Here is a 461,373-nt window from a genome sequence, read left to right as displayed (position 1 = left end):
AACTGTTGGGTATTTTAAAAATTTCATTGAAAATGATGCAATTGATGCGCAAGTAAAAGCAGATTTTTTATCAGCCATCAAAAAAATAAAAGCCAAAGGAATTGAGGTGAGAGAATTAGATTTCTTTGAATCTGATACCTTAGTTTCTACATACTATACATTAGCAATGGCAGAAACAGCATCGAATCTTTCTAGATTAGATGGTACCAATTACGGAAACAGAATAGAAGGCGATACTTTAAAAGATACGTATTCTATAACACGATCGGAAAATTTCTCTGAAGAATCTAAACGTAGAATAGTTGGTGGAAATCAAGTGTTATCGCAAGGTTTTTCTGATGAAATCTATTTAAAAGGATTAAATGTTAGAGATCAAATTGTAGCTAATTTTGAAAAAGATTTTAAAGAGGTAGATATTATTTTATCACCAGTAACGCCTAATTCTCCTCCAAAAATTGGAGATAGTTTAAGCGATCCTTTAGCGATGTATTTATCGGATGCGTATACCGTTGGTTTTAGTTTAGGTCAATTACCAACATTAACAGTGCCACAAGGAACAGAAACGGGATTACAAATTACGGCAGCAAAAAATAATGACGAACTTGTTTTGAAGTTTGCTAACTTCTTAAAAGATACGATATAATGGAACTGGAACAATTAAATGAGCTTATTAAAAAGCACGACTTAGAGTTAGTAATCGGTATTGAAACTCACGTTCGATTAAATACAAAAACAAAGTTATTCTGTTCTTGTGCAAATCAAGAAATAGAACAACCAAATCAGAATATATGTTCGGTTTGTACCGGACAAATGGGCGTTTTACCTTCTATTAATAAAGAAGCAATTACAAAGGCTATTTACTTCGGTAAAGCTGTTAATTCATCTTTTTCAAACGAGATTATCTCGTGGGATCGTAAACATTACGAATACCCAGATAACCCAAAGAACATACAAATTACACAGTTTCACAATCCTGTAATTCCAGACGGACAAGTTTCTTGTTATAGAAATGATGGTTCGCAATTTACAGTAAGTTTAACGCAGGTTCATATTGAGGAAGATGCTGCAAAATTGATGCACGAAAAGAAAATTTCTTTAGTCGATTTTAACAAAGCAGGTGTTCCGTTAATCGAGATTGTAACAGATCCTTGTATTCGTCATATAGAAGATGCATCTACATATGCACAATACATTCAAAGAATTGTTCAGAATTTAAAAATATCTGAAGCAAATCTAGAAAAAGGTGAGTTTAAATCGGATGTTTCTGTATCGCTTCGTAAAAAACATACCTACGATTTAAACCCAAGAACAGAAATCAAAAACTTAAATTCTTTTAAGTTTATGGTAGATGCTTTAAAGGAAGAAATTGAAAAGCAATTAAGCTATTATGTAGAAAATAAAGCATTTAGACCAGACCAAACAACTGTTTTATGGGATGCAGATTTAAAGCAAACCAAAACAATGCGTAAAAAGGAATTTGAAGCAGATTATCGTTTTATTTCTGAACCAGATTTACCTTTTGTAAACATCAAAAAAGTTGTAGATAGTATACATGTTGATATTAGTTCTTTGCCTTTTGCAGTAGAATCTATTTTGATAAAAGGTGGCGTTTTACCACAAGATGCTAAGTTTTTTACAGCAGATTCTTTACGTTCAGAAGTTTTTGTTGCGATCAATAATAAAATAAATGACGCTTCTTTTGTTGCCAAAACATTGGTAAATAATATTGGAGCAGATGAGTATAAGAATATTCATAGTGTGGATCAGTTAATTGAAATTTTTCAATTATTTAAAGAAGATAAAATAACGTCTGTTTTAGTGCAAAACGGAATTACATCTTATTTAAAAGATAGAACTTTCGATTATAAAAAGTACTTTGAAGACAATACCATTTCTGAAGATAAAATTAAAGCTGCCGTTGCAAAAGTAGTTTCAGAAAATGAAGCAACTGCAAACGATATTAAAGCAGGAAACCAAGGGAAAGCAGGTATTCTTGTTGGTAAAGTTATTGGTATTATTGGTAAAGGCGCTTCAGGGAAAGTAATTCGTCAAGAAATATTAAATGCTTGTTCTGCGGATGCTAAAACGACAAAGAGTGCAGCTGTAGCTGATGAGTTAAAAGCAACTAGTGACCAGCCAAAGGCAAAAATAGAAGAAGAAACGTTACCTCAAGTTCCTATTATTATAAAAGAGGAATACAGAACACATAAAATTTCTCAAATATCAGAAGATTCAATTAATGATGAGGTTACTTTATCGGGTTGGGTTTCTAGTGTTAGAGATCATGGTGAATTAATTTTTATTGATTTACGCGATTCTAGCAATCAAGTTTTTCAAGTACGTTTAAGTAGAGAAACATTTCCTAATTTAGATGAGCTTGTAAAATTAAAATCAGAATCTGTTATTTCTGTAACCGGAATTGTGGTGCAGCGTAAAGAAGATGATTATAATGCAGGTTTAAGAACCGGTAAGTTAGAATTAGAAACGTCTGCTTTAGATATTTTAAACTTATCTAAAACGCTTCCTTTTGAAATAAAAAGAGCAATGAAATCGAACGAGAATGTTCGTTTTCAATATAAGTTTTTAGATCATAGAAACGATGAGGTTCGTAAAGCAATTGTAAACCGTCATAGAGTAATCAAGCTAATGCGTGATATCTTAGATGAAGAAGAGTTTTTAGAAATTGAAACGCCTATTTTAACTGCAGGTACAGACGAAGGAGCAAGAGAATTTATTGTGCCAACAAGAAAACAAGCAGGTTCTTTTTATACGTTACCACAAGCGCCACAACAATTTAAGCAAATGTTGATGGTAGGTGGTTTTGAAAAATATTTTCAAATAGCACGTTGTTTTAGAGATGAAGATTCTCGTGGAGATAGACAACCAGAATTTACACAATTAGATATAGAAATTGCGTACGCAAGTATGCAGCAAATAATCGATTTAAACACCAAAATGTTTAATGAAATTGTGAAGAAAATCTACGGTAAAAAATGGACTTTACGTCCGTTTGAAGTAATTACGTATAAAAACGCGATGGATAAATATGGTTGTGATAGACCAGATTTACGTTATGGCTTACAAATGCAAGACATTACGGATATTGTAAAAGATACCACATTCCAAGTTTTTAGCAAACCAATTGAAGACGGCGGAATTGTAAAATGTATTAAAGTTTCTGTAGCAGAGCAAGGAAACAAACGTATGTCTAAAGGACAAATAGAAAATTTAACGGCCATTGCACAACAAAATGGTTTAGGTGGTTTGGCTTATATTATTGTAAATGAAAATGATTTACAATCGCCAATTATTAAGTTTTTAGGAGAAGAAATTGCAGCCAATATTATTAAAGCTACAGATGCACAAGTTGGTGATATTGTATTTTTCTCAGCAGCAGATTATGCAACTGCTAACAAAGCGTTAGATGCTGTTCGTCAAGAAATGGGACGTATTTTAAAGTTGATAAACCCGAAAGAATTAAGACCAGCTTGGGTTGTAGATTTTCCAATGTTTGAAAAAACAGATGAAGGAAGATGGACATTTACACACAATCCTTTTTCTATGCCAGCAATCTATGACTTAGAAAAGCACATGACTGGAGAAGGAGAAGAAATAGGAACCATTATAGCGCAACAATACGATTTAATCTTAAACGGTTACGAGATTGGTGGAGGTTCTGTTCGTGCTCACAAAGCAGAAATTTTAGAAGCAACCTATAAAAATATGGGTTACAATAAAGAAGAAATGATGAAAAGTGTTGGCACGATGTACAAAGCTTTTCAGTATGGAGCACCTCCTCACGGAGGAATTGCTTGGGGAGTAGATCGTTTAATGATGATTTTAGAAAAGAAAGCTTCTATTAGAGAGGTAATGGCTTTCCCTAAAACAGGTTCATCAGAAGATTTATTGTTTAATGCACCTTCAATTTTATCTGATAAAAAAGTAGAAGAGATGAATGTTAGAATTATTAGGAAATAGTCTTTTAAGAATTCTTTAAAATATAAAAATCTCGCGAAAGCGAGATTTTTTTGTTATTATTATTTAATTAAGAATGATGGGATATTAAGTGTTTGTTAACCATTTTTTTTATGAGAATAGTTTAAAAATATTTGTTATTGCTCATTTTCAACAAGTACCACAACCATTATTTTAAACACTCGATAAGAAAGCTGTAAGAGACTGAATTCCATATTTATTTTAAAATTCCATATATTTGTAGTACTTAAACCTTTACGTTATGGATTTAGCTGCAAGAAAAAATATATTTAAAGAACGTTTCGATCAAATAAAAGACATCGATTTAATTCAGCGTTTTGAAGAATTTTTAGAGTTGCAACTATCTAATAAAAAAAATGTGGCTTATACAGTTCAAGGAGAAGCTTTAACCAAAGAAATGTATGTAGAGAAGGTGCAGAGTACTTTGAAATCTGTAAAAAACGGAAACTTTACCACTGTAGAATATTTAGAAAAAGAATCAAAAAGCTGGTAGAAGTATTCGATTCTTATCGAAATCCTATTGAAAAAAGAAGGTAAGCTAGAAAGAATTTTTTACAAAAGAAATCCGCTCTTTTTGGTTAAATCCAAAATAAATCAAACTAAAGGTTGCTTGTTTAAAAAATCTATCTTACTTTTGTTAAACAATGAAAAATAATACAATAAATACAGGTTGGTGGAACTCTCTTATATAATAAGTGAGAAAAAACCTATATGTATACAACATAAAATTTAAAAAGGCTTATCTCACGATAAGCCTTTTTTTTATGATGATTTTTTAAATCATCCAAAGTTAAAAAGAATAGACAAATGTCCCCTCGAGTGCAGTCGAGAGGTTCCAAAATAAGTCTCGACTGCGCTCGACCAGATAAAAAGTAAAATGAAAAAATTACAGTTTAAAACAATTCACAAAACAAAGATTGCAGATACCGTTACGCCGGTAGGTTTGTACCTGCGTTTTAGAGACAAATACGCTAACACTTTGTTGTTAGAAAGTTCAGATTATCATAGTAAAGAAGAAAGTTTCTCTTTTATTGCCGTGGAGCCAATTGTTTCTATGAAAGTAGATAATTATCAGTTTTCTGTTTCTCACAAAGGAACACAACTAGATGAACAACCTATCAATAAAAACTTTTATGAGTTATTCGATAAATTCACCAATTCTATAGAATTAGAGTGTCCTGACGAATTAAAATCATTCAACGGATTGTACGGGTATACTACTTTTGATTCTGTTCAGTATTTTGAGAATATTCAATTTACTAACAAAAAAGCACCTTCTGCAATTCCAGAAATGCAGTACAGTTTTTACCGTTTTATTATTGCCATCAATCATTTTAATGATGAAATGACATTGATAGAAAATATAGAAGAAGGTACAGAATCTCGTATTAAAGAAGTTCAAACTATTATCGATGCACAAGCATTTAATACGCAGAAATTCGAAATTGTAGGCGAAGAAACTTCCAATGTTACAGGCGAAGAATTTAAAGACTATGTAAGAAAAGCAAAATCGCATTGTAAAAGAGGCGATGTTTTTCAACTAGTATTATCACGCCAATTTCAACAAAAATTTAAAGGAGACGAATTCAATGTGTATAGAGCATTGCGTTCTATAAATCCGTCGCCATATTTATTTTATTTCGATTACGGATCTTTCAAATTAATGGGCTCTTCACCAGAAGCACAAATTAAAATTTCTGGAGGTAGAGCCACTATCAACCCTATTGCAGGTACGTTTAGAAGAACGGGAGATATGGCAGAAGACATTAAGTTGGGTAAAAAATTATCCGAAGATAAAAAGGAAACGGCAGAACACGTAATGTTGGTAGATTTAGCACGTAACGATTTAAGCAAACATGCCGATAAAGTTACGGTAGAGGTTTTTAAAGAAGTACAGTATTTTAGCCATGTAATTCACTTGGTTTCTACGGTTAGAGGTAAGATTAAAGGAAACCCAATAGAAATTGTTGGAGACACTTTTCCTGCCGGAACTTTAAGTGGAGCGCCAAAGTACAAAGCAATGGAGCTGATCGATAAATATGAAAATCAAACCCGTGGTTTTTATGGTGGAGCAGTCGGAATTATCGGTTTAGATGGTTCTGTAAATTTAGCGATTGCCATTCGTTCTTTTGTGAGTAAGAACAACGTTTTGTACTCGCAAGCAGGCGCAGGAATCGTTATTCATTCCGATGAAGAAAAGGAATTACAAGAAGTAAATAATAAATTAGCAGCGTTAAATAAAGCGTTAATTTTAGCAGAAAACATATAAAGTATCCAGCAAGGTTTTCAAAACCTTGTAGGCATAAAATAAAAAGAGATTGATTTTAATTTGGGCGTTTTAACGGGCTTTCATTACTCGCTTTTTTTGAGAAAAACAAAAAAGAGCTCAAACAGACCATTCAATCCCTAACGCGAAATTGAGTATTAAGTCATTACGAGGAGTTTTTCCGACGAAGTAATCTCTTAATTAATAAACAGATTGCCACAGCAAATGAAAAATTTGCTTCGCAATGACAATTAGAAAAAACATGAAAATATTAATTTTAGATAATTACGATTCGTTTACCTACAATTTGGTACACATGGTAGAAAAAATTACAGGAAACTTTCCTGCGGTTTTTAGAAATGACGAAATCAGTATTGCAGATGTAGGTACGTATGATATCATTATGTTATCTCCAGGTCCAGGAATTCCGGATGAAGCAGGAATCTTAAAAGAAGTCATTAAAACATACGCAGGCATAAAACCAATATTCGGAGTTTGTTTAGGTTTGCAAGCAATTACAGAAGTTTTTGGTGGCAAAATCATCAATTTAGACGATGTTTTTCACGGAGTTGCTACAGAGATGAAAGTAACAGATAAAAACGCGACTATTTTTAAAGATGTTCCAGAAACATTTATGGCGGCACGTTATCATTCTTGGGCAGCAACAGACGAAGGTTTTCCAGAAGAAATACAAGTAACAGCAAGAGATGAAGATGGTTTAATTCAGGCAATTGAGCACAAAATATTTCCAATTTCTGCGGTTCAGTTTCACCCAGAATCTATTTTAACAGACGTTGGTGAGCAGTTGGTTACAAATTTTATAAATAGTGTAAAAAAGTAATGTCATTACGAGAGAAACGAAGTAATCTCATTTTTAATTAAAAGATTGCCACATCAAATTATCATTTGATTCGCAATGACAAGTAAGAATTATGAAAGCAATTTTAAACAAATTATATAATCACGAAAGATTGTCTAAATCTGAAGCAAAACAAATCTTAAAAGATATTGCTGCAGAGAAATACAATGATGCTCATTTAGCATCATTTATGACTGTTTTTATGATGCGCCCAATTACCGCAAATGAACTTGCTGGTTTTAGAGATGCGTTAATGGAATTGGCTATAAGAGTAGATTTATCAGATTATAATACCATAGATATTGTTGGTACTGGTGGTGATGGAAAAGATACCTTCAATATATCAACCTTAACTTCTTTTATTGTTGCAGGAACAGGACAAAAAGTAGCAAAACACGGTAATTATTCTGTGTCTTCTCAATCTGGTTCTTCAGATATGTTAGAAAGTTTTGGGTACAATTTTACCAATGATGTAAGTGTTTTAAGAGAACATCTAGAAAAGGCAAATATTTGTTTTTTACATGCGCCTAAATTTCATCCAGCAATGAAAGCTGTAAGTGGAACAAGAAAAGCGTTGGCGTTAAAAACGTTCTTTAATATGTTAGGTCCTTTGGTAAACCCAAGTTCGCCAAAAAACCACATGCTAGGGACTTTTAATTTGGAAGTTGCACGTTTGTACAATTATATTTTACAAGAAGAAGACATCAATTATGGTATTATTCACGCGTTAGATGGTTATGATGAAATTTCGTTAACAAGCGGATTTAAGTTCTTCACGAAGTATGGAGAACAAATTATAAATCCAGAAGATTTAGGGCAGAAAAGAATTCAGCAATCAGAAATATTTGGAGGAAATTCTGTTGCAGATGCAGCTACCATTTTTAAATCTATTATAGGAGGAAACGGAACGGAAGCTCAGAATAACGTAGTGTTAACAAATGCAGCTTTTGCTTTAACTATTGTAGATGATACCAAGTCTTTTGAAACTGCTTTTGCAGAAGCTAAAGATTCGTTATTTGGATTGAAAGCAAAACAAACATTAGAGAAGTTAGTGAGTTTATAATTAGAACGTCATTACTAATGAGGTTACGAGTGAAGTAATCTGTTTATAAAAAGAGATTGCTTCGTTCCTCGCAATGACAGAAGTAAAATAAATAGTAATAAATAAAACGTCATTCCGAAGATTATTGAAATTAAAATATTTTTTAATTGAAGATACTCAAACGAAGTTTGTGACTGAAGGAATCTTGTAATTTGAATTAACAGATTGCTTCGTACCTCGCAATGACAGAATATATAAGAAATGACAATTTTAGATAAAATAATAGCATTTAAAAAGAAGGAAATTGCTAAGATAAAAGCAGAAGTTCCTGTTCAGAATTTAGTGAAAAGTCCTAGTTTTGGAAGAACAACTTTTTCATTAAAAAAATCTTTGTTAGAAGTTGGTTCTACCGGAATTATTGCAGAGTTTAAACGTCAATCTCCATCAAAAGGAATCATTAACGACCAAGCAACTATTGCAGAGGTTACCAATGGGTATTTAGATGCCAATGTAGCGGCACAATCAATCTTAACAGATACTTCATTTTTTGGAGGAACGATGGCAGATTTAATGGAAGCAAGAATCATTAATCAACAAAAACCTATTCTTAGAAAAGATTTTATTGTTGATGGATTTCAAATTGTAGAAGCAAAAGCCATTGGCGCCGATGTCATTTTATTAATTGCTTCTTGTTTGACTGCTACAGAACTAAAAAACTACGGAAATCTAGCGGCAGATTTAGGGTTAGAGGTTTTGTATGAAATTCATACCCAAGAAGATTTAGATAAAATTAACGATTTAGATAATAAGATTATCGGTATTAATAATAGAAATCTAAATACTTTTGAAGTAGATTTAGAACATTCGATTAAATTGGCTGGTCAAATTCCTGATACTTGTTTAAAGGTTTCAGAAAGCGGAATTTCTGATCCAAAGATAATTACAGGATTGAAAGAATTTGGTTTTCAAGGTTTTTTAATAGGAGAAAACTTTATGAAAACAGACAACCCGGGAGAAGCTTGTTTAGAATTTATCAATCAAATTAGATAAATATGAAACTGAAAGTTTGCGGAATGAAATTCACCGAAAATATCCAACAAGTTGCAGCGTTGCAACCTGATTATTTGGGCTTTATTTTCTATGAAAAATCAAAAAGAAATTTTGAAGGAATTATTCCAGAATTTTCTAATTCGATAAAAAAAACGGGTGTTTTTGTAAATGAATATATAGAGATTGTTATTTCTTTAGTTGAAGAATATAGATTAGAAGCTATTCAGTTACACGGAGATGAATCTGTTGAATATGTTATCAATTTAAAAAAGCAATTAGCAGAAAATAGAGTTTTGTTTATTGAAGAAAACAAGACGATAAAAAAGCAAAAAAACAAACACTACATTTCTAAAAATGAAGTTGAGGTTATTAAAGTATTCGGAATTAAAGACGAATTTAATTTTGATGTTTTGAAGCCTTATTTAGAAGTTGTAGATTTCTTTCTGTTTGATACTAAAGGTAAAGAAAGAGGCGGAAACGGAACAAAATTTGATTGGTCTGTTTTAGAAAAATATCCTTTTGAAAAACCTTTCTTTTTAAGTGGAGGAATCGGTTTAGAAGATGTAGAAGAAGTACAAAAAATATTGAAATCTAATTTACCAATTTACGCTTTAGATGTAAATAGTAAATTTGAAAGTAAACCAGGAGTTAAGAAAATAGAAGAGTTAGAAAAATTTAAAAATAAAATATCTAGGTAATTGTGTAAAAGTTGAATTGTGTAAAAAAGCACATCAACAATTACACGATTAAACAAATAAACAATTACACAATTTAAGATATGAAATCAAAATTTCACCCAGACAAAAATGGTTATTACGGACAATTTGGAGGTGCTTTTATCCCAGAATTGTTATATCCGAATGTAAAGGAGTTAGAAGATAATTACCTTCAAATTTTAGAATCGGAAGAGTTTCAAGAAGAATATAAATCCTTATTAAAAGATTACGTTGGTCGCCCAAGTCCGTTGTATTTGGCAAAACGTTTGTCAGAAAAATACGGTGCTTTTATTTATTTAAAACGAGAAGATTTAAACCATACAGGAGCACATAAAGTAAACAATACGATTGGTCAGATTTTGGTTGCTAAGAAATTAGGGAAAACTAAGATTATAGCAGAAACAGGTGCAGGGCAACATGGTGTCGCTACCGCTACAGTTTGTGCTTTAATGGGCTTAGAGTGTACTGTTTTTATGGGAGAAAAAGACATTGAGCGTCAAGCGCCAAATGTTGCACGTATGAAAATGTTGGGTGCAAAAGTAATTCCTGCTTTAAGCGGAAGTAGAACTTTAAAAGACGCAACAAATGAAGCGATAAGGTATTGGATTCAGCATCCAGAAACGTTTTACTTAATTGGTTCTGTAGTTGGTCCGCATCCGTACCCAGATATGGTTGCACGTTTACAAGCAGTAATTTCAGAAGAAATGAAATGGCAGCTAAAAGAGAAAACAGGTAAAGAAAATCCGGATACAATTATAGCTTGTGTTGGTGGAGGATCTAATGCTGCTGGGGCTTTTTATCACTATATGGATGATGAAGAGGTAGAACTAATAGCAGTAGAGGCTTCTGGTTTAGGAGTTAATTCTGGTGAAAGTGCTGCCACTTCTCAATTAGGACAAGTAGGAATTATTCATGGTTCTAAAACCATTTTAATGCAAGATGAATACGGACAAATTGTTGAACCTTATTCTATTTCAGCAGGTTTAGATTATCCGGGAGTTGGCCCTTTACATGCGTTTTTATACGAAAGTAAAAGAGCTAAGTTTATGGATGCTACAGATAAAGAAGCATTGGCAGCAGCATATGAATTAACTAGAATTGAGGGAATTATTCCTGCCTTAGAAAGTGCGCATGCTTTGGCTGTTTTATCAAAAATTAAATTTAAAAAGGACCAAGTTGTGGTGGTTAATTTATCGGGTAGAGGAGATAAAGATTTAGAAACGTTTATCAATCATTTAGAAGAATAATGAGTTCTAAAATAGCACATATTGAAAGTGAGTTGGTGTCTTTAAGAGAAGATTTAAAGAACCATCAACTTTATAAAAAGTTAAATTCTATAGAAGATATAAAAACTTTTATGGAAGCACATGTTTTTGCCGTTTGGGATTTTATGTCGCTTTTAAAAGCATTGCAAATCAACTTAACAACGGTTTCAATTCCTTGGATTCCGAAGAAGAACACCAACTTAGTTCGTTTTATCAACGAAATTACGTTGGCAGAAGAAAGTGACGTTAATAAAGATGGTGTTTTAAAAAGTCATTATGAAATGTATTTAGATGCAATGCAAGAAATGAATGCAGATTGCTCTAAAATAGCAGGTTTTATTGATGAAATTTCTAAAGGTGAAGACGTTGTAAAATCGATTGAAAAATTATCGATTCATAAGAGTATAAAAGACTTTGTTGCGTATACTTTTAAAATAATTGATACTAAAGAAGATCATAAAATTGCAGCAGCTTTTACATTTGGTAGAGAAGATATTATACCAGATATGTTTTTAAAAATTGTTGGTGAAACAACTTTAAAAAGTAATAAAAAGTTTGATAATTTTATCTATTATTTAGAAAGACATATTGAGTTAGATGGAGATGAACACGGACCTTTATCATTACAAATGATTGAGGAATTATGTGGTAATGACGATAAGAAATGGCAAGAAGTTTTAGAGGTTGCTAAAGAATCTTTGCAAGTAAGAATTAATTTGTGGAGTGCTGTAGAAGAAGAATTAAAAAGTAAAAACGAACCAATTTTAGCATGAAAAAATTAGAAACAATCTTTCAGGAAAAGAAAAATTTATTATCGATTTATTTTACTTGTGGTTATCCTAAATTAGATGATACTACTAAGGTAATTACTGCATTAGAAAAAAGTGGTGTAGATTTTATAGAAGTTGGTTTACCATATTCAGATCCTTTAGCAGATGGTCCTACGATACAAGAAAGTAGCCAAAAAGCATTAGAAAACGGAATTAATTTAGACATTATATTCGATCAATTAATGACGATTAAAGACACTAATAAAACACCTTTAGTTTTAATGGGGTATTTAAATCAGATGATTAAATATGGTGAGGATAAGTTTTGTCAGAAAGTAGTAGATTGTGGTATAGAAACGGTTATTCTTCCAGATTTACCAATGGTAGAGTTTGAAAATCATTATAAAGCATTGTTTGAAAAATACGGAATTACAAGTGTATTTTTAATTACTCCGCATACATCCGAAGAAAGAATTAGAAAAATAGATGCGTATTCTAAAGCGTTTATTTATGTAGTTGCTTCTGCTTCTATTACCGGTGCAAAAGGCGATATATCTAATCAACAAATTGCATATTTCGAAAGAATTAAAAACATGAACTTGCAAAGTAATTTAATTGTTGGTTTTGGTATTTCTGATAAACAAACTTTTACAACTGCTTGTAAATATTCAAACGGAACCATTATTGGTTCTGCATTTATAAAGAACTTAGGAGAAAATGGTATTGATAAAATTGATGATTTTATTAAACCTATAATAAGTTAAGAAACTCTTAAATATTTCTTAAAGAGTATTTAAAAAAACGTTATAAACTTAATAAAGTTTAATTTGGTCATTAAAACCTCAGTAATAATGATTAAAAAGACTTTATTTTTTTATGCAGTTCTATTTAGTACAACTGTTTTAATTGCTCAAAGCACCTTAATAAGAATGCCATCTATAAGCCCAGACGCTTCTAAGATGGCATTTAGTTTTGATGGTGATATTTGGGTTCTCGATTTAAAAACAAATCAGCCTAAAAGGCTAACAATTCATCAAGCTTATGAGACCAGTCCTACATGGAATTCAGAAAGTAATCAGTTAGTTTTTACTTCTAATAGAAGAGGAAATACAAACATTTTTAAAACAGGTTTAAACGGAGGAATCCCTAAACAATTAACCTACTATCCTACAACAGATACACCGAGTCAGTGGAATGCTGATGGAGAAATTATATTTTCAAGTAATAGAATTTATAAAGGAACAGAAAGAGAAACATCAATTTATAAAATTAACGAAAACGGAGAAACTCCTAATCGTTTTATGACTGCTTTAGGTAGTCAGGCTTCTATATCGCCTAACGGTAATTTAGTTGCTTTTGTAAAAGGAACTTGTAGAATTTCTAGAGAAGATTATAACGGTCCTGCACAAAGAGATATTTGGATTTATAATATAAAGACCCAAGAATATCATCAAATTACTACAAGTAACAAAAACGATCATTCTCCGTTTTGGGATGCGCAAAGCAATTTGTTTTATATAGGTGCAGAAAGCGGTAGATATAATATTTATAAAACTTTATTAAATACAAACGGTAGCAAAAATGGTACAGAAAATAAGTTAACAGATTTAAAAGTTAATGGTGTTTTATCTTACTCTGTAAGTAACAATGGTACTATTATTTACAACAGCGGATTAGATGTTTTTAAAATAGAAAATGGATCAACATCAAAAATAAACCTAAACTTAGCAACAGATAATAGATTTGAGTTAGAAGAAACAGAGACGGTTTCTAGCGGAATTAAAGATTTAAATGTTTCGCCAAACGGAAAATTAATAGCGTTAAGTATTAACGGAGAAATTTTTGTGAAAGAAAATAATAAGGATAAAAAGAAAACAAATAATGTTAGTAATAATCCTTTTAAAGATGATAATCCTTTTTGGATAGACGATAATACATTAGGTTTTTTATCAGATAGAAACGGTCAAAATGAGCTATATAAAGTTGTTTCTACAGATGATAAAGTAAACTTAAGTAGAAGCCTAAAAACGAAAGTTACAAAACTAACAAAAAGTAAAATTGATGTTTTTGAACCATTAGTTTCGCCAAACGGAAAGAAAATTTCTTATAGAATTGGTAGAGGACAATTGGTAATTGCAGATTTAAAAGAGGGTAAAATAGTTAACGTTAAAAGTTATTCAGATACATGGGCAGCAGCAGAAGGTGTAGCCTGGAGCCCGGACAGTAAGTACATTGCATATTCTCAAGATGATTTAAATTTTGATAGTGAAATCTATATTCAATCTATAGAAAATCCATCTAAAAAGATAAATGTTTCTATGCATCCTAGGTCAGATTCTTCTCCGGCTTGGAGTCCAGACGGAAAAAAACTTTCTTTTGTTTCTAATAGAGCAGGAGATAGAGGAGGTATTAATTACGATACTTGGATGATTTGGTTACAAAAATCTGATTGGGAAAAAACCAAAACAGATTTTGAAGAAGGAGATTATTACAGTTCTAAAGAAGATGTTAAAAGCAAGGATGAAAAGAAAGTTGTTGATGTAAAAATTGATGAAGATAAAATTTACGACAGACTTGTACAGTTAACAAATTGGGCAGGTAATGAAAGCGGAAGATTTTTTAGTGCAGATAGTAAGAGTATTTATATTGCAGCTTTAGATGCAACAACAGGTGAAAGTGGTTTGTATAAATTAGACTTAAAAGGAGGCAAACCAAAATTAGTTAAAGGTGTTGGTGGTTTACGCGGTTATAGTTTACATAAGGATAATTTATATTATGCTGCAGAAGGAAAGTTAAAATCTTTAAACTTAAAATCTGATAAAGTTTTATCATTTTCTCATTCAGCTACCTATACAACAAACTTTAGTAAACTAAATGAACAAGTTTTTGAAGAAGGTGTTAGGGCAATTACTGCAGGTTTTTATGATCCTAAGTTTCATGGATATAATTGGGATAAAATTGTAGAAAGATACCGACCAATGGTTTTAGCAGCCGAAAGTAAACATGACTATTCTTTTATGTTTAACAATATGTTAGGGCAGTTAAATGCAAGTCATATGGGATATAGAGGTAAAACGCCAGAAAAAGTTTCTAATGATAATATTGGTTTATTAGGTTTGGATGTTTCTAATGTAAAAAAAGGAGTGAAAATAAACTTTATCTTACCAAACTCTACAGCAACAAAAAACAATGTTTCTTTGCAAAAAGGAGATGTTATTACCACTGTAAATGGAGTAGAAATTAAAGAAAATACTAACTTTTATAGTTTGTTAAAAAATACTTCTGAAAATGAAATCTTATTAAATCTAGCTGATAAAAGAGAAATTGTGGTAAGAACAGAATCTACGAGAACGATTAGTAATTTACGTTATGAAGAATGGATAAACTCTAGAAAAAAGTTAGTAGATGAATATTCTAACGGACAATTAGGATATATTCATATACAAGGAATGAATTTACCAAGTTTTGAGCGTTTTGAAAGAGAGTTAAAAGCAAGTGGTTATGGTAAAAAAGGAATTGTAATAGATGTTAGAAATAATGGTGGAGGTTGGACTACAGACCGTTTAATGGCTGTTTTAACAGTGCAACAACATTCTTACACTGTACCAAGAGGAGCAACTGATAATTTACAAAGAGATAACAAAAATTTCTCTGGCAATTATCCTTTTAACGAAAGAGCTTTATTGGCTGTAAATACAAAGCCTTTAGTTGCTTTAACAAATGAAAGCAGTTATTCTAATGCAGAAATTTTTGCACACGCATTTAAAAGTTTTAAGTTAGGTAAAGTAGTAGGGCAACCAACCTTTGGAGCTGTAATTTCTACAGGTTCTCAAAGATTGCAAGATGGTTCTATTAGAATGCCTTATAGAGCTTGGTATGTTAAAGAATCTGGTATGAATATGGAAAACGGACCTGCAGTACCAGATATTTTAGTACAAAATAAACCGGGATGGAAAGCAAGGGGAGAAGATGATCAGTTAAAGAAAGCTGTAGAGGTTTTATTGCAAGATTTAAATTAGTGAATAAATAATAAGCATAAAAAAAGCGAAACTTAATAAGTTTCGCTTTTTTTTGTAGTTTAAAAACTAGTCTAGTTATTAACGCTAATTAATTTTACATCAAAGGCTAAAGGAGTATAACCAGGAATAGCGCCACTTCCGTACTGTCCATAACCCAAAGTATAAGGGACTAAAAGAATGCCTTCTCCACCTTCTTTAAAGTATGTAATGCCTTCTGTCCAACCAGCAATTACTTGACTTAAATTAAAGTCTATTCCAGACACAGTGCTTTCATCAAAAGTCTCTCCGTTTAAAAAAGTTCCTTTGTAAGAAACAGTTACGTTAGAAGTACTTGTTGGTTGTGCTCCTGTTCCTTCTGTATTTATAACGTAATATAAACCAGACTCTGTTTTTATAGCATCTAAATCGTTGTCATCAATATATTTTAAAATAGCAACTTCATTTTGTGCCTCATAACTATCATGAACAGCTAAAACTTCTATTTCAAAAACTAAAACAGTTCCACAAGGAATAGATCCAGTAGAGTTTCCAGATTCTCCAAAAGCTAATTCAGAAGGAATAATTAAAGTTCCACTTCCTCCTTCTTTAAATAGTTGAATTCCTTCACTTAATCCTGGGATTAATGTGCTTAAATTTAGAGCGATAGATTCACTTTCTGCATTACCAGTTCCGTCTAAAAAATATGTTTTATATTTAACATCTACAATAGAATTTTCAGTTGGAGTTTCTCCTGTACCTTCATTGTTTACAGTATAATATAAGCCAGATTCAGTCTTTGTAGTTATTAAGTCTTTACTCTCAATATATTCAACAATGTCTTCATCTGTTTGAGGTGTACAAGTAGTTTCATCATCGCTAATACAAGAGGTAAAAAGAATTACTGATAAAAAAAGTGTTAAGTAGGATTTCATTTTATAGTTTTAAAATTTCGGGCTAATATAAAATAATTAAAAATCATTATAAATTAAAATTTTATAAACTATTCCTGAAATTTTGTTATATTATTCACTAAAATAAATAAGGAATTACCAAAAGAGCTAAAAATAGATCTCTATCAGTAGAATTAGAAGGAGGGAACTATGCATGGTGTACTTGTGGTTTGTCTGAAAATAAACATTTATGTGATGGTTTTCATAAATAATAATGTTACTCTTAAATAATTAGGATCGACAATTATTTTATGTTTTACAAACCTTTTTTTATATTGATGTTAAGTTCTCAAGTGTTTTTACTTCACTTATTTTTTTGTTTTAATTCCCTTTAATTATTAGTGTTAGAAAGAAAACTTCTTAAATTTGAATATTAATTTGATTATGGTTAAAAATTTAATTAGATATTTTAAGGGCATTTATTTTATTAAAGCATTTTTAGTTGCTTTAGCCATGGTAATTGCTGTAATTGTCTCTGTATATTTTTTCGATAGTTTTGATGTAGGGTTTAGTGTTGCTTTAGGCGCTATTTTATGTGCACCATCAGATGTCTCAGGTAGTGTGAAACATAAGTTTTATGGAATGTTAGCGTCTCTAATTTTAGCTTTCTCTATCACATTTTTAATTGGTTATTTTAACAATTACCTTCCTGTTTTAGTTCCTTTACTAATCATTTTAGTCTTTTTAATTTCTTATATTTCTGTATTTGGTTTTAGGGCTTCTTTAATTTCCTTATCCGGTTTAATTGCTTTGGTTTTGGCTTTTGGACATCAAAGCACAGAAATTAGTATTTTAGAACATTCATTATTTATTGTCTTAGGAGGTGTTTGGTATTTAGTTTTAGCAATTTCAACACAATTGTTATTACCTAGAGTTCAGGCGGACTTTTTATTTGTTGAATTGTTGGAGAAAACAGCAGAATTTATAAAAATAAGAGGAAAACTGTTAGCGGAAGAAAATGATAGAACAAGTCTCTTAAAGGAAAACTTTAAATTGCAAACAGCTATTAATGAACTTCAAGAGAATATTCGGGAAGTTGTTTTAGAAAAAAGATTCAATTCCGGGTTTAGTAATAGAACAAGACGTCAGCAATTAATTTTTTCTAAAATTATTGAAATCTATGAGCTTGCTATTTCAAATGCCATTGATTATGACAAATTCGATACTTTATTTAAAGAGCACCACGAGAAAGTAGATGAGTTTAAACTTTTAATTTTTGAAGTTTCAGATAAACTAAATCACATTTCAAAAGTTATTCTAAAGGAAGAAAAACTTACGTATAAAAATAATTTTAAGGTTTTAATAAAAAAAATAGAAAATCATATTCAAATTTATAAAGTAGATATTGGCTTGCCAGAATCTAGAGAAGGAGTAATTTTTCTATTAAATTATAAAGCGTATCAAGAAAAACAAATTAGTAATTTAATGGATATCGTTAGAATTTTAGATAACTATTCTAAAAACGATAAAATTAGAGCTATTAAAGACGCGGAACAGTTTTTAACGCCTCAAGATTATGATGTTAAAAAACTAAAAGCAAATTTCACTTTTAAGTCACCTATCTTTAGACATTCTTTACGATTAACGCTTACCATGCTTATTGGTTTTGCTATTGGTTTTGTTATAGAAATGCAGCAATCTTATTGGATTTTGTTAACGATAGTCGTTATAATGAGACCTAGTTATGGTTTAACTAAAGAAAGAACAAAGAACAGGGTAGTAGGTACGTTAATAGGAGCAGCTGTAGGAGTTGGAATTATTTTTTTAACTCAAAATCCAGTAATTTATGCTGTAATAGCTGCCGTTTCTTTAATAATAGGTTTTTCTTTAGTGAAGGAAAATTATAGAAATGCAGCAGCTTTTATTACGCTATATGTTATTTTTATGTATGCTTTAATTCACCCTAATATTTTAACGGTTATTCAGTTTAGGGTGATTGATACTCTTATTGGTTCTATGCTAGCATACGTTGCAAATTATCTTTTTTGGCCTGCTTGGGAAGCTAAAAATATTAAGGAAGTTTTATCGAAATCAATTGAAGGTTTTTCAGAGTTTTTAAAACAAATAGCTATTTTTTATCACGAGAAAGGAGAAGTGCCTACTGTATATGCTTTGGCCAGAAAAGAAGCCTTTTTACAAGTAGGAAACTTAAATGCGGCGTATCAAAGATTAGCACAAGAACCAAAATCTAGACAAGAAAATATTGCAGTATTTTATGAACTTATAACCATAATTAATACGTATTTGTCTTCTCTTTCTTCTTTAGGGATGTATATTAGAACGAATGAAACAGGTAAGGTGCCCGAACAATTTGAAGTTTATATTAAGCACATTTTATCCAATTTAGAAATAGCGATGGAACTCTTAAATAATTCGGAATCTACCATTTGTTTGGATACAGAAGAGTTAGGTTTTGCTGCCAAGAACTATGATGATTATTTTCAAAGTTTATCAAACCAAAGAGACAAAGAAATAGCAAAGGGATTGCCTATTACAAAAGAAATGAGATCTCAATTACACGAAACACAAATGGTCTCTGAACAGGTTAGGTGGTTGTTAAGCTTGTCTGAAAGTTTGATAAAAAACATTAAGAAAGTTTAGTCTTTTATCAAACTTATATTCAATTTAGAAAGTGTTTTTAATAAACTTTTTCACCATTTAAGAAAGTAGAAACGGCCTTTGTATTCGGTATATTATTGCCTTTAACCTTCATAATATCTTGATTTAGAATTACAAAATCTGCAAATTTACCAACTTCAATAGAACCTTTTTCGTCTTCTTCAAAATTAGAATAAGCTGCCCAAATGGTCATTCCTTTTAAAGTTTCTTCTCTGGTTAAGGCATTTTCCATCTGAAAACCATTTTCAGGATAATTGTTGAGGTCTTTTCTGATAGTAGCAGCGTAAAACGTTAAATATGGATTTACTTGCTCTACTGGAAAATCGGTGCCCAAAGCAATTTTTCCATATGTATTTAATAAGTCTTTAAAAGCATAAGCACCTTTTATTCGCTCTTTTCCGATTCTATCTTTTGCCCAATACATATCTGAAGTTGCATGCGTTGGTTGTACAGAAGGTAATATATTATCAAAGTTTTTAAAATCATCAGGAGCAATAATTTGTGCATGTTCTATTCTCCAACGTCTGTCTTTTTCATCTTTTAAAACTTCTTTATAGGTTTTTAAAAGCCAAGTATTTGCAGAATCTCCAATAGCGTGCGTGTTCATTTGAAAATTGGATGCAGCAATTTGTCTTGCAATTTCTTGATATCTCTCTGGGCTATAAATTAAGGCACCAAAATGGTTTTCTCTATCAGAATATGGTATGCGCATTGCAGCTCCTCTAGAACCTAAAGCGCCGTCTCCATACACTTTAAAAGAACGAACGTTTAATCTGTCAGTTTTTACAATGCCGTTGTTAATATAATAATCTATTTCTTGTTGATTATCGCCAGAAACCATTGCATAAATACGCATTTTTAAATTTCCAACTTGTTGTAAACTATCAATTAGTTCAATTGTTTTTTTGTTGATTCCTGCATCATCCACTGTGGTTAATCCATAAGAAAAAGAAATTTTTTGAGCATCTAATAATCCTTGAATTGCTTCTTGATTTGTAGTTTCTGGAAACTTAATAAAATCCATGGCAGCATCAATTAAGACTCCAGTTAATTCGCCATCTTTCAAAATAATTTCTCCACCAGAAACTTTGGTGTCTTTTGTTATCTCAGATAAGTTTAATGCAGCTTGATTTACTAACAAGGCATGTCCATCAACCCTACCAACTGCAACAGGAGTTGTTGGAAATAATTGATCTAATTTTTCTTTAGTAGGAAACTCTTTTACTTCCCAATCGTTTTGATCCCATCCACGACCCGTAATAAAAGTGACGTTTTTTTCTTTTTGAAAATCGACAATCTTCTCTAAAACTTCATCGTAACTTTTAGTGCCTTCTAGAGATACTTTTTGTTGCTGTAATCCCATTCTGAAAAAATGACAATGAGCATCAATTAAACCAGGTACAATTGTTTGATTTTTTGCATCAACTATATTTTTAGATTGATATTTTTCTTGAATTTCTTTCGAAGTTCCTACAGCAATAAACTTTCCACCCTTTATAGCAAAAGCTTCTGCTTTGTCAAAATTATTATTAACAGTATAAGCATTTGAATTGATAACAATTAAATCTGCTTGCTGTTTGTTATTACAAGAAAGCAGTGCAATTGATATGGTGAAAAAGAAAAGAAGTTGTTTCATTTTGGTTTATTCTAGGTTTATGAATTTAGATAAATAAGGTATGATAAATACATCAATAAAAATTGTAACGGAATTCTAATAATAGCTATTTTTTTAGATCCAATAGCAGGTCTTTCTTTAGTAACGTCCCAAATATGAATGGGAAGAAAAAGAACCATCAGCATAAAAATACCTATTGCAGCATATTTTACGGTTGATGGAAAAAATAAGCCTAAGCCTAAACAGAATTCAATAATCCCTGCAATATAATTTACCAATCGTTTCGGTAAAAAATCGGGGATAAAGTGTTTAAAAATATCCGGTTTTATAACGTGCATAATTCCTGCGAAGCAGAATAAAATACCGAAAAATATTTTTAAAATTAGAATGAAAATGTCCATGGAATTACGGTTTTACCGGAGTATTGTTATATAAATATTTATCCATTAGATAAATAATGCTTGCCATTGAGGCACTACCTAACTCTAACTCGCGTTTGTTTACTTTGTCAAAAGTATCTGTACTTGTATGGTGATAATCAAAATAACGTTGAGAATCGGGTCTGTAACCAACCAAGGTTACATTTTCTGCTTTAAGCGGACTAATATCTGCACCAGAACCGCCTTTGTCTAAATCGTGTAAACCATAAGGCGATAATAGTTTTTTCCAGCTTTGTAATAATTTTGTATTAACAGTATTAGCATCAATAGAAAAACCTCTAGGTGTATGTCCGCCACCATCAGATTCTAAAGCTCCAATATGGTTTTCTTTGTTTAGTTTTGCTAATTCAGCATATTTTTTAGCACCTTTTGTTCCGTTTTCTTCATTCATAAAAAAGACAACTCGTAAGGTGTTTTTAGGCTTAATGTTATTTTTTTTAAATAAGTAAGCAACTTCTAAAGATTGTACAATTCCTGTACCATCATCATGTGCGCCTTCTGCTAAATCCCAAGAATCTAAATGCCCACCAACAACAAAAACATTTTCTGGAGTTTCAGAACCTTTAATTTCTCCAACAACATTAAAAGAAGGAGCGTCTGGTAAAGTTTCGCAATTTTGTTTAAGGTAGAATTTTAAATTAGGATTTGCTTTTAAATCATCACTTAAAATATTTGCAGCTCTAGAGCTTATTGCAGCAGTAGGTATGTGTTTTTCTTTAGGTAAATCTCCATAACTCATGGTTCCTGTATGCGGATAGTCATCAACAGCATTGGTCATAGAACGTACAATTACACCTTTTGCACCAAAGTTTCCACAAACAGCAGCTCCTTTAACACGTTGGTCTACACAACCTCCATATGCTTCAAAGGTTTTTATTAAAGTATTATCAAACGGACGATTAAAAAAAATGATTTTACCTTTCATTTTATCGCCTAAAGCTGTTGCTTCTTCTAAACTTTTTACTTCTATAACTTCTGCTAAAACACCTTCTTTAGAAGTTGCAATAGAAAAGCCTAAAGCACAAATAGGCACATTTTTTTGAACACCGTTTATTGCATAATTAGCAACTTCCTTTTCGCCACGAACCCAATGAGGCACCATAACAGGTTGTAGCCAAACAGAATCTAAACCAACTTCTTTCATTAATCCTTCTCCCCAAATAACGGCCTTTTCAGCTTCTGGAGAACCGGACAAACGACCACCAATATTCTGAGTTAAATCTCGTAACCATTCATAAGATTTACCTTCTGTTAAAGCAGTGTTGAATAGTGTTTTTATTTTAGTGGAATCAATTTTTTCTTCTGCAGAAAATTGGGTATTGTCTATTGGTTTTTCTTGTTTTTGATTACAAGAAATTAGTAAGATTGATGATAAGAATAGGAGTAGTAATTTTTTCATGTTGGGTAGTTTATTTGATTCTATAAAGCTACAAAAATGAAATGACTATTTATTTAATTTGAAAATGAATATGATCATCATGTCTAACGGCACCACAACCATGAAATCTAATTTTAGAATTACGGAGGTTTAACCTATTTTTAAGATGAGGTTCTATAAAAATTTTACTAATCGCATCTTCTTTTAATATTTGTATAATAAGGTTTTTGGTTGCTTTTTCTGATATTTTTAAATCTGAGTGGAAGCTGCCAAACGTAAAATACTGAGTAAAGTCATATTGCCAAAACCCTTTTTTCTTACAAATATTGGTTTGATTATTTTCATTATTTTTTGGAGCTACAAAGATTCCGTAGCCACTATTAGACGGTTTCGCATTTGTATTTATACCTTTTTCGGTTTGATATATAAATGATATGTCAATCTTTTTACCATCATTATGACTTAAATGTGGGAGCAGTGGAAAGCCATTAAAAAAAGGGAAATTTGCATCTAAATAAATAACTTTTAGAGAAGGCGATTCTTTTTTTATTTTTAAAGAAATATTTGTCAATACTTTTTGCATTTTAGGCGTTACATAATTTCTATTAAAGAGTTTAGTTAGAAAATTATGTGCTTCTAAGTTTTTGTTGTTTTCAATTTTAATGCGTCCAAATAATGGTGCAACTTTTGGAACAATTAAAAAGGATGCTGTTAAATATAAAGTGATGAAAAAGAATGTTCTTTTCAATTTATATTTTGATACTTTATTAGAAATCAGTAAAAATGGAATTATATATAAAAAGCCTCCAATTTGAGTTGCTACAGTTAGAAATATGAAAATTAATAAATGTAGAATTCCTTTAAAAAAATAGTTATTTCTCATTTAGAATTTTACGAGCCTCAGAAAGTATGCTTCTATGTTTTTTTACATTTGCGTTGGTCATTGCGTTTATTTCTGTAATAACTTCAGTTAAAATCTCTTTAGCTGCCTCTTTTTTGTTATTCCTAATTAAGAATTTAGAGAGTTCAAGTCTTTCATCGTAATGAGAGTAACGGATATCAATTTTTCTCAATTGAATTTCTGCCAATTCTAGTTCTCCTTTTTGTTCTAAAGCTAAGCCGTAAAAAAAGAGCGTTTCTTTAAAGTTTTTTTGAAGGTCTAATTTGGGAGCATATGCAATAACCTTGTCGTATTCTTGAATATTATAATAACAAATAATAAGTTTGTTTATGGTGTGAGGGTCGTCTTTAAAGTTGCTTTCTAGCGCATTTTCATAGTGTTCAATTGCGTTGTGGTACTCTTTGTTTTGTGCATACGCATCGGCTAAATTAATCTTGTTTTGAAATGTGTTAGAAAATTTTAAAGCTGTTTCTAACTCCTTAATCTTTTTTGTAGGATTAATTATAGTCGTTATTTCTTCTGTAATATGAGTAACGTCTCCTTTGCTGATTACCTGTGTTAAAAGATAAATAATGCAACCAATTACCGGAATAAAGAATATGATAAAATACCAATACATATTGTTTCTATTCTTATAGGCGTGGTATGCACAATAAATTTGAAGTCCAATAACTAAGTAATATAACATAAAATTAATTTGGTAAAAAGGTTGCTTTTAAACAGGTTTTTAAAAATCGAACTTATAGGTTAAACCACCAAGTATTTGAGCTCCTTGTGTATCAAAATTTGCAAAACGTTGGTATTTTGTATTAAATACATTGTTTAACTTTAGAAAAGCCGAAAACTTATCGTTAAAATGATACCCTCCGTTTAGGTTTACATCGGTAAATGAAGCTACGTTTTCTGAACCAGTTGAGGCAGTTGGATATTGACTGCTATAAAGTGCATCTTTCCTTTCGCTAACATAAAAAATATTGGCACCTGCAAACCATTTATTTGTTTTGTATTTCGCAGAAATATTTCCTTCTACAGAAGGTAGGTTCCAAGCCTCTACTTCATTTTCTAATGTGTAACTATTGTATATTCCTTGCATACCGAATGATAAGTTTTTAGAATATTCATACTCTAATTCTGTAAAGAAGGTGTTGGTTTTTACATCATCATAACGAACATCAAAAGAGTTGCCGTATTCATAACCTTTTAAATCCATGCTATTATAAGTAGTATTGGTTCCGTCGGACTTAGAATTGTTTCTTATAAACATTGGTTTGTCTTCTTCAGACTTAAAACTTGCTTTTACGTTAAAACTTAAATCATCTATAATTAGACCTTTAAATCCTAAAAAGAGGTTCGATTTTTCTAAAGTTTGTGTTATAAAAAGTGTTGGAGATACATAAGGATTTTCTTCTGTAAAGTTTTTGTAAGTATTGGTATGTAAATCACCCGTAATACCTGCATACACATTTAAATATTCTTCTATAATTGGTCCTTCAACAAAAATATCTGGCAGTATAAAAAAGTTATTAGCGCTGTTTTCTGAATCAAAAGAAGCAATTAACTTAAGACCCGGTTTTATAGAAAAACCTTGATATTCCATTTTATATTGAGGGTTTATGTTGATGGTAGAGGTACCATATTTTACAGGGTTAGAATTGCTGTAATCGTTTTTAAATTCTCCCTTTAAAAATTCGATACTTGTTGCTATAGAGATATCATTTAAATTAGGTAGTAAATAATCTAAAGGCAAATTTAATTTTGCTTGAAATTTTGCTAAGATTTCGCTACTTTCATGGCTATCTGTATAGTTTGCAAAGTTTACTTTTCCAGATTGAATATAAGAATCTTCAAAATTTAATTCCCCAATTAAGTCAAAATAATTAAATACTTGCTCTTCATTTATTGCAGATACAGTTGGTTCTGTAAAAGTAATATCTGGTAAACCGTACCAATTATAAAGATTTCTTTCAGAATTTAAAGTTACTTTCCAGTCGAAATAACGTTCCTGTTGTTTGTAAAATGCCCCAATATTAAAGTTAGAAAAATTACTGTTAAGTACCGAGTTTTTAACATTATCTAGAGATGCTAAATACTTAGCATTAAAACCAAACTCGTTTTCATAATTAGTACTATGGGTTAGATATGTTTCTAAATATGGAGTTGTATAATTTCCGATACCTGCGGCTAAATAGTTCTTGTAGACCCTTTCTTTAACGCCAACATCAATGCCTTTTACAACACCACTTTTAGGAATAAAAGTAGAGGCAACTGGAGCAGAAAAAATAGTATATTCTAGTTTTTTCTTTTCGCTGTTTTTAAGCAATTCTATTTTAGGGTTTTTATTAATTTTTTTGGCATCAGAAATTTTAGGATTGTATTTTGTTACAATATTTACAACTTCTGTTTTTACGGTGTCTTTAGCCTGATCCTTTTTTTGAGCGTTTAAACTTAAAAATGAAAAATAGACTAGAAATAATGTGAAACCTTTTTTCATTATTTTTTATTGTTTTTAATTGTGTTGTCCTCTTTAATAGGAGTTACAGAGTTATTCGTTTTGGCTTCGTTTTCTTTTATATTTTTTAGCTCTTTTTTAGCTTCTTCTACAATGTCTTCAAATTGTGTAAAGTTTTTAATGATGTTTTCTAGCACAAAAGTAGCTTGATACACATCTTGCAAACCATAATAATTTTTACCCATTATAATATAACTTTTTACAGCCCAATATTTGTAAGAAGAGTAATTTGCTATTAAATTCTGAACCGTTTTATTAGAGTCTAAGTATTCTTCTTTTTGATTCTTAAAGAAAGCATTATAAAACAATGCTTCTGCTTTTAATTCTCCTGTAGCTTTACGTTCTACTTCTGTATAATATTCTTCTGCAGTGTAAAAATCTTCGGTTTTAAAAGAAGCACGTGCAATAATTATTTTAGCATCATTTTCCAATTGGGTATTTAACTTCTCTTTTGCAAGAATTTTTTTAGCGTATGCAATAGCTTGGTCGTAAGCTTCTGTTTCATAATAACCTTTCATTAGATTACTCTGTGCAAATAATACATTCTCGGTAGAATAAGCTTCCAATTCTAATCGATCTAATATTTGTATGGCATTTTCAAACTCATCTCTTTCAAGAAATATTTGCGCTAATTTGGCTAGAGAATCTTCACTATATTCATTTTGTCCTTCTTCTAGAACATTTTGATAATAGGCAATAGCCTTGTTAAATTCTTTTTCCTTAAAAAGGATGTCTGCCAAATAATAATTAGCTTTTAGCTTGTGAATTCCTTCAGGAAAAGAAATAGTGTATTTAGAAAGTGCTCTAATAATTTCACTACCATCTTTTGCTTCAAAGTATTTTTTCTCTGCCACAGCAAAGGTCGTATTGTCTAAATCTGAATCTGTAACATTGATGAATTTTAAACCAGATATCCAATCTACATACTCGTTTAAATTGCCATTGTCAATATAAATATTTCTAGCATTTGCAACTGCCTCAAAAGCATCTGGAGAATTTGGGAATTGATTGGTAGTTTGTTTAAACTTTTCTAAAGCTTTTTTACTATCATTTTCACTGTAATACAATAGACCCTGACGGACTAATGCCTTTGGGAGAAAAATACTATTTGGATGTTTTTCTATTAATCTGTTGTAGGCATTATGTGCATTGTTATTCTCTTTTATTACGGTGTATGTATTTGCTAGTTGAAATAAAGCATCATCTTTTAAGTTAGAAATCTGGTATTTATTTACCACATTGGTAAGCGCTGTAATTTTAGCTTGATTGTCTTCTATAAAGCCATAACTCATTCCAATTTGATACTGCGCATAATCTGCTTCTGCACCATAGGTATTAACAACCGTAGTGTAAGCATTAATGGCGCTTCTGTAATTTCTAATAGCAAAGTAACTATCACCTAAACGAATGTATGCATCGTCTTTAATGTCTTTTTCTAGAGAACCATCTTTTAAGAAGTTCTCGAAAGATACGGCTGCATCTGCATAATTTTTTAGTGTAAAATTACTGTAGCCTATATTGTAATCAATTAGTTTAAAATCTTCATCTTTTGATTTCAATTCCTTTTTTAAAGCAGTAAATTTAGAAAGTGCTTCTTTCGGGTTATCTAATTGATACAAAGTTTCTGCTTCCCAATATTTAGATTTTTCTCTAATAGATACTTCTGTTGCTTTTTTACCTGCAACAAACAAAGGCAATGCTTCTTGTAATTTTTGATCATTAAATAATTGAATACCTCTGTATAGAGAAACTTCAGAAATTAATGAATTATTTTTTTCAGTTTTCTTTTCGTTTAAAAAGACCAAAGCACCTTTAAAATCCTGTTGGTGTAAGAAAGAAGAAACTACTAAATCGTTAATTTCTTCATAAGCTGTAGATTTTGGATATTCTTTTAAATACTCTTGTAAAACTTCAGCAACACTTTTAAAAGGGTTTCCTGCTTCATAACTCAATTTCGCATAATTTAAAGCAGCATCTTCTTTAATTTTTCTGTCAAACTCCATTTCAGAAGCAGTTTTAAACGCATTTAAAGCCTCTGTCTTTTTCTCTAAATTAAGGTAACATTCACCTAAGTGATAATATGCATTTTGAGAAATAAAGTTTTTCTCATCTATAATTTTATTAAAATTACTAATCGCGTTTTCAAAATCGTTTTGTTTGTAATATGCATATCCTAATTGATAGAAATCGGTGTTGTTCCATTTTCCTTTTTTACCGGTATAAGCTTTTAAATACGGAATTGCTTCACTGTATTTTTCTAAATTAAAATAGCTCTCTCCAATTATTTTAGAAATTTCAGACCTATCTTTTCTAGGAAAGGTGTTAATTAATTCTTTACCAACTTTAATACAGCGTTCAAACTTACCTGCTTGAAAACTAATATCTAACAGGTAATAAGAAATTTCTACACGGTAGGTTTCGTTGTCTGCAATTTCTTTAAAGGTAGATTCTGCAATGCCATAATCTTCTAATTTATATGCAATGTAACCATAATAATACCTTGCATCATTTCCGTACTTAGCATCATTAATTAAAGGAAGAAATTTTTCTTTAGCTAAAGGTAAATTATTGCTAATTACATAAGAATACCCCATTTTAAAATCGAGTTCCTTTTTATCCTCTTTAGAAAGATAAGCAGCATCTACTTTTTGGTACCATTTAAGTGCGTAAGCCGCTTTTTTATTCGCAAAGTAATAATTTGCAACTGTAAAAACTGCGGTGTTTTTTTTACTACTATTAGGGTTTTCTTCAATAAAAGTAAGCACTTTTTTATCTGCGTCTGACTGTTTTAAACGTACAGCACACATGGCATCATAATAAGCAGCATCTGCTTTTAAATTAGATCCAAGAGTAGCCGTCTCGTTTATTGCTGTAAAACTTTTTTGTGCAGCAGCATAAGCTTTATTATTAAACAATTTTATAGCATTGTTATATTTTGTGAAATTATTAGTTTCTACAATTGTTTGCTGACTATAACCTGCAAAAACAATTAATAATAAGAAACATGTAATAAAACGTTTTTTTATAAAAATAAACTTCATATAATTATTTTTGATACCTAGTATGAATAACGAACTTATTTTAATTTTGTTTGATGTTAGAAGAAAAAAATATGAAAAAATATTTTAATTCAAAAATAAGAATTGTTTATAATTCATGGTATAAAATCGTTCAAAACTTTTAAGTTTGTAAAAACAAGTTTTTTATGGAAAAACCAGTCTTATTTTTAGAGAACGCAGAGATTTATCAAAGAGAAAATTTGGTGTTGTCTAACGTAAATTTATCAATACAAAAAGGAGAGTTTTATTATTTAATTGGTAAAACAGGAAGTGGAAAAAGTAGTTTAATGAAAACCCTATACGGGGATTTAAAATTACAAAAAGGCGCGGGGAGTATTGTAGACTTCGATTTAAAAAAAATAAAAGAAAAAGAGATTCCTTTTTTAAGACGAAAAATAGGAATTGTTTTTCAAGACTTTAAATTATTAAGCGATAGAACTATTTTTGGGAATTTAGAGTTTGTTTTAAAAGCTACTGGTTGGAAAGATAAAGTTAAGATTAAAGAAAAAATTGACGAGGTTTTAGATAAAGTAGGGATGAAATCTCAAGCTTACAAAAAAACGTACGAGCTTTCTGGAGGAGAACAACAAAGAATTGCTATTGCAAGAGCGTTGTTAAATGATCCAGAATTAATTTTAGCAGATGAGCCAACAGGTAATTTAGATCCAAAAACTTCTTTAGAAGTGATGGAACTTTTAAATGAAATTCATAAAAGTGGAAAAACCATTTTAATGGCAACGCACGATTATCAGTTAATTGTAAAGTTTAAGCAAAAAACATTAAAGTGTGAGGGGGGAGAATTATTTGAAGTAGCCCAAAAAGCAACTACTTAATGCTATCTGTTCTTATACCGACATATAATTATAATACTTTTTTTTTGGTGAAAGAGATACATCAACAATTAATTTTAGAAGACATACAATTTGAAATTATTTGTTTGGATGATGGCTCTAAGTCACCTTTAAATGAAAAAAATAAGGACATAAATAAACTTTCTTTCTCTAGTTTCAAAAGTCTAGAAAATAACATTGGTAGAAGTGCAATTAGAAACTTATTAGCAAAAAAAGCAATATATAATTGGTTGTTGTTTTTAGATGCTGATGTTATTCCTGTAAATTCTAATTTTATAAAAAACTATATACATTGTTTTAAAAAAGATAAAACTGTTTTTTGTGGAGGATTATTATACCAAAATAAAAAAGAGAATTTTAGATTATTACGTTATAAATATGGGAAAAGGCACGAAGAAATTTCTGTTGATAAACGTATTGAACATCCAGATAAATATTTTTTCACTTCAAATTTTTTAGTTAAGAAAGAGATCTTTAATAGTGTGAAATTTGAAGAAAAATTAATGCAATATGGGCGAGAAGATTTGTTGTTTTCTTTAGAGTTGATAAAGAAAGGATATAAAATTGAACATATAAATAATGAGGTGTATCATTTAGGTTTAGATAAAAATGATTTGTTTGTTGCTAAAACTAAAGAAGCAATGGAAAACCTTATTTTTATTGATAAACAAAGTTTAATTGATACAAAAGAAATGCCTTTGTTAGCGTTGGTAAGAAAAATATCTATCTTAAGAATGACAAGAATAGTTGGTGTGTTTCATCTTTTCTTCGAAAAATTAGCTATCAAAAAATCTTCAGTTTTTTTCTTAAATTGTATGAAAGTAAGCTATATGTGTCATTTAAAATTAAAACATGAATAGAACTGAAATCGCCGGTTTAATTTGCTCTAAATTAATTACAAATAAAGAAGCTTTAAAAATTCAGTTTTTAGAATCTAAAGATACGATTGGTTATTTTTTTATAGATGATTTGTTGCCTAAAGAACTGGCTACAGAGATTTATAATAAATTTCCTACAACAAAGGAAGCTGTTCGGAAAAAGAATTTAAGAGAGTTTAAATTTACAGCCTACCAAATGGATAACTATAATGCTCTTTTAGAAGAAGTTATTTATGCATTTCAAGACAAAAGAGTGGTCGATTTGGTTTCCGAAATTTGTGAATTAGAAGAAGTTTATAGCGATGAAAACTTGTATGCTGGTGGATTATCTTTAATGGAAAAAGATAATTTTTTAAATCCGCATTTAGATAATTCTCATGATAAGGATAGAAATAGATGGCGGGTTTTAAACCTTTTGTATTATGTAAGTCCTAATTGGACTGCCGATAATGGAGGTAATTTAGAGATTTGGCCAGAAGGATTACAAAAAACAGCAACTACCGTAGTAAGTAAATTTAACAGGTTGGTTGTTATGACAACGCATCAAAACTCATGGCATTCTGTAAGTAAAGTAGAAAAGGATGCTGTTAGATGCTGTGTATCTAATTACTATTTTTCTAACACACCTATTTTAGTTTCAGATACTTTTCATGTAACAACATTTAGAGGAAGATCTTCAGAAAAAGTAAAAGATATTTTCTTAAGAATAGATAATACTATGCGATCTAGTGTACGCAAATTATTTAAAAAAGGCATTAGAGAAAACCCGCATCAATACAAAAAATAGCTATTTTATATTATTGAAGATTGACAATAGTTTTTCTTCTTGCTTCTCCCAAACCAATTCTTTTTTTGCTTTCTTTAATTCTGTAGAAAAATCCTTTTCTAGTAACCTTTTTATTTGTGTAGCAAGTTCTTTTGGATTTCTACTTTTAACGATTTCACCTACTTTATAATTTAGTACAATTTGTTTCATTTCTGGTAAATTAGAAACTAAAATAGGGACTTCGGCTTGTATGTAATCGAATATTTTGTTTGGTAAAGCATATCTGTAATTTAAGCCTAAATCTTCTTCTACACTTATCCCTAAATGGGCTAAAGGTGTTAGTTTGTGTAGTTCTACCGGAGAAATTTTACCTAAAAAATAAATGTAGTTGTTTAACTTTTTTTCGTGTACACATTGTTTTAGGTCGTCAATAATATCACCATCACCAATAATTACTAAAAGTGTATTCTTTAAATAAGGCATGGTATCAATCATTAATTCTAGGCCTCTTCCTAAATTTACTGCACCTTGATATAGAATAATTTTTTTGTCTTTAGTATTAAAAGGAAACATACCTAACTGAATTTCTTTTTCTCTAGGTAAGTTCATAATTGTTTTAAAGTCCGTTTGGTGTTCTTTATGATAAAACGCTGCAATACTTTTACAAACTGTGTAGCTGTTTTTTAGTTTTGGAAGTATCCAAGCTTCTAAATTAGACCAACATTTTTTAACCAAAGGTTTGTGTACCAATTCAGGAATTTCTGGAAATAACTCATGACTGTCATAAACTACTTTTTTCCCTTGTAACCAACTCACTAAAAAATTAGGTAATAATGTATCTAAATCATTAGAAAGTAAGATGTCTTTTTTAGAAAAAAATAAGATAAAAAATAAACGAAAATTATATTCTGCATAAAACAAAAAACCCTTGTTAAAAAATAATCGGATTCTTTTTGTGGAATAATTTCTATTTAAAGGTTGGCTATTCTTTAGTTTCCGACCTATTAAAACAATTTCAAAACCATTTTTATGTAACGTACAGCAAACTTTATCAACACGTTGGTCTGTTGATAAGTCATTTGTGACAGAAACAATTATTTTTTTCAATTTTTTTTACAGTATCAAGCAAAAATATGGTTTTAATTATCAAAATCATAAAAATGCACATCGTTATATGAATTCCTTTTTTATCAATTTTATTTTTAGAAAATTAAATGTAGTTTTGTTTAACTAATGTGTAGATTATCAGTAAGCTAACTATTACTAATCCCATCCCCCCAAATGCCTAAATGTCCATCATGTAACTCTAGTTTTAGAAAAAGACTCGCAAGGAGTTTAGTTTTAAGATTAATTCCCAATTCAAAGTTTTATAGTTGTCATAATTGTAAAACTAGATTTTTAAAAGTTCCTTATTTTTATAAAGCCATCGTGTTAAAAAGGTTTAAATGAAAAGGAAATTTTTACAGTATCCTTTAAAAGTTAGAAGATGCTATGATTTATAATGTTAAAACTGCTGATCTCTATTAATATGGTAATTTAAGTTAGGATATTTTTGTTGCTTTTCATTTAAACCTTATACCTTTTTCTGTGTCAAAGATTTAAATCTAAAGCTGCATACATTGAAAACAACACTACTATTATTTTTGCTACTTATTTCTTCTACATTATTCTCACAAAAATTCACGTTAGAAGGTGTGCTTAAAGATCAAGATTCTATTTTTTTAAATGGAGCAACAGTGTATGTGCAGAGTGCAAAAGATAGTGTTCCGATTGCTTATGGTATTACAAATAAAAATGGTGAATATTCTTTGCGAGTAAATGCTGGAGAGGATTCTAAAGTGATTTTTAACATAGCGTCCTTAGGTTATGAACCATATATAAAAGTTGTTAATGTTCCAGATAACGGGACATTAAATATGGGGTATTTAGTTTTAAATAATGAAATAGAAGAGTTAGATGTTATTACAATTATTGCGAGAGCTCCTCCTGTTTTAATAAAAAAAGATACTGTAGAATATAATGCAGATAGTTTTAAAACCTTACCGAATGACAAAGCCGAAGATTTATTAAAAAAATTACCAGGAGTAGATATCGATATAGATGGTGTTATTACGGTAAACGGAATAGAAGTAACGGCTATAAATGTTGATGGAATGCGATTTTTTGGTGAGCAAAAAGGAGATATCGCGTTAAAAAACTTGCCAAGTAACGTTATAAGTAAAGTACAGGTTACAGATTATAAAACGGATAATCAAAAATTTACAGGAGAAGAATCTGATTCAGGTACAAAAGAAATCAATTTTAAAATTAAAAAAGGGAAAAACAGAGCTACTTTTGGAGATGTTAAACTCGGTTATGGGACAGATGAAAAATATCAGGCAAATGCCAATGTTTTTAAATTAATTGATGGCAAACAATTAGGAATTATTGGTGGTACTAACAATATAAATTTATCTAAAGGTTTTAATTCTTTACCAGATACAGATACTAGTAATGGAGATATTAAGTCTGATTTTGTAGGAGCAAATTATACAAAAGGGAAATGGAATGAAACAAGTATAAATGGTAATTATAGGTATAGTGCACAGAATAGAGATTTTGATAACATAAGTCATAAAGAAACTTTTTTACCCGACTTAAATTATATTACAGATTCTAAGAGCAATAGTTTTTCAGATTCAGACAGTCATACAGCCGGAGTAGATTTAAAATTTATTCTTAAACCAAAAAGTACTTCTTCCAATAAGAAAGTCCGTTTATCTAATAAAACAGATTTTAAAAGTTCTAGTCAAGAATCTGGTGGAACAGTTAAAAGTGAATCTTATTATAATAATGGCGATTTAGTAAGTGATTATACTTCCAATAGCGAGTCTAGCTCTTCTAGCAGTGAATTTAAAAATGAATTTTCAGTAACACCTGTTTTAAATAATAAAGCAGATTATTTAAATGTAAGCTTAGGAACAGATTTTAACAAATCAGATTCCGATAGTCAAAAATATTCTAAAAACGTTTTAGTTAATAGGGGGCAAACGGTTATTCAAGATCAAATTAATACAACAGATAGTAATAGTAGTGATATCAATTTTAATGCCTTTTGGAGTAAGGAATTATTTACAAATTTTAGGTTGATGCCAAGATATAGCGCTACAGTTAATACAAAAAACAGCGAAAAATATATCTATGATTTCGATGAAACATCAGAAGAATATAGTGATTTTAATGAGTTGCTAAGTTCAGAGAGTAAGTATGTTACCACAATATTAAGACCTGCATTAAAATTAAGATATCAATATAAAGAATTTCGTTTTGATATAGAAGGCGCATATACAAATACCTATAGAGATTATAAAGATGAGTTGGTAGCGGAGCGAGATTTTAAGGCCGAATTTGATTATCTAACCTATTCGGGAAGAATACGCTATAGAGATGAAAATGGATATAAAAATATCTCTTTAGAGTATGATCAGAATGTGGATTTACCATCCGTAGGACAATTACAACCGGTAGAGGATGTTAGTAATATTACGCATGTAATTGTTGGTAATCCGCTTTTAAAACCAGGAATAAGTCATAATGCACGTTTTCAATATCAAAATAATTTAGCGTATAATAATATCAACATTTCTGGAAATGTGAGAGCACAATTTGTTCAAGATAAAATTATAAATTCTACCATTACAGATGCAGATTTAAACAGGTACACTACGTATAGTAATATAGACGGAGATTATTCATATACCGGAAATGTTGCGGTTTCTAAATCTTACTTTAACAGAAAAACAAATATTAATTTAAATGCCCGTTTTAATGCGAGTTATAAGAACAGTTTATCTTTACAGAATGCTGTAGAGTTTACTGCAAAAACTACTGTCTTAAAACCTTCATTTTCTGTTAGTTATTCTTATGATAGCAAAATTGATATAACTACAGCTTACAGTTATTCTAAAAATAAAAATGTTTATACTACAGATGCATTTAATGATAATAATTATTTTGTTCAGAATGTTGATGTCAATTCTAATGTGTTCTTTTTTAAAAATGCTTTTTTATCTAATAGAGTTTCATATCGCTACAATAGTAGAGTGGGAGATGAGTTTGATGGTGATGCCGTTTTTTGGAATGCAGGTTTAGGAGTCGAGCTTTGGGATAATCAAGCAACACTTTCTTTGGTGGCTTATGATATTCTTGGTAAGAATAATGGGTATAGAAGAACTGTAACAGAAACCTATATTCAAGATGTAGAAAATAAAATTTTAGAACAATATTTTATGCTCAACTTCGTGTATAAGTTTGGTAGTTTTGCTGGCCAGAAAATGAATATTCAGGGAAAGAATAGAAGCGGTGGAGGCCGTTCTAGAGGAGGTTCTAGAAGAAATTAATGAAATGCTTTAAACAGAACTTTGTTAAAAAAGTAAAAGGCTAATTTTGATGTTTTGTAAAAGATGTTGACTAATAGTTGGCTAAAAATAAACCTCAAAAAATAAAATTAATTTTTTGAGGTTTATGGTAAAGTATTATTTCCTATATTTTTTATCTTTTAAAGATACCAGATTTTACAACTCCACTATATTTTTTTGTATCAGTTTTACTTGTTTTCTTATTAGAAATAGGTTCTAAAATAAATATTTCTCCATCTTCAGTAATTGTTAGAGATGTAGAAGTTAAATTACTAACTTCTACAATACCATCACTACTTAGGCCTTTATTCCAAGAATATTCAAGAAATGTTTGTGTGCTGTCTGTCCAATTCCATTCAGCTAAACCACCTTCTTCTAAAGGGTTATTATTGGTAACAAAATATGTACCAGCTTTAGAAAATAAAACAGTAAGCTCTTCATCTGTTCCAAGTACATTTTGTCCGTCAATACTTATTAATTGCCAAGTTCTACATAGTAACTCAGTATTTGTAGAGTTTGTTATTTCTTCTTCTCTGTCGGCTTCAATAAAAGTTTCCGTATTTGTATTGTTGTTTAATTTTAGTGTAAAATATATAGCGTTTTCATCCATATTATCTATGGTTATTGTTCCAAAATCTGAAAGCTCTAAAGTATTATCATCAATAAAAATATAGGTTCCAAAAAAGATGGTTTTAGTTTCAGTAGTAGCGGTGTTTGTTTTTGCGTCAGCAGCATTTTTTGTTATAATATAATTACCGCTATCATTAAATTCGAATGATTTATATTCGGTAGAATTACTAACCTTCCATTTCGCATTAATAGTTGTGTTTACTGGTGTTTCCATAATGTTATTTTCATTACTACTACATCCGGCTATACATGTTATGGCAAAAATTACACATAAGATTTTACTTAACTTCTTCATTTTTTAAGTGTTTTAATTATTTTATTATTCTACAAAATTCAATGTTATTATCAACGCAAATAAAAAACCCTCACAAACACTGGGTTTATAAGGGTATTTTGTGGAGACGCCGAGAATCGAACTCGGGTCCAAACGAGCAGCCAAAAAGCTTTCTACATACTTAGTTCTTTCTTAGTTTTCGACTAAAAGCTGATTAAGAACAATCTGCTTTTAGCTTATCTTCTTTAGTTTCAAAAACCCGTCAAAGTACCAGGTTTTCTATATTTACTTTTACGATGCCCAAAAGTGAATCGCCGTAAATCAAGGCTATTCGTGGACATAAAGCTTGCACACCTAGTGTGCCGAGGCCAATCCTACTGTGATTCGGATTAAGCAGCTAAAGCGTAGTTATCTTCGCCGTTTAAAAAGTTGAAATTAGGTTTAACGAGTGTTATTTCATAACTCGGTATGCTTACAAATCCACTGTCCTCGCTGTCAAAACCAGTCGTCCCCGTTTTAATAGTTTGGGCGTTACCACGAAAAAAAATCGTGGTCAGGCTTTCCGTTATATCTTTTTAATGAAAAATTAAAAAGGATGTCACTTCAATCCTTAACGCGGTCTGCAAAAGTATAAAAAATACAGTTGCTTATCACCATAAATTCTAATATCTTCGAGCAAATATTATACCAATCCTACAGAACTTGTTTCAAGGTCTCTAAAAACACTAAAATTATGAAGTTTGGCATTATCAAAGAACGCAAAAACCCACCAGATAGAAGAGTTGTTTTTTCACCAGGAAAGCTACAAGAATTTAAGAAAAACTATCCGGAAGCGGTTATTAAAGTAGAGTCTTCAGATATTAGAGTGTTTTCTAACGAAGCTTATAAAGCTGCAGGATTAGAGGTAACTGAAAATGTGTCAGACTGTGATGTTTTATTTGGTGTCAAAGAAGTGCCAATTGAGGCTTTAATCAACAATAAAAAATATTTTTTCTTTAGCCATACGATTAAAAAGCAACCTTATAATAGAAAATTGTTATTAGCTATTCTAGAAAAAAACATAGAATTATACGATCACGAAACTATTATAGGTGAAAACGGAATGCGTTTAATTGGTTTCGGTCGTTATGCAGGTATTGTTGGTGCTTATAATGGTTTTAGAGCAATTGGTTTAACAAACGAAACATTCAATTTGCCAAAAGCAGAAACGTTAGATAGCCAACAAGAATTAATTTCTGAATTAAAGAAAATAAAATTACCAAACATCAAAATTCTTTTAACCGGAAACGGAAAAGTGGCTTACGGAGCAAAAGAAATGTTAGATGCAATGTCTATTAAAGAAGTTTCTGTAGATGAATATTTAAATAATTCGTTTAACGAGCCTGTTTATTGTTTGGCAGATGTGTTAGATTATAACAAACGTAAAGACGGACAAGTTATAGATAATTTCGATTTTTATGATCATCCAGAAAAATATGAGTCAGATTTTATGCGTTTTGCAAAAGTATCCCATTTCTTTATTGCTGGTCATTTTTATGGAAATGGTGCACCTTATTTATTTACAAGAGAAGATGCAAAAGCTAAAGATTTTAATATAAAATTTGTGTCAGATATTTCTTGTGATGTAGATGGACCAGTGGCATCTACAATAAAAGCATCTACAATTGCAGATCCAATTTATGGGTATAATCCACAAACAGAATCTGAAGTTGATTTTAAAGAAAAAGATGCTATTGTTGTTATGGCTGTAGACAATTTACCTTGTGAATTGCCTAAGGATGCAAGCGAAGGTTTTGGAGAAATGTTTTTAGAAAACGTAATTCCTGCTTTTTTTAATAATGATAAAGATGGCGTTTTAGAACGTGCAAAAATGACAGAAAACGGAAAATTAACTCCACGTTTTTCTTATTTACAAGATTATATTGAAGGAAAAGAGTAAGTCAATTTGCAGTGATAGTTGCAGTTTTTAAGGATAATAATGCGTTTTAAGTAAAAAGTAAAAAAATCAATACAAAATATTGGAACAAGACAGACAATTTCTAATAGATTTAGCAAACATGAAAATGCCGTTTGGTAAATACAAAGGCAAATATCTTATAGATTTACCAGAACATTATATTGTTTGGTATAAAAACAAAGGTTTCCCTAACGGAAAATTAGGGAAACAAATGGAGTTGGTGTATGAACTGCAATTAAATGGATTAGAAGATATTATTAGAAAGATTAGAAGGCAATTTTAAGCTTTTTTAAATATTTCTCTACTAAAATTATTGATATGATTCCTAGTGAATAAGCAACTAGATCTCCAAAACTAAAAGAGGTACCTAATATTATTTTTAATGTTTTAGAATAAGCTGCTGGAAAGTTACTTTGTAAATCAGATAATTGAAGAAATTCAATACTAAAAGCGATAATAAAGGTTATTAATATTGCTTTTTCTATAGATATTCTAAGGATACTTTTTATCAAAGTATAGACCAACATAACAGCTAAATAATCACCTATTGTAAATCTAATAAAACCTGTAGCAAATCTTTCGATAAGTACTTCTATTATCAAAAGTAAAATAAAAGGGATAAAATAGTTTAAGTATATTTTCATGGTTTGTAGTTAAATATTATTTGCATTATAGCACATATAATTAATAAGGTTGTTAGAATGGTAAATACCGTTTTCTTCTCACCTTTTTTTATATTAAAAGTTGATATTATCAATTTTGAAGTTAAGTAGCTTGTATAAGATATTGATGTTAAGAACAAGAGTGCTAATAATGTAAATAAGATCATTTGTTTTTATTAAAAAGCAAAACCTCGAGTAGGTTAGAGGCTTTGCTTAATTAAAGCTGATTACTAATTATTTTCCCAATCTATTTTTCTTGAAGCAAACATAACTGCTGCTAGAATTACAAATAGACCAATACTTCCCACTAATAAAGCATAATTTTCTAACTGAATAATTACAAAAATAAAGGTGTATAATGCTGTTAAGGATACTCCAATAAAAACTGAAAACTTGATGTTTTTTAAGATCGATTTAGAATATAAAGTGATTAAAGTAACAACGGAGGCTCCTGCAATTAAATATGCTTTAAAGTAACTACTATGTTCAGAAATAGAAATTAATAAGGTGTAAAACATGGTTAATGCAATACCAATCATTAAATATTGAAACGGATGGATATTAATTTTACTCATAGATTGTATTAAAAAGAAAATTAAGAACGTAAGTCCAATTACTAAAAATCCATATTTAGCAGAGCGCTCACTTTTTTGATATTCATCAACAGGAATTAAAAAATTAACTCCAAAAGCATAGTTATTTAAATTAGGAATTCCGTTAAAATATTGCTGAGAAAAAGGTCGGTTGATATCTAAAATTTTCCATTTTGCATTAAAACCTTCTTCTGTAATTTTATCTGAATTATGAGGTAAATATTCTCCAATAAAATTAGCAGTTTTCCAATCAGAATTGATATTAACATCTGTTTCTTGTCCTACTGGTATAAAACGAATCTGTTTACTACCTTTCATTTTTATGGTTATCGCAAACGAAGTTTCCTTTCCGTTTGGTACGTCTAAAAGTTGTAAGTTATTGCTTTCTAATTCGTTTAAATCTACATAATCTGTGTTGTACGCTATATTAGAATCTGTGTTTTTAAAGTTCTTAGAAGTTAATTGATACTTGTTTTTATGAAACTGAATTTCAAACAAACTAGCAGCTCCTTTTAAATTTGAAGATTGTATAATTACTCTTGTTTTATCCCAAAGAATATCTTTGTCGTTGATTTCTATTTCCGAAAAATCGGGTTTAGAGAAACTTCCATTAATAGCTATGCTACTTTTATAAACGGCGGTTTTATAGATTCCTCTCGTTTTTTCTTCTGGATTTATGGTTGAATTTATGACCAACTTTTTAGGGAAAAAGTAAGCATATTTTATTTTGGTAATTGTTTCTTTTTGTACCTCTTTAGTAATTGGATTTGTTATCGTTTTTTCTGAATATGTTTTATAAGGTACTTTTAAAATAGGACCATAAATTAGAACTTCTTCTCCCCATTTTTGATTGATTTCACTAACAACTTCTTGTTGACGTATCATTCTTTCGTAGATTAAATTTTTAATATAAGAGAGCGGAATCATTAAAACCACAATTAAAACGCCTACCATTAGCATTCTTGCAGTAATTGATGTTTTTACCCATCTACCAAATTTTCCTTGTTGTTGATTATTTGTTTCCATAGTTATTAATTTATTTATATTTTTTTTAAATTGATTCGTTTTATTTGAAGTACTTTGAAATTCAAAGTAAGTGTGTAAAAAAATAGATTTATTTATTTTTAATTAATTTTTCCAGTGCTTCAATGTGCTTTTTAAATTCCATTTTACCTAATTCGGTTGCTAAGTATTTTGTGTTTGGTTTTCTGCCAATAAACTGTTTTTCAACCTTTATAAAATCTACTTTTTCTAAAGCTTTTGTATGACTTGCTAAATTACCATCTGTGGCACCTAATAATTCTTTTAAAGTATTAAAATCTGCATATTCATTCACCATCAAAACAGACATAATACCAAGTCGTATTCGATGATCAAAAGCTTTATTTATATTTAGAATTATATTTTTCAACTAAGGTCTATTTATTATTAAAAGAGGTTATTTTCTATCGTATTTAAAATACATAACAGCTCCATATAAAATGTGCATTACTCCAAAACCAAGTACCCAAAACCAAAAACCATAACCAGGTAAAATAGCTGATAATAAACCTAAGACTATCTGAGTAAGTCCTAAATATTTTACGTCACCCAAAGTATATTTAGAGGCATTAAATAGCGCCAAACCATAAAACAATAACATTAATGCACCTGTTTGTCCGTAACGTTGTTGGTTTAAAATTATGATGATATAAATTCCACCAGCGACCAAAGGTATTATAAAATTTAATAATATTCTTCTAGTTAAAGGATCCCATATTTTCTCATTGTTTTTCTTGGCTTTTCTGGTGGTTAAAAAGATAGCTGTTGCTATACTAAGAGTTCCGACTAAAAGTAAATCTATTAGTGCCAAACGAAAAACTTCGCCGTCTAAAGTAAGAATTCCACCTCCTTTTTGTTCTACCAACCAATATGCATACCCAGCGCCAACTAAAGCGTAAATTCCTGCTAAAATACCAGACAAACCACTCAATGAAATAAATTTTGATGATTTACTCATTAAGTTTTTAATTTCTGATATGTCTCTTAAATAATCTTCTTGACTCATTTCTTAAAGAACTTTGAATTACAAAGTAAAAATAAAAAAATCAATTGGGCAACAAAAATTTATTGTTTTTAGTTTTTATTGATGAACTGATGTAGGATGACTTGTAAAATTACTCTTTTACAGCAACACCATACGCTACATGGGCAATTCCTAAAATAGAAAGAGATGCAGACCAGTAAGTAGGTATTAAGAAACAGATTACTGCTAAAAAAATACTTAAGCCCGCTAAAATTAATAGTTTTTTTCGATCTTTATGCTTTATGGAAAATAGTAAAAGTCCGTATAAAATAAGGAAAGCAGGAGTAAGGTAGGTTATAAAACCAAGATTCATTAAAATTAGTAACGAAGTAAAAATAGCTACAAATGCAAGTATATATTTTTTTAAAGCTACTTTGCTATTATCATTCCAAAGTTGATATTGTAATTTTTTAGGATTTCTTTTTCCATTAAAAAATAAAGTCAAAGAAGAAAAAATAAAAACGAGTAGAACAGTTGTAATAATTAATATTTCTGTAGTTTTATAAGATAAATTTAAAGGAGTTTCTTTAGTTAGAGAACCTTTTAATATGGTTTCTATAAAAAAGCCTCCAATAAAAAAGTAAGCACCAATTAAAATACTTGTAAATCCTTTTAAAGAGAAATTAATTTGATAATTATCGTTCATGTAACTGTTATTTTTTAACTTTCGCGAATATACAACAATGAAACCTGCAGAAGAATACATTTTAAACCAACCAGAACCTTTCAAATCCATTTTAATGCATTTGCAGATTTTAATTGAAACTAATTTCCCTGAAGTTGATTTACAATTTAAATGGAAAATGCCTTTTTATTATTTAGATGAAAAGCCATTTTGTTATTTAAATCCTTCAAAGAAAAAAGGATATGTAGATGTTGGTTTTTGGGTTTCTGCTCATTTAACAAAATACAATGAGCATTTAATTTCAGAAAATAGAAAGGTTATAAAATCACTTCGTTATACTTCTATTGATGCTATTAATGAAGAAATTTTACTATCTGTTTTAGCCGAAGCGCATCAACTTAAAGAAAAAGGATTTTATAAAAGAAAATAATTCCTGCAATATCAAGAAAAAGACCTTACAGGAATTGTGAAATTATTTTTTTTATGTGAACTGGGTAAGCGCGTTAAGGATTGAACGGTTTGTTTGAGCTCTTTTTTCTTTTTCAGAAAAAAAGCGAGTAGTGAAAGCCTGTTAAAACGCCCTAAAAATGTTTTTTTTATAAACTATTAATCGTTTTTCTAATAGCAACCAAGTTGGTTAATAAACCTTCTAAATTGTCTAAATGTAACATGTTTGCTCCGTCAGATTTTGCATTTGCAGGGTCAAAATGAGTTTCAATAAATAAACCATCAACATTATTTACAATTCCGGCTCTGGCAATAGTTTCAATCATATCTGGTCTTCCACCAGTAACACCAGCTTCTTGATTTGGTTGTTGTAAAGAATGCGTAACGTCTAAAATTGTAGGAGCAAATTTTCTCATTTCTGGGATTCCTCTAAAATCTACAATCATGTCTTGGTAACCAAACATAGTACCTCTATCTGTAATCCAAGCTTTTTCAGATCCTGCATCTTTTACTTTTTGTACTGCGTGTTTCATAGCACCAGGGCTCATAAATTGCCCTTTTTTTAGGTTGACAACCTTACCAGTTTGTGCAGCTGCAACCACTAAATCTGTTTGGCGCACTAAAAAAGCAGGAATCTGTAAAACATCTACATATTCTGCGGCTTTTATAGCATCTGAGACTTCATGAATATCGGTAACAGTTGGTACATTAAAAGTTTCTGAAACTTTACGTAAAATTTTCAATGCTTTTTCATCTCCAATTCCTGTAAAGCTATCAATTCTACTTCTATTTGCTTTTTTAAAACTCCCCTTAAAAATATAAGGAATTTCTAATTTGTCTGTAATTGTAATTACTTTTTCAGCAATTCTCATAGCCATTTCTTCACTTTCTATGGCACAAGGACCTGCAAGTAAAAAAAAGTTATTTGAGTTTAAGTGTTTTATGTTTGGTATAAGAGATAAATCCATTTTATATATTTTCAGCAAAAATACGAAATAAAATTAGCTATATTTAGCCTTTTAAAAATCTATTAGAATGAAGAAATTGAATTTAGTTTATGTCCTTTTGTTTGCAGTTATTATTTCTTGTAAAGAAAGTTCCAAAGTAGTTAAAACGAAAAAAAAGGTAGCAACGATAGATTCTATTACTGTAAAAAAACACCTTTATACACTAGCTTCGGATGATATGGAAGGTAGAAAATCTGGAACACCAGGAATTGAAAAAGCGGCTAAATACATAGAAAATGAATTTAAAAGAATTGGTTTAACCACTTATGATACTCTAAAAAATTATAGACAAACGTTTACGTTTAGCGATAAAAGGTCTAAAAAAGAAATTACAACCAGTAATATTATCGGAATTTTAGAAGGGAAATCTAAGAAAAATGAAATTGTAGTTATTTCTGCCCATTATGATCATTTAGGAATTAGTAAAAAAGAAGGGCAATTAGATAGTATTTATAATGGTGCAAATGATGATGCTTCTGGAGTAACAGGAATTTTAGCATTGGCCGAATACTTTAAAATGAAAGCAAACAATGAAAGAACCATTCTTTTTGTGGCCTTTACGGCTGAAGAAATGGGATTAATTGGTTCTACGCATTTTGGAAAAGGTATTGATGCAGATAAGTTTGTTGCAGGTATTAATTTAGAAATGATTGGTAAAGTGCCAAGTTTTGGTCCAAATACTGCTTGGTTAACAGGTTTTGAAAGATCTGATTTCGGAAAAATTATTCAGAAGAATTTAGAAGGAACCGGTTATCAACTATTTGCAGATCCGTATAAAAAGTTTAATTTATTTTTTAGATCAGACAATGCCTCTTTGGCGAGATTAGGTGTGCCTTCTCATACTTTTTCTACAACACCAATAGATGTTGATAAAGATTACCACCAAGTATCAGATGAAGTAGAAACTTTAAATATGACGGTTATTACAGAAACCATAAAGGCGGTTGCTAAAGGAACAGAGAGTATTATTAGTGGAAAAGATACGCCTACAAGAGTTGTGATTAAAGAAAATAAATAATATTTCTGATGAAAAAAGTCCAATACTTCATTTTACTCTTATTAATGAGTTGCTCAACATCTAAAGTAATAACAGATTATGATGAGAATACCAACTTTAAGGAATATAAAACCTATGCTTTTTTTGATGATATTGGTGCAGGTTTAAATGAATTTGATGTAGATAGGGCAGCAGATGCTCTATTTGAAGAAATGGGAGAATTAGGATTCAATGAGGTAGAAAAACCAAATTTTTATATCAATTTTAAGGCAAAAACATCAGCACCTAAAGTTACTAATACTATTGCAATTGGTTTAGGAAGTGGAGGAAGAAATGGTGGAATTGGAGTTTCTGGCGGAATACCAATTGGCGGAAAAAAACTCGATGAAGAAATAATGGTAGAATTTGTAGATGCCAAAACCAACCAGCTTTTTTGGGAAGGAATTTTAACATCAACTATAAAAGAGAAAAGAAGTCCAGAAAAAAGAATACTTTATTTTAAAGAAGTTTTTCATAAAATATTACAAAGTTATCCGCTTAAATAAAAATAATAATGGCTTATAGTGAATATTTAGCAGATAGAGTTTCTCAATTTTTAAAAGAGAAAAGTGTTTTCTTTATCACTAAAAAGATGATGGGAGGCTTATTATTTATGGTAGATGATAAAATGTATGTTGCTGTAATAAAAGAGGAAATTATGGCACGTATTAATCCTGATGTTTATGAAGAATCTTTAGTAAAGGATGGTTGTAATAAAATGAATTTTACAGGAAAACCGATGAAAGGTTTTGTATTTCTCTCTGAAGAAGCGGTAGATTTAGAGGAAGACCTAAACTATTGGTTGCAGTTGGCCTTAGATTTTAATCCGCTAGCAAAAGCGAGTAAAAAAAGAAAATCCTCTAAAAAATTAATTTAGAGGATTTTTTTTATAAAATCTTTTATTATCTAGAACTGGTATCTAATACTGAATGCAATGTCATTATCAAAATCATTATAAGTATTTCCAAAACCAAATTCTGGTCTTAAATCTAAAGAAAGTAATATTGGTGCGTCTGTAAAATTATACTCAATTCCAATATCACCAGCTGCAAAAGCAAATGTTTCAGAAAAATCATCGTTGTTGTCTTTTCCACTATAGTTTCCTAAACCACCACCAACACCTGCGTACCAGTTAAAACCTCCTTCAATATTCCAAACCCATTGGTAAATACCGGTAGCTTTAAAACCGTCGTAGTTTTTGTTATCTCTTAACCCCAAATCAATTTCTAATCTGTTATTATCTCCTAAAGCTCTTTGGTAAGATACTTCTGCTCCAAATCCATCATTATCGCCTAAACGTAAACCTATTGCATTTTCAGAAATACTTTGTGCGTTTACAGAAAATACTCCTGCTACTAATAGACCGATAATTAAAAGTGTTTTTTTCATAATTAAGTGTGTTTTTTATTATAGTTCAAATTTAGATGTATTACTGCGTTTAAATGACCTTTATCGATTGAATTATTGATTCAAAAGGTTTTTTGATAGAAACTTTAGTCTACAGTATAAGGTTTAAAAAAGTAGAATAATTTTAAAACCTATAGCATAAACTAAACTACTTGAGTTATTTAAAAGTAAATTTCTAATTTGGAGCATTAGGTTTAAATTTTTGAATGTAATTAGCTTTGGGTTTTATCCCGCTAGATAAAGTGAGTAAAAAATAAAATCCTCTAAAAATTAATTTAGAGGATCTTTTATTATGTTAAGTATTCTATTTAGAATTGATATCTTACAGCTAAAGATATATCTGAATTTACACCATTTAAATTGCCAGAAATACCTACTTCAGGTCTGTAATCTAAAGAAAGTAAAATAGGTGCATTAAAATCATATTCAATACCTACAACACCAGCTCCAAAGATACTTGCTCCGCTAGCAGAAACAAGACCACCACCAACACCTGCATACCAATTAAATCTATCTTCTAAATTCCAAACCCATTGGTATAAACCTGTTGCTTTAAAATCAGAAAACTCGTTTGCTAAACCTAAATCTACTTCTAAACGGTTGTTATCTCCTAATCCTCTTTGGTAAGAGATTTCTCCTCCAACTCCATTTCCTCCACTAAATCGTAGACCTATTGCATTTTCAGAAATACTTTGTGCATTTACAGAAAATGCTCCTGCTACTAATAGACCGATAATTAAAAGTGTTTTTTTCATAATTAAGTGTGTTTTTTATTAAAGGACAAAGTTATATTTATAATTTAATCTAAATGAACTTTGTCATTAAATTTTAAAGCAAAGATAATCACATAAAAAACTTCTAGTTTTAAAGTAGAAGGGCTTTTAAAAGGTTCTTTTTTTTTAAAATTGATACCTTACAGCTAAACCTATATTGGAAATAAAACCAAAAGAACCAGAGAAACCAAGTTCTGGCCTGTAATCTAAGGAAGCTACTATTGGAGCGTCAAAGTTATACTCAAGTCCTACAACTCCGGCTCCATAAACACCAAATTTACTAGCAGAAACAACTCCACCACCAACTCCGGCGTACCAGTTAAATTGTTTTTCGATGCTCCATAGCCATTGGTATGTACCTGTTAATTTAAAGTCGTTAATTTCGCTGGCTATTCCTAAGTCAACTTCTAAACGGTTGTTATTGTCTAAATGTTTTTGGTAGGAGATTTCTCCTCCGGTTCCATTTCCGCCGGCTATACGTACACCAATTGCATGGTCTGATATATTTTGGGATTTTACTGTTAAGTTTACTACAAATATTAAACTGAGGGCTAATAATATTTTCTGCATTTTATGTCAAATTGGGGGTTGCCCCAAATTACAACCTTTCAACTCTTGTTTCAAAATATAAGAGGTATTATTTTGCTAGGTAATATGCTTAAATTTATAACACATTAATTCTTACACCTTTAGAATGACTGCTAAACTCTGGAGCATACATGCTTTGTATGGTAGTAATTCCGTTGCTGAAATTTCCAGCATTATTAACTCTCAGATCATATTCAAAAACATAGACTCCTTTTGGTAATCGATCAAAAAAGAAGTTTGTTGCGGCATCTTTAGTGTTTTCGTAATATCCTAAATTGTCTTGCCATTTATAGCTAGATAAAACATTTATAGGTTCTACTCCAGAAGCTCTCATGTCTTTCATGTGAATAAATTCCATATCTCTATCGCTCCTTAGTTCTATTCTAACTGTAATTAAATCGCCAACCTTTAACTGTGTATTTTTTGTTACTTCCTGTAACTCTTTTCCTGTGTCTGAATTTACTTTTAAGAATAATTTCTTATCCAGTTTTAAAGGTGTGTCTGCGGAAGTAATTTTGTCTAGATTTTCAAAATATTGCCAATACAAACCTCCCCAAGCAATTCCTTCTCCTTTTTTATTGATGGTAATTGTTGCCATTTTTGGTGTGATTTCATTTCCATTCCAAGAAGTTTTAAAATAACCAGTTCCGGCTTCTACTTTTACTTCTTCCAACTTAGTTGGATTAATTTCTTTGTCACCAACCTTTATATCTACCATTTCTGTAACTGAAATCCAATTAGTTCCATTTAACAATAATGCATATACGGCTTCGGAGGTTGCTTTGGTCGTTTTCCAACTATTAGTTTGCTTGTTTTTAAGTAACCAAATTTTTAGGTTATCAATGGTTTCTGTATTGTTTTCTATTTCAGAAAATGTTTCAATCATTAATGCCTGAGTCTCTATAGGAGCTTGATAATAATAGTAACCAGCAGCGTTTTCTTTCCAATACATTCCTAATTCATCTGAAGTAATTGAATTTTCTTTTAACGATTTTAAAATCTGATTAGCAGTTGTTTTTTCATCGCTTCTAAAAAGTGATAAAGCAATTTGTCCTTTTGCATATAAATTATAATCATTCCAATAGGTAACAGTTTGATTTCTGTAATAATCAACCGCTTTTTGCAAGTTGTTATCCATAGAAATGTTGTTGTAAAAACTACGCATATACAAATACTGAATGGTAAAATAGTTCAAATTATTTTTAGCTAAATAATCATCATATGCTTTTTTACCTTTCTTTTCTGTTTTTGCTTTCTGCTTTATTTGCTCTGCGTTGTCTAATAACTTCTTGTATTGAGCGTCTAGTTCTTTATCTAAGAACTGTACAGCTTTCTCAATCATTTTTTTTGTTGAAGCATCTAAATCTGTAACGCCCAATTTTTGTAAATGACCAAAACCTGTTGCAATATGTTGTGTAATAAAATTGCTTTCATTTCTACTACCTTTAAACCAAGGAAAACCACCAGAATTCATCTGAATGTCTTCTAATTTATGGATAGCTTTTTCTTGCTCATTTTTCATCTTATTCAAGTCGAATAATAAAGCAATTCTCTTTTTTTGCTCGGTTTCAGATTGCGCATCTCTTAACCAAGGAGTTTCTTGAATAATTAATGATTTTAATTCCTCATTTTTTTCTAGGTTTGATAAAAGCGCATCAGAAGATTTCCAAGCATTGAATACTTCTTGAATTTTTGGGTTAGAATTTGCAACGAAACTAGCTAAGGTGTTTGCATAATATCTAGAGAAAACTTGTTCTGCACACTCATATGGATATTCCATTAAATATGGCAAAGATTGTATGGCATACCAAACTGGGTTTGATGTCATTTCTAAAGTCAACTTATGGTTTTTTAAAGTAGAAGAAGTATTATTCTTTAACTTATCTAAGGTAAAAGTTTTAGTTTCGTTAGATTTTACCCACATTGGTAAAGTTTCTGTAACCAACATTCTGTTGGATAAAACAGGTAAAACATTTTGTTCACCATCAGAGAAATCACCTGCTTTAGCTACAATTTTATACTGAACAGCTTGTACAGTTTCCGGAATTGATAAATTCCAAGAAACATTTGTATTTCCATCTTTATCAACGGTAAAGTTTTTGTTGGAGTTTAAGTTTTCTAATGCTATATCAATTTCTTTTCCTGTAATGGCATCGGTTAAAATTAGTTTAGCAAAACCACTTAATTGATTATTTGTTAAGTTGGTTACTTTTGCTGAAAGTGTAATTTTATCTCCTTCTCGTAAAAATCTTGGTGCATTTGGTACAATCATCAATTCTTTTTGAGTAACCGTTTCTAATGTTTTTGTTGCTGATTTTAACGATTTTGTATGCGCTAATAATTGCAATTTCCATTTAGTCAATGCTTCTGGCATTGTAAAAGAAAAACTTACTTGTCCGTTTTTATCAGTTCTTAATTGAGGTAAAAAGAAAGCAGTTTCATTAAAGTTTTTTCTGATTTGTATTCCTTCTAAATTGATTTTTTCTTCTTCCTCTTTAACGAATGAAACATCATCAACCATTTCACTTTCATCGGATTCTGTAGATTCAATAATGATTTCTGAGACTTCAGCTTCATCTTCAACAACCATTATCATTTCTGGGCTTGGAGCACTTCTCTTAGCCATAGAATGTCTTAAATAAAGATTTCTATTCGTTCCAAAACGAAACCCAAACCAATTATAAGTATCATAAGAAATTGTTGGGTAACCTGATAGATTTCTTTGGGTATTTACAACGTTAAAATAAGTGTTGCTAAAACTATTATTCGCATTACTATGTGTGTAAGAATAATATTTTGGCTTTGAAGCTATCGGGTTAAAACTCCATTGATGAGGTGTAAACTGGTCTAAAGAAGCATCATACATAGAAGCTAAAACTTCAGCTGCAAGCTGGTCGTTTTTATCATTTTTAATAGTAAAACTCCAAGTTTCATCTTGTCCTGGTAATAACTTATCTCTAAATATATTGGTTTCAATTTCTATGCTTTCTCTTTCTTCAGTTACATTAATTAATAAGCTTCCACTTTTAAAATAATTATAATTTACAAAGTGATACTTTACAGCAAAACCACCAAGATCTTCTCTGTTTACCGGTATTCTTATCGTTTTTGTGTCATTGTTTAATTTAATAAAACGAGTTTCTTTAATTGTATGATTTTTTTCAATTTGTACAATTACAGTAATATCTTTAGATGCAGAACCTAATTGGATCTCAACGATATCATCAATTTGATAAGAAGGTTTATCTGCATGAATTACAAATAAACTATTATCTGCAACTTGTTTTTCTTTGGTAGCAAAAAGCGTAACTATCTTTTCGTCCTTCACCTTTTGATTGTACTTATCCTTACTTTCTAAAACTATTTTATATTTACCAGAAAGCCAATTTTCGGTATTTTTTAGAAGGAGTTTTTTACTAGTTTCTGTGTTGAAATTTTCGTTAAAAACAAGAGTTCCTTTTTCCCAATTATTGGCGTCCATTTCGTTATCTGAATACGCGTCATGAGGAAATAGCTTTCTAAATTCATTTTCTGAAATATCTTGATAATCTGGTGCTCCCCAAGGTCTTTCTCTTAATGGAGTTTTTGGTGCTTCTAATTTATATATTTTAATATTTCCTTTTGCAGGAACAAACTCGCCGTTCAAGTTTTTTGTATCAATACTTAAAGTAGTATTATTACTGTTTTTATCGATGTTGTTTTCTGATAAAATAGTTGCAACTAAAGCATGATACCCAACATTTACAATGCTAGTTGCACTGCGAGTTTCTCCGTTGATATCAGTAACGTCTGCAGTGATTTCATAATTAAAAATAGGCAGACTTTCTTTATCAACACTTTCATCAGGAATGGCATTAAAAACTATTTTAAACAGGCCATTTTCATCAGTAATAGTTTCTCCGTTTATAATTTCTTGTGAACTAGAAGTAGGATTTGGTCTTCTCCAATAATACCAATTTGGGTATTGCACTTTTCTGTGTACACGATACACCACTTTTGCATCTGTAATATTTGCACCAGAAAATGCTTTTGCAAATCCGTTTATGGTAATGGCATCGTTAATTTTATAGCTTTCTGTGATTGATTTAAACGCTGTTTCAAACTTTGGTCTTTTGTATTCTTCAACAGAAATATAAGAACGATTATTATTTAAACGAATAGTATTTTTACTTTTCGAGCTTTGCTTTATTTCAATTGCATACTGACCCGTTAAACCGTTGTTTGGTAAGATAAATTCACCAGCAACAGAACCAAATTCATTCAATTTTAATTCAAGTGTACTTACCGTTTGATTGTTTACATCTTTTAAATTAATTTCTATAAAATCATCCGTAAAAACAGTTGATTCTTCTCCTTGTTTTTTGATAACGATTGATTTAAAATAAACGGTTTGTCCTGGTCTGTAAATACTTCTATCTGTAAAAATAAAAGATTGCAAGCTTTCGTTCGCTTTATTCGTTTGTCTTCTATTGGTTTTATATAAATAATGATTTCCAAAAGTGGCAACATCATCTTTAGTTTTTACTGTAATAATTACATCTTGGTAATAATCGTCACTTTTAAAAGAAGCAAATCCGTTTTTATCTGTCGTTAATTTTTTATTGATAGTAGCACCTCTTCTAGGTTTGTTGTTAGATAGAGATACCTCTGCATTTTTAACAGGTTTACCTGTATTTCTATCTACAATTTGATAATTGTATTTGTCATCAAAATTGTTTTCAATTAAAGTTAAATCGGTAGCTTGAATTGTAGCTGTACCAAAAATGGAGTTTTCTGCAATAATTTCATCTTCAGAAGAAACAATTAAATAGTTTCCGTTGTCAAATTTTGGAAGAATTACCTCTGTAGTATGTTGCAAGTAATCCTGCTCATTTCTTAGTTTTAAATTCCATTTTTTGTTCTTCTCTAAAGTGTTTATAAACTTTATTTTATCAGCTGTATTATACGTTTTATTGAATTTTTCTAGTTCTGTACTTGTTATTTTGTACGCTGTAAAATAGAGGTTGTCAATATTTTTATAATTGATCAATGCTCTAGAATTGGTGTTTATAGACACAAATTGTTCTGCTGTTATTGAAAGTGATTTCTCTAAAATTTTATTTTTAAGAACTGTACATTTTTGTGCTCCCATACTTTTGGGAAACTCATTAATTACCTCATTACAAATTGAGAAAGCAAGTGTGTTATTGGCTAGCTCTCTATGATGTTTTGCAATTTGAAAAGTATATAAAGCACTTACTTTATTTTTGTTAAAATATTGTTTCGTTTTATTTAATGTATTTAGATAAATTTTCTGCTTGTCGCTAAAAGTAGCGTGTTCGTAAATGAAGTTTATACGTTGAATATCAATATCTACTAAAGCATTTAAATTGTTTTCTTTAGTATGAAACTGAATTAAATTCTGATATATTTTTAACGCATTAAATTGTAATGATAAGTGATCTTCAGTTTCTATTTTTATGTCCGAAAAAGTTTTGTAATCAGATAAAAAATCTGAATGATCTAACACAAATTTATAAGACGGTCTTGTGATACTAGTTTCTGATGACTTATAGAAATCTAAAGCATTATTTGCTAAAAAATCATATAAAGTAGGTCTGTATGTTTTAGAATCTTTGGTGATTTGTAAGATATCTGAATAGTCATAAATATCTGTTTTCTGTAATTCTGCTGCATTTTCTAAGGAAGCTTCTAAATGACAGTGAATTTCTTTAAAAAGAGTTTCTAAATCCCAAGTTCTAAAATCGTTTTCATCTACTTTAGCTTCCGTTTTTGTCCTGTTGTAAAACTTGTATCTATTTTCAGTAAAATATTGCCAATATAAATTCCCTAGTATGTTTTCTAATACGTTTCTTGTTGGGAATTCGCTTTTAGCAATGTGTTTTTTAAAATTATCAATGATGATTAATTGCGCATCTTCTTCTAAGGTTAAAGAATATTTACTTTTATAAAACAGCGTTTTTATTAATTGAGGGGCATCGTTTTGTGTATCCGCTTTAGCGTAAATATCTTCTACAATTTTTAAAGCAGATTTTGGTAAGTTGTCTTTTTCAAACCTATCTACTTGTAACCAAAGGTCTTTAAAAGAGTCTTGAGCGTTAGAAAAAGAAGAGAAAGCTATAATCATTATTAGTGTTGTTGTCAGTTTTTTCATAATCAATTTATTTTATGCTTTTAAAGCACCTACAAATTAGCTTGTAAATCAAAAATTTATTAGAGTTTACGTCTAAAGATACTTTATATTGTAGTAAGCTTTTGTATTTTTACTTTTTTAAATTTTGTTCGATGAAAATTCATTTTATTGCTATTGGCGGAAGTGCCATGCACAACCTTGCAATTGCTTTATACCAAAAAGGATACCAAGTTTCTGGATCTGATGATACAATTCATAATCCTTCTAAATCTCGATTAGAAAAATACGGGCTATTGCCAGAAGTATTTGGCTGGTTTCCAGAGAAAATAACAACCGAATTAGAGGTGATTATTTTAGGTATGCATGCTAAAAAAGATAATCCAGAATTATTAAAAGCCCAAGAATTAGGTTTAAAAATTTATTCTTATCCTGAGTTTTTATATGAGCAATCTAAAGATAAAACGCGCGTTGTTATTGGTGGTTCTCACGGAAAAACTACCATCACCTCTATGATTTTACATGTGTTAAATTATCATGAAAAAGAAGTAGACTATATGGTTGGTGCACAATTAGAGGGTTTTGAAACCATGGTGCATTTAACTGAAGAAAACGATTTTATTGTTTTAGAAGGTGATGAATATTTGAGTTCGCCAATTGATATGAGACCAAAGTTTCATTTATACAAACCAAACATTGCTTTATTAAGCGGAATTGCTTGGGATCATATTAATGTTTTTCCAACATTTGAAGGTTATGTTGATCAGTTTAAAATCTTTACAGATTCTATGGTAAATGGAGGAAGTATGGTGTATAATGAAGAAGATACCATTGTAAAAGACGTTGTGGAATCATCAGAAAATCATATTAAAAAATATCCTTACACAACACCAGAACATTTTATTGAAAACGGAATTACCTATTTAGAAACAGCAGAAGGAAACTTACCATTAGAGATTTTTGGAAAGCACAATCTTCAGAATTTAGCCGGGGCAAAGTGGATTTGTCAACATATGGGAGTTGATGAAGATGATTTTTATGAAGCCATTGCTAGTTTTGCAGGTGCAAGTAAACGATTAGAAAAGATTATTGAAACTCCATCAACAGTAATTTTTAAAGATTTTGCACATTCGCCAAGTAAAGTGGCTGCAACTACAAAAGCGGTTAAAGAACAGTATTCTGAGAGAACTGTTTTGGCTTGTTTAGAGTTACATACATATTCTAGTTTAAATGCAGAATTTTTAGCAGAATATAAAGGAGCATTAGATGCGGCCGATAAAGCGGTGGTGTTTTATTCTCCGCATGCTGTAAAAATAAAACAATTATCAGCAGTTACTGCGGAACAAATTGCAAACGCTTTTGAAAGAGACGATTTAACTATTTATACAAATCCAGATGAATTTAAAGCCTTTTTATTCAGTCAGAATTTAGAAAAATCAGCAGTGGTTTTAATGAGTTCGGGTAATTATGGAGGTTTAGATTTTGAAGAGGTTAAGAATTTGGTTTAGTTTTTTTTAAACCAAGTTGTTTTAAATAAAATGGAACACTTTTAAAACGCCTAAATGTATATGTACGATAATCTTTATCAGTAAAAGAATATTGTAGAATTTTTAGCTTATCTTTTAATTTTATATAAGAATTAATTCGATTAATTTTTTTGATTTCCGCTTGGGAATTTTCTAAAATTAAAAGGTAAGATTTTAAATATTTAGAAGCTTCTTCATTTTTAATAAAAGATAAACTTTTTGGGTGATTCAATATTTCTGATGCAACAATTGCATAATTATTAAGATATTTCTCTAACTTTTTATTATTTAAAACTCTCTTTTTTAAGGTTGTTTTGTTAGCTAATAAATAGCTGTCATAAGCATTTCTTAAAGTAATTGTTTTAGAAAAATAAAGATTATCATTAATCTGTTTTTGTAAAACTGTAATTAAAGATTGATTTTCAAAAGAAGCAACTGTAATTTTATTTACAGAAAAAGAGTCTTTTTTTAGAGTTTGGTAATCTAAATATTGGGTGTATGGTTTCTTTAAAACCTTATTATGCACTTCTATGGCAGCAATACGGTTCTCTTTTACCATTTTTGGATAGTGCCAATGAAAGTTCATGTAAACCTCATTTTTAGCGGAATATTTTTCGCTTTTTAAAAGTTGAATGGCTTTTTTAAAATCAGTGTTCGAAACAATTATATCTATATCGCCAACCATTCTCTCTGCAATATCTTCGTATAATCCTTCAAGTAAGTTGCCTGTTCCTTTTAAGAAAATAGGAGTAATATGATTTGCCAATAAAAGAGCATTTATTTCTATAGCCTGATCAATAATTTGCTTATTTCTTTCTCTATTTAAATCCGTAATATGAATCATATAATTAACCAATTCTTCTGGTAAATAATGCAAGAAATTGGCTCTTTTAAGGTTGCAATACAAAGAAGGAAATACAAAATGACCGGTACTTACTTTTACAACAGCTTCCCAATCTATTTCTGTAGTTTTTAATTGATTTTCAATTTCTTCTTTGTTTCCTTTATTCAAAGAAATTGTTAAACATTTCGCGACAAAAAAGAGTGTTTCTTTATAATTCATCACTAAAAATCTTAGAAACAGTTGCAATCATTTCTTCATTCTTAGAATACGTTAAGCGATAGCAATTTAAAGAACTAAACCAATCTAAAAATACTTGTGCATTTTCTAATTTTGGAGATATCCAAGAATCTGGAATTAATTGCTGAAAAGCATCAATTTTAGAAATCTTTTTACAAGCTAATTCAGCCTCTTTTTCATATCTAATAAAAACTAAGTCATTACAGGGTAAGTGATTAAAATAATTTGTGTTATTTGGCTTTAAATAACGTACAATTTTATTTAATCTGGTAAAATTATATTCAGCTGTGGTTTCTAATTCGGGATAAATGGGAAGTAAGGTTTCTAAGCTACTTTTTTTGATAGATATAGATGCAGGAAAACTATATACTTCTCTTTTTTCTACATCCATAGGTACAAAATCATCCGCTAAACAAGTAAAATCGTTTGCTTGTAAAAGTGCTAAAGAAGTACTTTTTCCATTGCCAGAATCGCCTAAAAATAAGATTGATTTTTTTTCATTGCTTACAGCGGATGCATGAAAAACGCCCATCCATTCGTCTTCTTCTTTCTGATGAATTTTTTGAATAAATTGCATCGAAAACTTTCCTTGAAAGTAATGAATGTTTTTACTACTCCAAGCACCTATCAGTTTTTTATCAACAATAAGAAAGATAAATTTATTATTGATAAAAACATCAAATTCATAGTCAAAATTGGTAGTGTTGTCAATTACCAAATGCGCAAATTTTGGATGCACATGAGATAATTCTTTTTCACTTAAATAAGAAACTTTAAAAACAACATTGTTTACTTTGTAGAACTTTATAAACTCATAAGATTTTGGCTTTTCAATATCTCTATAATCATTAACTATTTCAGGTTCTTTATTGCTTTTTGGTACGTAAATCTTTTTTTCTAAATCTATTATAAAATCGATAGTTCTATCTAAAGGAACTGCTAACTTTTTAGATAAAGCTTCAGCAATTTCTTTAACAGAAATCCCTTTGCTTAATCTTTTTAAAATATCTGCAGTGTTGTTTTCTAAAACTAAATATTCATTACTATTCTCAAACCAAACAATAGTTTTGTCTTCAACAGTTTTATACAAGAAATTCGATTGTTTTTTCATAAAGAATAAAAGTAACTTTTTTATTATTTATAAAAAACAAAAAACGCTTAAAACTTAAGACGTATACTATTTAATAATGAATGATATATTTAATTTTTTCGCCAAAAAAATGGAGTAAATAGAATAAGCACTGTAAAAAGTTCTAAACGACCAATAAGCATTAAAAAAGAACAAAACCATTTAGCGGCATCAGATAAATGTGCATAACTATCTACCGGACTTACACTACCAATTGCAGGTCCAATGTTTCCTAAAGAAGAAGCTGCAGCACCTAAAGCAGACATAAAGTCTAAGCCTAAAAGCGTTAGTATTACAGAAGCTAATATAAAAATAAGCATGTAAATAATAAAAAACGATAGTATATTAAATACAATAGTTGGAGGTATCGATTTTCCGTCTAATCGTACCGGGATAATTGCGTTTGGATGTAAGGCTTTTTTAAATTCTAGAAAGCTATTTTTAAGCATTACAATATGCCTAACTATTTTAATTCCACCACTTGTAGAACCTGCGGAACCACCTGTAAAAAACAATGCAAAGAAAATACCTGTTGCAAAGAAATTCCACATGGTAAAATCTGCACTAACAAAACCAGTTGTAGTTACCACAGAAATCACCATAAATAGAGAATGTCTAATAGCGCTTTCTACTTCACCGAAAATCATAGGGTGCTGAATGGTTGTTTGTAAATTATTGTCTTGAAAAAAGATGATTAAAATAGCAATTAATGCAGAAACACTTATAATTCCAACAAAGTAATATTTAAACTCTTCGCTTTCAAAAATTTTACGAATCTTCCCTTTTAAAGCAAAATAAGTAATTACAAAGTTAGTACCTGCAACAAACATAAAAAAGATAATAATATACTGTACAAGAGGTAAGTTGTTATAAAAAGCGACACTACTATTCTTTGTAGAAAAACCACCTGTACTCATTGTTGCCATTGCGTGATTAATGGCATCAAACCAAGTCATACCAGCAATTTTTAATAAAAAGAATTGAGCAAACGTTAGCGATATATAAATTAAATACAAGCGTTTTGCAGTATCTGTAATTCTAGGATGTAATTTATCTGCAGATGGTCCTGGAGCTTCTGCCATAAAAAGTTGCATTCCTCCAATACCTAAAAGAGGCAAAATAGCAATGGTTAGAACAATTATTCCCATTCCTCCAATCCAGTGGGTTGCGCTTCTCCAAAATAGAATTCCTTTTGGCATGGATTCTATGTTGGTTAAAATGGATGAACCTGTGGTAGAATAGCCAGATATAGTTTCAAAGAAAGCATCTGCAACGCTTGGTATTGTACCAGAAAACAAATAGGGGAGCATTCCTGTTAAGGAGAGAATTAACCAACCTAAGGTAACAATTAAGTAACCGTCTTTCTTCTTTATATTGGTGCTTTTAGGCTTGTTAAGAAAGTAAAGTAGCAGTCCTGTAATTACAGTTACAATTCCTGCATTTAAAATACCCCATTTAGCATTTTCTTCGTGGTACACGCTAAACGGATATGCAATAAACATAAAGAATCCGTTTAAGATTGCTGTAATACCTAAAAAGCGAAATATTATTTTGGTGTTTAAAGTACTCGTCATATTTATTTAAATAGGCGTTCTACAGCACTTATAGCTTCTGGTAAACAGAATACAATTACTTTATCACCAGTTATAATTTGCACGTTTCCGTGAGGCATAATTGCTTTTTTATCTCTAATAATACCACCAAAAATAGCTTCTCTAGGAATTCGTATATCTTTAATAGGATATTCTGATACTTTAGCACCTTCTTGAACTTCAAATTCAAAAATTTCTGCATCTACGTTATGTAAATTGGCGAGATCTAAAATTTCACCTTTTCTTATGTGTCTAAAAATATTACTTGCTGCAAGTAGTTTTTTATTAATTAAAGATTGAATTCCAATAGTTTGAGAAATATCGATATAATCCATATTTTCAACCAAGGCAACCGTTTTTTTAACTCCTTTAGATTTTGCCACTAAACAAGACATAATATTGGTTTCAGAGTTTCCTGTAACTGCAATAAAAGCATCTGTTTCTCTAATATTTTCTTCTTCTAGTAGTTCTAAATCTCTACCATCACCATTAATAACCAAAGTGTCACTTAATTCTTCTGCAAGAAACTCTGCTTTATCTTTTTTCTTTTCTATAAGTTTTACTCTAAAATTATCTTTACAAAGTTTTCTTGCCGTTTTTTCTCCAATACTACCACCACCAAGAATCATTACATTCTTAATCTTTAGTCGTTTTCTACCTGTAATAGGGTAAAGATCATTCATACTATAATTAGGAACACAAAAATAAACTTGGTCTCCTATCTCGTAAACAACATCTCCTCGGGGAATAATTGTTTGAGATTCACCTTGTCTTTTAATTGCAATTGTAATAAAATCTACATCAGCAAACTTTTGTTTTGCATCTTTAACGGTTAAATCTACAATGGGAGATTTATAGGTTAATGGTGTACCTAACACATTAAAAATACCGCTTTCAAATGCTACAGTATCATTAAATGAAGATTGATTTAAGAGCATTTTTATTTCATTAGCCGCTAATTCTTGAGGCGAAATCATAAAGTCTAAACCAAATTGTTTAAAATCTACTTCACAATTATTTAGAAACTCAGGATTGTCTATTCTAGCAATTGTTTTTTTTGCTCCTAAAGATTTTCCAATTACAGAAATAGTAAAGTTAGTATTCTGGCTATCGGTAACCGCAATTAACAAATCTGCAGATTCAATTCCAATTTCTTTTAATAATTTTATGGATGTAGCATCTCCTTTTTTAGTAATTACATCTAAATGGCTGTTTAGATATTCTAACTTTTCACCATCAAAGTCTATGATATAGGTGTCTTGAGATTCGTAAGAAAGAAGTTTAGCCAAGTGAAAACCAACGTCTCCAGCACCAGCTATTATAATTTTCATAATTTAAAAGTAGTATGTGTTGGCAAAGATATAAAGAGTTTTCATGGAAAAGGGAAATAAATAGATTTTTTCAAATTTAAGTATGTATCGGGTATTTTGCGTATTTGTAAAGGTAATAGCGATATCAAGGTAATCAGTGTAGAATATTATCAGCATATAAATAAAATAATCAGAAATATTTTTCTGCTTAACGTAGAGTATAAACAATTACTACTATTTTTTTGTTTCAATAAAAATATGTTTTTTCTATGAAAAATGATAAATATCTTATTTTCTATTAAATATAAATTTTAGATTTACTGCTACAATTTATAAACAATAGTATTCGTGAAATTAACCAACCTACGTTCATCCGTCTTTTTAAAAATAAACTCATTTTTAATCTTTTCTTTGTTTATAATTTCTTTTTTCTCTTGTGATAAAAAAGAAGATTATAAAACAGTTGTAGCTGATAGTAGCGTTTTTCTTTCGGGAAAAATTATTCCTGATGATCATTTTTTAGGAGATCAGAAGTGTAAAGAATGTCATCAAGATCAATTTAAAAGTTGGGAAGGTTCTCATCATGATAAAGCGATGGAAATTGCCGATAGTGTTTCTATTTTAGGTGATTTTAACAATCAGAAATTTACAAGTCAGGGTGTGACTTCTCATTTTTATAAAAAAGACAATGATTTTTATGTAAATACAGAAGGACCAGATGGTGATAATCACGATTATAAAATAATATACACTTTTGGTATTACTCCTTTACAGCAATACATTGTTCAGTTTCCTGACGGACATTACCAATGTTTAAGAACTGCTTGGGATTCTGTAGAGAATAAATGGTTCGATTTATATCCAGATTTTAAAGTTGTACATTCCGAATGGTTGCATTGGTCTAGAGGTGGTTTAAATTGGAATAATATGTGTTCCGATTGTCACTCTACAAATGTTCGTAAAAATTACGATGTAGAAACACATAGTTATAATACCGAGTTTGCAATTATTAACGTGAATTGTGAAGCGTGTCATGGCCCAGGAAAAGAACATGTTGCCGATGTAGATAAACTTGGTGAAGATTATATGGATAGCGGTACTTTTCAAATGACAATAGAAACAGGGCCTAAAGAATTGGTAGATCAATGTGCACGTTGCCACATGAGAAGAGAGCAGTTCTCTGGAGTCTTTAATTTTGAAGGTACAATGTTAGATCATTATTATCCACAATTATTAGAAGCTCCTTTATATCAAGCAGACGGACAAATTTTAGATGAAGATTATGTCTATGGTTCGTTTACGCAGAGTAAAATGTATCAAAATGATGTAACTTGTACAGACTGCCATGATGCACATTCTTTAAAACTAAAGTTTGATGGTAATAAACTGTGTGCCCAATGTCATGTTCCAGAAAAATATGATACTCCTACACATCATTTTCACGAACAAAATACCGATGGAGCAAAATGTATTAATTGCCACATGACAGGAAGATTTTATATGGGAAATGACTTTAGAAGAGATCATAGTTTTAGAGTACCAAGACCAGATTTAAGTGTAAAATATGGAAATCCAAACGCTTGTTCTGGTTGTCATACAGATAAAGATGATGCTTGGGCGGCAGAAAATTTCACAAAATTATTTGGAGAGGTAGATTCTATTCATTATTCAGAAAAATTAGCACCAGGAATAACCATGCAACCTGAAGGACATATAGGTTTAATTGATTTGATGCACGATACGCATCAACCAGAAATAGTAAGAGCTTCTGCAACAAAAGTGTTGGCTAACTATAATGCACAGAATTTTGTGGAAGATTATATTTCACTTTTAAATGATGATTCTGCTTTGGTAAGAGGAGCAAGTGTAGATGTTTTAGGTGGCATAAATACCACGGATTATAATGCCTATTTTTTACCTTTATTAGAAGACCCCAAAAGAAGTGTTAGGGTAAAGGCTTTCTATGGTTTAGGAGGTTTGGCTGAAACAGATGTGCCTGAAGTTTATAAAGAGAGTTATCAAAAGGTAAAGAAAGAATTTTGGTTACATATCGATACAAATTCAGATTTTGTAGGGGTAAGAATGAAAAAAGGAGATTACTTTTTAAAACAAGGGAACATAGAAAAAGCAATAGAAAATTTTGAAAGTGCACAATCTATTGATGTTATCAACAATCAAATACGAATAAATTTAGCAACGTTATATTATAATATTAAAGAATATGAAAAGGCTGAAGCAGCTTTTAAAACAGTAATTAAACAAGAGCCTGAATATGGCCCTGTTTATTATTCTCTTGCTTTAATGTATGCAGAATTAAATAGAGAAGATGAGGCAATTGAGCAACTTAAAATAGCGATGATAAAAATGCCAGACAATATTCGTGTTTATTATAATTTAGGGTTGTTGTATGATAAAAAACAAGATTTTAAAAATAGTGAGAAAGCATTGGTTACTGGTCTAAAAGTTGATGCACAAAATGAAGGTTTACTGTATGCGTTGGCTTATTTATATTCTAAATCAGATCAAAAACCAAAAGCAAAAAATATTTTACAAAGATTGGTTGATTTGTATCCAAATAACCAACAATATAGAAATTTTTTAAATCAATTATAATCACTTTGTAGTAGATTATTTTAATAAAAGGTTTCGTTTAACAGATTAAAAAAGGTAAAAGAGTTAATTTTCATTTTTGTATTTTTATAAAAAAAGAAAATGGAAAAGTTAACGATTAAGTCTTGGGCTTTAGATGATAGGCCAAGAGAAAAGCTGTTAGCAAAAGGGAAAACGGCACTTTCTGATGCAGAATTAATTGCAATTCTTATTGGATCTGGCAATAGACAAGAAAGTGCTGTAGCGTTATCTAAACGAATTTTGCAAGAGGTAGATGGTAACATAAATGAGCTAGCAAAACTATCCGTAGAAAAATTAACCACTTTTAAAGGAATAGGAGAAGCAAAGGCAATTGCTATTATTACAGCTTTAGAAATTGGTAAAAGACGTCAATTAGAAATAGCTTTAGAAAAACCTAAAATTACCAGTAGTAAAGATGGTTTTAACTTAATGCAACCTGTTATTGGAGATTTAGAGCACGAAGAATTTTGGGTGTTATTTTTAAATAATTCTAACAAAGTTTTGGCAAAAAGTCAGATTAGTAAAGGCGGTTTAACGGCCACGGTTGTAGATGTTAGGTTGTTGTTTAAAAGAGCGTTAGAATTGGCATCTGTAGCAATGATTGTTTGCCATAATCATCCTTCAGGTAAATTACAACCTAGTAATGCAGATAAACAACTTACTCAAAAAATTAAAGAAGCAGGAAACACTTTAGATATAAAGCTGCTAGATCATTTAATTATTACCGAAAAAGCTTATTTTAGCTTTGCAGATGAAGGATTGCTTTAGTTTGCAGTTATAGTAATCAGTAAAAAAGTTACTTGAAATTATAACTGATTACTGAGACCGCAAATTGAGACTGAAAACTGAATACATGATACTAGTTTACACACATAAAATTACACCAAGAGTTCGTTATATTTTTAAACATATTCTTACAAGAACTTTATTAATTCCGGTAGATTTCACTTCTAAGGTAGAAGAATTTGTGGCTTTTAATGGTCCTAAAATGACCTACACAAAAACACCTTTAGGGAATGAGTTTTTTGTGAAAAGTAACAATTTATTGTTTGAGCAAGGTGTTAATGATATGGAGATTTCTATGCAGAAATGGGATGAAACTCCATGTTTCTTTAAAACCGGACCAAAATCTTCTATTCCTTTTGATGTTTTTGCGGCAAGCTTTTATCTTATTACGAGATATGAAGAATACTTACCGCACGTAAAAGATATTCATGGTCGTTATACTGCAGACCAGAGTCTGGCTTATAAAAAACGTTTTTTAGAAAAACCAGTAGTAGATATTTGGGCCTATAAATTATTAGAAGCTTTAAAAGAAAAGTTTCCAGATTATGATTACAAAAATCGTAAGTATGAGTTTATTTCTACGGTTGATATTGATAATGCGTATGCTTATAAGTATAAAAGCTTGATAAGAAGTGTAGGTGGTTTTATAAATGATTTACTTCATTTTAGAGTGTTAGATGTTTGGAATCGATTTGCAGTTACTTTCAATTTAAAGAAAGATCCTTTTGATACTTTTCAGAAAATTTTAGAGATTAAAAAGGAGTATAAAATTAAAACAATCTTTTTCTTTTTAATAGGCGATTATACTACTTTTGATACCAATGTTTCTGCTTCAAAAAGCAAGTACAAACTACTTATTAAAGAAATGGTAGATTATGCTAAAGTGGGGTTGCACCCTTCTTATTTTACGATGCACAATACTTCTTTATTAAAAAAGGAAAAACTGAGGTTAGAAAATATTATTAATTCTCCAATTCAGAGGTCTAGACAACATTATTTACGATTTAGCTTGCCCGAAACGTACCAACATTTAATAGATTTAGAAGTAGAAGAAGATTACTCTATGGGGTATGCAAGTAATGTAGGTTTTAGAGCAAGTACTTGTACGCCTTTTTATTTTTACGATTTAGATTTCGAAATTCAAACTCCGTTAAAGGTGTTTCCATTTGCATTAATGGACACTACTTTAAATGATTATATGAAGCTTACACCTAAACAATCTCTAGGAAGAATAAGAGATATAAAAAATGAAGTAAAAGCGGTTAACGGAACTTTTATTACTTTATTTCATAACGAAAGCCTAAGTGATTATTTACGTTGGAAAGGCTGGAAAAGGCTGTATGAATCTATGATTAAAATTGCTACTTCATAATGATTCAATATGTTGAGAGAAAAGATTTGGAGGTAGAGAAATATGATGCTTGTATAGATAATTCTATTCAATCTAGAATTTATGCTTTTTCTTGGTATTTAGATATTGTTGCAGATAATTGGGATGTTTTGGTCTTGGATGATTATAAAGCAGTGATGCCAATTCCTTGTCGTAAAAAGGCTGGTATTAAATATGTTTATCCGCCACTTTGGTTGTTAGAATTAGGTGTTTTTTCTTTAAGTGAAAACATAGATTACAATCCTTTTTTTAAACTTCTGTTTCAGAAATTTAAATCTGTAGAAAGCCGGTTAAATAGTGCTATTAATATACAAGAAAACACCTCTTGTTTTGTAGGGAAACAAATGCAAATTTTGTTAATTTCTGATGATTATAATACTATTTGTAATGGTTACAGAAAAGATAGAAGAAAGGACTTAAACAAGGCGAAGAAAGTCGATTTAACGGAAAAATGGAATGATAATCCTGAAAAATTAATTCAGTTATTTAAAAATAACGTAGGTAAAAGAACACCCAATATTGCAGATAAAGATTATTTAGTTTTAGAAGAATTGATAAAAATTTGTTTAGAGAAAAAAGTAGGAGAAATACTTTCGGTTTACAACAAAGAAGATAGATTAGTAGCTTCTGGTTTTTTCTTAAAACATAAAAAAGCTGTTACAATTTTAGTGTCATCCACAGATTTTAAGCATAGAAAAAATGGCGTAAATACTTTTTTAATTGATCGTGCAATTTATAAGTTTGAAAAGAATTTTAGTATTTTTAATTTTGGAGGTTCATCAATGGAATCTATAGCCAAATATTTTTTGAGTTTTGGTGCTACGTCACATAATTATAAACAAATAAAGTATAATAATTTACCTTGGTTTATTAAGTTGTTAAAAAAAATGAGTTAAATATCTTTTTTAGAAAAATGAATATACCATTGAGATATTATTTCATTATAATCTTTATATAATTTTTTTGCCTTGATATCTTTTTTATTTAATTCATTAACCATTTGATCGGTTATTGGTTTGTAATTATTCCAATCATGTTTTTTTAATATTCTTTTTTTTAGGTGATTAGGTAAATGTGGCTTTATTTTGTCTTTTAGTTTTTGTAATTTAATTTGTTTTTTTGTAGGCTGAATTTCTTTTTCAAAGTAGACATCAAAAGGTTTAAAATAATCATTAATTAATATATCATCAAAAAGAAGTTTTGCTTTTTTGTATTTAATTGGAATTTTTTTAAATAAACTTAACAATTCTGTATCCCAAAAAGGAAATCTAAATTGATGACCAAAAAAAGTATAATAACTTGCAGAATTAAAAATATATTTAGCAATTCGTTCTTTTAAGTTGTAATCTTCTAAGACAGTTTCAGGTATTTTTTTCGTATAATTTTTATCAAATAGAAATAAATTCTTTTTTATTTCTGCTTCAATTTGTTTCTTTTCATCATTAGAAAAACAATAATTAATCATTTTTTTTTCTAAGATAACTTCTGGTAAATTAGAGTGTTTTAAGTTTTTAGAAATTGTTTTAGAATATTCACTTCCTCCTAAAATATCGCCGGCAAAACCCGGAACAAAAATAGCATCTTGAGTAATGATTTTTTTGTCTTTTAAAAATTTAATAGCAAAGTATTCTTGAAGATAAGGCATAGAAGAAAGTTTGCCAGCAAAATGTGCGTAATTTTTAAATTCTTCAGTTGATAAAAAATTAGAAATTAACTCATTTTTATATTCAATAAAATACCAGTCAAAATTTAAAGTTTCTGCCGTTTTTTTAGAATTTTCAATTTCAAAACTATCTTTTCTGCCATAGGTATAACAAACTACGTTTTTATAGTTATGCTTTTTAAGCATTACGGCAATTAAACGCGAATCAAAACCGCCACTTAAAGGAATTACTGCCGTCCTATTATTTAGTGAGTCTATAAACCGTTTAAAAGAATTTTCAAAAGCAATTACTATCTTGTTTTTTAAAATAGAATAGGAGTCTAGATATGCTTTTTCTATAGCATAAGAAAAGAAAAAGTTACTCTCAATAATTTTATGATTTTGAATGATTAAATATTCACTTGCTTGTATTTGATTTACATTTTGTAATAATGTTTTATTACCATGGGTATGACAAGAAGCTTTTAATTCGATTTCTGAAACAGCATTAAAATCAAGAATATTAAAAGTGTTTTTCAAATAGATAATATCATCGCTCAAAAATAATTTTTCATTATGAAAAGTATAGAAAATGGGGAAAGATCTTGTTATGTCAGAAGCAATACAAACAGTTTTTTTATCAGAAAAAACGATTGTAAAAACACCATTTATGTTCTTTAAAAGTTCTTTAAAATCAGTTGTATCTTTTATTGTTAAAAGAAAATTTAAAGCATTTTCTTTTTCATAAAAAACAGCATCAATATAAAAATAACCTTTTAAATAAAAAGAATCATTTTTATACCATTTAAAGCCTTTATTATGTTTTAAAGTAATGTTCATATTAGCTGTATGCAATTTTCTTTTCTTTGGATGTTTTTAAAAGATAGATAAATATAAGAATATTAAAAAGCATTCCTACTCCAGAAAAAAGTATCAAAGAAATAACAATATTATCGTAAAAATAGTATCCTAAGAATAATGCCAAAAATCTAAAAAGTAGTAAAAAAGTATCATAAACAACCATGGTTTTTTGTTTGTTTAGAATTAAAATTAATGGTGATATAGGATTGCTTAAAAAAGCAAAAAATAACCACGGAATTATAATTCTTGAGTACAAACCTACGTCAGACCAATTTTCACCAAAAATAATATCTAAGAAAAAAGAAATTGCAAATAAAGGAATAAAAAGAAAAGAACTTATGAATAATAAATGTTTGACTGTTTTTATAACTAAATCATGCAAATTGCCTTTTTCATTGTAAGTTTTACTTGCTTTATTAAAAAAGACTTGGTTTATTGATTGTTGAAAAATGCCAATAGGAGCTCTTGTAAATTTAACTGCTAGACCATAAATTCCCGAGTTTGCCAAACCAAAATATTTAGTAATTAAAAGCACGGGTAATTCATTAGAAAGATTATTAGTCAAGTTAATAATGGTATTAAAAACGGGAATATCTTTATATTTTTTTGCCAAAAAAAACATCCTTTTTAAGGATAGTTCCTTGGTAAGTTTTTGCATTAATTTGGTAGACGCTTTTATTAAAAAAAGAAGTTGCATAGATTGCCCTAAAAGCATTCCTGGAATTAATCCTAAAGAATTAAAAGAGCTAAAACCGGTAGCAAGTTGAGATGTACTCATTACCGCAGATTTTGTTATCAATCCTTTAGAAATATTTTTAAACATATTAGTTCTGTTGTTCCAAAAATCAAAAATTGAAACGCTACCAAAAAGGAAGACACTTAATGGTAGTAAATAAATTAAATTTACGAGTTTTGTTATATTAAAAAAGGTAGTAATGTTTTCATTAAAAAAGAAGATGATTACAAGTAATAAAAAGCAATATATTGTTAAAATAATAAATGAAAAACCCACTAAATTAATAGCATCCTTATCCTTTTTGGGTAAAACGATAGCAAATTCATATTGCAGAGTTGCCAAAGGCTTTAAGATTAAAGTTACGGATGAAAACAAGGTGTAAATACCAAAAAGCTCTGTAGAAAAAAGGCGCGTAAGTATTAGAATTGATGCATAAATAACAACTTGACTTAAAGCAGATCCTGTTATTAATGTTAAAACATTTTTAACAAACTCTTTTTTTAGAAAAGAAAATAGTTGCATATTACTTACTTAAAATAATGTATTCAAATATAATGTAAATGACAAAGATACAACACGTCTTTTTTGATTTAGATCACACTTTATGGGATTTCGATAAAAATTCTGATTTAACCTTCGAAAAGGTTTTTAGAGTCAATAATTTAAAAGTTGATTTAAATGCTTTTTTAGAAGTTTACAAACCCATAAATTTCGAATTTTGGAAATTGTTTAGAGAAGAAAAAGTAACTAAAGAAGCATTAAGATACGGTCGATTAAAAAATAGTTTTGACGCTTTAAATCATACTGTTTCAGATGAGGTTATAGTTAAAATGTCTGTAGATTATTTAATGTTTTTACCTGATTTTAATTATTTGTTTGATGGAACTTTTGAGCTTTTAGATTACTTAAATGATAAGTATCAATTGCACATCATTACCAATGGTTTTGAAGAAGTGCAGAATAAGAAAATGATTAGTTCTAATATTTATCATTATTTTGATAAAATTATTACCTCAGAATCTGTTGGTGTTAAAAAGCCAAACCCTAAAGTGTTTACTTATGCTTTAGAAGTTGCAAACGCACACAAAGACAATTCTATTATGATTGGTGATAATATTGAGGCGGATATAGAAGGAGCTTTGAGCGTTGGTATGCAAGCTATTCATTGTAATTTTTACAATGTTTCACATAATAAAAGTAATTTGGTATCTGTAAGTTCTCTACTAGAAATAAAGCAATATTTATAACTGATTGAGCGTTTTATATTTAAATAAATAAAAGTTAATTTATCTAGAATTCTAGATGGTATCGCACAATTTTGCGATATTGCATCTGCAAATAATAGTACTGTAAAATTAGAAATTCATTAAATATTTAATTAAAATGATTAAAAAAATAGCATTTAGTTTTTTGTTTTTAATAGCAATATCAGCATTTAGTCAAGAACGAGATATTAATAACTACAAATATGTAATTGTACCAGATCGATTCGATTTTTTAAAGAGTTCAGATCAATACCAAACGAGTTCTTTAACTAAGTTTCTTTTAGAAAAAAAAGGATTTGAAGTTTTTCTAAGCAATGAAAAATTACCAGAAGATTTAATGCTAAATAGATGTAAAGCGTTAACAGCAATAGTTGTAGATGATTCTAGTATGTTTACCATTAAAAGTGTAATTAAATTACAAGACTGTAATAATAATGTATTATACACTTCAGAGGTTGGTAAGAGTAAACTTAAAGAATATAAGAAAGGTTATCAAGAGGCTATAAGAAAAGCTTATGAAACAATGGAAGATTTAGAGTATAATTATAATACTTCTATTGCTGCTAAAGAAAAGATAAAACCAGAAATAGTAAAGGAAAAAGAATCTGTTGTTACCGTTAAAACAAGTGTAAAAGAAATTAATACTAATTCTAATGCTACTAATGTTTTATATGCACAGAAAAAAAATAACGGATTTCAACTGGTAAATTTAACACCAGAAGTTGTTTTTATAATTTTAAATACAAACAAGAAAGATGTTTATGTAATTAAAGGAAAAGACGGAACGCTTTATAAAAATGGAGAAATTTGGATTGCAGAATATTATAAAAATGACCAATTAGTAAAAGAAGAATATCAAATAAAATTTTAATTAATTTTCTATAAATAAAATAAAACTTAGTATTCTTAGTTTTATTTTGAATAAAAAATGTCACTTAGAAATAATTTCTGAGTGACATTTTTTTGATAAAAGTTTTAGATATAAATTAATATTCATAGTTGTTTTTCCATCTATTCTTTAAGATTTCTCTAAACTGATTTTCTCTAGCATTATTACCTGGTTCATACAATTTTGTTCCAGATATTTCATCAGGTAAAAACTCTTGTTCTACAAAGTTATTCGGATAATTGTGCGAATATTTATAGTTTTTACCATAGTCCAAGTCTTTCATTAACTTAGTTGGTGCATTTCTTAAATGAATAGGGATAGATAAGTCTCCCGTTTTCTGTACTAAATTTTGAGCATCATTAATAGCCATATATGAAGCATTACTTTTGGCGGAGTTAGCCAAATAAATAGCACATTGACTTAATATAATTCTAGATTCTGGGTATCCAACAACAGAAACAGCTTGAAACGTGTTATTTGCTAGTATTAAAGCAGTAGGGTTTGCGTTTCCAATATCTTCTGAAGCAGAAATAAGTAGCCTTCTTGCTATAAATTTTACGTCTTCACCACCTTCAATCATTCTAGCCAACCAATAAACAGCGCCATTAGGATCACTACCTCTAATCGATTTTATAAAAGCAGATATAATGTCATAATGTTGTTCCCCTGTTTTATCATATCTAACAGTATTTTTCTGAATTTTAGCGAGTACTAAATCATTGGTGATTTCAATTTCATCCTCTTCAGATACTAATAATTCAAAAATATTAAGAAGCTTTCTAGCGTCCCCTCCAGATACTTGTAATAATGCATCCGTTTCTGTTAAAGTAATTTTTTTGGTTGATAAAAGTTCGTCTTTCTCCATGGCTCTATGTAAAAGTGCCACGAGATCAGTTTTATCAAAAGAATTTAAAATATAGACTTGGCAACGAGAGAGTAGGGCAGGAATAACTTCGAAACTTGGGTTTTCTGTAGTTGCACCAATTAACGTTACCCATCCTTTTTCTACTGCTCCTAAAAGTGAATCTTGCTGAGATTTACTAAATCGATGAATTTCATCAATAAATAAAATAGGATTTTTAACCGTAAACAATCCTCCACTTTTTTTAGCTTTTTCTATAACATCTCTTACATCTTTTACCCCAGAACTAATAGCGCTCAATGTATAGAAAGGACGTTTAGATTCTGTTGCAATAATATTTGCAAGCGTTGTTTTTCCAATTCCTGGAGGTCCCCATAAAATTAATGAAGGAATGATTCCTTTTTTGATTAAATTGGTTAAAACACCCGTTTTACCCACTAAATGTTGCTGACTGATATAGTCTTCTAAAGTTTTAGGTCTAATTCTTTCTGCCAAAGGTTCATTCATTCCGTAAAAATAATAAAGATTTCTGACAGAAATTGTAAAAATCGGGATTGGTTCTATTTTTGTTATTTTTATAATGATGAAAGAGGAAAATAATTTAAAAAGTTCGAAATCAATTTTCTTAATTCCAATTGTATATGTTGTTACAATATGGCTTATTTATTGGATTGAAATACAACTTGACTTCAATTTTAATAAATATGGTGTTTTTCCAAGAAATCTTGTTGGTTTTAGAGGTGTTTTCTTAACACATTTTATACATAGTAATGTTAGTCACCTTTTTAATAATTCGGTTCCTTTATTTGTGCTTTTAAGCAGTCTTTTTTATTTTTATAGAGATGTAGCTTATAAAGTTTTGCTTCTTGGTGGTTTCTTTACAGGTTTAATAACTTGGTGCATTGCTAGAGAGTCTTACCACATAGGTGCAAGCGGAATTGTGTATTTGCTTTTTAGTTTTGTTTTTTTTAGCGGAATTATAAAAAGACACTTTCGGTTGGTCGCATTGTCTTTAATCATCATCTTTCTATACGGAGGTATGATATGGTATGTTTTGCCTATAAAAGAAGGCGTTTCTTGGGAAGGTCATTTATCTGGTTTTATAGTGGGACTTCTTTTTGCAATTGTTTTTAGAAATAGAGGAATTGTAAGAGAAGAACATCAATTTATAGAAACAGAATTTGATGCTTTGTTTGATGAACATGGTAATTTTACTCCACCAGAAATAAAGCAGGAGGTAGGTGATGAAAAAGTTGAATAGAAATTGGAAACTTCTTATATAAATGGTAAATAAATAAAGCTGTACCTAATTCCTTAGATACAGCTTTGTTTTAAATGTATTTTTAATTCTTTCTAACTCCCCACAACAATTCTTTGTCTTACGGCTTCATATAGTAAAACACCACAAGCAACAGATACGTTTAAAGAAGCTATTTCACCTAATAATGGTAATTTAGCTTTATAATCTACCATTTTTAATATAGAAGGGTTTACACCTCTATGCTCAGAACCCATAATTATAGCAATTGGTTGCTTAAAATCGATATCATATACAGAGTCTTCTGTCTTTTCTGTAGCTGCTACCGTTTTAATGTCTGATGCTTGTAATAAAAATAAAGCATCTTTAATGTGATCTACTTTACAAATAGGAATTTTAAAAGCTGCACCCGCAGATGTTTTTATAGTTTCAGCATTAACAGGAGCACTTCCGTTTTTCTGAATGATAATTCCGCTAACTCCAGAACATTCTGCAGTTCTAATGATGGCACCAAAATTACGTACATCAGATACTTGATCTAACAATAAAAATAAAGGTGTTTTATCACTCTCTACTGTTTTTTCTATCAATTCTTCTAAATCGTAAAATTCTACTGGAGATATTTGAGCAACAGCACCTTGATGATTACTGTTTTTAGATAACCTATCTAATTTTTCTACAGGAACCATACTTGTAGTTAGGTTGTTTGTTTTAATTAACTTGTTCAGTTCATAAAACAATTCTCCTCTTAATCCTTTTTGTAAGTATATTTTATTAATTGATGAACCACTTTCTATGGCTTCAATTATAGCTCTAATACCAAAAATATTGGTTGTTGGTGTACTTTCTGTTGTCATTGTGCAAAGGTATGTTAATTATTGAAATTATTAGACAAAAAAAAACCACCTCATTAAGAGGTGGTTTAAATTTTATAAAAGAAATTAAATAGAAATTACTTCTTCTGTTCCATCTCCATAATCACCTGATATGCTAAAAACGGATACACCATTAGCAGTAATGCTAACTTCATTACCTCCGTCTCCATAACTGTCGTATACCTGTACGGTATAATCTCCAGAAGGTAAACATTCGCTAATTGTTAAAGATGTTCCAGCTAAACCCGTGTAAGCTCCATATCCAAATGGATCTGCACTTGCTAATACTGTTGTTCCGTCAGCATCCAAAATTCTCCAAGCGAATTCTTCTGGATAGCTATCAAAAGTAAGGTTTATTTTTACTTTTATTCCGTTATCAGGGCAAAGTTGAGATAATCCTATTGTTAAAGCTTCACCAGTAAAAGTTTCTTCAGAAGCTTCTAGTCTTAAAACTAATACTTTATCTTCTACTAAATCTACATCTTTTACTCCAATTGTAATTGTCCCTACGTTTGTTCCTCCAGGAATAACAACTGAAGTAGGAACAGTATAAGCACCTTCATCTGCAGTAGTACTTTCTACTACATTTAAAGTAATAGTTCTATCAGAACTTATAATGTTTGTAGTATAAACACTAACTTCTTCAGAAGTTTCGGCGCCTTCTAAAACACCGATATCCATAGAGTTAGATACAAATGACGCATAAGAAGTATCTAAAGCTGTTAGAGAACTATCTTTACAAGAAGAGAAAGATATAATAGCTACAGATGCTAAAAATAAATAAATATATTTTTTCATAATTTATGTTTTTGTTTTAAATGGACAAGCTTATAAAAACTTAAGCTTGCCCATTGTAAAAAATCTAGTTAATGTAAGGGTTGTTTTGAACCTCTGCTTGAGGAATTTCATAAGTTAATCTTTCATCAGTATGAGGAATAGATAAACCAGAGTGAAATACATGGTTTGTACCTCTTGTCATAGTCTGTTTATTTCTCTTCATTGATAAATAACTTTTTCCTTCACCCCATAATTCTATTCTAGTCTGTAGAATAACTTCATTTAATAAAGCATCACCAGATAATGCGTTCACGTACGCATAATCTGCAGCATCATCAAATCTTTGAGATAATAACTCAATTAATCTTGATTTAGCAACACCATCTTGTCCTTCTTTTGCAGCCATTTCAGCAGATAATAAGTACATTTCTGCAACTCTCATATAAACGTAATCATCTTCTACGTTTCTTTGACCACCAATTACTCTAGCAGCATTATAAAACTTATTACGAGGTTGTAATGAATTATCAACATCAAATTGAGTTTTTCTGATATCTCCATCTTTAATTTGTGCAAATAAACCATTATCAATACCTTTTCTATCTCCAGCCCATTGGTAACTATAGGTAAATACATCAATTTGTCCCCACCAAGAAACTAAATCTAATCCATTAGCTAAAGTAACATCAAATCCCCAGATCCAACCTGGTGTAGTAACGCTGGTAAATCCGCCTACAACTTCACTACTAGTCATTAAAGGATACCCTGCAGCAATAACTTGGTCTGCTAATCCTTTAGCTAATAAGTTAGAAGCGCTGTCTCCTTTAGCTGCATATACATAAGCCAATAAAGCTCTAGCTACATCTTGATTTGCACCTGCTTTGTTTGATCTTTCAAAACCTTCTAAAAGTGAAGCTGCAGATGTAAAATCTTGAATCATAAAATCATATACATCACTCATTGGTGATTGTGGAAATACAGGGTCAAAAGGAGTTGAATACAATGGTAAAATTGCTTCTGTACCGTTATATTCTGCCTGATATAATTGAGATAAATAAAAATAAGCATATGATCTTAATGTTTTAGCTTGTCCTAAAGCATGCTTTGCAGCATCAGATTCAGGAATTGCATCATTACCACCTAAAGAACTAATTATTAGGTTTGCAGATCTTATTACTCTATAGTAGTATCTCCAAGGTATGTAGTTATTATTATCAGCATAATCTACTGTAGATAATAAGTTTACAAAGTTAGCATATCTGTTGTAGTTATTAGCTGTAAGTGCTAAATCTCCAGAAAGAAAATCTGTAAAGATATCATATCCTTTTTGACCAAAATCTTCATGAGCCGTAGTACCACCTGTTCCGGTGTTTACCATCATAGAATATAAACCACTAAGGTTGGCGTCTGAAATTACAGGGTTTAATTGTCCTGTTAAACCTGCGTCTTCAGCATTTATAAATGATGTTGGACTTTTTTCTAAAAAGTCATCACCACAACTTAAAAATGATGTAATTACCGCAAGAGTAAATACTGTTTTTAAAATATTATATTTCATTATTTTTTGTTTTTAAGTTAATTATAATTGTACTCTAACACCTAATGTGAATGTAGACAAAGGACTATATTGGTATCTTTCTGATGCACCTTCTAAAGATGAAGATGGATTAAAACCTGTTCTAGAACTTAATAAGAACATATTGTCTCCTGCAACCCAAAAACTTAAAGCAGACATACCTGTGTTAGTTAATGATTTAGACGGTACACTATAACCAATCCTTACATTGTTTAATGCTAAGTAATCAGATTTTGTTAAAAAACGTGTAGATTGTCTGTTTACATTTACATTTTGATTACTGTATAATCTAGGGATATTTGTAATATCTCCAGGAGCTTGCCATGCATCTCTAATATCTACATGGTAGTTATTAGATCCTACTTGACCATTACCTAAAACACTTGCGTAGTTTCCATCATATCCATAACCTCCTAAACTATAAGCAAACTGTGTACTTACATCAAAATTATGTATTTGAGCAGCTAATCTAAATGCACCTCTAATCTTAGGTATTGCAGATTTTCCAATAAATTGATTGGTTGCTTCTGTATAGTCGTTTGTAACAGATTTTTTAATTTCTGCTGTTGGGTTTTTTATAGAATATTCAAATAATTCTGCAATTTCTTCTCCAGAATCAAAAGCACCATTCGCATTAGCATCTACATAATGAGTTTCCCAAAGAGGATCTCCATTTGCTGCATTTACACCTACCCATACTGGCATATAATAATCATATCTACTGTGTCCTTCAGCTCTACCAAAGTTTCCATCAATGTCAATAATTTTATCTCTACCTTCTGGAGCGTCATATGGCATTTTAGTAAGTTCATTATCTAAAACTTCTCCATTTATAGATAAATCTAATTTAAAGTTTTCTTTGTTGATAATGTGTCCTGTCAAGTCAAATTCTAAACCTCTATTTACAAGTGCACCATCATTTTTAGTATCAAGAGCATCACCAGTAGAAATTGGCGTACGTACACTAAAAATAAGTCCATCAGTATCTTTTATATAATAATCTACAGAACCATCAATTACATTGTTAAACAATCTAAACTCTGTACCTACTTGATACATTTTACTTGTTTCCCAAGTTAAACTAGCATTTTCTCTTGCTCTTAAAATAAGAGAAATACCTCCGTCTAAATTATCAATATCATATCCATTTTGACCAGAATAGAAACCTACTCCACCTTGATCTCCCTGAATACCGTAACTTGCTTTTACTTTTAAGTTATTTACAAAATCTACATTACTAAAGAAATCTTCTTTACTAACAATCCAAGATGCACCAGCAGACCAAAATGTTCCCCATTTCTCTGTAGCAAATCTAGAACTACCATCTCTTCTTACTGTACCAGAAAGAAAATATTTATTTAAATAGTTATAGTTAACTTGAGCAAAGAAACTTTCTATTGCAGTTTCTTCTGTATAACCAGAAGGGTTACTTCCTAAGTTTACATAGTTTGTAGGATTGTCTAAACCATTAATTAAGTTTACTACTGTATTCTTACTGATGTAAGTACGCTCTCTTTCCCAATTATTTGTTTCATGTGCTACTAAAGCAGAAATGTTATGGTCTCCAAAAGTTTTATTGTAGTTAAACATTTGTAAAAAGTTCTGTGTTATAGCTTGTCTTTGTTCTTTGAATAAACTACCACCTTGTCCAGCAGAAGATCCATAGAACGGGTTGTTGATGCTGTTGTCTATTAAACTATAGAAGTTTGCACCATACTTAGCTGTAAATGAAAAAGCATCAGTAAAATTAACTTTAAAAGAGAAGTTACCATTTATAGAATGACGCATATTTTGACTTAAATCATATGTAGCATCTGCAATAGCATTTGTTAAACCTCCAAAACCTCTATTAGTACCATAATCATATTGGTTACCACCATAGTAATCGTCAGCAACTATTGCTCCAGAAGCATCACGTAAAAATAATGGGTAAATTGATGGGATATTATCTGTAAACCAAAAAATTGAACCTGAATCCGCAGATTGACCATTTGCAGTTTGTTCTGCATAAGAGTAATCAATATTAGCGTTTGCTTCTAACCAATCTACAGGCTTATGAGTTACATTTAATCTTGTAGAATAACGTTTATAATCAGAGTTTATAACATATCCTTTGTCATTTAAGTAACCAAAAGAAGAAAAATAAGTTGTTGTATCATTACCTCCACTCATACTTACGTTAGCTTCTGTTCTTGTAGATGATTGAAAGCCATAATCAGACCAGTCTTCAGGAGTGTATTTTCTAGAAACACCAGGTATAACTGTACCTGTGGCAGGATCTATAATATCTGCACCATTTGTTGCATTGTACATATTATAATCTTGGCTAATACCACCTCTTGTATCATCAAATAATACATCATTTGCATATGCATTTGCATCTGCAACACCTAATCTACTTCCTGTGTTTCTTAAAGCTTGCCATGAAAGTCCCATGTACTCATCTGGAGAGCTAATTAAATCATAAGTAGGTAAAAGTCTCATGTTTACACCAGACTTTACTTCTACATTAATGTTAGAGATACCATCTTTACCTTTTTTAGTTGTAATTACAATTACCCCATTTGCTCCTCTAGAACCATAAATAGAAGTTGCAGTTGCATCTTTTAATATAGTAGTAGACTCAATATCTGCTGGGTTAATGTTACTAATACTGTTTAAGTATGGTACACCATCAACAACATATAAAGGATCACTGTTACCATTAATAGTACCAAAACCTCTAATTCTAATTGTAGCAGCACTACCTGGTTGTCCAGATCCATTTACAACTGTTACACCTGCTACCTCACCTGCTAATGCTTGTGATATGTTAGAAACAGACTTTGCTTGTAAGTTTTCTGCACTAACTACAGTTGCAGTACCTGTAAAGGCTTGTTTTGTACTTGTACCATACCCAACAACCACAACCTCGTCTAAAACGTTGTTATCGTCAACTACCATACTCGCGTTAACGGTGTTAGATGCTCCTATTTTTTTTTCTACTGGTGTAAAACCTAAGTATCTAAAAACTAAAACATCTCCGCTTTTTGCTAGGATAGAGTACTTTCCATCAAAATCAGTCTCTGTACCTTTGTTGGTTCCTTTTACTGATATACTAACTCCAGGTAAAGGTCCCGAATTTTCTGTAACTGTACCAGAAACAGTTTTGTCTTGTGCAAATGAAATTTGCACGATTAACGCTAAGAGTAGCGTTAAAAATCCATTAAACTTTGTCTTCATTGTATAATTATTTGAATTAATTAAATCCAAAAGTCTTAAATTAATCTTAATAAAACAATTTTTTAACATAAATAGTTTTTTAGTATGTGGTAAAAATAGCATTAAATTTTGTTGTTATTTTTGCTTTTTAAATCTTTTTATTCTTTTATTATTTTTTTAATAGGTTCTTTTTTAAGGGGTTCTATTTTTATTTTATCTAAAAAACTCTTTCTCTCTTCTTGTATTTTGTAATAAAAATAATTTTAAATTTTATTTATTTTTTTTTATTTAAAACCTTTCAGTGATAGGAATAATCGAGTGATTTTAGTGTTTTTGTAATATAAAATTTATTCATTTATAGATATGGTTAAATTATCTGTAATGAATTCTACTGTTTTTGTAATGTATGGGTTTTGTTTTTTTTATCAGTTATGATTCTTTTGATAAAAAAAAGACCTCTTAAATAGAGGTGGTTTGTTCAAGTTAAAACGATTTTTAGCGTTATTATTTCTGTTGATGTTTTTTAAGGTTCTAGAATAATTTGTATTCCTTTGTAATTATCTTATATGTTAACATAATTTGGTTTAGAGACTTTTTTTATTTAGATAAAAGAAATTTGTATTAGTTTTAGCTAAAGTCTGTTTTTTTTAAAGATTTTTCTATGGTATAAAAAAAAGACTACCTTTTCAGATAGTCTTTTTCTTTTAGTGTATTTGATTTTAGTTTCCTACACCTGTAATATCCCAAAATACGCGAGAAGATTTATCATCACCTCCCATTGCACTGCTTGCAGCAGCATAATTATCTGGGTTAAGATCTTTATCGTCGTTTCCGTACAAGTACCTTCTTGGTACAGCTTCGTTAGAAATTGAAGGGCGAGTAAAAGTATTAGGGTAGTCTAATATTCTCCATGAACTCCAAGCTTCAAATCCTCTTCCGTAAAGTGCTATGTATTTTTGATTACCAATAACTTCTTTCCAAGAAGAACCAGAAGTTGTATACGCAACAGTTGCTTGTGCTAAATATGTGTCAGCCTCTGCTTGAGTTCCTCCCCAATAGATAATCGAAGCGGAAATAGCTGCATTGTAGTAAGTTTCTGCACTACCAGTTATAAGACCTCTTTCTACAGCTTCTGCTAATAGAAATTGAACTTCATCATAACTTAAAAGTACTCCTTCTAAGTCTGGTTGATGCCATGCATCACCAATATGTGTAAAGTCTGTGTAAGAACTTCCTACACCGTAAGGGGCTCCGATATATGGTGTTTTGTTATCTGCTAAATAAGTTGAAGCTCTTGGGTCGTTTAATGGATTTATTAGGTTTACAAAAGTGTCCGCTACTAAAAAATCATCACGACCAGATTGTACTAAGTCAACCCAAATTGAATTTGTATTTGGGCTTGTCGTTTCAAAAGCAAAAGCAAAATTATCATCATTAGATGCAAATAAACCACCTGCAATCGCAGCAGAAGCTATTGTGCTTGCTTTAGCATTATCGTAATCTGCAATTCTAAGTGCCATTCTTAATTTTAAAGAATTACCAAATTTTTTCCACTTTGCAGTTGATCCTCCATAAACGATATCGGCATCACCAAAAGTTTCTGTACCTGCGTTTAAGTTAGTTAAACTTGCGTCTAAGCGAGTGAATAAATCTGTGTATATATCTTCATCATTGTCGTATACAGGTATAATATTGTTTACTCCCATTAAAGCTTCTGTGTAAGGAATATCTCCATATACGTCTACTAATACACTCCAGGTATAAACTTCCATAAGTCCAATTACTCCTAATTGAGCAGATTTTGTTCCTGCATCTAAAAATTCATCAGCATCAAGAATGTCTCTTGCTGCTTGTAAGTCAATTAATACGTCTCTATATAAGTAAGTTGAAAAACCACCACCTATATCTCTTCCTCTAATATCGTAGTTTACTTCGTCTGTATATTGTGTTTCTGTCCAATATTGAGCGAAAAACTTAAATATGTTATAGTTTACATTAGGACTAGACATCCTATAGAATAAATCTTTTTGAGTACTAGTTACCAAATATGATGCTGGTACTTCACTTGGGTTTTTATCATCGACATTCCATCCTTCAAAATCTTCACATGAAGAAAATGTGATCCCTATCAATAATGCTATTAAAAATATTTTTTTCATCTTTTGTTTTTTTAAAATTGAAGTTTAACACTAAATCCATAATCTTTTGTTGTTGGATAAACACCAGATTGATAACCTTGTACATTACCTGAGCTTAAACCTGCTTCTGGGTCTGCGTATGGTAAACTTTTGTCAATAATCCATAAGTTTCTACCAATTAAAGAAAAAGTAGCTCCTTTAAAAAATGAATTACCTAATTGTTCTTGAGATAGAGAGTAAGATACAGATAATTCTCTTAATTTAACAAAACCTGCATCGTATACGTGAAGTGCATTTGGTGCTCTTTTATACCCCAATGCGTTATCAAAATTACTCATGTCAGTTCTTAAGGTATTAACGGTTCCATCAGAGATAGCATTTCCGTCTGAATCTGTACCAGTTTGTATAACTCCTGGTAAAATAATACCTCCACTATCATTACCAGATGTTAAAGCATCTCTTTTTGGGTTGCCTAATTCATTAAGTCCAGCTGTTTCAGGATATAATCCAGTAGCCATACCATACCAAGTATCTAAAGAAAATACATTACCTCCTTTTTTAATATCAATTAAAAAGCTTAATGAGAAGTTTTTATAGGTAAATGAGTTGTTTATACCACCTTTCCAATCTGGTTGAAAAGACCCAAGATTTTCATCTGAACTTTGACTTACTGCATAAGCACCTGATGCTGCGTCAATAATTTTATTCCCGTTATCATCAAATACAAAGTTAGTACCTCTAATCATACCGTAAGTGTCTCCTACTGTTGCGTTGATAGATACTCCACCTTGTAAGCTAGCTAATTGAAGATTTTTTAAACCTGCAGGAAGTGCTATTACTTTACTTACGTTTTTCCCCCAGTTTAAATCAACTCTCCATTCAAAGTCTTCTGTTTTTATTGGAGAACCGTATAAAGATAATTCAACACCTTTGTTTTCTATTTCTCCAGCATTTAACCATTGTCCGGTATATCCTATAGCAGGAGTAACAGATATTGGTGTAAGTAAATCTTTAGATGTTTTATTGTATAGAGAGAAGTCAAAACCTAGTCTTCTTTTAGCAAACATCATTTCTAATCCTATTTCTGTCTCAGTAGACTCTTCATTCTTTAGGTTAGAGTTGTTATTTGTTGATGGTAAAGAAGCAGATGCTTGTCCTTGTACAGGTGTGTTTAATCCGAATGTGTTGTAAAGTGATAATGGAGAAGCAGCATTACCTGTTTTTGCATATCCAATTCTTAATTTACCTAAGTTCATAAAGTTAGACTCTACTAGTTCAGAGAATAAGAAACTTCCTGATAAACCATAATAATCATATTGATTATCATCTGTTGGAAGGGTAGAAGCTATGTCTAATCTATAAGATCCTTCAACGAATAAGAAATTTTGATACCCTAAAGATACATTTGCAAAATATCCATCAACTCCAGATTTATATTCATATTGTCCTGGAGCTTCTAGAGCATTAGCAGAGTTTGATAAAGACCAAAGTCCATCAATATTAATTCCACCGTTAGTTTCTGCATCTACATAAGAGTAATGATTTCTTTGGATATTTGTTCCTAAAATAGCTTTTAAGTTTAAGTCTTCTGTAAGATCTTTGTCAAAATGTAACTGTAAATCATAGGTGTTTTGTGTATATGATTCAGTAAAAATACCGTAAGAGGAAGGTAGGCTAGTACTACCATTATTAATACGCTCTTCTTGGTTTCCAGAATAAGTGTCAATAGAAGCTCTGGCAAAAACATTTAAATAATCGTTAATTTCATAGTTTAAATTAACATTACCTATAACTCTATTTCTTACATCAGTTTCATAATTGTTGTCACGCATCCAATAAACGTTGTCGTGGTAAATTGCGTGTAAATCTTCATCAATATAACTTGTATTCCAAGTTGCGTTCTCTCCAGTTGCAAGGTAGGCTGCTTTTTGATCTTTTAAATCTACATTTGTTTGCCACCATTGTCTAGCTGTTTGCATAAAGTTTTGAGAATCATATCCTGTTCCATAACGTCCTTTACCGGTTGTCTTGTTGTAAGAAACACTAGATGCTGCCGTAAGTTTTTCTGTAAGTTTGTATGATGCAGAAAAATCAACATTATCTCTTATTATTTCACTATTCGGCATTATTCCTTTAATGCTTGCTTTTGAATAACCTAGCTTAAAAGTACCTTTATCGCTACCACCATCTAAAAAGACACTGTTAAATACTGTTGTTCCTGTTTCAAATACAGAAGAAGGATCGTTTTTACCAGCCTCCCAAGGAGTTGCTATTCCGTAACCATCTAATGAAGGGTAGAAAGAATCCCATTGTCTTACTAGTGTATTTGAGTCAAATGCAGCTCCATAAGATCCATCCCAGTCAGCTAATGTATAGTTTTCTCCATTTTTAACGTAAAAATCGTCATGATAATTACCAATCCAATATCCTGCTCCATATTCATCTTGGTAAGTTGCAAAAGTATCTGCATTATATTTATTAAATGTTATTGATGAATTCACAGTAACTCCAATAGATCCATCAGTGTCTTTACCTTTTTTAGTTGTTATAACAATAACTCCATTTGCAGCTTGAGACCCGTAAAGAGCAGTTGCGGCACCACCTTTTAGTATGTTTATGGATTCAATGTTATCAGGGTTAATGTCTGCGGCAGCGTTTCCATAATCATAGCCAGCTCCACCTGTTCGTTGGTCAGCGGAGTTTGAGTTATTGTTACTAATTGGTACGCCGTCTACTACAAATAATGCTTGGTTAGATCCGTATAAAGAAGAATAACCACGGATTACAACGTTGGTAGATCCACCCATTGTTCCACTTCCAGAAACATCTATACCTGCAACTTTACCAGATAAAGAGTTTGCGAAGTTTACGTCTTTAATTGCGCTTACTTCATCTCCTTTAACTTCTTGAGAGGCATAACCTAGAGATTTTTTTTCTCTTTTAATACCTAAGGCAGTTACAACAATCTCATCTAAAACGCTAGCGTCTTCAATCATTGCAATGTCAATAGTTAAGGAATTTCCAACCGTTTTTTGAATAGTTTTGTAGCCAACATAACTAAAGCTTAAGACATCGCCTTGCTTAACATTAATGGAGTACTTTCCGTTAAAGTCAGTTTGAGTTCCATTGTTTGTTCCTTTAATTGCTACACTTACTCCGGGTAATGTACCAGATGAGTCTGATACGGTTCCAGAAACCTTTTTTTCTTGAGCAAAAGATATTTGCATCAGAAACACTAATAGTAGTGTAAAAAATCCTTTAAACTTTGTTTTCATTATTATTTGAATTTGAATTATTTGACTCAAATATCAATATTAATTATCAATTGTGCAATCATTTTTCATGAAAATCGTTAAAATAAAGTTAAGTAATGTTAAGTTGTTATGGATAATTAAAAGTAGTTTTTCCAGTTTATCGTAAGTTTCACGCTCTTAAGGTCGGTTCCTTGTTGATTTATTTTTCCTGTTGAAAGGCTCATGTTTATTTGTGAGTTGTTGGTGTTAAATAAATAACCGAAGCCTAATCCGATTAGGTTTTCCTTTTTAGAGTTTAAGTTTATGCGTCCTAAATCAGTTATAGTATATAGATAAGATTTTTCTGAGGTCAGGTATCTGTACTCTAGATTTACAAATGTGTAGCTGTGGGTAAATATGCTTTGTTCGTTAAATCCTCTTATCGAGTTCGCTCCTCCGATTCTAAAGAGTTCATTATTAATATAGGAGTCAGAGTTTAAGTGTCCTGTTTTATTTCTGATAAAAATGCTGCTTCGTAAATTTAAATCCCATAAATATGAAATTGATGCTTCTAGTTTAAATTGGTTTGTTGTTTCGTTAGTTGTTTCTCTGTTACCGAAACTAGGGTTTATGTCTAGGTTGAATTTATTACTTAAGAAAAAATCATTTTTAGGGAGACTGTATTTTAATTGAATTCCTAAGAAATAATTACTGTAGGTTTCAATATTGTTTGATAAATTTTCTTTTAGATTTTCAGATTTTTCTGAATTATACGTGAGGGCTAGTTTAATTTTAGAATTAATGTGGTATCCAATTCTAGAATCAAACTTTGAGTTTAGAAAAGTAGAATCTTGTTTGTAGATCGAAAAAGTTAATTCTGGGCTAAATCTTGAGTTAAAGATGTATGGTATTTCTGTGTTTAATTTTAATTCTTGTTTTTCTTCACCTATACTGTTCCAGAGTAAGCCAAATTTTTCACCTGTATTTAGAATGTTGTTTAGTTGTATTTCTAAATTTCCGTTAAACAATAGTTCTCCGTCTTCTTTTGAGGCAAAACCTATAATTCCATCAAAACTGCTATTTTGATGTTTTTTTAAATACATATATAATAATGTAGAGTCTTTTGTGAATAAAACTTCTGGAGTTTTAATCTCTTTGATAAAATCTAAATTTTTAGAAGCGTCAGATATTTCTAAAATTTTTTCTTGATTAAATACGTCTGTAGATTTTATGTTGAAGTAATTTTTTAGGTATGATTTAGGAAAATTGTCATATCCTTTAATAATTACTTTATTTATTGTTCTTTTTTTAGAGGGGGTAATTGTTAGGTCAGCAAAAAGAGTTTTGTTTTTAATTGTAATATTTTTTAATTTTACTTTAGAAAAAGACTTTCCTTCTGAATCTAGATTTGTAGATATTCCTAAGAGTGTAGTTTGTAGTTTTTCAATTGGAATAGTGAATGTGTTTTCCGTTGTGTTAAATTTTTCTAAATAATTTTCAGTTTCCTTACTTGTTCTAATAATTGTATTGTCTATTTTATTTCCTAGGTTAAAAAAAGCAACGTATTCTTTGTCTTTGTTTTTAATGCTATCTATAGAATTTGTAAAATAACCTAAATTTTTTAAGTATTCAGAAATTCTATTAATTTCCAAGTTTAGAAGAATAGTGTCTTTGTTTTTTATTTGATAATTAATTTTATTTAAAATCTTTACTTCTGTTTTATTTAAGGAGGTGAGTTTTAAAGAAAATGCTTGTGCAAAGGTTTCTGTATAAGAAAGCAGTGCAATTATCATATATATATAAGGTGTAGTTTTTTTATTCAAAGTGGATAAAATATAAGAATCAAAAGTAAAAGAAAATCCCAATAACTAACATAAAAATAAACATTAAGAAAAAATAACTTGCTGATACTTGAATAATTAGAAAATAATTGTACATTTGCGGACTCTTAAAAAAGAGTAAAGGTTTAATTATAAACGAAAAACAGTAATAATTTAGTATGCCAACTATTCAACAATTAGTTCGTAAAGGAAGAACCAAAATAACTAAGAAGAGTAAATCGGCTGCTTTGTCGTCTTGTCCTCAAAGACGTGGAGTGTGTACTCGTGTTTATACTACAACACCAAAGAAACCTAATTCAGCAATGCGTAAAGTTGCCAGAGTTAGATTGACAAATGGTAATGAGATAAACGCATACATCCCAGGTGAAGGACATAACTTACAAGAGCACTCGATAGTATTAGTTAGAGGTGGAAGGGTAAAAGATTTACCAGGTGTTAAATATCACGTAGTACGTGGTGCATTAGATACAGCGGGAGTTGAGGGTAGAACCCAGAGACGTTCGAAGTATGGTGCAAAACGCCCAAAGAAGTAGGAGTTATCAGTAAAGGGTTATAAGATTTTTAGAGAGTAGTTGTTGTTTGAGAGTTTTCTTGAGTTTTAACTATTGTTTTTAATGTTTTATGGCGAAGAGCTAATAACAAATTAATTAACTTTTTTAATGTAAAAGACATGAGAAAAAGAGCAGCAAAAAAAAGAGTCTTATTACCGGATCCTAAATTTAACGATCAGTTAGTAACGCGTTTTGTGAATAACTTAATGTGGAGCGGTAAGAAGTCTGTAGCGTTTAAAGTGTTTTATGACGCTTTAGAGCTAGTAGAAGAAAGAAAAGGAGAAGACGAAGAAAAGTCGGCTTTAGAAATTTGGAAAGATGGTTTATCTAATGTTATGCCTCACGTAGAAGTAAGATCTCGTCGTGTTGGTGGTGCAACATTCCAAATACCAATGCAAATTAGACCAGACCGTAAGGTTTCTATGGCTATTAAATGGATGATTTTATATACTCGTAAGAGAAATGAGAAAACCATGGCGCAGCGTTTAGCAGCAGAAATTTTAGCAGCAGCTAAAGAAGAAGGTGCAGCAGTAAAAAAACGTACTGATACTCATAAAATGGCAGAGGCTAATAAAGCTTTCTCTCACTTCAGATTTTAATAGAAATGGCTAGAGATTTAAGATTAACAAGAAATATTGGTATTGCAGCTCATATTGATGCTGGTAAAACCACAACAACAGAACGTATCTTGTTCTATACAGGTGTTTCTCATAAGATTGGAGAAGTACATGATGGAGCAGCTACGATGGACTGGATGGAACAAGAGCAAGAAAGAGGTATCACAATTACTTCTGCTGCAACTACTTGTGAATGGGATTTTCCAAAAGAAAATGCTCAACCTACTCCAGAAACACAAGCATACCATTTTAATATTATTGATACTCCTGGTCACGTAGATTTTACTGTAGAAGTGAATAGATCTTTACGTGTATTAGATGGATTAGTATTCTTATTTTCAGCAGTTGATGGTGTAGAGCCACAATCTGAAACTAACTGGAGATTAGCTGATAACTATAAGGTACCTAGAATTGGATTCGTTAATAAGATGGATCGTCAAGGGTCTGACTTCTTAAAGGTTTGTCAACAGGTAAAAGATATGTTAAAGTCTAACGCAGTGCCAATTGTTTTAAATATTGGTGATGAGGATGAGTTTAAAGGTATTGTAGATTTAGTAAAAAACAGAGCTATTGTATGGCATGATGATAACTTCGGAGCTACCTTTGATGTTGTTGAAATTCCAGAAAACATGAAAGATGAAGTACGTAAATATCGTGCTTTATTAATCGAAGAAGTAGCTAGTTATGATGAGAACTTATTAGAAAAATTCATGGAAGATGAAGATTCTATTACAGAAGACGAAGTGCACAATGCATTAAGAGCTGCTGTTATGGATATGGCTATCATTCCAATGGTTTGTGGTTCTTCATTTAAAAATAAAGGTGTTCAGTTTCTTTTAGATGCTGTATGTCGTTACTTACCTTCTCCAATGGATAAGGAAGGTATTGTAGGTGTAAACCCAGATACAGAAGAAAAAGAATTACGTAAGCCTAGTGTAAAGGAGCCTTTTGCTGCTTTAGCATTTAAGATTGCTACAGACCCTTTTGTTGGTCGTTTAGCATTTTTTAGAGCATACTCTGGTCGTTTAGATGCAGGTTCTTATGTTTTAAATAACCGTTCAGGTAAAAAAGAGCGTATTTCTCGTATTTATCAAATGCATGCGAATAAGCAAAATGCAATTGATTATATTGAAGCTGGTGATATTGGTGCTGCTGTAGGTTTTAAATCTATTAAAACAGGAGATACTTTAACTGCTGAAAAATTCCCTCTTGTATTAGAGTCTATGGATTTTCCAGACCCAGTAATTGGTATTGCTATTGAGCCTAAAACAAAAGCCGATGTAGATAAATTAGGTGTTGGACTTGCAAAATTAGCAGAGGAAGATCCTACATTTACAGTACGTTCAGACGAAGCCTCAGGACAGACTATTATTTCTGGAATGGGTGAGTTGCATTTAGATGTACTTGTAGACCGTTTAAAACGTGAGTTTAAAGTAGAAGTTAACCAAGGTCAACCTCAAGTTGAATATAAAGAGGCTATTACTGCAGAAGCAGAACATAGAGAGATTTATAAGAAACAATCTGGTGGACGTGGTAAATTTGCTGATATTGTATTTACTATTGGACCTGCAGATGAAGGTGTTCAAGGTTTACAATTTGAGTCTGTTATTAAAGGTGGAAACGTACCTAGAGAATTTGTTCCTTCTGTAGAGAAAGGATTCAAAGAGGCTATGAAAAACGGACCTTTAGCTGGATACGAAATGGATTCAATGAAAGTTACTTTAAAAGACGGATCATTCCACGCTGTGGATTCTGATGCTTTATCTTTTGAATTAGCTGCAAGAATGGGTTATAAAGCTTCTGCAAAATCTGCAAAAGCAAAAATAATGGAACCATTAATGAAATTAGAAGTGTTAACTCCAGAGGAGAACATGGGAGATATCGTTGGTGATTTAAATAGAAGAAGAGGTCAAGTAAACGACATGAGCGATCGTAATGGGTCTAAAGTTGTTAAAGCTTTAGTGCCGTTATCTGAAATGTTTGGTTACGTTACTACTTTAAGAACAATGTCTTCTGGTAGAGCAACTTCTACTATGGAATTTTCACATTATGCAGAAACTCCTTCAAATGTATCTGAAGATGTTATCGCTAAATCTAAAGGTTAATCTCTAAATAATATAAGATGAGTCAAAAAATTAGAATTAAATTAAAGTCTTACGATTACAATTTAGTAGATAAATCTGCTGAAAAGATTGTAAAGACGGTAAAAAGTACTGGAGCTGTTGTAAACGGACCAATACCTTTACCAACACATAAAAAGATTTTTACTGTATTACGTTCTCCACACGTAAACAAAAAATCTAGAGAGCAATTTCAATTAGCTTCTTACAAAAGATTATTAGACATCTATAGTTCTTCTTCGAAAACTATTGATGCTTTAATGAAACTTGAGTTACCAAGTGGTGTTGAAGTAGAAATTAAAGTTTAATTAAACTTTAATAGTATTTCTTACGAAAGTAAGAATCTCTAAAAAAAAGTAATTTTATATTAACTTTCGGTTTAATTTTGTTAAACCGAAAGTTTTTTATACTTTTGCAACCCGAAATAGAGTAGGGTGACACTGTTTTTTGAGTAAAATCATGAAATAGTAACATGTCCAGAGCGTTTCGCGAAGGAAAAACGGAAAAAACAAAATCAGCGTTGAATTTGTTTGCGCTGTTTTTTTTGGTCGAAATTTAAAGGATGAAAATGAAACAATTGTTTCAAAAAATTAATTATTAATATAGACGCGCTGGATAAATAGATCTATCGTCTAAAATTTTAACTAAATGTCTGGGTTAATAGGAAGAAAGATTGGGATGACCAGCTTATTCGATGAGAACGGGAAGAATATTCCTTGTACTGTAATCGAAGCAGGTCCTTGCGTTGTCACTCAGGTCAGAACCGAAGAGGTTGACGGCTATAGTGCGTTACAGCTTGGTTTCGATGACAAAAAAGCAAAAAGTTCTAACAAAGCGTTAGATGGCCACTTTAAAAAAGCTGGTACCACTGCAAAGAAAAAAGTTGTTGAATTTCAAGGATTTGAAGAGCAATTTAAGTTAGGAGACTCTATTACAGTTAGTCATTTTGAAGAAGGCGAATTCGTTGATGTATCAGGTGTATCTAAAGGTAAAGGTTTTCAAGGTGTTGTAAAACGTCATGGTTTCGGTGGTGTAGGTCAAGCTACTCATGGTCAGCATAACCGTTTAAGAGCTCCGGGTTCTATTGGTGCTGCGTCATATCCTGCAAGAGTATTCAAAGGAATGCGAATGGGAGGCCGTATGGGTGGAGATAAAGTGAAAGTACAAAACTTAAGAGTATTAAAAGTAGTTGCTGAAAAGAACTTACTTGTTGTTAAAGGAGCTATTCCTGGACACAAAAATGCTTTTGTAACTATTCAGAAATAATGGAAGTAGCAGTTTTAGATATTACAGGAAAAGATACAGGTAGAAAGGTTGAGCTTTCTAAAGATGTATTTGGAATTGAACCTAACGATCACGCAATTTATTTAGATGTAAAGCAGTATTTGGCTAACCAACGTCAAGGAACGCATAAATCTAAAGAGAGAGCAGAAATTACTGGTTCTACAAGAAAGATAAAAAAACAAAAAGGAACTGGTACTGCAAGAGCAGGTTCTATCAAGTCTGGTGTTTTTAGAGGTGGAGGTCGTATGTTCGGTCCAAGACCAAGAAGTTATTCTTTTAAATTGAATAAGAACTTAAAGCGTTTAGCACGTAAGTCTGCTTTGAGTATTCAGGCAACGGATAATAACTTAGTAGTTATTGAAGATTTTGAATTTGACAGTCCAAAAACAAAAAACTTTACAAACTTATTAGGTGCATTAGCTTTAGATGCTAGAAGATCTTTATTTGTTTTGAACGGATTAAATACAAATGTGTATTTATCTTCTAGAAACTTAAAAGGTACTACAGTGATAAACGCTGCAGATTTAAATACTTATGGTATTTTAAATGCAAGTAAGATTATTATTACTGAAGGTTCTTTAGAAGGAATTAATACAAATTTAACCAAATAGGGATTCATAATGAGTATTTTAATAAAACCTATTATCACGGAAAAAGCAACTAATGATAGCGAATTGTATAATCGCTTTACATTTATTGTAGATAAAAAAGCTAATAAATTAGAGATCAAAGGAGCTGTTGAAGCAACTTACGGAGTTTCTATTTTAAGCGTTAAGACTTTAAACTATCCAATACAAAGAAATACTAAGTTTACTAAAAAAGGTTTAGTTACTGGTATTAAAAGTGGATACAAAAAGGCTATCGTTCAAGTAGCAGAAGGAGAAAGCATTGATTTTTATAACAATCTTTAAGAAAAGACAAAAATGTCAGTTAGAAAATTAAAACCAATAACACCAGGTCAGCGTTTTAGAGTTGTAAATGGGTTCGACACCATAACAACTGATAAGCCGGAGAAAAGTTTACTTGCTCCGAAAAAACGATCTGGAGGTCGAAACAGTCAGGGTAGAATGACAACACGTAATATAGGTGGTGGTCATAAACAAAGATATCGTATTATCGATTTTAAAAGAGATAAAGCAGGTATTCCCGCAACAGTAAAAACTATAGAGTACGATCCAAATCGTACTGCATTTATTGCTTTACTTAGTTATGCTGATGGAGAAAAGCGTTATGTGATTGCACAAAACGGTTTAACAGTAGGTCAAACAATTGTAGCAGGTTCTGCTATTGCGCCAGAAATTGGAAACGCAATGGCATTAAGTGAAATTCCTTTAGGAACTGCAATTTCTTGTATAGAATTACGTCCTGGTCAAGGTGCTGTTATGGCTCGTTCTGCTGGTTCTTTTGCTCAATTAATGGCAAGAGATGGTAAGTATGCAACAGTTAAGTTACCTTCTGGTGAAACAAGATTAATCTTGTTAACATGTATGGCAACTATTGGAGTTGTATCTAATTCAGATCATCAATTATTAGTATCTGGTAAAGCAGGTAGAAGAAGATGGTTAGGTAGAAGACCAAGAGTTAACGCAGTAAGAATGAATCCTGTTGATCACCCAATGGGTGGTGGTGAAGGTCGTGCTTCTGGAGGTCATCCAAGATCTAGAAATGGTATTCCTGCTAAAGGATTTAAAACTAGATCTAAGACTAAAGCTAGTAATAAGTACATTTTAGAACGTAGAAAGAAATAATAAGTTATGGCAAGATCATTAAAGAAAGGACCTTACGTTCACTATAAATTAGAGAAAAAAGTGTTAGCTAATGTAGAGGCTGGTAGCAAAACTGTAATTAAAACTTGGTCTAGAGCAAGTATGATTACTCCAGATTTTGTAGGACAAACTATTGCTGTTCATAATGGACGTCAGTTTGTACCAGTTTTTGTTACAGAAAACATGGTAGGGCATAAATTAGGCGAATTTTCACCAACTCGTTCTTTTAGAGGACACGCTGGTGCAAAAAATAAAGGAAAAAAATAGTAGGATATGGGAGTTCGTAAAAAAAACATGGCAGATCAGTTAAAAGCAGATAGAAAGCAACGTGCTTTCGCGAAGCTTACTAACTGTCCTACATCACCGAGAAAAATGCGTTTAGTCGCAGATCAGATAAGAGGCGTTGAAGTTGAAAAAGCTTTACAAATCTTAAAATTTAGCCCGAAAGAAGCTTCAATTAATTTAGAGAAATTGTTATTGTCTGCAATTGCAAACTGGCAAGCTAAAAATGAAGAAGCATCTATAGAAGACGCTAAGTTATTTGTAAAAACAATTTGTGTTGATAGCGCAGGGATGTTAAAGAGATTAAGACCAGCTCCACAAGGTCGTGCACATAGAATTCGTAAGCGTTCTAATCACGTTACTTTAGAGTTAGGTAGTAAAAATTTAAGCAATTAATTAAAGTAGAAATGGGACAAAAAACTAATCCAATAGGAAATCGTTTAGGAATCATCAGAGGTTGGGAATCTAACTGGTACGGTGGTAATGACTACGGAGATAAATTAGCTGAAGATTTTAAAATAAGACAGTATGTAAATGCTAGATTATTTAAAGCAAGTGTTTCTAGAGTAATTATAGAGCGTACTTTAAAACTTGTAACCGTTACTATCACTACGGCACGTCCAGGTATCATTATTGGTAAAGGAGGTCAAGAGGTAGACAAGTTAAAAGAAGAGCTTAAAAAAATTACAGGAAAAGAAGTTCAAATTAATATTTTTGAAATTAAACGTCCAGAATTAGATGCAAAATTAGTTGCAGTTAGTGTTGCTCGTCAAATTGAAAATAGAATTTCATACAAGAGAGCTACTAAAATGGCTATTCAAGCTACTATGCGTATGAACGCTGAAGGAATTAAAATTCAAATTTCAGGTCGTTTAAATGGAGCTGAAATGGCACGTTCTGAACATTATAAAGAAGGAAGAATTCCACTTTCTACTTTTAGAGCTGATATTGACTATGCACTTGTGGAAGCTCATACTCAATACGGAAGACTAGGTGTTAAAGTATGGATTATGAAGGGTGAGGTTTATGGAAAAAGAGAATTATCTCCATTAGTTGGCTTGTCTAAAAAACAAGGTGGTAATAAAGGTGGTGGTGATAGATCTAAACGTCAGCAACCTCGTAGAAGAAAATAATTTTTAAAATTAGAAATTAAAAATGTTACAGCCAAAAAGAGTAAAATACCGTAAGGTACAGAAGTCGAAAGGAAATATGACTGGTATTTCTGGTAGAGGAAATCAACTTTCTAATGGGATGTTTGGTATCAAATCACTAGACCAGAATTTATTAACTTCTCGTCAAATAGAAGCAGCTCGTATCGCGGCAACTCGTCATATGAAAAGAGAAGGTCAGTTATGGATTAAAGTATTTCCAGACAAGCCTATCACTAAGAAACCTTTAGAGGTACGTATGGGTAAGGGAAAAGGAGCACCAGATCATTTTGTTGCAGTTATTAAACCAGGTAGAATTTTGTTTGAAATCGGTGGAGTATCGATTGAAGTAGCAAAAGAAGCTTTACGTTTAGCAGCTCAGAAACTTCCAGTAAAAACGAAGTTTGTAGTAGCAAGAGATTTTGATATTAACGCATAATTCTAAATAAAATGAAACAATCTGAAGTAAAAGAATTATCTATAGCTGATCTTAATGAAAAGCTTGGAGCGTTGCAAAAGAATTATACTGATCTTAAAATGGCTCACGCAATCACTCCATTGGAGAACCCATTGCAGTTGAGAAGTTTAAGAAGAACTGTAGCAAGAATTGCAACAGAATTAACAAAAAGAGAATTACAATAATTCTATAGTCAGTTTTAAAGATGGAAAAAAGAAATCTTAGAAAAGAGAGAATTGGTGTTGTTTCTAGTAACAAAATGGAAAAATCTATTGTTGTTGCAGAAACTAAGAGAGTAAAGCACCCAATGTACGGTAAATTCGTATTAAAGACGAAGAAGTATGTTGCACACGACGAACAGAATGATTGCAACGAAGGAGATACTGTTAGGATCATGGAAACAAGACCTATGAGTAAATCTAAACGTTGGAGATTAGTAGAAATCCTAGAAAGAGCTAAATAATATGTTACAGACAGAATCAAGATTAAAAGTCGCAGATAACACTGGAGCAAAAGAAGTTTTAGTGATTAGAGTTTTAGGAGGAACAAGAAAACGTTACGCAAGTATTGGAGACAAGATTGTTGTAGCTGTTAAATCTGCAACTCCAAACGGAACTGTAAAAAAAGGTCAAGTATCTAGAGCAGTTGTTGTAAGAACGAAAAAAGAAGTAAGACGTAAAGACGGATCATACATCAGATTTGATGATAACGCTTGTGTACTTTTAAATCCTACAGAGGAAATGAGAGGAACTCGTGTATTTGGACCTGTTGCACGTGAGCTTCGTGAGAAACAATTCATGAAAATAGTATCATTAGCACCTGAAGTGCTTTAAATCATTATATAAGATGAAGAAGTTCAAATTAAAATCAGGAGATACTGTAAAAGTAATTGCAGGAGATCATAAAGGATCTGAAGGAAAGGTTTTACAGATCATTAAGGAGAAAGATAGAGTTTTGGTAGAAGGTGTTAACTTAGTTTCTAAGCACACTAAGCCAAGCGCTCAAAACCCTCAAGGTGGTATTGTAAAGAAAGAAGCTTCACTTCACATTTCTAACTTAATGTTAGTTGAAGATGGTGTAGCTGTGAGAGTAGGTTATAAGGTTGATGGAGATACTAAGACTAGAGTCTCTAAAAAAACTAAAAAATAAGGATAATCATGAGTTACGTACCAAGATTAAAAGCAGAATACAAAGAAAGAGTAATAAAAGCTCTTACTGAAGAATTCAGTTACAAGAATGTAATGCAAGTGCCTAAATTAGAAAAAATAGTTGTTTCTAAAGGTGTAGGTGCTGCAATTGCAGATAAGAAATTAATAGATTATGCTGTAGAAGAGTTGACTAAAATTACAGGTCAAAAAGCAGTTTCTACATTATCTAAAAAAGATATCGCTGCATTTAAATTGCGTAAAGGGATGCCAATTGGTGTTAAAGTTACTTTACGTGGAGATAAAATGTATGAGTTTTTAGATAGATTAGTTACAGCTTCTTTACCTCGTGTTAGAGACTTTAACGGTATAAAAGCTAATGGTTTTGATGGAAGAGGTAATTACAATTTAGGTATTACTGAACAAATCATCTACCCAGAGATTAATATTGATCAAGTTAAAAAAATTAGTGGAATGGATATTACTTTTGTAACATCTGCAGATACTGATAAAGAGGCTAAATCATTATTAGGAGAATTAGGTTTACCATTCAAAAAAAATTAAGAAATGGCTAAAGAATCAATGAAAGCGCGTGAGCGTAAGAGAGCAGCAACTGTTGCTAAATATGCTGAAAAGAGAAAAGCTTTAAAAGAAGCTGGAGACTATGATGCATTACAAAAATTACCTAAGAATGCTTCACCAGTTAGAATGCATAACAGATGTAAATTAACTGGTCGTCCAAAAGGATATATGAGACAATTTGGTTTATCTCGTGTTACTTTTAGAGAAATGGCCAATCAAGGGTTAATACCAGGTGTTAAAAAAGCATCTTGGTAGAAAATTTTAAATAAAGCTCAAATATAAAAATAGAATGTGTATCTTTGCACGCTCTATTTTTTTTGAGTATAAGAATTTTAACTGATTATAGGTTCATTTATCACAGAGAAATCTGTAGCATAAATAGAGGTATTTGAAAACCGTAATCGCAATTTTAAATAAATATGTATACAGATCCAATCGCGGATTTTCTTACAAGAGTAAGAAATGCAATCGCAGCAGGACACAGAGTAGTGGAAATTCCAGCTTCAAACTTGAAGAAGGAAATGACTAAAATTTTGTTTGATCAAGGGTATATTTTAAGCTACCAGTTCAATGACGATAAAGTTCAGGGAACAATTAAGATAGCTTTAAAGTACGAAAGAGAAACAAAAGAATCAGTAATTAGAAAGATTCAACGAATCAGTACACCAGGTTTACGTAAATACGTTGGCTCTACAGAGATGCCAAGAGTATTAAACGGACTTGGAATTGCTATTGTTTCTACATCTAAGGGTGTAATGACAAACAAAAAAGCACGTCAAGAGAATGTTGGAGGAGAAGTTTTATGTTACGTTTATTAATCTATAGAAATGAGTAGAATTGGAAAAAATCCTATTAGCATTTCACAAGGTGTAGATGTTAATGTAAAAGACAATGTAGTAACCGTAAAAGGAAAATTAGGTGAGTTAACTCAAACTATTTCTGAAGGTATTACAGTAGAAATTGAAGATGGTATTATCACTTTAGATAGAGCATCAGAAAGTAAAAACCATAAAGCACAACATGGTTTAATGAGAGCTTTAATCAATAACATGATTGAAGGTGTAAGTAAAGGTTGGACTAAAGATTTAGAATTGGTTGGTGTTGGTTATAGAGCATCTAATCAAGGCCAAAAATTAGATTTAGCTTTAGGTTTCTCTCATAATATCGTTTTAGAATTAGCTCCAGAGGTTAAAATTGAGACAATATCTGAGAAAGGGAAAAACCCGATCATTAAATTATCTTCATTTGACAAACAATTAGTTGGTCAAATTGCTGCAAAGATTCGTTCTTTCAGAGCTCCAGAGCCTTATAAAGGAAAAGGTGTGAAGTTTGTTGGTGAAATATTAAGAAGAAAAGCAGGTAAATCTGCATAATATATAGCATTATGGCATTATCAAAGCTACAAAGAAGAGCTAGAATTAAGCGTAGAATTAGAAAGATCGTTTCTGGTACTGCTACTAAACCAAGATTATCGGTTTACAGAAGTAACAAGGAAATCTACGCTCAATTAGTAGACGATGTAAATGGAGTAACATTAGCTTCAGTTTCATCTAGAAATAAAGAAATAAACGCAAGTACTAAAATCGAAGCAGCAACAGCAGTTGGTAAATTAATAGCAGAAAAAGCTACTAAAGCTGGAGTTGAAACAATTGCTTTCGATAGAAACGGGTATTTATATCACGGTAGAGTTAAAGTATTAGCAGACGCTGCAAGAGAAGCGGGTTTAAAATTTTAAGAAATTATGCAAGGATATAAAAACGTAGAAAGAGTAAAACCTAGTGGGTTAGATCTTGTAGATAGATTAGTAGGAGTACAACGTGTTACTAAAGTAACAAAAGGTGGTAGAGCATTTGGTTTCTCTGCAATCGTAGTTGTTGGAGATGGTAATGGTGTTGTTGGACATGGATTAGGGAAATCTAAAGATGTTGCATCTGCAATTGCAAAAGCAATTGAAGACGCAAAGAAAAATTTAGTTAGAATTCCTATTTTAGATGCAACTTTACCTCATGAGCAAAAAGGTAAATTTGGTGGAGCTAAAGTTTTTCTTAAGCCTGCATCTCATGGTACTGGAGTTATTGCTGGTGGTGCTGTAAGGCACGTACTAGAGTCAGTTGGTATTCATGATGTATTATCAAAATCTCAAGGATCATCAAATCCTCATAACGTAGTTAAAGCAACTTTTAATGCTTTATTACAATTACGTAGTGCAGCAGGTATTGCTAAGCAAAGAGGGATTTCTTTAGAGAAAGTATTTAACGGATAAACCTAAGAACGATGGCAAGAATAAAAGTTACACAAGTGAAAAGTCAAATCGGACGTCTTCAAAGTCAAAAAAGAACTTTAGAGGCATTAGGTTTACGTAAAATGAACCAAACTGTAGAGCATGAGGCAACTCCTTCTATAGTTGGTATGGTAAATACAGTTAAACACTTAGTTTCTTTCGAAGAAATTAAATAAGATATTTAGAAAAAATGAGTTTACATAATTTAACACCAGCAGAAGGTTCCATTAAAAAAGGAAAAAGAATTGCAAGGGGTGAAGGATCTGGAAAAGGTGGTACCGCTACAAGAGGTCACAACGGACAGAAATCTCGTTCTGGTTATTCTAAAAAGATTGGTTTCGAAGGAGGGCAAATGCCACTTCAGAGACGTGTGCCAAAGTTTGGTTTCACAAATATTAATCGTGTTGAATATCAAGGTATCAATATTGATAAATTACAATCTTTAGTTGATAGTGGAAAGATAACAGATACAGTTACTTTAGATACTTTAATTGCTAATAGATTGGCAAGAAAAAACGACTTAATCAAGATATTAGGTAGTGGAGAGTTAAAGGCTAAATTAAATATAACTGTACATAAATTTACAGCAACAGCAAAAGCAGCTATCGAAGCAGCTGGAGGAGAAGCTGTTACTTTATAACATCCCGTAAATGATGAATTTTATTAATAGATTAAAAGAGATTTTCAGTATTGAAGAGTTGAAAAATAAAATTCTTCTTACAATCGGATTAATTGCTGTGTATCGTTTTATGGCTTCTGTTCCTTTACCTGGAATAGATCCATTACAACTTTCAGCTTTAAAAGAAAGTACTTCTGGAGGTCTTTTAGGTTTATTGAATGCATTTACAGGAGGAGCATTTGCTAGGGCGTCAGTAATGGCTCTTGGTATTATGCCTTATATTTCTGCATCTATTGTAGTTCAGTTAATGGGAATTGCGGTTCCTTATTTACAAAAACTACAAAAAGATGGAGAAAGTGGAAGAAAAAAAATTACACAAATAACAAGATGGTTAACAATTGGTATTACGTTAGTGCAAGCACCTACGTATATTACTGCTATTAAAACACAATTTGGTTTAGGACCAGAAGCGTTTTTAGTAAGTGGTGCTACTTTTTGGATATCATCAATTATCATTTTAACTGCAGGTACTATTTTTGCAATGTGGTTAGGTGAGCGTATTACAGACAAAGGTGTTGGTAATGGTATTTCATTATTAATTACTGTTGGTATTATCGCTAACTTTCCTGCTGCATTTTTACAAGAGTTTGTTGCTAAAACAACAAATGCAGGAGCAGGTGGTATTATGATGGTTTTAATAGAAATTATTGTTTGGTTTGTAGTAATTTTATTAACTGTGCTATTAGTTACTGCTGTTCGAAAGATTGCAGTGCAGTATGCTAGAAGAACGGTTGTAGGAAATGTACAAAATGTTGCAGGTTCAAGAGATTATATTCCTTTGAAATTAAATGCAGCAGGTGTTATGCCAATTATCTTTGCTCAAGCAATTATGTTTTTACCAGTTGCTTTAGCTCAGAGATTTCCAGCAATTGCTAGCTTACAAGATATGAATGGTTTATGGTACAATGTTATTTTTGCATTGTTAATTGTCATCTTTAGTTATTTCTATACTGCTATTACTATTCCTACGAATAAAATGGCGGATGATTTAAAAAGAAGTGGTGGTTTTATACCAGGTATTAGACCAGGAAAAGACACAGCAGATAGATTAGATTCTGTATTATCTAGAATTACGTTCCCAGGATCGTTATTTTTAGCAGCATTATCTATTTTACCAGCAATTGTAGTTCAGTTTGGAGTACAACAAAGTTGGGCCATGTTTTATGGTGGTACATCATTAATAATTATGGTTGGAGTTGCAATTGATACGTTGCAACAAATTAATTCGTATTTATTAAATCGTCATTATGATGGTTTGATGAAAGCGGGGAATAGCAACAGAAAATCGAATAAATAATATGGCTAAACAATCAGCAATTCAACAGGACGGAACAATTACAGAGGCATTATCTAATGCAATGTTTCGTGTAGAATTAGAAAATGGACATATTGTTACGGCACACATTTCTGGTAAAATGCGTATGCATTATATCAAATTACTACCTGGAGATAAGGTAAAATTAGAAATGAGTCCGTACGATTTATCAAAGGCAAGAATTACTTACAGATACTAAAAAAACAAAACAGATGAAAGTTAGAGCATCAGTTAAAAAAAGAAGTGCCGACTGCAAAATAGTTCGCAGGAAAGGTAGATTATACGTGATTAATAAACAAAATCCTAGATTTAAACAAAGACAAGGGTAATGGCAAGAATAGCAGGTATTGATATTCCAAAGAATAAAAGAGGTGTTATCGCATTAACTTACATCTTTGGTATAGGAAGCAGCAGAGCTCAAAAAGTTCTAGCAGAAGCAAAAGTAGATGAGAGCATTAAAGTTCAAGATTGGACTGATGATCAAATCGCAGCAATTAGAGAACAAGTAGGATCTTTCACAATCGAAGGTGAATTACGTTCTGAGGTACAGATTAACATCAAACGTTTGATGGATATCGGTTGTCAAAGAGGTATTCGTCACAGACTTGGTCTTCCTTTAAGAGGACAGAGAACTAAGAATAACTCTCGTACAAGAAAAGGTAAGAGAAAAACTGTAGCTAACAAGAAAAAATAAGTTAGATAAAGTAATAAAGATCTAATAATAGTCTAGGCTATAAGGTTAGAAAACTAAATTACTAAAACTGAAAAATTATGGCAAAAGCAAGTTCAAAAAAGCGTAAGGTAATCATTGATGCTATTGGAGAGGCGCACGTAACTGCATCTTTTAACAACATCATTATTTCTTTAACAAATAAAAAAGGTGACGTTATTTCTTGGTCATCTGCAGGTAAAATGGGTTTTAGAGGTTCTAAAAAGAATACTCCATATGCAGCTCAATTAGCAGCAGAAGATTGTGCAAACGTTGCAAAAGAAGCAGGTTTACGTAAAGTAAAGGTGTATGTAAAAGGACCGGGTAATGGTAGAGAATCTGCTATTAGATCAATCCATAATGCAGGTATTGAAGTAACAGAAATTATTGATGTTACACCTATTCCTCATAACGGATGTCGCCCTCCAAAGAGAAGAAGAGTATAATTTAATTTTTTAATTTGATAGGAACAAGATTATCGAAGGAGTAAGCCTTAATTCATAATCCCTATCTATAACAACAAAAGAAATGGCAAGATATACAGGACCAAAAACTAAAATTGCTCGTAAGTTTGGTGAAGCAATTTTTGGAGAAGATAAAAACTTCGAAAAAAGAAATTTTCCTCCAGGACAGCATGGAAATGCAAGAAGAAGAGGAAAGAAATCTGAATATGCAACTCAATTAATGGAGAAGCAAAAAGCGAAATATACTTATGGTATTTTAGAGCGTCAATTCAGTAACTTGTTTAAACAAGCACAAGCTGCTTCTGGGATTACAGGTGAAATCTTATTACAATTATGTGAATCTCGTTTAGACAACGTTGTTTACAGAATGGGTGTTTCTAACTCTAGAAGTGGAGCTCGTCAATTAGTTTCTCACAGACATATTACTGTTAATGGAGAAATAGTTAACATTCCTTCTTATAGTTTAAAAGATGGAGATGTTGTAGCTGTAAGAGAGAAATCTAAATCTTTAAGTGCTATTGAAAATGCATTAGCTTCTAACAGCAATGTTTTTGAATGGTTAACTTGGAATACAGATACTAAATCTGGAACTTTTGTAAAAGCACCAGAAAGATTACAAATTCCAGAAAACATCAAAGAACAATTAATCGTAGAATTATATTCTAAGTAATAAATTAAACACATTGAAATTCGGCCAAAGGGTTTATAAATATTTCTTCACATTTATAAACCGCGCAACCGGATAACAATTAAAACGAAGAAAAATGGCAATTTTAAATTTTCAAAAACCAGATAAGGTTATTATGATTGAATCTACTGATTTTACAGGTAGATTTGAGTTTAGACCTTTAGAACCAGGTTTTGGTTTAACAATAGGAAACGCTTTAAGAAGAGTTCTTTTATCTTCTTTAGAGGGATTTGCAATTACATCATTAAGAATTGATGGTGTAGAGCATGAATTTTCTACTGTATCTGGGGTTGTAGAAGACGTTACAGAAATTATTTTAAACTTAAAACAAGTTCGTTTTAAGAAACAAATAGAAGAAACAGATAGAGAAACTGTATCTATTTCATTATCTGGTCAAGAGCAGTTTACTGCAGGAGACTTACAGAAATTTATCTCTGGTTTTCAAGTATTGAATCCAGATTTAGTAATCTGTAACATGGATAAATCTGTAAAGTTAAATGCAGAAATTACTATAGAAAAAGGTAGAGGATTTGTACCAGCAGAAGAGAATAAAAAAGCTTCAGCACCAATAGGAACAATCTTTACAGATTCTATCTACACACCGATTAAGAATGTAAAGTATGCAATCGAAAATTTTCGTGTAGAGCAAAAAACGGATTATGAAAAATTAGTTTTCGATATCGATACTGATGGATCAATCAATCCTAAAGATGCATTAACTGAGGCTGCAAAAATATTAATCCACCACTTTATGTTATTCTCTGATGAGCGTATCACTTTAGAGGCAGATGAAATTGCACAAACAGAAACGTATGATGAGGAGTCATTACACATGCGTCAGTTATTAAAAACTAGATTAATCGACATGGATTTATCTGTTAGAGCTTTAAACTGTTTAAAGGCTGCAGAAGTAGATACATTAGGAGATTTAGTTTCTTTTAACAAAAGTGATTTAATGAAGTTTAGAAACTTTGGTAAAAAATCATTAACAGAACTAGAAGAATTAGTGATTGTTAAAGGTTTAAGTTTCGGTATGGATTTAACAAAATACAAATTAGATAGAGATTAATTTTTCATAATTTGCTCCTCATAACGAGTTGATGCAAGATGAAATTATAAAACAAAGGTCATGAGACACGGAAAAAAGCATAATCATTTAGGAAGAACTACTTCACACAGAAAGGCAATGTTAGCTAATATGACATGTTCTTTAATAGAACATAAACGTATTAACACTACAGTGGCTAAAGCAAAAGCATTAAGAGTTTTTGCAGAACCATTAATAACAAAGTCTAAAAGTGATACTACTCACAACAGACGTGTTGTATTTTCTCACTTACGTGATAAATATGCAGTTACAGAATTATTTAAAGAAATCTCTGTAAAAGTAGCAGATAGACCAGGAGGTTATCTTCGTATTATTAAGTTAGGAAATCGTCAAGGGGATAATGCTCCTATGGCAATGGTTGAATTAGTTGATTACAACGAAATTTACAATCCTAATGGTAAAAAAGCTAAGAAAACTACACGTAGAGGAAGAAGCAAAAAAGCAGATGCTCCACAAGTAGAAGGAACAGCAACAGAAGAAAAATCTGAAGAATAAAAAATGAAAATTTTTTAAATTATATAAAAGGGATAAGCGTTTACGTTTATCCCTTTTTTTTATATTTTTGCATTAAGAAACACAACAACTATCAATGAAATATCAAACACGAAAAAAAGCGCTTGTTTTATTAGCAGATGGAACAATTTTTTATGGTAAATCCGTAGGAATAGAAGGAACGTCTACCGGAGAAATTTGTTTTAATACAGGTATGACTGGCTATCAAGAAATTTTTACTGACCCCTCTTATTTTGGTCAATTAATGGTTGCAACAAATGCACATATTGGTAATTATGGGGTAAATGACAACGAAGTTGAATCTGATGGAATAAAAATATCAGGTTTAATTTGTAGAAATTTTAGTTTTACGCATTCTAGAGTAGATTCTAATGGTAATTTAAAAGATTGGTTTACTAAACACAATCTTGTAGCTATTTCAGATGTTGATACTAGAGCTTTAGTGGCGTATATTAGAGATAATGGAGCTATGAATGCTATTATTTCTACTGATGTAGATAATATTGATGCTTTAAAAAAGCAATTAGCGGCAGTACCTAGTATGGAAGGTTTAGAGTTGGCTTCTAAAGTGTCTACAAAAGAACCTTATTTTGTTGGTGATGAAAATGCTGAGATTAAAATATCTGCCTTAGACATTGGTATTAAAAAGAATATTTTAAGAAATTTAGCAAAAAGAGGAGCTTACATAAAAGTGTTTCCTTACAATGCTAAGTTTGAAGATTTATTAGATTTTAATCCTGATGGTTATTTTATTTCTAATGGGCCTGGAGATCCAGAACCATTGATTGAAGCACAAGAAGTAGCTAAAGAAATTATAGAAAGAAATTTACCGTTATTTGGTATCTGTTTAGGACATCAAGTAATTGCTTTGGCTAATGGAATTTCTACTTATAAAATGCACAATGGTCATAGAGGAATTAATCATCCTGTAAAAAACTTGTTGACAGGTAAGGGTGAAATCACTTCACAAAATCATGGTTTTGCTATCAATAGAGAAGAAACGGAATCTAATGAAAATGTAGAAATTACACATGTTCATTTAAATGATCATACTGTTGCAGGAATTCGTATGAAAGAAAAGAATGTTTTTTCTGTACAATACCATCCAGAAGCTAGCCCAGGACCACACGATTCTGAGTATTTATTCGATCAATTTATAGAAAATATTACCAAGGCTAAAGCAGTGATAAGTTAACATTTGTTAATTTATTTCATCTGAAAACGTTTTCGTAAGTAACTATTTAAAACCACTCATTTATGAGTGGTTTTTTGTAAATTAGCAGTATAAATAAAAGACATAAATTAATTAAATAATAAATAAAATGAGTATAATAATTAGCGTTCACGCACGTCAAATTTTTGATTCAAGAGGTAATCCAACAGTAGAAGTAGATGTAACTACAGAAAACGGAATTTTAGGTAGAGCAGCAGTTCCATCTGGAGCTTCTACAGGAGAACATGAGGCTGTAGAATTACGTGATGGTGGTAAAGATTACATGGGTAAAGGTGTTTTAAAAGCAGTATCTAATGTAAATAACATTATTGCAGCAGAATTATTAGGTACTTCTGTATTTGAGCAAAATGCAATAGATCAATTAATGATTGATTTAGACGGTACACCAAATAAATCTAAATTAGGAGCAAATGCTATTTTAGGAGTTTCTTTAGCTGCCGCTAAAGCTGCTGCTAATGAGTTAGGGATGCCTTTATATAGATATGTAGGTGGTGTTTCTGCTAATACTTTACCATTACCAATGATGAATATCATTAACGGTGGTTCTCATTCAGATGCTCCGATTGCATTTCAAGAATTTATGATTATGCCAGTTAAAGCGAAAACTTTTACTGAAGCTTTAAAAATGGGTTCTGAAATTTTCCATAACTTAAAGAAAGTTTTACACGATAGAGGTTTATCTACAGCTGTTGGTGATGAAGGAGGATTTGCTCCTAATTTAGCAGGTGGTACTGAAGATGCTTTAGAAACTATTGCTTTAGCTGTTAAAAATGCAGGTTATGTTTTTGGAGAAGAAATTAAAATTGCATTAGACTGTGCTTCTGCAGAGTTTTATGTTGATGGTAAATACGATTATACTAAATTTGAAGGTGAAACTGGAAAAATTAGAACAAGTAAAGAACAAGCAGATTATTTAGCTGAATTAGCTGCTAAATATCCTATCATCTCTATTGAAGATGGAATGGATGAAAATGACTGGGATGGTACAAAATATCTTACTGAATTAATTGGAGATAAAGTTCAATTAGTTGGTGATGATTTATTTGTAACTAATGTAGAACGTTTGGCTAAAGGAATTGAAAATGGAATAGCAAATTCTATTTTAATTAAAGTAAACCAAATTGGTAGTTTAACTGAAACTATTGCAGCTGTAAATATGGCAAAAAATGCAGGTTATACTTCAGTAATGTCTCATAGATCTGGTGAAACAGAAGATAATACTATTGCAGATTTAGCAGTAGCATTAAACTGTGGACAAATTAAAACTGGTTCTGCTTCTCGTTCAGATAGAATGGCAAAATACAACCAATTATTACGTATTGAAGAAGAATTAGGTGCAACTGCTTATTTTCCAGGAGAAAATGCTTTTAACCTTTAAGAGTAACTTTTTTAAATAGATTATAACCTCATAAGAAATTATGAGGTTTTTTTTGCATTATTCTTACATAAGTTACCTTTATTTTAAAATTCTTAAAATCTATTAGTGCACCCTTTTAAAATACTATTAAATTTGGTATCTTCGTCAAACTTAACAATACTAAAAAATCATCAGTAAATGTCAGATACAGCTAAATTACAGATTGGAGATAAAACTTATGAGTTTCCACTTGTAAAGGGTACAGAAAATGAAGTAGCCATAGATATTAAAACCTTAAGAGGTGCAACCAATGGAATTATAACTATAGATCCAGGTTATAAGAACACAGGTTCATGTGAAAGTGCTATTACTTTCTTAGATGGAGAAAAAGGTATTTTACGTTATAGAGGCTATTCTATTGAAGAATTAGCTGAAAAAGCAGATTTTTTAGAAGTATCTTATGCATTAATATTTGGTAATTTACCTACAAAGGCAGAATTAGAAAAATTTCATAATGACATTAGAGATCATTCATTAGTAGATGATGATGTTAGAAAAATATTAGAAGCATTTCCAAAGACAGCACACCCAATGGGAGTATTGTCTTCTTTAACAAGTGCTTTAACTGCATTTAATCCATCTTCAGTTAATATTGAGTCTAGAGAAGATATGTACAACGCTATTGTACGTATTATGGCTAAATTTCCAGTATTAGTGGCTTGGACTATGCGTAAGCAAAAAGGAATGCACTTAAATTATGGACAAAAATCTTTAGGTTACGTAGAGAATTTAATGTTTATGATGTTTAAGCAACCAAATGAAGACTTTGTAATTAACCCTATTGTTAAAGATGCATTAGATAAATTATTAATTTTACATGCAGATCATGAGCAAAACTGTTCTACATCTACAGTAAGAATTGTAGGTTCTTCTCATGCTGGTTTATTTGCTTCTCTTTCTGCAGGAATTTCTGCACTTTGGGGACCATTACATGGTGGAGCAAATCAGGCTGTTTTAGAAATGCTAGAAGGAATTAGAGCTGATGGAGGTGATACTAAAAAGTACATGGCCAAAGCAAAAGATAAAAATGACCCTTTCCGTTTAATGGGATTTGGACATAGAGTTTATAAAAACTTCGATCCTAGAGCTAAAATTATTAAAGCTGCAGCAGATGATGTTTTAAATGATTTAGGAGTTGAAGATCCTATTTTAGATATCGCAAGAAGTTTAGAACAAGAAGCTTTAAATGATCCTTATTTTGTTGAAAGAAAATTATACCCGAATGTAGATTTTTATTCTGGTATTATATATAGAGCTATGGGGATTCCAACAGAAATGTTTACAGTAATGTTTGCTTTAGGACGCTTACCTGGTTGGATTGCTCAGTGGAAAGAAATGCGCCTTAACAAAGAGCCAATAGGTAGACCACGTCAAATATATACAGGTGAAAACTACAGACCTTTTACAGGTATAGAAAAAAGATAAATTTTATTACATTTACAAAATCAAAGCTTCATATTTTATGAAGCTTTTTTTATCTACTTTATATATGTTACAATTAAATATTAAAAACGAAACATCTAAATTAAGAGCTGTTATCTTAGGAACTGCGAAAAGTAATGGAGGAGTGCCAAGGGTAGAAGATTGCTATGATCCTAAAAGTATAGAACATGTTCTAGCCGGAACATATCCTAAAGAATCTGCTATGAACTTAGAAATGGAAGCAGTTGCTGAAATTTTAGAAAAGTATAATGTACAAGTTTTTAGACCAGATATAATTGAAAATTATAATCAAATATTTGCTAGAGATATTGCTTTTGTAATTGAAGATACTTTTATAGAAGCCAATATTCTACCAGACAGAGAAAAAGAATATAAGGCAATAGATAAAGTAATCTCACAAATAGATCCTTCTAAAGTGGTTGTTTTACCCAAAGAGTGTCATGTTGAAGGTGGTGATGTAATGCCATGGAATGAATATATTTTTGTTGGTACCTATTCTGGAAGTGATTATGCAGATTATATTACAGCGCGTACAAATATGGACGCGGTAATTGCGCTACAAGAATTATTTCCTCATAAAAAAGTAAAGTCTTTTGAGTTAAGAAAATCGAATACCAATGCAAAGGATAATGCGTTGCATTTAGATTGCTGTTTTCAACCAATAGGAAAAGACAAGGCTATTCTTTTTAAAAACGGTTTTTTAATAGAAAGAGAATATGAATGGTTGGTAGATTTCTTTGGAAAGGAAAATGTTTTTGAAATTACAAATGAAGAAATGTATAACATGAATAGTAATATTTTTTCAATTTCTGAAGAAGTTATTATTTCTGAAAAAAACTTTACAAGATTAAATACTTGGCTTAGAGAAAATGGTTTTACTGTAGAGGAAGTTGCTTATTCTGAAATATCGAAGCAAGAAGGGTTACTTAGATGTTCTACATTGCCTTTAATAAGAGATTAAGACATTACTTTGTAACTGTTTCTAATTGTGGTATAAAGTTTAATTATATAAGTTTGAAATGTGTCGACAATAATTAAATATTAGTTTTTTACTTTTTTAAACATAAAAAAAACGAGCAATTTGCTCGTTTTTTTTTATTTAATAGAAGAAATATTTTAACTATTTTTCCTTGATAGAAATTAAGTATTCTTGAAAACGTTTTCCATAATCAGAGTTTTTTACTTTATCTGATAAAGAATTATTTACTGTATCTAACATTTTTAGACTAGCATCATACATTTCTGTTAAACCAATATAAGGTGCAACTTCATAGTCTGCATTTGTAAGTGCAAAATTAGTAGTAAATAAAACTCTTCTTTTTGAAATATTTTGATAGTCTTTTTCTAATTGTGTAATTAATTCTTGATCGTTTGCTTTTTTAGCATCAAAATCTTTTTTGATAAATTCTAATCGCTGATCTTGAAATTTACTTTTAATTTTATTATACTTATCTAAAATTTCTTGATTTTTAGATCCTGTTATTTCTGGAGTATATCCAAACTTTTCTACATTATCGTTAATGGTAATAATTCCTTTTTCACCAAAAAATAAAATTCTTTTATCACTTGTATTTCCGTCAAATGTTAAATAATATAATACAGGAGATTCCACATTATCCGTTAAAGTAAATTTATCGCTACCTAGCAATTTTACTGAATCTACAGATACTAATAGTGTATCTTTCATTTTTTGAAGGTATAGAGTCCCTTTCTTAAGACCTTTAATTTTCCCTTGCACAGTCATATTTCCTTCTTTTTTATAAGAACATGCTGTAATTAAAATTGATAGGACTAAAAGCGTAATAATTTTCTTCATAAATCTATATTTTTCGTGTGCAAATATGCTCATTTTTATTTAAAGTGTTGCTGATAATTCCATTAAAATGGTACATAAAATAGCACCAATTGTTCCTATGGCATATCCAAAAACAGCTAATAAAACACCAACAGTAGCTAAAGAAGGGTGAAATGCTTGCGCTACAATTGGGGCAGAAGCTGCACCTCCAACATTTGCTTGACTACCAAGTGCTAGAAAGAAATAAGGAGCTTTTATTAATTTGGCAACGAATACTAATAATCCAGCATGAATAGACATCCAAACAAGACCAATGGCAATTAATCCTACATTGTCAAAAATCATTGCTAAATCCATTTTCATACCAATTGTAGCAACCAAAATGTAAATAAATACACTTCCAATTTTACTAGCTCCTGCGCCTTCGTAATTTTTTGCTTTTGTAAAAGATAAGATAACTGCAATAACTGTAGAAATACTAATCAACCAAAAGAAACTAGAACCTAAGAAAGTAAAGATGTTTCTCCAAGTTTCAGATTCGATACCAGCAACTAATTCACCGAAAAAAGAACTTAAATATTCTGCTGTAAAATGACCTAAACCTACCGTACCGAAAGCTATGGCAAGAATTATCATAAAGTCTGTTACAGAAGGATTCCTTTTTACTTTCTTAGCAAATAAAGAAACTTTATCTTTTAAATCTTCTATGGCAGAAGTATCTGCACCTAACCATTTGTCTATTTTGTCTTTTTTACCAATTCCTATTAATAGAATAGCCATCCAAACATTAGCAACTACAATATCTACAAACACCATTCCTCCATATTTTGCAGGGTTATATTTATAAATTTCTAACATGGCAGTTTGGTTTGCTCCACCACCAATCCAACTTCCTGCAAGTGTAGATAAACCACGCCAAACAGCATCAAAATCAGATCCACCAACCGTTTCTGGAGAGAAGATTGAAATTAACAAAATAGCTATGGGTCCTCCAATAATAATACCTACAGTACCTGTAAAAAACATTATTAATGCTTTAGAACCTAGGTTAAAAATAGCCTTTAAATCGATGCTTAATGTCATTAAAACTAAGGCTGCAGGTAATAAAAATCGACTAGAAATATAATACAATTGCGATTTACCTGTTACAATTTCACCTGCCGTATTTAAGGTTTCCCATTCTGGGGATATAATGCCAGCAGTAGTAAAAATAGCAGGAATAAAATATGCCATAAATAAACCTGGTACAATCTTGTAAAATTTATGCCAGAAACCACTTTTTATATTTTCCGTATAGAAAACGAAACCGAGTGATAACATTAAGATTCCAAAAACGATTGCATCATTTGTAAAAGTGGGTGTTGTCATATTTAAATTGTTTTTTTTGTAAAGTCTGTTTTTAAGATAATTCCTACTTGTAACCGATGAAGGTCACTATTTGAAAATTTTGTGTAAAAGTAACCTAATTTTAGTTTTAGATTATCATCGATTTTTTTAAGAATGCCTGCACCCGTTCTATTTTGGCTGTAAGCTTTAGTTGCAAATTTTATAAAAAGCTCGCTAAAAGTATAGGTTTCCCAATTTTTAGAAATAGGATAGTTTAAAAACAAACCATATCGTATTCTATGTGCTATCTCATTTGTTGCGTTTCTTCTTTTAAATCTTTGGGCTAACCGTACACGATGTTTTACCCTAATTTTATTCCAATTATCTTTAATGTTTAGATCTTGATAAAAACGGTATTCATACAAATCTGCAGCATCCTTTTTATAAGATTTGTCTGTTATGGAGTATACACTACCGCCTGTAACGTTAATTTTGTCATTAAAAGCATAATTGAGTCCTATTCTATAAATTTCTTGTTGATATTCTGTTGCTAATTCATAATATCTAAAATGGGCACTGGTTGTAAGTTTTATATTTTTAGTAAGTTTATGAGAACCATTGTACATATACCAAGTACCTAATTTGCTTTCAGCGGAAGATTGTGCATTTACTTGAAAACAGTAAAGTATTAAACAGATAATTTGTATTTTGTTTTTCATAAATTAATTAGATCTAAGAAAATAAATTTTAATCAAGTAGGCAATATACAAAATACTAAACGCTCAATAAAAATTGAGCGTCTATTTTTAAAATTTATGTTGTTTTCTAATTGCTTGGAATAAGCTTAATTTATTCTTCTTTTTTCTTTGGTTCTCTTTTAGCTTCCTTTAGTGCTTGCATAAGCATCCATTCTATCTGTCCGTTTGTAGAACGAAATTCATCTGCAGCCCATTTTTCAATAGCTTTTATCATGTCTTCATTAACTCGCAACGCGAATGCTTTTTTCTTTGCCATGTTATTTTTTTATAAATAAACTAATGGTTTTTATTAGTTTATTTGAGATTTGGTATTCAGAAGAATAGTAAGATTTTATATTATCTTCCTCTTTTTGAATGTCTTTTAAAACATGATTCATGTTTTCTATAATTACTAATTTAGAGTTAGTATTTGCTGCATGTAATATTTTAGCATCTTCTATGGTTACTTGTAAATCTTTATCTCCATTAATAATTAAAACAGGAATCTTTAATTTTTTAATCTCGATTTTAGGGTTCAACTGCATCCAATCGTATAAAAAAGCCTGATTTGGTTTGCCAAATATGCTCATTAAAAACGGATGAACAGTTTCTATCTTACCTTTTACTCTTAAAGTGTCAAATTGTTTCCTGGCCGCAAGACCTAAAGGAGCATTGTTTTTTGTAATTTGTTTTATAATAGTTTCATCTATCTGCTCTCCTGAGCCAGCAATAGATATATATTGGTCGACTTCTTTAGCAGCCATCATTGCAATTAATGAACCTTGACTGTGGCCAACTAAAATAATTTTAGAAAAACGGTTTTCATTTTTAAAATGTGTAATTACTTTTTCTGCATCTAGTGTGAAATCTGTAATTTTTGTATGTGCTAATAACTTGCTATTATTCTTGTTAGCTGTTCTTTTATCATAACTAAAAAAAGCAATATTTTCTTTATTGATGGAATCTCTAAACTGTTTAATATAGTTTGCTTTTACGTTTTGTGCAGGCTGATTTCCGTTTCTGTCTACGGGGCCAGAACCATGAATCCAAATTATTAAAGGTGTTTTTTCTTCTATAAAAGTTAAGGTTCCTGGAAGCTCTATTTCTCCATTTTTTATTAAAATTTCTTCAGTTTTTAACTGCGCAGAAGAAGTTAAGGTTCCTAAGGTTAAGATTATGAGGTAAGTAATAAAACGAATCATATTAATTTATTTTTAAATTATAAGTTTCTAAAACTCTTTTAGCTTCTTCTTTTTTTTGAGTACCAATTAATAATTTTTTACCATTCTTAAATATAAGTTGAATGCCAATATCACCAGAAACATTTACGGCTTTTTCTTTTCCTTTATTAAAAAAGAAGCCACCTCTTAATCCCCAACCACCAAATTCACTTATAGGATAATACGTTCTAACATATGCTTTAGAAATTGTACTCCAAGGAATTGTTTTTACCTTAAAATGCAAAGGAAAAAACTGGTAATGGATTCCTTTTTCATCAATTCTTGTTGTTAATTTAAAGAAGAAAATTAATGAAATTGATAATACAATAACTCCAATTGTAATTAAAAACTCTTGTGTAGATAACGTTGTATCTGTTTTTAAGTATTTTTTTATCATCATTGTAATAGGTACAATGGAAGCTATAATTAATACTAAAATTAACCAAGTTTGTCTAAAGTTTTGCTCTTCTTTAAAAATTTTCATTTTATCTGTTTTTGTCTCGTTCAAAGATTACAGAGTTCCAGCCTTGAGGTATTTCTTTATAAGTCCAACCTTCTCTAGCATATTGATTTAATAAATCTTCAAAATTTTGAACTCGATTTCTAAGACCTAGTTTTAGCTCTACTATTTTATATTCTTTCATGTTTTTTTATTTAGTTACAAAGTTTTAAAAAATTAAGGTTTTTTATTTTCGAAATTTTATTCTTTCTAACTCCTAATTCAGTGTTAATGACTCAAGGTTCCTGCATTTACAACAGGAGAGGCTTCTTTATCTCCACACAAAATAACCAATAAATTACTTACCATTGCAGCTTTGCGTTCATCATCTAGCTCCACAATTTGTTTTCTACTTAATTCGTTTAAAGCCATTTCTACCATTTCCACAGCACCTTGTACAATTTTATGTCTTGCAGCTACAATAGCAGTTGCTTGTTGTCTTTTTAACATTGCAGAAGCAATTTCATTAGCATAGGCTAAATACCCAATTCTTGCTTCTAAAACTTCAATACCTGCAATTGTTAAACGTTCATCAATTTCTTTTTCTAAAGCTTCAGAAACTTCGTTAACACTAGAGCGTAAGGTAATGTCTTCGTCATGACCTTCGTCTGCAAAATTATCATACGGATACATACTTGCTAATTTTCTAACGGCAGCATCTGTTTGTACTCGTACAAAGTTTTCGTAATTATCAACATCAAAAGCAGCTTTATACGTATCTGTAACTCTCCAAACCAAAATGGTAGAAATCATTACTGGATTCCCTAATTTGTCATTTACTTTTAAACGTTCAGAATCGAAATTACTAGCTCTTAAAGAAATTGTTTTTTTCTTATAAAGAGGATTTGCCCAATACAATCCATTCGCTTTAATAGTTCCTACATATTTACCAAATAGTAAAATTACTTTAGAAGTATTTGGGTTTACTAAAATAAATCCGAAGAAACCAATAAAGCCAATTAGACTAACAAGAGCATACACAATTGTTTCTTGCATTGCACACAATACAATTCCGCCAATAAATAATAGTAATACGATTAATAACATTAAATAACCGTTTGCTGGTTTAATAATTTTTTCTGCTTTCATATGAGTTGTTTTATAATGATATTAAAATGATATCGTAAAGATATAGTATTATTTTTAAGATTTACAAATTTGGTGAAGAATAATTTTATAAATTTGTTGAAACATAATTTTAAAAATACAAAATGAAGATTAAAGTACTTTTTATACTATCGATATTTTTATTCTCAAATTTTTCAGCAGAAGAAACCGTTTTTTGGGGACCAACAGGACATAGAACTACAGGGAAAATTGCTGAGAAACATTTATCAAACAAAGCCAAAAGAAAAATTGATAAACTCTTAAAAGGACAAAGTTTAGCTTTTGTATCCACCTTTGGTGATGAAATAAAATCTGAGAAAAAATACAATGAATTTTATTCTTGGCATTATGTAAATATGGGATTAGATGAAAAGTATGCAGATGCAGAAAAAAATCCGGCAGGAGATATGGTTACTGGTATCTATAAATGTATAGAGGTTTTAAAGGATGAAAATAGTTCTGAGGAAGATAAAGTTTTCTATTTAAAAATGTTGGTTCATTTAGTAGGAGATTTACACCAACCAATGCATGTTGGTCAAAGAGAAGACAAAGGAGGGAATACTATACAGCTTCAATGGTTTGGTAAGGGTACAAATTTACACTCGGTTTGGGATTCTAAAATAATAGAAGAATACAACATGAGTTATATAGAATTGGCTGAAAATGCAAAAGATTTGTCAAAAGCAGAAATTAAAGCTATTGAAAAAGGAACTGTTGTAGATTGGGTAGATGAAGTTCATGAGGTTACAAAGGAGGTTTATAAATCTGTAAAGGTTGGCGAGAATTTAAAATACAGGTATTCTTATGATCATTTAGGAACTGTAAGAACTCAATTGCAAAAAGGAGGAATTCGTTTGGCTAAAATTTTAAACGAAATTTTCTAACAGAAAAATAGATTAGTAATAGAGCCTCATAAACTTAGTTTTATGAGGCTTTTTTGTTAAGGATTAGTTAATTGTTTTTTAGTGATATATCTTCTTTGTAATTTTATAAAATGTTTAAAAACGGTTTTTATTCTTTGCTATTTTTGTCCCTTTTATTTTCCTGTAAAAAAGGAGAAGTAAAAGAAGTATCACAAAAAGTAAGCTCAGTAAAGTCTTATACATACAATGAATTGAAACCTTTGTTAGAAAAAAATGATGGTAAAACATACGTTGTTAATTTTTGGGCAACTTGGTGTGCTCCTTGTGTAAAAGAATTACCGGCATTTGAAAAATTAAACAAAGAATACGCAGCTAAAAATGTAGAAGTTATTTTGGTGAGTTTAGACTTTCCGAAGCAGGTAGATAAAAGATTGATTCCATTTATCAATAAACATAATTTACAGTCTAAAGTTGTTTTATTAAATGATATAAATGAAGATGTTTGGATAAAAGCGATAGACTCTACTTGGTCTGGAGCCATACCAGCTACATTAATTTACAATGCAAACGGAAGAACGTTTTATGAGCAATCTTTCGATTATGAAGAACTAGAAACAGAGTTAAAAACTATTTTATAAACAAACAAAGTAAAGATATGAAATTTACAAAATCAATTTTACTAGTATTTGTAGTTCTTGTGGCAAGTGCCTTTACGATAAAAACAGCAGATGGTTACCAAGTAGGTGACACTATAGAAGATTTTAAATTAATAAATATTGATGATAAGTTGGTTTCTCTATCAGATTATTCTAATGCAAAAGGATTTGTAATCATTTTTACGTGTAATACGTGTCCGTATTCTGTGGCTAATGAAGATAGAATAATTGCTTTAGATTTGAAATATAAGAAATTAGGTTACCCTGTAATTGCTATTAATCCGAATGATCCAAAAGCATCTAAAGGAGATAGTTTAGAAGATATGAAGGTTAGGGCAGAAGAGAAGGGTTTTTCGTTTCCTTATTTATTAGATGAAGGACAAAAAGTATATCCAAAATTTGGAGCAACTAAAACACCTCATGTATTTGTGGTAAGCAAGCCAGGTATGAAAGTAGAATATATTGGTGCAGTAGATAATAATTCTAGAGATGCAGATGCAGTGTCTGAGAAATATGTAGAAAATGTTGTAGATGCTTTATTATCTGGAAAAAAGCCTATAAAAACAAACACTAGAGCAATTGGTTGCTCAATAAAAGTATTATAAGAGAAATGATTTAGATGATTAATTGAACTTTTTCCTCTATTTAATAAAAACCCCAAGTTTTCACTTGGGGTTTTTTATGCTGTAATTTTAAAAAGTTAGCTAAGTTTAATACCAGCGTTTTTTATTTTTCTTAGAAGCTTCAGACTTTCTTCCTTTATTATGTTTACTAACCGTATTAGGTTGTTTTTTTCTATGTTTTGGTGGCGCAATAGGGTAAGGATGTTCTGCGATTACTTTAATTGGCTTTTCTATTAACGTTTCAATTAATTTAATATAAGCATTTTCATCTGGAGAACAGAAAGAAAAAGCAATTCCAGATTTACCAGCTCTACCAGTTCTACCAATTCTATGAATATATGTTTCTGGTATGTTAGGAATATCAAAATTAATAATGGCATCTACATTTGTAATGTCAATTCCACGTGCAGCAACATCTGTCGCAATTAAAATATTTGCTTTTTTGTCTTTAAAATCTTCAATTGCTTTGTTACGTATTGCTTGGGTTTTATCACCATGAATACTTGTAACTTTGTAGCCGTTTTTAAGTAACGATTCTTCTAATTTGTCTACACCAAATTTGGTACGTCTAAAAATAATTATTTTCCCGTTTATGGTGTTTCTTAACAAATGCAAGCACAAATCGGTTTTGTTTTTCTTTGGAAGATAATACAATAACTGACCGATATTTTTTGCGGTAGTTTCTTCTGGGTTTATTTCAATCTTAATAGGGCTTTTTAAAATCCTTTTAGCCAATTCATCTATTTTTTCTGGAATTGTTGCAGAAAAAAGTAATGTTTGTTTTTGCTTAGGACATAATGCTTCTATTTTTTTAACATCGGCAATAAAGCCCATGTCTAACATTAAATCTGCTTCATCTAAAACAAAAATTTCAATAGCACTTAAATCGATGTTTCCTTGTAATTGTAAATCAATTAATCTACCAGGAGTTGCAACCAAAACATCTACACCTTCGCCTAATATTTCTTTTTGAGGTTCTAAAGATACACCTCCAAAAACAGCAGTAGTTTTTAAATCGGTGTATTTGCTGTAGCTTACAAAATTTTCTAAAATTTGTATTGCTAACTCACGGGTTGGTGTTATAATTAATGATTTTATCTTCTTTTTAGCTTTTTCATCTTCTACTTTTTTATCTAATAAAAGTTGAATAATAGGCAGTGCAAAAGCAGCAGTTTTTCCGGTACCTGTTTGTGCAGAAACAATTACGTTTTTTTTAGCTAAAACTAAAGGGATTGCTTTTTCTTGTACTTGGGTTGGTCTATGAAATCGCTCTTCAGCAACTGCTTTTAAGATGGATTTATGTAAAGGTAATTCAGAAAACTGCATTGATTATTTTTTATGCAAAGATAGTTTAATTGTATCAATGCTTTTTGCATTTATAAAATTTTGAAAAAAGAACACTTTTTTAACGTATATAAATGAATTAAGCATAAAAGAGATTAGTATCTTAAAGGTGTTTATGTTAGTATAAGTTTAATATTGAAGAGAGAAGTTGATTACGATGATACATATATTTTTAGTTTAACACGGTGTTATTCTTAATTTTGCTAAGTATATGTGTGGTATTATTAAGCTAAGATTTGCATACAATTTAATTCTAATTCAGATAAAGTTGATATCTTAGTAGCTGTTTAACTAAAAGAATATTAGAAAAATAGTACAACGTGAATTCACTTTAAAAGGTTTGAAAAAAAAGGAAGTCAAATTATTAAAAAGAATATAAGCAGCAGACGAGTTTAAATCTTTTTATATAGATTTATTAGAAGTGTTTTACAAGGAAAATTATAATATAATTAACCTATAATACTTTGTAGACATGCTTAGAAATATTAATATTGGTGCTTTAAAAAAAAGGTGCTTACTATTTATATAAACGTAATTAGTTAGGCATTATTATTCTCCTTTAACTTAAAAGTTTTAAAAATACAACTGATACCAAATAGAAATAGATGAAGAATATAATTTTAATTTTATTATTAACACTTGGGTTTGCATCCCACGCTCAGGTTTTTGAACCTGTAAAATGGACTGCTTCTGTAGAAAAAGTATCAGAAACAGAATACAATCTTGTAGCAAAGGCAAGTATAGATAGAGGTTGGCATTTATACTCTCAAAATGTACCAGAAGATGGACCAATACCCACCTCATTTAGTTTCGAAGAAAATGAAGGTTATTCTTTAATAGGTAATGTTGAAGAAGAAGAGGGACATACGATAGATGACCCTGTTTTTAATATGGTCATTAAGTTTTTTGAAGACAGTGCAACTTTTAAACAAAAAATAAAAATTACAAGTACAGAACTTACTGCAATAATAGGAGAAGTAGAGTTTATGGTTTGTGATGATAGTAAGTGTCTTCCGCCTACCTATATAGATTTAGAATTTAATTTTAATAATACAGCTGCTACAAAAGAAATTTCAGTTGCAAGTGTAACATCAGAAAAAGAAAGTGTTTTAAAAAGCACAACAGCTAATACACCAAGTGAAGACAATAATCAAAGAGGTTTAATTTCAATCTTTTTAATTGCCTTTATATCTGGTTTTGCAGCATTGTTAACACCTTGTGTGTTCCCAATGATACCTATGACGGTGAGCTTTTTTACAAAACAAAGTAAAACAAAGGCTGCAGGAATTAAAAATGCCATTATTTACGGACTTTCAATTATTGTAATTTACGTTTTATTAGGAGTTTTGGTTAGTCTACTATTTGGAGCAGATGCATTAAATGCACTTTCTACCAATGTGTGGTTTAATGTTATCTTCTTTATTCTATTATTGGTTTTTGCAGCTTCCTTTTTAGGAGCTTTCGAAATTATGTTACCAAATTCTTGGGCAAATAAAGTAGATTCTCAAGCAGATAGAGGTGGTTTAATAGGTATCTTTTTTATGGCTTTGGCATTGGCTATTGTGTCCTTTTCTTGTACAGGCCCTATTGTTGGTACTTTATTAGTAGAGGCTGCAGCTGGTGGAAGTCAAATAGGTCCAATAGTGGGCATGTTAGGTTTTTCTTTAGCAATTGCTTTACCATTTGCATTATTTGCTGCGTTTCCTGGTTGGTTAAATTCTTTGCCAAAATCGGGAGGTTGGTTAAACACTGTAAAAGTAGTTTTAGGATTCTTAGAACTTGCGTTGGCTTTCAAATTCTTATCGAATGCAGATTTAGTTCTTCAGTTACATTGGTTAGAAAGAGAAGTATTTATAGCTATTTGGATTGCAGTTTTTGGAGGGTTAACTTTATATCTTTTCGGAAAAATACAATTACCACATGATTCTCCGATAAAACATATTTCTGTAGGTAGATTAGGTTTGGGATTATTTTCATTAACTTTTACATTGTATATGTTACCAGGTTTATGGGGAGCACCTTTAAATTTAATAAGTGCTTTTCCTCCACCACAGCATTATAGCGAATCTCCTTACGGTGTAGGATATATGAAACTAGGTTCTGGAGATGCTTCTCAAATAGAAATTCCTGATGGAGCACATTTAATGCCCCCACATAATATTTTATCATTTAACGACTATGATAAAGGTTTGGCTTATGCTAAAAAGGTAGGGAAGCCAGTAATGATGGATTTTACAGGTCATGCTTGTGTAAACTGTAGAAAAATGGAGCAAAATGTTTGGGTGCAACCAAATATTTTAAAAATGCTTAAAAATGACGTAATTTTAATTTCTTTATATGTTGATGATAAAAGAAAGTTAGAGGATGATGAAGTGGTAGAAAGTAAATTAAGACCTGGTAAAAAACTAAAGTATATTGGCCAGAAATGGAGTGAAATGCAAACCATTAAATATAAGACCAATACGCAACCTTTTTATGTTTTAATGAATCATGATGAAGAAGATTTAAATGCGCCAGTAGGATATACGCCTAATAGTGATGATTATTATAATTGGATGAAAGAAGGTATTAAAAAATTTAAATAATTTTAATTATGATTTCAGTAAATAAAAACAACATAGTAAAATCTGATTTAGAAAATTATTTCAATCAGTTTAAAGTAAATATTGTTGGTATTAATCAGACTTTTCAATCTCCTTATGGAGAACAAAAATTAATTTATACAGATTGGACCGCAAGCGGAAGATTATACCGTCCAATTGAAGAAAAGTTAATAAATGAGTTTGGTCCTTTTATAGCAAATACACATACAGAAACATCAACTTCTGGTGCAGCTATGACCTTAGCATATCATGAAGCTAGAAGCATTATTAAACGTCATGTTAATGCAAATGATAATGATGTTTTAATTACTTCTGGTACAGGAATGACGGGTGTTGTTAACAAATTTCAAAGAATTTTAGGATTAAAAGTTTCAGAAAATTTAAAAGAGCATACTCATATTCCAGATGAAATTAGACCTATTGTTTTTGTATCTCACATGGAGCATCATTCTAACCATACTTCTTGGATAGAAACAATTGCAGATGTTGAGGTAGTACCTTGTAATGATGAAGGTTTGTTATGTGTAAAGAAATTTGAAGAATGTATTAAGAAATACGAACATAGAAAAATAAAGATTGCTTCTATAACTGCCTGTTCTAATGTTACAGGAATTAAAACGGCGTATCATGAAGTTGCAAAACTAATACATAAATACAATGGACTCTGTTTTGTAGATTTTGCTTGTTGTGCTCCTTATGTAGATATAAATATGCACCCAGAAAATGAAGACGAACAGTTAGATGCCATCTTCTTTTCTCCTCATAAGTTTTTAGGAGGCCCAGGAACTTCTGGAGTTTTGGTTTTTAATAAGAAATTGTATAAAAATGTGGTGCCAGATAACCCGGGTGGAGGTACGGTAAGTTATACAAACCCATGGGGACAACATGATTATTTTGTAGATGTAGAAACAAGAGAAGATGGTGGAACACCAGGTTTTATGCAGGCCATAAAAATTGCACTTTCTATTCAGCTGAAAGACCAAATGGGCGTTGTAAATATTAAGAAAAGGGAGGATGAAATTAATGCCGTAGTATTTGAAACTTTAGAAAGTCTTTCGGGAGTAAAAATATTAGCACCAAACCATAAAGACCGATTAAGTATTTTTTCTTTTTATTTTGAAAAACATCACTTTAATATGGTTGTAAAAATTTTAAATGATAGATTCGGAATTCAAACTAGAGGAGGTTGTTCTTGTGCAGGAACTTACGGACATTTTTTATTAAATGTAGATCAAGCAACATCTAATAGAATTAAAGATGAAATTTTACTTGGCTGCAGTACGGATAAACCGGGTTGGATTCGCTTGTCAATTCATCCAACAATTACATCAGAAGAGTTAAGCTTTATTTGTAATTCTTTAAAAGAACTGTCAGAAAACATTGAAGAATGGTCTAAAGATTATAAGTATGATACTCTTAAAAATGATTTTTTACACAAGAATGTTCTGCCTATAGAAAAAGAGTTGGTAAAGAAATGGTTTTCATTATAAAATTATTAGTTTAAAGAAAGGTGTTTCAGCTTTAAAACTTAATACGATTAATTACTTTACGTTAGGTTTTCTTTATTTCTAAGAATGTAAAAAGGGATTGTAGTAATACAATCCCTTTCTTTTTTATGTGTAAGATTAAATTTTTCTAATTGGTAAATCCCATCTTGATCAGGATTCAAATTTTTATAATATTTTATTCTATCTGTCCATTCTCTTTCTTCAAGTGGGAAAACATTGTTTTCGGTTGCCCAATCATTCCATTTTTGTTCTAATTCAATTACTTTATCAGAAAGTTTTCCACGAACTAGTTTCCAGTGGTCTGATATAATGGCGCAACTTTGTTGATGTTGAAAAAAATGATCACATTTATTTTTAGTCTTTATTTTCTAATACAATTACTAAACTAGCTCTTTCAAATTGAGCTATGTTTTTTTGATTGAATGATTCAGGATAATCAATACCTGCAAGGTCTAAACAAGTTGGTGAAATATCAATAATATTCAGAATAAAGTAATGTATGAATATTTATTTTATTCAATAGCTTCAAAAACAGCCAAAGGAGCCTTTCTACCAACGTTTAATGATAGAATGTTATCCTTAATTGTGTAGTTGTCTGCTACTTCAAATATTTTTAATAATTCAGATTCATTAACAGCTGCATCTGGACACATTTTTAAAGTTGTTAGCATTTTTTTGAATTCAATTCTATTACCTTCTTTTAAAATAAATTCTCCAGAAATTGTATTACAACCTGTAAAACCCGTAATACTGTTTGTATCTGTATTTAAAGTGATAAAAATTTCACGTTCTAGGTTATCTGCTTTGGTTACCTCTTGTCCTTCTAGAGTTTTAAGTTGCCAATGTTTTTCTGTAATAGAATTTGTTAAAGAATCCTTGTTTTTTTTCTTATCAGAATTACAACTTATAGTTATCATTGCTATCATTGTAAATACTATTATTAATTTAGTTTTCATAATTTTTCCTTTTTATTAGAATATAAATATAGTTTTGGTTCGTGTAATAGCGAACCGAATTAATGTAAAGTATTGTTAAAGTTTTTTTTGAATTAGAATAAATGGCATCTAAATTTATAAACTTTTAAATTTTGTCATTCTAAGAAAGGTTATTTTTATTGGTGGAATCAATAGAAACTAATACTTGTTTAGGCATTAGATGTTACTTATTTTTCAGGTTTAATAAAAACTAGATTTATACTCGGTTAACACTGTTTTTTTTAGAGAAATATAATTCATAGATTTACAAATTAATCTTGTGGTTAAATTAGATTCAATTAAAATTATTTCTCAAAGTAAACTTTTTCAACAAAATAAATTTATCTTATGAAAGTTCGTGAATATTTTATAATCATTTCTATTCTTATAACAGCAGCTGTTATTGTTATCGCTCAATTTTGGTTTCCAATTGTTTGGGCTTTCTTATTGATTGGACCGCTAATTATTTTGGGACTTTTTGATGTTTTTCAAACAAAGCATACTATTAGACGTAATTTTCCATTATTAGGTAGGTTTAGATATATTTTGGAGTCTGTAAGACCAGAAATTATGCAGTATTTTGTAGAAACAGATACTGAAGGGAGGCCATTAAACCGAATTTTAAGATCTTTAGTTTATAGAAGAGCAAAGGGAGAAAATGATACTGAACCTTTTGGAACTCAGATGGATTTGTACCATTCTGGTTATGAGTGGTTAGAGCATTCTATGTATGCGAAAAATAATCCAAAAGAAATTGAAGAATTTCCAAGATTATTAATTGGCGGTAAAGACTGTAAACAACCTTATTCTTCTAGTTTACTTAATATTTCTGCCATGAGTTTTGGTTCTTTAAGTAAAAATGCTGTTTTGGCATTAAATAAAGGAGCAAAAATGGGGAATTTTGCACACAATACTGGTGAGGGAGCTATTAGTCAATACCACTTAGAACATGGAGGAGATTTAATTTGGCAAGTTGGTACTGGATATTTTGGTTGTAGAAATGAAGACGGTACTTTTAATGAAACAACTTTTAAAGAAAATGCCATTAAACCATCGGTTAAAATGATAGAAATTAAACTATCACAAGGTGCTAAACCTGGTCATGGTGGAATTTTACCAGCTTCAAAAAATACAGAAGAAATTGCAAAAATAAGACACGTAAAACCAGGTATTGCGGTGCATTCTCCACCTTCTCATTCTGCTTTTTCTAACCCAATTGAGTTTATGCATTTTATTAAAAGGTTAAGAGAGCTTTCTGATGGAAAACCAATTGGTTTTAAATTATGTTTAGGAAGAAAACAAGAGTTTATGGATTTTTGTGAAGCGATGATTTTTACAGGAATACAACCAGATTTTATTACTGTTGATGGTGGAGAAGGAGGAACTGGTGCAGCGCCTGTAGAATTTTCTAATTCAATGGGAATGCCATTGCGTGAAGGTTTAATTTTTGTGCACGATACGCTTGTTGGTTTTGGATTAAGAAAAGATATTAAAGTAATTGTAGCAGGGAAAATCATTTCAGGTTTTCATATGGCTAGAGCAATTTCTTTAGGTGCAGATGGCTGTAATAGTGCTCGTGCAATGATGCTTGCAATTGGTTGTATTCAAGCGCTACAGTGTAATTCTAATACCTGCCCTGTTGGGGTAGCAACTCAAAATAAATCTTTAGTTAAAGGTTTGGTTGTAGAGGATAAAGCGCCAAGAGCAAAAAGATATCACGACGCTACTATTCATAGTTTTTTAGAATTGGTGGCAGCTGCAGGTTTAAATGATCCTAGTGAGTTAACAAGAGATCACATTAGTAAAAGAGTAGGTTTATATAATGTAAAAACTTACGAAGAAATTTATCCTTATTTAAAAGAAGGATGTTTGCTAGATATTAGTACGATTCCTTTAGATTATAAAAAATTCTTTCATCTTACAAGAGTTATGAGTTAGATAAACAAAAGCGTAGTATAAAGGTGATGTTTTCTAATTAGAAAGTATCACCTTTTTTTATTTACAATGTGATAAAAATTCTTACCTATTAATATTTTAGAAACTCTTTTTTTTTGTAATTTACCCTGTTTGTTGCTTTAATTTATTTCTATAAGCTAAGTAAAGAGGGCTAGAAATAGTGTCTTTTGTAAAAATCTAAATAGATAACTTAGTAGCTAACATTAACGATTTTTTTTATCTAAATTTAGGCTTTGTAAATAAGGAATTAAAATAAAATTTTATTGTGATGAAAATTTATAAGCTAGAAACAGTAAATGACCATATTTTAAAAGCATTTATAAAGTTAATCCCACAACTTAGCACTAGTTGTATTTTACCTAATCAAAAAGATTTGGAAGATATTGTTAGCTCTGGTAATACGATGCTTTTTATAGCAGAAGAAAACAATAATATAATAGGGACACTAACACTTGTTTTTAATAAAATACCTACTGGTAATAAAGTTTGGATAGAAGATGTTGTGGTTGATAATGCCGCAAGAGGTAAAGGAGTTGGAGAGAAACTGACTCAATTTGCTATAGAATTTACCGCCAATAAAGGTATTAAAAGTATCAATTTAACATCGAGTCCAGAAAGAATTGCTGCCAATAAATTATATCAGAAATTAGGTTTTATCAAAAGAGAAACAAATGTTTATAGACTAACAATAGAATAGTTTTTTGAGTATCGTTGAGCAGCAATAAGCAAAGAAAGGTTTAACTTGTGTTGCTAGAACAATATCCCATCATCATCATCAGAATAGCCGCAACTATTTTTAGAATAGCATTTTCTAAACCTTATTTTTTCTACTTACGTGAAAACTTAGAATAGCCTTAAAACGTTGTAGGCATATAGGTTTATACTTCTTTTAAATTGCCTGTGTATTTATATTAAAGGAACGTTTATAGTCTTTATTATCTATTTCTATAATTTTAGGATTTACATGCTAAAATAGAACATCTTAATTCCAATGAATTAATGATAAAAAAAAGAATAACCTGTTAAATGTTTTGAATATTTTAAAGTATCTACTTCTTTTAGCTAGGTGAAAATGGAAATGAAAGGTAGAATTAGATATAAAGTATCTAGTTTGTCTTTATAAGTGTTATTTATATGAATTAATACTTTTCTTACTTTTATTGTTAAAATATTATCCCAAAAGTAAAATGATATTTTGTAAGTTACACAATTATAGTAATAGTATCTTCAGTGCTATAATTTAATTTTAACATGATAAAATTTAATAATCAGATGGGGATCTCTTAAAATGATGCTTTTGTAATTTTAATTAAGTGTTGATGTTTATATTAGATACAAAAATACGGATTTTGAATATTTAATTTGGTTAGAGCTATAAATATCTTTGTGAAGTCAATTTTATTAGATATTATAATAATAGGAAAGCTTTCATCAGAAGTAAAAAAAATAATGCTTTTAAAAAATAGCGTTGTTAAAATATCTGAATGAAAAAATGAAAGTGCTTTTGGTACTTCATTCATAATGAAATCAAACTTAACTAAATAAAAATTAAAATGGATAGTAGAAAAAGAACGTTTGGAGAGTTTATTGTTGAAAATCAATCCTCTTTTGCGTATTCAAGCGGAGAATTATCTAGTCTGCTAAATGCAATAAGGTTAGCTGCAAAAACAGTTAATCATAAAGTAAACCAAGCGGGTTTAGTTGATTTATTTGGTAATTCTGGAGACGTAAATATACAAGGAGAGCAACAACAAAAATTAGATGTCTATGCCAATAATATTTTTATACAAGCTTTAAAGAATAGAGACATTGTTTGTGGAATTGTTTCTGAAGAAGATGATGAGTTTATACCTGTAGAAGGTTTAGATGCACAAAATAATAGCAAATATGTGGTTTTAATGGATCCTTTAGACGGTTCATCTAATATAGACGTAAATGTATCTGTAGGTACAATTTTCTCTATTTATAGAAGAATTACACCAATAGGAACCGCTGTTAAAAAAGAAGATTTTTTACAACCAGGAATTAACCAGGTTGCTGCAGGTTATATTATTTATGGTACCTCTACAATGTTAGTTTTAACAACAGGTAATGGAGTAGATGGTTTTACATTAAACCCAGCAATTGGTTCTTTTTATCTTTCGCATCCTAACATGAAATTTCCTGAAGACGGAAATGTGTATTCTGTAAATGAAGGTAGTTATATCCATTTTCCGCAAGCGGTAAAAAACTACATAAAATTTTGCCAGAGTCATGAAAATGGAAAAGTATATTCTGCTAGGTATATTGGTTCTATGGTTTCAGATTTTCATAGAAATATGATTAAAGGAGGTATTTATATGTATCCAAATAGTACTATAAATGAAGACGGAAAATTAAGATTATTGTATGAGTGTAATCCTATTGCTTTTATTGCGGAACAGGCAGGTGGTAGAGCTATAGATTTTAATGGTACAAGAATTTTAGAATTAAAACCAACAGACATTCACGAAAGAGTTCCTTTTTTCTGCGGAAGTCCAAAAATGGTAGACAAGTTAGAGGTGTTTATGAATGAATAGGTTCTATGTTTAGAAGTCGTTTGTTTTTATAAATTCATTTAAAAAAGGTGTCTTTATCGAAAATTTAATATAACTAGCTTTAAAATTTTAAGAAAATGGAGTTAATTAATTATTGCAATTAATCAACTCCATTTTTTAATTAACCTTAGATAGTGTTGCTCTTATCTTAAAACAGAAAAAACAAAAGTAATTTTATTTGATGGAATGAAATAAGTAAGAATTGCTTTGCAAACAAAATAAATACGACTATTTCAGGAAAGTACAGCTAATTAATATTTGTTTTTAGATATGGATTCATAAATAGTTATCAAGCAGTAAATGCCCTTCTGTTAGAAGAGCAATTATTGCTACTTGATAAATTAAAAAATCAGATAAAGTTCTCACAGTAGGGGAGTCACTTCATTCTTTATTTACAAATATTTTTATAAATAGTTGTAATGTTTAGTGGGGACTGGATTGTGAGTACATATTTGGCCTTAAAATAAAATGAAAAGTCAATTTATACGCATCATCTTTTTTAAGTTTTGAGAAGCACTCTCAATAACAGCAATCCCCATGATGTTTTTTTAGATCCCATTTTTTTGATGATTGTATAGTTATTGAACTATAAACTTTTTTATAATACGAGTGTTTGATAATTTTACCTTAATAAAATACATACCTGAAATCAATTTTGATGTATCGATAAAGGAGTCTGGATTCATATATTCAGTTTGAATTAATGCGCCTTTTATATCATAAATTTCCACTTTAGTATTTTCTAAAGGTATCCCACTAATTTTTAAAATATTTTTAGTAGGAACGGGGAATAAAGACATTGTGTTTGTATTCTCTAAATTATTATTATCGATAGAAAGGTTGTTTTCTTTAGAGTAAATTTTTACATCACTAATTGCATTCCAGTCATCAAATTCATTTCCCCCACAAATAATTTTAATATAACGCGCTTTTCTAGAAATAGAATAGGCATCATAATTTTCATCTGTTTTAGTACTGGATAAATTTTGTTTTACTGCTAAATATGTTTGATTGTCTCTAGAAACTTCCACATCGAAATAATTGAATTTTGTAAGTTTATTCTGGAATTTTATTTCTAAATCACAAATATCATAGATAGCTCCTAAATCATACAATAAATATTCTCCATCTCCTTTAGATATCCATGCTGTTTCAGAAAGGTTATCTAAGGTGTTTTGTGCGTTTTCAGTAAAATTACTTGCTTCTACTGAGGTTGCTGTGATTTCAAGACAAGAACTATTGTCTTCTTCAGGTCTACCTCCAGGGAAGTATAAATTTATAATATTCTGTATTTCATCTATAGCAGATTGTCCTTGTGTAGGTCCGTAATAATCCCACCATTTTTTAAAGAATCCAGCAGAATATGATTGTGAGACATGATCATAATAAGTACTGTTTTCAATTTTAGATTCAGAGTAATCTTCTAATCCAAAGCTTCTGAAAGTTTCATTATCTATAGGAACTATGGTTTTATAAAAAGATAATTGATCATAAATTGCGGTAGATTTTTTTAAACCCCTATTTCCAATTTCAATTGCCAGACTATTGAAGTCATCTGGTTGAATTCCCCAAAAATGAATGAGAGGGCGTAAGTCATAACCAGCAGCTTCAGACATTCTTAGTAATCTATCATCAGCAGGTACATTATTTACATTGCTAGAATAGTCTATCGTTCCATTTTCATGACTTTTACTTGTATTAGCATAAAATGTCTCTATCGTTTCCCAATCAAAAAGTCTTACTAAATCGGCATATTTTGCATGACCTCTTGGTTGGTATGAGAATTCTTGTTGATTTTCAGTTGTTACTGAACTCATTTGATTTCCTACTCTAAAGTTTTCTGTAATCATCCAACTAATGGCGGCTTCTTCAATAGAATGAGATAGACCATAAGCTGCAAAAGAATCTTCGAAAGCTTGATTTAATTCAATACCAAATTTTTTGTTATAAATAGGAACCCATAAGAAATTTACAAAAGATTCTATTTCTCCTCTAAATTTGTATATTTTTTCTGCGTGACCTTGTTCGTGGAAAAATACATTAATAAGATAACCTCTTTCGTCTCTTGGTCCGTTTATTAAGTAATTGTCATGATTTCCCTCATAATTTGTGTATGGATTGTAGGCAACGTTAGACTGTGGGTAGCCTGGGTAATTTGCGCTTCCTCTTGGTGTAACATCTACTTGTGCATAGACTACTGTTTTAGATCTAATAAGTGGTCGTCCTAAAAGTTCAGAAATAGCATCCATAGACATATCCCAATCGTTTAAAGGTGTTTCAGGATCATCAAAGGCATATATCCAAGATGTTGGCACTTGAATCATTATTTTATCAGTTTCAAAATCGGTCCAAGGAGCAGCATGTAATCTTTCTGTATTTTGCCATTCGCTTAAACTTGTTTTGTTAGCTACTGTATTTGCATAATAAGGAGAACGAATTACATTTTCTAGTGTTATATTAACAATGCCAAAACTACTGTGATAGGGGATGTTAATATATATACCCCCTCCCAAAGGGTTTGCTATTGTAGTTGTTGTGCTGTTTATTTCGTATTTTTTTGTTACACGATCCATCCTTTTAATGGTTGATTTATTAGATAAATCCCAAGTTTGAGCTCCTACGAGTATAGAAGCACCTGTACCAACTAATGATGAAGGAACAGTTATTTTAGCAATACTTCCTGGAGCTAAATAACAGCCTGTAGGTCTTCTAGCATCTTCTGTTTCATAATTAGCTTGTGTACCTGGTTTTCTTACATGTTCTCCATTAATTTTAACCGTGTAATTTACTGAAGCATCGGTTGGTTGTGCTGCTGCCCCAGGGAAAAAAGAAGATGTTAAAAAAAGCTTGTTGTTAAATAGATCTGGATAAGCTGTAATATTTGCTTCTGTATATGAGTAATCTAAAACAGATTGCATAATTAAGAGAATTGTATTTTCTAGATCAAAACCAGATGCTGTTCTAGAGAATCCTCCTAAAGTTGTTGTACCTGTTGTAAATAGCGCTCCTTTGTTAGTTTCATACAATTCAATGATTTCTAATGCTGTTTTTATAACATCAAAATTATCTGTAAATAAAGCGTAATCCGTTTTAATGGTATTGCTTATGGATTGAAATCCTGTAGTGGCTAATGTTGATGTACCTAAAATGTGGGTTTTAACTTTGTGAAATTGAGTTAATATCTCAGGATTATCAGAAGAAATAAAATCGGTGACACCAATTAGAAAAGCATCATCATAATTGCTGTAATAATTGGTATTATCATAAGTACCTCGAGAACTTGTGCCGTCCCATGTTTTTATTGAGGGGTTAAAATTACTGGCATATTTCCATTCAATATACATGACGCCATCATGAAAACCAGCAAATTTCCAGTATTTAGGGATCGTCACGACATCTCGTAAATGTGCAAAGGTGTTTTTTGTAACACCATCCCAAGACACAATTTCACTATTAACTGCAGAAGAACTAAAGTATAATGTGCCTTTATCAGCTCCACCTAAAACCCAATTATTAGGGTCTGTAAAAATAGAACTTAATGTACCGTAAGTTGTTCTGGTTTTAGAAGTGTTGTTCCAAATATCTATTTGTCCGTAATTACTAGAAGCTACATCGGTAATTTGATAATAAAAGTTTGAGCCATCAAGAGCCAAAAGCTCCCAACCTTCTGTTTTATTAAAAGTAGCATTGATGGTAATGTTTTCTTTTAAAGTAGTGGTTAATTGTTGGTAGGCATCAATTTCACCAAATGTATTAGAAGTACCATTTGATTTTTCGAAAAATAAGTCTTGAGCGAAAATTGATGATGTTGCTATTGCAAAGACATGCAATATTAAGAGTTGTTTAACCCATAGTTTTTTTTGCATAATTAAGTGTAGTTAAGGTAGTTGTTTTAAGAAATAAACAACTGATTATAGATAGTCTCAAGCCATACCATAATTTCTTAAAGACAATATTACAATAATTATTGTGTAATTATTAGTTTGTTTTTAACCTAATAGTATGTTATTTTTACAATAAGGTAAAAAACCTGCTTTTTTCTTAACTGTAAATTAATTTTGATAAACTCTTGCAAAATTTTAGATTCCACTAAAGCGATAAAAAATAACTTTATTTTTTGCTCTTTAATGAAAAAGAGGACTGCTAATTGTTGATTTGTGAAAAATTAAATGTTTTGATACTTCTTTTCTTTTTTAGCCTCTTAGGGCTGCTTATTTGATGTATTTTTGCATTAAATCAACTATAAATTCATGTATAATTCTGACGAAGATATAATACAAGGTATTAAAGCTGGAGATAAAAGAGCTTTAACTGTATTGTATAATACTTATTGGAAGGTTCTTTATATTTCTTCATATAATTTATTGAAAGATAAAGAAGTTTGTGAAGAAATTATTCAAGATGTATTTATAGAAGTATGGAATAAACAAAAAAATATAGAGATTAAGGTTTCTTTAAAAAGTTATCTCTATGCTTGTGTAAGATATAAGGTTTTTGCTGAATTTAGAAAGAATAAAATTATAAGAGTTGAATTGTTTGAAGAATTAGATAAGCGTTTTCAATATACAACTCCAGAAACTAAAATGATGCATGATGAGCTCGAGCTACAAGTTAAATTTATTGTTGGAAGTTTACCTGATAAATGTAAAAGAGTATACGAACTGAGTAGAAATGAGCATTTAAGTCATAAAGAAATAGCAGGGGAATTAGGTATTTCTATTAAAACTGTTGAAAACCATATAACAAACGCACTTCGTATTCTTCGTACTTCTTTAGGGCACACTTTATTTATAGCTATTTTTCTAAATCGTTAAAATTTAAATCTAAATCCGGATTTTGTTTTTTTGCATTTTAATCATCAATTCCCTTGTTTTAGTGGGGATAATTCTTCTTTTTTAGTAAATCTTGATATTTTTTTTATAAAAATATATAAATAATTGATTTTTTTTTAGGGGGTAGGTGTCTTTTTACACACTTACTAGATATACATAGTTATTTTTTTTAATCATATTTTATGGAAAACAGTCAAAAATACAATGAAGAATTTAAGGAACTTATTGAGAAATATCTTGATTCTAAAATTTCGATTGATGAAGTAAAAAAACTTGTCAACTATTATGAAAGTTTTCAAAAGTCACATGATTGGGTTGAAGAATTAGGTTCTGAAAGTAGGATAAAGAATAAAATGCTTATCAATATTTTAGAATCAATAGAAACACCTATAAAAGTTGTCCCTTATTATAGAAAAAATATTTTTAGATATGCAGTTGCAGCATCATTAATTACATGTATCAGTTTGGGAAGTTTGTATAAACATATTTTGTTTGGAGATAATAGTATTAATGTTACTCAAAACAATATACAGATTGGTACAAATAAAGCGAAGTTGACACTAGAAGATGGTACAAATATTATTCTTGACGAGAAAACCAATTATCATTCAAACAAGCTTTCTACTAATGGTCAATCGTTATTATATAATAAAACAAAAATAAGTGATGAGAAGGTTGTTTATAATTATTTAACAATTCCTAGAGGAGGTCAGTTTTTTGTTGAATTATCAGATGGTACAAAAGTCTGGCTAAATTCAGAATCTAAATTAAAATACCCTGTAAGTTTTACCAAAGGAAAACCGAGAGCGGTAGAATTGGTATATGGTGAAGCATATTTTGAGGTTTCTAAAAGCATTCTACATAATGGCGATGGTTTTTGTTTAAAAACCAATGAACAACAAATTGCAGTATTAGGTACTGAGTTTAATGTAAAGGCATACAGAAATGAAACAGAGATTTTAACCACCTTAATAGAAGGTAGTGTTTCTGTTAGTAATAGTATTAATAAAAGTATACTAAAGCCTGGTGAGCAATCTAAATTACCTCAGAGTGATAGTGATTTCGAAATTTACCAAGTAGAAATTGAAGATCAAGTTTCTTGGCGTAATGGAGAGTTTAGCTTTACAGATAAATCACTAGAAGAAATAATGAAAGTGCTCGAAAGATGGTATAATGTAGATATTCTTATCTCTAACGAAAAAATGAAAAAGATAGGATTTACTGGTGTTATAAGTAAGAACCAGCCTATAGATTATATATTAGAAATTATTAAAAACACAAACAATATGACTTATACAATCGATAAAAATACTATCGTAATTAAATAAAAAAAACAAGGGATAAAACATAACGTCTCAAGCCAGTAATATCCCTTTATATTGATTCATTAACCAACACACACAAATTTATGAAAAGAAACATTAACAAACCTCCTTTATTTTTTAAAATAAGGTTCTTAGTACAAATTATGAAAATATTTATTTTTCTTTTTTCGTTGTCACTTTTTAGTTTTTCCTCTAGTAACGGATTTTCTCAAGACGCCAAAATCAACATAAAAAATAATCAAGTTATTTCTGTTGATCAAGTATTCAAACTTATTAAAAATCAAACAGATTATACTTTTATTTATAGAGCAGATTTGTTTGAGAACTACCCGAAAATATCTTTAAATAAAGGAGATATTAATGTAGGTGAACTTTTAAAGTTGACCTTGTCTAATGGAGAGTTTATTTATGAGTTTGCTAAAAATAATACTATTATAGTAAAAAATAATGATGCAAATGCTACATTAAAAAAAGTACAAGAGTATATTATTAGCGGGTATGTAACCGATGAAAATAAGATGCCTTTACCAGGTGTAACAGTAATAATTAAAGAAACCAAAAAAGGAGTTACCACAGATTTTAATGGAAAATATTCTATTAAGGCAACGGATGTGTCTACGCTTATTTTTAATTATGTAGGCTATGAAAAGAAAGAGGTAAAAGTTGACGGAAATAAGGAAATAAACGTACAATTAACTCCAGATATTAGTGAACTAGATGAGGTGGTAATCACCGGTATAGTAAAAAGAGATAAAAGAAGTTTTACAGGAGCCACAACTACTGTAAGTAGAGAGCGGTTAAAAGTTATTGGAAACTCAAACGTTTTACAAAGTTTAAAAGTGTTAGATCCATCTTTTATAATTGTTGAAAACAACCTTTTAGGTTCCGATCCTAATATGCTTTCAGACATCGAGGTTCGTGGAAAAACCAGTTTATCTACTAGTGATTTAGGGGATGAATTTGGGGCTAACCCAAATCAACCTTTATTTATTTTAGATGGTTTTGAAACAACATTAAGAGTTATCACCGATTTAGATATGAATAGAGTGGCATCTATTACAATCTTAAAAGATGCTTCTTCTACAGCATTATATGGGGCAAAAGCAGCCAATGGTGTTATTGTTGTTGAAACATTAAGAGCTACTGGAGGAAAATTGCAAGTAACTTATAATGCTGATTTTAGAGTAGAAATTCCAGATTTAAATGATTATAATTTAATGAATTCTACTCAAAAGTTAGAGTATGAAAAACTATCAGGACTTTGGGATACAGATTCTTATAATGTTACTGGTCAATTTAAATTAGACAAACAATATAATGCAGCTTTAGCTGAAATTAAAAGAGGTGTAGATACTTATTGGTTAAATGAACCAGTAAGAGTAGGAACCACTTTAGGCCATTCTTTATATGCAAGTGGAGGTGGTGAAGCAGTAACATTTGGAGTCGGTTTAAACTATAAGAAATTAGAGGGTGTAATGAAAGGCTCAGATAGAGAAAACTGGGGAGCTAGTTTTAACCTAAGGTATAGAAAGGGTAAAATAAATATATCTAATAATTTATATATAAATGGATATGATGCTAATGACTCTCCTTACGGATCGTTTTCAAATTTTGCAAAAGCAAATCCTTATTTTAAAAAAACAGATGAAGATGGAAATATTACAAAATATTTAGATATTAATGATTATTATGGAACTGCTTATGTAAACCCGTTATACAATGCATCTTTAAATTCTTTAGATAACACAAGTAATTTGCAGATTACTAATAATCTACGTGCTGTTTGGACTTTAAATAGCAAATTTAGAATACAGTCAAATTTACAGTTAAATAAAGGTATTACCACGTTAGAAACTTTTTTACAACCGGAACATACTAATTTTAGAAATACGACTATTTTAGAGAGAGGATCTTACAGCAATCAACGAACAGATTTGTTCAGCTATAAAGTTAATACAATGATATCTTATGCTAATTTATTTAAAGATAAGCATAGTTTTACAGCTAACTTAAGGGGTGAGATTGAGGAAACTGATAACAAAAGAATTAGTTTCTCAGCAATTGGTTATCCTTCTGGAACCAATGGAAATCCTTCTTTTGCTTATAGTTACCCAGATTCTAAACCCAATGCGGTATATAGTAACTATAGAAGAGTTAATGTATTAGGGAGTGTTAATTACGACTTTGATAGAATATTACTTTTTGATGGAACTTATCGTTTAGATGGATCAACCGTTTTTGGCTCTAATGAAAGATATTCTCCTTTCTGGGCTGTTGGTGCAGGTGTTAATTTAAATAACGCATTTAATATGGATTCAAATAAAGTTTCACAACTTAAGTTAAGAGGAAATATTGGATCTACAGGAAATCAAGGTTTTGGAAATTTATCTTCAGTTTCTATTTACGGATTTACACAAGACGTAAATGTTTTTGGACAAGGAACATATTTATCAACTTTAGCGAACCCTAATTTACAATGGCAAAATACTTTACAAACAAGTATTGGAGTAGATGGCGCTTTCTTTAATAATAGATTGTTTACTACTTTAAATGTATATAATAAGAAAACAGATCCATTAATTGTACGTATAGATCTTCCTTCTTCAACAGGTATCGTTAAATATCCTATAAATACAGGATATATGAATACAAAGGGACTTGAAGCTATTGTAAGATTTTCTCCAATTTATAAAATTGACGAGCAAATAATTTGGACACTGGGAGCTACTGCAAGTGCTGTTAAAAGTGAATATAATGGTTTTAATTCAACCTTAGAATCTTTAAATGATGAGGCGTTAGTAAGTAAGTCTTTACTTAGGTATCGTGATGGTTATAGTCCTGATGATTTATGGACTGTACAATCTTTAGGAATAGATCCTACAAATGGTTTAGAAGTGTTTTTAACTAAAGATGGTATGCCAACTTATGAATACAATTCTGATGATGAAAAAGTAATGGGTAATGCAAGACCAACTATGGAGGGTGTTATTAGTAGCAACCTGAGAATAAAAAACTTCACTTTTGGTGTAAATCTACGTTACCGTTTTGGAGGCGATGTAATGAATACGGCTTTATTTAATAAAGTAGAAAACATTTCAGAATCTAGTAGAATATACAACCAAGACGTTAGGGCTTTAACCGATAGATGGATTAATCCAGGTGATGTTTCTAGATTTAAATCCATTGCAGATTTTAGTTCAACACAACTTTCTTCACGTTTTATTCAAGAAGAAAATGTAATTGTAGGAGAATCTATAAACTTTGGATACGAATTTAAAGACCAACCATGGGTAAGCCAAATGGGCTTAAGCAGATTAAGATTAAATGCTTATATGAATGAAATATTTCGTGTTTCTTCTGTGAAAACTGAAAGAGGAATTAATTACCCTTTTGCACGTGCTATTTCGTTTAGTTTAAACGCCTCTTTTTAATATAAAAATGATGATAATGAAAAAATACTTAAAAAATATCATAGGAATCTCTGCTTTTATTTTAATGGTTTCTTGTAACGATTACTTAGATGTTCAACCTGTTGATGAATACTTAGAAGAAAATGTTTTTACCTCAGAAAATGGTATACAAACTGCTCTAAACGGTATTTACTCTAATATGACAAGTAGTAATACTTATGGTGGCAATTTAACATTAGGTACTGTAGATCTTTTAGCGCAACGCTATAATGTTAATAATGTTAGCCATAGATATCACTATTATGGAAATTACAACTATGAAAATGCAGGTGTTAAAAATACCTTTGATAATATATGGACCAGCTTATATAGCAATATATTAAACATTAATAATTTTATAGGAAGTTTAGAAACATATGGCCCTATAATTTCTCAAGAAAAAGAGGATATTTTAAAAGGAGAAGCTATGGGGTTAAGAGCCATGCATCATTTTGATTTATTAAGACTGTACGGTCCTGTATATAGTGCTAATGCATCTGCAGAAGCGATACCTTATAATACAGAAGCTAAAGCTAATTTAAATGCTTTATTGCCAGCAACAGATGTAATTGCTAAAATTTTAGCAGATTTGGATGTGGCCGAACAATTATTGGAAAATGATCCTGTAAGAACCTATGGAAAAGTAGCAGTAAATCAAGAGTACGATGATGCTACAGGTTACAATGGTGAAGATTTTTATAGATTCAGAAATCTCAGATTAAACTATTATGCTATCAAAGCTCTACAAGCGAGGGTACATTTATATGCAGGAAATAAAGAAGCGGCCTTAATAGCGTCTAAAGTAGTCATTGATGAGGCTTCAACATGGTTTGAGTGGACAAGTCCTTCAGAAATAATTTCGGCAGGTGAAAATCCAGATCGTACATTTTCATCAGAAGTACTATTTGCCATTCACAATAATAACCTATATAATCAACATGCTAATTTATTTGATAGTTATTTAAATGGTTATGCAATTCTAGCAAGCGAAGACTCTCGTTTAAACACTGTTTTTGAGGGGAATCAAAATGACTACCGTTACATTTATACATGGATGATACCTGATGTTGGTGATCATACTTTTAGAACGTTTTTTAAATATGCAGATGTAGATAGCAACAGTAAAGCGTTTCGTTATAGACAACCATTAATTAGAATTAGTGAAATGTATTATATCGCAGCCGAAACAGAAGAAGATCCAGCAGTAGCTATAGATTATTTAAATACGGTACGCTATAATAGAGGTTTAGTAGACTTACCTTTAAGCGCAGATATCCAAAGTGAAATTCTAAAAGAATATCAAAAAGAATTTTACGGAGAGGGGCAATTATTCTTTTATTATAAAAGAAAGAATGCTTTAAGTATTCCTGATGGTTCTTCTACTACAGGAGATGTAATTATGGATACAAACAAATATGTAGTTCCGTTACCAGAATCAGAAACAGATTATCGTTAATAATAAAATTTTATTTTTTATGAAAAAATATATAAAAACAATAATTACGCTATGTGTTATAGCGTTCGCTTTTTCAGCTTGTGAAAAAGAAGAAATTGCAACCTTTAATGGTAAAGATGTTATTTATTTTCAGTGGGCCATAGATGGAAAAGAATTTGCATCCCAAAAAATAGATAGTACGGCTATTAGTTTTGCTTTAAAGTTGCCAACAGAAGTAACCGATTCTTTAATATTAGTTCCTGTAAAAATTCAAGGATATGTTAGTTCTAAAGATAGGTCTGTAACGGTGAAAGTTTTAGATGAGTCTACCGCTCAAAAAGATATTCATTATACAATTTCAGATAATATTATGATACCTGCAAATGAATATATTGGCTACATACCTGTCTCTTTTAATAGAACTGAAGATATGAAAGTAGAAGAGGTGTCTTTAAAAATTCAATTGTTAGAAAATGAGAGTTTTAAAGTGAACTTGTGGGGAGAAGAATTAAGTGATAATAATCCTAATCGAATTTTAAGCTATTCAGAATTTGAAATAACAATTTCAGATATGTTAACGGAGCCAGATAGATGGTCTGTATTAGAAAAATATTTAGGTGCATTTTCTGTGAAAAAATATTATTTGATTGCAGAAGTTAACGAAATTCCATTACCAAATTATAATGTTTTAACGTCGAGCTTTTGGCCAGACTTTTATGGTCATGTAGCTGTATTAAAAGCTTATTTAGAAGCTCAAAAAAATGCAGGGACTCCTGTTTTAGAAGAGGATGGTACAGAAATGGTTTTAGGACCTAATGCCTAATTAATTATTATTTAATTTAAATACATATAAAATGTTTAAAAAAATAAAAATACAACTTGTTTTAGTGCTTTTCACTTGCACGTTGATATGTTCTTGTCTTGAAGATCAGGGTAATTACAATTATACAGGAATAAATCAAATAGAAGTCGCAGGTTTAGAAGAAATATATTCTGTAGTTAGGTTTGATGAATTTAATATTGTTCCTGAATTAGTGAGCTCTCAAGATCAAAATGAAGAGAATACATATAGTTATAAATGGCAGGCATATCAGCCTGCAGATACAGGAGAAAATAGACTAGTAGATTTATCTTTTGAAAAAGATTTAAAAACCACTATTAATCTAATACCAGGAGATTATACTATTTATTATACTGTTAAAGATCAAAATACAGAGGTAGAATTTCAACATAGTTTTCAACTAAACGTAGTAAATAATATTTACGAAGGCTGGTTAGTTTTAAGTGATGTAAATGGCGTTGGTAGATTAGATATGGTGTCTTTAATTGAAAACGAGTATAGAACAGCGTATGATATTCTTAATGTTGTTGGTTCTGAATTAACATTGACAGGTACTCCAAAATTTGTTTATACCTACCCGTTTGAATCTAATTTTTATGGTATTTATGTTTCAACTACAGGTAATGGTACTGTTAAATTAGAGCCTAATACATTTACATGGAATAGCTCTTTTAATATCTCCGAAGAGTTTGTAACAAATCAACCAGAAGATTTAGAAGTTGATAATATAGTTGCTAAAGCAAGTCAAATGTCATATGCCGTTAAGGATGGAAATGTATATTACTATTTTAGTGTCTTTAGTTATAAATATAGTGCGCCTATAAACTCTATTAATGGTGTTTTATTTGAAGCTTCACCTTTTATAGGAAAAGGAACTTATTTTGGAAATTCAATTTTATACGATAACACCAACAAGCGTTTTATTAGAACAAACTTTGGTAGCTCAAGAGTCATGCCAACGGGTACACGTTTTAATTATACTACCGGTAAAGATTTGGAATATATGGTAGGTAATAATTTTAATAGTAGTGCTGGTGCTCAAATTTTTGCAGTGTTAAAAGACCCTATTGACAGCAAAAAATATTTAGCTTTATTTAATGCAACTAATAGTTCTCAGTCTTATTATGCTGAAGTGGTAGCGCCAGATTTTGACCAAGCAACAAGCTATGCTGTGAGTCCAAACTATGGGTATTTATTTTATGCTGTAGGAGGAAAAGTATATCAGTATGATTATTCTTTAAAAACTACAAAATTAATGGTAGATAAAGGTTCCGATGAAATCACAATGATAAAATTTAATGATTTTTTCTATTCTAATAGCGATTATGATGAATTAGGATTTCAATTAATTGTTTGTAGTTATGATGGCTCAGAAGGGACTATGGAATTATATGATGTACCACCTGTAAATGGTCAAATAGAATTAAAAACGTCATACTCTGGATTTGGCAAAATTAAAAGTGTTGCATACAGAGAACGTTAATAAGTTTTAAAAAGGGTTGTGTTACTATCAGCCCTTTTTTTATAACACCTAATGATATTAATAAAACAGAAGTGTAGTACGTTGTTAAAGACTAAAATTCTGTTGATTCTTTTTAAGTAATAACATTAAAAGTATATCTATAAAATATTATAGGTATAGCTTTTTACACCTATTTGTTTTTGAATATTTTCAAATAATTTTCTACAAATAACAATAAAAAAACTTATAATAAAAACGCACATGAATAAAGTATTATTTATATTGATAATGGCTTTTGGCCTTACGTCTTGCTCAAAAAAAACTAAATTAGATTATGTTTTATTAACGGGTAAAATAGACAATCTTAAAGATAAAGAAATAACCCTATTAAAAACGAATCGTTCCTACACCAAAAAGATAGTTGTAACTTCTGATGGTACTTTTAAAGATACGATGAAAATAAAGTCAGGTTTTTATAGATTAATTTCTGGTAAAAATAAAGTAGTTTTTTATTTAGAAAATGGGTATGACCTTAATATTAAAGCAGATGCAGATAATTTTAAGTCATCTCTTAATGTTTCAGGAAAAGGTGCTGGCGCTACAAAATATCTAGCTATTAAGGGAGATATTTCTTCAAATTTAAGAACAGGAGAAACTTCTTTTTTTAAACTAAAAGAGACGAAATTTTTAACTACTGCAAAGAAAATTAAAACAACGCTCCATCAGGTTTTAGATACCATGCAAGGGGTGTCAGAAAACTTCAAGGCTTTAGAAAATAGAAATATTAATTACTCTTATGTATATCAATTATCACATTTTAAAAAATTTAATAAAATTAATGATGAGGTTTCACAAGAACTGAAAAAAGAGTTACAAAAAATAGATTTTAATAGTGAAGAAGATTATAGATTTTCAGGGGCTTACTATACATTAATTGGTGATTATTACACAGGTCAAGTTAAAGAATTAGTTAAAACAGATTCTATAGATCGTGGCTTAGCTTCAATAAAAACGTATTCTAAAATTTCAAATCAAACCATTAAAAATGAGTTGATATATATTCAAGCACGTATGTCTATTGCACAGACGGAAAGTTTAGATGTATTTTATGAAACATACATGAATGCTTCTACAGACGAAAAAAACAATGCCAAAATTTCTGAAATCTATCATAGCCTTAAAAAGGTTTCTGAATACAAGTTTTCTCCAAAATTTATTGATTATGAAAATTATGCTGGAGGAACTAGTTCTTTAGATGATTTTAAAGGGAAATATGTTTATATAGATATTTGGGCAACTTGGTGTGGTCCGTGTTTAGGACAAATACCATATTTAAAAAAATTAGAAAAAAAATATCATAATAAAAACATCGAATTTTTAAGTATTTCCATAGATCAAAAAAAGAATTATGATAAGTGGAGAACTATGATTAAGGAAAAAGAACTTGGAGGAGTTCAATTATTAGCTGATAATAATTTTAATTCACAGTTTATAAAGGATTATGCAATTAGTGGTATTCCAAGATTTATCTTATTAGATCCCCTAGGTAAAATTATTGATGCAAATGCACCAAGACCATCAGATGAGAAGTTAATCAAGTTATTTAATGAACTTGATCTATAATTATTACAGCTCCTAAAATAAAGATATAAATTATGAGAATTAGTTATTTAACAGGTGCTTTAATGGCACTAGCCTTGGTTAGTTGTGGATCGATTAATAATATACATGATGATTTCCATTTGAATAGTAATACCGTTAAGGTTACTAAACCAGAAAACAGTTCGGTGTTCCTTAATAACGCAATGGAAAAAGCAAAGGAACTATTAAGTGAAAATGCATACACACCCTTTGAGGTTTTACAAAAACAAAAGGAAAATAAAACTGAAGTGAAATTTAAAGTGTCTATGTATAAAAGTGGTGATTCTAAAATAAAAACAGGAAACGAAATATATAATTATTTAAAGGAGCGTACTTTATATATAGGAGATTCTTTTTTATGTACGAGATGTCCCAATATGCATTTAAGTAATGCGTCGGGGTTTGTTATAAACGAAGATGGTATAATCGTTACAAATTATCATGTAATTGATGTGAAAGGAAATTTAAAATCATCTGCTATTTTCGCAATTGATGATAAAGGTAATGTGTATTCTGTTGCTGAGGTTTTGTCTGCTAGTAAATTAAATGACATAGCTGTTCTGCAGTTAGATATGCAAGGAAAGAAACTAAAAGCTTTGGAGTTGGCAGAAAAAGAATTAATAGGAGAAGATGTGTTTATGATGGGACATCCTTTTGAAAAAACTTTTTTTATGTCTAAAGGTATAGTGGCTAGAGAATATCTTAAAGGTCGTACAAACATGCCTAAAATATCTATAACTGCAGATTTTGGTACAGGGGCAAGTGGAGGGCCTGTAGTTAATAGTTACGGACAATTAATAGGTGTTGTAAGTGCTACTTCTTCTCATTATACAATGGGGTCTAAAACAAATCGAGACATACAAATGGTTATAAAAGAAGTGGTACCAGTTAGTGTCTTAAATAACTACATTAATTAAAGGTCTTTTAATACTTAATTATAAAACGTATCAGCCTTTTATTTGGTATTTACGTCTTTGTCTTAAGGTTATATTAATCTCTTTCTATTATTATTTATCTAGAAATTATTTGAGTTAATTAGTCGGTAAACTAATACAAATAGAGATTAACAAAGGGTTGTTAAATAAATAACAACCCTTTAATAAAATATAAATTTAGAAATATGAAAAAACTTACATTATTACTAACGTTATTAGTTTTTGCTATTGGTAACGCTCAGATTTTAGAACCTTTAACATGGTCTACATCTGTAAATAAAATATCAGATAAAGAATATGAATTAGTAGCCGAAGCAGACATAGAAACGAACTGGCATTTATATTCACAATATGTACCTAAAGAAGGGCCAATACCTACTACGTTTTCATTTAAAAGTAGTTCCAATTATTTAAAAAAAGGAAATACAAAGGAAGCGATAGGAGAAATTATAAATGATCCTGTTTTTAATATGGAAATTAAATTTTTTGAAACCAAAGCTTTATTTAAGCAACGCATTTTAATAAAAGAAAAAATGCCATTTAGTGTCTATGCTACTGTAGAGTTTATGGTTTGTGACGATACTAGGTGTTTGCCTCCAAGTGAAGAAGGTTTAATTTTTAATATCAAATAGTTTAAGATAGATTTTATAAATGAAAAAACTAATTTTTTTATACGTTTTATTAACCTTTACCATAGGTTATTCGCAAATTTTAGATCCAGTAACATGGAGTACTTCTGTTGAAAAAATATCAGATACCGAGTATATTTTAGTGTCAAAAGCGACCATAGAAGAGGGGTGGCATTTATATGCTCAAACAGTTCCAGAAGATGGTCCCATACCTACCACATTTATTTATGATGATAGTGAAGGGGCTTTTAAAATTTTAGGAAATACTTCTGAAGAAGTAGGGCACACTGTAGACGATCCTGTGTTTGGTATGACGATTAAATTCTTCGAAAAAACAGCAACGTTTAAACAAAAAATTACGGTTGAAAAAGAAGTTGCGACTATTGATGGTTTTGTGGAGTTTATGGTGTGTGATGATACTCGATGTTTATCGCCTACAGAGGTTGAGTTAACATTCAGTCTTCGAGGTATGTCCGAGAAAGAGGCACAGGTTATTTCATATAAATCTCTATCAAAAAACATCCCCGAAGAATCAGGACAAGGGTTGTGGGGTATATTTTTTATAGCCTTTTTATCAGGTTTAGCAGCTTTGTTAACACCATGTGTGTTTCCTATGATTCCGATGACAGTTAGTTTTTTTACTAAACAAAGTAAAACCAAAGCAGCAGGTATAAAAAATGCGGTTACTTATGGTATTTGTATCATTGTTATCTATTTGTTATTAGGTATCGCTGTAACTGGAATTTTTGGTGCAGATGCGTTAAATGCGCTAGCTACTAATGTTTGGTTTAATATTTTTTTCTTTTTATTATTGGTCATTTTTGCGGTGTCTTTTTTAGGAGCATTCGAAATTATGTTACCAAATTCATGGGCTAATAAAGTCGATTCACAAGCTGATCGGGGAGGCTTTATCGGTATTTTCTTTATGGCATTGGCTTTAGCTATTGTATCATTTTCTTGTACAGGTCCCATTGTTGGAACTTTATTAGTTGAAGCAGCTTCTAAAGGTGGGGTAGCGCCAGTGGTAGGTATGTTTGGGTTTTCATTAGCTATTGCCTTACCCTTTGCCCTTTTTGCTGCTTTTCCGGGTTGGTTAAATTCTTTGCCCAAATCAGGAGGTTGGTTAAACACTGTTAAAGTTTTTCTAGGTTTTTTAGAATTAGCATTAGCTTTCAAGTTTTTATCACAGGCCGATTTAGTTTTACAAGCTCATTTACTAGAACGTGAAGTGTTTTTAGCTATTTGGATTACAATTTTTGGAACTTTAGCATTTTATTTATTCGGAAAAATACAACTGCCACATGATTCACCATTACCTCATATTTCCATAGGGAGATTAAGTTTAGGGTTAGTTGTTTTATCATTTACTATTTATATGATACCTGGACTTTGGGGAGCTCCATTAAATTTAATAAGTGCTTTCCCTCCACCATTAGAATATAGTGAGTCGTCATACGGTGTTGGGTATTCTAGAATGGGGACATCTTCAGTTTTAAGTGTTAATGAAGGTTTACCAGATGGTGCACATTTATTAGCTCCTCATGATATTTTAGCCTTTAATGATTATGATAAAGGTTTAGCTTACGCTAAAAAAATAGGCAAACCTGTTATGATTGATTTTACAGGTTGGGCATGTGTAAATTGTCGAAAAATGGAACAAAACGTTTGGCCAAACCCAAAAGTTTTAAACATTCTTAAAAATGAGGTCGTTTTAATCTCATTATATGTAGATGATAAGCGCCCATTAGAAGCAAATGAAGTTACGGAGTCTAAACTAAGACCAGGTAAACAGTTAAAGTATATTGGTCAGAAATGGAGTGAATTACAAACCATTAGGTATAAAGCCAATTCACAGCCGTTTTATGTATTGATGGATCACAACGAAGAAAATTTATTACCTCCTGTTGGTTATATGTCTAATCCAGAAGATTATCATTCATGGCTTCAGACGGGAATTGAAAGCTTTGAGAAATAATTTGGATAGTAGGTTAAAGCTAACAATAAATCAGATACAGTTTAATTATTGTATTACAAGTTTCTTATTTATAGTTAAAATATCTTCATTGAGGTCATAGTCTTCTTCATTGAGCCATTTTTTAAATCGTTCAATTCTATTTTTAAAATTTTGATATGAAATCCTATTTAGAACCTTGGATTTGGTGTCTAATGCTAAGTCTAAGTCAAAAGAAGTGTTAATGGGGTAGAGGATCGGTGTTTCTTGTACAGCCTTTTTTTCAAGATACACTGGAGTTTTCTCTTGTGTTGGTGTACTGTTGACTTCGCTTTTTTCAGGAGAAAGAAGATTTTCGATAAATTCAGCTAAAGAACTATTATCTTCATAGGGATTGAAGCCTTTTGATAAAACATATTGTAAACTTTCTTTTAATTGAGTTAAGATGTGTATTCTACTTCTTTTATCCTTATAAAGGTTGACTCCAGCTTTTATATTAGTTTGCCTTTTTAGTTTTCCTGTAATTGGATCTGATCTCTAATTGAATAATAGACATACCAACTTTTGGATAATGCTTCTTTTTTATCTTTTTTTGACAGTTTAGACCAAGCTCCAATATCAGCTCCTCTAGTGAATATTTTTGGCTCTGAATAATTCAATTTCATAGGGCAATCGTGTACTTTATCGTGTACTCTTTGTAAAAGTAAGAAAAATGTAGACATAAAAAAACGAATTGTGAGACACAATTCGTTGATTTAATTAACATTAAGTTTGTAGCGAGAACGGGATTTGAACCCGTGACCTCAGGGTTATGAATTCTAAAAAATAGATATCAAAATAAATTAAATGTATTGGTAATTAATTGTTTGTTAGTGTTTTAGTTTTTTCTGATATTAAATGGTTTCATATAATATCAGCAAATGTTGTACCTATGTTGTACCTGAATTTTGTGTCTTTAGTTTAATAAATTTAACAAAGAGTTTTCAATTAAAGCAGTTTTAATAAAAAAAGTAAATTCTCAAAAATTATATCCTATTTCACTCAGGATTATAAAGGATAGAAAAGCTACTTTTATTTTTATTGGTCAATATATAAAACAAATTGACAGGGATAATAAAAATTGTGCTGTTAAAAAGTCTCACCCTGATTTTTTATATAGCAATTAACTTATTTTAAATAAAAAGTCTGAGGCCAATAAAAAATTAATTGATGCTGAGATAGAATTAAACTATCAGTAGGTAACAGCAATAAAAAGTAAAGTTTTAAATTAAAAAAACGAAAACTTTTTTTAATAGCTAACTATTATTTGAATCAACTAAAAAATAGAAAACAATTTCATCAGGTAGATATCGAAAAATAGCGCATTCTCAAAATGGTATACATAAGGTCATGTCGTAATTAAGTCGCTGTTTTTGGTTTTATTCAAATTCAAAAGAATAACTAAAAGATATTCTAGATTTATTAAAGAAAAAGCAAAAAGTATTTTTTATTGAAAGGAATGAAATAAAAGAGCAAAGCAAATAAAATCTAAAAAAAAACTGAATTATAAAGATTGTAAACTTTATATAAATAATAGTTTTAGTTTTTCTAATTTTTTAATCTACTTACTGTCTTTTGTAATTGGTAATCTAAAATTTCTCTTTATTAATAGGGTAATTTGCTTATTCTATAATACATCATGCACGTTTTTTGTTATTGCTTTAATGGGTTTAAAAGTAATTTTATTACTCGATAAAAGGCTTAAGAATTATAAACGGTATTAGGCCATTTTTTTTAACTTAAAACAATAAGGTTTGTATTATTTAGGATTAGATATTGGGAGTTCTTCTATAAAAGCGGCTTTGGTAGAAGTAGAAACGGGAAAGAGTTTAGGAGTTGTACAAGAACCTAAAGAAGAAATGGGGATGTTTGCTCAAAAAAATGGTTGGGCAGAACAAAAACCAAACGACTGGTGGATGCATATTTGCAATGCAATTACAAAGCTAAAAAAAGAATACAATATAAGTAGAACTCAAATTAAAGGGATTGGTATTTCGTATCAAATGCACGGTTTGGTTTTAGTAGATAAAAAAGGAAATCCACTTCGTAAAAGTATTATTTGGTGCGATAGTAGAGCCGTTGCAATAGGAAACAATGCTTTTAATAAGATTGGCGAAGAAAAATGTGCTTCACATTTATTAAACTCACCAGCAAATTTTACCGCATCTAAATTAAAATGGGTACAAGAAAATGAACCAGATATCTACAGTCAGATTCATAAATTTATGTTGCCTGGAGATTATGTAGCTTATAAATTTTCAAACAAAATAAATACCACTATTTCTGGTTTATCAGAAGGTATTTTTTGGGATTTCAAAGAAAACACAATTGCAGATTTTCTTTTAACACATTATGGTATCAATAAAAATTTGGTACCAGATATCGTAGACACCTTTGGTATTCAATCTTTAGTAGATGAAAAAGGAGAAGCAGAAAGCGGAATCGCTGCTGGGACTCCAATTTTTTATAGAGCAGGAGATCAACCAAATAATGCATTGTCATTAAATGTATTTAATCCAGGCGAAGTTGCTGCAACAGGTGGTACATCTGGTGTTGTATATGCAGTTACAGAAAGTTTATCAGGAAAAGAAAGCACACGTGTAAATAATTTTGCACACGTAAATTATACAAAATCCAATCCAATAATCGGGAAACTTTTAAATATCAACGGAGCCGGAATTCAGTACCGTTGGTTGTTAAATAACCTGGCAGTAGACTCTTATGAAGAGATGAATATTTTAGCCTCAGAAATTCCTGTTGGTTCAGATGGCGTTTGCTTAATTCCTTTTGGTAACGGAGCAGAGCGTATGCTAAACAATAAAGAAATTGGTACCCGAATTGTAAACATGAACCTAAATAACCATCACAAAGGGCATATGTGTAGAGCTGCCTTAGAAGGTATTGCTTTTTCATTTGTGTACGGTATGGAAATCATGAAATCAGACGGAATTAAGCCTAGCGTTATTAGAGCAGGAAACGACAATTTATTCCGTTCAGAAATATTTGCAAACACGGTAGCAACCTTAATAGAGCAAGAAATTGAAATCTATAATACAACCGGAGCTATTGGTGCGGCAAGAGCAGCAAATTTACACAAAGGCGATTTCGAAGCTTTCGGAAAAGTAATTATGGACAATGACCATGTTATGACTTTTATGCCTTTTAAAGACCAAAAACCTTATTTAGAGGCTTATAACAACTGGAAAAAAGAATTAGAACTTGTTTTAAAAAATCAATAAAATAATAAAATTTAGGGCGTTCCCTAAAAAGGTCGGGCTTTACATTATATCTTTTTGCAAAAAAGCAAAAAGGATGTCATTTCAATCCCTAACGCAATACAACACAATAAAAAAATTATACAAATAAACAATTAAACAACATTTAAAGATGGCAAATAAAGAATATTTTAAAGGAATCAACAAAATTCAATTCGAAGGTAAAGAGTCAGACAATCCAATGGCTTTTAAATACTACAATCCAGAACAAGTAGTAGCAGGTAAAAAGATGAAAGAATGGTTTAAATTCTCAATCGCTTATTGGCATACATTCTGTGGTCAAGGAGGAGATCCTTTTGGTCCAGGAACACAAAGTTTTGGTTGGGATAAATCTACAGACGCAGTACAAGCAGCAAAAGACAAAGCAGATGCCGCTTTTGAATTTATCAACAAAATAGGTTTTGATTATTTCTGTTTTCACGATTACGATTTAATTCAAGAAGGCGCAACCTTTGCAGAATCTGAAGCAAGATTAAATGCCATTACAGATTACATAAAAGGGAAACAAGCAGAAAGTGGTGTAAAATTATTATGGGGAACAGCCAACTGTTTTTCGAATCCACGTTATATGAATGGAGCTTCTACAAATCCAGATTTTGATGTAGTTGCCAGAGCAGGAGGTCAGGTTAAATTGGCTTTAGATGCTACTATTAAATTAGGTGGAGAGAATTATGTTTTTTGGGGAGGTAGAGAAGGTTACATGTCTTTATTAAACACAGATATGGGACGTGAGTTAGACCACATGGGGCAGTTTTTAACCATGGCAAGAGATTATGCTAGAGCACAAGGTTTTAAAGGATCTTTCTTTATTGAGCCTAAACCAATGGAGCCAATGAAACATCAATATGACTTTGATTCTGCAACTGCAATCGGATTCTTAAAAGAATATGGTTTAGACAAAGATTTTAAAATGAATATTGAGGTTAACCACGCAACTTTAGCACAACACACTATGCAGCACGAAATGGCTGTTGCTGCCAAAGCAGGCATGTTAGGAAGTATAGATGCAAACAGAGGAGATTACCAAAATGGTTGGGATACAGACCAGTTTCCAAACAACATACAAGAAGTTACAGAAGCAATGTTAGTTTTCTTAGAAGCAGGAGGTTTACAGGGTGGTGGCGTTAATTTTGATGCAAAAATCAGAAGAAATTCTACGGATATGGACGATGTTTTTCACGCACATATTGGTGGAGCAGATACATTTGCAAGAGCATTAATTACTGCAGATAAAATTATGACTTCTTCTTCTTATAATTCTTTAAGAGAAAAAAGATATAGTTCTTTTGATGCAGGAAAAGGAAAGGATTTTGAAGCAGGGAAATTAGAATTAAAAGACCTATACAACATTGCGCAAGAAAATGGGGAATTAACATTACAAAGTGGTAAACAAGAGTTGTTTGAGAATATTATCAATCAACATATATAAAACGAAGAGACCTTTCAAAATTTAATTTTGAAAGGTCTTTTAATAAAACTTAGTTATAAAAAAGACACACAAACTAACTTCTAGAAAACTATGGGGAAATCAACAAATTCAGGGTATCTTATTAAGTTAACATTAGTAGCCACTTTAGGCGGATTACTATTTGGTTATGATACCGGTGTAATTTCAGGAACTGTAGGTTCTCTAGATAGTTTTTTTGTAATTCCAAAAGGATTATCAGAAACAGCTGCAAGTGCTTTTAAAGGGTTTTTAGTGTCAAGTGCATTAATAGGTTGCATTATTGGTGGTGTTTTTGGAGGGGTAGTCAGTAAAAAATTAGGAAGAAAAAAAGGGTTAATCTTAGCCGCAATTTTGTTTTTAATTTCAGCTTTAGGTTCTGCAATGCCAGAAATGTTTATAGGTACTTTAGGTGAGTTAGACCATACATATTCAACCATATTTATTGTGTATAGAATTATTGGAGGTATTGGAGTTGGGTTAGCATCTATGTTATCACCACTATACATAGCAGAAATTGCACCTGCAAAAAGTAGAGGTAAGTTAGTTTCTTTTAATCAATTAGCCATTGTTGGTGGCTTTATGGTAGTTTATTTTGTAAACTATTTTATTTCTAGAAGTGGAGGTTCAGATGCTTGGTTAAATTCTGTTGGTTGGAGATGGATGTTTGCTTCAGAGGTAATACCTGCAGGCTTGTTTTTAGGACTTTTATTCTTTGTGCCAGATACACCTCGTTCTTTAATGTTGCGAAACAAACCAGAAGAAGCGTTAGAAGTTTTAGTAAAAGTAAATGGAGAAGAAGAAGGAAATAGAGTTTTGACAGAAATAGAAGCTTCTATGAACGAAAAAACTTCAGGCCATATCTTGTCTTTTGGTTGGTTGGTAATTATCATTGGAGTTTTACTTTCTATTTTTCAACAATTTGTAGGGATTAATGTGGTATTGTACTACGCACCAGAAATTTTCAAAACCATTTCATCAGGTACGGATAGTGCCTTGTTAATGACCATTATTGTAGGTATTGTAAACTTCTTATTTACTATTGTTGCTGTAAAAACAGTAGATAAATATGGTAGAAAACCGTTAATGATTATTGGAGCAGCAGGTATGGCAGTAGCTATGGTAAGCTTAGGTTTTGTGTTTTATGTAGGAGCAACAGGCTATTTTGCATTGTTTTGTATGATGTTGTATGTGGCAAGTTTTGCTATGAGTTGGGGGCCTGTAACTTGGGTTCTGTTAGCAGAGATTTTTCCTAATAAAATTAGAGGAAAAGCTTTGGCAATTGCGGTTGCAGCACAATGGATATCTAACTATTTAGTGTCTTTAACATTCCCAATGATGAATGATAATTCATACTTAACAGGGCTATTTAACCATGGTTTTGCGTATTGGGTATATGGTATTATGAGTGTTCTGGCAATGTTATTTATTATGAAATATGTTCCGGAAACAAAGGGTAAAACATTAGAAGAAATGGAAAGTCTTTGGAAAAAGAAATAATTAAAAAAAAAATCCTAATTGAAGCTATTATTTCTCAATTGGGTTAATTTATAAATTTAAAAAAATGAATACAAAAATAGACCAACAATCGGCTGACAATATTAGAGCTTTAGCGGTTGCAATGGTAGAAAAAGCAAACTCTGGGCATCCTGGAGGACCAATGGGAGGTGCAGATTTTATGCACATTCTATATTCAGAATTCTTTAATTTCGATCCGTCAGATATGACTTGGGCATTCAGAGATCGTTTTTTTATGGATGCTGGTCATTTATCAACTTTAATGTATGCGCAATACTATCTTTTAGGAAATTATAAAAAGGAAGATGTTGCTAATTTTAGACAATGGGGTTCAATTACTCCTGGGCATCCAGAAGTTGATGTTGCAAGAGGTATCGAAAACACATCTGGACCTTTAGGTCAGGGGCATACTATGGGAGTTGGTGCAGCTATTGCAGCAAAATTCTTAAAAGCTCGTTTTGGTAACTGGATGGATCATAAGGTATATGGTTTTATTTCTGATGGTGGAGTGCAAGAAGAAATATCTCAAGGAGCAGGAAGAATTGCAGGTCATTTAGGGTTGAACAATTTTATTATGTTCTACGATTCTAATGATATTCAATTATCTACATCAACAGATGAAGTTACTTCTGAAGATACAGCCATGAAGTATGAAGCTTGGGGTTGGAAAGTAGTAACTATTGATGGTCATAACCATGATGAAATAAGAAAAGCATTAAAAGACGCAAATGCCGAAACAGAAAAACCAACCTTAATTATTGGTAAAACCATCATGGGTAAAGGATGTGTTTCTGCAGATGATTCAATTTTTGAAGGTGAATGTGAATTACACGGTCAGCCAATTGGAGCAACAGGAGCAGATTATGCAAAAACCTTATTAAATTTAGGCGCAAATCCGGAAAGTCCTTTTGATATTTATGAAGATGTAAGTGTTTTTTATAAAGAATTATTAGAAAGAAAAATTGAAGAAGCTAAAAGTAAGAAAGTAGATATTTCTATTTGGAGAGAAGCAAATCCTGAATTAGCGATAAAATTAGATTTCTTTTTATCAGGAGAATTACCAGAATTAGATTTCGAAGGAATAGAACATAAAGCAGGATTGGCAACAAGAGCAGCTTCTTCTGGAGTTTTAGGGTATTTAGCTGAGAATGTAGAAAACATGATTGTTTCTTCTGCAGATTTATCAAATTCTGATAAAACAGACGGATTTTTAAAGAAAACACATGCGCTTAAAAAAGGAGATTTTAGCGGATCATTTTTACAAGCAGGTGTTGCAGAATTAACCATGTCTTGTATTGCAAACGGAATTGCATTACATGGTGGAATTATTCCTGTAGTAGCTACTTTCTTTGTATTTTCAGATTATATGAAACCAGCGATTCGTTTAAGCGGAATTCAAGAATTGGGAGTGAAATATGTGTGGACTCATGATGCATTTAGAGTTGGAGAAGATGGGCCAACACATCAACCAGTAGAACAAGAAGCACAAATTCGTTTGTTAGAAAAATTGAAAAACCATAGTGGAAATCCAAGTTTTATGGCTTTACGTCCTGCTGATTCTGCAGAAACAAGTGTAGCTTGGAAAATGGCTTTAGAAAATAAAAATACACCAACAGGTTTAATTTTATCAAGACAAGGCATTAAAGATTTACCAACCAAAGGAACGTCATCAAGATATAAAGAAGCTTTAGCAGCAGAAAAAGGTGGTTATTTGGTAAAAGAAGTAGCAAACCCAGATGTTGTTTTAGTTGCAAATGGATCTGAAGTAGCAACATTAGTAGCTGCAGCAGAAATTTTAGAATCAGAAAACGGATTGAAAGTAAATATTGCTTCTGTAATTTCTGAAGGAGTGTTTAGGTTACAATCTAAGGAATATCAACAAAGTGTTATACCTAAAAATAAACCATTATTCGGCTTAACTGCAGGTTTACCAGTAAACTTAGAAGGTTTGGTTGGTGATGCAGGTAAAGTGTTCGGATTGGATCATTTTGGATATTCTGCACCAGCAACAATCTTAGATGATAAATTTGGATTTACAGGAGAAAAAGTAAGCCAACAAGTATTAGAATATTTAAAAACAGTATAAAATTAAAAGTATGAAATTTTTTATAGATACAGCAAATTTAAATGATATTGCAGAAGCAGAAGCTTTAGGAGTTTTAGATGGAGTAACAACAAATCCATCTTTAATGGCAAAAGAAGGAATTACAGGGGCAGAGAATATTTTAAATCATTATAAAAAGATTTGTGACATTGTAGAAGGAGATGTTTCTGCAGAAGTAATTGCTACAGATTATGATGGAATGATTGAACAAGGAGAAGAGTTAGCAGCGTTGCACTCTCAAATTGTTGTAAAATTACCAATGATAGCAGATGGTGTAAAAGCATGTAAATATTTTTCTGATAAAGGAATTAAAACAAACGTAACGTTAGTTTTTTCTGCAGGACAAGCATTATTAGCTGCAAAAGCAGGAGCAACGTATGTGTCTCCTTTTTTAGGACGTTTAGATGATATTTCTACAGATGGCTTACATTTGATTAAAGAAATTAGACAGATCTATGATAATTATAGTTTTAAAACACAAATTTTATCTGCATCTGTAAGAAATAGAATGCATGTTATTAACTGTGCTAAATTAGGATCTGATGTGATGACTGGACCTTTATCATCAATTACGGGGTTGTTAAAACATCCTTTAACAGATAGTGGATTGGCACAATTTTTAGAAGATTATAAGAAGGGGAATTAGTGTTGGGATTCTTGTTATGAAGAAGAAAAAAGGTAAATTCTATGTAGAGTTTACCTTTTTTTATGCAATAATATTTTTAAGATAAACCTTGTAAATTATAGGTTAATAGTACCTTTTGCTCAATCTATAACACTTCATGCACGTTTTTTGTTATCCATTAATTTAGTTTAAATGTAATTTTATTCTTTTAAAAAGTTCTATTAACTCAAAATTTAATTTTATGTCAATAAACAAAAGAAGTTTTAGTCTCTATTTCTTAGTACTTGTTTTTAATTTTACTTTATTTTCTCAAGGAAAAATTGAAGGAAAATTAGAAAAATGGAACAAAGTAACCATTCATTTTGATTATAAAGAATTTAGTGAAAACGATGAAGATAATCCTTTCTTAAATTATAGATTAAATGTAACTTTTAAAAACGGAGATGAAGAAATCACAATTCCTGGTTTTTTTGCTGCGGATGGAAATTCTGCAGAAACAAGTTCTAAAAAAGGAACTGTTTGGCAAGTGCGTTTTATGCCTAATAAAATAGGAAAATGGACTTATGAAGCTTCTTTTAAAAAAGGAAATGAAATTGCTATAAATGATGATGAAAAAGCAGGGGAATCTGTTGGTTTTGATAACGAAACCGGTAGTTTTGTAATAAAAGAGAGTGCAGATAGAACCAATGGACGATTAATTTACAAAGACGAACGTTATTTGTATTATTCAGAATCTAACAAACCATTTTTAAAAGGTGGTGCAGATAGTCCAGAAAACTTTTTGGCGTATTATGAGTTTGATGAAACTCCAGCAACTCATAAGTATCAACCACATTTTAAGGATTGGAAAGAAGGTGATCCAACTTGGCAAAACGGAAAAGGGAAAAACATTATTGGAGCATTAAATTATTTGGCATCTAAAGGAATGAACTCTGTTTATTTTTTAACAATGAATGTACAAGGAGATGGAGATGATGTTTGGCCTTGGGCTACTAAAAATGACAGAACTCGTTTTGATACAAGTAAATTAGATCAATGGGAAATTGTCTTTGATCATATGGATCATTTAGGTTTGATGTTGCATATTGTTACTCAAGAAACAGAAAACGAATTGTTATTAGATATTGGTGAGTTAAAAACGCAACGTAAATTATATTACCGAGAATTAATTGCAAGATTTGCACATCATTTAGCAATTACCTGGAATTTAGGTGAAGAAAATGGGCCTGTACATTGGTCTCCTAAAGGGCAAAATGATGCTGATAGAAAAGCGATGGCAAAGTATATTAAAACACATGATCCTTATCAGAATTTTGTGGCTTTACACACACATTCTATTCCAAAAGAGCAAGATTTGTATTTAGAGCCTTTGTTAGGCTATGAGTTTTTAGACGGTTCTTCTATGCAAACAAATAGTCCAGATTCAATTCATAATATCACTAAAAAATGGGTTAATGAATCTCAATTAACCGGAAAAAAATGGATTGTTACACAAGATGAAATCGGGCCTGCAGAAATAGGAGCAAAACCAGATGCAGATGATCCTGATCACGATAATATAAGACATAAAGTTTTATGGGGAAATTTAATGGCTGGTGGTGCCGGAGTAGAGTGGTATTTTGGGTATAAATATGCGCACAATGATTTAAACTGTGAAGATTGGAGATCAAGAGAAAACGTTTGGAACCAAACAAAACATGCATTAGACTTTTTTAATAAGTACTTATCTTTCGATAAAATGCAATCTGCAGATGGCTTAACAGATAATCCAAATGATTATGTTTTTGTAGAAAATGATAAAACGTATGCTATTTATTTACCAGAGGTAAAAGAAACTAAAATCAATTTATTTGGTGCACCCAAAAAGTACACAGTTAAATGGTACAATCCAAGAAGTGGCGGAAAACTAGTAAACGGTTCTATTAAAAAAATTACAGGTGGAAGTGAAAAATCAATTGGTTTTCCACCAAATAAAGATAAAGATTGGGTTGCACTGATTATAGCAACCAAAAATGAAAAAGAAAGTCCGAATGAAAATGAGCAAAAAATTATCAGTTTAAATGCGATTCAAGATTTTGAGCTATTAAAAAATGATGGTTTAGAATATTACAAAGATTTTCCAAACAACGTATTGGCAATTGAAGCATCAGAAGAAAATAATAGAGACAAATTTGCAACGGCAATTGCTAAATTTAAAGGAGTTACAGGTATTTATAATTTTACTTTTGTAACTACCGCAGAAAATGATGGGGAATCTGAATATGTAATTAAAATTAATGGTACTGATTTAGATACAATTAAAAACCCTAGAGTTTCTGTAGATTTTAAAAATGTTAGACACCAAATTGAGAATGTCTTTTTACATGAAAATGATATCCTAGAAATAACCTCTAAGGCAGTTACCAATGGTTTAATTCCAGAAGGAAATGAAACAGCTTGGTCTAGAGGAAGATGGAATTCTATTACTTTTACTCCTAAAGATTATTCGTTGCTAAAAATACTAGCAGACACAAAATCTTTTGAAGAAAAAGACGGAATGTTAGAAATTGAAGCTGAAAATTATCATTATAAAAATAACAACAGCACAAAGAGAAATTGGGTTGTAAGATCTTTGGATGATAAAATAAGCGGAGAAAACTATAGTAATTCAGCTAATAAAAACAGTTATATTCAAGCATTACCAGATACTAGGGTTACACATGATGATACACTTATTTTAGGTGAAAATTTCTTTCCGGTTTCGGGTACAGGAGGTGTAATTTCTTATAAAATAAAAATAAATAATCCCGGAAAATATTATATTTGGGTAAATGCACTTTCTACCGGTACAGAAGATAATGGAGTACATGTTGGTTTTAATGAAAATTGGCAAGAAAGCGGAGCAAGAATGCAATGGTGCGATGGTAAAAATGAATGGACTTGGTCTTCTGCACAAAGAATGACAGATAATCATTGTGGTACAGAAAAAACAATTTACTTAAACTTTGATAAATCAGGAGAATACGTGTTGTCTTTTTCTATGAGAGAAGATGGTTTTAAAATGGATCGTTTTATTCTAACAAAAAACAGTAAATTTAGTCCTAATTAAAATTCAATATTATGCAACTTAAATGGGGTATTACTTTTATTTTGTCTTTATGTACATTTTTCTGTATACATATAGAGGCACAAAATAAAACGCAAAATTTTAATTTTGAAACAATAAAAGAAGGTATCTCTAAAGTTGGTATTTATACGATTATACAAGACAATTACGGTTTTATTTGGATAGGAACAAATGGATCTGGTTTGTATAAATTTGATGGTCTTGATTACACTTCTTACAAGTTTATGCAAGAAGATGCAACCTCTATAAGTAGTAATTTGGTGTTTTCTTCCTATTTAGATAAAGATAATAACCTTTGGGTTGGTACAGAAGATGGTTTAAATCTTTATGATAGAGATTTAGATCAGTTTAAAAAAATATCTGTTGGGCTATTAGATAATGCTAATATATCTGTTTTAAGTATTCTAGAATCTAGAGGTAACCTTTACATTGGTACAAGGTTAAATGGTTTATTTAAGCTTAATTTAAAAACGAATAAAATACAAAGAATAGCTTGTAAAGATAATAGTAGACCAGCTATAAATAGTATACAAAAGATTAAAAACGGTACTATATTTTTGGGTACAAGTTTAGGATTAAGAAAGTTAGATACTCTAAACTCAACAATTTTAAAACCTAAAAAAATAGAGGATTCCAATATTTTAAATTTCGCGATACCTATTCAAACTTTATTGGTAGATAATGACAATAATTTATGGGCAGGAAGCTACACCAAAGGTGTTTTTAAGTATCAATTTAAAGATGATAATATTGTTGATTTTTCGCAATTTCCGATAACTGAAAAACGCATCTTATCTTTAGTAGAATTAGCCGATAAAACCTTTCTGTTTGGTTCAGAAAATGACGGTCTTTTTCACATGGATTCTAATGGTGCTTTAATAAAAAACTACCTCTATAATAAAAAAGACAAAAATAGTATCCGTTCAAATTCAATTTGGTCATTATTTGTTGATAAAAGTAAGAGGGTATGGATGGGGTATTACAATAATGGAGTTGTAGTTAGTGATCATTTATTTGATAAGTTCGATAACATAGAGAGTTTAGAAAATAATCCAAATTCTTTGCAGATAGGATCTGTTACAGGTATTGTAAGAGATGCTCATGATAAATTATGGATTACTATGGATGGTGGTGGTATTGATGTTTTTGATATTAAAACATCTAAAGTAGACCATATTAATAAAGTTAATGATAAAGCATATTCGGGGCTTACTAGTAATCACATTCAAACTATTTTTATTGATAGTAAAAAGAATATTTGGGCAGGTAGTTGGGATAATGGAATTTACGTTTTAAAAGATGGATTTAAAAATATTACAAATATCAATATCAAAAGTTCAAATGGAAAACTATTTTCTAACGCTATCTTAAGTTTTGCAGAAGATAAAGATGGTGTTATTTGGATAGGTACTTTTTACACAGGTGTTTATAGTTTTAATCCAAAAACACATGTTTTAACGTACCATAATTCGCATGAATTTGCAAAACATGGTATACCTACAAGCGACGTTAGAAAAATATTAGTAGATAATGATGGTTCAATTTGGTTAGGAACAACTATTGGGCTCTTTAAAATAAATAATAACCAAGGTGTACTAAGTGTAAAATCTTTTGTTAACCAATTGGCTAAGTCAAACAATAACCAAAGAAGTTCAACGCACATATTATCTTTATATCAAAGTACCGATAATTACCTTTGGATTGGTACAAGAGGTGCTGGATTATGTAGGTATGATAAAACTAAAGACGAATTTAAATGGTTTAATAAGTTTTCTGGATTAAATGAAGAAAACATTGCAAGTATCATTGAAGATAAAAAAGGTGATATTTGGGTGAGTGGAAATGCTGGAATTACAAAGCTAGATTTAAAAACAAGTGAAGTTGTTAATTACACCACAAACGATGGTTTATTATCTGATGATTTTAATTTTAATGCAGTATTAAGAGACGACGAAGGAAAACTTTATTTTGGAAATTATAAAGGAGTAGACTTTTTTAACCCAAAAGACTTAAGTACAAATTCTAGTGTACCTTCTCTTTATTTAACGGGTTTAAAAATCTTTAACAAAGACGTGATTCCTAATGAAGAAAACTCGCCACTTACTAAAACCATTACAGAAACATCTAGTATAGAGTTTAATCATGAGCAGTCTGTGTTTACCATACAATATACAGGGATTAACTACACCAGACCAGAGAAAAATAAATATGCTTATTATTTAGAAGGTTTAGAAAAATCTTGGAATTATGTAGGCAATCAAAGAAGTGCTACTTATACCAATTTAGATTATGGAGACTATGTTTTTAAGTTAAAAGCGGCAAATAATGATGGTCTTTGGAATGAAAAACCATTAGAATTAAAAATAACAATTTTACCACCTTGGTGGAAATCTAACTTGGCGTTGGCTACTTATGTGCTACTTTTTGGATTTGGAGTTTTACTTTTAAATAAAATAACAAGAAGTAGAATAAAAGAAAAAGAACTCATTAAAAACGAAAGAACTCAAAGAATTCAACAAGAGATTCTAAATAAAAATAAATTACAGTTTTTTACAAATATTTCTCACGAATTTAGAACTCCTTTAACGTTGATATTAAATCCTTTGAAGGATATGATGATGGATAAAACTTTAAATTTACCAGAAAAAGTTAAATCTAAACACAGCACTATTTATAGAAATTCTGATAGATTATTTAGGCTTATAAATGAGCTAATGGATTTAAGAAAGTTAGAATTTGATAAGGTAAGAGTGAGAGCATCAGAATTAAATTTGGTAGATTTTACCAAGAATATTGTGCTGTTCTTTAAAGAAGAAGCTTCAAATAGAAATATATTCTTGACTTTAGATACAGAAATGTCGTTGATAAAAACATGGGCAGATCAAAATATGCTCGAAAAAATTATCTTCAATATTTTATCAAATGCAATGAAAGTGACTCCAGATAATGGGGTGATCAATGTAAATTTAATAGACAATGATGAAGACTATATATTACCACTTATTTCATTAACCAAAGCAGTAAAAGTAGTAGAAATTGTAATATCAGATACAGGTAAAGGGTTAGAAGAAGATCAGGTAGATAAAATATTTGAAAGATTTTATCAAGTAGAAAGTCTTAATAAAACTTACTATGGCGGAACAGGTATTGGGCTAGAAGTAGTTAGTAGTTTTGTTAATTTACATAAAGGTAAAATAGAAGTAACTAGTAAAATAGATGAGGGAACTACCTTTAGAATAATTTTACCAAAAGGAAAAGAGCATTTTACTAAAGATGAAATTAAGAGTTTTAAAGCGGAGTCAGATCTTCCTAAAAAAGAAATAAACTTTATCCCCGAAAATAAAATTTCGGGATCAGAAGAGCAAGAAGAGATTGAAAAAACAACCTCTAAAAAGTATACTATTTTAGTGGTAGAAGATAATACTGAGTTAAGAAATTATTTAAAAACAGAATTAAGTAAAACCTACAAAGTTTTATTAGCAAATAATGGTTTAGAAGGGTTAAAAATTGCAGAAAAATCTTTTCCAGATGTTATTTTAACAGATGTTATTATGCCAGAAATGGATGGATTTGAATTTTGTAGACGTATTAAAACAGATATTAAAACAAGTCATATTCCTTTATTAATGCTTACTGCAAAAGCAAGAATTGATGATCGTATTGAAGGAATAGAACATGGCTCTGATGCCTATATGACCAAACCATTCGATATGCGTTTGCTCACGTTAAGACTGTCTCAATTAATTACCAGTAGAAAATTAATTTTTGATAAATACTTTAGTGAAGTGAGTGGTGCAAAAGAGAACACAAATGCTACCTCTATAGACAAAGAATTTATTAATAAAGTTTTGGCATACATAGGTGAAAATATTAGCAATTCTAGTTTAAGTGTAGAAGAATTAGCCAATGAATTGAACTTAAGTAAAAGTCAATCATACAGAAAAATAAAATCTTTAACAGGGCAAACTCCAAACGAACTGTTACGAAGAATTAGATTAGAAAGAGCGTATCAAATATTAGAAACAGGTTCTGCATTTATAAGCGAAGTTGGTTTTAAAGTTGGTTTCTCTTCAGCTTCTTATTTTACAAAATGTTTCAAAGCACACTTTGGGAAGCTTCCAACTGAAGTTGTTATCAAAGAAAAACAATAACTCTTTCCTTTTTATTTTTTAAATGTAAAATTAGCTACTAAAAGCTAATATAGATAGTGTGTTTATGCTATTTTACCTTAAAAAGATCCAAAATTAACATAGTATGCATTCTTTCTTTTACTCAAAAGTACATCAACTTTCTATATTTGGATAGTAGTATGAGTTAATTATGCAGAAAAAATATCCCATAAGAAATATCATTTCAGAAATACTAATTGTAGGTGTTTTAATACTGTTACTAGTTTTAATATTTAGTTAATGACCTTTAATAAAACTAAAACAAATATCAAAAAACTAAAACCTAAAGGTGCTTTTATTATTTGGTTATTTCTTGTTTTTTCTTGTAGTAAAAAAGAAGCTGAATTTAAATTTCTAAATCAATCTTTATCAACAAAAGAAATAATGGTAGGTCTAGGTAGCTAGTCTGTTCTGTATCGTGATTAATTATAGATAATGCAATATTAGTTATAGTATATGCTTTATTTCGATTAATTGTTTATTTAACTTTTTCTTAACATTGAGGTATAACTAAGCAGTGTACAAAACTAAATATATAACAGTGCTTTTATAAAGGGCAATTAATTTAATGTTTATGAATTAAAAACAATGAAATGATGTATTAGTTAGATTTAAGCCATGATAAGTAGAAACTCTACGAATGATTTTGGCTAGTTAAAATAAATATCAACCAAAACTTATAGACATAAGTGATTAAAAAAGATTTAAATGTATGGAAAAACAAATACTTTATACAAAACAGCTCATTTTCTGTTTTAATTTATGTAGGAAAATGCGGCTCTTTGTATTACTCATTTTTATGTCCCATTTTACTATATGGGCCAATGAGAATCCTCAACAGAATATTACCGTTAAAGGTTTAGTAAATCTGTCTGTAACCGGTGCCAATATACTACAACAAGGTATTGGTAATGTTACAATGATGGATTTTGATTGTATTCTTACTTTGAGTCAGTTTATATTATAATTTTATTAAAATTTAAAACAAAAAATGAAGCAAAAACTAAAAAACGAGAAACCAGTTTCGGGATTTATGTTGTTACTCGCACTTGTTTTCTGCAGTTTTACAGCTGTTAATGTGCAAGCACAGGAAAATATTACTGGTGTTGTCACGGATGTAAATGGACTGACTTTACCAGGTGTAAGTGTGGTGCAAAAAGGGACGACTAGGGGAACAACAACAGATTTTGATGGAAACTATTCTATTGAATTAACTTTGGGTACCAAAACGTTAGTGTTTTCTTATCTAGGATTTAAAACTTTAGAAATACCTGTAACAGGTAGTGCAACAATTAGTGTAGAACTTGTAGAAGATGTAGCTAGTCTAGGTGAAATTGTAATTGTCGGTTACGGTAAACAAAAGAAAGAAAGTGTTGTAGGTTCTATTGTACAAGTTACAGGAGAGAAATTGATGGAGTCTGGTGGAGTATCTACGGTAGGACAAGCGCTTACAGGGCGTTTGCCAGGTGTTACCACTGTTTCTTCTACGGGGCGTCCAGGAGAAGAGTCTCCTGATATTTTTATTCGTGGAAAGAGTAGTTGGAATGGAAGCGGACAGCCACTTATTTTGGTAGATGGTATTGAGCGTAGTATGAATGATGTTAATGCCAATGATGTGGAGAGTATTTCTGTATTAAAAGATGCTTCGGCTACCGCTGTATTTGGTGTAAAAGGAGCCAATGGGGTTATCCTTATCACTACTAAACGTGGTAAAATTGGTAAGGCACAACTTTCTTTAACAGCTAGTTCTACCTTGAAAAAGCCATCGAAATTACCAGGGAAATACGATTCTTATAATGGTATAAAGGTTGCCAATGAGTCTATTGAGCGTTCTGTACCTGCTAATGAAGGAGCTTGGAAGTTTTATGTACCTGAATCAATTGCAGATAGATATAGAAACCCAATTAATGATACAGATAAGTATGTGTATCCCAATGTAGATTGGATAGACACGACTCAAAAGGATTTTGCTATGGATTATAAGGTAGATCTTTCTGTTAGAGGTGGTACCGAGACTGTAAAATATTTTGGAGCTATTAACTATAACCACGTAGGGGATATTTATGATGCAAACGCCTTTGATACAGGAAGAGGTTATACTACCGATTTTTCTTACAATCGTTTTAATTTTAGAAGTAATATAGATTTTGATATAACAAAATCTACCCGTCTTTCCGTAAATCTTTCTGGGTATTATGGTGTTCAGGGAGGTACAAGTGTTGATAGATCATTACTTAATAACAGTATTTACGAATTGTCGCCAGACTTGTTTTATCCTTTGTATCCTGATGGTACTTACGGGCGTGCAGATCCTAATAGATACGATGTCCTTAATCCAGCAGTTTCTTTAACAGCAAGAAGTGATGTCAATGAACATAGGGTACAGGTAAATACGGATTTTGTCTTACAGCAAAAATTAGACTTTATTGCAGAAGGTTTAAGTTTTAGAGGTTCGTTCTCCTTTGATAACAATTTTAGAGGTAATGAGGGGATTAATGACCCTAAAGTTGATGCAGATGATAATGTGGTTTTTAAGATTTATAATGATGATGGAAGCTTTTATTATGTAACTCCTCCAGGTGAAAATCAATTTGATTATGTGGTTCAGCCATGGTCTAGAAATGGTTTGAATATTAATGATAATAATTCTAGTAGACGTTTGTTTTATCAGCTTTCTTTCAATTATGATCGTGTTTTTGGAGAGAAACATACCGTAGGTCTGTTGGCTTTAATGAACAGAGAGGAGTATGCTATTGGAAATATGTTTCCAAGATATAGAGAAGATTGGGTAGCCCGAGCTACCTATAACTATGATAGCCGTTACTTTATTGATGTCAACGGAGCTTATAACGGATCAGAGAAATATGGGCCAGGTTTTAGGTTCGATCTCTTTCCTTCTGTAGCACTTGGCTGGATGGTAACTAATGAAGATTTTATGAGCGGAACAAAAAGTTGGTTAAACAAGCTTAAGATTCGTGGTTCTTACGGTGTAGTAGGTGATGATTCTTCAGGTGGTAGATGGGGTTATGTCTCTCAATGGGGTAGTGGAGGAAGCGCTTATTTAAACAACAGTGATAAATGGAGTAAATCTCCTTATACATTTTATAAAGAAACTACAATTGGAAACCCAAATTTGCAATGGGAGACCTCAACGAAAGCAAATATTGGTTTTGAATTAGCTGCACTAAACAATATGTTCACTTTAGACGTAGATTTTTTTAAGGAAGATCGTGATAATATTGTGATCCCTGCTAATGACCGTAGTGTTCCTAGCTTTTTTGGTTTTCAACCGCCAGATGCCAACCTAGGAAAAACATCTGTAAAAGGTTTGGAGTTGGTTCTTAATTATAGACAAGATCTTACGGATAATTTGAGTGTTAATGCAAATTTAGCTTACACCTATACCAAGGATGAGATAATTTATAAGGAAGATCCAGAACTTAGACCTTCGTATCAAAAAGAGGCTGGTTTTTCTATAGGGCAACCACGTGAATTAATAAGAGGAGATTTATTGGAGAATTGGGATGATGTATATGGCTCATATCCTAGAGAAAGTAACCAAAGTGCTCGTAGACCAGGTTTCTATGATGAACAGGATTGGAACATGGATGGGTTTGTAAGTACAGATTATGATCAAGTACCTTTTGGGTATACAGAACGTCCTCTAAATACTTTTAACTTATCCTTAGGGGCTAACTACAAGAAATTTAGTTTTAGTGTTCAGTTTTATGGAGTTAACAATGCGACCAAGTCATATCAAGACAGAACATTTGTTGCAGAATCTCATTTGTACTTTGATTTTCTTTCTGACTATTGGAGCAAAGATAATCCTGATGGAGAACACGTTCTTAGTGGATTTAATAACACACAACACAGTACAGATTCTTATAGACAATGGTATGATGCATCTTTTATAAAATTACAAAACATGGAGTTTGCATACACTTTTGATTCTGAAGGAGGTAGCAATTATAGGGTGTTTATAAACGGAAACAATTTGGCTTTCTGGTCGAAGCTTCCGGATGATAGATTGAGCAATGAAGATGGTAACTTTAGAGGTAGCTATCCTTCGTTTAGGAGAATTAACCTAGGGGTAAATATTAACTTTTAAGAGCGATAACAATGAAAAAAATATTTAAAATAATATGCTGCTTATTTTTGATAGGAACACTTACAGTTTCCTGTGAAGAATATTTAGATAAAACAATTGAAACCGACCTAAGCATCGATGAAGTTTTTCAAGATTTTGACAATTCTCAAGGTTGGGTAGAAGAAATGTATGCTATGATGGTTGATTATGCCGGAGCTTTCTGGCAGTATTACGGCTATTATGGTGAAGAATCTGTAAATAACCGTACTTGGATGTTTGATTTTGCGGTAGATCAGGGTGAATACGGTCAATGGGCAAACCAAAGAGGTATGTTTATGATTAACCAAGGTTCGGGTAACGGTAATCCAAAGGATACTAATTCAGATTATCCTTTTGATAGAAGTTCTGTTTGGGTAAGTAGCTGGCAAGGTATACGAAAAGCAAACATAGCTATTGAAAATGCAGAGACCTTAATGGTAGATGCTACACAACAGGAAAGGGATGCAATTATGGGACAGTCCTATTTCTTTAGAGCGTTTTTTCATCATGAAATTATGAAATTCTGGGGTTCTATACCATATATAGATAGGGTTTTAGAGGACGATTGGCAGTTGCCAAGACCTGCAGAATGGTCTGAAACGGCATTAAAAATAGATGCAGATTTTGATAAAGCCATTGCATTGCTTCCTGTAGATTGGGACGATACAAGTTGGGCTCCTGGCGCTAAGACTAGAGGACAGAATATGTTCCGTATTACCAAAGGTGCGGCCATGGCTATGAAAGGAAAGAATCTTTTATATGCAGCTAGCCCATTAATGCAAGGTAGTAATGATACCTATGGATATAATAAGGAATTGAGTATAAAAGCTGCCGAAGCATTAGCTCAGGTAATACAAATGCCTAGATATCAACTGGTGCCTTGGGATAATTATGGTTCTGTGTTCTATTCTGAGAACGGACAGTATCCTTATTCTTCTGAGTTTATTTTAAGTCAACCAGGAAACGTAGGTTGGTATCCTAAGTATTTACCGTCTATATGGCAGTTAACAGATGTTGCAATGAGTTCTGGTGATACAGGTGCAGCTCCTACCCATAATTATATCCATAATTATTTTGGTATGAAGGATGGTTTGTCATGTGACGATAGTCCTTTGTACGATCCTCAGGATCCTTGGAAAAATAGAGATCCCCGTTTTAACAAATGGATTGTTGTTGATGGTGATCAGTTAATTGATAACATAGGAGCCGCAACTGGCGCTGATGAAGTACACCGATATGCCCAATTATATAATGATGGAGCACACCGTAATCCTAACCAGAATACTGGTTCCTTAACAGGGTATGGAATGAAAAAATGGTCTCCAAGAAATTTCAATAAGTTCGATAATGTAGAAGCATTTGGATGGAGATCTCATGTAAGGCTTACCGATGTCTACCTTATGTATGCAGAGGCAGCTGTAATGGCTTATGGATTAGACGGAAAAGCACCGGGATTCAATATGTCGGCAGTAGACGCCATCAACGCCATACGTGAACGTGCCGTTCCTGACGGAAGTTTAAATGTTAAGCCACAGAATTTAACCAGTGTAAACAAATTTATGGATGAGATCCGTAGAGAAAGAGCCGTAGAAATGAGTTACGAAAACCACCGCTGGATGGATGTAAGACGTTGGAAATTGGGTACAGATATGAAATACCGTTTGAAAACAGGTATTCGTTTTGACAGAAATGCAGCTGGAAAACCAATCAATTTTAGAGAAGAAATAATACGTACTAAAGTTTTTGATGAAAAACATTATTGGTTACCATTTCCTCAGAATGATACGGAATTGTACGAAGGATTCCCACAAAACCCAGGATGGTAAAATCAAAACTGTTTCACTATTTGTTAATATAAATAATCTATGACACACTTTAATAAATATAAAAAATCATTGTTGTTTGGTTGCGTCTCTGTGATGTTTTCCCTTACAGTATCCGCTCAGGACAATGATTTAACCGCAACAACCGATTCCATTAAAATGAATACCAATAAATTGGTATCCAAAATTAAGGAAGAAGTAAATTTAGGATTCCAGAATCGAGAGAATATAGACGTGGTTGGTGCTGTATCAACTATCGAACCCGATGATTTCCTTAAATATGATAACACCCAATGGGTTCGCGATGCCATATCAGGTAGAATGCTTGGGCTTAAAGGAAGCGACAACATCCGTGGTTTAGGTTCTGCCTTAATCGTTGTAGATGGTATTCCAGGTAGAAGTATCGATTTGCTAAATATGGAAGAAATCGAGGAAATCACCATTCTAAAAGATGCCAATGCAGTAGCTCTTTATGGTGCTATGGGAAAGAATGGAGTTATCGTGGTAAAAACGAAACGTGGTGCAGTAAAGCAAGAGTTTAATGTAAGTGTTAGTTCAGGGATCAAATTTCCTACAAGAATGCCAAATTATCTGGGATCTGCTGAATATATGACGCTTTTTAACGAAGCTAGAGTTAATGACGGTGCACCTCCAAGTTTTTCCGACGAAGAAATTGCTAATCACGCCAGTGGAGTAAATCCTTACAGGTATCCTAATGTAGATTTTTACAGTAGTGATTATATGAAAGATAACGCTTCATTTACCAATGTGGTGGCAGATTTCTCAGGATCCGTAGAAGATACCAAATATTATATCAATGTTGGTTTTAGGAACGATCAGACAATACAGAATGTTACCGATAACGATAAAGGTGTTAAGCGTTTTAATGTTCGTGGTAATATAGACTTTCGAGTAAATGACTGGATCAAGAGTAGCTTTGATATGATTGCTGTTATTGAACAAAATAAAGCTTCTTTAACTAATCTTTACGATGAAGGTAACAATTTTAGACCAAACCTATATTCTCCTTTATTACCTATTAGTGCTGTAGATGTCACGAACTATCCAGAATTAGCAGGTGTTTTACAAGCTGCCAATAAATTTAATGGATTCCTTATAGGGGGAAATCGAAATTTTAGAGACAATGTGCCTTTGGCTAATGTATATGCTGGTGGGCGTACTACCAACTTAACAAGAATAAGTCAGGTAAACAATGCAATCGATTTTGATTTGAGTGCTGTTATTGAGGGATTATCGGCTAAAACCTATTTGAGTTTTGATTTTTATAATTTCTACAATACTAGTAATGTAAATCAGTTTGCCGCTTATGAGCCTACTTGGAGTGATGAGGGTAAGATTATAGGATTGGAAAACATAAGGGATAATGACATTGCTGGACTTACAGAAAATATTAATTCTAATGTGTTTACTATTCGTTACGGTTTCTATGGGATGATTAACTACGAGAAAATGTTAGGCAAAAATCATGAGATTAATACTTCTTTAATAGCGCTTGCAAATAGCACTCAGGTTATAGACGAAAAACAATCTTCTAAGAATAGCCATTTAGGATTGAGCGTTAATTATAAATACAAGAACAAATTGATGTTCGATTTTAATGCGTCTTATGTAAATTCTATAAAATTAGCAGAAGGAAATCGTGGTAAGTTTGCTCCTACCTTAGGTTTTGCCTATGTACTTTCTGAAGAAGAGTCTTTAAAAGATTCTTCTTGGTTAAATTATTTAAAACTACGATCTTCTATGGGAGTTGTTTATTCTGATATAGGTATTGATGGATATTTTTTATATGATGCTATTTATCAACAAGGTGGTAATAATGGATTTTATAATTGGGGAGATGCTAATGGTTCTGGTTTCAATAACCAATACACGACAATAGCCAGAGGTCAGAATACTAATTTGGGTATGGAAAAAAGAATGGACTATAACCTTGGTTTCGAAGCCTTGATTGCTAAAAAATTATGGGTAGAGGCTAATGTTTTTAGATCTGATTTGACAGACCAAGTAATCAATGCAACCACTGTGTATCCAGAATACTATGGAGGATTTAGACCTTATTCTAATTTCAACGCTGATAAATATTCTGGTTTTGAATTCGGTGCCAACTATTTAGATCGTTTTGGTGAGTTTGGAATGAACATCGGTGCCAGAGTATTATACACCAATTCTACTAGAAAGAAGGTAGATGAAGTTTATGCAGACGAGTACCAGAATAGAGAGGGTAAACCTGTAAATGCTATTTTTGGCTTGAAGTCTATGGGCTTCTTTGGGGAGGATGATTTTAACACGGATGGTTCCCTTAATGCAGGTATACCTACGCAGTTTGGGGCATTACAGCCAGGAGATATTCGTTATAAAGATATAAACAACGATGGAGTGGTAAACAATCAAGATGAAGTTTCCATAGGTCGATGGGATTCTCCTTGGACTTTCAGTTCTGATATTACCTTAGATTATGGTCCTTTTACTCTCTTTGCACTTTTAACTGCCGAAGTTGGAGGTAATGGTGTAGCCGATGGTAACTATTATCGTCCTCAAGGAGATCAAAAATACTCTGAAGTGGTTCGTGGGCGTTGGACTCCAGAAACAGCTAATACGGCAACTTTTCCGAGACTGTCTTCATTGCCAAATACAAACAACTTAGGTGTAAACTCAGACTTTTGGTTGTATGACAATAGTAACTTTAGGTTGCAACGTGTACAATTGACTTATGATCTACCAACAAATTGGGTACAGAAGATGAAGATGCAAGATTTTAGTGTATTTGCTTCCGGATCAAATCTTGCAGAGATTTCAAAAAACAAGGACATTCGAGAACTGCAATTAAGTAATAGCCCAATGTACCGTTACTATTCTTTGGGACTTAGAATGAAGTTTTAACTAAAAAAAATAGATTTTAGACATGAATAATATTTTTAAATATACAGCGATAGTTTTGGTTCTTTTATCCGCAGGTGCTTGTACTATGTTCGAGCCCTTAGATGAAAACCTACTAGGGGAAGAGCGATTAAACATTGATCCCGTCTTTGCCGAAGGCTTACTGCTTAACGGCTATGATGAAATGCCTAATCAGTATTCTTTTAGTGATGTGGCAACTGACGATGCAGTAAATAATGTAGTTAACAATTATACACGTATGGCTACAGGTGAATGGAATTCTCAAAATACACCTACAAGTAGATGGGGACAGTATGAGCAAATTCTATATGTGAACAACTTCCTAGATGTTATTGATAATGTGTTTTGGAAAAGAGATACTATTACCAATCAACTTTTTAAGGAAAGGATGCGCGGTGAAGCAATTGCGTTGAGAGCGATAAGACATTTTTGGATTTTACAAGAACATGGAGGTAAGAACAATTCAGGTGAATTATTAGGAATACCTTATATTTCTGAGTTATTATCTTTTGATGCTGATTTTAACATACCAAGATTAGGCTTTCAAGAAACGGTGAATCGTATCAATACAGATTTAGAGGAAGCCTTAGAGTATTTGCCAATGGATTGGGATGGAGATCTTGCAAAACGCCCTTCAAGGTATAATGATATTGATGCTGAAAGATATCAGTTTGTTTTTGGTAGTTCTCAAGATGGTCGTGTTAGCGGAAGGATTATTAAAGCCATTCAAGCAAAATTAAATATATTGGCAGCTAGTCCAGCATTCTTAAACGGATCTGGAGATAATTACCAAATAGCAGCCAATATTTTGGGTGGTCTATTGAACGATAACGGAGGAGTAGTAGGATTGGATCCAAATGGGTTAACCAATTTTTACGATTTTCCTAACGGTACCCGTAATTTTCCAGAAGTACTATGGAGAGAAAATGTATATAGTTCTGCATGGGTAGAGGAAGCTAATTTTCCGCCTTCTTTAAATGGAGATGGAGCTGTAAATCCTACTCAGAACTTAGTAGATGCATTTCCAATGTTAGACGGTACTCCGTTCTCAACTTCTCACCCAGATTACGATGCAGCGAATCCATATACCAATAGAGATCCTCGTTTGGCTTTGTACATATTATACAATGGCAACGATCTTAATGGTAGAGTTATCAATACCGGTGTCGGTGGCGGTAGTGATGAGGTGGATAAGGTGCAAGGTAAATCTACACGTTCTGGTTTCTACATGAAGAAATTGGTAGCTCCAGGTTTAGTAATCAGCAATGATGGAAGTACAACTACAACAGAAAAAATGAGTATTTATCTACGCTATACGGATCTATATCTATTGTTGGCTGAAGCTGCCAATGAATTAGGAGGTCCTGATAATATGGTAAACGGTATGAGTGCTCGTTCTATAATTGGAGCGATCCGGTCTAGAGCTGGAGTAGGTCTAAGTAATGGGGATGCTTACTTGTCTAGTATCACTTCTAAAGCAGATATGCGAGAATTGATTAGAAACGAACGCAGATTAGAACTTTGTTTTGAAGGGTATCGTATGTACGACCTAAGACGATGGGGGATTTTGGATAATACACCTAACGCTAAAGGAGCGAAATATAATGGGGCTAATTATACAATTTTAAATGTTGAATCTAGAATTTATGGTGATAATGCCAATTATGGCCCAATACCACAGAACGAGATAGTTAAATTTAATAAATTAGAACAGAACCAAGGTTGGTAACCTATCGTATAACCAGAAAATAAATTAGGTTTGGTTTAGGTTCCTGGTAGGGGTCGAGAACTAAATCCAAAATATGTTTAATAATAATAAATTCTTCATTAATGAATACAAAAAATATAGTTTTATTAATAGGTGCTCTGATAGCTTTATCATGCAGCAACACCGAACCGGAGTTTGATGATTACGATTTTCAAGGAGCTTATTTTCCTTATCAAACCCCAGCCCGTACTCTTATACTAGGAGATTATGATTTGGCCTTTAACGATAATGATAATGATTATAGGTTCGAAATAACTGCCTTGATGACTGGAGTTTATACAAACGATAAAGAACGAAAAATCTATTTTGAAGTAGACAATACTCTTTTAAACAACGTAGCAAATGTAAAGGCACTTCCTGCAGAATATTATACGTTTGAAACGGTAAGTCCTGTATCTATTCCCTCTGGTTCTACCAAGGGAAGGATTCAAGTTCAATTACGTGATGCGTTTTTTAAAGACACCTTGTCGTTTGGTAAAGTAAATACCACTAATTATGTAATTCCGTTGGTAATGACCAAGGCTGATAATTTAGATACCTTGTCCGTAGGAAGGAGCTTTATGTCTAATCCAGATCGTGTAAACCCGTTAGATTGGGATGTACTTCCGAAGGATTATACCTTGTTTGGTATTAAATTTATGAACAGGTTTCACGGTAACTACCTTAGAAGAGGTAATGATATGATTACGGATCCTACCTCTACAGTAGGAAGGGTATATAATGCAGGTTTTGTAGAGAGAGATGAATTAACACTTTTAGAAACAGCAGGAATGGACAAGGTTAAATATCAAAACCTTATTGGGCGTGGTGAAAACTCTAGCCCAGGTAATGTTATTATGGAACTTTCCTTTAATGAGGATAACACTTGTACTATAAGTAGTTATAAAAACGATCCTTATGGAGTTACAGGTACCGGTCAATTTGTTGAAGACGGAGATTCTTTTGGAGGAAATAAAAAAGATGTAATTTATTTAAATTATACTTATAAAGATGCCGTTAACGCAGAGACACATACCGTAAAGGATACTTTAGTAATACGAGATAGAACAGCCATCTTTGAAGAGTTTACAGTTGAACTTAAAGACCTATAGATAATGATAAAAAATATAAATAATTTACTATTTAAGTTCGTTGCCATTGTATTGCCTTTAATATTATTGTGCACATCTTGTAGTGACGATGAAGAAAATACTTATTCGAGATTAAGTGGAATTTCAATGAAAACGCAACCCAAAGTAAAGTATGTTTTGGGAGAAACATTAGATCTTACCAGTATGATAATCACCTTAGGTGAAGGAGAGAATGGTGAAGATATACCTTATTCTTCTTTTGAAGAAAAAGGAATTACCACAGAGCCAACCAATGGAAAAGTATTAGATTTTTCTGATGAAGCCGTGATTATAACGGTAGGTAATACTGGAAAAGGTATGATTCAGGCCATAGATGTTACCAATGATATAGTAGAGCTTAGAGTAAAAACAGAACCTAAGACGAATTATGTAAGTGGAGAAATATTAGATTTATCTGACCTTGTAGTAACTACGGTACAGGAGGATGGAACCACAGCAGATGTGGCTTTTGCTGATTTTGGAAAAAAGTTTACAACCACTCCTCTGAATGGTGATGTTTTGGCCATAAATAATACAAGTGTTGTTATTTCTTATTTAGAAACAGAAGTAAAGGTTACTCAATCCATCAATGTAATCCCATTTGAACCAGTAAGCGCTACTTTAGTGACTGGTCCTACAAAAAATGTATATGATGTAGGTGAAAGGTTGAACCTTGAGAGGACAGTTGTTAATTATGTACTTCCAGGTGGTCTGGAGCTTGAGCTTTCTTTTAATGATTTTACTGCTTTCGGAATTACCACCACGCCGGCCAATGAGGATAAATTGAAGGCTACGGATAATGAAGTTCAAGCAATTACTGCTACGGGAACCATGGTAGGAATACCTCTAACCGTAAACCAAATTAATGTTACTAGCATGACTTTGGAATTTAAACCTGATAAAACGCTTTATGCTGTTGGAGAATTAATAGACCTTAAAGGCTTAAGTGTAATTTTAGCCGTTACTGGAAAAGGTGACGTGAAAGTTGTCTCAGAAGATTTTGAAATCTATGGTATTACTACAAACCCAGCAGAAGGAACCGCTTATGTAGACGGAACTACGGAAATTGTGGTTAGTTATCCTGGTATTGCAGATACTATTTCTATATCCTTGGGATCGGAGATTATCTACGAATCTGATTTCACTGCCGGTATAGATGGTTGGACCAATCAAGGTTATGATGGTGGTTCTTCTAATGTTTATGTAGAAGAAGGAGTTATGATTTCTACAGATATCGTTCCTGGAACCAACCCATGGTCGCTACAATTGTATAAACCAAGCATTACTTTAGAGAAAGATGCAAAATATAAACTTACTATAGAATTAAAGGCCGTTACTGGTCAAGGAGGTTTTAATTTTAGCTTTTCCGTTGGTGATGGTGATGGGCGTCACGGTTGGGGTGCCTATGGCGCACAAGGAAGTGTATCACTTTCCGATTCAGAATACGCAACCTATGAAAATGTGTTTACTATGACGAAGGATACTACAAATGCGGCTAGGATTTTATTGGATAATGGATATCAAACCAACGGTATTATGGTTAGATATGTTAAACTTGAAAAATTATAAACTTCCAATTAAAATACTTAATTGAAAGTGCTAGGTTCCTAGATTTTGAATAACATTAACCCTTTAATGTAATATTACATTAAAGGGTTAATTAGAAATAGGGTTAAGGCTAAAGGATGATAAAATCTTTTAGTCTTAACCCTATTCCTTTTTACCTAGTATAGAATTGTATTATTAAGAATTTATTAATAAAGTTTTAGTCTATATAATTTAAAATTTAAACAATTCTAGTTTCAATGTAGAGGAATTGTCTTGTCAATTAAACTTAAGTAAAAGTCAATCATACAGATAAATTAAATATCTAACAAAACAAACTCAAACTACCTATTAAGAATAATTAGATAAGAAAGAGCATATCAAAAATTATAGACAGGTTCTACATTTATAAGCAAAGTTGGTTTTTCTTCTGCATTTTATTTTCCAAAAATGTTTAAAAGCACATTTTAGAAAATTTCCAACTGAAGTTATTATCAAAGAAAAAGAACAACTTTTTTCCTTTATATTTCTTGAATGTGAAATTAGCTACAAAAAGCTAATAGAAGTACTGTTTTATGGTATTTTACCTTAAAAAGATCCAAAATTAACAGCGTATGCATTCTTTCTTTTACTTAAAAGTACATCAACTTTCTATATTTGGATGGTAGTATGAGTTAATTATGCAGAAAAAATATCCCATAAGAAATATCATTTTAGAAATAGTAATTGTGGGTGTTTTAATATTGTTACTAGTTTTAATATTTAATTAATGATCTTGAATAAAAGTAAAATGAATATCAACAAACTAAAACCTAGAAGCGCTTTTAATATCTGCTTCCTTTCATTATTTCTTGTTTTTTCATGTAGTAAAGAAAATACTGAATTTAAATTTCAAAATGAATCTTTATCAACAGAAGAAAGAGCGACAGATTTAATTAGTTTAATGACCTTGAAAGAAAAAATATCTCAAATGAGATATGATGCACCTGCAATAGAAAGGTTAGGTGTGCCAGAATATAATTGGTGGAACGAATGTTTGCATGGAGTTGGAAGAGCTGGTGAAGCAACTGTTTTTCCGCAAGCAATAGGTATGGGAGCAACCTGGAACCCAGACTTAATTTTTAACATGGGAACTGTTGTTTCTGATGAGGCAAGAGCAAAATATCATAAGTTTATTAGTGAGGGAAAAAGAAGAATGGGGCAAGGTCTTACTTTCTGGACTCCGAACATTAATATTTTTAGAGACCCACGTTGGGGAAGAGGACAAGAAACTTATGGAGAAGATCCTTATTTAACAAGTAGAATAGGGGTAAACTATATAAAAGGTTTACAAGGTGATGATGAAAAGCATTTAAAAGTTGTAGCAACCGCAAAACATTTTGCAGTTCATAGTGGGCCAGAAAAATCGAGACATCAAGACAATTATGTAACTAATAAAAAAGATTTATACGAAACTTATTTGCCCGCTTTTGAAGCTGCTATAAAAGAAGCAAAAGTACACTCTGTAATGTGTGCTTATAATAGATATAATGATAAGCCTTGTTGTGGTAGCGATTTATTACTTCAAAAAATATTAAGAGAAGATTGGGGGTTTAGTGGATATGTAGTTTCAGACTGTTGGGCAATAAATGATTTTTGGGAAGAAGACAAACATGCTGTTGTAAAAACACCAGAAGAAGCAGCTGCAATGGCAGTAACAAGTGGTACAGATTTAAATTGTGGTAGTGTTTACGATCCTAATTTAAATGAAGCAGTTTTAAAACAGTTAATAAATGAAGAAGAATTAGATGTTGCTTTGGTAAGATTGTTTTCTGCTCGTTTTAAATTAGGGATGTTTGATGATCAGAACAATGTTAAATGGTCTAAAATACCTTACGATGTTGTAGCTAGTGAAAAGCATTACAAATTGTCAGAACAAATAGCCAAAGAATCTATGGTGTTGTTAAAAAATGATAATAATATTTTACCTTTAAGTAAGGATATAAAATCGATAGCAGTCATTGGTCCAAATGCAGATTCTAAACAAGCATTGTTAGGTAATTATCACGGAACACCAAAAAACTTTATTACACCGTTAAAAGGATTGCAAGAGAAATTGCCAAACACAACTATTAATTATGCATTAGGTTCTTACATTGCAAAAGAATGGCCAACCTTAAAAGCAATACCTAGTGAGGTTTTAAAAAATGAAAATGGTACAGGTCTTAAAGCTGAATATTACAACAATAGTAATTTAGAAGGAGAACCGGTATTGGTAAGAAACGATGCAACTGTAAATTTTATTTGGACACCTATTAGACCTATCGAAGATTTAAAATCGGATGATTTTTCAGTAAGATGGTCTGGAGAAATAGTACCAAAAGAAACTGGAGATTATAGAATTGGTTTAAAAGCAAGTAGCTATGCAAAGCTTTATGTTAACGATTCTTTAAAGTTTGAGTATAGTGCAGATTATGAGCCGAAATTAGAATATTTTAATGCAAAATTAAAAGCAAAAGAAGCTTATAAAATAAGAATAGAATATAGCAATACACTTTCAGACCCTCAAGCTCATTTAGTTTGGGCAAAATTAAATGAAGACTTATTATCACCAGCAATAAAAGCTGCAAAAAAATCTGAAGTTGTAATTCTTTGTTTAGGATTAACACCAGAAATAGAGGGCGAAGAAATGTCTGTTGTTATAGAAGGTTTTGATAAAGGTGATAGGTCTAAAATTACACTACCAAAAACACAGGTAGAATTAGTTAAAAAAATTCAGAAATTAGGCAAGCCAACAGTGGTTGTTTTAATGAACGGAAGTGCTTTGGCTATTAATTGGACGGCAGAAAATATTCCTGCCATTTTAGAAGCTTGGTATCCTGGTGAATTTGGTGGTAATGCAATTGCAGATATTCTTTTTGGAGATTATAATCCGTCAGGAAAACTACCACTAACTTTTTATAAATCTGTAAAAGATTTACCAGATTTTAAAAATTACAACATGGAAAATAGAACTTATAGATACTTTAAAGGAGAGCCTTTATTCTCTTTTGGTCATGGTTTAAGTTATGCTAAATTTGAGTATTCTAATTTAAAAATATCAGATAAAATTGCAAAGAATGATGATGTCGTTATTTCTGTTGATGTAAAAAATAACAGTAAATATTCCGGAGAAGAAGTTGTACAATGTTATGTTACGCATAAAAATGATACAATTAAAAACAACCCAATAAGAAGTTTGGTAGATTTTAAGAAAGTACTTATAAAATCGAACGAAACTAAAACAATAACATTTAAAATTCCATCTACAAAATATGCAAGAATATCTGAAGAAGGAAAAAAAGTAATAGAATCTGGAACGATGAATATTAGTATTGGTGGCAAACAACCAGATGTAAAATTGTCATCAGAAAACAATGTGTTAGTAACTAAAGTTCAAATTCAATAAATTTAAATTACTCAAAATGATAAAAATGAAAATCGCTATCATAGCATTAGTTATGATATGTTCTCAGAGTCTGTTTTCACAATCCAAGACTGTTAGCGGGACAGTAAAAGACGCTATGGGAGAATTATTACCTGGTGTTAGTGTAGTAGTAAACGGAACACAAAAAGGAGTACAGACAGACTTTGATGGTCTATTTAAGATTGAGAATATTTCGCCTACAGATGAGTTAGTTTTTGCCTATATTGGTATGACTGGTCAAACCATTTTAGTTGGAGATAGAACAAATATAGATGTTGTTTTAACAGCGTCTTTAGAAAGTCTTGATGAAATAGTTGTAGTAGCTTATGGTAAACAAAGTAGAAAAACAGTTACAGGTGCCATTGCAACAGTAGATGCAGCAGAAATGGCAGCATTACCAGTAACAAATGCAGAACAAGCTTTACAAGGTAGAGCTGCTGGTGTAACTATCGTTAATTCAGGAGCTCCAGGGTCTAGTCCTCAAGTTTTAATTAGAGGTTTAGGTACCTTTGGTAACAGTAGTCCTTTATATGTTATTGATGGTGTAATTGTAGGTAATCTTTCTGGAATTAGCCCTTCTGATATTGAAAATGTTTCGATATTAAAAGATGCTTCTACAACAGCATTGTATGGAGCAAGAGGTTCTAATGGTGTAGTTTTAGTAACTACTAAAACAGGTAAAACAGGTAGAGGAAAGTTAAATTTTTCTGCATATACTGGTGCTCAGGTGGTTACTAAAAGGTATAATCTTATGAACACTACTCAGTATTTAGAATTTGCAGCTAATAACGATGTCTTTCCAGACAGACCTGCAGCAATATTTGAAAACAATACAGATTGGCAAGATGAAATATTTCAAGTAGGTTTAATACAAGATTATAAATTAGATTATTCTAAAGGAACAGAAAATAGCACACAATTTTTTTCAGCAGAATATTTAAAGCAAGAAGGAACAATTATTAATACAGGTTTCGATCGTTATTCTTTTAGAGCAAACAGTTCTTATACTACAGGAAAGTTTAAGTTTGGACAAACGGTGTCTATATCACTAAGTAAGTCTAAAGGAGAACAAATGGGTGGTGGTAGAACACTAATAACACATGCTATTAAATCTGTTCCATTTTTACCTGTATATAATCCTAACAATCCAGGTGGATTTCAGGGGCCTTCTAATGCTGGTGATGAGCAAGATGCAGAAAATCCTGTTCGAATTCAAACACTTCCAACATTTAGTACCAATAATTTAGGTATTATTGGTAGTTTGTATGGTGAATATAACATTTTAGAAGGTCTTAAATTTAGAACCCAAATAGGTTTAGATTATTTTAATAGCAGAAATAGCACTTTTGTGCCTAGTTTTTCTGATGATCCTAGCAATACACATTCACAAGACTTTGCTTCTTATAGTGCAGGTGCAAGTTGGGGGCAAGCCTTGGTATTTACAAACAGTTTAAACTATGTTAAAACATTTGCAGAAAAGCATAATGTAGAGTTTTTAGCTTTAGCCGAAAAAACAGAAAATACTAGTTTAGGTTTTGGTGGTAGTGCAAGAAACCTTGTTACTGATGAATTACAGCAATTTGGATCAGATAGCCAAACTATTGGAAGTAATAATAGTAAAACAACTAGATTAGGTTATTTAGCACGATTAAACTATAATTATGATAGTAAATATATTTTCTCTGCTTCTGTAAGAAGAGATGCTTCATCTAGATTTGGAGCAAACTATCGTTGGGGTACATTCCCATCAGCATCTTTAGGTTGGGTTCTTTCTGAAGAAGATTTTATTGGAGATGATAGCAGTATTAATAATTTAAAACTAAGAGGTAGTTATGGTATTACTGGTAACGATGCTATTGGAGATTACAGATATGCTGCTACACTTGTTGGAGATTTTCAATATCCTTTAGGAGATACAAACGGAGCTGGTTTTACCGAAAATGGTGGTTCAAATCCAGATTTAAAATGGGAAGAAATTTCTATGTTTAATATAGGTCTTGATGTAGGTTTATTTAATAATAAATTTACGGCTAGTTTAGAGTATTTTAAAAACACAAGTGATGATTTATTAGTTCAATTACCAACGGCATTATCTTCTGGTTCTCATGCTGGTAACATTACAGCAAATGTTGGTTCTGTAGAAACAAAAGGTTTTGAAGCTATTTTTGGGTATAATGATTCTGAAGGAGATTTTATGTGGTCTGCTAATTTTAATATTGGTTCTAGTTCTAATAAAGTTTTATTTTTAGGAGTAGATGAAATTCCTGGATTTGCACTTCAAGATGCTGGGGTTAACGTTACAAATATTCAAGAAGGAGAATCTATAAACCATTTTTATGGTTATATTAGTGATGGTATTTATCAAAACCAAGCAGAAGTTGATGCTGTTTTTTCTGGAGATCCTACACAAACAGCTATTCAACCTGGAGATATAAGATATAAAGATATAAGTGGCGATGGAAAGATTGATGCTGATGATAGAACTGTGTTAGGAGATGGACTTCCAGATTTTACCTACGGATTAAATTTAAGTGCTAATTATAAAAACTTTGATGCTAGTTTGTTTATTACTGGTGTACAGGGAGTTGATGTATATAATACCGTTAGATTTGATTTAGAAGGAGGTTCTCGTAGAGTGTTTAATGGAACTACTGCTTTATTAGATAGTTGGACCCCTGGTAATTTAACTACTTCGATGCCAAGGTTTGGTGGGGCTACAGAAAACTTTGCGGTATCAGATAGATTTATTGAGAATGGTTCTTATACTAGATTAAAAAATATTAGTTTAGGATTTACAGTTCCAAACGATGTGTTTAACGGATACTTTACCAAATTTAGAGTGTATGCAAGTGCACAAAACTTATTAACTATAACAGGTTATAATGGATTAGATCCAGAATTAACATCTGGTGTAGATTTGGGAAGATACCCACAACCAAAATCATTCTTATTCGGAGTTCAAGTTTCATTTTAAAAAATAATAATCATGAAAAAATATAAAATTTTATTTCTGTTTCTTACAGGAGTTTTTGCCATAAATTCTTGCAGTACAAATGATCTCGAGTTATCAGATCCAACTCAAATAACCCCTGAAACTTATTTTGCGAATGAGGCACAAGTTCAGGCAGCTGTAAATGCAGCGTATGCTAACTTACAAACTATTGCTTTATACGGTAGAATGATGTGGTTTATGAATGACAATATGTCTCAAGAAGCCATGGAAGCCGGTGGTATGGAGCCAAATAAAGCAGTTTTTTTATACTTTACTTTTAACTCAACAACTAACTGGATTAGCGATTATTGGGATTCTTGTTATAGAGGTATCAATAAAGCAAATTTTGTAATTGGTAATGCGTCAATTATTGATGCAATTCCAGAATCTAAATTAAGTAATGCAACTAAGCTAAAATTTTATGCAGAAGCTAGATTTTTACGAGCACAATACTATTGGTTGTTAGTTAATAAATTTGGAGACATTCCATTAAGAAACGGAGACTTTACACAGCCAGAAGGAAAACCGATTAGTCCAAAAGCAGATGTAATTAAATTAATAATTGAAGAATTAGAATATGCTTCTACGAACCTTTTAGAAAAAGGAAATGAAGATGCAGGGAGAGCAAACAAAGGTGCTGCACAAGCATTTTTGGGAAAAGTTTTCTTGTATGAAAAAAGATATGAAGAAGCATTAGTATCATTCGAAAAAATGAAAGGGTATGATTTAGAACCTAATTATTTAGATAACTTTTTAGAAGAAACAGAGCATGGAATTGAATCTGTATGGGAAGTTCAGTACGATTTAACTTTAGGAACATCTGCTAAATGGAATTCAAATGTTCAAGGTCAAGGTCAAAACCACGCTACTTTTAGATCACAAGATTATGGGTGCATAGATTGGTCTGGGTCTGCCCCTTCAGATGATTTAGTTAATTCTTTTGAAGCTGGTGATAACAGATTAAATTACACATGCTATTTTGCTGGTGATACTTATAATAATGGAAATAGCACCTTTGAAGCAAGTAACTTTTTTGTAGGGAGAGGTTGGAGAAAATACCAAAACTATTATAAGCAACCAAATGAAGTACAAGAATCTGGAATTAATGCTAAAGTAATTCGTTATGCAGATGTGTTGTTAATGATGGCAGAGTGTGAAAATGAAAGACCAGGTGGTTCTCAAGCAGCTGCAGTTGGCTTAATTAATAGAGTAAGAGCTAGAGCAGGAGCAACAGCAGGAGGGGTGTTTCCATTGTTATCAACTACACTTTCAAAAGAACAAGTTTTTGAAGCTATTGTACATGAAAGAAAAGTAGAATTAGCAGGAGAGCAAGTTCGTTTTGATGATCTTATTCGTTGGGATAGAGCTGCAACTTTTTTAGCAGGTACTGGTTTTCAGGTAGGTAAAAACGAATTGTGGCCAATACCTACTGCCGAAATTTCATCAAATCCAAATGTTACAAGTGCTGACCAAAACCCTGGGTGGTAATAAAAATTAATAATTTGAGTTGATTGATTAAAACGGCGTATTCTAACGAAACGCCGTTTTTTTTATTTTTAAAAATACATAACATCTAACTATTTTTTTTGCAATAAAGAAAATGAATTCTAAGACATACTAAAAAAGAAATTTACACTTGTCTCTGGAACAAAATTGAATATAGAATTTTAAAATATTGATGAGCAAACCAATGCGTATCAATTATAGATACTCATTAGTTGGTAGTGGAGTTGTAACTATCAATATTAACAACGCTGTTGGTGAGGTGTTTATGTGTGTAAATCTGTTTTATTAAATAATAAAGAGTTAAGAAAAAATAAACTTTTTATCAACCAAAAAATAGCCAATACAACATATTTTATAATCGTAAATAATAACAATGAATTATCCATATTGAAAAAAATAATATAAAAATGAAAGCTTATTTTAAACACATTTTATTATTGCTCACAATAATTACTCTTTGGAATTGTACATCAGCTGAAAAAGAAATTAATATAGAATCTACAAAAATTTTTAGTCAACTAAAAAATACGAATACAAATATCGATTTTCAAAATATTCTTACAGAAAACGATTCTATTAATTATTTCACGTATTCATATATTTATATGGGGGGAGGAGTTTCTGTAGGAGATATCAATAATGATGGTTTACCAGATTTGTACTTTACAGGTAACCAAGTTTCAAATAAATTATATCTAAATAAAGGGAATTTACAATTCGAGGATATTACAGATAAGGCTGGTGTTTCTGGAAGTAAGGAATGGCATACAGGAGTTACCATGGCGGATGTAAATAATGATGGTTTTTTAGATATTTATTGTTCCGTTTCTGGGAAATTTGGATCTAAAAAAAATCAATTATTCATCAATAATAAAGACAATACTTTTACAGAACAAGCACAAAAATATGGTTTGGCTGATGAAGGAAATAGCATAAATGCCACCTTTTTTGATTATGATAACGATGGAGATTTAGATGTTTATGTGGCAAATTATCCTCCTTTAAAATTTAGTTCTCCAGCATTTGTATATCAAATGAAAATGAAAAACGTAAAAGAAAATGAGTCTGATCATTTGTATAGAAATGATGGAAATACTTTTACAAATGTTACTGACGCAGCTGGTTTAAAAAGCTTTGGTTTGTCTTTAAGTGCAACAGTTGGAGATTTAAATAATGATGGATGGCAAGATTTGTATGTTTCAAACGATTTTAGCTCACCAGATTATATGTATATCAATCAAAAAGACGGTACGTTTAAAGAAGTTGTGAAAAAAGCAACTGCACACACTGCTTTCTATGGAATGGGAGTTGATATAGCTGATTTTAATAATGATGGAAATTTAGATATTTTTCAAGTTGATATGGATGCAAAAAGCAACCGTAGACAAAAAGCAAATATGGCAAGTATGAATCCAGATTTATTTTGGAATGTTGTAGATGCGGGCTTTCATTATCAATATATGCAAAACTGCTTTCAAGTAAATTCGGGAGTTTTTACTGATGGAAATCCATATTTTTCAAATGTTTCACGAATTACAGGTACTTCTTCTACAGATTGGAGTTGGGGTCCATTAATGGCAGATTTTGATAATGATGGCCTTAAAGATGTTTTTATTACAAATGGTACAAGAAGAGAAGTAAATAATAGAGATTTTTTTAATAAACTAGAAGATGCGAATCTTGGTAAAGAAAAATCTTTAGAGATGAGTTTGCAAATTCCATCAGAAAAAATAGATAATTTTATTTTTAAAAATAATGGAAATCTAAATTTCGAAAAAGCCAATAAAAAATGGGGAATAGAATACAAAGGGTTTTCTAATGGAGCAGTTTATGCAGATTTAGATAATGATGGAGATTTAGAAATTATAACCAACAATATAGACGATTATGCAGCTGTTTTTGAGAATACAAGTGCTGAAAAAAGCAATTTCTTAAAGGTGAATTTCAAAGGAGGTATAAATAATAAATTTGGATTAGGAAATCGTGTTTATGTAAAAACTGCTGATAAAACTCAAATGCAAGAGTTAACGTTAACAAGAGGTTTTCAGTCTTCTGTAGCGCCAGAATTACATTTTGGTTTAGGTGCTACTTCTAAAATAGAAGAAGTAAAAGTTGTTTGGCTAAACGGAAATACACAAACTCTAAATAATGTTGAAGCTAATAAGAATCTTTTTTTTAATTATGACGATGCAACAAAACCCATCATTAAAGAAGAAAAAGAACAAGAAAAATTATTTGTAACAGAGAATTCTGTGTTTCCAAAATACAAACATGAAGAAAATAAACACAACGATTTTGATACTCAGGTTTTATTGCCTCATAAAATGTCTTCATTAGGACCAGCTTTAGCAATTGGAGATTTAAATAATGATGGCTTAGAAGATTATTTTATAGGAGGATCAAAAGGTAAAACAGGCAGTTTATTTTATCAAACTAAAACAGGTTTTACAGAAGCAAGTACTAGCTTTTTAGAAGAAGATATTTTAAGTGAAGATTTAGGCGCTCTAATTTTTGATGCAGATGCAGATGGAGATAATGATTTGTATGTTGTTAGTGGAGGTTATGAGTTTGATACAAAGTCAGAATTATTACAAGACAGATTATACCTAAATGATGGAAAAGGAAATTTTGTAAAAGCAAAAAAAGGAACTTTACCTGAGTTTATTTCTAGCGGCTCAAAAGTTTATAGTGCAGATTTTGATAAAGATGGTAAAGAAGATTTGTTGGTTTTAGGTCGTCAAACACCTGGACAATATCCATTACCTACAACAACCTATTTATTAAAAAATGTTGGTTCAAAAGGAAATGCAAAATTTGAGTTTTTTTCTGATGATTTTTCAAAACCTTTTAAAGATTTAGGAATGGCAACTTCAGCTGTTATTACAGATTATAATAATGATAATTGGTTAGATATTATTGTTGTTGGAGAGTGGATGCCAATTAAAGTATTTAAAAATAACAAAAATAGTTTTGTTGATGTTTCTAAAAAATTAGGATTGGATAAAAACACTACTGGTTGGTGGTGGAGCATAAATGAAGGAGATTTTGATAATGATGGTGATACAGATTATATTTTAGGGAATAATGGACTTAATTACAAGTATCAGGCAAATGAAAATGAATCTTTTGACATTTTTGTAAATGATTTTGATAAAAACAAAAAACAAGATATTGTATTAAGTTATTATAATGAAGGTAAACAATACCCTGTAAGAGGTAGATCATGTTCATCCCAACAAATACCTGGAATTAAAAAGAAATTTAAAAATTATGAAAGTTTTTCTGAAGCTACTTTAATTGATGTTTATTCTGATAAAGCATTAGAATCTGCTTTACATTATAAAGTTAAATCGTTTGCAAGTATTTATTTAGAAAATAAAAACGGAAAGCTAATTGTACATAAACTTCCTCAAGAAGTACAAATTTCAAGTATTAATGAAATTATTGTTAAAGATTTTAATGACGATGATAATTTTGATGCTTTAATAGCGGGTAATTTACAGATGTCTGAAGTAGAAACGCCAAGAAACGATGCTAGCTATGGTGTTTTCTTGCAAGGAGATGGTACTTGCTTTTAAAGCAATTTCAGGAAAGGAGTCAGGGTTTTTTGCTTCAGGAGATGTAAAAGGAATGGGGGCAATTAGTAAAGATGAAAACAAGTATATAATAGTAGTGAGAAATAATGAAGAGGTAAGTTATTTGAAAATCAATAAATAATTTCAATTTTATCTTTTCAGTAATTAAATGGAATAGAAGACAGTAAAAAACTATAAATGATGTATTTTTTTTACAAAATGCATTATTTATTATGTTTTAAGCAAGGAACAATCAATAATTTTAAGGTTCTAGATAAAAATATTTAAATTAATTATGAAAAGTGCTAATTTTTTAAGCCTACTTTTCTTTACAATAGTTTTTTTGAGTTTGATATTACTAGTTATAAAGCTGCGTCAGATAGCTTGAGAACAGTTACCCATTTATGAGAAAAAGGGTAATAAAATTAACCACCAATTTAAAAAAATAATAAATTTTAAAAAAGCATAAATGAAGTTAAAAAACCTATTTAATCTATTAAAGGTATTACCGTTATTTCTATTAATCATTTCTTGTGGAGGACCAAATGAAAGTGATGACCCAATAATAATACCAGTAGCAAAAGTTCAGGCAACTTTTAATATGTCAATTTCTCCATCAGATCCAAATGTAATGTTGTTTGATAACAAAACGGTTGGAAAGGGAGAGTTTATGAGTGAATGGGATTTTGGACAAGGAAATGGTTTCGTAGAAGATTTACCAGGAATAGAAGAAATAAGGTTTGATACTGATGGCACCTTTACCGTAACATTAAAGGTTACAAATGAGGCAGGTTTTACAGAAGATAGTAAAACGGTAGTTGTAAACAATGGAACTGGTGGAATATGCCCTAATGGAAATTGTACGTCAAATAGTTCTTCTGCTTTAAAAGATGCTACAACAACATTTTTTGTGGGTAATATTACAAGAGCCTCTAGAATAAACGCCGGCGGTAAACATACAGAGGTTTTAAAAAGTGATTTTTCTAGTATTACATCAGAATACGAAATGAAAATGAATGTAATGTATCCTTCTCAAGGTAATTATGATTTTAGTGCTGCCGATGTTATTGTAAATTTTGGATTTGATAATGCAATTAATGTGCATGGTCATGCACTAATTTGGCACAATGCAACTCCAGATTGGGTAAAAGATTTTGCTGGTTCAGATTCTGAGTTTGAAGCCATGGTAAAAGATTATATAACAACTACTGTTACTAGATATAAAGGTAAAATAGGCTCTTGGGACGTTGTAAATGAAGCAATCGAAGATGGAAGTGGAAACCCTTTAAGAAATTCTATTTTTAAACAAAAAATGGGAGATGATTATATTAAAAAATGTTTTCAATGGGCAAGAGATGCAGACCCAGATGTATTGCTTTTTTATAATGATTATAACATGGCGTCTAGTCCTGGAAAAAGAGCTGCAATGTTTAAAATAGTAGATAGTCTAGGCGATTTAATTGATGGTGTTGGAGCTCAAATGCATATAAATTATAATTTTCCATCAAAGTCAAATATTCAGGCAGTTGCAGATGGTACCGTTTCTAGAGGATTAAAACTACATTTTGCAGAATTAGATATTAGAGCAAATCCAGATAATGATCAAACTAGTTTAACGGATGAAAGAGCCGATGAGCAAAAAGCAAAATTTAAAGAAGTTGTTCAAATTTATAATTCAATTCCATTAGATAATAAATACGCATTAACAGTATGGGGTTTAAGAGATAATGAAACTTGGTTAATAGATTTTTGGGGTCATGTAGACTGGCCACTAATGTATGATGATAATTTCAATAAAAAGAAAGCCTATAATGGTTTCTTAGAAGGATTACAATAAGTAAATAATAATTATTAAGTGAAGTTTTGAATTGAAAAACAGTTAAATATCTACATACGTTTAACTGTTTTTTTATCAAAAAAAACTAGTTAATTTTAAAAATACCATACTATGAACTACAGTAAACATTTCAATTCAGTATTTATAATTACAACAGTTTCTTTATTGCTTTCTTGTAACAGTGGTATAAAAAAAGAAGAGGTAAAAGGGCTAAAAGAGTACGCCAGTTTTCCTATAGGAACTGCGATTAAAATAAATACATTATTAAAAGATACACAACTACAAAAATTACAGAAAAGTAATTTTAACAGCATTACTTCTGCAAGTGATATGAAAATGAATAGTATTATGCCTAAAGAAGGTGTTTATTCATGGAAAATAGTAGATAGCATTGTTAATTACGCACAGAAAAACAAGCAAAGATTATTTGGGCATAATTTAATTTGGCACAGTTCTACACCAAATTGGGTTCAAGAAAAAGCATCCAAAGATAGTTTGTGGTTGGGTACTTTTATGAAAGAATACATTACAAAGTATGTAACAAGATATAAAGGAAAAGTTGCTGCTTGGGATGTAGTTAATGAAGGATTAGAATCTCATGGAGGTGAAGTTAGAAAAACAATTTGGTACAACGCAATTGGTAAAGATTATATAGCAAAAGCATTTCAATATGCGCATGAAGCAGACCCAGAAGCTATTTTGTTTTATAATGATTTTAATATTGAAAGAGATACGTTAAAACTAAACAGTATGCTTACTATGATTAAAGAATTACAAACAAAAGGAGTGCCTATATCTGGTTTAGGTTTTCAAATGCATATTCGTATGGATACTCCTGATGAGGTAATTGCAAATTCATTAAAAAAAGCTGTAGAAACAGGGTTACAAATTCACATATCTGAGTTAGATATTATTTTTAATAAACACGATGATACTAGAGGTGGCGGTATACAAGTCTATGAAAAACTTACAGAAGAAATGAAACAAGCACAAGCCAAAAAATATAAGAATTTGGTTAAAATGTACAAATCTATTGTACCAAAAGAACAACAATACGGAATTACTTTTTGGGATTTTACAGATAGAGATTCATGGATTAATGGTTTTTTTAATTTAAATGATTGGCCAACTATTTTTGACGAAAAATTAGCACCAAAACCTGCCTATTTTGGTTTTTTAGAAAGATTAAAAGAAAAAAGTAAGTAATGAAGAATTTTTTTATAATAGTAATTGTTTCTGTTTTTTGCTTCAATTGTTCAGGTAAAAAAGAAAATAAAATGACTAGTGAATTCGAAGAAACTTCATTTACAAATCCTGTTTTAAAAGGGTTTTATCCAGACCCAAGTATTTGTAAAGTAGATAGTAGTTATTATCTAATAAACTCAACTTTTGCCTATTTTCCTGGTATTCCTGTTTTTAAAAGTGATGATTTAGTAAACTGGAAACAAATAGGAAATGCTTTAGACAGACCAGAACAATTAGATTTAGAAGGTTTAGAGGTTTCTCAAGGCGTTTTTGCACCTGCAATTTCTTATCATAATGGAGTGTTTTATATTATTAACACAATTGTTGGTGGTAAAAATAATTTTATTATTTCTGCTTCTAATCCGGCAGGACCTTGGTCTAACCCAACTTGGTTGCCAGAAGTAGAAGGCATAGATCCTTCTATGTTTTTTGATGAAAACGGAAAAACATATGTGGTTTTTAATAGCAATCCTCCTAATAATTCACCAGAATATGATGGACATAGAACTATTAAAATTATAGAGTTAGATGTTAAGAATCTAAAAACTGTTGGTGAAGCTAAAATAATTATAGATAAAGGGGCAAAACCAGAAGACAAACCCATTTGGATTGAAGGTCCGCATATTTATAACAGAAACGGATTTTACTATGTAATGGCTGCAGAAGGAGGCACCGCAGAAGATCATTCTGAAGTTGTTTTTAGAAGTAAAAGTGTTTTAGGTCCTTATAAAAGCTATGAAAATAACCCAATTTTAACACAAAGAAATTTAAAGAATACTAGAAAAAATCCAATTACATCTACAGGGCATGCAGATCTTATAGAAGACAATTTAGGAAATTGGTGGGGCGTTTTTTTAGGATGTAGACCTTATGATGGTGATAACCATTTTAACATAGGTAGAGAAACTTTTATGGCACCTGTAAAATGGGAAAATGATTGGCCTATTTTTGATTTAGAAGGAGATGTTGTAAAAGACCATTATCAAATAACATTAGAAAAACCACTTGCAAATATACCGTCTGTTAATGCAGACTTTATAGATGAATTTAATACAGATACTTTATCTTTCGATTGGCTTTTTTTAAGAACACCAAAAGAAAAATGGTATTCACTTTTAAACGGAGAATTAACTATAAAAACACGTTCAGAAACTACCTCAGGTACATCAAACCCAAGTTTTATAGGGTATAGACAAAAGCATTTATTTGGTGAGGTAACCACAAACTTATCTTTTAAAGCAGTTGCAGAAAATGAAAAAGCAGGCTTAATTGCTTTTCAAAATGAAACGCATTATTACTACTTGTGTAAAACGGTAAAAGATAACAAACCTGTAGTTCAGTTATTAAAATCATCAGAAAAAGGAATAGAAGAAATTGCCTTTAAATCAATAAAAGAGAACGATAAAATATCTTTTAAAATAGAAGCAAAAGGAACATTTTATAATTTTTACTATTCAATAAACAATACAGATTGGCTAGTTCTAAATAAAAATGTTGATGCTACTTTTTTAAGTACAAAAATTGCTGGAGGTTTTGTCGGTACAATTTACGGAATGTACACAACTTCATTGGGAGAAAAAAGTACAAACAAAGCCATTTATCATTGGTTTAAAAATAAGAATTTAAATTAATAGTAGTCTGTAAACTAGTGTTTTAAAATAAATTTAAAAAAATGAAAAGCGTTCTATATTTAATAATAGTTTTAAATTCATTTGTCAGTTTTGCTCAAGAAAAGGATAGTCTATTCTCTCAAAAAGAGAGACTTAGACAATATGCTGGTCAATGGGTAAGTGCTATTAATCCCAGTACAGATAGTGTAGCAAAATTTCCTCAAATAAAAATGAGTAGCATAAATAATTTTAATAATCATTCGCTCACGGTTGATGTTTTACAAAAAGATAGTACCAATCAATACGATCAAATACTGCATGAAATTATTGGTTATGATAGGGTTACCGATACTATTTTTGCTGCCGGTCATAATGCACAAGGCGCATTTTTTACAGGAAAAGGTGCCTTTTCTTCAGAAAATCATTGGACCATGCAAGACAAAGATCTCAATGGTAATAAAACAATGAAGGTTGATTTTAACTTTCAAAATTATACGGATGTTATATTGGAAGGATTTGACACTAATGAAAAGCGTTTATGGAAAACGAGATACATTAAAAATAATCCTAAAGACAAAAATATTGGTATTCAATTGGTTTCTGTTCACAAAGAGATGCTAAAAAAACCAGAACAAACCTTAATTCAGTTAGGTAGAATGGGGTATAGCTATGTTGAGACTTTTGTTTATAAAGAAGGTGGCTTTTATGGTCAAAGTCCAGAGCAGTTTAAGGTTATGGTTGAAAAATCTGGCATGAAATTTTTGGGCTCAATGACTTTTTTCGATCCTGAAGATAAAAATGATGATGCTGCAATAAATACGTGGTGGAATAAAACGATACAAGACCATAAAAAAGCAGGTGTTGAATATCTATCGACCTCAAATAGTAAATTAAAAGGTATTAAGACGATTAAAGAACTTAAAGAGTATTCTAATTATTATAATAAAGTTGGAAAACTTTGTAAAGAGAACGGATTGAAGTTTGTGTATCATAATCATGCTGATGAATTTTTAAAGGTAGAAGGCGTAACTATTTATGATTATTTTCTTCAAAACACCAATCCTGAGTATGTCTATTTTCAATCTGATGTATATTGGATGCAGGTGGGCGGTGTAAATCCTGTCCATTATTTTAAAACCTATCCTAACCGATTTATTAGTTGGCATGTAAAAGACTATAAAGAATTAGGTGCAAGTGGTAAAATAGATTTCAAAGATATTTTTAACTATCAAGAAATAGCTGGAGTTCAATATATCTTGTCCGAAGTTGAAGAGTATAGCTTTCCTCCTTTGTTTAGTGTCGGTTTAGCTTGGGAATATATTTATTATGAATTATTAAAATAACAGTTTGCTTATGAAAGCTTTTACAATGAAGTATCTTTTATTAACTATATTTTTCTTTACAATGATTAAAACCAATGCGCAAGACCAGTTTCGTGTTTTATTGTTTACCCAACATGATACTTGGCACTACAATACCATTCCTGTTGCTGTTGAGGCTTTTCAAGAAATGGCAGCAGAAAATCAGTTTCAATTTGATTGGACACAAAGACCAGATGATCTTATAGAAAAATTACCAAAATATGATGTAGTCATATTTATGAACGCCAATGCCAATTTTTTAACACCAAAACATATGGATGCTTTAAAAGCATTTATGAAACGAGGTGGAGGCTTTGTTGGTATACACGGAACAGCAGATGGTGAAAATGATAATGCTTGGTTTGATGGTCTTGTTGGAGCAAAATTTGTAGATCATCCAAAATTACAAGCCGCAATTGTAAACGTCAAGAATAATGATTTTCCAGCAACTTGGCATCTACCAAATAAATGGCTTCGTAGTGATGAATGGTATAACTTTAAAAACATGAATTTAGATAAACTGAATATTCTATTAACTGTTGATGAGGCTTCTTATGATTTTACTGCGGGTTATGATGATATTCCGTTAAAAGGCATGGGAGCAGAACATCCTATTTCTTGGTACCAAGAATATGAAGGAGGAAGATCGTTTTACACAGCTTTAGGTCACAAACCAGAATCGTTTAAAGACAAAAACTTTTTGAATCACATTTTGGGTGCAATATATTGGGTGCAACATAAATAAACTATTTACAGAATTTTAGAGCCTATTTGGTTTTATCAAAAAAATAGAACTCACTTTACATTTACTAAAATAAATATTATGATAAAGAATCTAATGATAATTTCAATAGCCTTTTTTTGTGCTATTGGATATAGCCAAACAAAACAAAATGCAAAATATGTATTTCTGTTCATTGGTGATGGTATGGGAGCAAATCAAGTTTATGCTACCGAAATGTTTTTAAATGCAAAATCTAATGAGATTAAAGCAGACAAACTATTAATGAATAGTTTTCCGGTGAACTCGAATATGACTAACTATTCAGCTAGTTCTTATGTTACCACATCTTGTGCAGCAGCAACAGCAATGTCAACTGGGTTTAAAACGAATAATGGTATTATAGGAAAATCACCCGATAAAAAAATAGCTTATGAAAACATATCTCAAAAAGCAAAAAAAGCAGGTTTTAAAGTCGGAATCTTGTCAAGTGTAATGATAGATCACGCTACTCCAGCTTCCTTTTATGCACATCAAGATTCTCGTAATATGTATTACGAAATTAGTATGGAGTTACCCAATTATAATATCGATTATTTTGGAGGCGGAGGTTTTCATCATCCTAAAGGAAAAAAAGGAGATCAACCAGATTCATTTGAAAATGCTATTAAAAAGGGCTATACCATTGCAGATTCTCATAAGGAATTTAATAAACTAAAAAATGGTGATGAAAAAATAATTGCCATAAATCCTGAAATGTATCCTTCAGGAGAATTTTACTGGGCTATTGATAAAAAAGAAGGCGCGCTTTCTCTTGCCGATTTCACAAAAAAAGGAATTGAAGTAATTGACAATGATAAAGGTTTTTTTATGATGGTAGAAGGAGGTAAAATTGATTGGGCTTGTCATGGAAACGATGGTGTATCCATGGTTCATGAAGTAATCGCTTTTAATGATGCAATTAAAGAAGCCTATGAGTTTTATAAAGAACGACCAGATGAAACATTAATAATAGTTACTGCAGACCATGAAACAGGCGCTCTAACTACAGGGATAAATTATGCCACACATCCTGAATTGTTGAAATACCAAATAATTTCAGTTCAAGAGTTTAAAAGAAAAATGACTGAACTTAAAAATACGGATCCAGAAGTTTCTTTCAATACTATTTTAGATTTAGTACAGGCAGATTTTGGTTTAGGAAACAATGATATCGGTTTGTTTTTAGATGATAAAGAATTAGCCTTATTAAAATCAGCCTACAACAAACAGTTTAAAGGAAATAAGAACGTAAATGCGGATGCCGATTATTTAAGTAAAACCGAGGTAAAATCCATTGGAGAAACAGCAGCCTATATTTTAAATAAAAAGGCAGGAATAAGTTGGGGTTCTGGCGATCATTCTGGCACACCGATTCCTGTTAAAGTTATAGGTAAAGGTCAAGAAGAGTTCTCTGAGTATTTCGATAATACCGATTTACCAAAAAAAATAGAGAAACTTATGGGGATATAGTTGAATCATTTTAGATGAAATTCTATTAAAAATATCCTCAATTTATATAATAAAAAAAGGAATAATATTCCATTATCGAAAAATCAATACGCATTTTATATACTATTAATAATGTATCACTAAAAATAAAAATATGAAACATAAAATAATATTATTAGCTATAAGTTTAATTTGTTTTCTAGCTGTAGATGCGCAAAACATTGTTTATGTATATGGAGATGTTGCTGCTGATGGTGCGATACCATCTGGAAGTAAAGAACCATTTCACCAAATGCGTTTGAATGATGAAGGTGATTTAGGGATGAGTGGTTTTAAAAAAGCATTGGAAGCTGTTGGGTGCACAATAAGCGAAGTTTACGATCAAGAAATTGTAATTAATGCCAAATTTCTAAAGGAGATTGATGTTTTAATTTTAGGCTCAAATCAGCGAGTTTTTATAGAAGCAGAAGCTAAAGCTTTAAAACGTTGGGTAAAAAAAGGCGGCGGAGTAATTGCTTGGTCGGATAGCGGATTTGGTGGAGAATATAGCATTGTAGGTGTTGATAATGAAGTGGGGCGAATTTCTGACAATGTTTTAATGGAGCAATTTGGTATGCGTTTTTTGACCGACAATGGTGCTGGAAACTACCTAGTGAACGAGTATGTACAAAATCATTTTATTAATAAAAACAATAAACATAAAGGCGTTGCTTTTAGAGGAGAAGGAGTAAGTTTTGTTCGTGTTTCTAAACCAGCAGTAATTTTAGCGAAAGCGCAAGAAGGCGGATTAGGCGGTAGGTTAGTTGTAAATTCAAATGATGGTGAATTTAATGAAAATACCGATGTAGCTTTAGCAATAGCTGAAATAGGTAAAGGTAGAGTAATAGGTGTTTTTGATCGTAATTTGTTTTGGAATGCCGGTGCTGGTACCCGTTTAAGTCATTCCGATAATAGGGTGTTTGCACAACGTATTGCACTTTGGGCAGCAGGTATAGAGGATGAGCAACGCTTTGCAAATGATACCAATGCTTTAGTTTCTGCAATAAATACACCCCCAACTATTTCTATTGATTATACGTATTCAAAAACAGATAACAGTCTTGCAATTACGGCTGTGATTACTGACGACGATAAAGATGCCATTAGCCCGGAAATAGTATGGGAGCAAGTAGAGGGGCCTGCCGATTGTGAGTTCGAAAATAATAATCCAAATACTACAACACCACGTATTTTTATTCCCAAAGCAGGTAAATATGTTTTTAAAGCAAGTGTTTTAGATGGTGAGTTTGAAATTAATAAATTTTTAAACTATGTAAGAGAGTAAATTTATTAAAATGAAAGTAAAAGAAAAATTATTAAAAACCTTTTTAGGTTTTAAAAGCATCATTTTGGTTTTTGTATTATGTACTTCATGTAATGCTCAAAATAAACAGAGTAATCAAATTATAGTCAATGGAGCAGAATTGGTCTTAATTTCAGATGATTACGAATTTACAGAAGGACCGGCAGCCGATAAAGAAGGTAATGTTTATTTTACCGATCAGCCAAATGATAGGATTTTAGAATGGAATGCAAAAACCAATTTAGTATCTGAATACATGAAACCTTCTGGTCGTTCAAACGGACTTTATTTTGATAATGAAGGAAATTTACTATCTGCAGCTGATGAAAAAAACGAATTGTGGCGTATCAATTCAGATAAAAAAGAAACGGTTCTAGTACGCAATTTTGAAGGCAAAAAATTAAATGGGCCAAACGATCTTTGGGTTGATGCTAAAGGAGGTATTTATTTTACAGATCCTTATTATCAACGTGATTGGTGGTCTCACAAAAAGCCACAGCAAAAAGAAAATAGAGTCTATTATTTAGCTCCCAATGCAGATAAACCAATTATTGTATCTAATGATAATTATGTGCAACCTAATGGTATTATTGGTTCTAAAGATGGTAGAAAATTGTATGTAGCAGACCAAGCAGACAATAAAACTTTTGTTTTTGATGTTCAAGAAAACGGAAATTTAGCTAATAAAAAACTATTCACAGCTAAGGGTTCTGATGGAATGACTATAGATAATAAGGGAAATATTTATTTAACAGGAGCTGATGGTGTTACCGTTTTTAATGCTGATGGTGAAAAAATCGAACAAATTGCAGTTCCAAAAGGATGGACTGGCAATGTTACATTTGGGGGTAAAGACTTTAAAACACTTTTTATAACTGCTTTAAATTCTGTTTATACTTTACAAATGAATGTTAAAGGCGTTCGGTATACTAATTAATATAATTAAAAAAAAACAAATTTCATGAAAAAATCAAAATTCACATGTACGCTAATTTGTGTTTTAATGCTTGTAATTACAAGTTGTAATAATGATAAAACACCAAAAGAAACTAGTAATAATTTACCTGTGTCTAATAAGGATATTGCACTAAAACGCGCTTTTGAAAAACAGTTTTTATTAGGTAGTGCAATAAACGATGATATTGTTTCTGGAAAAGAGAATATTTTAAACCAAATTGTAAAAAAGGAGTTCAATACAATTACACCAGAAAACTGTATGAAAGCAGAGGTGGTAAATCCGAAGCCTGGAGTTTATGATTTTAAAGCTGCAGATGAATTTGTTGCTTTTGGGAAAGAAAATAACATGTTTATTGTTGGACATACTTTGATATGGCACAACCAAACACCAGCTTGGTTTTTTACCAATGAAAAAGGAGGAGCTAATACTCCAGAAGAACAAAAAGAACGATTGCGTACCCACATTAAAGCTGTTGCAGGTAGATATGCAGGTAAAGTACATGCTTGGGACGTGGTTAATGAGGTTATTGACAATGATGGTTCTTATAGATCTACAACATGGGTAAATAGCATTGGAGATGGAGATGAAATGGTTAAGTTGGCATTTAAATATGCTAGTGAATATGCTCCTGATACAGAATTGTATTATAATGATTTTAATGCTTGGCGACCAGAAAAAAGAGATGGTATAGTACGCATGGTAAAAATGCTTAAAGAAGCAGGTATTCGTATTGACGGTGTTGGTATTCAGGCACATTGGGGCCTTAATTTCCCTAAGAAAAAGTACATTCAAGAAGCTATTGATGCCTATGCTGCATTAGGAATAAAAGTGATGATTACGGAATTAGATGTTGATGTATTACCAGTTACTAAAGAAGGTCAAATAATAGGGCGTAGTATGATGGAACCACAATTTCAATTAGAAGAGTTTGAAATATTTTTAGATCCCTATAAAGATGGTTTGCCTAAAGCAGTAGAACAGGATTTAGCGAATCGTTATAAAGAATTATTTGAAATTTTTGTAAAGAACAAAGATAAAATTGATAGAGTAACTTTATGGGGTGTTCATGATGGTATGTCTTGGAAAAATGATTATCCAATACCAAATAGAACGAATTACCCTCTTTTGTATAATAGAGATATGCAACCAAAATTGGCTAGAAAAGCTATTTTAGAAACGATACAATAAACAGATTGCTTTTGATAATTTAGAATCAATAAAATTGAATAGTCTTAAAATAGATTTATGAATTTAATCACTCCTGAAAATTTTAGATATACTTTAAATAACAAATCAATTAAATTATTTACTCTAAAAAATAAGAACGGAATTGTTAGTCAGATTACCAATTATGGAGGTAGGGTTGTAAACCTTTTTGTTCCTGATAAAAATGGTGTTTTTAAAGATGTTGTTTTAGGCTACGATTCTGCAAAAGATTATTTAGAAAAGCCAGATCATTTTTTTGGAGCTATTATTGGTCGTTATGGAAATAGAATTGCAAATGGTAAATTTAGCATAGATAATAATGAGTTTTTATTGGCTAAAAACGAATCAGAAAACCAATTACATGGAGGTGAAAAAGGTTTTCATGTTGTTGTTTGGCAAGCAAAACAACTATCAGATTCTACTTTAGAATTAACTTATTTTTCAAAACATTTAGATCAGGGTTTTCCGGGTAATTTAGAAGTGAAAGTAGTGTATACGTTAACAGATAAAAATGAATTACAAATAGAATATTCTGCAATTTCAGATGCAAAAACGGTAGTAAACTTAACAAATCATTCTTACTTTAATTTATCGGGCGATTTTAATAAATCCATAGAGAATCATTTATTTCAAATAAAGGCAAGTCATTATTTACCTGTAAATGATAAAATGGTTCCTTTGGGTAGTTTAGAAAATGTTATGAATTCTCCTTTCGATTTTAGAAAACTAAAAACCTTAAAGAAAGTTATTAATAAAGAACATCAACAAATAGTATTAGGTAGTGGTTTTGATCATAATTTTGTTTTGGACGATGTGAATGCTGGTTTTGTTGCAAAAGTAGTTGATGAAAAATCTGGCAGAAGTTTAGAGGTTTATACTACCGAACCCGGAGTACAATTTTATTCAGGCAATCATTTAAATAACTTAGAAGGCAAAAACGATATTTTATATCAAAAAAGAGCAGCGTTTTGTTTAGAGACGCAACATTTTCCAAATAGTCCTAATCAAACCAGCTTTCCATCAACCTTATTACTACCAAGAGAAAAGTATTTTTCAAGAACTATTTATAAGTTTAGTGTTTATAAGTGATTGCTAGAATTAAGTAACACTTTTAAAACATAAAATATTTCTTGTAATGCAAGAATTGTTCTACTAAAAGCAGTATTTGTTTTACAGTAATCTATAGATTACTGTTAATTTTAATCCAATAACAAGGCGTTTTTTTTACAAGACTATTTGTTAGTTAGTTTAGCTTAAAAAGATTACTGAATAACAGTAATTGACATCCGTAGAAATTCACAAATAAATACAATATAGATATGTTTAATAAAATTAATACAACTTTACTCTTGTTATCAATTTGCCTTTTAAGCTGTAAAGAAGCAAAAAAAGAAACTGTAATTGAAACACCTCAAAATAAGACGTCTTTAAAAGATAGTTTTAAAGAAGATTTTTTACTAGGAACAGCACTTAATACAGGTCAAATTAAAGAAGTAAATGCATTGCAAACAACTTTAATAACAAGAGAGTTTAATGCTATTACTCCAGAGAACGATTTAAAATGGGAGCAAATTCACCCTAAAAAAGACACTTATAATTTTGAGGTATCAGATGCTTATGTTGCTTTTGGTAATAAAAATAATATGCATGTTGTGGGGCATACCCTGCTTTGGCATAGTCAACTTGCACCTTGGGTACATGAAATTACAAATAAAGATACTTTAGTAAATACCATTACAAAGCATATAAATACAATTGCAGGTAGATATAAAGGGAAAATTGATTCTTGGGATGTTGTAAATGAAGCTTTAAATGAAGATGGGTCTCCAAGAGAATCTCTATTTTATAAAATTTTTGGAGATGAAAGCTATTTAGAATTAGCTTTTAAACTTGCCGAACAAGCAGCACCAGATGCAGAGCTAGTCTACAACGATTACAATCTTTGGAAACCAGCAAAAAGAGAAGGAGTTATTAGAATTGTAAAAAATCTACAAGCAAAAGGTATTAAAGTTGATGGTGTAGGTATGCAAGCACATTGGAGTCTAGAAGGTCCATCTTTAGAAGATATTGAAAACAGTATAATTGCGTATTCAGACTTAGGAGTAAAAGTAATGTTTACAGAATTAGACATTACCGTTCTGCCAAATCCTTGGGAGTTGGATGGAGCTGCTGTAGAGCAAAGTTATGAAAGATACGAGAATGATCCAAAAATGAATCCTTATCCAAATGGATTAACAGAAGACATTGAATTAAAAATAGCAAAACGTTATGAAGATATATTTAATCTTTTCTTAATACACAAAGATAAAATTAGCCGTGTTACTTTTTGGGGAGTTAACGATGGGCAATCTTGGTTAAATGATTGGCCAATTAAAGGGAGAACAAATTATCCATTACTTTTTGGACGAGATGATAAACCAAAAGAAGTATATAATAATGTAATTGCGCTTAAAAATAAGGCAAACTAATAACTCCTGAAAATGACAACTATTTCACACAAATTATCTGTAAAAGAAAAAGTAGGTTATGCTCTTGGAGATTTAGCAGCCAATTTAGTTTTTCAAACTCTAGTAACCTATCTTTCCTATTTTTATACAGATATTTATGGCTTAAAACCAGAAGATGCCGCATTAGTAACCTTAACAGTTGGACTTATAGCTGCGTTTGGTTTTAACCCTATGGTGGGTGCTTTGGCAGATAGAACAAATACCAAAATGGGTAAATTTAGACCCTGGATTTTATGGACTGCAATCCCCTTAGGAGTAACTGCATTATTAGCTTTTACTACGCCAGATTTTGAATATCAAGGAAAGGTTATTTATGCTGTAATTACCTATACTTTATTGTTATTGTTATACTCTGCAAATAATTTACCTTATGCTGCTCTAAGTGGTGTTATTACAGGAGATATGAAAGAGCGTAATAGCTTATCTGCATATCGATTTGTGGGTGTTTTAGGGGCACAGTTTTTTGTGCAAGTTTTTATGTATGATTTAATTCTAAAGGCAGGTGATGGTAACAAAGCAGCAGGTATGGAAACCGTAATGACCTATTTAGCCATTATAGGAACCATAATGTTAATGATTACCTTTTTTACCACAAAAGAAAGAGTAATACCTAAGCCAGAACAAAAATCTAGTTTAAAAGAAGATTTATCAGATTTGTTTAAAAATAAACCTTGGGTGATTATGTTGGTGCTTACAACACTAATATTTGTCACATTAGCAATGAAAGGCGGTTCTTATGTTTATTATTTCGAAAACTTTGTAAACGAAGAAAAGTTAAGAGCGTTTTTAGACCCATATAGATCGATATTACCCACATTTGAAAATGAAACCTCTTTTGGTTTAGGGGTGTTTAACGGAATTGGAATTCTAGTTGGTTTAATAGGTATCATTCTTTCTAAACGTTTGGCAGATAAATTCGGAAAACGAAATGTTTTTGCCATTTCGCTCTTTATTTCAACCTTATTTATTATTGCTTTTTATTTTTATCAACCAGAATCTATAGAGTTAATCTTTGTAACTCAGATTTTACACATGTTTTTTTACGGAATTGGGACTCCAATTCTTTGGACAATGATTGCCGATGTAGCAGATTTTTCTGAATGGAAAACAAACAGAAGAGCAACTGCCATTATATTTTCTGCAATGATGGTTGGTTTAAAAGGAGGTATTAGTATTGGTAGTGCTTTAGTTTCATCAATTTTAGGAGCTTATGGATATGATTCTCATTTAGAAATACAAAGTGAAGCAGCTATTAATGGTACAAAGTTATTAATTAGTGTGTATGCTGCAATTCCGTTTTTAATAGGAGTAGGGTTATTATATTTTTATGAAATAGATAAAAAAATGGAATTAAAAATAGAAAAAGAGTTAAACGAAAGAAGAGCAATTTAAAAAATAATACAATGCCAGAAGAAAGTATAGAACACATCAATTTTGATGAATTAAATAAAAAAGCCATTTCACAACCATTAGTGTCTCATATATATACTGCAGATCCATCTGCACATGTATTTGATGGTAAAATATATATATATCCATCTCATGATATTGATGCCGGAGAAGCTTTTGATGATTTAGGAAGCCATTTTGCTATGGAAGATTATCATGTACTATCTATGGATACTATAGATAGTAAGGCTGTAGACAATGGTTTGGCTTTACATGTAAAAGACGTTCCTTGGGCAAAACAACAAATGTGGGCACCAGATGCAAATGAAAAAGATGGGAAATATTATTTGTTTTTTCCAGCAAAAGCACACGATGATATTTTTAGAATTGGTGTTGCAATAAGTGATTCTCCAACAGGACCTTTTAAAGCAGAACCAGAAGCAATTAAAGGTAGTTTTTCTATAGACCCAGCTGTTTTTAAAGACGATGATGGTAGTTGTTATATGTACTTTGGTGGTCTTTGGGGTGGACAATTACAGCGCTGGAGAACAGGTGAGTTTAGAGCAGACCAACCAGAGAGTCCAACAGCATTTATTCCTGAAGATAATGAACCAGCTTTATTGCCTTATGTAGCAAAAATGACTGATAATTTGTTAGAATTTGATGAAAAGCCAAAGGAGATAGAAATTATTGATGAAAATGGAGATTTATTATTAGCAAAAGATATTGATAGACGCTTTTTTGAAGCAGCGTGGATGCATAAGCACAATGGAAAATATTATTTCTCTTATTCTACAGGAGATTCTCACTTTATATGTTATGCTATAGGAGATAATCCTTACGGACCATTTACCTATGCAGGTAAGGTTTTAGAGCCAGTGGTTGGTTGGACCTCACATCACTCTATTTGTAATGTAGACGGTAAAGACTATTTATTCTATCATGATTCTAGTTTATCAAAAGGAGTAACACATTTACGTTCTGTAAAAGTTATAGAAATTAATTATAACGAGGATGGAACAATACAAACAATAGAACCTTATAGGGATTAGTTTTTTACAAGTTGCAGTTTGTAGATCAATAAACATTTTACATAATATAAAATTTAGGGAGAACTGGCTAAACTCAATTAAAAGTTGATTACTAGCATTTTAATGATTATCAACAACCAAAAAAACTTAATATAAGCTTTGGGTTATATAGTTTAAAAACAAAAGGTATCATGGCAATTTACGCAATTGGAGATATACATGGTAGTATAAACGCATTAAAAACTATTTTTCAACATGATTTGATAAAGTTGTTTTTCTTGGAAATTAGGTTGATAAGAGATTTGATAGTAAGGGTGTTCTTAATTGGTAAATTGAAAAAAGTAAAACATTCTACTTCGAGTTTATTCTTGGTAATCATGAGATAATGATGACAAGTGCCAAACCATATGTTTTTAACATAATTTCCTGTATTACTCCTGTAAATACTAAATTAAATCTAAGTAATTGTATAGTAGTGATTAAAGTGTGTTTTTAAAAGAAAAGAAGAAAACATTAATGGCCTCTTTTATTTTTATATAAATTAAGAAAACTTTAGATATTCTATTTTTATTTATTAGCAAATAACAGCTAATTTCGTTTTTGCTTCTGCTAAAATTAATTAAAACTCCCCTTATTATTTTAGTTGTAAAAAATGAAAAAACATTTATAGATAAAATTTAATCTACCTAAACAAATAATGTTGTAAAACTCGAAAATTTATGAATAGAAAAAATTTTATACGCTTATTGGGGGTAACGCCATTGATATTTCCTGTTTCAAAATTATTTGAAAATAGTGACAAACAAAACCACTATGAGAAATTTTATTTTAAAGATGATGGACTAATACCTAATAGTAAATTACCATTACTTCTTATTAAAGATGCTTTGCCAAAAAACGAAAAGAATCCTAGCCAATGGTTTTTACAAACTTTCAAATCCAATAATTGGACCAATTCATGGACAAACGGTATCTACCCTTTTCACCATTACCATAGTACCTCTCATGAAGTTTTGGGAATATATTCTGGTGAAGCGATCATTCATTTAGGAGGAGAGCAAGGTGAAAAAATTAAAGTTACCAAAGGAGATGTTATTATTATACCTGCTGGTGTTGGCCACAAAAAAATTGAAAGTTTAAATCTTGGTGTAGTAGGTGCGTATCCTGATGGTCGTGACTGGGATCTAATGCGAGGCGCTAAAGGAGAGCGTCCAACTGCAGATAATAATATATTGTCACTACCAATACCAAATGAAGATCCGCTTTTAGGTAAGCGTGGTGGATTAGTCAAAATTTGGTTTAAATAAAAGAGTTAAAGGTTCGCTTTAATGCGGGAAAAATAGCCGTATTTAAAACGGAAACTGTTTAAACTCAATTAAAAGTTCATATTGATGGTATGGACTCAAAAAATAAATTTAATCAAAAAAAATAAATTAAAATAGTATTTATTATGAGCGAATTAAAAATTATAGCTACAATTATTGTAAAACCCGAATTTAAGGAAGATGTTTTAAATATGTTGCAAACCGTAACGGATGCCACACGGAAAGAGGAAGGTAATATCTCTTATGTATTGCATGAAGATATTAATAACAGCGCAAAGGTCATCATTCTAGAAGAATGGAAATCTCAGGAAGCGATTGATTTTCATAATCAAACAGATCATTTTTTAATACTAAAGAACGAACTTGGAAAAAAGGCCGATAGTTTATCGATAGATATAATAAGAGCGTCTTATTAATTTTATAACTTAAAATAGTATACAACATGAAAAAGTCAATTTTAATAGTATTGTGTATTACGGTATCTTTTTTAGCAAATGCACAATCAAATTCTAAACTATACACCTACAAGCAGTTTGGTAACAAGTACGTTATAAGCATTCAAAACCATGCTGAGATTACAAAAGCAATCACTGCGTTTGTGGAAGAGCAGGATATAAAAGCAGGAACAATTGTAGGTATGGGGGCTGTTAATGAAGCTACTTTACGATTTTTTGATCCAGCTACTAAAGAGTTTGTAGATAAAACGTTTTCCGAACAAATGGAGATTACCAACTTAACCGGTAATATATCTCAAAAAGATGGAAAACACTACGTACACATGCATGTAACACTTGGACGTAACGATTACACGGCATTAGCGGGACACTTTCTTACAGCCAAAATTAATGGAGCTGGAGAATTTGTTATAGAAAGTTTTGATGGAGCGGTTGATCGCTATCATGATGAGGATACTGGTCTAAACCTGTACAAGTTTTAGAAGCATAGAAAAGAATGACTTAAAGAGCATTCTGTCTTACTTATCACAAACATCTAAAAATAATAAACATGAAATACGCATTATTACTTCCATTATTTTTAATACAAATGATTGTCCATGCACAATCGAATGATAGTCTTAACAACTCTGAAAAAGCGGATGACAAGTTGTTATTGACCATTTTCCTTAAACATGATCAAAGTATGACTTTAAATGAGATTGAAAAGATAAGAACGGACCAAGGCTTTTATGAAAACCTTCCTCCAGAAGGTGTTTCTGTAGTTAATTGGTTTGTAGTTATGGGACTTGGCCAAGTAGTTGTGTTGGAACTTCCTGCTTCAAAATTATCTGCTGTAAATTTAGCAATTGAAAGAACTGCATGGAAAGCTTTTACAACAGAAATGTATGCAACTTACAATTTGTATCCTATCATAGAGCATAAATTAAAAAATAAGTCAAAGGTAGTGCTTGATTTAAAAGCTAGTTCTAAAAAAGATGATGACAAGTTGTTATTAACCGTCTTTCTTAAACATGATCAAAGTATGACTTTAAGTGAGATTGAAAAGATAAGAACGGACCAAGGCTTTTATGAAAACCTACCTCCAGAAGGTACTTCTGTAGTTAATTGGTTTGTAGTTATGGGACTTGGTCAAGTGGTGGTTTTAGAACTTCCTGCGTCAAAACTATCAGCTGTAAATTTAGCGATTGAGAGAACTGCATGGAAAGCTTTTACAACAGAAATTTATGCAACTTATAATCTATATCCTATCTTAGAAAATAAATTAAAGAATAAGTCAAAGGTAGAATACTAAAATTTAATGATCATTTTCTGTCAAAAAAAAACTAATAAAATCGTTAAAAAAACGATAACACGCAATAGATGAAATCGAGAAAATTATTAATGATACCTGGTCCAATAGAATTTGAAAGTGAAGTGATGCAATGTATGGCAGTACCAACTCCTAGCCATGTTTCACCAGATTTTATAGACCTCTTTGCCAATAGTTTAAAACTAATGAAAGAAGTTTGGCAATGCCCATCTGGTCAAGCATTCATAGTAGCAGGAACAGGTACACTTGCTATGGATATGGCTGCTGCAAACCTAATAGAAACTGGTGATAAAGCCCTTGTAATATCGACAGGTTACTTTGGGTTACGTTATGCAGAAATCTTAAAGCGATATGGTGCTCAAGTAGATATACTTGAAGCTGAAGTCGGTAACATTGTACCCTTAGAGCTTATCGAACAGCAACTAAAATCTAAAAGCTATAAACTTTTAACTTTTACACATGTTGACACATCAACAGCTGTTTTAAATGATGCTAAACGTATTGGTGCCTTAGGTAAGAAGTACAACGTATTAACCATTCTAGACGGTGTTTGTTCTGTTGCTGGCGAAGAAATTAAACAAGAAGAATGGGGAATTGATGTTGTACTTACAGCTTCTCAAAAAGCAATAGGAGTTCCTCCAGGACTCGCGCTTTTAGTAGTTTCTAAAAAGGCAATGCAAACATTTGAACAACGAACAAGTCCTGTTTCTAATTACTATGGAGATTGGACCAATTGGTTACCAATAATGAAAGCTTATGAAAATAAACAAGCCTCTTATTTTGGAACACCTGCAGTAAATCTTGTAATTGCTTTAGAAAAAAGTTTACAACTCATTTTAGAGGAAGGTTTAGACAATCGTTTTGATCGACACAAAAGTGCAGGTAAAGCCATGCGAGCAGCAATTAAAGCTTTAGGCTTGGATTTATTATCAAAAAACGAACACGTTTCTGCAAACACGTTATCGGCTCCCTTATATCCCAGTAAAATAGACACTGCTGCTTTTTTAAAGTCAGTAAACCAAGGAGGCGTTATATTAGCTGGAGGTCTTTTACCTCAATTAAAAAAGAATTACTTTAGAATTGGACACATGGGATCGGTAAACAAGAATGATTTACTGGCAACGATTGGAGCTATTGAATCAGCATTGAAAAGCAATGGGTATTCACATGAATTAGGGTTGGGAACTGCTCAAATATTAAAACACTTCTAACTAGAATAATTACACCATCACACCTTTTATGTCATAGAAGATACTCCATATTTGCTACATAAGCATGGAGTATACTTCTTACTTAGTCATACCTATAAATTAACATGTTTAGATGAAAAAAAGAGGTGTTTATTTTCAAATTCTGTTTTAGAAGAATATATTGAAGAAGAAAAAAAAGATAATTTTGAGTTAACATCGGGGGGTAAACAGTAGTCTTAGAACATTATCTTTTGTTGATCAAAAAAGCACATTTTTTTATTTACTTTTTTTAATACCCAAAAAGACTCCTTAATTGTTTCGAAATATGGGTTTTCTATTGTTATTACTATTTTATTATATCCTTTTTTAAAATTATCAGGAAAAATACCTTTCCATATATGTCTAGATTTTGTTCTTAAGTAAGGTGGTTTTTTACTGTTTTTATCCGGACTACTATCTTCTTTTTGAAAACGCTTTATATAGTTAACATAAGGGGCTGCTATTCTTTCTCTCCTTAAATTAATACTATTGTTATCATCCAGTTCTACAGATACACTTCTGTTTTCTGAACCCGAAAATACATTCACATAAAATTCATTATTTTTTGATAAAGAGGATAATGGTTCAGAATTATAATCTCCTAACCAAACACTAAATTACTTGGTAAATTAACTCCTTTGTATTTTATAATTATCGTTATTAAAATTAATTTCAAAATATCCTTTTGGGGTTCCATAACTCATTAAAGATAAGGGGGGGGCTTGCCAATTTTTTTGATTTGTCCACTAGGCGATAAAAAGTTACATGCTAAAGAATGGCTGCTTTTTCTAATGGAGATTTATATACTATATTACCATAAAATCAAGCTATTTAAAGAGCTAATAGCATTATTTAATAGTGTTTAAGTTAATTTGTATTGTTTTGTTGTAAAGAATTAAAAAAAACAATTTGTTGTACCTAAACAAAAAAAAAGTCAAGATATAAATCTTGACTTTCCGTACTATACTTGTAGCGAGAACGGGATTTGAACCCGTGACCTCAGGGTTATGAATTCGAGTTAAAATGCTTATAACGTAATAAATAACCTTTTTTATTTGTAAATCGTGTTCAAAAACGTGTTCAGTTTAGACCAGATTATTAGTATAAATTTCTGTATGCAATTTACTGATTTTTACTATATGTTTTACATACTGTATTATACTGATATAGGTTGACCTTTTTTTAGGTTAATTTATACCGTTCAAAAGATTTTTTTAGCCGTTTAGAAGGCAAAAAATAATTTGAACTAGTTTTGTTTTCAAATTGTTAGTTCAGTCAAATTTACATTATTTCTTCGATATGATTTGTATTTGATGTTTGGATTTAAATGTACTTCAGCTGGCTTTCTTAATTCTAAGCTAAAATGGGTTCTTAAATTGTTGTAAATATATACTGCTTGTTTTGTTACTTCTTGAGCAATGGCAGTGTTTTTAAAGCAATTTCTAAGTCCATATTCATATTTTAAAGTTCTATTAATTCGCTCTGCAATTGCGTTTTCATAAGGATCATATTGTTCTGTCATGCTCATCATTATGCCATTTTCTTCTGCAAATGCTGTGTATTTGGGGTTACAGTATTGAAAACCTCTGTCAGAATGATGTATTAATTTTTTATCAGGGTATTTTCTATTTTTAATAGCCATTTCTAGCGCTTCTGAACAAAGTGATGTCTTCATGTTGTTATCTAATTTATAGCCCATAATTTGTTTAGAATATGCATCTGTAACGATTGCTAGGTAATTGTGTCCATTGTCTGTTTTAATGTATGTTATATCGCTTACCCATAGTTGTTCTGGTCGAGTAGGAACTTGGTCTTTAATTAGGTTTTTATATTTTCTAAATTGATGATTAGAATTTGTTGTTGTTACATAGTTTTTAAGCTTAGGAACAAGTAAATTATGAAGCCTTAACACATCGTACAACTTGTCTCTACCGATTTTAATACCTTGTTTTATAAAGTCTTGTTTAAGTTCATCATATAACTTAATTCCGCCAGTTCTCATACCAACTAATTTTCGATATTCTTGTATCATTACGATGACTTTTTCATCGTTTAGTCGTTTGTTTTTTTGGGTTTTGAGTCTTTTGTAGAAGGCTTGTTTACTAATCCCAAAACACTCATAGAACCATTTTCTTTTAAACGGTTTTTCTTTTTTAGTTCTATCTCTTTCGCTAATGTTTTGGGCAACGACTTTTTTGACAAATCGACTCCAGTAATGATTTCCATGTCAGCAATAATATCTTGTTGAAATTCCTTTACAAACTCCAATTCTTCAATACGTTCCTTTAGTTTTTTAATCTCATCTAATTTACTCATACCTGTATTTTGTTGGACTAAAGTACTATATTTTTTGATCCAATACCCAATTGTAGTTCTAGGAACATCATATTTTTTGGAAGCAAAGTTTGTGGAAATCTGTCCATTCTGAATTTGGTCAACGACGAATAATTTGAGTTCTAAAGTTGCTTTTTCGTACGTTTTTTTTCGCCAGGGTTGTTTTTGAGCTTTCATAAGTGACTATAATTAAGTGTTTAATTTTTAGTCAACCTATTTCAGGAAAGTACATTTTCATAGTTGTTGCTAACGTGTTTGTATATGGTTTGTTGCGTGGTTTAAGCAACTAATTTAGTAAATAATTACTGACCAAGAAAGTCCGCGAGGACTTTCGTAAGTAAGCGAGAAGCCAGCAATAAATTATATACGGTGTTAGCACCAGGCATTTTATTTATTCATTTTATATTGCCAACCTCGATTTATATATCCTTTACTTTCTTGTTTTGTCCAATTATTTTCTAGATTTTCATCACTTGATGGAAATTGGATTTCTATTGTGTTATCAACTTGTTTAATTTGTCCATTGTAAACTTCACTGGCAAATTTATTCAATAATTTGTCAGAAGTAATTAGTTTAGCTCCTTCATTAACACTTTTGGCTAAAATTAATATGTCATTCCAACAATTTCTAAAGTCAGGTTTTAGTGTGTGCTTTTTTAAAAATTCATTGAGTAATTCATATCCTAAATAAATATCTTCAGGGTTTAATATGTCACATTTAAGGTCGTTTTCCAATACAAACTTAAATTTGTTTTTTATGTCTTTATTTTCAGATTTACCTAAAAATTCTATTGAAGAGTAGAATAGTTCTTTTCTTTTATTATTAATTACTTCCGATACAGATTTATTATTATATAGAGAATAGCTTTCAAAATCTTGAGAAAAATCAAAAATTATAGAATCAGACAATCTTTTATTAAATGGGTGGCTCTTTTTAATTGATTTATGCATTCTTGCGATTGCTATTTGGTGAATGTGATTCGTTATAAACGGAATGTGATATTTTGCTTTATTATGATGTTTTTTTTCTATGTTTTTTAGAAATTCCAATGCATTAATAGAAGTTATAGATTTTCCCTTAATATTTAAATTTAAATTCTGACCTTGATGTTTGTAATATAGAATATTCGTGTCTAGGTATGTTTTCACATTGTTGGTTTTTGCTTGGTGCTAACGTTGTTGTATATGGTTTGTTGCGTGTTTCAAGCAACTAATTTAGTAAATATTTACCGACCAAGAAAGTCCGCGAGGACTTTCGTAAGTAAGCAATAAGCCAGCAATAAATTATATACGGTGTTGGCAACTGGCTTTTCTTTCCGATGTTAGAATATATTAAATTCATTGAGTCTATCACAAAGTCTTATATGTTTATTTAATAAATCTTCATAAGTTACTAAACTTACTTCTGTAAAATTAAAATCAGTTTTTAATTCCTCAATTAGATTTTCATTATATCTTTTTTCTTCGGATGATCCCATTAATAAAGTGTATTCGTATTGATTATAAATTTTGCCTAAATACTTTTTAATATAATACTCGTTTGCTTCATTTTTAGATTCCATATAATTTTTATAACGAACAACTTGTTCAAATCCTTTTTTTGCTTTTGATAAAAGTTTGTCTTTGTTTTTCCAAAAGATTCTTTGAGATTGTCGTTTAACCTCAAAAATTTCAGGATATCTAATCGCATAATCAAAAGGTTTATTTATAAAATCTGGTTCATTGTATCTTCGAGTATTATTTATATAAAGATGCTTTTCATAAAGTAATTTATTGAAGTTTTCGCCTTTAACAAAAGTCGGATTGTCTCGAAGAAAATCGTGAAACTCTTTTTCTAAATATTTTGTTGGTTTTATTAAAGTTTGTTTCATTTTTTTTTCAAACCGTTCATTTGAGTCCACAAGATTTGTGTAGTCAGAATCTGTCCAAATATAATTTAGCGAATTGGATTTTTTATCAACAAATGTTTTTGACAAAACCTTAAGCTTATAATAAGCAAGAAAAGTTTTTCTATGATTGGTATAGTTTGTCTTGTTTTTTGGGTCAAGTCCTATCAATTCTAAATCATCCGCAAATGAAGTTCTCCATTTTTTTATTGAACTTGTAATGTTGTGTTTCAAATTCACATAGTTATTCGGGAAATTTTCAATGACAGCATCAAATCCGTCTGATATTGTAGCAGATTGATTTTCTCTGTCCTCAATAAGTAAGAAAGGTATAGATTTTAATTGAAAATTATTAGAAGAATAGTTTTCTGACGAATTTCTAATCCAATTTAAAATGGTTTTAGAGTTATCATTTTGAAATTTCCAATCTGATATTATAAAATCAAGATGCTTGTCCTTTTCGATTAGTTTTTTCGAGAGAAAGTCTTTTGCTTTTGATAAAGATTTATAATAGTGAAAGTCTTTTTCTTCAGTGTAGGGTTGAAATATTTTTAAGGCTTCCTCTTTCGTTAAATTAGATTGGTTAGAAATAAAAAGAATTGTCATTGATTATTTCAGAGGTTTGTCGTTTTTTGCTTGTTGCCAACGGTTTTGTGTATAAAAAGTTGCGATTTTTGTGAACGGCTATTTTCCGCAGGAAAATAGGAGTGAGTAAAAAAGCAACTACTTTTGGTTAAGCTAAAATTAAGCAATTTTTTTTACACGTTGTTGTGCATAGTTATTTTAATTCCATTTTGTTTTTTCAATATTGTATCTTTCAATTTTCCGGCTAACTAATTTTTGATTTTTATCGAATGTTTTTACTATAGTTTTCCTTTTTTTGTTTTTATAAATTTCATATTCGGTCAAATCTCCATTTAGATCGAAGTAATTCACACGTTTATAATTTAAGGTTAGATTTTCGTAAAAAGTTTGAGTAAGTAATTTTCCGTTTTGCCTGAAGTCGAAAATTTCAATCGGTTTTCCATTTTTAAAAATTCCTTTAAGTCTTATATTTCCGTTCGAGTAAAAATCCGTTTCAGTTCCGTTACATACTTTTTCACAATTCAAATAATTCCAGCGATTTGAATGTAATTCATTTCCAAATGAAAATAGAATTTTAGGTATTCTAATTGTGTCATTAATTGTTTTTAAAGTTGTTGAATATTGTCCAATTAATTCTCCACGTTTAACGTAAACATTAATTATTTTATAATTAAAATTTGGAAATGAGTCAATTTCAAATTCTGGTTTTATGATTTTTTCAGAACAGTCATTATAGAATACTAAATTCAGATTTTCCTTTCCGCTGTTTTGACTATAACACGAGAAGCTTATAATTAGCAAAAAGATTGATTTTAGTACTGTTTTCATAATTATGCACAACGTTGTTGTGTTATGGAAAGTTGCGTTTAAAGTGAACGGCTATTTTCCGAAGGAAAATAGAAGTTTACAAAAATGCAACTAACTTTGTTTAAGCTAAAATTAAGCAATTTTTTATACACGGTGTTACCTAAAGTATTTATTCCGTTATTTTAATTGATTTCATAATACTCATTAATTCAAAACTAATTTTATTCTTATCTAAATTTTCACTTTCTCTAAACATTGATGAAAGTATAAATTTATTTTCCTTGTTTAAAATAATTGGAACCATAAGAGTGAAAAACTTTCCATTCATTGTTTTTTGATAATTTATAAATTCAATTATTCCCTTAAGATTTTTTGTTTTCTTTCCGTTAATTAAATTTTCTCCAATAAAAGTAGTTTCGTATTTAACTTGTTCAATATTTTCAAGTTGTTCTGTAATTCCTTTGTCTGCTTGTTTTAAAGTTTCAGTAATATTATTTTCCTCCAGTTCACCCTCAATTCTTCCAATTGATATTTCCGCTAATAAATTTCCTTCGTTGTCAAATTTTCGAGCTTGTAAATAAAATCCGTCATTTTCATTATAAGATAATTTATAATTTTTCGGAATTTTAGAAGTCACATTTAATTCAGGTAAATTCCATTCTTTAGATTTTTCAGAATTTATAACTATTTCATTGTATTTAATTTTATTTTGAGAACACGAAATATATGTTATTAAAGAAAAAAATATTATTAAAAATCTGTCGTTTTTCATATTTTAGGTAACGTTTTTGTATATGGTTTGTTGCGTGTTTAAGCACCTAATTTAGCAAATAAAAACCGAATAGAAAATGAAGTGCACCCAAATGTTTAGACAAATTTATAATTAATTTTGATAATAATTAGCTCGATATTCAATCGGGCTCATTCCCTTTAAATTTTGTTTAATTCTCTCATTATTATAATATTTTATATACACTTTAATCTCTTTTTTTAATTGAGATATCGACTTGTATTTATTTATATAAAACAATTCAGATTTTAGAATACCGAAGAAATTTTCTATCACAGCGTTATCTAAACAATTTCCTTTACGAGACATACTCTGAGTAATTCCTTTTTCTGTTAATAATCTTCGATACTGTTTCATTTGATACTGCCATCCTTGATCTGAATGTAATATTAAATTTGTTTGATCTGGTATTTTCTTAAAAGACTTTTTCAGCATAATAGCTACTTGTTTAAAATCAGGTTTTTCAGATAATTGATAATTTATTATTTCTCTATTAAAGAGATCAATTATTGGAGATAGATATAGTTTTTTTCCTAAAACTTTAAATTCTGTAATATCGGTAGCCCATTTTTTATTTGGCCTAATAGCTTTAAAATTTCGTTGTAATATATTAGGAGCTGTTTCCCCTATTAGCCCTTTATAAGACTTGTATCTTTTAGCTCTGACTAAACTTTTTAAACCTAATTCACGCATTAACTTGAGTACTGTTTTATGATTTATTAGAGTTCCTGTTTTGTTGATTTCTAAAGAGATTCTTCTATAACCATATCTTCCTTTGTGACGATGATATATTTGATGAATCAATAGTTTTATCTCTTTATATTTATCAACTATAAGACTTCTTTTATGATGATAATAATAACTACTTCTTGCCATGTTCATATGATATAATAAAATATCTAAATCATACTTATGCCTTAATTCTGTTATGGCTTTTGCTTTTTGTTTTGCTCTTGTTGAATTAAGGCCTGTAACTTTTTTAGCAAGTCCAGTTCTGCACGTAATGATTCATTTTCTAATAAAAGTTCCTCTTCTCTTGTTAAAGGTTTATTAGACTTTTTTTTAGCCCTCTTAAATTGCATAGATTTTGGTTTACCTCTAGGTTTAATGTTTAAGCCTATAATACCCTCTTTTTTATAATTACGTTGCCACTTCATAATTACAGATTTTGTAGGAATATTAAATTCTAAACATGCTTGACTGAAAGATAATGAATCTTTGTCAATCGCTTTTAACACTTTAAGTTTAAAAGGAATGCTATACACTTTTGTTTTTCTTGGTAATAGTGCTTTTTTACCATATTTTTCATAAAATCGAATCCAATCATGAAGGGTTGTATGATGACAACCATATAACTTAGACACATCTTCAACTGTTTGGTTATTTTTTAAAACTTGCTTTACACATCGAAGTTTAAATGCGTAATCATACTTGACTTTTCTTCCCATAATAATACCCTCAAATAGTGTCTAACTTTTTGGAAGCAGTTCAAAATCCGCGAGGATTTTCGTAAGTAGGCTAGAACTAGCAATAAATTATATACGGTGTTGGCAGCTGGTTTTTATTTCATTTATTAATTTATAAAATTCAGTTCCATTAAATTCAGACCATTTTTTTGAGTACAATCGTTTCTCATTTTTAATCAGCCTAATTTCAGGTTCAGAGCTTTTAAAATATAGTTCAACATTATATAATTTTATGACCCAACTTTTGAAATGTTCATTTGGGTTTTTTAATTCCAAGTTATTGTGAAATATTATTCCGTTTGATTTGAATATTTCCGCAAATACATTGTTCCAGTATGAGTAAGTTCGGTTTTGTGTTAGTTCAAAGTCAACAATGTCAGATATAATTCTTTCAAGTCCACTATATTCATCAGTTCCGTCAATTCCGATTAAATTTCCTGTAATTCGAGTCGCATTTATATTATACCAACCCATTCTGGTTTCGTCAAAATCAAAAGTCCAATCTGGAAATGTCGTTACTCTCATTCTTTATAGTTCGGGTTTTTGTATTATACTGATATAGGTTGACCTTTTTTTAGGTTAATTTATACCGTTCAAAAGATTTTTTTAGCCGTTTAGAAGGCAAAAAATAATTTGAACTAGTTTTGTTTTCAAATTGTTAGTTCAGTCAAATTTACATTATTTCTTCGATATGATTTGTATTTGATGTTTGGATTTAAATGTACTTCAGCTGACTTTCTTAATTCTAAGCTAAAATGGGTTCTTAAATTGTTGTAAATATATACTGCTTGTTTTGTTACTTCTTGAGCAATGGCAGTGTTTTTAAAGCAATTTCTAAGTCCATATTCATATTTTAAAGTTCTATTAATTCGCTCTGCAATTGCGTTTTCATAAGGATCATATTGTTCTGTCATGCTCATCATTATGCCATTTTCTTCTGCAAATGCTGTGTATTTGGGGTTACAGTATTGAAAACCTCTGTCAGAATGATGTATTAATTTTTTATCAGGGTATTTTCTATTTTTAATAGCCATTTCTAGCGCTTCTGAACAAAGTGATGTCTTCATGTTGTTATCTAATTTATAGCCCATAATTTGTTTAGAATATGCATCTGTAACGATTGCTAGGTAATTGTGTCCATTGTCTGTTTTAATGTATGTTATATCGCTTACCCATAGTTGTTCTGGTCGAGTAGGAACTTGGTCTTTAATTAGGTTTTTATATTTTCTAAATTGATGATTAGAATTTGTTGTTGTTACATAGTTTTTAAGCTTAGGAACAAGTAAATTATGAAGCCTTAACACATCGTACAACTTGTCTCTACCGATTTTAATACCTTGTTTTATAAAGTCTTGTTTAAGTTCATCATATAACTTAATTCCGCCAGTTCTCATACCAACTAATTTTCGATATTCTTGTATCATTGCGATGACTTTTTCATCGTTTAGTCGTTTGTTTTCTTGGGTTTTGAGTCTTTTGTAGAAGGCTTGTTTACTAATCCCAAAACACTCATAGAACCATTTTCTTTTAAACGGTTTTTCTTTTTTAGTTCTATCTCTTTCGCTAATGTTTTGGGCAACGACTTTTTTGACAAATCGACTCCAGTAATGATTTCCATGTCAGCAATAATATCTTGTTGAAATTCCTTTACAAACTCCAATTCTTCAATACGTTCCTTTAGTTTTTTAATCTCATCTAATTTACTCATACCTGTATTTTGTTGGACTAAAGTACTATATTTTTTGATCCAATACCCAATTGTAGTTCTAGGAACATCATATTTTTTGGAAGCAAAGTTTGTGGAAATCTGTCCATTCTGAATTTGGTCAACGACGAATAATTTGAGTTCTAAAGTTGCTTTTTCGTACGTTTTTTTTCGCCAGGGTTGTTTTTGAGCTTTCATAAGTGACTATAATTAAGTGTTTAATTTTTAGTCAACCTATTTCAGGAAAGTCTTGGATTCAATGTTGTAACGCAACAAACCGTTTTTGTTTATTGATGTTACTAAGCTACAAATTTAAGTTCTAAATCCATCATTTCTTTTGGAGTTTTATATCCTATAATTTTTCTTGGTCTGTTGTTCAATTTTTCTTGAATATTTTGGAGTTTATTTACGTCAATTTCATTGAAGTTTGTTCCTTTTGGAAGATATCTTCTAATGAGTCCATTTGTATTTTCATTTGTTCCTCTTTCCCAGGAAGAATATGGATGTGCAAAGTATATTTTCATACCTGTTTTTTTAGTAATCATTTCGTGTCTCGCCATTTCAATTCCGTTATCATATGTCATTGATTTTTTATAAATAGGATTTAATTTGTTTAATATTTTAGAAAACTCATTAGCTACTTCACCTGCTTTTTTAGACTCTAATTTTACTATTAAAGTAAATCTAGTTTTGCGCTCTACAATAGTTCCAATAGCACTTTTATGATTTTTCCCAATCACTAAATCTCCTTCCCAATGTCCCACTTCATTTCTAAGGTCAATATGTTGTGGTCTGTTGTCAATACTGACTTGGTTAGTGATTTTACTTCCACCACCACGTCTTTTTTTAGGGGTTCTACGTCTTGTTTTTTTACGTACTAATAGTTTGATTAACTTTTTATTTAAACGAGCTTGTGGTCTAGTATAAATGTGTCTATAAATAGCTTCGTGTGAAATAGACATTATTAGATTATTAGGATACAACTCTTTTAATCTTCCAGAAATTTGTTCAGGAGTCCAGTTTGATAAAAGTCCTTTGTAAACAAAAAATTTGAGTAAAGAATAAGTGCTTATTTTATCTAAATTTCTCTTGTTTAAATAATCTTCTTTAGCACACCAATGAGCAAGTTCAGCATCATATCTATGTTCTTTTTTTTGCACCCATTTATTCACTTCTCTACCGATAGTTGAACGAGATCTATTGAGTTTAATTGCTATATAAGATTTAGACTTTTCTTCATTTAAAAGAGTCTGAATAATCACTCTTTCTTTCAAAGTTAATCGTCTATGTTTTTTTACTTCCATTTTACAAATCTATAATTTTAGATTTGTTGCGTTAAGTTATTGAATGGAGGCTGATTTTTTTTGCATTGTAGGTAACGTGTTTGTATAAGATTAGTTGCGTGTTTAAGCACTAAAGTTAGCAAATAAATCACAGATAGAAAGTCCGCAAGGACTTTCGTAAATTGGCTAAAACCAGCAATTAATTTTATACGGTGTTAGGTGTAGTTTTTTTATAATGAATGAATGAATTCGCATCCCATTTATCTAAAACCTCATTTTGCCATTCCTCGAGAAAGTCAAAAAAAGCATTCATAGGCTCTAATAGTTCAGTTGTAAAATTCAAATATTCTTCTTTAGTTGAGTATCCACCTATTGTTTTTTTAATATTGTTCGATGTAAATTCATAAATTGTTTTATTACCATCGTTAGAATGGGCAATTGAGTTTCTTAATTTCCAAATGCTGTCGATATCGTTTATAAGAATGTCTTTAGTACTTGATTTTGATATAGAAAGAAACTTTGAGGCTCTTTTGAGTTTTTCAGACAACAATTGACCTTTAGAATGCTCAATTGATAGTGTTTTGAAAAGGTCATTTTTGATTTCATTTAATTCAGTTTTATTTTCCAATTCTAAAGCGGAAATTTGAACTTTACTAAATGCTTTCTTTCTCAGACTTGAATTTCTTCTTAAACTCAAATCAATAATTTCTCGGATGAATAATTCTATTGATGAAGTATAAGTTATTATTGTTGAATCAATAGAGCTCATTCTTAATTCATCCAGCATAAAAACAGGCGAATTAGATAATCTTTTTAAAATAGAGTCAACCTTTAATTTTGATTTTAAGTTTCCTAAATCATCTCTTAATGATTGTTCCCAATTTAAACAGTCTTGTTCACTAAATTGAGTAGAAATTAATAGTTGTAAATTCAATGATGAAATAGTACCAATCAACCTTGCATAAGGTGCTGATAAAATTCTTTTTTCTTTTTTATTTGTCATTTTTGTATTATACTGATATAGGTTGACCTTTTTTTAGGTTAATTTATACCGTTCAAAAGATTTTTTTAGCCGTTTAGAAGGCAAAAAATAATTTGAACTAGTTTTGTTTTCAAATTGTTAGTTCAGTCAAATTTACATTATTTCTTCGATATGATTTGTATTTGATGTTTGGATTTAAATGTACTTCAGCTGGCTTTCTTAATTCTAAGCTAAAATGGGTTCTTAAATTGTTGTAAATATATACTGCTTGTTTTGTTACTTCTTGAGCAATGGCAGTGTTTTTAAAGCAATTTCTAAGTCCATATTCATATTTTAAAGTTCTATTAATTCGCTCTGCAATTGCGTTTTCATAAGGATCATATTGTTCTGTCATGCTCATCATTATGCCATTTTCTTCTGCAAATGCTGTGTATTTGGGGTTACAGTATTGAAAACCTCTGTCAGAATGATGTATTAATTTTTTATCAGGGTATTTTCTATTTTTAATAGCCATTTCTAGCGCTTCTGAACAAAGTGATGTCTTCATGTTGTTATCTAATTTATAGCCCATAATTTGTTTAGAATATGCATCTGTAACGATTGCTAGGTAATTGTGTCCATTGTCTGTTTTAATGTATGTTATATCGCTTACCCATAGTTGTTCTGGTCGAGTAGGAACTTGGTCTTTAATTAGGTTTTTATATTTTCTAAATTGATGATTAGAATTTGTTGTTGTTACATAGTTTTTAAGCTTAGGAACAAGTAAATTATGAAGCCTTAACACATCGTACAACTTGTCTCTACCGATTTTAATACCTTGTTTTATAAAGTCTTGTTTAAGTTCATCATATAACTTAATTCCGCCAGTTCTCATACCAACTAATTTTCGATATTCTTGTATCATTGCGATGACTTTTTCATCGTTTAGTCGTTTGTTTTCTTGGGTTTTGAGTCTTTTGTAGAAGGCTTGTTTACTAATCCCAAAACACTCATAGAACCATTTTCTTTTAAACGGTTTTTCTTTTTTAGTTCTATCTCTTTCGCTAATGTTTTGGGCAACGACTTTTTTGACAAATCGACTCCAGTAATGATTTCCATGTCAGCAATAATATCTTGTTGAAATTCCTTTACAAACTCCAATTCTTCAATACGTTCCTTTAGTTTTTTAATCTCATCTAATTTACTCATACCTGTATTTTGTTGGACTAAAGTACTATATTTTTTGATCCAATACCCAATTGTAGTTCTAGGAACATCATATTTTTTGGAAGCAAAGTTTGTGGAAATCTGTCCATTCTGAATTTGGTCAACGACGAATAATTTGAGTTCTAAAGTTGCTTTTTCGTACGTTTTTTTTCGCCAGGGTTGTTTTTGAGCTTTCATAAGTGACTATAATTAAGTGTTTAATTTTTAGTCAACCTATTTCAGGAAAGTACATTTTTTAAATTACACCTAACGTTTATGTATAAGAATAGTTGCGGGTTTGTATGCGAGGATTTTCCGAAGGAAAATCAGATGCAGGCAAACACGCAATTACCTTTGTTTAAGCACCAAACCGCAATTATTTTTATACGGTGTTAGCAACTGCTATTTTTCCACACATTTTCTTTTTCCGCTTTTTTATATAATTTTTTCAGTTGTTTTTTAATTCGTTTGTTTGCTTTACGATATTGTTTTTCCGTCCAAATTGCTCCTAAACAATTTACGTCTTTATTCATCATAATCAAATTCCGAGTTTGAGTCGGTTTTTCAATTTTTATTTTGTCAGTTGTCAGTCCAACAATTTGAAATTCCAGCGTGTCATTTTCCGATGCAATTATTTCATATCGTCCATTTTGGTCAGATATAGATTCCGTTGCGCTATTGAGATTCGTGATTTTTACTCCGAATAGGCAAGTCAAATTTTCGTCAACTATTTTTCCACTCAATTTTGTTTCCATTTGAGCAAAAGTCAAATTAGAAATTCCAATTATTAATATGAGCAGGATTTTTTTCATAGTTGTTGCTAACGTTGTTGTGTAAGGAAAGTTGCGTGGTTTAAGCACTAAAGTTAGTAAATAAAACACGAACCAAGAAAATCCGCGAGGATTTTCGTAAGTAGGCTTTTACTAGCAATTTTTTTTACACGGTGTTGTAATGCGTAATTTTTAATTTACAAATTTTAATTCTTTCGTTTCTATGTTTATAAATCCGAATTTTTTCTCTCCATTCGAACCTAATATAAACTTCTTGAAATCAAGGTCTCTATCAATACTACTTTCTGTAAGTAGTGATATTTCCCAGTTTTCAAATCCGTTTTCATTTTTCCATTTCTCAATTGAGTTCTTTAGTTTTTCTGATTGTTCCTCTTTTAGATTATCATGAAGCTTTTGATTTGTCATCTCGAATTGTTCTCCACTTTTTATGAAGTCAACTCGATAATGGTATATGTGCTTTTGACTAAAATTATCAAATTCGAAGAAAGAAAATCGATTGTCAGTATATTCGGTTTTATCTACTTCTTTTGGGAAATAGAAGTTATAAAATGTTTTTTCTTCATTTAACTTTTTTGTCAATGAATTACAAAGTGCATTTAATTCCGTAAATGTTTTTCCTTTTTCCTTATCCAATGGTTGAGCAGTATAAATGTTATTTACCCAACGATAAGTTCCATCACGATTTTCAATCCTATTTGCAATTGCTCTTGCGTTAGGAAAATAAGCTTGGATATCCTTTTCGAGTTGTCCGGAAGCTCTGATTTTTACCTTAATTGCTTCATATTCCTTTTCAAATCCTTGTTTGTCAAATTCAAAAGGCTCTTGTTCTCCAAGGTTGTACTCGACTGCGATTGGATAGTCGTTATTTTCAATGATATAAAACTTAAAGCCATAAATTTTTCCAAACTCGTGCCAAGTTCCAATAAATTCGGTTTTGAATTGGTCATTATAGATTTCCGATATTTTGGATTCCATAAATTCCTTTGCTTTGTTCTCTTCTTTCTCGAACATCTTATTTTGTCCTTGACATCCAAAAGCGAGAAATGTTATTATTAAAAAAGCTAGGTTTTTCATTCAGGACTGCGTTTTGTCATTATGCATTACAACGTTTACGTATATGAAATGTTGCGTGTTTGTGTGCGAGGATTTTCCGTAGGAAAATCAGAAGCTAGTAAACAAAGCAACTACTTTTGATTAAGCACAAAACCGCAATTGTTTTTATACATTGTTGGTAGCAGTATTAATATTCATAAAATTCCTTAATTATGAAGTCCATATCCCTCTGTTTTGGCTCAATCAAAGATTTCAAATAATATCTATGAAAAAAACCATTTAAAACAACTATTTTACTTCCTTTATATTCTTTAACAAAATGCAATATGTTTCGGGACATTGTTCGATTTCTTAAGTCCCAAAATTCAGATGCTTTTTCATATCCCTTAAAATAACTAATACTGTCATTGTTGCTTTTGTAGAAATATGTGTCTGAAAAAACAGGATATTTTCGCATAATTTCTAACAATTTTTTGTATTGAAATTCTTGTCTTTTTTCGGCTGTTTTATCTGATATATAATTATTAAATTCTTTTGCGCCTAAGTCAATAAAAGAAATAAGAGAGTCATTTATGTTTAGATAATTTTTGTAGGTTTTCATATCTAAAGAATCTAATTTTTTGGTTTCGTACAAACTGTCCAGTAGTTTTGTCGCTTTCTGGTCTGTAGGTCTTGCACCTATGTTCACTCTGTACTCGTTTCTTCCAGTAAATTCGTATGGTCGTACATCTACATTAAACCTATTCATATATTTTACTGTAGCAATATTCTCATTGCTATTCCATGTTTTTTTAAATTGAAATCCGTTTGTAAAAAAAGATGAATCAACTTCGAAAAGAATCAAATCAGGTTTTATTTTTTCTAAAATATTATAAAGACTATCTGAGGTGAAATTCTCGATTGGTTCGTGAACTGTTCCAAGAAGCACTAATTCTGTTTTTTTTGTCGTACAATTAAGTAAGACAAAACTTATTACTAAAAAATATAAAATCTTCTTCATTTTGATTGTTTCCAGATATTGCTACCAACGTTGTTGTATATGGTTTGTTGCGTGTTTCAAGCAACTAATTTAGTAAATAATTACCGACCAAGAAAGTCCTCGAGGACTTTCGAAAGTAAGCAAGAAGCCAGCAATAAATTATATACGGTGTTACCACCAGTTTTTAATTATTTTTCTAATCTTCAACTATAGTTTTCAGTAATAGAGTTTAGTCAGAATTTTTCAATTTCATCAATGCAGGTTGTTGAAAATTATAATGATTTTTCTCCTCTACAATCTGTTTCAGGGCCTTTAAAGATATTTCTCAATTTTTGATTAGAACAGAAAAGTGGAAGAATTCAATTAATCTTCTAATATTATTCATCTATTTTATAAACTGACTTAGTTAACCTTTTTAAGTGAAAATATCTTTTATTAGAATGAAGGTGTTCACAGATAAAATTAAAACATCTCTCTTCAGCAATATTTGTTATCGATAAAGATTTGGAAGGAAGTCTTTCAATAAACCACAAAAGCCTTTGGTTGTGACGTTTATCTTGAATGAACTCTATAAATAAATCCCATAAAATATTTGGTTTTTCATTCAATATTATCTTAATCATCCTATGGACATACTTTCTTTTAACTTTTACAACATTCAATAAATCTTTAGTATCCAAAATTTGGATTAATGCGATGAAATTTTCAGTAAATAGTTTTGGATTTGCAAAAGATCGAGTATTGGCTATTAATTTTTTTTTAAGTCGATTATTAAAATTTCGGTCTTCTCGAGTTGAATTTAATTCACATTGAACTGCTAATTGAGGATTTGTATCTACTAAATTTATTATATAATCATTTCTGTTGCTTTTTCTTTCGTATAATCCAGAATAAAGACTTAAAACTCCATGCCAATCAGCATTGTTTTTATATTTAGCTAATAGGTCTTTATTTTTTTTAAATTTATTCATTCAATGCATGTAGGAACTCGGCAGCATAGTATTCCTGAAATAATTCGTGACTAAAACTAAACTGATTACTGTCATTAACGAGAATGTTTAAATCAATTGCTTTTCTTAAAAACCTAAGTAAATTGATTTCTAAACCAAGCTCCTTTTTTCTTTCTTGAAGAATTGGAATTATGTATTCATCTCTTTCCAAACTTGAATTAGAACCTGTTAGATCTCTTGTTTGAAAACCCAAATAGCATAATAACAAGTGGAAAAGATCTATATCAAAATCAAAAATCTGTTTTTGTTCCCTATCATAAAGACTGAACATAAATGCTCTTATTATTTTACCTTTTTCATTGGGGATTTTTCCATCTTTTAAAACAACTCCAATTAGCATTGTTAGCATTAACGGATTTCGTACGATTCTTTTTAGTCTATTATTATTATTTATTTCATTTAGAATATAGTCTTTTACCTTTTTCCCATTCTTTGTAAGAAACTCTTCTATTTGACTATCCACCATTTTTTGAAGTGTAAAAACTGGTATTTTTCTATTGACTAAGTCACTATCAAATTCTCTGTTGTAATGTTGAGGTCTGCTGGTAATTAAATAAAAATTATCAGGATAATTTTCAATTAAATTATTGATTTGGTTAAAAATTGAAACTTTTATTTTCTTTTCAATTTCATTAAGACCATCTAAGAATAGATTAATTCTCCCTTTTTCAAATAATGTCTCTGCAACATCCTTATCAATATTCAGTTTTGATTTCAGTTTTTCAAATAGATCGTCTTTATCTGTTAAGTTTTTTAATTCAAGGTATATAGGTATGTTCTTATTACTATCAACGATAGCTGATTGAGCATCTTGAAGGTGTAGGAACAGCAATGTGGTGCTTTTTCCCATTCCAACATCACCCAATATTATCATTTTCTTTTCTTTGATGGATTTCCTTAAACTATCAATTGTCCCTTCCCGAATATTTTGAGATTCATCTTTATCTATCTCATCATCTTCCAGTAGCTCCTTGGCGTATAGGTTAATACCATCTATTTCTTCCTTACCGTCAATATGGACAAATCGAGACTGCAAAACTTTAATTCTTTGAATCTCTTTTCTGAGATAGTTTGATACGTCAAATGGATTAATTGCTATTTTCAATTCCCTTTGATACTTATATGTGGCGTATAGATAAATTACTAGAACGCTTCTAAGTTCATCGTAGAGTTTTGCATTTGTCCATTCTGTGCAATTATGGCCTTCTAGATTTCGTAAATTATATGCCTTGATTAAATGTTCAGCGAAATAAGATTTTTGACTAGCTGAAAGGCTTGTCCAAGAAAAATCAACCTTATTTGGGTTTAATTCAAGCAATGAAATAATAGCTCCAAGTGCTTTCTTTTTATCATTTTTTATTGCTACGTAGACAGATGGTTTAACAAGATATAGAATCTTTCTTAGATAGGGTTCTATTTGACTTGCTTCTGGGAAATATGCGTTTTTATCTATTCTGGATATTGGTTTGACAAGAATCTTTTCAAGGGCATTCGGTAAACGAGTTTCAATCCCATTTATGGCTTTATCATCAACACTAAATCTCAGAACGTCAATGAAAAGTGATGCTATTTTATCTAAGTTGATTTTTCTATCAATAGATATAACATCTTTTGTTTCCGCTATGATTTCTTTTTCTATTTGATTCCAATCTATCATTTTATCTTTGATACTTTTTAATTGGTGGTAACTTGTTTATATGCTTATGTTATATCAGTATATATCTCTTATTTGGGTTTATATGCTGAAGTTTTATGATTATATTTATACATTGAATATGATTCTTTAAAAGTAATTTATTCCTACAATTCATCAAAAGGATTTTTAATATTTTTAAGACTAGTTTTTGTAACATGAGTATATATCATTGTAGTTTTTGGGCTACTATGACCTAATAATTCTTGTATATACCTAATATCTGTTCCATTTTCTAATAAATGTGTTGCAAAAGAGTGTCTTAAAGTATGTAATGTAACCTTTTTTGTAATTTTAGTATTTTTCAATGCTTTTTTTAACACAGCTTGAGCACTGGCACCACTGTATTTATGTCCATTTTGCCCTTCAAAAAGAAAAACTTTAGGTTTATAAGCTAAATAGTACTCTCTAAGAAGTATTAAAAAAGAATACGAGAGCAAAGTATACCTGTCTTTTTTCCCCTTAGCTTGCTTAATATGAATTAACATTCTTTTGCTATCAATATCATCAACTTTTAAATTTAATGCTTCCCCAATTCTGAGTCCACCAGAATAAAGAAGACTTAATAATGTTTTATGCTTTAGATTTGTAAGATTATTAAATATGGCTTTAATTTCTGCAACACTTAAAACTGCTGGTAATTTCTTTTCTTTCTTAGGTCTTTCAATATTTAATAAATTAATTTCTATACCTTTAAAAAAAAGAAATTTTTTGATTCCATTAATACATTGATTTTGATAGGATACGGATCTGTTTGCTCTAAATATAAAGTCATAGTTAAACTGTTCAATTAATTTTATTGAATAATCTTCATTTTTTTTTAGTAATCCATAACGAAGAAAATATGCAGTTACTTCCACATAAGTATTAACAGTATTCTCACTTAATCTTTTTTGTTGCAACCATCTTTTAAACTTTTTTTTAATTCTGAAGTTAAGTCGATAGATAAAGCAGGTAAGACCAATTTGTAGATTTCTTCTGACGGAGGTATAACTTTTTTTTTAAGTTTTTCATAATTAACAAACCATTTTTTTAGTCGAATATGGTTATATAATAAACTCCTATTACTTGAAGAATCTTTAATGTAGAAAGATTTCAAATTTTGGCTCCATTGTACCTCGGGTAATAATTTTAAATGATTTTTTATTTCCTGATCAAAAGGAAAATTAATCATAACAATATTTGAACCCTTATGAATGTTAGGAAGTAAAATAATAGATTTCATAGCTAAATAATTATCTAATGTAGTGAAAATAAACTAAATAAGAAGTATGTAGCTTTGTGCTTTAATAGATTTAATTCGTTGATTTTTGATTCGAGTGTAATGTAAAGATATACACAATGTCTTTTAGTTTTAAATTATTCTACATCTTTAATACCAATTGAAAAATTACTGGGTTTATTTTTTATAATTTCAAGAGTTTTTTTAACTTTAGTAAAACCATGTTGCCGTATAATATCAAACTTAAAAATATCTACATCATCAGTAATATTCAAATCAAGTTGAATAGTAGAATATCCTTTTGACGTAAGATTCGTTGTAGTATACTGAAGAATCGGTTTTTTCTAAAATTAAAATTCCTGCTGAATGAACATTGAGGTAATTGGGGAATCCTTCAATTAATTTTCCATTTAAAACTAATTTTGCAATACTAACTATTTTTTGTTTTTGCTAAACTGTTACTTTTTTGTTTTAAAGCCTTATTTTAGGGAGTTTCGGTACTATTGAAAAACGTTTTTTGTTATTTAGAAGTCTTAACTTTGTGTATCAATGTCTTTTTTAGGTAATTCAAATATTTTTCTTAATTATCAAATTATACTTCTGTATTTAAATGTATGGTAAGTTGTAAGCAATGATTTGTATTTATTGGGAGTAAAACTATAGTTAGTTACATTATCTTGATTTTTCCAAGAAAAATCATTATCAAAATATGAAGGAGATACTTTAAAAGGATTGATAAAATACTTGTAACACAAATCAAGTTTTGTATTACACAAATGTTATTTGTGATAGGAGTGGAGTTAGATGCTTTGAAAAGTCTTTAGTTTAAATTTTTGTTTTATATAATACTCTTTATTTTTATTAAAAATAATTATGAATTTAAGTATATCTATAGTTGAATTATGCGTTAATTTTACGTATAATTAACGCATAATATAGGCAATGTAAAATAATTGCACTTGATTTTTATACTATTATGGAGTTATAAAAAAGTTGTTAAATAAAGTGAGTTTGAGCTAAGCAATAGTATTATTAGGTAACATATTGGGTATTGTTATAGCAGTTTTTTAGGTAAAAAAGAAAAATTAATCAGGTTTGAGTTCTATTTGACAGTCTACTAAATCAAACAAGTTTTCGTTTAAAAGACTCCGTTTATTTAAAATTTCTTGTGATTCATCTTTATCGTCAATAAAGACAATATCCATTTTTTTTCTTGCTAATATCAAAACATCAAACCCCCATTCTATTTGTTAGATTTGTACTTGTTCAATTAAGTGTTCGAAATAGAATTTTGAGGAATTGAGTAAAAGAGGGTAAAATACCCTCTTTCTAAGCTCCTGATAAATTACATTTACTTTTCTAGTTTCTTTGCTCATTTTTTACTTAAATAATTTTGAGTAATCTTCTGGCAACTCTGCATCAATTTCTCTTAAATATTTTTCCAATGCACTCATTGATTTATGTCCTGTAATCAGCATTAAATTACTCTTAGCTTCAAAAGGAGAAGCATTTTCTCTCAGTTTTCTATATAATTTTGAGATAAAGGTATGTCTAAAACTATAAATTCCATAATCTTCATTCAATTTAAAATGGTCTTTTACAACTTTTCTAAATCTTTTAGAAAAATGATCTCTTCTATTAGTTTCATTTGCATCCCAGAAAGCTCCAATTGTTTCTGGAGTAAATAAAAAGGATTCCTTATCTAACTTTGATAAATCTGGTAATTCATCAAATAAAATACTAGGAATAATTTTTGTTTTTAAAGGGCTATTCTTAGCCTTAAATTGAACGGTTTTAGTTTCTAAATTAATGTCCTTAATTCTTATTCTACAAACCTCAATAGGTCTAATGAAACTATAAGAAACGAATTTTATGAATAGTAATAATAGTTGATCTTGTTTTTCTAAATATTCAAATATATTTTGTTGCTCTTTTAATGTGTAAACCTTATTTCTTTCTGTTTTGGATTTTAATACAGGAATTGATTGAATATAGTTTTCAGCAACCAATTCATTATTTTTTAATACTTGGAAGATACTTCCTAATTCTGTTCTGTAATTATTACGATTTCTTGCGCTTGTTTTTAAAACAATTCCATTAAAATAATCTAATAAATCTTTTCTAGAAATTTCTCTTATATTCTTTTTGGTTGGATGCGTTTCTTCCATCCAAATAATAAAAAGTTTTGCTTTTCTTTTATAATCTTTTATCGTTCCACTACTTACTGCCTTTTCTTTTAAGCTTAGCGCAAAGTCAAAAGCTTTTACAATAGACATTTCTTCTTGATTCTTATTCCCAGTATTTTGTTCTTTTATGTGAATTTCTTTTTGGTTGTTTTTTATAGGTTTTTTGGTTGTTTTAGATAAGTCTCCCTTTAGAATTACATTTTCTAAAAGTGAAGTAATCATATTTTCATCTAGGGCTTCCTTTACAGCATTTTTTACAGATTCGTTTATTTTTGATGGAGATATTGCTTCTTCTTTAAGAGTTTCTTCTAGTTCTATATCAACAGTGTGATTTTTCAACTGCTCATACAACTCGGAGTTATCTATGAAAGGATTGAAGCCTTGTTTTAGTAAAAACAACAAGTTTTTTCTATAAGAAGACAAGATGCTCATTCTATTCTCTTTGGTTTTGTATTGGTTTACTTTACCATATACATTTGCCATTCGTTCCAATTTCCCTGTTTTTGGATTTCTGAAGGAAAAATAGATGTACCATCGCTTAGATAAATCTCCTTTTGCTGTATAGATTTTTGGGGAAGAAAAAAGGTTTAAAACTTTAGAATCGTGTTCAAAATCGTGTTCAATTTCTGTTGTAAGGGTAAGGTAATGGTAAATTGATTGCATAAAAAAACAGTTTAGAGACCTAAACTGTTGTTTTTTATTGATTTAAAATAGTAGCGAGAACGGGATTTGAACCCGTGACCTCAGGGTTATGAATTTAACAAAACACCCTAATTTCACGCTTTTATGCTTTATTTTAACTAAATCGTGTACTGAATCGTGTACTCGGATTTATATATAATTTCTATTCAAATATAATTAAGATTTTTATTCCTTAAAGGTTAAAATTGATTTTTTTAACTCATTTTTAAAGATTTTTCTAATTGTTTCAATTCAACACCTAAACCATTAAACATTTGCATAATACTACTCAATTTTAGTTCATGTTCTTCATACTCTTGCGTATTTATGCTACAAGTAAATTTCCATAGTTCTAAAACTTCCTCTAAAGGAACTTCATAAGACTGATATTCTCTGTTATCAGGTTTTAAAAGTAAACTTCCTTTCTCTTCAATTTGATTATAGACTCTTTTGTAGGTCATACCATCATTTTTAGTGACTATGATATAAGACGTTCCATTTTTAACATCTGTAATATTTTCTACAAATTCAGCAACCACATAAGATCCATCTTTCATAGGTAACATGGAATCTCCTTTAATAGGAAATGCTCTGTGTTTACCAGTAGGTAAAAAAGGTAATTTTATTTTTTCTAACTGCTCAATATATTCAGGATCATCATACCCTAATAAATAACCAGCAGAAGTTTTAGCAGAAACTACTTCAATTAAATTTTCATTTTCGTCATCAACTGTAATTGGAAATAAAACACGTTTGCTTCCAACTTCTATAAACGAAATATCTTTAGTTTTGGTAAGGTCGTTTTTCAATAATATATCAATAGGTACTTTAAAATAGTTAGAGAAATCTATTAAAAACTCTAAAGTAGGTGAAGACCTGTTCTCTTCATAAGAACCTATTCTTGATCTTGTTACATTTAAATCATCAGCTAAACGCTCTTGTGAAAGCGCTTTTAAACTTCTTAAATGACGTATGTTTTTGGATATAATTTTCATAATACTACAAATGTAAGCAATAATTGTTTGTGTTTGTAGCTAATTTTGTGGTGTGAAGAAAAATATTTTACATCTCGATTTAGATACTTTTTTTGTCTCTTGTGAACGATTGATTGATAGTCGATTGCAAAAAAAACCGTTGTTGGTTGGAGGAACAGGAGATCGTGGAGTTGTGGCAGCTTGTAGTTATGAAACGAGAACTTTTGGCGTGCATTCAGGTATGTCAATGAAAATTGCTAGAAAGTTATGTCCTGAAGCAATTGTTATTAGAGGAAATACGAGTATTTATTCTAAATACTCAAATATTGTTACAGAAATCATCAAAGAAAAAGTACCCATTTTTGAAAAAGCGAGTATTGATGAATTTTATGCAGACCTTTCTGGAATGGATGCTTTTTTTGGGAGTTATAAATACGCTTCTGAATTACGTCAGCGAATTATAAAAGAAAGTGGTTTGCCTATTTCTTTCGGAATGTCACAAAACAAAATCGTATCTAAAGTAGCAACAGGAGAAGCAAAACCCAATAATCAATTGTTGATTGATGCAGGGTTTGAGAAAGAATTTCTGGCACCATTATCAATTCGTAAAATTCCATCAGTTGGAGAAAAAACGTATCAAATTTTAAGGAATTTAGGTGTAGAAAAAATAAAAGTAATTCAAGAAATGCCTTTAGAAATGATGATAAGCGTTTTAGGGAAAAATGGAAAAACTATTTGGAAACGTGCAAACGGAATAGATAATCCACCCATTATTGCTTTTCACGAACGTAAATCTTTATCCACAGAAAGAACCTACACTAAAGATACAATTGATATGATAAAGTTAAAAGAAACCATTTTTGCAATGGCAGAAAATTTAGCTTATCAATTGAGAAAAGGAGATAAGTTAGCAGGTGTGATTAGTGTAAAAATTAGATATTCAGATTTTAACACGTATAACAAGCAAATAAAAATTCCCTATACAAGTGCAGATCACATTATCATTCCTGCTGTTTTAGAATTGTTTAAACAATTATATCAACGAAGATTGTTAATTCGATTGGTGGGGGTAAAAGTATCTGACATTGTCAGTGGTAATTACCAAATTAATTTGTTTGACGATACAGAACAACTATTGGATTTATACAATGCAATGGATACTGTTAGAAATAAATATGGAGATAAAAGTATTATGAGAGCAGCTTCTATGGGAGCAAAATCTATTGGTCGTTTTAGCAATCCTTTTAATGGAGAACCTCCTTTGGTTCTTGCACATAGAAAACAATAATTGATTGCTTTATGTATTTAAACTGTCATACCTATTATTCCTTACGTTATGGTACTTTTTCGGAAATAGAACTACTAGAACTCGCAAAAGAAAACAATATCAAAAGTATTGCGCTTACAGATATCAACAATACTTCTGCTTGTATGAATTTTATACAACAAGCTAAAAAGTATAACATTAAACCTGTAATTGGTGTTGATTTCAGAAATGGAAATTCCCAACAATTTGTAGCACTTGCAAAAAGTAATGTTGGTTTTCAAAATATCAATCAATACTTATCTACTTTTTTAGAATCTAAAACCGATATTCCAGATACTCCAAGTTATTTAGAAGATGTATTTATTGTTTATCCATTTGAAAAAGTATTGCAGTTAAACATGACCTCTTTTAAAGAGAATGAATTTATTGGAGTTTCTATTGCAGAAATTAATAAACTCCGTTTTTCTCATTTAAAGAAGTTTGAAGATAGAATTGTGATACAACAACAGGTTACCATCCGAAATAAAAAAGATTTTAACGCACACAGATTGTTACGAGCCATAGATAACAATACTTTATTAAGTAAACTTCCTACAACAGAACAATGTCTTACAACAGATGTAATGCATGAAAGAAAAGAATTGTTAGCGTTTTATAAGGAGTTTCCAAATAGTATTGCAAACACAGAAAAAGTATTGCAAGGTTGTAATACGTTTTTTGACTTTCACGAAGATAGAAAAAACCAAAATCTTAAAAAGTATTGCAATAGTTTTGAAAAAGATTGCAATATGTTATTAGATTTATGTAAAAACAACTTACATAAACGTTATAAAAATCCAACTCAAAAAGTACACGATCGACTTGAGAAAGAATTGAAAGTAATTATTGATTTAAAGTTTGTTTCCTTTTTTTTAATCAATTATGATATTGTGAGTTATGCAAAAAGTAAAGGATACTTTCATGTAGGAAGGGGGAGTGGAGCCAATAGTATTGTTGCTTATATTATTGGTATTACAGATGTAGATCCTGTAGAATTAGATTTGTACTTTGAACGTTTTATCAATCCTTTTAGAGCTTCTCCACCTGATTTTGATATTGACTTTTCATGGAAAGATAGAGAAGATGTTACCAACTATATTTTTAAACGCTTTAAAAACACAGCACTTTTAGCAACCTACAATACTTTTAAGTATAAAGCAGTCATTAGAGAATTAGGAAAAGTATTTGGATTGCCAAAAGAGGAAATAGATAAATTAAGTAAGGGAATTAAACAGCAAGAAACGGATAGTATTGCAACGTTGGTTTTAAAATATGGTAAACTAATTGAGGGTTTTCCGAATTATGTAAGTGTCCATTCTGCAGGGATATTGATTTTAGATAAACCAATACATTATTATTCAGCAACAAGTTTACCTCCAAAAGGATTTCCAACAGTTCAGTTTGACATGAACATTGCAGATGATGTAGGTGTTTTTAAGTTTGATATTTTAGGACAACGAGGTTTGGCAAAAATTAAAGAAGCCTTAGAAATTATAAAAAGAAACAGACCAAATGATCCTCCCATAGATATTACGGATGTAGAAAGTTTTAAAAAAGATAAAAAAATCAATGATTTATTAAAGTCAGGTGGAGCCATTGGTGCTTATTATGTAGAATCTCCAGCAATGAGAGGATTGATGCAAAAACTACAAACCCAAGATTATTTAGGATTAGTGGCTGCAAGTTCAATTATTAGACCAGGAGTTTCGGGATCAGGAATGAAAGATGAATTTATAAAAAGACATCGTTTTCCAGAAAAAAGAAAAGAAGCGAATCCTATTTTGTTAGAAATTATGCCAGAGACCTATGGTGTAATGGTTTATCAAGAAGATGTGATGAAGGTGGCGAGTAAGTTTGCAGACTTAACATTGGGTGAAGCAGATGTTTTAAGACGTGGAATGAGTGGGAAATACAGATCATTATCAGAATTTAAAGCTGTAGAAGATAAGTTTATTGCAAACTGTAGAAAAAAAGGGCATAAAGATGCTTTAATTTTTGAAGTATGGAATCAAATTAAAAGTTTTGCAGGCTATGCTTTTGCAAAAGGACATTCGGCTTCTTATGCTGTAGAAAGCTATCAAAGTATGTTTTTAAAATGTTATTATCCCATAGAATTTATGGTCGCTGTTTTAAATAATGGAGGTGGCTTTTATTCAACGGAACATTATATCCATGAAGCAAAAATGCAAGGAGCAATTATTGAATTGCCTTGTATCAATAAAAGTAATCACCCTAATATTGTTATAGATAAAACTATTTATTTAGGTTTTGGATATTTAAAAAGTTTAGAGCATTTAACCATTCAAAGATTGTTAACAGAAAGACAATTACATGGGGATTTTACCTCTTTAGAGAACTTTATAGATCGTGTTGTAATTAGTATTGAACAACTAACCATTTTAATTAGAATTGATGCTTTTCGTTTTTCACATAAAACCAAAAAGCAACTATTGTGGCAAGCTATTTTTAAATTGAAAGCTACCAAACAAAAAACAAAACAAGAACTGCTTTTTAAGACAGAACAAGTAAAGTATGAATTGCCAAAACTAGAATCTCATTGGTTAGAAAAAGTCTATGATGAAATGGAATTATTAGGGTTTACTGTGCATGATTATTTTAAACTGGTGACTGAACCTTTTCTGCCAAGTATTAAAGCAAAACAAATGATTGATTTTGAGAATCAGCATGTTTTAATTTATGGTTTATTGGTAACTACTCGCTTTAACAAAACGTCTCAAAATAAATTAATGAGACTAAGTACTTTTATTGATCAAGATGGTCATTATTTTGATGCCGTACATTTTACAAATGTTGTACATCAATACCCAGTAAACGGAATGGGAATTTATGGTTGTTTTGGAAAAATCACCAATCGTTATGGATTTTGTAGTATGAATGTAATTCAATCTAAAAAGATGAGTGTAGCGGTAGATCCGAGGAGTTAAAATTTAATAAATTTATATATACCTAGTTGTAGTTGTTTTATAACTGATTTTTTGTGTAAATTTAACAGCTATTGAAAAAGAATGTAAAAATTTACTTAATCTATTTCTTAATCAAAGAACTCATGGGGAAAGTAAAATAGAAAATCAATAAGCATGATAATGAAAATCAAAACCTTTTATTATCACGATATGTTTAAATAGTAAGCCAAATAATTACTTGTATATAACTAGTTGTGATGCATTAACCAAAAATAATTAAAATTTATGAAAATTAAAACTATCATTTTCACTTTAATATTTCTATCTCCATTATCCTATACAATAGCGCAAGGAAACATACTTGCTTTAAAAGAGAAAAATGGATTTAAAAAATTCAGTTTTGGAGATAATTATAGCACGTACTCTCACCAACTTGACTTTCAAAGTAAATGGAAAGGGTTAACCGATGAAAGAACATTTTACACCTATACTGCAAATAAGCCTTCAGCTGTCTTTTATCAAACTTGGGACAAACTCCATCTTGGATTTAGCGGAAATACTTTAACCAAAATCATTGTTCAATATAATCAACTATATAAACAAGATTTACAAAAGATTTTAATTGGTTTAAGACAACAATTTGGAAAAGAAACCAGTTACAGCGCTAACATAGTTGCATATACTCATACTTGGTATGACAAAGATATTTCGGTTGGAATGACACTGCATTATGACAATTCAGAAAAGTATCCTGCTGGGATATATATAGAAATTTATGATGACAACCTACATTATAATAGCATTTATGATGCTGATGGTAAGTTTTAAAAGAATTATATCTTTTTAATATCAGAGAGTTTAGAAGATAATAACAATGAAAAATCTTCAAAACCTTCTTTAAATTTAGATGTTCTATATAAATCCAAATTATTGACTTTTTCAATGATTATTGTTCTTTTACTTTTTTCGTAATCTGTTAAATTTTCAAATTCCGAAAAATCAATTTTCTCCTTATTAACTCTAAATATAATAGGAATTTGATTTACTTCTGTTTGAAATATTTCATTTTCATTAAGGATTGACAAGACATTGAAATTTATTGAGTTCATTATGTTATAGTTTTGAAGTCAAAGTTATATGAAATATTTGAATCAGTAAAGTGAAATAAAACGCATCACAACACCGTGTAAAATTTATTGCTTTTTAAGGTTTTTCTGGCGAAAAATCTCGCAAGCGTAAAAGTCTGTAATTATTGGTTATTTTTAGCTAAATTTACGCAACAAACCTTACACAACAACGTTAGCTGTAATTAGAGAAATGTACTTTCCTGAAATAGGTTGACTAAAAATTAAACACTTAATTATAGTCACTTATGAAAGCTCAAAAACAACCCTGGCGAAAAAAAACGTACGAAAAAGCAACTTTAGAACTCAAATTATTCGTCGTTGACCAAATTCAGAATGGACAGATTTCCACAAACTTTGCTTCCAAAAAATATGATGTTCCTAGAACTACAATTGGGTATTGGATCAAAAAATATAGTACTTTAGTCCAACAAAATACAGGTATGAGTAAATTAGATGAGATTAAAAAACTAAAGGAACGTATTGAAGAATTGGAGTTTGTAAAGGAATTTCAACAAGATATTATTGCTGACATGGAAATCATTACTGGAGTCGATTTGTCAAAAAAGTCGTTGCCCAAAACATTAGCGAAAGAGATAGAACTAAAAAAGAAAAACCGTTTAAAAGAAAATGGTTCTATGAGTGTTTTGGGATTAGTAAACAAGCCTTCTACAAAAGACTCAAAACCCAAGAAAACAAACGACTAAACGATGAAAAAGTCATCGCAATGATACAAGAATATCGAAAATTAGTTGGTATGAGAACTGGCGGAATTAAGTTATATGATGAACTTAAACAAGACTTTATAAAACAAGGTATTAAAATCGGTAGAGACAAGTTGTACGATGTGTTAAGGCTTCATAATTTACTTGTTCCTAAGCTTAAAAACTATGTAACAACAACAAATTCTAATCATCAATTTAGAAAATATAAAAACCTAATTAAAGACCAAGTTCCTACTCGACCAGAACAACTATGGGTAAGCGATATAACATACATTAAAACAGACAATGGACACAATTACCTAGCAATCGTTACAGATGCATATTCTAAACAAATTATGGGCTATAAATTAGATAACAACATGAAGACATCACTTTGTTCAGAAGCGCTAGAAATGGCTATTAAAAATAGAAAATACCCTGATAAAAAATTAATACATCATTCTGACAGAGGTTTTCAATACTGTAACCCCAAATACACAGCATTTGCAGAAGAAAATGGCATAATGATGAGCATGACAGAACAATATGATCCTTATGAAAACGCAATTGCAGAGCGAATTAATAGAACTTTAAAATATGAATATGGACTTAGAAATTGCATTAAAAACACTGCCATTGCTCAAGAAGTAACAAAACAAGCAGTATATATTTACAACAATTTAAGAACCCATTTTAGCTTAGAATTAAGAAAGCCAGCTGAAGTACATTTAAATCCAAACATCAAATACAAATCATATCGAAGAAATAATGTAAATTTGACTGAACTAACAATTTGAAAACAAAACTAGTTCAAATTATTTTTTGCCTTCTAAACGGCTAAAAAAATCTTTTGAACGGTATAAATTAACCTAAAAAAAGGTCAACCTATATCAGTATAATACAAAAATTCCGAATATGACAGAAAAACATTGGACTGAACCAAACGGAATTTTCATTATAAATATTCCTGCGAATTGGCAATACAAAAATGCAGTATTCGAACATATTGAAGAAAAATCACCATACAGTTTTGAACAATATGAAAATTCTACTGGATGTTTTCAATTAAGTTGCTATCCTTTATCAGAAAGAGGTGTCAATCCGAATTTCCCTATTCAAAAAAGTGATTCTAAAATTAATTGGCTAGAATCAAGAATGGATGATGAAGAGTTTGATATGTATTTGTGGCACGCTCAAGTTGATGACCAATTTTGTATGGCTAAATGTATTTATTCTGCAAAAGACCGAAAAACTTCTAAAGTAAAAAAATTAGTCAAAAAATCTAGAAAGGCTTTGGAGAGTTTAAGAGTAGTACCTGTGGATGACAGAAGCTATGCAATTGCCTTGAACAAATATGATAATTTTAACGGCTCGTTAGCAAGTTCTTATGACTTAAGAGAAAGAGCGTTAGAATCAAAATCTCATATAGAAATTATTGCAATCGTTTCAAATCAAATTGATGCCTATCTAAGAATTTCTATTGTGCTTAAAAAACAATTAGAAGAAAAGACCAACAATATTCAAATTAAATACCTTTTTCAAGAAGAAAATGAAAGAGGCATAATGGAAAGAACTATTTACAAAGAAGCAAAATCATTAAATATTATATCAGAAGAAATATTTAACGAGTTAAATTTACTTTACGATATGAGAAATAGAGTAATACATCGTTACATAATAAGCTATATAAAAACAATAGACATTGCAGAGAGTGCTGTAAGTTATTTATTTCTTTGTGAAAAAATTAGAGAAATATTAAAGTCTATAGAAGAAGAACAAATCGATAATAAAATCGGAATCTATGGAAAAGGTTATTTAAAGAATTATGAAGTTACATTAGAAGACCAAAGAATTGCTTGGTCTATGGCAAATGACAAACATTTATTAAAATATTTACAGAGAAAAATAGAATAACAAATGATAAACAATTGGTTAGAACACAACGAGCAGGTTCCTAGTTATTCTTTTAGGTCTGTTTATGTAAGTGAAAAAGCAAAACCTGATAACGAGACGATAAAATATTTACAAGAACAGATAATTACATCATATCGAAATATTGATTTTTATAAATATAAACTAGAAGGATCTTCAGAAGCTGAAATTAGAAGTTATGTTTTGAACCAAGTAATTCCTGGAGACAATTCTAACTTTGACAAAGCTGTTAGACAAGGAGATTGGGGAGAAATTTTATCAGCATTAATCGTTGCGTATTTTCAAAAATTGGTAATCCCTATTAATAAACTCCAATGGAAAGTAAATAAAGATAAAGCTGTATTTGGCACTGATTTATTTGCATATAATAAAGGAGACTCAATAACTGATTTATATTATTATGAAATAAAAACTAAGCTTGACCCAAGGAAAAAGTTAGGAAAATCTCCCAATAGGTCTTATATAACTGTTGTTGCACACAATAGTTTATTAAAAGACGAAAACTCTCCCACTGAAGCAATCGCAGAATTTTTTGAAAGATTATTTTTCGAAAAAAGAAATTTTGATGAAGCAAAAAAATTCAAAGACATGGTTAAAAACCCACAGAATTATAAACGTAATTTTGAAATGTTTTTCATAATTGACAAAGACAATTTTGACATGAAAATTCTTGATGAATTAAATGTTCTACCATCTCAATTAGATCCATTAAAAGTAACATTAATATTTATTGAAGATTTACAAAATTTAGTTCAAAATACTTGGGATGATATAGAATCTGCATTAGTAAAACTTCTTAAAGATGAGTGAAAACATACTAAGTAAGAGTGACTACATTACAGAAACTGAATCTGACATTGAAGAACTGTTAAAAGATACTTTATTAAGTAATTACAAAAATCAAATTTTTGCTTGGAAATTAAATGCTGAATTTAAGAGAAGCTATAAAGAAAGCTTTTTATATAATAGAGCATTGTTTTTATCTTCCAATTCTTGTTTGTTGATTAATAATGAAGGAAATGGAAAAATCGCAATTTCAGGCTTAAAAGAAAGTGCTGAGATTTATGAATATTTAAGTGATTTAAGCGACATTAATGAAAAATATGATAGAGAGTACTTGATGTTGAAATCTGCATTATGCTATGACCTATCTGGCTATCAAGCAAATGCATTTTGTGTTGCGAGTAGATTAGATTCTTTAGTTTTAAAATCTGAAGCTGAATTAATCAATGTTGAAATCGACAATCTAATTATTGAGCAAATAATTTTAATTTTATTAAAAAAAATACCTTTAGCTCAAAGTAAACTTCAACTTTATAAGAATGATGATTTAGGTTTTTTATTATTTAAAAAAGCACTTAGCAGTTGGTATAGTTATATTTTAAAACTAGATGAGAGTAACTTTATCAGCCAATTTGATGATGCGTATAAGTATTTTTTAAACATTGGTAACACGTATTTATCACACCTGATTTTTTTATTAAAAACAAGGGTTGTATTATTTGAAAATCGCTCAATCTTTAATAATCTTAATCAATATGAATTTATTGAAAGTAGTAAAAATTGGAGGAAATACATTAAGCTACTCGCTTATGACTATTATGCTAATAATAGAATAAAGGAAATTGATAAACGAAAATCAATTTTCGAATTATGGACTTCGCAATTGAGAGCTATAGAAGGTGGTTTAATTGCAAAAGATGAAAATTTTGTAATACAAATGCCAACAAGTGCTGGTAAGACTTTTATAGCAGAATTATCAATTTTAAAATATTTGATAAAGTACCCAAAGAAGAAATGTATTTACATTGCTCCTTTTAGAGCGCTTACTAGTGAAAAAGAGATTGAGTTAGCTAAATATTTTTCCAAAATGGGATATTCGGTTTCTGCTTTATCAGGTAGTTATGAAGTTGATGAATTTCAGGATTTAATATTATCAGAAACAGATATATTAATTGCTACACCTGAAAAAATTGATTTGCTACTTAGATTAAATCCAGACTTCTTCAATGATATCTCATTTATGGTTGTAGACGAAGGCCATATAATAGGTGATTATAGCACAAGAGCAACATTATTAGAGTTTTTAATAATTAGATTAAAAATAAAAATCCCTGAATTAAAGACGTTATTCATTTCTGCGGTTATGCCAAGTGAAAACGCAAATGAATATGCCATTTGGTTAAGTGGTAAAAAGGAAAATGTTTTAAGGTCACTCTTACATAAAGAGAGCCCAATAAATGAAGAATGGGAACCTACAAGAAAATTAATTAGCTATTTCGAATGGGAAGGAAAGAAAGGAAATATTACATTTCAAAATGTTATTAGAGAAGATGAAGAAACTAAAATTAAATATGGAGCAAAATTATATTCTTTCATCGTAGAAAAGGAATTCTCTAATCGTTTTCCATTAAAAAATAATAAGCCTCAATCGGCTGCAACATTGGCTTATAAACTTTCTGAAGAAGGAAATACACTTGTCTTTTGTGCTCAAGTACCAAGAATAAAATCCGTTGCAACAGCTTTTTTGAAATTATTATCAAATATTGAAAAAGAGCAAAGGCCCTCAAGGTTTATTGAAAATGAGACTAAGGAATCATCTTATTACGCTGATATATGGTATGGAAACGATTCATATATAACTCAATCTATAAATTTAGGAATTGGAATTCATTATGGTGACATGCCTGAACAAGTTAGAAACGCTGTCGAAAGTGATTTTAGAAAAGGACTTTTAACTGTATTACTTTCTACAAATACGATAGGTCAGGGTTTAAATTTTCCTATAAAAAACTTAATATTTTACGAGACTCAAATAGGAAGAAATCTTGAAACTGAAGAAAATATTTATATTCAAAAAAGAGATTTCTGGAATATCGTTGGAAGGGCTGGAAGAGCGGGAAAAGAAACTGAAGGTAATATAGTATTTATAATAAATTCACCTACTGACAGGAGAAAATATAAAGAGTTTATTAATAAAGATAATATCGAAAATGCAAATAGTCTCTTCTTTTCTTTAGCTGATGCACTTTTAGATGGAAGAATCTCTGAAACAAAGCAAGATGATTTATTATCAATTCTATCCGAAACATATCTGTTAGATTTAATGACTGAAGAAATCATAGGGACAGATTACCAAGAAGTTATTGAAAAAATAATTAGCAATAGCTTGTTTAAAGTACAGTTGGATAAAAGAGATTTCGATAGTGAGCCCTTAAAAAAGGGGTTTACTAAAATTTTTAAATCAATTGAAGTAAAAGCAACATTTAAACAATTACAAACTTTTAAAACAACAGGTTTATCTCTTAAAAGTAACCTTGTAATAGATGAATATATAGATAATAACAAAGATTCTTTAAAGGAGTTTGTTAATGAAGATAATTATCTAAGTATAATCAATAGTTTTTTAAAATTATTGTCAGAAAATGATATTGATGAAATGCATGATTATAAATTAGACAAATTTGTAATTAAACCTTCTGATTTTTATGACACAATCGAAGACTGGGTAATTGGAAAATCAATTAATGAGATATTAGAAAAATGGCAAATAAAGGAAATGGAGATTGCACAATTTCACATTTTTGTATCTAAGGCTTTATATTATTTATATCCTTGGGGAATATCTTCTTTCATATCTATTTTGGGATTTAAACTCAATAAAAAGGTTAATGAACTTCCTGAAAACATAAAAAGCCTCTCTAGTTATTTAAAATTTGGATTGAATGAGCCTTCAAGTTGCTTGTGTAGGTCACTTGGTATCAAAGGAAGAGAAGTTTCAAAGTTTTTATATGACTCGTCAAATAAATTAGAAGGCAAGGAATTTATTGTTTGGCTATCCAACTTAACTAGTTTGGAAATTGACACGTTTGTTCTTTCAGATTTTGATAAGCAAAATATTAGAAATGTTTCATTAAAATTAACACCTAATAGCTACAGAGAAATACCTGAATCTTTCAGTTTTAAAATAAACGGAACCTCATTTAATGATAGAATGAGTGATAACTCTAAATTAGTAAGTATTAATGACTATTTGACTTACAAACGACATGAAGAAAATGAATATGATCCTTATGCCATTTTAGTTTATAATGAAGGCAAAGAATTAGGTTATATTCCAAGAGAATATGCTAAACTACTTTCTGCAGAAATTGAAATTGAAGAAAGTAAATACGATATTAGGGTAATAAATATTTTTACATTCGAAAATTATAATGAAATAGAAGTAGAAATGAATAAAAACAGCTAACAATGTATATAAAAAATAGGCGAAACAGTACTGAAATTAAAGCTTTTGACTTGTTGCAAATAGAGTGCTTAACCGAAAGGATTATGTATAGTAATCACCTACTTTTCATATACTAACCGTTACCTGCCATTAGAAAAATCTGCCAATGATAGAGAAAATAACAAAGAACAAAGATAATTTAGGAGAGCCTGATTTGCACCCAATTGAAAAAATTATTGAAAAATTAAATTATTTTCGTTCATTTTTTGGAAAAATACAAGACTTATCTGATGAGGAATTTGATAATTTAAGGAATGAAATTTCAAAGTTTTTTACACTAAAAGTTGGTTCTCATAATGATGAACCACCAAATAGACTTGTCAGAATATCAAACAACAATAGAATTCTTGAAGCTCAAGGTAAAGAGTTAAGTTATTTTACAGACATATCTCAATTATTAGCACCACCAATTGAATACTGCAATTTTGGAAGGTGTAATATCCCAAAACAACAAGTTTTATACTGTGCTACTTCAGAAGCTGGAGCATATTGGGAAATCAAACCGCAAAATGGAGATGTAATAACAGTCTCTCATTTTGAATTAAAACCGAACACAAAAGTTAATTCTTTCATTGTAAAAAAAGATGTAACCGAGAACCCTGAAATTAAAAGTAAACTTCACGAAGTTTATTATTTACTTGAAGAATTCTTTGAAGAAATTTACAGTCTTCGTGTTTCTCGAGATAGACCAAGAGATTATTTATTTAGCGGACAAATATCATCCGACCAACTATTTTATCCAGTCGTATCTGAATTAAATTTCGATGCAATATTGTATCCAAGTGTCCAACGAAAAAAGCACGGTTGGAATGTAGCTATCCGAAATGAATTAATATTAGAACGCTATAATTTAATCGGAGTTGAGACACGATTTATTCTTGACGAATATGCGGAACTTGACCACACATCAGAAGAAGTTACAACTGACCAAATTGTAGGCTCTTTTGGAACGGAAGCATTTGATTTAGAAAACGGAAAAATACTTTATGACAAAGAAAAGGCAGATAAGCTATTTAAGTTATTCAGAGAAATGCAAATAGGAGAAGGAAAACAAGTTCGTTATGAACACGAAGGTTACCCAAAAAACCTTTTATTTAACTGTACGCCAGAAAATCACAAAAAGGAAAGCAAAATTACTTCAATCAAAAAAATTGGTAGAAATGAGAAAATAAACATAGTTTACCAAAACGGAAAAAGAATTGATAATATCAAATATAAAAAAGTGAAATCCGATATAGAATTAGGTAAATGTAAAATAACGAAATACTAAATAACGGCAGGTAACAAAGTACTGTGGTAAAAAACAAGTAAAAACTCATTAATTTTTAAAAATTATTATGTGCTACCACTTTAAACAAACCAAAACTATTAAAGATCTTGAAAAAAAATTCAAAGCTAAAATTGATTCAAGCGAAACGTTAAAACTATCAGCAGATATAAATGGATTCAATTACCCAAAAACACCTATAATTACAAATTTAGATTCCTCTAAAATTCAACTATTTAATTGGGGATTAGTACCAGATTGGGCAAATGAAGATTGGAGAAGAAATTACACTTTAAATGCACGTATAGAAACCTTATCAGAAAAACCTGCATTTAAAAACTATATGGAAAATAGATGTATCATTTTGGTAGATGGATTTTATGAATGGAAGCATAAAGGAAAAGAAAAAATAAAATTTGATATTGGTTTTAATAATCAGCTATTTGCTTTTGCAGGTTTATATTTAAATAACACATACACCATAGTAACTACCGAAGCTAAAGGTATAATGAGAGAAATTCACAACACAAAATTAAGAATGCCTTTTAGTTTAAAAACGGACGATGATTTTAAAAAATGGTTGAATATGGAAGAAGTTAATCCTCAATATGATTTTACTACAAACCAAATAGGGTTTTCTCAACCAACTTTGTTTTAAAAAATAACTACTTAATTTGTAATTATTTTGGATTAACTAAACTGACTTATGGATTTTGTTTTATGACTATTATTAATATCTTAAAAAAATGAGTTTTACGGTTGATTCGAGAAATTATAAGGTCACAATAACCTATTAATTAAGATTTTAGTTAATTATATAGATATATATTAGTTCGTTTACTTCTTTTTATAAGCTATGAATAAGAAAAGCCTTTCAGATAGATGATCGTATCAAGTTTATAAATTTAACAAAAATTCATTTTTTTACACTTTCAGGCTCTGTTTTAATTAAATAGTGTACCGAAATGTGAACTCTGATTTATAATAATTTTCTTTTCAAAAAAACAATAATTGTAATACAAAAAAGAAAGCGACAACCGAAGTTGCCGCTTTAAATGTTTTCACAACGGAATAATCCTTATTGTGAATTGATTTCAAATTGTTCTACAAATATAACTTAAAAAAAACAAAACATTATACGGCTTTCCGTAATACGGTCTAATTTTTTTATTATAAATTTAAACTTGTAATAAAAAAGAGATTATGAAAAAGATATTAGGATTAGACCTTGGAACAAACTCTATAGGTTGGGCTTTAACTTCACAAGATTTTGAGAATAAAAAAGGAGAAATAAATGGATTGGGAAGTAGGATTATTCCTATGTCTCAAGATATTTTAGGTAAATTTGATTCAGGTCAATCTCATTCTCAAACAGCAAATAGAACAAGTTATAGAGGAGTTAGAAGGCTTTATCAAAGAAATTTATTAAGAAGAGAAAGACTGCATAGAGTTTTAAATGTTTTAAATTTTTTACCAAAACATTATAAAGAATCTATTGATTTTGAAAAGCATTTTGGGCAATTTAAAAATAATACGGAAGTAAAACTTAACTATAGTAAAAATAGTGAAGGAAAACATGAATTTATTTTCATGGACTCTTTTAACGAAATGGTTACTGAATTTAAAGAAGCTAGAAAAGAAACTAAAATACCTTTAGATTGGACGATATACTATTTACGTAAAAAAGCATTAACACATAAAATAACCAAACAAGAATTAGCTTGGGTGCTTTTAAACTTTAATCAGAAAAGGGGATATTATCAATTACGAGGGGAGGAGGAAGATGAAAGTCAAACAAATAAAAAGGAATATTACTCTTTAAAGGTAAAGGAGGTTATAGCTACAGAAGATAAAAATGCAAGAGGAATCTGGTATCATGTAATATTAGAAAATGATTGGATTTATAAAAGACAAAGTAAGGAGTCTTTAGGAAATTGGTTAGGTAAAACTAAAGAATTTATCGTAACCACTCAGTTAGAAAAAGACGGAACAGATAAATTAGACAAAGAAGGTAATATACGTAGAAGTTTTAGTGCTGTAGATTCCGAAAAAGATTGGATTGCCATCAAAAAGAAAACAGAGCAAGATATCGAGCAAAGCACTAAAACTGTTGGACAATATATTTACGAAACACTACTAGATAATCCATCTCAAAAAATTAGAGGGAAACTTGTTAAAACAATTGAAAGAAAGTTTTATAAAGAAGAATTACAAGCTATATTAAAAACACAAATACAATTTCATCCCGAATTAAAAGATAGAGAATTATACAAAGTTTGTGTAAATGAATTATACCCAAGAAATGAAGGGCATCAAAATAATATAAAAGATAATGGGTTTAATTATCTCTTTATTGATGATATAATTTTTTATCAAAGACCTTTAAAAAGTAAGAAATCTACCATTTCAGATTGCCCTTATGAAGAAAGAGTATTTATAAAAGATGGAGTTAGAAATATACAAAAGATAAAATGTATAGCTAAATCACATCCTTTATTTCAAGAATTTAGGTTGTGGCAATTTTTGAAAAATTTAAAAATTCATCAAAAAGAAAATGTAGATAATGGTAAATTTGATGAAGATATAACAGGTCTTATTTTTAAAACTGATAATGATTGGGTTTTATTATTTGATTTTTTAAATGATAAAAAAGAAGTTGAACAGAAACATATTATTGATTTTTTAGTTGAGAATAAAAAGATAGCAAAAAGTGATAAGAAAAATTATCGATGGAATTATGTAGAAGATAAGAAGTATCCTGCAAATGAAACTAGAGCTTCTTTTTTATCGAGATTAAAGAAAGTAAAGAATGAAAACAGAACTTATTTTTTGTCAAAAGAGATAGAGATTGCTTTGTGGCACATTATTTATTCTGTAAAAGATAAAAAAGAATATGAATTGGCTATTAAAACTTTTGCTTTAAAAAATAATTTAGATAAAGATACGTTCGTAGATGCTTTTATAAAATATCCTCCTTTTAAAAATGATTATGGAGCCTATTCAGAAAAAGCAATTAAAAAGATATTGCCTTTAATGAGAATGGGTAAATATTGGGATGAAACTAAAATTTCTGATGATGTAAAAAATAGAATTTTACAAATACAAGAGCGTTTAGAAAGTATAAATTATGACAAAGAAGTGTTTAAAGGTGATAAAAAAGACCGATTAAAAACGATTGCAGATGATGAAATTCCTAAACAGTTTATAAAAAGCTTTATAAATTATAAAGATAAAAACCCTTTAAAAGGCTTAAATACGTATCAAGCTTGTTATGCAATTTATGAGCGTCACTCTGAATCTGGTATAATTAAACCATGGAAATCTCCAAACGATATAGATACTTATCTAAATGAGTTTAAACAGCATAGTTTAAGAAACCCAATTGTAGAACAAGTTGTTACAGAAACTTTAAGAGTAGTAAGGGATATTTGGAAACATTATGGAAAAGGTGAAACCGATTTTTTTAATGAAATTCATGTTGAATTAGGTCGAGAAATGAAAAATTCTAGTGAAAAGCGTAAAGCAATGTCATCTAGAAATATAGAAAATGAAAATACAAATGAAAGAATAAAATCTTTATTAGAAGAACTTAAAAATGATACAAGTGATGATGTAAGACCTTATTCTCCAAGTCATCAAGAAATTTTAAAAATTTACGAAGAAGGTGTTTATCAAAATCCAGAAGTTTCTTTTCTTCAAGTTAAAGAAGATGATATAGATAAAATTAGAAGAAGTAGTTCTCCAACAAAATCTGAAATTAATAAGTATAAGTTATGGTTAGAACAAGGGTATATTTCTCCTTATACAGGTAAAATAATTCCTTTAAGTAAGTTATTTTCTATTGATTATCAAATAGAACATATAATTCCACAATCTCGTTATTTTGATAATTCAATGACAAATAAAATAATTTGTGAGAGTGAAGTAAATCAATTAAAAGACAATAAAACAGCCTATGAGTTTTTAAAAGGAGAAGGAGGTAGAGTTGTTTCTTTAAGTGATGGTAACACCGTCACTTTATTTAATATTGATAAATATGAAAAACATTGCAAGCAATATTTTAAAAAAAATAGAACAAAACTAAATAATTTATTATCAGAAGATATTCCCGAAGGTTTTATTAATAGGCAACTTAATGATAGTAGATATATAAGTAAAATTATTAAAACGCTTTTAAGTAATATTGTTAGAGAGGACGGAGAAAAAGAAGCTACAACAAAACGTCTAGTGCCAGTTACAGGCTCAATTACCTCTAGGTTAAAGCAAGATTGGGGTCTAAATGATAAGTGGAATGAAATTGTTGCTCCTAGATTTATGAGATTAAATGAATTGACAAACTCTAAAGATTTTGGGGAATGGGATTCAAAAATAAATGCTTTTAGAACAAAAGTTCCTGATGAAATTTCAAGAGGTTTTAGTAAAAAAAGAATAGATCATAGACACCATGCTTTAGATGCTTTAATTATAGCTTGTTGTACAAAGAAGCATACAAATTATTTAGGTTCTTTAAATTCTGAAAGAGAAAATTACGGTTTAAAAGAGAGTTTGTTAATAAAGAATAAACAAGGAGATTTTACGAAACACTTTCAATTACCTTGGGTAAATTTCTCTACAGAAGCTAAGGAGGACCTAGAAAAGACAATTATCAGTTTTAAGCAAAATTTAAGAATAATAAATAAAACGAATAATAAAACTTGGCAATGGGAACCGCAAAGTGATGGAACTTTTAAAAAAATATTAAAAAAACAAAAAGATTCCACAAACTCGACTAATAAAACAAATTGGGCTATTAGAAAGCCAATGCATAAAGAAACAGTATCTGGTGCTGTTAAAATAAAAAAGATAAAAAAAGGATTTAGTAATATTACTAATTATTTAGATAAGTCAGATTTAATTGTAGATAAATCAATTAAAAGAAAAGTTAAGAGTTTATTGACTCTCTTTGACAATGATTTAAAGAAAGTTAGAAAATATCTGAAGGAAACACCTCTTTTAATTGAAGGAAAAGAAATTACTAAAACAAAAGTATTTGAATGGTCTGAAAATGCAACTGCTACTAGAGTTGCTTTAAATGAAAAGTTTACTAGAAAACAGCTTGAATCTATTACAGATGGAGGTATCATAACTATTTTAGAAAGACATTTAAAAAATTATATAGATGACAACCAAAAAGAACGATTTGATTTAGCTTTTAGCCCAGATGGAATAGATGCTTTAAATAAAAATATAAAAGTATTAAATAATGGTAAAAATCATTATCCAATTTATAAAGTACGTTTATATGAAGAAGGGAGTAAGTTTAGTATTGGAGAAAGTGGTGCTAAAGCAAATAAGTTTGTAGAAGCTGCCAAGGGAACAAATTTATTCTTTGCAATTTATTATGATGAAGAAAAGAAAAAAAGAGTATTTGAAACCATTCCTTTAAACGAGGTTATAGCACATCAAAAGCAAACTGCATCATTTCCCAAAGAAAAACGAATACTTATACAGCCAAGTAATATAAAAGGGGACTTTTTATTTACTCTTTCTCCTAATGATTTGGTCTATGTTCCAACAGATGAAGAATTAGAAAATAAAGCGTTAGTAGATTTTAATAACCTTTCTAATGAACAAGTTTCTAGAATTTATAAGATGGTAAGTAGTTCAAATTCTCAATGTTTTTTTATAAGAAATGATATCTCGAAACCTATTTATAATAAAAAAGAGTTTTCTGTTAAAAATAAAATGGAAAAGGATATTGAAGACAGAATGATAAAGGATAGATGTTGGAGATTAAACATAAATAGAATTGGAAATATAAATACTCAAATATGATAAAAAGAACCATTTATATCGGTAATCCATCTTATTTAAAATTAAAACAAAAACAATTAGTGGTTCAAGAGCCAGAAACAAAAGAAATTAAAGGAACTGTACCTATAGAAGATATTGCTTTGTTAATGTTGGATCATTACCAGATAACAATTTCTAATCAATTATTAATAAAGCTACAAGGTAACAACGTTGCTGTAATTAGTTGTGATGAGCATCATTTACCTTTTGGCATGATGTTACCAATGTATGGTCATTCAGAATACTCTGAGAGAATTAAATATCAATTAGCAGCATCAGAACCTTTAAAAAAACAACTTTGGAAACAAACAGTTGAGCAAAAAATAGAAAATCAAAAAGCCCTTTTAGATTTAAATAATAAGGTTTCGGAGCCTTTAGCTGAATATAAACTACATGTGAAAAGTGGAGATACTTCAAATAGAGAAGGTATTGCTGCTCAATTTTATTGGAAACATTTATTTGAAAATTTTTCTAGAGAACGTTACGGAGAAGAACCTAATAATTTATTGAATTTTGGGTATGCAGTTTTAAGAAGTATCGTAGCTAGAGCTTTAGTAAGTAGCGGACTATTGCCTGTTTTAGGAGTTTTTCATAGAAATAAGTATAATTCCTATTTTTTAGCAGATGATATTATGGAGCCTTATAGGCCTTTTGTAGATAAGTTAGTTTACAATTATATAGCAAATAACAATAATTATGAGCTAAATAAAGATGCTAAAGCAACTATTTTAACAATTGCAACACAAGATGTTTTTATTGATGGAGTTGTAAGACCTTTATTTATTGCAGTTTCTACAACAACAGCTAGCTTGTATAAATGTTTTACAGGAGAGTTAAGGCAAATAAAATACCCCGAACTAGATTAATAAAAATGTCATCAAAAAGATATAATGCTTATAGAGTTATGTGGGTTTTAGTATTTTTTGATTTACCAACAGAAACCAAGAGAGAAAGAAAGGTTGCAGGTCAATTTCGTAAAAAATTAATTGACGATGGGTTTACTATGTTTCAATTTTCTATTTATTTAAGACATTGTCCTAGTAGAGAAAATGCTAAAGTCCATACTAAAAGGGTGAAAATGAGTTTACCCAAACATGGTAAAGTGTGTATTTTAGAAATTACAGACAAACAATTTGGTAATATGGAATTATTTCATGGGATAAAAGAAGTTGACTTACCGCAACCTACGCAGCAATTGCAGTTATTTTAAAATAGGATGAAAAAAATCTAGGTAAAAGATATTAATCTTATTTAGATAACAGAATTTTGTAATCTAAAAAAGGAATCCCAAAGTATTAATTTTACTCAATATTTTGGGATTGACCTTGTGATTGCTCACGTAAAAATACAATTTGAAATCAATTCACAACAGTAAATTAAAAAAATAAATAAATAGAAATCTTGTGATTGCTCACGTAAAAATACAATTTGAAATCAATTCACAACAGTGAAAGTATAGAGATGTTAGATACTACTCTTGTGATTGCTCACGTAAAAATACAATTTGAAATCAATTCACAACAGAGCAGCCTTTAGCGTTAATATATGGTGACTTGTGATTGCTCACGTAAAAATACAATTTGAAATCAATTCACAACAATGGAGATGAAGTATTAATAAGAGAATATCTTGTGATTGCTCACGTAAAAATACAATTTGAAATCAATTCACAACTCTAAACCAATTGTTAAATTATCTAGTGCTCTTGTGATTGCTCACGTAAAAATACAATTTGAAATCAATTCACAACTTATTTGTGCAAAGGGCATATACAAGTGCTCTTGTGATTGCTCACGTAAAAATACAATTTGAAATCAATTCACAACTAAACATTAGATTCATATTAGTCACACTACCTTGTGATTGCTCACGTAAAAATACAATTTGAAATCAATTCACAACTGATGAATTAAACATCCAATCAAATATTCTCTTGTGATTGCTCACGTAAAAATACAATTTGAAATCAATTCACAACATGAGAATTTAGAAGGATTAACAATACTGGCTTGTGATTGCTCACGTAAAAATACAATTTGAAATCAATTCACAACTAAAGTTAATTGCTTCTCCAATGTTAGAAACTTGTGATTGCTCACGTAAAAATACAATTTGAAATCAATTCACAACAGCGAAAGTATAGAAATGTTAGACACTACTCTTGTGATTGCTCACGTAAAAATACAATTTGAAATCAATTCACAACGAGCGTCTAGCGTTGTATCTGCAAAGATATCTTGTGATTGCTCACGTAAAAATACAATTTGAAATCAATTCACAACGTAGGTGTTAATAGTTCAAGTGGTTTTAGTCTTGTGATTGCTCACGTAAAAATACAATTTGAAATCAATTCACAACGGTGTATTATCTACTGCAACAAATGACGCTCTTGTGATTGCTCACGTAAAAATACAATTTGAAATCAATTCACAACAGGAGTATGTTCATGTTATTATATACACTTACTTGTGATTGCTCACGTAAAAATACAATTTGAAATCAATTCACAACAACGGTCAGCCTAAAGATGGAGTTCATCAACTTGTGATTGCTCACGTAAAAATACAATTTGAAATCAATTCACAACTGCATTACTAATATAGTAGGTGTAACAGATCTTGTGATTGCTCACGTAAAAATACAATTTGAAATCAATTCACAACGATAGTATGTTCATGTTATTATATACACTTCTTGTGATTGCTCACGTAAAAATACAATTTGAAATCAATTCACAACGAGGAAGCGATAAACCAAGTTTTTGGATAACTTGTGATTGCTCACGTAAAAATACAATTTGAAATCAATTCACAACTCATCTCGCTTCATTCTTTTAAATGCAAATCTTGTGATTGCTCACGTAAAAATACAATTTGAAATCAATTCACAACCCCCTAGTTATTGCAGGACACCTATTACCTCTTGTGATTGCTCACGTAAAAATACAATTTGAAATCAATTCACAACGCCATCCATCTATTATAGAAATCAATTATTCTTGTGATTGCTCACGTAAAAATACAATTTGAAATCAATTCACAACAGCGGTGGTGGTACATACGTATTTGAAATACTTGTGATTGCTCACGTAAAAATACAATTTGAAATCAATTCACAACATTGTCCTCTTGTTCCTTTTCATACTTATCCTTGTGATTGCTCACGTAAAAATACAATTTGAAATCAATTCACAACTATACTCCACTCTTAACTCTGTATCATTGCCTTGTGATTGCTCACGTAAAAATACAATTTGAAATCAATTCACAACAACGTTTTTAATATAACGTTGCATTGCTCCCTTGTGATTGCTCACGTAAAAATACAATTTGAAATCAATTCACAACATGATAAACAAAAGAAAAAAATTTCGTTTACTTGTGATTGCTCACGTAAAAATACAATTTGAAATCAATTCACAACTCACTTGTTATGGCTGCAATATTCTTAACCCTTGTGATTGCTCACGTAAAAATACAATTTGAAATCAATTCACAACATTGTCCTCTTGTTCCTTTTCATACTTATCCTTGTGATTGCTCACGTAAAAATACAATTTGAAATCAATTCACAACTATACTCCACTCTTAACTCTGTATCATTGCCTTGTGATTGCTCACGTAAAAATACAATTTGAAATCAATTCACAACAACGTTTTTAATATAACGTTGCATTGCTCCCTTGTGATTGCTCACGTAAAAATACAATTTGAAATCAATTCACAACATGATAAACAAAAGAAAAAAATTTCGTTTACTTGTGATTGCTCACGTAAAAATACAATTTGAAATCAATTCACAACTCACTTGTTATGGCTGCAATATTCTTAACCCTTGTGATTGCTCACGTAAAAATACAATTTGAAATCAATTCACAACATATATGCTATGTTTGAACCTTTAAGAAATCTTGTGATTGCTCACGTAAAAATACAATTTGAAATCAATTCACAACCAAAATACCAACGGCAATAACCAAAATACTCTTGTGATTGCTCACGTAAAAATACAATTTGAAATCAATTCACAACGTGCGTCTAGCGTTGTATCTGCAAAGATATCTTGTGATTACTCACGTAAAAATACAATTTGAAATCAATTCACAACGGTCTTGGTTGGTGTCTCTAATAACATACCCTTGTGATTGCTCACGTAAAAATACAATTTGAAATCAATTCACAACTGCAGGACCATATAAAAACAGAATAGGAAACTTGTGATTGCTCACGTAAAAATACAATTTGAAATCAATTCACAACAAATCCTCTTCACTTACATTTTGTAACAACCTTGTGATTGCTCACGTAAAAATACAATTTGAAATCAATTCACAACGGATTTATTGTAATATATACAAAGTTTATTCTTGTGATTGCTCACGTAAAAATACAATTTGAAATCAATTCACAACCATATTAGTCTGTTATTTTAAAACGGTTTGCTTGTGATTGCTCACGTAAAAATACAATTTGAAATCAATTCACAACTTTAATAAGTAAGATATGAAGATAACACCACTTGTGATTGCTCACGTAAAAATACAATTTGAAATCAATTCACAACGTACTTAACGTGTATGTATGGATCGGATTACTTGTGATTGCTCACGTAAAAATACAATTTGAAATCAATTCACAACCAATAGCGCTAATACTAACGCCACTACTTGCTTGTGATTGCTTACGTAAAAATACAATTTGAAATCAAAGTACTACAATAAAAAATCAACCAAATCCCCTCCATTTTCTAATTCAATGCTTTCCAATAAATTACTACATTCAATTTTATATCCTTGTTTATTTAGAAGAATTGCTTTTTCATTCCAAATTTTATATTCAGTTTTATCAGGATAAGCAATAATTGCATAATCTTTAATTGGTTGTAGCATTTTTTCTTTAAAACCTGTTTTACTACCTGTAGCTAACCAAATGAAATTAGGAATCATAATACTCATGATGATTGCAGTTTTTTCTGATTCTACAATACAAATTGTATCACTTTTAGAAATGCTGTTTATAAGGTGCAGCCCAAATAAACATTGTTGTAATACAAAATTATTTAATTTTAGTTGTTTGTGTATCCAGCTAACATGATTAAAAGGTTTTTTAACTCTTTTACCTGTATTACAATTGTACAACATAATCTTGCCACCACGTATTACGTTTTTTGTGTCTATTTGCCAAAATATTGTTGCTCCATGCCAATAGTTTGTTGTCCCTATGTGATACATATCTATTGCTTGTGATACAATTTTAGGCTCAAAATTCCTTAATAAATAGCTTATAAAGTTACTTTGTTGCTTTGTATTACAATATTCTTGCAATACTTTTCTATTGTGATACGAAGGTTGTATTACTTCTGTGATACAGTTATTAATATTTGTAATACAATTTGATGTTGGTTTTTTAAAATAACCACATTTACTTTCTCTATCACATCTTCCATCACTAGAATTTAAATAAAGATTAGTTTCATTGTCAATAAATTTTACAAATGTTTTCTTATGGCAATTAGGGCAGATAAACTTTCTGCTTGATCTATCTAAACTGTATTTATAATTATGTTTCATTTTTTTGAATTCGTACCATTCGTACCTATTTATTGGTACGAATGGTACGATTATGTTTTTTAATTTTTGCGAATGTGATTTTCTAATAGGTAACGTAATCCATCTTCTTTAGTGAAGTCTGGTAGCTCATATTTCTTTTTCGGTTTTATTTCACTTTTTTTTATTTTACTTTTTTTTATATCGCTTCTTAGCATATCGGATAGCTTGATAAACTCTTCTTTAGAAAGAGCTTTGGCTATTGTGTATATGTCTGAAGCAACCATCTATCTTAGATATTTAGTTTTTTTCTTCTTTTTCTGATAGTTCCTTCGCATACATTTAACATTTCAGCTATATGAACATTATTCTTTCCTTCAGAAATTAAAAACTTCATCTGTTCGTCTCTTTCTTCTAAGTCCGATGTTCCAAAAGTTTTAAGATGTGCTTTTTCAGAATCAAAATCTTCAAAATGAAATTCTAGAAAGTTAGTTTCTTTATCAAGACTGCAAACAATAACATTCTCTGAGTGATATAAATGTTCTGTGTTACGTTGCTTAATTTGTTTGATATATCTAAACGATGCTTCTTGAGAACTACTACCAATAGCAAAACAACTATCACAAAAATTCATTAGCATTTTACTTCCTGCTAGATCATTTTTACTAATAGGTTTAGAGTCATCTCTTTTAGGAGTATGAGCTAATACAAGTATTGAAACATTATTTGTATTAGATATTTTTTTAAGAGTTTTCATTAATATCAAAGCATCTTTTGCTTTTTCATTTTCGCTGCTTAAAAAGGTAAGATTGTCTACAATCAAAACAGATACTTTTGTTTTGGTAATAATATCTGACAAGGTTGCGCAAAGATATTCTTCAATATTATTGTACTCTTTTGGTAACTCTAACTCGGTATGAAATTCTGCACGAAGAAAATTTTTATTAAATTGATAATGGTTTTCATATTGTTCAGAACACCTATTTTCAAATTGTTTATCAGATAATTCAAAGTCTAAATAGAGAACTCTTTTAGGAGGGCTTTCAAGTTTAAACCCAGGTATTGCTTTTCCTTTACTAATACTATCCGCTATTTGCACAGCTAAAATAGATTTACCTAAATTAGTGTCTGCAAATAAAATACAAAGCTCATTTTCATACCATAGCTCACTAAAAAGCATGTTGGGTATTGGTCTGTTTTTAGCCTCCTCTACCCAAGTATTTGCTTCTTTAATAATTAAACAACCATATTCAAAACCTTTAATTTTAAGTTTTTTTTGATTGTTTTCTATATCCTTAGTTATTAAATTAACTTTATCTTTTATCATGAAGTTAATTTTTAAGATTATTAGAGTCTATTGGCGGAATAGGCATTATTAACTCACCAATTGTCTTTGATGGATCATACAGACCGTGATTATCTAAACTATTTAAATAGTCTGTTATAATTTCTCTAGTTAAAGCGGATACTTTTATCCCTTTTTCATCCGCTAAAATTTGAAGGTGTTCTTTCTGGTCTTGATCAATTCTAAAATTAATTGTTGCAATCATTTTTACTTTTTGTTTTAAATATTTTTAAAATAAATACTTGTTAAAAAGTAAGGTGATTTTACATCAAAAGATAACTACCTAATTAACAAGAATTAACTAGGTGCAATTACGTGATACAATGAAGCTTTTAAAAGGGAGGGAAAAGGGGAAATGTGTGGGAAATGTGTGGGAATTTTTAAGGTTTATGGGGAATAGTTAAAAATAGCTTCTGATTATTAAAATTGCCCCCATTCTTTTTCAATTTCTTTTACTCTTTTAAAATGTTTATCCCCTTCAGAACTGTTTAATTTAATTTCTCCAAAAGTAAAGCCAAAGTGACTATTTATAATTTTCCCAAAGGACTCGGCAGATGGTGTTTTTATACTTAGTTTGTTACTAAAAAAATCAAAAAGGCTTACGATAAAAGCTCTATTTATTATGTCTTTTATGGTAATTAGATGCTCTATAAATTCAATTTGTTTTAAAGAATGAAATTCTTCAGGGTATTCTTTATATATTATTTGAGCTATTGTTTTTTTTGTAAAGACATTATCTTCTGTAAAAGAAAAACGTTGGTTTAAATCTATTAAAATTAATAAATCATTTTCAAAATCAAACATTTCAATTAACAATTCATTAGTTTGAAGTAAATTTCTGTTAAAGTAATTTATTTCCCCAATAAGGAAGGCTACAACTAACTCATACTGATATTTTAGTTGGTTTTGGAATAATGCTCTAGCTCTCTTTAATTTATTAAATTCATTTTCCGAGACCATTGTAGGTAGATTGTTAGTCCATTTAGAATAAAGATTTTTGAACTGTATTAAGGCAGCTTCTTTTTTTCTAGCTTCTAAAAAACCAAAGGTTTCATCATCAAAGTTAATGTTAAATAAAATATTTTTACATAAACTATTCTTATATTGATTTAATAAAAAGTCATAAACCTCTATAGTAAGTTCATCTGTAAATTTGTAACCAGTATTATTATGATCGTATTTAACTACGTTCTTTCGTTCTCCTAGATTTTCTGTTTTAGTTGATTTTATTATTTCTAATTTATTTGATATAATTATTAAATCATTTTCCTTTAGAAAATTTTCTAATTGTATAATTTTATTCAAAGAGTTTAGTTCTTTTGGAATAATTCCAAAATATTTACTTTCCATTACTTTAATAATTTTGAATAATCTTCAGGCAATACGGCATCAATATCTCGTAGATATAATTCTAGTGCATCCATTGTTGCATGTCCTGTAATTAATTTTAATTTACTTTTTACTTCAAAAGGAGTTGCTGTTTTTGCCATTTCTTTATACAACTTCGTTATAAAGGTATGTCTAAAACTATATAAACCATAATCTTTACCTAAACCAAAATGGTCTTTTACTTTTTTAAACTGTTTGGTAAAATAATTTCTTTTATTGTTTTCTTTTGCTTCCCATTCGCCACCAATTTCATTTGGAGTAAATAAAAAATCGATTTTATTTAATTTAGATAGATCTGGTAATTGCTTAATTAATATATCAGGAATGATTTTAATTTTTACAGGCTTGTTTTTGGCTCTAACATAAATCTTTTTATCTATTAAATCGATATCACCAATTTTTAATCGACAAACTTCAACAGGTCTAAGAAAATTATAAGATATAAATTGAACAAAAAGATATAATACTGCATCATGTTTTTCTAAATATTTAAAAATATCTTTCTGCTCAGTTGTAGTATAGGTTTTATTTCTTTCTGGTACAGATTTTAAAACATTAATTTTCTTAACAAAATTATTTTCAATTATTTCATTGTCTTCTAACGTTTGAAATAAGGAACTGATGTCAGTACGTGTATTGTTTCTGTTTCTAGGGCTTGTTGCTTGTAATATAGTGTTCAAATATTGTATTACAAGTTTCTTATTTATAATTGAAATATCTTCTTTAAGATTATAGCCTTCTTCGTTGAGCCATTTTTTAAATCGTTCAATTCTATTTTTTAAATTTTGATACGAAATTCCACTTAGAACTTTAGATTTGGTATTTAATGCTAAGTCAAAAGAAGTGTTAATAGGGTAGAGGATTGGTGTTTCTTGTACAGCCTTTTTTTCAAGATACACAGGAGTTTCCTTTTGTGTTGGTGTATTCTTGATTTTGTCTTCTTCGGGAGATAGAAGATTTTCGATAAATTCAGCTAAGGAACTATTGTCTTCATAAGGATTGAAGCCTTTTGATAAAACATATTCTAAACTTTCCTTTAATTGAGTTAAGATGTGTATTCTACTTCTTTTATCTTTATAAAGGTTGACTCCAGCTTTTATATTAGTCTGCCTTTTTAGTTTTCCTGTAATTGGATCTCTAAATGAATAATAGACGTACCAACTTTTGGATAATGCTTCTTTTTTATCTTTTTTTGACAGTTTAGACCAGTCTCCAATAATAACTCCACCTGTGAAGATTTTTGGCTCTGAATAATTCAATTTCATAGTGGAATCGTGTACTTTATCGTGTACTCTTTGTAAAAGTAAGAAAAATGTAGACATAAAAAAACGAATTGTGAGACACAATTCGTTGATTTAATTAACATTAAGTTTGTAGCGAGAACGGGATTTGAACCCGTGACCTCAGGGTTATGAATTCGAGTTAAAATGCTTATAACGTAATAAATAACCTTTTTTATTTGTAAATCGTGTTCAAAAACGTGTTCAGTTTAGACCAGATTATTAGTATAAATTTCTGTATGCAATTTACTAATTTTACTATATGTTTTACATACTTTTAAAAGATAAATTTTTATACATCTTAAGTTTACATTTTATATTCGGATTTAAGTGTACTTCTGCAGGTTTTCTTAAACCTAGGCTAAAATGTGTTCTTAAATTATTGTAAATGTATACTGCTTGTTTTGTTATTTCTTGAGCAATATCTGTGTTTTTAAGAATTTGTTTTAATCCGTATTCGTATTTTAAAGTTCTATTAATTCGTTCTGCAATAGCGTTTTCGTAAGGATTATATTTTTCAGTCATACTCATTGTAATTCCGTTATTTTCTGCAAATTCCGTGTACTTAGGGTTACAATATTGAAAACCTATATCTGAATGATGAATGAGATTTTTAGTTGGATATTTTCTATTTTTAATAGCCATAGCCAGCACATCTGTACAAAGTGATGTTCTCATATGATTATCAAGTTTGTATCCCATAATGTATTATACTGATATAGGTTGACCTTTTTTGGTCTAATTTATACCTTTTAAATTATTTATATTCTATATAACTAGTTCAGTCAAATTTACATTATTTCTTCGATATGATTTGTATTTGATGTTTGGATTTAAATGTACTTCTGCTGGTTTTCTTAATTCTAAGCTAAAATGGGTTCTTAAATTGTTGTAAATATATACAGCTTGTTTTGTTACTTCTTGAGCAATGGCAGTATTTTTAATGCAATTTCTAAGTCCATATTCATATTTTAAAGTTCTATTAATTCGCTCTGCAATTGCGTTTTCATAAGGATCATATTGTTCTGTCATGCTCATCATTATGCCATTTTCTTCTGCAAATGCTGTGTAAAGTAATGGCAATCCTTTTGTATTACATTTGCAATCCTTTTCGTTTTTGTAATGCAATTATTTATTTTGATGAGAATTTGTGTCGTCTTTGTGAATTTGTAGCAATTGTTTTTACTTTATGATAAACATTGCAGTGTAAGGTAGTAGCAATTCTTTTGTATTACAGTTGCAATCTTTTTTGTTTTTGTAATACAATAATTTATTTTGATATGGCTTTGTGTTGTTTTTGTGAATTTATAGCAATTGTTTTTACTTTGTGATAAAATTGCAGTGTAAAGTAATGGCAATCCTTTTGTATTACATTTGCAATCCTTTTTGTTTTTGTAATGCAATTATATATTATACTGATATAGGTTGACCTTTTTTTAGGTTAATTTATACCGTTCAAAAGATTTTTTTAGCCGTTTAGAAGGCAAAAAATATTTTGAACTAGTTTTGTTTTCAAATTGTTAGTTCAGTCAAATTTACATTATTTCTTCGATATGATTTGTATTTGATGTTTGGGTTTAAATGTACTTCAGCTGGTTTTCTTAATTCTAAGCTAAAATGGGTTCTTAAATTGTTGTAAATATATACTGCTTGTTTTGTTACTTCTTGAGCAATGGCAGTGTTTTTAATGCAATTTCTAAGTCCATATTCATATTTTAAAGTTCTATTAATTCGCTCTGCAATTGCGTTTTCATAAGGATCATATTGTTCTGTCATGCTCATCATTATGCCATTTTCTTCTGCAAATGCTGTGTATTTGGGGTTACAGTATTGAAAACCTCTGTCAGAATGATGTATTAATTTTTTATCAGGGTATTTTCTATTTTTAATAGCCATTTCTAGCGCTTCTGAACAAAGTGATGTCTTCATGTTGTTATCTAATTTATAGCCCATAATTTGTTTAGAATATGCATCTGTAACGATTGCTAGGTAATTGTGTCCATTGTCTGTTTTAATGTATGTTATATCGCTTACCCATAGTTGTTCTGGTCGAGTAGGAACTTGGTCTTTAATTAGGTTTTTATATTTTCTAAATTGATGATTAGAATTTGTTGTTGTCACATAGTTTTTAAGCTTAGGAACAAGTAAATTATGAAGCCTTAACACATCGTACAACTTATCTCTACCGATTTTAATACCTTGTTTTATAAAGTCTTGTTTAAGTTCATCATATAACTTAATTCCGCCAGTTCTCATACCAACTAATTTTCGATATTCTTGTATCATTGCGATGACTTTTTCATCGTTTAGTCGTTTGTTTTCTTGGGTTTTGAGTCTTTTGTAGAAGGCTTGTTTACTAATCCCAAAACACTCATAGAACCATTTTCTTTTAAACGGTTTTTCTTTTTTAGTTCTATCTCTTTCGCTAATGTTTTGGGCAACGACTTTTTTGACAAATCGACTCCAGTAATGATTTCCATGTCAGCAATAATATCTTGTTGAAATTCCTTTACAAACTCCAATTCTTCAATACGTTCCTTTAGTTTTTTAATCTCATCTAATTTACTCATACCTGTATTTTGTTGGACTAAAGTACTATATTTTTTGATCCAATACCCAATTGTAGTTCTAGGAACATCATATTTTTTGGAAGCAAAGTTTGTGGAAATCTGTCCATTCTGAATTTGGTCAACGACGAATAATTTGAGTTCTAAAGTTGCTTTTTCGTACGTTTTTTTTCGCCAGGGTTGTTTTTGAGCTTTCATAAGTGACTATAATTAAGTGTTTAATTTTTAGTCAACCTATTTCAGGAAAGTACATTTTCATAATTACAGGTAACGTTGTTGTGTATTGAATGTTGCGGCTTTGTGAACGAGGAATTTCCTACGGAAATTCAGGAGTTTGCAAAGAAGCAACAAGTTTTAGTTTAGCCAAATATAGCAATATTTAATACACGGTGTTACCAAACGTTTTTATTTCAATTTCACTTTTCAATTTTTCCTTCAGAAATTCCAAAATATTTTTATAATCGGATTCATTCAGGTTCATATGATTTATATAATGAACTTTATCATTATTTTCATATAGGATTATTTCATTTTCTTTTAAATCAATATTTTTAATATTTTCAATTCCGATAGTTTTTTTTCTTGAACCATTTTCAAAACTCAATTCATTTTTTTTTATTTCAATAATTCCACTTGGAATATATAAAAATCCAGAAATTAGCGAGAGAATTCCTGTTACAAAAAGTAAAGTCCACATAATTTTTTCCGATTCAAAATATTTCAAGGCTAAAATTCCACCAACAGACAATAATATTCCAAATATAAAAGGCATGACTCTATTATAATCGTCATTATTAGTCGGAATTCTTAATTGGTAAATTCTTTTTCCTTTCTTATATTTCATTTTTTCATAAATACTCAACAAAATAAATACAATCCATATTATTGGAAAATATTCTCTTATTGGGTCAATTAATTCTCTCACATATTTTATTTGAAATAGCAGAACAATTCCAATTATCATTATTGTTCCTAAATATGGATTTCGGTTTTTCATCTAATGTTTGGTAACGTATTTTTGTATGGAAAGTTGCGTTTTAAGTCGACGGCTATTTTCCGAAGGAAAATAGGAGTAGACAAAAATGCAACAAACTTTGATTATGCCAAATTAAGCAATTTTTTATACAAGGTGTTGTGCGTTCGTTTTTTTACCATTCAGCATTATTTTTCAATAATTCAATTGGTATTTTTCTTTTAATATAAATTTTTTTTTCAAATGAATTTCCTTTTCTATTTATTAATAGCGTGTCTCCTCTAAATTCAAAAGTTTGTTTTATTATTCCCACATCACCCATTCCAGAAACTTGAGTTATTAAATCTCCTTTTATTTCACCATTTTTAGAATATAAAACTCCACGCCAACCTGTAAATTCAGGGTCAAACATATTGCTTTTTAATTCAGGGTTTTCTCTGTTTAGTATAAATAAATTAAAATTTCCGTTCTCATAAAACTTATAAACTCCATATGAAGTGTGAGGGTTTTCATAATTTTTTCTAGCTAAAACATTAACAGGTTTATTTCCAGAATAAAAAGTCGTATTATATTCTTCGTAGATTATTTGAGTATCAATATCTTTTAAAACACCTTTTTCAAAATGCTTTTTATTCTTGTAAACTTTTTCGTTTATTGCTGCTCTTGAAAAACCATTCTTCAATTTAAATGTTTTTATTCCACAAGAGATAGTGGTTGCTAAAACAAATAATATTATTAAGTTTTTTTTCATTTTCAATAGTTAATTCTTCAATTCAGCGTTTTGCTTGGAAATGACGCACAACGTTTTTGTATAAGCTTAGTTGCGTGTTTTAAGCAGTGAATTTACTAAATTAATCACGAACGGCGAAATTCCGAAGGAATTTCCCAAGTGAGCTATAACCAGCAATTAAGTTTATACGGTGTTGTAATTTCGTTGTGAAACATTTGAGTAAACACGTTTTGATTCCGTTTTCAACTTTTCAACGTTTGAGTAAATTCCAACATTTTAACTTTAAAACACTTTTTCTAAAAAAAAATCTTGATTAAATTCCGCATTTTTGGTTTTTCGCTTGAGTAAATTCCAACGTTTTTATTCCGCAAAGATTTTCAATTCCGCCTACTTAATCATTCACGAGAGTTTGTTCCGCAAAATTCAGTTTTCACAAACTGGTTAAATTTCAAAGTTGAGTAAATTCCGCAAAGATTTTCAATTCAGCATTTGAGTGTTTTTTTTACTTTAAAAACTCAAACTTCATTTTATTTTTCAACCGTTTTCGTTTTTCTGAACAATGAATTACAACGTTTATGTATAAGAATAGTTGCGGGTTTGTATGCGAGGATTTTCCGAAGGAAAATCAGACGTTACAAACACGCAACGACCTTTGATTAAGCACTAAACCGCAATTATTTTTATACGGTGTTGCCACACGTTTTTATTCCGTTTTAAAATTTCTATTCAGCCAATTCTTTGCGAAAAGTTTCTTTTTTTCAGTCAGAAGTTCTTTCAGCGATACTTTTTCAAAATATGTACAACCTGAACAAATAGAAACTAATTCATCTGATTTTTTTATTTCCGAAATCAGATTTTTTTCAGTTTCATTCAGTTTGTATTTATTCAGTTCAGCAAGTTTTTCAAGACTAATTACTGCCATATATCTTTCAGCATTATTGTCAGAAGTCAGAAGTTTCGCAATCGAATTATATTTTTTAGTATTCAGTTTTTTCGTTACTTTTTCTACGGTTTTTGACGGTTGACCTGCGAAATAACAAGCAAATCCAACCATTTCATTTTGGTCCACATTATCTTGAGCGTTCATTCCGCTTAAAATTCCGATTAGAAATACTATGGTTAATATTTTAGTTCTCATTTTTCTCAAATGTGTGGCAACGGTTACGTATAAGAATAGTGCGTTTTTGTGTGCGAGGATTTTCCGCAGGAAAATCAGAAGTAGCAAAAAAGCACTGTTCTTTGTTTAAGCACTAATCTACGCATTATTTTTATGCGATGTTACCACCAGTTTTTAATCACATCCGCCACAACCACCGCAACTACTACATCCACTGTCACAAGAAGAGCAACCAGATGCATCAAATTCAGAATCAAATGAATCTAAAGTGTCATCAAAACTATCAAAATATGAATCAAACATATAATCGTCTTCAAAAAAGTCAACATATAACCACCAATCACTATCAGAATCATAAGTATCACTATATAAAACTTTCTGTTGATTTAGTAATTCTTTATCAATTGTTTTTAAAAGTTGAAAATCTAAGTTCTTTAATAGGAAAATGTTTCCTCCAATTCTCAATAATAACTCTAATCCTTTCTTCTTATCATTATGAAGCAAATGGTCTATACTTTTATCAACCTCATTTAAATAGTTAGATATTTCTCTCCTTAGTTTGTTTCCGTTGTCAGTTAGTTTATTTAACCTAAATAAATTCAACAAGAATGATTGCTTAAAATAAGGGTTGATTTCTCGATTACTTCTTGTCGATTTTTTAAAATTCCAGCCTCCGTTTGAGGAGTCGTAAGCCATTTTTATAAAATTCTTAAAAAGTATTTGAATTGAAGGACTTTTTATAAATGGACTCAAATAAATTAATTCGTGATTTTTTGGCTGGTATTTATTAAAGTTTTTACCTGAAATAACATACGTGTAAGTTCTAATGTAGTTGTCTCTAGGATGAGACTTTTTATTTATTTCTTTAATTTCAATTACTTTTTTTAGAAGTAAATCCATAAAAGTAAACTTCATTAAATCTTTCAATTGTACAGAGGTACAATCTTTAATTAGCATTGTTTCTGCAGGTGTTATTTGAGATAGTATTTTCATTACTTTTTAAATCGTAGTTTAGGTATTATCCAATTTCTATTTCTATTAACTCTTGTAAAGTGAATCTCATTAAATCTAGTGTCAATATCAACCCAAATGTCACTTGGTGGTTTTTCATTAAATATTAACTCGTAAAAATCAAGTGTTTTTGAATACTGTTCTTTAAATAAAGTTCTTTCCTCAGAGCCTTTTGTTGGTCCGTGATGAATATTTTTATTTATTGTGTTTTTACAAAGTTCAATCCAATATGATTCTGTGTAAAGTAAATGAAGATGCCAGACTTGGTCAATTTGGTCTGAAGGTGTTTGGGGGAAATCTGAAATAGTAATCAGAAAAATAAATTTTTTGTATTCCAATACTGTTCTCAGTGAATATTCTATTGACCAATCATTTTCTCTTGCTAATCTATCTGTAAAACTGAATGAAGAATCTATGTCGTCAATTTCAAAATTTTGAATTTTATTCCATATTTCATTTTGTTTTTCAGTCATTTTTGTATTATACTGATATAGGTTGACCTTTTTTTAGGTTAATTTATACCGTTCAAAAGATTTTTTTAGCCGTTTAGAAGGCAAAAAATATTTTGAACTAGTTTTGTTTTCAAATTGTTAGTTCAGTCAAATTTACATTATTTCTTCGATATGATTTGTATTTGATGTTTGGATTTAAATGTACTTCAGCTGGTTTTCTTAATTCTAAGCTAAAATGGGTTCTTAAATTGTTGTAAATATATACTGCTTGTTTTGTTACTTCTTGAGCAATGGCAGTGTTTTTAATGCAATTTCTAAGTCCATATTCATATTTTAAAGTTCTATTAATTCGCTCTGCAATTGCGTTTTCATAAGGATCATATTGTTCTGTCATGCTCATCATTATGCCATTTTCTTCTGCAAATGCTGTGTATTTGGGGTTACAGTATTGAAAACCTCTGTCAGAATGATGTATTAATTTTTTATCAGGGTATTTTCTATTTTTAATAGCCATTTCTAGCGCTTCTGAACAAAGTGATGTCTTCATGTTGTTATCTAATTTATAGCCCATAATTTGCTTAGAATATGCATCTGTAACGATTGCTAGGTAATTGTGTCCATTGTCTGTTTTAATGTATGTTATATCGCTTACCCATAGTTGTTCTGGTCGAGTAGGAACTTGGTCTTTAATTAGGTTTTTATATTTTCTAAATTGATGATTAGAGTTTGTTGTTGTTACATAGTTTTTAAGCCTAGGAACAAGTAAATTGTGAAGCCTTAACACATCGTACAACTTGTCTCTACCTATTTTAATACCTTGTTTTATAAAGTCTTGTTTAAGTTCATCATATAACTTAATTCCGCCAGTTCTCATACCAACTAATTTTCGATATTCCTGTATCATTTCGATGACTTTTTCATCGTTTAGTCGTTTGTTTTCTTGGGTTTTGAGTCTTTTGTAGAAAGCTTGTTTACTAATCCCAAAACACTCATAGAACCATTTTCTTTTAAACGGTTTTTCTTTTTTAGTTCTATCTCTTTCGCTAATGTTTTGGGCAACGACTTTTTTGACAAATCGACTCCAGTAATGATTTCCATGTCAGCAATAATATCTTGTTGAAATTCCTTTACAAACTCCAATTCTTCAATACGTTCCTTTAGTTTTTTAATCTCATCTAATTTACTCATACCTGTATTTTGTTGGACTAAAGTACTATATTTTTTGATCCAATACCCAATTGTAGTTCTAGGAACATCATATTTTTTGGAAGCAAAGTTTGTGGAAATCTGTCCATTCTGAATTTGGTCAACGACGAATAATTTGAGTTCTAAAGTTGCTTTTTCGTACGTTTTTTTTCGCCAAGGTTGTTTTTGTGTTTTCATAAGTGACTATAATTAAGTGTTTAATTTTTAGTCAACCTATTTCAGGAAAGTACATTTTGGTAATTGGTGGTAACGTGTTTGTATATGGTTTGTTGCGTGTTTCAAGCAACTAATTTAGTAAATAATTACGGATAAAGAAAGTCCGCGAGGACTTTCGTAAGTAGGCGAGAAGCCAGTAATAAATTATATACGGTGTTGTAAAACGTTTTTTATTCACTCGGTATTTTATATTTTCCGCCTATTAATTCCCAACTATTTTTCTTTCTGTCAAATACAAATCTCATATCAGGAACGTAGCCATTTGTTCCGCCGCATTCTAATGCAAAATCCGCCTTTTTAAATTTCAGTCCATTGTTGAAATGAATTCTTCTCTTTCCAGTAACATTTACAATTCCAAAATTTACGTCAACTGTGTCAATTCCGATTATTTTGTGAGTCAGACGGATAATCTTGACTGTCTTTTTTTCTTTAATCGATAAGTCAATTAATTCCTCATTGGTTAAGAATTTGTATCTGTCCGATACATTTAATTCAGAAATTCGTTGTCCAATTTCATTTGGTTCAATGTATTTCCAACCACTTGAGAGTAGAAGGTCAAATCTCGTATTTAGTGCTTTAACATAAATACTATCCAATTCTATTTTTTCAATCGTATTCCGTTCGGTTTCTTGTCCAAAAGTCAAGAAGCCAATTAAAATCAATATGATTGTCAAAATATTTTTATTCATTTTGTTCGAACAAATTTTCCAGAGTGAGAAATCACGTGCAAATTCACACGCATTGTAAAATCAATTGTATCTTTTTTACAATTTGTAATTTCATAATATGGCTTTCCATTTGATATTAACATCTTTTGTAACTCAGTCAGCGAGTCATTTTGTTTTTCAAGTGATTTTAGCCTAAAAGAATTCTCTCCGAGATTTTCAATTTTATATTTACGATTCAATTCAGAGTTTATTTCCGTTAAGTTTTGTCCGTCAATTTCGAATTCAAATTTTGGATGGTCAGAAAACTGTTCGTCATAAATTACTCTATACTTTCCGTCATTCAAACCGCAATTTTTATCAGCACATTTAAATCCGAAACAGAATATTATTAATATGTACAGAATTTTTTTCATAATGTTTTACAACGTTGTTGTGTATGATTAGTTGCGTGTTTTAAGCACTAAAGTTAGTAAATAAAACACAGATAGAAAGTGAAGTGCACCCAAATGTTTAGACAAATTTATAATTAATTTTGATAATAATTAGCTCGATATTCAATCGGGCTCATTCCCTTTAAATTTTGTTTAATTCTCTCATTATTATAATATTTTATATACACTTTAATCTCTTTTTTTAATTGAGATATCGACTTGTATTTATTTATATAAAACAATTCAGATTTTAGAATACCGAAGAAATTTTCTATCACAGCGTTATCTAAACAATTTCCTTTACGAGACATACTCTGAGTAATTCCTTTTTCTGTTAATAATCTTCGATACTGTTTCATTTGATACTGCCATCCTTGATCTGAATGTAATATTAAATTTGTTTGATCTGGTATTTTCTTAAAAGACTTTTTCAGCATAATAGCTACTTGTTTAAAATCAGGTTTTTCAGATAATTGATAATTTATTATTTCTCTATTAAAGAGATCAATTATTGGAGATAGATATAGTTTTTTTCCTAAAACTTTAAATTCTGTAATATCGGTAGCCCATTTTTTATTTGGCCTAATAGCTTTAAAATTTCGTTGTAATATATTAGGAGCTGTTTCCCCTATTTGCCCTTTATAAGACTTGTATCTTTTAGCTCTAATTAAACTTTTTAAACCTAATTCACGCATTAACTTGAGTACTGTTTTATGATTTATTAGAGTTCCTGTTTTGTTGATTTCTAAAGAGATTCTTCTATAACCATATCTTCCTTTGTGACGATGATATATTTGATGAATCAATAGTTTTATCTCTTTATATTTATCAACTATAAGACTTCTTTTATGATGATAATAATAACTACTTCTTGCCATGTTCATATGATATAATAAAATATCTAAATCATACTTATGCCTTAATTCTGTTATGGCTTTTGCTTTTTGTTTTGCTCTTGTTGAATTAAGGCCTGTAACTTTTTTAGCAAGTCCAGTTCTGCACGTAATGATTCATTTTCTAATAAAAGTTCCTCTTCTCTTGTTAAAGGTTTATTAGACTTTTTTTTAGCCCTCTTAAATTGCATAGATTTTGGTTTACCTCTAGGTTTAATGTTTAAGCCTATAATACCCTCTTTTTTATAATTACGTTGCCACTTCATAATTACAGATTTTGTAGGAATATTAAATTCTAAACAAGCTTGACTGAAAGATAATGAATCTTTGTCAATAGCTTTTAAAACTTTAAGTTTAAAAGGAATGCTATACACTTTTGTTTTTCTTGGTAATAGTGCTTTTTTACCATATTTTTCATAAAATCGAATCCAATCATGAAGGGTTGTATGATGACAACCATATAACTTAGACACATCTTCAACTGTTTGGTTATTTTTTAAAACTTGCTTTACACATCGAAGTTTAAATGCGTAATCATATTTGACTTTTCTTCCCATAATAATACCCTCAAATAGTGTCTAACTTTTTGGGAGCAGTTCAAAGTCCGCGAGGACTTTCGTAAGTAAGCGATAAGCCAGCAATAAATTATATACGGTGTTACCTGCAGGCTTTTATTCCGTAATTATTTGTTCATCCATCATCATTTCATAATGTTGTCTACCAATAGTTGAAAATATTTCTTTAAATACATCAAATAATAATTGTGGTTGTTCAGCCGATATTTTTTGATAATAAACACCATCTAAAGCTGTAACTTTATGGCTCTCGTCATTTATTGAAGCTACAAAAGCATACTTTAAATAGTATTCAGAACTTTGTCTGTCGTCATTTAAAATTGAGCTCCAAGAATCGTTTCCTATTCCAATAAAATGAACATAACTTTCAATTATTCTCCTCATAGAATTGGCAATCAAGATGTTTAAACTTGAATCTTGTGGTAGATTAATTTTTATCTCTTTAATTGATTCCCAAAGCATCGCATAATCATCTGTAATAGATTTATTGTACTGTCCAGAAATACTAGAAGTGTTATTTATTTTTGATATTTTATAATGCCAATAATCAGTACACATTGGTCTTCTATCAAAAGAAACCTCTTTATAGAAATAAAGATTGTGTGTTAAAATATATACTTGGGCGATATTTTCATTTTTAAGCAACTTCTTATTTGGTCGGTTATCATTTCCTTTTCTAAGTATTAACTGATGAATTAAAGAAGAAATCACAAATAATGCTTGACTATCAAGACTAGACACAGGATCATCAATAACTATGATTTTTCTTTTACTACTATTGTTAGTTATATCATCGGTTCCTATACATAATTGATAAAAATATAAGAATGAAATAAAACTTTTTTCACCTTCGCTTAGTGTTTTGAAAATAGGGTCTTCCGTTGTTGTATTTGGTCTTTTTAAATAATATTGTGAAATATTATTAACTAAATCTTTTTCTTTAATTTCAAAACTTTCAAAACCTGAATTTTTTAAAATTAAATTGATATTCTCAACTGCGTCTTGAGTATTTACTGTTTGACTTCTTAATACTTCAATTTGTCGCTTAAGAGTTAAACTATTTGTGTTGTAATCAGCGATTATTTGATTAGCTAGAGTATCAATTTTTTGATATTTAATTTCTTTAACCTCAAATTCTGCAATTTTTGTTTTACTTTTTTCTGCCAAATATGCCCAAATTCTAGAAATAAGATTTCTTTTATTTTGGTCAAGTTCAAGTAAAGCTTTGTTATTTGTTTTGATTAAATTAATAATTGTTGATAAAGATTCTTTCAGTGTGTTTATGGAAATTATATCTTTTTTTTCATTTGAGTTTTTAATTTTCAAATCAATTTCATTATTATTTCTGGCAAATAATTCTTGCAATTGAATATAAGAGTTAGAAACAATATTATTCGGATTAAATATACTCTGTATCTCTAAAACATTTTCTAAAAATAAAGTAGTTTTAGTTTTGTATTGGGTGTATAAATTTTCAATTAGTTCGATTTGTTGTTTTGAAGTTTTATCAAAATATTGATTAAATTGTGTTCTTAGGTTTTCGTCAATAGTTTCCTTTTGACAAAAAGGACAAGTAGTGTCAACTTCATTAAGAAAATTCACTCCAGTTTCTACCCAACTTCTAGAATTAAGTGATTTTATTAGTCCATCAATATTAACATCTTCATTTCCTACAATAATTTCTGAAATTAGTGGTTTTAATTCTGATTCTAACTGTCGAATTTCCTTATATAAACTAGAACTTATTGTAGTTTGAATTTCTAAAATCTCTTTTTCATAAAGTTCATTATAGCTAGTTGATAATTCAGACATTGAAGAAATTGTACTAGGAAGATTTACAAGAATTGTTTTTAGTTGTTGAAGATGATTCTGCTTACTTCCTGAAAAACCTAAATTTAATTTAGAGAACGAAGAGAAATTGTTTCTTTTAGCCCAGCAAAAATCTAGTAATTCTATTTTTTTCTGTCTTTTGTTACTTTCTATCCTTTGTTTTAAAGATTGTTTTCTTTCTGTACTTACTCTTATAGTTTCTATTTCGGATTGTTTTGTGCTTATTTCCCTATCAATAGTATCGTTGGTTTGATTTAATGAAAAAACACCTTTTAAAACTGAATTTCTATTAAAGTTGAAATCAATGAAATTCTCATCATAAACTAATATTTGATGATTTGTTTGGTCGTAACCATTATTACTACAATCATTGAAATCAGAAATTCTGTCAATTGGGTTTTTACTTAAATTGTGAAAATATTTTGCAATCGTTGATTTTCCTGAGCCGTTTGCTCCAAAGAAAAAATTGACTTTCTTTAAATTGGAAATTTCAATTCCATTTTGGTCATACGAAGCAATATTTTTTAATAGAATTGATTCAATCATATTTTATTCTCGATGTTTTTTTAGCTTGCAGGTAACGTGTTTGTGTATGGAAAGTTGCGGTTTTGTGTGCGAGGATTTTCCGAAGGAAAATCAGACGCAACAAAAATGCAACTACCTTTGGTTAAGCACTAAACTACGCAATTTTTTATACACGTTGTTGCCATTAGTACTTTTTTTTTACATAGAAATCATTCCGTTTTCTTTTTTCCGAAGCATATGTTTTTCTCCGTTTTTAATTTATTCAAACTTGTTTAAATTCCGATTCATATTTTTCCCAAAGAGTAGAAGTCGGAAAGTTTTTTTATTCAGTTCCGTTTTCTATTTTTTTTCATTACTTGAGTAGTAAATTCCACGTTGCTTAATTCAAATTAAGTTTTTTATGCTTTAAACTTGTTATTTTAATGATTAGGAAAATAATCTTGAAAGTTCATAAAAGAACATAATTATACCTCCAACAACAACTCCTATATTTCTAATGTAAATATTGTATTCTAAATAATGATTTGATTTTTTGTAATCAGCATAATCTTTTTTCAAACCAATCGCACAGTAAATTCCGAAAGCAATAAATAAAATAGCAAATATGTCAAATTCTTCCATTTTCTAATTCAAGGTTTGAGTTTTCGTATTAATGGCAACGTTGTTTTGTATGGAAAGTTGCGATTTTGTGAACGAGGAATTTCCAGCGGAAATTCAGAAGTTTGCAAAAAAGCGACTAGTTTTAAATTAAGCTAAATATAGCAATTTTTTATACAAGGTGTTGGTGGTAGTTATTTTTCACGTTTATCTAAATATTCTTCAATAGCTTTATGATAAATAAATTTCATATCGAAGTTAGGTATGCAAGGTTCATCTAATTTTTCACGATGTTTAAAGTAAATTTTTGTTGAAGAATAATCATCATTGTCAATATTTCCTAATATACTATATTCGAATAGTAATATTAATGCCAATTCTTTATCGTATTCTAAATTTACGTTTGAAAATTCATTTATTAAATCTACTTTGTCAAGTGGTTGATTTTTTTTTAAGTTCTTTAGAGCAAGAAAAATTTTAGTTATATCCTCTTCATTAAAACTTGCAGATAATTCGTTTTTTACCTCAAGAATTAATTCTTCTACAAAAGATTTAATTAAACTTTTCGCATTATAGAATTTTATAGGAATGTCATAAGAATTTCTTGGTAAGGGTTTTAGCAGTAGAATTAAATCTCTTGGTCTAAAAAATGTATAGTCAATTAAATGTTTAAAACTACTACCTGAATATTGATATTCATTTTTGAATAAAGAATTCCAAGAATCATTTTTATCATAATCAATTCCTTTCTTTTCAAAGTTTAAAGAAATTCTTTTATTTATTAGTTTTTTTAGACCTACAGAATTTTCATCATTTCTAAACTTATCATGTTCATACCAAATTAGAGGAATTTCATAAGAAGAGAATAGTTTTGCTGTATCTGCATTATGTTTTACAATAATTCTTTTCAAGTCATCTCTTAAAAGAATTATCACTTTTGCTTTAAGACCTTCTTTTCCAAAATAATCAATATTATAATCTTTGGCAACTCTCAAAATATTTGTTATATTTTCAACAGTTTTTTTATTGTTTTCTTTAAAACCTATATCTAAATCATCAAATATTAAATAGAATTCATTTCCTGAGCCTATATTTTCTTTTAATAGTTTAAGGACTACTTCTTTTAAAGGTTGTAGTATTTTATAGAATGGAGCTTTGTGTTCTTTAATTCCAATTTTTCTATTAAATAATGCAGAAAAAACTCGTTTTAAATATTCAATATTAACCTCAAATGACTGTTCTCTTACAATTTCTTTTATTTCATAACTTTTTATATCAACTAGTCCAGAATTCCTTTGCAAAAATATTTTTAAATCTTTATATGACTTAATATCATTTACTGATTGATCTTCTGTCAATAAGGAAATTAGTTTTGTTAAAATTAACCACTCAAAAAGTAATTTTTCTTCGATAGGAAAACCTGCTTCTTTTCCTAGTTGAACTATTTTATTACTATCAAAATCTCTTGTTTTAATGAAACTGCAAAAGGAGTTAGCATCGTTTTGTGCTGTATAATATATATACTCTGCTATTGCTGATTTTCCAGAACCTTTTCTACCTGTTATAATAAATTTTTCACTATCTAATTCAGGAAAAATATTCAAATAATCTCCAAACATTTCTGCTAACTTTATTTTTGAGTTTAATGTAGTTTCTCCTTCAGCTTCTGGTGTTCCAATAAAAAAGTTTGCAGTTGTATTATTTTGATTTGAATTATATTCAGGTGACAATCTCTTAAATAAGCTCATTTTTTAGTTTGTTAATTTTTTAGTTTTACTAGCGTTTTTGTATTATACTGATATAGGTTGACCTTTTTTTAGGTTAATTTATACCGTTCAAAAGATTTTTTTAGCCGTTTAGAAGGCAAAAAATATTTTGAACTAGTTTTGTTTTCAAATTGTTAGTTCAGTCAAATTTACATTATTTCTTCGATATGATTTGTATTTGATGTTTGGATTTAAATGTACTTCAGCTGGTTTTCTTAATTCTAAGCTAAAATGGGTTCTTAAATTGTTGTAAATATATACTGCTTGTTTTGTTACTTCTTGAGCAATGGCAGTGTTTTTAATGCAATTTCTAAGTCCATATTCATATTTTAAAGTTCTATTAATTCGCTCTGCAATTGCGTTTTCATAAGGATCATATTGTTCTGTCATGCTCATCATTATGCCATTTTCTTCTGCAAATGCTGTGTATTTGGGGTTACAGTATTGAAAACCTCTGTCAGAATGATGTATTAATTTTTTATCAGGGTATTTTCTATTTTTAATAGCCATTTCTAGCGCTTCTGAACAAAGTGATGTCTTCATGTTGTTATCTAATTTATAGCCCATAATTTGCTTAGAATATGCATCTGTAACGATTGCTAGGTAATTGTGTCCATTGTCTGTTTTAATGTATGTTATATCGCTTACCCATAGTTGTTCTGGTCGAGTAGGAACTTGGTCTTTAATTAGGTTTTTATATTTTCTAAATTGATGATTAGAGTTTGTTGTTGTTACATAGTTTTTAAGCCTAGGAACAAGTAAATTGTGAAGCCTTAACACATCGTACAACTTGTCTCTACCTATTTTAATACCTTGTTTTATAAAGTCTTGTTTAAGTTCATCATATAACTTAATTCCGCCAGTTCTCATACCAACTAATTTTCGATATTCCTGTATCATTTCGATGACTTTTTCATCGTTTAGTCGTTTGTTTTCTTGGGTTTTGAGTCTTTTGTAGAAAGCTTGTTTACTAATCCCAAAACACTCATAGAACCATTTTCTTTTAAACGGTTTTTCTTTTTTAGTTCTATCTCTTTCGCTAATGTTTTGGGCAACGACTTTTTTGACAAATCGACTCCAGTAATGATTTCCATGTCAGCAATAATATCTTGTTGAAATTCCTTTACAAACTCCAATTCTTCAATACGTTCCTTTAGTTTTTTAATCTCATCTAATTTACTCATACCTGTATTTTGTTGGACTAAAGTACTATATTTTTTGATCCAATACCCAATTGTAGTTCTAGGAACATCATATTTTTTGGAAGCAAAGTTTGTGGAAATCTGTCCATTCTGAATTTGGTCAACGACGAATAATTTGAGTTCTAAAGTTGCTTTTTCGTACGTTTTTTTTCGCCAAGGTTGTTTTTGTGTTTTCATAAGTGACTATAATTAAGTGTTTAATTTTTAGTCAACCTATTTCAGGAAAGTACATTTTTTAAATTATTGCCAACGGTTACGTATAAGAATAGTGCGTTTTTGTGTGCGAGGATTTTCCGCAGGAAAATCAGAAGTAGCAAAAAAGCACTGTTCTTTGTTTAAGCACTAATCTACGCATTATTTTTATGCGATGTTACCACCAGTTTTTAATCACATCCGCCACAACCACCGCAACTACTACATCCACTGTCACAAGAAGAGCAACCAGATGCATCAAATTCAGAATCAAATGAATCTAAAGTGTCATCAAAACTATCAAAATATGAATCAAACATATAATCGTCTTCAAAAAAGTCAACATATAACCACCAATCACTATCAGAATCATAAGTATCACTATATAAAACTTTCTGTTGATTTAGTAATTCTTTATCAATTGTTTTTAAAAGTTGAAAATCTAAGTTCTTTAATAGGAAAATGTTTCCTCCAATTCTCAATAATAACTCTAATCCTTTCTTCTTATCATTATGAAGCAAATGGTCTATACTTTTATCAACCTCATTTAAATAGTTAGATATTTCTCTCCTTAGTTTGTTTCCGTTGTCAGTTAGTTTATTTAACCTAAATAAATTCAACAAGAATGATTGCTTAAAATAAGGGTTGATTTCTCGATTACTTCTTGTCGATTTTTTAAAATTCCAGCCTCCGTTTGAGGAGTCGTAAGCCATTTTTATAAAATTCTTAAAAAGTATTTGAATTGAAGGACTTTTTATAAATGGACTCAAATAAATTAATTCGTGATTTTTTGGCTGGTATTTATTAAAGTTTTTACCTGAAATAACATACGTGTAAGTTCTAATGTAGTTGTCTCTAGGATGAGACTTTTTATTTATTTCTTTAATTTCAATTACTTTTTTTAGAAGTAAATCCATAAAAGTAAACTTCATTAAATCTTTCAATTGTACAGAGGTACAATCTTTAATTAGCATTGTTTCTGCAGGTGTTATTTGAGATAGTATTTTCATTACTTTTTAAATCGTAGTTTAGGTATTATCCAATTTCTATTTCTATTAACTCTTGTAAAGTGAATCTCATTAAATCTAGTGTCAATATCAACCCAAATGTCACTTGGTGGTTTTTCATTAAATATTAACTCGTAAAAATCAAGTGTTTTTGAATACTGTTCTTTAAATAAAGTTCTTTCCTCAGAGCCTTTTGTTGGTCCGTGATGAATATTTTTATTTATTGTGTTTTTACAAAGTTCAATCCAATATGATTCTGTGTAAAGTAAATGAAGATGCCAGACTTGGTCAATTTGGTCTGAAGGTGTTTGGGGGAAATCTGAAATAGTAATCAGAAAAATAAATTTTTTGTATTCCAATACTGTTCTCAGTGAATATTCTATTGACCAATCATTTTCTCTTGCTAATCTATCTGTAAAACTGAATGAAGAATCTATGTCGTCAATTTCAAAATTTTGAATTTTATTCCATATTTCATTTTGTTTTTCAGTCATTTTTGTATTATACTGATATAGGTTGACCTTTTTTTAGGTTAATTTATACCGTTCAAAAGATTTTTTTAGCCGTTTAGAAGGCAAAAAATATTTTGAACTAGTTTTGTTTTCAAATTGTTAGTTCAGTCAAATTTACATTATTTCTTCGATATGATTTGTATTTGATGTTTGGATTTAAATGTACTTCAGCTGGTTTTCTTAATTCTAAGCTAAAATGGGTTCTTAAATTGTTGTAAATATATACTGCTTGTTTTGTTACTTCTTGAGCAATGGCAGTGTTTTTAATGCAATTTCTAAGTCCATATTCATATTTTAAAGTTCTATTAATTCGCTCTGCAATTGCGTTTTCATAAGGATCATATTGTTCTGTCATGCTCATCATTATGCCATTTTCTTCTGCAAATGCTGTGTATTTGGGGTTACAGTATTGAAAACCTCTGTCAGAATGATGTATTAATTTTTTATCAGGGTATTTTCTATTTTTAATAGCCATTTCTAGCGCTTCTGAACAAAGTGATGTCTTCATGTTGTTATCTAATTTATAGCCCATAATTTGCTTAGAATATGCATCTGTAACGATTGCTAGGTAATTGTGTCCATTGTCTGTTTTAATGTATGTTATATCGCTTACCCATAGTTGTTCTGGTCGAGTAGGAACTTGGTCTTTAATTAGGTTTTTATATTTTCTAAATTGATGATTAGAGTTTGTTGTTGTTACATAGTTTTTAAGCCTAGGAACAAGTAAATTGTGAAGCCTTAACACATCGTACAACTTGTCTCTACCTATTTTAATACCTTGTTTTATAAAGTCTTGTTTAAGTTCATCATATAACTTAATTCCGCCAGTTCTCATACCAACTAATTTTCGATATTCCTGTATCATTTCGATGACTTTTTCATCGTTTAGTCGTTTGTTTTCTTGGGTTTTGAGTCTTTTGTAGAAAGCTTGTTTACTAATCCCAAAACACTCATAGAACCATTTTCTTTTAAACGGTTTTTCTTTTTTAGTTCTATCTCTTTCGCTAATGTTTTGGGCAACGACTTTTTTGACAAATCGACTCCAGTAATGATTTCCATGTCAGCAATAATATCTTGTTGAAATTCCTTTACAAACTCCAATTCTTCAATACGTTCCTTTAGTTTTTTAATCTCATCTAATTTACTCATACCTGTATTTTGTTGGACTAAAGTACTATATTTTTTGATCCAATACCCAATTGTAGTTCTAGGAACATCATATTTTTTGGAAGCAAAGTTTGTGGAAATCTGTCCATTCTGAATTTGGTCAACGACGAATAATTTGAGTTCTAAAGTTGCTTTTTCGTACGTTTTTTTTCGCCAAGGTTGTTTTTGTGTTTTCATAAGTGACTATAATTAAGTGTTTAATTTTTAGTCAACCTATTTCAGGAAAGTACATTTTGGTAATTGGTGGTAACGTTGATGTATAAGAATAGTTGCGGGTTTGTATGCGAGGATTTTCCGAAGGAAAATCAGACGTTACAAACACGCAACGACCTTTGATTAAGCACTAAACCGCAATTATTTTTATACGGTGTTATGCAAAGTGTTTTTTTATTTTTTTCTTATTCAGGAACCAAATTAAAAGAGCAATTGGTGTTGACCAAAAAAACGCATTCAAAATTGCACCATAACTAAAAGCTTCCATTCCATCTTGTTTTCCAACAGATATTGACATAGCAATCATCAGTCCCCAAATAATTAAAAAAATTAGGATTGATAAACCACTAACCATTCTATTTGCCCATAACTTATATTTTCTTATAAATATTCCGCCAATTAAATAAGCAATTCCGATTAAGAGCATTATGAGGCACATTTCTAAATAGTGAGAAAAAAGAAAAGAGATAGGGTCAGTTTCAGTCTCATTATTATTTAAGTCATCTCCCATTCCGATTACAGACCAAGCTACAGCTCCCATTCCATTACTGAAAATTATAAATCCAGAAAAGATTGCGACTAAAAGTCCGATTGTTTTAATTGATTTTGGTTTTTGTTCTTCCATTGAGTTTTCGTTCTGTTACATTTTGCATAACGTTGTTGTGTATGATTAGTTGCGTGTTTTAAGCACTAAAGTTAGTAAATAAATCACAGATAGAAAGTCCGCGAGGACTTTCGTAAATTGGCTAAAACCAAGCAATTAATTATACACGGTGTTGTAAACTGTGCTTTTAATTTCAATTCTTTTTAATTTTTTTACTAATTCTCACCCATTTAAAAATAACCAAAATATAGTTCACTTTGTATTCCAACATTTGTTCGTTATAATGCATTGCGTGAAAATCTTTATGAGTTGAAAAACTTTCAATCAATTCAATTTTTGTTGATATAAAAGGAATATCACTAATTCTACAAGCTCCAAATCTAACTAAATTTGTCTCATTTTCTTCATCTACTTTCTCATAGTAAAATTCAAGAGTATTTTGATAATATTCCGATTTTTCAATAAATAAATATTTTTCAGCATTGTAATATCGTTTTGTATTTGTGCTTCTAACTTTATTTTCTAATTTTTCATTATTTCTAAAAAATTCATCTCCGCAAGAAGTGAAATAAAAACGTTCTGAAATCGTATCATTTTCAACATTATATTCATTCGCTAATCTCCTTTTGCTAAATTCTTCAAATTCATTAAATAATTCCTTTTCCAACATAAAATCTCCAATAAGAAAATATAGTCCTATTTGTAAAGTCAAAATAGCAAAAATTACTTTTTTAATTTTCATTTTTTCGCCATTAATTTTTGGTAGTATTTATCTTGTTCAACGTTATCTTTTGCGTTTTCAAATAAATCAAAAAGTCCAAACCAGTAAAGTCTTTCATTAATTGTCATTCCTCCAATTCCGTCAATTGCAGAGTTTCTAAATTCAGTCCACATTCCGTAAATTTTGTCAAAATCTGTTTGTTTTTCAATCCACGTATTTCCAATAAATCGTTCAACATTATTTCTTAATTCAACAACATTTCTTTCATCTTTTTTCCATTCTTGAATATTGTCGGCTAATTTTTTAACTATTTCTTCTTTGGAAACTTTTCGAATATTTTTTGTCAGTTCGTCTAAATTCATTTTCAACGGTCAGTTTGGGCATTGTTTACAACGTTGTTTTGTATGGAAAGTTGCGATTTTGTGAACGAGGAATTTCCAGCGGAAATTCAGAAGTTTGCAAAAAAGCAACAAGTTTTAGTTTATGCTAAATATAGCAATTTTTTATACAAGGTGTTGGCAATAGTTTTTTATTCATTTCCTAAAATTCCATTATATCCACCACCTTTATAATTTCTAATAATTGGTTCTATGAAATTAACATATTGTCTTTCAGTTTCAGTCAATTTTTTTTCTTTCAGCTTTTTAAACTCTTTTAGGGATTTTTCCTTTTTCCCAATAACAGTTTGCAAAGTTAAATAACCAATAAATTCAATAATGTTTTTTTCGTTTTCATATTTAATTTCAGTAATTAGATTATACGCTTGTTTATATAATTCCATAGCATCATTCAATCTATTCATTTTTTCAAGAGTCATTCCTTCTAAAATAAGAATAGGACTTCTTTTCTGAGTTTTATTTGGTAATTCATTTATAGCTTTTAAAGCTAACTGAGGCTGTTCATTTAGCCAATATATTTTCACCAAACTTTCTATACTTGCTATTTCATTTGGTTCTAATTTTATAGCTTTTTTGTAATAAAAAATAGCACTATCAGTCTTATTTTCCATTTGATAGGAAACTCCTTTTTCTTGATATTTTATTACTAAAGGATTTGATGTTTTATTTTCTTTATTACAAGAAAACAGAAGTGAAATTGTCAATAAAATTCCTATTATTCTATTCAATTCGAGATTTTTTTTAAATTATTGCCAACGTGTTTGTGTTAAGGAAAGTTACGTTTAAAGTGAACGGCTATTTTCCGTAGGAAAATAGGAGTTTACAAAAATGTAACTAACTTTGATAAAGCTAAAAATAAGTAATTTTTTTTACACGGTGTTGCCTAAAGTTGTTTTTTGTTTTTCCGAGTTAGGTAATTATTTTCGAGATTTAGCGTTGGAGTGATAATTCCGCCAATATTTGGAATTCAACATTTGAGTGGTTTTTCACGTTTTGATTTACGAGATTTTTCCATATTTTAAATTTTCGTTTGAGTTAAAATTCCACAAAGATTTTCATTCCGCAATAATTGGAAATTCAGCGTTTGAGTGGTTTCTTTTATTTTAAAAAAAAATGAGATTTCTCCGCCTTTTTCAAATTTTGAGTTTGATAGAATATTCCACAAACTTTATTTTAAGAATCTAAATATTTTCAAACTATTGTAATCTTTATAACAAACTAAATTTCTTAGAATTCCTCAATATTGAGACAGTATCTAATATTTTGAAATTCAGAAGTTTTATTGTTTTTTTTCCAACGTTTTGCTTGGTTTTGGGCAATTTTTGGCAACTTGTTTATATGCTTATGTTATATCAGTATATATCTCTTAATTGGGTTTATATGCTGAAGTTTTATGATTATATTTATACATTGAATATGATTCTTTAAAAGTAATTTATTCCTACAATTCATCAAAAGGATTTTTAATATTTTTAAGACTAGTTTTTGTAACATGAGTATATATCATTGTCGTTTTTGGGCTACTATGACCTAATAATTCTTGTATATACCTAATATCTGTTCCATTTTCTAATAAATGTGTTGCAAAAGAGTGTCTTAAAGTGTGTAATGTAACCTTTTTTGTAATTTTAGTATTTTTCAATGCTTTTTTTAACACAGCTTGAGCACTGGCACCACTGTATTTATGTCCATTTTGCCCTTCAAAAAGAAAAACTTTAGGTTTATAAGCTAAATAGTACTCTCTAAGAAGTATTAAAAAAGAATACGAGAGCAAAGTATACCTGTCTTTTTTTCCCTTAGCTTGCTTAATATGAATTAACATTCTTTTGCTATCAATATCATCAACTTTTAAATTTAATGCTTCCCCAATTCTGAGTCCACCAGAATAAAGAAGACTTAATAATGTTTTATGCTTTAGATTTGTAAGATTATTAAATATGGCTTTAATTTCTGCAACACTTAAAACTGCTGGTAATTTCTTTTCTTTCTTAGGTCTTTCAATATTTAATAAATTAATTTCTATACCTTTAAAAAAAAGAAATTTTTTGATTCCATTAATGCATTGATTTTGATAGGATACGGATCTGTTTGCTCTAAATATAAAGTCATAGTTAAACTGTTCAATTAATTTTATTGAATAATCTTCATTTTTTTTTAGTAATCCATAACGAAGAAAGTATGCAGTTACTTCCACATAAGTATTAACAGTATTCTCACTTAATCTTTTTTGTTGCAACCATCTTTTAAACTTTTTTAATTCTGAAGTTAAGTAGATAGATAAAGCAGGTAAGACCAATTTGTAGATTTCTTTTGACGGAGGTATAACTTTTTTTTTAAGTTTTTCATAATTAACAAACCATTTTTTTAGTCGAATATGGTTATATAATAAACTCCTATTACTTGAAGAATCTTTAATGTAGAAAGATTTCAAATTTTGGCTCCATTGTACCTCGGGTAATAATTTTAAATGATTTTTTATTTCCTGATCAAAAGGAAAATTAATCATAACAATATTTGAACCCTTATGAATGTTAGGAAGTAAAATAATAGATTTCATAGCTAAATAATTATCTAATGTATTGAAAATAAACTAAATAAGAAGTGTGTAGCTTTGTGCTTTAATAGATTTAATTCGTCGATTTTTGATTCGAGTGTAATGTAAAGATATATACAATGTCTTTTTTAGATAATTCAAATATTTTTCTTAATTATCAAATTATACTTCTGTATTTAAATGTATGGTAAGTTGTAAGCAATGATTTGTATTTATTGGGAGTAAAACTATAGTTAGTTACATTATCTCGATTTTTCCAAGAAAAATCATTATCAAAATATGGAGGAGATACTTTAAATGGATTGATAAAATACTTGTAACACAAATCAAGTTTTGTATTACAAACTTGTATTACATTAATGTTATTTGGGATAGGAGTGGGGTTAGATGCTTTGAAAAGTCATTAGTTTAAATTTTTGTTCTATATAATACTCTTTATTTTCATTAAAAATAATTATGAATTTAAGTATATTTATAGTTGAATTATGCGTTAATTTTACGTATAATTAACGCATAATATAGGCAATGTAAAATAATTGCACTTGATTTTTATACTATTATGGAGTTATAAAAAAGTTGTTAAATAGAGTGAGTTCGAGCTAAGCAATAGTATTATTAGGAAACATATTGGGTATTGTTATAGCAGTTTTTTAGGTGAAAAAGAAAAATTAATTAGTTTTGAGTTCTATTTGACAGTCTACTAAATCAAACAAGTTTTCGTTTAAAAGACTCCGTTTATTTAAAATTTCTTGTGATTCATCTTTATCATCAATAAAAACAATATCCATTTTCTTTCTTGCTAATATCAAAACATCAAACACCCATTCTATTTGTTAGATTTGTACTTGTTCAATTAAGTGTTCGAAATAGAATTTTGGGGAATTAAGTAAAAGAGGGTAAAATACCCTCTTTCTAAGCTCCTGATAAATTACATTTACTTTTCTAGTTTCTTTGCTCATTTTTTACTTAAATAATTTTGAGTAATCTTCTGGCAACTCTGCATCAATTTCTCTTAAATATTTTTCCAATGCACTCATTGATTTATGTCCTGTAATCAGCATTAAATTACTCTTAGCTTCAAAAGGAGAAGCATTTTCTCTCAGTTTTCTATATAATTTTGAGATAAAGGTATGTCTAAAACTATAAATTCCATAATCTTCATTCAATTTAAAATGGTCTTTTACAACTTTTCTAAATCTTTTAGAAAAATGATCTCTTCTATTAGTTTCATTTGCATCCCAGAAAGCTCCAATTGTTTCTGGAGTAAATAAAAAGGATTCCTTATCTAACTTTGATAAATCTGGTAATTCATCAAATAAAATACTAGGAATAATTTTTGTTTTTAAAGGGCTATTCTTAGCCTTAAATTGAACGGTTTTAGTTTCTAAATTAATGTCCTTAATTCTTATTCTACAAACCTCAATAGGTCTAATGAAACTATAAGAAACGAATTTTATGAATAGTAATAATAGTTGATCTTGTTTTTCTAAATATTCAAATATATTTTGTTGCTCTTTTAATGTGTAAACCTTATTTCTTTCTGTTTTGGATTTTAATACAGGAATTGATTGAATATAGTTTTCAGCAACCAATTCATTATTTTTTAATACTTGGAAGATACTTCCTAATTCTGTTCTGTAATTATTACGATTTCTTGCGCTTGTTTTTAAAACAATTCCATTAAAATAATCTAATAAATCTTTTCTAGAAATTTCTCTTATATTCTTTTTGGTTGGATGCGTTTCTTCCATCCAAATAATAAAAAGTTTTGCTTTTCTTTTATAATCTTTTATCGTTCCACTACTTACTGCCTTTTCTTTTAAGCTTAGCGCAAAGTCAAAAGCTTTTACAATAGACATTTCTTCTTGATTCTTATTCCCAGTATTTTGTTCTTTTATGTGAATTTCTTTTTGGTTGTTTTTTATAGGTTTTTTGGTTGTTTTAGATAAGTCTCCCTTTAGAATTACATTTTCTAAAAGTGAAGTAATCATATTTTCATCTAGGGCTTCCTTTACAGCATTTTTTACAGATTCGTTTATTTTTGATGGAGATATTGCTTCTTCTTTAAGAGTTTCTTCTAGTTCTATATCAACAGTGTGATTTTTCAACTGCTCATACAACTCGGAGTTATCTATGAAAGGATTGAAGCCTTGTTTTAGTAAAAACAACAAGTTTTTTCTATAAGAAGACAAGATGCTCATTCTATTCTCTTTGGTTTTGTATTGGTTTACTTTACCATATACATTTGCCATTCGTTCCAATTTCCCTGTTTTTGGATTTCTGAAGGAAAAATAGATGTACCATCGCTTAGATAAATCTCCTTTTGCTGTATAGATTTTTGGGGAAGAAAAAAGGTTTAAAACTTTAGAATCGTGTTCAAAATCGTGTTCAATTTCTGTTGTTAGGGTAAGGTAATGGTAAATTGATTGCATAAAAAAACAGTTTAGAGACCTAAACTGTTGTTTTTTATTGATTTAAAATAGTAGCGAGAACGGGATTTGAACCCGTGACCTCAGGGTTATGAATCCTGCGCTCTAACCAACTGAGCTACCTCGCCATTGTTTTGAGGCTGCAAATATAGTAGAATTTTACAAACTGGCAAGAACTGTTTTAAATTTTTTTTAAAAAGAATTAATAACTATATTGTCAACCTAAGAAAATAATAATGGATAAAATAAAATTCGAACTAGAAATAGCTATTCACGCATCGCCTCACATGTTGTATCAGTACATCTCATCACCTTCTAATTTGCAAGAATGGTTTGCAGATAAAGTAAACTCTAGAGGTAAAGAATATAGCTTTACTTGGGAAGGAGAAGAAGAAATTGCTGAATTGATCACAAAAAAAACAGATGATAGAATCCGTTTTAAGTGGGTAGAGAGTGAAGGAGATGATAGTTATTTTGAAATTAAGATTCAAGTTGATGCATTAACTAAAGATGTTTCTTTAGTTATTACAGATTTTGCTGATGATGAAGATGAAGTAGAGGAGTCTAAACAACTTTGGGAAAATCAAATTGATGAATTAAGACACACTATTGGTGCTTAAGTTTTAGCTTTTATTGGGTAATAGTATTATTCAATTAAAACTTTGTATTCTTTGTGGTTTAACACATATAATTAAAATATAAAACTCAACATTATTGTTGAGTTTTTTTATGCTAAAATATTTTAAAAAGCATTAATTTCGCAAGGCTAAAAAAAATGTATTTATGATTAACTTTAATGGAGCGTTAATAGACCCTGAAAATATAAAATTATCATCAGAAAATAGAGCTTTTAAATATGGTGACGCCATTTTTGAATCTGTAAAAGTGATGCATAAAAAAGTGGTTTTTTGGGAAGATCATTATTTTAGATTAATGGCCTCTATGAGAATGTTGCGTATGAGAATTCCTATGGAGTTTACTTTAGAGTTTTTAGAACAAGAAATTTTAAAAACTGTCGCATCCCAAGGATCTGCAAATACATATAGAGTTCGTTTAAATGTTTTTAGAAAAGACGGTGGTTTGTACACTCCTAAAACTAATAAAATAGATTACACTATAGAAGCTTCGGAAAGTTCTTATCAGACAAAAGAATCTTATTCTTTAGATGTTTATAAAGATTTTTATAATTATTCTGGGCTTTTATCAACCATAAAAACCAATAACAGAATGCTGAATACTTTGGCAAGTATTTTTGCTGACGAAAATGATTTAGACAATTGTATTTTATTAAATGAAAAAAAGGGAGTAGTAGAAGTTACAAATGGAAATATATTTGTAATTAAAGGAAATGTTATTAAAACGCCAGCACTTTCAGAAGGTTGTATAAAAGGGATTGTACGTAATAAGGTAATTGAAATTTTATCTAAAAACAAAGATTTTACGTTAGAGGAAACTTCAATATCTCCTTTTGAAATACAAAAAGCAGACGAAGTGTTTATCACAAATGCAATAATTGGTGTACAACCAGTAACTGGGTATAAGAAAAAAGTATTTACTACAGAGATTGGAAAGAAAATAGCAGGTAATTTAAAAGTATTACAAATTACGGGTGTTTAATTTAAATTAAAATCACTGGGGGCATTTGCCCAAAGCTTATAATTGCCTCCTTTTTGTAGTAATTTATTTTTCCATAGGCTTTCATCGTCCATGGAAAAAATATTTTCGAAATCATTGTCACCTACAAACCATGAATTTTGATTCATTTCTTGGTCTAGTTGTTCTTTTTCCCAGCCAGAATATCCTAAGAAAAAACGAATATCAGATGCTTTTAAGGTGTCAGTGTTTAACAAATCCTTTAAACACTCAAAACTTCCTCCCCAAAATATTCCGTTAGCAACCTCTATACTATCCGGAAGTAGTTGTGGTACTTTATGTACAAAGTACAAGTTATCTTGCTCTACAGGACCACCTTGATATACTGGAAAATTACAGTCAATTTCTGGTAGCAAATCATTAATAGTATAATCTAAAGGTCTATTTAAGATAAAGCCAACAGAATTACTAGAGGTGTGTTCTGTTAATAAGACTATAGTTCTATTAAAGGCGCTATCGTTTAAAATAGCTGGTTCTGCAATTAATAATTTACCTTTATTTAGTTTCAAATTTTTGATTTAAAATAGTTATGTTAAATATAATAAAAATTTTCATAAAAAAAAGCCCTCTTAAAAAAGAGAGCTTTTATATACTTTAAAACTATATGTTTTAGTTTACAGCGTCGCTTAAACCAGCTCCAGCTTTAAATTTAGCTACGTTTTTAGCAGCAATTTCTATAGTTTTTCCTGTTTGAGGATTTCTACCAGTTCTAGCAGCTCTGTTAGAAACAGAGAATGTACCGAAACCAACTAATGCAACTTTATCACCACCTTTTAAAGCAGAAGTTACATTGTCTGTAAAAGATTCTAATGCCGCTTTAGCTGCTACTTTAGAAATTCCTGCATCAGCAGCCATTGCATCGATTAAATCTGACTTGTTCATAATAAATAAATTTTTTAAAATTAATTGTATATTTTTTGCTTAATAGCTTAACAAATATAGATGGATTAAGGGTTTACGCAAATTTGAGTGCAAAAAAAGCACCTTTTTGTTAATAAATATGTGTAAATTGTTAATAAAGGTAGTTGGAAATAACGAAAATCTGTAAAAACCTTACGGATAAAGGCTTTAGAAGACATTCGCCTCAGAAGAAAAATTATAGCCATTTAATAAACTTTTTGCATCCATTTTTTTCTTTCCAGATAGTTTTATTTCATCAATAATAATGAAACCGCCATCAACAGCTACTTTTAATTCTTTTTTAGTAGCAATTATTTTACCAATTTCAAAATCATGAGCTTCTTTTTCTATTTCTTTTCTAATGGCATAGATTTTTGCTGTTATTTCATCTTCTCCATTTTTGATGATTGTCCAAGCTGCTGGAAAAGGGTTTAAACCTCTAATTTTATTATAGATGTTGTCTAAAGAATCTGTCCAATCTATTCTGCAATTTTCAGGATTTAATTTAGAAGCAGATTTTTCTTCTAAATCTGGTTGTTTTGTCGTGGTTACTTTTTCTGTAGCAATTAAGTCTATAGTTTTACCAACTAAATCGGCTCCTAAAAACATTAACTTGTCATGTAATGTACCAACTGTTTCTGTCTCTGAAACTGCTATTTCTTCTTGTAAGATAATTTCTCCAGTATCAATTTTATCATCAATAAAAAAAGTGGTTACACCCGTTTTAGTTTCTCCATTTATAATTGCCCAATGTATTGGTGCTGCACCTCTATATTCTGGTAATAAAGAAGCGTGTAAATTAAAAGTACCATATTTGGGCATTTGCCAAACTACTTTAGGCAACATTCTAAAAGCGACTACAATTTGTACATCAGCATTTAAATTTTTTAATTCTATATTAAAATCTTCGTTTTTTAAGTTGGTAGGTTGCAAAATTGGCAAATTTACCGAAGTTGCATATTTTTTTACTGCAGATTCATTTAACTTTCTTCCTCTTCCTGCTGGTTTGTCTGCTGCTGTAATAACACCAACTACATTATAATCATTTTCTACCAAATGCTTTAAAATAGTAACAGCAAAATCTGGAGTTCCCATAAAAACAATACGCATGTCTTTCATAATTAGTGGATTAATTGGTATTTATTCTGATGATTGATTTTTATTTTATCATCTGTTAATAGTTGTCGCAAATGTATTAAAATGTCTTTTTCATCTGCTACTAAAGAAGCACTAATTTCTTGGGATGATAAAACTTGTTGCTCTTTTAATAGTAGTAGTATTTCTGATGCTAAATTTTTGGTAGGCTTTCTGTTTTCTGCAATACAAACATCACAAATGCCACATTTTTCGGTTTTTATTTCATCAAAATAACTTAAAACTTGATTACTTCTACAAACGGAATTGTTATTTACAAAAGCAATTAAATCTTCAGATTTTTGTTTTTTCTGATGGATGAATTGCTTCATTTCTCTAGAAGACCTATTTATAGTATAATCATCTTCCCTTGGTACTAAAAATAAGAGTTCTGCATCATTTTTTATGGGTTTGTAAGCAATTATATTATCCTTTTCTAAACGTTCAAAATTTGCTAAAACAAGATTGGTGGTTAAACCAGATTTTTTAGCGATAAAAAATTCATCAATTTTTACTTCCTCCTCAAATAAACCAGCATAGGTTCTTAATATAGCGTTGGTAAAATTTTTAATTATAGGATTTTTATCCAAATAATTTAAAACCGTTTTACTGTTCACAATAAACTGCAATGTAGATTTTTTGTTATACTGATTGCTAATTTCTATAATTCCGTTATTAGCTAATATTTTAAGAGCAGTATCTACTTTTAATACGGAATAATTATACTTTTTAGAAAACTCTAAAAGATTAAAAGAATAAGATTCTTCGCTTAATTCGCCTAAAGAAATTCTAAAATATTGATATAATTTTCTGTGGATTTCTTTAATTTCAGAGATGCTTAATAATTTTTTTTCTAAGCGTTCTTTAAATAATAAAACATCACTTTTGTTATACAATAAAACGGCAAACGATTTTTTACCACTTCTACCTGCTCTACCAGTTTCTTGTACGTAATTTTCGATGCTTGTTGGCAAGTCTAAATGAATAACCAAACCAACGTTTGCTTTGTCAATTCCCATTCCGAAGGCATTTGTAGCCACTATAATGGGTGTTTTTTCTGTCATCCAATTTTCAAAAGAAATATTTTTTTCTACGGATGATAATCCAGCGTGGTAAAAGGAACTTTTAAAATTATTTGCATTTAAAAATGAGGCTATCTGAGCTGTTTTTTTTCTAGAATTGACATAAACAATTGCAGGTGTTTTCGTTTTTGTAAATATTTGAAGTAAGCGTTGTAATTTATCTTCAATCGTAAATATCTGATACGCTAAATTTTCTCGGTAAAAAGATTTTTTAAAAAGTTGTGGTTCTTTTAATTCAAGGTTTTTTTCAATATCACCAAGAACTTTTTGGTTTGCCGTTGCTGTTAAAGCGATAAAAGGAGTTTCTGGTTTTAATTCTCTTAATATATTGATGTTTCTATAAGAGGGTCTAAAATCATGTCCCCATTCAGAAATACAATGTGCTTCATCAATAGCAATTAAATTAACGTTTAATTCTTTTATTTTCTGTTGAATAAAGTAAGATTGCAACCTTTCTGGAGAAAGATATAAGAATTTGATGCCTCCGAATTTAACATTGTCAAACAATGTTATCATTTCATCTTGTGTAGAACCAGATTTAATGGTTGTTGCTTTTATTCCTTTTTGAGTTAAGTTTTCTACCTGATCTTGCATTAAAGCAATTAAAGGAGAAATAACTAAACAGACACCTTCTTGTGCTAAAGCCGGAATTTGAAAACAGATAGATTTTCCTCCACCTGTTGGCAGTAATGCAATTACATCTTTTTGTGCTAAAGATGCCGTAATTATTTCTTCTTGTTGGGGTCTAAATTCAGAAAAGCACCAATATTTTTTTAATATTTCTTTTGGCGAAATCATAATTCGCAAGCAAGCGAATTTATAACAAAATCTGTTCTTTCTTTTAAAGAGCCAAAAGGAACATTAATTATTGCGTACCCTAAATCAGTATAAGATTTCATTAAAAATCGGTCTATTTCAGTGGTTTCTTCAAAAGATTCATAGCGCTCGTTATCAGTTATATGAATGTCTTTCCAAGGAGAGAAATGAAAAATTTTAGTGTATTTATAAAGATTGCATTTTTCGAAAAATGTTGCTGGATAGTCGGTTTTAAAATAATCCATATATGCATGAACATCCGGAATTCCTCTATCAAAAAAGACTAGTTTTTGCTCGCTTTTATTCGCTTCTAAAAATTGTTTTTCTCTGCCTTCTAAAAGCATTTTGCTAAATAATAAAGGTTCTGTTAAAAACAGTTGATCGATTCCTTTTTTTTGAGCTTCTAAGGTTACTTCTCTAGAAATTTCAGGCATACAAAAATACCCTCTATTTGTTAATTCATTTATAACGGAAGTTTTTCCTGTTCCAGGTCCACCTATTAAGACTATTTTTTGCTGCATTTCACAAAAATAAATGAATCTCTTTATAAAACTAATTTTTAACGTAATTTTGTGTCTTGTTGTTTATAATTAATTTAGATTTAAGAAAGTATTTTTATGAGTGATAAAAAAGAATTTTATAAAAAGTTAAAGAGCCAATTAGACGATACTACAAAGTTTCCTGCAGATTATATGTATAAATTTATTGTACCTACAGATGGTAATCAGGTACAAGAAGTAGAAGATTTATTTAACGATTCTGGGGCAGTAATTAATACAAAAAAATCTAAGACGGGGAAATATGTGAGCGTTTCTATCGTATTAAAGATAGAAAGTTCAGATAAAGTAATTTATTATTATTTAAAAGCTGAAAAAATTAAAGGAATCATATCATTATAATTAAGTAGTTTATGAAAAAAATAGTTTTATTATTTGTTTTAAGTGTATCAATGTCTGTCTTCTCACAAAAGAAAGATAAAACATTAATTACAATTGATGGTGAAACAACAACTGTTTCTGAATTTAAAAGAGTCTATGAAAAAAATTTAGATGCTATAGATAATGAAGAGGCTAAAAGTGTTACTAAAAATTTAGATTTATATATTAATTATAAGCTAAAAGTAAATGAAGCTTATGCTATTAATTTAGATACATTGCCTTCTTATAAAAGAGAAATGGAGTCTTATAAAAATCAGCTTTCTGCACCTTATTTACAAGATACTACTTTTATAGATCAATTAGTGAAAGACGCTTATTTTAGAACTAAAAATCAGGTAAAGGCAAAGCATATTTTAATAAGATTGCCAAGAGAAGCATCACCAAAAGATACCTTAATGGTTTATAATAAAATCTTAGAACTAAGAGAAAGAATTATAAAAGGTGAACAGTTTGAAGCAATAGCGGCACAATATTCAGAAGATAGATCTGCACAAGACGATCCTAAAACAGGAAGAAAAGGAAATGGTGGTAATTTAGGCTATTTCTCTGCTTTTAATATGGTGTATCCTTTTGAGGTTGCTGCGTATGCTACTAAGGTTGGTGAAATTTCTATGCCATTTAAAACACAATTTGGATATCATATTATGCAAGTTGATGATGTAAAGGAATCTAAAGGAGAAATTGAAGCAGCACATATTTTAATAAGAGACACCACTGCTGTTGGTAAAGTGAAGATAGATAGTATTTATGCTAAATTAAATAATAAAGAGCGTTTTGACGATTTAGCAAAAAAATACTCAGAAGATCCGGGTTCTAAAAATAATGGAGGTAAGCTAGGTAAATTTGGAGCAGGAAGAATGGTGAAATCATTTGATGATGCAGCCTTCGCTTTAGAAAACGTATCAGATTTCTCTAAACCATTTAGAAGTCAGTTTGGTTGGCATATTGTACAATTGTTAAAAAAACATCCTATTAAATCTTTTGATGAAATGAAAGTTGAATTAAAAGAAAAGATAAAAAAGAGTTCTAGAATGCAGTTGTCTGAAGATGCAGTTGTAAATAAATTGAAAAAAGAGTACACAATAACAGAATATGATGAAGCTAAAAAGATTTTAGATCGTAAAAACCTAAGAGCAATTCCAAAAGACTCATTACAGAATACAATTATTAGTATAAATGATAAAAATATTACACAAGAAACTTTTATAAAATATATTAGAAATAGAAGGCATTTAGCTGTTTTTAAACTTTTTGAAATGTTTAAAGATGATCAAATTCTTACCTATTATAAAGAGAATTTAATTTATACAGAACCAGAATATGCATATACTTTAAAAGAATATGAAGATGGTTTGTTGCTTTTTGAATTGATGCAAGAAAAAATCTGGACAAAGTCTTCTAACGATTCAATTGGATTGCAAAAGTTCTTTGAGAACCAAAAGGATACTTATGCAACAAGCGATTTAGATAGTATAAAAGGACAGGTGATTAATGATTATCAAAACTTTTTAGACGAAAATTGGATTGCAGATTTAAGAAAGAAAAGTAAAGTTAAAGTGAGTAAAAAGGAATTAAAAAAGTTAATTAAATTTTACGAAAATAAATAATGAAATACATTGTTTTCCTATTTTGTGTAGTGCTATTTTCTTCTTGTGAATTTTTTACAATGAAAGAAAAAGAAATTAACACCTCAGAAATTGTGGCTTCTGTTAATGCGGAAAAGCTTTTTAAAGAAGACTTAGCAAATGTGTTACCTAAAAATATAAGTAATGTAGATAGCTTAGTGTTGGTAAAAAGCTATATTCAAAATTGGGCAATTAAAAGACTTTTGCTAGAAAAAGCAAAGAATAATATTTCTCTAGAAACGGTAAATCAAATAGACAATTTAGTTAAAGATTATAAAGAAAGTCTATTAATTAATAATTTTAAAGAACAACTTGTAAAACAACAATTAGATACTGTTATTTCTGAAGAGGAATTAGCGGAATATTATATGTTGAATATGGAGAATTTTAAATTAAATGAAGAGCTAGTTAAAATAAGATATCTTCATGTAGATAATAATATTAAAGATAAAAAGAATATTTTAAAGCTTTTTAAATCGGATGATATTACTGATTTAGAAAAATTAGAAAAACAAGAGTTGAGTTTTAAATCACATCAATTTAACGACTCTGTTTGGACGCAATTAGATAACATTTTGTTAAAACTTCCTTTTTCCAAGGAAAAACTGTTAAAAAAAACAAAATTCATCGAAAAACAAGACTCAATAGGTTTATATTTGGTGGCTATAAACGATGTTTTAGAGCGTAATTCTATTGCGCCATTAAGTTATATTACACCAACCATAGAACAAATGATTTTACATAAACGTAAAATTGAATTATTAAGAGAGATAGAAAAAATAATAGTAAAAGATGCAACACAGAACAACAATTTTAAAATATATTAAATCATCAATTTTTGCATTATTCTTATGCTTTTTAGGACTGCAAACTTCCGCACAAAAGGTGAAAATAGATGGTGTAGCCGTTGTTATTGGTAAAAACATAGTTTTAGATTCTGATATTGCTAAATTTAAGCAAGAGGTAGAGGTAAGAAGCGAAGGGAAAGTGCAAATTTCAGACTGCGAAATGCTAGAAGAATTAATGCAGCAGAAATTAATGGCACATCACGCAGTTGTAGATAGTGTTACAGTTTCTGATGCTGAAATTTCTGATAAAGTAGATAGAAGTATTCAGTACTTTACACAACAATACGGAAATATAGACAAAGTAATTAAAGCTTATGGTTTTAATGATTTAGAAGATTTAAAAAAGGAACTGACTACGGTTCAAACAGAAAATCTTTTAATTGAAAAAGAACAATTAAAAATTACAGAAAAAATAGATGTTACTCCAGAAGAAGTTCGTTTGTATTTTAATGGATTAAAAGAAAAAGGAGAATTACCTCAGTTTCCTGCAGAGATAGAATTGGCTCAAATAGTTTTAACAGCAGTCCCTACAAAAGAAGAAACAGAAAGAGTTATTGCTAAGTTATTAGAAATTAAAAAGGATATAGAAGACGGATCTAACTTTAGAATGAAAGCGATTATTAATTCAGATGATCCTGGAGTTACAAATAATGGAGGAGAGTATACAGTGACAAAAGAATCTGCTTTTATTAAAGAATTTAAAGAAATGGCTTTTACTTTAGATATTGGTCAGGTTTCTAAACCATTTAAATCTGAATTTGGTTATCATATTATGCAATTGCATGCAGTTAAAGGAAATACAAGAGTTGCTTCTCATATATTAATGCAACCAGAAGTTCCAGATTCTAAAATGAATGAGCTTAAAGTGAAAGCAGATAGTATTGTTCAAAAAATTAGAGAAGGAGCTTTAACTTTTGAGGAAGCTGTTAAAAAATATTCTGATGACGAGGATACAAGGAATAGTGGCGGGCTTATTATTAACCCATCCACAGGAGAATCTAAATTCGATTTAACAAGAATGGATCCTGCTTTTTATGCAAGAGTAAGTGATCTTAAAAAAGGTGAAATGACAGACCCTTTTTATGATGAAGAAAGATCTGGAGATAAAATGTTTAAATTCATTTTAATGAAAGGTAGAACAGATACGCATGTTGCAAATATTATTGATGATTACGTTAAAGTACAGCAACTAGCACTTCAAAAAAAGAAAGAAGAAACTATTACAAAATGGTCTAAAGAAAAAATAAAAGACACTTACATTAACATCGGACTTACACATAGTAAATGTACGTTTGATAAGAATTGGAAAAAAGCAGTAAATAAATAATGTCTGACGTTAAAGCTGTAAAGGATTTAGTAGATAAATACAACGCGCTAAAAACAGAAATAGGTAAAGTAATTATAGGTCAGCATGAGGCTGTTAATTTTACTTTATTGTCTATTTTTTGCGGGGGACATTCATTATTAGTTGGTGTACCTGGTTTGGCTAAAACTTTGTTAGTAAATACAGTGTCAGATGCTTTAGGATTAGGTTTTAAAAGAATTCAGTTTACGCCAGATTTAATGCCTTCCGACATTTTAGGGAGTGAAATTTTAGATGAAAACAGACATTTTAAATTTATAAAAGGACCTATTTTCTCTAATATTATTCTTGCTGATGAAATTAACAGAACTCCACCAAAAACGCAGGCAGCTTTATTAGAGGCAATGCAAGAGCGTTCTGTAACGGTTTCTGGGAATCATTATAAATTAGACTTACCATTCTTTGTATTAGCAACACAAAACCCAATTGAGCAAGAAGGGACATATCCTTTACCTGAAGCTCAATTAGATCGATTTATGTTTTCTATTTATTTAGAATATCCTTCATTTGAAGAAGAGGTAGCAGTTGTAAAAAGTACAACAGGTAATAAAAACACCACTATAAATCCATTGTTTTCGGCGGAAGAAATTGTTGAAATTCAAAAACTAATACGTAAAATTCCTGTTGCAGATAATGTAATAGAATATGCAGTTGGTTTAGTTGGTAAAACAAGACCAAAATCTAAAGAAGCGACAGACTTAGTAAAATCTTACTTAGATTGGGGTGCAGGACCAAGAGCATCTCAAAACTTAATCTTAGCAGCAAAAGCACATGCAGTTGTAAACGGAAAGTTTTCTCCGGATATCGAGAATGTGAAAGCAGTAGCAATCCCTATTTTATCGCACAGAATTGTAAAAAATTACAAAGCAGAGGCAGAAGGAATTACAGTCGCAGATATTATAAAGTCTCTATTATAGATATATTATATTTTTCATACATAAAAAAAACACGGCATTTGCCGTGTTTTTTTTATGAGTAAACTTTTAATTGATAAAAATTATTCGTTTTCAAAGAAACTAAATACATTTCCTCCGTAGCGCTTGTCGTAACTGTGGTTTTCATGTTTAGAAAGTTCTGTATGTTTAGAGTGTTCAACAATTAAAACACCTTCTTCCTTTAGTAGTTTTCTAGTAAAAACTAAATCTACTATTTTTAAAAATTGTTCTTCTTCAAAATCGTAAGGTGGGTCAGCAAAAATAATATCTGCTTGTAAAGAAGTCTTTTCTAAAAACTTGTAAACATCACTTTTAAAAGTATTTATTGGTAAGTCTAAAACTTTAGCTGTTTCGTTGATATATTTTATACATCCAAAGTGAGCATCTATAGCGTAAATATCTTTTGTTCCTCTAGAACCAAATTCGTAACTAATGTTTCCTGTACCAGAAAAAAGGTCTATTACAGCAATACTATCAAAGAAATACGTGTTATTTAAAATGTTAAACAACGATTCCTTTGCCATATCTGTTGTAGGGCGAACAGGTAAGTTCTTAGGCGCTGATAAACGTCTACTTTTGTGTTTTCCAGAAATTATTCTCATGAATTTAAAAGTATATAATTAGAATGTTTAGAAGCATCTAATTCATTAAAAATTTTGTTGTTGCTTTCTAAAAAGGAAACATTTCTAATGTATTGATACGTTATTTTGTAAATTTCAGATTCTGGCTCAATATCTCCCGTAAAAAATAAACCTATTTTCTCTACATCTAACTTTAATTGTTCGAATGTAAATAAGATATAATAGATAAAATCTTCTTTTGTTTGAAAATTAAATGAATTGGAAAATTGCAATTGTTTATTTTCTAGTACAACAATGTCGTAATTTTCTTTAGAAACATTTACAAATACCTTTTTATCGTCAGAATTATTAGTTGAAATTAATTTTTCAATTAAAATAGTTAAATGATGTTGGTATTCAAACTCTCCAAAATTTTGAAATAAGTAATTATTAATATTTACATAAGGCACATATACATTTTTTGCATTGATGGTTTCTATATCATCATATGCAATAAAATCTGTGGCCAATGTTTTAATATTAAAGTTAAGATATTCAGAAAGTACGTCTTCAGAAAAATATTGATTAGGTACTAGTGAAAATAAATTGTTTTGATGAATAACTAAAACAGAAGAAAAATCTTTTTGTAAATGTATATCTGTTTTAAATATTTCTTCTATTTTTTTTAATAGATTCTCTGGAGTTAATTGTTTCTCTTTAAAAACATATTCAGAAAAATAATTAGTTTCTTTTGTAGTGTTGTTTATGATACAAAAAGAAAATCCATCCAAATTAAATTGAATGGATAACTTTGTATCTTTTGAGTGTGTTACAGTATTTCTACTATTCTTCTTGATCACGGTCTTTTTTATCATAAGCAGGAGGCCAGTTACCACCAGTTGAAACTTCATCTAAAGAACCTACAGAAACAAATTCTCCTTTAATTTGGTCTGTTGCAACTTGCTCTAATTCTTGTTTTAAAAGAGATTCATTCATTCCTTTTAAAATGTCTTTCTTATCTGTTTTTACATAGAATGTTGGTACTACCATTCCTGGTACTTTTTCTACTGTTCCTACTTCAATATCAAACTCTTTTCCTTCTACACCAGGTACTTTAAACATCTCTTTGTAGTTTTTACCTTTAAAGTATTTAGAAACTGGCTCGTAACCTATAGTATCTACTTTCTTTTTTTCTACATCAATAATAATTCCACCACCTCTATCTTCTTTTTCAACAACAGTTTTTGTTTCTGTTAAAGCTAATCTAGCAGTGTCAATAAATTGCAATAAAGCATTTTTGTCTTTAGTGTATGTTCCTGTTACTTCAAAATGTTTAACTTCTGCATCTCTAATTATTTTTAATTTATCAACAACTTTGCTGTACTTAACAACTTTTGTTTTGTTAAAAATAATTGGCTCCATAATACCGTAGTATATTTTAGAAACTAAAAAAGCGGTTAATGCCAAAAGTAATATAGAGGCAATCCACCTTAGTTTTAATGGTAAAAATTTAACTATAATAAAAGCTAGTAATATTGCAACTAAAACAGCTGCCAAAATCATTCCAAGTAATCCCATTGTTAAGTATTTTTTTTAATAGTCCTAAGGCAAATCTACAATTTTTTTTTTATGATAAAAACTTTTATTTACAAATCAATGTATCTTTGTTGTATTAATTTTTATATGATAAATAAAAGAGCCGATTTTTACGTAGAATTATTGAAAAAATTTCAATTTTCACCAACAACGAAGCAGAATAAATTATTAAATCTTTTAAGCGATTTTAGCTTTACAGAAGATACAGATGCATTGTTTTTATTAAAGGGGTACGCTGGTACCGGGAAAACAACAAGTATTAGTGCTTATGTTAATAGTTTGGGAGCTATTGGTAAAAAAGCAGTTTTACTAGCGCCAACAGGGCGAGCAGCAAAAGTAATTTCTATATATTCTAAAAGACCTGCATTTACAATTCATAAAAAAATATATTTTCCTAAAAAACAGTCAAATGGTGGTGTAGGTTTTGTTTTGCAACCTAATAAGCATAGAAATACTATTTTTATTGTGGATGAGGCTTCTATGATTCCTGATAGTAGGCAGAATCAACAATTATTCGATTCGGGATCATTATTAGACGATTTAATTAGATATGTGTACTCTGGTCATCAGTGTAAATTGATATTTATAGGTGATACTGCTCAATTACCTCCTGTAAAGTTAAATATTAGTCCTGCTTTAGAAGAAGATACCTTGGTGTATGACTATCATAAGAATGTCACTGAAATTGAATTAGATGAAGTTATGCGTCAGCATGAAGATTCTGGAATTCTTGCAAATGCTACCTTATTGAGGTTAATGATTCAAAATGATACTATTAATTTTAAGTTTGATGTTGATTTCCCTGATATTGTTCGTTTAGATGATGGTTATGATATAGAAGACGCTTTAGTTACTGCTTATGAAAGTGATGGTGTAGAGGATACTGCATTTATTGTGCGTTCTAATAAAAGAGCAAATGACTATAATCAGCAAATTAGAATGAAAATTCGTGGGCAAGAAAATGAAATTTCTGCTGGAGACTATATAATGGTTGTAAAAAACAACTATTTCTGGTTAAAAGAAAATTCAACCGCAGGTTTTATTGCCAATGGAGATATTTGTGAGGTCTTAAAAATATTTTCTATTAAAGAATTGTATGGTTTCAAATTTGCAGAAGTAGAAGTAAGTATGATTGATTATCCAGAAATGCAGCCTTTTGAAACCGTTTTGTTGTTAGATACTTTAACGAGTGAAACTCCTTCTTTAACTTATGAGGAATCTAATAAATTATATCAGGCAGTAAAAGAAGATTATGCACATTTAAAATCGAAGTCTAAACAGTTTCTGGAAATTAAAAAGAATTTGTTTTTTAATGCATTACAAGTTAAGTTTTCTTATGCTATGACCTGCCATAAATCTCAAGGAGGGCAATGGAAAACTGTGTTTATAGAGCAGCCTTATTTACCCGAAGGAGTATCTAAAGAATATTATAGATGGTTGTATACCGCATTAACTAGGGCGCAAGAAAAATTATATTTAATCGGTTTTAAAGATGAGTTTTTTGAGGAATAGTTACGAGCTATTTTTGTTAATTAAAATTAGGTTATTTCAATAGATAGTTAATTGCGATGCTACCGTATCTATGTCCATTCGTAAATCGTAAATCTTTAGATTTGCTTGTATTGTAGTGAAATGAGTATCCAAAGTTAAAACGGTTTGCAGTAAATTTTAATCCTAATTCTAGGTGAAAGACAATTGGCTTTAAATCCTTTGTAATTGGGCTCGTTTTGTTGAGGAAACTTCCCTGTAAAGTTGCGTCATAAACTGCGTAACGCAACATTGGTTTTATGTAAAAAAAAGATTCAACTTCTCTAAAGTAATTAGTATGTTCGTTATTTAGGTTTGTATCAAAGGCAATTGAATTAGCTAAGTTCTGAAGAGGTTTTAATCCAATTCTACTATAAACTCCTGTAGAAATATTTGTATAGACAGAACCTAAATTTACGTTGTTGGTCCAAGTGATGTCAAAAAGCTGGTTTTGGTTGTTTACAATTGTTTTTAAATATTCCACATTAAAATTTAAAGCAAAAGCATTTTCTATTTGATGTTCCCAGCCTACTGCTTCTTTAAAGCCATAAACATTATGTATCAACTCTTGTAATTCTTCTGCGTAAGAATTACTGCCTATTACCCCAATTTGAGCAGTAGTGTTAAAAATTTGGTTGTTCTTATAGATTCTTTTTATGCCGAAGCTCCCATATAAATACCCTGCAAAAGGTCTGTCGTGATTGCTAGCGTTTTGAACTGTAGCTTTAAAAGGAGTATACATTTCCTGATTTATTTTCCATTCTAAAATTCGTTTATCCAAAGACTCTTTTTTATTTTTAGAAAGGTAGCTATAACTTAAGAAAATTCCACTTGTATAATATCTATCTCTAACTGTAGAAACATATAAATCGTTATCTGTGATTAAGCTAATTTCTTTTGAGAATTTTTCTTGAGCAATTGTGTATGACGATATAAAGACAACTAGAATAAGTATAAAGTATTTCATAAGTAACAAATATAAAATAACTTATTTAAAATGATTTTTTTTTAATGCATTTCTAAAAAAAAGTAGTTATTTTAGTCCGAGTAAATAGAATTTATGGAAATTAAAGAAGGATTAAGTTCAGAAGACTTTAAGAATGTTAAAAACAATCAAGAGTTATTAGCACTTATAGGAGAAAAGAATGCTGCTTGTAAGAAAGTAAAGAAAACAATTATTTATAATGAAGAGCTAAGGTTGCTTCAGATAGAGCTTGTTAAATTACAAAGATGGATTTCTAATAACAACAAGCGTGTTGCAATTATTTTTGAAGGAAGAGATGCTGCCGGTAAAGGTGGTAATATTCGTAGGTTTATGGAGCACCTAAACCCACGTTCTAGTAGGTTGGTTGCTTTAAATAAACCTACAGAAATAGAAAAAGGACAATGGTATTTTCAACGTTATATAAAAGAATTGCCAAACCCTGGTGAAATTGTTTTTTTTGATAGAAGCTGGTATAATAGAGCGGTAGTAGAGCCTGTTATGGGGTTTTGTTCAGATCAACAATATAAAGAGTTTTTAGTGCAAGTGCCCGAGTTTGAGCATATGATGTACGAAGACGGGGTTATTATTATTAAGTTTTGGTTATCAATTAGTAAAGAAGAGCAACTAAAGCGTTTTGAAGGCAGAAAAGAAAATCCATTAAAAAGATGGAAATTTAGTCCTGTTGATAAGCAAGGGCAAATTCTTTGGGATAGATACACGCATTATAAGGGCGAGATGTTCTCTAAGACACATACCTCTTACAGTCCTTGGATGATGATAAAAACGAATGATAAAAAAGTAGCAAGGTTAGAAGCTATTAGGCACGTATTATCTCAGTTTGATTATGAGGATAAAGAAGCAAAAACAGTATTAACCCCAGATCCTAATGTTGTAATGCGTTATTATAGATCTAATACTAATATAGATTAAATTTAATATGGAAATATCACCTAAAAATTTAAAAAAACTAAATTCTAAGAAAGGTTTGTTAGCGCTTTTGTCTAAAGAACCTTTAAATATAGAAAGAGCCATTAGATACGTAGATTATCAAAAGAAGCTTGAGGGCTTGCAAGTAGAATTGATTCGTTTACAAAAATGGGCTATTAATAATAATGAAAGGATAATTATTGTTTTTCAGGGTAGAGATGCTGCAGGTAAGGGAGGAGCGATTAGAAGATTAACAGAACGTATCAATCCGCGTCATATGCGTATTGTTGCGCTGCCGAAACCATCGGAAGATGAGCAGTCTCAATGGTATTTTCAGAGATATGTAGAGCAGTTCCCAAAAGCAGGAGAAATAGTGTTTTTCGATAGAAGTTGGTACAACAGAGCGGTTATAGAACCTGTTAATGACTTTTGTACACAAGAGGAATATAAAATATTTATGAACCAGGTTAATGATTTCGAAAGAATGATTTTAGAATCGGGAATTCATTTAGTTAAAATATATATGTCTATTTCTAAAAAAGAGCAAGCAAAACGTTTTGCAGACATAAAAAGTGATCCATTAAAGCAATGGAAAATGACAAAGTTAGATGAAAAGGCTCAATTGCTGTGGGATGATTATACAGAGTATAAAAAAGCAATGTTTGAGAAAACAAATACAGATATTTCTCCTTGGAAGATAATAAGAGCAAATAGAAAAACAGAAGCGCGTGTAAATGTAATTAATCACATTTTAAACCGTATTCCTTATGATAAAGATTTAGAGGTTTAAAAACTTCTAAATCTTTTTTAATATTTTAAACAAAAAAAAGACTTCATATTAAATATGAAGTCTTTTGAGCGAAAGACCGGGTTCGAACCGGCGACATTCAGCTTGGAAGGCTGACGCTCTACCAACTGAGCTACTTTCGCATTATTGGTAAGCGGTTGCAAATATAATATGTTTTTTGAGTTCCGCAAGCTTTTTTTTGAAAAAATTAATAAAATTTTTTATCGTCTCGTAAAACCTTTAAAAAATGGAAGCCATAGATGTTGTATCCTTCATTATAATAGAACTTATGAGATTTAGGATTGCTAGAATAAGCATTTAGCTCAATCGCTTCGCAGCCTTTATTTTTAACGTGACTATCTATCCAATTAAAGAATTGTTTTCCAAGTCCTTGTCCACGAACAGAGTCGTCAATAATTACGTGATCTGGCTCTACGGATTTACCAATATAGTGTCTTGTAGAGTACCAAAGTCCAGATATTCCTACTAATTTTTCATCAACATATAGACCTACGCATTCGTAATTGGTGTTTTTTGATATTTCTATCACGCGTTCTTTTAATATATCTAAAGGAGTTTTTGAATTTAATTTTGTTAAAAGCGGAATTATTGTCAAAATTTCTTCTGCTTCAATTACTTTTATTAGCGTATTCATGCGTTATAATTTAATGGTAAATGTATTGTTGGGTTTTATTTGTGGTTCAAATTTATAAATAAGATAGATTTCTGTCTATTGCTGAGTTTTATTTATTTGTAAATAAAAAGCCTCAAACGAGTGTTTGAGGTTCTTTATATGTCTTTTAAAGCTTTTATTGATTCTGTATACACTTTTAAAAGTTTAAAATAAACAAGCTTATAAACGTTCTTCAATCCAGGTTTTAAAACTATAAAAATTCTGTGGAGCAACTCCGTGACCTACCGGATATTCTGAGTACACGTTTTTAAAATCTAAACTATCTAAGAAAGGTTTGCTTTTTCGAGCCCATTCTATAGGTAAAACTTGGTCTACAGAACCATGAGAGCAATAGTAGTCTGTTTTAATCTCTTTAGAAATAGATGCAGGTAGTAGTTCTGTATTAATGTAACCACTTAATGCAATTACATGCTGTACTTTATTTGGGTAGAAAAAACTTAAAGAATAACTTAATATAGCACCTTGACTAAAACCTAATAAAAAAGTTTTGTCTGAGGCTGTATTGTATTTTGCTTTTATTTCATCAATAAAAATGGCAATTTTATCTATAGATTCTTTTGCTTGTTTTAGATCTGAGAACTTACCATTTACATCATCAAAATTAATAGCGTACCAAGCGTAGCTACCGGCACCCAATGCATTAGGTGCTTGTGCGCTGATAATTAAAAATTCATCTGGTAATTCTTCAGCAAAAGAGAATAAATCTTGTTCATTACTTCCGTAACCATGTAATAAAATTAATAATGGCGGGTTTTCAGCTATTGTTTTTGGTTGCCTAACTATGTATTGTAAATCGCTCATTTATATTCTTTTTTAATCTAATTATATGTTCTTAAACCATTCTTGAAACTGATCTCCAACTACAGGAATAATTTTTTCTTCACCTTTAACAGCTCCCATTAATGAAATAACCCATAAAACCAATAAAATAGTACTTACAATTATTCCTGCTGTATTTCCTAGGTAGTTATAAATAATCCATCCGTTTAAAAATTGAATTAAATTTAAGCCTATCATTTGTCTGATGTAAAAATTAGCAAAAGAATTCTTTGTGCTGTTGTTCATGAAAAAAGCAATGATTAAGCCTATAATCCAAAAATGACTTATAATTGCCATTGTTTTTCCTTCGTTTGCTGTCTGATTTTGCATGCTGTTTATTTTAATATTAATTGATTGTTAGCGTAAATTCCGTAGGCTTTCCCTTTTAATTTTTTATCTAAAAAAGCGCTGTTTTTAGAGGTTGATAAAATATCCTCTTTTGTAAAAGTGTAATTCTGTTCAGGATTGAATAAAGTAATTTCAGCTTTATTGTTTTCTTGAATAGAAAGATTTTCTATACCAAAAATAGCTTTTGGTTTACTTGTAATATTTTCTATAAAATCTTCTAAACCTAAAACTGAATTAATTGCTCCAAAAGCACTTTCTAAACCAATAGTTCCGTCTTTTGCTTCACTAAATTCTAATTTTTTATGCTCTATGTCAATAGGGTTGTGGTCTGAAGTGATAATATCAATAACTCCAGATTTAATTCCTTTTATCAGGCTTTTTAAATCGGTTTTAGTTCTTAAAGGAGGGTTTACCTTAAAGTTACTGTCGAAACCATGTAATTCATCGTCAGATAAAGTTAAATGATGTACAGAGACACTGCAGGTAACTTGCAAGCCTTTCTTTTTAGCTTCTTTAATTAGCTCAACAGATTTTGTGGTAGAAATAGTTGGAATATGTAATTTTCCTCCTGTATATTCTAATAAATATAGATCTCTTGCAATTTGTATGTGCTCTGCTAAAGCAGGGCTTCCTTTCAATCCTAATCTCGTGCTATTAATGCCTTCATTTGCAATTCCTTCTCCTGCAATAGAGTTGTTTTTAGGAAAGCTAAAAATCAAGCCATCAAAATTCTGAGCATACAAAAGTGCAATTTTCATCAAATTATCTTTTGCAATTGGCTTGTTGTAATCTGCAAAAGCAATGGCACCAGATTGTTGCATGTCATACAATTCGGCAATATCAACACCTTTGCTGTTTTGTGTTAGTGCAGCAATAGGGTAGAGGCTTGTAGCAAATCCGTTTGCTTTGTGTATTAAATACTCAACCGCTGCCTTATTGTCTATTACTGGGTTTGAGTTTGCGTTTACTGCTACGGCTGTAAAGCCACTTTTTGCAGCAACATTTAATCCGTTTTTAATGTTTTCTCGTTCTTCATAGCCAGGTTCCCCAAAAGAAACACTCGAATCAAACCAACCACAAGAAACATGCAAGTTATCTAGCGTTACCACTTGATAATTGTTGTCTTCTATAGAATCCTCAATTTTAGTAATGATTCCGTTGGTAATTAAAATGTCTTTTTGTTGGTGATGATATGGGCTTGAAGTATCTATAATCGTTGCCGATTTTAAAAGCGTAGTCATGGTTTATAGAATTTTAAAATCAAAATTTCTAAAAGCAAAGATACAATTGCCAACGATAAAAACCATTTCCAAAGCCAATGAACTTCATTTTTTTTGTTGATTTTTTTAAAAACGTCTGCAACTGAATTAGAAACAGTAATATTTTGATTGGTTTCTTTTAGTTCATTTAAGTCCAGAAAATTTAACAAACTTTCTTCCTTAGCATAATTGTATGCAATTTTTTGAATGGTATCTGTATTTTGTAGGATGCTATATATGCCAGATTTTAATGGTTGTTCTTTTGTGGTGATACTTATTTTATTTTGAAATTTCTTTTGCAACGGAATAAAAGAATTTTCAGAATTTGCAATTTTTAACACCTTGTCTTTTTTAATATTTGTTTCAATATCAATGGTGTTTTCTGATGCAATTCTATAGAATAATTTAGGGTGTTTAAAACTCATTTTTCCGAAGTTGTAAAACACAGGAACTATTAAAGGAGAATTTATAAAATTACTGTTTTTTGTGTCTAGAGAACTCGATATCCAAAAGGTGTTATTTTCTCCATTTTTAATTTGAGAAATAAAAGAACTTCCGTTTTCAAAAGCTACAATTGTACTTTTATTATTTGAAGAGAAAGGGTAGTAATGTTGCACTGTTGGATATTGAAAATTTGTCACTTTTTTTGAAAATACATTTTGAAAAAGTGGATGCTTATAGTTGATGTTTGTAATTTTTAAACTGTCTGTTTTTTTAGGTTGAATTTTACCTAAACTCAAATTTTGAAACAAAGAATTGTAAGAATTAATATTCAAGTTTTTATGTGGAATAATTACAAGACTTCCTCCGTTTTTAAAAAATTCAATGATTTTTTTAGATAGTATTTCAGTTATATCTTCTACCTCATTTAGGATAATTAATTGCTGTTTTAAAATGGAATTATAGTTGGTGTTTTGGACTGTAGATTGTGTGAGGTTAAATTCATTTTTAGTGTAAATTTTTGGAAGGAAATTAGCTTTGTTTCCGATTGATAAAATATTGATTTTTTGATCATTTTTTATGGTGAAATAAAATACATTATCAAAGGCGAAAGTGTCGCTAAAATTAATGGTTATTTTACCGTTAAATTCTGCCTGGTTTTGAATTTTAAATTGAACGTTTTTTAAAGTGTCTTTTTTAAAAGAGGAGGAGAGTTTACTAATTAGTTTGTTATTGTTGTAAACAGCAACAGGAATGTTGTTTTTTGTTTCCCCTTGGTTTTTTACAAGAACATTGAGTGTGAAATTATTGCCGCTATAATCAGTAACGAAAACACTGTCTATAGAAATGTTGTTTTTTATGGAAGATTCTAGTTTTATGGCTGATAAATCAGGTGTTACATTTGTAAACTCGTTTTTGTAAGTGTTATGAAAATCAGATATTAATATTGTTCTATTTAGAGTGTTGGTTTTACTTTTTGTTTTTGAGTCGAATTTTAGTAAAACAGTAGGTAAATCTAATTTTTTTGAAGTTTCTTTAACCTTTAATAGAACGTTTTTTAGTTCTGACTTTGTAATTCTGTCGTAGAAACTGGAATTTGTCTGCAGCGAATATACATCTTTTTCTGATGCGTTTTCTATAATTTCTTGGGCTGCTATTTGTAATAAATTCCCTCTTTTTCCTTTTGTATTTGTACTTAAAGAGTTGTCTAAATAGATGAAGTTATGTTGTTTTTTGTTTGCTGTTTTGTTGCTGAAATAAGGTTGTGAAAATGCAAAAATAATAGCGGTAAATAAAAGTGTTCTTGTACCTAATATTAACCACTTTTTTATACGTGAACTTTTACGTGTTTGTTGTGCTAATTTTTGTAAAAAAGCAACATTTGTAAAAGGTACTTTTACGAACTTTTGTAGTTGAAAAAGATGCACTATAATCGGTATGATTAACAGTGCTAAAAAGTATAATATTTCTGGGTTTTTAAATTGCATTTATCATGTTTAGATGTGATTCGAAAAAAGTTAAATTTAAAAAATAGATTTAGAAATGTGAAAGATAATCTTTTGAAATTAAAACGAAATAATAACCTTTAATTTGAAAATAGAAATAGCAGAACAAGGGATAAAAAGGAACTTTAGATTAGTTGTAATAAACTGCTTTATTTGTCTTTTTTAGAGTTTTGAGAGTCGTTAAAATTTTTCAAAAACACCTAAACCAAACAAAGCGAAATCATATTTTACTGGGTCATTTGGATCTAGTTTTCGCAAGTTTGTATCTAATTCAGAAAGTGCTTTCCAGTCGTTTTGTTTCCTTAAAAGGAGTTTTAATTTACGCGCAACATTACCAGAATGTACGTCTAATGGGCATGATAAATTTGCTGGTTTGTGGGTTTTCCAAATGCCAAAATCTACCCCAGAATTATCGTTTCTAACCATCCATCTTAAGAACATATTTATCCTTTTTGCGGCCGAGTTTTTTAGTGGATCTGAGATGTGTTTTTGAGTTCTTTGTTGATGAGGAGTTTCAAAAAAAACTTGTTTTAGATGATGAATTGCATGCTTATAATCGGTCTGTTTTTCATCAACCAACAACACCTTTTCTAGTCCTTGGTGATGCGTGTAAATGTGTTTTAAAGACGTTATAAATTGTTGTAAATCGATTGAATTAAAAGTTCTGTGCACGAAGTTTTCAAGAATTTTTAAATCATTTTCTTCATGATTTATAACAAAATCAAAAGGAGAATGATCAAAATAATCCATCATTTTAGTGGCGTTTTTAATAATCATGGTTCGATTTCCCCAAGAAATAGTTGCTGTTAAAAAGCCTGAAATTTCAATATCTTCCTTTTTTGTGAACAAATGCGGAATCTGAATTGGGTCAGATTCAATAAAATTAGGGGTGTTATATAGAACTACCTTCTCGTCTAAAAATTCTTTTAATTCAGATTTCTTCATATTTATCTACTCAAATAAAAAACTCATTAAAAATAAAAAACCATTATAACTTCCATGAAGTAACATCGCCCATAATAAGCCAAATTTTACTCTTATATATCCAAAATAACCACCAACTAATAATTGTGGTAAGATTAATATGGGAGAGAGTAATAGGACGTTTGTGGTGATTTCAAAATTGCTAATATGTATAAAACCAAAAATTAGTGTAAAAATATAAAAGGCATATTTAAACGATTTAGGTTTTACAAAAATAGTAATTGGGGCTCTAAATAAGGTTTCTTCTAAAATAGGAGTAAGGATAGAACCTAATAATAAAACTTGAATAAAAGACAAGTCTTTAAACATTTCTTCTAGTTTATGAGTTTCAAAATCTACAAGTTGTAACTCTTGAATTAAACTGAATAAAGGAGTGATTATAATGCTGGTTGCTATGCTTATAACAAATAGGTGAAAGAATACTTTAATGCGATAACCAGCATTCTTATTGGGATCTATGCCTGGTACTGGATTTTTTAAATAGCTAATTACATTGTTAAAGGTTTCTTTCATTATCTAGGTTTATTTATAAGTAGTATTAAACTTAGAAATGTTACACTATTCTATAATTTTACCGTCAATCATGGTTAATTTTCTATCTGCCATGTTTGCTAATTCTTCATTATGCGTAATAATTACAAAGGTTTGTCCAAATTCATCACGCAATTTAAAGAACAATTCGTGTAAGTTTTTAGCAGATTCACTATCTAGATTACCACTAGGTTCATCCGCTAATATAACGGAAGGATTGTTAATTAATGCTCTGGCAACGGCAACTCTTTGTTGTTCTCCTCCAGAAAGTTCGTTTGGTTTGTGACTTATTCTGTGCGATAATCCTAAAAATGTAAGTATTTCTTTAGCTCTTGTTTCTGTTTCTAATTTCGATTTTTTAGCAATAAAAGCAGGAATACAAACATTTTCTAAAGCCGTAAATTCTGGTAATAATTGATGAAATTGAAATATAAAGCCAATATGCTGGTTTCTAAAAGAAGAAAGTTTTTTGTCTGCGAGGTTTTTTAGTGAAACGTTATTTAGTTTTAACTCGTAGTTTTGATCTTTTTGAGGTTTGTCTAAGGTGCCTAAAATTTGAAGTAAAGTTGTTTTTCCTGCTCCGGATGGACCAACAATAGCAACGATTTCTCCTTTTTTAATATGTAAATCTACTCCTTTTAAAACTTCTACATCCCCATAATATTTGTGAATGTTTTTACCTATTATCATACCTATAACTTTGTAACGAATGTATAAAAAAGACTTTAATTTTACTCATAAAAAAACGGATATCCTTTGTTATTAAGAATATCCGTTGTGTTTATAAAGTAAGAAGTTTTAAAAAATATTTTTCAATTTGTTATAATCGATAAAATAAACAAGCCTAACAGAAAACGTATGTCTTTGTGATTCCTTAAATAAGTTGTCTAAGTTTTTACTGAAATTTAAGTCTGCGTTTGTGTCTTCATTAAAAATTGCATTTCTGTAAAAAGCAATTAACTGACTCCCTGGGGCAAATTGCCAAATGTAACTCAGGTCTAAATTCCAACTATTAAAGTTTACATTATCGCTATTATAGGTTGTGTTTGAGTCTAATCCACCGTTTGTGTTAAGATTGTAGTAATCGTTATAGTTCACAGCGCCCCAATAATGTCTAAAACTAAGAGATAAAGAAGAATTGGTGCTAAAACTATATTTACTAGCAATGGTGTTGGTGTAGTTTTTTCGATCTCTTTTACCGAAGATAATGTTGGTGTTTACTTTATCTACAAAACCTAAATCATTATCCGTTTTATTATAATCTAATTGATATTGTAAAGAAAACTGATTTGTAAATCTATAACGAGGTGCAATGCTAAAGCCGTAAGCTGCCTTGTTGTAATTGTTGTAGGCAGAATAATAAATATCTGCATTCACTTCTAATTTTTTTTGTGAGTTGGTAGAGATCCAAATATTTATATTTTTTCTTTCTGGTTGTAGAAAATAAATGCCACTTGTAGATCCTTGTCTTGGTTCAAAGAAATCTTTTTCTTCTGTATTGTAGTTTAAGTTTCCTCCAAAAGTAAATCTATTTCTTGTCTGGGCTTCAATTCCTGCACTAACAGTAAAACCAGTATAAATGCCAGAATAATGTTGAAAATTAGCATTGTTGTAGTAGTAAATATTATACCAATTATAATTTTTGGTTGGCTGTAAAGTTCGCCACCCTGCGCTACCATAAATAGATTGTTCGTTGTTGCTAAAAAGAATTCCTAAATCATTCGGGTTAAAATCTTTGTTTTCAAAATTATAACCCAATTCCCAGTTCCAGTGATCAGAATTATATCCAAAGCTATTATCAAATGTATACCCGGTGTTTGGGTTGTTAATGTCATCAGAAATATTACTCATCTTAACAGAGCCATCTGCATTGTATTTACTGTCTTTTGTTTCTATGTGCCAATCTAAAGCAGTTACATTTGCATCTCTAAACCTGCCGTCTCTTGTAACATTTGTGTTGATTAATGTTACTGTAGAATTCTGATTAAACTGTTGGTCTAAAACTAAAATATTGTAGTTTGTAAAAGGGGCTATCACTTCTTTTCTAGTGTCTCCAGTAGAATTATTTTTTATGGTTGCTTCTGTTTTTTCTGTAATGGCATTAAAAAATCCAATTCCCAGTCCGCTTTTTGTTCTTCCAGAAACTTTTATAGCATTTAACATGGTTACTTTACTTGGGTAATCTGTAGTTTCTTCATCCGAAGTTAAAGTGCTTTCTACGTTAAATTGATCTATTGGGTCACTACCTATTCTTCTAGAGTAAAAAAGGTTTGCTTTGTTAAATAATTCGGTTCCTTCTGTAAAAAATTGCCTTTGTTCAGTAAATTGTTGTTCAAAAGGGCCTAAATTTAATTCAACATCATCAAAACCAACCTGACTAAAATCTGGAATTAGAGTAGCATCTAAAGTAAAATTTTCAGTTAAACCATATTTAATATCCATTCCAACACTCCAATCATATTTTGTATGTCCTTCAAAAGTATTAGCAGTTGCAGAAGCATATGGGTAAAGATTTAATCTTGTTGGTGGTTTAAGATCTATAAAATCTTCAATTAAACCATCGTATTGCGTCCATCTTCCAACAGCATTGTCAATGTGCGTCCAGGTATGATGAGCGTTTAATTTCTCTAACCTTCGGTGAAAATTAAACCCCCAAGATTGTATTGGTCTGTTTGCAAAACGAAGTGCTCTGTAGGGAATTTTCATTTCTACAGCCCAACCTTTATCATTAATTTTTGCAACACTTTCCCAAACAGCACTCCAATTAAAGTCTTCATCTCCGTTAGAAACTTTAGCATCAGCTTGGTTTCCGGTAGTTTGAACTAAAAATTCAAAAGGATTTTGACCATCGTCGTTAGGGTTTATGGTAACCATAAAGAAGTCTGCAATACTAAAATTATCTCTTGTTGCAAACTCCTGCGGAATACCTTCTGGGTCTGGATCGTTCATTTGAGCAGAAATATAGATGGCATCATCATCATAAATAACCTTAACAGTTGTTTGATATTCTTCTAAAACTAATTTACCATTATTTGGTCTTAAGTCAACAAAGTCTGTACAAACTTCTGCCTTTTCCCATACTACATCATTTAAAAGACCATCTATTTTAAGAGTTTTTTTAACCCTTGTAGTTTTAATAGTTTTTCTGTTTTTTTTATTTTGAGCAGATAGCGGAGCTATTGATAACACTGCAATAAGCAGTAGAATTATTCTTTTAAACATATAATTTTTGGTTGATTATCTGTACGTACAAAACCAATATCTCTTTTCTGTTTTAGATACATAAGTCTATTTTGTTCGTTATTATAAAGACGAGTATCTTGTTAAAATGTTACACTTTTTTGTAATAAAATATCTCTATAAAATTTAAGATAAATAGCATTAATAAATTTTTAATAGAAACTTTGCACCTTTTTATATATGAATTTGTATTTTTGATTCCGTTTTAAACATTTACAGATGAACTTACACGAATATCAAGGAAAAGAAATATTAAACAGTTTTGGCGTTAGAATACAACGTGGAATTGTTGCAAGTACTCCTGCAGAGGCAGTAGAAGTTGCGAAAAAGCTTACAGAAGAAACAGGAACTGGTTGGCATGTAATTAAAGCACAAGTTCACGCAGGTGGTCGTGGTAAAGGTGGTGGAGTTAAGTTGGCTAAAAACTTAGACGAAGTAAAAAGTATTTCTGATGATATTTTAGGAATGATGTTAGTTACTCCTCAAACTTCTGCAGAAGGAAAATTAGTGAATCAAGTTTTAATCTGTGAGGATGTATATTATCCTGGAGATTCTGAGCCAGATGAATACTATATGTCTGTCTTATTAAACAGAGCAACTGGTAAAAACATGATTATGTATTCTACAGAAGGTGGAATGGATATTGAAACTGTTGCAGAAGAAACTCCGCACTTAATTTTTACTGAAGAAATTGATCCTTTATTAGGAATCATGCCTTTTCAAGCACGTAAAGTTGCTTTTAACTTAGGTTTATCTGGAGTTGCTTTTAAAGAAATGACAAAATTTGTTACCAATTTATACAAAGCGTATATTGGTTCAGATTCTGCTATGTTTGAAATTAATCCAGTATTAAAAACATCTGATTCTAAAATTATGGCAGTTGATGCTAAAGTTTCTTTAGATGAAAATGCATTATACAGACATAAAGATTATGCAGCAATGCGTGATTTACGTGAAGAAAACCCAATTGAGGTTGAAGCAAAAGCTGCTGGTTTAAACTATGTAGATTTAGATGGAAACGTCGGTTGTATGGTAAACGGAGCTGGTTTAGCAATGGGAACTATGGATTTAATTAAAGAATCTGGAGGAGAGCCTGCTAACTTTTTAGACGTTGGTGGTACTGCAGATGCAGCTAGAGTTGAAACTGCTTTCGGTATTATCTTAAAAGACCCGAATGTAAAAGCAATTTTAGTAAACATTTTTGGAGGTATTGTACGTTGTGATAGAGTTGCACAAGGTGTTGTAGATGCTTACAGAAGTATGGGAGACAAAATTACTGTGCCAATTATTTGTAGATTACAAGGTACAAACGCTGTTGAAGCAAAAGAATTAATTGACAATTCTGGAATGGAAATTATTTCTGCTACAGAATTTCAAGAAGCTGCAGATAAAGTTGCTGAAGTTTTAGGAGCTTAATACTTAAAGTTTTATAAATACTTAAAACGCCTCATGTAAATGAGGTGTTTTTTTATGCTTAAAAAGTGTATCTTCATCCGATTATTTAAAATTAAAATATGAAAAAATTAGTATTTCTATTATTGTTACCAATTCAATTATTAGCACAAGGTGTACCAAATTCTGTAGTGTTTTGGGATGCTTTAGCAACACATTGTGGCAAATCTTATGAAGGAGAAATTGTTGCAGGAGGAAAAGAAGGCGATGGTTTTACAGGTGAGAAATTAGTAATGCATGTGCGTTCTTGTGAAGAAAATACCATTAGAATTCCTTTTTTTGTGGGTGATGACAAATCTAGAACGTGGGTTTTTACAATGGATAAAGATAATTTGATTCAATTAAAACACGATCATAGGCACAAAGATGGATCAGAATATAAAATTACACAATATGGAGGCATGAGTTCGAATGTTGGGTTAGCTAATCTTCAAGTTTTTCCTGCGGATAAACAAACTGCAGATTTAATTCCGTCAGCAGCAACCAATGTTTGGTGGGTAACTATTGATGAAACAAGTTTTACATATAATCTAAGAAGAATTGGTTCTGAAAGATACTTTTCTGTAAAGTTTGATGTCACAAAAGAAATTGAAACACCTTCTGCTCCTTGGGGAAGTGAAGAGTAGTCTTGCTTAAAGAGTAAATAAGTTAAAAAGCCTCACTTAAATTGAACTGATTTCAGTTTAAGTGAGACTTTATTTTGTTTTAATAAGTAATTATGATGCTTAATCGTACTGCATTTTTTGTAGTCTAACTGCATTTAAAATGGCTAATAAAGCAACGCCTACATCAGCAAAAACGGCTTCCCACATGGTTGCTAAGCCCAGAGTTCCTAAAATCATTACAACTAATTTTACACCAAAAGCGAGTGCTATATTTTGCCATATAATTTTACGTGTAGAACGACTTATTTTTATCGCTTTTATTACTTTAGAAGGTTGATCTGTCTGAATAATAACATCTGCAGTTTCAATGGCAACATCACTACCTAAACCTCCCATGGCAATACCAACATCACTTGTAGCTAAAACGGGTGCGTCATTAATACCATCACCAATAAATGCAATTTTATTTGCAGGATTTTGCTTTAAAAGTTCTACTTCATGTAATTTGTCTTCTGGTAATAATCCGCCTTTGGCGATTTTAATACCTAATTCTGATGCTACTTTTTGAGTAATAGAATCTTTATCACCAGAAAGCATTATAATGTTTTCAATACCGATTTTATGTAGGTTGATAATGGTTTGTTTTGTATCGTCTTTTAATTCATCTGCAATTACTACATAACCAACAAAGACTCCGTCAATGGCAACTAAAACAATCGATTCTACAATGTTTTCAACTTCTTGAGGAACTTCAATTTTGTTAGCGATCATTAAAGCTTTGTTACCAACTAAAGCAGTTCTTCTATTCACGATTCCTTTTAAACCTTTTCCTGCAATCTCAGATACTTCTGTAGCTTTAAAATATACTTCTTCTGCTTTGTATTCTAAGATCGCTTTTGCAATTGGGTGCGTAGATTGTTCTTCTATAGCAAAAAGGTATTTCATAAACTCCTTTTCTTCCCAACCAATCGTTTTAATGTTTTTAATTTTAAAAACACCTTTCGTTACAGTTCCTGTTTTGTCTAGAACCAATGTGTTTATTTTAGTCATGGTATCTAAAAAAGAAGCACCTTTAAATAGGATTCCGTTTTTAGAAGCTGCTCCTAATCCGCCAAAATAACCTAACGGAATAGAAATAACCAAAGCACAAGGACAAGAAATTACTAGGAAGATTAAGGCTTTATATAACCAATCTGCAAACACATAATTAACTACAAAAAAGTACGGTAAGAATGTTACAGCGATTGCAAGATATACCACAATTGGTGTGTAAATTTGTGCAAATTTTCTGATAAACAATTCCGTTTTAGATTTACGGGCTGTCGCATTTTGTACCAAATCTAAAATTCTAGCAATAGAACTGTCTTTAAATTCTTTGGTAACTTTAACTTCAATGACGCTTTCTAGGTTAATACTACCTGCAAATACAGTATCACCTTTTTTAATCGTATTCGGTTTGCTTTCTCCAGTTAATGCGGCAGTATTTAATGCCGCTTTTGTTGAAGTTAAAATTCCATCTAACGGAATTTTTTCTCCTACTCGAACCTGAATTTTCTCGCCAATAACAACTTCTTCTGGTGTTACGCTTTCTGTTTTTCCGTTTCTAAAAACATTGGCTTCTTTTGGGCGGACATCTAACAATGCCTTGATGTTTCCTTTTGCGCTATTTACTGCGGCATTTTGAAACAATTCGCCAACGGCATAAAATAGCATTACAGCAACACCTTCTGGATATTCGCCAATAACAAAGGCACCAACAGTTGCGATAGACATTAAGAAAAACTCGGTAAAAACAGCTCCTTTTTTAATACTTTTCCAACCTTCTTTAACTACGGGAAGTCCAACAGGTATATATGCGATTCCGTACCAAATAATTCTGACCCAATCTTTAAAAAAAGAAATATCAAAATAATCGAAGGTAATACCAGTCATCAACATTGTAAAACTTACAATTGCCGGAATATAGGCTTTAAAACCACCTGGTTCTCCATCGTGATTATGTCCATCATCATGATGATGCTCTTTTTCTGAACTTGGTTTTATATCTCTTAAATTGAGTTGCTTTTTTTTCATAATGCTTTTAATTATAGCTCAAAGATCCTATAAAATTCAATGCAACGGAAGTGCATTTATTGTTCACTACATTTATCACATATTCCTTTTACAACGAGGTTGATGTTTTCTGAAATAAAACCATCGGGTACTTTTATTTGTGGGATTTTATGATCTGTTAAGCAAACTGTTTCATTACAATGATTGCAATGAAAATGTAGGTGCAAATCGGTTTCAATTTCACAATTACATCCTTGTGCACAAAGGGCGTATTTAGTAATACCCGTTCCGTCATCAATTTGATGTACAATTGTCTTTTCTTCAAAAGTTTTAATGGTTCTGTATAAAGTTGTTCTGTCTGCTTTTTCAAAAGCATTTTCAATATCCGTTAAGGTAACAGCAACTTGTTTTTTTGCCAGAAACTTGTAAATAAGCAGTCGCATTGCTGTGACCCGAATATTGTTAGATTCTAAAAAATGTTCTATTGTTTGCGTCATTAATGTGAATGTTCTGCGTCTCCTTTTTTCATTTCTGCAATAAGGTAATACGCATTGTTATAAGCAAATTTTGTATTAGGATTTATTTCATTCGGAAAAGTTAAAGCGATCCAGTCACCATCTTTTTGGCCTGGAATAACCTCTACGGGTTTAAAACTCCAAGCATCATTTTCTTTTTCAACAGAAAAAACATAAAAATGATCTCCTTCTTTTGTAATAGCACTTTCTGGCAATGCCATTGTTTCTGTGCTTTCTACCTGAATTCTTCCTTTAATATACATTCCCGGAATTAAATTTCCTTCTTTATTTTCTATTTCTGCGTGTATGTGAATTGCTTTTGGATTTTCTTCAAAAGTTTTACCTACCGAATAAATTTCTGCAGTTAATTCTTGGTTAGGAATCGATTGAACATCAAACGTTATTTTCTGACCTTTCTTTACTTTGTAAACATCTTTTTCGAAAACCATTAAATCAGCATGCACGTGATGTGTGTCTACAATTTCGAATAATTCTGTTTGTGGATCTACATATTGACCCATTTTTACTTGAACTTTTTGCACAAAACCTTCAATTGGAGTTCGCAATGCAATACGTTGAAAAATAGTGCCATTTCTAACAGAAGAAGTATTTATGTTTAACAGTTTTAATTGTGCAGCCATTCCATTAACTAATGCTTTTGAAGCTTCATACTCAGCTGCTGCTTTTTGAAAATTAGCACCAGAACCAACGCCAGCTTTGTATAGTTTATCTTGACGCTCAAAACCCTTTTGTAGAAAATTACGATTGCTATAAGCATTTAAATATTCCGTTTGCATTTTTATAATATTTGGATGTGATAGGTAGGCCACAACCTGCCCTTTATTTATTTTGTCTCCTTCAATCACTTTAATAGAAACCACATTTGCACCTATAACTGTAGTTATTGCTGCTTCATTTTGTGGCGGAACCTCTAAGGTTCCATTTGCTTCTACAAAACCATTCATTTGTCTTGTAGTTATAGTTGCTACTTTCATTTTTAAAGCATCAAATTGTTGTGCAGAAAGCATCGCTTCTTCAAGATGTTCTTCTTGCTTTACTTCTGTTTTAACTTCTATATTGTGTGCATGTGTACCTGCTTTTTTATCACCGCATGAAGTTAATAAAACTGAGAGAATTAATACTGTTAGAATGTTATATATTGTGTTTTTCATTGTCTTAATTTTTAAAATATTGTAATTCAAAAGTACTTTCTAAATAATTTATAAATGCATCTTGTGCGTCTAATTCAGACTGTATGGCTTCCTTTATAAGTTGTGTAAATGCGGTATAATCAATCTCTCCTTCTTTGTAAGCAAATAAAGCACCTGTTTTTTGACTTTTTACAAGTGCTAAAACTTCTTCTTTATAAAACAACCAAGAAGTTTTCCATTTTTGATAATTTTCTTTTGCCTGAAATAATTTAGATTTAATTTCTTTCTGTTTGAATTGTACATTTGCTTTGGCTATTTCTGTATCTATTTTAGCAGTCTTAATTTGTGCTTTTGTTCTCCCAGATAAAAAGGGAATAGAAATACCTATTTGATAACTATAAAATCCGGAAACTCCTTGTACTTCCTGTAAACCTCCTTTAAGATTCAATTTAGGTAGGTTTTCTGCTTTTGCTACTTTATAGTTTGCTTCTGCTTCTGTTACTTGCAACTGAGAAAGACTGTATAATGGATGCAATTCTGGGTTAATCGCACTGATATCAATAGTATTTAGGTCTTCAAATTTATCTGATACGGTAAACAACTCATCAGAAACAAACCATAAATTGAATTGTTGTATTGCAATAATATATGCACTATAGGCTTGTTTTGTTTTATTCTGAATCTGTAACTTTTGATTTCTAGCCGCTAAATATTCTAATTTAGAGATCGCTTCTACTTCATAATTTAACTTTACAGATTTTTCGAAATTGGTATAAATTGAGTCTAATTCTTTATATAAATAGTAGTTGCTCTTTGTCTGAAATACTTTTGACCAAGCTTTTTTTACTTCTAGCTCTAAATCTAACTCAGAAAGTTGATAGGCTTTTTCAGCCAATTGAATACGTTGTTTATTTAATTTTCGTTTAGATGAAATTCCAAAAACATCAATGTTAGATTGCCCTAAACCAATAGTTGTGTAAACACCAGCACCATTGTTTAGTTCTTCTCCGCTTGTATAAATTTGAGTAGTACCAAAATCAAAAGCAGTACTTTTTAATAGTTGCTGTTTTTCAATTTGTAGTTGTCCTTGTTTTAAACTAGGATAATTTTCTTTTGATAATTTTAGAGCATCTTGCATTGAAAGTATCGGTAGCTTATTTACAGACTCTTGGGCATATCCTACGATAGGTAGTAAGAGTATAAATACTAAAATAGCGGTATTGGTAACGAGTTTTTTATTCATCTTAAAATTGAAAGTTTTGTTTTCTACCCAATGATATAAAATAGGTAAAACGAATAGTGTTAATAGGGTAGCCGACAATAAACCTCCAATAACAACGGTTGCTAAAGGTCTTTGCACTTCTGCGCCTGCAGATGATGAAATTGCCATTGGTAAAAAACCTAAAACATCGGTAAAAGCCGTTAACATTATAGGTCTAATACGTCTTTTGGTACCTTCTATAATTCTATCTTTTAAATTAGTAACACCTTCTTCTTTTAATTCATTTAAACCACTAATCATTACTAGTCCGTTAAGAACAGCAACTCCAAAGAGTACAATAAAACCAACACCTGCAGAAATACTAAAAGGCATGTCTCTAAGCCATAATGCAACAACACCGCCAATGGTTGCCATGGGGATTGCTATGTAAATCATTAAGGTTTGTGGTAGCGATTTTAATGCAAAATAAATCAATACAAAAATAAGTAACAAGGCAATCGGAACAACGGTTTGCAAGCGATTACTAGCACGTTCTAAGTTTTCAAAAGCGCCCCCATAGCGGATAAAATACCCAGAAGGTAATTCCAATTTCGCATCTAATTTTACTTTAATTTCTTCTACTAAAGATTTTACATCACGCCCTCTAACATTAATACCAACATAAGTTCTTCTATTGGTATTGTCTCTACTTATTTGCATAGGCCCCGATTTATAACTCACATCTGCAACTTCGCGAAGCGGAACTTGTATTCCAGAAGGCAAGTTGATAAATAAGTTTTGAACGTCTGAAATGTCTTTTCTATTTTCAGAATTTAAACGAACTACTAAATCAAAACGTTTTTCACCTTCAAAGATAATACCAGCGGTTCCTCCTGAAAATGCAGATTGAACAATCTGATTCAGCATGTTTATTTGCAAGCCATATTGCGCTAGTTTACTTCTATTATATGTGATGGTTATTTGTGGTAAACCTGTGGTAGCTTCCGTTTTCATATCACCAATACCTTTTGTTCCTGCAATAATTTTAGAAATTTCTTCGGCTTTTTTAGAAAGAATATCAATGTCTTCACCATAAATTTTTATAGCAATATCTTCACGAACACCTTCAAGCAATTCATTAAAACGCATTTCCATAGGTTGCGTGAATTCATAATTTACGCCTGGAATAATTTCTACGGCTTCTTTTATTTTTTCAATTAACTCGTCTTTAGAAGTTACAGTTGTCCATTCATTTTTAGGTTTCAGAATAACAAAAACATCAGCTAGATCCATAGGCATGGGGTCTGTAGGGATTTCTGCAACTCCTATTTTACTAACAACTTTTTTAACTTCTGGAAACTTAGACATTACAATTTGCTCAACTCGAGTTGTCGTTTCAAGTGTTTCTGTAAGAGAACTACCGGGTTTTAGAATAGCGTGAAATGCAATATCTCCTTCATCTAGTTGTGGTATAAATTCTCCTCCCATTTTAGAGAACATAAATACAGTTACACCAAATAAAACGACCGAGATACCAACAATTAGTTTTCCGTTTTTTAAAGCTTTCTCTAATATTGGTTGGTATTTTCGTTCTGTCCAAATCACAAATTTATCACCATACGATTTTTTGTCAGATTTAGGTGTTCTTAAAATTAAGGCAGACATCATTGGTACATATGTTAAGCAAAGAATCATGGCGCCAATCATGGCAAATATGAATGTTAAAGCCATTGGCTTAAACATTTTTCCTTCGATACCTTCTAATGCTAAAATGGGTAAAAACACAATTAAGATGATAAGTTGACCAAAAAAGGCTGCATTCATCATTTTTTTAGAAGCATTTGCTGCTACACCATCCCTTTCTTTTTGTGATAATTTCTTCTTTTTTAAGACTTGTGTAGCTATAATAAAAACAGTGCTTTCTACAATAATTACGGCTCCGTCAACAATAATTCCGAAATCTATAGCTCCTAAACTCATTAGGTTTGCCCAAACACCAAATGCATTCATTAAAATAAAAGCAACTAATAATGATAATGGAATTGTTGAAGCCACAATTAAGCCACCACGCCAATTACCTAATAAAAAAATGAGGACAAAAATGACGATTAGAGCGCCTTCAGTTAGGTTTTTCGAAACTGTAGATGTTGTTTCTTTAATCAGTTTACTTCTGTCTAATAAAGGTTCTATACTAACACCTTCTGGTAAAGATTTTTCAATCTCAGCCATTCTTTCCTTTACATTTTTTATAACATCATTGGAGTTTGCTCCTTTAAGCATCATTACTGTTCCGCCAACAACCTCACCATTTCCATCTTGAGTCATAGCACCATAACGAACGGCAGCACCATATTGAACGGTTGCAATATCTCCAATTGTAATTGGAATGTTATTAGTGTTTTTAATAACAATTTGTCTAATATCATCTAAATTTCTTGCCAATCCTTCTCCACGAATAAAGTTGGCTTGATGATTTTTTTCGATATAAGCACCTCCTGTATTTTGATTATTGGCTTCCAACGCTTCGAAAACATCGGTAATAGTTAAGCCAATTGCTCTTAATTCATTCGGATCTAAGGCAACTTCATATTGCTTAATTTTTCCGCCTATGGAGTTTACCTCAACAACACCTTTTACCATGGCCATTTGACGTTGTACAATCCAATCTTGCATGGTTCGCAAATCGGTAATTGAGTATTTGTCTTTAAATGCTGGCTTTACTTTTAAGGTGTATTGATAAATTTCTCCTAATCCAGAAGATATTGGTCCCATGGATGGTTCTCCAAATCCTTCGGGAATGTGAGCTTTAATATCGTTTAGTTTTTCTGCTACTAATTGACGTGGCAAATACGTGCCCATATCGTCATCAAAAACAACGGTAACAACAGACAGACCAAAGCGAGAAATAGAACGAATTTCTTGAACATTAGGCAGATTACTCATGGCAATTTCTACAGGGTAGGTTACTATCTGTTCAATATCTTCTGTGCCCAAGTTTGGCGCTTGGGTAATTACTTGTACTTGGTTGTTTGTAATATCTGGCACAGCATCTATAGGTACTTTGGTCATGCTCCAAATACCTGCTGCAATTATGGTAAGCGTAAGCAAACCAATAATAAACTTGTTATTGATTGAGAAATCAATGATTTTATTAATCATAAAAAAAGATTTAATTCAGTGAAACATCTCGATATAATTCAATTATATTAATAGAATCATTCGAAATAAAAAGAACCTAAAAGATTCAAAATGGGATATAAGTATCCTGTAAAAGAATTAAATTATGCTATTGGAGGCTGTAAAATTGAAGAAGTATACTCTTTTTCTGAGCCATTTAAAAAGAAAAAACCTTGTGTCGAAATTTCAGAAACTTCAATTTTTATAAAAGTTAATTGAAGATCTGTTGCGTTTACGTGGCAACATTGACAAATACAAAAAGGCGAACATAAATCTGAGTCTTGATGTTTGTGGTTGTCGGTAATTTGTGAAATTTTGGTTTGTACATGATCATTAGGTACAATAAAATCTGCACAAGGTGTTAGGTTGAGTGCAAAAATATAAATAGCTAATAAAAATATTAAAAATTTCATTGATGCAAATATAGAAACTTATTCTTGCAATGGTATTGCAAACTGATGATTGAATTCAATATGCTTTAAATTGCTATAAGATATCAGTATTTTTCAATTTTATAAGACTAAAAAAGGTTCGTTTTTATTACTCGGTTACATTTTCAATATAACTCATTCCGTATTTATTAAATGCGTCACAAACTTCTTTTATACTGTGATCATTGTCTAGCAATATTACAAGCGTGTCGTTTGCTTCAATAACAGTTGCTCCCCCTGGGCGCACAAATTTACCGTCTCTTTTTATCATACTTATAAAGGCACAAGTTGGAAAGTGTAAATCTACAATTCGTTTATTAACAGCTGTACTGTCTGCTGGAATTTTTAATTCTTTCATAGCAGATTTTGGTAAATTCAAAATATAACGATCATTCTCTGCAACCGGACTTAATTTTTCTGGTAGCGCAACATTTAACCATTTAGAAAAAAGAGATAATGTGGTACCTTGTATTAATACAGAGGTTACCGAGATAAAAAAGACAATATTAAAAATAACATTTGCTTTGTCTATTCCCGCTAAAAGCGGATAGGTGGCAAACACAATAGGCACAGCGCCACGTAAACCAACCCAAGAAATGTAGAGACGTCTACGAAGTTTCATTTTAAAAAATAGTAAACTAATAAAAACACTTATTGGTCTCGCAATTAAAATTAAAAATATAGAAATTAAGATTCCAACGCCCATATAAGGGATTATTTCTGAAGGAAAAACAAGCAAACCTAAAGTAAGAAACAATACAATTTGCATAAGCCACGCCATACCATCAAACATTTTTAGAATGGTAGATTTATGTATTAAATCATGATTTCCTAAATAAACAGCACAAATGTAAATTGCTAAAAAACCATTTCCGCCAACTGCATCTGTAGCCGAAAAAGTAATAAACATAAGGGCAATGACTAAAACAGGATACAAACCCTCGAAGTCAAGTTTGATTTTATTGATGATAAATACGCTTAATTTACCAAAACCAAAACCTGCGATTCCACCAAAAATCATTTGTTGAAAAAATGTTGGAATTATAGAAGCAATACTTAAATCTTGGTTGATTACTAAAGTTAAAAAAGCCAATGTTAATACATATGCCATTGGGTCGTTACTACCACTTTCTAACTCTAAAGTTTGTCTTAAGTTATTTTTTAAAGCTAAATTTTTTGATCTTAAAATGGAAAAAACGGCAGCTGCATCTGTAGAAGAAACAATAGAGCCTAGAAGTAAACTTTCGTATATCGTAAAGTCCGTAACAAACCAAACAAAAGTACCTAAGGAAAGTGCCGTAAGTAAAACACCTACAGTAGATAAAACTAGACCTTCTTTTAAAATTGGTTTTATTGCTTTAAAATTGGTGTCTAAACCACCAGAAAACAAGATAAAGTTAAGTGAAACAATCCCTATAAATTGTGCCATTTTTGGATCATCGAAATTAATACCACCAATCCCTTCTGATCCTGCCATCATTCCGATAGCTAAAAAAAGTATTAAAGTTGGTACTCCAAATTTATAGGAGGTTTTACCAACAATAATACTTATAAAAAGGAGTATAGATCCTACTAATAGTATGTTTTCAATGGTTAAATTCATTTGTGCAATTACTTAAGATGGTTTACACAAATTTAACTTATTATATAGTAAAATGTTTATAAAACTAGGCTTTATTGTAATATTTTTTCTTCAACCAAAAAGAAACACGTACTAATAAAATTAAAGCAGGCACTTCTACTAAAGGACCTATTACACCTGCAAAAGCCTGTCCGGAGTTTAAACCGAAAACAGCAATGGCAACTGCTATTGCTAATTCAAAATTATTACCTGCAGCTGTAAATGCCACGGCTGCAGTTTTATCATATTCTGCCCCTGATGCTTTGGTAAAGAAAAATCCAATAATAAACATCAATGTAAAGTAAATTAATAAAGGAACAGCGATGATTAATACATCCATAGGTATTTCTACTATTAATTCTCCTTTTAAAGAAAACATCACTACAATGGTAAATAACAATGCAATTAAGGTTAATGGAGAAATTGTAGGGATAAATTTGTTTGTGTACCAATCTTCTCCTTTTAATTTCACTAAAATTAATCTACTTAAAATACCTAATAGAAACGGAACTCCTAAGTAAATAGCAACACTCTCTGCAATAGTAGCTACGGAAATATCTACAATTGCACCTTCAAACCCAAAATAGGGAGGAAGTACAGTTATAAATAGCCATGCATAAAAACTATATGCAAAAACTTGAAATATACTGTTTAAAGCCACTAGTCCAGCTCCGTATTCAGCGCTTCCTTCTGCTAAATCATTCCACACCAAAACCATTGCAATACAACGAGCCAAACCAATTAAAATAAGTCCGACCATGTATTCTGGATAGTCACGTAAAAATGTAATTGCCAAAATAAACATTAAAACAGGACCAATAATCCAGTTTAAAATTAGTGAAATGGATAAGATTTTTGTGTTCTTAAAAACCTTAGGTAATAGTGCGTAGTTTACTTTCGCCAAAGGCGGATACATCATTAATATTAAGCCAATTGCAATAGGAATATTTGTAGTTCCGCTGCTAAAGGAATTTATAATGTTTGGAAAAGTAGGAATTAAATACCCCAAACTTACTCCAATTGCCATGGCAACAAATATCCATAAAGTTAAATAACTGTCTAGAAAACTTAATTTTTTTGAAGCCATTTTTATAAATTTACTTGTGAGAAAATGTAAAATAATTCCGCTGCAATTTGCAAGCTTCTTTCTTGGTATTTTTCTGCTTGTTGAGGTGTATTGTCAAATGCCTTTGGATCTTCAAAAGTTATTGGAATACGTTTTTCTGCACCAGCAATAAACGGACAACCACCATCCGCTTGCGAGCAAGTCATAATAGCAGCAAATTCAGATTTCGGATTAAAATCGTCATCTAACTTTTTAGAAAACCCAATAATAGGATGTGCATTCTCTCCGTATTTTATACTATAAACAGGGTTTTTACCATCTGAAATTGTTTTAATATGGAAACCTTGATTTTTCAACGTTTCTGCAGCCATCGGGAAAAGAGCAGTAGCTTCTGTTCCTCCAGAATAACAAAATACATTTTTAACGTTAAAATAGCTAGCCATTGCTTGTGCCCAAACCTGAGATAAATGGCTTCTTCTAGAATTATGCGTACAAATAAAGTTGATTCTAATTTCTTGTTGATTAGAAACTTTGGTTTTAATATAATCTGCCAAAGGTTGTAAAACGGTTTTACGTTCTTCTGTTATGGCTGCAAAGTTTAAACCTTTAATTACGTTTTCTATTTCTGAAAATAGTGTTGTTTGTGTTGTGATCATTTTTATTTAAGTTGATTTTTTTTTTAGTTTAACAACATCCACTTCCTGGAGCACAAGAATTTCCTGTAGCTATTTCTGAAAATTGTAATTTTGTTTTTTCTTCCGGAATTCCGCAATTGTCTTTGGCTAAACAATCTGTTTGCTTAGAAGTTAGTAAGAAGTTTGTTCCATCAAAATCAAGTCCGAATTTACCAATTGTATCTGCTTGGTATTCTACTTCAATTTCTAAATTTCCGATGCCTAAAACCTTTTCAGAAAGCTCTATAATGTTTAATAATTTTTCTGGGTACAATCTGTGGTCATAATCATCGGCATTCCAAAGTTGAAAGTTTACTACTTCTTCGTTTCTAACGGTTCCGCCGCAATCAATAAAATTTTTGGTGATTTTCCCAACTTCGGTAACATGAAAATGATTTGGTACTAATTCTCCGTTTGGTAATTGAAAACCAATTTTTTTTAAAGCTTTTAGAGCTACTTTTACTTCTGATAATTTCATAATGATATATTTGTTTATTGCAATTTTGCGATTAATGTTTGTAAATTTTTTTAACAGCAATCTGTTTTTTGAGATAAATCTTGATCTAAAAACTCTGACATTACTGTTTTCATTGCGGTCCAGTTTTCTTTATGAATGCAGTAACAAACACTTGTCCCTTCTACACTTCCTTTTATCAACCCTAAATGTTTTAATTCTTTTAAGTGTTGAGAAATGGTAGGTTGTGCCAATCCGATTTCACTTACTAAATCACCACAAACACAAGAATCAATCTTAAACAAATGTTGTAAAATAGTTACTCTTGCTGGATGACCAAAAACTTTAGCAAACAAGGCAATTTCATTTTGTTGATCCGTAAACATTTCAGTTTTTGCTAATCCCATTTTGTTTCTTTATTTATTCATTGCAATATTACGATTAATATTTGTTCTGTCAAACTTATTTTTTTAGTAAAATAAGTTTACCACATTTTATTATTATCATTACTCATAAAAAGTGAGATATTTTAATTTATAATTTTTTTTTCACTTTTTTTATTTTTCTTTGTCCTATCATCACATTAAACAGTGGTTTTGTTTAGTGCTTTGTTAATTGTAACTAGAAGATTCATTAAAAATCATTGTCTTTTTTTAGTTAATTTTTTGTTTTTTTAAGTGGTGTCTAATTAATTATTGTTTATCTAGTTTTTTTATGAAGTATTTATTTGGAGTTACTATGATTTGGGCTTTTTCGTTTAGCTTAATTGGTGTATATCTTTCTGGGTTTGTTGATGCTTGGTTTTCAGTATTGATGCGTATAGGTGTTGCTACAATGCTTTTTTTACCTTTTTTAAAGCTGAAGAAAATTAAAGTAGCAACAATTTACAAACTTATTGCAATTGGTTCAGTTCAATTGGGTTTAATGTATTGTTTTTACTTTCAATCGTTTCGTTTTCTTACGGTGCCAGAAGTGTTACTTTTTAGTGTGCTTACACCAATTTACATTACTTTATTAAATGATTTTTTAAGTAAAAAATTTCATAAAAGACATCTGCTTACTGCTTTAATAGCTGTTTTAGGAGCTGCTTATATTCAATACTCAAGTATTAGTGAAAATGTATTTTTAGGTTTTATGATTACCCAAGGTGCCAACCTTTGCTTTGCTGTAGGTCAAATCGCTTATAAATATTTATTAAAATCTACGCCTGAATTAAAAAGTACTCCAAAGCATACTATTTTTGGGTTGTTCTTTATTGGAGCATTTCTAGTAGCACTTATTGCTTTTTTCATTTTTGGGGCAACAGAAAAGTTGCCAACCACATCTGTTCAGTGGGGAGTATTAATATATTTGGGCGCTGTGGCTTCTGGACTAGGTTATTTTTTTTGGAACAAAGGTGTTGTTATGGTAAATACAGGCTCGTTAGCAATTATGAATAATGCATTAGTTCCAATAGGATTAATTGTCAATCTTGTTATTTGGAATAAAGAGGCAGATATTCAAAAGATTTTAATTGGTGGAAGTCTTATTTTTGCTTCTCTTGCACTTAATGAATATCTCAATAAAAGAAATAGCTCTAAATCCTTATTAATTAAAAGTATAAAGGCTGATTAAGATTCTCTTTTATATACTTCGTTTTAATAACAGACTTGGGAGAATTCTAGCTACCTAGTTAATTATTACTTACCTTTTTTTTATACTTATACAGTATGTCTAAAGGAATGTGGCAATAAGAATGATCATTCGGGTGCAAGGTTAATCTATGTTGATGTTCTTCATCACTCGGGATAAAATTAGTTAAAGGAAGCACTTCAATCGCTATTTTTTTTATGGTTTTATTTTTAAGGTTTAATGTCTGTTCTATTTTTTGAATACAATTTTTTGCTTTTAACAGATGTTTTTGATGATCGCTGTAAAAGCCTGTGCGATATTTCTCTCCGATATCGTTTCCTTGTTGGTTGATACTATAAGGATCAATAATTTCTAATAAGTGATGTATTAAATCTTCAACTGAAATAACCTTAGGGTTAAAGGTTATTTTGACACATTCGGCAAAACCATCATAGGTTGTTTTAGTAGATTTGGTAGTTCCATTAGCTCTTCCGGCTTGGGTTTCAAGTACACCTGGTATGTGTTTGAAAAACTCTTGAACGCCCCAAAGGCAGCCCCCTGCAATATATATCGTTTCCATTATATTGTTTGTTCTGTTAATTAATCTTTTTTATTGTTTTTAATTGCTGGTAACGTTAAGATGAATATGCCGCGTTTTTAGATTTAATGTTAGCTAAGTTACTTTTTTAAGTTAAGAAATCAAGAGTTGAAACATTCTTTTTTCAATCAAAATCCTATAAGTTTTGTTTTAAAAAAAGTAATAATTTAGTGACTATAATAAATTTTTGCTAGTAGTCTTATTTCTTGTAACTATTAGGAATAGTTATCAATTTAATTCTAAAAGAAATCTATAAAGTTGATTTACCTTTTTGAAAAAAGGTATTGAATAGTTGCAAAGTGTATTATTTGGGTTTTTTATAAGGTTCGTTTTTTGTCTTTTAAAATCATTTTTTTTATCCTTAATTTCTATTAATGAATCTTTCTTTTTTTATGTAAATATTATAGAAAATAATATTATTGTTTCATGAGAATTATCAGCTCTATCTTTTTATAGAACACTACTTTTGTAGTAGAAAAATAATAGTATGATTAGACAATTATTCATAATACTCATGTGTCTTGCTCTAGGTGAGATTATAGTTTATTTCACTGGGATTAAAATCCCTTCAAGTATCATAGGTATGTTGTTATTAACAGCAGGACTTCAATTTAAAGTAATTAAACTTAAATGGATACAGGAAGTTGCTGATTTTCTTTTAGATAACATGGTCTTTTTTTTTATACCACCGGGCGTAGCTATTATGTGTTATCTTGATTTAATTTCAAAAGAACTAGTACCAATACTAGCAGCAATTCTGGGGAGTACTGTTTTAGTTTTACTAAGCACTAGTTTTACACATCAAGTGTTGAGGAAAATAAGATTGAAGAAACTAACAAAAGATAAAAAATGAAACTGATTTCAGAACCTTATATGTTGTTAACCATAACTGTAGGTATTTATTGGTTGACAAAATATCTTCAAAATAAAACCAACTCAGTTCTACTAAATCCTATATTAATAACAATAATTGCTGTAATAGGCATTTTAAAATTAGCAGGTATTTCTTATGAGACTTATCATGAGGCAGGTAAGTTTATTGAGTTTTTTCTAAAACCTTCAATTGTAGCATTAGGAGTACCGTTATATCTTCAGTTAAGTAAAATTAAAAAACAAGTAATCCCTATTTTTATTTCACAATTAGTAGGTTCTATAGTAGGTATAATTTCGGGGGTTCTTATTGCTAAGTGGTTAGGAGCTTCAAATGATGTAATAATTTCGATAGCACCTAAGTCTGTTACGACTCCGCTTGCTATTGATATTTCACAGTCAATAGGGGGGATTCCATCTCTTACTGCATCAATGGTTGTTATGGTAGGAATTTTTGGATCAGTAGCAGGTTTTAAAATTTTACAACTATTTAAAGTGAGTAATCCAATGTCTAAAAGTCTTTCAATGGGGACCGCAAGTCACGGGCTTGGAACGGCTCAGGCGATGGCTATAAGTCAACGATTTGGAGCATATTCAAGTATGGGACTTATTTTAAACGGATTGTTTACGGCCATATTTACTCCCATTATTTTAGCATTACTTGGCATTATATAAGAAAGTTGCTTGTTAGGAATATATATACGTCCTGTTTTGAAAGGAATCTATAAAGGTGGTTTGTTATTTGAAAAAAGTATGAGTAGTAGTAAAGTAGAATACTTTATTTTAGTATTACGCTATATTAAAAATGCCTCAAGTAATTGAGGCATTTTTTTATTTAGCAAAAAGTGTATTGGAAGAATTACAGTTTTGAAAACTTAATTTTTCATTGTTTTATAGTAACTTTTAATCTTCTTTAATAGTATTATTAGATAAATTTAATTGAATATAGTTGTAAATGATTCACCTATCCTTCTTCCTGGTCCCCAAAAAGTAATGGTTTTTGGAGCTGCAGGATTTCCAAAGTATGCCGGAAACAAATAATAGTAATCAAGTGTTAATGTTGCCTGAGTTTTATCACTATTTACAGTGTAATCGTAGTTGGAAGAATTTTGTATTTGAAATATAGAGCCATTTGAAGGAATTGCAATTGTTTGTGTAATATTCTCACCAGTAATCTTTAAAATATCATTGTAAGAAAAAGAATCTTGATTTAATGAAATGAATTTAGGAGCACTTTCTGCAAGTATATCTATAAATTGACTTGATTCTATACGTATTGAATTTGTTTGATATACTATTTTGTAATTACCGTAAGTTGGTATATTTTCTGTAATTTTAGTATTTAGACTATATTCAATAATGTTTTCTTGAGAAGAATAGCTGTTTTGGCTTAAAATATTTAGTTCATATTTATTACTACCATCGTATAAGTAGATTTCTGCACCAGGTTTATCCATGTCTAAAAATTGACCTGAAATACGTAAATCTGCTCTAATATAGTAAAGGTGGGCCGATGAAGAGTTACTATTGTCGCTAATTTGGGGCATATTAGCAATGATTGTATATTCCGTTTTATCTCCGTTTTCTGCGGTAACGGTATAATTAACTGGTTCTTCAAAGTTTTGAGGAATTGTAATATCAGGAGAAATTGTAGCGTTTTCAGAAATTGATATTGTAGGTAAAAGCGAACTTTTATCTAATGTTCCCATATTAAAATTAATAATTTTGTTGTCTTTATTAATATAGGCTTCAATAGTTTTATTTTCAACAAGGACCGAAAAGGATAGTATTTCACTTTCTGAATTAAGTGGTCTATTGTTAACAATAACTCTATAAATATTAGGGTCTCCATTCTCTGCATATACAGTGTATGCTACTTCATTATTAAAATTTTGAGATTCGTTTATGTTAGGTGATATATTTGCGTTTTCAGAATAATCAATTGAAGGCTTTAAGGCAGAAATGTCAGCTCCAGCTAAACTAAATAGTATTGTTTTGTCTATTTGGTTTATAGTTCCGTTTATAATTTCTCCGTTAATAGTAAGGTCAAATGAGTTAATGGTGTTCTGATTGCTTAAAACAATTGGTAAATCGGGTTCATCGTCTTTAGAACATGCTATAAGAGCAAATATTATGTATACTAATATTGTGATTTTTTTAATCATTTTATAGGGGATTTTTGTTAGTTTTTTAAGCCGTGAGAACTAGGATAAATTACAGTATCACTGTTTCCAATAATAATTATTGGAGACTTTATAATAGGATTATCTGTTTGTAGTTTCCATTCTAAGCTACCATTAGTCGCGTTAATTGCATAGAAGTTATTATCCCAATCACCGATATAGACAATGCCTTCGTAAACAATAGGAGAAGTAGTTGTTTTAGAACTTAAATCATATTTCCATTTAAAACTGCCGTCTTCTGCATTTAAACAGACTAATTCTGCTGTTCCATTTTTAGATAAACCAATATAAATATTGTTGTTGTGTATAAAAGGAGAAGTTTCTATTGTTCCTTCAGGTTTGTAAGTCCATTTAATATTGCCGTTGTTTTCATACAAAGCATAAAGAGTGCTATAGGTTCCTGTTATTATAGTGTTTTCGAATATTGTGGGTGCTGCAAAAAAGGAATTATATCTTCCCATATCGACAGTCCATATTTTACTTCCGTTATTTTTATTCAATGCATAAAATATACCATAGTAATCCCCAATATATATTTGGTCGTTATTAATTAAAGGATTGGTTAAAAATTTATAGCTTGCGTTTAACCTTAGACTCCAATCTGTTTGTCCTGATACTTTATTTATGGCGTATAAATGATCATTATTTCTACTGCTTACAAAGACTCTAGTTTCATCGATAGATAGTGTTGCGTAATAATTAAGAAAACTACGATCCCATAATTTTTCTTTTGATTCAATATTTACACAATAAAGTTTACTACTTGCATCAAAAGCATATACATTGGTATTATCTGTAATAATGTTTCTATATTCATTATAATTAGTACCCGGACTGCTTGTCCATTCAATTTCACCTGTAAGGATGTTAATACCGTTTAATCCTTTTACACCTGAAAAAATCATGTCTTTATAAGTTGTATGAGCTTCAATAAACGAAGTGCTAGATTCCCACAAAGTCTTATTTGTAATTAAATCATATGCTATTAAGTTTTGAGAAGAATCTGAAAAAAGTAGGATTTTACTTTTAGGGCTTTCAAAAGTGAATTCTAATTCAGAAACTCCTCCGTTTTTATCTGTGGCAATGATTCTACCTCTATATTCATTGTTATACTCTAAGAGTGATGTGCTTATAGATTTAGTTGTTTTTTCTACTAAAATAGAATTTATATATAAGCTATAATATATAAGATCATCATCTGCATCTAAAACAGTATTCCAATCTATAGTAACTGTTTTTCCTTCAAAAGAAATTTTTTCTAGTTTTATTTCTTCAGGATTTGAATTTTGATGAGGAAGAGACTCATCGTTTGAGCATGAAAGCAATATTAGTATTAATAGAATTGATATTATTTTTTTCATAGTTCTTTTAATGTATAGTTTGTAATTTTTTAATTAAAAGAATATCCTAATTTAATCATGAAACTTTGAATGTTTGGATATTCAGTATTACTTTCTGAAGTTATTTTTTTAGGTGCATTATAACGTGCTTCTATACTGAGTTTATTATTAAAGTGGTATCCAATTCCTAAAAGAAAACTTATGTTTTTATTCATTTTAGTTTCCTTTTCATTAAATTTTATAGGAAAGTCTAAGTTAATACCCGAATTAATAAATAAAACTTTTTTATTATTAAGGAATAGATAATGTCTTATTGCAATGGGGATTTCTAAAGAGCTGTATTTTACTTTTTCATTACTATAAATCGGTAAGTTAACCATTGCATTTGGGTTTGATGGTGGTGCATAAAGTGTATATCCTGTAACTACATCTATATTAATTGTTTTGAAAGCAGACTGATAAGTAGGCTCAGTAAATAGAGACCATTTATTATTATTGAAAGGGAAAATATATTCTAATTCTAAACCTAAATTAATTGCTGGGGTAGAAGTAAAATCTAATAATGATAGTCCAAAACCTATTTTACCATAAATATTAAATTTACCTTTTCTGTTTTTTTTTATATATAATTTATTTGAACTATTAGAGCATGAGTTGAATTTTGAGAAAAAGTTGATAAAACTATCTTCTCTATATTTAATGTTAGTATTAATGTTTTTACAATTTAATTCATCCCTCAACGTTTTTTGGTAATTTAAGTTTTCAGAAATACCACCTTTATTATTCTTATATTTTTTATACTCTAAAGGTTTAATTTTTGAATTTATACTATAAAAAAAGTAATCAACTCCGTTATCTGAATATTTAAATAGACTTGCTTTTCCTTTTATTATTACTTTTAAGAACAAGTTTTTATTTTTAAATATTGAGACCCTTTTATTACTCAGGTTATTTAAATTATTAGAATATTTGTTAATGTCTACTTTATGTTTTTCAAATAAGAATTTATTATAGATTTCTAATACGTTTAACTGATTAGATTGTATTTTTTTAACTTCAGATTTATCAGTTAATTTAAATTGAAATTGAGATGGAATTTGCCTCCAATCTTCATTTTTAATTAAGCATTCAGTTTTGTTTCCATCTATAGTTGTAAAATAACCTTTTTCAAATTTATTTTGGGCAATTGAATTTAATCCTATAAATAAGATAATAAGAGTAATTATCTTTTTCATTGTTTTAATTATTGTTGTGAAAATATAAATAAGACCTTACTTAACTATTGATAATTATCTACATTAAAACTTATTAATAGAATTGCTTTTTTTTTGCTTTTTTATTCGACTTAACTTAATGTTTATTTTACTTAAATTTTATTCAAAAGAAGTTTTAAAAAATAATTTTGTAAAAAAAATATGGAATTATTTATTACAATTTTTCTCTCAAAACCGCAATTTCATCACGTAATTTTGCAGCAACAATAAAGTCTAATTCTTTTGCGGCAGCTTCCATGTGCTTGCGTTTTTCTCTAATACGTTTTTCTATTTCCTCTTTTGGTAAATACTGTAAATCTTGTTCCGCGGCAACCTGTTTTGCATTATCGTAATGATAACTAGAAACAGCAGATTTTGACAAAGTATCATCAATTTTTTTGTTAATCTGAGTCGGAGTGATGCCGTGTTTGGTATTGTAGGCAATTTGCTTTTCTCGCCTGCGTTCGGTTTCGTCAATGGTTTTTTGCATGCTGTTGGTCATTTTATCAGCATATAAAATTGCCAAACCATTTACATTTCTTGCAGCTCTACCAACGGTTTGTGTAATAGATCGGTGCGAACGTAAAAAACCTTCTTTATCAGCATCTAAAATTGCTACTAAAGAAACTTCTGGTAAATCTAAACCTTCACGCAAAAGGTTGACGCCAATTAAAACATCAAACAAACCTTTACGCAAATCTTGCATAATTTCTACACGCTCTAATGTATCAACATCAGAATGAATATAACGACAACGAATATCTACTCTTGTTAAATATTTAGTCAATTCTTCTGCCATTCTTTTGGTAAGTGTAGTAACCAAAGTACGTTCGTCTTTTTCTACTCTTTGTTGTATTTCTTCAATTAAATCATCAATCTGATTTAAGCTTGGTCTAATTTCAATTACCGGATCTAACAAACCCGTAGGTCTAATTACTTGCTCTACAAAAACACCTTCTGTTTTTTCTAACTCGTAATCTGCAGGCGTTGCAGAGACGTAAATTACCTGATTCTGAATTTCTTCAAACTCTTCAAATTTTAACGGACGATTGTCCATTGCAGCAGGTAATCTAAAACCGTATTCCACCAAATTTTCTTTTCTACTTCTATCGCCACCATACATAGCGTGTGTTTGCGGAACGGTTACGTGGCTTTCATCAATAACCATTAAATAATCACCCGGAAAATAATCTAACAAACAGAACGGTCTTGTACCAGGTTCTCGTCCGTCTAAATAACGAGAGTAGTTCTCAATACCAGAACAATAACCCAATTCACGAATCATTTCTAAGTCGAATTCTGTTCGCTCTTTTAAACGTTTTGCTTCTAAATGCTTGCCTATTTCTTTAAAATAATCTACCTGTTTCATCATATCTTCCTGAATTTGATGAATGGCATTTTGTAAAATGTCTGGAGACGTTACAAATAAGTTTGCTGGGTAAATGGTCAGTTCACTAAAGCTTTCTAAAACGGTATTACTTTCTAAATCGAATGATTCTATTTCTTCAATTTCATCACCAAAAAAATGGACTCTATAGCCATTGTCTCCGTAAGACGGATAAATGGTAACCACATCTCCTTTTACTTTAAAGGTTCCGCTTTTTATTTCGTGTTCTGTTCTAGAATATAAACTTTGTACTAGTTGATGTAAAAATTTTGTTCTTGCAATTTGTTGATCAACATGAATGGGAATGACGTTTTTCTTAAATTCAACCGGATTTCCAATACCATACAAACAAGAAACCGATGCAATTACAATAACATCTCGTCTACCAGAAAGTAGAGAAGAAGTAGTGCTTAAACGCAAACGTTCTATATCATCATTGATAGATAAATCTTTTTCAATAAAGGTTCCGGTAACGGGAATATATGCTTCTGGTTGATAATAATCATAGTACGAAACAAAATATTCTACGGCATTATCAGGAAAGAATTGTTTAAACTCAGAATACAATTGTGCAGCCAATGTTTTATTGTGCGCTAAAACTAAGGTAGGTTTGTCTACGTTTTTTACCACGTTAGCAACGGTAAATGTTTTACCGGAACCTGTTACTCCTAAAAGCGTTTGATATTTTTCGCCATCATTAACACTTTGTGTAAGTTCTTTTATTGCTTGTGGTTGATCTCCCGTAGGAGAAAATTCTGATACCAATTTAAATTCCATGATGTAAAAATACGGATAGAAAAAAGATTATTACTTTCTTATTAAACTAAAATTTCCAGAAGCTTTAATTAATTGGTCGTTGTTGTCAATAATTTCAGATTGAAACCAATAATCGTTAGAAGGCAGCGGTTTACCATTATAGGTTCCGTCCCAACCTAGATTATTGAAATCTGTAATTTGGTAGACTGCTTTACCGTATCTATCAAAGATAAATATTTTAACAGATTTAAAGAAAGTGCTGTTTATTCCTTTTACATTCCAATAGTCGTTTTTATTATCATTGTTTGGTGTAAAAAACTTTCTATACCCAATTACTGAAACATCGGTTTGCACTGGAGGTTCACAATTATTAAGATCTCTTATATAAATAGTTCTTGATCCTGGAGTGACATGCGTAAAAGTATGTGAAGTTCCATTACCAAAAAAGGTGTTATTATCTAATGAGAATTCATAGGTACTGTTACCATCAAGACTAATATCAACAATATTATTGGCTTCGTCTTCTGTGTTTACATTGATGTAGTAAATCGTTGCCGCTGGCGGATTATTTACTGTGAATTCTTTAAAACTAGTACAGGTTATTCCGTTTTCGGTTTTGTAAACCGTTAAAGAAAAATCTCCGATAGCATTTAATTTAAAGTCTTTGTTTGTGCTTATAATATTGTCTGAACTATCTCTCCATTCATATAAATCATTGCTAGCATCTGCTGTTAGGGTAATTGGGTTTACATTTGGATTAAAACAAATAGTGTAACTGTCTTGTAGCTCTATTTTGGGAGTAGGATTTACTACTAAATTTATAGGCTCCATTCCGCCACAACCTAACTCATTATCTACTCGAACATAAATAGTTGTAGATGGCGTATTAAGTTTATAAGGAAGTTGATTTTCTGTGGTTTGTGCGTCTAATAATGTTGGGTAAAAACGAATTGTATTTTTAGAATCTAAACTAAATTGGTCTAAAATTTCAGTGCTTTTTGTTTTTAAATCGAAATATCCAATACTGTCTCCATTTAAATTGTCTGAGCTATCACAGGTATAATACGTGTCAATGGTACCAAGAGAAACAAACTTAGATTCAATAAAAAAGTTAGTAATGTTTCCACAGCCTTTTTCCGAAATAACTTTTACAAAAAGTTCTTGAGGATTGCTTTCATTTTCGAAGTTTTTTGGATTTGGTATGCGGTTTTCATCATTTTCTGCATCTATGCTGTTTTTGTAGAAAAGATACGCTTTATTAAAGGCATCTTTAACTATTTTATCTCCAATATCAGTTAAATCAAAAAAATCGATTCCATTATTATCAACATCACATTGTATTAATTTTTGGTCTGGAGTTAAAACAGGTAATGGATAAACTGTTACTTCTTTATAAAAAGGAATATCGGTTCCGTTAATTGTTACGGTGCAGGTTACTAGGTAATTACCTTCGGATGCGTATTGATGATCTGAAGATAAACCTGAAGCAGAATTTCCATCGCCAAAATCCCATTCGGCATTAGATATTGTATTATAAGAGTCTAGACTAAAGTTAAAAGTATCTGTAATACATTCATTTTTAGTAACAATTCTATTTCTAAAATAAGATTGAATAAAATTAGGCAAGCCTCTATAAGAAGCACCACTTTTTAAATTTAGAGCTTCATGTTCGTAGTTTGCCAAAGCACCTATTTTATTAGGCTCATGTACAATACTAAGAGTTTGGACAGGAAATAGGTTATAACCAATTTTATAACCATTTATATCATATAGATTTTCATAGGTTGATTGTGCAATATATATTTTTCCGTCTGTACCTAGGCTTATAGAAGATTGCAGTATGTCTAGTGGACCAGAGTATACGGGGGTTCCTCTATAACTTTCATTTGTATTGGCTACTTCTAATTGCATTATGTTATAGGTTTGACCACTATAACTTGCAGAATAATATAAAAATTTAGAATCAGGAGAAAAAGTAAGTCCATAAGCGGCATAACCAGCTCCACCAAATTCTGCTATGGTTACATATTTTAATTTTGATAAAATACCGGTATTGCTATCAAAATTAAAAAACCTGATAAGACCATCATTATATAAAGCGATGGTACTTCCATCAGGAGAAATTGTCATTTCTCCATCATAACTATTTTCATATTTTACATACTCAAGTTGTGTTGTTGTAAATGGTCTTTCTACACCATCTTCTGTAACTTTAATAGCGTAAAAAATATCATTTTCAGCTTCATATGCATTACTTCCGTAAGTTATAACCCAAACATCTTTACCGTTTTTATGGTGTACAGCGGTAATTTTATTTGCTGTGGAATGTATAAGTGGCATGTTCTTGTATTTAACCCAGCCTAAAGGTCTTGAAGTTGAAAATTCTATTTCTGAATGATAAATCATAGGATAAACTAAGGGAGAACTTAATTCTGTTTTTCTAGTTGTAAAAACATAAAAAGTAGAATCACTATTTGGCTTAGGTATAATTATCGAAGATTGCGTGTTGTTTAACTCGCCATTTAAGCCCTCACCATTTATCATTATCTCATTATTTTTATTCCAGATGGTTTGTCCGTCTGTATAAAATAATAAGTTTCCTTGGTTATCCGAAATACTTGAAGAGCCTTTAAGAACTGTCATTTGGCTGTCTTCTAAAACATCTACATTTTCTTTATTAAAATGAATGCCTGCTTTATCTCCAAAATACCAATGATCTGTTTCTCTTTGCGAGAAAGTATTGATACTAATAAGAATAAGTAATAAAAGTAGTTTTATTTTCAAATTGAGGGTTTTAAAAAATAAAAATAAAACTATTTATAGAGTCCTATCATTTTATTGTGTTAAAAAATAGTTGAAACATGTAAAAAATAGAATTAAATGTTTTTTGGGAAGTATTATTATTTGAAATCTTGTCAAAAAGTAGCTTTATATGCATTAAAACTTTAAAAATATTAAATTAGTTGTAACAAATAAAGAATCTGAGCTACATATATTTAGAGGCGATATTGTTTTTATTTCAAAATTTTTAACGAAATTGCTTCTCTAAAAATTGTTCAACTTTAAAAAAACAAAAAATAACTATGTCTGATGATTTTGATTTACTAGAAACTAGTGCAAACAAAAAAACTGAAAAAGTAGATGTAAATTGGGGGAAAGCGATTGACACCATGAAATCTAAATTGGCACAAGAAGATGATCCAGAGTCTCGCCAAAAAATTCTAAACGCAACCTTAGATGATGTTGTGCACATGGCAGAAAAAGACAGAAGTACGCTTTTAGATGCTATAAAAGACTTAACAGATTACCAAGATGAAGTTGGTATTATGTTCGAGAAATTTTCAGCCTTAAACCCATCAGAACAAAAAGTAATAGACGATGCTCAAAAAGGATTAGAACGAGCAAGAATAGAGTTAGAAGATGCACAAAACAAAGCAGATACTTGGTGGAACAATTTATGGGGTAGAAAATCGAAGATTAAAAAAGAAGAAATAGAATTTGCAGCAGCAGAAAAACTACGTGCAGGTGCAGATAATAAAGCAAAAGCATTATTTCAGCAACGTATAGAAAGTGCCGATATTCAAACGCTATTAAGTGAGCTTTCTTACAAATCTCAAGCAGCAGTTACGCGTTTAAAAAATAGAGAAGTAGAAATAAAAGAAGTAGAAGAAAAGTTAAAAGATGCTATTGTAGAGGCTTCTAAAAATCATACAAAAGCGTTAGCTAAAAAGAAAGAAGTAGAAGAGCAATTAGAAGAGCAGTATGCTTTATTAAAACAATCTCGACAAGAATTAGAAGAAATTGTAGACAAACAATCTACTGCCTATTCAGAAGCGATTGGTAAAATGACTGCTATTGAGCAAAAAGTAGAAGAGTTAGAAGGTCTTAAAAATGCTTACACAACCTTGGCTGCCAGTAAAGATAGTTTTGTGCACAAACACAATTTAACCATTAAAGTATTAACTTCTTTGCGTTCTAATTTACAAACACATAGAGCAAAATTAAAGTCGGATACTGAAGAAAGGTTAAAGTATTATGATGGTTATGTGGTTGCATTAAAAGCAAGAACAGACCAAGAATTTGCGGCAATTTTAGAGCATTTAGGTGTAAAAACAGATGAGCATATCGGAGAAACTTTAGCGTCTATGCATTCTGCAAGTGCTAGAGCACGTCAAGAAATGATGGATAATATTCCGCTTCACGAAAAAGTGATGACCGGTGTTTATAGCTCTTACGCAGAGGCTTTACATGAAATTAGAGAGAAAGATATCGACATTCAAAAGAACTTTGCAGACCGTTACGGAATAGACATGAAAGAGATTTTTGAAGACTATTACAAAGCAGATGCAACTGCTCCAAAAGGAACGGATGCTCCTGCAGCAAAACCAAAAACAGATACTTCTAACGACGATTTGTTAGGGTAAAAAGTATTCAGTTTTCAGTTGTAGTTAGCAGTTAGCTTGTGCCTGAAAATTGTTGTTAAGAAAAATATTTTGGGCGTTACCTTCTTTTTTGAAAATCAAAAAGAAGGTCAGGCTTTTCTTTATATCTTTTTTTCGTGCCTCAAAAAAGGATGCCATTTCAATCCTTAACGCAGCTGGCATACTTGCTAAATAAATTCATTGTAAAAGATTATCAACTAAAAAATGATTACAACACCTTTAGATTCTGCACTTTTAGATTCAAAAGAACAATATGTTTTTTATCATAAAATGGTAGATTTTGTATTAAAAGAACTCATTGTAAGTGTGCAACAAGAAAAATTATGCACACATCAAGAATTGTTACTTTTTAAGCAATATTCAGATTTACTTTTATATTCTATAGAAGCCATGCGTATTAAATATATGTATGACGAAGAAGATAACATGAAAGTCGATTTAACAGACTCTGGGTTTCCTAATTATTTAGAGTTTCGATTTTTGTACAACGATTTAGAGTTAAGAAATCAGCATTTAGATAAATTAAAAGATGTAGAAATTCTAAAAGCAGAATTTTTAAACACACTTTTAGTTAAAAAACAACCTATTAAAAGGTTAGATTTATTTAAAGCTTCTTCTTTTATTTATTATACTTCTGTAGAAAAAAAATACATTTTTAACAGATTTGTACAAGGTAAAATATTAACCGCTAAGGAAGGTCAGAATTATCAATATATGACAAGTTGGAGTTTCTATGACGTAAGTCATAACCGACCTTTTATTTGTTATATGTATTTTAATTATGACGGAAAAATAGACAAAGAAAAAATTTATGAAGTCTTAAAAGAAACAGCAGATAGAGAAATGTCTTTAGATACAATGGCGTATAATATTGATCGAAAATTACCAGATATCAGGCCAAAACATCTGAAAAGAATAGATTTAGGACCTTTTCATAATGTCTTCGCAAAAGACGAAAATGAAATAACACATACTATTTTAGGTGGAATTGCTAAAAAAGAAATTCCTTTAGAGTCTTATGCTTTGTCATTAAAAATAGATGAGGTTTTTTCTGGTGATACATTTACAGAAGGAAGTTTTTTCTCTAAACAAACCATGCAAAAATGGAGTGAAGTTATTCAACAAAAATATGTTTTAGCGCCTCACAGGATAATTCAATTATTATATAACCAAACACCAAGAACTTTAGATAAATTGGCAAAACCGCCGATTGAATTGGCGAGTTTAAAAATTGATGTGAAATAGAGTTTGAGAATAAAGACAAGACCTCAAAGGTTTTTAAAACTTGTGAGGTTTGAAGAATGAAAATTAAAAATATAAAAAATAACCAGGTATAAGAAAAGCAGTGTAAAATTGCCAACTACTACTGCCAACTGCATACTGAAAAACTATGAATCATAATTCTACTTTTCCCATCAAACAAAATGAATTAAACATGCTTCGCGATGAAGCTTCTGGTTATTTAAAAAGTATTCAGTGGGAGCAAAGTAATAGAGCAAAGAATAAAGAAAAAGACGCAAAAGACGAATCGATTTTGCTGTATTTGTCAAGAGCTAATTCAGGAAGCAATGTAGAAGTTACATCAATTTCTAAAACTATTTTAGCTTTAAAAAAGAGATTATTGCCAGATTCTATAGCAATACCTGTGTATTTGAATCAGACGTTGTATGCAGTGCAAGAAGGACTCACTTTAGGTATTTGGATTAAAGATAATTATTATGATTCATCTGGTTTATCAAGTTTGCACGAACGAAAATCGGCTTTAGATTCTCAAGGAAAAAGAGAATTTGAAAGTAAGATGCAAACAGCAACAGCTTTTCAATTATTTGCGACTTCTTATAAAATTTTACACGATTTAAAACCACATGCTTCAGATGATTTATCGGTGATGAAGCAAAAGTTTGCTGGTATTCCAGAAGTTTCGCTTTTATCACCTTTAAAAGGAATTGCGTGTTCTTTATTTTATTTTGATAAATATTTAGGACATCCAGATATTGTAAAGTCAGACAAAGATGTCATTGATTTTACAGTGGTGTATTTTGAAGCTCTAATTGATGAAATTCAATTGCGTAAAAGCAGTTTAGAATACACCGAAACCATAGTTGATAGGACCTATAAATTAGAAAATTCTGATTTTGCTATTTCTGGTTGGGACAATGTTTTTTCTGGAACCGCAAAAAGTATCGAATTTAATAAAATTCAGTTCGAGCAAATTGTAGGGAATAAAGATGCTAAACATTTTGCACGTAGATTAACAGAAAGAATGCTGAGTTACGATTTTGATGCAAAGAAGAATCCGTTTCAAGAATTGGGTGGTTTTATGCCTGTTTTTATGGGATATGGAATTCCGGGAACAGGAAAATCGATGTTAATTGCAGCCATTGCAACACGACTAAAAGAATATTCAGACAATTTAGAGATTCCGTTTTTATTTCATCCAATGCCAGACACGTTAATCTCTACTTTTCAAGGAGGATCTGCAGAAAAAATGGTAGAATGGATGAAGCCCATGCAAGACCCAACAAAATTAATTTTTGCGCCTATTGATGATGCAGAAAACAATTTACAAGAAAGAACTACACAAGGCGTTTCGGCGGGTGTAAAAGAAGTTATTGGAGTTTTCTTACGATATACAGAAGGCGCTTATGCGGTTAATTATGGAAATTCTTCTATCGGATTATTTACCAATTTGCCAGAAATGTTAGATAAAGCGGTAATTTCTCGTGTACAAGGTAGATTTAAAATTGATGGAGCAAGAACAGAACACGATTTTTTAGATCAGGATTATATTTGGTGGAAAAAGTTTGAAAAAACAATGCCCGATTTTGTAAACATGCAAAATCCGTCTAATTATCAGTTTTTAAAAGATCAAGGATTGACAAAAAGTATGGGAGAAATTTTGGGCTCTGTAGAAAAACCATCCGAACAAAGAGTTTTAGAAGCGTATGACAGAGCAGAGAAAAACCATAGATCAAATGAGCATTTGTTCTTTGCCATTTTATACAAAGAAATTCAGAAAATATTTCCATTCTTTTCATCGAGAGATGTGCGTAATATTCAGTCTGCAATTTCATTGCGATTAACAGATTTCGATTTAGAACAAGATTGGTTTGAAAATCCTGAAATTTATTTCAAACAGAAATATGAAACCAAATTTAACATGTTGCAAGAGTTAATGAAAAGCAATATGAAAGGACTTAATTTTTCTGAAATTAGAAGACAAGAAGTGGTACGTTATTTAGATAATGTTGCCACGATTGCAGATACAGATTTTAAGAGAAAAGTAGACGCGAGAGTCAACCAAATGAATATTGATTTACAAGCAAGAAAAACTTTTGAGAATGAGTAACATCAGAATAAAAAATAGTAAAAAGACATTATTATCAGATAATTATTACACGTTAAATAAATTCAATTTCGATTATCAAATGTCCGACGGAAGTTGGGTACAACAAATGAGAGAAGTCTATGAACGTGGTCATGGAGCTGGGATTTTGTTGTACAATACCACCAAAAAAACAGTGGTTTTAATCAAACAATTTAGATTACCTACTTTTTTACATGATAACAAAGACGGATTTTTAATTGAAATTCCTGCCGGATTATTGGATTTAGACAATCCAGAACAATGTATCATTAGAGAAACCGAAGAAGAAGTAGGGATTCGTTTAAAGTCTGTTAAAAAAGTATATGAAGGTTATTCATCACCCGGAGTTTTAACAGAGAAAATGCACTTTTTTGTGGGTGAATATACAGACGATATGAAAGTGAGTGAAGGTGGAGGTTTAGAAAGTGAAACAGAAGATATAGAAGTTTTAGAAATTCCGTTTACAGAAGCTGTAAGAATGTTAAATGAAGGAGAAATTGTAGATACAAGAACTATTGTACTTTTGCAATATGCTATCATTCATAAATTATTAGAGTAATAAAAAGTAATATTAAGAGTAAAAAAAAATACTCCGTGTTTCTCTGTATTATTTCAGTGAAACTCTGTGTAACAATTAAAAAATGCAAAAACTAATAAAAGCCAATTTATACAGAAGCGAGTCCATTAACGTTAGTGGAAAATTGGTAGAACGTTATAATAAATGTCTTGTAAAACTCGGGTTTACAAAAACCAAATTGACGTCATTTTCAATAGACGGAGTAGGTTGGAGTCCGGAAATAGCAGAAGAAAAAGGGGAACCCTTTTATTTAAATAATGGTGAAGCAAATACCTACGCTATAATTATTACTCCAAGACAAAAAGGATTACCTGTATACAATCCGTTTAATTCTTTTGATAGAGAGTTGATGAAAATGGTGTTTAAAAAACATGAAAAAACGATTAACGATATTACAAGAGATTCTGCTGTTTGCATTGAGTTTGATCAAAAAATAGATGTTTTTTATGAACCTTTAGATATTTTAAGGTACAAAGACATTACGATTAAGTTTCATTTAATTGATAAATTACACAAAGCCAAAGAAGAGCAATTACAATTAATTGAATTATTTAATGCTGATAACAATTTTATAAACGAAGAGATTCACAATAAATTGATAACATCTGCAAAGAAATATGGAGATTTAAGAGAGAGAAATTTAAGTATAGAAGAAATTATTTTTACAACAGATTCTTTTTATACAAAGGCTTTTGGTGGTGTTTTCTTATTAAGAGATTTAGTAGTACCAGTTCTTGTTTTTCAAAATGAAGCAACCTACAAAGAGGCAATACAAGATACAACGTATGATGTTTTAATGTATCATATTTCACATAAAGAAATGATTGAGAAATTAATCAGTTATAATGTTCTAGAGTTAGATTTAGAAGAAGAAACTACTAAAAAAAGATACAAGAGAATTCAGAAATATATGTTTTCATCGTATTTAAAAAAATCGACACACTCTGTTAAAGATATTTTAGAAGAGGGGATTTTATTTAAGAGTTATTTAAACAAAATAGATATTTCATCAAGAAAAAAAATAATGGGTTTAGAGTTGTTTTTAGAAAAACAGCAAATTTCTAAAAACATAAATCCGAAAGATTTTATTGATGAAGAAATGTATGTGGCTCTGCACAAACCACACTCTTCATTATTACCAAATCATCAAGATTTAATTTGGAGTTTATTAGTAAACATTGCACCAAAAGATGTGTTATTTTTGTATTGGTATGACAAAGAACAATTTTACGAAGTTTTTAAAACTTTAGAAGATTCAACACAAGATTGGGTAATAGAAACAATTTGTAACAATTTTTAGAAAAAATAGACTAATTTTATATATAACTTCAATCTTTTTATAACCATGACCATAGAAATCATCATATTTATCGCAGCAATTTTATTCGGAATTGTTATTTATTGGAGAGAATCAAGAGGTAATAAAATGTATCTATTCTTCAATAAAGTAATGAATTCAGAAGAATTACAGATGAAAGATACCGATACAAAAGGTTTTGTGTTTCAGCAGAATTTTGTTTTAAGGTTTGTCTATATCGCTGTTGTATTTCTAATCGGAATTTTAATTGTGCAATTTTTAATTCCCATAAATTATGCAACAATTTCATTGTTTGCATCCATGATTTTCGGAACTTTGATTGGGACTTATATTGCAGGAGCTATTTTTAAATCTTCAGAAATTATTGAAGAACAGACTGAGGCTTTCGAGGATAAATTAGAAGAAATTATAGAAAAAGGAAAAGATTTTGTAGAAGATTTTAAAGAAAAAGATAATAAGGAAGTTGACGTAACAAAAGAAGTACCTAAAGTAGCAGACAAAAGTGCAAGAGAACGATTAAAAGATAAAGGACTTTTATAAGTATTTGGTGGCACTAATCAAAAAAATAGTATAAAATTAATTAGAATAAAATAGTAAGTATGGGTAAGAAACTTCTAGTTTCAAACTTCATACTTCAAACTTGTAGTTATGATTAAGAATTATTGGAGTAAAGGAGCAAAGCAAAAGAAAAGAGTCATACTATTTTTAATAATATTATTGGCATTATTATTCTTTTTTAGAGATGATTATCAGCCAGCATTAATATTTTTTAGAAAATTTATTTTCATAATTTTATTGTGCTTTTCACTGCTGTTTCTAGGTTTACGAGGTTTTAGAAAAGCGGTAGGTGTTGGGAAAAGAATCGGAATTTTGTTTTTCTTATCAGCATTTTTTGGAATCTTATATTATGTAGGTTGGAATTTACAATTCTACGATTATATGAAAACCTATAACGTATTTAACGATTTAAATAAGATAGAAATTCATGAGTTGCCATTAACTCAAAATGAAAGAATTCAGCCATTAAGAAACATTTTTTCTATGGCAAACGAATCTGTAGGAGAAACCAAAGATGTTTCGTTGCCACATTTGGTAAGAGTGGATGGAAACAATCAATGGACTATGGCAATCCAGCCTACAGAAAAATACTATTGGCAAGGATTAAAAGACAATACAGAAGAGGTGTTTTCTGTGTCAAGTACAACTCCTTTTCCTCGTTTTTCATCAGAAAATAGAATCTCGGTGACATTTTCTATTGGAGAATCTTTAAAATTTAGTAGAAATACCTACAATGCGGTAGTACAACGTTTAAATCCTTGGATGCTTTTTAATTACGAACCAAGCGACACGTATTACATGAAAAATGATAAAGGAGCTTGGGTAGAGGTTGTGAGTTTAATAAAGTGGAAAGGCTTCTTTTTTCCATATCCAAGTTTTGGAGGTGTCATGGTCATTGAAAACGGAGAACATGATATTATAGATTATTTAGAAAGAATTACCATTGGTAAAGGAACTTATATTGCTCCAGATGAAATGAAAAATCATGCTTATTTAACCAAACAGAACACATTATCAGAGCTCGTATCTCGTTTGCAAGCAGAAAGTTTAAAGTTTTTAGCAGGATTTTCAGATCCATTACCTTGGAACATGGAAAGTGCAGTAAAAATTCCTACGGTACCAAAAGATCAAAATGCACAACCTTATGTAACCGATTTCGATTTTTCAGACAGTAAAACAGATGCTTTTAGCGGCTTATATCATTGGTTTGGTTTAGAGCCAGTAGGTAATGAAAGAACCAGTTTAAGTTACAGTGTATTTATCCCAGCAGACGGTACAGATAAGTTTTATTTTTACGATCATGCATCAAAAAAACAAGGATATGCAGGAGTTTCTGCGATGCCTTTAAAAGTAAAAGAATCTAAAAAAGAGTATGATTGGAACTCAAATACCCCCGTAGAATTTAGACCTTATATTAAGAATATTGCAGGTAGAAAAAGAATGTTTTTTCTAGGAACAGTTTCTACAATTAGTTCAGATAATCCAGAACAATTTGATGGCTCTGCAACGCCAGATTTAGCCTTAATAGATAGTGAATATAGAGATGTAGTTTGGATAAATGCTAAAAAACCAAGTACTTGGAACGAGGAGGTTTACAACCAATTAAATGAAGCTTGGAAAACTAGTGAAGGAAGTAATTTGTATTTCGAAAAGCAAAAAACAATTTTAGAACAGAACAAACAAGTTTTAGATTCTATAAAATTAATTTCTAACCTAGATAAAAATCAGCAAATATTAGATTCTATTAAGCTACTTTCTGCACAAGATAAAAAACTTACAGAAATAGAAAAGCTTCAGAGAAAAATAGATTCTATTAAAGAGAATCAGTAGTTTTTGTAGCTATTTCCCGCTTTCATTACTCGCTTTTTTTGTTGAAAAAACAAAAAAGAGCTCAAACAGACCATTCAATCAGGGCTAAACATATTTGCCAACTTATATAAAAAACAGAAAATGCTGTTTTTTAAAGTTGGCTTTTTTTTTTGTTTTGAAATTCCCTTGCATCTGTGTTATTTTAGTCTTATTATACTTAAAAAAAACTTTAGAAAATCGTTATATTTGTTAGCTACAATTAATAGATAAAACCTATGATTTTTATTGATAATGAAGGATGTACAGATCCTAAGCTTAATTTAGCATTAGAAGAATATGCGTTAAGAAACTTTGACGCTTCAACAGATTATTTATTATTTTATATTAATGCGCCATCTATAATTATTGGCCGTAATCAAAATACTTTAGAAGAAATTAACCAAGAATATATCGACAAAAATGATATAAAAGTAGTTAGACGTATTTCTGGTGGAGGAGCGGTTTATCATGATTTAGGAAATTTAAACTTCAGTTTTATAACCAATCACGACGGAAAAAGTATTAGTAATTTTAAAAAGTTTACAGAACCTGTAATTCGTGTTTTAAATGAATTGGGGGTAAACGCCGAGTTAAAGGGGAGAAATGATATCCTAGTTGATGAAAAGAAAATCTCTGGAACAGCTCAATTTTCTACAGGAAAACGAATGATCAGTCATGGTACTTTATTATTCGATACAGATATGAGTGAGGTTGGGAAAGCACTTCAAGTAAAAATGAGTAAAATTCAATCTAAAGGACATAAATCGGTTAGGAGCCGTGTTGCAAATATTAGTGAGTTTTTAAAAGAACCAATTACAATGGATCTGTTTAAAAAACAATTACTTACTGGTTTGTTTGAAGCCAAGGAAGCATTTGAAATTCATAAATTAACCGAAGTAGAGTGGAAAGCTGTTAAAGAATTAAAAGCAGCAAAATATGATTTGTGGGATTGGAATTTTGGAAACTCGCCAAAGTTTAACATACAACGCAATAAACGATTTCCAATAGGAGAGATAGATCTGCGTATTTTTGTAGAAAAAGGACATATTTCTGACTTTAAAATTTTTGGAGATTTCTTTGGTAGACAACCCGTTGCAGATCTTGAAGAGCTATTAATTGGTGTTCCTTATGATAAAAATGAAATCACTAAGAAGTTACATCATATAACTATTGCCGATTATTTTGGGAAATTAGAAAATTCAGAGTTTATTGATCTTGTCTACGGTAATGATTAATTTTTTTAAATTATCTGAGCTGTATGTTATATTGTTTTATGTAAAATACTTCCTTGGATTTATTTTCCTTGGTAAGTAAAAATTTATTTTGTAATTTTGTCAAGAATTTAAAAACCATTCATGATGAAAACAACTAAAATTATCTATTATATTTCTACTGCATTATTAACTGTAATCATGCTTTTTTCTGCAGGAATGTATATTTTTAATCATGAAGCAATAGCAGGTTTTTTTACACATTTAGGCTATCCAACATATATAATTTATCCTTTAGCAATTTTAAAAATTTTAGGTTTAATTTCACTTTGGTTTATCAAAAGTAAATCTTTAAAAGAGTGGGCTTATGCAGGTTTTTTCTTCGATTTTGTGTTAGCTTTTACGGCACACGTAATGGTTAAAGATGGTGGGCATATGACAGCGTTAATTGCTTTTATTGTTTTAATAATCTCTTATATATCTAGCAAGAAAATTACAAATGGAAGAGCATAAGAAAGCAGAAGTCGTTTTAACAAACAGAAACTATTTAGCAGAAGCTAAAACAAGAAACCATTTTTTAACAATGGATCAATCGGTTGCTTCTGGAGGTGATGATAGCGGAGCAACTCCGGTAGAATTTTTATTAACCGCAATTGGAGGTTGTGTTTCTATGACGTTAAGAACGTATGCAGAAAGAAGAGGTTGGGATCTTGGAGAAATAACAGTAAATGTTACTCAACTTAAAGATGAAAAAGGAAGTTATTTAACAGAAAAAATATCCTTTGAAAAAGAGATAACGGAAGAGCAAAGAAAGAAATTGTTAGTATTTGCAGGTAAATGTCCGGTAGCTAAAATGATAAAAGGAGAAACAAGAATATTTAGTAGTATTCTTTAGTTCCGTTTGCAGTTAGTAGTATAACAGTTTACTGTAAGGATTAGATAGACAGTTAGGAAATTACACAAATAAACATTTTTAAAAGATGAAAAAAATATTAGCATTTGCAGGTAGTACAAGTTCTACCTCTATCAACAAACAATTAGCAACATTTGCAGCCGAAAATTTAGAAAACACTTCTTTTGACGTTGTAGATTTAAGAGATTTTAAATTACCTGTTTTTAGTGAAGATGAAGAAAAAAATGGTTTTCCAGAAGACGCAAAAAAGTTTTCTGCATTATTAGATAATTACGATGGCTTTATATTGTCTTTAGCAGAACATAATGGATCTTATACAGCTGCTTTTAAAAATATTTTTGATTGGGCGTCTAGATTAGAGGTAAAAGTTTTTAGAGATAAACCCTTATTGTTAATGGCTACTTCTCCAGGTAAAATGGGAGGTCAGTTTGTTTTAGCGGCAGGAGAACAACGTTTTCCTATACAAGGAGCAAAAGAATTATTAACATTTTCTCTACCAAATTTCTATGATAATTTTAAAGAAAATAAAATTGTTGAAGCAAAATTTGGGACACTATTAAAAGTACAAGTAAATAAATTTGAAGCTTTAATAAATCAATAAAAAATGAAAATAGTTTTATACGGAAGAGCAGGACACGCATATACAGTAGCGTTTAAAAACTTTCTAAATTCAACTGATGTTCCTTATGTCTATAAGGATATTTCTAAAGATGTAGAAGCAAGAGAACATAGTAAAGAATTGTATGATGGTGTAGCAAAATATCCAACATTGTTTGTAGATGATAAAGTGTATTTAACTCCGACTACTGAAGAATTTAATAAGATAATGCAAGATTTAAATTTAAGAGCGTAGTTTTTTATTTTAGAGACAAGAGACAAGAGACAAGAGACAAGGCTGAGGACTAAAAAATGACTTAGGACATAAGACTAAATCTATGTTGGTATTGGTTGATTTTTTCAAAGTTTTAGAACCAAGAACCAAGAACCAAGAACCAAGAACCAAGAACCAAGAACCAAGAAACAAGAATCAAGAAACAAAGAGATAGAAGGTTATTTAGGGGTAACAAAATCTATATTTTCTATGTTGTTTTGTGGTCGTTTTTTTATGTTTTAGGAACATATTATTGATTTCAATAATTCAATGAAGCTTAACAATGTCTGACTGAGCTAGTCGAAGTCCAATTAATGAATTAACAGAAATATTTAATCTTTTCAAAAGTTATAAGTTTTAAAGTAAGTCTATCAACTGAAATTTTTAATTTTCGAATACTGAATACTGAATACTGAATACTGAATACTGAATACTGAATACTGAATACTGAATACTGAATACTGAATACTGAATACTGAATACTGAATACATGGGAGACATTTCTAAAGACATAAAATCGAATTTTGTTAGCAATAAATTAAAGGCTTTAATCAATATAAAATACACTGCAAATTGGTTAAGTAGTAAAGAAAATGAGTTTTTTAAACCTTACGGAATTTCGCCACAACAGTATAATATTTTAAGAATTTTACGAGGAGCTAAAGATCAAATTAAGGTGCAAATTGTAAAAGATAGAATGATTGAAAGAGCACCTAATGCAACCCGCTTAATGGATAAGTTATGTGAAAAACACTTAATTGAAAGAGAGCGTTGTGAGCATGATAGAAGGGTTGTATTTGTGAAAATTAATGAAAAAGGTTTAGAATTATTATCTAACATAGACGATAATAACAATCTTTCGTTTTTAGAAAAGTTAACGGAAGAAGAGGCAATTGTTTTAAGTGATTTGTTAGATAAAATGAGATAATTATGAAAAAAATAATTCATACTGCATCCACAAGAGGGCACGCAAATCATGGATGGTTAGAAGCAAATCATTCGTTTAGTTTTGCTAATTTTTATGATCCAAAGAGAATACAATTTGGAGCATTGAGAGTTTTAAATGACGATTTAATTGCACCAAGCATGGGATTTGGTACACATCCTCATAAGAACATGGAAATTATTACAATTCCATTAAAAGGTGTTTTAAAACATAAAGATAACATGGCAAATGATTGGATTCCTGTTTTGCCAGGTGAAGTACAAGTAATGTCTGCAGGAAAAGGAGTGTATCATTCAGAAATAAATGGTTCTGCAAATGAACATTTAGGTTTATTCCAAATCTGGATAATGCCGGAAAAAAATGAAGTTACTCCAAGATATGACCAAAAGGAATTTGATATAAAAGATAGAAAAAATAAATTGCAATTATTGGTGAATTCTTTTAATTCTGATGATGATAGTTTAAAAATACACCAAGATGCACAAATTTTTAGAATTGATTTAGATAAAAATCAAGGTTTTAACTATCAGTTAAAAAGTAAGAACCGTGGAGTATATATTATGAGTATTTCTGGTGATTTTGAGATTGATTCAACAAAACTAGGTAGTCGAGATGCAATAGGAATTTATGAAACTGATAGCTTTATGATTAAAAGTTTATCTAATTCTGAATTATTATTGATAGAAGTACCGATGTAAGTTAAATTCGTTATAAAAAAATCAGACCTCAAGGAATCATTTCTTTGAGGTTTTTTCTTTTCAAAAAATAAACATATCTTGCAAAGTGTTATGCGTGCATAATAAAATTAATTCCAAGATTATGAAATATAAGCACATTTTTGAACCATTAGATTTAGGTTTTACAACTTTAAAAAATAGAATTTTAATGGGGTCTATGCATACCGGTTTAGAGGAGGAGAGAAACGGTTTAGAAAGAATCGCGGCTTATTATGCAGAACGAGCAAGAGGTGGAGTTGGATTAATTGTTACGGGAGGAATTTCCCCAAATATACAAGGTTGGACAGCTCCTTTATCAGCAAGAATGTCTACCAAAAAACACGCAAAAAAACATCAGAAAATAACAACAGCAGTCCACAAAGAAGGTGGTAAAATTTGCATGCAAATACTACATTCTGGTCGTTATGGGTATCATCCGTTTAATGTTGCGCCTTCCAAAATAAAATCACCAATAACACCATTTAAACCTTTTAAATTAACACAATCGGGAATTAATAGAACCATTAGAGATTTTGTAAACTCTGCCAAACTATCTAAAGAAGCAGGTTATGATGGTGTAGAAATTATGGGGTCTGAAGGTTATTTAATCAACCAGTTTATTGTAAAAAGAACCAACAAAAGAACCGATGAGTATGGTGGAAGTTATGAAAACAGAATGCGCTTACCTATTGAACTGGTAAAACAAACACGAGAAGCTGTCGGGGTAGAGTTTATTATTATCTACAGATTATCGATGTTAGATTTGGTAGAAAACGGCTCTTCTTGGGAAGAAGTGGTGCAATTAGGTAAAGAAATAGAAAAAGCGGGAGCAACCATTATCAATACTGGTATTGGTTGGCATGAAGCTAGAATACCAACCATTTCAACATCCGTTCCTAGAGCAGCTTTTACTTGGGTCACTAAAAAAATGAAAGAAGAATTATCGATTCCTTTGATAACTTCTAACAGAATAAATATGCCTGAAACGGCAGAAAAAATATTAGCAGAAGGTGATGCTGATATGATTTCTATGGCGCGTCCTTTTTTAGCAGATCCAGAATGGGTAAATAAAGCAGCTGAAGAAAAAGTAGATGAAATTAATACGTGTATTGGTTGTAATCAGGCTTGCTTAGATCATGTATTTCAACAGAAAGTAGCAAGTTGCTTGGTTAATCCTAGAGCTTGTCATGAAACGGAATTGAATTATTATGAAACCGTACTTAAAAAGAAAATAGCAGTTGTAGGTGCAGGACCTGCAGGATTAGCAGCAGCTACAATTGCGGCAGAAAGGGGGCATTTTGTAACGTTGTTTGATGCTGATAAAGAAATAGGAGGTCAGTTTAATATTGCAAAACAAATTCCGGGTAAAGAAGAGTTTTACGAAACCTTGCGCTATTTTAACAAACAAATAGAATTGCACAATGTAACTGTAAAATTAAATACTAAAGTTTCTGTAGAAGATTTAAAAGAATCAGATTTTGATGAAATTATAATTGCAACAGGAATTAAACCTAGAACGTTAAAAATAGAAGGCATCAATCATCCAAAAGTGTTGAGTTATATTGATGTTTTAAAATTAAAAAAACCGGTAGGAAAACGTGTTGCAGTAATTGGTGCTGGTGGAATTGGTTTTGACGTTTCGGAATATTTAACGCATGAAGGCGAGTCTGCATCCTTAAATATTGATGCTTGGTTGAAAGAATGGGGAATAGATAAAAACTTAGAGGCTAGAGCCGGAATTGAAAATGTAAAACCAGTATTTGAACCTTCACCAAGAGAAGTTTTTATGTTTAAAAGAAGCAAAGGGAAATTTGGTGGAAATTTAGGTAAAACTACAGGTTGGATTCACAGGTCTACTTTAAAAAAGAAGAAAGTGCAGTTTATTGGTGAGGTTTCCTATACCAAAATCGATGATGAAGGGTTGCATTATGTTCAGAATGAAAAAGCTAAAATTTTAAAGGTTGATCATATTGTTATTTGTGCAGGTCAAGTTCCTTTTAAAGAATTGTATCAACCTTTGTTAGATGCTGGTAAAAAAGTACATGTTATTGGAGGTGCCGATTTTGCAAGTGAATTAGATGCAAAAAGAGCTATTAATCAAGGAGCACGATTAGCAGCAGATCTGTAATCTGCTTTATTTAAAAAAAACACATAATTGAGCAAGTTTTTTAGAGTAATTGCATCTAAATAAGAAGTAAAACTCAAAAAATAAAATCCATAATGAATAAATTTCTTCTAATCCTAGTAACTTTTTTAACATTTAATCTTTTTGCACAACCACCAGGAGGAGGAGGTGGAAGATCACAAGGGCAAAGACCACAATCTAATGAGGTAACAGAAGTGAAGAAATTTAGTGCGAACGATGTTGCAGGTCTCTTTTATTATGATATTGATGAAGTAATTAAAAAAATAAAAGTAAAAGATGAGGAAAAACAATATTCAGTAAAAAAAGCACTTAAAAATTATAACTTTAGAATTAAAGAAATTAAGTTTTTAAATTCTGCTAAATTTTCTGATTTAGATATTTTTATGAATTCCATGACTAAAGAGAAGGATAATGATGCTAGTCAGGAAATGAGAAAAAAAGTTGAAGAAATTATTCGTCCTGTTAGAGATAGTGTTCATGAATATGAAAAAGAACTTAATGAAATTTTAGTAGGAATTTTATCAGAAAAGCAGCAAAAGAAGTGGTTAAAATATCAAAAGAAAAAAGTTGAAAGCCTACAACCAAAAAAGCCACAGAATACTAATGAAAGTTCTAGACCAAGCAGAGGTGGCGGAATGAGTAGACAATAAGTTTTAAAAAATTCTATGTTATCATAGGATTTTTTTGTGTTAATAAATATTATAGTACATTTAGAAAAAATTAAAAATAATCTATGAAATCATTTTCTGTAGAAGAAATAACATCACTTGTAAAAGGTGAACAAATAGGAGTTTGTAACGACAAAATTCATGCTCCAGAGCAAATAGAAAACGCAATAAAGGGAAATGTAACTTTTATAGGAAACTCTAAATATGCACGCTTGTGGGAAAACTCAAATGCAAGTATTGCTATTGTTTATGATGGAATAAAAATTGAGCCAGAAGAAGGAAAAGCTTTTATTAAAGTAAAGAATCCAGATTTGGCAATGGCAGTTTTATTAGAAGCTTTTGAGCCAGAATCTCCTTATTTTGAAACGGATATTCATCCTACGGCAGTAATAGATAAAACAGTAAAATTAGGAAAAGGATGTAAAGTAGGTGCAAATTCTTATGTAGGTAAAAATGTAGTTTTAGGAGATAATGTAACCATTTACCCTAATGTATCCATTTTTGATGATTCCTCCATTGGGAACGAGACTGTAATTTGGTCTGGAACTGTAATTAGAGAACGTACTAAAATAGGTAGTCATTGTATTTTTCATGTAAATGTGAGTATTGGAGCTGATGGCTTTGGATACAGACCAAGCCCTGATGGAAGAGGATTAGTGAAAATTATTCATATTGGGAATGTGGTAATTGGAAATGCTGTTGAAATTGGTGCAAACTCTTGCGTTGATCGTGGTAAATTTAGTTCTACTATTTTAGGTGATGGTTGTAAGATTGATAATTTGGTGCAAATAGGGCATAATTCTGTTTTAGGAAGATGTTGTATTATGGCAGGACACAGTGGTTTAGCAGGTTCTGTAACTTTAGGGGATGGTGTAATTATCGGAGGAAGTGCCTCTATAAAAGACCATGTTACCATACATTCAGGAGCAAAAGTAGGTGCAGGTTCTGGTGTTATTGCAGATATCGAAGCAGGTAAATCTGTAGTTGGTTATCCAGCATGTGATTCTAGAGAAAAAATGAAACAATGGGTAGCTTTGCGCAAACTTGGTAGAAGCTAGGTTTTTATTAATTATTACTTACTGAAACTCTATTTTTAAAGGCTTTTACTGAAGCCTATTATTGGGCAATACCAAATAATTACCGATATTTGCCAATCAAACGAACTAATTACGAATTATGGGAATGAATAAAAATACAGTATTAGGCTTTGCTACGCTTATTATGATACTTGTTGGCTTAGGTTTAATAGCTTTAGGAGCTTTTAGATATAATGAAGTTGCCGGATGGGGATTTGCGGCAGTTGGTTTTGGTTTCTTTTGTATTGCATGGGTTTTTAATGCATTAAAAGGAAGAGTATAAAAAGTCTACAGTTTTCAGTAGCAGTTTTCAAATTAAATTAAAAAAAAAACAAACAAATGAGCGACGATAAGAAAGTAATCTTTTCGATGAATAAGTTGTCTAAAACTTATAAATCAACAGGTAAACAAGTTTTAAAAGATATTTATTTAAGTTTCTTTTATGGAGCAAAAATTGGTATTCTTGGTTTAAACGGATCAGGAAAATCTACTTTATTAAAAATTATTGCAGGAGTAGAAAAGAATTTTCAAGGAGATGTTACTTTTGCTCCAGGTTATAAGGTAGGGTATTTAGAACAAGAGCCACAATTAGATCCAGAAAAAACAGTTTTAGAAGTTGTAAAAGAAGGAGTTGCAGAAACAGTTGCAATTTTAGAAGAGTACAATAAAATAAACGACATGTTTGGTTTGGAAGAAGTGTATTCTGATGCTGATAAGATGGATAAACTAATGGCACAGCAAGCTGTTTTGCAAGATAAAATTGACGCTGCTAATGCTTGGGAATTAGATACCAAATTAGAAATTGCAATGGATGCGTTAAGAACTCCAGATTCTGATAAGAAAATTGGAGTACTTTCTGGAGGTGAAAAAAGACGTGTGGCCTTATGTAGATTATTATTACAAGAACCAGAAATCTTATTATTAGATGAGCCTACCAACCACTTAGATGCAGAATCTGTACATTGGTTAGAGCACCATTTAGCACAATATAAAGGAACTGTTATTGCTGTAACGCATGATAGATATTTCTTAGATAATGTTGCTGGTTGGATTCTTGAATTAGATAGAGGAGAAGGAATTCCTTGGAAAGGAAATTATGCTGAGTGGTTAGACCAAAAGTCTAAGAGAATGGCACAAGAAAGTAAAACCGCTTCTAAACATCAAAAAACATTAGAAAGAGAATTAGATTGGGTTCGTCAAGGAGCAAAAGGTCGTCAGACAAAGCAAAAAGCTCGTTTGAAGAATTATGACAAGTTAATGAGTCAAGATCAAAAACAAACAGATGAAAAATTAGAAATTTACATTCCTAATGGACCACGTTTAGGTACCAATGTTATAGAAGCAACAGGTGTTTCAAAAGCATTTGGAGAAAAATTATTATATGATAATTTAGAGTTTAATCTTCCGCAGGCAGGAATTGTAGGTATTATTGGTCCCAATGGAGCTGGTAAAACTACCATTTTTAAAATGATTATGGGAGAAGAAAAACCTGATGGAGGAAGTTTTTCTGTAGGTGAAACTGCAAAAATTGCATATGTAGATCAAGCACACTCTGATATTGACCCAGAAAAAACAATTTGGGAAAACTTTTCTGACGGACAAGATTTAGTAATGATGGGAGGTAAGCAAGTTAATTCTAGAGCTTATTTAAGTCGTTTTAATTTCTCTGGTAGTGAGCAAAATAAAAAAGTAAATACACTTTCTGGTGGAGAACGTAACCGTTTGCATTTAGCAATGACTTTAAAGGAGGAAGGAAACGTTTTATTATTAGATGAGCCAACAAATGACTTGGATGTAAATACATTAAGAGCATTAGAAGAAGGTTTAGATAACTTTGCTGGTTGTGCGGTAGTTATTAGTCACGATAGATGGTTTTTAGATAGAGTTTGTACACACATCTTAGCTTTTGAAGGGAATAGTGAAGTGTATTTCTTTGAAGGAGGTTTTTCTGAGTATGAAGAAAATAAGAAGAAACGTTTAGGTGGAGATTTAATGCCAAAACGTATTAAATATAGAAAGTTAATTAGATAATTTTCTCTAAATTATATTTTACAAAAAGCAGCTAATTTTATTAGCTGCTTTTTTAGTTTACAATAGTTTTATCTGCTTTTTCTGTAAGTACACCTTTTTTTATAGTCTTATAAAAAAGATTATTTGGCGATTCTTTTAGAGCTAAAAATATCTTACCAAAAAGAGTTTTTATATAGGTAAATCCTACAAATTAGGATTAATATTTCTAAATATTTATAGTATTTTAGAGGAATGAAACATGTAAAAGTTACATTCCTCCTTTTTCTTTTATTAGCTTTTTTATCCTGTGGAAAAGAAGTTGAAAAAGAAAAGAATTTAAATAAGGAACCTGAAATAAAGGTCTTATTAAAAACCCCTAAATATAAAAAATTAGATGATGTAGAGAAACTTAAGTTTTCAAAAAAGATAGCTAAAGAAATGAAATTAGAGGTTTCAGATAAATATTTAATATATAACAATATCAGCTATTTATATGGTAAGTTACCTAAACTTGATAGTGCAATTGTTTTCACAAAAAAAATGTTAAACCTATCTAATGTTATAGAAAGTGATAAATTACAGGGGAAAGTTTTTTTTAAACTGGGTAATTATTTTAATAGAATTAATTTAAAGGATAGTGCCTATTTTTATTATTCTAATTCTAAAGAATATTTTTTAAAAACTCAGGATAGTGTTTATATAAGTAATGCTTTAATCAATTTAGCTATTTTAGAGTCAGATTTTGGTAGTTATTCTAGTAGCGATTCTACAGCTGTGCAAGCTTTAAAATTTTTAAAAAGTAATAACGGAAGCCTTAAAGCAAAAGTATTTAATTGCATGGCTATAAACTCTAAGAAACAGTCTTTATATAAAGAAGCAATTTCTTATTACAATAAAAGTATTCTTATTTCGAAGAGTAAAAGTTCTAAAATTATTTATAAAAACAACGTTGCTAATGTTTTTAAGGAGCAAAAGGAATATTCTAAGTCAATTTTAATTCTAGAAGACTTATTAAAAGATACCATTACTCATCAAAAAACTAAAGCCAGAATTATTGATAATTTAGCACATACTAAGTGGTTAAATGATGCGAGTAGTGCTGTCTTAAAAGAGTTGTTATTAGCAAAATCAATCAGAAATACAGAAAAAGATAATTATGGCTTAATTGCTAGTTATAGCCATTTATCAGAGTTCTTCAATAAAAAAGACAATACTAAATCATTGTTTTATGCGAGTGAAATGTATAAAATAGCTAAGCGAGAAAAAAGTCCACAAGACTTATTAGAAGCGATAGATAAAATTGTCAACTTTCAATCACCTCAAAAATCTATTAAGTATTATAAAGAAAGTATTAGATTAAGAGATAGTTTACAAGAAGCAGAAATAAAACGTCAATATAAATTTGCTAAGATTAAATACAATTATGAAGAAGAAGAAAAACAAAAACAGAAATTTAAAACACTAGCTACCGAAAACAAGTTAGTTGCAGAACAAGAATATAGTGATAAGAAAAATATTTTTATTCTTGGTATTCTATTAACATCTGGGTTGTTAATTTTAATTTATAGAAGAAAATATCAATACAAAAAAAGAATCTTACAAGAGAATTATAATACTGAAACAAGGATTGCAAAAAAATTACATGATGAATTGGGGAATGATATTTTTAATACACTTACAAAAGTTCAAAATCCTAAAATTAATACAGAAGAAATTATAAATGATTTAGATAAAATATATCTACAAACTCGGGCAATTTCTCATGAAAATGATTCTATTGAAACGGGTGCCGATTTTGAAAATTATTTTAGAGAATTAGTGGCTGGGTATAATTCTAATACATGTAAAATTATCTTAAAAGATTTATCTACTTTAGATCTTAATAATTTAAAGAAAGAAAAACAGATTGTAATTTATAGAGTTTTTAATGAGTTATTTGTAAATATGAAAAAGCATAGTAAAGCGAGTTTAGTCGTTTTAGCATGTAAGAAAACAAATCATAATTTAGAAATAAGTTATGCAGATAATGGAATAGGATTTAAAGAGAATACTATTATTTTTAAAAATGGACTTAAAAATATGGAAACCCGTATAAAAACGATTAAAGGAACCATTAACTTTGAAAATAAGCCGAACAAAGGGTTAAAAGTAAAAATTCATTTTAAAAATTAAGAATGTTTAAAAAAATTTTAGTTGTAGAAGATTTTGATGTTATTAATAGCGGAATTAAAATAGCTTTAGATGAACTGAAGATAAAGGAAGTAGATTTTATTTCTTATTGTGACGAAGCTTTTCTCAAAATTAAAAATGCTTTTTTAAAGGGTGAGCCTTATCAATTAATTATATCTGATTTATCGTTTGAAAACGATGGAACTCCACAGAAATTAAAATCTGGTGAAGAACTCATCGAAAAAATACGACAAGAATTTCCTAATTTAAAAATCATTGTTTTTTCTGTAGAAGATAAATCATATCGAATTCAGAACTTATACAACAATCTAAAAATTCAAGCATATATTTGGAAAAGTAGAAATGGGTTAAAAGAATTAAAAAAAGCAATAGATTCCGTTTTTACTTCAGATCAATTTTATATTTCTCCGGATTTAAATAGTGTAATTCACCCCAAAAAAACTATTGAAATTACAGATTCAGATATTCTTCTAATAGAATATTTATCTAAAGGGCTGTTGCAAGAGGCTATCAGTAAAAAGTTAAAAGAAAAAGGAATATCACCGTCTAGTATTAGTGCTATTGAAAAAAGATTGAAATTTTTAAAAGAACATTTTAACGCTAATAATCCAGCACATTTAGTTGCTATTACTAAAGATTTTGGACTTATTTAGAACTACTTGCAAACTAAGGACTGTAGATAAAACAAACATTTAATTATAAAAGCCTCATTTCTTTTAGGAAATGAGGCTTTTAACTTTTAATTTTCCTATCAGAACTAATTGAAAATTAGTTAACTGATTTGGTATTCAAATAATTACTTTGTAAATTTATAAAAATAGGTTAATTAAAAATTACGTATAAATACCTGTTTTTAACTTCTTCTTTTTCTCTTATTTTCGTTTTTTGTTGTTGAATTCTGTTTTCTTGTATTTTCAGATTTTTTACTATCCACAGAAGGTCTTCTACTAGAACTGTTGTCATTTCTTTTAACAGAAGTAGGATTTTCTCTTGTTACGGTTGTAGGTCTTCTAAAAGTAGTGCTACTATTTCTTCGATCAATTGTTCCTCTTTTTTGTGTGTTTACAGTTGTAGGTCTTCTCGTTGTTGTATTATTTCTTTTGTCTATTACTGTTCTTCCATTGTTATTTATTGTAGCTGGTCTTCTGTAAGTAGTATTGCTCCTTCTTGTAACTGCTACAGGTTTTCTTCTTCTTAAAATTTTACTTTTTTTACCAATTTTGGCATTCGGATTTGCTCTATAGTAATAATAATTATGGTCTTCTCTAATTTTACTATATTGTCTAGAGAAATCTCTGTGATAGAAATAAGAATTATTGTATTCAAATATATTTCCAATATTTAAATTAATTCTTAAGCCATTATGATGGTAATAATTGTCTTTTACATTTCCGTAAAACTTAGGATTTCCCCAATGATCATATCTAATTTTTAAATTACCTACATCGGTTAATTGTCCTCTATAGTACTTCATAAAAACGTTTCCAATTCTGGTTACATTTCCATATCTATCATAGTTTATAAAAGAGTTTCCTATTCTTTCAATTCTACCTCTATAATCTCTAGCTATATATATGCCTCTTTGATTTCTATTGTCGTAATAATGAGTGTTAAAATCAAATTCTCCATTGGTAAAAATAAAGAACTCAATATCTCGCTCTACAAAATTTACTGTATTTTCGTAAGAGTAATTAAACCCGAAATTGTTTAGGATTTCTTTATTGTTTTCGGCTTTAGTAGTTGAAACAAGAAAGAACATTCCCATTAATATAAGTATACCTTTTTTCATAATTATGGTTTTAGGGTTTTGCCTACTCTAATTTACTTTTCAGCTTCCGTATTTGATTATTATATTTTCAAAGAACGTGCCAAAAAACAAAATTTATATTTAATGAGGTAATAAAGGTTTAATTTGTTTAGGTTTATATTCCTGATTACTAGTTACTTAGGTTAATGTTTGTTTTTTGTTTGAAAATATAGAATAGAACTCGTAAATTCATGAAAATTTTAACGACAAAAGGAAAAATATTTTTTTTATGATTGAAGCTATTGAGAAAAACTTACAAAGAGGAATCTCTTTATTAAATACAATTTCTAATGAACAATATTCAGACAGCTCTGTAGCTCCTTATTTCTCTAGCATAGGTTGTCATATGCGCCATATTTTAGATGTTTTTTCTTGTGTTTTCGAAGGGCTAGAAACAAAATCTATTTATCTAAATAAAAGAAATAGAAACGAATTATTAGAATTACATACCCAATTAGGAATTGAATATTTTAATGAAACAATTCTAAAATTAAAAGAAATTAATACTTTAAGTTTAGAAAGTACAGTGCTTGTTACAGATGATTTAGGCTTGGGAGTAAAATCTGTAAACTATACTTTGGCGGCTATATTAATGCAAGCACACAGTCATGCAATTCATCATTTTGCAAGTATTGGTTATATTATTTATCAATTAGGAATAGAATTACCAGACGCAGATTTTGGATTTAATCCAACTACGCCAAAAGTAAGTATAGAAAGAAGTTAGAATGTGTTTTACGAGTTGTTTTGTAAAATGTATAACTTGTTATTTTGCATAATAATTGCTTCTTTACAATTTGTAGGATATATAAATTGATGTTTCTCTAAATAATTAAAACATTTTTTATCAATGCTAAAATCAGCATAAAAATCTTTTGTCCCTTTAGAATCAAACCTTGAGATGGTATAATTTATTGAATCAATTTGTCTTTCAATCTTAAACCAAGCGCCACTTCCAATTCCGCCTAACCAAGTTCCATCTTTTAAATCAAAAACCTTTTTATTTGGGAGCTCTGTTCCAATTAAGTTCGGTTCAATATCAAATTTATTAAAAAAAGAAGTTTTGTATTCTTTAAGAATTGATCTATTCTTATAATCCTCAATTTGTTGTTTGTAAACACTATAAATACTGTTGTTGGTGTTTCCTTTAATAACATTCCCAATAGGACTTGGTGTTAATAAGTTAGAACGTTTTAATTGTTTACCAATTTTTTTATTTGTGGAAGAAACAATAATTGCATCTGTTACAAATCGGGCGCAATTGGTACCATTTTTTATAAAAGCTCCGTAAGGAATTTCTTTTTGATTTATTAATTGATGAATATAATTATGCGCTTTTTCAAAATCAATTTCATTATGAATACTTGCAACCAATCTGCCATCTCCATGTGTTTTTTCAGGATGCTTTTCTATCCAAAGTAAAATTTCTTTTAAGTTGATTAATTTTGAGTTTTCAAATTCGGCATTTATAGAAACCTTAAGTTCTGGGTCTGTTTCTTTAGACCTAACACGCCCATTACTGTAACTTGTAATATACCTACCAAAATCGAAATAATTAATCTCAGTTTGGTCTTTTTTTATCAATAATAAAGCAGCATGACCCGCTTGTACTGCATGCTTACTGCCAATACCAATTAGAGGCCAAACCTTACTAGAAGGTTCCCAATAGGCAGGTCTTACAATGGTTTCTGGGTAAGAGAGAATTACTATAATTCCGTTAGTCTTGTCTATGCTCATTAATTATTAAAAATTGCTTTTAACAGCACATTAAAAGTTTTAAAAGCAAAGTAAATCGTGAAGATGATTATTAATGCTGCAATAAATAAAATAAGATAAGAGATATATTCTTGAGGAGTGTTATCAAACTTTTTTAATGCTTTAAAGCCCATTGTAAGCGATATTGGTGAAGCTATAAAAAGAATAAGTAGAATACTTAAATTCCTTAAACCTTTACCTAATAAGTTATAATTAGTGCTCATTTTTATAGTTTTTAAGGGCATTTCTAACATTACCATATTTAAGAAGTAATTCCGTTGCCTCGGTTTGGTCTATATTTAGTTCTAAAACTAACATTTTCTGGCCTCTTTCTACCAATTTTTTATTAGAAAGTTGCATATCAACCATTTTATTCCCCTTAACTTTTCCTAATTGAATCATGGCTGCAGTAGAAATCATATTTAGCACTAATTTTTGAGCAGTTCCTGCTTTCATTCTAGAGCTTCCGGTTACAAACTCGGGTCCCACAACAACTTCAATAGGAAATTGAGCAACAATACCTAAAGGACTATTTTTATTACAAGCAATACAGCCCGTAACAATATTGTTTTTATTACACTCTTCCAGAGCAGAAATTACATAAGGTGTTGTGCCAGATGCAGCAATACCAACAACCACATCTTTATTTGAAATTTGGTGTTCTTGCAAATCTAACCAACCTTGGTTTTTAGAATCTTCTGCAAACTCCACAGCGTTTCTAATAGCGATATCTCCACCGGCAATAATACCAACAACTATTTCTGGCGAAACTCCAAAAGTAGGTGGACATTCAGAGGCGTCTAAAACACCTAATCTTCCTGATGTGCCTGCACCTAAATAGAAAATTCTACCGCCGTTTTGTAATTTAGTTACAATCTGTGATGTTAAGTTTTCAATCTGTGGCAAAGCCTTTTCTACAGCTAAAGGAACCGTTTTATCTTCGTTATTTATATTGTTTAATAATTCTTTTACAGACATCTTTTCTAGATGATTGTAGTTAGAATCTTGCTCTGTTGTTTTTATAAAATTCATCGGTCAAAAGTACAGAATTCTATATGAATCGTAAATGTTTTTGGGCGTTTTAACGGGCTTTACACTATATCTTTTTTAGACTCAGCTTTAAGTAAATATCCGCAAGGGCAATAACAATTGTATTATTTACGTACAATAGGGATGTCCGATCATCTAAAAAAGGATGCCGTTTCAATCCCTAACGCAGCGCCAAGAACAATACTAATAAATTACTCTTTTTCTACTAAATTTATGTTGTATGTATCTGTTTCCGAAATATGAAAATAACCTAAAGGGAAATTAGCATCGTTAGTAGTATTCACAATATTTCCTAATAAGGATGATGGAATAGACTGAAAAGGGCCACCACCACTTTCTCCACTCTGACTAGATAATATTGTAAAATAAGTGTAGTAATCTTTAGATACTCCAGATAACTTAATAGTTATTTCTTTAGGAAGTTCAATATTTTCATCCTCATAGAAATAGGAAAAATTATAATCAGATCCGTTAAAATAAGTATCTTCTATATTAACAAAATTGTAGGTGTCAATATTAAAAACGTAATAGTTCTCTTCGTTTTCATCATCCGAAAATAAAATCTTTAACTCAATTTGATCATCCGAAAAAAGAGTTTCATCACCTTGAGTAATACTATTGATAATGGTAGATTTTACCTTAGTCGCTTTCCCTTTATAAATATCATTATCATAGATTACAGTTAATTCATATTCTGTATCATTCGCAGGAATAAAAGAATTTATGGGTGTAAAATTTCCATCGGAATTAACATCTTCAAAAGGAATTACAACATTGTCTAGTAAGTTGGTTAAAGTAACAACTGCATTTGTAACAGCCGGAATTTCATCATCAAAATAATCTGCAGATAAACTTAGTTTTACAGTGGTATTTGCCACAACAGGACTTTCATCAAAAAAGACTTCAAAAGAAGCGTCTATAATTAATTTTGGTTCAATAGAAGGAACATCAATATCTACCACTTTTTCACAGTTTGAAAAAGAGATGATCATTAGAACGATAATAATTTTTATATTTTTCATAAGAATAATACTTAATAACCTCTAAAGGGTTTAGAATTTAAAATTATAAGTAACAGAAGGAACTAAACCAAAAATAGAGGTTTGTAAGGCTTCGTTTCTATAGGTTTCGCTGTTCTGTGTAAAGTTAATAGACGCTGCATTTTGACGACCGTATAAGTTGTATATTCCAAAAACCCATTCTCCTTGCCATTTTCTAAACTTGTTTTTTTCTGGAGTTAGCGTTGCAGAAATATCTAGTCGGTGATATGCAGGTAACCTGTCTGCATTTCTTCTATTATCATCATAAATAGGCACATTTAATCCTTGGTATTCGTATTGCCCAACCGGATAGTTTGTAGGTTGCCCTGTTTGAAAAACAAAGTTTGCGTTGAATTTCCATTTTTCATTAAAGTCGTAACTTCCATTAATAGAAAAATCGTGTGTTTTATCATAAGCGGTATTGTACCATTCTCCGCTGTTAATTCCGGGTTCAGCAGCCGTTCTACCAGGGGTTTGTTGTTCAGATTTAGATAAGGTGTAAGAAAACCAACCTTTAAATTTTCCTGCATTTTTTTTAAGTAATAATTCTAAGCCATAAGCTCTAGCTTTTCCGTTTAAAATTACCGTTTCAATTTCATTATTGGCAATTAAATTAGCGCCATTTATATAATCGATTCTATTTTGAATGTCTTTATAAAAAACTTCTGTTTCTATTGAGTAATCACCGTTTTTTAGAGATTTAAAATATCCAACAGCGTATTGATCTAAGAGTTGAGGTTTTATATACTTTCCACTAGGTGCCCAAACATCTAGAGGGGTAGGAGAAGAGGTGTTAGATAGTAAATGTAAATACTGTGCCATTCTATTATAACTCCCTTTTATAGAAGTGTTGTCGTCTAAAATATAAGACATAGAAACCCTTGGCTCAAAGTTATTGAAACTTGTAATTGCATCACTTCTTTTAAATGATTCTGTAGCAATCGCATCTGCAGATTCGTATTTTTTAAACTCACTATTATAGAGTACAGCTTGGTTATTCGTGTAAACATTTAGTTCATCTTGGCCTAACCTTGTAAAGTTGCTAAAACGAAGTCCGTATTGTAGTCTTAATTTCTCACTAACTTTATGTTCAGCATCTATATAAACGGCAAATTCGTTTGCATATTTATCAATTAATTTTTCTGCTAAAATTCCTGAGTCTTCTCTGTTTGGTTTAATTTCACCTGGATTAAATTTGTTGTAAATGTTGTTTATTCCATAACTCAACTTAAATTTATTATTGATGTAATGGTTAAAATCATATTTAAGGTTATAGTTTGTTATACCAGAATCCCATTCGAAACCAAAAAAATCTAGGGTTAATCCATAAAAGTAATCAGAATAAATAACAGATAGGTTAGAGAAAAGTTTATCAGAAAAAAGGTGATTCCAACGTACATTGGCAACTTTATTTCCATAAGTATTTACAAAACTATCGCTAATTCCAAAAACGTCTTTTCCAAAATATCCAGAAAAGAATACGTTATTTCTGTCATCAATTCTATAATTTACTTTGGTGTTTAAATCGTAAAAATATGCGGTATTATCCATATCAAATAATGGTAAGAATAAATGTGCATAAGAAGATCTACCACCAACTAAGAAAGATACTTTTTCTTTTTTTATAGGTCCTTCTATTAATAATCTAGAGGATACCAAACCTATTCCTCCGGTAACTTTAAACTCTTTACTGTTTCCTTCTTTTTGATAAATATCTAAAACTGACGATAATCTACCTCCGTATTTGGCAGGAATTCCTCCTTTGTATAATTTTACGTCTTTTATAACATCTGGATTAAATACCGAAAAGAATCCGAATAAATGTGAAGAATTAAAAACGATCGCTTCGTCTAATAAAATTAAGTTTTGATCAGCAGCGCCACCTCTCACGTTAAAACCAGATGCGCCTTCTCCAGCACTTGTTACTCCGGGTAATAAGATTAAAGATTTTATAATATCGGCTTCTCCTAAGACTACAGGTATTTGTTTGATAGTAGCAGATGTAAGTCTGTTAACGCTCATTTGAGGCGTTTTAACATTTAAGTTTTCTACATTTCCTTCTATAATAATTTCGTCTAAACTTTCTGATTCTTCTTTTAGTTTGAAGTTCTTTGTCACTTTTACATTGAGGTCAACGTTTTCAATAGTGGTAGCATATCCTAAGTAACTGACTTGTATTTTGTAACTGCCTTCTGGAAGCGTAATGGAGTAAAATCCATATTGATTGGTGGTAGTACCTGAGTTTAATTCTGGAAAATATACAGAAACTCCTATTAAAGTTTCGTTATTACTATCATCATAAATAGTACCACTAATGGTATGCCTTTCTTGACTTAAAGCGCTAAAGCTTACTAAGATTGCAAAAAAGAAGATTTTTTTTAAAAGAAACATTTTGTTTAATGATTTAATTTAAATTATAAACAAAAATACAAATCTAATTTTTATTATAATGTAAAAACTATTTTTTTTATAAGAATTATAAACAATAAAAGCCGATGTAAAACATCGGCTTTTATTAAAAATATGTTATTTAGAAATCTAAATAGCGTTTAAAATAATATTTAAAGTAGCATTAGGACGCATTGCAGCATCTGCTAAATTTTCGTTTGGTAAATAATAACCACCCATTTCTACAGCGTTTCCTTGAATCTCGTTTAATTCTGCTATAATTTTAGACTCATTATCTTTTAATTCTGCAGTAACTTTAGTAAAAGTAGCTTTTAATTCAGCATCCTTATCTTGTGTAGCTAAACCTTGTGCCCAGTAATAAGCTAGGTAAAAATGACTTCCTCTGTTGTCTATTTCACCAACTTTTCTAGAAGGAGATTTATCATTCTCTAAGAATTTATCTGTAGCTTCATCTAACGTTTCAGCTAAAATTAAGGCTTTAGAGTTATTGTTTGCTGTTCCTAAATGTTCTAAAGAAACTGCTAAAGCTAAAAATTCACCTAAAGAATCCCAACGTAAGTGGTTTTCTTCAACAAATTGCTGAACATGTTTAGGTGCAGAACCACCAGCACCAGTTTCAAACAATCCACCACCATTCATTAATGGAACAATAGATAACATTTTAGCAGAAGTACCAACTTCTAAAATAGGGAATAAATCTGTTAAATAATCACGTAAAACGTTACCAGAAACAGAAATAGTATCTTCTCCTTTTATAAGTCTTTCGCAAGTAAATTCAGTAGCTTTTATTGGTGATAAAATTCTAATATCTAAACCTTCAGTGTTATGTTCTGGTAAATATTTTTTTACTTTTTTAATAATTTCTGCATCATGTGCTCTGTTTTTATCCAACCAGAAAACAGCAGGAGTATCAGAAGCTCTTGCTCTTGTTACTGCTAATTTAATCCAATCTTGAATTGGTAAATCTTTTGCTTGACACATTCTCCATATATCACCTTCTTCAACTTTATGCTCTAAAAGTTTTTTTCCAGAAGCATCTACTACAGCTACTTTACCTGCAGCAGCAATTTCGAAAGTTTTATCATGAGAACCATATTCTTCTGCTTTTTGTGCCATTAAACCAACGTTAGGAACAGTTCCCATAGTTGTAGGATCGAAAGCACCATGTTTTTTACAGAAATCTATGGTTGCAGAGTAAATACCCGCATAAGCACTATCAGGAATAATTGCTTTGGTATCTTGTAATTTTCCATCAGCATTCCACATACGTCCAGAAGTTCTAATCATAGCTGGCATAGAAGCATCTATAATAACATCAGAAGGTACATGTAAGTTTGTAACTCCTTTGTCAGAGTTTACCATTGCTAATTCTGGACCATGATCTATAGCGTATCTTATTTCTTGTCTAATTTCATCACGTTTTTCTTTTGGTAATTCACTTAGTTTAGAAAGTAAATTTCCTAATCCGTTGTTTACATCTGCACCAATTTTTTTAAACGTTTTTCCATGCTTTTTAAATAAATCTGAAAAATAAACACGAACTGCATGACCAAAAATGATAGGGTCACTCACCTTCATCATAGTTGCTTTCATGTGTAAAGAAAACAATACATTTTTGTCTAAAGAATCTTCATACTGCTCTTCTAAAAAAGAAATTAATGCTTTTTTACTCATTATAGTAGCATCTATAATTTCACCGTCTAAAAGGTCTAAATTTTCTTTTAAAACGGTTTTAGCTCCTTTTTCTGATGTATGAACAATACTTACTGATGTTGCATCTTTTATAGTTAAAGATTTTTCATTATTTGCAAAATCACCTTCAGTCATGGTTGCAACATGCGTTTTAGAATCTGAAGACCATGCACCCATAGAATGTGGGTTTTTACGAGCGTAATTTTTTATTGCTTTAGGAGCTCTTCTGTCTGAGTTTCCTTCACGTAAAACTGGGTTTACAGCAGAACCTTTTACTTTATTGTATAATGCTAAAACAGCTTTATCTTCGTCTGTTTTAATTTCATCTGGATAATTAGGAAGGGCAAAACCTTTTTCTTGTAACTCAGAGATCGCTTCTTTTAATTGAGGTACAGAGGCACTAATATTCGGTAATTTAATAATGTTAGCTTCTGGGTTTTTTGCAAAATCACCTAAAAAAGCTAAAGCATCTTCTACTTGTTGTTCTGGTTGTAAATAATCTGAGAAATTAGCAAGTATCCTTGAAGATAAAGAGATGTCTTTTACTTCAATTTCTATATTAGAAGATTTTGTAAAAGCCTTTACGATAGGTAAGAATGAACGTGTTGCTAAAGCAGGAGCTTCATCAGTTTTTGTGTAAACAATTTTAGCTATTTTACTCATATTGAGATATATTTTTATATGTTATTTTGTTTTCTACGAAATGCATTTCGTAAAAAAAAGTGGAACAAATTTATGAATTAATAATGATACTTTTGTTGATTAATTATTATTAATTATGTTGTTTTTGTGCGTTTTTAATAATAAATTAAGTCTATTGGTAAGAATGTGAGTTTAAAACAAAATAAAAGCCATATCATACAATTTCTTGTTATGATATGGCTTCTTCGAAATAGTGTTTTAGTACTGTTTGTATTGCTACAATATCAAATAAAAGTTTCCTTTTATATCTCTATAGAAAAGAGATTACCTACTGCTATTTCAGTTTTTAAAACATCCTTAATTTTAATTAAGCATTCTACTTTTTTAAAATTTTTATTAATGTTTCAATTGTAACCATCAAAAATAAATATTTTTAGATTTAAGAACTATTTACACAATGAATAAATCTAGTTTACGTTTCTATTTATTCTTTCAAATAAATAGAAGTTTAAATTTAGTTTTTCTGATTAACAATATTTTATAAAGAACGTTACTTTATGTATTTACATGTCATTTAATAATTAACTTGTAAATTATATCATAAATATATAGTTTTTTTATAGATGTATTTCTTTTTTAACATTTTTGTTGTTAACAATCTGTTAACCGTAGTTATTAACATTTGTGTACTAAAAAAGCGTTGTGATTTCTCACAACGCTTTTTTTAAATCTAAGTAAAAAGAGATTATTTTCTTCTTTTTTCAGTAATTCTAGCTTTTTTACCAGTAAGACCTCTAAAGTAGAAAATACGAGCTCTACGTACTTTACCTCTTTTGTTAACTTCAATTTTTTGAATAGAAGGTAAGTTTACAGGAAAAATTCTTTCTACACCAATAGTACCAGACATTTTTCTGATTGTAAATGTTTCAGAAGCTGCAACTCCTTTTCTTTGAATAACTACACCTCTAAAAAACTGAGTACGTACTTTTTCTCCCTCTTTAATTTCGTAATAAACAGTGATTGTATCACCTGCTGCAAATTCTGCAAATTCTTTTCTTGCTACAAATTCGTCTTGTACAAATTTTACTAAAGATTCCATATCTTTTAATTTAATTGGTTTTGTAAAACAACGTTCACGATTTTTTCGTCAGAGGTTAATTTAGCGGTTGCAAAAGTAGTCATTATTTTTTGTTCAGAAAATAAAAACTAATTATTTTTTAACCTGATAATTAGCACAATAGTAAAGCTAAAAAATTATAGACGCTTCGTTATTAATTTTAATAAGAGATTGTACTTTTTATGGCTAAACAGTATTTTGATAATACTTTTTTAAGAAGTTTCATCAAGTAAATCTGGTCTTATTTCTTCTGTCCTTTTATAAGCTTGGTCGCTTCTCCAGTCATCAATCTTTGGAAAATTGCCAGACAATAAAACTTCAGGAACTTTCATTCCCTCAAATTCCGAAGGTCTTGTATATACTGGTGGCGATAATAAATTGTCTTGAAAAGAGTCTGTAAGTGCAGATTGCTCATCTCCAATAACACCCGGAATTAATCGAACAACAGCATCTACTAGTACGGCAGCTGCTAATTCTCCTCCTGTTAATACATAATCTCCAATAGAAATTTCTTTGGTTATGTATTTGTCTCGTATTCTTTGATCTACACCTTTATAATGTCCTGTTAAAATAAGTATATTCTCTTTTAATGAAAGTGTATTTGCGGTAGATTGATTTAATGTTTTTGCGTCTGGAGTCATATATATAACTTCATCGTACGATCTTTCTGCTTGCAATTTTTTAATACAATTTGCAATCGGTTCAATCATCATAACCATACCAGCGCCACCTCCAAATTGGGTGTCGTCTATTTGTTTGTAATTTCCCAAACCATATTCACGTAAATCGTGAATTATAATTTCTGCCAAACCTTTGTCTTTTGCACGTTTAATAATTGAGTGATTAAACGGACTCTCTAATAAATTTGGGGCTACTGAAATAATATCTATACGCATGCCGCAAATGTACTATTTTTGTTGGATTTTTTAATACCTGTTTTAGTAATAAAATAGTGCTTGATTTCTTATTAGATGTTCATTATTTCTTAAATTTGTTGGCAATATGGAAGAACTAACTTTAACAACACCGGCGCTTTTATTTTCTGCAATATCTTTAATTATGCTTGCGTATACCAATCGATTTTTGGCATATGCGGCGGTGATAAGAAATTTACATGATATTTATTTAGAGAAGAAAGATACTTCATTATTAAGACAAATTAAGAACTTAAAATTACGTTTAAACTTAACAAGATGGATGCAAATATTTGGAATTTCTAGTTTGTTATTTTGTGTGGTAACTATGTTTTTAATATACATAGGTTTAAATATAGTAGCAGCTTGGGTATTTGGATTTGCATTAATTTTATTAATTATTTCTCTTGGGTTGTTGATAAAGGAATTACAGATTTCTATACAGGCATTGCAACATCATATTGAAGATATTGAAGAGCATTTAGAAAAATAAAAAGAGATCACTTTAATTTACTTTCCCCCAAACTTGGGAAGTATTTTTGCCAAACGTTTTTTTGTTTTAAATATTCGTGTAGACATTTTATTTGTTGGGTAGCTTCTGTTTTTGGTCATGTTGCTAAAAATTAAAGCTGTAATCAATAGTATTAAAACACCGCTTAAAACAGGTGATAGCATATAAAAATACCCTAAAGAAGTAATTTTTTCTGTTCCTATAATTGGTATTAAGGCAGTTGCTCCTCCTGGAGGATGTAATGTTTTAGTGTACTGCATTAGTATAATAGAAGCTGAAACAGCCAAAGGAGCTGAGATCCAAATAATATCTGGACAAATTTTTAAAACGCTAATTCCAACAAAAGCAGATAATAAATGTCCACCAATAAGGTTTCTTGGTTGTGAATAAGGGCTCTGTATTGCCCCATAAATTAATACACTTGAAGCACCAAAAGAACCAATTAAAAAAATGTTTTCTACTTTAGTGAATGATAGAGATTGTATAAAAGCAATTATTCCGATACCAATAAAGGCACCAATAAACGACCAAAATTTCTCTTTATAATCTATCAAAGTTTCTTTGTAGATTATATATTTAGTTAGCCTGTACGTTCTTTTTATTTTTTTTTGTACCATCTATTTTTTCTTTTCAGTTTTGTAGATAAACAGCGGACGAAGTTATGGCAAAAAGAGTGGATAATAAAGTTGATTAAAATATTTACGAATAACCAAAAAGAATGTTGCTTAAATAGATTTTAATTGTCAATTTATAGGTAACACGTTTATTTCTTGAAAAAAATAAAACGTTCTCGTCAGTTTATTACTAATCTTTAAATACTATTCTTTTTTATCCATTTGAGAACCAATAAATGCAGTTTTTGGTGCTAAAAAATAACCTGTTAAACTAGCAAATAGAATGGGTATGAAATAAGAAAAACCTGTTAATGTAGCTAGTAATATTGTGGTACTCATTGGTGTTCTTGTTACGCAAGCATTTATACCTGCCATGCAACAAATAATTGCTAAGGAAACATTTATAGATGGAAAAAAATGGTGAATTATCAAACCTAATGTTGTGCCTACAAAAAACAATGGTATTATAAAACCACCTCGCCAACCAGAAGTAACGGTTACAGAAATAGCTAAGATTTTAAAAATTAGTATTAAAAATAAAGCATTAATAGAGAAATCATTGTTTAACAAAGAGTTAATTTCTTCATGTCCAAAATATCTTGTTAAAGGAAAATAATAAGAAATGATACCAAGTAGTATCCCACCAATTAAGGTTTTAATATAAATAGCTACTTTGATCTTTTTAAAAACAGATTTTAAAAACTTTGTACAATATATAAATATCCATCCCACTAATGTGGCAGCTATTGCTAATAAAACGGCAATACCAAAATCAAAGGTTCCAGAAAATTGATAAGTAGGCAAAGTCCAAGTAGCACCTAAGCCTAAATGTATAATTAATGAAAAAACAATATAACTAAAACAACTAGCAACCAAAGCAGGCATAATTGCTTTGTAGTATTCTACTGCGTGTTTGTGATGTAATATTTCTAAAGAAAATAAACTTCCTCCTAAAGGTGCTCCAAACAAAGCTGTAAAACCAGAAGCCATACCAGCAATACTTAGTGAGCGTAGTTCTTCTCCTTTTAATCTAAATATTTTTCCTAACCATGTACCTGTAGAACCTGTTACCTGTACTAAAGGTGCTTCCGGACCAAGACTTCCGCCAGAAGCTACACAAAGTAGAGAGGAAAGTACCATTGAAGGGTTGTTTTTAGGAGTTAATTTTCCTTTGTTAAAACGAATATTATCTACAATTAAATCAATCTCTCCTGGGTCTCCAATAAAATGTATGATTAACCCTGCTAACAAACCACAAATAGCCATGGTAGGAATTACCAACCAACCATCAAAAAAAGCTATTTTATGAATTAAAAACTCTAAAACAACCCAATAGGTTCCTGCAATTACACCACCAATTAATCCTACGAGCGCCCAAAGTAAAAAGGTACGATTAAAAACAAATGGATTAAATTTTATGGGTTGGTCTAGTAGGTTAGAATATGAAATTAATTTTCTCTTAATTTTCATTTTGAGTATCGATTTGTAGGTATAAAATAGGTGGCGAAATTAGATGAAAATAGTATGGAAACAAAAAATCTCAAGTGAAAGCTTGAGATTTTAAGTTTTATTAAAGAGAAAAACAATTTACATTGCTCCCCATTCTTTTAAAGATGCTGTATTCATTTTAATATAACCTGCATTTCCTGCTTCTTTAGCAAGTCTTAGAGATTCTTTTGCAGCTTTAATTGCTCCTTTTTTGTCTCCTGCTTTTGCATGAATTAATGCTTGTTTACGAACATAAAAGAATTTTGGTGATTCAGCAGTCATTTCAATAGCTTTGTCAATCCAAATTTGTGCTTCTTTAATATCTTTATCTGCTTCTAAATAATAAGATGCAGCTGCATAATAATCAGCAGCAGAAGGTCCGTTCATAACAGTTGTAATTTGGTTAGAAACCATTTCTTCTACTGGTGTTTCAATTTTAAAACCTACATAGGTGTTTTCCCACATAATTCCTAAAACAGCAGTATTAGTGGTCATATCATCAAAACTAATGGTAAAAGTTTCAATTACCATTGGTATATTTTGTGTTGCAACATTCATTTTTGCAACAATTTTAGTTTCATCTAATTTTTTTGGAGTTCCACTTTTTGTTTCTTCATATATTACAATATCCCAAGATTTCTCTGTAGGTATAGAAAAAATAGTATAGCTTCCTTTTTCTACTTTATTACCATCAATAGTAACATCAGTAGAAAATGTAATTTTTGTATTGGCATTTGCTCCAGTTCTCCAAGCTTCATTAAATGGAACTAAATCTCCAAAAATTGTTCTTCCTTTTACTCCTGGTCTAGAGTATTCTACAGTAATATCTGTTAAGCCAACAATTTGTTCAATTTTTTGTAATGGACTTGGTTGGGGTGTAGTAATTTGTGCGTTTACAGTTAATGTAAATACTGCGATAAATAAAGATAAAATAATTCTATTCATAATTAGTGATTTTTTTTGTGATTTTATTGATACTCAAAATTACAACTTCAAATAAATAGAATTGTTAACAAAACCTTAAAAAGGGATTGTATATTTGTTATTATTTATAGCGTTAAAAAGTGGTTTTTTATGAGGAATGTAAGTGTTTTAGGTTGTGGTTGGTTAGGGAAATCTTTAGCGATTTCTTTGTTGGATGAAGGGTATGCTGTAAAAGGTTCTACTACGAGCGAAGAGAAGCTAGAACTTATAGAAATGAATCATATAGAACCTTATATTGTAAATATTTCTGAATTTGAAGAGTATGATGATTTCTTACATACAGATATTTTAATCATTGCTATAACTTCTAAAGATGTGGATGGTTTTGAAAATTTAATATCTCAAATTGAAAACTCTCCGATTCAAAAAGTGATCTTTATTAGTTCTACTTCTGTTTATGGTAGAATAAATAAAGTAATGACGGAAGAGGATGCTGTTTTAAATACACCGCTAACAGAAATTGAAAATTTATTTAGAGATAATACTTTTTTTGAAACCACAATAATTCGTTTTGCTGGTTTATTTGGTGATGTTAGACAACCTTATAATTGGTTTAAAAATGGACGAAAAATTCCGCAACCAAAGGGGTTTGTAAATATGATTCATAAAGAAGATTGTATAGAAATTATTCATGAAATTATAGCACAAGATTGTTGGAACGAAACTTTTAATGCGTGTTCTAATCATCATCCAACTAGGAGAGAATTTTATACCATAGCAAAATTAAGCAACGATTTTGAAATGCCAGAATTTGAAGATAATGAAGTCTATGAATGGAAAATTATCAGTTCTAAAAAAGTCCAAGAAGTTTTAGGTTATACTTTTATTCATGATGACTTGTTAGATTTATAGGGGGTATAACATTTCGAAGTGATAGTCGTTATACAAGTAAGTATTGCGTTATCAAAAAAAATCTCAGCGTATCTTTGCGTTTTTCCTTCGTAAATCTCTGTACTATAGTCGACTATACTTCCTGTTTCTCAAATAATTAAAAACAAATCCGAAGGTAAATAAAAGGATTAATGGTAGAACCACGTTTAAAAACTGCCAAAAAGTACGTTCCTTAAACGCTTTTTGTTTGTCTAATGTTCTAATTTGTAAAGTTTTGTTTCTAAGCTGAATTAAGCCTGCATCATCTAGTAAATAATCGACAGTATTTAAAAGGAAATCTTTATTACCAAACTGTTGATTTGTCCATTTATCTCTATTTAAATCGAACGGTTGCTTTTTTAAAATTTGATTTTTTCCAATATCACCATCAGAAATTACAACCATTTTATTGTTGATCGAATGCTCTTTAAAAAGATTGGTTTCAAAAGGTTTTACCCTGTCTTTATAGGCCGATTTAAAATTACCTTCAAGTAAAACTGCAACTAATTGATTTCCGCCTCTGTACTCATCTTCAATGACTTCATCAGCAATAGATTGTAGTTCAATAAAGCTAGGAGTTCCAATTCTTTTCGTTAAAGTAGAACTTAATAATAAAGGTGTTTTTTTTATGTTGTTTTTTAAAGTATCTATCTGATTTGAAAATTGCAATCTAACAGGAGAAACATTTTTTGTAATTGGATGATTTGGATTTCCACCAACCAAAGGATGGAAAAACCAATCTAAATTTTTAAACTGCGTTTGATTTCCAACTTTACCAGTAGCTAAAGGGATTTGAGCAGCAAATAAATCTTTAATCAGAGAGGTATTAATTCTTATTCCGTAAGAAAATAATAGGTCTGTTAAGTTTAAATCTCTTGGATACGCCAACATCTTTCCAGAATTGAATAAACTATCTTGATCTGCTTGCACATTGTCTAACATCCACAATGTTTTTCCGCCATTGGCGATAAATTGATCTAAAGTCAGTTTTTCTTTCTCTGTAAACTTTTCGGTTGGCTTTGCAATAATAGCCAAATCTAAAGACGTTAAATCTTTTAGAGTTTGCTGTGGATTGATCTCTACAGAGTCCAATGTAAATTTTGCTAATTTATATTTCTTAGCAACTTCACTTAAAAAACTATATTGATAAATGTCTTGTAATTCTCCGTTTCCAGTAATTACAGCCACACTTTTTTGTTTTTTTTGAGTAACAGAATTAATGGCGTTAGAAAAACTATACTCTAAGTTTTCAATGGCTTTTTGCAGTTGTTCGTCTTGCGATGCTACAATGGCATTTGGCAATAATGAAACAACGGTAGATTTTTTACCGTACACTACTTCTGCAAACGGAAAAATAATAGCTTCAGATAATTTACCATCTTCTTCAACGGTTAACTGGCTAGGTAACATGCCTCTTTTAATCAACTCTTCTCGCTGATTATCTGGGTTTTCAAAATTAATTCTGATGTTAGAATTAGTAGTGGCTAGCTCTTCTAAATACTGTCTTGTTTCTGCTTGTAATCTTTTAAATTCTGATGGAAAATCTCCTTCTAAATAAACGGTAACAAATAGAGGATTGTTTACTTTAGAAAGGATGTTTTTTGTAGTTTCAGAAAGCGTGTAACGATTATCTGCTGTTAAATCGAAACGTTTGTAAAATGATTGGTTGATCACATTTAAGAGAATCAATCCAACAATTATAAGGATGCTATTTTTTATATTTTTATTCATTATCTAAACGTGTTTTAGTGATGAATAAAAAGAAAACAGTAACACTTAAAAAGTATACAATATCTCGTGTGTCAATTACACCTCTAGAAATACTTTTAAAATGTTCGTTTAATCCCATTTTTTTTAGGGTTAAATTATTACCGATAGAATCGGAAATTACATCAAAACCATAAAATAAAAAGAAGGTGATAAAAACACCTAATATAAAGGCTACTATTTGGTTTTTAGAAAGTGTAGATGTAAATAAACCAATAGCAGTATAGGTTGCGGCTAAGAATAATAAGCCAAGATAAGAACCAATTGTACTACCAAAATCGATGTTTCCGGCAGGGTTTCCTAATTGATAAATCGTATAAATATAGGTTAGCGTAGGTATTAAAGCAACAAAAACTAATAGGAGGGAAGCCGAGAATTTACCGAGTACAATTTGCCAATCGGAAATTGGTTTTGTTTTTAAGAGTTCTATGGTTCCGTTGTTAAATTCATCAGCAAAACTTTTCATGGTAATTGCCGGAATCAAAAATAAAAAGACCCAAGGAGCTAAGAAGAAAAACGAGGTTAAATCTGCAAAACCTGCGTTTAAAATATTAAAATCGCCTTTAAAAACCCACAGAAACAAACCGTTTAACAATAAGAAAACACCAATAACTAAATAGGCAATTGGGCTTGCAAAAAATGAGTTGAATTCCTTCTTTAAGATCGCTATCAATGTAAAATGTTTATGCGTTTACTTGGTTCTTTGTATTTCTAATTTTATTTGTCAAAAGTATCTCGACAAGCACAGTGTGACATTGTTTTTTAATTGTTCTTAGTTTTTAAGATGTTACTAAATTAAATTCAATAACCAATTAATATTTCTGATGTCTGCCTGAGCTTGTCGAAGACTCTTTATTTTGATCTCTAGTTTCTATTTTTCTAACTTATAAATTCTATTGTCTTCAAAACCTTCATCTGTTCTGTCTGTTTGCAAATCAAAATCTAGTTTATGTAACAACGTAATAGAAGCAAGATTATTTTTGTGTGTAAAAGCTTCTATGGTTTTTAATTCCATTTTTTCAAAAGCATACTCTAATACTTCTTCAAAAGCTTCAGTCATATAACCTCTTTCTTGGTAGTCTGGGTGAATTTCATACCCGATTTCTGCATAATTTTCTGCAACATCAAAATTACGTAAACCAATTGTACCTAGTAATTCTGCACTGTTTTTAGATTCAATAACCCAAAAAATCCCTTTGTTGTCCGCTACTAAATTAGTGGCTTGGTCTATAAAAGCTCTAGCTTCAGAAAGATTTTTAAGAGACTCACGTTGTATGTATTTATTAACTTCTTTGTTTGCTCTTAAACCAAAAACTGCTTTTGCATCTTCTAAATTTATTGCTCTTAATGTTAATCTGTCTGTTTCTAAAACAGGAAAAGTAGTAAAATCGAAATCCATTATTTATTTATATTTGTCTTAATTTTTTATTGTAAGCTCACTTTTTTATCAACGCTCCATGCTAGTGGTTTATCGTTAAAAAACACTTTTGTTTTTGCCCAAACATCTTTAAAAAGAGCTGAGTTTCTGTAATTTTCTAAATCTTCTTCTTGTTCCCAATAAGAGTAAGTGAAAAAGATTTCAGGATTTGTTTTGTCTTGATATAATTCTAATAAGTTACAACCTTTAGAAGCTCTAATTAATGCTTTTTTTTCTTCAAACATTAATAAAAACTCTACGATGTGTTTGGTATGAAAACTTAATTTTACAATTCTAACAAACATGTTTTTAGGTTAAGTGAGTGAAATCTGGTTTTATGTCATCGATAAAATCGATAATTATAGCATCTCTATAGCCTAAACCTAGCAGGGTAGATGCACCTCCAACTGTGTCTAAATTACTTCGGTAAATTGCAATTTCTAAATAACCGGCAGAATTAAAAATAGCCAATTTATGACCTTCATATTGCTGGTTGGTGTAAGATTCATTGCTTACTACTTCATTATATTTAGTGAATATTTTTGTAAAAGAATGTTTTCTTGCATGCACAATATAATTTCTTCCTTTGCCTATTTCTTTGAACATTTTTTTACTGATATTGGTAATTACATTTCCGTAATTATCAATATAAATAATGCCTCCAGAAATTTGATTTTTCTGCTGATTTGTCTTTGGCTGAATTTCTACAATCTTTTTAAATTCAGGAATTTCTTTACCAATAACCGTTAAATTTCCTCCTCTAGCAATAAAACAGGCTACTTGTACAAATACATCTAAAACAGGAAAACTACTTTCTATTCTATCATGAATATTGATTTCTACAATTTTACTTGGTTGAATTTCCGAAGCAATCATAGAGATTAACCCGTTATCTGGACATACAAAAAAATGACCATCTAATTCTATGGCAATGTGTTTGTTGTTATCACTTAATTCTGAGTCTACACCAACAATGTGTATGGTACCTTTAGGGAAACTTTTGTAAGAGTTTTTTAAAATATAAGCAGTTTCAGTAATACTGAAAGGAGATACTTCATGTGTAATATCTACAATTTTAGCATCTGGTAATTCAGAATAAATAGCTCCTTTTACAGCGCCAACAAAGTGGTCTTTTGTGCCAAAGTCTGTTGTTAAAGTGATTATAGACATTAAAAAATGGGCTGTTAATTAATTGTGTAAAAGTTGTTAATTATTTTACGCAAATCTAATCATTTTAAAAAATTTATTGGTTATTTTTAGTTGAAATATAAATGTAATTTATTAATAAAAATTAACCATTTGAACGAACGCACTATAGAGCTTACAGAAATTAGTCCTAAAGATTTTTTCGGAGCACAAAACAGTACTATTGAACAATTAAAGAGATACTTTCCAAAAATTAAAATCGTTGCTAGGGGATCTAAATTAAAAATTTATGGAGAACCAGAAATTTTAGATGAGTTTGAAATTCGAATAGAACGTTTGATAAAGTATTATAATAAATACAATAAGTTAGATGAAAATAGTATTGAACAAATTCTAACGTCTAACGGAAATGAAGAAAAAACAACTGCGGCTAAAAACGCTAAAGAAGTTTTGGTACATGGAGTTAGCGGAAGGTTGATAAAGCCACAAACCGAAAACCAACGTAAAATGGTTACTCTTATGGGTAAAAACGATATGTTGTTTGCTGTTGGACCTGCAGGAACAGGGAAAACATACACAGCAGTTGCTTTGGCGGTAAAAGCTTTAAAAGAAAAAGAAGTTAGAAGAATAATTTTAACAAGACCTGCGGTAGAATCTGGTGAAAATTTAGGATTTCTTCCTGGAGATTTAAAGGAGAAATTAGATCCGTACATGCAGCCTTTGTATGATGCTTTAAGAGATATGATTCCGCATGAGCGATTAGAATCTTATATAGAAAAAGGAGTGATTCAAATTGCACCTTTGGCTTTTATGCGTGGTAGAACTTTAGACAATGCATTTGTAATTTTAGATGAAGCGCAAAATACAACCCATAATCAAATGAAGATGTTTTTAACAAGAATGGGTAAAAGTGCAAAGTTTATTATTACGGGAGATCCTGGTCAGATAGATTTACCTAGAAAGCAAGTTTCTGGTTTAAAAGAATCTTTATTAGCCTTAAAAGATATTGAAGGAATTGCTCAGGTATACTTAGACGATAAAGATGTGGTAAGACACCGATTGGTGAGGAAAATAATTAGTGCATATAAGAGTATAGAAACAGAATAAAAATTTTAGTTGTTAGTAACTAGTCTTTAGTTTATTTTTGCGGCCACAACAACATAACATATAATGAATACAATTAACAATACTAATTTTCAATTTCCTAAGCAGAAGTCTGTTTATATAGGGAAAGTAAGAGAAGTTTATAATATAAATGACGATCTTTTGGTAATGATTGCAACAGATAGATTGTCTGCTTTCGACGTTGTTTTACCACGTCAAATTCCGTTTAAAGGTCAGATTTTAAATCAGATTGCAACAAAAATGATGAATGATACCGCAGATATTGTTCCGAATTGGTTAATTGCAAATCCAGATGAAAATGTTGCCGTAGGTCATTTATGTGAGCCTTTTAAAGTAGAAATGGTAATTCGTGGTTATATGTCTGGTCACGCAGCGCGTGAATACAAATTAGGTAAAAGGACTTTGTGTGGTGTTGCCATGTCAGAAGGTTTAAAGGAAAACGATAAATTTCCGGAAGCTTTAATTACGCCATCAACAAAAGCAGATAACGGAGAGCATGATGAAGATATTTCTAGAGAAGATATTTTATCAAAAGGAATTGTTTCTGAAGAAGATTACATTGTATTAGAAAACTATACAAGAGCTTTATTTGCAAGAGGGACAGAAATTGCTGCAAAAAGAGGGTTGATATTAGTAGATACTAAATATGAATTCGGGAAAACGAAAGAAGGTAAAATTGTATTGATTGATGAAATTCATACACCAGATTCTTCTCGTTATTTTTATGCTGATGGGTATCAAGAAAGACAAGATAGCGGAGAAGCGCAAAAACAATTGTCTAAAGAGTTTGTACGTCAGTGGTTAATTGAAAACGGTTTTCAAGGAAAAGATGGACAACAAATTCCGGCAATGACAGATGATAAAGTCATCGAAATCTCTAACAGATATATAGAATTATACGAACAAATTACTGGAGAAACTTTTGTAAAGGCTTCCACAGAGAATGTATTAAATAGAATTGAGGAGAATGTACTTCAATTTTTAAAATAACACATAAATTTACGTCATTGCGAGGAGGAACGACGTGGCAATCTGATTATTTTAATTATAAATAAAAGATTACTTCGTCATGCTTCCTCGTAATGACGAATTTTTTAAAACCAACAACCATGATTATAGAACCAAGAACAAGAGGATTTATCTGTTTAACATCGCACCCAACGGGTTGTGAGCAAAACGTGATCAATCAAATAGAATATGTAAAATCGAAAGGAAAAATTGAAGGCGCAAAAAAAGTACTAGTAATTGGTGCTTCTACAGGATTCGGATTGGCTTCAAGAATATCTAGTGCATTTGGTTCTGATGCTGCTACAATTGGAGTTTTCTTTGACAAACAAGCAACAGAAGGAAGACCAGGTTCACCAGGTTTTTATAATACAGCTGCTTTTGAAAAACACGCAACTGCTGCAGGTTTATATGCAAAAAGTATTAATGGAGACGCTTTTTCTAACGAGATAAAAGAACAAGTTGTAAACTTAATTAAAGAAGACTTAGGTCAGATTGATTTGGTGATTTACAGTTTAGCATCACCAGTAAGAACACATCCAACAACAGGAAAAAGATATAAATCTGTTTTAAAACCAATAGGAGATGTTTTTTCTAATAAAACAGTAGATTTTCATACAGGTAAAGTATCAGAAATTTCTATCAATCCTGCAGAAGGAGAAGATGTAGAAAACACAATAAACGTAATGGGGGGTGAAGATTGGAAAATGTGGATGGACGCATTACAATCTGAAAACTTATTATCAGAAGGAGCTAACACAGTTGCTTATTCTTATATTGGCCCAGAAGTAACAAAACCAGTATATAGAAACGGAACTATTGGAGCTGCAAAAGATCATTTAGAAGCAACAGCTTTTACAATTACAGACGATTTAAAATCGATTGGTGGTAAAGCATATGTTTCTGTAAATAAAGCATTAGTTACACAAGCAAGTTCTGCAATTCCTGTAATTCCTTTATATATTTCATTATTATATAAAGTGATGAAAGCAAAAGGAATTCATGAAGGTTGTATTGAGCAAATTCAGCGTTTGTATAGTGAACGTTTATTTGGAGGCGATTTAGCTTTGGATGAAAAAGGAAGAATTAGAGTTGACGATTGGGAAATGAGAGAAGATGTACAAGCAGAAGTTAACAAGCTTTGGGAAACTGCAACTACAGAAAACTTATCAGAAATTGGAGATTTAGAAGGTTATAGCAACGATTTTTACAACCTTTTTGGTTTTAAAGTTGGTGGTGTAGATTATGATGCTGATGTAAATGAAGTTGTAAACGTACCAAGTATTCAGTAAGATTCTTATCCCGCGATAGCGGAAACATAAATATAAACCTCACAGTTAATGCTGCATTTATTTGGCAACTATTGTGAGGTTTTTTTTATCTTGTACAAAATTAAAGTTGATGAAAGCAGTAACTGTAAAACAATTAAAAGACGAACTCTCTCATAAATCTGCCAATGAGTTGAAAGAGTTGTGTTTGCATTTATCAAAATTTAAAAAAGAGAATAAAGAATTACTAACGTATTTGTTGTTCGAGTCTCATGACGAAGAACAATACATACAGAGTGTAAAAGATCAAAACGAAGTATTGTTTTCTGAGATTAACACAAAGAGTTATTTCTATATTAGAAAAAGCGTTCGAAAGATTTTAACACTCAATAAAAAATTTATTCGGTATTCTAAAAAGAAAGAAACAGAAGTAGCATTATTGCTCCATTTTTGTCGTTGTTTAAAAGAGTTTAAACCGTCTATGAAAGGGAGTGTAAGATTAGTTGCAACTTTTGACAGGCAAGTGGTTTTAATTAAAAAAGCAATTGCTACGTTACACGAAGATTTACAATACGATTATCAACTAGAATTAGACGAATTATTAGATGAATAAAAAAGAGAGATCAGTATTAACGGATTTAGTGAATGAAGGAACTTCTGAAATGGAAAAATTTCAGAATGAAGTATTAAGACCGGTAATAAAAATGCAGCACAGTTTGTTGATTAGTTCATTTAAGCACCATCTTATAAAAAGAAAAGTAGATTTTACTGATTTAACGGATAAGAAAAGAAGAAGTAAAATTACTTCTGTTTTTAAAACGGATAATAATTATAAGAACTTTACTTTAGGGATAATTATTGGTCATTTTTCTTCGGATGAATTTACTTTTTATGCTGATAATGCATCAGAAATTAATAGAAGGGTTTTACAAATTACAGCGCAAAGAATTAAGGATAGTATTTTGGAAGTTGTGTAAAAATAATAAAGTGACTAATTAATTTTTTGTCATAATATTAATTAATCATATTTCTTCAGATATACGAAATCAAGAGTTAGAAATATTAAAAAAAGAAATTCCAAAATCAAAATTATTTAAAAAAATAATAATTCTAAATCTTAGTAATACAAAAGGAAAAACTATACACTTCAGCTAATATTAAGTATTGCTTTTTTTTAATCACTTACGAAAACTCTCTCAGGTTTTATTTTATTATTATTTTTTAAATTAGTCGCTTAAAACGGAACAAACCATACAAAAAACAGGTTGGCAAAAATTTGATAAAAACAAAAAATGAATTCTAAAAACATCCCAAAATATATTGTTATCTGCACAATGTTAATTGCTTTATTTTATAAGGTTTTTCCAACCTATTATTATAATTTTATTAATAGAGTGGGATTCTACTTTCATGTTGTAATTTTTGACATTATCTTAATACTATGTTTGATTTACTTTATAATTAAGGCTAAAGATTCGTTTAATATAACACTTAAAAAAGTTATAAAATATGGCTTTTTTTTTATGCTATCATCTGAAGTGATTTCTAATATTTGGTTCTTTATTTATCAAAAACAAATTTTTAGCATAGTAACATCTCCGTATTTTATTTACAAAGTAATTAATAGTGTTTTATTTGTGTTTTGGGCAGTTATCATAATTTCTAAAATTAAAAAGACAAAATATTCGTTTAATGAATTATTGATTAGTTTACTATCTTTTCTTATAGTAAGTGATATTTTTTTGTACTGCTGGCATCTAATTGACTCTTACTTAAAATCAGATATAAGCATAAGTAATGTTATCCCTTCATTTCCATCGTTTTCAATTCCATCGTTTTCTATATCAAACTTTAGTTTTAGAACTCTTTTTACAGGTATAATTGAATCTCCAACAATACTATTACTATTTGTAGTGTTTTACTATAGTTCGTATGTGCTATTCGTAAATTATAAGAAAAAAGGTATTTATTCTATAATACCAATTAAAAAAGATTTAATCTTTTTAGAAATTTCTAAAAAACCTACTTGGTGGATTATTTTCTTATTAATTCCTTTCATTAGATTAATTCCAAAATATTTAATAAATGTGGAATTAGCAAAAGTCTATCACAAAAAAAAAGGTTATGCATTCGGTATGACATTAATACCTTGGTTTTTTTATGGAAAATTAACTTTGAACAAAACGTAAAATAATTAGATCTAACTCGGATTACAAAAATCGCAACTTTCTTAAAACATAAATACGTTAACAGTAATTACCAAATGAAGCACGCCTTAAAAATAACATCTCTACTATTTATTCTGATATTTATTTCTTGTGGATATCAAAAAACGGAGGAAGATAAACATCCTGAAATTCCAGTTTTTCCAGAGCATACCAACAATAAGATATCTATAAAACAATTCACTACTAATTTAATAGACATTAAGTATAATGAGAAAAACTTATTTGCTAATAATGAAAAAGGTGATTTGATTATTTTAGATAGAAAATTTAATAAAATAAAAGAATTAAAGCTGCCTAATAATTACATTAGTAAGGACGGAACTATTTATTTTATGCAACCTAATGAAAAACCGGAATTAATTGAGGTTTATAAAATATCTATTGAGAATAATTTCAAAAAAGAAAAATTAAAGAATTTTATCATCAATTCTAGAGAACCGTTTACAATAAGAGATTCTTTAAATATAGTTTATAAGCGTAAAATAAAAGATAAAGACAATCTTAAAATTAAGAGTCATATAGATAGTTTAGTTCATGTTGTTTATCAAAAAGAAAATAATTTAACTTCTGATAAAATAAAAAAATTAAAACCAAATCTAATTTCAATTTATCCATTATCAAATTCAGTAAGTGTTTTAAGATTCAAGGACAAAGAATTTGCATTGTATACGAGATATGACCATACAAGTGAGTTTAAAGACGAGTTAGAAAAAACACGCCTTAATGGATTAGAACCTATATGGGATTTAGAAAAAAGTCCAAAATCATTTGATAAGGTTGTTTTAGGGAATTCATTTTCAGGAAATCATTACGTTGGTGGTTACACTTCTTATGGCTACAATTATGTAGAACTTTCATTACTTAACGAAACAACAAAGTTTAAAGCAAAAAACTCAAACAATGGAAATGGTGTAAATATTTTATATGAAAGCAAGGACACAATTATCTTAAAAGATTTTGATAAATTGTATCATATAACATTAAAAAAATAACAATTACCAACACTGTTTAAATCTTATTGCTGGTTTTTATTCACGCAGCAATTTATCCATTCTTTGAAAATGTAAATTTGAAAACGAATAGAGTGGCAATTAAAAAAAAACGAAACACTTCATCAATGAAAAGTCCTTTATACTTCTTATTTCTAATAACTTCCTTTTTAGTATGTCAAACTTCTTTTACGCAAGAGAACTTCGAAAAAACAAAGATTGTTACCAATGTCTTTAAAGCATTAAAAAAACAGAAAGTAAAAATTATTTTTAAGAGTTTACCTACTAAAGATGATATTACTTATCTCATTCCGATAGAACAGGCTGCGCAACCAAACAAAGACATTCCTAGTGTAGATGCTATATTTTCAAGATATAAAAAAGATGCCGCTGAAAATTTTGGGCAAATAATTAAAAAAGGAAATGCTTTTGGAATTGAATGGAAAGATATTATTTTACAGAAAGTGCGATTTGAAGCCAATCCAGACCCAAGCATACAAATAGAGAGAGGTAATATTACTTTGGTTTGCAAAAGCAATGATAAAAAATTTCTAATAGTAATAAGAAAAACCTATAAAATACATGGTACTTGGCGATTTATGAAGAGAATGAAATTTACATTATTATAGTGAGTTATGATATCATTTATCAACATTAATAATTGTTTTAACGATTCTTTTGAGTCTAATGAGGTTTATAATCCAACCAAATAGTATTGAGAGGATAGGTTATTATATTTCAACGCAATTTATTTGAACACAAAGGATCTCAACCACAACTAAATAAAAATGACAGAATTTCCAGTTATAGCCTCTACAATTTCAGCAAAAGCATTGGGAGAGTTTGCAAAAGAAAAATACGGACTCCATAAAAATTTCGATTGTAAATTATTTAGAACAGGAATGAACCACACTTATTTTCTTTCTGATAGCGAAACAAAATATGCGTTAAGAGTTTATAGTCATAATTGGAGATCAAAATCTGAAATAAATGAAGAAATTGAACTTTTAAACCTATTAAGTGAAAATGATTTAGGGGTTTCTTTTCCTATTAAAGATAAGAATGGAGAATTTATTCAAGAAATAAAAGCACCAGAAGGAATTAGATATGTAGTTCTTTTTTCGTTTGCAAAAGGTAATAAGATTAGATTTTTGGATACTGAAACATGTTCATTAATTGGAGAATTAATGGCAAAAATTCATAATCTTACAGTTAACAAAATTATAGATCGAATTTCTTATGATAAAAAATCACTGTTAGAATTACCTTATACATATTTAAATCAATTTTTTTCAGAGAAATTACCAGAAATGGAATTTATAAAAGGAATTGATGCATTCTTTGATAAAATGGATTTTGAAAACTGCCAAAAAGGGATTGTTCATTTAGATATTTGGTATGATAATATGGCAGTGTCTGATGAAAAAGAAATTACTATATACGATTTTGATTTTTGTGGAAATGGAGAGCCGGTTTTAGATGTTGGCTATTTTTGTAACCAGTTATTTCATATTGAAACCGATAAGAAAGAGTACGAAGTAAAAAAGAAATATTTTTTAGATGGCTACCAAAGTATTAGACAATTATCTGAAAAAGAATTGAAAATGATTCCTAAAGCGGGTTTAGCTGTTTTTGTTTTTTATCTAGGTGTACAAGCAAAAAGGTTTGATTGGTCTAATATCTTCTTGTCCGAGAATTATCTTAAAATGTTCTATATAGCAAGATTAAAATCTTGGATTGAATATAATAACATCCAAAAAATAACGGATTAATTTAATTGAAAGCACGTTATACCTTTTTTTATATTAAATATTACTTAATGCTCTAAAGAATGACATTACCAGAAAAAATAAAAGAAGTATCAATCTATTCAGAAATAGAGATTGGGGGATATCCTCCAAATGGATTTCTTCAATTTACAGAAGCAAGTTTAGGAAATGGAGATAATTTTGGATTCTATTGGGAGTTTGGAAAAGAAGATAAAGAACCTGTAATTTGTGAAATGATTCATGATGAGGGAGCTATTGTTCCGAGGTTTTCTAATCTTAATAAATTCTTGGATTGGTATAAGCTAAATGATTATGATTGGGGAGAAGAAGAGATTGAGGATGAGAAATTTGTTTTTAGTTTATTACATAAAGGAAATGAATATTTAAAACAAAATGATCCTAAAAAAGCAATTGAATTTTATAAAGAAAGTACCGAAAGTTTTGGAGAGCTTAGTGAAAACTGGTTTAAATTGGCTTCTCAATATAAAAGAATTGGAAATGAATTAGAGTTTCAAAAAAGTATAATTAATTCAATTATTTCCAATTGGGCAATTGATTTTCCTTCTCAAAATGCAATAAGAATGTTTAAGAATTTAAACGCAATTGAGGAATTAAAAAAGCATCCATTAATTAAAAATAGAAAGAATCTTGAGTTTAACTTTGGAGGACAAAAAGAGAATAAAGACTATTTAGTAATTAGAGAAATTATAGAAGAACTAAACCTAAATGGAGACATTAACAAAGCATTAATAATGGAACAAAATTATGGCTTAAAAATGTATTGGGAAACATCCTCTTTTCAAGAGAGAAATAATTTTAAACTTGAAGAATGGCAAAAGGAGTTTAAAGAAAAAACGATTAAACGATTAAAAATAAACATTGGGTAATATATCAAAAGGGAAAAAGAGTATTATATCAATTAATAAAAATTAGATAATAAATGAATTCAAATTTTTTTGATTTAAAGACTTATTTTATTGACGAAAAAGTCAATATTTTTAAGTTTAAAAATTGTTATAAAGTATTTAACGATAAAGGAAATGAGGTTGGTTCTGTAAATCAAAAACTTACTTCAGGACAAAAAGCGATTAGATTATTATTAAACAAAACGATGCTGCCTTTTCAGCTAGAAATAAATGATGCGTCAGGAAATTTACAAGCATCTATATTTAGAGGTTGGACTTTCTTTATGTCTACAATTCGTATTGATGATGCAAAAGGCAATACTATTGGTAGCATAAAACAAAAATTTAAATTATTAAAACCAACTTTTAAAATTTATAACAAATCCGAAGAACTTGTTGCTGTAATTACTGGAGACATGAAAGCTTGGAACTTTCAAATAAATGATGCTTCTGATAAAGAAATAGGAACCATAACTAAAAAATGGAATGGAGCTTTAAAAGAAGTTTTTACCACAGCAGACAAGTATAAAGTAGATTTAAATGCAGGTTTTACTGATGAAGCCAATAAAATAGTAATTCTGTCTAGTGCAATAACTATAGATATCGTTTGGAGAGAAAGTAGATAATTTAGTACAGAAATTAAATAAAGACATAAAAAAAAGTCGTTGTAAATACATACAACGACCTTTTTTTTAACTCTATAATTAAGACTTATTTCTTAGCTTTCGCTAAGTTCTTTTGATATTTTCCTTGTACAACATCAACAATAATTAAAATTGCCAATACAAAATAGAAGGTTGTTTTACTCATTGGTACAATTTCTTCTCCAAAAAGTTTAATGTGTGCTAAATGTCCGCCTTCTGTAACTAGCATAATTCCAACTATAAAAAGGATAAACAAGCCAAGTACTTCGTACATTCTGTTTTTAGATAAAAAAGTAGAAATTTTATCAGCCATAACTAGCATAATTAAACCACTAATTACAATTGCAATTGCCATTACAATAAAAGCAGTTGTTTCATTCTCTATTTCACTTGTAAGTCCAATTGCAGCTAAAATAGAATCAAAAGAAAAAACCAAGTTCATAATAACAATACTTGTAATTACTGCGTTAGACGATTTTGTACTTTTATTAGCCATCATTTCTGAGACTTCCATTCCTTTAGTAGAAATCATATGCCAAATCTCTTTTATAGCGGTAAAAATAATGAATCCACCACCTAATAAAACTATAATACTATGTCCGTTAAAAGCAAAATGGATAATATTTTCTATTCCTCCGGATAAAAAAGAGAAAGGTTCTTGAAAAAAATCGATGATTGAAACCAATATAAAAAGCAGCACAATTCTTAAAACGATGGCGATTAAGATTCCTGTTTTTCGAACTCTTTTTTGATCTGCTTCTGGCGCTTTTTTAGATTCTAAAGAAATATAAAGTAGGTTGTCAAATCCTAAAACGGCTTGTAAAAGCACTAGCATTAATAAGGTAAAAATAATTCCTAACATTTAATTTTTTTTGATTTGTTAATTTAAGAATTCAAATATATTTAAAAACCCGAACAAATGATTTTTAAAATGGAAGATATTTTAATAAAATCCTGATACTCACAAAAGCAATTAAAATTGCAGTTGCTTTTTTAAGTTGAATAGGCGTAAAGTAGTTATTGCTCATTCTGCTACCAATTTGTCCGCCAATAAAAACGGTAATTAATAAAACAGAAGTTAAGTGCCAATCAATTATAAAATCCGGATTAGAATATTGTCCCAACAACCCTGCAATAGAGTTTACAAAAATAAAAATACTTGCAGTTGCTGCAATTTTTTTAGGCGTGTCCCAGTTGGTTAAATGTAATAAAGGTGCTAAAAAAATACCGCCGCCAATACCAACCATTCCAGAGATGAAACCAATTATACCTCCAAAACTTGCATTTTTAAGAGAGTTTGAAGTTGCTTTTTTTTCATCTGAAGTAATTATTTTTTTAGAAATCCACATAGTAATTGCCGCAAAAAGAAGCGTAAATCCTAATAAAATAAAAAAGAAATTTTGATTGATTTTTAATTTTCCTCCTAAAAATGCAAAAGGAACACTGAGTAAAATAAGCGGAATTACTTTTTTCCAATCAATCTTTTTTTGATGATAAAAGAAAAATACGTTTCCAGAGACTACAACAATATTACACAACAAAGCAGTTGCTCTAATTTGGGTAAATACGATTCCTGTTAATGCTAAAATAGCTAAATAGCTAGAGCCGCCACCAAAACCAACAGAAGAATATAAAATTGCAACTGTAAAGAATAGTAATATGATGTGCCAATACGTAAAAAAGGATTCTATAAGCAAGTTGTAAATTTAATATTTTTGTAGCATTTTTTTACTACTATAAAATTAAATAAAGGTAGTATAAATATTAAAGACAATTTAAGAATTTATAGACTTCTTAAATTGTTGGGGAGTCATCAATTCCATCTTTTTAAATTGTCTGTTAAAATAACTGGTATTGTTAAAACCAGCTTTAAAAGCAATTTCCGACATTCTAAAATCTTTAGATTCTTTGATTAATTTTTTAGCAAATTTTATTTTTTCAGAGTTTAAAAAATCAATAGGAGAAATGCCTAAAGTATTTTTAAACTTTTTATGAAAATGAGAAGCACTCATGTGTGCTTTTTTTGCTAACACATCTACATTAATGTTTTTATTGGTTAAATTTTCTTTTATATACTTAATAACCATGCCTATTCTGGTGTCGTTAAAAAGTGGTTCATCATTTAATAAAATAGATTTTGCCTTGGTTTGTAAAAGCCTTACAATAAGTTCTTGAATCATTAAATCTAACAAAACATCTTTAGAGGTATTGTTATTGGTAAAAGTGTAGGTTAATCTTTTTATAAGTTGATTAACGTCGTTATTGTTCGTTAAATGGCTACTGCTTTTATCTAAACTCCAAGTATTATTCTTGTTTTCAATGGCAACATGTTGATTAAATCTACCTACAACCTCGTTAATCTTAGTTCCATCAATTCCTAAAGCTAAACATTGTGTAGGATTGTCTTTTTTTGCCAACGGAAAATCAATAATCATTTCCTTATTTCTAGGCATAACAACAGATTCTCCAGGATAAAAATCAAAAGAAGGAATACCGTCTATATGCATTATTTTTTTTCCGGTAAGCATACTCGCAATAATTGGAAAATCGAATTTTAAAGCCACTTTTTCTGCATATTTATGAGTTTCGTAAATATTTAGTTCAGCATAATCTGCATTGTAAGTCGTTCTATTTTCTACAAGTGTAGTTAGTTTTCTATATTTTTTATGTTGATGTAATAAATGACTCATAATTATAGCTCTAAAATTTTAAAGGACGATTTATATAATAATAGAATTGTTCAACAATATAATAAATATGTTCTATTTATAGTGAATATTATAAAATAACTTTACCTAAAATGATAATACATTATATTTTAACCAATATTATTGTCATTATATTAATAACAGCCTACTGCTATAGCAGGCTTAATCATATAAAAAAACACTAAATTATGAGTTATTCAAAACCGAAATTTAAAGACAAGTATCACAATTTTATCAATGGGAAATTTGTAGCTCCAATTGGAGGTCAGTATTTTGATAATACATCACCAATTGATAATAGTTTTATAGCAAAATATCCTCGTTCGCAAAAAGAAGATGTAGAGTTGGCTTTAGATGCAGCCAATGCCGCAAAAGAAGCGTGGGGAAATACATCTGCTACAGAAAGAGCTACCCTATTAAATAAAGTAGCAGATATTATTGAAGCTAATTTAGAAGAATTTGCGTTGGTAGAAACGTGTGACAACGGAAAACCAATTCGAGAAACTTTAAACGCAGATGTGCCTTTAGCGGTAGATCATTGGCGCTACTTTGCAGCTTGTATTCGTTCTGAAGAAGGAGGAGCTTCTGAATTAGATCAACATACATTATCATTAACTATTAAAGAGCCGTTAGGAGTTGTTGGGCAAATTATTCCTTGGAATTTTCCTTTATTAATGTTGTCTTGGAAATTACCACCAGCTTTAGTTACTGGTAATTGTGTTGTTTTAAAACCAGCAGAACAAACACCTGCAACAGCTACTTTATTAATGGAAAAAATAGCCGATGTTTTTCCGCCTGGAGTTATAAATATTGTACATGGTTTTGGTCCGGAAGCAGGAAAACCACTAGCATCTAGTGCAAAAGTAGATAAGGTTGCGTTTACGGGAGAAACCACAACAGGTCAATTAATTATGCAATATGCTTCTAAAAACTTAAATCCGGTAACGATGGAATTAGGAGGGAAATCTCCAAATGTATTTTTTAATTCTGTTATGGATCATGATGATGCGTATCTAGACAAAGCGATTGAAGGTGCTGTTTTATTTGCATTTAATCAAGGAGAAGTATGTACCGCTCCTTCTAGAATTTTAGTGCAAGAAGATATTTACGATGCGTTTATGAAACGTGTTGTAGAAAGAACGAATGCAATCATTCAAGACAATCCTTACGATGTAAATACTATGGTAGGGGCGCAAGCATCAAAAGATCAATACGAAAAAATACAATCTTATATAGAAATTGGTAAAGAAGAAGGAGCAAAAGTGCTAACCGGTGGTTCTGCTAATGCATTAGAAGGGAATTTAGCAAACGGATTCTACATTAAGCCAACTATTTTAGAAGGACATAATAAAATGCGAGTCTTCCAAGAAGAAATTTTTGGTCCCGTAGTTTGTGTTACAAAGTTTAAAGACGAAGCAGAAGCTTTAGAAATTGCAAATGATACTCTTTATGGTTTAGGAGCCGGAGTTTGGACGCGAGATGCACATCAATTATATCAAATTCCAAGAGCTATAAAAGCCGGTAGAGTTTGGGTAAATTGTTATCATGCATATCCTGCACATGCACCTTTCGGTGGATATAAAAAATCTGGTTTTGGTAGAGAAAACCATGTTATGATGCTTAATTACTATCGTCAGACTAAAAACATGTTAATTTCTTATGATAAAAATAAATTAGGTTTCTTTTAGGAGTTGATAAATAATATATTAGAGGCTGTCTGAAAAGGGGTGAATCCTGTCTTGTAGAACTTGTTTCGGTATCTCAATGCAATGATAATAAACTATCGTAAGAATCTAAAATAAATGCAGATGGACAAAAAATCTCTTTTTAAACAGTCTCTTTTTAATACCCAAAATTATGGAAAGAGTAGCAATTACAGAAGAAGCAGCAAAAATATTAGAGCAATTAAAAGAAAAACATAGCGAATTAATTTTTCATCAAAGTGGTGGCTGTTGTGATGGTTCTGCACCGATGATTTTAGAGAAAGAAGATTTTTATTTAGACGAGAGTGATATTTTATTGGGAACTTTAAACGGTGTTAATTTTTATATGAATCAAGACCAATTTGAGTATTGGAAACACACACATTTAACAGTTGATATAACGGAGGGTAGAGGGGCTAGTTTTTCTTTAGAAATACCATTAGGACTTCGGTTTTTTATTAACTCTAGATTATTTACGAAAGAGGAAGCTTCCTTTTTTGGAAATTAACAATGGAGTACAGTAGTCTTAATATTTTTCATTTTAATAATATAAGCTTTAAAAATTAGTGTTATTCACTTCTTTAAAGCTTTTTTTATGAGTAATTATTTGTTTATTAACAAGTTGACTCAAATTTTATTGCTAAATTACTATATTTATGCTAAATTAATATATATGACTATAGATTTATGTCCAAATTGCAGTTCAGATAGCTACATTAAAAGTGGTATTGTTAATAATAGGCAACGCTATAAATGTAAAAAATGCAATTACTTTTTTACGGTAAATAAGATTGGAAAGAAAATAGACGATTATTATGTAAACAAATCTTTACAGCTATATTTAGAAGGATTGACCTATCGAGAGATAGAGCGCATCTTAGGGGTGTCTCATGTAAGTATTATGAATTGGGTAAAAAAATACAACATAAAAAGACCTTACAATTCTAAATATCATTCTACGTATAAAATTTTAAATGCTACAGAACTAGGTGTTTATTTCAGTAATTCAGAAAATATAAAGGGAGCAGGAGTTGTGGTTACAGAGTTAGGTGATAAGTTTATGTTGATTAAATGGGAGCGTTTTAAAGATTAGTATATCTAATTAACAAATAAATATAGTAGTTTTTTGTTAATTAATTGTTTTTCCGAGTTTAGCAGTGCACACAAAATCAATTATTTACTAGTTAAACAACTAAATTTATGAAAAACAAAAAATTACTACAACTAGTTTTTTTTCTGTCCTCTTTTCAGTTTCTTGTTGCACAAGGCTCTCCAGACTACAATGGTGGATTAAAAATTAAATTCGACGAAGACAGTAAAAAATACCTTCGGTTAATTTCTTGGACACAAGTACAAGCAACTTATAATAATGATGCTCCCAAAACTTCGAGTAAAACAAGTGTTAATTTAAGAAGAGCACGTATAATGCTATTTTCTCAAATTACTGATAAGTTTTTAATCTTAACTCATTTTGGTTTAAACAGTTTAAATGCAGGTACACTTTCACCTACAGGTAATGGAGATGGTTCTCAAATTTTTGTACATGATGCTTGGGTACAATACCGTTTAAGTGATACCCATGCTATTGGTGCTGGTTTACATTATTTTAATGGTATTTCTAGACTTAATAATCAAAGTACTTTAAATATGATGACGCTTGATAATAATCGTCAGTCTTGGGCTACTATTGGATTGTCAGATCAATTTGCAAGACATATTGGTCTTTTTATGAAAGGGAATTTTGGTAAATTACAGTATCGAATCGCTGTTAATGATGCCATTACAAACGGACTAGATACTAGAGTTGTAACAAGCGGACAAACAGTATATGGAGGAGTTAATTTATTAGGTACTAAAGATGCAGGAAAAACCTTTGCAGGATATTTTGAGTATAACCTATTAGATCAGGAATCTAACTTTTTACCTTTTAAAGTTGGGACTTATCTTGGCGAAAAAAAAGTATTTAATATAGGCGCTGGATTTTTTTTACACCCTAATGGTGCTGTAAAAATTGAAAACGGTAATCTTGTGGGAGAAGATGTTTCCATTTTTGCAATAGATGCTTTTTATGATTCTCCCTTAGGAGATGATGGAAGTGCTCTTACCGCTTATGCAACGTATCAATCTAATAATTATGGCGAAAACTATTTGTACAGTGCTTATGGCACTGGTAATATGCTGTATTCTCATGTAGGTTATGTGTTTGCAAGAGATAAAACTAAAACAAGATTTCAACCTTATCTTTCTTACGGAAGTAATAGCTATGATGCCACTACAAATAATAGAAATATTTTAGGTGTAGGTATAAACGCTTTTATGAGTGGGCATAATTCAAAATTAACATTAGAGTATCAAAATCAGGATTATGGCACTTCTACAAGCGCTGTAACCTTACAAGCAATGATTTATTTATAAAAAAAATAATAATTATGAGTGATAAACAAGAAAACGCTTCTGCGTATTGGAAAGAGAACATTAAGTATTTAACAATATTACTTATAATATGGTTTGTGGTATCCTTTGGATGCGGAATTTTATTCCGAGAAGCCCTAGATACAATTAGACTTGGAGGCTTTAAATTAGGTTTCTGGTTTGCCCAACAGGGATCTATTTATGTATTTGTAATTTTAATTTTCGTTTACATACGGTTAATGAATAAACTAGATAAAAAATATGGTTTCGACGAGTAATCCTTAACTAAAACTAAAAAATAAAACAAAATATTATGAGTGTACAAACTTGGACTTGGTTATTAGTAGGAATTACTTTTGCCCTTTATTTCGGAATCGCAATTTGGGCTAGAGCAGGCTCTACAAAAGAATTTTATGTAGCTGGCGGAGGGGTTTCTCCTTTAGCAAATGGTATGGCAACCGCGGCAGATTGGATGAGTGCTGCCTCATTTATTAGTATGGCAGGTATTATTTCCTTTGCGGGTTATGATGGCTCTGTTTATCTAATGGGATGGACTGGTGGTTACGTGTTGTTAGCATTATTATTAGCTCCCTATTTACGTAAGTTTGGTAAGTTTACAGTACCCGATTTTATTGGAGATAGATATTACTCTAATACCGCAAGAACAGTGGCTGTAATTTGTGCTTTAATTGTTTCTTTTACGTATGTAGCCGGACAAATGAGAGGTGTAGGAATTGTTTTTTCACAATTTTTACAGGTTGATATTGTGTATGGAGTTTTAATAGGTATGACTGTAGTTTTAGTTTTTGCTCTTTTAGGAGGGATGAAAGGAATTACATATACGCAAGTAGCGCAGTATTGTGTATTGATTTTTGCTTTTATGGTACCCGCATTTTTTATCTCTGTTCAAATGACCGGGAATTTAATTCCTCAAATAGGAATGGGAGGAACGGTAGAAGATGGTACTTTTCTTTTAGATAAATTAGATACACTACACACTCAATTAGGGTTTAAGGAATATACTTCTGGTTCTAAATCTACTTGGGATATTTTTGCAATTACATTAGCCTTAATGGCGGGAACAGCAGGTTTACCTCATGTTATTGTTCGTTTTTTTACTGTTCCTAAAGTAAAGGATGCACGTAAATCTGCAGGTTATGCGTTGCTTTTAATCGCTATTTTATATACTACGGCTCCAGCAATTGCTGTTTTCTCTAGAACTAATTTAATTGAAACGGTTAGTGAAAAAGAATATTCAGAGATACCTGTTTGGTTTAAGAATTGGGAAGATACAGGCTTAATTTCTTGGACGGATAAAAATGGAGATGGTAAAATTCAATATGTTGCAGGAAACGCATTAGATGGTAAGAAACCAGTGTACACAGAAGATAGAGGTACGTTTGGAGAAAGATTAATTTCAAACGCAGATTTAGATGCTAAAAACGAATTGTATGTAGATAGAGATATTATGGTATTGGCAAATCCAGAAATAGCACAATTACCAAATTGGGTAATCGGGTTGGTTGCGGCAGGTGGGTTAGCAGCAGCATTATCTACAGCTGCAGGTTTGTTATTAGTGATTTCTACATCAGTTTCTCATGATTTAATTAAAAAACAATTAAAACCAGACATTTCAGACAAAGCAGAGTTAACGGCAGCAAGAATATCCATTTTTGTAGCAATTTTAATTGCAGGGTATTTTGGTATCAATCCGCCAGGGTTTGTTGCTGCGGTAGTTGCACTCGCATTCGGTTTGGCAGCAGCTTCTTTCTTTCCTGCGATTGTTTTAGGAATTTTTGATAAAAAAATGAATAAAGAAGGGGCCATTTCAGGGATGGTAGTTGGTATTGTGTTAATGCTTTTTTACATGATGAAGTTTAAATTAGACATGTTTGGTGGTGGTACAGAAGAAGATTGGTGGTTTGGTACTTCTCCAGAGGGGTTTGGTACAATTGCAATGTTTGTTAATGTGGTTATTTCAGTAGTGGTTTCTAGAATGACTGCGGCTCCACCACAAGATGTACAGGAAATGGTAGAAAGTATAAGAATACCTTCTGGAGCCGGAGAAGCTTCAGATCATTAAGCGATACTATTAAAAAAGTAAATAAATAAGAGGAAATTCGTTTGTTAGAAATCAGTATTACAACTTGTAATGCTGATTTTTTTATTATTTTTAGGGAATAAAGTAAATCAATGAAAAAAAGACATGAGCAGAAGTTAGTTGTATTATCAATTGCATTGTTTTTAATTTTTAATATACCATTTGTCCTAATTTTTAATTTTGAAGGAGCGGTTTATGGTATTCCTACTTTTTATTTTTCAATATTTTCTGCTTGGTTATTATCCATTGTAATTTCATATATCGTTTTAAATCGTCATTATGAATAGTTTTACTTTAATAACCATCATTATTATCTATTTAGCAGTGTTGTTTTACATTGCCTTTTTTGCTGAAAAAAAACGACAAAGCAAGTGGGTTAATAATCCTTATGTGTATACTTTGTCTCTAGCAGTCTATTGTTCTGCTTGGACCTATTACGGAAGCGTAGGTATTGCAGCTACTTCTGGCATTCTCTTTTTGCCTATTTATTTAGGTCCTGTTATTGCAGCTCCTTTATGGATTATCGTACTTCGAAAAATTATTAGAATATCTAAACAGCATAAAATTTCTTCCATTGCAGATTTTATTTCTTTACGCTACGGAAACAATCGATTTTTAGGAGCATTGGTAACTGTTGTGTGTCTTTTCGGAACATTGCCATACATTTCTTTACAGTTAAAAGCTGTTTCTGAGACCTTTGAAATCATGTCTGATGAAACAAGTTATGTTTCAACTTCTATTTTTGATGACTCTACCTTTTACGTTGCTTTATTGTTGGCTATTTTTGCCGCCTTTTTTGGTACTCAAAATACAGATGCGTCAGAAAAACACAAAGGAATTGTTGCTACAGTTGCTTTTGAATCGGTTTTAAAATTAGTTTTTTTCTTTATTATTGGAGGGTATATTACTTTTTACTTATTTGATGGTACCACAGATATTTATAATAAAATTTCGAAAACAGAAAACTTTAAAGAACTGACTACTTTAAGCGGATTAGAAGATGGTTTTAATTGGTTTTTTATGATTGCTTTATCTTTTATGTCTATCTTTTTATTACCACGCCAGTTTCAAGTAACGGTTTTAGAAAATAATAGAGAAAAACATTTAAAAAAGGCAATTTGGTTGTTTCCATTGTATTTATTACTGTTTAATATCTTTGTTATTTTTATAGCTTGGGCAGGTAAATTAACTTTCGGAACTACAAAAAATGCAGAATACTATTCTTTATTACTTCCGTTAGAAAATGGAAATTCATTTTTAGCTACGCTTGTTTTTTTAGGTGGTTTTTCAGCCGTTATTTCTATGGTGGTGGTTTCTACGTTGGCATTGTCTACCATGGTAAGTAATAACTTAATTATCCCTTATGGGTTTTTAGATAAGTTTATAAAGAACCAACCAGAGCGTAACTCTAAGTACATTAAAAATATTCGTCGTATTTCTATTTTTTCTATTATAATTTTTGCATATTTCTTTTATGTATCGTTTTCAAAAGAACTTTCTTTATTTTCAATAGGATTAATTTCTTTTGTAATCATCGCTCAATTAGCACCTTCTTTTTTTATTGGTCTCTTCTGGAATCGAGGTTCTTCAAGAGCAGCCATTATCGGAATTATAATAGGTTTTTTTATAGCTTCTTATTCTTTGGTCTTGCCATTTATTTTACAAGCTATCACAGGTAAAGCAGATTTTACGCAATATGGTTTATTTGGTATTGAAGCTTTAAGACCAAATGCACTATTTGGTATTGATTTTTTAAGTCCGCCAGCTCATGCGTTTTTCTGGAGTCTAACATTTAATTTGATGAGTTATTTAGTGTTTTCATTAGTTTCTAAAGGAAATTATAGAGAACGAAATTACGCAGAAATGTTTGTAGATAGTAGAAGCTTTACATCCCTTCAAGAAAGTGCGTTTGTTTGGAAAGGGGAGGCTTATGTGTCGGATATTAAAAATGTATTGGTTCGTTTTTTAGGTGATGAACGCGCTACTCGTGCCCTTAAAATATTTTTCATGAAGTATAAATTACCATCAGACACACAATTAGGAGATGCTCGTTTAATTAATTTCTCAGAAAAATTATTGACAGGAAGTATTGGTTCTGCATCTGCAAAAATTTTGATTGCAAGTGTCGTAAAAGAAGAACAAATTAGTTTGGTTGAGGTGTTAAAAATTTTAGAAGAATCTAAAGAGAATATTGTAAACAATAAGGTTTTACTAGAAAAGTCTAATGAATTATCTCAGTTATCCTCAAAATTAAAAGATGCAAATAAAGAGTTGATTAGTAAAGACAAGCAAAAAGATGAGTTTTTAGACACGGTTGCTCATGAGCTTAAAACCCCAATTACAGGGATTCGTGCGGCAACAGAATTGTTGATGGATGAAGAGGATGACATGCCTAAAGAAGTAAAAGCGCAATTTTTGAAAAACATCCTTCAAGATTCTGAACGTTTAGGACGCTTAATTCATAATATTTTAGATTTTGAAAAGCTAGAAACAGGACGATTACATCTAGATTTAGAATATGTAGATATTCAAAAAACTATTTCCAAAGCGATTGGAAGTATTACTCAAATTGCCACAAAAAAGGGCGTGAAAATAGTGGTGAAGAATTTACATACTTTTAAAGTGAATTATGATGAAGATAGAATTTTACAAGTATTAACCAATTTAATATCTAATTCCATTAAGTTTTGTCAACAAGAAACCGGTAAAATTGAAATAGATTATAAATTAGGAAATGCTGTTGTAGAAATCTCCGTAACAGATAATGGTAAAGGAATTCCTGAAGAAGACCATGAGTTTATTTTTGATAAATTTTATCAATCTAAACATCAAAATACTAGAAAGCCACAAGGTAGTGGATTGGGGTTGGCAATAACCAAGCAAATAGTAGATAAGCATAACGGAGAAATTTGGGCAAAAAAAGGTGTTAAAAATGGAGCAACATTTGTTTTTACCATCCCTTTTAAGTAAATTGTTCTCGTAAAGTATGAAGAAGAAAATTTTAATTGTTGATGACGAGCCAAATATTGTAATGTCATTAGAATATGCTTTTAAAAAACAAAATTTTGAAGTGTATATTGCAAGGGATGGAAGTGAAGCTTTAGAGATCTTAAAACATCAAACGGCTAACATTGTTTTGTTAGATATTATGATGCCAAATGTAGATGGTTATAAAACCTTACGGTATATAAAAAATACGGTGAGTTTAAAAGATACTAAAGTGGTCTTTTTAACGGCAAAAAATAAAGCTTCAGATATTGAAAAGGGTTTAAAACTTGGAGCAGATAAGTATTTGACAAAACCTTTTTCAGTAAAAAAACTAGTTTCAGAAATATTGGAACTTTTAAATTAAAAGAGAGTCTTTAACGTTATTAAATATTGATTTTGTGTGCAAACAAACAATGTTTAATTAAAAATTAAAGACATGAAATTTCAACTAAATCCGCTTGCATCAGATATTTTTATCAGTATCTATGCAGTAAGTACATTGTATTTTAGGTTTAAGTTTGAAGATAACGGAAACATAGATCCTATACTTTCGGTAGTTTTAGGACTTTCTTTTGTGACCATTATTTGGGTGCTTATTAAACTTAAAATATTAAACCCTAATTGGTTTGGCTTGCTTAATTCTAAAAAAGCGAGATCATGAAATACCAAAAATTTTATAAAAAAAGCATTCTTAATCCAGAAGATTTCTGGAGCAAACAAGCAGATAAATTAGATTGGTATAAAGCTCCAACAACTATTTTATCAAAAGACAAACACAATTATTATCAATGGTTTGAGGATGGGGAACTTAATTTAAGTTATTTGTGTATTGACATGCATATTAAAGATGGTTTTGGAGATCAAAATGCCATTATTTATGATTCGCCAGTAACCAATACAAAACAACATATTTCCTTTCACCAATTGCATCACGAAGTATCTAAGCTCGCTGGTGGATTAAAACAATTGGGATTAAAAAAAGGAGATACTTGTATTATCTATATGCCCATGATTCCGCAGGCACTGTATGCAATGTTGGCATGTGTTAGAATTGGCGTTATCCATTCTGTTGTATTTGGTGGTTTTGCTCCGCATGAATTGGCTATTAGAATAGATGATTGTAAACCAAAAGCAATTATTACAGCCTCTAGTGGTGTAGAAATAGAACGTATTATCCCGTATAAACCCTATGTAGATAGTGCTATGGAGAAATCGGTACATAAGCCAGAAAAAGTAATTGTTTTCGATAGGAAATTAGGGGTAGAAGTATCAATGAAAAGTTACGATATAGATTATACGGATTTAGTTGATAAGTCTGCCTCTATAGAAGCGGTTTCTGTTGCAGCAACACACCCTTCATACATTTTATATACTTCTGGCACTACAGGAACTCCAAAAGGAATTATTAGAGATACAGGAGGATATGCAACTGCATTAAAATTTTCTATGAAATATATTTATGGAGTTGATAAAGGAGATGTTTTTTGGGCTGCAAGTGATGTTGGTTGGGTGGTTGGGCACAGTTATATTGTGTATGCTCCTTTATTAAACAGAAATACAACGGTACTTTTTGAAGGAAAACCAATTAGAACCCCAGATGCGTCTACTTTTTGGCGCGTAATTAGTGAGCATAAAGTAACAGTGATGTTTACGGCGCCAACCGCAATAAGAGCAATCAAAAAAGAAGATCCTAACGGAAGGATGATTAAAAAATATGATTTATCGAGTTTAAAATATCAGTTTTTAGCAGGTGAACGTTGTGATGTGGCTACTTTAACATGGACAAAAGAACATTTAAAAGTCCCCGTTATAGATCATTGGTGGCAAACCGAAAGTGGTTGGCCAATGGTAGCAAATATGGTTGGTGTAGCATTGCAGGAAGTAAAACCAGGATCTGCAAGTTTTCCTGTTTGCGGTTATGATATTCAGATATTAAATGAAGAAGGAGAGGAAGTAGCTTCAAGTGTAGAAGGTTTTGTTGCTGTTAAATTGCCTTTGCCTCCAGGTACTTTAATGAATCTTTGGGGCAATCCAGAACGCTTTCATATGGGATACTTACATCGATTTCCTGGATATTATTTTTCTGGTGATGGCGGTTACAAAGACGAAGATGGATATGTTTTTATTACCGGAAGAGTAGATGATATTATAAACGTTGCCGGACACCGATTGTCTACTGCAGAAATGGAAGAAGTTGTAGCATCTCATAAAGCAGTTGCAGAGTGTGCTGTTTTTGGTGTGCATTGCGAAATTAAAGGACAAAAACCTTTAGGATTAGTCGTTTTAAAAAAGGGAGATGGATATAATGAAATACAAATTCAGAAAGAAATTATACAAGATGTACGTCATGGAATTGGCGCTGTTGCCTCTTTTAGAGATGTATTAATTATAAATAGATTGCCAAAAACGAGAAGTGGGAAAATTCTTCGTAAATTGTTACGCAATATTGCGGATGACTTGCAGTATAATATTCCGTCTACAATTGATGATATTTCAATTATAGCCGAAATAAAAAGTATTTATCAGAAAAATCACATAGGAATTTATAAATAATTTAATAAACAAAATTAAAAACTAACTTGTTACACTAGGCATTAATAGCAAAATGCCTTATAAAAATAAAACCAATATAAGTATGAGTAATTACCACATAAAACATTTAGAAGAATATTTTAAAGTCTATAGAAAATCTATAAGAGAACCAGAAGTCTTTTGGGAAGAAATAGCAGAAGAGCATTTTTTATGGAGAAAAAAATGGGACAATGTGTTAGATTGGGACTTTTCTAAGCCAGAGATTAAATGGTTTGAAGGTGCAAAACTAAACATCACAGAAAATTGTGTTGATAGGCATCTGTCTACAAAAGCAGACAAAACTGCAATTTTATTTGAACCTAATGATCCGAATGAACCTGCAGAACATATTACCTATAAACAATTATCAGAAAGAGTCAATCAATTTGCCAATGTTTTAAAAGAGCATGGAATTAAAAAAGGAGATAGAGTCTGTATTTATGTTCCTATGATTCCAGAATTAGCAATTTCTTTGTTAGCTTGTGCAAGAATAGGAGCGATACACTCTGTTGTTTTTGCTGGTTTTTCATCTACTGCTTTAGCAACAAGAATTAATGATTCTGATTGTAAAATTGTTATTACTGCAGATGGTTCTTTTAGAGGTAAAAAATCAATCGATTTAAAAGGAATCGTAGATGAGGCTTTAGAAAATTGTCCTGGAGTAGAAAATGTGTTGGTTGCAAAAAGAACCAAGGCAAATATCAACATGAAGGAAGGAAGAGATAAATGGTTACAACCATTATTAGACAACGCTTCTAAGGAATGTAGCCCGGAAATAATGGATGCAGAAGATCCTTTATTTATTTTATATACTTCTGGTTCTACAGGAAAGCCAAAAGGAATGGTGCATACAACAGCAGGTTATATGGTGTACACAGCATATACTTTTAAAAATGCATTTCAATACAGAGAAAACGATGTCTATTGGTGTACTGCAGATATTGGTTGGATTACTGGGCATTCTTATATTGTATATGGACCGTTAGCAAATGGAGCAACAACCGTACTTTTTGAAGGAGTACCAAGTTATCCAGATTTTGGTCGCTTTTGGGATATTATAGAAAAACATAAAATCAATCAATTTTATACAGCTCCAACCGCAATTAGAGCTTTGGCAAAACACGGAACAGAATTATTAGATAAGTATGATTTATCATCTTTAAAGGTTCTAGGGTCTGTTGGTGAGCCAATTAATGAAGAAGCATGGCACTGGTACAATGATAATGTAGGTAAGGGGAAAAGTCCCGTTATAGATTCTTGGTGGCAAACAGAAACTGGTGGAATTATGATTACTCCTATTCCTTATGTAACCCCAACAAAACCAACATATGCAACTTTACCATTTATAGGAATTCAACCTGCAATAATGGATGAAAATGGAGGTGAGTTAAAAGGAAATCAAGTAGAAGGAAGATTATGTATCAAATTTCCATGGCCAAGTATTGCACGTACCATCTGGGGAAATCATCAACGATATAAAGAGACTTATTTTTCTGCCTATAAGGATATGTATTTTACTGGTGATGGAGCGCTGAGAGATGAGGTTGGGTATTACAGAATTACTGGTAGAGTAGATGATGTAATTATTGTATCTGGGCATAATTTAGGAACTGCACCAATAGAAGATGCTATTAATGAACATCCTGCAATTGCAGAATCAGCTATTGTTGGTTTTCCACATGATATTAAAGGAAGTGCATTATATGGATATATTACCTTAAAAAATGCTGGAGAATATAGAAATCATGATAATTTAGAAAAAGAGATCAATCAATTAATTACGGATAGAATTGGACCTATTGCTAAATTAGATAAAATTCAATTTACAGAAGGTTTACCAAAAACACGTTCTGGAAAAATTATGAGACGTATTTTACGTAAAATAGCTTGTAACGAAATGGATAATTTAGGAGATACAAGTACGCTTTTAAACCCAGAAATAGTACAAAGTATTATTGATAATAGAAAATAATTTGATATATTTTTTATTTGTAAATGGAAAACCAAATTACGTTAGAAGATAAATTAAAAGAAAGAATTAAAGAACTAACTTGTTTATATAGAGTTAGTTCTTTAATTAAAGATAGTGGTTTTAATGATTTAAAAGAATTATTAAAAGAAATAGCCCTAAGTTTAAAAGAAGCAGTTAGGTTTCCAGAAGAAGCCTTTGTAGAAATTAAAGTAGAAAATTTTGTTTTCGTTGAAGGAAAAAAAAGAGAAGATGCAATTTTTATTATTTCTGCCATAAAATCTTTTGGAAAAATTAAAGGATCTGTTACGATAGGGTATTCCAAACAAAAATTTTCTGAAAACTCTTTTTTAGAAGAAGAAAAACTATTATTACATCAGATTGCTTCAGAAATTGGCGACTTTTTAGAACGAAAAGAAATCAATGAAAAAGAAGAGATTGCCAAAAGGCAAATTGAAAGAGTAGGTAGACTAGCAATTTTAGGAGAAATTACTGCTGGAATTGCGCATGAGTTAAATACACCTTTAGCTAATATTTTAGGCTTTTCAGAATTATTAAAAGAAAAGTATAAAGGAGATAAAGTTGGGCGTGAAGATTTAAGTAAAATAATAAATAGTGCCATCTATTCTAGAGAAGTTGTTAAAAAGTTAATGTTTTTTTCTTGTGAAATGCCCCAGCAAATGATGTCTGTTGATATCAATATTATTATTAATGAGGCAATTAGTTTGTTAAAACCTAGTTTTAGTAAAAAATACATACGCTGTAATATTACTTTTTCAAGTGATAAAATTTATTTAAAGGTTGATAAAATTCAGTTAACTCAAGTAATTTTTAATTTGGTAATCAATGCTATTTATTTTTCAGATGAAAGAGGGAGAATAGATATTGATGTTATTGAAAAAACTAAAAATGTACAAATTAGAATTTCTGATGAAGGTTCAGGAATAGAACCTATTAATTCCGAAAATATTTTTAATCCTTTTTTTACAACCAAACCTACCGGAGATGGTTCAGGTTTAGGCTTGAGTGTTGTACACGGAATTATTAAAAGTCATAAAGGCACTATTATTCATCAACCAAATTCACCAAAAGGGACTATTTTTGTTGTTAGTTTTCCCAAAAGTTAAAAGATGCTAAACAAAGAAAATATATTAATTGTAGATGATGATCTTCTTATTTTAGAACTCATACAGAGGCATTTACAATCTTTAAATTATCATACTTATAAGGCGATATCTGTAAAGGAAGCATTAGAAATTTTAAAAGATACTTCTATAGATTTATTAATTACAGACCTGCAAATGCCAGATGTGGATGGTTTAGAATTAATTAAATACACGTCTGAACATTATCCTAAAATTCCAAAATTAGTAGTTACAGGTTTTCCTTCTATAGAAGGAGCTTTAGAAGTAATGAAATCTGGAGCAGTAGATTATATTACAAAACCTTTTACAAAAGAAGAACTTAAAAAGGCAGTTTTAAAATCTTTAAAAATTAACTCTAAAGAAGATACAGTTAGCCAGGTAAAAGTAGCAGAAACTCATAAACCGTATGGCGAATTAATAGGAGCATCGCCTGCAATGAGAAAAGTAACAGACGTAATAGATCGGTTAAAAAACAACAAAGCAACGGTTTTTATTTATGGTGAAAGCGGAACCGGAAAAGAGTTGGTGGCACGTTCTATTCATTATATGGGTAAATATTCCTCAGCACCTTTTGTTGCTGTAAACTGCGGAGCAATTCCAGAAAATTTATTAGAATCAGAGTTGTTTGGTTATGTAAAAGGAGCGTTCACGGGTGCTGAAAAAGATAGAAAAGGCTTTTTTCAGGCAGCCAATAATGGAACTATTTTTTTAGATGAAATTGGCAATGCATCTTTAGCAACTCAATTAAGATTGTTACGGGTTTTACAAGAAAAAGAAGTGGTAAGAGTTGGTTCTCAAAAAGCAGAAAAAGTTGATGTTAGGGTAATTGCTGCAACAAATATCAATTTAAAAGATTTAATTGAAAAAAAGCGTTTTAGAGAAGACTTATATTACCGATTAACAGTTGTAGAAATTAAGGTGCCAACTTTAACAGAGAGAAGTTCTGACATTCCGTTGTTGGTAGAAAAGTTTTTATTCAAATATGGAATAGAATACAAAGACCGTTTTATAAAGATTACACCTGAAGCCTTAGAGGTTCTAAAAAACTATTATTGGCCAGGTAATATTCGGGAATTAGAAAACGTAATACAAAGAGCTATTATTATGTCTGATAGAAAGGTAGATGTAGAGCACTTGCCGAAGCATATTAAATATCAAATCAATTTTTCTAAAACGGACAAGTTGTTGTCTTTAAAAGAATTTGAAAAAAACTATATTTTAAAGGTTTTAGCAGCTACAAATAATAATAAAACTAAGGCAGCAGAGATTCTTAAAATTGATAGAAAAACACTCCGGGAAAAATTAAAATAAGCACATTTAAAAACGAGTAAAAAAGTAGCAGTTGGGGAATATTTCCTCAACTGTTTTTTTTGTAATAAACATTGTTGTTTGTTTAAGTGTGTGATTATTAGTTTATTGTGTGTTGTTTTTGTTCTTTTGGATACATGTGGCATATCACTTGCTATTAGATAGTTGTAATTAAAAAGATAATTATGGTTTTCAATAATAATAGTTTATGTAGTACTTGTATTCATAAAACAGACTGTAGTTTAACATCAAATAAAAATGCTATTTGGGCTTGTAGTGAATATGAAAAAAAAGATTTATTAGAAACAAATGCAATAACAGGTTTTAATTTCTAAGAAATTGAAAACATCTAATTATAAAATTGTTAGTAGAGAAGTATAAAAAATAAGCCACTTAAACAAGGTTAGATCGAAAATGTATTAAGGAGTTTGACAGTGCTAATTAGTTTGTAAACTCAAACCTTAATTAAGAAATATTTAATGTAGCCAATAATTAATAGGTAATTCATTTTTATTTAAGAATGGTCAATGAAGATGTAGAAAAAATAGTATTGCTATAACTCCAGGTATTTATGTAATTCTAGAAGTATTATAGATTATTATTTTTAATGGCATCAGAATAAAAAGGGAGAAGTATTTATTAAAGAATAGGCAAATAGATTTATGTTTTGGTAATAGATGGGTTAGAGTGAATGTATGTAAAACGTGGTTTTTTCCATAGAATTAAATTTTGAAAAAATGAAGTATGATCAGTTAATTATAGAAGAAAATGAGTTTTTAATAATTGAAAAACTCTTAAATTTAAACAAGGTAGTCGAGTCAAAAACGGTAAAGAGTCATATTTTTAAACTACAAGAAGAATTAAGGAATGTAACTAAAGTTGTTACCGAAAAAGAAATGCCTACAGATGTTGTAAGACTTAATTCTTTAGTTTCAGTGCGTTCTTTAGATGGTTTATGGGAGAAAACTTTTGAGTTGGTTGTGCCTTCAAAGGGGAATGTTTTACAAAATAAAATATCATTATTGTTACCAATGGGTACTGCTGTTTTAGGGTACGCCAAAGGCGATTTAATTTTATGGGATTTTCCAGGAGGTCAAAAAGAATTAAAAGTTTTAGAAGTAATGCAGCCAGAAAGAATAACCAAATAAATAATAATTATGCAAATAGATAATGAGCAGACTGAAAATCAAATAATTCAAAAACGAAGTCTTAACGAAGTAAAAAGATGGATGTTAGAACTGAATGAAATTTCACAAGTATGTAATGATATTAAAATGAATAGTCTTGGAAAAGATCATTTAAGTAAAGAGGTTTCTACTATTATTGAAAATAATAAGATGATACATCATATACTTTTGGAATATAAGAATGTCTTAGACAACCCAACTGAATGTATTGATTTAGCGTGTGATTTATTTTTTTACAAAGAGCATAAAAAAAACAGAAATCTATTTACAGAACATTTTAATGACTATAAGAAATTGAAAAAGGAATATGATTTAATTTAAGCATTGTTAAGTTAGTTTTTTTGTAGGTGGCTCTAAATTTATAATTTGGAGCTGCCTTTTTTATTTAATTTTTATACTAAAATTAAAGTTTATTCTGTCTCTATATAAGACCTATTCTGTCATTACTTCTATGCAAATAAGTTAAAGAAAGTACCGTGTTTTTTTTCTTTAAAACACAAAGTAGTTTTACAAATAAGATTGCGGTAATAAAAGCATCTCCAGATGCTGTGTGTCTATCATGTTGAGGTATGTTAAATCGAAGTGATAATTCATCTAAACTAAAATGTTTTTTTGAAGTATCTAATTTTGATTTTATAAATAAATGTCCAGTGTCTAATACTTTATTTTTTAATTTTGGTAAATTCAATCGTTTTAATGCTTGATTAATCATGGCAACGTCAAAAGCGGCATGATGTGCTACTAAAACAGCATTTTTAATATGCTCCAAAAATTGAACTATACCTTCTTCTTCAGTTACCTTATATATAGTTCCTTGCTTTAGAATACCATGAATTTTTACAGTTTCTGTGTTGAATAAATCTTGTGTTAGATAGGATTCTAAAGAGTCAGAAACCTTTATCATTTTATCAATAACAGTGATGGTTCCAATAGATAATATTCTGTCTTTTTTGATGTCTAAACCTGTAGTTTCAGTATCAAAAATTACAAAACGAATGTTTTCGAAATTAGCGTTTTGTTTTTCTTTGAAATATGCTGTATAAGATTTCCAAAATGCAGGGTAATTTTTTTTTCTAAACCAAAACATACTATAAAAATTGAGAAAGTTTAAATCGAGTCTGAATTAAATCTTGGACATTTTTTACGGCTTTAAAACAACTTTTTAATTCCAAACGATTGGCTTTACTTAATGTTTGTAAATCTATAAACCTTCCAGAATCGTTATGTAGTAAACCTTGTTGAGTTCTAAAGTAAAGAAGGTTTTTAAATGCCTCTAAACAGGCTAAAAACACATCCTTATTTTGTGGTTCTAATTCAGCTAATTTTTCATATCTAACAATGGTATTGTTATGTGTTTTTATGTTTTTTGATAAGATTAATAAACGAGCAGCATCTACCAAAGGCATCATTGCACGTGCTTTAATATCAAACTGATCTTTGTGCTCTCCATTTCGTTCTACTAAAAATTGTCTAAAGAAACTTAACGGAGGCGGATTTTTTAAAGCATTTAAACCTAAATAAGTTAAAAAAATATCACGAGATTCTATAGACTCAAAAATACTTTCAGCTAAAGAGCTGACTAAATTTTTATCACCATAAACAAATTCAAAATCAAAGAAAATAGTACACAACATTAAGTTGTCTTGATTTGGAGTTGTAATCCATTTTTTAAATTGTTGTTCCCATTGAGAAATTGATAAACACCATTTAGGGTTACTAGCCATCATATCCGCAGGGCATAATTCAAAACCAACGATTTCTAATTTTTGATTGATTTTTTTGGCAAGGGATAAAAAATATTGTTGTGTTTTTTCGTGTTCATTTTCATCAACATTATTAAAAACTATGGCATTGTCTTGGTCTGTAAGTAATAATTGCTCTTCTCTACCCTGACTTCCAATGGCTAACCAAGCAAAAGTAGTTGGAGGAGGAGTTGGTATTTCTTTTATAGCTTGCTCAATAATTTTTTGCGTAATACTTTCGTTAATGGCAGAAAGTATTTTAGTGGCAAATACAATAGGAATTTGCTGTTTTATATACCGTTTTAAAAGTTGTTCTGCTCGTTTTCTAATTTGTTGTAATTGCTTTGTAGTTGAGATTCGTTTTACTTCTTTCACTAATGCAGATGCATTATTTTCTCTAACAACTATAATATCATGTTCAGATAGAATACCTGTTAAACCAGAATTTGGTGTACCATCTTTGGTAATACACAAATGCGTAATTTTATATTTTAATAGGGCAATTTGTGCCTCTGCTACGGTAATATTTTCAGGATAGGTAATAACGGGAGATGACATTATTTTAGTAACAGGTTCTTCTATAGAAACCAATCCCGTGGCAATTTTTATACGTAAATCTTTATCGGTAATAATGCCTAAAGGTTTGTTTTTTTCCGTAATTATAATAGAACCCACACGTTTGTGCGTCATAATAATTGCCGCTGCTTTTATGCTAGTTTCTGGAGAACAGTGAATAGGGTTTTTAGAAAACTCTATAGATTGCTCTTCAAAAAAATCTTGAATATTCCCTGAAGATTGATTTTGAGGTTTCGGTTCTGAATAGCGTGTGTTAGAAACAAAGCTCGTCATTAAATATGTACTTGCTTCTGGGGTTGTGGTGATATAATTCTCAAACAATTCCGAAGACAAACTATACACAATACTTTCCTCTAAGGCTTTTGCAGTTAATTTGTAACTGTCTTTTCGCATGAGCGCTCGTAAACCAAATATATCACCTTCATCACATTCATCAACTAAAAGATTTGTTTCTTCTTCAAACAAACCAATGGCACCATCTTTCACTACATAAAATTGATTTTTTATAGGGACTCCTGTAATAAATAAATTGGAATCTTTTTCTAAATAAAGGATGTCCACAGCTTTACAGATCGCTAATAATTCGTCTTTAGGCAACATATTAAAAGGAGGGAAGTCCTTTAAAAAATCTGATATCCGTTTCGCAATGGTGTTCATGACTCTAATTTACAATAAACGACTTGTTTTTAAAAAGTGATCTCTTAATATGATTAAATAACTATAGTTATAATGGTATGTTTCCGTGCTTTCGATCTGGCTTCACTATTTCCTTATTTTCTAGCATAGAAAATGCTTTTATTAACTTTCTTCGGGTATCTTTTGGAATAATTACTTCATCTATAAAACCACGTTGCGCAGCGCTGTATGGATTGGTGAAAAGTGTTGCATATTCTGCTTCTTTTTCTTTTAATTTTTCAACTGGATTTTCAGAGGATTTAATTTCTCTTTTAAAAATAATCTCTACAGCTCCTTTAGCTCCCATAACTGCAATTTCTGCGCTTGGCCATGCAAAATTCATGTCTGCCCCAATATGTTTAGAGTTCATAACATCGTACGCGCCACCATACGCTTTACGTGTAATTACGGTAACTCTTGGCACAGTAGCTTCGCTAAAAGCGTAGAGTAATTTTGCTCCGTGTACAATAATACCATTCCATTCTTGGTCGGTTCCTGGTAAAAAACCTGGAACATCTTCAAGTACTAAAAGCGGAATATTAAAAGCATCGCAAAAACGCACAAAGCGAGCTCCTTTTTTAGAGCTATTTACATCTAAAACACCAGCTAAAAACTGCGGCTGATTCGCAACAATTCCAACACTTCTTCCGCCTAATCTAGCAAAACCAACAATAATATTTTCGGCATAATCTTTATGAATTTCATAAAAAGAATCTTCATCTATAATTCCGGATATGACTTTGTGCATATCGTACGGTTTATTGGAGTCTAAAGGAACAATGTTAGTAAGTTCTTCTCTAATTTCATCTTGTAATTTAAAAGGTAAAAGGGCAGGAGTTTCTTTATTATTTTGAGGTAAATAGCTTAAAAGTTTTTTAATTTCTTCTAAACAAGTTACGTCATTAGAAGATGTTTTGTGTGCTACTCCAGATTTTGTAGCATGTGTACTTGCGCCACCTAGTTCTTCACTTGTAACTTCTTCATTGGTAACTGTTTTTACGACGCTCGGTCCTGTTACAAACATATAACTACTGTGTTCTACCATAATGGTAAAATCTGTCATGGCAGGGGAATAGACTGCACCACCAGCACAAGGGCCCATTATGGCAGATAATTGCGGAATGATTCCAGACGATTGCACATTTTTATAAAAAATATCTGCATAACCGCCAAGAGAACGAACACCTTCTTGAATTCTTGCACCACCAGAATCATTTAGACCAATTAATGGAGCTCCAACTTTCAGCGCCAAGTCCATAATTTTACAGATTTTCTCTGCATGTGTTTCAGATAAAGAGCCTCCAAAAACAGTAAAATCTTGAGCAAAGACATAGGTTAGTCTTCCGTTTACGGTTCCGTAACCAGTTACTACACCATCACCATAATAAACTTGATATTCCATACCAAATTCTTTTGTTCTGTGTGTAACTAAAGCGCCAATTTCTTCAAAAGAACCGTCATCTAATAAATACAAAACACGCTCTCTTGCTGTTAATTTTTTCTTTTGATGTTGCTTATCAATTTTATCTTGACCACCACCTAAATAAGCTTGAGCAAGTTTGTCGTTAAGGATTTTTATTTTTGATTCCATTATTGTGTTTGTTTTCTCGAGAAGGCGCAAAGTCGCAAAGTTGAGTATTATTTATGTTGTGTGTTTGTTGACTTTTTTTGAATTTCTTTTTTATTAAGTATTAATTTATATGTCTAAATTTTATTTTTTTAAGACTGCTACTGAATACTGCTACTAGAAACAGGTATTCTTAATAATTTTTGATCTTCTAAATACTTTTTTACAGCAATAAGTGCTGCAATTTTTGCTTCTTGTTGTTGCTTGTTTATTATAGCTTCTGGGGAATAATGCTTTTTAACAAAATGTGTATTGAAATTTCCAGAACGAAAAGCATCATGTTCACACACAAAACTTCCGAAAGGTAAAGTGGTTTCAATTCCTTCAATCTGATAGTTCTGAATAGCGGTAATCATCAATTCAATAGCTTCTTCTCTTGTTTTTCCGTAGGTGATTAATTTTGATAACATGGGATCGTAATAAATGGGAATGTCCATGCCTTGTTCAAAACCATTATCCACACGAATGTTTTTACCTTCTGGTAATTTGTAAACCTTTAAATTCCCCACACTTGGTAAAAAATCATTTAAAGGATCTTCTGCATAGACACGTAACTCTAAAGCGTGTCCCTTAATTTTTAAGTTTTCTTGTGTGATTGGTAATACTTCGCCTCGAGCCACACGAATTTGTAATTCTACCAAATCGGTATTTGTAATGAGTTCCGTAACCGGATGTTCTACTTGCAAACGTGTATTCATTTCTAGAAAATAGAAATTATGATGGTCATCTAGCAAAAACTCAACCGTACCAGCACCAACATAATCACAAGATTTTGCGACTTTAATGGCTGCTTCTCCCATCTTTGAGCGTAATTCTGGGGTTAAAATAGCAGAAGGAGCTTCTTCAATTACTTTTTGATGACGACGTTGAATGCTACATTCGCGTTCAAAAAGATGCACCACATTTCCGTGTGTATCTGCCATAATTTGCATTTCGATATGTCTAGGTGAGGTAACATATTTTTCTATAAAAACAGCCCCATCACCAAAAGCATTTATAGCTTCGCTGATGGCTCTTTGCATTTGCGATTCGAATTCCATTTCGTTTTCTACCACACGCATTCCTTTTCCTCCGCCACCGGCGGATGCCTTTATTAGTATAGGGAATCCGATTTCTTTAGCTATTATTTTAGCTTTCGGAATGTCTGTAATGGCTTCTTCTGTGCCAGGAACCATCGGAATATTATATGCTTTTACAGCCTCTTTTGCTGCCAATTTACTTCCCATTATTTTAATGGCTTTAGATTTTGGACCAATAAAAACGATGTTATTCTTTTCGCAGGCTTCTGCAAAATCGGCATTTTCAGATAAAAAACCATAACCAGGATGAATGGCATCTACGTTTAGGTTTTTAGCAACTTCAATAATTTTATTACCTAATAAATAAGATTGATTAGATGGTGCTTCTCCAATTAAAACAGCTTCGTCTGCAAACCTTACGTGAGGTGCATTTCTGTCTATAGAAGAATACACAGCAATTGTTTTTATACCCATTTTTTTAGCGGTTCGCATAACACGAATGGCGATTTCTCCTCTGTTTGCTATTAAAATTTTTTTCATATAAAATTTATATTTTTTTATTTCGGAAGATGGTTATCGGGTTTGTAAAAACCTTGTAGGATTTTTCTGTTTATTCAAATGCTATTAAAAGTTGATTTTTATCTACAGTTTCTCCTTTTGTTACCGAAATCGTTTTTATAATTCCTGCTCTTGGAGACGTTAATGCGTTTTCCATTTTCATGGCTTCTAAAATTAAAAGAGTGTCATCTTCTTTTACTTCCGAACCAACTTGAACATTAATTTCTAATATTAAACCGGGCATAGGTGCTTTAATTTCGTTAACTTCTTTTGTGATGCCAATTTCGAATCCCATTTCTTTAATAAGGATATCTAATTCATCATGAATTTTAATTTGATAAACCGTGTTATTCACTTTTATGGAATACGATTTCTCATAAAAATTGGCGTTTATAATTTCAGTTTTGTACGATAAATGATTATCAAGCACATGAAATTCGGAATCTGAAACTTTTAAAGTGTCTAGTTTTTTTACAGCTTGTCCGTCAATTTTAAAATCGAAAGTATCGTTTACTTTTACTTGATAAGCATGTTTCATCCTTTTTTATAATTTAATGATTGTAAATATATGTTTTTTAAAGCTTTCTTTTTAAGTGGTTTATCTAAATGTTGCTAATTTAATATAGTTATTCTAAGAGAAGTAAGAATATGTTATTGGTGTTTTTCTATTGTTTTTTTATGTTTAAGATTGGATAATATGGCTTCATAAGCGAAGTGAAATTTAATTATATATAGGTTGTTTTTGCGTAAGAGATAGTAGTGGTATCCTTTTTTACTTTTTTGTAAAAAAGATTTAGCGAATAGCCCGACCCTTTGGGAACGCCCTAAAAGATAACATTGAAATGAAAAATGTAACTTTGCAAATATGTCAGACTTCTTTTCTATGGCATATAAATTGACAATACATTTGTACTTACATTTTAAAACAAACGATGCAACATTATAAAGAATCAAAAAAAGATAAAACCAAACCCAAAGTAACCTTAAAACAAGCTTTTAAAACCATTATTTGGCCAAGAAGAAACTTGGTGTTTTTAGGTTTAATATTAATAATTATTAGAAGTTTATCTGGTTTTGTGCTGCCCATGCAAAGTAAAGTTTTAATGGATGAGGTAATTCCAAATAAAGATTACAGTCATTTATACAACTTAATTTTTATTGTTATTGGGGCGATTTTAGTACAAGCAATTACTTCTTTTTTATTGACGAAAGTTTTGAGTATTCAGGCGCAATATTTAATATCAGAATTAAGAGCACAAGTACAAAAAAAAGTTTTGTCTTTGCCTATCAGTTTTTTCGATAATACAAAATCTGGTGCCTTGGTTTCTAGAATTATGAGCGATGTAGAAGGGGTTAGAAACTTAATTGGTACAGGTTTGGTACAATTAATTGGAGGTTCGTTTACGGCAATTTTAACCTTGGTTATTTTGTTAAGAATGAATGTTTGGATGACGGTTTTTACCTTTGTTCCTTTATCAATTTTTGGTATAATAGCGTTAAAATCTTTTAAATACATTCGACCGATTTTTAGAGCAAGAGGAAAAATTAATGCAGAAGTAAAAGGACGTTTAACGGAAACGTTGGGCGGAATTAGGGTGATAAAAGCCTTTAATGCAGAAGAACAAGAAAGCAAAATTTTTGAGGAAGGTGTTGATAATATTTATCAGAATGTAAAGAAAAGTATGACGGCAACTGCTATCATGACAAGTTCATCAACCCTTTTAATTGGTTTAGCAACTACTGGAGTGATGGGAATTGGTGGGTATTATATGATACAAGGTACCATGACTTTTGGTGATTTTATTCAGTTTACATTTTTGTTAGCTTTTATGGTAGCGCCAATTGTACAAATGAGTAATATTGGTAGTCAATTAACAGAAGCTTTGGCAGGTTTAGACAGAACGGAAGAGTTAATGAATATGGCTGCGGAAGAAGATGATGAAGAAAGAAAGGTTGTTTTAGAAGATTTACAAGGAGAAATTAATTTTGACGATGTTTCTTTCTCTTACGAAGAAGGAAAGAAGGTGATTAATAATATCAACTTTAAAGTTCCTGCTGGTTCTGTAACTGCTTTGGTAGGGAGTTCTGGTTCAGGTAAATCTACCATTGCAGGTCTATCAGCAACATTTTTAAATCCTGAATCTGGTACTATTACTATTGATAATCAAGACATGTCTAAAGTGAAACTATCCAGTTATCGTAAGTATTTAGGTGTTGTTTTACAAGACGAATTTTTGTTTGAAGGTAGCATTAGACAAAACATACTATTTCCTAGACCAGATGCTACAGAAGAGGAATTACAAAATGCCGTAAAGGCGGCGTATGTAAATGAGTTTACAGATCGTTTTGATGATGGTTTAGATACTTTAATTGGAGAAAGAGGTGTAAAGCTTTCTGGCGGCCAGCGTCAGCGTTTGGCAATTGCAAGAGCTATTTTAGCAGATCCAAAAATTATTATTTTAGATGAAGCAACTTCTAGTTTAGATACCGAAAGTGAGTCTTTAATTCAGAAAAGTTTGTCTAAATTGGTGAAAGACAGAACAACGATTGTGATTGCGCACAGGTTGAGTACTATTAAAAAAGCAGATCAGATTTTAGTTATTGAAGCAGGAAGTATTGCAGAAAGAGGTACGCATGATGAATTGATTGCTAAACAAGGCAGGTATTATGATTTGTATACCTATCAATCTAAAATATAAGACAGAAATCAGTGGATAACAATTCTACTGTTTGTTTGAGCGTAGTCTAGAACTATTTAAAGTTAAAATAGGTTTTCACCGCGCTTAACCTGACATTTTGCTAAAATTGAAGGGGGGGAATTTATAAAATTACCTATTCATTTTTAATTTAACATTTAAATTCCACTCCTTTTGTAAAGAAATATAATAAAACCGACTTTTTAAACTATCGAATTTAAATATATAATCGAATTATGAAAAAAGTACTTTTATTGTTAATTGTGGTCATTGCAATTTCTTGTAAGAATGAACCTAAAAAAGAGGTTAAAGAATCTGTAAAACAAGTTGAAGTTAAAAAAGAAACTTTCCCAGAAGAATTAGGAAAAGTTTTTGAAGCTCATGGAGGAATTGATGCTTGGAGAAATGCAGAGGTTTTATCCTTTAAAAAAGGAGAGGAAGTACATACGATTGATTTACAATCTCGTATAAATGTAATTAATGCACCCAATTATGCTGTTGGTTTCGACGGAAAAAATGTTTGGTTAGACGAGGCAGAAAAAGGAACTTTTAAAGGAAATCCTGCTTTTTATCACAATTTATTCTTTTACTTTTATGCAATGCCTTTTGTATTAGCTGATGAAGGAATTACGTATGAAAAAATAGCACCTTTAACTTTTGATGGTGTAGATTATCCTGGTTATAAAATGTCTTTCAAGTCAGATATGGGAAGTTCTCCTGATGATAATTACAAGTTGTATTTTAACGCAGAAACACATCAAATGGAATGGTTGGCATATACCGCAACATTTATGTCTAAAAAACCAAGCGATAAATTCAATATCATTAAATATGGTAAATGGAATAATGTAAACGGATTGATTTTACCATCAGAAATTACTTGGTATAAAAAAGATGAAAATGGTGTACCAACTGAACCAGCGAAACCTGCGACTGTGTTTACAGATGCATCAATCAATAAAAATGATTTAACAGATTCATTTTTTTCTAAGGCTGTAAAGTAAATATATTTGCAACTAGATAATTTATAAAATTTAGAGGATGAAAAAAATAATTTTATTGTTAATAGTTGTAATTGCAATTTCATGCAAAAGTGAACCTAAAAAAGAGGTTAAATCAGAAATAAAGAAAGTAGAGGTGCAAGAAGAAACATTTCCAACAGAATTAAGAAAAGTTTTTGATGCCCACGGTGGTATTGACGCATGGAGAAAAGTACAAGTATTGTCTTTTAATAAGGAAGATGAGGTTCATATTTCCGATTTACATTCTCGTAAGATTATTGTAAAATCACCAAAATATTCATTAGGTTTTGATGGAAATGAAATTTGGTCTTTAGAAGATGTTGAAGGTAGTTTAAAAAGAGATCCTGTTTTTTATTACAACTTATATTTTTATTTTTATGCCATGCCTTTTGTCTTGGCGGATGACGGAATTACTTATGAGAAAGTAGATGATTTTGTATTTGAAGGAGTCAATTATCCTGGTTATAAAATTTCTTATAGAGCAAATGTAGGTACTTCTCCAGATGATAATTATATTGTGTATTATAATCCAGAAACCTTTAAAATGGAATGGTTAGCATATACAGTAACCTTTAAATCTAAAGCTCCTGTTGATAAATATAAAATGATAAGGTATAATTCTTGGGAAAACGTAAGTGGTTTTATTTTACCAAAACAAATTACTTGGTATTCTAAAGATGAAAAAGATTTATATATACCAACAACTAAAATTGTAGATTTTAAATTGGCTTTGGTAAGTCCTGTTAATTTAGCAGATTCATTTTTCGAAAAACGTGTAAAATAGTTTTAGCATAAAAAAGTAAGCGTCGTTTTTTTAAAAAACGACGACTTACCAAGTAAACTAATAAAACCAAGTATTAGTATAAATATTAGAAGTTAGCTTTCTAATAAATTGTTATTCGGAATATGGTTTGTGATTATAACTCAAAACCCTTTTTAATTTCCAAATATTATTTTCTAAAATCCAAAGGTGTGTAAAAGCTGCAATTCCAACAGTTTTTAATACACCTTTTTGTTTTTCTTGAAACGTGTGTTTTCCTTTTTGAATAGCCCCATAAATAACGCCATTATTGTTTAATTGATGTACTTCTAAAGAATTAGCAACTAATTGTCTAGTGTTATTTCCTGGGTTGGTACATAGGTTCTTTTTTATAATATCAATAAATTGTTCCTTATTTTGGATACCTCCAACGTCATGATAAAATTCAAAATTATCAGCTATAATTGGGCTTAGTTTTTCGATTTCACAATTGTTAAACGCTCTTTCAAATAAAATACTATCTTTTGATTTTAATGTTTTAAACAAGTTTGAATTTGTATCAACCTGAGCGTTTAAAACAAAGTTGTAAAACAACATTGCTAAAAACAGTACTACTTTTATTAAAATTGATTTTCTAAAAGGTTCTAAAAAAGAGTCCATAGTTTTGGTTGCTTAATTTGTTAAGGTTGCTTATTTCTTAGAAATACTTCCGCCAGAAGTTGTTTTTTTATCAATTGTTTTTGGGTTTCCTTTAAAATCAATATCGCCACCACTTGTTGCTCTTGCTTCTAATTTTTTTGAAGCATAAATATTAATATCAGCTCCACTAGTTACTTTTGCTATGGTATTTTCACTTTCTAAATCATATGCATCAATAGAACTTCCGCTTGTTGCATTAGAAGCATGATTTATCGTATTTCCAGAAATATGAATATCAGATCCGCTTGTAGAATTTGTTTCTACACTTGTTGCGTTTACTTTAATATTAATATCTGCACCACTTGTAGCTGAGATAGAAATTTCATCGGTATTTATAACATCTTTTCCGTAAACATCACTTCCGCTTGTGGCTGTTAAAAGCGTTAAATCTTTAATGGTAACATGCACCTTTTTGGCTGCTGCTCTCCAGATTCCTTTATCAGCATATACTTTTAATATGCCATTTTCAACTTCCGTAATAATAATATCGTGTAAATTTTCATCAGCTTCTACGGTAACTTTATTTTTAGAGCCTTGAGTTATGTAGACATCTAAACCTGTACTTACTTTTATTCCCGTAAATTGATCTGCAATTTTTCTGGTTTTTGTAATTACATTTTTATCTCCGTTAACTCTATTCATCATGTCTATACTACAAGATGTAAAAAGAGTAGTTATAAATAGAATTGCAATAATTTTTGATACTGAATTTTTCATGTGTTTGGTTTTAATTATATTGTAAATGTCTTTTAATAGACGCTTAAAATCAAAGGATGGTTACTCAATTGTTGTTTTTTATGGTTGAATTGTATTAATTAACTTCCTCTTCAATAATTTTAGTATCTTCTAATTCTACTTCACAATCTGTACATTGTAAGGATTTATCGGTCATTTTAAAATGATGATTAACCATGTCTTTGTCATAAATATCAGTTTCATTTTTTACATCGTCTAAAAAGTTTTTTACTGAATGATCAAAATAAATGGTGTTCCCTTCTTTAATATAAACTGTGATATTAACTTCTTCATCTTTCCATATATTTTTAAAGTTTGATAAATAATAAGCATCTAAAATAATCGTATTATTGATAATTTCATATTTATATTCAATTCTTTCAGCATTCCAGTTTGCATTGTATCTGGTTTTTCCAGAAGACTCTTTTTGAAGAATTATATATGCTTCATTAGAATTACTTTTTTTAACATCAACATTAATATTATTAGAATATAATTTGTTTATTCCATCTATTTCAACTTGCTGTTTACTAGAATTTCTTCTTAAGTTGTGTCTGTAGTAAATTTCATCATCATTGATCATTTTTAAATTGATGGTATCATTTTCTATGCTATTTAAAGCTGTTTTCTTTACAAACTGACCGTCATTTACATGAGAGGTTCCGTATTCTATTCCTGTAAAAATCATGGTTAATAAAGCCATTACCCAAATACCTAAAAGTGTTAATGAGGTTGGTTTGCTAATTTTTTTTACACTGCTCGATAATATGCGCAACCCTAAAACAAATAAGATTAAAAACGGAATACCAATTAATAAAAATGCTGCAAGTGTTAATACCCACTTTGGTAAAATTGCATCATAAAAAAATGGCGGATATTGTAAAAACTCTCCGTTCACATTTAAAATCTCTAAACTTCCTACTGAAAACCCACCAATGATTAGTGATAAAATAACCGCACCAGCAATAAACACTAGTAGAATTCCAATAAATTTACCAATCACTTTAAAGAATACAAGAATAATCTTGCCTATGGTGTTGATGAAATCTTGTAATCCATTATTTTTTTGAGGCTTTCCCGAAAAAGTCTGATTCATTTTTTCTGAAAACTCATTAGCGCCATCTTTAAATTTTTCTGAAGCTTTATTCGCAAATTCGGTTACATTTTCTGAAACATTATTAAACTCTTCACGAATCTTTTTTTCGATGTTATCGATGTTTACAGGCTCTCCTTCCATTTGTAATTTCTCTGCCGTCGTTTTAGCTTCTGGCAACAAAATCCAAAGGATAATGTATAAGATCACTCCAAAACCAGCTCCAAAGAAAAGGGCTAACAAACCAAGACGAATCCAGATAGTATCTACATCAAAATAATGTGCAATACCAGAAGCAACTCCTCCTAAAAATTTATCATCACCATCTCTAAATAATTTTTTTCCGGTAGTGTTATTTCTAGTATATGAATAGTTTGCGTCACTATATTCTTCTTCAGCGCTAGCATAATCTTCTGGTTGTCCCATAATTTTAATGATATCTTCTATATCACCTTCATTAATAACCTGTCTTGCATCTGTTATTTTTTCTGATAACAATTCGCTAATACGTGCTTCTATATCTGCAATGATTTCATTTTTTCCTTGCGGATCATCGCTCAACGATCTAGAAATAGATTCTAGGTATCGCTTTAATTTCTGATAGGCAACTTCATCTATGTGGAAGAAAAATCCGCCTAAATTTATGTTGATTGTCTTATTCATTGGTAGTTGGTTTTTTGCTGATTACTTGGTTTACTGCGTTTACTAAATTACTCCATGTTTTATCTAGTTCTTTTATAAACATGCCTCCGTTTTCTGTTAAAACATAATATTTTCTTGGTGGTCCAGAGGTTGATTCTTCCCATCTGTATGTTAATAAACCTGCGTTTTTTAAGCGTGTTAATAACGGATATATGGTGCCTTCAACCACAATCATTTCTGCACTTTTTAATGTGGAAAGAATTTCAGAAGTATAGGCATCTCCATTTTTTAGAATGGATAAAATACAATACTCTAAAACACCTTTTCGCATTTGTGCTTTTGTATTTTCTATTTTCATTTATTGTGGTTTTAAATGATTATTTAATAAATTTTATAGTGAAAGGATATTTATAATTTTCTCCTTCTTTCGCTTTTAATGCAGCTATAATTATCAATGCAATTTTAATGATGCCTACAATTCCTGCAAGAGATGCAATACCAAAAACACCGAATAAATTAGAAGTCTCAAAATTGATGTTAATATGATTAAAGTTGTTAAAATTATCGAAGTTTCTAAAAATAGACCCAATAAAAACAGGTATAAAAGTTAATGTCAATATAAAAATATATAAAGAATAACTAATATTAAAGTTGATTGCTTCTTTACCGTGTTCGTCTAAAAAGGTACTTCTGTCTTTTAACGTTTGCCATGTAATTAATGGTGTAATTATATTACCAAACGGAAATATAAATCCTGCAAAAGCAGAAATATGTATTAAAAAGGCATTGGTGTTTTCGTTATTTTGTTTCATGATTTATAAACTATATAATACTTTCTTATGCAAATATATATCTTTAAAAAGGTATTATGCAATACATAGTACTGTATTTAACATTTCTTTAACGTTTTTATTTTTGGTTAAAAAAGCTATTAAAAAGTCTTGTATCCGTTGTTATTATTGGGTTTTGGTTTCATTTATTTTAACTACCTTGTCAACTTTAATAGTAGTTTTTAAAATTAATTAAATATATAAAATGAAATTTACTCCGAGAAAAGTCAATCTTTTTAACCTTGTAAAATTGCCTTTAGCATATTTAGGAGGCGTAAGAGTGCGCACTATTACAGATACAGAAGTGGTGGTTTCTATAAAATACAGATGGATGAATCAAAATCCGTTTAGAAGTATGTTTTGGGCTGCACAAGGTATGGCGGCAGAAATGCCAACAGGTGTTTTGGTAATGAAGGCAATAGACGATTCTAAGGTAAAAGTATCTATGTTGGTGACCCAGCAAGAAGCGCAGTTCTTTAAAAAAGCTACGGGAAGAATTCTTTTTTCTTGTAAAGGAGGGAATGAAATTCGAGAAGCAATTCAAGAATCTATTAAAACAGGAGAAGGGCAAGTTATTGTTTTAACATCCGAAGGAAAAAATAAAGATGAAGTAGTGGTTTCTAGATTTCAATTCCATTGGAGTTTAAGAGTGAAAAAGTAATTTATTCTTTACTTTTATATAGTTCTGGTCTTTCTTCGTTATAATCACATTCTTGAAAAATACCACAAGATACATTTGTACGCGCTAAAGATTTTGTTACTTCAAACTTTTTAGATAAAGCTTCTATTTCTGGAGATAAATATTTCATAATTTTTTTATTTTTTAATTCGTGTATTAAATATAGTTTTTCTTTTTATCACTGCAAAAATATGGCTTTTTCTACTCATAAATAATTAGAAAACGGCTGTTTTGGCTTTATTAACAAAAATTTAAAAGGTTCTTTACATAAACCTTTCATAAGAAGTATGTATCAAAAAAATGTACTTATTTAGATTGAAGTAAAATTCACTAAATTTAAAAAATAGTTTTTTGGTGTAACAAATACCCTTTAAAATCTTCTAATTAATGTATAAACCTTAAAAATTGAATTATGTTTCAAGATAAAATTCCACAAAACTCAAACAATAGAAATGCTCACGAGATTGATTATAAAATCTTTGGAGAAGAAATGCAGTTTGTAGAAATTGAGTTAGATCCGCAAGAAGGAGTCGTTGCAGAAGCAGGTACTTTTATGATGATGGATGATAATATTAAAATGAATACTATTTTAGGTGATGGTTCTAATCAAGAAACGGGCTTATTAGGAAAGATATTTTCAGCAGGAAAAAGAATCTTGACAGGGGAAAGTTTATTTATGACTGTTTTTACCAATAATGGCTTTGGAAAAAAACAAATTTCATTTGCGTCTCCGTATCCTGGTAAAATTATTCCGATTGATTTAACAGAATTTGGAGGGAAGTTTATCTGCCAAAAAGATGCATTTTTGTGTGCAGCAAAAGGCGTTTCTATTGGAATAGAGTTTTCTAAAAAATTAGGGAGAGGTTTGTTTGGTGGAGAAGGTTTTATTATGCAAAAATTAGAGGGAGATGGTTTAAGTTTTATTCATGCTGGTGGAACTATGGCGAAAAAAGTATTACAACCAGGTGAAGTTTTAAAGGTAGATACGGGGTGTATTGTTGGTTTTACTCAAGATGTAGATTATGACATTGAGTTTGTTGGTGGTATTAAAAATACTGTTTTTGGAGGTGAAGGATTGTTTTTTGCTTCTTTAAAAGGGCCAGGAACTGTGTATATTCAATCTTTACCTTTTAGTAGATTGGCAGGACGAGTTTTGTCAATGGCGCCAAGAACAGGAAGTGGAAAGCGAGGAGAAGGAAGTGTTTTAGGTGGAATAGGAGATTTATTAGATGGTGATAATCGATTTTAATATGTAGCTTTTATCATTCTGTCATTTCCAGAAAAATCTTTTTTTAACTCTATGTTTTTAAACCCTTTTTGGTGTAGCATATCTACGGTTTCTTTTCCTAAATATTGATTGATTTCAAAAAATAACAATCCGTTTTTAGTAAGGTCTTGTTTTGCTAAATCTGCAATTTTTTTATAGAAAATTAGTGGGTTTTCGTCATCAACAAAAAGGGCAAGATGTGGTTCGTTTTGTAATACATTATTGTTTATTTCTATCTTTTCTAATTCTCTAACATAAGGAGGATTAGAAATTATGAAGTCATACTTTTTAGGCAATTCTTTAGCTTTTAAAATATCTATTTCTAAGAAAGTAATGTCAACTTTATTTAAAACTGCATTTTGCTTTGCTTTTTTTAAAGCTTCTAAAGAAACATCTATAGCAGAAATAGAAACGTTATTTAAGTTCTTAGCCAAAGAAATAGGAATGCAACCTGTACCTGTTCCTACATCAAGAATATTTAATTTATTGTCTTGATTTTTACTTCTTATTTCTTGAATTTCATTGATAACCCATTCTACTAGTTCTTCTGTTTCCGGTCTTGGTATTAAGGTATTTTCATCTACTAAAAATGGTAAACTATAAAACTCAGTTTCTCCTAAAATATACTGAATAGGTTCTTCTTTTTGAAGTCTTTTTACAATATTTTTTAATTCTGATAAAATACTTTCATCAATTAAAAAGTCTGGTTTTAAAACGGTATCGATTCTTTGTAGGTTCAGTTTTACTTCTATCAACATAAAAAAGAAAGAATCAATTTCTGTTTTTGGATAGATCGTTGATAATTCACTGTTAAAAAAAATACGAAAATTTTGAAGTGTCATAGATAGTTTATAATAAAGGGCTTAAAAATCTAGCAAGACGTTCAAGTGTTTTTTGTTTGTTAGATCTGTTTAAGAAATCTTCTAAAGTTATTTTGGTGGCTAAATTTTTTCTTTCATTAAATTCTTTTGATATTTCTGAAGTAATTTCTTCATCAAAAATTAGAGCATTTAATTCATAGTTATGTTCAAAGCTTCTACAATCAAAATTGGTAGAACCGATTGAAGCAATCTCATCATCAATAAATATAACTTTACTGTGCGAGAAATCGTCCCTTAAATATATATCTACTCCGGCTTTTAATAAACCCTCAAAATAAGAATACATACTATAGGTAGCTATATTAGAATCGGTAACTTTAGGCAATAATAAAGTTACTTTTACACCGCTTAAAGCTGCAATTTTAAACGATTCTAATATAGAGTAAGTAGGTATAAAATATGGGTTTAATACACAAATACTCTTTTCTGCTAAATTAATAAGGCTCAAATATTGTTGCATTACAACAGGTTGTTTGTAATCTGGACCGCTAGAAACAATTTGTATTGTAGTGTTTCCTTCAGCGTTACAAACCGTATTGTATTTTTCTTTCTGACTTAAATCTATATCTGTTGCGTAGTAATAATCTTTTAAAAAAGTATCGTGTAAATTAGCGACTGCACAACCAGATATTTGTACATGTGCATCTTGCCAAATACCTAAATCGGTGTCTTTTGTAATATATTCATCAGAAATATTTACGCCACCTGTAAAACCAATTTCATTATCTATAATTGCAATTTTTCTATGATTTCTATAATTTAAAGAAAAAAGAAAGCTTCCAAATTTAAAAGGAGTTTCTGGATATATTTTTACACCTATTTCTTTTAGGTGTTGTATGGTTTTTTTGTTTAAGGGAAAGCTTCCTATAGAATCGTATAAAATACGGACTTCTACATTTTCTTTTCGTTTTTGCTCTAATAAGTTAATAATATTGTTGAGAATTTCTCCATTTTCAATAATGTAATATTGTAAATGGATAAATGATTTAGCATTCTTAATAGCTTTAAAAAGTGCTTCAAAAGTTTCTTTTCCACTTTTTAAGACTACAACATCATTATTTAATTGTAGCGGTAAGTTTGTGTTATTAAAAATTAGATTAGATATTTTAGAAGCTTTACGACTCTTAAGTACAGCTACATTTTTATTTTTTTCATTTTTGCGATTCTTTTCAATGTAATCTTTCCTTTTTTTAGTCTCTTTAAGTTCAAAGTATTTTATTTTTCTTCTATTAATGCCGAATAAAATAAAAGCAAAAACCCCCATGAAAGGAAATAAGAGTGTAATTAAAATCCAGCTTAAAGATTTAGAAGGTTTTACGCCAAAATATAAAATATTGTAAAAAGCCCAACTAAATAGTACAAGGTGTATCGATAAGAGAATAGTATATATCAATTTTTATAATTTTTTAAGCATCCAAACAGGGCAAGAATAATGTCCGGTATTTCCCATAGGTTTGTCAAGATTTACAAAACCATTCCTTTTGTACAATGCTTGTGCAGCATTCATATAAGGCATAGTTTCTAAATAACAGTTTTCAAAACCAATTATTTTTGCTTTTTCTAAGCAAGTATTTATTAATTTAGAACCCAAACCTTTTCCTCGTGTTATCGGTAAAAAATACATTTTTTGAAGCTCGCACGTATTCCCTTCAAAATTATCTAATTGTGCAATTCCTGCGCCTCCAACTACCTTATTATTATGCTCTACAACATAATAAAATGAGGTTGGTTTTTCAAAGTTTTCAAACATTTTATCAGTAGCTTTGTCTTCGTAGGCAGTACCAATTTTTGGTGCACCCATTTCTAAAAGAACTTCTCTGATTACAGTTGCCATTTGTGCATTGTCTTTAGATTGAATTTCTCTAATGATAAAATCTGTACTTTTCATTTATTACTGTATTTTTGCAAGAGCAATTTACCTTTTTTTTTAAATATTGAACATGAAAAACCTTATATATTTTGTACTTTTCTTTGCATTCATTACAAGTTGTTCTGTAAGGGAAAAACCTATTTTTATAAAGGTAGATAATGTAAAGGTATCTTCTTTTAAGGGAGATACTATTCGTTTAAAAGCGTCAGCTTTTTTTGAAAACCCAAATGATGTTGGTGGTGTTATTTCTACGGATGAAATTAAGGTGATTGTAAACGGTGCAGAAGTTGCACAGGTTTCTTCAGATGAATTTGAAGTACCAGCAAGAAAGGAGTTTTCTATACCTTTAATGGTGGTAATTCCTGCTAAAAAAGTCTTTGATAATAACAAAAACGGAATCTTAGGAGGTCTGCTAAATTCATTTTTAAATAAATCTATAAAAGTGCAATTTACAGGAGATTTAAAATACAAGGTTTTCGGGTATTCTAGTGTATATCCGATAGATCAAATTCAGGAAATCAAATTTTAATTGTTAGTGATAGATCACAAATTATACATAAAACGTTGCTTACAAATAGCCAAAAATGGGATAGGCTTTTCGCGTCCTAATCCTTCTGTAGGGGCAGTTGTAGTATATCAAAATAAAATTATTGGCGAAGGTTTTACATCTGCTTATGGTGGTAATCATGCAGAAGTAAATGCAATTAATGCCGTAAAAGACAAAGCGCTTTTAAAAGAGGCAACAATCTACGTAACTTTAGAACCTTGTTCTCATTTTGGTAAAACGCCACCTTGTGCAGATTTAATTGTAAAACATCAACTGAAGAATGTCGTTGTTGGTTGTGTAGATTCTAATAGTTTGGTTGCTGGTAAAGGAATTGAACGTCTTATAAATGCAGGGATTAATGTAACTGTTGGCGTTTTAGAAGATGAGTGTAAAGAACATCACAATCGTTTTTTTACGGTTCAGAATAAAAAAAGACCTTATATTATTTTAAAATGGGCACAAACTAAAGACGGATTTGTTGCTCCTTTAACAAAAGATGAGCAGAAACCAGTTTGGATTTCTAACCCATATTCTCAGCAGTTAGTCCACAAATGGCGAGCACAAGAACACGCAATTTTAGTAGGAACAAATACGGTTATTGCAGACAATCCTAAATTAAATGTTAGAAGTTGGACTGGTCAAAGTCCTGTTAGAATTGTTTTAGATCGTACTTTAAGAATTTCGGAAAATAGTAGTGTTTTAGACGGAAGTGTAAAGACGATTATCATTACAGAAAAAGAAGAATATCTGTTCAAGAGTAGTAGAGAACTAATTCTTGAAACCATAGATTTCTCTAATAATCTAGCAAAACAAGTTTGCAATGTTTTACAAAAGCACCAAATTCAATCTGTAATTATAGAAGGAGGTACGCAGACTTTACAAACTTTTATAGATGAAAATCTCTGGGATGAAGCGAGGCTTTTTGTAGGGGAAACCACTTTTAAAGTAGGAGTGAAGGCACCTGTTTTTAAGAAGGTAGTTAAAGAAGAAATAAACATCAAAACAGATGTTTTAAAAATATATACAAATGATTAAAAACATCATTTTCGATTTTGGCGATATTTTTATCAACCTAGATAAAAAACGTTTTGCAAAAGAATTACTGGACTTAGGGATTTCGCAAGAAGCAGAAGTCAATTTACCAATTTTGAACGAGTACGAAATGGGCTTAATTTCTACAGAAGAGTTTGTTGCTTTTTTTGAAGCTAAGTTCAATGTTTCAAAAGAAAAATTAGTAAAAGCTTGGAATTCTATTCTGTTAGATTTTCCAAAAAACCGATTAAAGTTTATTCAGGAATTAGCAGAAAGTAAAAAATACAGATTATTTTTATTGAGTAATACCAACGATTTGCATATTTCTTGGATTCAAAATAATGTTGGAAGTGAATTCTACAATTCCTTTAAAATCTGTTTCGAACAATTTTATTTAACGCACGAAATTCATTTAAGAAAACCAAATGTTAATATTTATGAATTTGTGTTGAATGAGAATAATTTAATAGCGGAGGAAACACTGTTTATAGATGATACTAAAGAAAATACAGTTTCTGCAAATATCTTAGGCATTCATACTTGGAATTTAATTCCGGGAGAAGAAGAGGTAACGGAATTATTTACAAAAAAGGAAAATTTATTTTGATTTATTTAATTTTCAGCATTCTTTTTTCAACCTTATTGTTTGTCATATTTAAATATTTCGATATTTATAAAATTGACACTTTAAAAGCAATTGTTGTAAATTATTTAGTGGCCTTTTGTTTAGGCTTCGGTTTGTCTGAAATTACATTTTCTTTTAATGAAATACCTCAGAAACCTTGGTTTTTTGGTGCTATAATCTTAGGAGCTTTATTTGTTTCAGTATTTTTTGTAATGGCAAATACAGCACAACAAAATGGAGTTTCAGTAGCTTCAGTTGCAGGAAAAATGTCTGTAGTTATTCCAGTGGTTTTTGGCATTATTTTATATGATGAATCGGTTACTTACTTTAAAGTTATTGGTATTTTAATTGCCTTATTATCTGTTTATTTAGCCTCTGTAAAAGAAGAAAAAAGTACTTTGAATAAAGCCGGATTAGTGTTTCCAATATTACTTTTTTTTGGTTCAGGTATAATTGATACTACACTTAAATATGTTGAAGTAAATTTTGTTCAAAATAATGAAACCTCCCTTTTTTCTGGGAGTTTATTTGGTTTTGCTGCTTTTTTTGGATTACTTATTTTATTGATAAAAACGCTTCAAAAGAGAGAACCATTTGGTTTTAAAAATATAATTGCAGGTATTGTTTTGGGAGTTCCTAATTATTTTACAATTGTATTTTTAATTAAAGCGATGCAAACATCAGGTTTTGAAAGTTCTACTTTATTTACAATTAATAATGTGTCTGTTGTAGTAGTATCAACCTTGGTTGGGTTATTGTTGTTTAAAGAAAAATTTAGTTTAAAAAATAAAATAGGAGTTGCTTTGGCAATTATAGGAATTGTCTTAGTAACCATTGCTTAATATGTTAGAAGACGTTTATAAAACAATAGAAAAACCATCTGAAGAAACCCTTTTTAAAGAAAAAGGATCTAAGTTTTTTGGATATGTTTTTCCTGTTTTATCAGAAGAAGATGTAAAAGAACATTTAGAAGAGTTAAGAAAGCAACATCATGCTGCTCGTCATTTTTGTTATGCCTATCAATTGGGTATTGAAGACGTGAAATTTAGAGCAAATGATGATGGGGAACCTAATAATTCTGCAGGTTTACCTATTTATGGTCAAATACAATCTTTTGAAGTAACCAATATTTTAATTGTTTCTGTCCGTTATTTCGGAGGAACAAAATTGGGTGTTGGTGGTTTAATTTCTGCGTATAAAACGTCAGCACAAATTAGTTTAGAAGCTGCTGATATTTTAGAAAAAACCATCAATATTTATTATAAGTTAACTTTTGAATACGATATGATGAATGCCGTACAAAGAGTTATCAAAGAGAAAAATATTGACATTACCAATCAAAAATTAGAAATGAATTGCGAGTACACCATTTCTATAAGAAAAAAAGATGCACAAGCAATTTATACTATTTTTGATACTTTATATAAAGTTGATATTAAAAAATTAGAGTAATATTTTAGTTCAAGAAAGTTTTCTTTGTTTAAAAAATTAATATCCCAAACCTTTTAATAAATGATCAGGGCAGCGAGTTGGTTTCATCGTTTTAGAATTCATAAAAGCTAAAACAGAACTTCCTGTACAAATGAGTTCGTCATTTTGATTTACAATTTCATAATCAAACTCAATTTTAACCATGGGCTTCTTTTTCAATATGGTTTTTATGGTTAAAACATCATCATACAAGGCCGATTTTATAAATTTAAAATTTATAGAAATAACAGGAAGCATTATCCCACTTAATTCCATATCTTTGTATGTAACCCCTAAAGAACGCATCCATTCGGTACGTCCTAGTTCAAAAAATTGCGCGTAATTACCGTGATACACAACCCCCATTTGATCCGTTTCGGAATATCGGATTCTAGTTTTTGTTATAGATTTTTTCAAGTGATATAATTAATTAGTGTTTTGTGTATTCTACGTAAAAAATAGTTAATAATCAATAGCAAATTGATTTTTTTATACTGAATTTTATTCACATTTTTGTACCACCTTAAAAAAGGCATCATAAGCCCTTTTTAAACCCTAATTATAACACAAAAAATCGCTAAAATTAAATGATTGTAAATGCTGACTCAGTTTGGGATGAATGTTTGTCTTTTATAAAAGATAACATAAAACCGCAAGCATATAAAACTTGGTTCGAGCCAATAAAACCGGTAAAACTTTCTGGCGAAGCGTTGACTATTCAGGTGCCTAGTAAATTTTTTTACGAATGGTTAGAAGAGCACTATATCAAATTATTACGTGTTGCATTGGTAAAACAATTAGGTAACGATGCCAAATTGATTTACGATGTAAAAATGGAAAACAATTATAGCAGTAATAGGCCGCAAATTGTTAAAATTCCAAGTTCTAATAGAGATCCTTTAAAGCCGCAAAGAGTAACTGTTCCTTTAGAGTCTAATAAAAGAGAATTAAGAAATCCTTTTGTAATTCCAGGATTACAAAAAGTAAAAATAGAATCTCAATTAAACCCTAATTATAGTTTTGCAAATTTTATAGAAGGCGATTCTAATAGATTGGCTCGTTCTGCAGGTATGGCAGTGGCAAATAAGCCCGGAGGAACCTCTTTTAATCCATTATTAGTGTATGGTGGTGTCGGATTAGGTAAAACACATTTGGCGCACGCTATTGGTGTGGATATCAAGGATAAATATCCAGATAAAACTGTTTTATATATTTCTTCAGAAAAATTTACACAACAGTTTATAGATTCTGTAAAATCGAATACAAGAAATGATTTTATTCATTTCTATCAAATGGTAGATGTGTTAATTATAGATGATGTACAATTCTTATCTGGTAAAGCTGGTACACAAGATGTATTCTTCCATATTTTTAACCATTTACATCAAAATGGAAAACAGGTTATTTTAACTTCGGATAAAGCACCTGTAGACATGCAAGATATTGAGCAGCGTTTATTATCTCGTTTTAAATGGGGATTATCTGCTGAGTTACAAGCACCAGATTACGAAACTAGAATTTCTATTTTGCAAAATAAATTGTACAGAGATGGTGTAGAAATGCCAGAAGATATTGTAGAATATATTGCTAAAAATATAAAATCTAACGTTAGAGAATTAGAAGGTGTTGTTATTTCTATGATTGCACAAGCTTCTTTTAACAGAAAAGAATTTTCTGTAGAATTAGCAAAACAAATTGTAGATAAGTTTGTAAAAAACACCAAGAAAGAAGTTTCTATAGATTATATTCAGAAAGAAGTTTCTAAATATTTTGATATGGATGTAGCTACTTTACAATCTAAAACTCGTAAACGTCATATTGTACAAGCGCGTCAATTAGCGATGTTTTTTGCTAAGAGATTAACAAAAACTTCATTGGCAAGTATTGGCAATCAAATTGGGCAAAGAGATCATGCAACCGTATTACATGCTTGTAAAACAGTAGACAACTTAACGGAAACGGATAAGCAGTTTAAAAAATACGTAGAAGATTTAACTAAAAAGCTGACTTTCTAAAAAGAGAACTTCAAAAAACTTATTGATATTTAATTTTACGCTCTTAAATTTTTTAAGAGCGTAATTGTTTCTTATTTTTATCAAAAATTATTTTTATGCAAAAAATATTGATGGTTTGTTTAGGGAATATATGTCGTTCTCCCTTAGCAGAAGGAATTTTACAATCTAAAGTAAATTCTAATATTGTTTCTGTAGATTCTGCAGGCACTGCTGCATATCATATAGGTAAACTTCCGGATGAACGCTCTATAGAAGTTGCCCAAAAACACGGAATAGATATTACTAGGCAAAGAGCAAGAAAATTTGTTGTAAAAGATTTTGACGAATTTGATATTATTTTTGCGATGGATGATAGCAATTATCAAAACATACTCTCATTAGCCAGAAATAATACTGATGAGCAAAAAGTACGAATGATTTTAAATGAAACACATCCTACTAAAAATTTAAGCGTTCCAGATCCATATTATGGAGGAAATGAAGGTTTTAAAAATGTGTATAAGATGTTAGATGAAGCCTGTGATATTATTGCCGGTAATTTGTCTTAAAAAAAGGATGCACCTTATCAGTGTGAGTCTGTATTATAAGTATCAAAAAAAAATAAAATATTATTTCTACGTTTTTAGTTTGTATAAAATCGTGAAAACTGTATCTAAAATATAAAAAATGATTGGTAAACTCTATTTAATCCCCACTACTTTAGGAGAAACTGAACCTTTAGAAGTAATGCCTTTATCAGTTAAAAAAGTAGTTGAACAGATTGATTACTATATTGTTGAAAATGAAAAATCAGCAAGAAGATTTATTAAGAAAATCTCACCTAAAAAATCTCAGCCTTCACTTCAATTAATGTTGTTAGACAAATATGCTGAAGAATTAGAAACGTCTAGATATTTAGATGTTTGTAAAGAAGGAGTTAATGTTGGGTTATTGTCTGAAGCTGGTGTGCCTGCAATTGCAGATCCCGGCGCAAGTATTGTTAAGTTAGCACATGAAAATAATATTCGTGTAATTCCTTTAGTTGGACCATCGTCTATTATCATGGCAATGATGAGTTCTGGTATGAATGGACAGAACTTTGCTTTTAACGGGTATTTGCCTATTGATAAATCGGATAGAAAAAAAACGATAAAAGATTTGGAGAGAATTTCTCAAGATAAAAATCAATCTCAAATTTTTATAGAGACACCTTATCGAAATGATAAAATGTTGGCAGATTTAAAAGCAACTTTATCGCCAACTACCAATTTATGTATTGCGGCAGATATTACTTTGCCTTCAGAATATATTAAAACCATGATGATTAAAGACTGGAAACATCAACAGCCAGACTTACATAAGAAACCAGCTATTTTTATTATTCATAAGTAGTCTAATTATATTAACTATAGTACATTACTCTATTTTAGATTAAAGTTTTATTAAAAGCTTTGTGATGTGAATATTATAATAGAGACTTCAAAAAAAAACACTTAATAATCTATAGATTATTAAGTGTTTTTTTTTGAAGTCTAAAAATGAAATAAATATGTATTTAGACTTATTGCTTAGTTATATTAAATAACATTTAATTTTTTTCCAACTGTTACAAAAGCTTCAATTGCTTTTTTGATTTGTTCTTTAGAATGTGCAGCAGACAGTTGGACTCTAATTCTTGCCTTTCCTTTTGGTACAACAGGGAAGAAGAAACCAATAACGTAAATACCTTCATTTAGCAAGAGTTTTGCAAATTCTTGAGCAATTTTAGCGTCATAAAGCATTATTGGTACAATTGGGTGTGTACCTTCTACAATGTTAAAACCAGCCGTGGTCATTTCAGATCTAAAATACATAGTGTTCTGCTCTAGTGTATCTCGTAAATCTGTAGATTTTGTTATTTTATCTAATACCTTTAGTGTAGCACCAACAATTGCAGGAGCCAACGTGTTTGAAAATAAATAAGGGCGAGAGTTTTGTCTTAAAATAGCAACTATTTCTTTTCTTGCTGCTGTAAAACCACCAGATGCACCACCTAAAGCTTTACCATAAGTTCCGGTAATAATATCTACTCTATCCATTACATTGTGGTATTCATGTACACCTCTTCCAGTTGCACCAATAAAACCAGTAGAATGGCATTCATCAATCATTACTAAAGCATCATATTTGTCTGCTAAATCACAAATTTTATCTAATTGAGCTATGGTTCCATCCATAGAAAATGAACCATCTGTAACAATTAATCTACGTCTAGATGAGCTAGCTTGTTTTAATTGTTCTTCTAAATCTGCCATGTTGTTATGAGAATATCTAAATCTTTTTGCTTTACAAAGACGAATACCATCAATAATAGAGGCGTGGTTTAAGGCGTCAGAAATAACAGCGTCTTCAGCAGAAAGTAAAGGTTCAAATAACCCTCCATTTGCATCAAAAGCAGCAGCATATAAAATACAGTCTTCCATTCCTAAAAAAGCGGCTGTTTTTTCTTCCAATTCTTTATGAATATCTTGTGTTCCACAAATAAACCGAACAGAAGAAAGACCAAAGCCATGTGTTTTTATAGCATTTATTCCTGCTTCTAGTACGTCTGGGTGTGATGCTAATCCTAAATAATTATTGGCACAAAAATTAAGAACATTGTCTTGGTTAACTGTGCTAATATTTGCTCCTTGTTTAGAAGTCAATATACGTTCGCTTTTAAAAAGACCATTAGATTTTATGGTTTCTAATTCTTTTTTTAAATCGCTTTTTATAGTGCCGTACATAGTATTATGAATTTATAAGGTTATTATTATATTTAAGTTCTAAGTTTTTTAACATCACTTTTGTTAAAGACTTGATATTAAATTTTGGTTTCCATTGCCAATCTTTTCTTGCATCTAGATCATCTATACTCATTGGCCAAGAATTTGCTATTTCTTGTCTAAAATCTGGTGAATAAGTTACTTTAAAATCAGTATATTTTTCTTTAATACAAGTTTCTAGTTGATTTGGATTAAAGCTTAAACCAGAAATGTTATACGACGTTCTTACTGTTATTTTATCTTTTGGAGCTTCCATTAATTCTAAGGTGGCTCTTATGGCATCATCCATATAAATCATTGGTAACGTAGTGTCTGCATTTAAAAAACACTCATAATTCTCATTATTAACAGCCTTATGAAAAATATCTACTGCATAATCAGTTGTACCTCCACCCGGTAAAGATTGATAACCAATAACACCAGGATATCTTAATGATCGTACATCTAATCCATATTTATCAAAATAGTATTTTCCCCAATTTTCTCCTGCAGCTTTACTAATTCCGTATACCGTAGAAGGTGTTAAATTGGAAGATTGAGGAGTATTTAAACGTTCTATATTATTCCCAAAAACGGCAATTGAGCTAGGGAAAAATACTTTACTTATTTTATGAATTCTAGATACTTCTAAAACATTAAAAAAAGTTTTCATGTTTAAGTCCCAAGTACTTAATGGATATTTTTCTCCATTTGCAGACAAAATAGCTGCTAAATGGTATATTTGAGTAATTTTATATTTTAATACAATTGTTTCTATAGCATTAAAATCTGTAACATCTAGAGTTTTAAAGACCCCATTAAATGTTGGATTTACTCTTAGATCTGTTGCTATTATATTTTTAACCCCGTATTTTTCTTGTAATTTTTCAGCTAAAACAGTGCCTAATTGACCACTAGATCCTGTTATTAAAATAATTTCTTTATCCATTTTTAATAAAATTTTGAAAGGATAAAATTAAATATTTGATTAATTATAAAGTTAATTTCACTTGGTTTAATTTAAAAATAAGTATTTTTATCTTTATTTAATCAGTATTAAAATTTTAAATACTTTTACATGGGGCGATGTAGGCCACTAACCAGTGATTTTATCTTTATATGGAAAAAATAGACGAAACAGATTTAAATATTTTAAGAATTCTTCAAGAAGATTCTAAAAAAACAACAAAAGAAGTCGCAGAGATGCTTAATCTAACTCCTTCTCCCGTATATGAGCGTGTTAGAAGATTAGAAAAACGTGGGTATATTAAAAAGTACGTCGCACTTATAAATAAAGACCTTCTAAATATTCCTATTACAGCAATTTGTATGGTGTCATTAAGATACCACGATGAAGGCTTTATAGATAAATTTGAAAAGCAAATTAAAGGTTTAAAAGAAGTACAAGAATGTTACCATATGGCTGGTAAGGTTGACTTTTTTTTGAAAATTAACTTAGGCAGCCTTAATGAATATCATGAGTTTGTAAGACTAAAACTTTCTAAAATCGAGAATATTGGTGTCTTAGAAAGTTATTTTGTTTTAAAAGAAATAACTCGTACCACGGGTTATTGTATATAAAAATAATAGTATTATTAAGAGCTGTATTCTGTTAATTAACTATTAATAACAGTAGCGTCTTGGTCTGCTATAATATTAGAAACATTATAACCTCCAAAGTTCTTTAAATAAGACTTTATAGAAGAACCGTAAGCATCAGAAAAGCCTTCAACACCATTACTTCTTAAATATTTTTTTACGTTTCCAGCACCACTTAAATGAGCGGCTGCTAAGATACCAGATTCGGTAATTTTAATACCGTTTATGGTTTTTCCTACAGAACGTCTAATGTCTTTTCTTAAAATCCATTTATTTACTTTACACAAAGCTATAAATGCTTTTTCTTGTAATTCTGGATCTTTTAAAAATGCTGTTGTATTGTAAATTTTAAATCTTCGTAAAGTTGTTCTTCCAAATTGATATTTTCCTAAATATCCTAATGTGTTTACTACGGTATAACTTCCTTGAGATTCTTTAAAAGCTAATGCTTCTTTAAAACCTACAAAGTCCTTTTGTAAATAAGGTATGTTATAGTCTACAAATTTTGGGAAAGTAACTTTGTTATGAGTACCTATTTTTTTATCAATAGAAGTTGCGTTGATAAATCCTAAAAATACGATACTTAAAAATAAAAACTTTTTGATAAACTAAATTTTCTGTTTTGCGGGTGCAAATGTATAACCAAATTTAATTATACTGATAATCAATATGTTAAATTTTGTTAAAAATACATATAATGAAATGTTAAAGCTCCTTTGGTGTTGATTTCAAGAGTAGGAGCAGGTATTTTTATGAAGTTTACAACAGAAAAGACAGATTTTAAGAATTCCGAATTTGTCTTAATTTTTGTTAAATCGAGGTCTAAACTTAGATAGAATTGTCGGTAAGCATCTTGCTGTATTGGATTTACTGCATTTGAGTTTCCATAAAGCATGCCTTCTGCTCCATAACCTAAAGCAACATTTAACCATTTAGGAAATGAACTTTTCTTGTTAAAAGACCAAATATTGGCAGAAAGCCAATAAGTTTGTCCGTTATAATCCTTTAAAGCTTGTTGTAAATAGTTTTCTCCTAGGGTATTTGGTCGTTGTTTTGCAAACTCGGTTTGATGAAAAGAGTACTTAACTGTAATTCGTTGCTCGTTCCAAAGTAATTCTTGTCCAACCAACAATCCTGTACCTGCTGCATTTGCCAGAATATCTCCAGGTGATGCACCCCATTCATCAGAAAAACCATCTAATACTTCTACAGCAGTTAAAAAAGCAAAACCAGAGGTTGCTCCGTAAATTAATTGATTTTTTCTAGAAACACCAGCCCAATCTAAAACTTCCATTCCAATTTTACCAATATAATAAGAAGTCATCATGTGGCCAACTTTATCCATTTGTTTCCAATCATTATTATCATTTTTAAAATGAAAACCAGAACGTGGATAATCCTTGTACCAAAGTTGATTTAAACCAATTAAAGCGCCTCCAGCCATTACGCTTTCAGTGAGAATAATAGCATTTCTTCTTTTTGTATTTAAAGTATCAGATTTTTTATAAAATGATGAATTTTGTGCACACAAAGAAAATGAGCATATAAATAAGAGATAAAACGAAATGTATTTTTTGCGAATCAAACCCAACGATTAAATTTGTAAATAATTATCTATTAATGCTTTGTTTGTTCATCCATTGATGATATTTAGCTGCATTTCTATTGTGCTGAGAAAGTGTTTTTGCAAAAGCATGATACCCTAATTTATCTACATTAGCACACATATAAAAATAGTCATGTTTTTCTGCATTTAAAACGCCATCAATAGATGAAATATCTGGCATAGAAATTAAGGTAGGTGGTAGACCTTTATTTTTATAAGTATTGTAAGGTGAGTTTATTTCTAAATCTGCGGTCAATACCCTTTTTACCACATAATCTTGTCCTTTAAGTTCTTTAACACTATAGATAATTGTTGGATCTGCTTGCAAAGGCCAACCTTTTTTTAATCTATTTAAATACAAACCAGCAACAATTGGTCTTTCTATGTTTTTTGCAGTTTCTTTTTGAACTATTGAAGCTAAAGTGATCACTTCTTCTTTAGATAATTCTAATGCTTTCGCTTTTTGCAATCTGCTTTTATTCCAAAATCGATTGTATTCTACAAAGATTTTGTCTCTAAAGTTTTCTGCTGAAGTAGTCCAGTAAAACTGATAACTATTTGGAACAAAAATTTGCAATACAGATTTTTCTGTCAGGTTATTTTTAGACAAGAAATCTTTGTCTTTAAAAGAGTTTAATAGAGAAATTGAATCTGCTTCTAATTGTTCTGCAATTCTTCCTGCTAATTTTTCTAAAGTGTCTTGGTTATTAAAAGACAACTTTATAGGTGTTTGGTTACCACTTCTTAAAAGGTTAACCAATTCGTTGTTAGACATTCCTTCTTTTAAAATATATCTACCTGGTTTTGGTTTCGAAAGATTTTTCTTAGCAGCTACTAAGAGAAAAGTATTGGTGTTTTTAGAAAAATCAGAAATTTTTTCTTTCACATCACTCAAGCTGTCAGAAGAGTAGATGAAAAGTTCAGTATCTTTTGTGATCGATTTTCCAAATATTTTTTGATAATATTGGTATCCTATAACTCCACTAATAAAAATAACGGTAGCAATAACTGCGTATATAAATTTTTTACCCAAAGTTTTTTTGATTTTTTTAGAATTGCAAAATTAGTCTTTTATCAACTGAAATAAAACTTCATCTTTAAATTTTCCTTCGGATAAAATCCAATCTTTTTTAATACCCACTTTTTGAAAATGATGTTTTTTAAAAAGGGAGATACTTTTAGAATTTTCTGAAGTAATATTGGCGTATAATTGATGGATATTTAAAGAAGAGAAAGCATATTGAATTAAAACAGAGAGTGCTTCTGAGGCAAAGCCTTTTTTTTGAAAATCTGGGTGAATTAAAATACCAATTCCTGCTCTTTTATGCATCGGATTGTAATCGAACAAATCAATCATTCCTAGTTGTTTCTTCGTGACAGTTTCTTCAATTAACAAGCGTAATTGTTTAGCCTCGTAAATATCTAAATGTGCGTTTTCTAAATACTGTCTTAGAATAAATTTAGAAAAAGGAGTTTGTGTATGGCTAATTTCCCAAAAAGACTCATTGTTTTCTATTTGATATAGAAAGTCTAAGTCTTCGGGTTCTAAAGCACGTAAGTTTATTTTTATACCGTTTAAAGTCATCATTTTTTCTGAAGTTCGTTTTCTTTAAGGAAAATTTAATAAGCACATAGATTATAGAATGCAAAATAAGGAAATAATAATCTTAAAGAGCCTGGAGTTGCATGAAAATAGTTTTCGTTTAACAATCATAGTATTCTTTACCAAATACTACTTTCTTTCCTGTTATTTTCTCTATTTTTAAAGCGTATGTATCAAAGAAATTACAAGCTTCATAAAAAATAGGGTAGTTGTACTTTTTAGTATCTGTTATTATTTCTAGATAAGCACCACCATTTCCTTTTGCAGGTAAAATATTTTGAATACAGAATGAATTTATTTCATCGATATCAAATAATTCTGCAATGTGATTACTAGAGAATCCTATTTTTTTATTTTTATTATCAACCCAAATAATGGTATTGTCTTTAAATTGAAGATTTATTTTTTCTGGTCTGTTTTTTATGTTCTTGTTTTTTCTATAGTCACCAGACATTTTTATATTGCCTTTGAATAATAAGAAGTCAGAAATAACCATAAGTTCTTCGTAACTTTCATTATGTAGTAATGAAGGGTATTCTCTTTTATTTTCTATGGATAAAGAAGTATAACCTCCATTAAAAAGCCAATCACTGTCATACGTATAACAAATTGACAAGTGCATTTCTTTTAAATTGAAATTTATATTTTTTTGATCTGCTCGTTCATAACCGGTATTCATTCTACTGCTTGCTAAATCTTTGTTTAAAATTTTCTTTAGCTCTAAATAACTTTCATCCGTCGCTATATTATTAAAACAATGTGTATAATAGTGCAAAACAGGAACATCAGCTCTATCATTATCAAAATAAGCACCAAAATCTTTTAAGAGGATATTTCCAATACGCACAGGAGCATTAAATTTTAGTAATTTTTGTCCGTATGGCGACTTTTCAAATAGAGTATTTTTATTTTTTTCTAACTCCTCATAGGTAGTATCCCAAGAAATGAATTGTTTGGGGGGAGATTGAATTTCAAAACCTAGGTTGTAGTCGTTATTCTTAGTCGTTAAGATTTCAAAAGTATGTACATAGTGTTTTCTCCAAATTTCTTTTTTTAAAACGGTTTTTTTTGCAACATTTTCAAAAAAAATAGTGTCTTTAAAATTAAATTTAGTAGATAATTCCTTATAAACTTTGCTGAATCCAGTATAGGTAACAGGGATAAAGTTTTGATGGTAATCAAAAAGGAAAAGATAGGCTAGTTTATTATTTCTGATAGTTATGTAGGCATATTGTAAATCTTTTAAGTGTACAATACAACTATGTATTCCGTTACTATCTGTACAAATAATTTGATTGTTTTCAATTTTTACATTTCCCTCATTACTTTCTTTCGGAAATATTTTAGTAGGGTCTTTTTTTGTGTTAAAAAGATTTTTAAAAATACTCATAATGGTTTTTTGTAATAGATATCGGCGTCAAAAGAATAATCTCATTTGAGATTATGAATTAAAAAGAAATACTCCCTTTAAAAACAAAAGTAGCAGGTCCTTTTAAATATACATTTGTATAAACGCCATTTTCTTCAGAAAAAGAAACTTCTAGATTTCCTCCTTCCACGGGTAAAGAAATTAAATTACTAGCTGTTTTTCCCGTTTTATGCATAGCAATAGCAACTGCTGTAACTCCGGTTCCGCAAGCTAAAGTTTCATTTTCAACACCTTTTTCATAGGTTCTTACTCTAAAAGTAGTCTCATTAATTTTCTGTGCAAAATTGACATTACTTCCAGGAGCACTATAAGAGTAACGAATTTCTTTTCCTTTTTCAAAAACAGGGAAATTATCTAAATTATCTACCAATTCTACATGATGCTGTGTACCTGTATAAGCAAAAACTGAGTTTTCTTTCACGGTAATTTCATCAACATCTATCATTTTTAAGGAAACAATTCCGTTGTCAATGGTAGCTAAATGTGGTCCATCAACAGCAATAAAACTCGTTTTAGCTTTGATAATTTCTAAATACTTTGCAAAAGCAACAGCACATCGTCCTCCGTTTCCACAGAAAGTCTCACTTCCATCAGCATTAAAATAAATCATTCTAAAATCGAAATCGGTATCGTTTTCAATTAAGATAACTCCATCCGCTCCTACACCAAAATTTCTATTACAAAGTTTCGCTATAAGGGCAATGTTTTCTTTCGGAAAAGTTAGAGTTCTGTTATCTATCATAACAAAATCATTTCCGGTTCCTTGGTATTTATAAAAGTCTAAATTCATTAGGACAAATATAGGAATTTAAAGAATAAAAAAGTACTGTTAAAAAGCGGTTAAAGTCAGTTAAAATCAAGTTAAACAGATTTTTTGAAATTGTTATAATTGTATCTTTGAGTAATAAAAATTAAAAATAATGAAAAAATTATTAGGTTTATTAGGAATGGCAGTTTTAGGAGGCGCTATCACTTTAGGCGGATATAAAATGCTATTTAATGAAAATGTGGTTATAGAAAGAACTATTTCTCACCCCGTAAAAACGGTTACTGCAAACTATAACCCTGCATTAAGTAATGCAAATGCAATAGCAAACTCTGTAGATCTTACAGTTGCAGCAGAAAATACGGTACATGCTGTAGTGCATGTTAAAAACACATCTATAAGAACACAATCTAACCCAATAGATCTTTTCTTTGGTAATAGTAGTGGTACTAGAAAGTTTGAGCAAGTTGGTACAGGTAGTGGAGTTATTATTTCGCAAGACGGTTACATTGTATCAAACAATCACGTTGTTGATGGAGCTTCAGATATTGAAATTACATTAAATAATAAACAGAAGTATAAAGCAACGTTAATAGGTACAGATAAAGAGAATGACATTGCTTTGTTAAAAATTGATGTAGATTTTGATTTGCCTTACATTCCATTTGCTAATTCAGACAATATAAAAATTGGAGAATGGGTTTTGGCAGTTGGTAATCCTTATAACTTAACTTCTACAGTAACTGCGGGTATTGTGAGTGCAAAAGGTAGAGATTTAGAAGGGACTACTTCTACAGATTCATTTATTCAAACAGATGCTGCTGTAAACCCTGGTAATAGTGGAGGAGCATTGGTGAATACACGTGGAGAGTTGGTAGGAATTAATACAGCAATTACTTCTAAAACAGGTTCTTTTATTGGGTATTCTTTTGCAGTACCATCTAATATTGCTAAAAAAATAATTGATGATTTATTAGAGTTTGGTACAGTACAAGAGGCTATTTTAGGAATCAATATAAACCAAGAAGATGGAGATATAGAAGGCGTGTTGATTGGCGGAGTTAGTGATGATGGAGGTGCACAAAAAGGAGGTTTAAAATCTGGAGATATTATTAAAAAAGTAAATGATATAAAGATTTCTAAATTTTCTGAATTAAGAGGTCAGTTAACTGCTAAAAGACCAGGCGATTTAGTAAATATTACGATTGATAGAGATGGAGAAGAGATTACTAAGAGTATAACCTTAAGTAAAAAAGATGCTTATGTTTCTAGAAAGTTAGGGGTTGTTTTAAAGGATGTCTCTAAAAAAGAAATTAAGAAATTTGATATTCCGGGAGGTGCTAGAATAATGACCAATCAAAATAGAAATCTTAATTATTATGGTGTAAAGGAAGGCTATATTATTACCAAAATTAATAAAAAACCAGTTTTAAATGCAAGTGATGCGGTAAAAGAAATAGATGCATCTTTTGGAGCTGGACATCCAATTTATATAGAGGTTATTAATCTAGATGGAGAAAGAGAGCGTTATGCCTTCAGATAAGATCTATAACTACAATATAAAAAATCCTGATAATTTATCAGGATTTTTTTATTTACGAAAACTTTACGAAATCGATTTCGTGTTTAAGAAAAAAGAAATACTTTTGCCTGAAATTTATTTTAATTTTCAATATGTCAATAATTTTAGATTACGAAAAAGAGGTAATTACACAAGCTCAAAATAGAAGAGAAACAGTAGAGTTTATCACTATTGTAAATGATTTATGGTATGATAAATCTATTGAACTTGTATTATTTAGAAACACTTTAATAGACAAAAGAGCAAGTGAAGTTTTAAATTTAATAAACTATGCTAAAGAATTTGTAAACAAACCAATTTCTATACAAGATGCCTTAGATATTGCAAAAGCAATTCAGCAAATAGACTTACCATCTTCTAAATTAGATATTGGTAAACTTGCTTACGAGTGTTATTTAAGTCCTATAAAAGGAGCCGACAAAGTGGCTTTTGTAAGGAACAAATTAAAAGGCGCTACAGAATCAGAGAACATTAAACCTAAAGATGTTGTTTTGTATGGTTTTGGTAGAATCGGACGCTTATTAGCAAGAGAGCTCATGTCTAAAATGGGGAAAGGCTCACAATTAAGATTAAGAGCTATTGTTACTCGTGGCGAAATAAATAGAGAAGTTTTAGAAAAAAGAGCTTCTTTATTAAGTATAGATTCTGTGCACGGAGATTTTTTAGGAACTGTAGAAATAGATGTAGAGCACAACGCTTTAATTATAAACGGCACAACAGTTCATTTAATATCTTCAAATAATCCAGAAGAAATCGATTATACCAAATACGGAATTAAAGACGCATTAATTATAGATAATACTGGAGCTTTTAGAGATGATGTTGCTTTAGCAAGACATTTAAAAGCAAAGGGAGCAAGCAAGGTTTTGTTAACTGCTCCAGGAAAAGGGATTCCTAATATTGTACATGGTGTAAATCACAAAAAATACAATCCGGATGTGGTAGATGTTTTTTCTGCAGCGTCTTGTACAACCAATGCAATTACACCAATTTTAAAAGTATTAGAAGACAATTTCGGAATTAAAAAAGGGCATTTAGAAACCATTCATGCATACACAAACGACCAAAATTTGGTAGACAATATGCATAGTAAAAATAGAAGAGGAAGAGCTGCCGCTTTAAACATGGTTATTACAGAAACTGGTGCCGGTGCTGCAGTTGCAAAGGCAATTCCTGCGTTGGCAGGTAAATTAACATCTAATGCAATTAGAGTTCCAGTTCCTAATGGATCTTTGGCAATTCTTAATTTGCAGTTAAATACAATGGTTTCTACAGAACGTGTAAACTCAATTATAAAAAAATATGCCTTAGAAGGCGATTTGGTAGAACAAATTAAATATTCATTAGACAATGAGTTGGTGTCTTCAGATATTCTAGGGTCTACAGCACCTTCAATTTTCGATAGTAAATCTACAATTACAGACAAGGAAACTATTGTAATTTATATTTGGTACGACAATGAGTATGGATATTCACATCAAGTAATGCGACTAGCAAAACACATTGCCAAAGTAAGAAGGTATACCTATTATTAAAAGTCTCTTAGTGCAAGTTCATTCAATTAAAATTGAATGCAAAAACCCGAAATATTATTGTTTCGGGTTTTAATTTTTTAGAAGCAATTTCCTGCTTTCCATTATATCTTTTTTTGAAAAAACAAAAAAAGGATGCCATTTCAATCAGGGCTAAACTTGTTTGGCTGCTTCTGTAATTATTTTAGAGGATATTTTCTAATTACTTAAGTTTCTAGCTGTAATAAAATTTAACTTTACTTATTTTAGAAAATCAAAATAAAAAAATCAATCAAAACAGTCTTATTTATTCTTCCTCAAAGAAATCAATAACAGCTTCAAACTCTTCATTTAAAAACTCTTCTTTACTCATAAAATATTCAGAGGTCGTCATTTGGTAGCCTGTTTCATTTTTTTCTAAATACCAAATAATATCATTAGCTTCAACAAAAGCTTCTTCTGCATTTAATTGACCAGCAAATAATCGTTTAATTACGTTATGGCTATCTAAGTTTTGAGCAAAACATTTCAATGTTATTTCTTTTGTAATGTTTGTTTCAGCGTTTCTAGCTGGAGTAATTTCAAAATCTACAACAGTTGCTTTTGTATTTGGAAATTTTCCATTAAAAGCTTTGTATAAAAGTTGGTTTATAATAAAGAGTGTTTTGTGTAATTCAATTTTTGGGTATTCCTCAGAAATCTTATCCACCAACATTTCATAAGAAAGAGAATCTATTTGTCCTTCATTTAAAACATCAGACAGTTTATAGTCTAAAACAATAGCAGCTGCTTCATTAGGTTCTTTATCGGAAATTGCCATAAAAAGTAATTCTCTTAATTCTTTTATTTCATTTACATCATTATTGGCAAAATCAAAACGTACCAAAAGTTCTTTGTAATCTTCAATACTCCAAGAATTTTCCAAGTCATCTACTGTAGAAATTTTGTTTATTTTAATAGCGTACTTCATTTTTTACTTCATTTTTGAATGTCCATGTAAATTACATATTATTCAAATTAATAACAAGTTATTTAGTAGTATTATTGTTTTTTTAACAGAAAGCAGTTGTCTTTTTTTAGTTATAAATAGCTCATTATTTTATACTGTTTTTTTGATTAAACAAACTTTTGTAGCCAATACTCTTTTTACTATTTTTACACACCTTAATAATCCATTTTTATATGAAATCTCATCAAAATTTACCCTATTTTCAAATACCAGAACCTTCACCAGAATTTACTGCCGGTTCAACAACTAGTAGAATGATAGATGGTTTGGGGTTTAGGTATTATTGGGCAACAGATGGTTTAGTAGAAAAAGATTTAACTTTTAAGCCAAATGTAGAAGCAAGAACAACAGAAGAAACGGTAGATCATATTTATAATTTATCAATAAGAATTTTATATGCTACTTTAAAAAAGGTAAATGGAGGTGAGCAACCTGAGCTTACTTTTGTAGAAAAAAGGAAAAAAACACTAGAAAACTTATTACAAGCAAGTACAATTCTTAGGGAAAGTAAAGATGTTTCTGATTATAAAATTTTATTTCCAGATAAAGAGTTTTCTTTTTGGTGTGTAATAAATGGACCAATTGCAGATGCAATTTGGCATGTTGGACAAATAGTTTCATTTAGGCGTTCTACTGGAAACCCTTTTTCAAACAGGGTAAGTGTATTAACAGGAAAACAACAAGATTAATTTTTTATTTAAGAATGACAAATCAACAAAAAATAGTAGCACTTCGTGATGAATTAAATACACATAATTACAATTATTATGGGTTAGATAACGCATCAATTTCAGATTACGAGTTCGATATAAAATTAAAAGAGTTAGAAAAGTTAGAAGCGGAAAACCCTGAGTTTTTTGATCCAAATTCTCCAACACAAAGAGTAGGAGGTACGGTAACAAAAAACTTTAATACGGTTATTCATAAAAATAGAATGTATTCTTTAAGCAACTCCTACTCTAAAGAAGATTTATTAGATTGGGAAGAAAGGGTGCAAAAAGTTTTGGGTACAACAGAGGTAGAATATACCTGTGAACTAAAATTCGACGGAGCTTCTATCAATTTAACTTATGAAAATGGTCAGTTTGTTAAAGCGGTAACGCGTGGCGATGGTTTTCAGGGAGATGAAGTAACACCGAATATAAAAACAATTCGTTCTATTCCTTTAAGTATCAAAGAAGACTTCGTTTCCAATTTTGAAATGCGAGGAGAAATCATTTTGCCTATTGAAGGTTTTAATAAAATGAATGAAGAACGTGTAGAAAACGGAGAAGAAGAATATAGAAATCCAAGAAATACCGCAAGCGGAAGCTTAAAATTACAAGACAGTACAGAAGTTGCAAGAAGACCTTTAGATTGTTTATTGTATCAAGTAGTAACGGAAGAGCGTAAATATAAAACTCATTTTGAGAGTTTAGAAAACGCTAGAAAAGTAGGTTTTAAAGTTCCAGAAACGATCACTTTGGTCAAATCGATTGATGAAGTTTTCGATTTCATCACAAATTGGGATACAAAACGACACAGTTTACCTTATGAAACTGACGGAATTGTTGTTAAAGTAAATAATTTATATCAACAAGAAGAATTAGGGTACACAGCAAAAGCACCAAGATGGGCAATTGCGTATAAGTTTAAAGCCGAACAAGTTTCAACAGTTTTAAAAGAAATTACGTATCAGGTTGGTAGAACGGGAGCAATAACTCCGGTCGCAAATTTAGAACCTGTGCAATTAGCTGGTACAACAGTAAAAAGAGCTTCATTACACAATGCCGATCAAATTTCAAAATTAGATATTAGAGTCGGAGATACTGTTTTTGTGGAAAAAGGAGGAGAAATTATTCCTAAGATTATTGCGGTAGATTTTACAAAACGACCACATGATTCAGAACATACAATCTACGCAACTAATTGTCCCGTATGTAACACGGAATTGATAAGAACAGAAGGAGATGCAAAGCATTATTGTCCAAACGAGTTTGGATGTGCACCTCAAATTACAGGCAGAATTCAGCATTTTATTTCTAGAAAAGCCATGGATATTGATGGTTTAGGAGGGGAAACGGTAGATTTATTACGCAAGGAAGGACTTGTTAAAAGTTATGCCGATTTATATGATTTAACGGTAGATCAAGTGATTCCGTTAGAAAGAATGGCAGAAAAATCTGCTCAAAATATGATTGACGGAATTATTAAATCAAAAGAAATTCCATTCGAAAAAGTATTATTTGCACTCGGAATTCGTTTTGTAGGTGAAACGGTAGCTAAAAAATTAGCAAAACATTTTAAATCGATAGATAATTTAATGTCTGCAGATTTAGAAACTTTAATAAGCGTAGACGAAATAGGAGAGAGAATAGCACAAAGCATTATTGAATTTTCTACAAACCAAGAAAATATTGATTTAATAAATCGCTTAAAGTTATCCGGAGTTCAATTAGAAGTCTCTGCCGAAAGTTTAGAAAATCAAACAGATAAACTAACAGGACAAATATTTGTAGTGTCTGGCGTTTTTTATCAAATGAGTAGAAATGAATTAAAGAAAGCAATTGAAGACAATGGCGGAAAAGTAAGTTCATCAATCTCTAAAAAAACAAATTTTATTGTTGCTGGCGATAATATGGGGCCATCAAAATTAACAAAAGCAGAGAGTTTAGGAATTGCAATAATTTCGGAACAAGATTTTATAGATAAAATTAGTTAAAAGGTAACTTTGGACTCTAATTTGCAGTAAATAATAGAAATAGTTGACTTTTATTTTCAACTGATGCTGTCTTGTAATATGATAATAAAATTGAAAAAACTTCTTTACATATATATACTACTAATTTCGGCAGTCTCTTTTTCTCAAATACAAGAAACAGATTCCTTGCCTATTAATGACGACGATTATGTTTTTGTAAAACCAGGAGATACATTAGTTGTAAATCTTAATGAGTTTTCATTATTACCAAAACACAAATTCAGTTCAAGAGAAGATGTTCGTTATTATCTATGGTTTCGTAGAAAAGTATTTAGAGCCTATCCTTATGCTCAACTTGCCTCAGAAAGGTTAGATTCTTTAAATGTAAGATTAGAAAAAATCGAATCTAAAAGGAAAAGAAGACAGTATACAAAAATCATTCAAAAATACATAGAAGGCGAGTTTACAGATCAAATTAAAAAGATGACTACTACAGAAGGTCGAATCCTTATCAAGTTGATCCATCGTCAAACAGGTGAAACTGCATTCGATAATATCAAGGAATTAAGAAGCGGCTGGAAAGCCTTTTGGTACAATACAACCGCAAATGTTTTTAAACTTTCATTAAAAACAGAATACCATCCAGAAACAGAAAATGAAGATTTTCTAATAGAGGATGTCTTGCAACGTGCATTTCAAGAAGGTAAGCTTAAGCCTCAACCGTCAAAACTCAATTTCGATTTCACGAAAATAATTATAGAAAGAAAATCAGAAATCAATGTAGAAGAGTACAAACTGTTTTTTGCTAAAATGCGTAAAAAAGGAAAAATAAGAACTTCTAAGAATTAATATTTCCTTTTGGGTGTTCCCTTTTTTTTAATGAATACTATATAGGAGTCATTTTTATTTCATTAATACGTATCAATTTAATTCACTATTTAGAAAAAAAGGTCGGGCTTTCCTCTATATCTTTTTATATGCTTATTTCTGCTATCGCATCAATAAACATATAAAAAGGATGCCGTTTCAATCCCTAACACAATTAATTTGTAGAATGAAGTTCCTTTTGAAGGGTTCCTCTTTATATAAATAATGGCTTTATACGCAAGAAACATTATAGATTACTTCTACAATATTTTAGCAGCACTATTACCAAGACCTCACAGGTTTTTAAAGACTGTGAGGTCTATTAGTTTTAATGAACTGACAATAAGTGTTTTATTTTTAGGTGCTGTTAGTTTTCATATAGATTATATATAAGTCTCAACCAAATTCAGCTTATTCGATACTATTTACTCAAACAAAAGCCCATATTATTCAGGTTTTCTGAATTACTTTGTGGGAATTCTCATTTCAAATATCTCCAGAGTTGTCAGCCCAAGTATTTTTTTACAAAAAGAATCATACCAAGAACAGATTTAGCACCTAAAAAAATGTTTTCTTCAACCAATAAAACACATTCCAACCACACTATTTCATAGAACAATGCACATTTCAACAAACCACAAACAATAAAAAGGTCTATTTCTACTAAAATAAACCTTCCAACGATCTTGTATTTTCTGTGTTAAAAACAAGCATCCACCTCCAAAACCACCCTAAAACCTAAAACCTTTAAAATACCCTCAAAAAAACTTTCTTCATAAACAGTTAAAAACAAGTGTCTTAAAACGCATTGTAAAATTAAATTAAAATAAAGGTAAAAAAATAGTTGTTAGATTAAAAATGAGTTGTAAGTTTGCACCCGCTAACAGTAATATCACACAGTTAGCAACGTTCATTGAGGAGTTGTAAGTAGGGTGATTATTAGTATTTTAATTAGATAAAATGTCAAAATTTTATTAAAAATAAAATAACAATTTCCTTAGGTTTATAATTAAAAAGAGTTGTATGTTTGCAGTCCGAAATTTTCGGCAAAAACGTTCAAGAGTTTTTTAGTTTTAGAGTAAACAAAAAAATTAAAAAAAAGTTTAATTTTTTATTGTCAGATTATAAATAGTTTGTATGTTTGCAGCCGCTAAGAAATACAGCGAAAACGATCAGAGAAAATTTGGAATGACTATTAAAATAGTCAGTTAGTTCGAGTCTAACATTTCTACAAAGTTTTATTTAGGGAGTAGCTTTTAAGTTGCTTTTTAAGATTAGAACAAAGTTCATTGAAAATATTGAAATTGACAGCGTAATTAAAGAGTAGAATAACCATGTTTAGATTTATTTAAACAAATTCTTTTGAAACTTATTCATTAAAATATTTAAAATATACAATGAAGAGTTTGATCCTGGCTCAGGATGAACGCTAGCGGCAGGCTTAACACATGCAAGTCGAGGGGTAACATTGTGCTTGCACAGATGACGACCGGCGCACGGGTGCGTAACGCGTATAGAACCTACCTTTTACTGGAGAATAGCCTTTAGAAATGAAGATTAATGCTCCATGGTATTGAGTTTTGGCATCAAGACTTAATTAAAGATTTATTGGTAAAAGATGGCTATGCGTCCTATTAGTTAGATGGTAAGGTAACGGCTTACCATGACTTTGATAGGTAGGGGTCCTGAGAGGGAGATCCCCCACACTGGTACTGAGACACGGACCAGACTCCTACGGGAGGCAGCAGTGAGGAATATTGGGCAATGGAGGCAACTCTGACCCAGCCATGCCGCGTGAAGGATGACTGCCCTATGGGTTGTAAACTTCTTTTATACAGGAAGAAACACTGGTATGTATACCAGCTTGACGGTACTGTAAGAATAAGGACCGGCTAACTCCGTGCCAGCAGCCGCGGTAATACGGAGGGTCCGAGCGTTATCCGGAATCATTGGGTTTAAAGGGTCCGCAGGCGGTCGATTAAGTCAGAGGTGAAATCCCATAGCTCAACTATGGAACTGCCTTTGATACTGGTTGACTTGAGTCATATGGAAGTAGATAGAATGTGTAGTGTAGCGGTGAAATGCATAGATATTACACAGAATACCGATTGCGAAGGCAGTCTACTACGTATGTACTGACGCTGAGGGACGAAAGCGTGGGGAGCGAACAGGATTAGATACCCTGGTAGTCCACGCCGTAAACGATGGATACTAGTTGTTGGGCATTAGCTCAGTGACTAAGCGAAAGTGATAAGTATCCCACCTGGGGAGTACGGTCGCAAGACTGAAACTCAAAGGAATTGACGGGGGCCCGCACAAGCGGTGGAGCATGTGGTTTAATTCGATGATACGCGAGGAACCTTACCAGGGCTTAAATGTAGTCTGACAGCTTTAGAGATAGAGTTTTCTTCGGACAGATTACAAGGTGCTGCATGGTTGTCGTCAGCTCGTGCCGTGAGGTGTCAGGTTAAGTCCTAT

The 461,373-nt window shown here is 30.3% G+C and carries 410 protein-coding genes, 2 tRNA genes, 1 rRNA gene, 1 other RNA gene and 1 CRISPR repeat array (2 of these 415 cut by a window edge); of the genes, 224 read left to right on the top strand and 190 right to left on the bottom strand.

The window, feature by feature from the left end; all coding sequences use genetic code 11:
* From H0I27_RS13805 to H0I27_RS13750, 12 genes are all read left to right on the top strand, one after another.
* Positions 1 to 643, top strand: the 3' end of a protein-coding gene (locus tag H0I27_RS13805; protein ID WP_218731209.1) for an amidase family protein. 758 nt of this gene lie to the left of the window's left edge; 643 of the gene's 1,401 nt are visible here — the last part of the coding sequence; its start codon lies beyond the left edge, outside the window; the stop codon is at positions 641 to 643.
* On the top strand, positions 643 to 3,978 hold the full coding sequence (gene gatB/aspS / locus H0I27_RS13800) for a bifunctional amidotransferase subunit GatB/aspartate--tRNA ligase AspS (RefSeq protein WP_218731208.1): 3,336 nt from the start codon (positions 643 to 645) through the stop codon (positions 3,976 to 3,978). Before H0I27_RS13805 ends, gatB/aspS begins: the two co-directional genes overlap by 1 nt.
* A 259-nt stretch (positions 3,979 to 4,237) precedes the next feature.
* Positions 4,238 to 4,489, top strand: a complete 252-nt coding sequence (locus tag H0I27_RS13795; protein ID WP_218731207.1) for a hypothetical protein — start codon at positions 4,238 to 4,240, stop codon at positions 4,487 to 4,489.
* A 384-nt stretch (positions 4,490 to 4,873) separates the two neighbouring features.
* Positions 4,874 to 6,265 (top strand): anthranilate synthase component I family protein, encoded by a 1,392-nt coding sequence (locus H0I27_RS13790; protein WP_218731206.1) that lies wholly within the window; start codon positions 4,874 to 4,876, stop codon positions 6,263 to 6,265.
* Between the two features lie 259 nt (positions 6,266 to 6,524).
* Positions 6,525 to 7,103, top strand: coding sequence for an aminodeoxychorismate/anthranilate synthase component II (locus H0I27_RS13785; protein ID WP_218731205.1), 579 nt, complete (start codon positions 6,525 to 6,527; stop codon positions 7,101 to 7,103).
* A gap of 91 nt (positions 7,104 to 7,194) precedes the next feature.
* A complete protein-coding gene (gene trpD, locus H0I27_RS13780) occupies positions 7,195 to 8,184 on the top strand; it encodes an anthranilate phosphoribosyltransferase (RefSeq protein WP_218731204.1) in 990 nt (329 codons plus the stop codon).
* A 240-nt stretch (positions 8,185 to 8,424) separates the two neighbouring features.
* Entirely contained in the window at positions 8,425 to 9,213 is a 789-nt protein-coding gene (gene trpC / locus H0I27_RS13775) for an indole-3-glycerol phosphate synthase TrpC (protein ID WP_218731203.1), read from the top strand.
* Between the two features lie 2 nt (positions 9,214 to 9,215).
* Complete coding sequence (locus H0I27_RS13770) at positions 9,216 to 9,911, top strand: phosphoribosylanthranilate isomerase (RefSeq protein ID WP_218731202.1); 696 nt, start codon at positions 9,216 to 9,218, stop codon at positions 9,909 to 9,911.
* 80 nt (positions 9,912 to 9,991) lie between these two features.
* Positions 9,992 to 11,176, top strand: coding sequence for a tryptophan synthase subunit beta (gene trpB / locus H0I27_RS13765; RefSeq protein ID WP_218731201.1), 1,185 nt, complete (start codon positions 9,992 to 9,994; stop codon positions 11,174 to 11,176).
* The gene (locus H0I27_RS13760) at positions 11,176 to 11,967 is read left to right on the top strand and encodes a DUF3050 domain-containing protein (RefSeq protein WP_218731200.1); all 792 of its coding nucleotides are present in this window, start codon (positions 11,176 to 11,178) and stop codon (positions 11,965 to 11,967) included. Before trpB ends, H0I27_RS13760 begins: the two co-directional genes overlap by 1 nt.
* Positions 11,964 to 12,728, top strand: a complete 765-nt coding sequence (gene trpA / locus H0I27_RS13755) for a tryptophan synthase subunit alpha (protein WP_218731199.1) — start codon at positions 11,964 to 11,966, stop codon at positions 12,726 to 12,728. Before H0I27_RS13760 ends, trpA begins: the two co-directional genes overlap by 4 nt.
* 87 nt (positions 12,729 to 12,815) lie before the next feature.
* Positions 12,816 to 15,983 (top strand): S41 family peptidase, encoded by a 3,168-nt coding sequence (locus H0I27_RS13750; protein WP_218731198.1) that lies wholly within the window; start codon positions 12,816 to 12,818, stop codon positions 15,981 to 15,983.
* 71 nt (positions 15,984 to 16,054) lie between these two features.
* Here the strand turns inward: H0I27_RS13750 and H0I27_RS17770 are convergent, their stop codons facing one another.
* On the bottom strand, positions 16,055 to 16,894 hold the full coding sequence (locus H0I27_RS17770) for an FKBP-type peptidyl-prolyl cis-trans isomerase (RefSeq protein WP_368407320.1): 840 nt from the start codon (positions 16,892 to 16,894) through the stop codon (positions 16,055 to 16,057).
* A 113-nt stretch (positions 16,895 to 17,007) separates the two neighbouring features.
* On the opposite strand from H0I27_RS17770, the gene H0I27_RS17765 reads away from it, so the two are divergent.
* Together H0I27_RS17765 and H0I27_RS13735 are read left to right on the top strand one after the other, a co-directional pair.
* The gene (locus H0I27_RS17765) at positions 17,008 to 17,124 is read left to right on the top strand and encodes a CDGSH iron-sulfur domain-containing protein (RefSeq protein WP_218733904.1); all 117 of its coding nucleotides are present in this window, start codon (positions 17,008 to 17,010) and stop codon (positions 17,122 to 17,124) included.
* A gap of 172 nt (positions 17,125 to 17,296) precedes the next feature.
* The gene (locus H0I27_RS13735; RefSeq protein WP_218731197.1) at positions 17,297 to 19,513 is read left to right on the top strand and encodes an FUSC family membrane protein; all 2,217 of its coding nucleotides are present in this window, start codon (positions 17,297 to 17,299) and stop codon (positions 19,511 to 19,513) included.
* 37 nt (positions 19,514 to 19,550) lie between these two features.
* Here the strand turns inward: H0I27_RS13735 and H0I27_RS13730 are convergent, their stop codons facing one another.
* Genes H0I27_RS13730 through H0I27_RS13700 form a run of 7 tightly spaced genes read right to left on the bottom strand, consistent with a single transcriptional unit; the run spans position 19,551 to position 29,415 of the window.
* Positions 19,551 to 21,167 (bottom strand): amidohydrolase, encoded by a 1,617-nt coding sequence (locus H0I27_RS13730; RefSeq protein ID WP_218731196.1) that lies wholly within the window; start codon positions 21,165 to 21,167, stop codon positions 19,551 to 19,553.
* A gap of 17 nt (positions 21,168 to 21,184) precedes the next feature.
* Positions 21,185 to 21,547 (bottom strand): MauE/DoxX family redox-associated membrane protein, encoded by a 363-nt coding sequence (locus H0I27_RS13725; RefSeq protein ID WP_218731195.1) that lies wholly within the window; start codon positions 21,545 to 21,547, stop codon positions 21,185 to 21,187.
* A 4-nt stretch (positions 21,548 to 21,551) separates the two neighbouring features.
* Positions 21,552 to 22,985: a M20/M25/M40 family metallo-hydrolase gene (locus H0I27_RS13720; protein ID WP_218731194.1), complete on the bottom strand. Its 1,434-nt coding sequence runs from the start codon at positions 22,983 to 22,985 to the stop codon at positions 21,552 to 21,554.
* 49 nt (positions 22,986 to 23,034) lie between these two features.
* Positions 23,035 to 23,847: a hypothetical protein gene (locus H0I27_RS13715; RefSeq protein WP_218731193.1), complete on the bottom strand. Its 813-nt coding sequence runs from the start codon at positions 23,845 to 23,847 to the stop codon at positions 23,035 to 23,037.
* Complete coding sequence (locus tag H0I27_RS13710; RefSeq protein WP_218731192.1) at positions 23,837 to 24,553, bottom strand: hypothetical protein; 717 nt, start codon at positions 24,551 to 24,553, stop codon at positions 23,837 to 23,839. The genes H0I27_RS13715 and H0I27_RS13710 overlap by 11 nt, the downstream gene beginning before the upstream one ends.
* 39 nt (positions 24,554 to 24,592) lie before the next feature.
* Positions 24,593 to 26,356, bottom strand: coding sequence for a hypothetical protein (locus tag H0I27_RS13705; RefSeq protein WP_218731191.1), 1,764 nt, complete (start codon positions 26,354 to 26,356; stop codon positions 24,593 to 24,595).
* Positions 26,356 to 29,415 carry a tetratricopeptide repeat protein gene (locus H0I27_RS13700; RefSeq protein ID WP_218731190.1) on the bottom strand — a complete coding sequence of 1,020 codons (3,060 nt, stop codon included), beginning with the start codon at positions 29,413 to 29,415 and terminating at the stop codon, positions 26,356 to 26,358. The genes H0I27_RS13705 and H0I27_RS13700 overlap by 1 nt, the downstream gene beginning before the upstream one ends.
* A gap of 164 nt (positions 29,416 to 29,579) precedes the next feature.
* Between H0I27_RS13700 and H0I27_RS13695 the strand changes: the two genes are divergently transcribed.
* Genes H0I27_RS13695 through H0I27_RS13685 form a run of 3 tightly spaced genes read left to right on the top strand, consistent with a single transcriptional unit; the run spans position 29,580 to position 31,949 of the window.
* Positions 29,580 to 30,266, top strand: a complete 687-nt coding sequence (locus tag H0I27_RS13695; RefSeq protein WP_218731189.1) for a cell division ATP-binding protein FtsE — start codon at positions 29,580 to 29,582, stop codon at positions 30,264 to 30,266.
* A 47-nt stretch (positions 30,267 to 30,313) separates the two neighbouring features.
* On the top strand, positions 30,314 to 31,144 hold the full coding sequence (locus H0I27_RS13690; RefSeq protein WP_254713096.1) for a glycosyltransferase family 2 protein: 831 nt from the start codon (positions 30,314 to 30,316) through the stop codon (positions 31,142 to 31,144).
* A complete protein-coding gene (locus H0I27_RS13685; RefSeq protein ID WP_218731187.1) occupies positions 31,137 to 31,949 on the top strand; it encodes a 2OG-Fe(II) oxygenase in 813 nt (270 codons plus the stop codon). The genes H0I27_RS13690 and H0I27_RS13685 overlap by 8 nt, the downstream gene beginning before the upstream one ends.
* Here H0I27_RS13685 and H0I27_RS13680 read toward each other — a convergent pair whose 3' ends face one another.
* The gene (locus tag H0I27_RS13680) at positions 31,950 to 33,035 is read right to left on the bottom strand and encodes a glycosyltransferase (RefSeq protein ID WP_218731186.1); all 1,086 of its coding nucleotides are present in this window, start codon (positions 33,033 to 33,035) and stop codon (positions 31,950 to 31,952) included. It lies immediately after the preceding gene.
* A 512-nt stretch (positions 33,036 to 33,547) separates the two neighbouring features.
* Here H0I27_RS13680 and H0I27_RS13675 point away from each other — a divergent pair.
* On the top strand, positions 33,548 to 36,307 hold the full coding sequence (locus H0I27_RS13675; RefSeq protein WP_218731185.1) for an outer membrane beta-barrel protein: 2,760 nt from the start codon (positions 33,548 to 33,550) through the stop codon (positions 36,305 to 36,307).
* A gap of 151 nt (positions 36,308 to 36,458) precedes the next feature.
* Here the strand turns inward: H0I27_RS13675 and H0I27_RS13670 are convergent, their stop codons facing one another.
* Together H0I27_RS13670 and ssrA are read right to left on the bottom strand one after the other, a co-directional pair.
* Positions 36,459 to 37,250 carry a hypothetical protein gene (locus H0I27_RS13670; protein WP_218731184.1) on the bottom strand — a complete coding sequence of 264 codons (792 nt, stop codon included), beginning with the start codon at positions 37,248 to 37,250 and terminating at the stop codon, positions 36,459 to 36,461.
* A gap of 98 nt (positions 37,251 to 37,348) precedes the next feature.
* Positions 37,349 to 37,742, bottom strand: a transfer-messenger RNA (tmRNA) gene (ssrA, locus tag H0I27_RS13665).
* A 220-nt stretch (positions 37,743 to 37,962) separates the two neighbouring features.
* On the opposite strand from ssrA, the gene H0I27_RS13660 reads away from it, so the two are divergent.
* Together H0I27_RS13660 and H0I27_RS13655 are read left to right on the top strand one after the other, a co-directional pair.
* Positions 37,963 to 39,168 (top strand): NAD(P)-dependent oxidoreductase, encoded by a 1,206-nt coding sequence (locus tag H0I27_RS13660; RefSeq protein ID WP_218731183.1) that lies wholly within the window; start codon positions 37,963 to 37,965, stop codon positions 39,166 to 39,168.
* A gap of 79 nt (positions 39,169 to 39,247) precedes the next feature.
* Positions 39,248 to 39,469, top strand: coding sequence for a DUF3820 family protein (locus H0I27_RS13655; protein WP_218731182.1), 222 nt, complete (start codon positions 39,248 to 39,250; stop codon positions 39,467 to 39,469).
* Here the strand turns inward: H0I27_RS13655 and H0I27_RS13650 are convergent.
* From H0I27_RS13650 to H0I27_RS13630, 5 genes are all read right to left on the bottom strand, one after another.
* Positions 39,453 to 39,830, bottom strand: a complete 378-nt coding sequence (locus H0I27_RS13650) for a DUF2809 domain-containing protein (protein ID WP_218731181.1) — start codon at positions 39,828 to 39,830, stop codon at positions 39,453 to 39,455. The genes H0I27_RS13655 and H0I27_RS13650 overlap by 17 nt on opposite strands.
* 248 nt (positions 39,831 to 40,078) lie before the next feature.
* On the bottom strand, positions 40,079 to 41,467 hold the full coding sequence (creD, locus tag H0I27_RS13645) for a cell envelope integrity protein CreD (RefSeq protein WP_218731180.1): 1,389 nt from the start codon (positions 41,465 to 41,467) through the stop codon (positions 40,079 to 40,081).
* Positions 41,468 to 41,555: 88 nt separating this feature from the next.
* Positions 41,556 to 41,852 carry a transcriptional regulator gene (locus H0I27_RS13640; protein ID WP_082864288.1) on the bottom strand — a complete coding sequence of 99 codons (297 nt, stop codon included), beginning with the start codon at positions 41,850 to 41,852 and terminating at the stop codon, positions 41,556 to 41,558.
* Positions 41,853 to 41,879: 27 nt separating this feature from the next.
* Complete coding sequence (locus tag H0I27_RS13635; RefSeq protein WP_218731179.1) at positions 41,880 to 42,488, bottom strand: hypothetical protein; 609 nt, start codon at positions 42,486 to 42,488, stop codon at positions 41,880 to 41,882.
* A 109-nt stretch (positions 42,489 to 42,597) separates the two neighbouring features.
* Positions 42,598 to 43,152 carry a hypothetical protein gene (locus H0I27_RS13630; protein ID WP_218731178.1) on the bottom strand — a complete coding sequence of 185 codons (555 nt, stop codon included), beginning with the start codon at positions 43,150 to 43,152 and terminating at the stop codon, positions 42,598 to 42,600.
* Between the two features lie 37 nt (positions 43,153 to 43,189).
* Between H0I27_RS13630 and H0I27_RS13625 the strand changes: the two genes are divergently transcribed.
* Positions 43,190 to 43,561, top strand: a complete 372-nt coding sequence (locus tag H0I27_RS13625) for a DUF1801 domain-containing protein (protein WP_218731177.1) — start codon at positions 43,190 to 43,192, stop codon at positions 43,559 to 43,561.
* A 166-nt stretch (positions 43,562 to 43,727) separates the two neighbouring features.
* Here H0I27_RS13625 and kdsA read toward each other — a convergent pair whose 3' ends face one another.
* A complete protein-coding gene (gene kdsA, locus H0I27_RS13620) occupies positions 43,728 to 44,546 on the bottom strand; it encodes a 3-deoxy-8-phosphooctulonate synthase (RefSeq protein ID WP_165732564.1) in 819 nt (272 codons plus the stop codon).
* A 67-nt stretch (positions 44,547 to 44,613) separates the two neighbouring features.
* Between kdsA and H0I27_RS13615 the strand changes: the two genes are divergently transcribed.
* The 3 genes from H0I27_RS13615 to H0I27_RS13605 are packed head-to-tail and all read left to right on the top strand — an operon-like array spanning position 44,614 to position 46,498.
* On the top strand, positions 44,614 to 45,603 hold the full coding sequence (locus H0I27_RS13615) for a M28 family peptidase (protein WP_218731176.1): 990 nt from the start codon (positions 44,614 to 44,616) through the stop codon (positions 45,601 to 45,603).
* 8 nt (positions 45,604 to 45,611) lie between these two features.
* On the top strand, positions 45,612 to 46,127 hold the full coding sequence (locus H0I27_RS13610) for a DUF4136 domain-containing protein (RefSeq protein ID WP_218731175.1): 516 nt from the start codon (positions 45,612 to 45,614) through the stop codon (positions 46,125 to 46,127).
* 8 nt (positions 46,128 to 46,135) lie between these two features.
* Complete coding sequence (locus H0I27_RS13605) at positions 46,136 to 46,498, top strand: TfoX/Sxy family protein (RefSeq protein WP_218731174.1); 363 nt, start codon at positions 46,136 to 46,138, stop codon at positions 46,496 to 46,498.
* Positions 46,499 to 46,527: 29 nt separating this feature from the next.
* On the opposite strand, the gene H0I27_RS13600 is transcribed toward H0I27_RS13605, so the two are convergent.
* The 4 genes from H0I27_RS13600 to H0I27_RS13585 form a co-directional block, all read right to left on the bottom strand.
* Positions 46,528 to 47,010: a hypothetical protein gene (locus tag H0I27_RS13600; protein ID WP_218731173.1), complete on the bottom strand. Its 483-nt coding sequence runs from the start codon at positions 47,008 to 47,010 to the stop codon at positions 46,528 to 46,530.
* 326 nt (positions 47,011 to 47,336) lie between these two features.
* Entirely contained in the window at positions 47,337 to 47,783 is a 447-nt protein-coding gene (locus tag H0I27_RS13595; protein ID WP_218731172.1) for a hypothetical protein, read from the bottom strand.
* Between the two features lie 144 nt (positions 47,784 to 47,927).
* Positions 47,928 to 48,371, bottom strand: a complete 444-nt coding sequence (locus tag H0I27_RS13590) for a hypothetical protein (protein WP_218731171.1) — start codon at positions 48,369 to 48,371, stop codon at positions 47,928 to 47,930.
* A gap of 94 nt (positions 48,372 to 48,465) precedes the next feature.
* Entirely contained in the window at positions 48,466 to 54,543 is a 6,078-nt protein-coding gene (locus H0I27_RS13585) for an alpha-2-macroglobulin (RefSeq protein ID WP_218731170.1), read from the bottom strand.
* Between the two features lie 131 nt (positions 54,544 to 54,674).
* Here H0I27_RS13585 and H0I27_RS13580 point away from each other — a divergent pair, with 131 nt between their 5' ends.
* Positions 54,675 to 56,027 (top strand): UDP-N-acetylmuramate--L-alanine ligase, encoded by a 1,353-nt coding sequence (locus H0I27_RS13580; RefSeq protein WP_218731169.1) that lies wholly within the window; start codon positions 54,675 to 54,677, stop codon positions 56,025 to 56,027.
* Here the strand turns inward: H0I27_RS13580 and H0I27_RS13575 are convergent.
* The 4 genes from H0I27_RS13575 to trkA form a co-directional block, all read right to left on the bottom strand.
* The gene (locus H0I27_RS13575; RefSeq protein WP_218731168.1) at positions 56,011 to 57,057 is read right to left on the bottom strand and encodes a nucleotidyltransferase family protein; all 1,047 of its coding nucleotides are present in this window, start codon (positions 57,055 to 57,057) and stop codon (positions 56,011 to 56,013) included. The two genes, H0I27_RS13580 and H0I27_RS13575, sit on opposite strands and share 17 nt — an antisense overlap.
* A gap of 40 nt (positions 57,058 to 57,097) precedes the next feature.
* The gene (locus tag H0I27_RS13570) at positions 57,098 to 58,237 is read right to left on the bottom strand and encodes a hypothetical protein (protein ID WP_218731167.1); all 1,140 of its coding nucleotides are present in this window, start codon (positions 58,235 to 58,237) and stop codon (positions 57,098 to 57,100) included.
* An 89-nt stretch (positions 58,238 to 58,326) separates the two neighbouring features.
* The gene (locus tag H0I27_RS13565; RefSeq protein WP_218731166.1) at positions 58,327 to 59,829 is read right to left on the bottom strand and encodes a TrkH family potassium uptake protein; all 1,503 of its coding nucleotides are present in this window, start codon (positions 59,827 to 59,829) and stop codon (positions 58,327 to 58,329) included.
* Between the two features lie 2 nt (positions 59,830 to 59,831).
* Positions 59,832 to 61,178: a Trk system potassium transporter TrkA gene (gene trkA, locus H0I27_RS13560; RefSeq protein ID WP_218731165.1), complete on the bottom strand. Its 1,347-nt coding sequence runs from the start codon at positions 61,176 to 61,178 to the stop codon at positions 59,832 to 59,834.
* A gap of 327 nt (positions 61,179 to 61,505) precedes the next feature.
* On the opposite strand from trkA, the gene H0I27_RS13555 reads away from it, so the two are divergent.
* The 4 genes from H0I27_RS13555 to H0I27_RS13540 all read left to right on the top strand — a co-directional run bounded on the left by H0I27_RS13555 (position 61,506) and on the right by H0I27_RS13540 (position 66,860).
* Positions 61,506 to 63,770 carry a tetratricopeptide repeat protein gene (locus H0I27_RS13555; RefSeq protein WP_254713095.1) on the top strand — a complete coding sequence of 755 codons (2,265 nt, stop codon included), beginning with the start codon at positions 61,506 to 61,508 and terminating at the stop codon, positions 63,768 to 63,770.
* A gap of 99 nt (positions 63,771 to 63,869) precedes the next feature.
* Positions 63,870 to 64,556, top strand: a complete 687-nt coding sequence (radC, locus tag H0I27_RS13550; RefSeq protein WP_165732578.1) for a DNA repair protein RadC — start codon at positions 63,870 to 63,872, stop codon at positions 64,554 to 64,556.
* 85 nt (positions 64,557 to 64,641) lie between these two features.
* On the top strand, positions 64,642 to 65,946 hold the full coding sequence (locus H0I27_RS13545; RefSeq protein ID WP_218731164.1) for a polysaccharide deacetylase family protein: 1,305 nt from the start codon (positions 64,642 to 64,644) through the stop codon (positions 65,944 to 65,946).
* Positions 65,946 to 66,860: a GNAT family N-acetyltransferase gene (locus H0I27_RS13540; protein WP_218731163.1), complete on the top strand. Its 915-nt coding sequence runs from the start codon at positions 65,946 to 65,948 to the stop codon at positions 66,858 to 66,860. The genes H0I27_RS13545 and H0I27_RS13540 overlap by 1 nt, the downstream gene beginning before the upstream one ends.
* Here H0I27_RS13540 and H0I27_RS13535 read toward each other — a convergent pair.
* Both H0I27_RS13535 and H0I27_RS13530 read right to left on the bottom strand, forming a co-directional pair.
* Complete coding sequence (locus H0I27_RS13535; protein WP_218731162.1) at positions 66,857 to 68,446, bottom strand: asparagine synthase-related protein; 1,590 nt, start codon at positions 68,444 to 68,446, stop codon at positions 66,857 to 66,859. The two genes, H0I27_RS13540 and H0I27_RS13535, sit on opposite strands and share 4 nt — an antisense overlap.
* Position 68,447: 1 nt before the next feature.
* Positions 68,448 to 69,725, bottom strand: coding sequence for a lipopolysaccharide biosynthesis protein (locus tag H0I27_RS13530; RefSeq protein ID WP_218731161.1), 1,278 nt, complete (start codon positions 69,723 to 69,725; stop codon positions 68,448 to 68,450).
* A gap of 38 nt (positions 69,726 to 69,763) precedes the next feature.
* On the opposite strand from H0I27_RS13530, the gene H0I27_RS13525 reads away from it, so the two are divergent.
* The gene (locus tag H0I27_RS13525) at positions 69,764 to 70,450 is read left to right on the top strand and encodes a YjjG family noncanonical pyrimidine nucleotidase (protein WP_218731160.1); all 687 of its coding nucleotides are present in this window, start codon (positions 69,764 to 69,766) and stop codon (positions 70,448 to 70,450) included.
* Positions 70,451 to 70,586: 136 nt separating this feature from the next.
* Complete coding sequence (locus tag H0I27_RS13520) at positions 70,587 to 71,339, top strand: hypothetical protein (RefSeq protein WP_218731159.1); 753 nt, start codon at positions 70,587 to 70,589, stop codon at positions 71,337 to 71,339.
* Positions 71,340 to 71,454: 115 nt separating this feature from the next.
* Here H0I27_RS13520 and H0I27_RS13515 read toward each other — a convergent pair whose 3' ends face one another.
* Positions 71,455 to 72,726 (bottom strand): replication-associated recombination protein A, encoded by a 1,272-nt coding sequence (locus H0I27_RS13515; protein ID WP_218731158.1) that lies wholly within the window; start codon positions 72,724 to 72,726, stop codon positions 71,455 to 71,457.
* A 73-nt stretch (positions 72,727 to 72,799) separates the two neighbouring features.
* On the opposite strand from H0I27_RS13515, the gene H0I27_RS13510 reads away from it, so the two are divergent.
* The gene (locus tag H0I27_RS13510) at positions 72,800 to 73,480 is read left to right on the top strand and encodes a rhomboid family intramembrane serine protease (RefSeq protein ID WP_254712869.1); all 681 of its coding nucleotides are present in this window, start codon (positions 72,800 to 72,802) and stop codon (positions 73,478 to 73,480) included.
* A gap of 92 nt (positions 73,481 to 73,572) precedes the next feature.
* Here the strand turns inward: H0I27_RS13510 and rlmB are convergent, their stop codons facing one another.
* The 7 genes from rlmB to H0I27_RS13475 form a co-directional block, all read right to left on the bottom strand.
* The gene (rlmB, locus tag H0I27_RS13505; RefSeq protein ID WP_218731157.1) at positions 73,573 to 74,334 is read right to left on the bottom strand and encodes a 23S rRNA (guanosine(2251)-2'-O)-methyltransferase RlmB; all 762 of its coding nucleotides are present in this window, start codon (positions 74,332 to 74,334) and stop codon (positions 73,573 to 73,575) included.
* 84 nt (positions 74,335 to 74,418) lie between these two features.
* Positions 74,419 to 75,150: a hypothetical protein gene (locus H0I27_RS13500; RefSeq protein ID WP_218731156.1), complete on the bottom strand. Its 732-nt coding sequence runs from the start codon at positions 75,148 to 75,150 to the stop codon at positions 74,419 to 74,421.
* A gap of 64 nt (positions 75,151 to 75,214) precedes the next feature.
* Complete coding sequence (locus tag H0I27_RS13495; RefSeq protein WP_218731155.1) at positions 75,215 to 76,687, bottom strand: RagB/SusD family nutrient uptake outer membrane protein; 1,473 nt, start codon at positions 76,685 to 76,687, stop codon at positions 75,215 to 75,217.
* Positions 76,688 to 76,708: 21 nt separating this feature from the next.
* The gene (locus H0I27_RS13490) at positions 76,709 to 79,927 is read right to left on the bottom strand and encodes a SusC/RagA family TonB-linked outer membrane protein (protein WP_218731154.1); all 3,219 of its coding nucleotides are present in this window, start codon (positions 79,925 to 79,927) and stop codon (positions 76,709 to 76,711) included.
* 698 nt (positions 79,928 to 80,625) lie between these two features.
* Entirely contained in the window at positions 80,626 to 82,065 is a 1,440-nt protein-coding gene (locus H0I27_RS13485) for a SusD/RagB family nutrient-binding outer membrane lipoprotein (protein ID WP_218731153.1), read from the bottom strand.
* 11 nt (positions 82,066 to 82,076) lie between these two features.
* Entirely contained in the window at positions 82,077 to 85,319 is a 3,243-nt protein-coding gene (locus H0I27_RS13480; protein ID WP_218731152.1) for a SusC/RagA family TonB-linked outer membrane protein, read from the bottom strand.
* Between the two features lie 116 nt (positions 85,320 to 85,435).
* On the bottom strand, positions 85,436 to 87,070 hold the full coding sequence (locus H0I27_RS13475; protein WP_218731151.1) for a POTRA domain-containing protein: 1,635 nt from the start codon (positions 87,068 to 87,070) through the stop codon (positions 85,436 to 85,438).
* A 206-nt stretch (positions 87,071 to 87,276) separates the two neighbouring features.
* Between H0I27_RS13475 and rpsL the strand changes: the two genes are divergently transcribed.
* The 36 genes from rpsL to H0I27_RS13295 all read left to right on the top strand — a co-directional run bounded on the left by rpsL (position 87,277) and on the right by H0I27_RS13295 (position 109,882).
* A complete protein-coding gene (gene rpsL, locus H0I27_RS13470; RefSeq protein WP_018943587.1) occupies positions 87,277 to 87,651 on the top strand; it encodes a 30S ribosomal protein S12 in 375 nt (124 codons plus the stop codon).
* 137 nt (positions 87,652 to 87,788) lie between these two features.
* Entirely contained in the window at positions 87,789 to 88,268 is a 480-nt protein-coding gene (gene rpsG, locus H0I27_RS13465; RefSeq protein ID WP_087522435.1) for a 30S ribosomal protein S7, read from the top strand.
* A gap of 5 nt (positions 88,269 to 88,273) precedes the next feature.
* Positions 88,274 to 90,391, top strand: coding sequence for an elongation factor G (fusA, locus tag H0I27_RS13460; RefSeq protein ID WP_218731150.1), 2,118 nt, complete (start codon positions 88,274 to 88,276; stop codon positions 90,389 to 90,391).
* A gap of 17 nt (positions 90,392 to 90,408) precedes the next feature.
* Complete coding sequence (gene rpsJ / locus H0I27_RS13455) at positions 90,409 to 90,714, top strand: 30S ribosomal protein S10 (RefSeq protein WP_004568745.1); 306 nt, start codon at positions 90,409 to 90,411, stop codon at positions 90,712 to 90,714.
* A 340-nt stretch (positions 90,715 to 91,054) separates the two neighbouring features.
* The gene (gene rplC, locus H0I27_RS13450; protein ID WP_218731149.1) at positions 91,055 to 91,672 is read left to right on the top strand and encodes a 50S ribosomal protein L3; all 618 of its coding nucleotides are present in this window, start codon (positions 91,055 to 91,057) and stop codon (positions 91,670 to 91,672) included.
* Entirely contained in the window at positions 91,672 to 92,301 is a 630-nt protein-coding gene (gene rplD / locus H0I27_RS13445; RefSeq protein WP_165732598.1) for a 50S ribosomal protein L4, read from the top strand. The genes rplC and rplD overlap by 1 nt, the downstream gene beginning before the upstream one ends.
* 9 nt (positions 92,302 to 92,310) lie before the next feature.
* Positions 92,311 to 92,601, top strand: a complete 291-nt coding sequence (gene rplW / locus H0I27_RS13440) for a 50S ribosomal protein L23 (protein ID WP_218731148.1) — start codon at positions 92,311 to 92,313, stop codon at positions 92,599 to 92,601.
* A 12-nt stretch (positions 92,602 to 92,613) separates the two neighbouring features.
* Positions 92,614 to 93,438: a 50S ribosomal protein L2 gene (gene rplB, locus H0I27_RS13435; protein WP_165732600.1), complete on the top strand. Its 825-nt coding sequence runs from the start codon at positions 92,614 to 92,616 to the stop codon at positions 93,436 to 93,438.
* Between the two features lie 6 nt (positions 93,439 to 93,444).
* Positions 93,445 to 93,723: a 30S ribosomal protein S19 gene (gene rpsS / locus H0I27_RS13430; RefSeq protein ID WP_068451508.1), complete on the top strand. Its 279-nt coding sequence runs from the start codon at positions 93,445 to 93,447 to the stop codon at positions 93,721 to 93,723.
* 6 nt (positions 93,724 to 93,729) lie between these two features.
* Complete coding sequence (rplV, locus tag H0I27_RS13425; protein WP_068451511.1) at positions 93,730 to 94,134, top strand: 50S ribosomal protein L22; 405 nt, start codon at positions 93,730 to 93,732, stop codon at positions 94,132 to 94,134.
* A gap of 11 nt (positions 94,135 to 94,145) precedes the next feature.
* Positions 94,146 to 94,871 (top strand): 30S ribosomal protein S3, encoded by a 726-nt coding sequence (rpsC, locus tag H0I27_RS13420; RefSeq protein WP_158841427.1) that lies wholly within the window; start codon positions 94,146 to 94,148, stop codon positions 94,869 to 94,871.
* Between the two features lie 22 nt (positions 94,872 to 94,893).
* The gene (rplP, locus tag H0I27_RS13415) at positions 94,894 to 95,325 is read left to right on the top strand and encodes a 50S ribosomal protein L16 (RefSeq protein WP_165732601.1); all 432 of its coding nucleotides are present in this window, start codon (positions 94,894 to 94,896) and stop codon (positions 95,323 to 95,325) included.
* Between the two features lie 11 nt (positions 95,326 to 95,336).
* Positions 95,337 to 95,528: a 50S ribosomal protein L29 gene (rpmC, locus tag H0I27_RS13410; protein WP_036825697.1), complete on the top strand. Its 192-nt coding sequence runs from the start codon at positions 95,337 to 95,339 to the stop codon at positions 95,526 to 95,528.
* A gap of 20 nt (positions 95,529 to 95,548) precedes the next feature.
* Complete coding sequence (gene rpsQ, locus H0I27_RS13405; protein WP_065320234.1) at positions 95,549 to 95,806, top strand: 30S ribosomal protein S17; 258 nt, start codon at positions 95,549 to 95,551, stop codon at positions 95,804 to 95,806.
* Between the two features lies 1 nt (position 95,807).
* Positions 95,808 to 96,176, top strand: a complete 369-nt coding sequence (gene rplN / locus H0I27_RS13400; RefSeq protein WP_068451523.1) for a 50S ribosomal protein L14 — start codon at positions 95,808 to 95,810, stop codon at positions 96,174 to 96,176.
* A gap of 13 nt (positions 96,177 to 96,189) precedes the next feature.
* Positions 96,190 to 96,492 (top strand): 50S ribosomal protein L24, encoded by a 303-nt coding sequence (gene rplX, locus H0I27_RS13395; RefSeq protein ID WP_068451526.1) that lies wholly within the window; start codon positions 96,190 to 96,192, stop codon positions 96,490 to 96,492.
* 8 nt (positions 96,493 to 96,500) lie between these two features.
* On the top strand, positions 96,501 to 97,052 hold the full coding sequence (gene rplE / locus H0I27_RS13390; protein ID WP_165732602.1) for a 50S ribosomal protein L5: 552 nt from the start codon (positions 96,501 to 96,503) through the stop codon (positions 97,050 to 97,052).
* Between the two features lie 3 nt (positions 97,053 to 97,055).
* Positions 97,056 to 97,325 (top strand): 30S ribosomal protein S14, encoded by a 270-nt coding sequence (gene rpsN / locus H0I27_RS13385; protein ID WP_165732603.1) that lies wholly within the window; start codon positions 97,056 to 97,058, stop codon positions 97,323 to 97,325.
* Positions 97,326 to 97,489: 164 nt separating this feature from the next.
* Entirely contained in the window at positions 97,490 to 97,888 is a 399-nt protein-coding gene (gene rpsH / locus H0I27_RS13380) for a 30S ribosomal protein S8 (RefSeq protein WP_068451535.1), read from the top strand.
* A gap of 9 nt (positions 97,889 to 97,897) precedes the next feature.
* A complete protein-coding gene (gene rplF / locus H0I27_RS13375) occupies positions 97,898 to 98,443 on the top strand; it encodes a 50S ribosomal protein L6 (protein ID WP_218731147.1) in 546 nt (181 codons plus the stop codon).
* Between the two features lie 11 nt (positions 98,444 to 98,454).
* Positions 98,455 to 98,805 carry a 50S ribosomal protein L18 gene (gene rplR / locus H0I27_RS13370; protein ID WP_165732605.1) on the top strand — a complete coding sequence of 117 codons (351 nt, stop codon included), beginning with the start codon at positions 98,455 to 98,457 and terminating at the stop codon, positions 98,803 to 98,805.
* A 3-nt stretch (positions 98,806 to 98,808) separates the two neighbouring features.
* Entirely contained in the window at positions 98,809 to 99,333 is a 525-nt protein-coding gene (rpsE, locus tag H0I27_RS13365; protein ID WP_302849956.1) for a 30S ribosomal protein S5, read from the top strand.
* 11 nt (positions 99,334 to 99,344) lie between these two features.
* Entirely contained in the window at positions 99,345 to 99,527 is a 183-nt protein-coding gene (gene rpmD / locus H0I27_RS13360) for a 50S ribosomal protein L30 (RefSeq protein ID WP_036783629.1), read from the top strand.
* A 14-nt stretch (positions 99,528 to 99,541) separates the two neighbouring features.
* Positions 99,542 to 99,991, top strand: coding sequence for a 50S ribosomal protein L15 (gene rplO, locus H0I27_RS13355; protein ID WP_166382668.1), 450 nt, complete (start codon positions 99,542 to 99,544; stop codon positions 99,989 to 99,991).
* Positions 99,992 to 100,004: 13 nt separating this feature from the next.
* Positions 100,005 to 101,327, top strand: a complete 1,323-nt coding sequence (gene secY / locus H0I27_RS13350; RefSeq protein ID WP_165732728.1) for a preprotein translocase subunit SecY — start codon at positions 100,005 to 100,007, stop codon at positions 101,325 to 101,327.
* A 1-nt stretch (position 101,328) separates the two neighbouring features.
* Positions 101,329 to 101,544, top strand: a complete 216-nt coding sequence (gene infA, locus H0I27_RS13345; RefSeq protein WP_004568721.1) for a translation initiation factor IF-1 — start codon at positions 101,329 to 101,331, stop codon at positions 101,542 to 101,544.
* 13 nt (positions 101,545 to 101,557) lie between these two features.
* Complete coding sequence (ykgO, locus tag H0I27_RS13340; protein ID WP_004568720.1) at positions 101,558 to 101,674, top strand: type B 50S ribosomal protein L36; 117 nt, start codon at positions 101,558 to 101,560, stop codon at positions 101,672 to 101,674.
* Positions 101,674 to 102,039 (top strand): 30S ribosomal protein S13, encoded by a 366-nt coding sequence (gene rpsM / locus H0I27_RS13335; RefSeq protein ID WP_165732607.1) that lies wholly within the window; start codon positions 101,674 to 101,676, stop codon positions 102,037 to 102,039. Before ykgO ends, rpsM begins: the two co-directional genes overlap by 1 nt.
* 77 nt (positions 102,040 to 102,116) lie before the next feature.
* Positions 102,117 to 102,500, top strand: a complete 384-nt coding sequence (gene rpsK, locus H0I27_RS13330) for a 30S ribosomal protein S11 (RefSeq protein WP_036825729.1) — start codon at positions 102,117 to 102,119, stop codon at positions 102,498 to 102,500.
* An 82-nt stretch (positions 102,501 to 102,582) separates the two neighbouring features.
* Complete coding sequence (gene rpsD / locus H0I27_RS13325) at positions 102,583 to 103,188, top strand: 30S ribosomal protein S4 (protein WP_208890009.1); 606 nt, start codon at positions 102,583 to 102,585, stop codon at positions 103,186 to 103,188.
* A 94-nt stretch (positions 103,189 to 103,282) separates the two neighbouring features.
* A complete protein-coding gene (locus H0I27_RS13320) occupies positions 103,283 to 104,275 on the top strand; it encodes a DNA-directed RNA polymerase subunit alpha (RefSeq protein WP_165732609.1) in 993 nt (330 codons plus the stop codon).
* Positions 104,276 to 104,335: 60 nt separating this feature from the next.
* A complete protein-coding gene (gene rplQ, locus H0I27_RS13315; protein ID WP_068451564.1) occupies positions 104,336 to 104,809 on the top strand; it encodes a 50S ribosomal protein L17 in 474 nt (157 codons plus the stop codon).
* 94 nt (positions 104,810 to 104,903) lie between these two features.
* Positions 104,904 to 106,022 (top strand): glutamine-hydrolyzing carbamoyl-phosphate synthase small subunit, encoded by a 1,119-nt coding sequence (carA, locus tag H0I27_RS13310; RefSeq protein ID WP_218731145.1) that lies wholly within the window; start codon positions 104,904 to 104,906, stop codon positions 106,020 to 106,022.
* Positions 106,023 to 106,149: 127 nt separating this feature from the next.
* The gene (eno, locus tag H0I27_RS13305; protein WP_218731144.1) at positions 106,150 to 107,439 is read left to right on the top strand and encodes a phosphopyruvate hydratase; all 1,290 of its coding nucleotides are present in this window, start codon (positions 106,150 to 106,152) and stop codon (positions 107,437 to 107,439) included.
* 177 nt (positions 107,440 to 107,616) lie between these two features.
* Positions 107,617 to 108,903 carry a citrate synthase gene (locus H0I27_RS13300; RefSeq protein WP_218731143.1) on the top strand — a complete coding sequence of 429 codons (1,287 nt, stop codon included), beginning with the start codon at positions 107,617 to 107,619 and terminating at the stop codon, positions 108,901 to 108,903.
* Positions 108,904 to 108,967: 64 nt separating this feature from the next.
* Entirely contained in the window at positions 108,968 to 109,882 is a 915-nt protein-coding gene (locus H0I27_RS13295; RefSeq protein ID WP_218733898.1) for a dimethylarginine dimethylaminohydrolase family protein, read from the top strand.
* 159 nt (positions 109,883 to 110,041) lie between these two features.
* Here H0I27_RS13295 and H0I27_RS13290 read toward each other — a convergent pair whose 3' ends face one another.
* The 8 genes from H0I27_RS13290 to H0I27_RS13255 form a co-directional block, all read right to left on the bottom strand.
* Positions 110,042 to 110,737, bottom strand: coding sequence for a DUF4369 domain-containing protein (locus tag H0I27_RS13290; RefSeq protein ID WP_218731142.1), 696 nt, complete (start codon positions 110,735 to 110,737; stop codon positions 110,042 to 110,044).
* 39 nt (positions 110,738 to 110,776) lie between these two features.
* Entirely contained in the window at positions 110,777 to 112,084 is a 1,308-nt protein-coding gene (locus H0I27_RS13285) for a DUF819 domain-containing protein (protein ID WP_218731141.1), read from the bottom strand.
* Positions 112,085 to 112,086: 2 nt separating this feature from the next.
* A complete protein-coding gene (locus tag H0I27_RS13280; protein ID WP_218731140.1) occupies positions 112,087 to 112,761 on the bottom strand; it encodes a DUF2490 domain-containing protein in 675 nt (224 codons plus the stop codon).
* A 130-nt stretch (positions 112,762 to 112,891) separates the two neighbouring features.
* Positions 112,892 to 113,056 carry an Arc family DNA binding domain-containing protein gene (locus H0I27_RS13275; RefSeq protein ID WP_068364181.1) on the bottom strand — a complete coding sequence of 55 codons (165 nt, stop codon included), beginning with the start codon at positions 113,054 to 113,056 and terminating at the stop codon, positions 112,892 to 112,894.
* A gap of 1 nt (position 113,057) precedes the next feature.
* Complete coding sequence (locus H0I27_RS13270; protein ID WP_218731139.1) at positions 113,058 to 113,981, bottom strand: S9 family peptidase; 924 nt, start codon at positions 113,979 to 113,981, stop codon at positions 113,058 to 113,060.
* 1 nt (position 113,982) lies between these two features.
* The gene (locus tag H0I27_RS13265; RefSeq protein ID WP_218731138.1) at positions 113,983 to 114,483 is read right to left on the bottom strand and encodes a hypothetical protein; all 501 of its coding nucleotides are present in this window, start codon (positions 114,481 to 114,483) and stop codon (positions 113,983 to 113,985) included.
* A gap of 1 nt (position 114,484) precedes the next feature.
* Positions 114,485 to 114,643, bottom strand: coding sequence for a DUF4177 domain-containing protein (locus H0I27_RS13260; RefSeq protein WP_218731137.1), 159 nt, complete (start codon positions 114,641 to 114,643; stop codon positions 114,485 to 114,487).
* A gap of 83 nt (positions 114,644 to 114,726) precedes the next feature.
* The gene (locus H0I27_RS13255; protein WP_218731136.1) at positions 114,727 to 115,587 is read right to left on the bottom strand and encodes an SPFH domain-containing protein; all 861 of its coding nucleotides are present in this window, start codon (positions 115,585 to 115,587) and stop codon (positions 114,727 to 114,729) included.
* Between the two features lie 122 nt (positions 115,588 to 115,709).
* On the opposite strand from H0I27_RS13255, the gene H0I27_RS13250 reads away from it, so the two are divergent.
* The 3 genes from H0I27_RS13250 to H0I27_RS13240 all read left to right on the top strand — a co-directional run bounded on the left by H0I27_RS13250 (position 115,710) and on the right by H0I27_RS13240 (position 117,729).
* Complete coding sequence (locus H0I27_RS13250; RefSeq protein WP_218731135.1) at positions 115,710 to 116,489, top strand: S1/P1 nuclease; 780 nt, start codon at positions 115,710 to 115,712, stop codon at positions 116,487 to 116,489.
* 110 nt (positions 116,490 to 116,599) lie between these two features.
* Positions 116,600 to 117,106 carry a TlpA disulfide reductase family protein gene (locus H0I27_RS13245; protein ID WP_218731134.1) on the top strand — a complete coding sequence of 169 codons (507 nt, stop codon included), beginning with the start codon at positions 116,600 to 116,602 and terminating at the stop codon, positions 117,104 to 117,106.
* Positions 117,107 to 117,123: 17 nt separating this feature from the next.
* A complete protein-coding gene (locus tag H0I27_RS13240) occupies positions 117,124 to 117,729 on the top strand; it encodes a thioredoxin family protein (RefSeq protein ID WP_218731133.1) in 606 nt (201 codons plus the stop codon).
* A gap of 105 nt (positions 117,730 to 117,834) precedes the next feature.
* Here H0I27_RS13240 and H0I27_RS13235 read toward each other — a convergent pair whose 3' ends face one another.
* Positions 117,835 to 119,073: a DEAD/DEAH box helicase gene (locus H0I27_RS13235; RefSeq protein WP_218731132.1), complete on the bottom strand. Its 1,239-nt coding sequence runs from the start codon at positions 119,071 to 119,073 to the stop codon at positions 117,835 to 117,837.
* Positions 119,074 to 119,696: 623 nt separating this feature from the next.
* Here H0I27_RS13235 and H0I27_RS13230 point away from each other — a divergent pair.
* Together H0I27_RS13230 and H0I27_RS13225 are read left to right on the top strand one after the other, a co-directional pair.
* The gene (locus tag H0I27_RS13230; RefSeq protein ID WP_218731131.1) at positions 119,697 to 121,676 is read left to right on the top strand and encodes a cytochrome c biogenesis protein CcdA; all 1,980 of its coding nucleotides are present in this window, start codon (positions 119,697 to 119,699) and stop codon (positions 121,674 to 121,676) included.
* 8 nt (positions 121,677 to 121,684) lie between these two features.
* On the top strand, positions 121,685 to 123,184 hold the full coding sequence (locus H0I27_RS13225) for an aminotransferase class V-fold PLP-dependent enzyme (RefSeq protein WP_218731130.1): 1,500 nt from the start codon (positions 121,685 to 121,687) through the stop codon (positions 123,182 to 123,184).
* A gap of 530 nt (positions 123,185 to 123,714) precedes the next feature.
* Here the strand turns inward: H0I27_RS13225 and H0I27_RS13220 are convergent.
* Positions 123,715 to 124,158, bottom strand: a complete 444-nt coding sequence (locus H0I27_RS13220) for an META domain-containing protein (protein WP_218731129.1) — start codon at positions 124,156 to 124,158, stop codon at positions 123,715 to 123,717.
* 366 nt (positions 124,159 to 124,524) lie between these two features.
* On the opposite strand from H0I27_RS13220, the gene H0I27_RS13215 reads away from it, so the two are divergent.
* The 3 genes from H0I27_RS13215 to fbp all read left to right on the top strand — a co-directional run bounded on the left by H0I27_RS13215 (position 124,525) and on the right by fbp (position 128,690).
* Positions 124,525 to 126,114, top strand: a complete 1,590-nt coding sequence (locus tag H0I27_RS13215) for an FMN-binding glutamate synthase family protein (RefSeq protein WP_218731128.1) — start codon at positions 124,525 to 124,527, stop codon at positions 126,112 to 126,114.
* Positions 126,115 to 126,400: 286 nt separating this feature from the next.
* Positions 126,401 to 126,829 carry a GNAT family N-acetyltransferase gene (locus H0I27_RS13210; RefSeq protein WP_218731127.1) on the top strand — a complete coding sequence of 143 codons (429 nt, stop codon included), beginning with the start codon at positions 126,401 to 126,403 and terminating at the stop codon, positions 126,827 to 126,829.
* A gap of 856 nt (positions 126,830 to 127,685) precedes the next feature.
* Positions 127,686 to 128,690 (top strand): class 1 fructose-bisphosphatase, encoded by a 1,005-nt coding sequence (gene fbp, locus H0I27_RS13205; RefSeq protein ID WP_218731126.1) that lies wholly within the window; start codon positions 127,686 to 127,688, stop codon positions 128,688 to 128,690.
* Positions 128,691 to 129,286: 596 nt separating this feature from the next.
* On the opposite strand, the gene H0I27_RS13200 is transcribed toward fbp, so the two are convergent.
* Positions 129,287 to 132,574 (bottom strand): M60 family peptidase N-terminal accessory domain-containing protein, encoded by a 3,288-nt coding sequence (locus H0I27_RS13200; RefSeq protein ID WP_218731125.1) that lies wholly within the window; start codon positions 132,572 to 132,574, stop codon positions 129,287 to 129,289.
* A gap of 384 nt (positions 132,575 to 132,958) precedes the next feature.
* Here H0I27_RS13200 and H0I27_RS13195 point away from each other — a divergent pair, with 384 nt between their 5' ends.
* From H0I27_RS13195 to H0I27_RS13150, 10 genes are all read left to right on the top strand, one after another.
* Positions 132,959 to 133,522 (top strand): RNA polymerase sigma-70 factor, encoded by a 564-nt coding sequence (locus tag H0I27_RS13195; RefSeq protein WP_218731124.1) that lies wholly within the window; start codon positions 132,959 to 132,961, stop codon positions 133,520 to 133,522.
* Between the two features lie 200 nt (positions 133,523 to 133,722).
* Positions 133,723 to 134,868, top strand: coding sequence for a FecR family protein (locus H0I27_RS13190; RefSeq protein ID WP_218731123.1), 1,146 nt, complete (start codon positions 133,723 to 133,725; stop codon positions 134,866 to 134,868).
* A gap of 140 nt (positions 134,869 to 135,008) precedes the next feature.
* Complete coding sequence (locus H0I27_RS13185; protein WP_218731122.1) at positions 135,009 to 138,296, top strand: SusC/RagA family TonB-linked outer membrane protein; 3,288 nt, start codon at positions 135,009 to 135,011, stop codon at positions 138,294 to 138,296.
* Positions 138,297 to 138,312: 16 nt separating this feature from the next.
* Positions 138,313 to 139,770 carry a RagB/SusD family nutrient uptake outer membrane protein gene (locus tag H0I27_RS13180; RefSeq protein WP_218731121.1) on the top strand — a complete coding sequence of 486 codons (1,458 nt, stop codon included), beginning with the start codon at positions 138,313 to 138,315 and terminating at the stop codon, positions 139,768 to 139,770.
* Positions 139,771 to 139,789: 19 nt separating this feature from the next.
* Complete coding sequence (locus H0I27_RS13175; protein ID WP_218731120.1) at positions 139,790 to 140,572, top strand: DUF4843 domain-containing protein; 783 nt, start codon at positions 139,790 to 139,792, stop codon at positions 140,570 to 140,572.
* Between the two features lie 31 nt (positions 140,573 to 140,603).
* A complete protein-coding gene (locus H0I27_RS13170) occupies positions 140,604 to 142,073 on the top strand; it encodes a PKD-like family lipoprotein (protein ID WP_218731119.1) in 1,470 nt (489 codons plus the stop codon).
* Positions 142,074 to 142,313: 240 nt separating this feature from the next.
* A complete protein-coding gene (locus H0I27_RS13165; RefSeq protein ID WP_218731118.1) occupies positions 142,314 to 143,675 on the top strand; it encodes a TlpA disulfide reductase family protein in 1,362 nt (453 codons plus the stop codon).
* 32 nt (positions 143,676 to 143,707) lie between these two features.
* Positions 143,708 to 144,610 carry a serine protease gene (locus tag H0I27_RS13160; RefSeq protein WP_218731117.1) on the top strand — a complete coding sequence of 301 codons (903 nt, stop codon included), beginning with the start codon at positions 143,708 to 143,710 and terminating at the stop codon, positions 144,608 to 144,610.
* 203 nt (positions 144,611 to 144,813) lie between these two features.
* Positions 144,814 to 145,260: a protein-disulfide reductase DsbD domain-containing protein gene (locus tag H0I27_RS13155; protein ID WP_218731116.1), complete on the top strand. Its 447-nt coding sequence runs from the start codon at positions 144,814 to 144,816 to the stop codon at positions 145,258 to 145,260.
* Positions 145,261 to 145,279: 19 nt separating this feature from the next.
* Entirely contained in the window at positions 145,280 to 147,232 is a 1,953-nt protein-coding gene (locus H0I27_RS13150) for a protein-disulfide reductase DsbD (protein ID WP_218731115.1), read from the top strand.
* 485 nt (positions 147,233 to 147,717) lie between these two features.
* Here the strand turns inward: H0I27_RS13150 and H0I27_RS13145 are convergent, their stop codons facing one another.
* Positions 147,718 to 147,930, bottom strand: coding sequence for a hypothetical protein (locus H0I27_RS13145; RefSeq protein ID WP_218731114.1), 213 nt, complete (start codon positions 147,928 to 147,930; stop codon positions 147,718 to 147,720).
* Positions 147,931 to 148,194: 264 nt separating this feature from the next.
* Here H0I27_RS13145 and H0I27_RS17760 point away from each other — a divergent pair, with 264 nt between their 5' ends.
* From H0I27_RS17760 to H0I27_RS12965, 37 genes are all read left to right on the top strand, one after another.
* Positions 148,195 to 148,374 (top strand): Arm DNA-binding domain-containing protein, encoded by a 180-nt coding sequence (locus tag H0I27_RS17760; RefSeq protein WP_218733896.1) that lies wholly within the window; start codon positions 148,195 to 148,197, stop codon positions 148,372 to 148,374.
* Between the two features lie 627 nt (positions 148,375 to 149,001).
* Positions 149,002 to 150,486 carry a xylulokinase gene (locus H0I27_RS13135; protein WP_218731113.1) on the top strand — a complete coding sequence of 495 codons (1,485 nt, stop codon included), beginning with the start codon at positions 149,002 to 149,004 and terminating at the stop codon, positions 150,484 to 150,486.
* A gap of 148 nt (positions 150,487 to 150,634) precedes the next feature.
* Complete coding sequence (xylA, locus tag H0I27_RS13130; protein ID WP_158838296.1) at positions 150,635 to 151,951, top strand: xylose isomerase; 1,317 nt, start codon at positions 150,635 to 150,637, stop codon at positions 151,949 to 151,951.
* Positions 151,952 to 152,041: 90 nt separating this feature from the next.
* Entirely contained in the window at positions 152,042 to 153,466 is a 1,425-nt protein-coding gene (gene xylE, locus H0I27_RS13125) for a D-xylose transporter XylE (RefSeq protein ID WP_218731112.1), read from the top strand.
* 64 nt (positions 153,467 to 153,530) lie between these two features.
* Positions 153,531 to 155,570 carry a transketolase gene (locus tag H0I27_RS13120; RefSeq protein WP_218731111.1) on the top strand — a complete coding sequence of 680 codons (2,040 nt, stop codon included), beginning with the start codon at positions 153,531 to 153,533 and terminating at the stop codon, positions 155,568 to 155,570.
* 10 nt (positions 155,571 to 155,580) lie between these two features.
* Positions 155,581 to 156,234: a fructose-6-phosphate aldolase gene (gene fsa, locus H0I27_RS13115; protein ID WP_218731110.1), complete on the top strand. Its 654-nt coding sequence runs from the start codon at positions 155,581 to 155,583 to the stop codon at positions 156,232 to 156,234.
* A 220-nt stretch (positions 156,235 to 156,454) separates the two neighbouring features.
* Positions 156,455 to 159,301, top strand: coding sequence for a DUF5060 domain-containing protein (locus H0I27_RS13110; protein ID WP_218731109.1), 2,847 nt, complete (start codon positions 156,455 to 156,457; stop codon positions 159,299 to 159,301).
* 11 nt (positions 159,302 to 159,312) lie between these two features.
* Entirely contained in the window at positions 159,313 to 163,470 is a 4,158-nt protein-coding gene (locus H0I27_RS13105; RefSeq protein WP_218731108.1) for a hybrid sensor histidine kinase/response regulator transcription factor, read from the top strand.
* Between the two features lie 1,009 nt (positions 163,471 to 164,479).
* Entirely contained in the window at positions 164,480 to 167,599 is a 3,120-nt protein-coding gene (locus H0I27_RS13100) for a TonB-dependent receptor (protein WP_218731107.1), read from the top strand.
* An 11-nt stretch (positions 167,600 to 167,610) separates the two neighbouring features.
* On the top strand, positions 167,611 to 169,443 hold the full coding sequence (locus H0I27_RS13095) for a RagB/SusD family nutrient uptake outer membrane protein (RefSeq protein WP_218731106.1): 1,833 nt from the start codon (positions 167,611 to 167,613) through the stop codon (positions 169,441 to 169,443).
* Between the two features lie 39 nt (positions 169,444 to 169,482).
* Positions 169,483 to 172,341 (top strand): SusC/RagA family TonB-linked outer membrane protein, encoded by a 2,859-nt coding sequence (locus H0I27_RS13090; RefSeq protein WP_218731105.1) that lies wholly within the window; start codon positions 169,483 to 169,485, stop codon positions 172,339 to 172,341.
* A 22-nt stretch (positions 172,342 to 172,363) separates the two neighbouring features.
* Positions 172,364 to 174,088: a RagB/SusD family nutrient uptake outer membrane protein gene (locus H0I27_RS13085; protein ID WP_218731104.1), complete on the top strand. Its 1,725-nt coding sequence runs from the start codon at positions 172,364 to 172,366 to the stop codon at positions 174,086 to 174,088.
* Positions 174,089 to 174,189: 101 nt separating this feature from the next.
* Positions 174,190 to 175,218 carry a DUF5627 domain-containing protein gene (locus H0I27_RS13080; protein ID WP_218731103.1) on the top strand — a complete coding sequence of 343 codons (1,029 nt, stop codon included), beginning with the start codon at positions 174,190 to 174,192 and terminating at the stop codon, positions 175,216 to 175,218.
* Between the two features lie 3 nt (positions 175,219 to 175,221).
* A complete protein-coding gene (locus H0I27_RS13075; RefSeq protein WP_218731102.1) occupies positions 175,222 to 176,805 on the top strand; it encodes a carbohydrate binding domain-containing protein in 1,584 nt (527 codons plus the stop codon).
* Positions 176,806 to 177,571: 766 nt separating this feature from the next.
* Positions 177,572 to 180,208 (top strand): glycoside hydrolase family 3 protein, encoded by a 2,637-nt coding sequence (locus H0I27_RS13070; RefSeq protein ID WP_218731101.1) that lies wholly within the window; start codon positions 177,572 to 177,574, stop codon positions 180,206 to 180,208.
* Between the two features lie 25 nt (positions 180,209 to 180,233).
* Positions 180,234 to 183,200 (top strand): TonB-dependent receptor, encoded by a 2,967-nt coding sequence (locus H0I27_RS13065; protein ID WP_254713094.1) that lies wholly within the window; start codon positions 180,234 to 180,236, stop codon positions 183,198 to 183,200.
* A gap of 12 nt (positions 183,201 to 183,212) precedes the next feature.
* On the top strand, positions 183,213 to 184,706 hold the full coding sequence (locus tag H0I27_RS13060) for a RagB/SusD family nutrient uptake outer membrane protein (protein ID WP_218731099.1): 1,494 nt from the start codon (positions 183,213 to 183,215) through the stop codon (positions 184,704 to 184,706).
* A 425-nt stretch (positions 184,707 to 185,131) separates the two neighbouring features.
* Complete coding sequence (locus tag H0I27_RS13055) at positions 185,132 to 188,302, top strand: VCBS repeat-containing protein (protein ID WP_254713093.1); 3,171 nt, start codon at positions 185,132 to 185,134, stop codon at positions 188,300 to 188,302.
* Entirely contained in the window at positions 188,286 to 188,441 is a 156-nt protein-coding gene (locus tag H0I27_RS17650) for a hypothetical protein (protein ID WP_254713092.1), read from the top strand. The genes H0I27_RS13055 and H0I27_RS17650 overlap by 17 nt, the downstream gene beginning before the upstream one ends.
* Positions 188,442 to 188,768: 327 nt before the next feature.
* Positions 188,769 to 190,136, top strand: coding sequence for an endo-1,4-beta-xylanase (locus H0I27_RS13050; RefSeq protein ID WP_218731098.1), 1,368 nt, complete (start codon positions 188,769 to 188,771; stop codon positions 190,134 to 190,136).
* A 111-nt stretch (positions 190,137 to 190,247) separates the two neighbouring features.
* Positions 190,248 to 191,342: an endo-1,4-beta-xylanase gene (locus H0I27_RS13045; protein WP_218731097.1), complete on the top strand. Its 1,095-nt coding sequence runs from the start codon at positions 190,248 to 190,250 to the stop codon at positions 191,340 to 191,342.
* The gene (locus H0I27_RS13040; protein ID WP_218731096.1) at positions 191,342 to 193,012 is read left to right on the top strand and encodes a glycoside hydrolase family 43 protein; all 1,671 of its coding nucleotides are present in this window, start codon (positions 191,342 to 191,344) and stop codon (positions 193,010 to 193,012) included. The genes H0I27_RS13045 and H0I27_RS13040 overlap by 1 nt, the downstream gene beginning before the upstream one ends.
* Positions 193,013 to 193,053: 41 nt before the next feature.
* Positions 193,054 to 194,334, top strand: a complete 1,281-nt coding sequence (locus H0I27_RS13035) for a sugar phosphate isomerase/epimerase (protein ID WP_218731095.1) — start codon at positions 193,054 to 193,056, stop codon at positions 194,332 to 194,334.
* A 10-nt stretch (positions 194,335 to 194,344) separates the two neighbouring features.
* Entirely contained in the window at positions 194,345 to 195,097 is a 753-nt protein-coding gene (locus H0I27_RS13030; protein ID WP_218731094.1) for a ThuA domain-containing protein, read from the top strand.
* A gap of 78 nt (positions 195,098 to 195,175) precedes the next feature.
* Positions 195,176 to 196,585, top strand: a complete 1,410-nt coding sequence (locus H0I27_RS13025; protein WP_218731093.1) for an alkaline phosphatase — start codon at positions 195,176 to 195,178, stop codon at positions 196,583 to 196,585.
* A gap of 133 nt (positions 196,586 to 196,718) precedes the next feature.
* Positions 196,719 to 197,888: a hypothetical protein gene (locus H0I27_RS13020; protein WP_218731092.1), complete on the top strand. Its 1,170-nt coding sequence runs from the start codon at positions 196,719 to 196,721 to the stop codon at positions 197,886 to 197,888.
* 10 nt (positions 197,889 to 197,898) lie between these two features.
* Positions 197,899 to 198,843, top strand: coding sequence for an SMP-30/gluconolactonase/LRE family protein (locus H0I27_RS13015; protein ID WP_218731091.1), 945 nt, complete (start codon positions 197,899 to 197,901; stop codon positions 198,841 to 198,843).
* Between the two features lie 24 nt (positions 198,844 to 198,867).
* Positions 198,868 to 200,052: an endo-1,4-beta-xylanase gene (locus H0I27_RS13010; protein WP_218731090.1), complete on the top strand. Its 1,185-nt coding sequence runs from the start codon at positions 198,868 to 198,870 to the stop codon at positions 200,050 to 200,052.
* A 57-nt stretch (positions 200,053 to 200,109) separates the two neighbouring features.
* The gene (locus tag H0I27_RS13005) at positions 200,110 to 201,159 is read left to right on the top strand and encodes an aldose epimerase family protein (RefSeq protein ID WP_218731089.1); all 1,050 of its coding nucleotides are present in this window, start codon (positions 200,110 to 200,112) and stop codon (positions 201,157 to 201,159) included.
* Between the two features lie 230 nt (positions 201,160 to 201,389).
* Positions 201,390 to 202,538 carry an endo-1,4-beta-xylanase gene (locus H0I27_RS13000; protein ID WP_218731088.1) on the top strand — a complete coding sequence of 383 codons (1,149 nt, stop codon included), beginning with the start codon at positions 201,390 to 201,392 and terminating at the stop codon, positions 202,536 to 202,538.
* 12 nt (positions 202,539 to 202,550) lie between these two features.
* On the top strand, positions 202,551 to 203,969 hold the full coding sequence (locus H0I27_RS12995) for an MFS transporter (protein WP_158838271.1): 1,419 nt from the start codon (positions 202,551 to 202,553) through the stop codon (positions 203,967 to 203,969).
* 11 nt (positions 203,970 to 203,980) lie between these two features.
* Positions 203,981 to 205,018, top strand: a complete 1,038-nt coding sequence (locus H0I27_RS12990; RefSeq protein WP_218731087.1) for a glycoside hydrolase family 43 protein — start codon at positions 203,981 to 203,983, stop codon at positions 205,016 to 205,018.
* 725 nt (positions 205,019 to 205,743) lie between these two features.
* Positions 205,744 to 206,304: a cupin domain-containing protein gene (locus H0I27_RS12985; RefSeq protein WP_218731086.1), complete on the top strand. Its 561-nt coding sequence runs from the start codon at positions 205,744 to 205,746 to the stop codon at positions 206,302 to 206,304.
* A 143-nt stretch (positions 206,305 to 206,447) separates the two neighbouring features.
* Entirely contained in the window at positions 206,448 to 206,738 is a 291-nt protein-coding gene (locus H0I27_RS12980) for a putative quinol monooxygenase (RefSeq protein WP_158838268.1), read from the top strand.
* Between the two features lie 26 nt (positions 206,739 to 206,764).
* Complete coding sequence (locus H0I27_RS12975; protein ID WP_218731085.1) at positions 206,765 to 207,259, top strand: PPC domain-containing DNA-binding protein; 495 nt, start codon at positions 206,765 to 206,767, stop codon at positions 207,257 to 207,259.
* Positions 207,260 to 207,327: 68 nt separating this feature from the next.
* Complete coding sequence (locus H0I27_RS12970) at positions 207,328 to 208,071, top strand: hypothetical protein (protein ID WP_218731084.1); 744 nt, start codon at positions 207,328 to 207,330, stop codon at positions 208,069 to 208,071.
* 68 nt (positions 208,072 to 208,139) lie between these two features.
* Complete coding sequence (locus H0I27_RS12965; protein ID WP_218731083.1) at positions 208,140 to 209,300, top strand: alanine--glyoxylate aminotransferase family protein; 1,161 nt, start codon at positions 208,140 to 208,142, stop codon at positions 209,298 to 209,300.
* Positions 209,301 to 209,515: 215 nt separating this feature from the next.
* On the opposite strand, the gene H0I27_RS12960 is transcribed toward H0I27_RS12965, so the two are convergent.
* From H0I27_RS12960 to H0I27_RS12845, 25 genes are all read right to left on the bottom strand, one after another.
* Complete coding sequence (locus H0I27_RS12960; RefSeq protein WP_218731082.1) at positions 209,516 to 209,866, bottom strand: hypothetical protein; 351 nt, start codon at positions 209,864 to 209,866, stop codon at positions 209,516 to 209,518.
* A 710-nt stretch (positions 209,867 to 210,576) separates the two neighbouring features.
* The gene (locus H0I27_RS12955) at positions 210,577 to 211,425 is read right to left on the bottom strand and encodes an IS3 family transposase (RefSeq protein WP_254713171.1); all 849 of its coding nucleotides are present in this window, start codon (positions 211,423 to 211,425) and stop codon (positions 210,577 to 210,579) included.
* Positions 211,371 to 211,829, bottom strand: coding sequence for a helix-turn-helix domain-containing protein (locus tag H0I27_RS12950; RefSeq protein ID WP_218761396.1), 459 nt, complete (start codon positions 211,827 to 211,829; stop codon positions 211,371 to 211,373). The genes H0I27_RS12955 and H0I27_RS12950 overlap by 55 nt, the downstream gene beginning before the upstream one ends.
* A gap of 210 nt (positions 211,830 to 212,039) precedes the next feature.
* Positions 212,040 to 212,801 (bottom strand): hypothetical protein, encoded by a 762-nt coding sequence (locus H0I27_RS12945; protein ID WP_218731081.1) that lies wholly within the window; start codon positions 212,799 to 212,801, stop codon positions 212,040 to 212,042.
* A 173-nt stretch (positions 212,802 to 212,974) separates the two neighbouring features.
* Positions 212,975 to 214,144: a tRNA amino-acyl synthetase gene (locus H0I27_RS12940; protein WP_218731080.1), complete on the bottom strand. Its 1,170-nt coding sequence runs from the start codon at positions 214,142 to 214,144 to the stop codon at positions 212,975 to 212,977.
* A 177-nt stretch (positions 214,145 to 214,321) separates the two neighbouring features.
* Positions 214,322 to 214,951, bottom strand: coding sequence for a hypothetical protein (locus H0I27_RS12935; protein WP_218731079.1), 630 nt, complete (start codon positions 214,949 to 214,951; stop codon positions 214,322 to 214,324).
* A gap of 148 nt (positions 214,952 to 215,099) precedes the next feature.
* Positions 215,100 to 215,702, bottom strand: a complete 603-nt coding sequence (locus H0I27_RS12930) for a hypothetical protein (protein ID WP_218731078.1) — start codon at positions 215,700 to 215,702, stop codon at positions 215,100 to 215,102.
* Positions 215,703 to 215,813: 111 nt separating this feature from the next.
* Positions 215,814 to 216,650: an IS3 family transposase gene (locus H0I27_RS12925; RefSeq protein WP_254713170.1), complete on the bottom strand. Its 837-nt coding sequence runs from the start codon at positions 216,648 to 216,650 to the stop codon at positions 215,814 to 215,816.
* Positions 216,647 to 217,168 (bottom strand): helix-turn-helix domain-containing protein, encoded by a 522-nt coding sequence (locus tag H0I27_RS12920; protein WP_025562376.1) that lies wholly within the window; start codon positions 217,166 to 217,168, stop codon positions 216,647 to 216,649. Before H0I27_RS12920 ends, H0I27_RS12925 begins: the two co-directional genes overlap by 4 nt.
* An 87-nt stretch (positions 217,169 to 217,255) precedes the next feature.
* Positions 217,256 to 217,711, bottom strand: coding sequence for a hypothetical protein (locus H0I27_RS12915; protein ID WP_218731077.1), 456 nt, complete (start codon positions 217,709 to 217,711; stop codon positions 217,256 to 217,258).
* A gap of 125 nt (positions 217,712 to 217,836) precedes the next feature.
* Positions 217,837 to 218,685, bottom strand: coding sequence for an IS3 family transposase (locus tag H0I27_RS12910; RefSeq protein WP_254713169.1), 849 nt, complete (start codon positions 218,683 to 218,685; stop codon positions 217,837 to 217,839).
* The gene (locus tag H0I27_RS12905; RefSeq protein ID WP_218761396.1) at positions 218,631 to 219,089 is read right to left on the bottom strand and encodes a helix-turn-helix domain-containing protein; all 459 of its coding nucleotides are present in this window, start codon (positions 219,087 to 219,089) and stop codon (positions 218,631 to 218,633) included. Before H0I27_RS12905 ends, H0I27_RS12910 begins: the two co-directional genes overlap by 55 nt.
* A 101-nt stretch (positions 219,090 to 219,190) precedes the next feature.
* Positions 219,191 to 220,195 (bottom strand): IS30 family transposase, encoded by a 1,005-nt coding sequence (locus H0I27_RS12900; RefSeq protein WP_218731076.1) that lies wholly within the window; start codon positions 220,193 to 220,195, stop codon positions 219,191 to 219,193.
* 184 nt (positions 220,196 to 220,379) lie between these two features.
* Entirely contained in the window at positions 220,380 to 221,177 is a 798-nt protein-coding gene (locus H0I27_RS12895; RefSeq protein WP_218731075.1) for a HEPN domain-containing protein, read from the bottom strand.
* Positions 221,178 to 221,286: 109 nt separating this feature from the next.
* Positions 221,287 to 222,135, bottom strand: a complete 849-nt coding sequence (locus H0I27_RS12890) for an IS3 family transposase (RefSeq protein WP_254713168.1) — start codon at positions 222,133 to 222,135, stop codon at positions 221,287 to 221,289.
* Positions 222,081 to 222,539, bottom strand: a complete 459-nt coding sequence (locus H0I27_RS12885) for a helix-turn-helix domain-containing protein (protein ID WP_218761396.1) — start codon at positions 222,537 to 222,539, stop codon at positions 222,081 to 222,083. Before H0I27_RS12885 ends, H0I27_RS12890 begins: the two co-directional genes overlap by 55 nt.
* Before the next feature lie 194 nt (positions 222,540 to 222,733).
* A complete protein-coding gene (locus tag H0I27_RS12880) occupies positions 222,734 to 223,153 on the bottom strand; it encodes a carboxypeptidase-like regulatory domain-containing protein (protein WP_218731074.1) in 420 nt (139 codons plus the stop codon).
* 150 nt (positions 223,154 to 223,303) lie between these two features.
* Positions 223,304 to 224,206: a hypothetical protein gene (locus H0I27_RS12875; RefSeq protein WP_218731073.1), complete on the bottom strand. Its 903-nt coding sequence runs from the start codon at positions 224,204 to 224,206 to the stop codon at positions 223,304 to 223,306.
* 166 nt (positions 224,207 to 224,372) lie between these two features.
* Positions 224,373 to 225,185, bottom strand: coding sequence for a hypothetical protein (locus H0I27_RS12870; protein ID WP_218731072.1), 813 nt, complete (start codon positions 225,183 to 225,185; stop codon positions 224,373 to 224,375).
* A 356-nt stretch (positions 225,186 to 225,541) separates the two neighbouring features.
* On the bottom strand, positions 225,542 to 226,135 hold the full coding sequence (locus H0I27_RS12865; RefSeq protein WP_218731071.1) for a hypothetical protein: 594 nt from the start codon (positions 226,133 to 226,135) through the stop codon (positions 225,542 to 225,544).
* Positions 226,128 to 227,831: an NACHT domain-containing NTPase gene (locus H0I27_RS12860; RefSeq protein WP_218731070.1), complete on the bottom strand. Its 1,704-nt coding sequence runs from the start codon at positions 227,829 to 227,831 to the stop codon at positions 226,128 to 226,130. Before H0I27_RS12860 ends, H0I27_RS12865 begins: the two co-directional genes overlap by 8 nt.
* 143 nt (positions 227,832 to 227,974) lie before the next feature.
* The gene (locus H0I27_RS12855; RefSeq protein ID WP_254713091.1) at positions 227,975 to 228,769 is read right to left on the bottom strand and encodes a tyrosine-type recombinase/integrase; all 795 of its coding nucleotides are present in this window, start codon (positions 228,767 to 228,769) and stop codon (positions 227,975 to 227,977) included.
* Positions 228,751 to 229,092 carry a hypothetical protein gene (locus tag H0I27_RS17645; RefSeq protein WP_254713090.1) on the bottom strand — a complete coding sequence of 114 codons (342 nt, stop codon included), beginning with the start codon at positions 229,090 to 229,092 and terminating at the stop codon, positions 228,751 to 228,753. Before H0I27_RS17645 ends, H0I27_RS12855 begins: the two co-directional genes overlap by 19 nt.
* Before the next feature lie 1,376 nt (positions 229,093 to 230,468).
* Positions 230,469 to 231,938 (bottom strand): tyrosine-type recombinase/integrase, encoded by a 1,470-nt coding sequence (locus H0I27_RS12850; protein ID WP_218731033.1) that lies wholly within the window; start codon positions 231,936 to 231,938, stop codon positions 230,469 to 230,471.
* Positions 231,939 to 232,171: 233 nt separating this feature from the next.
* The gene (locus H0I27_RS12845; protein WP_218731069.1) at positions 232,172 to 232,951 is read right to left on the bottom strand and encodes a LexA family transcriptional regulator; all 780 of its coding nucleotides are present in this window, start codon (positions 232,949 to 232,951) and stop codon (positions 232,172 to 232,174) included.
* A 52-nt stretch (positions 232,952 to 233,003) separates the two neighbouring features.
* Here H0I27_RS12845 and dinB point away from each other — a divergent pair, with 52 nt between their 5' ends.
* From dinB to H0I27_RS12830, 3 genes are all read left to right on the top strand, one after another.
* Entirely contained in the window at positions 233,004 to 234,218 is a 1,215-nt protein-coding gene (gene dinB, locus H0I27_RS12840) for a DNA polymerase IV (protein ID WP_218731068.1), read from the top strand.
* An 11-nt stretch (positions 234,219 to 234,229) separates the two neighbouring features.
* A complete protein-coding gene (locus H0I27_RS12835) occupies positions 234,230 to 237,181 on the top strand; it encodes a DNA polymerase III subunit alpha (RefSeq protein WP_218731067.1) in 2,952 nt (983 codons plus the stop codon).
* A 264-nt stretch (positions 237,182 to 237,445) separates the two neighbouring features.
* The gene (locus tag H0I27_RS12830) at positions 237,446 to 237,988 is read left to right on the top strand and encodes a hypothetical protein (protein WP_218731066.1); all 543 of its coding nucleotides are present in this window, start codon (positions 237,446 to 237,448) and stop codon (positions 237,986 to 237,988) included.
* Positions 237,989 to 237,993: 5 nt separating this feature from the next.
* Here H0I27_RS12830 and H0I27_RS12825 read toward each other — a convergent pair whose 3' ends face one another.
* Positions 237,994 to 238,269 carry a hypothetical protein gene (locus tag H0I27_RS12825; RefSeq protein WP_218731065.1) on the bottom strand — a complete coding sequence of 92 codons (276 nt, stop codon included), beginning with the start codon at positions 238,267 to 238,269 and terminating at the stop codon, positions 237,994 to 237,996.
* 263 nt (positions 238,270 to 238,532) lie between these two features.
* On the opposite strand from H0I27_RS12825, the gene H0I27_RS12820 reads away from it, so the two are divergent.
* The 10 genes from H0I27_RS12820 to cas2 all read left to right on the top strand — a co-directional run bounded on the left by H0I27_RS12820 (position 238,533) and on the right by cas2 (position 253,517).
* Positions 238,533 to 238,991 (top strand): helix-turn-helix domain-containing protein, encoded by a 459-nt coding sequence (locus tag H0I27_RS12820; RefSeq protein WP_218761396.1) that lies wholly within the window; start codon positions 238,533 to 238,535, stop codon positions 238,989 to 238,991.
* Complete coding sequence (locus H0I27_RS12815; RefSeq protein ID WP_254712881.1) at positions 238,937 to 239,785, top strand: IS3 family transposase; 849 nt, start codon at positions 238,937 to 238,939, stop codon at positions 239,783 to 239,785. Before H0I27_RS12820 ends, H0I27_RS12815 begins: the two co-directional genes overlap by 55 nt.
* Positions 239,786 to 239,903: 118 nt before the next feature.
* Entirely contained in the window at positions 239,904 to 240,902 is a 999-nt protein-coding gene (locus H0I27_RS12810; RefSeq protein ID WP_218731064.1) for a hypothetical protein, read from the top strand.
* 3 nt (positions 240,903 to 240,905) lie between these two features.
* Complete coding sequence (locus H0I27_RS12805; protein WP_218731063.1) at positions 240,906 to 241,730, top strand: Hachiman antiphage defense system protein HamA; 825 nt, start codon at positions 240,906 to 240,908, stop codon at positions 241,728 to 241,730.
* Positions 241,723 to 245,169 carry a DEAD/DEAH box helicase gene (locus tag H0I27_RS12800; RefSeq protein WP_218731062.1) on the top strand — a complete coding sequence of 1,149 codons (3,447 nt, stop codon included), beginning with the start codon at positions 241,723 to 241,725 and terminating at the stop codon, positions 245,167 to 245,169. Before H0I27_RS12805 ends, H0I27_RS12800 begins: the two co-directional genes overlap by 8 nt.
* Positions 245,170 to 245,314: 145 nt before the next feature.
* On the top strand, positions 245,315 to 246,478 hold the full coding sequence (locus tag H0I27_RS12795; RefSeq protein WP_218731061.1) for an RES domain-containing protein: 1,164 nt from the start codon (positions 245,315 to 245,317) through the stop codon (positions 246,476 to 246,478).
* A gap of 67 nt (positions 246,479 to 246,545) precedes the next feature.
* Positions 246,546 to 247,133, top strand: a complete 588-nt coding sequence (locus H0I27_RS12790; protein WP_218731060.1) for an SOS response-associated peptidase — start codon at positions 246,546 to 246,548, stop codon at positions 247,131 to 247,133.
* Positions 247,134 to 247,678: 545 nt separating this feature from the next.
* On the top strand, positions 247,679 to 252,289 hold the full coding sequence (cas9, locus tag H0I27_RS12785) for a type II CRISPR RNA-guided endonuclease Cas9 (protein WP_218731059.1): 4,611 nt from the start codon (positions 247,679 to 247,681) through the stop codon (positions 252,287 to 252,289).
* The gene (cas1, locus tag H0I27_RS12780; RefSeq protein WP_218731058.1) at positions 252,286 to 253,173 is read left to right on the top strand and encodes a type II CRISPR-associated endonuclease Cas1; all 888 of its coding nucleotides are present in this window, start codon (positions 252,286 to 252,288) and stop codon (positions 253,171 to 253,173) included. The genes cas9 and cas1 overlap by 4 nt, the downstream gene beginning before the upstream one ends.
* 5 nt (positions 253,174 to 253,178) lie before the next feature.
* A complete protein-coding gene (gene cas2, locus H0I27_RS12775; protein WP_218731057.1) occupies positions 253,179 to 253,517 on the top strand; it encodes a CRISPR-associated endonuclease Cas2 in 339 nt (112 codons plus the stop codon).
* Between the two features lie 114 nt (positions 253,518 to 253,631).
* A CRISPR array of direct repeats spans positions 253,632 to 256,946; the repeat unit is 46 nt; unit sequence CTTGTGATTGCTCACGTAAAAATACAATTTGAAATCAATTCACAAC.
* 72 nt (positions 256,947 to 257,018) lie between these two features.
* Here the strand turns inward: cas2 and H0I27_RS12770 are convergent.
* From H0I27_RS12770 to H0I27_RS12585, 38 genes are all read right to left on the bottom strand, one after another.
* Positions 257,019 to 257,876: a DUF6371 domain-containing protein gene (locus tag H0I27_RS12770; protein WP_218731056.1), complete on the bottom strand. Its 858-nt coding sequence runs from the start codon at positions 257,874 to 257,876 to the stop codon at positions 257,019 to 257,021.
* Positions 257,877 to 257,935: 59 nt separating this feature from the next.
* Positions 257,936 to 258,139: a hypothetical protein gene (locus H0I27_RS12765; protein WP_218731055.1), complete on the bottom strand. Its 204-nt coding sequence runs from the start codon at positions 258,137 to 258,139 to the stop codon at positions 257,936 to 257,938.
* Between the two features lie 5 nt (positions 258,140 to 258,144).
* Positions 258,145 to 259,179 carry an AAA family ATPase gene (locus tag H0I27_RS12760; protein WP_218731054.1) on the bottom strand — a complete coding sequence of 345 codons (1,035 nt, stop codon included), beginning with the start codon at positions 259,177 to 259,179 and terminating at the stop codon, positions 258,145 to 258,147.
* Between the two features lie 4 nt (positions 259,180 to 259,183).
* A complete protein-coding gene (locus H0I27_RS12755; RefSeq protein ID WP_218731053.1) occupies positions 259,184 to 259,402 on the bottom strand; it encodes a hypothetical protein in 219 nt (72 codons plus the stop codon).
* 215 nt (positions 259,403 to 259,617) lie between these two features.
* Positions 259,618 to 260,547, bottom strand: coding sequence for a hypothetical protein (locus H0I27_RS12750; protein WP_218731052.1), 930 nt, complete (start codon positions 260,545 to 260,547; stop codon positions 259,618 to 259,620).
* Positions 260,547 to 261,908, bottom strand: a complete 1,362-nt coding sequence (locus H0I27_RS12745) for a site-specific integrase (protein ID WP_218731051.1) — start codon at positions 261,906 to 261,908, stop codon at positions 260,547 to 260,549. The genes H0I27_RS12750 and H0I27_RS12745 overlap by 1 nt, the downstream gene beginning before the upstream one ends.
* A 225-nt stretch (positions 261,909 to 262,133) precedes the next feature.
* Positions 262,134 to 262,568, bottom strand: a complete 435-nt coding sequence (locus H0I27_RS12740; RefSeq protein ID WP_218731050.1) for an integrase core domain-containing protein — start codon at positions 262,566 to 262,568, stop codon at positions 262,134 to 262,136.
* Between the two features lie 66 nt (positions 262,569 to 262,634).
* Positions 262,635 to 262,994: an integrase core domain-containing protein gene (locus H0I27_RS12735; protein ID WP_218731049.1), complete on the bottom strand. Its 360-nt coding sequence runs from the start codon at positions 262,992 to 262,994 to the stop codon at positions 262,635 to 262,637.
* 384 nt (positions 262,995 to 263,378) lie between these two features.
* The gene (locus H0I27_RS12730; protein ID WP_254712881.1) at positions 263,379 to 264,227 is read right to left on the bottom strand and encodes an IS3 family transposase; all 849 of its coding nucleotides are present in this window, start codon (positions 264,225 to 264,227) and stop codon (positions 263,379 to 263,381) included.
* A complete protein-coding gene (locus H0I27_RS12725; protein ID WP_218761396.1) occupies positions 264,173 to 264,631 on the bottom strand; it encodes a helix-turn-helix domain-containing protein in 459 nt (152 codons plus the stop codon). Before H0I27_RS12725 ends, H0I27_RS12730 begins: the two co-directional genes overlap by 55 nt.
* A 181-nt stretch (positions 264,632 to 264,812) precedes the next feature.
* On the bottom strand, positions 264,813 to 265,430 hold the full coding sequence (locus H0I27_RS12720; protein ID WP_218731048.1) for a hypothetical protein: 618 nt from the start codon (positions 265,428 to 265,430) through the stop codon (positions 264,813 to 264,815).
* Between the two features lie 151 nt (positions 265,431 to 265,581).
* Positions 265,582 to 266,157: a hypothetical protein gene (locus tag H0I27_RS12715; protein WP_218731047.1), complete on the bottom strand. Its 576-nt coding sequence runs from the start codon at positions 266,155 to 266,157 to the stop codon at positions 265,582 to 265,584.
* Between the two features lie 682 nt (positions 266,158 to 266,839).
* Positions 266,840 to 267,274 (bottom strand): hypothetical protein, encoded by a 435-nt coding sequence (locus H0I27_RS12710; protein ID WP_218731046.1) that lies wholly within the window; start codon positions 267,272 to 267,274, stop codon positions 266,840 to 266,842.
* A gap of 153 nt (positions 267,275 to 267,427) precedes the next feature.
* On the bottom strand, positions 267,428 to 268,246 hold the full coding sequence (locus H0I27_RS12705; RefSeq protein ID WP_218731041.1) for a hypothetical protein: 819 nt from the start codon (positions 268,244 to 268,246) through the stop codon (positions 267,428 to 267,430).
* Positions 268,246 to 268,737: a hypothetical protein gene (locus tag H0I27_RS12700; protein ID WP_218731040.1), complete on the bottom strand. Its 492-nt coding sequence runs from the start codon at positions 268,735 to 268,737 to the stop codon at positions 268,246 to 268,248. Before H0I27_RS12700 ends, H0I27_RS12705 begins: the two co-directional genes overlap by 1 nt.
* Before the next feature lie 109 nt (positions 268,738 to 268,846).
* Entirely contained in the window at positions 268,847 to 269,695 is an 849-nt protein-coding gene (locus H0I27_RS12695) for an IS3 family transposase (RefSeq protein WP_254712738.1), read from the bottom strand.
* On the bottom strand, positions 269,641 to 270,099 hold the full coding sequence (locus tag H0I27_RS12690) for a helix-turn-helix domain-containing protein (protein ID WP_025566198.1): 459 nt from the start codon (positions 270,097 to 270,099) through the stop codon (positions 269,641 to 269,643). Before H0I27_RS12690 ends, H0I27_RS12695 begins: the two co-directional genes overlap by 55 nt.
* Positions 270,100 to 270,308: 209 nt before the next feature.
* Positions 270,309 to 270,827: a hypothetical protein gene (locus H0I27_RS12685; protein ID WP_218731045.1), complete on the bottom strand. Its 519-nt coding sequence runs from the start codon at positions 270,825 to 270,827 to the stop codon at positions 270,309 to 270,311.
* Entirely contained in the window at positions 270,824 to 271,219 is a 396-nt protein-coding gene (locus H0I27_RS12680) for a hypothetical protein (protein WP_254713089.1), read from the bottom strand. Before H0I27_RS12680 ends, H0I27_RS12685 begins: the two co-directional genes overlap by 4 nt.
* Before the next feature lie 113 nt (positions 271,220 to 271,332).
* Entirely contained in the window at positions 271,333 to 272,169 is an 837-nt protein-coding gene (locus H0I27_RS12675) for an IS3 family transposase (protein WP_254713167.1), read from the bottom strand.
* Complete coding sequence (locus tag H0I27_RS12670) at positions 272,166 to 272,687, bottom strand: helix-turn-helix domain-containing protein (RefSeq protein WP_025562376.1); 522 nt, start codon at positions 272,685 to 272,687, stop codon at positions 272,166 to 272,168. Before H0I27_RS12670 ends, H0I27_RS12675 begins: the two co-directional genes overlap by 4 nt.
* Positions 272,688 to 272,801: 114 nt before the next feature.
* Complete coding sequence (locus H0I27_RS12665) at positions 272,802 to 275,081, bottom strand: AAA family ATPase (protein WP_218731044.1); 2,280 nt, start codon at positions 275,079 to 275,081, stop codon at positions 272,802 to 272,804.
* A gap of 405 nt (positions 275,082 to 275,486) precedes the next feature.
* Positions 275,487 to 275,681, bottom strand: a complete 195-nt coding sequence (locus H0I27_RS12660; RefSeq protein ID WP_218731043.1) for a hypothetical protein — start codon at positions 275,679 to 275,681, stop codon at positions 275,487 to 275,489.
* A gap of 170 nt (positions 275,682 to 275,851) precedes the next feature.
* Complete coding sequence (locus H0I27_RS12655; protein ID WP_218731042.1) at positions 275,852 to 277,405, bottom strand: hypothetical protein; 1,554 nt, start codon at positions 277,403 to 277,405, stop codon at positions 275,852 to 275,854.
* Between the two features lie 144 nt (positions 277,406 to 277,549).
* Positions 277,550 to 278,398 carry an IS3 family transposase gene (locus H0I27_RS12650; RefSeq protein WP_254712738.1) on the bottom strand — a complete coding sequence of 283 codons (849 nt, stop codon included), beginning with the start codon at positions 278,396 to 278,398 and terminating at the stop codon, positions 277,550 to 277,552.
* Positions 278,344 to 278,802: a helix-turn-helix domain-containing protein gene (locus H0I27_RS12645; protein WP_025566198.1), complete on the bottom strand. Its 459-nt coding sequence runs from the start codon at positions 278,800 to 278,802 to the stop codon at positions 278,344 to 278,346. The genes H0I27_RS12650 and H0I27_RS12645 overlap by 55 nt, the downstream gene beginning before the upstream one ends.
* A gap of 206 nt (positions 278,803 to 279,008) precedes the next feature.
* Positions 279,009 to 279,827 carry a hypothetical protein gene (locus tag H0I27_RS12640; protein ID WP_218731041.1) on the bottom strand — a complete coding sequence of 273 codons (819 nt, stop codon included), beginning with the start codon at positions 279,825 to 279,827 and terminating at the stop codon, positions 279,009 to 279,011.
* A complete protein-coding gene (locus H0I27_RS12635) occupies positions 279,827 to 280,318 on the bottom strand; it encodes a hypothetical protein (protein WP_218731040.1) in 492 nt (163 codons plus the stop codon). The genes H0I27_RS12640 and H0I27_RS12635 overlap by 1 nt, the downstream gene beginning before the upstream one ends.
* Positions 280,319 to 280,427: 109 nt before the next feature.
* Positions 280,428 to 281,276, bottom strand: a complete 849-nt coding sequence (locus tag H0I27_RS12630) for an IS3 family transposase (RefSeq protein ID WP_254712738.1) — start codon at positions 281,274 to 281,276, stop codon at positions 280,428 to 280,430.
* Positions 281,222 to 281,680 carry a helix-turn-helix domain-containing protein gene (locus H0I27_RS12625; RefSeq protein WP_025566198.1) on the bottom strand — a complete coding sequence of 153 codons (459 nt, stop codon included), beginning with the start codon at positions 281,678 to 281,680 and terminating at the stop codon, positions 281,222 to 281,224. Before H0I27_RS12625 ends, H0I27_RS12630 begins: the two co-directional genes overlap by 55 nt.
* Before the next feature lie 193 nt (positions 281,681 to 281,873).
* Positions 281,874 to 282,341 (bottom strand): hypothetical protein, encoded by a 468-nt coding sequence (locus tag H0I27_RS12620; protein WP_218731039.1) that lies wholly within the window; start codon positions 282,339 to 282,341, stop codon positions 281,874 to 281,876.
* 172 nt (positions 282,342 to 282,513) lie between these two features.
* Positions 282,514 to 283,062, bottom strand: coding sequence for a hypothetical protein (locus H0I27_RS12615; protein ID WP_218731038.1), 549 nt, complete (start codon positions 283,060 to 283,062; stop codon positions 282,514 to 282,516).
* Positions 283,059 to 283,403, bottom strand: coding sequence for a hypothetical protein (locus tag H0I27_RS12610; RefSeq protein WP_218731037.1), 345 nt, complete (start codon positions 283,401 to 283,403; stop codon positions 283,059 to 283,061). The genes H0I27_RS12615 and H0I27_RS12610 overlap by 4 nt, the downstream gene beginning before the upstream one ends.
* 167 nt (positions 283,404 to 283,570) lie before the next feature.
* Positions 283,571 to 284,167, bottom strand: a complete 597-nt coding sequence (locus tag H0I27_RS12605) for a lipopolysaccharide assembly protein LapB (protein ID WP_218731036.1) — start codon at positions 284,165 to 284,167, stop codon at positions 283,571 to 283,573.
* Positions 284,168 to 284,880: 713 nt separating this feature from the next.
* A complete protein-coding gene (locus H0I27_RS12600; RefSeq protein ID WP_218731035.1) occupies positions 284,881 to 285,996 on the bottom strand; it encodes a tyrosine-type recombinase/integrase in 1,116 nt (371 codons plus the stop codon).
* Between the two features lie 154 nt (positions 285,997 to 286,150).
* Positions 286,151 to 286,318 (bottom strand): hypothetical protein, encoded by a 168-nt coding sequence (locus H0I27_RS17755; protein WP_218731034.1) that lies wholly within the window; start codon positions 286,316 to 286,318, stop codon positions 286,151 to 286,153.
* Between the two features lie 637 nt (positions 286,319 to 286,955).
* Positions 286,956 to 288,425 carry a tyrosine-type recombinase/integrase gene (locus H0I27_RS12590; protein ID WP_218731033.1) on the bottom strand — a complete coding sequence of 490 codons (1,470 nt, stop codon included), beginning with the start codon at positions 288,423 to 288,425 and terminating at the stop codon, positions 286,956 to 286,958.
* 51 nt (positions 288,426 to 288,476) lie between these two features.
* Positions 288,477 to 288,550: transfer RNA gene (locus H0I27_RS12585), tRNA-Met, on the bottom strand.
* Positions 288,551 to 288,658: 108 nt separating this feature from the next.
* Here H0I27_RS12585 and H0I27_RS12580 point away from each other — a divergent pair.
* Both H0I27_RS12580 and H0I27_RS12575 read left to right on the top strand, forming a co-directional pair.
* Positions 288,659 to 289,042 carry an START-like domain-containing protein gene (locus tag H0I27_RS12580; protein ID WP_218731032.1) on the top strand — a complete coding sequence of 128 codons (384 nt, stop codon included), beginning with the start codon at positions 288,659 to 288,661 and terminating at the stop codon, positions 289,040 to 289,042.
* A 163-nt stretch (positions 289,043 to 289,205) separates the two neighbouring features.
* Positions 289,206 to 290,039 (top strand): aminotransferase class IV, encoded by an 834-nt coding sequence (locus tag H0I27_RS12575; protein WP_218731031.1) that lies wholly within the window; start codon positions 289,206 to 289,208, stop codon positions 290,037 to 290,039.
* Here the strand turns inward: H0I27_RS12575 and H0I27_RS12570 are convergent.
* The 5 genes from H0I27_RS12570 to H0I27_RS12550 all read right to left on the bottom strand — a co-directional run bounded on the left by H0I27_RS12570 (position 290,036) and on the right by H0I27_RS12550 (position 294,528).
* The gene (locus H0I27_RS12570; RefSeq protein WP_218733880.1) at positions 290,036 to 290,593 is read right to left on the bottom strand and encodes a YqgE/AlgH family protein; all 558 of its coding nucleotides are present in this window, start codon (positions 290,591 to 290,593) and stop codon (positions 290,036 to 290,038) included. The two genes, H0I27_RS12575 and H0I27_RS12570, sit on opposite strands and share 4 nt — an antisense overlap.
* A gap of 91 nt (positions 290,594 to 290,684) precedes the next feature.
* The gene (locus tag H0I27_RS12565; RefSeq protein ID WP_068449845.1) at positions 290,685 to 290,957 is read right to left on the bottom strand and encodes an HU family DNA-binding protein; all 273 of its coding nucleotides are present in this window, start codon (positions 290,955 to 290,957) and stop codon (positions 290,685 to 290,687) included.
* 186 nt (positions 290,958 to 291,143) lie between these two features.
* Positions 291,144 to 292,094: a methionyl-tRNA formyltransferase gene (gene fmt, locus H0I27_RS12560; protein ID WP_218731030.1), complete on the bottom strand. Its 951-nt coding sequence runs from the start codon at positions 292,092 to 292,094 to the stop codon at positions 291,144 to 291,146.
* A gap of 2 nt (positions 292,095 to 292,096) precedes the next feature.
* Positions 292,097 to 293,989 (bottom strand): ATP-dependent DNA helicase RecQ, encoded by a 1,893-nt coding sequence (locus tag H0I27_RS12555; RefSeq protein WP_254713088.1) that lies wholly within the window; start codon positions 293,987 to 293,989, stop codon positions 292,097 to 292,099.
* Positions 293,986 to 294,528: an AAA family ATPase gene (locus tag H0I27_RS12550; RefSeq protein WP_218731029.1), complete on the bottom strand. Its 543-nt coding sequence runs from the start codon at positions 294,526 to 294,528 to the stop codon at positions 293,986 to 293,988. Before H0I27_RS12550 ends, H0I27_RS12555 begins: the two co-directional genes overlap by 4 nt.
* Before the next feature lie 96 nt (positions 294,529 to 294,624).
* On the opposite strand from H0I27_RS12550, the gene H0I27_RS12545 reads away from it, so the two are divergent.
* Genes H0I27_RS12545 through H0I27_RS12525 form a run of 5 tightly spaced genes read left to right on the top strand, consistent with a single transcriptional unit; the run spans position 294,625 to position 299,698 of the window.
* Complete coding sequence (locus tag H0I27_RS12545; protein ID WP_218731028.1) at positions 294,625 to 294,906, top strand: DUF493 family protein; 282 nt, start codon at positions 294,625 to 294,627, stop codon at positions 294,904 to 294,906.
* Between the two features lie 11 nt (positions 294,907 to 294,917).
* Positions 294,918 to 296,552: a peptidylprolyl isomerase gene (locus tag H0I27_RS12540; protein ID WP_218731027.1), complete on the top strand. Its 1,635-nt coding sequence runs from the start codon at positions 294,918 to 294,920 to the stop codon at positions 296,550 to 296,552.
* A 59-nt stretch (positions 296,553 to 296,611) separates the two neighbouring features.
* On the top strand, positions 296,612 to 297,397 hold the full coding sequence (locus H0I27_RS12535) for a hypothetical protein (RefSeq protein WP_254712669.1): 786 nt from the start codon (positions 296,612 to 296,614) through the stop codon (positions 297,395 to 297,397).
* A complete protein-coding gene (locus H0I27_RS12530; RefSeq protein WP_218731025.1) occupies positions 297,363 to 298,745 on the top strand; it encodes a peptidylprolyl isomerase in 1,383 nt (460 codons plus the stop codon). Before H0I27_RS12535 ends, H0I27_RS12530 begins: the two co-directional genes overlap by 35 nt.
* A complete protein-coding gene (locus tag H0I27_RS12525; protein WP_218731024.1) occupies positions 298,745 to 299,698 on the top strand; it encodes a MoxR family ATPase in 954 nt (317 codons plus the stop codon). Before H0I27_RS12530 ends, H0I27_RS12525 begins: the two co-directional genes overlap by 1 nt.
* A gap of 80 nt (positions 299,699 to 299,778) precedes the next feature.
* Here H0I27_RS12525 and H0I27_RS12520 read toward each other — a convergent pair whose 3' ends face one another.
* The 3 genes from H0I27_RS12520 to H0I27_RS12510 are packed head-to-tail and all read right to left on the bottom strand — an operon-like array spanning position 299,779 to position 301,854.
* Positions 299,779 to 300,318, bottom strand: coding sequence for an RsmD family RNA methyltransferase (locus H0I27_RS12520; protein ID WP_218731023.1), 540 nt, complete (start codon positions 300,316 to 300,318; stop codon positions 299,779 to 299,781).
* Positions 300,315 to 301,151: a DUF3822 family protein gene (locus H0I27_RS12515; protein ID WP_218731022.1), complete on the bottom strand. Its 837-nt coding sequence runs from the start codon at positions 301,149 to 301,151 to the stop codon at positions 300,315 to 300,317. The genes H0I27_RS12520 and H0I27_RS12515 overlap by 4 nt, the downstream gene beginning before the upstream one ends.
* Positions 301,120 to 301,854: a hypothetical protein gene (locus tag H0I27_RS12510; protein WP_218731021.1), complete on the bottom strand. Its 735-nt coding sequence runs from the start codon at positions 301,852 to 301,854 to the stop codon at positions 301,120 to 301,122. Before H0I27_RS12510 ends, H0I27_RS12515 begins: the two co-directional genes overlap by 32 nt.
* Positions 301,855 to 301,959: 105 nt before the next feature.
* On the opposite strand from H0I27_RS12510, the gene H0I27_RS12505 reads away from it, so the two are divergent.
* A complete protein-coding gene (locus tag H0I27_RS12505; protein WP_218731020.1) occupies positions 301,960 to 303,384 on the top strand; it encodes an ATP-dependent RecD-like DNA helicase in 1,425 nt (474 codons plus the stop codon).
* 31 nt (positions 303,385 to 303,415) lie between these two features.
* Here H0I27_RS12505 and H0I27_RS12500 read toward each other — a convergent pair whose 3' ends face one another.
* Positions 303,416 to 304,366 carry a lipid A deacylase LpxR family protein gene (locus H0I27_RS12500; RefSeq protein ID WP_218731019.1) on the bottom strand — a complete coding sequence of 317 codons (951 nt, stop codon included), beginning with the start codon at positions 304,364 to 304,366 and terminating at the stop codon, positions 303,416 to 303,418.
* A gap of 93 nt (positions 304,367 to 304,459) precedes the next feature.
* Here H0I27_RS12500 and ppk2 (H0I27_RS12495) point away from each other — a divergent pair, with 93 nt between their 5' ends.
* On the top strand, positions 304,460 to 305,314 hold the full coding sequence (ppk2, locus tag H0I27_RS12495) for a polyphosphate kinase 2 (protein ID WP_218731018.1): 855 nt from the start codon (positions 304,460 to 304,462) through the stop codon (positions 305,312 to 305,314).
* Positions 305,315 to 305,321: 7 nt separating this feature from the next.
* A complete protein-coding gene (gene ppk2 / locus H0I27_RS12490; RefSeq protein ID WP_218731017.1) occupies positions 305,322 to 306,101 on the top strand; it encodes a polyphosphate kinase 2 in 780 nt (259 codons plus the stop codon).
* A gap of 67 nt (positions 306,102 to 306,168) precedes the next feature.
* Here the strand turns inward: ppk2 (H0I27_RS12490) and H0I27_RS12485 are convergent.
* From H0I27_RS12485 to H0I27_RS12440, 10 genes are all read right to left on the bottom strand, one after another.
* Positions 306,169 to 306,241 (bottom strand) — tRNA-Gly (locus tag H0I27_RS12485).
* A 65-nt stretch (positions 306,242 to 306,306) separates the two neighbouring features.
* On the bottom strand, positions 306,307 to 306,753 hold the full coding sequence (locus H0I27_RS12480; protein WP_218731016.1) for a GNAT family N-acetyltransferase: 447 nt from the start codon (positions 306,751 to 306,753) through the stop codon (positions 306,307 to 306,309).
* A gap of 198 nt (positions 306,754 to 306,951) precedes the next feature.
* Entirely contained in the window at positions 306,952 to 307,593 is a 642-nt protein-coding gene (locus H0I27_RS12475; protein ID WP_218731015.1) for an alpha/beta hydrolase, read from the bottom strand.
* A gap of 21 nt (positions 307,594 to 307,614) precedes the next feature.
* Positions 307,615 to 307,941, bottom strand: a complete 327-nt coding sequence (locus tag H0I27_RS12470; protein WP_165733665.1) for a hypothetical protein — start codon at positions 307,939 to 307,941, stop codon at positions 307,615 to 307,617.
* A 5-nt stretch (positions 307,942 to 307,946) separates the two neighbouring features.
* Positions 307,947 to 309,200, bottom strand: coding sequence for a dihydroorotase family protein (locus H0I27_RS12465; protein WP_218731014.1), 1,254 nt, complete (start codon positions 309,198 to 309,200; stop codon positions 307,947 to 307,949).
* Positions 309,197 to 311,146: a BatA domain-containing protein gene (locus H0I27_RS12460; RefSeq protein ID WP_218731013.1), complete on the bottom strand. Its 1,950-nt coding sequence runs from the start codon at positions 311,144 to 311,146 to the stop codon at positions 309,197 to 309,199. Before H0I27_RS12460 ends, H0I27_RS12465 begins: the two co-directional genes overlap by 4 nt.
* 198 nt (positions 311,147 to 311,344) lie before the next feature.
* Positions 311,345 to 312,109, bottom strand: coding sequence for a TIGR02757 family protein (locus tag H0I27_RS12455; protein ID WP_218731012.1), 765 nt, complete (start codon positions 312,107 to 312,109; stop codon positions 311,345 to 311,347).
* A gap of 6 nt (positions 312,110 to 312,115) precedes the next feature.
* Entirely contained in the window at positions 312,116 to 312,661 is a 546-nt protein-coding gene (locus H0I27_RS12450) for a CPBP family intramembrane glutamic endopeptidase (protein WP_218731011.1), read from the bottom strand.
* 45 nt (positions 312,662 to 312,706) lie between these two features.
* Entirely contained in the window at positions 312,707 to 313,369 is a 663-nt protein-coding gene (locus H0I27_RS12445) for an ABC transporter ATP-binding protein (protein ID WP_218731010.1), read from the bottom strand.
* 108 nt (positions 313,370 to 313,477) lie between these two features.
* Entirely contained in the window at positions 313,478 to 315,901 is a 2,424-nt protein-coding gene (locus H0I27_RS12440; protein WP_218731009.1) for a DUF5916 domain-containing protein, read from the bottom strand.
* Between the two features lie 237 nt (positions 315,902 to 316,138).
* On the opposite strand from H0I27_RS12440, the gene sucC reads away from it, so the two are divergent.
* Together sucC and H0I27_RS12430 are read left to right on the top strand one after the other, a co-directional pair.
* Positions 316,139 to 317,335 (top strand): ADP-forming succinate--CoA ligase subunit beta, encoded by a 1,197-nt coding sequence (gene sucC, locus H0I27_RS12435; RefSeq protein WP_218731008.1) that lies wholly within the window; start codon positions 316,139 to 316,141, stop codon positions 317,333 to 317,335.
* 98 nt (positions 317,336 to 317,433) lie between these two features.
* The gene (locus H0I27_RS12430; protein WP_218731007.1) at positions 317,434 to 317,997 is read left to right on the top strand and encodes a hypothetical protein; all 564 of its coding nucleotides are present in this window, start codon (positions 317,434 to 317,436) and stop codon (positions 317,995 to 317,997) included.
* A gap of 99 nt (positions 317,998 to 318,096) precedes the next feature.
* On the opposite strand, the gene H0I27_RS12425 is transcribed toward H0I27_RS12430, so the two are convergent.
* The 10 genes from H0I27_RS12425 to H0I27_RS12380 form a co-directional block, all read right to left on the bottom strand.
* Positions 318,097 to 320,049: a heavy metal translocating P-type ATPase gene (locus H0I27_RS12425; protein ID WP_218731006.1), complete on the bottom strand. Its 1,953-nt coding sequence runs from the start codon at positions 320,047 to 320,049 to the stop codon at positions 318,097 to 318,099.
* A 56-nt stretch (positions 320,050 to 320,105) separates the two neighbouring features.
* Complete coding sequence (locus H0I27_RS12420) at positions 320,106 to 320,525, bottom strand: Fur family transcriptional regulator (RefSeq protein WP_218731005.1); 420 nt, start codon at positions 320,523 to 320,525, stop codon at positions 320,106 to 320,108.
* A complete protein-coding gene (locus tag H0I27_RS12415) occupies positions 320,525 to 321,715 on the bottom strand; it encodes an efflux RND transporter periplasmic adaptor subunit (protein WP_218731004.1) in 1,191 nt (396 codons plus the stop codon). Before H0I27_RS12415 ends, H0I27_RS12420 begins: the two co-directional genes overlap by 1 nt.
* 4 nt (positions 321,716 to 321,719) lie before the next feature.
* Positions 321,720 to 326,054: a CusA/CzcA family heavy metal efflux RND transporter gene (locus H0I27_RS12410; protein ID WP_218731003.1), complete on the bottom strand. Its 4,335-nt coding sequence runs from the start codon at positions 326,052 to 326,054 to the stop codon at positions 321,720 to 321,722.
* A gap of 122 nt (positions 326,055 to 326,176) precedes the next feature.
* The gene (locus H0I27_RS12405) at positions 326,177 to 326,485 is read right to left on the bottom strand and encodes a DUF6660 family protein (RefSeq protein ID WP_218731002.1); all 309 of its coding nucleotides are present in this window, start codon (positions 326,483 to 326,485) and stop codon (positions 326,177 to 326,179) included.
* Positions 326,486 to 326,612: 127 nt separating this feature from the next.
* The gene (locus H0I27_RS12400; protein ID WP_218731001.1) at positions 326,613 to 328,106 is read right to left on the bottom strand and encodes a potassium/proton antiporter; all 1,494 of its coding nucleotides are present in this window, start codon (positions 328,104 to 328,106) and stop codon (positions 326,613 to 326,615) included.
* A gap of 64 nt (positions 328,107 to 328,170) precedes the next feature.
* A complete protein-coding gene (gene arsB / locus H0I27_RS12395) occupies positions 328,171 to 329,211 on the bottom strand; it encodes an ACR3 family arsenite efflux transporter (RefSeq protein ID WP_218731000.1) in 1,041 nt (346 codons plus the stop codon).
* Positions 329,212 to 329,213: 2 nt separating this feature from the next.
* Entirely contained in the window at positions 329,214 to 329,846 is a 633-nt protein-coding gene (locus tag H0I27_RS12390) for a low molecular weight phosphatase family protein (RefSeq protein WP_218730999.1), read from the bottom strand.
* Positions 329,847 to 329,874: 28 nt separating this feature from the next.
* On the bottom strand, positions 329,875 to 330,342 hold the full coding sequence (locus H0I27_RS12385) for a DUF6428 family protein (protein ID WP_218730998.1): 468 nt from the start codon (positions 330,340 to 330,342) through the stop codon (positions 329,875 to 329,877).
* A 50-nt stretch (positions 330,343 to 330,392) separates the two neighbouring features.
* Positions 330,393 to 330,725 carry a helix-turn-helix transcriptional regulator gene (locus H0I27_RS12380; RefSeq protein ID WP_218730997.1) on the bottom strand — a complete coding sequence of 111 codons (333 nt, stop codon included), beginning with the start codon at positions 330,723 to 330,725 and terminating at the stop codon, positions 330,393 to 330,395.
* 307 nt (positions 330,726 to 331,032) lie between these two features.
* Between H0I27_RS12380 and H0I27_RS12375 the strand changes: the two genes are divergently transcribed.
* Complete coding sequence (locus H0I27_RS12375) at positions 331,033 to 331,932, top strand: EamA family transporter (protein ID WP_218730996.1); 900 nt, start codon at positions 331,033 to 331,035, stop codon at positions 331,930 to 331,932.
* A 58-nt stretch (positions 331,933 to 331,990) separates the two neighbouring features.
* Here the strand turns inward: H0I27_RS12375 and H0I27_RS12370 are convergent, their stop codons facing one another.
* Entirely contained in the window at positions 331,991 to 332,509 is a 519-nt protein-coding gene (locus H0I27_RS12370) for a peptide-methionine (S)-S-oxide reductase (RefSeq protein WP_218730995.1), read from the bottom strand.
* A gap of 505 nt (positions 332,510 to 333,014) precedes the next feature.
* Here H0I27_RS12370 and H0I27_RS12365 point away from each other — a divergent pair.
* Positions 333,015 to 333,380: a CidA/LrgA family protein gene (locus H0I27_RS12365; protein ID WP_218730994.1), complete on the top strand. Its 366-nt coding sequence runs from the start codon at positions 333,015 to 333,017 to the stop codon at positions 333,378 to 333,380.
* Complete coding sequence (locus H0I27_RS12360) at positions 333,377 to 334,072, top strand: LrgB family protein (RefSeq protein WP_218730993.1); 696 nt, start codon at positions 333,377 to 333,379, stop codon at positions 334,070 to 334,072. The genes H0I27_RS12365 and H0I27_RS12360 overlap by 4 nt, the downstream gene beginning before the upstream one ends.
* 260 nt (positions 334,073 to 334,332) lie before the next feature.
* Here the strand turns inward: H0I27_RS12360 and H0I27_RS12355 are convergent, their stop codons facing one another.
* From H0I27_RS12355 to H0I27_RS12335, 5 genes are all read right to left on the bottom strand, one after another.
* A complete protein-coding gene (locus tag H0I27_RS12355) occupies positions 334,333 to 335,562 on the bottom strand; it encodes a DUF5018 domain-containing protein (protein ID WP_218730992.1) in 1,230 nt (409 codons plus the stop codon).
* A 17-nt stretch (positions 335,563 to 335,579) separates the two neighbouring features.
* On the bottom strand, positions 335,580 to 336,941 hold the full coding sequence (locus tag H0I27_RS12350) for a PQQ-binding-like beta-propeller repeat protein (RefSeq protein ID WP_218730991.1): 1,362 nt from the start codon (positions 336,939 to 336,941) through the stop codon (positions 335,580 to 335,582).
* Between the two features lie 29 nt (positions 336,942 to 336,970).
* The gene (locus H0I27_RS12345) at positions 336,971 to 338,155 is read right to left on the bottom strand and encodes a PorT family protein (RefSeq protein WP_218730990.1); all 1,185 of its coding nucleotides are present in this window, start codon (positions 338,153 to 338,155) and stop codon (positions 336,971 to 336,973) included.
* A gap of 193 nt (positions 338,156 to 338,348) precedes the next feature.
* On the bottom strand, positions 338,349 to 340,337 hold the full coding sequence (uvrB, locus tag H0I27_RS12340; protein WP_218730989.1) for an excinuclease ABC subunit UvrB: 1,989 nt from the start codon (positions 340,335 to 340,337) through the stop codon (positions 338,349 to 338,351).
* A 30-nt stretch (positions 340,338 to 340,367) separates the two neighbouring features.
* On the bottom strand, positions 340,368 to 343,100 hold the full coding sequence (locus H0I27_RS12335) for a T9SS type B sorting domain-containing protein (RefSeq protein ID WP_218730988.1): 2,733 nt from the start codon (positions 343,098 to 343,100) through the stop codon (positions 340,368 to 340,370).
* Between the two features lie 299 nt (positions 343,101 to 343,399).
* On the opposite strand from H0I27_RS12335, the gene H0I27_RS12330 reads away from it, so the two are divergent.
* From H0I27_RS12330 to H0I27_RS12230, 21 genes are all read left to right on the top strand, one after another.
* Entirely contained in the window at positions 343,400 to 344,740 is a 1,341-nt protein-coding gene (locus H0I27_RS12330) for a microtubule-binding protein (RefSeq protein ID WP_218730987.1), read from the top strand.
* 222 nt (positions 344,741 to 344,962) lie between these two features.
* Entirely contained in the window at positions 344,963 to 346,003 is a 1,041-nt protein-coding gene (locus H0I27_RS12325; RefSeq protein ID WP_218730986.1) for a hypothetical protein, read from the top strand.
* Positions 346,004 to 346,148: 145 nt separating this feature from the next.
* Complete coding sequence (locus H0I27_RS12320; protein ID WP_218730985.1) at positions 346,149 to 348,107, top strand: AAA family ATPase; 1,959 nt, start codon at positions 346,149 to 346,151, stop codon at positions 348,105 to 348,107.
* Positions 348,100 to 348,684 (top strand): NUDIX domain-containing protein, encoded by a 585-nt coding sequence (locus tag H0I27_RS12315; protein ID WP_218730984.1) that lies wholly within the window; start codon positions 348,100 to 348,102, stop codon positions 348,682 to 348,684. The genes H0I27_RS12320 and H0I27_RS12315 overlap by 8 nt, the downstream gene beginning before the upstream one ends.
* Before the next feature lie 82 nt (positions 348,685 to 348,766).
* A complete protein-coding gene (locus H0I27_RS12310; protein ID WP_218730983.1) occupies positions 348,767 to 350,002 on the top strand; it encodes a DUF6638 family protein in 1,236 nt (411 codons plus the stop codon).
* A 45-nt stretch (positions 350,003 to 350,047) separates the two neighbouring features.
* Positions 350,048 to 350,560, top strand: coding sequence for a hypothetical protein (locus H0I27_RS12305; RefSeq protein ID WP_218730982.1), 513 nt, complete (start codon positions 350,048 to 350,050; stop codon positions 350,558 to 350,560).
* 108 nt (positions 350,561 to 350,668) lie between these two features.
* Positions 350,669 to 352,408 carry a hypothetical protein gene (locus H0I27_RS12300; protein WP_218730981.1) on the top strand — a complete coding sequence of 580 codons (1,740 nt, stop codon included), beginning with the start codon at positions 350,669 to 350,671 and terminating at the stop codon, positions 352,406 to 352,408.
* 254 nt (positions 352,409 to 352,662) lie between these two features.
* The gene (locus H0I27_RS12295) at positions 352,663 to 353,661 is read left to right on the top strand and encodes a lipoate--protein ligase (RefSeq protein ID WP_218730980.1); all 999 of its coding nucleotides are present in this window, start codon (positions 352,663 to 352,665) and stop codon (positions 353,659 to 353,661) included.
* A 123-nt stretch (positions 353,662 to 353,784) separates the two neighbouring features.
* Complete coding sequence (locus tag H0I27_RS12290) at positions 353,785 to 354,150, top strand: DoxX family protein (protein ID WP_218730979.1); 366 nt, start codon at positions 353,785 to 353,787, stop codon at positions 354,148 to 354,150.
* On the top strand, positions 354,137 to 354,532 hold the full coding sequence (locus tag H0I27_RS12285; protein ID WP_218730978.1) for an OsmC family protein: 396 nt from the start codon (positions 354,137 to 354,139) through the stop codon (positions 354,530 to 354,532). The genes H0I27_RS12290 and H0I27_RS12285 overlap by 14 nt, the downstream gene beginning before the upstream one ends.
* Positions 354,533 to 354,617: 85 nt before the next feature.
* On the top strand, positions 354,618 to 355,151 hold the full coding sequence (locus H0I27_RS12280) for an NADPH-dependent FMN reductase (protein ID WP_218730977.1): 534 nt from the start codon (positions 354,618 to 354,620) through the stop codon (positions 355,149 to 355,151).
* 3 nt (positions 355,152 to 355,154) lie between these two features.
* Positions 355,155 to 355,403, top strand: a complete 249-nt coding sequence (locus tag H0I27_RS12275; RefSeq protein ID WP_218730976.1) for a glutaredoxin domain-containing protein — start codon at positions 355,155 to 355,157, stop codon at positions 355,401 to 355,403.
* A 508-nt stretch (positions 355,404 to 355,911) separates the two neighbouring features.
* Positions 355,912 to 356,349, top strand: a complete 438-nt coding sequence (locus H0I27_RS12270) for a MarR family winged helix-turn-helix transcriptional regulator (protein WP_218730975.1) — start codon at positions 355,912 to 355,914, stop codon at positions 356,347 to 356,349.
* A 2-nt stretch (positions 356,350 to 356,351) separates the two neighbouring features.
* Complete coding sequence (locus H0I27_RS12265) at positions 356,352 to 357,065, top strand: pirin family protein (protein ID WP_218730974.1); 714 nt, start codon at positions 356,352 to 356,354, stop codon at positions 357,063 to 357,065.
* Positions 357,066 to 357,183: 118 nt separating this feature from the next.
* Positions 357,184 to 359,211: an FAD-dependent oxidoreductase gene (locus H0I27_RS12260; protein WP_368407325.1), complete on the top strand. Its 2,028-nt coding sequence runs from the start codon at positions 357,184 to 357,186 to the stop codon at positions 359,209 to 359,211.
* Positions 359,212 to 359,303: 92 nt separating this feature from the next.
* Positions 359,304 to 359,879, top strand: coding sequence for a hypothetical protein (locus tag H0I27_RS12255; protein WP_218730972.1), 576 nt, complete (start codon positions 359,304 to 359,306; stop codon positions 359,877 to 359,879).
* Between the two features lie 83 nt (positions 359,880 to 359,962).
* On the top strand, positions 359,963 to 360,955 hold the full coding sequence (lpxD, locus tag H0I27_RS12250; RefSeq protein ID WP_218730971.1) for a UDP-3-O-(3-hydroxymyristoyl)glucosamine N-acyltransferase: 993 nt from the start codon (positions 359,963 to 359,965) through the stop codon (positions 360,953 to 360,955).
* Positions 360,956 to 361,079: 124 nt separating this feature from the next.
* Positions 361,080 to 361,256: a CAL67264 family membrane protein gene (locus H0I27_RS12245; RefSeq protein WP_240914557.1), complete on the top strand. Its 177-nt coding sequence runs from the start codon at positions 361,080 to 361,082 to the stop codon at positions 361,254 to 361,256.
* 56 nt (positions 361,257 to 361,312) lie between these two features.
* Positions 361,313 to 363,004, top strand: a complete 1,692-nt coding sequence (gene ettA, locus H0I27_RS12240; protein WP_165733609.1) for an energy-dependent translational throttle protein EttA — start codon at positions 361,313 to 361,315, stop codon at positions 363,002 to 363,004.
* A 231-nt stretch (positions 363,005 to 363,235) separates the two neighbouring features.
* On the top strand, positions 363,236 to 365,155 hold the full coding sequence (locus tag H0I27_RS12235) for a sensor histidine kinase (protein ID WP_218730970.1): 1,920 nt from the start codon (positions 363,236 to 363,238) through the stop codon (positions 365,153 to 365,155).
* A gap of 2 nt (positions 365,156 to 365,157) precedes the next feature.
* Positions 365,158 to 365,826: a response regulator gene (locus H0I27_RS12230; protein ID WP_218730969.1), complete on the top strand. Its 669-nt coding sequence runs from the start codon at positions 365,158 to 365,160 to the stop codon at positions 365,824 to 365,826.
* 200 nt (positions 365,827 to 366,026) lie between these two features.
* Here H0I27_RS12230 and H0I27_RS12225 read toward each other — a convergent pair whose 3' ends face one another.
* Positions 366,027 to 366,962 (bottom strand): hypothetical protein, encoded by a 936-nt coding sequence (locus tag H0I27_RS12225; protein WP_218730968.1) that lies wholly within the window; start codon positions 366,960 to 366,962, stop codon positions 366,027 to 366,029.
* Positions 366,963 to 367,209: 247 nt separating this feature from the next.
* Here H0I27_RS12225 and H0I27_RS12220 point away from each other — a divergent pair, with 247 nt between their 5' ends.
* Positions 367,210 to 367,707 (top strand): DinB family protein, encoded by a 498-nt coding sequence (locus H0I27_RS12220; RefSeq protein ID WP_218730967.1) that lies wholly within the window; start codon positions 367,210 to 367,212, stop codon positions 367,705 to 367,707.
* Between the two features lie 8 nt (positions 367,708 to 367,715).
* On the opposite strand, the gene H0I27_RS12215 is transcribed toward H0I27_RS12220, so the two are convergent.
* From H0I27_RS12215 to trmD, 8 genes are all read right to left on the bottom strand, one after another.
* Complete coding sequence (locus tag H0I27_RS12215; RefSeq protein ID WP_218730966.1) at positions 367,716 to 368,717, bottom strand: DUF6695 family protein; 1,002 nt, start codon at positions 368,715 to 368,717, stop codon at positions 367,716 to 367,718.
* Complete coding sequence (locus H0I27_RS12210) at positions 368,717 to 368,959, bottom strand: DUF6095 family protein (RefSeq protein ID WP_218730965.1); 243 nt, start codon at positions 368,957 to 368,959, stop codon at positions 368,717 to 368,719. The genes H0I27_RS12215 and H0I27_RS12210 overlap by 1 nt, the downstream gene beginning before the upstream one ends.
* On the bottom strand, positions 368,949 to 369,767 hold the full coding sequence (gene murQ, locus H0I27_RS12205; protein WP_218730964.1) for an N-acetylmuramic acid 6-phosphate etherase: 819 nt from the start codon (positions 369,765 to 369,767) through the stop codon (positions 368,949 to 368,951). The genes H0I27_RS12210 and murQ overlap by 11 nt, the downstream gene beginning before the upstream one ends.
* A 209-nt stretch (positions 369,768 to 369,976) precedes the next feature.
* Positions 369,977 to 370,807, bottom strand: coding sequence for a DUF4249 family protein (locus tag H0I27_RS12200; protein WP_218730963.1), 831 nt, complete (start codon positions 370,805 to 370,807; stop codon positions 369,977 to 369,979).
* Between the two features lie 30 nt (positions 370,808 to 370,837).
* Entirely contained in the window at positions 370,838 to 373,216 is a 2,379-nt protein-coding gene (locus tag H0I27_RS12195) for a TonB-dependent receptor (protein WP_218730962.1), read from the bottom strand.
* Positions 373,217 to 373,363: 147 nt separating this feature from the next.
* The gene (locus H0I27_RS12190) at positions 373,364 to 375,589 is read right to left on the bottom strand and encodes an NADP-dependent isocitrate dehydrogenase (protein ID WP_218730961.1); all 2,226 of its coding nucleotides are present in this window, start codon (positions 375,587 to 375,589) and stop codon (positions 373,364 to 373,366) included.
* Between the two features lie 724 nt (positions 375,590 to 376,313).
* On the bottom strand, positions 376,314 to 376,667 hold the full coding sequence (gene rplS / locus H0I27_RS12185) for a 50S ribosomal protein L19 (RefSeq protein ID WP_068450019.1): 354 nt from the start codon (positions 376,665 to 376,667) through the stop codon (positions 376,314 to 376,316).
* A 230-nt stretch (positions 376,668 to 376,897) separates the two neighbouring features.
* Positions 376,898 to 377,581, bottom strand: a complete 684-nt coding sequence (trmD, locus tag H0I27_RS12180; protein WP_218730960.1) for a tRNA (guanosine(37)-N1)-methyltransferase TrmD — start codon at positions 377,579 to 377,581, stop codon at positions 376,898 to 376,900.
* 106 nt (positions 377,582 to 377,687) lie between these two features.
* Between trmD and H0I27_RS12175 the strand changes: the two genes are divergently transcribed.
* Positions 377,688 to 378,092, top strand: a complete 405-nt coding sequence (locus H0I27_RS12175; protein ID WP_166383078.1) for a DUF2721 domain-containing protein — start codon at positions 377,688 to 377,690, stop codon at positions 378,090 to 378,092.
* A gap of 17 nt (positions 378,093 to 378,109) precedes the next feature.
* Here H0I27_RS12175 and H0I27_RS12170 read toward each other — a convergent pair whose 3' ends face one another.
* From H0I27_RS12170 to H0I27_RS12160, 3 genes are all read right to left on the bottom strand, one after another.
* A complete protein-coding gene (locus tag H0I27_RS12170) occupies positions 378,110 to 378,727 on the bottom strand; it encodes an HPP family protein (protein ID WP_218730959.1) in 618 nt (205 codons plus the stop codon).
* Positions 378,728 to 378,928: 201 nt separating this feature from the next.
* Positions 378,929 to 380,194, bottom strand: coding sequence for a chloride channel protein (locus H0I27_RS12165; RefSeq protein ID WP_218730958.1), 1,266 nt, complete (start codon positions 380,192 to 380,194; stop codon positions 378,929 to 378,931).
* A 117-nt stretch (positions 380,195 to 380,311) separates the two neighbouring features.
* Positions 380,312 to 381,157, bottom strand: coding sequence for a DUF2911 domain-containing protein (locus tag H0I27_RS12160; RefSeq protein WP_218730957.1), 846 nt, complete (start codon positions 381,155 to 381,157; stop codon positions 380,312 to 380,314).
* Between the two features lie 129 nt (positions 381,158 to 381,286).
* Here H0I27_RS12160 and H0I27_RS12155 point away from each other — a divergent pair, with 129 nt between their 5' ends.
* Entirely contained in the window at positions 381,287 to 382,048 is a 762-nt protein-coding gene (locus H0I27_RS12155; protein ID WP_218730956.1) for an NAD(P)-binding domain-containing protein, read from the top strand.
* A 102-nt stretch (positions 382,049 to 382,150) separates the two neighbouring features.
* Here H0I27_RS12155 and gldG read toward each other — a convergent pair whose 3' ends face one another.
* From gldG to H0I27_RS12130, 5 genes are all read right to left on the bottom strand, one after another.
* Positions 382,151 to 383,797 carry a gliding motility-associated ABC transporter substrate-binding protein GldG gene (gene gldG / locus H0I27_RS12150; RefSeq protein ID WP_218730955.1) on the bottom strand — a complete coding sequence of 549 codons (1,647 nt, stop codon included), beginning with the start codon at positions 383,795 to 383,797 and terminating at the stop codon, positions 382,151 to 382,153.
* Positions 383,790 to 384,506 (bottom strand): gliding motility-associated ABC transporter permease subunit GldF, encoded by a 717-nt coding sequence (gene gldF / locus H0I27_RS12145; RefSeq protein WP_218730954.1) that lies wholly within the window; start codon positions 384,504 to 384,506, stop codon positions 383,790 to 383,792. Before gldF ends, gldG begins: the two co-directional genes overlap by 8 nt.
* 198 nt (positions 384,507 to 384,704) lie before the next feature.
* On the bottom strand, positions 384,705 to 385,232 hold the full coding sequence (locus H0I27_RS12140; protein ID WP_218730953.1) for a GNAT family N-acetyltransferase: 528 nt from the start codon (positions 385,230 to 385,232) through the stop codon (positions 384,705 to 384,707).
* Between the two features lie 26 nt (positions 385,233 to 385,258).
* Positions 385,259 to 385,555 (bottom strand): putative quinol monooxygenase, encoded by a 297-nt coding sequence (locus H0I27_RS12135; RefSeq protein ID WP_218730952.1) that lies wholly within the window; start codon positions 385,553 to 385,555, stop codon positions 385,259 to 385,261.
* 4 nt (positions 385,556 to 385,559) lie between these two features.
* Complete coding sequence (locus tag H0I27_RS12130) at positions 385,560 to 386,420, bottom strand: S-adenosyl-l-methionine hydroxide adenosyltransferase family protein (protein ID WP_218730951.1); 861 nt, start codon at positions 386,418 to 386,420, stop codon at positions 385,560 to 385,562.
* A 129-nt stretch (positions 386,421 to 386,549) separates the two neighbouring features.
* Between H0I27_RS12130 and H0I27_RS12125 the strand changes: the two genes are divergently transcribed.
* The 11 genes from H0I27_RS12125 to H0I27_RS12075 all read left to right on the top strand — a co-directional run bounded on the left by H0I27_RS12125 (position 386,550) and on the right by H0I27_RS12075 (position 396,311).
* On the top strand, positions 386,550 to 387,503 hold the full coding sequence (locus tag H0I27_RS12125; RefSeq protein ID WP_218730950.1) for a PhoH family protein: 954 nt from the start codon (positions 386,550 to 386,552) through the stop codon (positions 387,501 to 387,503).
* A gap of 63 nt (positions 387,504 to 387,566) precedes the next feature.
* The gene (locus tag H0I27_RS12120) at positions 387,567 to 388,511 is read left to right on the top strand and encodes a phosphoribosylaminoimidazolesuccinocarboxamide synthase (protein ID WP_218730949.1); all 945 of its coding nucleotides are present in this window, start codon (positions 387,567 to 387,569) and stop codon (positions 388,509 to 388,511) included.
* Between the two features lie 119 nt (positions 388,512 to 388,630).
* Complete coding sequence (fabV, locus tag H0I27_RS12115; RefSeq protein WP_218733876.1) at positions 388,631 to 389,818, top strand: enoyl-ACP reductase FabV; 1,188 nt, start codon at positions 388,631 to 388,633, stop codon at positions 389,816 to 389,818.
* A gap of 109 nt (positions 389,819 to 389,927) precedes the next feature.
* A complete protein-coding gene (locus H0I27_RS12110) occupies positions 389,928 to 390,407 on the top strand; it encodes a hypothetical protein (protein WP_158838376.1) in 480 nt (159 codons plus the stop codon).
* A complete protein-coding gene (locus H0I27_RS12105; RefSeq protein WP_218730948.1) occupies positions 390,400 to 390,771 on the top strand; it encodes a glyoxalase in 372 nt (123 codons plus the stop codon). The genes H0I27_RS12110 and H0I27_RS12105 overlap by 8 nt, the downstream gene beginning before the upstream one ends.
* 546 nt (positions 390,772 to 391,317) lie before the next feature.
* A complete protein-coding gene (locus H0I27_RS12100) occupies positions 391,318 to 391,983 on the top strand; it encodes a DUF5684 domain-containing protein (RefSeq protein ID WP_218730947.1) in 666 nt (221 codons plus the stop codon).
* 74 nt (positions 391,984 to 392,057) lie between these two features.
* Positions 392,058 to 393,014, top strand: coding sequence for a hypothetical protein (locus H0I27_RS12095; RefSeq protein ID WP_218730946.1), 957 nt, complete (start codon positions 392,058 to 392,060; stop codon positions 393,012 to 393,014).
* A 125-nt stretch (positions 393,015 to 393,139) separates the two neighbouring features.
* Positions 393,140 to 393,640 (top strand): hypothetical protein, encoded by a 501-nt coding sequence (locus H0I27_RS12090; RefSeq protein WP_218730945.1) that lies wholly within the window; start codon positions 393,140 to 393,142, stop codon positions 393,638 to 393,640.
* A 159-nt stretch (positions 393,641 to 393,799) separates the two neighbouring features.
* Positions 393,800 to 394,783 (top strand): phosphotransferase, encoded by a 984-nt coding sequence (locus H0I27_RS12085; protein WP_218730944.1) that lies wholly within the window; start codon positions 393,800 to 393,802, stop codon positions 394,781 to 394,783.
* A 59-nt stretch (positions 394,784 to 394,842) separates the two neighbouring features.
* Positions 394,843 to 395,667: a hypothetical protein gene (locus tag H0I27_RS12080; protein WP_218730943.1), complete on the top strand. Its 825-nt coding sequence runs from the start codon at positions 394,843 to 394,845 to the stop codon at positions 395,665 to 395,667.
* A 53-nt stretch (positions 395,668 to 395,720) separates the two neighbouring features.
* Positions 395,721 to 396,311: a phospholipid scramblase-related protein gene (locus tag H0I27_RS12075; protein WP_218730942.1), complete on the top strand. Its 591-nt coding sequence runs from the start codon at positions 395,721 to 395,723 to the stop codon at positions 396,309 to 396,311.
* A gap of 85 nt (positions 396,312 to 396,396) precedes the next feature.
* Here H0I27_RS12075 and H0I27_RS12070 read toward each other — a convergent pair whose 3' ends face one another.
* The 3 genes from H0I27_RS12070 to H0I27_RS12060 form a co-directional block, all read right to left on the bottom strand.
* A complete protein-coding gene (locus tag H0I27_RS12070; protein WP_218730941.1) occupies positions 396,397 to 397,191 on the bottom strand; it encodes a TerC family protein in 795 nt (264 codons plus the stop codon).
* A gap of 64 nt (positions 397,192 to 397,255) precedes the next feature.
* On the bottom strand, positions 397,256 to 398,026 hold the full coding sequence (locus tag H0I27_RS12065; RefSeq protein WP_254713087.1) for a sulfite exporter TauE/SafE family protein: 771 nt from the start codon (positions 398,024 to 398,026) through the stop codon (positions 397,256 to 397,258).
* Between the two features lie 78 nt (positions 398,027 to 398,104).
* Positions 398,105 to 399,019 carry an AraC family transcriptional regulator gene (locus H0I27_RS12060; RefSeq protein WP_218730940.1) on the bottom strand — a complete coding sequence of 305 codons (915 nt, stop codon included), beginning with the start codon at positions 399,017 to 399,019 and terminating at the stop codon, positions 398,105 to 398,107.
* 206 nt (positions 399,020 to 399,225) lie between these two features.
* On the opposite strand from H0I27_RS12060, the gene H0I27_RS12055 reads away from it, so the two are divergent.
* The 17 genes from H0I27_RS12055 (at position 399,226) to H0I27_RS11975 (ending at position 416,742) form a co-directional block, all read left to right on the top strand.
* Positions 399,226 to 400,725 carry an aldehyde dehydrogenase family protein gene (locus H0I27_RS12055; protein ID WP_218730939.1) on the top strand — a complete coding sequence of 500 codons (1,500 nt, stop codon included), beginning with the start codon at positions 399,226 to 399,228 and terminating at the stop codon, positions 400,723 to 400,725.
* Between the two features lie 169 nt (positions 400,726 to 400,894).
* Positions 400,895 to 401,248 (top strand): DUF779 domain-containing protein, encoded by a 354-nt coding sequence (locus tag H0I27_RS12050; protein WP_218730938.1) that lies wholly within the window; start codon positions 400,895 to 400,897, stop codon positions 401,246 to 401,248.
* A 165-nt stretch (positions 401,249 to 401,413) separates the two neighbouring features.
* Positions 401,414 to 401,833, top strand: a complete 420-nt coding sequence (locus tag H0I27_RS12045) for a helix-turn-helix domain-containing protein (protein ID WP_165733570.1) — start codon at positions 401,414 to 401,416, stop codon at positions 401,831 to 401,833.
* A gap of 107 nt (positions 401,834 to 401,940) precedes the next feature.
* Complete coding sequence (locus H0I27_RS12040; protein ID WP_218730937.1) at positions 401,941 to 403,155, top strand: hypothetical protein; 1,215 nt, start codon at positions 401,941 to 401,943, stop codon at positions 403,153 to 403,155.
* A 14-nt stretch (positions 403,156 to 403,169) separates the two neighbouring features.
* A complete protein-coding gene (locus tag H0I27_RS12035; RefSeq protein ID WP_165733568.1) occupies positions 403,170 to 403,430 on the top strand; it encodes a DUF4212 domain-containing protein in 261 nt (86 codons plus the stop codon).
* Positions 403,431 to 403,465: 35 nt separating this feature from the next.
* Complete coding sequence (locus H0I27_RS12030) at positions 403,466 to 405,235, top strand: sodium:solute symporter family protein (RefSeq protein ID WP_218730936.1); 1,770 nt, start codon at positions 403,466 to 403,468, stop codon at positions 405,233 to 405,235.
* A 110-nt stretch (positions 405,236 to 405,345) separates the two neighbouring features.
* Positions 405,346 to 405,540 carry a hypothetical protein gene (locus tag H0I27_RS12025; RefSeq protein ID WP_218730935.1) on the top strand — a complete coding sequence of 65 codons (195 nt, stop codon included), beginning with the start codon at positions 405,346 to 405,348 and terminating at the stop codon, positions 405,538 to 405,540.
* Positions 405,533 to 408,223: a sensor histidine kinase gene (locus tag H0I27_RS12020; protein WP_218730934.1), complete on the top strand. Its 2,691-nt coding sequence runs from the start codon at positions 405,533 to 405,535 to the stop codon at positions 408,221 to 408,223. The genes H0I27_RS12025 and H0I27_RS12020 overlap by 8 nt, the downstream gene beginning before the upstream one ends.
* Before the next feature lie 16 nt (positions 408,224 to 408,239).
* The gene (locus H0I27_RS12015) at positions 408,240 to 408,605 is read left to right on the top strand and encodes a response regulator transcription factor (RefSeq protein ID WP_218730933.1); all 366 of its coding nucleotides are present in this window, start codon (positions 408,240 to 408,242) and stop codon (positions 408,603 to 408,605) included.
* A 72-nt stretch (positions 408,606 to 408,677) separates the two neighbouring features.
* Positions 408,678 to 408,902 (top strand): hypothetical protein, encoded by a 225-nt coding sequence (locus H0I27_RS12010; protein ID WP_218730932.1) that lies wholly within the window; start codon positions 408,678 to 408,680, stop codon positions 408,900 to 408,902.
* Positions 408,899 to 410,794: an acetate--CoA ligase gene (locus tag H0I27_RS12005; protein ID WP_218730931.1), complete on the top strand. Its 1,896-nt coding sequence runs from the start codon at positions 408,899 to 408,901 to the stop codon at positions 410,792 to 410,794. The genes H0I27_RS12010 and H0I27_RS12005 overlap by 4 nt, the downstream gene beginning before the upstream one ends.
* A gap of 82 nt (positions 410,795 to 410,876) precedes the next feature.
* On the top strand, positions 410,877 to 412,784 hold the full coding sequence (acs, locus tag H0I27_RS12000; RefSeq protein ID WP_218730930.1) for an acetate--CoA ligase: 1,908 nt from the start codon (positions 410,877 to 410,879) through the stop codon (positions 412,782 to 412,784).
* A gap of 23 nt (positions 412,785 to 412,807) precedes the next feature.
* The gene (locus tag H0I27_RS11995; protein WP_218730929.1) at positions 412,808 to 413,908 is read left to right on the top strand and encodes a sensor histidine kinase; all 1,101 of its coding nucleotides are present in this window, start codon (positions 412,808 to 412,810) and stop codon (positions 413,906 to 413,908) included.
* A gap of 3 nt (positions 413,909 to 413,911) precedes the next feature.
* Positions 413,912 to 415,237, top strand: a complete 1,326-nt coding sequence (locus H0I27_RS11990; RefSeq protein ID WP_218730928.1) for a sigma-54 dependent transcriptional regulator — start codon at positions 413,912 to 413,914, stop codon at positions 415,235 to 415,237.
* A 182-nt stretch (positions 415,238 to 415,419) separates the two neighbouring features.
* Entirely contained in the window at positions 415,420 to 415,569 is a 150-nt protein-coding gene (locus tag H0I27_RS11985) for a hypothetical protein (RefSeq protein WP_218730927.1), read from the top strand.
* A gap of 402 nt (positions 415,570 to 415,971) precedes the next feature.
* Complete coding sequence (locus H0I27_RS11980) at positions 415,972 to 416,382, top strand: GreA/GreB family elongation factor (RefSeq protein WP_218730926.1); 411 nt, start codon at positions 415,972 to 415,974, stop codon at positions 416,380 to 416,382.
* Between the two features lie 9 nt (positions 416,383 to 416,391).
* Entirely contained in the window at positions 416,392 to 416,742 is a 351-nt protein-coding gene (locus H0I27_RS11975; RefSeq protein WP_218730925.1) for a hypothetical protein, read from the top strand.
* Between the two features lie 100 nt (positions 416,743 to 416,842).
* Here H0I27_RS11975 and H0I27_RS11970 read toward each other — a convergent pair whose 3' ends face one another.
* The 5 genes from H0I27_RS11970 to H0I27_RS11950 form a co-directional block, all read right to left on the bottom strand.
* Positions 416,843 to 417,508, bottom strand: a complete 666-nt coding sequence (locus H0I27_RS11970; RefSeq protein WP_218730924.1) for a PolC-type DNA polymerase III — start codon at positions 417,506 to 417,508, stop codon at positions 416,843 to 416,845.
* Between the two features lies 1 nt (position 417,509).
* On the bottom strand, positions 417,510 to 419,396 hold the full coding sequence (locus H0I27_RS11965) for a DUF294 nucleotidyltransferase-like domain-containing protein (protein WP_218730923.1): 1,887 nt from the start codon (positions 419,394 to 419,396) through the stop codon (positions 417,510 to 417,512).
* Between the two features lie 67 nt (positions 419,397 to 419,463).
* The gene (locus H0I27_RS11960) at positions 419,464 to 421,005 is read right to left on the bottom strand and encodes an acyl-CoA carboxylase subunit beta (RefSeq protein WP_218730922.1); all 1,542 of its coding nucleotides are present in this window, start codon (positions 421,003 to 421,005) and stop codon (positions 419,464 to 419,466) included.
* Positions 421,006 to 421,142: 137 nt separating this feature from the next.
* A complete protein-coding gene (gene accC, locus H0I27_RS11955; RefSeq protein WP_218730921.1) occupies positions 421,143 to 422,600 on the bottom strand; it encodes an acetyl-CoA carboxylase biotin carboxylase subunit in 1,458 nt (485 codons plus the stop codon).
* Between the two features lie 70 nt (positions 422,601 to 422,670).
* Positions 422,671 to 423,156, bottom strand: a complete 486-nt coding sequence (locus H0I27_RS11950) for an acetyl-CoA carboxylase biotin carboxyl carrier protein subunit (protein ID WP_218730920.1) — start codon at positions 423,154 to 423,156, stop codon at positions 422,671 to 422,673.
* A 394-nt stretch (positions 423,157 to 423,550) separates the two neighbouring features.
* Here H0I27_RS11950 and H0I27_RS11945 point away from each other — a divergent pair, with 394 nt between their 5' ends.
* The 3 genes from H0I27_RS11945 to H0I27_RS11935 all read left to right on the top strand — a co-directional run bounded on the left by H0I27_RS11945 (position 423,551) and on the right by H0I27_RS11935 (position 427,120).
* The gene (locus H0I27_RS11945; protein ID WP_218730919.1) at positions 423,551 to 425,317 is read left to right on the top strand and encodes an ABC transporter ATP-binding protein; all 1,767 of its coding nucleotides are present in this window, start codon (positions 423,551 to 423,553) and stop codon (positions 425,315 to 425,317) included.
* 233 nt (positions 425,318 to 425,550) lie between these two features.
* A complete protein-coding gene (locus tag H0I27_RS11940; protein ID WP_218730918.1) occupies positions 425,551 to 426,318 on the top strand; it encodes a DUF6503 family protein in 768 nt (255 codons plus the stop codon).
* Between the two features lie 37 nt (positions 426,319 to 426,355).
* Positions 426,356 to 427,120, top strand: a complete 765-nt coding sequence (locus H0I27_RS11935; protein ID WP_218730917.1) for a DUF6503 family protein — start codon at positions 426,356 to 426,358, stop codon at positions 427,118 to 427,120.
* A 111-nt stretch (positions 427,121 to 427,231) separates the two neighbouring features.
* Here the strand turns inward: H0I27_RS11935 and H0I27_RS11930 are convergent, their stop codons facing one another.
* From H0I27_RS11930 to H0I27_RS11910, 5 genes are all read right to left on the bottom strand, one after another.
* Positions 427,232 to 427,756 carry a nuclear transport factor 2 family protein gene (locus tag H0I27_RS11930; RefSeq protein WP_218730916.1) on the bottom strand — a complete coding sequence of 175 codons (525 nt, stop codon included), beginning with the start codon at positions 427,754 to 427,756 and terminating at the stop codon, positions 427,232 to 427,234.
* Positions 427,757 to 427,786: 30 nt separating this feature from the next.
* Positions 427,787 to 428,512 (bottom strand): head GIN domain-containing protein, encoded by a 726-nt coding sequence (locus H0I27_RS11925; RefSeq protein WP_218730915.1) that lies wholly within the window; start codon positions 428,510 to 428,512, stop codon positions 427,787 to 427,789.
* Between the two features lie 94 nt (positions 428,513 to 428,606).
* On the bottom strand, positions 428,607 to 430,286 hold the full coding sequence (locus H0I27_RS11920; protein WP_218730914.1) for a PspC domain-containing protein: 1,680 nt from the start codon (positions 430,284 to 430,286) through the stop codon (positions 428,607 to 428,609).
* A complete protein-coding gene (locus tag H0I27_RS11915; RefSeq protein WP_165733545.1) occupies positions 430,279 to 430,623 on the bottom strand; it encodes a PadR family transcriptional regulator in 345 nt (114 codons plus the stop codon). Before H0I27_RS11915 ends, H0I27_RS11920 begins: the two co-directional genes overlap by 8 nt.
* Before the next feature lie 19 nt (positions 430,624 to 430,642).
* On the bottom strand, positions 430,643 to 431,077 hold the full coding sequence (locus H0I27_RS11910) for a DUF4870 domain-containing protein (RefSeq protein ID WP_218730913.1): 435 nt from the start codon (positions 431,075 to 431,077) through the stop codon (positions 430,643 to 430,645).
* 223 nt (positions 431,078 to 431,300) lie between these two features.
* Between H0I27_RS11910 and H0I27_RS11905 the strand changes: the two genes are divergently transcribed.
* Positions 431,301 to 431,756, top strand: coding sequence for a DUF4442 domain-containing protein (locus H0I27_RS11905; RefSeq protein ID WP_218730912.1), 456 nt, complete (start codon positions 431,301 to 431,303; stop codon positions 431,754 to 431,756).
* Position 431,757: 1 nt separating this feature from the next.
* Here H0I27_RS11905 and H0I27_RS11900 read toward each other — a convergent pair whose 3' ends face one another.
* Complete coding sequence (locus H0I27_RS11900; RefSeq protein WP_218730911.1) at positions 431,758 to 431,904, bottom strand: hypothetical protein; 147 nt, start codon at positions 431,902 to 431,904, stop codon at positions 431,758 to 431,760.
* Positions 431,905 to 432,186: 282 nt separating this feature from the next.
* Between H0I27_RS11900 and H0I27_RS11895 the strand changes: the two genes are divergently transcribed.
* Complete coding sequence (locus tag H0I27_RS11895) at positions 432,187 to 433,023, top strand: TIGR00266 family protein (RefSeq protein ID WP_218730910.1); 837 nt, start codon at positions 432,187 to 432,189, stop codon at positions 433,021 to 433,023.
* Here the strand turns inward: H0I27_RS11895 and prmC are convergent.
* The 3 genes from prmC to H0I27_RS11880 are packed head-to-tail and all read right to left on the bottom strand — an operon-like array spanning position 433,020 to position 435,810.
* The gene (gene prmC / locus H0I27_RS11890) at positions 433,020 to 433,883 is read right to left on the bottom strand and encodes a peptide chain release factor N(5)-glutamine methyltransferase (protein WP_218730909.1); all 864 of its coding nucleotides are present in this window, start codon (positions 433,881 to 433,883) and stop codon (positions 433,020 to 433,022) included. The genes H0I27_RS11895 and prmC overlap by 4 nt on opposite strands.
* A 7-nt stretch (positions 433,884 to 433,890) precedes the next feature.
* Complete coding sequence (cls, locus tag H0I27_RS11885) at positions 433,891 to 435,315, bottom strand: cardiolipin synthase (RefSeq protein ID WP_254713086.1); 1,425 nt, start codon at positions 435,313 to 435,315, stop codon at positions 433,891 to 433,893.
* Positions 435,316 to 435,318: 3 nt separating this feature from the next.
* Positions 435,319 to 435,810 carry a GNAT family N-acetyltransferase gene (locus H0I27_RS11880; RefSeq protein WP_218730908.1) on the bottom strand — a complete coding sequence of 164 codons (492 nt, stop codon included), beginning with the start codon at positions 435,808 to 435,810 and terminating at the stop codon, positions 435,319 to 435,321.
* A gap of 52 nt (positions 435,811 to 435,862) precedes the next feature.
* Between H0I27_RS11880 and H0I27_RS11875 the strand changes: the two genes are divergently transcribed.
* From H0I27_RS11875 to H0I27_RS11855, 5 genes are read left to right on the top strand one after another with little or no spacing between them, the layout of a single operon-like run.
* The gene (locus H0I27_RS11875; RefSeq protein WP_218730907.1) at positions 435,863 to 436,321 is read left to right on the top strand and encodes an LEA type 2 family protein; all 459 of its coding nucleotides are present in this window, start codon (positions 435,863 to 435,865) and stop codon (positions 436,319 to 436,321) included.
* A 6-nt stretch (positions 436,322 to 436,327) separates the two neighbouring features.
* Complete coding sequence (ribD, locus tag H0I27_RS11870) at positions 436,328 to 437,374, top strand: bifunctional diaminohydroxyphosphoribosylaminopyrimidine deaminase/5-amino-6-(5-phosphoribosylamino)uracil reductase RibD (RefSeq protein ID WP_218730906.1); 1,047 nt, start codon at positions 436,328 to 436,330, stop codon at positions 437,372 to 437,374.
* On the top strand, positions 437,367 to 437,978 hold the full coding sequence (locus tag H0I27_RS11865) for an HAD-IA family hydrolase (protein ID WP_218730905.1): 612 nt from the start codon (positions 437,367 to 437,369) through the stop codon (positions 437,976 to 437,978). The genes ribD and H0I27_RS11865 overlap by 8 nt, the downstream gene beginning before the upstream one ends.
* Positions 437,975 to 438,838, top strand: a complete 864-nt coding sequence (locus H0I27_RS11860; RefSeq protein ID WP_218730904.1) for an EamA family transporter — start codon at positions 437,975 to 437,977, stop codon at positions 438,836 to 438,838. The genes H0I27_RS11865 and H0I27_RS11860 overlap by 4 nt, the downstream gene beginning before the upstream one ends.
* Before the next feature lies 1 nt (position 438,839).
* Entirely contained in the window at positions 438,840 to 439,448 is a 609-nt protein-coding gene (locus H0I27_RS11855; protein WP_218730903.1) for a YigZ family protein, read from the top strand.
* A gap of 36 nt (positions 439,449 to 439,484) precedes the next feature.
* Here the strand turns inward: H0I27_RS11855 and H0I27_RS11850 are convergent, their stop codons facing one another.
* Complete coding sequence (locus H0I27_RS11850; protein WP_165733534.1) at positions 439,485 to 439,883, bottom strand: thioesterase family protein; 399 nt, start codon at positions 439,881 to 439,883, stop codon at positions 439,485 to 439,487.
* Positions 439,884 to 440,053: 170 nt separating this feature from the next.
* Here H0I27_RS11850 and dnaA point away from each other — a divergent pair, with 170 nt between their 5' ends.
* The 3 genes from dnaA to H0I27_RS11835 all read left to right on the top strand — a co-directional run bounded on the left by dnaA (position 440,054) and on the right by H0I27_RS11835 (position 442,852).
* Positions 440,054 to 441,481, top strand: a complete 1,428-nt coding sequence (gene dnaA / locus H0I27_RS11845) for a chromosomal replication initiator protein DnaA (protein WP_218730902.1) — start codon at positions 440,054 to 440,056, stop codon at positions 441,479 to 441,481.
* A 95-nt stretch (positions 441,482 to 441,576) separates the two neighbouring features.
* Positions 441,577 to 442,029 carry a low molecular weight protein-tyrosine-phosphatase gene (locus H0I27_RS11840; RefSeq protein WP_218730901.1) on the top strand — a complete coding sequence of 151 codons (453 nt, stop codon included), beginning with the start codon at positions 441,577 to 441,579 and terminating at the stop codon, positions 442,027 to 442,029.
* A 118-nt stretch (positions 442,030 to 442,147) separates the two neighbouring features.
* Entirely contained in the window at positions 442,148 to 442,852 is a 705-nt protein-coding gene (locus H0I27_RS11835; protein WP_218730900.1) for an SAM-dependent methyltransferase, read from the top strand.
* 185 nt (positions 442,853 to 443,037) lie between these two features.
* Here H0I27_RS11835 and kbl read toward each other — a convergent pair whose 3' ends face one another.
* Entirely contained in the window at positions 443,038 to 444,225 is a 1,188-nt protein-coding gene (gene kbl, locus H0I27_RS11830) for a glycine C-acetyltransferase (protein WP_218730899.1), read from the bottom strand.
* A gap of 4 nt (positions 444,226 to 444,229) precedes the next feature.
* A complete protein-coding gene (locus H0I27_RS11825) occupies positions 444,230 to 445,192 on the bottom strand; it encodes an NAD-dependent epimerase/dehydratase family protein (protein WP_218730898.1) in 963 nt (320 codons plus the stop codon).
* A 170-nt stretch (positions 445,193 to 445,362) separates the two neighbouring features.
* Between H0I27_RS11825 and H0I27_RS11820 the strand changes: the two genes are divergently transcribed.
* Positions 445,363 to 445,824: an Lrp/AsnC family transcriptional regulator gene (locus tag H0I27_RS11820; protein WP_218730897.1), complete on the top strand. Its 462-nt coding sequence runs from the start codon at positions 445,363 to 445,365 to the stop codon at positions 445,822 to 445,824.
* Between the two features lie 35 nt (positions 445,825 to 445,859).
* On the opposite strand, the gene H0I27_RS11815 is transcribed toward H0I27_RS11820, so the two are convergent.
* The 6 genes from H0I27_RS11815 to dapF all read right to left on the bottom strand — a co-directional run bounded on the left by H0I27_RS11815 (position 445,860) and on the right by dapF (position 451,270).
* Positions 445,860 to 446,390: a peptidoglycan-binding protein LysM gene (locus tag H0I27_RS11815; protein WP_254712756.1), complete on the bottom strand. Its 531-nt coding sequence runs from the start codon at positions 446,388 to 446,390 to the stop codon at positions 445,860 to 445,862.
* Between the two features lie 134 nt (positions 446,391 to 446,524).
* Complete coding sequence (locus tag H0I27_RS11810) at positions 446,525 to 447,373, bottom strand: DUF2279 domain-containing protein (RefSeq protein WP_254712666.1); 849 nt, start codon at positions 447,371 to 447,373, stop codon at positions 446,525 to 446,527.
* A 79-nt stretch (positions 447,374 to 447,452) separates the two neighbouring features.
* Positions 447,453 to 448,481, bottom strand: a complete 1,029-nt coding sequence (gene mltG, locus H0I27_RS11805) for an endolytic transglycosylase MltG (RefSeq protein WP_218730895.1) — start codon at positions 448,479 to 448,481, stop codon at positions 447,453 to 447,455.
* 30 nt (positions 448,482 to 448,511) lie between these two features.
* Complete coding sequence (locus H0I27_RS11800; RefSeq protein ID WP_218730894.1) at positions 448,512 to 449,036, bottom strand: GNAT family N-acetyltransferase; 525 nt, start codon at positions 449,034 to 449,036, stop codon at positions 448,512 to 448,514.
* 115 nt (positions 449,037 to 449,151) lie between these two features.
* Complete coding sequence (locus H0I27_RS11795; RefSeq protein WP_218730893.1) at positions 449,152 to 450,441, bottom strand: hypothetical protein; 1,290 nt, start codon at positions 450,439 to 450,441, stop codon at positions 449,152 to 449,154.
* A 58-nt stretch (positions 450,442 to 450,499) separates the two neighbouring features.
* A complete protein-coding gene (gene dapF / locus H0I27_RS11790) occupies positions 450,500 to 451,270 on the bottom strand; it encodes a diaminopimelate epimerase (RefSeq protein WP_218730892.1) in 771 nt (256 codons plus the stop codon).
* 130 nt (positions 451,271 to 451,400) lie between these two features.
* Between dapF and H0I27_RS11785 the strand changes: the two genes are divergently transcribed.
* On the top strand, positions 451,401 to 452,789 hold the full coding sequence (locus tag H0I27_RS11785) for a trypsin-like peptidase domain-containing protein (protein ID WP_218730891.1): 1,389 nt from the start codon (positions 451,401 to 451,403) through the stop codon (positions 452,787 to 452,789).
* A 131-nt stretch (positions 452,790 to 452,920) separates the two neighbouring features.
* Complete coding sequence (locus tag H0I27_RS11780; RefSeq protein ID WP_218730890.1) at positions 452,921 to 454,363, top strand: glyceraldehyde-3-phosphate dehydrogenase; 1,443 nt, start codon at positions 452,921 to 452,923, stop codon at positions 454,361 to 454,363.
* A gap of 283 nt (positions 454,364 to 454,646) precedes the next feature.
* On the opposite strand, the gene H0I27_RS11775 is transcribed toward H0I27_RS11780, so the two are convergent.
* Positions 454,647 to 455,309, bottom strand: coding sequence for a hypothetical protein (locus H0I27_RS11775; RefSeq protein WP_218730889.1), 663 nt, complete (start codon positions 455,307 to 455,309; stop codon positions 454,647 to 454,649).
* A gap of 212 nt (positions 455,310 to 455,521) precedes the next feature.
* Here H0I27_RS11775 and H0I27_RS11770 point away from each other — a divergent pair, with 212 nt between their 5' ends.
* The 5 genes from H0I27_RS11770 to H0I27_RS11750 form a co-directional block, all read left to right on the top strand.
* Complete coding sequence (locus H0I27_RS11770) at positions 455,522 to 456,037, top strand: hypothetical protein (protein WP_218730888.1); 516 nt, start codon at positions 455,522 to 455,524, stop codon at positions 456,035 to 456,037.
* Positions 456,038 to 456,051: 14 nt separating this feature from the next.
* Entirely contained in the window at positions 456,052 to 458,049 is a 1,998-nt protein-coding gene (ligA, locus tag H0I27_RS11765; RefSeq protein WP_218730887.1) for an NAD-dependent DNA ligase LigA, read from the top strand.
* A gap of 90 nt (positions 458,050 to 458,139) precedes the next feature.
* Complete coding sequence (locus H0I27_RS11760) at positions 458,140 to 458,877, top strand: DUF4294 domain-containing protein (RefSeq protein WP_254712665.1); 738 nt, start codon at positions 458,140 to 458,142, stop codon at positions 458,875 to 458,877.
* A 243-nt stretch (positions 458,878 to 459,120) separates the two neighbouring features.
* On the top strand, positions 459,121 to 459,288 hold the full coding sequence (locus H0I27_RS11755; protein WP_218730885.1) for a hypothetical protein: 168 nt from the start codon (positions 459,121 to 459,123) through the stop codon (positions 459,286 to 459,288).
* Positions 459,289 to 460,289: 1,001 nt separating this feature from the next.
* A 16S ribosomal RNA gene (locus H0I27_RS11750) occupies positions 460,290 to 461,373 on the top strand (it continues 434 nt past the right edge of the window).

Origin of the sequence: Polaribacter sp. HaHaR_3_91, assembly GCF_019278525.1 — a bacterium.
Lineage (GTDB): Bacteria > Bacteroidota > Bacteroidia > Flavobacteriales > Flavobacteriaceae > Polaribacter.
The sequence above is the reverse complement of the archived record's forward strand: the minus strand, read 5'-3'. Positions and strand labels throughout refer to the sequence as shown.

Bases quoted from the DNA above. Each gene is read 5' to 3' on its own strand.
- gatB/aspS (WP_218731208.1), top strand. From the start codon at position 643: ATGGAACTGGAACAATTAAATGAGCTTATTAAAAAGCACGACTTAGAG.
- H0I27_RS13795 (WP_218731207.1), top strand. From the start codon at position 4,238: ATGGATTTAGCTGCAAGAAAAAATATATTTAAAGAACGTTTCGATCAA.
- H0I27_RS13790 (WP_218731206.1), top strand. From the start codon at position 4,874: ATGAAAAAATTACAGTTTAAAACAATTCACAAAACAAAGATTGCAGAT.
- H0I27_RS13785 (WP_218731205.1), top strand. From the start codon at position 6,525: ATGAAAATATTAATTTTAGATAATTACGATTCGTTTACCTACAATTTG.
- trpD (WP_218731204.1), top strand. From the start codon at position 7,195: ATGAAAGCAATTTTAAACAAATTATATAATCACGAAAGATTGTCTAAA.
- trpC (WP_218731203.1), top strand. From the start codon at position 8,425: ATGACAATTTTAGATAAAATAATAGCATTTAAAAAGAAGGAAATTGCT.
- H0I27_RS13770 (WP_218731202.1), top strand. From the start codon at position 9,216: ATGAAACTGAAAGTTTGCGGAATGAAATTCACCGAAAATATCCAACAA.
- trpB (WP_218731201.1), top strand. From the start codon at position 9,992: ATGAAATCAAAATTTCACCCAGACAAAAATGGTTATTACGGACAATTT.
- H0I27_RS13760 (WP_218731200.1), top strand. From the start codon at position 11,176: ATGAGTTCTAAAATAGCACATATTGAAAGTGAGTTGGTGTCTTTAAGA.
- trpA (WP_218731199.1), top strand. From the start codon at position 11,964: ATGAAAAAATTAGAAACAATCTTTCAGGAAAAGAAAAATTTATTATCG.
- H0I27_RS13750 (WP_218731198.1), top strand. From the start codon at position 12,816: ATGATTAAAAAGACTTTATTTTTTTATGCAGTTCTATTTAGTACAACT.
- H0I27_RS17770 (WP_368407320.1), bottom strand. From the start codon at position 16,894: ATGAAATCCTACTTAACACTTTTTTTATCAGTAATTCTTTTTACCTCT.
- H0I27_RS13735 (WP_218731197.1), top strand. From the start codon at position 17,297: ATGGTTAAAAATTTAATTAGATATTTTAAGGGCATTTATTTTATTAAA.
- H0I27_RS13730 (WP_218731196.1), bottom strand. From the start codon at position 21,167: ATGAAACAACTTCTTTTCTTTTTCACCATATCAATTGCACTGCTTTCT.
- H0I27_RS13725 (WP_218731195.1), bottom strand. From the start codon at position 21,547: ATGGACATTTTCATTCTAATTTTAAAAATATTTTTCGGTATTTTATTC.
- H0I27_RS13720 (WP_218731194.1), bottom strand. From the start codon at position 22,985: ATGAAAAAATTACTACTCCTATTCTTATCATCAATCTTACTAATTTCT.
- H0I27_RS13715 (WP_218731193.1), bottom strand. From the start codon at position 23,847: ATGAGAAATAACTATTTTTTTAAAGGAATTCTACATTTATTAATTTTC.
- H0I27_RS13710 (WP_218731192.1), bottom strand. From the start codon at position 24,553: ATGTTATATTACTTAGTTATTGGACTTCAAATTTATTGTGCATACCAC.
- H0I27_RS13705 (WP_218731191.1), bottom strand. From the start codon at position 26,356: ATGAAAAAAGGTTTCACATTATTTCTAGTCTATTTTTCATTTTTAAGT.
- H0I27_RS13700 (WP_218731190.1), bottom strand. From the start codon at position 29,415: ATGAAGTTTATTTTTATAAAAAAACGTTTTATTACATGTTTCTTATTA.
- H0I27_RS13695 (WP_218731189.1), top strand. From the start codon at position 29,580: ATGGAAAAACCAGTCTTATTTTTAGAGAACGCAGAGATTTATCAAAGA.
- H0I27_RS13685 (WP_218731187.1), top strand. From the start codon at position 31,137: ATGAATAGAACTGAAATCGCCGGTTTAATTTGCTCTAAATTAATTACA.
- H0I27_RS13670 (WP_218731184.1), bottom strand. From the start codon at position 37,250: ATGAAGAAGTTAAGTAAAATCTTATGTGTAATTTTTGCCATAACATGT.
- H0I27_RS13660 (WP_218731183.1), top strand. From the start codon at position 37,963: ATGAAGTTTGGCATTATCAAAGAACGCAAAAACCCACCAGATAGAAGA.
- H0I27_RS13650 (WP_218731181.1), bottom strand. From the start codon at position 39,830: ATGAAAATATACTTAAACTATTTTATCCCTTTTATTTTACTTTTGATA.
- creD (WP_218731180.1), bottom strand. From the start codon at position 41,467: ATGGAAACAAATAATCAACAACAAGGAAAATTTGGTAGATGGGTAAAA.
- H0I27_RS13635 (WP_218731179.1), bottom strand. From the start codon at position 42,488: ATGAGTCAAGAAGATTATTTAAGAGACATATCAGAAATTAAAAACTTA.
- H0I27_RS13630 (WP_218731178.1), bottom strand. From the start codon at position 43,152: ATGAACGATAATTATCAAATTAATTTCTCTTTAAAAGGATTTACAAGT.
- H0I27_RS13625 (WP_218731177.1), top strand. From the start codon at position 43,190: ATGAAACCTGCAGAAGAATACATTTTAAACCAACCAGAACCTTTCAAA.
- kdsA (WP_165732564.1), bottom strand. From the start codon at position 44,546: ATGGATTTATCTCTTATACCAAACATAAAACACTTAAACTCAAATAAC.
- H0I27_RS13615 (WP_218731176.1), top strand. From the start codon at position 44,614: ATGAAGAAATTGAATTTAGTTTATGTCCTTTTGTTTGCAGTTATTATT.
- H0I27_RS13610 (WP_218731175.1), top strand. From the start codon at position 45,612: ATGAAAAAAGTCCAATACTTCATTTTACTCTTATTAATGAGTTGCTCA.
- H0I27_RS13605 (WP_218731174.1), top strand. From the start codon at position 46,136: ATGGCTTATAGTGAATATTTAGCAGATAGAGTTTCTCAATTTTTAAAA.
- H0I27_RS13600 (WP_218731173.1), bottom strand. From the start codon at position 47,010: ATGAAAAAAACACTTTTAATTATCGGTCTATTAGTAGCAGGAGTATTT.
- H0I27_RS13595 (WP_218731172.1), bottom strand. From the start codon at position 47,783: ATGAAAAAAACACTTTTAATTATCGGTCTATTAGTAGCAGGAGCATTT.
- H0I27_RS13590 (WP_218731171.1), bottom strand. From the start codon at position 48,371: ATGCAGAAAATATTATTAGCCCTCAGTTTAATATTTGTAGTAAACTTA.
- H0I27_RS13585 (WP_218731170.1), bottom strand. From the start codon at position 54,543: ATGAAAAAACTGACAACAACACTAATAATGATTATAGCTTTCTCTTCT.
- H0I27_RS13580 (WP_218731169.1), top strand. From the start codon at position 54,675: ATGAAAATTCATTTTATTGCTATTGGCGGAAGTGCCATGCACAACCTT.
- H0I27_RS13570 (WP_218731167.1), bottom strand. From the start codon at position 58,237: ATGAAAAAACAATCGAATTTCTTGTATAAAACTGTTGAAGACAAAACT.
- H0I27_RS13565 (WP_218731166.1), bottom strand. From the start codon at position 59,829: ATGACGAGTACTTTAAACACCAAAATAATATTTCGCTTTTTAGGTATT.
- trkA (WP_218731165.1), bottom strand. From the start codon at position 61,178: ATGAAAATTATAATAGCTGGTGCTGGAGACGTTGGTTTTCACTTGGCT.
- radC (WP_165732578.1), top strand. From the start codon at position 63,870: ATGGAAAAGTTAACGATTAAGTCTTGGGCTTTAGATGATAGGCCAAGA.
- H0I27_RS13545 (WP_218731164.1), top strand. From the start codon at position 64,642: ATGATACTAGTTTACACACATAAAATTACACCAAGAGTTCGTTATATT.
- H0I27_RS13540 (WP_218731163.1), top strand. From the start codon at position 65,946: ATGATTCAATATGTTGAGAGAAAAGATTTGGAGGTAGAGAAATATGAT.
- H0I27_RS13535 (WP_218731162.1), bottom strand. From the start codon at position 68,446: ATGAACATTACTTTAAAACATAATAAAGGCTTTAAATGGTATAAAAAT.
- H0I27_RS13530 (WP_218731161.1), bottom strand. From the start codon at position 69,725: ATGCAACTATTTTCTTTTCTAAAAAAAGAGTTTGTTAAAAATGTTTTA.
- H0I27_RS13525 (WP_218731160.1), top strand. From the start codon at position 69,764: ATGACAAAGATACAACACGTCTTTTTTGATTTAGATCACACTTTATGG.
- H0I27_RS13520 (WP_218731159.1), top strand. From the start codon at position 70,587: ATGATTAAAAAAATAGCATTTAGTTTTTTGTTTTTAATAGCAATATCA.
- H0I27_RS13515 (WP_218731158.1), bottom strand. From the start codon at position 72,726: ATGAATGAACCTTTGGCAGAAAGAATTAGACCTAAAACTTTAGAAGAC.
- H0I27_RS13510 (WP_254712869.1), top strand. From the start codon at position 72,800: ATGATGAAAGAGGAAAATAATTTAAAAAGTTCGAAATCAATTTTCTTA.
- rlmB (WP_218731157.1), bottom strand. From the start codon at position 74,334: ATGACAACAGAAAGTACACCAACAACCAATATTTTTGGTATTAGAGCT.
- H0I27_RS13500 (WP_218731156.1), bottom strand. From the start codon at position 75,150: ATGAAAAAATATATTTATTTATTTTTAGCATCTGTAGCTATTATATCT.
- H0I27_RS13495 (WP_218731155.1), bottom strand. From the start codon at position 76,687: ATGAAATATAATATTTTAAAAACAGTATTTACTCTTGCGGTAATTACA.
- H0I27_RS13490 (WP_218731154.1), bottom strand. From the start codon at position 79,927: ATGAAGACAAAGTTTAATGGATTTTTAACGCTACTCTTAGCGTTAATC.
- H0I27_RS13485 (WP_218731153.1), bottom strand. From the start codon at position 82,065: ATGAAAAAAATATTTTTAATAGCATTATTGATAGGGATCACATTTTCT.
- H0I27_RS13480 (WP_218731152.1), bottom strand. From the start codon at position 85,319: ATGAAAACAAAGTTTAAAGGATTTTTTACACTACTATTAGTGTTTCTG.
- H0I27_RS13475 (WP_218731151.1), bottom strand. From the start codon at position 87,070: ATGATAATTGCACTGCTTTCTTATACAGAAACCTTTGCACAAGCATTT.
- rpsL (WP_018943587.1), top strand. From the start codon at position 87,277: ATGCCAACTATTCAACAATTAGTTCGTAAAGGAAGAACCAAAATAACT.
- rpsG (WP_087522435.1), top strand. From the start codon at position 87,789: ATGAGAAAAAGAGCAGCAAAAAAAAGAGTCTTATTACCGGATCCTAAA.
- fusA (WP_218731150.1), top strand. From the start codon at position 88,274: ATGGCTAGAGATTTAAGATTAACAAGAAATATTGGTATTGCAGCTCAT.
- rpsJ (WP_004568745.1), top strand. From the start codon at position 90,409: ATGAGTCAAAAAATTAGAATTAAATTAAAGTCTTACGATTACAATTTA.
- rplC (WP_218731149.1), top strand. From the start codon at position 91,055: ATGTCTGGGTTAATAGGAAGAAAGATTGGGATGACCAGCTTATTCGAT.
- rplD (WP_165732598.1), top strand. From the start codon at position 91,672: ATGGAAGTAGCAGTTTTAGATATTACAGGAAAAGATACAGGTAGAAAG.
- rplW (WP_218731148.1), top strand. From the start codon at position 92,311: ATGAGTATTTTAATAAAACCTATTATCACGGAAAAAGCAACTAATGAT.
- rplB (WP_165732600.1), top strand. From the start codon at position 92,614: ATGTCAGTTAGAAAATTAAAACCAATAACACCAGGTCAGCGTTTTAGA.
- rpsS (WP_068451508.1), top strand. From the start codon at position 93,445: ATGGCAAGATCATTAAAGAAAGGACCTTACGTTCACTATAAATTAGAG.
- rplV (WP_068451511.1), top strand. From the start codon at position 93,730: ATGGGAGTTCGTAAAAAAAACATGGCAGATCAGTTAAAAGCAGATAGA.
- rpsC (WP_158841427.1), top strand. From the start codon at position 94,146: ATGGGACAAAAAACTAATCCAATAGGAAATCGTTTAGGAATCATCAGA.
- rplP (WP_165732601.1), top strand. From the start codon at position 94,894: ATGTTACAGCCAAAAAGAGTAAAATACCGTAAGGTACAGAAGTCGAAA.
- rpmC (WP_036825697.1), top strand. From the start codon at position 95,337: ATGAAACAATCTGAAGTAAAAGAATTATCTATAGCTGATCTTAATGAA.
- rpsQ (WP_065320234.1), top strand. From the start codon at position 95,549: ATGGAAAAAAGAAATCTTAGAAAAGAGAGAATTGGTGTTGTTTCTAGT.
- rplN (WP_068451523.1), top strand. From the start codon at position 95,808: ATGTTACAGACAGAATCAAGATTAAAAGTCGCAGATAACACTGGAGCA.
- rplX (WP_068451526.1), top strand. From the start codon at position 96,190: ATGAAGAAGTTCAAATTAAAATCAGGAGATACTGTAAAAGTAATTGCA.
- rplE (WP_165732602.1), top strand. From the start codon at position 96,501: ATGAGTTACGTACCAAGATTAAAAGCAGAATACAAAGAAAGAGTAATA.
- rpsN (WP_165732603.1), top strand. From the start codon at position 97,056: ATGGCTAAAGAATCAATGAAAGCGCGTGAGCGTAAGAGAGCAGCAACT.
- rpsH (WP_068451535.1), top strand. From the start codon at position 97,490: ATGTATACAGATCCAATCGCGGATTTTCTTACAAGAGTAAGAAATGCA.
- rplF (WP_218731147.1), top strand. From the start codon at position 97,898: ATGAGTAGAATTGGAAAAAATCCTATTAGCATTTCACAAGGTGTAGAT.
- rplR (WP_165732605.1), top strand. From the start codon at position 98,455: ATGGCATTATCAAAGCTACAAAGAAGAGCTAGAATTAAGCGTAGAATT.
- rpmD (WP_036783629.1), top strand. From the start codon at position 99,345: ATGGCAAGAATAAAAGTTACACAAGTGAAAAGTCAAATCGGACGTCTT.
- rplO (WP_166382668.1), top strand. From the start codon at position 99,542: ATGAGTTTACATAATTTAACACCAGCAGAAGGTTCCATTAAAAAAGGA.
- secY (WP_165732728.1), top strand. From the start codon at position 100,005: ATGAATTTTATTAATAGATTAAAAGAGATTTTCAGTATTGAAGAGTTG.
- infA (WP_004568721.1), top strand. From the start codon at position 101,329: ATGGCTAAACAATCAGCAATTCAACAGGACGGAACAATTACAGAGGCA.
- ykgO (WP_004568720.1), top strand. From the start codon at position 101,558: ATGAAAGTTAGAGCATCAGTTAAAAAAAGAAGTGCCGACTGCAAAATA.
- rpsM (WP_165732607.1), top strand. From the start codon at position 101,674: ATGGCAAGAATAGCAGGTATTGATATTCCAAAGAATAAAAGAGGTGTT.
- rpsK (WP_036825729.1), top strand. From the start codon at position 102,117: ATGGCAAAAGCAAGTTCAAAAAAGCGTAAGGTAATCATTGATGCTATT.
- rpsD (WP_208890009.1), top strand. From the start codon at position 102,583: ATGGCAAGATATACAGGACCAAAAACTAAAATTGCTCGTAAGTTTGGT.
- H0I27_RS13320 (WP_165732609.1), top strand. From the start codon at position 103,283: ATGGCAATTTTAAATTTTCAAAAACCAGATAAGGTTATTATGATTGAA.
- rplQ (WP_068451564.1), top strand. From the start codon at position 104,336: ATGAGACACGGAAAAAAGCATAATCATTTAGGAAGAACTACTTCACAC.
- carA (WP_218731145.1), top strand. From the start codon at position 104,904: ATGAAATATCAAACACGAAAAAAAGCGCTTGTTTTATTAGCAGATGGA.
- eno (WP_218731144.1), top strand. From the start codon at position 106,150: ATGAGTATAATAATTAGCGTTCACGCACGTCAAATTTTTGATTCAAGA.
- H0I27_RS13300 (WP_218731143.1), top strand. From the start codon at position 107,617: ATGTCAGATACAGCTAAATTACAGATTGGAGATAAAACTTATGAGTTT.
- H0I27_RS13295 (WP_218733898.1), top strand. From the start codon at position 108,968: ATGTTACAATTAAATATTAAAAACGAAACATCTAAATTAAGAGCTGTT.
- H0I27_RS13290 (WP_218731142.1), bottom strand. From the start codon at position 110,737: ATGAAGAAAATTATTACGCTTTTAGTCCTATCAATTTTAATTACAGCA.
- H0I27_RS13285 (WP_218731141.1), bottom strand. From the start codon at position 112,084: ATGACAACACCCACTTTTACAAATGATGCAATCGTTTTTGGAATCTTA.
- H0I27_RS13280 (WP_218731140.1), bottom strand. From the start codon at position 112,761: ATGAAAAACAAAATACAAATTATCTGTTTAATACTTTACTGTTTTCAA.
- H0I27_RS13275 (WP_068364181.1), bottom strand. From the start codon at position 113,056: ATGGCAAAGAAAAAAGCATTCGCGTTGCGAGTTAATGAAGACATGATA.
- H0I27_RS13270 (WP_218731139.1), bottom strand. From the start codon at position 113,981: ATGATTCGTTTTATTACTTACCTCATAATCTTAACCTTAGGAACCTTA.
- H0I27_RS13265 (WP_218731138.1), bottom strand. From the start codon at position 114,483: ATGAAAATTTTTAAAGAAGAGCAAAACTTTAGACAAACTTGGTTAATT.
- H0I27_RS13260 (WP_218731137.1), bottom strand. From the start codon at position 114,643: ATGAAAGAATATAAAATAGTAGAGCTAAAACTAGGTCTTAGAAATCGA.
- H0I27_RS13255 (WP_218731136.1), bottom strand. From the start codon at position 115,587: ATGAAAGCAGAAAAAATTATTAAACCAGCAAACGGTTATTTAATGTTA.
- H0I27_RS13250 (WP_218731135.1), top strand. From the start codon at position 115,710: ATGAAGATTAAAGTACTTTTTATACTATCGATATTTTTATTCTCAAAT.
- H0I27_RS13245 (WP_218731134.1), top strand. From the start codon at position 116,600: ATGTTTAAAAACGGTTTTTATTCTTTGCTATTTTTGTCCCTTTTATTT.
- H0I27_RS13240 (WP_218731133.1), top strand. From the start codon at position 117,124: ATGAAATTTACAAAATCAATTTTACTAGTATTTGTAGTTCTTGTGGCA.
- H0I27_RS13235 (WP_218731132.1), bottom strand. From the start codon at position 119,073: ATGCAGTTTTCTGAATTACCTTTACATAAATCCATCTTAAAAGCAGTT.
- H0I27_RS13230 (WP_218731131.1), top strand. From the start codon at position 119,697: ATGAAGAATATAATTTTAATTTTATTATTAACACTTGGGTTTGCATCC.
- H0I27_RS13225 (WP_218731130.1), top strand. From the start codon at position 121,685: ATGATTTCAGTAAATAAAAACAACATAGTAAAATCTGATTTAGAAAAT.
- H0I27_RS13220 (WP_218731129.1), bottom strand. From the start codon at position 124,158: ATGAAAACTAAATTAATAATAGTATTTACAATGATAGCAATGATAACT.
- H0I27_RS13215 (WP_218731128.1), top strand. From the start codon at position 124,525: ATGAAAGTTCGTGAATATTTTATAATCATTTCTATTCTTATAACAGCA.
- H0I27_RS13210 (WP_218731127.1), top strand. From the start codon at position 126,401: ATGAAAATTTATAAGCTAGAAACAGTAAATGACCATATTTTAAAAGCA.
- fbp (WP_218731126.1), top strand. From the start codon at position 127,686: ATGGATAGTAGAAAAAGAACGTTTGGAGAGTTTATTGTTGAAAATCAA.
- H0I27_RS13200 (WP_218731125.1), bottom strand. From the start codon at position 132,574: ATGCAAAAAAAACTATGGGTTAAACAACTCTTAATATTGCATGTCTTT.
- H0I27_RS13195 (WP_218731124.1), top strand. From the start codon at position 132,959: ATGTATAATTCTGACGAAGATATAATACAAGGTATTAAAGCTGGAGAT.
- H0I27_RS13190 (WP_218731123.1), top strand. From the start codon at position 133,723: ATGGAAAACAGTCAAAAATACAATGAAGAATTTAAGGAACTTATTGAG.
- H0I27_RS13185 (WP_218731122.1), top strand. From the start codon at position 135,009: ATGAAAATATTTATTTTTCTTTTTTCGTTGTCACTTTTTAGTTTTTCC.
- H0I27_RS13180 (WP_218731121.1), top strand. From the start codon at position 138,313: ATGAAAAAATACTTAAAAAATATCATAGGAATCTCTGCTTTTATTTTA.
- H0I27_RS13175 (WP_218731120.1), top strand. From the start codon at position 139,790: ATGAAAAAATATATAAAAACAATAATTACGCTATGTGTTATAGCGTTC.
- H0I27_RS13170 (WP_218731119.1), top strand. From the start codon at position 140,604: ATGTTTAAAAAAATAAAAATACAACTTGTTTTAGTGCTTTTCACTTGC.
- H0I27_RS13165 (WP_218731118.1), top strand. From the start codon at position 142,314: ATGAATAAAGTATTATTTATATTGATAATGGCTTTTGGCCTTACGTCT.
- H0I27_RS13160 (WP_218731117.1), top strand. From the start codon at position 143,708: ATGAGAATTAGTTATTTAACAGGTGCTTTAATGGCACTAGCCTTGGTT.
- H0I27_RS13155 (WP_218731116.1), top strand. From the start codon at position 144,814: ATGAAAAAACTTACATTATTACTAACGTTATTAGTTTTTGCTATTGGT.
- H0I27_RS13150 (WP_218731115.1), top strand. From the start codon at position 145,280: ATGAAAAAACTAATTTTTTTATACGTTTTATTAACCTTTACCATAGGT.
- H0I27_RS13145 (WP_218731114.1), bottom strand. From the start codon at position 147,930: ATGTCTACATTTTTCTTACTTTTACAAAGAGTACACGATAAAGTACAC.
- xylA (WP_158838296.1), top strand. From the start codon at position 150,635: ATGGCAAATAAAGAATATTTTAAAGGAATCAACAAAATTCAATTCGAA.
- xylE (WP_218731112.1), top strand. From the start codon at position 152,042: ATGGGGAAATCAACAAATTCAGGGTATCTTATTAAGTTAACATTAGTA.
- H0I27_RS13120 (WP_218731111.1), top strand. From the start codon at position 153,531: ATGAATACAAAAATAGACCAACAATCGGCTGACAATATTAGAGCTTTA.
- fsa (WP_218731110.1), top strand. From the start codon at position 155,581: ATGAAATTTTTTATAGATACAGCAAATTTAAATGATATTGCAGAAGCA.
- H0I27_RS13110 (WP_218731109.1), top strand. From the start codon at position 156,455: ATGTCAATAAACAAAAGAAGTTTTAGTCTCTATTTCTTAGTACTTGTT.
- H0I27_RS13105 (WP_218731108.1), top strand. From the start codon at position 159,313: ATGCAACTTAAATGGGGTATTACTTTTATTTTGTCTTTATGTACATTT.
- H0I27_RS13100 (WP_218731107.1), top strand. From the start codon at position 164,480: ATGAAGCAAAAACTAAAAAACGAGAAACCAGTTTCGGGATTTATGTTG.
- H0I27_RS13095 (WP_218731106.1), top strand. From the start codon at position 167,611: ATGAAAAAAATATTTAAAATAATATGCTGCTTATTTTTGATAGGAACA.
- H0I27_RS13090 (WP_218731105.1), top strand. From the start codon at position 169,483: ATGACACACTTTAATAAATATAAAAAATCATTGTTGTTTGGTTGCGTC.
- H0I27_RS13085 (WP_218731104.1), top strand. From the start codon at position 172,364: ATGAATAATATTTTTAAATATACAGCGATAGTTTTGGTTCTTTTATCC.
- H0I27_RS13080 (WP_218731103.1), top strand. From the start codon at position 174,190: ATGAATACAAAAAATATAGTTTTATTAATAGGTGCTCTGATAGCTTTA.
- H0I27_RS13075 (WP_218731102.1), top strand. From the start codon at position 175,222: ATGATAAAAAATATAAATAATTTACTATTTAAGTTCGTTGCCATTGTA.
- H0I27_RS13070 (WP_218731101.1), top strand. From the start codon at position 177,572: ATGAATATCAACAAACTAAAACCTAGAAGCGCTTTTAATATCTGCTTC.
- H0I27_RS13065 (WP_254713094.1), top strand. From the start codon at position 180,234: ATGAAAATCGCTATCATAGCATTAGTTATGATATGTTCTCAGAGTCTG.
- H0I27_RS13060 (WP_218731099.1), top strand. From the start codon at position 183,213: ATGAAAAAATATAAAATTTTATTTCTGTTTCTTACAGGAGTTTTTGCC.
- H0I27_RS13055 (WP_254713093.1), top strand. From the start codon at position 185,132: ATGAAAGCTTATTTTAAACACATTTTATTATTGCTCACAATAATTACT.
- H0I27_RS17650 (WP_254713092.1), top strand. From the start codon at position 188,286: ATGGTACTTGCTTTTAAAGCAATTTCAGGAAAGGAGTCAGGGTTTTTT.
- H0I27_RS13050 (WP_218731098.1), top strand. From the start codon at position 188,769: ATGAAGTTAAAAAACCTATTTAATCTATTAAAGGTATTACCGTTATTT.
- H0I27_RS13045 (WP_218731097.1), top strand. From the start codon at position 190,248: ATGAACTACAGTAAACATTTCAATTCAGTATTTATAATTACAACAGTT.
- H0I27_RS13040 (WP_218731096.1), top strand. From the start codon at position 191,342: ATGAAGAATTTTTTTATAATAGTAATTGTTTCTGTTTTTTGCTTCAAT.
- H0I27_RS13035 (WP_218731095.1), top strand. From the start codon at position 193,054: ATGAAAAGCGTTCTATATTTAATAATAGTTTTAAATTCATTTGTCAGT.
- H0I27_RS13030 (WP_218731094.1), top strand. From the start codon at position 194,345: ATGAAAGCTTTTACAATGAAGTATCTTTTATTAACTATATTTTTCTTT.
- H0I27_RS13025 (WP_218731093.1), top strand. From the start codon at position 195,176: ATGATAAAGAATCTAATGATAATTTCAATAGCCTTTTTTTGTGCTATT.
- H0I27_RS13020 (WP_218731092.1), top strand. From the start codon at position 196,719: ATGAAACATAAAATAATATTATTAGCTATAAGTTTAATTTGTTTTCTA.
- H0I27_RS13015 (WP_218731091.1), top strand. From the start codon at position 197,899: ATGAAAGTAAAAGAAAAATTATTAAAAACCTTTTTAGGTTTTAAAAGC.
- H0I27_RS13010 (WP_218731090.1), top strand. From the start codon at position 198,868: ATGAAAAAATCAAAATTCACATGTACGCTAATTTGTGTTTTAATGCTT.
- H0I27_RS13005 (WP_218731089.1), top strand. From the start codon at position 200,110: ATGAATTTAATCACTCCTGAAAATTTTAGATATACTTTAAATAACAAA.
- H0I27_RS13000 (WP_218731088.1), top strand. From the start codon at position 201,390: ATGTTTAATAAAATTAATACAACTTTACTCTTGTTATCAATTTGCCTT.
- H0I27_RS12995 (WP_158838271.1), top strand. From the start codon at position 202,551: ATGACAACTATTTCACACAAATTATCTGTAAAAGAAAAAGTAGGTTAT.
- H0I27_RS12990 (WP_218731087.1), top strand. From the start codon at position 203,981: ATGCCAGAAGAAAGTATAGAACACATCAATTTTGATGAATTAAATAAA.
- H0I27_RS12980 (WP_158838268.1), top strand. From the start codon at position 206,448: ATGAGCGAATTAAAAATTATAGCTACAATTATTGTAAAACCCGAATTT.
- H0I27_RS12975 (WP_218731085.1), top strand. From the start codon at position 206,765: ATGAAAAAGTCAATTTTAATAGTATTGTGTATTACGGTATCTTTTTTA.
- H0I27_RS12970 (WP_218731084.1), top strand. From the start codon at position 207,328: ATGAAATACGCATTATTACTTCCATTATTTTTAATACAAATGATTGTC.
- H0I27_RS12965 (WP_218731083.1), top strand. From the start codon at position 208,140: ATGAAATCGAGAAAATTATTAATGATACCTGGTCCAATAGAATTTGAA.
- H0I27_RS12950 (WP_218761396.1), bottom strand. From the start codon at position 211,829: ATGAAAGCTCAAAAACAACCCTGGCGAAAAAAAACGTACGAAAAAGCA.
- H0I27_RS12940 (WP_218731080.1), bottom strand. From the start codon at position 214,144: ATGACAATTCTTTTTATTTCTAACCAATCTAATTTAACGAAAGAGGAA.
- H0I27_RS12935 (WP_218731079.1), bottom strand. From the start codon at position 214,951: ATGAAAACAGTACTAAAATCAATCTTTTTGCTAATTATAAGCTTCTCG.
- H0I27_RS12930 (WP_218731078.1), bottom strand. From the start codon at position 215,702: ATGAAAAACGACAGATTTTTAATAATATTTTTTTCTTTAATAACATAT.
- H0I27_RS12920 (WP_025562376.1), bottom strand. From the start codon at position 217,168: ATGGGAAGAAAAGTCAAGTATGATTACGCATTTAAACTTCGATGTGTA.
- H0I27_RS12915 (WP_218731077.1), bottom strand. From the start codon at position 217,711: ATGAGAGTAACGACATTTCCAGATTGGACTTTTGATTTTGACGAAACC.
- H0I27_RS12905 (WP_218761396.1), bottom strand. From the start codon at position 219,089: ATGAAAGCTCAAAAACAACCCTGGCGAAAAAAAACGTACGAAAAAGCA.
- H0I27_RS12900 (WP_218731076.1), bottom strand. From the start codon at position 220,195: ATGGAAGTAAAAAAACATAGACGATTAACTTTGAAAGAAAGAGTGATT.
- H0I27_RS12895 (WP_218731075.1), bottom strand. From the start codon at position 221,177: ATGACAAATAAAAAAGAAAAAAGAATTTTATCAGCACCTTATGCAAGG.
- H0I27_RS12885 (WP_218761396.1), bottom strand. From the start codon at position 222,539: ATGAAAGCTCAAAAACAACCCTGGCGAAAAAAAACGTACGAAAAAGCA.
- H0I27_RS12880 (WP_218731074.1), bottom strand. From the start codon at position 223,153: ATGAAAAAAATCCTGCTCATATTAATAATTGGAATTTCTAATTTGACT.
- H0I27_RS12875 (WP_218731073.1), bottom strand. From the start codon at position 224,206: ATGAAAAACCTAGCTTTTTTAATAATAACATTTCTCGCTTTTGGATGT.
- H0I27_RS12870 (WP_218731072.1), bottom strand. From the start codon at position 225,185: ATGAAGAAGATTTTATATTTTTTAGTAATAAGTTTTGTCTTACTTAAT.
- H0I27_RS12865 (WP_218731071.1), bottom strand. From the start codon at position 226,135: ATGAATAAATTTAAAAAAAATAAAGACCTATTAGCTAAATATAAAAAC.
- H0I27_RS12860 (WP_218731070.1), bottom strand. From the start codon at position 227,831: ATGATAGATTGGAATCAAATAGAAAAAGAAATCATAGCGGAAACAAAA.
- H0I27_RS17645 (WP_254713090.1), bottom strand. From the start codon at position 229,092: ATGAAATCTATTATTTTACTTCCTAACATTCATAAGGGTTCAAATATT.
- H0I27_RS12850 (WP_218731033.1), bottom strand. From the start codon at position 231,938: ATGCAATCAATTTACCATTACCTTACCCTTACAACAGAAATTGAACAC.
- H0I27_RS12845 (WP_218731069.1), bottom strand. From the start codon at position 232,951: ATGAAAATTATATCCAAAAACATACGTCATTTAAGAAGTTTAAAAGCG.
- H0I27_RS12835 (WP_218731067.1), top strand. From the start codon at position 234,230: ATGTATTTAAACTGTCATACCTATTATTCCTTACGTTATGGTACTTTT.
- H0I27_RS12830 (WP_218731066.1), top strand. From the start codon at position 237,446: ATGAAAATTAAAACTATCATTTTCACTTTAATATTTCTATCTCCATTA.
- H0I27_RS12825 (WP_218731065.1), bottom strand. From the start codon at position 238,269: ATGAACTCAATAAATTTCAATGTCTTGTCAATCCTTAATGAAAATGAA.
- H0I27_RS12820 (WP_218761396.1), top strand. From the start codon at position 238,533: ATGAAAGCTCAAAAACAACCCTGGCGAAAAAAAACGTACGAAAAAGCA.
- H0I27_RS12810 (WP_218731064.1), top strand. From the start codon at position 239,904: ATGACAGAAAAACATTGGACTGAACCAAACGGAATTTTCATTATAAAT.
- H0I27_RS12805 (WP_218731063.1), top strand. From the start codon at position 240,906: ATGATAAACAATTGGTTAGAACACAACGAGCAGGTTCCTAGTTATTCT.
- H0I27_RS12800 (WP_218731062.1), top strand. From the start codon at position 241,723: ATGAGTGAAAACATACTAAGTAAGAGTGACTACATTACAGAAACTGAA.
- H0I27_RS12795 (WP_218731061.1), top strand. From the start codon at position 245,315: ATGATAGAGAAAATAACAAAGAACAAAGATAATTTAGGAGAGCCTGAT.
- H0I27_RS12790 (WP_218731060.1), top strand. From the start codon at position 246,546: ATGTGCTACCACTTTAAACAAACCAAAACTATTAAAGATCTTGAAAAA.
- cas9 (WP_218731059.1), top strand. From the start codon at position 247,679: ATGAAAAAGATATTAGGATTAGACCTTGGAACAAACTCTATAGGTTGG.
- cas1 (WP_218731058.1), top strand. From the start codon at position 252,286: ATGATAAAAAGAACCATTTATATCGGTAATCCATCTTATTTAAAATTA.
- cas2 (WP_218731057.1), top strand. From the start codon at position 253,179: ATGTCATCAAAAAGATATAATGCTTATAGAGTTATGTGGGTTTTAGTA.
- H0I27_RS12770 (WP_218731056.1), bottom strand. From the start codon at position 257,876: ATGAAACATAATTATAAATACAGTTTAGATAGATCAAGCAGAAAGTTT.
- H0I27_RS12765 (WP_218731055.1), bottom strand. From the start codon at position 258,139: ATGGTTGCTTCAGACATATACACAATAGCCAAAGCTCTTTCTAAAGAA.
- H0I27_RS12760 (WP_218731054.1), bottom strand. From the start codon at position 259,179: ATGATAAAAGATAAAGTTAATTTAATAACTAAGGATATAGAAAACAAT.
- H0I27_RS12755 (WP_218731053.1), bottom strand. From the start codon at position 259,402: ATGATTGCAACAATTAATTTTAGAATTGATCAAGACCAGAAAGAACAC.
- H0I27_RS12750 (WP_218731052.1), bottom strand. From the start codon at position 260,547: ATGGAAAGTAAATATTTTGGAATTATTCCAAAAGAACTAAACTCTTTG.
- H0I27_RS12745 (WP_218731051.1), bottom strand. From the start codon at position 261,908: ATGTCTACATTTTTCTTACTTTTACAAAGAGTACACGATAAAGTACAC.
- H0I27_RS12740 (WP_218731050.1), bottom strand. From the start codon at position 262,568: ATGGGATACAAACTTGATAATCATATGAGAACATCACTTTGTACAGAT.
- H0I27_RS12725 (WP_218761396.1), bottom strand. From the start codon at position 264,631: ATGAAAGCTCAAAAACAACCCTGGCGAAAAAAAACGTACGAAAAAGCA.
- H0I27_RS12720 (WP_218731048.1), bottom strand. From the start codon at position 265,430: ATGAAAAACCGAAATCCATATTTAGGAACAATAATGATAATTGGAATT.
- H0I27_RS12715 (WP_218731047.1), bottom strand. From the start codon at position 266,157: ATGAAAAAAAACTTAATAATATTATTTGTTTTAGCAACCACTATCTCT.
- H0I27_RS12710 (WP_218731046.1), bottom strand. From the start codon at position 267,274: ATGAGAACTAAAATATTAACCATAGTATTTCTAATCGGAATTTTAAGC.
- H0I27_RS12705 (WP_218731041.1), bottom strand. From the start codon at position 268,246: ATGAAAATACTATCTCAAATAACACCTGCAGAAACAATGCTAATTAAA.
- H0I27_RS12700 (WP_218731040.1), bottom strand. From the start codon at position 268,737: ATGACTGAAAAACAAAATGAAATATGGAATAAAATTCAAAATTTTGAA.
- H0I27_RS12690 (WP_025566198.1), bottom strand. From the start codon at position 270,099: ATGAAAACACAAAAACAACCTTGGCGAAAAAAAACGTACGAAAAAGCA.
- H0I27_RS12685 (WP_218731045.1), bottom strand. From the start codon at position 270,827: ATGAATAAAAATATTTTGACAATCATATTGATTTTAATTGGCTTCTTG.
- H0I27_RS12680 (WP_254713089.1), bottom strand. From the start codon at position 271,219: ATGAAAAAAATTCTGTACATATTAATAATATTCTGTTTCGGATTTAAA.
- H0I27_RS12670 (WP_025562376.1), bottom strand. From the start codon at position 272,687: ATGGGAAGAAAAGTCAAATATGATTACGCATTTAAACTTCGATGTGTA.
- H0I27_RS12665 (WP_218731044.1), bottom strand. From the start codon at position 275,081: ATGATTGAATCAATTCTATTAAAAAATATTGCTTCGTATGACCAAAAT.
- H0I27_RS12660 (WP_218731043.1), bottom strand. From the start codon at position 275,681: ATGGAAGAATTTGACATATTTGCTATTTTATTTATTGCTTTCGGAATT.
- H0I27_RS12655 (WP_218731042.1), bottom strand. From the start codon at position 277,405: ATGAGCTTATTTAAGAGATTGTCACCTGAATATAATTCAAATCAAAAT.
- H0I27_RS12645 (WP_025566198.1), bottom strand. From the start codon at position 278,802: ATGAAAACACAAAAACAACCTTGGCGAAAAAAAACGTACGAAAAAGCA.
- H0I27_RS12640 (WP_218731041.1), bottom strand. From the start codon at position 279,827: ATGAAAATACTATCTCAAATAACACCTGCAGAAACAATGCTAATTAAA.
- H0I27_RS12635 (WP_218731040.1), bottom strand. From the start codon at position 280,318: ATGACTGAAAAACAAAATGAAATATGGAATAAAATTCAAAATTTTGAA.
- H0I27_RS12625 (WP_025566198.1), bottom strand. From the start codon at position 281,680: ATGAAAACACAAAAACAACCTTGGCGAAAAAAAACGTACGAAAAAGCA.
- H0I27_RS12620 (WP_218731039.1), bottom strand. From the start codon at position 282,341: ATGGAAGAACAAAAACCAAAATCAATTAAAACAATCGGACTTTTAGTC.
- H0I27_RS12615 (WP_218731038.1), bottom strand. From the start codon at position 283,062: ATGAAAATTAAAAAAGTAATTTTTGCTATTTTGACTTTACAAATAGGA.
- H0I27_RS12610 (WP_218731037.1), bottom strand. From the start codon at position 283,403: ATGAATTTAGACGAACTGACAAAAAATATTCGAAAAGTTTCCAAAGAA.
- H0I27_RS12600 (WP_218731035.1), bottom strand. From the start codon at position 285,996: ATGAAATCTATTATTTTACTTCCTAACATTCATAAGGGTTCAAATATT.
- H0I27_RS12590 (WP_218731033.1), bottom strand. From the start codon at position 288,425: ATGCAATCAATTTACCATTACCTTACCCTAACAACAGAAATTGAACAC.
- H0I27_RS12580 (WP_218731032.1), top strand. From the start codon at position 288,659: ATGGATAAAATAAAATTCGAACTAGAAATAGCTATTCACGCATCGCCT.
- H0I27_RS12575 (WP_218731031.1), top strand. From the start codon at position 289,206: ATGATTAACTTTAATGGAGCGTTAATAGACCCTGAAAATATAAAATTA.
- H0I27_RS12565 (WP_068449845.1), bottom strand. From the start codon at position 290,957: ATGAACAAGTCAGATTTAATCGATGCAATGGCTGCTGATGCAGGAATT.
- fmt (WP_218731030.1), bottom strand. From the start codon at position 292,094: ATGAAAGACATGCGTATTGTTTTTATGGGAACTCCAGATTTTGCTGTT.
- H0I27_RS12555 (WP_254713088.1), bottom strand. From the start codon at position 293,989: ATGATTTCGCCAAAAGAAATATTAAAAAAATATTGGTGCTTTTCTGAA.
- H0I27_RS12550 (WP_218731029.1), bottom strand. From the start codon at position 294,528: ATGCAGCAAAAAATAGTCTTAATAGGTGGACCTGGAACAGGAAAAACT.
- H0I27_RS12545 (WP_218731028.1), top strand. From the start codon at position 294,625: ATGAGTGATAAAAAAGAATTTTATAAAAAGTTAAAGAGCCAATTAGAC.
- H0I27_RS12540 (WP_218731027.1), top strand. From the start codon at position 294,918: ATGAAAAAAATAGTTTTATTATTTGTTTTAAGTGTATCAATGTCTGTC.
- H0I27_RS12535 (WP_254712669.1), top strand. From the start codon at position 296,612: ATGAAAGAAAAAGAAATTAACACCTCAGAAATTGTGGCTTCTGTTAAT.
- H0I27_RS12530 (WP_218731025.1), top strand. From the start codon at position 297,363: ATGCAACACAGAACAACAATTTTAAAATATATTAAATCATCAATTTTT.
- H0I27_RS12525 (WP_218731024.1), top strand. From the start codon at position 298,745: ATGTCTGACGTTAAAGCTGTAAAGGATTTAGTAGATAAATACAACGCG.
- H0I27_RS12520 (WP_218731023.1), bottom strand. From the start codon at position 300,318: ATGAGAATAATTTCTGGAAAACACAAAAGTAGACGTTTATCAGCGCCT.
- H0I27_RS12515 (WP_218731022.1), bottom strand. From the start codon at position 301,151: ATGATAAAAAAGACCGTGATCAAGAAGAATAGTAGAAATACTGTAACA.
- H0I27_RS12510 (WP_218731021.1), bottom strand. From the start codon at position 301,854: ATGGGATTACTTGGAATGATTTTGGCAGCTGTTTTAGTTGCAATATTA.
- H0I27_RS12505 (WP_218731020.1), top strand. From the start codon at position 301,960: ATGATAAATAAAAGAGCCGATTTTTACGTAGAATTATTGAAAAAATTT.
- H0I27_RS12500 (WP_218731019.1), bottom strand. From the start codon at position 304,366: ATGAAATACTTTATACTTATTCTAGTTGTCTTTATATCGTCATACACA.
- ppk2 (WP_218731018.1), top strand. From the start codon at position 304,460: ATGGAAATTAAAGAAGGATTAAGTTCAGAAGACTTTAAGAATGTTAAA.
- ppk2 (WP_218731017.1), top strand. From the start codon at position 305,322: ATGGAAATATCACCTAAAAATTTAAAAAAACTAAATTCTAAGAAAGGT.
- H0I27_RS12480 (WP_218731016.1), bottom strand. From the start codon at position 306,753: ATGAATACGCTAATAAAAGTAATTGAAGCAGAAGAAATTTTGACAATA.
- H0I27_RS12475 (WP_218731015.1), bottom strand. From the start codon at position 307,593: ATGAGCGATTTACAATACATAGTTAGGCAACCAAAAACAATAGCTGAA.
- H0I27_RS12470 (WP_165733665.1), bottom strand. From the start codon at position 307,941: ATGCAAAATCAGACAGCAAACGAAGGAAAAACAATGGCAATTATAAGT.
- H0I27_RS12465 (WP_218731014.1), bottom strand. From the start codon at position 309,200: ATGACTACGCTTTTAAAATCGGCAACGATTATAGATACTTCAAGCCCA.
- H0I27_RS12460 (WP_218731013.1), bottom strand. From the start codon at position 311,146: ATGCAATTTAAAAACCCAGAAATATTATACTTTTTAGCACTGTTAATC.
- H0I27_RS12455 (WP_218731012.1), bottom strand. From the start codon at position 312,109: ATGAAGAAATCTGAATTAAAAGAATTTTTAGACGAGAAGGTAGTTCTA.
- H0I27_RS12450 (WP_218731011.1), bottom strand. From the start codon at position 312,661: ATGAAAGAAACCTTTAACAATGTAATTAGCTATTTAAAAAATCCAGTA.
- H0I27_RS12445 (WP_218731010.1), bottom strand. From the start codon at position 313,369: ATGATAATAGGTAAAAACATTCACAAATATTATGGGGATGTAGAAGTT.
- H0I27_RS12440 (WP_218731009.1), bottom strand. From the start codon at position 315,901: ATGTTTAAAAGAATAATTCTACTGCTTATTGCAGTGTTATCAATAGCT.
- sucC (WP_218731008.1), top strand. From the start codon at position 316,139: ATGAACTTACACGAATATCAAGGAAAAGAAATATTAAACAGTTTTGGC.
- H0I27_RS12430 (WP_218731007.1), top strand. From the start codon at position 317,434: ATGAAAAAATTAGTATTTCTATTATTGTTACCAATTCAATTATTAGCA.
- H0I27_RS12425 (WP_218731006.1), bottom strand. From the start codon at position 320,049: ATGAAAAAAAAGCAACTCAATTTAAGAGATATAAAACCAAGTTCAGAA.
- H0I27_RS12420 (WP_218731005.1), bottom strand. From the start codon at position 320,525: ATGACGCAAACAATAGAACATTTTTTAGAATCTAACAATATTCGGGTC.
- H0I27_RS12415 (WP_218731004.1), bottom strand. From the start codon at position 321,715: ATGAAAAACACAATATATAACATTCTAACAGTATTAATTCTCTCAGTT.
- H0I27_RS12410 (WP_218731003.1), bottom strand. From the start codon at position 326,054: ATGATTAATAAAATCATTGATTTCTCAATCAATAACAAGTTTATTATT.
- H0I27_RS12405 (WP_218731002.1), bottom strand. From the start codon at position 326,485: ATGAAATTTTTAATATTTTTATTAGCTATTTATATTTTTGCACTCAAC.
- H0I27_RS12400 (WP_218731001.1), bottom strand. From the start codon at position 328,106: ATGAATTTAACCATTGAAAACATACTATTAGTAGGATCTATACTCCTT.
- arsB (WP_218731000.1), bottom strand. From the start codon at position 329,211: ATGGCTTCAAAAAAATTAAGTTTTCTAGACAGTTATTTAACTTTATGG.
- H0I27_RS12390 (WP_218730999.1), bottom strand. From the start codon at position 329,846: ATGATCACAACACAAACAACACTATTTTCAGAAATAGAAAACGTAATT.
- H0I27_RS12385 (WP_218730998.1), bottom strand. From the start codon at position 330,342: ATGAAATTATCAGAAGTAAAAGTAGCTCTAAAAGCTTTAAAAAAAATT.
- H0I27_RS12380 (WP_218730997.1), bottom strand. From the start codon at position 330,725: ATGGGATTAGCAAAAACTGAAATGTTTACGGATCAACAAAATGAAATT.
- H0I27_RS12375 (WP_218730996.1), top strand. From the start codon at position 331,033: ATGAAGTATTTATTTGGAGTTACTATGATTTGGGCTTTTTCGTTTAGC.
- H0I27_RS12370 (WP_218730995.1), bottom strand. From the start codon at position 332,509: ATGGAAACGATATATATTGCAGGGGGCTGCCTTTGGGGCGTTCAAGAG.
- H0I27_RS12365 (WP_218730994.1), top strand. From the start codon at position 333,015: ATGATTAGACAATTATTCATAATACTCATGTGTCTTGCTCTAGGTGAG.
- H0I27_RS12360 (WP_218730993.1), top strand. From the start codon at position 333,377: ATGAAACTGATTTCAGAACCTTATATGTTGTTAACCATAACTGTAGGT.
- H0I27_RS12355 (WP_218730992.1), bottom strand. From the start codon at position 335,562: ATGATTAAAAAAATCACAATATTAGTATACATAATATTTGCTCTTATA.
- H0I27_RS12350 (WP_218730991.1), bottom strand. From the start codon at position 336,941: ATGAAAAAAATAATATCAATTCTATTAATACTAATATTGCTTTCATGC.
- H0I27_RS12345 (WP_218730990.1), bottom strand. From the start codon at position 338,155: ATGAAAAAGATAATTACTCTTATTATCTTATTTATAGGATTAAATTCA.
- uvrB (WP_218730989.1), bottom strand. From the start codon at position 340,337: ATGGAATTTAAATTGGTATCAGAATTTTCTCCTACGGGAGATCAACCA.
- H0I27_RS12330 (WP_218730987.1), top strand. From the start codon at position 343,400: ATGTCTGATGATTTTGATTTACTAGAAACTAGTGCAAACAAAAAAACT.
- H0I27_RS12325 (WP_218730986.1), top strand. From the start codon at position 344,963: ATGATTACAACACCTTTAGATTCTGCACTTTTAGATTCAAAAGAACAA.
- H0I27_RS12320 (WP_218730985.1), top strand. From the start codon at position 346,149: ATGAATCATAATTCTACTTTTCCCATCAAACAAAATGAATTAAACATG.
- H0I27_RS12315 (WP_218730984.1), top strand. From the start codon at position 348,100: ATGAGTAACATCAGAATAAAAAATAGTAAAAAGACATTATTATCAGAT.
- H0I27_RS12310 (WP_218730983.1), top strand. From the start codon at position 348,767: ATGCAAAAACTAATAAAAGCCAATTTATACAGAAGCGAGTCCATTAAC.
- H0I27_RS12305 (WP_218730982.1), top strand. From the start codon at position 350,048: ATGACCATAGAAATCATCATATTTATCGCAGCAATTTTATTCGGAATT.
- H0I27_RS12300 (WP_218730981.1), top strand. From the start codon at position 350,669: ATGATTAAGAATTATTGGAGTAAAGGAGCAAAGCAAAAGAAAAGAGTC.
- H0I27_RS12295 (WP_218730980.1), top strand. From the start codon at position 352,663: ATGATTTTTATTGATAATGAAGGATGTACAGATCCTAAGCTTAATTTA.
- H0I27_RS12290 (WP_218730979.1), top strand. From the start codon at position 353,785: ATGAAAACAACTAAAATTATCTATTATATTTCTACTGCATTATTAACT.
- H0I27_RS12285 (WP_218730978.1), top strand. From the start codon at position 354,137: ATGGAAGAGCATAAGAAAGCAGAAGTCGTTTTAACAAACAGAAACTAT.
- H0I27_RS12280 (WP_218730977.1), top strand. From the start codon at position 354,618: ATGAAAAAAATATTAGCATTTGCAGGTAGTACAAGTTCTACCTCTATC.
- H0I27_RS12275 (WP_218730976.1), top strand. From the start codon at position 355,155: ATGAAAATAGTTTTATACGGAAGAGCAGGACACGCATATACAGTAGCG.
- H0I27_RS12270 (WP_218730975.1), top strand. From the start codon at position 355,912: ATGGGAGACATTTCTAAAGACATAAAATCGAATTTTGTTAGCAATAAA.
- H0I27_RS12265 (WP_218730974.1), top strand. From the start codon at position 356,352: ATGAAAAAAATAATTCATACTGCATCCACAAGAGGGCACGCAAATCAT.
- H0I27_RS12255 (WP_218730972.1), top strand. From the start codon at position 359,304: ATGAATAAATTTCTTCTAATCCTAGTAACTTTTTTAACATTTAATCTT.
- lpxD (WP_218730971.1), top strand. From the start codon at position 359,963: ATGAAATCATTTTCTGTAGAAGAAATAACATCACTTGTAAAAGGTGAA.
- H0I27_RS12245 (WP_240914557.1), top strand. From the start codon at position 361,080: ATGAATAAAAATACAGTATTAGGCTTTGCTACGCTTATTATGATACTT.
- ettA (WP_165733609.1), top strand. From the start codon at position 361,313: ATGAGCGACGATAAGAAAGTAATCTTTTCGATGAATAAGTTGTCTAAA.
- H0I27_RS12235 (WP_218730970.1), top strand. From the start codon at position 363,236: ATGAAACATGTAAAAGTTACATTCCTCCTTTTTCTTTTATTAGCTTTT.
- H0I27_RS12230 (WP_218730969.1), top strand. From the start codon at position 365,158: ATGTTTAAAAAAATTTTAGTTGTAGAAGATTTTGATGTTATTAATAGC.
- H0I27_RS12225 (WP_218730968.1), bottom strand. From the start codon at position 366,962: ATGAAAAAAGGTATACTTATATTAATGGGAATGTTCTTTCTTGTTTCA.
- H0I27_RS12220 (WP_218730967.1), top strand. From the start codon at position 367,210: ATGATTGAAGCTATTGAGAAAAACTTACAAAGAGGAATCTCTTTATTA.
- H0I27_RS12215 (WP_218730966.1), bottom strand. From the start codon at position 368,717: ATGAGCATAGACAAGACTAACGGAATTATAGTAATTCTCTCTTACCCA.
- H0I27_RS12210 (WP_218730965.1), bottom strand. From the start codon at position 368,959: ATGAGCACTAATTATAACTTATTAGGTAAAGGTTTAAGGAATTTAAGT.
- murQ (WP_218730964.1), bottom strand. From the start codon at position 369,767: ATGAATTTTATAAAAACAACAGAGCAAGATTCTAACTACAATCATCTA.
- H0I27_RS12200 (WP_218730963.1), bottom strand. From the start codon at position 370,807: ATGAAAAATATAAAAATTATTATCGTTCTAATGATCATCTCTTTTTCA.
- H0I27_RS12195 (WP_218730962.1), bottom strand. From the start codon at position 373,216: ATGTTTCTTTTAAAAAAAATCTTCTTTTTTGCAATCTTAGTAAGCTTT.
- H0I27_RS12190 (WP_218730961.1), bottom strand. From the start codon at position 375,589: ATGAGTAAAATAGCTAAAATTGTTTACACAAAAACTGATGAAGCTCCT.
- rplS (WP_068450019.1), bottom strand. From the start codon at position 376,667: ATGGAATCTTTAGTAAAATTTGTACAAGACGAATTTGTAGCAAGAAAA.
- trmD (WP_218730960.1), bottom strand. From the start codon at position 377,581: ATGCGTATAGATATTATTTCAGTAGCCCCAAATTTATTAGAGAGTCCG.
- H0I27_RS12175 (WP_166383078.1), top strand. From the start codon at position 377,688: ATGGAAGAACTAACTTTAACAACACCGGCGCTTTTATTTTCTGCAATA.
- H0I27_RS12170 (WP_218730959.1), bottom strand. From the start codon at position 378,727: ATGGTACAAAAAAAAATAAAAAGAACGTACAGGCTAACTAAATATATA.
- H0I27_RS12165 (WP_218730958.1), bottom strand. From the start codon at position 380,194: ATGAAAATTAAGAGAAAATTAATTTCATATTCTAACCTACTAGACCAA.
- H0I27_RS12160 (WP_218730957.1), bottom strand. From the start codon at position 381,157: ATGAATAGAATTATTTTATCTTTATTTATCGCAGTATTTACATTAACT.
- H0I27_RS12155 (WP_218730956.1), top strand. From the start codon at position 381,287: ATGAGGAATGTAAGTGTTTTAGGTTGTGGTTGGTTAGGGAAATCTTTA.
- gldG (WP_218730955.1), bottom strand. From the start codon at position 383,797: ATGAATAAAAATATAAAAAATAGCATCCTTATAATTGTTGGATTGATT.
- H0I27_RS12140 (WP_218730953.1), bottom strand. From the start codon at position 385,232: ATGGATTTCGATTTTACTACTTTTCCTGTTTTAGAAACAGACAGATTA.
- H0I27_RS12135 (WP_218730952.1), bottom strand. From the start codon at position 385,555: ATGTTTGTTAGAATTGTAAAATTAAGTTTTCATACCAAACACATCGTA.
- H0I27_RS12130 (WP_218730951.1), bottom strand. From the start codon at position 386,420: ATGTCTATAATCACTTTAACAACAGACTTTGGCACAAAAGACCACTTT.
- H0I27_RS12120 (WP_218730949.1), top strand. From the start codon at position 387,567: ATGAATACAATTAACAATACTAATTTTCAATTTCCTAAGCAGAAGTCT.
- fabV (WP_218733876.1), top strand. From the start codon at position 388,631: ATGATTATAGAACCAAGAACAAGAGGATTTATCTGTTTAACATCGCAC.
- H0I27_RS12110 (WP_158838376.1), top strand. From the start codon at position 389,928: ATGAAAGCAGTAACTGTAAAACAATTAAAAGACGAACTCTCTCATAAA.
- H0I27_RS12105 (WP_218730948.1), top strand. From the start codon at position 390,400: ATGAATAAAAAAGAGAGATCAGTATTAACGGATTTAGTGAATGAAGGA.
- H0I27_RS12100 (WP_218730947.1), top strand. From the start codon at position 391,318: ATGCTATCATCTGAAGTGATTTCTAATATTTGGTTCTTTATTTATCAA.
- H0I27_RS12095 (WP_218730946.1), top strand. From the start codon at position 392,058: ATGAAGCACGCCTTAAAAATAACATCTCTACTATTTATTCTGATATTT.
- H0I27_RS12090 (WP_218730945.1), top strand. From the start codon at position 393,140: ATGAAAAGTCCTTTATACTTCTTATTTCTAATAACTTCCTTTTTAGTA.
- H0I27_RS12085 (WP_218730944.1), top strand. From the start codon at position 393,800: ATGACAGAATTTCCAGTTATAGCCTCTACAATTTCAGCAAAAGCATTG.
- H0I27_RS12080 (WP_218730943.1), top strand. From the start codon at position 394,843: ATGACATTACCAGAAAAAATAAAAGAAGTATCAATCTATTCAGAAATA.
- H0I27_RS12075 (WP_218730942.1), top strand. From the start codon at position 395,721: ATGAATTCAAATTTTTTTGATTTAAAGACTTATTTTATTGACGAAAAA.
- H0I27_RS12070 (WP_218730941.1), bottom strand. From the start codon at position 397,191: ATGTTAGGAATTATTTTTACCTTATTAATGCTAGTGCTTTTACAAGCC.
- H0I27_RS12060 (WP_218730940.1), bottom strand. From the start codon at position 399,019: ATGAGTCATTTATTACATCAACATAAAAAATATAGAAAACTAACTACA.
- H0I27_RS12055 (WP_218730939.1), top strand. From the start codon at position 399,226: ATGAGTTATTCAAAACCGAAATTTAAAGACAAGTATCACAATTTTATC.
- H0I27_RS12050 (WP_218730938.1), top strand. From the start codon at position 400,895: ATGGAAAGAGTAGCAATTACAGAAGAAGCAGCAAAAATATTAGAGCAA.
- H0I27_RS12045 (WP_165733570.1), top strand. From the start codon at position 401,414: ATGACTATAGATTTATGTCCAAATTGCAGTTCAGATAGCTACATTAAA.
- H0I27_RS12040 (WP_218730937.1), top strand. From the start codon at position 401,941: ATGAAAAACAAAAAATTACTACAACTAGTTTTTTTTCTGTCCTCTTTT.
- H0I27_RS12035 (WP_165733568.1), top strand. From the start codon at position 403,170: ATGAGTGATAAACAAGAAAACGCTTCTGCGTATTGGAAAGAGAACATT.
- H0I27_RS12030 (WP_218730936.1), top strand. From the start codon at position 403,466: ATGAGTGTACAAACTTGGACTTGGTTATTAGTAGGAATTACTTTTGCC.
- H0I27_RS12025 (WP_218730935.1), top strand. From the start codon at position 405,346: ATGAAAAAAAGACATGAGCAGAAGTTAGTTGTATTATCAATTGCATTG.
- H0I27_RS12020 (WP_218730934.1), top strand. From the start codon at position 405,533: ATGAATAGTTTTACTTTAATAACCATCATTATTATCTATTTAGCAGTG.
- H0I27_RS12015 (WP_218730933.1), top strand. From the start codon at position 408,240: ATGAAGAAGAAAATTTTAATTGTTGATGACGAGCCAAATATTGTAATG.
- H0I27_RS12010 (WP_218730932.1), top strand. From the start codon at position 408,678: ATGAAATTTCAACTAAATCCGCTTGCATCAGATATTTTTATCAGTATC.
- H0I27_RS12005 (WP_218730931.1), top strand. From the start codon at position 408,899: ATGAAATACCAAAAATTTTATAAAAAAAGCATTCTTAATCCAGAAGAT.
- acs (WP_218730930.1), top strand. From the start codon at position 410,877: ATGAGTAATTACCACATAAAACATTTAGAAGAATATTTTAAAGTCTAT.
- H0I27_RS11995 (WP_218730929.1), top strand. From the start codon at position 412,808: ATGGAAAACCAAATTACGTTAGAAGATAAATTAAAAGAAAGAATTAAA.
- H0I27_RS11990 (WP_218730928.1), top strand. From the start codon at position 413,912: ATGCTAAACAAAGAAAATATATTAATTGTAGATGATGATCTTCTTATT.
- H0I27_RS11985 (WP_218730927.1), top strand. From the start codon at position 415,420: ATGGTTTTCAATAATAATAGTTTATGTAGTACTTGTATTCATAAAACA.
- H0I27_RS11980 (WP_218730926.1), top strand. From the start codon at position 415,972: ATGAAGTATGATCAGTTAATTATAGAAGAAAATGAGTTTTTAATAATT.
- H0I27_RS11975 (WP_218730925.1), top strand. From the start codon at position 416,392: ATGCAAATAGATAATGAGCAGACTGAAAATCAAATAATTCAAAAACGA.
- H0I27_RS11970 (WP_218730924.1), bottom strand. From the start codon at position 417,508: ATGTTTTGGTTTAGAAAAAAAAATTACCCTGCATTTTGGAAATCTTAT.
- H0I27_RS11965 (WP_218730923.1), bottom strand. From the start codon at position 419,396: ATGAACACCATTGCGAAACGGATATCAGATTTTTTAAAGGACTTCCCT.
- H0I27_RS11960 (WP_218730922.1), bottom strand. From the start codon at position 421,005: ATGGAATCAAAAATAAAAATCCTTAACGACAAACTTGCTCAAGCTTAT.
- accC (WP_218730921.1), bottom strand. From the start codon at position 422,600: ATGAAAAAAATTTTAATAGCAAACAGAGGAGAAATCGCCATTCGTGTT.
- H0I27_RS11950 (WP_218730920.1), bottom strand. From the start codon at position 423,156: ATGAAACATGCTTATCAAGTAAAAGTAAACGATACTTTCGATTTTAAA.
- H0I27_RS11945 (WP_218730919.1), top strand. From the start codon at position 423,551: ATGCAACATTATAAAGAATCAAAAAAAGATAAAACCAAACCCAAAGTA.
- H0I27_RS11940 (WP_218730918.1), top strand. From the start codon at position 425,551: ATGAAAAAAGTACTTTTATTGTTAATTGTGGTCATTGCAATTTCTTGT.
- H0I27_RS11935 (WP_218730917.1), top strand. From the start codon at position 426,356: ATGAAAAAAATAATTTTATTGTTAATAGTTGTAATTGCAATTTCATGC.
- H0I27_RS11930 (WP_218730916.1), bottom strand. From the start codon at position 427,756: ATGGACTCTTTTTTAGAACCTTTTAGAAAATCAATTTTAATAAAAGTA.
- H0I27_RS11925 (WP_218730915.1), bottom strand. From the start codon at position 428,512: ATGAAAAATTCAGTATCAAAAATTATTGCAATTCTATTTATAACTACT.
- H0I27_RS11920 (WP_218730914.1), bottom strand. From the start codon at position 430,286: ATGAATAAGACAATCAACATAAATTTAGGCGGATTTTTCTTCCACATA.
- H0I27_RS11915 (WP_165733545.1), bottom strand. From the start codon at position 430,623: ATGAAAATAGAAAATACAAAAGCACAAATGCGAAAAGGTGTTTTAGAG.
- H0I27_RS11910 (WP_218730913.1), bottom strand. From the start codon at position 431,077: ATGAAACAAAATAACGAAAACACCAATGCCTTTTTAATACATATTTCT.
- H0I27_RS11905 (WP_218730912.1), top strand. From the start codon at position 431,301: ATGAAATTTACTCCGAGAAAAGTCAATCTTTTTAACCTTGTAAAATTG.
- H0I27_RS11900 (WP_218730911.1), bottom strand. From the start codon at position 431,904: ATGAAATATTTATCTCCAGAAATAGAAGCTTTATCTAAAAAGTTTGAA.
- H0I27_RS11895 (WP_218730910.1), top strand. From the start codon at position 432,187: ATGTTTCAAGATAAAATTCCACAAAACTCAAACAATAGAAATGCTCAC.
- prmC (WP_218730909.1), bottom strand. From the start codon at position 433,883: ATGACACTTCAAAATTTTCGTATTTTTTTTAACAGTGAATTATCAACG.
- H0I27_RS11880 (WP_218730908.1), bottom strand. From the start codon at position 435,810: ATGAAAAGTACAGATTTTATCATTAGAGAAATTCAATCTAAAGACAAT.
- H0I27_RS11875 (WP_218730907.1), top strand. From the start codon at position 435,863: ATGAAAAACCTTATATATTTTGTACTTTTCTTTGCATTCATTACAAGT.
- H0I27_RS11865 (WP_218730905.1), top strand. From the start codon at position 437,367: ATGATTAAAAACATCATTTTCGATTTTGGCGATATTTTTATCAACCTA.
- H0I27_RS11855 (WP_218730903.1), top strand. From the start codon at position 438,840: ATGTTAGAAGACGTTTATAAAACAATAGAAAAACCATCTGAAGAAACC.
- dnaA (WP_218730902.1), top strand. From the start codon at position 440,054: ATGATTGTAAATGCTGACTCAGTTTGGGATGAATGTTTGTCTTTTATA.
- H0I27_RS11840 (WP_218730901.1), top strand. From the start codon at position 441,577: ATGCAAAAAATATTGATGGTTTGTTTAGGGAATATATGTCGTTCTCCC.
- H0I27_RS11835 (WP_218730900.1), top strand. From the start codon at position 442,148: ATGATTGGTAAACTCTATTTAATCCCCACTACTTTAGGAGAAACTGAA.
- kbl (WP_218730899.1), bottom strand. From the start codon at position 444,225: ATGTACGGCACTATAAAAAGCGATTTAAAAAAAGAATTAGAAACCATA.
- H0I27_RS11825 (WP_218730898.1), bottom strand. From the start codon at position 445,192: ATGGATAAAGAAATTATTTTAATAACAGGATCTAGTGGTCAATTAGGC.
- H0I27_RS11820 (WP_218730897.1), top strand. From the start codon at position 445,363: ATGGAAAAAATAGACGAAACAGATTTAAATATTTTAAGAATTCTTCAA.
- H0I27_RS11800 (WP_218730894.1), bottom strand. From the start codon at position 449,036: ATGATGACTTTAAACGGTATAAAAATAAACTTACGTGCTTTAGAACCC.
- H0I27_RS11795 (WP_218730893.1), bottom strand. From the start codon at position 450,441: ATGAGTATTTTTAAAAATCTTTTTAACACAAAAAAAGACCCTACTAAA.
- dapF (WP_218730892.1), bottom strand. From the start codon at position 451,270: ATGAATTTAGACTTTTATAAATACCAAGGAACCGGAAATGATTTTGTT.
- H0I27_RS11785 (WP_218730891.1), top strand. From the start codon at position 451,401: ATGAAAAAATTATTAGGTTTATTAGGAATGGCAGTTTTAGGAGGCGCT.
- H0I27_RS11780 (WP_218730890.1), top strand. From the start codon at position 452,921: ATGTCAATAATTTTAGATTACGAAAAAGAGGTAATTACACAAGCTCAA.
- H0I27_RS11775 (WP_218730889.1), bottom strand. From the start codon at position 455,309: ATGAAGTACGCTATTAAAATAAACAAAATTTCTACAGTAGATGACTTG.
- H0I27_RS11770 (WP_218730888.1), top strand. From the start codon at position 455,522: ATGAAATCTCATCAAAATTTACCCTATTTTCAAATACCAGAACCTTCA.
- ligA (WP_218730887.1), top strand. From the start codon at position 456,052: ATGACAAATCAACAAAAAATAGTAGCACTTCGTGATGAATTAAATACA.
- H0I27_RS11755 (WP_218730885.1), top strand. From the start codon at position 459,121: ATGGCTTTATACGCAAGAAACATTATAGATTACTTCTACAATATTTTA.